The following is a 461373-nucleotide window of genomic DNA, read 5'->3' as shown; positions in this document are numbered from 1 at the left end:
ATAGTCGGGGAACTGCGTGTGGTAAGCGGTGGTGAACGGGAAATCGTTCATCAGGCACCAGCGCCGCGCCGCGAGGCATACCGGCCCCTCGGTCGCGAGATGGATCGCCTGCGGATTGAAATCGGCGAGCATCCTGCCGACCGCATTGGTCCTAGCGAAGGCAAGCCGGATTTCAGGGTAGGTCGGGCAGGGCATCGAGTAGAACAGGTCGGGCGAGACGACCATCACCACATGCCCCTGGCGCTCGAGTTCGGCGCGCACGGCTTGCAGCGTCCGCACCACGCCGTTCACCTGGGGGGCCCACGCATCAGTGGCGATCGCGATGCGCACGCTCGTCAGGCCGCCAGCGTCTCGATCTTCGCCGCTTCCCGTTCGGCAATCTCGTCGGCCCAGTGCAGCAACTCCATCCGCCCGTCGAAATGCTCGATAAGAGCGGTACAGCCCTCCACCCAGTCACCATCGTTATAATATTCGATGCCGCCGATGTTGCGGAATTCAGCGGTGTGGATGTGCCCGCAGACGACGCCATCGACGCCGCGTGCGCCGGCCGCCTGAGCGATCACTTCCTCATAGTTGGAGATGAACTCCACCGCGTTCTTCACCTTGGCCTTGGCGTGTTTCGACAGCGACCAATAGGGCAGCTGGAAAAAGCGGCGATACGCGTTCACCAACCTGTTGAGCGCCATCATGAATTCATACGCCGCATCGCCGACATGCGCGAGCCATTTGTGCGTGAGCGTGATCATGTCGAACTCGTCGCCATGGAGCACCAACAACCGGCGGCCGTCGGCGGTTTCATGGATCGCCTTGCGGCGGATCGAGACGCCGCCGAAATCGAGCCCGGTGAACTGGCGCATCACTTCGTCATGATTGCCGGGAATGTAGATCACCTCGGTGCCGCGCTTGGCGCGCTTCAGGATTCGCCACACCACGTCGTTGTGCGAGGCGGGCCAGTAGAATTTCTTCTTGAGCCGCCAGCCGTCGATGATGTCCCCGACAAGGTACATCCGCTCGCTGTCGACATGATCGAGAAAGTCGATCAGCATGTCGGCATTGCAACCGCGAGTACCGAGATGGATATCCGAAATCCAGATCGTGCGATATTTGCGGCGATCCGTGACGTCGCGTTCCGGAATCGATGGTTTGGAATTGGCGAAATCGGCGAAATCGGCGATGCTATTGTCCATCGCGATCCTGGTTACAGCGTCCATCCCGGCATCGTCCCGCGCAGCCCTTGATGGGCCTGCGCTATGGCCGATTTTTGTTACAGCTTGATTCCACTGATGTGAAAGGCGGGTTACGCTTTCATCGCAATATGATGTGGCTCGGCCTCGACCCGGGCGAGCCAGGCGCCGATCGCCGGATAGCGCCCGAGTTCGAAACCGCCATCGTCGGCGACATGAGTATAGGGATAGAGCGTGATATCGGCGAGGGTCAGCCGGTCGCCGACGAAAAAGGGCGAGCGGGACAGATGGTCGTCCATCAGCTCGAGCGCAGCCTCTCCCGCCGCCTGCTTGGCGGGTAGTTGGGCCCGCCGCAGATCGTCCAGCCCGGCCTCGCCGATGACATGCCGCCAGAAACGCAGCGTCGCGACGTTCGGCTCGTGATTATATTGTTCCCAGAACATCCAGCGGAACATGTCGGCGCGGTCGAAGCGATCGTGCGGAATCAGGCTGGACCCGTCGGCCAGGTAAATGCAGGCGGCATTGCTTTCCGGCAGATAGTCGTCCCCGACCTGGAGCACCGGAATGCGGCCATTGGCGTTGACGCCGCCAAGGAACGACTCCGACCGGGTCTCGCCCTTCATGATGTCATATTCGCGCCGTTCGAGCGGAATGCCGAGATGGGCGGCGGTGAGCCGGATCTTGTAGCAGTTTCCCGACGCGGCATATTCGTGAAGGATCAGGCTGGACATGTGGCGCTCCCTTGATCGCCCTTGTCATCACGCGACCGCATGGCCCGTCAAATCAAATGCATCGGGCGATCGACAAGCGGGCCTTGTCGAACACCTGGGGAACCGTGGTCATTTGCGTCAAGCCACGTCACGAACCCGCTAATCGCGAACCTTCAGCGCCAACGGCGAATGGCTCAGGGATGAGGAACGGATATGGGCCTGGTGCACGAATATGCCTCTTTATAGGGCCGGCCCCAGCAGCTTAGGAATCCATCCAGCACGTTGAGGTTTGGCGGCCAGGCAACCATCATCGGTTTTCCATCTGGTCCGACCGGCGAAAAGGACGGCGGACGCGGCAAACTTGCCAGTTGGTTGCGAGCCGTCTCCGCGGCTTGGCGATCATTGCGCAAGAACGCGATGGTCCCGTCAACGTAAAGGTTCCAACCAAATCCGGCATCTTCGGCCGGCGTTCTTCTCGAACGCTCGAAGAGAGAGATTGCTGCCTTCGTCTGCCCGGACTTCGCGCGCAACTGGCCTTCGTGCCAGTACAAGATACCAGCCGTGTTCTCGTGCGCCTCCCTCCAAAGCCTGATCAGGTCGGCCCCTTCGGCATCACAGCCTGAACTGGCCAATAGTCGCCATCCACCCGCGATATCCTGATCGAACTGCTTCTCGTCCAGCGCAAGCATCGCTGCCCTGTCATATGCGCAATGCGCAGCCGGCTGCTGCTGCATGAGGCCTCCAAGTGCGAGAAGCGCGCCGAGCATGATCATGCTTGCTGAATGTCAGCTTCCAGGCCAGTTCGCAACACCGCGCAGCGGGTGCGATAACCAAGCCATGACCAATGACCGAGGGGCACCACTTGCAGTTCTGCGGATGCTGCGGCACCCTCCCATGATGGGATGGATTGCAGAGATCATTGAGTATTTCTGGGAGAGGGGCGTTGAGGCGGCCCACCGCAAGTGGGGCTGGACAGGCGGCATCATTGCCTTCCTTACACCTTTCGCCATCGGTGCTTTCATCCTTTGGCTTTTGATAAGATAAGGTAAATATTGTCGGCCGTTTCCGACCTACCGTTATTCCAGTATAATCTTCGTCGGATGGACTGACCGACGTCCGTTTCCAAGTGTGCCGTCCAGCCTCGAACGGGGAGCAAACCGTTGGCGTCCTGGAGCCATTTCCACTAGCCTGAAGCCAATGTAGATTCACATCCGGCTATGGGACCCTCCAGTGATCATATCGGCCGTCCTGGCATTGGTTCAGTCTGCACCCCTTTCCGAAGATGTGGGCCGGGCGTTTCCCGCGGATCATCTGACGTGCACGGTGAATGCGTCACCGGCCCCCTTCGCACTCGACATCGAACGTCGCGCAGGTCGGCCTAATGTGCTGGTCAAATCAACTCGCGATGAAGTCTTTCCTTCGGGGGAATATCTCATCGGCTCCTCGTTCATAACGCGGCGTGTGGGCGGCCTGGCGGCAGACTACAGGGTCGGTTTCTCCAGCGTCCGAAAAGCCGGCCAATTCTCGCTGAACATGCAGGTCATCAATGGTCGTCCCGAAAAGGTCTGGTTGCGGTTGATGCCGGAGGGCCCTTACCGGAGCGACCGCTTTCGAGAGATCGGCTCGGCGGAGTGCGCCGCGAAGGACGCTTGACCTTCTGTCCTGAAGGCCGGCGTGAGTGCAGACGGCAGGCGACTGATTGTGGCGCTTGGCTGTCGCTGGCCGCCTCAGCCAAGCGCGATATCGAAAAGGGGAAGTCGTGCGCCTGTTCGTGACTGGTCCGACTGGTAGCGGCAAGACGACGTTCGCGGCCAGAGTAGCGAAGGAGGCGGCGCTGCCGTTATATTCGCTCGACGACCTTCATTGGATTCGACATCCCGATGGAGATCGGCGGCGTGCCCCCGAGGAGCGCCTGGCTTTATTGTGGCCACTGGCCCAGCAGAGCCGCTGGGTCATGGAAGGGGTTCAGTTCAAATGGGCCGACCCGGCCCTGGACAACGCCGAGAAGATCGTCGTCCTGGATCTTCCCCGCTGGCGCAATACCGTGCGCATCGTACGCCGCTTTCTGAGCCGGCGCCGTTTTTAAAAACGTAACCCGCGCGCCACATGGGCGGCGCTCGGACAGGAGATGCGCTGGTCCAGGGACTATTATGAGCACGAGCGCGCACTGCTGTTCGAAAGGCTCGGCCGGTACGAGGAGAAGGTCGTCAAGGTTCGTGACGATCATGCCCTGCGCGAAACGCTCGAAGACATCATCTCGGTGACCGCGATCGAAACGAGGCGTGCGTGCATGACCGAGAATGGCACGCAGGCGGCGGTCTCAACTGATCGGTCAGGGTAAAGACCGACGCGTGACATCCGGCCAGCGGGTGAGACGCCGCGCCGCCGAATAAAATGATATGATAGCTCGCTCATGTCACACATCGTTGAGCTGCCTCGTCATTGTATATGAAGAATGGCGATACTCGGTGAAACGATGATTGATGAGGCGACGAGTATGGATGACGGGGTTTCCGAATCGGTTACCGCGTTCAATCGGCTTCGGCCGACGCTCCTGCGGGTCGCCTATCGCATGCTCGGCTCGGTCACGGATGCCGAGGATATGGTCCAGGAGGCCTTCATCCGCTGGACGAGGCTCGATCGTTCCGACATTCGCGAGCCGGGCGCCTTTCTCCGCAACGTCGTGACACGCCTTTGCCTCGACCAGATGAAGTCAGCACGCAGCCGGCGTGAGGAATATGTCGGCCTCTGGCTGCCCGAACCTGAAATCGAGGATGCGTTCGATGAGATGGACGACATCACGCTGCCGTTGATGCTGGCGCTGGAGCGACTGACCCCGCTGGAGCGAGCCGCATTCCTTCTTCACGACGTCTTCGGCGTCAGTTTCGCCGAGGTGGCGGAGACGATCGGGCGAGACCCGGCGACATGCCGGCAGCTCGCCAGCCGGGGTCGGGTTCATGTTCGCTCCGAACGCGCTCGTTTCCACCTGCCGCAGCAACGCGGATTCGAGCTCGCCGAGGCGTTCTTCGCCGCCTCGCGCGATGGCGATATAGGACGTTTGCGGACGATGCTCGCCGCGGATGTCGCTATTCAGGCCGACGGTGGAGGCAGGGTGGCGACGAGCCAGGCTGTTATCGGCCTCGATAATGCGATTTCCCTGTTTGTGGGGCTGGGGAAACTCTTCGAGCGCAGTCCGTCGCGATTGCTGCGCTATGCACTCATCAACGGCCTTCCCGGCTTCGTCACGATCGAGGAAGGTTTTACGCTCCAGACAACCGCGATCGAGCCGGGGCCTGACGGCATCACCGCCATCTATGTCACCCGCAATCCGGACAAGCTTCAGCATCTGGCCGACCGAGCCGGGGCGACGAACTGAACCATTTCATCACTACATCAGGAGGCAGAATTGCGCGTCGCGATCATCTATCACAGCGGCTATGGGCATACCGAACGACAGGCTCTTGCAGTCCGCCAGGGCGTCGAGGAGGTCGACGGGGCCGAGGCGCTTTTCCTAAGGGTAGAGGACGCCGAGAGACGCTGGAGCGATCTCGATACGGCGGACGCCATCATCTTCGGCACCCCGACCTATTGTGGCGGCGTGTCGGCCAGGTTCAAGGCATTTGCCGAGGCAAGTTCGAACGCGGTGATGCGTCACGCGGGGTGGCAGGATAAACTGGCGGCGGGCTTCACCAACTCCGGGTCGCACGCCGGCGACAAGCTGGGAACGCTGGTCCAGCTTGCGATGTTCGCCGCGCAGCATGGAATGCACTGGATCAACCTGGCGCTCCCGCCAGCCAATAATTCAGCCGCCGGGTCCGAACATGACCTTAACCGGCTTGGATTCTGGCTCGGCGCGGGGGCGCAATCGAACGTCGATGCCAGCGCCGATGTGACACCGCCCGAAGCCGATCTCGCCACCGCCCGCCATCTCGGACGGCGCGTCGCCCAAACCGCGCAGCAGTTCGCGCGTGGCGCCGCCAAGGCTTGTTGTCCCCTTCCTGGAAACGGCCAATTTGCTTCAAACGCGCTATGATCGGGACAAGGTGACTGAAACCGGAAGGTTTGGATCGGAAAGAACGCCTCCGCAGAGGAAAGATTCGTTCCGCCCGAACATTCCGGCGGGCGTAGCGCCAATCGCTGCTATGAGCGGGCAATGTTCAGCAGACGCGAGACAATCGGCGGCATCAGCGGGCTTCTGGGTGCCCTGGCACTTCCCGGCCCGGCCTTTGCGCGCCCGTCATCCAAACCCCCGCGCCTCCGTTCGGGCGACGTTGTAGGCCTGATCGAGCCAGCGGGATTCAGCGATGGCCTGCCCCAGGTCGACGCGGTGAAGACCGTGATATCCGGGATGGGGCTGGTGCCGAAGCCGGGCCGGCATGTCGCCTCCCGCTACGGCTATCTCGCCGGTACGGATCAGGATCGTGCCGCCGACCTCAACGGGATGTTCGCTGACGACAGCGTGCGCGCCGTCTTCGCCGTGCGCGGCGGATGGGGATGCGCGCGGATTCTGCCCCTGCTCGATTGGGATGTCATCCGCGCCAATCCGAAACTGCTCATCGGCTTCAGCGACATCACCGCGCTTCACCTCGCCTTCGCGACGCGGGCTGGCTTCCCGACGATTCACGGGCCAAATGCCGGGAACAGCTGGGGGAAGATCAGCTGGGACAGTTTCTGGAGGCTTGCCTTCTCCGGCGAGACGGCGACCTTCCCCCAGCCGGACGCGCGCACGATGGACCCATTGGCGCCCGAGCGCTGGACCATCCGGACGATCCGGCCGGGCAAGGCACGCGGACGCCTGATCGGCGGCAACCTTTCAGTCCTCACGGCGCTGGTCGGGACGCCCTGGCTGCCGGATTTCGACGGGGCGATCCTGTTCCTGGAGGAGGTCGGCGAGGCGGAATATCGCGTCGACCGCATGCTCAGCCAGCTCGCCCTCGCCGGGGTGCTGAAGAAGGTCGCGGGCGTGATCTTCGGACAATGCACGCGCTGCACCACCACCGTGCCCGACTATATCGGCTTCACGATTCCGCAGTTGCTCGACCAGTATCTCGCGCCGCTCGGCATACCGGCCTTTCAGGGGGCCAATATCGGCCATGTCAGCAACCAGCTCAGCCTGCCGGTCGGTATCGATGTGGAGATGGATGCCGATACGGGAAGCATTCGGATGCTCGAACCCGTCGCGATCTGAGAAGTGAGCGCCAAGCGTTGCGTCCCAACCAGCCCCGCCTGCTCAGGGCGCGTGCGCCCACGCGCTTCTCCCGGGCCCTATTCCATCGTCAGCACGATCTTCCCGATATGGTCGCCCGATTCCATCCGCTCGTGCGCCGCCGGCGCCTCGGCAAGCGGATAGGTGCGATCGATCACGGGCTTCAGCGAGCCTTCCTCGACATGCGGCCAGACGGTGCGGGCCAGCTCATCCGCCACCAGGCTCTTGAACGCGGTGTCGCGCGGGCGGAGCGTGGAACCGGTCAGGGTCAGCCGCCGGCGCATGATCTCGAAGAGCGGGATCGTCGCCGTCAGCCCGCCCTGCACCGCGATCGAGACGTGGCGGCCGTCATCCGCGAGGCATTGCAGGTTGCGCGGCACATAATCCCCGCCGACCATGTCGAGCACCACCGCGACACCCTTGCCGCCGGTGATCGCCTTCACCTCGGCGACGAAATCCTGAGTCTTGTAGTTGATCGCGTGATCGGCGCCCAACGCCTTTGCCGCGGCGCATTTCCTGTCCGATCCGGCGGTGACGATGATGGTCAGCCCGAACAGGTTGGCGAGGCCGATCGCCATGGTGCCGATACCGCTGGTGCCGCCATGGACAAGCACGGTGTCGCCCTCGCTGGCGTAACCGCGCTCGAACAAATTGGTCCAGACGGTGAAGAGAGTCTCCGGCATCGCCGCCGCCTCGACCATCGACAGCGCGTCGGGCACGTGAAGGCACTGGCCATAGGGCGCGACGGCATATTGGGCATAGGCGCCGCCCGAGATCAGCGCGCAGACCGGCTGACCGATCAGCTCGTGCTGGACGCCCGCGCCAACAGCGACGATCGTGCCCGACACTTCCATGCCCAGGATCGAGGGCGCCCCCGGCGGCGGCGGGTAGAGGCCCTTGCGCTGCATCACTTCCGGCCGGTTGATCCCCGCCGCGGCGACGCGGATCAGCACTTCGCCCTCGCCGGGCACCGGCACCGGGCGCTCGACCAGGCGCATCACTTCAGGACCGCCGGGAGCCTCCGGGTCGATCGCCTGCATCACCGTCGGAATATTAACCATAGAATCCGCCGCCCCCACTCGCGGAATAGTCCAGCCTTATTGACATCGTGGCCTGCCGGGTCAACGTTCCATGACATGGACCCGGACGAGATTCTCGCACGAAAAGCGGGCGATCCGCTCACCGAGCTTGCGCGGCAAGACCTCGACCCCCTGTCGGTCGAGGAATGCCAGGCACGCATCGAGGCACTTGAGGCGGAAATCAGCCGCACCAGGGCCCGATTGACGCGCGCCGTTAACCACAGAGCAAGTGCCAACGATCTATTCAAGCGATGAACAGGAACGCTCCGGCATGGCGATCGGGCCGGAGCGCTCGTCAAGTGCTTGATGCGGGCGCCTTGCCTTCCGACATAAGAGGAAAGGGCCGCGCGTATCGTTGCGGCCCGCATGGAGTACGATAATGCCTTCTTTCGCATCCGCGCTGGAAACGACCCTCCACAAGGCGCTCGAAGCCGCGTCGTCGCGGCGCCACGAATATGCGACGCTCGAGCATCTTCTGCTCGCGCTGATCGATGACGAGCACGCTTCCAAGGTGATGACCTCCTGCGGGGTCGAGCTGGAAGAACTCAAGGCGACCGTCGCCCATTATCTCGATACCGAGCTCGAGGCGCTGAAGGTCGATGCGGCGACCGATCCCTCGCCCACCTCCGGCTTCCAGCGAGTCGTCCAGCGCGCGATCCTCCACGTCCAGTCGTCGGGCCGCGACGAGGTGACCGGCGCGAATGTGCTGGTCGCGCTGTTCAGCGAGCGCGAGAGCTACGCCGTCTATTTCCTCCAGCAGCAGGATATGAGCCGTCTCGATGCCGTCAGCTTCATTTCGCATGGCGTCGGCAAGGGTGGCGCCGCCCCGGAACCCCGCGAAGTGAAGGGCGCCGAGGAAGAGAAGGCGCAGAAGCCCGACGGCAAGGGCAAGAGCGAAAGCGCGCTGAAGCAGTTCACCGTCGATCTCAACGAGAAGGCGAAGAACGGCAAGGTCGATCCGCTGATCGGCCGTGGCCCGGAGGTCGACCGTACCGTGCAGATCCTGTGCCGCCGGTCGAAGAACAACCCGCTCTATGTGGGCGATCCCGGCGTGGGCAAGACCGCCATCGCCGAAGGCCTGGCGCGGAAGATCGTCGAGGGCGACGTGCCCGAGGTGCTGCTGCCGGCGGTCATCTATTCGCTCGACATGGGGGCGCTGCTCGCCGGCACCCGCTATCGCGGCGATTTCGAGGAGCGGCTGAAGGCGGTCGTCAACGAGCTAGAGAAGCTGCCCCACGCCATCCTGTTCATCGACGAGATCCACACGGTGATCGGCGCTGGCGCGACCAGCGGCGGCGCGATGGACGCGTCCAACCTGCTCAAGCCGGCCTTGTCGGGCGGCACGATCCGCTGCATCGGATCGACCACCTACAAGGAGTTCCGCAATCATTTCGAGAAGGACCGCGCGCTGCTGCGGCGCTTCCAGAAGATCGACGTGAACGAGCCGACGGTCGAGGACACGATCAAGATCCTGACCGGCCTGCGCACCGCGTTCGAGGCGCATCATTCGGTGAAGTACACGCCCGATGCGATCAAGTCGGCGGTCGAACTGTCGGCGCGCTACATCAACGACCGCAAGCTGCCCGACAAGGCGATCGACGTGATCGACGAGGTCGGCGCGATGCAGATGCTGGTGCCGCCGAACAAGCGCAAGAAGACCATCACCACGCGCGAGATCGAGGCAGTGATCGCGACGATGGCGCGCATCCCGCCGAAATCGGTCTCGGCCGACGATACCAAGGCGCTCGAGAGCCTCGACACCGATCTGAAGCGGGTGGTGTTCGGGCAGAATGCGGCGATCGAGAAGCTCAGCTCGGCGATCAAGCTGAGCCGTGCTGGCCTGCGCGATCCCGACAAGCCGATCGGCAACTATCTGTTCACCGGCCCGACCGGCGTGGGCAAGACCGAGGTCGCCCGCCAGCTGGCGGCGATCATGGGCATCCCGCTCCAGCGGTTCGACATGTCTGAATATATGGAGCGCCATTCGGTCAGCCGGCTGATCGGCGCCCCTCCGGGCTATGTCGGCTACGACCAGGGTGGCCTGCTCACCGACGCGGTCGACCAGCAGCCGCATTCGGTGCTGCTGCTCGACGAGATCGAGAAGGCGCATCCCGACCTGTTCAACATCCTGTTGCAGGTGATGGACAACGGCAAGCTGACCGACCACCACGGCAAGACCGTCGATTTCAGGAACGTCATCCTGATCATGACGACCAATGCCGGCGCGTCCGACATGGCGCGCGAGACGCTGGGCTTCGGCAACCTCTCCCGCGAGGGCGAGGACGAGCAGGCGGTGCAGAAGATGTTCACGCCGGAGTTCCGCAACCGGCTCGATGCGATCGTGCCGTTCGGCTATCTGCCGCCTGAAGTCGTGGCGCGGGTGGTGGAGAAGTTCATCCTCCAGCTCGAACTGCAACTCGCCGACCGGCATGTGCACATCAGCCTGGACGACGAATCCAAGGCGTGGCTGACTACCAAGGGCTATGACAAGCTCTATGGCGCGCGGCCGATGGGGCGGCTGATCCAGGAGAAGATCAAGCAGCCGCTGGCCGAGGAGCTGCTGTTCGGCAAGCTCGTCCATGGCGGCGAGGTGAGCGTGAAGCTGAAGGACGGCGCGCTGGCGTTCGAGATCGTCGCCGCGCCGCCGAAAAAGCCCAAGAAAAAGGGCAAGGCGGAAAGCGTCGACGCGAAGTGACCTGAAGGGCCGGAGCCGGGACGATCCCGCCTCCGGCCCGCAAGTCTATTTCGGACAATCTGCCGCCCTAAGATCCCAACTTACCACTGTCGCATCAGCGAACGCATACGGGCTGCATCTTCTGCGACCTCCGCATCCGCCGAGCTGGCCAGGCGATCCGCGACCTGGAACGCCTCAAGGCGCCAGGCACCGCACCCCCTCATCTTCGCGTCGCGCTTGCATTGCTCACTGTCAGCCGCGAACATCCCCGCCTCGGCGAGCGTCGCACTGTCCGATGGCGCGGCAGGCGTCCGCTCTGCGAGGAAATCCGGGCGCGTTGAACGGGGTACGACCAACGCCGAGAAAACGCTGGCCTTGTTTACGCCGGCCGCGACATCCTCAACGATGGTAATCCGTAGCTGTCCCGGTTCGATCAGCGCCGCAGGCACCGTCACTATCGGCGTTTGCCCCTCCTTGCCTTCCCCTGCCGCAAGGGGTGACACGCTGCCGTCCGGCATCACCCGTGCGACGACAAGATGTGCCGGATAGGTGGTCGTCCAAGGCAGGACCAGCGCCGTCCCTGACTGGCGAAGGATCAGGCCATTTTCCGCCCGCACGCCGAGAATCGATGGGTCGTCACCAGATCCCTTGCTGGTCGCCGACCCTTGTTCGCGCCTGTCGGAGAACAGGTCCCAGACCGTCTGATTGATCCGTCCCAGAAAGATCATGAGCCGATTTGGTGACGCTGCCTGCACCACCGGATTCTCCAACGTCAGCGTCTGGGGCGATTTGTCAGAGCGGATGATGACGACCCTTGCCCGACCATCGGGCATCACAGCGACATCTCCGACACAGACGGGCAAGCCCTCCTCGGCGATGACGTCGCGATTGGCGCATAGCTTCTCGAACTTGACCGGCGCGCTCGACCGGATCGTGTCGATCGACCCGACTATCGTCTGCCCATGGGCCGTTGCCGCCATCAGCGTCCCCGCCGACAAGATCGCCAGACGCTTCTTCGTCATCGCAGACCTATTCCTTCCACAGATGGGGAAAAATCAGTTCGGCCAAACCCGACGTCACCGCGACGATGAAAAACGGCAAGCTGAGATCCAGCCAGATGCCGAATCTCAACAGGAAGCACATCGCCGCGAAAACACCGATCCCACCCAGCACAAGCAGGCCCAGCCAACGAAGCTTGTTCGGCCCGAGCAGTGCCTGGATCAGCAAGAGGGGCAAGGCGAGTATGATAGTCAGCCCCTTGGTGAACCAATCCTCCCGCAACGGCCCGTCGAGTGTCCGAACGGTGTAGATCGACTCGGCGAGGAGCCCGACACCGGGTAGATCGGGCGCGATCGCCGTCCGCCACAGATCGCCGGTTCCACTGTCCGTCCGACCGATCAGGACGGTCTTCCCCACCAATTCAGGGCGTCTCTCCGGCGACATGAGCACCGTAGCGGCCGACACGTTGATCAACTCGCCACGCGCGATGGTCGTGCTCGCTCGGCACCGCTCTATCTGTTCGGGAGGCGGGCACGTCTTCCTGTCGTCGCATTTTCTGTCGCAGGCCTCCGGCCGCCAGATATTCTCGTAAGGGAAGGCGACCCGGCTGGTCCGGTCGGGATCTCTCGCAGCGGCGCATAGCCAGGCCCTTGTGCCTCGCCCCGCGGAGGTATTCTCCAATTGCCGGATATCCGCCCCCAGCGACGCCGCCAACGGGCACGCGCCCGATCCCGCGAAGCCGACGTTGCTGCGCGAGAGCATATCAACCAGTCTCCGGCCCGCCGGTCCGTTTTCGCGCAACCGAATGATCAGGCCCGCAGCGAGCGTCACCCGAGGTTGATCCCTTGCTCCCCGCCGATGGCCGATCGTCGCCCCCGCCATCCAGCGGGTCGTGCCGTCCTCATCGATTCTGAACCCCGGCGAAAACCAGTATAGCCGTCCGACGCCGGTCGGTCCGTCAACGATATCGTCGACAAACGTTTCCCGAAACTCGCCAGCGCGCGGCTTCCCGCGCTCCGGCCGTACGAGCAGGATGGGCGGGCCAGGCTGCGCTAATGCCTGGCGCAGCCGCTTCCTGCCCTCTTCCTGCCCGGCGGGATCTTCATTGACGTAGCTCAGGTCGATATCGACCACGATATAGGCTGGGTTGTTTCTCGATACTGCATCGATCAGTTCAGCCAGTCGCGACGGCGGCGTGCCGATCGTCGCGGTTCGCCAGCGTCCGTCCCAGGTCAGGTCGTCGATCGCGACCGTGGTCATCTGCTTTCCCCGATCCGGCCAGGCCGGCAACGGACTGTTGTCGCCCGCCGTCCAGGCGAACAGGGTGTCGTTCATGCCCTCACGTGATCCCCGCACCATGGGCGCATTGGCGAGAAACCAGGCGAACAGCGCAACGAGCAGGAACAAGGGGACCACCAGGATCATCCGCGCCGCCACCTTGCGCTCGACTTGCCAGTGCCGCTCGAATCCACTCGGGGTAAGGGGATGGGCCATTCCTATTTCTCAGGCGAATCGCGGCGATCATAGGTGAAGCGCAGGGTAAGCAGCCCCCCAAGCTCGCGGAGTCCCTCTCCAGTCGATCCCTTGCCCTGCAGATAGATGTCCCAATCCTCCTTCGGCCTATAGTGAATCCCCGCCCGATATTCGAAGATCAGGTCCGGCGCCCTGAGCCGTCCCTCAGCATCGCCCCTGCCAAGATACATATTGGAAAGCGGCACGTCGGCACCCACGCCGCCGGAGAGCGAGACGTTGTACGCCACCTCATATTCAAGCGACCCGCGAACAAAGAAGGAGGTATCGGTACGGTCGAAGAGCAAGGGCGATTTGAACCGGTTACTTGCCAGTCGAAACCCGGTCGCCAGCCCGATCAGATTCCGGCGCTTGCCGAATCCGTGGAAATACGCCGCGCTGGCATTCGCGAAAAGGCTGCCCCCGGCGCCGTCCGCAGCGCGTCTCTCCGCTCCAGTCAACGGCGTGATGGCGGCGCTTTTGCTGTCGAGAAAGAAATAGGCGCCCGTAACGGTCAGTTGCACGCTATCGCCCTCGGCGGGTCGCGCTTCGTAGCTGAGATATCCGATCGGGCCGACGCCCGTGACGTCGACGTCGATGCCCGCACGCGCGCCGACCGCGGGCGCATTCACCTTACCGTCGAGATAGGCGACGCCGGCGCCGATCAGCCAGTCGTCCGCCGGGCCAAGCACTCGATCGGCGCCCGCTGCCGCGAAATAGGTCGTCCCCTTGGCCGCAACGGGACCACTGTCGAGGTGGTTGGAATAGGCATTCGATATCGCCCAGATGGCATTTTCGCGCGACACCGGAATCTGGTCGAGCAACCGGGTTCCGGCCCGGGTCAGCGTCGTGTTCTGGTCCGGTGCTGCGCATTGCGCTGTGACGACACCCACGCCGTTGGGGCCGGTCGCGATGCATCCCACGCTGACCTGGGCCAATGCCGGGGAAGCACTCCACAATAAAAAAACGGCAGCCGCCGCCGCGCGGCGCAATATAATTGTCATAATTCCCCCCTTGCTCGAATCGAATCATATAAATCATGTTGAAGCACTCTCTCCAAGAGGAGTTCATCAACAAGATCGCTCAAGAACGAACCTATAGATTGGATTATTTCTTCTATTTCGCAGTATTTTACGGCGTTATCACTGGAATTGAACATACCCAAAATGGATACAATGTCATGACGACGAATATCCCAGCCATATTTTCAGCACTTGTGCTGTTTGTTACGGCCAGTGCTTCGGCCCAGGAATTCCATTCATCGAGTTCAACAGAACTGAACGAACCGGCCCCCGCGGGGGAGATAGGAGCCTGGTCGATTACCGATGATGGCATGTATCTGATCACCGCACCGTCCGACGCGACCGTGCGAATCTGGGATTTCCGACGCGGCGAGCAGGGGTCGGTACTGACGACGCGCAACGAGCGGGTAGATGCCATCCGTGCGCTTGCCGGCAACCGCGCCCTGGCGCTGACGGAAAGGGGCGACGTCCTGTTGATCCGGCCGGACAATCGCCGCTCCGAGACGGTCGCCCACGATATGGCTGGACTGGCCACCTCCGCCGATGGCGGGTTCGCGGCGATGATTGGACGTCGTTCAGTGGATGTGTACCGTGTCGAAGGCGAACGGTTGCTCCTCGATTCGGTGCTGAAGATACCTGGCGCAAGGGCAGTCGCCCTCACCCTGCACGGAGAGGAAGTGGCAGTGGTCGATGGCTCGGGAGCGCTTCGGCGCATGAACCGCGCCGGCACGATCGAAGCCGACCCCATCCGTCTGCCGGCACCTGCAACTCAGATCGGTTTCAGCGTCACCGATGCCAGCCTTGTTGCACGCACGATTGACGGCAGGCTCGTGGTCGTACCGCCCTGCATACGGGGGAGCGTTCGCGGTGGCGGCAACGCAGCGCCTGGCTGTGCGGGCGCCGTGGAGATCGCAGACCATGTCGTCAGCTTCGAGCTTCGTCGCAAGAAGTTGCTTACGCTGGACGATCGTCCGGCGCCGATACTTCTTGCCACCGATACCCGTGGCAATGTCTTTGCATGGGATACGCTCGATGACGACGGCAGAACCCCGGCGCGCGCGCTTTTATTCACCTTGCCCGGCACCAAGGGTGTCAGCTTCGATTATTGGCGCAATTCCCGCTTCGGCAGTGTTTTCGCGTTCGACTACAAACCTGGCTTCGTGCGGCTGATGAAGCTGGACGGGGAGAAAGGCCCGTCAACGACGGTAACGTTGGTCTCGATCAGGCGGCGAGGCTGGGCAATGTTCGACGACAGCGGCCATTACGACGCAGGCGCGCGGACGATCAACGAGATTCTCCGGGTCCAATCCTTCAAGCGGGCGCCAAAGGACGGTTTTCCACTCGACCGATTCGATACCACCAGCGCTTGCCGAAGAAGGGATTTGCTGAGGAGCCTCCCGCATGGCACCGCCACTGCGTCGTCAAGCAGTTGCGCCGAGGAGATGACGTCGAATGGAACGGAGATCACCGTCGGCAAGGCTGTTCTGAAATCCAGCGGCAATTACGAAGTGCTTATAGCGGTTCGCCGGAGCGGGACAGGAGGCGGGGGATCCCTGTCGATGCCGGCGCTCTTTCATCAGACGCGGGCGACCTCGACTGCGCCCGATCCGGCACCCTGCCCGGCGGGCACCCCCGTCGGCACAACATGCTGGCGCGGTATGTTCGAGGCCATCCCTGGCATCCGGAACAACTATTACGCCCAGATCACGCTCGACGGCCAATCGATCGAATCAGTGAGCGACGGTGAACTCGACGCGCCGAAACGCTCGAAGGACAGTAAGCCGCGATTATTCGTCATCTACGTCAGCGCATCGAAATATCAGGGGAAATGCGCGGACCGCGCTGCCGCGGCGCGCATGCTGTGCGATCTGGAATCCACAACGAAGAATCGCTTAGCTTTTGCCGACATGGTCAGGCGGGTCAATGCCCGCGACGGCGTCCGCCCGGCGATCGATATTCAACAAATCTCCGACCATGGGGTGAACCTGCAGGCCTGGCAGGAGGCCGTCGCGCATGTAAACGAGTCGGCACGTTCAGGCGATGCCATCTGGGTGATCTTCGACGGCCACGCGGTGTATGAAAAAGGCCTTGCGCATAAGGATGGCAGGAAGATCGGGAACGACTATTATTTCCTGCCGTCCCAAGCCGTCTACAATGTGGCGAGCTATATCGGGGAGAACGCGGACCGGATGATCACGGGCGCCGCCATCGCCAACGCACTGAGCACGATCAAGCCCCGGTATGTGATGCTGACGATCAGCACTTGCGATGCCGGCGGGGCATCCGAGAAGGCACCCAGCGCAGCGCTTGACGAAGATTTCAGCAAGACCGCCCCCATCGGCCTTTTGAAGCTGATTGCCGCCGAACAGGGGCGCCAGGACTATGACGAGCCCACCACCCTGCTTGGCCTGGCGATCGAGTCCATGGAGGCTTCCATTCAAAAAAAGGAGCCGATCAGTGTGCAGACGCTTTTCAACACAGCCGGGGCTGCGTTCGATCTGTATCAGGACGGTCTGGTCAAATCGCGCAAGGACTTCGCGAAATCCAACATGAGCTGGCTGGGCGAAGGTGCCGACTTCACCATTCTGCAATAAGGCCGGACAGCTCCGATCAGCACCGGACTGGTGCCAAAAGACGGGATCGCAGCCAGGACTCAGCCACGCTATTCCTGTCTGCTATCGCCCGTAATAGCCGGGCCCGCTGGTCTGGACGACAACCGTCACCGTCGTGCCACCCTGTATGGTGACGGTGGAAGGAGGCATCGGGAGCGGCGGAGCGGGCTGATAATGGACTGGCTCGGGCAGGACGGCACACCCGTATCTGCCGCAGGCGCGCAATTCCGCCGCGCGTTCGCGGGCGAGACGGCGTATCCAGCGGTCGCGCGCGATCGCGGCGGAGGCCTGTTCCTCGGTGCTTGCCCAGGCCTCTTCGCGGCAATCGCGGTCGCCGTCGCAGATCCGGTTCACGGCGCGCTCGACCCGGCGATAGAGTTCGGCGACGCCGGCGCTGGTCGACAGGTCGAGATCGGCCGCGGCGACCGGGATCGACCGTATCTCATAGCGATCATAGGCATTCGCCGTCGTCGCCAGCCCCGCCACGGTGGCGAACAACAGCAATCCGCGGATCATGGTCCATCTCCTGTGGTCGAAGATGGTTAACAATAAAGGCCCGGGCTGGCTGAAAGACAAGCGGCAACCCCGTCCCGCGTTCGGACAGCGTGCCTATCCGCGAACCCAGCCAATCGCCGGATCGTTCATGTCGACCGCCTCGCCCAGTTCCCACACCTCGGGATAGCCATAGCCGACCAGGTTGACGAAGGTCTGGATGTTGAGCGCGAGCTGGATCGACTTGGTCATCACCGGCGCGACATTGTTGCGGAAATTATTGTTGCAATAGATGTAGATCGGGCGCGTGCGGTCAGGCCCGATCACCTGGGCGAGGCTCTCCGCGGTGAAATCCGAAAAGGGCAGGTTCACCGCCCCTTCGATATGTCCACGCCGGAACGCCTCGGTCGAGCGTGCGTCGAGCAGCAGCGCCCCGGAACCGGCGGCCCGTCGGCGGAAATCGGCGACTCGCAGGAGCCTCCCTGCGCGATAGGGGCCGACTTTCTGCGTCAGCGCGACATAGCCTGAATAGTCGATCAGTGGATTGGCACCCGACGCGACCGGCCCGGCCTCTTGCGCGACAGCAGGCGGCGCAAGGGCAAGGCACGAGAGGCAGATGACGACGGCAGGCAGGCATAGACGCATGGCGATCGCTCCCGGGATCGGATCAGGTCCTCGACCATGCGCAACCCAGGCTTGATCAGCGCTGAACGTGCCTCCACCAGCCGGACAGGCACCGACCCGGCAGGAAAATCGGTCGAAAGGGATGTGGCGGGCATTATCCTTTACCTTCTGTTCGGCATCTGCGGTTTACACCGCCCGCCATGCTCAAGGGGTGGGTTTTCAATCTGTTGGCGCTGATCGGCGCGCTACTATGGGCCGTGCTGGCCGGTGCGGCGCCAGCCGTGGCGCAGACCGGGCTTGCCGGACGGCCCGTCCCGGTCTGCGTGACCCCGGCGGCCCCGGGCATGACCCCGCGGACCTTGTTCGCTGAGCCCGCCCGTTTCGACTGCGACGTCAGGCAGACCGCGCTCGGCTCGGGCGACTATTGGGTGCTGTCGGCACCGGTGCGCGCGACCGGCCCCGCCGATATTCGTATCGGCAGCCTGTGGCAGGAGCGGGTGACTCTCCATGCGCTTTATGCGGACGGCACGATCCTGTCGGCGGTGACCGACGGGCGGTCGGCGACCCGCCATCTGCAGCTAGGCGCGATCATCGAGCGCGGATTGCCCGAGCGCAGCGCTCCGCTGGTCAGGCTGCTGTGGCATGTCGAGGGCGCGGCGAACCTGCGCGGCATCCTGGTCGGCGCACGGATCGCGACGCCGACGGAAAGCGCCAAAGCCAATCTGCTGATGGGCGCGGTCTATGCCGGGTTCGCCGGGCTGTGCATCGCCCTGTTCATCTACAATCTCGCGCTGTGGGGGGCGCTGCGCCATCGCTTCCAGCTCGCTTATTGCGGCATGCTGCTGGCGCTGATGGTCTATGCGACCTCCTCGTCGGGCGCGCTGGCCTGGGCCTGGCCGGACATCCTCAACAATGACCGCCTGCGGATCAACTATGTGTCGGTCGGCCTGGCGGCAGCGGCGGCGATGTTGTTCGCGCGCAGCTTCTTCGAGCCACGCGTGTTCGCCGGCTGGCTGGCAAAGGCGAGCAACGGGGTCTGCGGGCTGATGCTGGTAACGGTCGCCCTGCTGGCGACGCTGGCCCCGTGGCAGATCACGCTGCTCGACCGGTTCTTCTCGTTCGTGTTCATTGCCCAGCTCGGTATCGTCGTGCCGATCCTGTGGCGCGGCTGGCGCGCGCGCAGCAACTATCTGTGGATGTTCGCGATCGCCTGGGCCTCCCCGATCGTGCTTGCCTGCCTGCGCGTCGCGAGTTCGCTCAACCTGATCGGCTGGAATTTCTGGCTCGACAATTCGACGATCCTGACGATGACGGTCGAAGCGCTCTTCTCCAGCCTTGCCATCGCCTATCGCATCCGCCTGCTCAGCCGCGAGCGCGACGAGGCCCGCGAGCAGGAGATCGCGGCGCGACTGCTGGCCGATACCGATCCGCTGACCGGCCTGTTCAACCGCCGCGCCTTCCTGCGACACGCGATCGGACGCGAGGGCGACCAGATCCTGCTGCTGGCCGACATCGACCATTTCAAGCGAGTCAACGAGACGATCGGCCATGACGGCGGCGACGAGGTGCTGCGCGTCTTCGCCCGCACGCTGCGCCTGTCGGTGCCGCCGGAAGCGCTGGTCGCGCGGATCGGCGGCGAGGAGTTCGCGATCGTCACGCCCGCCGGCCTGGCGGTCGAGGCCGAGGACATATTGGCGCGGCTTCGCGCGGCACGGATGCCCTATGACCTGTCGGTCACGGCAAGCATCGGCACCTGCACTGGCCCGCTGGCCAGGGAAACCGACTGGAAAGCCTTGTATCGCGGCGCCGATCGCGCCCTGTTCGAAGCAAAGGCAGCGGGCCGCGACCGGGTGCGCCGTACCCACGCCGAAACCCAGATCAGGGGCCGAATCGCGGCCTGACCTCGCTTGCCCCGCCTGCCCCCCGCGCTTATGGTGTCCGGCACGGGAGTAACCAATGCGTCGTCGTCGAACCGGGCTGATCATCGCAAGCCTTGCCTTGCTGATCATGGCAGCACGCCATCCGACCGCCGATCTGCGCATCCTCACGCATGACCGGACTGACAGGGCACCGCAGAGCTTCCAGGCAGCGATCGATTTCGGCCTGGTGGCGATATCGGTACTTGTCACCTGGACCGCGAAACGCATCGCCTGACCGCTTGCACCTTGCGCGGCCGTTGCTTACACCCTTGTCAATGAGCGATCCCGAGAGCGCCTGGCGCGATTCCTATCGTCACCCAACGCGCTGGGACAGCGCCTATCCGCCGCAATCCATGGTCGATTTCTTCGACGAGGCAGCGACGCGCGGCGGCGGAGCGCCGCTGATCGATTTCCTCGGGCGGCACTACAGCTATGCCGAGACGCTTGACGGGGCGAATCGGGTGGCCGCCGGCCTGAAGGCCCTTGGCTACGGCCCGGGCGACCGGATCGGCCTGTTCCTGCCCAATGTGCCGCACTATCTCGCGGCCTATTACGGCATCCTCAAGCTGGGCGCGACAGTGGTGAATTTCTCGCCGCTCTACACCCCCGCCGAGCTCGAGCATCAGGTCGCCGATTCGGGCACGAAGCTGCTGTTCACCCTGTCGGCCAGCGCGCTGTTGCCAACGGCGCTCAAGGTGCTCGACGGCAGCAGCCTCGAACGGCTGATCGTCGGATCGGTCGCGGGTGCGCTGCCGGCGACGAAATCGGTGCTCTACCGGCTGTTCAAGCGCGGCGAGGTGACGAAACGGCCTGATGATCCCCGGATCATGGCCTTTTCGACGCTGATCGCGAACGACGGCGTCCACCCGGCGGCGGCGATCGACCCGGTCAAGGATGTCGCGCTGATCCAATATACCGGCGGCACCACCGGCACGCCGAAGGGCGCGATGCTGACTCACCAGAATCTGAGTGCCAATGCGCGCCAGGTGATGGGTCTGGACCCCCATCCCAAGATGCACGACCGAATCCTCGGCGTGCTGCCGCTGTTCCACGTCTTCGCCAATACCTGCGTGCTCAACCGCACCGTGCTCAACGGCGGATGCATCGTGATGCTGCCGCGCTTCGAGGCGGGCCAGGTGCTCGCGGCGATCGACCGGACCAAGGCGACCGCCCTGCCCGGCGTGCCGACCATGTACCAGGCGCTGCTCGACCATCCGAAGCTGGCCGCGACCGATTTCTCGTCGCTCCGCGTCTGCATTTCGGGCGGGGCGCCGCTGCCGGCCACGCTGAAGGCCAAGTTCGAGGCAGCGACCGGTTCAGCCGTGGTCGAGGGCTATGGCCTGTCCGAAAGCTCGGGCGTGATCTCCGCCAATCCCTATGAAGGCGAAGGCAAGTCAGGCACGATCGGACAGCCGATCCCGGGCACGCATGTGAAGCTGGTCGACAAGGGCGATCCGGCCCGGCCTGCCCCGGAGGGCGAACCGGGCGAGATCGTCGCGGCGGGCCCGCAGATCATGAAGGGCTATTGGAATCGCCCCGACGCCGATGCCGATGTGTTCGTGACCGACGCGACCGGGCGGACATGGCTTCGCACCGGGGATGTCGGCACGATCGATTCGGACGGCTTCATCAAGATCGTCGACCGGCTGAAGGACATGATCGCGGTCTCGGGCTTCAAGGTGTTCCCGAGCCAGATCGAGGCGGTGCTGCATCGCCATCCGGCGGTGAAGGAGGCGATGGTGATCGGCCTGCCCGATCCCTATCGCGGCGAGCATCCCCGCGCCTATGTCACGCTGAACGACGGCGCCGTCATCAGCGGCGAGGACCTGCGCGACTGGCTGAACCCGCAGATCGGGCGGCACGAGCGGGTCGACCAGGTCGTCATCCGGCTGACCATGCCGAAGACGATGATCGGCAAGCTCAGCCGCAAGGACCTTGTGGCGGAAGTGATGGCGGAGACCAGTTCCTCCCCAGCCGCTTAGCGGGATGGGTCGGGAAAGGGCCGTCAATATTACTGCGTCCTGAAAGACACATTCTCTCCTGCCCTACTCGCAAGCAGGAGGGGAATCGCCTCACCCTGTCCTTGACCCTCGTCGCCCGCCTGCCGCATAGCGGCGTGATGGAGAAACCGATCGAAGAGCTGTCGTTCGAGGACGCGCTGAAAGAGCTTGAGACGATCGTCTCGCGGCTCGAAACCGGCGAGGCCCCACTCGACCAGGCAATCAGCCTGTACGAACGCGGCGACAAGCTGCGGCGCCGCTGCGCCGACCGGCTCGATGCGGCGCAGGCCCGGATCGAATCGATCCGGCTGGACAGCGAGGGCCGGGCCGCCGGCACCCAGTCCTTTGCCGCCGGCTGAACCGATGTCCGCCACGCCCCTGTCGCTGCAGGCAGCGCTCACCCAGGTCGGCGCCGATGTGGACCGGCGACTCGATGTCCTGCTCGCCCTCCCGGACGATCCGCGCCACGATCTCTATCGGGCGATGCGGCATGCCGCGATCGGCGGGGGCAAGAGGTTGCGCCCGCTGCTGGTGTTCGCGACCGCGCGCCTGTTCGGGGTCGACCGCGATTGCGCCGGGCGCGCCGCGACCGCGATCGAATGCATCCATGTCTATTCGCTGATCCATGACGATCTGCCGGCGATGGACGATGACGACATGCGCCGCGGCAAGCCGACCGTGCACAAGATGTTCGGCGAGGCGACCGCGATTCTCGCCGGCGACTGCCTGCATGCGCTTGCGTTCGAGATCCTTGGCGATCCCGCGACTCATCCCGATCCCTTCGTCCGCAGCGAGCTTGTCCTCGATCTCGCCCGCGCGGCCGGCCCCTCGGGCATGGCAGGCGGCCAGATGATGGACCTGGAGGCGGAGAAGGCCAGCTTCGACCTGCCGACCGTCACCCGGCTGCAGGCGATGAAGACCGGCGCGCTGATCGCCTGCTCGGTCGAGGCGGGCGCGATCCTGGGCCGAATCCCGCCCGAAGGACGCACGTCGCTGCGCGGCTATGCGCGCGACCTCGGCCTTGCCTTCCAGATCGCCGACGACCTGCTCGACGTCGAAGGCGACGAGGCGGCCGCCGGCAAGAAGCTGCGCAAGGACGGCGAGGCGGGCAAGGAAACCTTCCTGTCGCTGCTCGGCATCGCGCGCGCGCGCGAACAGGCCCGGATGCTGGTCGATCAGGCAGTGCAGCATCTCCAGGGCTTCGGCCCCGAGGCCGACCTTCTGCGCGCGATCGCCCGCTTCACGCTGGAGCGCGATCGATAACGCCCCTGCGCCGGCTTGCCTGGATGGCGGTCGCGCTGACGGGAGCTGCGGCGATCGGCATCGGCGGCTGGCGCTATGCGCTGCACTGGCGGCCATCGACGCTGGACTATCCCCGCCAGGGCATCGACGTCTCACACCATCAAGGCGCGATCGACTGGCCGGTGCTGCCGGCGCAGGGCGTGGACTTCGCCTATATCAAGGCGACCGAGGGCGGCGATCGTCGCGACAGGCGGTTCGCCGAGAACTGGGCCGGCGCCCGCCGTGTCGGGATAGCGCGCGGGGCCTATCACTTCTTCACCCTTTGCCGTTCGGGCGCCGACCAGGCGGCCAATTTCATCGCAACCGTACCGCCCGATCCCGTAATGCTGCCGCCGGTCATCGACCTGGAATTCGGCGGCAACTGCGCCGCGCGTCCATCGACGCAGGCGCTGATCGCCGAGCTCGCCGCCTTCATCCGCCCGGTGGAGGCGCGGTTCGGCAAGCCGGTGACGCTCTACCTCACCCGCGAATTCGACATCGCCTACGCGCTCAGCGCTCGGGTGAATCGCCCGCTCTGGCTGCGCCGGCTGGTGCTTGAACCGCATTGGGGCGCCCGCCCCTGGTCGATCTGGCAGGCGTCGAGCTTTCGCCGCATTCGCGGCATCGCCGGCCGGGTCGACTGGAACGTGATGCGGCCTTGACACCCGCGCGCCGCGCCAGCAGTCCCCAATTCTTGCGTGCTTGGCAGAGGCAGTCGACATGACCATCCGTACCGGCGTCTATCCCGGCACTTTCGATCCCGTCACGCTCGGGCATATGGACATCATCCGGCGCGGCGCGAAGCTGGTCGACCGGCTCGTCATCGGCGTGACCACCAATCCTTCCAAGTCGCCGATGTTCGACCTCGACGAACGGATGGCCATGGTCCAGCGCGAGGTGGCGGGGATCGGCGGCGAGATCCATGTCGTCAGCTTCGATTCGCTGCTGATGGATTTTGCCGAGCGCGAGGGCGCGAAGGTCATCGTGCGCGGCCTGCGCGCCGTCGCCGATTTCGAATATGAATATCAGATGGCGGGGATGAACCAGCAGATCAATCCGCGAGTCGAGACGGTCTTCCTGATGGCCGACGTATCGCTTCAGCCGATCGCCAGCCGCCTGGTCAAGGAGATCGCGCTGTATGGCGGGCCGATCGACCGGTTCGTGTCGCCCGCCGTCGCCCGCGATGTCGCGGCCCGGGTCGAGAAGATCGGGCGGAAGGGTAGCTGACGCGATTTCCTGCGGCAGCCGCCACACGAGCGCCACGGTTGCATCGGATGAAGGCGGTTTGCAGCGGTTCAGATTGGCGCAAGCAGGGATTTGCTCTAAGCGCGCTGCAAGGCCCGAGACCAGCGGGTGAACGCCTTACGGGTCGGAAGTACAAGGCCCAGGATGTTACGGGGATATGATGCGTTTTATTGCCAGCCTGATCGCGTGTGTATCCGCCCTTCTCTTCGCGGGTATGGCGACCGCCCAGCAGACCATTGATACGCCGATTGCCGGGCGCCCGGCGCTCCCGACCAAGGACCCGGCGAATCTGTGGTATCTCGATCTGTCGACCGGCGGCCGCGTGGTCATCTGGTTGCGGCCCGATGCCGCCCCGAAGATGGTCGACCGGATCAAGGAACTCACGCGCGCCCATTTCTATGACGGGCTTGCCTTTCACCGCGTGATCGACGGCTTCATGGCGCAGGGCGGCGATCCGAAAGGCGACGGCAGCAGCGGATCGAAGCTGCCGGACATGAAGGCCGAGTTCAATTTCCTCCCGCATGTGCGCGGCGCCGTGTCGGCGGCCCGTACCGCCGACAATGAGGACAGCGCGAACAGCCAGTTCTTCATCGTCTTCCAGCCGCGCCTGACGCTCGACCACAAATATACGGTGTTCGGCCGGGTGATCGAAGGCATGGAATATGTCGACGCGATCCAGCGCGGCGAGCCGCCGGTGAACCCGACAAGGATCTTCCACGCCTATATCGGCTCGGACAATCCCCCGCCTTACTCCGCACCCCCGCCGGCACCGGTGGTAGCGGCGCCGAGCCTGACGCTGCCGCCCGACGCCCCCGTCGCGCCCGCGGGAGCGAAGGCGCCCCCGGCACCCGCGAAGAAGCCAGCGCCGACGGCCCCCGCACCGAAGGCCAGAGCCAAATAAGCAGCGCCGCTACCGGGCGGGCAACGAAGCCGCTCCCATGAAAGTCGACCTGTTCGATTTCGATCTGCCGCCCGAGCGGATCGCGCTGCGGCCGGCCAGCCCGCGCGATTCGTCGCGCCTGCTCGTGCTCGACCGCGAGGCAACGCGCGACCTGGCCGTGACCGACCTGCCCGGGCAGCTTCGGGCCGGCGACCTGCTCGTCTTCAACGATACGCGCGTGATCCCGGCCCAGTTGCAGGGCACCAGAGGCGACGCCCGAATCGGCGCGACGCTGCACAAGCGCGAGGGGCCGCGCCGGTGGCGGGCCTTCATCCGCAACGCGCGGCGGCTGCGCGAGGGCGACAGCATCGATTTCGGCGCCGGCGTCAGCGTGATCGCGAGCGACCGTGCAGCGGATGGCAGCCTCGCGCTCACCTTTGCCGGTGACGAGCCGGTCGAGTTGCTGCTCGATCGCGCCGGGCGGATGCCGCTGCCGCCCTATATCGCCGCGCGCCGCGCGGCCGACGCCCGCGATGCCGAGGACTACCAGACGATGTTCGCGGCGGAGAAGGGCGCGGTCGCCGCGCCGACCGCGGCGCTTCACTTCACGCCCGAATTGATGGCGCGCTTCGCCGAAACCGGCATCGGCCATGCGACACTGACGCTGCATGTCGGCGCGGGCACCTTTCTGCCGGTCAAGGCGGAGGACACGGACGCGCACAGGATGCACGCCGAATGGGGCCGGATCGATGCGACAACGGCCGACCGGCTCAACCAAGTGCGCCGCGACGGCGGCCGGGTGATCGCGGTGGGCACGACAAGCCTGCGCCTGATCGAGAGCGCGACGGGCGAGGACAAGGTGATCCGCCCGTTCGAGGGCGACACCGCGATCTTCATCACCCCCGGCTATCGCTTCAGGGGCGTTGACGGTCTCGTCACCAATTTCCATTTGCCCAGATCGACGCTGTTCATGCTGGTCTCGGCGCTGATGGGGCGGGACCGGATGCAGGCGGCTTACGCGCATGCGATCGAGAAGGGCTACCGCTTCTACTCTTACGGGGATTCGTCGCTGCTTCTGCCATAGGCAATGGCCCCATCGGTGCCCGGCGGGCCATGATCAAACGGTCGGCCGCAGGCGGGCTCGAGTCATTCCTGAACTTCCTCGCCGGATCTTTCCGGACCGGGAACGCGCGAAAGCATCCGGACGGCCTATCGCCACGCGACCGAATCCGGCTATCGGTTCTGTCACCATGGTTGCGACAGCCCGTTGATTCCGTGAAAGGCCTTCCCGAAATGCGCCTGCAGATCGTTGCCATCGCGCTTGCCGGCCTGTGTGTTCAGGGCGCATCCGCTTCGGCGCAGCAGGCGGCGCCCGTCGTCCCGACACTCCCCGGCGGCGGGCCGAACGGCCAGCCACCGGCAACGATCGTCGCCGAACCCGTGGCGATGATGATCGCGGCCTGTGACACCGATGGCGACGCGAAGGTGACTCGCGCCGAGCTCGACGCCTGCGTGAAACGGAGCTTCGCCAGCGTCGATCCGGGGGGCGCCGGATCGATCGGCTATATCGGCTATAGCGACTGGGCGCTTCAATGGCTGGGCGATCGCAACGCCCTGCCCAGCCCCTTCACCGTCGACGCTAATGGCGACAACCGAATCACGCTGGCCGAGCTTGAGGCGCAATTCGCGACGCTGTTCGCCCGCTTCGACACGAACAAGGATGGAATACTCACCCGCGCAGAGTTGCTGACGATCAGGGCAAGGGCCGTCGACGACCGCCCGGCGGACGCGCGTGGACGACGCGGCGGAAAATCCGCGAAACCGTGACGAGGCCTTCCACATGAGCCCCGCCGATCGCGACATGACCACCACCGGACCCGGGTGGCCGCGACGCTATCGGCTCGTGATCTTCGATTTCGACGGCACCCTGGCCGACAGCGGCGACTGGTTCCTGTCGATCGCCGATCATCTCGCCGAACGCTTCGGCTTTCGCCGGGTGATGCCGGAAGAGGTCGAGATGCTGCGGGGACACACCACGCGCGAGGTGCTCAGCTATCTGCGCATCCCGCGCTGGAAGCTCCCGGCGATCGGGCGCTATCTCCATGCGCTGCTGGCCGAACAGACCAGCCGCATCATGCTGTTCGACGGCGTCGATTCGCTGATCGAAGACCTTGCCGGTGCGGGAATGAAGATCGCGCTCGTCACCTCGAATTCGGAGGCGAATGTGCGGGCCATATTGGGGCCGGCCAATGTCGCCCGGATCGACTGGTTCGAATGCGGCGCCTCATTGCTCGGCAAGGCGCCACGCTATCGCCGGGTGCTGCGCCGCAGCTATGTCGAGGCCTATGAGGCGATCGCGATCGGCGACGAGACGCGCGATATCGCCGCCGCCCGCAAGGCAGGGGTGACGGCCGGCGCGGTCATGTGGGGCTATGCCCACCGCGACGCGCTGATCCGGGCGGCGCCGGACAAGGTCTTCGAGCATCCCGACGAGATTGCCCGGCTCCTGCTCGGCGACTCGCACGAACGCGACGAGCGGCGACGGGCCTGAGGCATCCGGTCGATTCCAGCCGATTTCGACGCCGCGACCGTCGAGGCGATCGACGCCCGTCTCGAGGCGATCACGAAAGACGATCGAGTCGCGATGCCCCTCGCGATCGAAAGCGGCAGCCGCGCCTGGGGCTTTGCCTCGCCCGACAGCGACTATGACTGTCGTTTTCTCTTCGTCCGGCGGCGGCAGGATTACCTGACCCTCTGGCCACGGCGCGACGTGATCGAGACACCGCTCGACGGGCTGCTCGACGTCAACGGATGGGATGTCGCCAAGGCCTTGCGATTGATCGTCAAGGGCAATGCGGTCGCCATCGAATGGCTGCGCTCGCCGATCGTCTATCGCGGCGACCCAGCCTTTCGCGATACCCTGTCCGCCTTTGCCGACGCCCATGCGCCGCTCGCGCTGATCCGTCGCCACTATCTTCATCTCGGCATGCAGCAACGCGACCGCGCGAATGAGGGAGAAGACATCGCGATCAAGCGGCTGTTCTACATCCTGCGCCCCGCCGCGGTGCTGCGCTGGATGCGGCATCATCCGGGTACCGCGCCGCCGATGCATTTCCCCACATTGATCGCCGAATGCGATCCGCCGCCGCGGGTTCGGGCGATCATCGCCGAGCTGATCGCCCGGAAGGCGGCGACGCGCGAGCTTGGCCTGGCCCCGATGCCCGCCGAGATCGAGACGTTCGTCCAGGCGGAATATGCCATCGTCGAAGCCGAGCCGAAGGGCATGATCGATGCCCGGTCGCATGCCGCGGCTGACGCGGCATTCCACGAAATGCTCGAACGCTTCGCACCGCGCTGACCATTAGTTGACATCGTCAAGTAATCCACGCATTCTGCGGTCATGGACTCGACCATCCCCGCGCTGCGCGCCTTCAACCGCTTTCACACGAAATTTTCCGGCGCCCTCGATCAGCGCTTCCTCGGCAGCGCCCTGTCGCTGGCTGAGGGGCGCCTGCTTTACGAGATCGCGACGCGCGACCAGCCCGTTGCGATCGACCTGCAACAGGTGATCGGGCTCGATGCGGGCTATGCCAGCCGAATGCTGCGCAAGTTCGAGGCGAATGGATGGATCGAGCGCGGACGCGGCGAGGACGCCAGGCGCCGCCCGATCGCCCTGACGGCAGCCGGGCGGGAGATGTTCGCCGATCTCGACAAGCGCCAGCGCGACCTGCTTGAGCAGCGTATCGCGCCGCTGGCCGAGGCCGACCGGCGCGTGCTGGTCGCCGCGCTCGACACAGCGCGCGGGCTGCTCTCCGCAGGAAAGACCGCCGGCTATGCCGTCCGCACCTTCGGCCCGGGCGACATGGGCATGATCACCGCGCGCCAGGCGATTCTCTACAACGAAAGCCATGGCTGGGCGGCACCGATGGAGGTGCTGCTCGGGGACGTCACTTCGGCTTTCCTGCGCGATTATCAGGCTGGCCGCGAGCAATGCTGGGTCGCCGAAAGCGGTGGCGTGATGGCGGGATCGATCTTCGTGGTCGATGCCGGCGACGGCGTCGCCCAGTTGCGATTGCTCTATGTCGAGCCATGGGCGCGCGGCATGGGCATCGGCGGCGACCTGGTCGGCCGCTGCGTCGCCCTTGCGCGGGAGGCGGGCTATTCGACGCTTCGGCTATGGACCCACAGCGTGCTGCTGAGCGCGCGGCGGATCTATGCGGCCAAGGGCTTCGTGATCGTGAAGACCGAAATCCACCATGAATTCGGCAAACCGGAACAAGGCGAGATCTGGGAACTGGCGCTCTAGGGTCAGGACCCGCGGAAGCGATGGCAGGGAAGAAGGCGGTAGGGCATCGGTCATAGCGGGTGGCGACGCGGTGCAGTCTTTGAGGTTCATGCCACCCTAGGTGCGCCCAATCAGCCGTCCGGGATCCCCCCTTTACCCGCAGGCTCGACGCCGTGCGGTGCGCTAGGTTGCAAACCGGGAGGAGACTTGTGAGCACGATTTAACTTGTAGCTTTCAGAGATCGCCGCCAGTTCGCTTCACATAACGGGGGTGGTTTACATGAATCTGAAATCGATTGCGGCCGCCTTGGCGCTCGCAAGCCTGGGCGCGGCTTCCGCGCACGCCGAGACAGTAGCACCGCTTACGTTCGCTGACCGCATTGCGCACGCAGGGGCGCCGCTGATTGTCCGGCCGGAGGGCTTCTCGGGTCCGGGAGCCGCGATACTGGCGGAAGCGATAGACGCCAGCCGGTACGTCCTCATCGGCGAGAGCCATTTTTCGCGCGAGATTCCCGCCTTCACCACGAACATCTGTCGATTGATGGCGCCGGGCGGCCTGACGGCCATGGCCGTCGAGATGGGGCCGGAGGCCGCCGGAGCGGTCAATGCACGGCTGAGGGAGCCGAACCGGGAACAGCAGATTTCTGACTTCATGAGCGCCCATCCCGACGCCATGGCCTTCCTCAACTTCCGCGACGAGGGGCGGACGGCGGCCGATTGCGCGGGTGTCGCTGGGCCGGATTTCAAGCTTTGGGGGCTGGATCAGGAGTTCTTCGGCGCGAGCGGCTATTTGTTCGAACAGATGCTCGCGGCCGGTCCAGGACCGCTCGCCCGCGCCCGGATCGAAGCGCTGGCCGAACAGGAGCAGACGGCGATGAAGGTCGCGCTCACCTCCCGTTCGCCCGAGGACCTGTTTCTGTTCAAGGCCACCGATGCGACGCTGGATCAGGCGGGGACAGCCATCGACCAGGACGGCGGCGACCGGGCCAAGGCGCTGTTCGTCGCCTTGCGCGAAACACGCGCTATCTATCAGGCGTCGCAGTCCCGCCGTGGCGATCCGAACGGGCGCAGGGCCCGGCTGATGAAGCGAACGCTGGCCACGCATTTCGCCAAGGCGCCACAGGCGCGCGTGCTGATGAAGTTCGGCGCCTGGCATCTCTACAAGGGCTACAATCCACTCGGCCAGCGCGACCTGGGCAATTTCGTCGCCGAGCATGCCGACGGAGAGGGCGTGAAATCACTCAACCTCATCGTCGTCGGCGCGAGAGGCGTGGAAGCCAGATACAACGGGGTCGGCCGCCAAGTTGCCGTGCGTGACTTCGATGCGACCACGGGCAAGGGCAGCGACTGGCGCAAGGATGTGATGCTGGCCCGCCCCTCGGACACGCCGCAGGGCGCTTGGTTCCTGCTGGATCTGCGCCGTTTGCGCAGCGACGATCTGGAAGCCCTGACGCCTGAATGGCGCGCTCTCATCCGCGGCTACGACCTCGCCGTTGTGGCGCCGGAACTCTCTGCGTCCACCGTGTTGGGGGTTCGTGACGCTCCCTAGGGTCAGGACCATTGATATGAGAGGCTTGGTTTGTTTCAGGCTCCGTAAGGAGGCTGGATATGAGCGACCCGTACTGGTTGACGGACGAGCAGATGGCGCAGCGTGAGCCGTATTTCCCCCAGACCCACGGCAAGCCCCGGGTGGACGATCGGGCGCGTCAAGGGTGGCATGAACCCCAAAGACTGGTCCCGCGTCGCCACCCGCTACGACCGATGCCCAACCGCCTTCTTCTCCGCCACCGCTCTCGCGGCCTCCGTCATCTTCTGGCTGTGATCAATGGATTCTGACCCTGAACATCTGCCTTCCGGGGAAGGGAAGAGCGGCGCTCAGCCGACATGCACCGCGAGCCACACGGTCGGCTCGTCCTTCGCGGTATAGGTCACCCAGTGTCGCTGGCCGCCCGCGATCGTCAGGTGGTCGCCCGGCCGGAGTGTCACCGCCGCGGAATCCTCGATCCTGATCCCCGCCTCGCCCATCAGCAGCACGACCCATTCGTCCCGCTCCTGCACCATTGGTTCAGCCTCAGGCGTCGCCTGGCCGTTCGACACGATCCGTTCGATCCGCACGCCCGGCCGGTCGAGCAGCCCGGTAAAGGCTTCGGCCCGTCGCGCGGCCGGGAGATCCGCGAACAGATTGGCGACCACCACCTTGAGTTTCGGTTTCGGTTTCGGTTTCGGCTTGGGCTTGGGCTCCGGTTCGGGTCGAGCCTCAGGCACAACCTTCCGCGCCTTGACCGTCCCCGCGGAGCTTTTCCAGGTCGCGCGCATCGCGTCGCGCAGGAAGGTCTCGACTTCCTCGGCACTTGCCTCGAGCCCTGTGGCGCCGATGCCGAGCACCGGCTTGCCCGCCGCATCGACCAGGCCGTAGCGGCCGAAATCGCCGCCCGACTTACGCCGCCGCGACGTCTTCAGCGTCAATCCCCGGTGCCGCGCCATCTCGCGCAGCGCCTTGTTTTTCTCGTCGGCCATAATGGGCCAATGTCTAGGCCGGCGATGCGTTGCGTGTCGACATTAGCCGACTTCCGCCGCTAGAGGCACATCATGTCCCCGCGTTTCGAGTTCACCATCAACGCCACCGACGGCAAGGCCCGCACCGGCGAGATCGCCATGAAGCGCGGCACGATCCGCACCCCGGCCTTCATGCCGGTCGGCACCGCCGCAACGGTCAAGGCGGTGAAACCGGCGGACGTGCGCGCGGCGGGCGCCGATATCATCCTGGGCAATACCTATCACCTGATGCTCCGCCCCGGCGCCGAGCGAGTCGCGCGACTCGGCGGACTGCACGGTTTCATGGGCTGGGACCGACCGATCCTGACTGACAGCGGCGGTTATCAGGTGATGAGCCTGAGCGACCTGACCACCCGATCAGAGGACGGCGTGACCTTCAAGAGCCATCTCGACGGGTCGCGCCACACCCTCTCCCCGGAGCGCTCGATCGAGATCCAGCGGCTGCTCGGCTCCGACATCGTCATGGCGTTCGACGAACTGGTGCCGACCACCTCGACCAAGGAGGTTCAGGCCGCCGCCATGGCGCGGTCGATGCGCTGGGCGAAACGCAGCCGCGCCGCGTTCGACGGCGGCGGCGCGCATGCCGAGGGCGCCGCGATCTTCGGCATCCAGCAGGGCGCGCTCGACGAGACGCTGCGCGGCGAGAGCGCGCAGGCACTGACCGATATCGGTTTCGACGGCTATGCGGTCGGCGGGCTCGCGGTCGGCGAAGGACAGGAGGCAATGTTCGGCTGCCTCGATTTCGCGCCGGGCCAGCTTCCCGCCGACAAGCCGCGCTACCTGATGGGCGTCGGCAAGCCCGACGACATCGTCGGGGCAGTCGAACGCGGCATCGACATGTTCGACTGCGTGTTGCCGACCCGATCCGGCCGCACCGGCCAGGCCTTCACCCGGGGCGGTCCGATCAACATCCGCAACGCGAAATTCGCCGAGGATCAGGGGCCGCTCGATCCTGCCTGCCCCTGCCCGGTCTGCGGCACCTGGAGCCGCGCCTATCTCCATCATCTCGTCCGCGCCGGCGAGATTCTCGGCGCGATGCTGATGACCGAGCATAATCTGTGGTTTTATCAGGTCTTGATGGCCGATCTTCGCGGCGCGATAGCAGGCGGGCGGATCGCGGCCTTTGCCGATGCGTTCAGACGGGATTATGCAGGCCCGCCCAAGGGAGAGTAACTTGGCTACCGACGACCAGGACGATACCAACGAGATCATCGCCGCCACCCGCGCCGCCAAGGAGCAGCGCGAGGCGGCCGCCGCGACCGGCGACACCGCCAAGGCGAAACGCTGGCCGCTTGCGACGATCGGCCTGGGCATCGGATCGGCAGCCGTGGTGGCTGCTTTGCTCTACGCCAACCGGTCGCGCCAGAAGCGCTGATCAGCGCGACGGGCGGTCAGCCACCGCATCCGCCGCAGCCCCCACCACCGCACCCGCCGCCACCGCCGCCATCGCCTGAACCGCTGCCGCTGTCGCCCGAACTTGCGGTGCGAAGCGTGTGGAAGTCGGACCAGCCGGAACCCACCAGCACGCTCGTGCCGAACAGGGCGACTGCCAGGTCGGTCTCGGTCGTGGTCGGGGCGCGGCGCAGCCGGTCGGCATCCATCCTCGCCCGTTTCAGCGCGGCATGGCCGCCTTGCGTCCGCCGGTCGACCGCGATCCAGCGGATCAGCGCGAAGATGGCGGTCAGGATCAGCAGCAGCGTCAGATAGCCGACCGGCCGCCCGCGCTCGATGCCGATCAGCAGCTTGGTGCCGCCGAAGAGCAGCAGCAGGAAATAAGGCAGCGTCTGCCAGAAGCGCATCTGCAAGGTCAGGCCGTCATCCATCATCAGGCCCGCGGCAACCAGCTTGCTCCGCACCGGCGATGAATAGGGTTTCAGCGCGCGTTCGATCAGCGGCCAGCGGAGTTCTCCCGGCAAGGCGAGCACGCTGCGCTCCGCGGGCGTCCTGCCCTCGTTGCGCACCGCGGCGTGGAAGCCCTTCTTGTCGATCATGACGAGCGCCCGCACTGCAAGCAGGCGCATCACCACGGCATCGGCGAAGCGCGCCGCGCCGCCCGCCAGATAGGCAAGCTGGCCTGTCTCCGCGACGCGTCCCGATCGCCCCTCCGGACGCAGCCAGCGCGGGATGACGAAGCCGGCGATGATGGTGAGGACCAGGAAGAGCCCGTAAAGCTCGAGAAAGGGCCTACCAGTCAGGTCGAAAGGTCCGAGAGACATGGTCATGCTCCTCTACCGTGACACCGCAAACGCAAGGAGCGCCGCCGCTGCGATCAGCGTCGCCAGCAGGAACGACAGCGCCCTGCGCCTGGGGATGATGAAGGCGTCGCGCGGGTGGACCCGGCGCGCCCGGGGATCGTCGATCAGCCGCTGCGCCCCGCCCGGCCAGATATCCGCCGGCGGCGCCTCGCCGAAGACCTGCTCATAGCGTTTCAACGTATCGGCATATTGCTCGAAGAAGCGGCCGCGCTCGCCTGCGCCGCCCGCCGTCGGGCCGTGATGGAGCGGGCGACCGAGGATCTCGGGGCAGAAGCGCTCCCAATAGTCCCGGCTGTAGGTCAGGTGCAGATGCCACGCCTGATCGACCGCGTCTGACGGCGTGACTTCGCGGTCGCCCGTGACGGCGAGGAAACAGAATTTCCTGTATTCGTCGACCACTCGCGCGGCATGAGCCGTGCTCCACCCGTTTTCCCGCGCGAGCCGTGCCGTGAAGGTCAGCGCAGCGTCCTCGGGGCCGATGATATAGTGGGAAAGCGAGGCCCACACCGCGTGATCGCGATATGCTGCCGGCAGACGATTCGTCCCGCTCATCTAAATATCCTACTAATATAGTAGGCGTTAGAAAGCAAGAGCTGAAAGAGGCACCGTATATCCGACCCGCGCCTCGCCCCGGCCCGTTCACCTCGCAGATAGCTTGCCCAGCCTATCGCTTGTCCCGAAGCGATGCTGCGCCCGGCCGCAGCCCATGCGCCCGCGAAAGGTTCTTCGATGCTCCGTACCAACTCTCCGACCCTGGGCGCGATCATCGCCCTGACATTTGCGACGCCCCTCCTTGCGCAGACAAGGGCGCCTGCCGCGCCGGCCGGCAACGTCACGCGCGCTCAGGTCGAGGCGCAGGTGAAGCAGGTGTTCGATCTCGCCGATACCAACAAGGACGGCTTCATGAGCCGCGCCGAATTCGCCAAGCGCATGGCCGCGGTGTTGAACCGGACCCCGCCAGGCACGGCCGGCGCCCCATCACGGGAGCAGGCGCAGAAGATGCTCAACGCCGCCGACGCCGCCTTCAACGCGGTCGACACCAATCATGACGGCAAGCTCAGCCGCAAGGAAGCGGGCGCGCGCGCCCTCGCTGCGTTCGACCTGATGGATACCAATCACGACGGCGTGGTCACCCCGGCAGAGAAGGCCGCGGCGCGCAACGGGGCCGTGCCGATCGGCCCGGTCGGGCCAAACGGGCCATCCGAGGAGAGCAAGCCGCGCCGCGGCGGTTGATTCCGCCGCCCGGGGTTCAGGCCCCGACGCTTGCTCGCTATCCCCGGGCGCTCCCGCCTGTTACCTCTCGTCCATGAACATCCTCCTCTTCGGTGCGACTGGCATGGTCGGGCAAGGCGTGCTGCGCGAATGCCTGATCGATCCGGGCGTCGACCGGGTGGTCACGGTCGGCCGTGCGCCGTCCGGACGGGCTGACCCGAAACTCCGCGAAATCCTGCTCCCCGATCTGTTCGACATAGGCGGCGAGGCAGCGGAGCTGAGCGGCTTCGATGCCTGCTTCTTCTGCCTTGGCGTCTCGGCCGTCGGCATGTCCGAGGCCGATTATACGCGCATCACCCACGACCTGACGGTGACGGCCGCCACGCTGCTCGCCGGACTCAATCCCGGCATGACCTTCATCTACGTGACGGGCGCCGGCACTGACAGCAGCGAGCAAGGCCGGATCATGTGGGCCCGGGTGAAGGGCCGGACCGAGAATGCCCTGTTCGCCCTGCCGTTCGCCGCCGCCTATATGTTCCGGCCCGGCTTCATCCAGCCACTCCACGGCATCGTCTCGAAAACAGGCTGGTATCGCGCCGCCTATGCGCTGACCGGACCGCTCGCCTCGTTGCTGGGCGCGCTATCCCCCGCACTGGCGACCACGACCGAGAAGGTCGGGCGCGCGATGATCGCAGTCGCCCGGGGCGGCTATGCGAAGACGATCCTCGGCACCGCCGATATCAACCGGGCCGCCGATCCGAAGTGCTGATGCCCCGGTATCCGGCATCAGGCACCGCGCAGCCGGTGTCCCGCAGAATTGACACAACCCGACCCCGGCGCGACACCAACCCGCAACCAGCCTCCTCCTGCAACACTGGAGTCATCGTTCATGCGCCTTTCCCGTGCCGTCCTCCTGTTGGGCGCAGCCTTGCTCCCGCTCTCGGCCCAGGCGCAGAAGGCGCCAGCGCCCGCCGCCGCGGTGAAGCCGCTCGACTTCACCGAACGCACGCTGGCCAATGGCCTACGCGTCTATGCGATCCGCGATACCGGGACGTCCAACGTCGCGGTGCAGGTCTGGTACGATGTCGGATCGAAGGACGATCCCGCCGGCCGATCCGGCTTCGCCCACATGTTCGAGCATCTGATGTTCAAGGCGACGCGCAACCTCGTCGCGGAACAGATGGACCGGCTGACCGAGGATGTCGGCGGCTACAACAACGCCTCCACCAATGACGACTATACCAATTATTACGAGGTGGTGCCGGCCAATCATCTGCAACGGCTGCTGTTCGCCGAGGCCGACAGGATGGCGAGCCTGGTGGTCGAGCCCAAGAGCTTCGCGTCCGAGCGCGACGTGGTGAAGGAGGAGCTGCGCCTGCGCACCCTCGCCCAGCCCTATGGCAAGCTCTTCTCGATCTACTTCCCCGAGATTTCCTACACGAAGCACCCCTATGCCCGGCCCGGCATCGGCAGCCTGGAGAATCTGGAAAACGCGACGATCGACGATGTCCGCGCCTTTCACGCGACCTATTACCGGCCCGACAATGCGATCCTCGTCGTGTCGGGCAATTTCGATCCGAAGCAGCTCGATGCCTGGGTCGACCAGTATTTCGCCGGCATCAGGAAGCCCGACCGCCCGATCCCGCGCGTGACGGTGACCGAGCCCGAGCGCACCAGGGCGACTCACGTCACCGTCTATGAGCAGAACACGCCCCTGCCCGCGGTGATGATCAGCTATCCGCTGCCGCCCGACAATGATGCCGACATCCCCGCGCTCACCGTGCTCAATGCGGTGCTGTCGCAGGGCGAGAGCTCGCGGCTGTACGAGACGCTCGTCTATCGCGACCAGCTCGCCCAGACCGCCGAGACCTATCTCGACACCAAGCAGGGCCCGGGCAATCTCGGCGTCTTCGCGATCCTGGCTGGCGGCAAGACCGCCGATGCCGGCGAAGCGGCGCTGCGGCGCGAGGTGGCGCGGCTGCGCGACGCGCCCGTCACCGCCGCCGAGCTGGCCGAGGCGAAGAACGAGATCCTGACCAGCGTGCTCCGCGGCCGGGAGACGGCCGAGGGCAAGGCCTCGACCCTCGCCGCCTCGGTGATCATCAACGGCGATCCGCGCGCTTCCGACCGGCAGCTTGCCGAGATCGCCCGGGTCACGGCCGCCGATATCCAGCGGGTCGCGCAGAAATATCTCCGCGACGAGCGCTCGGCCGCGATCCACTATCTCCCCGCCGAAAGCGCCCCGGCCGGCGCCAAGGGCGACACGGTGACAGTCGCCTCGACGGTCCAGGTCGCGCCGCTGGCCGCGCCCGCCAATGTGGAGATCGTGACGCCGGCACCGGAGGCGGAGCGGGTGGCACCGCCAGCGCCGGGCGCGCCCGTCGTCGCGGCCATTCCGGCACCGCAAGAGATCAGGCTCGCCAACGGCCTGCGCGTGCTCGTCGTCGAGAAGCACGATCTGCCGCTGCTCACCGCCGCGCTGGTGGCGACCGGCGGCGGCGCCGCCGACCCGTCCGACCGCGCCGGCGTTGGCAGCCTGACCGCCGACCTGCTGCCGAAGGGCACCCGCACCCGCTCCGCCACGCAGATCGCCGCCCAGATCGAGGCGCTCGGCGGATCGATCGGCAGCGATGCGAGCTGGGACGGATCGTCCATCTCGGTGACGGTGAAGTCGGACCAGGCAGCACCCGCGCTCGGCATCCTCGCCGATGTCGCGCAGAATCCGGCCTTTGCGGACGAGGAGATCGAGCGCGCCCGCGCCCAGGCGATCGACGGCGTCTCGGTCACGATCAAGGACCCATCGCAGCTTGCCGGGCTGGTCGCGGGCCGGGCGGTGTTCGGCAACCAGCCCTATGGCCATGCGCTGTCGGGCACGCCCGAATCGCTGAAGGCGATCAAGGCAGCGGACATCCGCAGCGCCTATGCGAGGACATGGCAGCCGAACCAGGCGACACTCGTGCTGGTCGGCGACATCACGCCCACAGCGGCAAGGACGCTCGCCGAGAAGAATTTCGCCGGCTGGCGCTCCACCGCCCGGCAGACCCCAGCCCCCACCGCCGGCCAGCCCCTGCCCGAGCCCCGCGTGATCGTCGTCGACATGCCGGGCGCGGGGCAGGCCGGTGTGGTGGTCGCCCGGCCCGGCATCGCCCGCCGCGATCCCAGCTTCTATCCGGCGAGCGTCGCCAACACCGTGCTGGGCGGCGGCTTCTCCTCGCGACTCAACCAGGAGATCCGGATCAAGCGTGGCCTCGCTTACGGCGCGGGCAGCTCCCTGTCGGCACGGCGCGAGCCCGGCTCGATCTCGGCCCGGACCCAGACCAAGAACCCGACCGCGCCGGAAACCGTGGCGATCATGGTCGCCGAGATGAAGCGCCTCGGAACGGAGCCGGTGCCGGCGAACGAGCTCGAACCGCGCAAGGCGACGCTGATCGGCGATTTCGGCCGCGGCGTCGAGACGACCGACGGCATCGCGGGCGTGCTCGGCGCCTATGTCGTTCAGGACGTGCCGCTGAGCGAGCTCAAGGCCTTCACGTCGAAGGTCTCGGCGGTCGACCCGGCTGCGGTGCAGGCAGCCGCGGCGCGCCTGCTCGATCCGGATCGGGCGAGCATCATCGTGGTCGGCGATGCGAAGGACTTCATCGAGGCGCTGCGCAAGGCCTATCCGAAGCTGGAACTGATCCCGGCGAGCGCGCTCAAGCTGGACACGGCCGCGCTGAAATAGCTCCTTCTCCCCTTGTGGGAGAAGGATACGGAGACGTGCGAACGAAGAGAGTTAGTCGGAGTTGGATGAGGGGGAGTGAGGCTCGAACTTCGAATGTCCCCCTCACCCTTCCCAGGCTTCGCCTGGGCCCCTTCCCTCTCCCACGAGGGGAGAGGGAGCTTTCCAAGAATTACGTTAACCACCAAGTGTTTCGCTGCGACACACCCTGAAATGGAGGGCAGCGCGGCCGGGATCGATCGGCTATGGCGCAGCCATGGCCTGGGGCGCGATCAAAGACTGGTTCAGGATGCGGCGGCTCGGCAAGCTCGGCATCGTCGGGATCGTCGCGCTGATCTGCGCGGGCGTTTCCGCCCATGCCGCCCTCCGCGCGATCGTCGAACAGCAGGCCAAGGCCGAAGCCAGGGCGGCGAAGCCCGTCGGCTACGAGGCCGAGGATCATTTCCCCGGCGCCGCCTGGTTCTATATCGCCGAGGAGAGCCCGACCCCCGGCGCCGGCACGACCGGAACGACCAGGCTGCCCGACATGCCGCTGCCGCCCGAGGCGGCATCGCTGGCGACCGATGCCTCGATTCGCCCGGCCCGGCCCTTCTCGATGAAGAATGCCAGCCCGACCGATCGCGCGCGGGCGCTGCAATGTCTGACCACCGCGATCTATTACGAGGCGGCGACCGAGCCCGATGCAGGCCAGCAGGCAGTGGCGCAGGTGATCCTCAACCGGATGCGCCATCCCGCCTTCCCCGCGACGGTGTGCGGCGTCGTCTATCAGGGGTCGGAGCGCGGCACCGGCTGCCAGTTCAGCTTCGCCTGCGACGGATCGATGGCACGGGCGCCGTCGCGCACATACTGGCTCCGTGCGATGAAGGTCGCGGCGGCGGCACTGAACGGCCATGTGTTCGCGCCGGTCGGCCTCGCGACCCATTACCACACTTATGCGGTCACCCCGTCCTGGAACCGCAGCCTGGTGATGACCGCCGCGCTCGGCGCCCATTTCTTCCACCGCTGGCAGGGCTGGTGGGGCACACCCGCCGCGTTCAGCCAGCATTATGCCGGGGGCGAGCCCTTCCCCGGGCCGCATCCCCGCCCCGCGACGCCCGACCTGGTCCTGGCGACCGCTGCGGCCGCCGTGCCGACATCCACTCCCCCGACCGTGCCGGCCTCGATTCAGCCAGCCTATGCGCAGAGCGGCACGCTGAAACCCGCGGTCGCGCCAGCCGATACGACCGGAGAGTCCCAGATTCTCGACCGCTGGAAAGACTCAGGCAAGCCGCTCAGATAATTCCCCTCCCCCTGCGGAAGAGGGAAAATACGCCTAGTTCGACCCCGCCAGATATGTGTCGAACCACGCGATCGTGCGCTTCTGCACATCGGCCATGTTCCCCGGCGCGCGGATCCGATGTCCCTCGTCTGGATAGATCACCAGGCTGGTCGGCACGCCCTGATCCTTCAGCCCATGCCAATATTCGATCGACTGGGTCGGCGGCACCTCGATGTCGCGTTCGCCGACATAGATGAAGGTCGGGGTCCTGGCTTGCTTCATGAAATAGACGGCTGATACCGCCTCATAGGCCTTCGGGTCGTCGTACATCGTCTTGCCAAAGAAAGGCAGCATCCACTGGTCGATGCCGTTGGTGCCGTAATAGCTGATCCAGTTGGACAGCCCCGCCCCCGCCACGATCGCCTTGAAGCGCTTGGTCTGCGTGTTCGCCCACATCGACATGAAGCCGCCATAACTACCGCCCGTCAGGCCCAGCCGGGCCTCGTCGATCGGCGCGATCTTCTCGACGGCATCGATGCCGGCCAGGATATCGCGCAGGTCGCCCCCGCCGAAATCGCGCTTGTTCGCCGCGGTGAAGGCCTCGCCCTGGCCATAGCTGCCACGGGGATTGGGCAGGAAGACATAATAGCCGGCACGGGCAAGGCCCGCCGACAGGCCGTTCGCCGGCAGGAAATTGGGCGTTGACGCCGCGGCCGGCCCGCCATGCACCACGGTGACCATCGGCGCCTTCTTCGCCGGATCGGCACCGGCGGGCGCGAGCAGCCAGCCCTGCACGTCGAAGCCGTCATTCTTCCACGTCACGCTGCGCGCGGTGACGAGCGCCGGCTGCGCGTCATTATCGTGCGTGATCTGCACCGGCCTGGCCACCGGCCCGGCGAAGATCGCGGGCGCGTGCGTATAGTCCTGCACGACCATCGCGACGGCCCGGCCATCGGCGCTATAGGCGACCCTGGCGTCGCCCGCCTCGAAGCTCGAAGGGCGGCTCCACCCGATGGCGGGCTGCGCGCCAAGGTCGAGCAGGCCGGCATCGCTGCCCTTCAGCATCGTTCCGCGAAAACGGCTGCCGGTCGATAGCAGCGAGGTGACGGTAAAGGGCGCTCCCTCGGTCATGTTCCGCGGCACGCCCCCGGCGAACGGCACCGTCCACACATCGCCGCCGACCGATCCGAAATCGCTCATCAACCCGCCGACATAGGCGACCGTCCTGCCATCGGCCGAGATGCGAGGGAAATTGATCTGGGTCGCCGGCTTCGCGATCCTGCGCACCGCGCCGGTTCGCGCATCGATCGCATCGAGCGTCGCGACCCACCAGTTATTGTCGCCATTGCCTAGCGCCGAGGAGGCCACAAAGCCGTTGCCGTCGGGTGTCCAGTCATATTCATAGACATAGCGGCCGGCCGGCGAGAGCGGCTTCACCTCGGCCGGGGCAACCGGGGCGCCCGCCACGTCGAACACGGCAAGGCGCTGTTCGTCGCTATGCTCGCCGATCTCGCCGATCTGCCTGACGCCGGCCTGGGTCGCGCCGGCTTCCTTCGCCGCGCCGATCGTGACGAGCAGCGCGATCCGCCTGCCGTCGGGCGAGAAGCGCGGGGTCTGGGCGATGCCGCCGACCGTCGCGATGGCGCGCGGCGTGCCGCCATCGATCATCAGCGCGACGGTCCCCGCCTTCCGGTCGCGCTGCAGAAAGGCGAGCGTACCGTCGGGCGCAAAGGTCAGGCCCGAATAGCTGCAGGCGGCGCAGGGGTCGATCGTGCGGACGATCCGCCCGTCCTTCGCTGACCGGATGGCGATGGCCGAATGGGACGTGTCCTCGTCTCCCTCGACGCTGGCGATCAGGTCGCCCTTCGCCGACAGGACCAGCCCGGCATATTGATGGACGGGCGCAGCCATCGTCGGCGTGGCGACAGTTGCGGTGGCTGACAGGAAGAAGGCGAGTTTGGCGCGCACGTGACCCTCCGGAACGGATGCCGTGGCGGGATAGCATGACGGCGCTGCCACGCAATTGCGAACCATGCTATGGTCGGCACGGGCGAAACTGTCGCGCATGTCGCCTTGATCCTATCCTTCGGGACGCCCGGGCCTAGGGTCGCGCAGTCGGGGGACAAGCAACAGGGAGCAGGCCATGGCCACGCATATTCCAGGCGACCAACCCACGAACATGGTGGAACGGATCAAGCGACTGCTGACTGCGCCAGCGCAGGAATGGCCCAGGATCGACGCCGAACCGATGACGATCAAGGGCATCTATACGGGATGGGTCGTGCCGCTGGCGGCGATCGGCCCGGTCGCCGGCCTGATCGGCGCGCTGGTCTTCGGCTACAGCTTCCTCGGCGTCACCTATCGCCCGCCGATCGGTGTGGCTGTCAGCAGCGCACTCGTCGGCTACGTCCTTGCCCTGATCGGCGTCTATATCCTGTCGCTGATCATCAACGCCCTTGCGCCCAGCTTCGGCGGCACCAAGAATCCGGTTTCAGCGTTCAAGGTCGCCGCGTTCACCGGCACCGCCGGCTGGCTTGCCGGCGTCTTCCAGATCATCCCGATGCTGAGCTGGCTGGCGCTCCTCGGCCTGTACGGCCTGTACCTCCTCTGGGTCGGCCTGCCGATCCTGATGAAAGTGCCCGAGGGACGCGCCACGCCCTATGTCGTCGTGACGATGCTCGTCTCGATCGTGGTGTTCCTGGTGTGCGGCGCGGTGGCGACCCAGGTCGGCTCGTCGTTCGCGCGCCCGATGTTCAACGCAGCGACTGATGCCGGGACGGTGAACGGATCGTTGAACCTGCCCGGCATGGGCACGGTCGATCTGGACAAGGCCAACGCTGCCGTCGCCAGCATGAAGGCGGCGACCGACAAGATGCAGAACGGCACCGCGACCCCGATCGCCGCCGCGACGCTGCAAGCGATGCTGCCCGCCACGATCGGCGGCTTCGCGCGCGGCGACGTCGAGTCCCAGAGCGGCGGGGTCGGCGGAATCGCCGGAAGTCATGCGCAGGGCCACTATATCTCGGGCGACCAGAGCTTCGACCTGTCGGTCACTGACATGGCGGCGGCCGGCGCGCTTGCCTCGCTCGGCGGCGCGATGAACATGCAGTCGAGCAAGCAGACCGCGACCGGCTATGAAAAAACCGCAATGGTCGGCGGCGCGATGGTCACCGAGAAATGGGATACCCAGTCGAAGAGCGGCAGCTACGTCACGATGGTCGCGAGCCGCTTCATGGTGTCCGCCGAAGGCGCCGCGCCGACCATCGACACGCTGAAACAGGCGGTCGCGTCAGTCGATACCGGCAAGCTGGCGGCGCTGGCGCGCTAAAGTTATCAGTGTCGGAGAAAGAAGAACCCCGCCTGCTCTCGCGGGCGGAGCTTCCGGACCTGCCGTTTCGAACCCCTTATTGGCGGCCGTTCGATTCCGGCGTGTAATTGTGCAGTCCGCGCGGGAACGGGTTGATCGCGACGCGTGTCGCCATCTCCCCCACCGGGCCGCCGAAGCTTGCGCGGTGCCAGCGCCCGACCTCAGCCGTCACGACATCGCCGGCGGAGGCGGTGAAGAACGGGACACCCTGGATCTGGTAATCGACATTGCCTTCCATCACGAACCAGAACTCGCTGTAATTGGTGTGAAAATGGCCGAGATTGGTCGGCGGCGGCGTTGGCGTGCCCTTGCCGCGGATATTGTTCACGAACATATGGTCGCTGGCGATGAAGGCCCCCGCCCGGCCGTTCGCGCCGACGACGTCCTTGTAATAATCGAGATAGGGCTTGTTGGCGCCGTCATAGACGCCGTCCCCGCCCGACAGGATCGCCCTCGTATAGGTCACGCCCTTGATGTCGGCCGGCCTGGTCGACGTGCCGGTATCCGGATAGATCGGGATGTCGCCGGCCTCATGGACCTCCAGCCACAAAGCGGGCGCGGCCCCGACCGTCTCCATCGTGAAGGGCAGGCGCAGCGGCACGTTGATCTCGAAGCCCTTTGAGGCGACGAACGGTTCCTGGCCCTTGATGCTGACCCTGACCTGGCCGCTCCAGACGATCATCGCGACCCGGTTGTCGGCATAGAGGACCTCGGGCGTCTTCGCGCCCGGGGCAAGCTGGTGCCAGTCGGCCATGAGATCCTTGTTGCGCACGATGGGTTGCGACCAGCTCGCCTGGCCCTTGTGCAGCGCGAGCACGTCGGCGAGCTTCCACCATGGCTTGTTGGGGGCGACATAGGCCTGGACCGGGTTCTTCTTGGGCACCCAGCCATAGATGGGCGGTGGCGGCGCGGGACGCGCGGCGGGCGGCGCCCCCGCCGGAGCGGGCGCCGCCTGGGCGAACGCCTGATGCGCCAGCATCGCCGCGCCCGCCATCATCCCCGCGACAAAACCGGTCTTCACAACACGCATCAGGTCATCTCCCTCCAAAAGGACCGGCGCGCGCCGGGATTTTCGTTCTCCACATCACCGGCTTTTGCCGTGTACCTGTCCGTGGAGTCGGATGGAGCTATATCAAATATATGATATAGGAAAGGCGTTTTACTGGGCCGGTTCGGGCCTTGTCGGATGCTGCGGGTTGCTGGTGAACACTATGTCGGCGCCTTATGCTGCGTTGGCGTTTTGGGGGAGTGGACCATGAGATACGTGATCGCGTTCACCGCCACGATGCTGCTGGTTTCAGGCCTGCGCCTCGCAACCGGCCAGGAACCCCGCTTGCTGGATGCACTTACCGGTCTGGCCGTCGTGATTGTCGTCTTTATGGGCCGTCGCATAAGAAACCGCACGTCTGGAATGTTGCAAAGGGAAGGCCTGATTTGCGCGTCCTTTGGCTTGCTCTTTTCCCTCACCGTGCTGGTCGTGGAAACCTATCGAATCTTTCAGGCATTCGCGACCGGAATGCTGTTGGTTTCAACCAGTCCGGCCGGATATGTAACTTGGCAGGACAAGCCGATCGGCTTTGTCGTGGCAGCGCTGACGCACCTTGCGATCATGGCGATTTTGGCGTTCCTGATCTGGGGGTGCAGTCATGAAATATCCCAGCGGCGCGGTTCGCGATCTGACCCGACCGGATCTTCCTGACACTCGCGGCGCACTCCGCCGGACGGATGACGGCACCGTACGCGAAAGGGACCAGCGATGAATGACAGTGCAAGCGACGATATTCGGACCGTCCTGACTCGCTACGCCTCGGCATGGCGTGCGGGCGACCTTCAAGGGATCGCCTCCTGTTATCATGACGATTTCACGCTTCACTATTTCGGGACAAGCCCGCTGGCCGGCGTCCATCGCGGCAAAGGCGCGGCGCTGGCCGCACTGGCCGATTTCTCCCGCCGGTCACGGCGACGGCTGATCGAGATCAGCGACATAGCGGTGGGCGCCACGCGCGGCGTGATCCTGGCGCGGGAGGAGATTTCGATCGGCGGGCGTGCGGTGGAGATCGAGCGGACGCTGATCTATGCCATCAGGGATTCGCTGCTGTTCGAATGCTGGGTGCTCGACCAGGATCAGCGCCTGATTGATGAGATGCTTCGACAGGGCTGAGCGGTGTTGCTCCCGCCGAAGCCAGATACAACGGGGTCGGCCGCCAAGTGGCCGTGCACGACTTCGATGCGACCACGGGCAAGGGCAGCGACTGGCGCAAGGATGTGATGCTGGCCCGCCCCTCGGATACGCCGCCAGGCGATTGGTTCCTGGTGGATCTGCGCCGTTTGCGCAGCGACGATCTGGAAGCCCTGACGCCTGAATGGCGCGCGCTCATCCGCGGCGACGACCTCGCCATTGTGGCGCCGGAACTGTCTGCGTCCACCGTGGTGGGGGTTCATGACGCCTCTTAGGAGACGGGGACACCCCGCTGGCTCGGCGTATTGTCCCAAACGGTCATAATGCCTTCGTTGCAGCGGTATCCAGTCGCGCAGTCCACATGCTGTTCTATTTGGTCTCGGATAGCCTCAACGGAGGCGCAGGATGCACCCATTTCGGTTTCGAGAAATACCCAAGGTTCAGGGTTCATCGCCACCCCCAACGCGAGATATTTGTCCAGCGCTTCCCGCGACACCGGCTTGCCGTTCAAATAAGTTTTGCCTGCTCTATCCAGAGCGATCTTATTTAACATGACGAGCCCGAAGCTCCGTGGGTGTCCCCACGTCGAACGGGGCGGAGAGCAGGCCTTCGGCGCTTCCTGAGAGCAAGCCGACGCTACAACCGTCAAAAGAACCACTCGCCAACACTTCATCTGACCAGTCTGCCAACATGCCGGCGAGGGTGCCAGCGAAATGCCCGCTCTCCACCACTTTTCGACATTCAGCGCCTGTGCCACGCCTCGTGCCCTCGGGTGCGGGCGCCGTCGTGACGATCCCTTTCTGTTCCGCCCAATTCCTGATAGCAAACGGTGAAACAGGAGGGTTTCCGTTGCCTATCGTGGAAGCAATCGCCGCCGTGAGCCAAGCGCTCGACGTTGTGAAGGGAATGCGTGCAGTCGAAAAGAGCTTCGACGCGGCAACTTATAAAATCCAGGTCGCTGATCTGATGACGGCGCTTAGCGACGCTAAACTTGAACTTGTCGCGGCGCGTGAGGCCGCAACCGCTAAAGACGCTGAGTTTGAGCGATTGAAGGCGACACTCGCGGGCCAGGCTGAACTGGTCGACGGGCGCGGCGGCTTCAAGTACCGCGCTGATGCGGCGGGCCAACCGGCAGGACTGCCCGTCTGTCCCACTTGCGAGCAACGAGATGGGCGTTTGACCTTTACCGTGAAAGAAGACTCGCCCACCAAGGTGCTGTGCCCCGTTTGCACGTCTCGGTTTGACGGTGTGGCAATTTATCTCACGCAGCCCGCGAACGAACCGACCACGCTTGAGGACGATTATCACAGGCGGGCTGCTGAGGGTATGGCTCGACTGTCAGCGAGTATGAACAAGGGTATTTATTAAACACAATCTGACGGAAGAGGTGAGATTCGAACCCAAGAACGGCTTGCACCGTCGCTGGTTCTCAAGACCAGTTCCTTAAACCACTTAGACACTCTTCCATACCATTCTGCGGCTGCCGCTAGAGATATGCTAGACGCCGCTGCGCAGCACCCCGATATCTTTCGGTACCCACATAAGCATCTGCAAAGGTGTGGTGAAATTGGTCGGGGCGACAGGATTCGAACCTGCGACCCCCACACCCCCAGTGTGATGCGCTACCAGGCTGCGCTACGCCCCGACCGAGGGTGGGGCACATATGCGGGTGAGGCGCGGGATGCAAGCACGGAAGGCGCCGCGGCGAACGATCGACGGATGTGAGCCGGAAGCGCTCGACCCAGCATCGATCGATTCAACCTCATCGAACACCGGCGCAGGATGACCGCGAATGGGCCCGCACCGGAGCTTCACCCTCGCATCGGAGGAACGCCGTCATTTCCCTGTTCCTCGCCACATTTTCCCTGTTCCGGGCGCGATTTTCCCTGTTATCCCGTAACAGGGAATTCTGCATTATCTTATTGATATATAAGAGAGATTTGCTCTCCACTCACCTCCAAGTCTTAGGAATAAAAACAAATTCCCTGTTATTCGCCCGGAACAGGGAATTTCGGGCGTCGCGGCGGACCGGCATGGATATCGCGAGTCGCGCCGTCATCCGGAAGGATTCACGCGAAGCCGCGAAGACGCGAAGAGAGGTTGCGCAGGGAAAGACCGGCCCGGCATTGGCCCGAACGGCACCTCCGTCGAGGACGATTGCATTCCCGCTGGACTATCCGCTTCGCGTCTTCGCGGCTTCGCGTGAACAAATTCCCGTCGTGCCGGCCCGCCTATTCCCTGATCTGCCCGAGCGGCAGCAGGCGCTTCGCCAGCGCCTGGATGAGACGCCGGTCACCGCCCTTGAGCGCGCCGACCATCTCGACCGCGCGGCGCTGCATCATCCGGTCGAGCAGCGTTGGCGTCGTGCCCCGCGTCGCTGCATCGGCCAGCGCCGCCCCGCGCGAATCCGCCGGGTCGACCGACAGCCGCAGCAGGGCGGCGAGCCCGGTGAACAAGGCACGATCCCCGCCCAGCGCGACGGCGCGGTCGGTCGCTTCATAGCCGGTCGTCTTCCGCGCGCCGAGCACCGCCCGCGCGGCCAGCCCGCCCAATGCCTCGACCGCGTCGATATGCCAGCCGCCCAGCGCCGCCTGTGCCTCCGGATCGCGCGGGTTCCGCGCGACGAGCATTTCGAACTGCGCACGGCATTCGAGCGCATCGTGCCGGCTCTTGCTGAGCTTCGCGCGATAGCCGATCGCCATCGCCCGCGTCAGCAGCGCGTCACCATCGCCCGGCATCCTGGCGAGCGCGGCATTGGCATCCGCCTCCACGCCGGCAAGCTGGGCAAGTGCCGACGCCTTGTCGCGAACGGTGAAGACGATCTGGGTCAGCGCATCGCGCGACGAACCGGGGACGGTCGCGGCAGGCACTGGCGAGAGGAGAAGAGCAAGAGCTGCGCTCAACATGATCCTGTCCACACGCCCTCGCCTGGAGGCACGGCAAGCACGAGTCGCATCACATGCGGCCCTCCCTCGCGCTCATTCCCCGATCAGCGTCTGCCAGAACTCCCCGTCCCAGGCCTTCACGCTGATCTCCTTGATGCCGAAGGCGCCAAGGCTCTTGCCGAACGCCTTTTGATGATCGGCGATGCCATGCGCGCCGAGCGCCTCTTTCGAGGCCCAGCGTTCGGAGACGCGGATGAGATCGGGGTCGGCGGCGTCATAGGCGAAATTGTAGAATTCGCAGCCATCCTCCGCACTGGTCGCCGCCATATGCTCGATCAGCAGGTGGCGCAGCTTCGCCCCCTCGCCCTCCGCAACCCGGATATGTCCCAATACGATGATGGTCATTGCGCCTCTCCTGATGATCGGGCCGGCTCCGGCAACCAACCGATTGTTGCGTGGCCATCGGACAAGTGATAGCTCGCGGCGCTTATAGAGCGGGCCTTGCCCCTTTTCGATACCCAGCCTTCCCGGCCAAGCCTTCAGGATATCATGTTCGCAACTCCAGCCTATGCAGCCACCGCGGGCGCCGCCTCAAGTGGCGGTTCCTTCCTGGTGCTTATCCCGTACCTGCTGCTCATCCCCGTTTTCTACTTCCTGGTGCTGCGGCCGCAGCAGCAAAAGGCGAAGGCGCACCGGGCGACGCTTGAGGCGGTGAAGAAAGGCGATTCGGTCGTGACCTCCGGCGGTCTGGTCGGCAAGGTGACCAAGGTCGAGGAGCGTTTCGTCGAGGTCGAGATCGCGCCCACCGTCAAGGTGCGCGTGGTCAAGGCGATGCTGGCGGAGGTCACTCCGTTCGGCACCAAGCCGGCGAACGATTAATCCGATGCTGGATTTCCCGCGCTGGAAGATCACCTCGATCCTGGTGCTCCTCGCCGCGCTGATGGCGCTGGCGATCCCGAGCTTCTTTTCGGAAGACCAGACCAAGGCCTGGGGCTGGATCCCCCACCCGCGGATCAACCTCGGCCTCGATCTGGCCGGCGGCAGCTATCTGCTGCTCGAGGCGGACACTGCCGACCTGATCAACCAGCGCGTCGAGCAGAAGCGCGACGAGGTTGCCGCCGCGATGAAGCGGGCCAACCCCAAGATCGACATCGGCGACATCTCCACGCGTGACGGCAAGGTCACCTTCATGCTGCGCGACGTGACCCAGGTCGACGCCGCGCGCGAGCAGCTCCAGGCGCTCACCACGGGCGCCGGCCTGACCGGCCAGCGCGACTGGAACATCGAGGTCGTCGACGGCACCCGCTTCGTGATGACCCCGACTCAGGCCGGGATCGACCAGCAGATCAACCAGGCGATGGGCGACGCGACCGAAGTCGTGCGCAAGCGCATCGACGAACTCGGCACCAAGGAGCCGACCATCGTCCGCCAGGGCAACAGCCGCATCGTCGTCCAGGTCCCGGGCCTGCAGGACCCGCAGGCACTGAAGCAGCTGCTCGGCAAGACAGCGAAGCTTGAGTTCAAGCTGGTCGACGAGACCGCGACCGACCCCGCCCAGCTCGCCCAGGGCATCGCGCCGGTCGGCAGCCAGGTCCTGCCATACCCCAGCAGCCCAAGCCGCTTCATCGCCGTGAAGCGCGCGGTGATGATCACCGGCGACCAGCTGATCAACGCCCAGCAGAGCAACAATCCCCAGACCAACCAGGCGGAGGTGGTGATCACCTTCGACAGCCAGGGCGGCAAGAAATTCGCGCGGGTGACCCAGGCGAACGTGAACCACCCGTTCGCGATCATCCTCGACGGCCAGGTGCTGTCGGCCCCCAATATCAACGAGCCGATCCTCGGCGGCACCGCCTCGATCTCGGGCAGCTTCACCGTCGCCAGCGCCAACGAACTCGCGATCGCCCTGCGCTCGGGCAAGCTGCCGGTCGCGCTGAAGGTGATCGAGGAACGCACCGTCGGCCCCGATCTCGGCGCCGATTCGATCCATGCCGGCATCAAGGCCTCGATCATCGCGGTGATCCTGGTGATCGCCTTCATGCTGGTCACCTATGGCCGCTTCGGCATCTATGCGAACTTCGCCGTGGTCATCAACGTCGTCGTTATCATGGGCGTGCTGGCGGTGCTGAACGGCACGCTGACCCTGCCCGGCATCGCCGGCTTCGTGCTGACGATCGGCACCGCGGTGGATGCGAACGTGCTGATCAACGAGCGAATCCGCGAAGAGCAGCGGCGCGGACGGTCGGTGATCCAGTCGATCGAGCTCGGCTACAAGGAAGCAAGCCGGACGATCTTCGAGGCGAACGCGACTCATGCCATTTCCGGCATCATCATGCTGCTGCTCGGATCGGGCCCGGTTAAGGGCTTCGCCGTCGTGCTGCTGATCGGCATCGCCACCTCGGTGTTCACCGCCGTCACCTTCACCCGCATGCTCGTCGTGCTCTGGGTTCGCCGCACGCGTCCCAGCCACCTCAATATTTGATCGGCGACCGGCCCATGCGTCTCCTGAAACTCGTTCCCGACAACACGAACCTCCCCTTCGTCTCCCTGCGCAAATGGGCGTTCGGGCTGACGATCCTGCTGACCATCGCGGCGGTCGCCCTGGTGTTCGCCCGCGGACTCAATCTCGGCGTCGACTTTGTCGGCGGCCTGATGATCGAGGAGAAGTTCCAGACACCGCCGTCAACCGACAAGCTCCGTCAGGTCGTCGACCGTCTGCAGCTCGGCGAGGTACGGCTTCAGTCGGTCGGCACCGACGGCAAGACCATCTCGATCAAGCTGCCGCCGCCCAAGAGCACCGAGGAGGACGCGACCAACAAGGTCGTCGCCGCGGTCCAGGCCGCCATCAACAAGGAGTTCCCGGACGCCCGCTTCTCGAAGCAGGATGCCGTCAGCGGCAAGGTCTCCGGCGAGCTGATCTGGAAAGGCATCCTCGCGGTGGTCCTGGCCGTGATCGGCATCGGCCTGTTCGCGATCTTCCGCTTCGAATGGCAGTTCGGCGTGTCGACCATGGTCGCGATCGTCCACGACGTGCTGATGACGCTCGGCTTCTTCGCGCTGACCCAGTTCGAGTTCGATCTGAACATCGTCGCCGCGGTCCTGACCATCATCGGCTATTCGATCAACGACAAGATCGTGATCGACGACCGTATCCGCGAGAATATGCGCCGCTATCGCAAGATGGACATGCCGCAGATCGTCGACCTGTCGGTCAACGAGACGCTGCCGCGTACCGTGATGACCTCGGTCACGATCCTGCTCGCGCTGTTCGCGCTGCTGATCTTCGGCGGCCATGTGCTGCGCGGCTTCACCGCTGCAATGATCCTGGGCATCTTCGTCGGCACCTATTCGTCGATCTACGTCTCGTCCTCGCTGCTGATCTCGCTTGGCCTGCGCGCCGAGCCGAAGTCGGATGACACGCCCGGATCGAAGGCTGAGCGCGTTGCCTATAAGGACATGCCCTGACGCTCTTTTTCCGGCGACAGGGATAGACCGTCATGCGCATGGACAAGGGCCAGCAGACCGACGGCCCGATCATCTCGGCCTTTTCGGGTGGCGGGTTCAAGGTCGATGACGGCGTCTATCGCGCGCTGCTGATCACCCCGGTGCGCGCCGATGGCTGGACGCCGCCGCCGATCGAAACACTGACCGCCGACGATATCGCGCCGCTGCTCGCGCTCGACCCGTTTCCCGAGTTCCTGCTGCTCGGCACCGGTCCGTCACTGGTGCGGCCGCCCGTCTCCTTCGTCCGTGCGATCGAGGCGCGGGGGCTTGGCATCGAGGCGATGGACAGCCGCGCCGCCGCGCGGGCATGGGCGGTGCTGCGCGGCGAAGGCCGCTGGATCGCGGGCGCGCTCTATCCGCTTTGACCCTGGTTTTGACCGAAGCCTGGGCCAGCGCTATCATACCCCAAGCTCAAAAGCTGGGGGAGAGATCGCATGAAGCTGCTGGCCGGACTGGCACTGCTCGCCATACCGCTCTGGACCGTTCCCGTCGCCGCGCAGACCGCGCCGGCGGCAAGCCCTGCCCCCGCCCCTGACTATGCACAGGATTCGGCCTGGCTCTGCCGCCCCGGCCGCACCGACGCCTGTTCCGCCAATCAGGACGTCACCGTCATCCAGGCGAACGGCAAGCGGCGGATCGAGAAGTTCAAGGCAGCGCCCGCGCCGCAGTTCGACTGTTTCTACGTCTATCCAACCGTCTCCAACGACCCGACGCCCAACAGCGACATGACGGCCGGGCCGGAGGAACTGGCGGTCGCGGCGTCGCAGGCCGCGCGCTTCGCCTCGAAATGCCGGGTGTTCGCGCCGCTCTATCGCCAGGTCACGCTGACCGCGCTCCGCGCCTTCATCACCGGCCAGCCGGTCGCGATGGATCGCGCCATGCCGGTCGCCGACATCACGGCGGCGTGGAACGACTATCTGGCGCGCGACAACAAGGGCCGCGGCGTCGTGCTGATCGGGCACAGCCAGGGATCGCTTGTGCTGAAGGAAGTGATCGCCAAGTCGATCGAGCCTGACGCCGTCCGGCGCAACATCATCTCGGCGATGCTGCTCGGCGCCAATGTCGCTGTGCCGGTCGGCAAGGATGTCGGCGGCGATTTCAAGCGGCTGCCGCTATGCCGCAAGGACGACCAGTTCAATTGCGTGATCAGCTATGTCTCCTTCCGCGCCGATTCGCCACCACCGGCGAACAGCCGGTTCGGCAAGGTGCCTGAACCCGGCATGGTCGCTGCCTGCACCAACCCCGCGGCGCTCGCCGGCGGCAAGGCGGTGACTGACGCGATCCTGGGCGCCAAGGGTGCAGGCGCTGGCAGCGCGCCGATGGCCCCCTGGACCAGCGACAATTTGCCGGTCACCACCCCGTTCGTGAAGGTACCGGACCTGATCTCGGCCGAATGCGTGTCGAAGGACGGGTTCGACTATCTCGCCGTCACGGTGAACGGCAATCCGGCCGATCCGCGCACCGACACGATCGTCGGCGACGTCTCGCTCGGCGGCGTCATCCTGAAAGACTGGGGGCTGCACCTGATCGACATGCCGGTGGAGATGGGCAATCTGGTCGAGCTTGCCGACCATCAGGCGGCAGCATGGCGGGGCACGCCTCACAAGGCCCGGCGGCGCTGATCGACCAGCCCGGCGAGATGATCGTGCAATGCGGCGCTGTTCGCTTCCCAGGTGAAGCGCTCCGCGCCGCGGCGGACATCGGCCTGGACCGGCGGATGAGCGAGCAGGTCGCCGATGGCGTGAGCGAACGCGCCTGAATCGCGCGCGGCGATTCGGCCATAGGCCGGATCAGTGACGACCTCGGCGGCACCTCCGGCCGTAGTGATGACGATCGGCGTCCCGCAGGCGAGCGCTTCCACCCACGCATTGGCGAGGCCTTCCGACACGGAAGCCAGCGCCATCACGTCGGCGGCGGCAAGCAGCGCCGGCAGGTCGGCGTGCGGAATGGCGCCGAGCAGTTTCACCCGATCGCCGAGACCCAGCGCATCGATCTTCGCATGGAGCGCGCCCCGTTCCGGCCCCTCCCCGGCAACGAACAGCGTGACGCCCGGCAGGGTGGCGACCGCCTCGATTGCGATGTCGTGCCCTTTGCGTGGAATCAGCGCGCCAAGCGAGACGACGAGCGGGCCGGTCACGCCATAAGCCGCCTTTGCCGTTATCCGATCGCGTGGCGCGAATCGGTCCAGATCGACGCCAGTGCGATGGACGCGGATTCGATCGACCGGGATACCGGTCGCGGCCATATCCGTCTTCATCGCCTCCGATACCGCGAGCAACCCGTCGGCAGCCTGCGCGGCCGCGATCACCTTTCCCGCGGTACCTGGAGCTTGGCCCCAGTGATGGATATCGGCGCCCCGCGCCTTGATCGACACCGGCACCCCGAAATGGCGGCCGAGCACGACGGCGGCCGGGCCATCAGGAAAGAAGAATTCGGCGTCGATCACGTCGAACGCGAAGTCCCGGCGAATCGCGGTGAGCAACGGGAGCAGGCGACGAACCAGGGCACCGACATGGAAACGGCCTCCGGTACCAGGGATAGTGGTGAAGCGTGGACGTCGGGTGTCGAGGCCTTTCCACATTTCGCGATCGGGCAGCGATGCAAGCGATGCGTGGTGCGACAGCGCCCGGAGCGGCCAGGGCGGGAACCCGACCGGCGCGACCAGCCGCAGATCGACACCCGGCCGCGCCGCGAGACCGAGCGTCTGCCGTTCGACGAACACCCCGAAATTGGGACGCGTCGCGTCGGGGAACAGGGTGGAGAGCGTGAGGACGCGGAGCATGGCGACCGCGAATGTAGCGCGGGAAGGTTAATCCTCCCCCGCACGCGGGATCGTCAGAGCCGTTTGTCCCCGGGATAGGCGAGCAGCAGATCGCTCCCGACCGATGCCTCGATCTCGCACCGCCCCTCGATCGTCACGCACTCGCCCGCCTTCCACGCGACACCGTCGACCGCTCCCTGCCCGGCGATCGGCACGAACCACCCCATGACGCCTTCCGGCAGCGTCACGACGCGATGACCGCCGGGCCAGCGCTCGATGACGAATTTCGGTCCCTCCGCCAGGATCGCGCGGTCGTCCGACGCGGGAGCCGGTGACGGCAGCGGCACGAAGGGCACCGGATCGGCAACCGCGACGCCGGCGTCCAGATGCAGTTCCCGGTCGCTGCCATAATCATAGAGTCGATAGGTCAGGTCGACATTCTGCTGGATCTCGATCAGCGTGATCCCGGCGCCGATCGCGTGAATGGTACCTGCCTTCGAATAATAGAAATCGCCTGCCTTTACCGGCTTCCAGTCGAGCAAGTGTTCGATCGATCCGTCGAGCGAGGCGGCCCGGAGCTGATCCTTTGTCATCGGCGCCCTAGTGCCCAGCGCGATCGTTGCGTCGGGCTCGGCCGCCAGGATCACCCAGGCCTCGTCCTTGCCGCGCGGATAGCCAGCGGCGCGCGCGGCCGCGTCGTCCGGATGGACCTGGACCGACAGCTTCTGGCTGGTGAAGAGATATTTGATCAGTAGCTCGGGCTCGGCTGCGTGCGGCGTCTGGAACCACACTTCTCCGATCGGATCGCTGTCGGATGCGGGATCGGGGAAGCCCGGCCACAGATTGTGTCGGCCCCATGGCTTTTCGACGCGCTTGGTGGCGAGCAAGGTTGCGGTCATACTGGTCCTCTGGGGTCGGAATGATAACGCCAACGCGCCGGCCCGGTTATCCGATCCCGCCATGCCGCACCACGCGAAAAACATTGTTCGGGTGCGAGCGCTTGGGCTAAGGGTTGCCACGATGCGTATCCCCCTGTCCCGCTCGATCGCGCTTGCGCTTGTTGCCGCCTCGGCGTTCACCGTGTCCGGCTGTGCCGGCGGCCGTGCCAAGAGCGACATTCCCTATGTCGCCCGCGACGTCGGCACGCTCTACTCCACCGGCAAGGCCAGGCTCGACCGCAAGCAATATAAGCTCGCCGCTGCCCTGTTCGACGAAGTGGAGCGCCAGCACCCCTATTCGATCTGGGCCCGCCGGGCACAGTTGATGAGCGCCTTCTCCTATTATCTCGACCGGGACTATACCAGTTCGATCCAGTCGGCCCAGCGCTTCATCTCGGTCCATCCGGGCAACCGCGATGCGCCCTACGCCTATTATCTCGTCGCGCTTGGTTATTACGAGCAGATCAGCGACGTCACCCGCGACCAGAAGATCACCCAGCAGGCCCTCGATTCGCTCGGCGAACTGACCCGGCGCTATCCGAACTCCAAATATGCCGCCGATGCCCGGCTGAAGATCGACCTTGTGCGCGACCATCTCGCCGGCAAGGAAATGGAGATCGGCCGCTTCTACGAGACTCGCGGCCAGTGGCTGGCGGCAACGCTGCGCTTCCGCCGCGTGGTCGACGAATATCAGACCACGACTCACGTGCCCGAGGCGCTGATGCGGCTGACCGAGACCTATCTCTCCCTGGGCGTGCCCGAGGAAGCGAAGAAGTCCGCCGCCGTGCTGGGCGCGAACTATCCCGGCACCGACTGGTATCAGCGCGCCTACAAGTTGATTCAGCAGCATCCCGGCACTCCGGCGAAGTCGGCCTCGGCTGACGCGCCGGCGAAGACGGGCGCCTGACTCGGCGCTCATGCCGCCCGAGGGGTTGCCTTTGTGCTGACATCCCTTTCCATCCGCGACGTGGTGCTGATCGAGGCTCTTGACCTCGACTTCGGTGGGGGCCTGGGCGTGCTGACCGGCGAGACCGGGGCGGGCAAGTCGATCCTGCTCGACGCGCTGGGGCTGGCGCTGGGCGCGCGTGGCGAGAGCGGACTGGTGCGCCAGGGGGCGAATCAGGCTGTGGTGAGCGCAAGCTTCGACACGCCGCATGGCGACGGCCCCATAGCTTCCCTCCTCGAGCAGAACGGGCTCGACGTCGAGCCGGGCGAACCGCTGATCATCCGCAGAATCGTCAAGTCCGATGGCGGCAGCCGCGCCTTCGTCAACGACCAGCCCGCCTCCGCGGGCCTGCTGCGCGAGCTTGCCGTCCACCTCGTCGAGATCCACGGCCAGCATGACGATCGCGGCATGCTCAACGCGCGTGGCCATCGCGCGCTGCTCGATGCGTTCGGGCGGATCGATACCGGCCCGGCCGCGCGCGCCCACCGCGCCTGGCGCGACGCTGAGGACGCACTCGCGGTCGCGCGCGCCGAACTCGACACGGTCGCACGCGACCAGGAATGGCTTGAGCATGCCGTCGGCGAGCTGAGCACGTTCGGTCCGGAGCCCGGCGAGGAGGAGATCTTGGCCACGCGACGCGCCGGCATGCAGCGCGGCGAGAAGATCGCTGGCGACCTGCAGGCGATCGCCGGCCTGCTGGAGGGATCAGAGGGTGGCCTTGCCCGGTTGCGCCAGGCGGCACGCGCGCTCGAGCGGGTGTCCGAGGATCATGAGGCGCTTGGCGAAGCGCTCGAGGCGATCGACCGCGCGCTGGTCGAAGGCGGCCTGGCCCAGGAGAAAGTCGACGCGGCCGCCGAGGCGCTGGCGTTCGATCCGGCTCAGCTCGAAGCGGACGAGACGCGGCTGTTCGAGCTGCGCGCGCTGGCCCGCAAGCACCGGGTGCAACCCGACGACCTTGCCGCGCTGGCCGCGGACCTGGCCGGCAAGCTCGAGCGGATCGAGAGCGGCGGCGCCGGGATCGCCGCGCTCGAGCGCGCCGTCGCCGATACGGCGCGACACTATGAAGCCGAAGCCGAAGCCATAACGGCCGCGCGCACCGAGGCGGCTGGGCGGCTGGATTCAGCGGTCAAGGGCGAACTGGCCCCGTTGAAGCTCGATGCAGCGCGCTTCCGCACCATGATCGCCCCGCTTGGCAACGAGCTCTGGAGCGCATCGGGCAAGGACCGGGTTGAGTTCGAGATATCGACCAACCCCGGCGCCCCCTTCGGCGCACTCGCCAAGATCGCCAGCGGCGGCGAGCTGTCGCGCTTCATCCTGGCGCTCAAGGTCGCGCTGGCCGAGCAGGGCAGCGCCGCGACGATGATCTTCGACGAGATCGATCGCGGCGTCGGCGGCGCGGTGGCGAGTGCGATCGGCGAGCGCCTCGCGCGGCTGGCGGCGAACACCCAGCTGCTGGTGGTGACTCACAGCCCGCAGGTCGCGGCGCGCGGCGCCCATCACCTGCTGATCGCCAAGAGCCATGACGGCCTCGTCACGCGCACCGGCGTGGCGCAGCTCGACGATGGCGCGCGGCGCGAGGAAATCGCCCGGATGCTTTCCGGCGCGACGATCACCGACGAAGCGCGGGCTCAGGCCGAACGGCTGCTCGAAGCCGCCTGATCCCCGTTCAGAACGGGAATTTGAGCGTCACCATGATCCTCTTGTCGGGCTTGCCGTCCGGACTCTGCTGGGTGGCCGCATGGACATTTCCCTGGCCACTGCCGACGCGGAAGCCGGGGCCACCGACCGGATCGTAGCGACGGGTAAGTGGGCGAAGGCGGAACTACTCCTGCGGCTCTGGGCGACCGCAGACGACGATGTCACCGTCTTCCACGGTCAGCTCGGGACAGCGCGTCGGGTTGCCGTGCGGGGGTGGCGTGTCCGCAGCCGGACCGGTAGCGGCCTGAAGCGTCACCAACAATGCTGCGATCACCGGCCAATCCTCCCTGTCGGGAGGACGGAGAACATCATGACAAAAGGGCCGGAACATGGCTGCGGCATTACGATGCGACTTTTCCACAGACCTGTGCTATAGCCCTGTCATCTCGCGATTCCGCCCCACAAGCATCGCGTGACTGAGAGACCTTCGCGCTCCCGCTTGCAAAGCCGTTGGAACGCTCCCCTGGTCTTCTCCCCGACCTTCATTCGCACCGCTTCCGTGTCAACGGAGTAGCGCGCCCGTGCTCGGATGCGCCGGCCGGGGCCGGACGGTGCTCCGCTCTCTCTTCTCGGCCCCAAACCGGTGCGCGGCGATGCCGCCCGCCGGGCTACCCAAGGAAATAGTTATGCCGATCGGCACCGTAAAATTCTTCAACGCCGACAAGGGCTATGGCTTCATCGCGCCGGAAGGCGGCGGGAACGACGCCTTTGTCCACATCAGTGCCGTTGAAGCTGCCGGCATGCGCACGCTCGATAAGGAGCAGCGCGTGTCGTACGAGCTCGAGCAGGACCGTCGCGGCAAGATGTCCGCGGTCAACCTCGCCAGCGCGTAAGTGACGGGCGGGCGCCGGCCCAAGCCGGCGCCCCTTCCCTTCCGCCCTAACGAATTCGCGGAGAAGTCGTACGAGCACCACCGCCCTGTTCTATCGCGATCGCGCCCGTCAGGCGGAAGCCGATGCGAATGCCGCAACCCTGGACAATGTCCGTTCCCGCTGGCTGCGCGCGGCAAAAGCCTGGGACGAGATGGCAAGCCGCGCCGAGAAGACCGCCGAGCGGCGATCAGTCAACGAAGAGGCCAAGATGGTCGCGGAGATGATGGAAGACGATTAGTCGTCCCCGGATCTGACCTCCAGCCGCGACTCGGGCTTGCGCCGTTATCCGGCGCCTCTTTTTTTCTTTCCCCTGTTAAGTTGGATTCAGGGCGAAAATCATCGTTTCCTTTCAATGGCCTGGGAAGGTTTTCCCTGTTATCGCGTAACAGCGGAAAATTCCCCTGTTACCAGCCGAAGAAGAGCCCGTTTCCGCGCAGAACGCCGACGAAGAGCCCTTCAGCAAAACCGGTCATGAGAAACAGCCGGCGGGATCGCGATCGGCAATCCGGCCGCTCCTCGCTGCCACAACGATGCGGATCGTTGAATCGCCATCCAGCCTCCGCTAGCGCTTCGTCATGAGCACTCCCCTGGCCGACCCGCTCCCTGAGACCGATGAGGAAGCAGCCGCCGAACTGGCCCGGCTCGCCGGCGAGATCGCGCATCACAACAAGCTCTACCACACCGAGGACGCGCCGGAGATTTCCGACGCCGATTATGATGCGCTGGTCCGGCGCAACAACGCGATCGAGGCGGTGTTTCCGAGCCTGATCCGAACCGATTCGCCCAATGCCCAGGTCGGCGCCGCCCCGGCCAGTCACCTCGCCAAGGTGGCGCATGCCCGGCCGATGATGAGCCTGGACAACGGCTTTGCCGACGAGGACGCAACCGAGTTCGTCGCGCGCGTGCGCCGATTCCTCAACCTGACGGAAGACGCGCCGGTCGCCCTGACGGCCGAGCCCAAGATCGACGGCCTGTCCTGCTCGCTGCGCTATGAGCGCGGAAAGCTGGTGCAGGCGCTCACCCGGGGGGACGGCCAGGTCGGCGAGGATGTGACCGCCAATGTGCGAACGATCGGCGACATCCCGCAGCAGTTGCACGGAGAGGCGCCGGACGTGTTCGAGGTGCGGGGCGAGGTCTATATGGCCAAGGGCGATTTCACCGCGCTCAACGCCCGGCTGCTCGCTGAAGCCGACGCGGCCGGCGACGCAAGCAAGGCACGCCAGTTCGCCAATCCGCGCAACGCGGCAGCGGGATCGCTCCGCCAGAAGGACGCCACCGTCACCGCGAGCCGGCCGCTTCGCTTCCTCGCCCATGGCTGGGGTGAGGTATCCGCGGTGCCGGCCGCGACTCAGTATGACATGATCCGGACGATCGCGGCCTGGGGAATCCCGGTCAGCGACATGTTCATACGCGTCGAGGACGTCGCCGGAGCATTGGAGCAGTATCGCAAGATCGAGGCGGCGCGCGCCGACCTGCCGTTCGACATCGACGGCGTGGTCTACAAGGTCGACCGGCTCGACTGGCAGGCACGGCTTGGCGCGGTGGCCAAGGCGCCGCGCTGGGCGCTGGCGCACAAGTTCCCGGCGGAACGCGCCCAGACCACGCTTGAGCGGATCGACATCCAGGTCGGTCGCACCGGCAAGCTGACCCCCGTGGCGCGGCTCACCCCGGTCACGGTGGGCGGCGTGGTCGTCACCAACGCGACGCTGCACAACGAGCATGAGATCGCGCGACTCAACGTATGGCCCGGCGACCGGGTGGTGCTTCAGCGCGCCGGCGACGTCATCCCACAGATCGTCGAGAATCTGTCGCGCGACGAAAGCCGCGGCGCCTGGCCCTTCCCCACCCTTTGCCCCGAATGCCAGTCCGATGCGGTGCGGGAGGAAGGCGAGGTCGACGTGCGCTGCACCGGCGGGCTGATCTGCCCGGCGCAGCGGGTCGAGCGGCTGCGCCATTTCGCCAGCCGGGGCGCGCTGGATATCGAGGGCCTTGGTGCGACCAGCATCGAATCCTTCTTCCGCGACGGCCTGCTCCATTCGCCTGCCGACATCTTCCGCCTGAGGGGCAAGCGCGACGACCTGATCGGGCGCGAGCGGTGGGCGGAGACGTCAGTCGACAATCTCCTGGCGGCGATCGAGGCGAAGCGCAGCCCCGACCCGGCGCGCTTCCTGTTCGGGCTGGGCATCCGCCATATCGGCAGCGTCACCGCGCGCGACCTGGTGAAGGCGTTCGGCACGGTCGAACACGTCGCCGACGTGGCGATCCGCGCGGCAACCGACGAGGAGGCCAGTGCCGAACTGACCGCCATCGACGGAATCGGCCCTGCCGTGACCGAGGCGCTGGTCGACTTCTTCGCCGAGGAACATAACCGCGAGGCATGGGCCGACCTGCTGAGCGAAGTCAGCCCGACGGCCTATATTTCGACCGTCCGCCAGTCCCCGGTGAGCGGCAAGACGCTGGTGTTCACAGGATCGATGGAGACGCTGAGCCGCGACGAGGCGAAGGCCCAGGCCGAGGCGCTGGGCGCCCGTGTATCCGGATCAGTCTCAGCCAAAACGGATCTTGTCATTGCCGGCCCTGGCGCAGGATCGAAACTGAAAAAGGCGGCGGAACTGGGGGTTAGCGTGATCGACGAGGCCGGATGGGCGGAGATTGTCGCCGCCGCGAAGTGATGCTTTTTTGCAACGCAGCATAAGCGAATGCTGCGCCCTACTTGAAGAATCCCCCATGTCATTTATCCGAAATATTCGAGTCGCATGGGGGCCAGCGACGGCGGAATCGCCGCGCATTCTTGCGACTGACGCCTCAAAGGGGAAAATCATGCGACACAATCTATATCTAAGCGTTGCGGTAGCGGCGCTGATCCTCCCGAGCGCCGCGTTCGCGCAGTCGAGCGGCTCGGTGGACTTCGATCAGGGCGACATCGTCGTCACCGCGTCGAACGCTTCGAAAGGCATTGGTGGCGTAGTGGTCCCCGACGTTCCCAAGTCGCGTGTCACCATCAGCGCTGAGCTGATCGGCCGCCAGCGTCCGGGCCAGACCGTCAACGAGATCATCAACCTGGTCCCCGGCGTCAGCTTTCAGAACAACGACGCAACCGGCGCGGCCGGCGGCACGTTCACCATCCGGGGCTTCGACAGCACGCGTATTTCGCAGACGCTTGATGGTGTCCCGCTGAACGACACGGGCAACTACGCGATCTATTCGAACCAGCAGCAGGATCCAGAGACCCTGGAGTCGGTCAGTGTCAATCTCGGCACGACCGACGTCGACAGCCCGACCGCATCTGCCGTTGGCGGCACCGTCAACATCCGCACGCGCGTGCCGAGCAAAGAGTTTGGCGCGATGATGAGCGGAACCTATGGCCAATATGCGGGCGATGGCGACCCTCTGACCCGCCAGATTTTCCGCGTCTTCGGCATGGTCGATACCGGTTATATCGGGAACACCGGCGTTCGCGCCTTCTTCTCCGGCTCGAGCATTGACGCGAACAACCCCTTCAGCAACTATAGCCGCCTGCGGAAGCAACAATATAACGCTCGCATCTACAAGGATCTCGGCAGCAACGGCGACTTCATCTCGCTGGCCGGCCAGTGGAACGAGAATCGCAACAACTTCCTCGGCTCGGTGCCACTGCGCACCGACGCAAGCCCAGGCCGCGTCGTAGGCCCGAACTCGAGCAACCGCGCGCCGTTGACGGCAGCCGAGCGCTTCTACACCATCAACTATCCTTGCGTGATCGGCGGTCCGACGCCGCCGAGCGGGTCCACTGCAGGCGCGGCCTGCGGCACGGAATTCGACCGCCGGTACAACCCGTCAAACACCGGCAACGTCCGCTTCGGTTCGCGCTTCACACTGACCGACAAGCTCGTGTTCACCCTGGATGCCAGCTATCAATATACGAAGGCGAATGGCGGCGGCACCGTCACGCTCCGCGAAGGCTGCGCCAACCTGGGCAGCACCACCAATTTCAATTGCGGCCCTGGCAGCGTTACCGGCGTCATCAACACCACCGGCAACACGGGCAACGGCTCCCCCGGCGGCTTTGCCTATTACACGGGTCGTGATCTGGACGGAAACGGGGTGGTCAACCCTGCGACTACGGTCACCGGCATAGCACCGAGCCAGACTCAGACGCGTCGCTACGTCTCGGTCGCCGGCCTCGCCTACGAAATCGACGAGAATAACCGTATCCGCCTGACCTATACCTTCGATTATGGCCGCCATCGGCAAACTGGCGAAGTCGGGCTGCTGCAATTGAATGGCGAACCGTTCGACGTCTTCCCGGTCAACAATGGCGTTCGGGACGCGACCGGCGCACCGCTCGAAAAGCGCGATCGCCTGTCCTATGCGATCCTGAACCAGGTGTCGGGCGAGTATCGTGGCAAGTTCTTCGACAACGCGCTTACCGCTGTGATCGGCGTCCGCGCGCCGTTCTTCCGTCGTGAACTCAACCAGAATTGCTTCACGGTTGCAGCCAACGGCAACGTTTCCTGCGTGTCGCCGAGCCAGGTTGCCACCTATGCGGCAGCTAATCCCTACACCTATTTCGGGCCTAACGTCACAACCGTGAACGGTGTGAATCGCCCTGTGGTTGCCGGGTCGTCTTGCGCACAACTTAGCGCCGCTTGCGTGGTCGGCTTCGCTCCGCCGCAGAAGCGTATCCTGAACTATAACCGCGTGCTCCCGAATATCGGTCTGACCTATAACTTCACCTCGTCCGCCAGCGTCTTTGCCAGCTACGCCAAGGGTCTGTCGGTGCCCAGCACGGACAACCTCTACAATTCCTTCTATTATGCGGCCGGTTCGCCACAGGCGACGCCAAAGCCCGAGACGACGGATAGCTTCGATCTGGGCGTGCGCTATACGACGAGCAAGATCCAGGCGCAGCTCGCCGGCTGGTACACCAAGTTCCAGAACCGCACGGTGTCCGTGTATGATATCGAGAGCGACACCAGCATCTACCGTAACCTCGGCTCGGTCGATAAGTACGGTTTCGATGCCTCGGTGGCCTATCGTCCGGTGCGCGAAGTTCTCGTTTATGTGTTCGGGTCGTACCTGCACTCCAAGATCAAGGACAATCTCGAAGCAGGTCGCATCACCACCACAGCGGGTGGCGTAACGACCACCACGATCAACTACTTCCAGACCGCCGGGAAGCGCGAGGGCGGCTCGCCTGACTGGATGTTCGGTAGCCGTGTGCAGGGCACGATCGGCCTGTTCGACCTAGGCGCCCAAGCGAAATACACCGGTGCTCGCTACGTCAACGACGAAAACCTGCCCGTGATCACCTGCTCGTCGACTGTCGGCGGCCTCTGCGCCTCGGGCGTCACCCCGGTGCAGATTTATGGCGCGAAGATTCCCGGCTATACGGTCGTGGATCTCGACCTCCGCTTCAACATCGGCAAGCTGCTCCACAAGGAAAAGACGTTCTTCCAGATCAACGTCGGCAACCTGTTCGACAAGGTCTACATCGGCGGCCTGAGCGGCTCGAACGGCTTCGTTGGCCTGCCCAACCGCTTCTCGATCGGCAATGCCGTCATCGGTACGCCGCGCTCGATCACTGGCACGCTGCAGATCGGTCTCTAAGACCAGCTGCTCCCGACTGCAAAACAGAAGCCGCCGCCCCGAAAGGGGCGGCGGTTTTCTGTCTTGGTATACTGAAACCGCACAGCCGTGGCTGCGGACAGCACATAGTGAGTCGATTGGGACAGATAGAGTCTATTGAGATTCCGCTTCTCGCGAGATCGTGCGACGATGAGAATGCTCATCGGACGGCGCACACCATTCTTAAGAGATAAGGTAGAGCGGTCCTCCCAATTCGCCAGCCGCTTGATTCACAAAGGGCAACTCGACGACCTCGCTCTTGCCATCGAAGAGGCACCGGCCCCGGTCAAACAAAAACAACCGCCGCCCGCAGCAGCACAGATGCTTGCTATTGCGTTGCTCGACCCGACTCACGACGTCGCGAACCAGGCAAGGCGCGGAACACCGCCTCGTTCAAGCGTTCGTCACGGTAGCGACTTTCGCTTGGCATATCGTTGGACAAAATTCGCCCGTCAAACAACCTTCGCATAGACCGAGTTGAGCGGCCGCGAGAACACGCGTCCGACCATCGGCTCGAAGAAGCTCAGCGGTGCGCTTTCGTACGTCGGGTCGAAGGCCGACTGGTCGTATTTCTCGCAGAATTCGGCGCAGGCCTCGAAATGCTGGTGGCCCCGATAATTCTCGCGCAGATCCCGGTCCATCCCGAGATAGTGGAAGAAATAATAGCCCTGGAACACGCCGTGGGTGTTGGCGATCCAGTGCACCTCCTCCGACACGAAGGGGCGGAGCATCGCCGCGCCGATCTCCGGATGGTTAAACGTTCCGAGCGTGTCGCCGATGTCGTGGAGCAGCGCCATCACCACATAGGCCTCGTCCCGCCCGTCACGATGGGCGCGAGTCGCGGTCTGGAGGGAATGTTCGAGGCGATCGACCGGGAAGCCGCCGAAATCGCCCTCCAGCAGCTTGAGATGAGTCAGCACGCGGGCGGGCAGTTCCTTCGCGAAATCGCGGAAATGGCCGCCGATGATGTTCCAGTCCTGCTGGGTGCCCTCCACCATCGCGGTGAACTGGGCGCGGTCCTGATGCTGGGTCATGGCTTCTCTCTCCTCAGTTCTGCCGGGCTTTTGCATCCCGTTCGCGCTTCTTCCTTCTCCCCTTGTGGGAGTTTTGTCGAGCCTCGGGTCGAAATGCGCCCCGGGCATTTCTAAAACATGCTGGGAGCATGTTTTGTCCGAGGCTCGACAAAACTGGTGCCGCGTAGCCCCGGATGAGGGGGAGTGAGGTTCGGGACATTCGCGAGTGTCCCCCTCACCCTTCCCACTGCTTCCGGCAGCGGGCCCCTTCCCTCTCCCCCAGAGGGAGAGGGAGAAAGAGCTTCGCGCATCCAACAGCCTTACCCCACCCCACCGCACTTTGCGCATCGGTCCCAGTCGGGTTAAGACCCCCGCCCATGCCGCTGTTCACCAAGCCCGCGATCTTTTCGCGGCCCTTTTTCGAAGACAAGAGTCGTGCCTTCTGGCGGCTGCAGGCGGCTGGCTGGACCGGCTATCTGATCCTGCGCAGCGTCTCCAGCATCTCCAACGGGCTCGACCTGACGGCGACGCTGCTCGTCGTGGTCGAATCGATCATCGGCTATTGCATCACGCTGCTACTCTCGACGCTCTATCATTATTACCGGCGCCAGCCGCGCATCGCGGCGGTGATCCTGACGATCCTGACGCTGGGCGCCGCGACAGTACTTTACGCGGTGCTCGACGCCTTTTCCTTCTCGTTCATCAAGATGGCCAATCCGGGCCTGAACGTCAGCTTGGTGCTGGGCACGGTGTTCCTTAATTTCACCGTGCTGGCGGGCTGGTCGGCGCTGTATTTCGGGATCAATTTCTACCTGATCGTCGAAGAGCAGATCGACCAGCTGGCGGCGCTGGAGAATACGGCGAGCTCCGCGCAGCTGGCGATGCTGCGCTACCAGCTCAACCCGCATTTCCTGTTCAACACGCTTAACTCCATCTCGACGCTGGTGCTGCTGAAGCAGACCGAGCGGGCGAACGCGATGCTGAGCCGGCTGTCCTCCTTCCTGCGCTATACGCTGGCCAACGAGCCGACCGCGCATGTGACGATCGCTCAGGAGGTCGAGACGCTGAAACTCTATCTCGAGATCGAGAAGATGCGGTTCGAGGACAGGCTGCGCCCGAGCTTCGAGGTCGATCCGCGAGTCACCAAGGCGCGACTGCCGTCGCTGCTGCTTCAGCCGCTGGTCGAGAACGCAATCAAATATGCCGTCACGCCCAAGGAGGAAGGCGCCGAAATCGCCGTCACCGCGCGGCTCGCCGGGGATCGGGTGCAGATCGCCGTATCCGACACCGGACCGGGCTTGAATGAAATGAAAGCACGGCCAAGCCTTTCAACCGGGGTCGGGCTTGCCAATATAAGGGAGCGGCTCGCTCAGGCATATGGGCCCGACCACCGCTTCGAGACCCGCTCCATTCCCGGGGGCGGCTTCGGGGTCGAGATTGAGATTCCGTTCCAGCTCGGGGAACCGGTTAGAGAGGTAGCATGACGATCCGTACGATATTGGTGGATGACGAACCGCTGGCGATCCAGGGGCTCGAGCTTCGCCTCCAGGCGCACGAGGATGTCGAGATCATCGACAAATGCCAGAATGGGCGCGAGGCTATCCGCGCCATCAAGACCCACAAGCCCGACCTCGTCTTCCTCGACATCCAGATGCCCGGTTTCGACGGCTTCTCGGTGGTGCAGGGGCTGATGGAGGTCGAACCGCCGCTGTTCGTGTTCGTCACCGCCTATTCCGACCATGCGCTGAAGGCTTTCGAGGCGCAGGCGGTCGACTATCTGATGAAGCCGGTCGAGGAATCCCGGCTGGCCGACACGCTCGACCGGGTGCGGCAGCGGCTGGCGGAGAAGCGCGGCATCGAGGAGGTCGACCGGCTGAAGGAAGTGCTGGCCGAGGTGGCGCCGGATTCAGTCGAGAACCTTGCCGACGGCGGCGACCAGGTTTCCGCCAACCGCTTCGAGAAGCTGATCAACATCAAGGACCGCGGCCAGATCTTCCGGGTCGATGTCGACACGATCGAGCGGATCGACGCGGCCGGCGATTACATGTGCATCTATACCGGCGACAACACGCTGATCCTGCGCGAGACGATGAAGGACCTGGAGAAACGGCTCGACCCGCGCCGTTTCCAGCGTGTGCACCGGTCGACCATCGTCAATCTCGACCTGGTCAAGGAAGTGAAGCCGCACACCAATGGCGAGTGCTTCCTGGTGCTTGGATCGGGCGCGCAGGTGAAGGTCTCGCGCTCCTATCGTGACGTGGTCGCGCGCTTCGTGCATTAAGCCGCGACGTCGCGCCCCCGGCCCGACGAAACCGGGGGACACGCACGATGACGACGGATGAGCTTGGGGCGGAGATTCGCCGCCTTGGGCCGTGGCACCATGATATCGAGATAGCGCCGGGCATCCGCACCGGGGACCCGGCCTATCGCCCCGAGCCGGACCCAGCACTCGGCACGCCCAGCATCGTCGATCCCTACGCCAAATTCGCGCGGGCGTTCGGCGACCTCTTTCCCGAGGGACTGCGGGGCCGGTCATTTCTCGACTGCGCGTGCAATGCCGGCGGCTATCTGTTCGCGGCCAGGCGGATGGGAGCCGGGCGCTGCTTCGGCTTCGACGTGCGCGAGCACTGGATTCGCCAGGCGCATTTCCTGGCCGGCCGCCTGCCGAGCGCGGATATCGATGCAGGCGTATGCGCGCTGGCGGACGTGCCCGAGCTTGGCCTGAAACCGTTCGACGTAACGCTGTTCAGCGGCATCCTGTATCATCTGCCCGATCCGGTCGCCGGGCTGAAGATCGCGGCCGACCTGACCCGGGAGGTGCTGATCGTCAACACCGAGACGTTCCCGGCGAAGCAGGACGGGCTGATCCTGAATCCGGAAAGCCGAACGCTGCTGATGTCCGGCGTCGACGGTCTCGCCTGGTATCCGACGGGGGAGACCGTCGTGCGCCAGATGCTCGCCTCGTGCGGCTTTCCTCACACCCGGCTGCGCTTCAACCACGCCACCGAGGGCAAGCGGAGGCGGCTTGAAATCTGGGCCGCGCGCGATCCGGGAGTGTTCTCCCATTATGACGGCCTGTATCCGCAGGTGCCGCCCAGCCGCCTGCGTCGATTGACGGCGAGGCTGCTCGGTCGCAGATAGGATAAAACAAAGTCGGGTCGGGACGAGAGATGCAGGACAAGTTCAGAACCTTCGCGGCGTTGCATGTGCCTGGCGACCCGCTGATCCTGTACAATGCCTGGGACGCGGGCAGCGCGCGCGCAGTGGCGAGCGCCGGGGCCAAGGCGATCGCGACCGGCAGCTGGTCAGTCGCGGCGGCGCAGGCCTATGGCGATGGCGAGGGCTTGCCGCTCGAGATCGCGCTGGCCGGCGCGACCCGGATCGCGGGCGCGGTCGACCTGCCGGTCTCGATCGATTTCGAGGGCGGCTATGCCGTCGAACCCGAGGCGGTGGCGGCCAATGCCTCCAGGCTGGCGGCGACCGGCGCGATCGGGTGCAATTTCGAGGATCAGGTGGTCGGCGGCGAAGGCCTGCACCCGGTCGACTTCCAGGTCGCACGGATCGCGGCGATGCGCGCCGCCACCGGCCCGTCCTTCTTCATCAACGCCCGCACCGACATCTTCCTTCAGAACGCCCCGGCGACTCATGACGAGGAAAAGGCCGACACGGCGATCGCGCGGGGCAAGGCCTATGCCGATGCTGGCGCCAGCGGCTTTTTCGTGCCCGGGCTGGTCGACCTCGCGCTGCTGGGCAGGGTCTGCCGCGAAGTATCGCTGCCGGTCAATTTCATGGCCTTTCCAGGCGCACCGGGTGCCCGGGAGGTGGCTGGTGCTGGCGTCGCGCGGATCAGCCATGGGCCGAACCCCTATCGCACCGCGATGGCCGCACTGACTGCGGCGGCGCAGGCAGCGTTCGACTGGCGCTGAGCGCGAGCCTTACGCTTCCGCCCCGTCCTCGTCCGCAGCATCATCCGCGCCGGGGGCGGGATTCTCGAACCAGGCCTCGACCGGGCCGCTGAGCTTCAGCGTGAGCGGCTGGCCGTGGCGATCGACCTTCTTGCCGAGCGCGACGCGGATCCAGCCTTCGGAGATCGAATATTCCTCGACGTCGCGGCGTTCGGCACCCTTGAAGCGGATGCCGATCCCGCGCGACAGCTTCGCTTCGTCGAAATGCGGGCTGCGCGGGTTGGAGGACAGGCGGTCTGGCGGTGTATCGGTCATGGGGCGGGCTCATGACGCAAAATCGCGCGCGATGCCAGAGCGGCGATACGAAAACGGCGTGGACCGGGCCCACGCCGTCTCCTTCAGGCCGGTGTCGCGATCAATTGCAGACCCGGACCCGGACCGGGTATCCGTAATAGCGGTCGTAGCGACGCTCGATCCAGCAGCGCTGGTAGTTCGGCCGGTAGCGATAGGCGTAGTAACCGTCATTCGGGTAATAGCCGTGGCTGCGATAATAGCCGTCGTCATAATAGGGATCGTAACCGCGCTCACGATAATAGCGGTCGCGATCGCGGCCGTTGGACGCGATGGCCGCGCCGATCGCGAGACCGGCGATGCCGGCGACGATCGCGGTGCCAGCACCGTCGCCATGCCGATAATGGCGATAGCGTTGCGCGTCCGCGGGGACCGCAGTGGTCAGCGCTGTCGCGGCGAGCGCCACGCCGAGGCCGGCCTTCTTCACAAAATCGTTCATCTCGAACCTCCTCTTGTCAGCAAGCCCGTAGCCGCATCGGGGGGATAACGCGGCAACGCTCCAGCTTGTTGCATCATGATCGAGTCGGTCTGAACTCGTGCGGAATGCGGCGTTTAACCGCCGTTCAGCGTGGCCCGGCTCAAAGGCGGCCGCTCAAGGTCAGGCGTTGAAACGTCCTTCGCACGAAGTAAAGTCGGGCTCACCCAAGGAGACGATGATGGCGTACTGGCTGCTGAAATCCGAACCCGAAAGCTATAGCTGGGACGACCTGATCCGCGAGGGCGAGACCGAATGGACCGGCGTGCGCAATCCGGCCGCTGCGCTTCACCTGAAGGCAATGGCGGTGGGCGACCGCGGGCTGTTCTACCATTCAGGCAAGGAAAAGGCCGCAGTGGGCGTGATGGAGATCATCCGCACGGCGCAACAGGACGGCGACGAGCCGCGCTGGGTGTCGGTCGCGGTAAAGCCGGTCGAGGCACTGGCGAAGCCAGTGACGCTGGCGGCGATGAAGGCGGAACCGAAGCTGGCGGGCATGGAAATGCTGCGCCAATCGCGCCTGTCGGTCAGCCCCGTCAGCGCCGCGCAATGGGCGGTGCTGACGGGAATGGGTGACGCCTGATCGCGGTAGATCAGGAAAAGACGTCGCCCAGTCGGTCTGAATCTTCCTGCTCGTCCGTGCGAGGATCGAAACCATAATCGTTCTCGCCCGGGGTGCCGGGCAGGAAAGCGAGCACGATCATGATCAGTCCGCCAATATAGGGGATGAAGACCAGAAGGGCGAACCAGCCGGATTTATCCTGATCGTGCAGGCGCCGGATCGTAACCGCCCAGCTCGGGATGATGGCGGCGAGCCCCAACAGCACGAGCACGATCATTGCAATCATTGCGACGGTTGAACCGCCCCCGGAACCGAAAGCGTTGAACCCCCGCGTGAACACTCCCGCGAAGAGCGCCAACAGCGCCATCACGCTGTAAAGCGCAATGAAGAACATGAAATATTCGGTCCGCTGCGAGCGGCCCGCAAAATCAGCATAGAGGCGCCAAGGCCGCGTCAGAATCTTCTTCATGCTATCCCCCAGATTGAACCCCGGGGGATGCTAGACCTGCCGACAGCCCGCTGCCAAGCGTTAAGCCGCCTGCTTGGCGCGCGAGGCCTTTTTGCGCTCGTGCGGATCGAGGTAGCGCTTGCGCAGGCGGATCGACTTGGGCGTGACCTCGACCATCTCGTCATCGTCGATGTACGCGATGGCCTGCTCAAGCGTCATCTTCTTCGGCGGGGTCAGGCGGATCGCGTCGTCCTTGCCGCCCGAGGCGCGGAAGTTGGTGAGCTGCTTCGCCTTCATCGGATTGACTTCGAGGTCATCCGTCTTGGCGTTCTCGCCGACGATCATGCCCTCGTACAACGCCTCGCCATGGCCGACGAACAGGATACCGCGCTCCTCGAGCGGGCCGAGCGCATAGCTGTTGGCTTCGCCCGAACCGTTCGAGATCAGCACGCCGTTCTTGCGGCCCTCGATATTGCCCTTGTGCGGGCCATATTTCTCGAACAGCCGGTTCATGATGCCGGTGCCGCGCGTATCCGACAGGAACTCGCCGTGATAGCCGATCATGCCGCGCGAGGGCGCGGAGAAGGTGATGCGGGTCTTGCCGCCGCCCGAGGGACGCATGTCGGTCATCTCGGCCTTGCGCAGGTTCATCTTCTCGACGACCGTGCCCGAATATTCCTCGTCCACGTCGATGATGACGGTTTCGTACGGTTCGGTCTTCTTGCCGTCCTCATCCTCACCGAACAGCACGCGCGGGCGGCTGATGCCGAGTTCGAAGCCTTCGCGGCGCATCGTCTCGATCAGCACGCCGAGCTGAAGCTCGCCGCGCCCGGCGACTTCGTAGCTGTCGCGATCGGCGGCTTCGGTCACCTTGACCGCGACGTTCGATTCGGCCTCGCGGAACAGGCGGTCGCGGATCATGCGCGAGGTCACCTTGGTACCCTCACGGCCGGCCATCGGCGAATCGTTCACCGCGAAGCGCATCGACAGGGTCGGCGGATCGATCGGCTGGGCGTGGAGCGGCTCGCTGACGGTGATGTCGGCGATGGTATCGGACACCGTCGCGACGGTCAGGCCGGCGAGCGAGATGATGTCGCCTGCCTTGGCTTCCTCGGCCGGGACACGCTCGAGCCCGCGGAAGGTCATGATCTTCGAGGCGCGACCCGCTTCGACGATCTTGCCGTCATTGTTCAGCGCGTGGATCGGCTGGTTGAGCTTCACCGTGCCGGAATTGACCCGGCCGGTGAGGATACGACCAAGGAAGTTGTCGCGGTCGAGCAGCGTCACCAGGAAGGTGAAGGGCGCGTCGACATCGACGCTCGGTGCCGGGATGTGGCTGACGATCGTCTCGAACATCGGGGTCAGCGTGCCTTCGCGCGCATTCTCGTCGGTCGAGGCATAGCCGTTGCGGCCCGAGGCGTAGAGCACCGGGAAATCAAGCTGCTCGTCAGTCGCCTCGAGCGAGACGAACAGGTCGAACACTTCGTCCAGCACTTCCTGGATGCGCGCGTCACTGCGGTCGACCTTGTTGACGACGACGATCGGGCGCAGGCCCAGCGCCAGCGCCTTGCCGGTGACGAACTTGGTCTGCGGCATCGCGCCTTCGGCCGAATCGACCAGCAGGATCACGCCATCGACCATCGAGAGGATGCGTTCCACCTCGCCGCCGAAATCGGCGTGGCCCGGGGTGTCGACGATATTGATGCGGGTCGCGACGCCGGCGCCGTCGATCCATTCGATCGAGGTCGGCTTGGCGAGGATGGTGATGCCGCGTTCTTTTTCGAGGTCGTTCGAATCCATCGCGCGCTCTTCGACGCGCTGGTTATCGCGGAAGGTGCCGGACTGGCGGAAGAGCTGATCGACCAGGGTCGTCTTGCCGTGATCGACATGGGCGATGATCGCCACGTTGCGGAGGCTCATTGGGTCACTCGATATTTTATAGGGAATAGGTTGCGGGCGCCGATAGCGCAATTGCTGCGCCGCGGAAAGGGCGGATGTCACGCGAAGCAACAGACTGATCGCCACATCTGATGTCCAGGGCGCGCAGATTCGAGACAATCGCTGCAGATTCCCGCTTTCCGGCTGATTTCAGTGCCCCTATCGTCATCGCCAGACACATGCGGGGGCATGATGACATTACGGGGCCTGTTCCACCATTTGCTGGATGCGCGCGCGCGGGCCAGGGGATCCGTCCGGCCGCGACGGCTCGACGACCCGTCGGGGTGGCGGATGCTGGGCAAGGTGGCCAGGATCATGGTCGAGACGCAGGATGCCGGCCATTCCCCGACTGATCCCTGCTGGCTGCTGGCGGATGCCGAGGACCGCATCCTGTTCGTGCTGCCGGCCGGCGTGCTACCCGGGCACGAGCTGCTCAGCCGGATCGGCGACGGTCATGGTTTCGACAAGGCGGCAATCCGCCGCGCCATGCGATCGAAGCGCAACGCACGCTTCACCGTATGGCAGCGCGACCGGATCACCGACAGGGCGGCGCCCGCCGGCTGAGACCGGCTTTGCATTTCGGGATTGTACGACGCGCTGTCACCGGGCAGATTGACAACGTTCGACAAGAAGCAGCGCCCATCAAGGCGCGGTATCGGGAGAGATTCAATGAAGCGAAGCCTGATGGTCGCCTGCGCACTGGGACTGTCCATCGCGGGTTGCGGCAGCGACGCCACCGCAACGGCCACCCCGCCGCCAGCCCCAACTCCCTCACCATCCCCTTCTTCGACACCGGCTCCGACACCTGCCGCATCCTATACACCCGTCGCAGCGGCGATTCCCACCGTCGGCATCGCGCTGCCGCTGGGCAAATGCGTCAACATGGGCAATCATCTGGAAGCACCGAACGAAGGTGACTGGGGTCGGGCGATCGCCGACGACGATTTCACTATCATCAAGGCAGCGGGATTCGCCAGCGTGCGCCTGCCGGTCCGTTTCTCCGGCCATGCCGCCATCGCCGCGCCCTACACGATCGATGCAGCGTTCATGGCCCGGGTGCGGCATGTCGTCGGTCTCGCCACGACAGCGGGACTCAACGTGATCATCGACCTGCACAATTACGACGAGCTGATGGCTGCGCCCGACGCCAATGCGGCGCGCTTCGCCGGGCTATGGAAACAGATCGCCGCCGAATTCGCCACCGCGCCGGCGACCGTCTGGTTCGAGCTGATCAACGAGCCGAATACCAACCTGACCAATGCGAAGCTGCCCGCGATCATCGGGCCTGCGCTTGCCCAGATCCGGGCGACCAACCCGACCCGGCCGGTCATCATCGGCGGCGAAGGCTGGAGCAATATCAATTCGCTCGCAACCTTGCCGATGCCGGCCGACCCGAATGTCATCCCGACCTTCCACTATTACGATCCGTTCGCCTTTACCCATCAGGGTGCCACATGGGTGACGCCGGCCCCGCCACTCGGCCGGGCCTTCGGCACCGCCGCCGACATCGCCGAGATCAATCGCAACCTGCAGACGGTGCGCGATTATATCGCGCGGACCGGGCGAGTGCCGTTCGTCGGCGAATATGGCGCGAACGACGTGGCCGGTGTGCCCGTGAGCGAGCGGATCAACTATTACGGCACGATCACAGCCGCCTATGCCTCGGTCGGCGTGCAGAGCTGCGCCTGGGGTTATGCCAATACCTTCCGGCTGCGCGACGGGGATCACTGGATTCCAGGCATGCTCGCGGCGATCCATACGACCACCACGCTGCGATAGAGGATCAAACCGGCGTGAAATATCGCGCCGGTGTCGTCCCGAACTGCGCCCGGAAGGCAGCGATGAAGGCGCTTGGCGTGGCGTAGCCGGCGATGGCAGCAGCCTGTTTGACGCTGGCCCCTGCGCCGAGACGCTCGAGCGAGGCAAGCAGCGCGCCCTGACGGCGCCAGCGGCCGAGGCTCATGCCCGTCTCGGCGACGAAGCGGCGCTCCAGCGCGCGGACGCTTAGGCCGACGGCACGGGCGAGCTCGGGGATTCCCGCCTCTGCCCCGCCCGAGAAAAGCCATTCGGCGGCCCGGCGGGTCGTGTCGGAGCGCGGCTCCGGCAGGCTGAAGGGCGGGACCGGCGCACGGCGCATCTCGTCAAGCAGCAGGATGGCGAGCGCGGATTCGATCGTGTCGCGGCGGTCGGCCATGCCGATCGCGACGATGCGCAGGATCAGCTCGCGCAACAGTGGAGAGACGGTGACGGCGGTGCAGGCCTCCGGCAGATCGGGCACGCATCCCGGCGCGACATAGACCGTTCGGAAGGCGCTGTGCCCGGACGCGCGGATCGCGTGCCGCACGCCGGCCGGCACCCAGACACCCCAGCTCGGCGGCACCACCCAGGAGCCGCCGCCGGTCGCGATCATCAGGACCCCGCTGGTCGCGTGGATGAGCTGATGCCAGTCATGCGCATGCTCGCGGATCGCCCGGCCGGGCGCGAGATCGGACGCGCTGCTGCGCACCACCAGATAGGGCTCGTCAGCTGCGGTGCGACGTTTTTGCGACATTCATTGGCAGAATAGCGCTATTGCGGCTCACGCGCCAGCGACGCAGGATGTGCGCATGCCAGCGAACCTCGCCTCCTTCGCCATCCATGTCGACGATCTGGATCGTGCCCGCGCCTTCTACGAGGCCGTGTTCGGCTGGGAATTCGAACCCTGGGGTCCGCCCGGCTTCTATCTGATCCATACCGGCAGCGAGGCGTCACCCGGCGTGCAGGGGCTGATGCATGCCCGGCAGACGCCGTGCACCGGCGAGGGCCTGAACGGGGTCGAGCCCACCTTCGCGGTCGACGATGTCGACGCGGTCGCCGCACTGGTCGAGGCCAATGGCGGAACGATCACCTATGCCAAGGGCATCATTCCGACCGTCGGCGCGTTGATCCGGTTCCTTGATACCGAGGGTAACGATATCGGCGCGATGCAGTATCTGACGGTGCCGCACACCTGATCCGCTTGCCCTTCACCGGGGAAGAAGCAGGGTTACGGTACAGACACACTGTTAGCCGCCGTGCGGCTCGGCCGTCGCCGAACAGCGTCATGCGCCAGAACGACCCGTGCGCCCGCGCGAGCCCATCTGGCCTTTCCCCGATTCAGTCCGCATCAGTCACTCGACTCACCCGGGATCGATCGCGCACCATTTTTCCGCTACCCTGTCGCATCGTGACAAGTGTTATAGTTGAATGATACACTTGAAGCGCGTTCGAATCGCCGTCATCTAGGGCGGAGATTGCGTGGAGAGAGTGATGGCGACCCAGACTGAGACCGCGACCACCGATCTGGTGCTGACCCCGCCCGACCCGGTCCCCGTGGTTGCGCCGGAAAAGGCCGTGGGCCTGGTGCCGGTCGACGATACCAAGCGCACCCAGCTTCAGGCGCGGGTCGAGACCTTCATCGACGACCTGGTCGCGCAGGACGTGAATTCGCCCGAATTCGGCAAGCGGGTCGATGCGATCAGCGCCATGGGCCAGAAGGAGATCCGCGAGGCGGCCGGGCAATCGAACCGCTTCCTCGACCGGCCGGTCAAGGCGATGGACCAGGAATCAGGCGTTGGCGCCGACCTGGCCGAGTTGCGGCGGACGATCGAGGATCTCGATCCGGGCAAGAAGGGCAACCTCCTCGCGCCCAAGAAGCTGTTCGGGATCATCCCGTTCGGCAATTCGATGCGCAATTATTTCGACGGCTATAAAAGCTCGCAGAACCATATCGCGTCGATCCTGAAGAGCCTTGGCAGCGGCAAGGACGAGCTGCTGATGGACAATGCGGCGATCGACGTCGAGCGTTCGAACCTGTGGACCGCGATGGGCCGGCTCGAACAGATGATCGTGCTGTCCAAGACAATGGACGAGCGGCTCGAGGAGAAAGCCAACGAGCTGGATCACACCGATCCGGCCAAGGCGAAGGCAATCCGCGAGACAGCGCTGTTCTATGTCCGCCAGCGCACCCAGGACCTGCTGACCCAGATGGCGGTAACAGTGCAGGGTTATCTCGCGCTCGACCTGGTCAAGAAGAACAATGTCGAGCTGGTGAAGGGCGTCGACCGTGCCTCAACCACCACTGTTTCCGCACTGCGTACCGCGGTGACGGTGGCACAGGCCCTGACCAACCAGAAGCTGGTGCTCGAGCAGATCACCGCGCTGAACACCACGACCGCCAACATCATCGATTCGACCGGAAAGCTGCTGAAGAGCCAGACCGCGACGATCCACGAGCAGGCGGCAAGCGCCACCATCCCGATCGAAACGCTGCAGCGTGCCTTCCAGAATATCTATGACACGATGGACGCGATCGACACCTTCAAGCTGAAGGCGCTCGATTCGATGAAGACAACGGTCAACGTGCTGGGCAACGAGGTCGAGAAGTCGAAGGGCTATATCGCCCGGGCCGAGGGCGCGGCACAGAATGCGGGCGGCGGGGGCGAAACCTTCAAGCTGGAAGCCGTGTAAATGACCGACGTCGATCGCCAGATCGCCAGGACGACGCAGTTCCTCAACGAACGGCGCGACCAGGCCCTGATGCAGCGCAAGCGCCGGCGGCGCGGCACCGGCTTGGCCAAGCGGGCCGGGCTGATCGTCACGGCCGATCTGGCGATCATCATCGCGACGATCGTGTTCGGCTGGTTCACGCCGATCGGCATGGGCGGCGCCCTGCTCGTCATCGCGCTGCTGGCGGTGGTGACGCTGCTGATCGCCTTCGTCTCGCTCGAGGCCCCGGTCAGGGCGGAGAAGCTGGTCGAGGTGCCGCTGAAGGCCTTGCCGCTCAAGACCGAGCAATGGCTCGAAACGCAGCGCCCCGCCCTGCCCGCACCGGCGCAGACATTGGTCGACGGCATCGGCGTCCAGCTCGAAACGCTTGCGCCACAACTTGCCGCGCTTGACGAACGCGAGCCGGCCGCGGCCGAAATCCGCAAGCTGGTCGGCGAGCAACTGCCCGAGCTGATCCGCGATTATGCCAAGGTGCCCCAGCCGTTGCGCGGCGTGGAACGCAACGGCAAGACCCCCGACGCGCAACTCGCCGAAGGGCTGAAGGTGATCGAACAGGAGATCGGCCAGATGTCGGCGCAACTCGCCGAGGGCGATCTCAACCTGCTCGCGACGCGGGGCCGGTTCCTCGAAATAAAATATCGGGATGACGGGCTGGAAGGTTAACCACCGACGGCGGCCGCGCTAGAAGATCCTCGTGCCCGGGCCGGTCGTGCATCCTTTGATAACCACCATCGTGCCATCATCGTCAGGGCGAAAGCCGGACGGGATGCGTAATGGAGATGCCGTCATACACCAACGGGGCCGCCAGTAGCGGCGCCATCGCCGAACCCGGTGCCGCGATGCGCAGGACCGGGTTCGTCTTTCCGCTGCTCTTCCTTGTCGCCCATCCCCTGTCGATCGCGCTGGCCGGCAATCGCGCTCAGATATTTTCCCTCGCCTTCCTCGTCCTGGCACCCCTGCTGGCGGGGGCAGCCTGCCTGTATCGTGCGCGCCACGACCGGGCGGCCGCCGGCTGGACCGCGCTCGGGTTCGCGACGCTGCTCTGGGCGGGCGGGATGGGCGTGAACATGGTGAGCGCCTTGCTGCTGCAGAATTCGAGCGGGATCACCTCACTGAGCATGCTCCTTTTCGTCCTGTACGGCGTGCCGATCCTCTTCGCGGTCGCAAGCCCGGACCAGGAGTCATGGCATGTCCGCCTGGTCGACGGGGCCCTGGCACTCACGCTCGGCTATCTGTTCTTCGTGTACACGCTCGAGTTCGCCAGCCTGTCGGGCGCGAGCGCCACCGGCGTGCTCAATCTGCGCCTGATGTTCGACATCGAGAATCTGTTCATCGCCGCCTTCGCCCTGATCCGCTTCCTTGCCTGCAGCGATCCGCCCCGACGCGCCTTCTTCCGGACGACCGCCCTCTTCGCCTGGGCGTATCTCGCGGCCGCATTCTACATCAATCATTTCCAGATGGAGTCGGACTATGGAAACCTGGTCGATCCGCTGATCGACCTGCCCTTCCTCCTGCTCATCGCGCTTGCCCTTCGGCACCATGCACCGGATACGAGGCCATCGGCGGTGGTGCGCATGCTCGAACGGACCGTCCGCGCAGGCAGCCCCCTGATGCTCCCGGCGACGCTGCTCATGGTGTCGGCACCGCTGGTCCCGGACCATCCAGCCCTGGCGATCGCGGGATTCGTCGCCGCGACGCTCGGCTATGGCCTGCGCAACATATTGGTCCAGATGCGCGGCTTCGATGAGCGCGATGCGCTCGAACGCCTGTCAAGGCTCGACGCGCTGACCGGCCTGTCGAACCGGCGCGAATTCGATGAGCGCCTCCGCCTCGAATGGGCTCGCGCAGGGCGGGCAGGCACGGGACTGGCCCTGCTGATGATAGACATCGACCATTTCAAGCTGCTCAACGACAGCTTCGGCCATCCGGCCGGAGACCAGCGGCTCCGTGCCGTAGCGCAGGCACTGGCCGGCTGCGCCATGCGCGGATCCGACATGGTCGCCCGGTTCGGCGGGGAGGAGTTCGCCGTGATCCTTCCCTCGACCGACCCGTCAGAGGCGGCCGTGCTGGCTGAAAGGATGCGCGTAGCGATCGAACAACTCGATCTCGCGTCCCCGGCGCAGGGCGGCCGGGTTACCGTCAGCATCGGCATCGGCCATATCGGAAAGCTTCGCGGCGACGCCGCCGAGCGGCTGCTCGCGGCAGCCGATGCCGCGCTCTACGATGCGAAGCAGGGCGGGCGCAATCGCGTCATGGCGCGCCGCGCCGGCCCGGCGATACTGGCAACGGTCAATGGTCACGACGCTGATGTCTCAGCGTCGCGGTCCTCGACAAGGCTTACCGGTGGACCGGCCGCGCGCGGCTGACATCCGTGCCCCTACACTGCCCGCCGGGCTTCGGCGTGCCCGGAAATGCCGTTCCGCCGGATGCCGGATGCCGGATGCCGGATGCCGGATGCCGGATGCCGATATCATGGCAGCCCGGCGCAACCGCGCTATATGCCCCGGCATGCTGGAACGCCGAACGGGGGGCAAATAGTGCGATGACAAGCGAGACGACGGCGCCCCCGCTCCTCAAGGACATACTCGGACCGCAGGCACTCGCCACGATCGCCGACGCCGGCGCGATGGTTTCGCGGCGTTTCGATCGCGCCGCCTTTCTGCAGGCGGCATCGAACGGGCTCGACACCCTGTCGATCATGGAACGGGTGCGACACATCGCCGACGCCCTCTCTACCGCACTGCCGGCCGGCTACGCGCAGGCCATCGAGATCGTCCGCGCAATGGCGCCGCGGCTGACACACGGTTTCCAGGCGGTCGCCGTGACTGAATTCGTCGCCCGGCATGGCTTGGCCGATGTCGAAAGGTCGATGGACGCACTGGCCGACCTGACCCGCTTCGGAACCGCCGAATTCGCGATCCGCCCCTTCCTGGCGCAGGACAGCGCGCGCACCCTCGCCGTCATGGCCCAATGGAGCGGCCATGACGACGAGCATGTCCGGCGGCTCGCCAGCGAAGGCAGCCGGCCGCGCCTGCCCTGGGCAGCGCGGGTGCCCGCACTCAAGGCCGATCCCACGCTGGCGGCACCCATCCTGGAAGCGTTGAAGAGCGATCCGAGCGCCTATGTCCGCAAATCGGTCGCCAACCATCTGAACGATATCGCCAAGGACCGGCCGGACTGGCTGGTCGGCCGGCTCGAGCAATGGCCGCAGGACGACAACCGAACGGCGTGGATCATCCGCCATGCGCTGCGCACGCTAATCAAGCAGGGCGACCCGCGCGCGCTGGCACTGATTGGCGTGGGCCACGGCGCCGCGGCCGAGGTACGCTGCTTTTCGGTCGTGCCGCAGGCAGTGAAACTCGGCGATGCGATCGCGATCTCGGCAGACATCGTCTCGAACGCGCCCGGCGCCCAGCGCCTGGTGGTCGATTACCGAATCCATTACGCGCGGGCCGCGGGAAAGAGCGCCGCCAAGGTATTCAAGCTCAGGACCTTCGATCTCGGGGCGGGCGAGGCAGTCACGCTCGGCATCCGACAGACGATCAAGGATTTCAGCACGCGCCGGCATTACCCGGGCACCCATGCGGTGGAACTGATCGTCAACGGGCAGACGATGGCGCGCGCTGCGTTCGAGCTGCTGGAAGGCTGAGGACGCGTGGCGAAGAAGAAATACCTGCTGACCGCGACCTTGCCGGACGGCTATGTCAAGACGATCGGGCCGACCGCGGTCGAGTTCACACATTACTGGCGGATCGTCGCTCATCTCGGCGGCGGCAGGACCGAGGTGTTCTGGGGCCACACCAAGTCGCTTGCCGAGGCGAAGAAGAAACGGACCGCGGCCGTCGACGCCAGCGTCAATCGCGGATGGGAAGGCCATGATTTCGACATCGTGGAACTGGTCAGGGCGTCGCAATAGGGCTGCTGTCCCGACGATCGGTCAGGGGTAGAATTATTTTATCGCGAGCGTTCTCGCTCGGTCGGCGAGGCGATCGACCGCTGCCGCGTGAATGCCGGGCGTCGTCGCCAGCACGCCGAAAGCCTGGGCGCTGGGAGTGTTGAAGAAGAGCGGCTTGCCGAAGGCGTCGCTGACCGTCGCGCCGGCCTCCGCCGCGATCAGGATCGCGGCGGCGATGTCCCATTCATAGCCCCAGCGCAGCGTCGCGACCAGATCGGCCTCGCCGGCGGCGACCATCGCGATGCGCAGCGCGATCGAATTGGGCTTGGCGACCGCGACCAGGTCGCTGTCGACCCTGGGCAGGCTGTCGGTCGGCACGCGCGCGCCCGCAAAGAGCGCGCGGTCTCCGGCATGGATCGGCAGGCCGTTGAGCGTCGCTCCCCTGCCCGCCGCCGCCCGCCAGACCTCACCGCGCGCCGGCGCGTCGAGCACGCCGATCAGGGGCTGGCCATTCTCGACAAGGGCGATCGAGACGGCCCAGCCCTCGCGCCCACGGATATAGTCCCGGGTGCCGTCGATCGGATCGACCACCCAGAGCCGCGACTGGGACAGCCGATCGGCATTGTCGACCGTCTCCTCCGACAGCCAGCCGGCATCAGGCAACAAGGCGGAGAGGCGCTGGTGGAGCAGCGCGTCGACCTCGAGATCGACGTCGCATACCGGGTTGCCCGGGCTCTTTTCCCATCGCCTGAAGTCGGTACGCCATTTGGCGAGGGCAAGCGCGCCTGCTTCGGCGGCGATCCTTGCGACTGCGTCGGCGAGGGCCTCAGCCACTCGCCACCGTCATACCCTCGACGCGGAGCGTGGGCACGTTGGTGCCGTAGCGGAAGATGAGATCATTGGCCGGGGTGAGGTTGAGGAACATGTCCTTCAGATTTCCCGCGATGGTGAATTCGGCGACCGGGGTAGTGATCTCGCCATCCTCGATCAGGAAACCAGCCGCGCCACGGCTATAGTCGCCGGTCACGCCGTTCACGCCCATGCCGATCAGCTCAGTGACGAACACGCCGCGTTTGATATCGGCGATCAGCGTTTCGGGCGGCATCGTGCCAGCGCACAGATGCATGTTGCTGGTCGAGACGCCGGGGCTGCCCCCCGCGCCGCGCGTTGCGTGGCCGGTCGGCTCGAGGCCGAGCTGGCGCGCCGAGGCACTGTCGAGCAGCCAGTTCTCCAGCATGCCGTGCGAGACGATCTCGACCGGCGAAACCGGAAGCCCCTCCCCATCGAACGGGCGCGAGCGCAGTCCCTGGGGGCGATGCGGATCGTCGCAGATCGTGACGCCGCTCGGGAAGATCTGCGTGCCGAGCGATTCAAGCAGGAAGCTGGTCTTGCGCGAAATGGCCTGGCCCGAGATGGCGCCGATCAGATGGCCGAGCATGCTCGATCCGACGCGCGGATCGAACACCACCGGCATCGCACCGCTGGCGAGCCGGCCGGGGTTAAGCCGGGCAACAGCCCGTTCGCCGGCGCGCGTACCGATCGTGACGGCATCCTCCAGCTTCTGGCGATGGCGTGCGGAATGATGGGCATAGTCCCGGACCATGTCGCCGCCCGATCCGGCCAGCACGCTGGCCGACAGGCCATAGCCGGTCGCAGCATAAGCGCCGGCAAATCCGTGGCTGGTGGCGAGCGCCCAGACCGCGCGGGATGCGCTGGCGCCGCCGCCTTCGCTGTTAGAGACTCCGGCCACCGCGCGCGCCGCATCCTCGGCGGCCAGGGCAGCTTCCTTCAGCGCCTCGGGCGACACCGCGCCGCCATCGTCAAGATCGAGCTGCGGCGGCGCGCCGTGGAGCAGGCGGCTTTCCGGGGCGAGCCCGGCCCAGGCATCCTCAGGCGCCTCGCGCGCCATCGCGACGGCGCGCTCGGCAAGCGTGGTGATCGCGGCAACCGACAGGTCCGAGGTGGAGACGCTCGCCGAACGGCGACCGACGAACACACGCAGGCCAAGCTCGGCATTTTCCGAACGTCCGACATCCTCGAGCGCGCCGAGGCGGACCGACACATCGAGCGAGGTATCGTCGGCGAAGACGGCATCGGCGGCATCGGCTCCGGCAGCCTTGGCGCGGGCGACGATATCCTGAGCGCGGTCTCGCGCCTGATCTACGGTAAGCATGGCGCGGACTTAGGCACGCCGGGGCCGAACGTCAAAGCGCCGACGAGACTCCCACGACAAAACAGGCGCAGAACATCAGGAAGCCGGCGAAACGGTTCGAGCGGAACCGGGCCAGCGCGTTGTCGCCGTCGTCCGGACCAAGCGTCGCGACCTGCCAGGCGAAGTGAAGCGCCATCGGGAGGAGCGCGACGAGCGCAAGCGGATCGGGGCGGACCTGCCAGAAGGCGGCGGCCCAGAAACCCAGCGCGACCAGATAGAGGATCGCGACCCCTTCGCGCACGCGGCTGCCCATCCGGCGCGCCGAGGAGCGGATGCCGACCAACGCGTCATCCTCCTTGTCCTGGATGGCATAGATGGTGTCGTAGCCGACCACCCAGGCAATGGCGCCGGCATAGAGCAGGACCATCGCCAGGATGAGATTCCACCAGCGCATCTCGAACATCACGGCCTCGGCCGCCGCGAAGCCGACCACCGCGCCCGAGCCGAACACCAGCCCGAGCCAGAGCTGGGGCCACCAGGTGATTCGCTTCATGAAGGGATAGATCGCGACCAGCGGCAGGGTGAGCAGCGCGAGACCCTTGGCGTAGATGTTGATGTGCCACCATACCGCGAAGCCGATCGCCACCAGCGCGAACAGCCAGAGCCACGCAGCGCGCACCGACACCTGGCCGCTGGCGAGAGGACGGTTGCGCGTGCGCTCGACGCTGGCGTCGAGCTTGCGGTCGGCGATGTCATTATAGACGCAGCCCGCACCGCGCATCGCGATCGCCCCGGCCAGCAGCCAGAGCAGCAGCCACCAGTCGCCCTGCGCATTGCCCGACAGCGCAACGCCCCAGGCGCAGGGCCAGTAAAGCAGCCACCAGCCGATCGGGCGGTCGAATCGGGCGAGCAGCGCGTACGGGCGCGCCGCGGCCGGCAACAGGCCGACCAAGCCGCGATGCTCGGTGTCGGGGACGATCTCTGGCGCGGGGGTCATGGCCTTTCTGTAGCCTCACCGGCGGCGGCGGCAATGTCTGTCAGTGGCATTGTTGCGTGCTGCCAGTCACGATCTCCGCATCTTTGGACGAAAGCGGCTAGCTGACCGTCATGCCGGATTTATTCCGGCATCCACCGTTCCGTAAAAGAGATGCTGGCCGGTAACGCGGCACGGTGGTCCCCGGAACAAGTCCGGGGTGACGGAAGGATGCTCGGAGGCTAGGGATGCACCATGCCCGCTACCCCCGCCTGGCCGCCGCAATCGACACCCCGGCTCTTCGTCGAGACGCCGCTGCACAAAGGCGTGCAGCTTCGCGTCGAGGGCGCGCCGGCTCATTATCTCCTGTCGGTGATGCGCACGAAGCCGGGCGATCCGGTGAAGCTGTTCGACGGCGAGAGCGGCGAATGGCTCGGTATCGCCACCGCGGTCAACAAGCGTGACCTGATGCTCGATGTGACCGAGCTCTTGCGCGAGCGCGAGGCAGTTCCCGACCTGTGGCTATGCGCCGCGCCGCTGAAAAAGGGACGGATCGACTGGATGGCGGAGAAAGCCTGCGAGCTGGGCGTCGCACGGCTGGTGCCGGTCGTTACACGGCGCTCGGTAGTCGAGCGACCCAAGACCGAACGGCTGCGCGCCCATATGATCGAGGCGGCCGAACAATGCGGGCGGACCGTGGTGCCCGAGCTGGCTGAGACGGTGAAGCTCCCGGCTCTGCTGCGCGACTGGCCGGCGGGACGGACGCTGTTCTTCGCTGACGAGACCGGCGGCGTGCCCGCGCTTGAGGCGATGCGTGCAGCCAAAGGGCCGGCGGCGATCCTGATCGGGCCGGAGGGCGGTTTCGATGCGGAGGAGCGCGAGGCGATCCGGGCGTTGCCCGATGCGGTGGGGATCGGACTGGGGCCAAGGATATTGCGGGCGGACACTGCGGCAGCGGCGGCGGTGAGCCTGTGGATGGCCGCGGCGGGGGACTGGTGACTTTCACCTTCTCCCCCATGGGGAGAGGGAGTGTCAGGCCCCTCTAGCGTCGCTCCCTTCCGCTCGCTACATGCGCGGCATGAGCACGAAGACCGTTTCGAAAAGCAACGCAGCGGTCATCGAGCACCGCGACCAACTCATCCAGAGCTTCGCCAAGGGCGAGAAGCCAGTCGACCGCTGGCGGATCGGCACCGAGCATGAGAAGTTCGTCTATTCCCTCTCCGATCATCGCGCGCCGAGCTATGACGAGCCCGGCGGCATCCGCGACCTGCTCGACGGCCTGACCGAGTTCGGCTGGCGCCCAGTCGAGGAGGGCGGCAAGGTGATCGCGCTCGCCGGTGCCGACGGCGCGATCAGCCTTGAGCCAGCCGGCCAGTTCGAGCTCTCCGGCGCCCCGCTCGACAATCTGCACGAGACCTGCGCCGAGACCGGCCGGCACCTGGAACAGGTCAAGGTGATCGGCGACAAGTTCGGCATCGGTTTCCTCGGCCTCGGCATGTGGCCCGACAAGACCCGCGCCGAGTTGCCGATCATGCCCAAAGGCCGGTACGCCATCATGCTGCGCCACATGCCGCGCGTCGGCACGATGGGCCTCGACATGATGCTTCGCACCTGCACGATCCAGGTCAATCTCGATTACGAGACCGAAGCCGACATGGCGAAGAAGTTCCGTGTCGGGCTCGCGCTTCAGCCGCTGGCGACCGCGTTGTTCGCCAACTCGCCCTTCACCGAGGGCAAGCCCAACGGCATGCTGAGCTATCGCAGCCATATCTGGTCCGACACCGATCCGGCGCGCACGGGCATGCTGCCCTTCGTGTTCGAGGACGGGTTCGGCTATGAGCGCTATGCCGACTATGCGCTCGATGTGCCGATGTACTTCGTCTATCGCGACGGCCGCTATATCGACGCGGCGGGCCTCAGCTTCCGCGATTTCCTGAAGGGCGAGCTGTCGGTGCTGCCGGGCGAGCTGCCAACGCTCGACGACTGGAACGATCACCTTTCGACCGCCTTTCCCGAGGTACGGCTGAAGACCTTCCTCGAGATGCGCGGCGCTGATGGCGGGCCATGGGGCCGGATCTGCGCCCTGCCCGCTCTGTGGGTCGGGTTGCTCTATGACGGCGGCGCGCTCGACGCGGCATGGGATGTAGTGAAGCACTGGACGATCGAGGAGCGCCAGGCGCTGCGCGATTCGGTCCCCAGGCTGGCGCTCGACGCGCCGATCCCCAGCGGCGGCACGCTGCGCAACATCGCGGGCGAGGTGCTCGACATCGCGAATGCCGGGCTGGCCGCGCGGGCGCGCTTCGATGCGTCGGGCAGCAACGAGACCGGCTTTCTCGATCCGCTGCGTGAGATCGTGCGGTCGGGCAAGGTGCCGGCGCAGGTGCTGCTCGACAAATATCATGGCGCCTGGGGTGGCGACGTCTCCAGGGTGTATGACGAGATGCGTTTCTAGCTCGTGAACCCATGACCGGGACTGGCCGCTATCGCCCCACTAGCGGAAATAGGAGGCCCCGGTGGCGGCGCCCATTTGCCGCCGTTCCTCCATCGTGGCACAAATAAAGAATGAGCGACGAACCCTTCATTGAGCGCATCTTCGAAAGCGGTGAAGACATCATCACGGCACGCTTCCTTCAGCCCGCTTTGGCTCCCGGCGGCGAGTATCAATGTCGATGGGCGATCGTATGGCCCGATCGGGTTCAGCAACGCTACGCGTGTGGCGTGGACGGTGTTCAGGCGCTGATGCTGGCGATGAAGTCCGTCCATTCGGAGCTTATGGAAAGCAACCTCTACAAGTCTGGGAAGCTAACCTATGCTGACCAGTATGGCTTGGACCTACCGCCAGGTTGGGGAGAGGGGCAGCTTTATGTGCCGCCCGAACGAAAGGGCAGCTAACGCCGGATCGTGTCTAAAACCTGCCCGTCGGCTCACCATCCAATGTCGGCCGTTCGCGGTGTATCAGTCGACGACGTAGCCCTTTCCAGCCCCGCACCAGAACCAGCATTTTTTTGAAAAAACTTCGCGACATGTCGATTCCGGCGCGGCTCGTTCGACGCGTGTGCAGAGTGTATCTTCGACGGGATGCAGCATCCCGGGATCGCTCCCGATGAAGGAGACTATCGATGCGTGTGATGGTGATCATGAAAGCGAGCGCCGAAACCGAAGCCGGCGTGATGCCGAGCGAGCGGCTGTTGACTGAGATGACGGCCTTTAACGAGGAACTGGTGAAGGCAGGCCTCCTGCTGGCGGGCGAAGGCCTGCATCCGTCTTCGAAGGGTGCCCGGGTGAAGTTCGAGGGGACGAAGACGAGTGTGCTCAACGGGCCGTTCGCCGAGACCAAGGAACTGATCGCCGGGTTCTGGCTGTTGCAGGTCAAGTCGATGGATGAGGCGATCGAGTGGATTCGCCGCGTGCCCAACACTGACGGCGCGCATCACGAGATCGAGATCCGCCGCGTGTTCGATGCCGAGGATTTCGGCGAGGCGCTCACTCCCGAGTTGCGCGAGCGCGAAGAGGCGATGCGCGCCCAGGGTGGCGATTACGGCCAGGAGCGGGGATGATTGCCTCCGCCGTTCCCGCGCCTAGAATATGGGAGTGGGAACGGCGGACACCTTGCGGGCGGTGGAAACGGTCTGGCGGATCGAATCCGCCAGGCTGATCGCAGGTCTTGCCCGGCTGACGCGCGACTTGTCGCTGGCCGAGGAACTGGCGCAGGAAGCACTTGAGGCGGCGCTGCGGCAATGGCCGTCCGACGGCGTGCCGCGCAACCCCGGCGCCTGGCTGATGGCGGCGGGCAAGCGCCGGGCGATCGACGGTTTCCGCAGATCCCGCATCATCGACGAGAAGCATCGCGCCCTGGCCGGGGAAGCCGATCCGGTCGACGCCTCGGTCGAGGACGGGATCGTTGAGGCGATCGACGACGACATCGGCGACGAACTGCTCGCGCTGATCTTCACCGCCTGCCATCCGGTGCTGTCGACCGAAGCACGCGTCGCGCTGACCCTGAAGCTGATCGGCGGCCTTTCGACCGGCGAGATCGCCAGCGCCTTCCTGACGTCCGAACCGACCATCGCGCAGCGCATCGTTCGGGCCAAGCGGACATTGGCCGGGGCCGATGTCCGCTATGAAGTGCGGCGCGGAGCGGAACGCGATGCACGGCTCTCCTCGGTGCTTGAGGTGCTCTATCTGATCTTCAGCGAAGGTTATGCGCCGGCGACCGAAGATGCCTGGACTAGGCCTGCCCTTTGCGAGGAGGCGATGCGGCTGGCGCGTATCCTTGCGGGGCTCGCGCCGAACGACGCTGAAGTCCACGGCCTGCTCGCCCTGATGGAATTGCAAGCGTCCCGGCTGCCGACCCGCATCGGGCGCGACGGGTCGCCGGTGCTGCTGCTCGACCAGGATCGGGCGCGCTGGGACCGGGTGCTGATCCAGCACGGGCTCAAGGCTCTCGCCGTCGCGGAGCGCCTGCGATCACCGGCCGGCCCCTACACGCTGCAGGCGAGCATCGCCGCCTGCCATGCCCGGGCGCTGACACCCGAGGCGACCGAATGGGAAGAAATCGCGGCACGGTACGACGATCTCTATCGGGCGATGCCCTCGCCCGTGATCGACCTCAACCGGGCCGTCGCGAAGGCGATGGCGTTCGGGCCGGCGGTCGGGCTGGCGTTGGTGGATGGCATTCTCGCCGACGGCGCGCTCGACGGCTACCATCTCGCCTACAGCGTCCGGGCCGACTTCCTGAGCAAGCTGGGGCGTGCCGGGGAAGCGCGGGATTCGTGGCTGAAGGGTGCGGCGCTCGCGCGCAGCGACCGGGAAAGGACGCTGATGGAAGAGCGCGCTGCGACGCTCGCCTGATTCAATTTCGCCATCCCTCTTCAGGGAAAGGGGTCGTCTCAATCGCGCGCCGGAACCGGCCTGCCCAGCATCCACCCGATGAAGCGCGGCACCATGGCGTTGCGCGCCATCCAGTCGGAATAGTCGCGATAGGCTTGATCGAGGCCGAGGTGACGCTCCTCCGTCTTCGCCCGCCAGTAATAGACCCCGCTGACCGCGCACATCAGCAGCACGGCGCGGGCAGCATCGACGAAACTGCCCGTGGTCAGGAAAGGGATGGTCGAGATCCACCAGAACAGGTTCTTCGACAGATAGGCCGGGTGGCGCGAAAAGGCATAGGGACCATGGGTCAGGATGCCGCGATGAGTCAGGTTGGAGAAGCGGAAGCCGAAGGCGATCGTCGCCCAGGCATAGATGGCGGTAAGCCCGACCAGGATCGCCCCGACCAGCGACAACAACAGCGGATGGCCCTGGAACCAGTGAGTCCAGTCGGCTGTGCCGATATGATAGTCGAGCGGGCCGCCATCGCTCATCAAGATGAAGGGCGGGTAGCAGATCAGCGCCGCCATCCAGCCCGCCGCATAGGGATTGGCGGTGCGAATGTGCGAATCGAGCGGGCGCAGCGCGACGATATAGCCGACAGTCGCGAAGGCGACGTCGATGGTGAACATGAAGGTGATCAGCCAGTTCGCCAGCGCGACGGGATCGTGGAGCAGGCGGCTGGTGTCGGCGCGGATGAATTCGCCGAAGCCGCCGGGCACGATCGCAACCATGAAAGCGGTGAAGAACGCCTTCACACCCCAGCTGCGCAGATGATTGTAGATCGCCTCGCGATCAATCGGCTCGTTCAGGCCCATCAACCAGGCGCCGAGCGACCAGCAGCCGTCCTTCGGCTCCACCGCGTAACGATCCAGCCAGATGATATAGGGAATCGAGGCGACGAACAGCACCGGCGCGGCGACGCCGAAACACCCCATGGCAAAGGCGAAATCGCCCTCCCAGTAGAAGCGCCCGGTGCCATAGATCAGCGCGATGCCGGCCCAGGTGAGCCACAGGCCGGCAAGCTTGGTCAGGCTGACATCGATCGTCTCGCTCCACGGCTTCGCCGCCGACCAGTCGAGCCCGGTAGTGGGATTGCGGTGGACCTTGTCGACGAACACCGACCACAGGATCATCGGCAGCGCGCAGGCTGCGACATTGACCAGCGCCGCATAGGGCCCGTCCATGCCGACCCAGCGGGCGATGCCGACCCAGGTGAGCAGCCCGACCAGGCCAGCCAGCCCGACACCAGTGCTGACGGCGGATCCGGGCCGCGGATCGGCCTTGGCCGTAGTCACGAGGGACGTGTCATGGAACATCGCGCGGGAATAGCGCGGGAATGGTAAGCAAGCCGTGAAGGATAGCCCGCGCGCGGCCATTTGTCGCTTTCGACACCAATCGCGAACGGCGCGGGTTGCGTGGAGCGACGCTTGCCGGTAATTCGCCCCTCAGCGCGGGTATAGCACAATGGTAGTGCAGCAGCCTTCCAAGCTGAATACGCGGGTTCGATTCCCGCTACCCGCTCCAAGCCTTCACGAGGATGCGCATCGCATGGCCGCCACCACGCTTGCCGAGGCGAGGGCCGCGATCGTCGCGGTCGGGCGCTGGCTCGACGGCAAGGGCTGGGCACCGGCGACCGCCGGCAATTACTCGATGCGGCTTGACGACGGGACCTTCGCGGTGACCGTGTCGGGTAGGCACAAGGGCCGCCTTACCGAAGACGATGTGATGCGGGTCGATGCTGGCGGCAGGTCGCTCGATGGCAAGAAACCGTCTGCCGAGACCGCGCTGCACCTCGCGCTCTACCGCGACTTTCCGGATGCCGGCGCTGTGCTGCACAGCCATTCGCCCGCCGCCGTGGGGTTGAGCCGGGCGTTTCCCGATGCCGCCTACAAGCTCGCCGGACATGAGATGCTGAAGGCGCTGCCCGGCATCGTCACGCACGAGACAAGCGTCAGCCTGCCGATCGTCGACAACAGCCAGGACATGGCGGTGATCGACTCGGCGATGGCGCCGCGATTGCTGGTGCCCGGGGCAGTGCCTGCCTATCTTATCCGAAGCCACGGCTTGTACGGCTGGGGCCGCGACATGGCCGAGGCCGAGCGGGTGATCGAGGCGGTGGAATGGATGATCGCCGCCGAGCTGGCTGAGGCAGGTTTCCGAAAAGGGAGCGAAGCATGAGCCATTTGCAGGTTTTCGACGAAAGCGACGGGACCGCGCCGCTGCTCGATACGTCTGACGGCGAGGCGATCGCCGCAGAGCTGGCGACGATCGGCGTCAGGTTCGAGCGCTGGCCGACACGCCCCTTGCCCGACGCGGCGGCGATCCTCGACGTCTATGCCCCGGAGATCGAACGACTGAAGGCCGAGGCCGGCTATCAGTCGGTCGATGTGGTGGCGCTCGCCCCGGATCATCCCGATCGCGCCATGCTGCGCGGCAAGTTCCTGTCCGAGCATACGCATGGCGAGGACGAAGTGCGCTTCTTCGTCGCTGGCGAGGGACTGTTCACGCTCCATGAGGGCGGGCGCGTGTTCAACATGCTGTGCACCAGCGGCGACCTGATCTCGGTGCCGGCCGGCATGAAGCACTGGTTCGACATGGGCCCGGCGCCGCGCTTCACCGCGATCCGGCTGTTCGTGAACCCGGACGGCTGGGTGGCGCGCTTTACGGGCGATACGATCGCCGATCGCTTTCCGCGCCACGAACCCGCATCCCAAGAACAAATGCCCGCCTGAATGCCGCGCGCCATCCTGACCGATATCGAGGGCACGACATCAAGCATCGCCTTCGTGGCGGAGACGCTGTTTCCCTATGCGCGCGAGCGGCTGCGGTCGTTCGTCGCGGCGCATCCGGACGAGACTGCGCCGATCCTGGCCGAAGTGGCAACGGCCGAGCCGGGCGATCCGGTTGCGACACTAACGCGCTGGATCGACGAGGATCGCAAGGCCACCCCGCTCAAGACGCTGCAGGGAATGATCTGGGAGGACGGCTATCGCGAGGGCGCGTTCACCGGACACATCTATACCGATGCGGTGGTTGCGTTGCGGCGCTGGCACGCTGCGGGAATCGCGCTGTACGTCTTCTCTTCCGGATCGGTCGCGGCGCAGAAACTGCTGTTCGGGCATAGCGATGCAGGCGACCTGACGCCGCTTTTCTCGGGCTATTTCGACACGACGACCGGGCCGAAGCGGGAGGCTGCGTCCTACACGGCGATCGCCAAGGCTGTCGGGCTCGATCCGGCGGACATCCTGTTCCTGTCGGATACGCCGCAGGAAATCGCCGCCGCCCGTGCGGCCGACATGCAGGCCCTGCTGATCGACCGCGACGGTGGCACGGGCGACATTACGACCTTCGGGGATATCGCAGCATGAAGCTCGACGGCACGCACCAGCGATCGATCAGGCGCACCGAAGACAGGCGCGGCGCCTGCATCATGGACCAGCGCGAGCTGCCCTGGAAGATCATGTGGGTCGAACTGCGCAGCCTGGCCGAAGCCGAGCGGGCGATCCGCGAGATGTGGACGCGCGGGGCGCCGCTGATCGGCGCGACCGCCGCTTATGGCCTCGCGATGGCACTGGCCGAGAATGGATCGGACGAGGCGCTCGATTCAGCTTATGCAACCTTGCTCGCCGCGCGGCCGACGGCGGTCAACCTGCGCTGGGCGCTCGACAAAGTTGCGGAGGCAGTCCGCCCCCTGCCCCCGGCCGAGCGATCCACCGCCGCCTTCGCGCGCGCCGATGCGATCTGCGACGAGGACGTCGAGCTCAACCGGGCGATCGGCGAACATGGGCTCGACCTGCTCCGCGCGCTCCATGCGAAGAATCCGGACCGGCCGCTCAACATCCTGACTCACTGCAATGCAGGCTGGCTGGCAACGGTCGACTACGGCACCGCGACCGCGCCGATCTATCTGGCGCATGACGCGGGCATCCCGGTGCATGTCTGGGTCGACGAGACGCGGCCACGCAACCAGGGCGCGCTGCTGACGGCCTTCGAACTGGCCGGGCACGGCATACCCCACACGGTGATCGCCGACAATGCCGGCGGGCATCTGATGATGCAGGGCCAGGTCGATGCGGTGATCGTCGGGACTGACCGGGTCACCGCCAATGGCGATGTGTGCAACAAGATCGGGACGTATCTGAAAGCACTGGCGGCGAAGGACAATGACGTGCCCTTCTACGTCGCGCTGCCGTACACGACATTCGATGCCGGCACGGCGACGGGCGCTGATGTGCCGATCGAGGAGCGAAGCGGGGATGAGGTCACGCATGTCGTCGGCGAAGGCGGGAGCATTCGGGTGACGGCTTCGAGAGCGGCTAATCCGGCGTTCGATGTGACACCGGCGCGGCTCGTGACCGGGTATCTGACCGAGCGGGGCCTGGTGGATAGGGTCTGACGATTATTGTCACACTCTCCAACAAAAGCGCGGCCCCTGATATAATCACAAGATATTGATATATAAAGATATTGTAAAAATCATCTGCAGTTCGTCACTGCCCGGAATGGCGCAGGGGCATGACAAAAGTGCCCTGACTTCGGCCATTCAGGGCCGCCTCACCATCCGCTCAAGCGCTGCATCAAGCGTCGCGTCTTGCTTGGCGAAGCACAGCCGCACCACGCTCGTCACCGGGTCCTTCGCGTAGAAGGCGGAGAAGGGCACCGACACCACCCCTGCCTCCTCGATCAGCCAGTTGCAGAACTGGACATCGTCCATATTCACGCCCGAGCGCGGCAGGTCGATTGCCAGGAAATAGGTCGCGGCACTCGGCAGGACCGCATAATCGAGCCTCTCAAGCCCCGCTGCCAGCCGGTCGCGCGAACGCTGGTAACCGGCGCGCATACCAGTGAAATAGGCCACGTCCTTACCCAGCCCAAAGGCCGCGCCGGCCTGAAGATTGGGCGGCGTGGTGAAGGTCAGGAACTGGTGCGCCTTGGCGAGAATCTGCGCGATCGGCGGGGCGGCGCACATCCAGCCGACCTTCCAGCCGGTTAACGAGAAGATCTTGCCGGCCGAACCGATCTTCACCGTCCGCTCCCGCATGCCGGGCAGGGCGATCAGCGGGCGGTGCGCGGCCCCGTCGAACACGACATGTTCCCACACTTCGTCGCAGACCGCGATCGCATCGTGGCTGACGCAGAAATCGGCGAGTAGCATCAGCTCAGCGTCCGTCATCATCGTGCCGGTCGGGTTGAGCGGGTTGTTTAGGATCAGCAACCTCGTGCGATCGCTTGCGACGGCCGCCAGCGCTTCGGCCGTGATGCGCCATTCGGGCGGCTCAAGCCTGACCAGCTTCGCCACGCCGCCCGCACGCTCGACCAGCGGTAGATAGGCGTCGTAGAGCGGCTGAAACATTACCACTTCGTCGCCCGGGGTGACCAGCGCGAAGATCGCCGCGGCCAGCGCTTCGGTCGCGCCCGAGGTGACGATCACCTCCTGCGGCGCGAGATCGAGCCCCTGATGCACGCGGTAGTGATCGGCGACCGCCTGGCGCAACGCCGCGGTGCCGGCCATCGGCGGATACTGGTTCGACTCTTCGAGCAGCGCTCGGGAAGCCTCGGCGAGGACGTCCTCCGGGCCGCGGCCATCGGGAAAGCCCTGACCGAGGTTGATCGCGCCGGTCTCCCGCGCGCGGGCCGACATGGCCTCGAAGATGGTGGTGCCGAGCGACGCATAGATCGGGTTCATCGCGCCTCCATGCCGCACCGTGACGCAACGCGCCAGCTTTTGCCCCGTACCGGGATGCAAGACGCTTGATCGCAAGGCAAAATCGCCGTCGAAAGGTTGCGGCGTGCTTGTCGATCGACCACAATGCGCAGAGCGTCGCCGCGACCGGCATCCGGGTCCGCGACATGTCAGGGGTGCGGATTTGTTTTCCTATCTGGTTTCGGGGCTTAGCGTTTCCAGCGAGGTCGCCCTGCCGGGCCTGATCGCACTGGAAGCGGGAGATTCGCAGAGCGCCGACGTCACGATCCGCGCAGGCGCGGTGCCCAGGGTGCTCGACGATGCCGAGACTGACGGGCCCAACTGGCAGATCGCCCCGAATCGGTTCCTGTTCGAAATCCCCGACGTGATACGTATGCTGCTGACGGGCGGCCGCGAGATCTTGTTCGAGCCCGAAACAGGCACCAGCCCCGAAGAGGCGGCGATCTTCCTCAGCGGAACCGGTTTTGGCATCCTCCTCCACCAGCGCGGGCGAATCGTGCTGCACGCAAGCGCAGTGCGCGTGCGGGACAGCGCGATATTGTTCTGCGGCCCCTCCGGCGCAGGAAAATCCACCCTGGCGGCCGCATTGGTCGATGCCGGATACGACCTCGTCACGGACGATTTCTGCGGCGTGTCGATCCACGCCGACGGCGTGCCCTGGGTCGAACCCGATGGACGCCAGTTGAAGCTGTGGCAGAATTCGATCGACCGGCTCTCGCTGATCGAGCGTCGTGCAGCGCCAGTACGCCCCGAACTCCAGAAATATTATGTCGAGCCACGCGCCGCTACCGCCGCCGCGCTGCCACTCGCGGCAATCTATGTGCTGCGCGAGGCGCGGCCGCCGCACGCGCCGGGGATCGAGCGGCCCAACATCGTGGATGGCGGGCTGATGATACGCAACAATGCCTATCGCCCCGGGATGGTGCGACGCATGGGGCAGGCCGATCTCTATTTCCGCGCTGCCGCCGCGATCGCCCAACGCGCAGGCATATTCACCCTGAGCCGCGAGCTCGACTTCAAGCGTTTCCCCGAGGTGATTGGCTGGCTGGAAGCGCATTGGCGCGATCTCGGCCTGATGGAACCCACGACTTGAAGCGGATCATCTGGCTCGCCTCCTATCCGAAATCGGGCAACACCTGGTTCCGGATGCTGGTGGCGAACCTGCGACAGGACAAGCCGGCCGACATCAACGACCTGCCCGAACGGGAGGGCATTTGCAGCGCGCGGGGCCGCTTCGACGATATCATGCTATTCCCGTCGGGCCTGTTGACCCATGAGGAATGCGACCGCTTGCGGCCCCGCGTTTACGAAGCGATCGCCCGGGAAGCCGGTGACGAGGCAGAAGAAAACGAGACGCGCATCGGCGATGTACGTTTTGTGAAGACTCACGATGCCTGGACCTACACCAGCGACGGCCAGCCTTTGCTGGGCGGCAGCAAGGGCGCCGACGGCGCGATCCTGATCGTGCGGGACCCCCGTGACATCGCGCCGAGCCTCGCCCACCATGGCAGGCAGTCGATCGATCAGTCGATCGATTTCATGAATGACACCGACGCGCATTTCTGTGGCCAGCGGGACCGGCAACCGAAGCAGCTTCGCCAGCTCATGCCACGGTGGGACGGCCATATTGCAAGCTGGCTCGACCAGACCGATATCCCGATCCATCTCGTTCGTTATGAAGACATGCAGGCCGATACGGCAGGCGTGTTGCGGCGAGCGCTGGCCTTTGCGGGTATCAGGGTAACACTCGACGAGGCAGTGCAAGCCACCCGCTTTGCCGATTTCGGCGAACTGCGAAAACAGGAAGCCGAACGAGGTTTCCGAGAAGCCGTGACGGAGCAACGAGGTAGCGGCTTTTTTCGACGTGGTATATCGGGGTCGTGGCTCGACGAACTCAGCAGCGCGCAGGTCGCCCGAATAGAGGGGCACCATGCAGCGATGATGGCTCGGCTGGGCTATGACACGGTGATCGCCCCCGACGAAAGGATTGCGAGTTGATCGAGCGCAACGGAGACTGGCTCAGTGCCCGGGTGGGCGACGAGATCATGATGATGAGCCCCGAGCACGGCAAATATATCGGCATGAACGAGGTGGGTGCACGCATCTGGGAACTGATCGAGACGCCACGGGATGCCGCCACACTCTGTGCCGAATTGCAGCGGGAATTCGACGTGTCGCCTGTGGATTGCGAGACCGAAGTGAATATCTTCCTGGCGGAGATGGAGAAGCATGGCGCAATCAGCCGCTCATAGACTTCGCACCGCTCTCCTGATGGGCCCGCGACGGCAACTGCTCGTCGCCGAGGCATGCATCAGCATGTTCGTCGCGCGGGTCTCGCTTGCCATTTTCCCGTTCCGTCAGGTTGCGAAGAGCTTCGGCGTGATGGTGCCGCCGAACGACCCCAGGGTGCTCGCCTATGCTGACGGCGCGACCGAGGAGCAGGCACGGACGGCGCGGATGGTGAGCTGGGCGGTGCGGGTGAGCGCGCCCCATATGCCATTCCGATCGGTGTGCCTGCAGCAGGCGATGGCAGCCCATGCCATGCTCAAGCGCCGCGGTGTCGTGAGCATCATGCATTTCGGCGCCGGCAAGGGCGAGCAGAAGCCGATCGATGCCCATGCCTGGCTCGACGCGGCCGGCGTTAAGGTGACGGGCTACCCGGTGGCACCGACGCTTGCGGAGCTGGGCTGCTTCGTTTGAACCGTCTCTCGCCAGATTGCACAGATCTGGTGATATTCCGGCCTGCACCCCCGCTGGTGATCCGAGGCAATCTTGATTGTGCACCGTCGATCGGGCACTCCCACGCTCCGTGGCGCTATCAATTGCCACGCTTGAAGGGGGAATGAATGCTCGACAGGATATTGACGTATGAGGATTTCGAGCCTCACATCGGGACCGATTTCACCGTCGTCCATGCCGGCGACACGCCGATCCTTCTCAATCTGCTCGAAGCCACCGCACTGAAGAAATTCGGCGGCGAGGATAGCCGCGCGCCCTTCGGACTGCTGTTTCAGTCGTCCTATCAGGACGTGATACCGCAGCAGCTCTTCACGCTGCAGCACGACGCCATGGGAAAACTCGGGATATTCCTGGTACCGACCGCGCAGAACGCCACCGGCACCCAATATTACGCAACGTTCAACTGATTGCGGGCTGGGCACCTTCTACCGGGCAATCCATTTCGAGATAAACCTCGCCGTCGTCGATCTCGACGAAACCAAGCCGACGATAGAGATGTAGTGCCGGATTGAATTTCTCGACGAAAATGCCCAGGCCCTTGCCGCGAGCATGCGCGAATTCAATCAGCGCCTTGAGGATGAGGGTACCGGCACCCTTGCCGCGCTCTTCGGGCAGCAGGACGATATCGGTGATGTGCACCTGCGTGACCCGCTCTTCGAGATAGAGCCTGCCGACCGGCACGCCGTCACGCTCGATCAGGCGATATTCGCAGTTCGGGATGAAATTCCTGTAGTGCGTACGCTGCGCCTGGAATTGCTGGCTGACGAAAGCGAGCTTCTGCTCAGCGCTCCAGCCAGGAATTTGCGCCAGTTCCTCTTCGCGGGTCGACGCGTAAAGCCGGAACGCTACCGGGGTGTCATCCTCGGTCTCTGCACGAAGCGTATAGCCCAGAGAAAGTAGCGCCGCCGGCAATTGAAATGCCGGCGGCGTAAACATTGTCGTCACGAATTGAACCCCATCAGGGCCGCGGCTTCAGTTCCGCGGCGGGAAGATACCCTGGGTTGCGACACAGAAGTTGAGCGTCAGATATGGCTGAACGTTGCTATGCGGCTGACTGCCGCCAGCAGGTCCTATCGCAAGCGGCGACATGTTGACCGGAGGGGTCGAGGTCTCTCCCCAGGCATTGCCGGGACCGCAGAAGGACAGCAAGGCCGTGCTATTGGGTGTGTTGTTCAACTGCGCAGGAGTTGCAACCGCGACGTTCGCTGCGTTGACCAGATGATTGTGCGCCGGCATTTCGGTATTCAGTATCGTCACCGAGGTTTCGCCCACCGTCTCGCCGAGGACGCGCGGGGTAAGGCCCGGACCATTGCCATTTCCCATCCCGGCGGTGCCATTCAGGTTCGGCAACGCAAAATTGCTCGTGCCGTTGCCGCCGTAAGTGGTTCCCAGTATCGAGAACAACGCTGTATTTTGGGAAATAGGTATGAGCTGCCCACTCGCTAACAAATAGCCGCGCGGTGGAAAATTGAAGCCGAAAACCCTGACTTCGCCAACAAAAGGTGCGGTCACGATCGATCTCCGATACTAGTTGCGGCTGGGGAAAACACCTTGCAGCGCAATGATGTAATTGAGACAAAGGCTCGGCATGATGTTATCATGCGGCTGATTGCCGCCCTGACTGCCGATCGTCGTCGGCGCAAGCGTCGAGGGGGTCAGCGGATTAGGACCGGGCTGAACATAATAGGTCGCCGTAGTATTCGGATTGCCCTGATCCGGCGACGCCGGGACGGACGTCGTGACGGGCGTCGGCTGGTTGCCTTTCACCGTGGATGCGAACATCGCATGACTGTGCGCGGGCATCTGGTTGATCGTGAGGACGACACCCTCGGTTCCGCTAGCCTGCCCCACGACATAAGGAGAGAGGCCAGGGCCCTGACCCTGGCCGATCGGGATACGGCCCTGCAGATCGGGAAGGCCGAAGGTCGTCTGACCATCGCCGCCGAAAGTGGTGCCGACCAAAACGTAGAGCGCATCATTCTGCGCGATGGCCAGCAGCTGGCCGCGACAAAATGCCCAACCGCGCGGGTTGAAATTGCCTGCGAATATCCTGACTTCACCGAGATATGGGTTGGACATACTATCCTCCGTGCCGATCGGCCGCTTTTCGTTTCACTAGTTGCGCGACGGGAACCGACCCTGCAACGCGATGCTGTAATTCATGGTCAGATACGGCTGCATGTTGGAGTGCGGCGCATTGCCCCCCTGGTTCGCGATTGCGTTGGGCGAGAGCTGCGTCAATTGCGCCTGGACCGCCGCGGCGTAGAAGTCGACGATGGTTGACGTATCGGCCGCGATGGTGTGCCCGGCAGGACCACGCTTCGTCGCCGTCGCGGAGGTACCGACCAGCTGATGCGTATGCTGCGGAATCTGGGTGATCAGCAGCTGAACCGTTTCGGTTCCGCTCGTCTGCCCCATCGTATAGCTGCCACCGAAAGGCGCCTGTCCCTGGCCGAGCGGTGTGCGCCCCCGCAAATCCGGCAGCGCGAAGGTCTGGACGCCATTGCCGCCGTAAGTGGTACCCAGCAACGAGAAGAGCGCCTGATTCTGCTGGATCGACAGAAGCTGGCCCTGGGCAAGCGCCCATCCGCGGATACTGAAGTCCCACGGAAAAATCCTGATTTCACCGACAAAGGGTTGTGTCATGGCAGCCTCTCAACTTCAGGACGGGAGGCGCCACCGCTAAAACACCCGCCCCCCAGGTGTTGACCGTGAAGACTGTACCCACGTGGGTGGAAGACACAATAGGCTATGACATCGACCGTGCGACTTCCTCGGCCAAGCCGCAAACAAAATATTGAATCTACAGCGCAAAAATTATCCGCACCAAACCGGTTGTGATTCCTTTGCGCATTTCGAACCGTCGCGGTTAGGAAGCTCGGCACGTCCGGTTGCGCGGGCGTTGACGTTCTGCCATATTATTCGACAAATCCGGGGACTGGCGCAAAGCGCCGCGTTGGGGGACCGCAAGAGATGACATCCACTGACCATAACGCCGCGACGTCGGACGGCTGCGCTGGCGAGATTCGGGATTCCCGGACACGCAAGGCTTGGTCGACGCCGCAGGTTATCGTGTCCGTGATGCGGAACAGTGAAAACCACAACAATAGTAACAATGCGGACGTCACTACCTCGGGCCAACAGCACGGCAATTCCTGAGGTCACCTTCCAGGCACGATGGTCACGCTCTGGCAATCAACCGTTGCTGCGATCGACCCAGGCGACAAATCGTGCCGCTGCGATCTTCAGGACCGCATTGTACAGATCAAGATGATCTTTGCGACGGGTCTGGTCGACGCCGGCAATGACTTGCTCCAGCATATCGAAATCGAGATAGTACGATAGTCGCCCGTCACGATCGAGCGTCCGCGCCGCAACCAGGGCGCCCTGGGCAGAGGCTTTGCCCATCCTGAACTTGTCGGGATCTTCCAGACTATTGCCCAGCGTATGGGACAGCAACGATGCCGGCAGGCGATCGGCAAAGGCTTGGCGCGCGAGGTAACGCTCAAGCCCGTCACGGAACTGCAGCCTTTCGGGAATCGCCAGACCCAGTTCGACCACGCGCTTGTCGTGGAAGGGGCGCGAGAATTCCAGACCATGGGCGCTGGCGAGAATGCGCTGCGCGGGTGGCCCCGCGGCGGTGTTCCGCAGCAATTGCTGATGGTACGCCTCCCAACGGCTTTCCGTCTGATATTGCCGATGCAGCCGGGCGGGATCGACCGCACCCCGCGAAATCAATGCGCGGGCGAAGCGAGGCGCGACGCCATTTCTCCACCAGAACGGCCTGAAGCCGCGCCGCGCTTTGAAGAACACCGATAGCGCCCAGAGCGGGAGCACCCCGGGCAATACATCGCGGCGTACGACATGATGGATACGATGTCGCGTCTTGCGCATGCGCAGGCGGAATTCACGGACGAAGAGTCGGACGTTGCCGCGCAGCAATATCCGGCCGAGCATGCCGTTCGACCGCATGTTGACCGTATAATCACCGCCATGGCCGTCCATGACCAGTCGGGCACCGGTCGACGCCGCGATCCGGTACATCCCCCGGCGCACATATTGCGTCCCGATCGGATTGTGGGTGGCGGCAAAGGATGTCTCGATATCGTCGAAGGCGTGGTCGTCTCCACGCGTATAATAGTGCAAATCCATGAACGGGTATGGCCTGAAGGCCTCGACGGCGGCACGCGCGTTGTTGGCAAAGGGGAAGGCCTCCCCTTCAGCGAGCACTGACGAAATGGCGATGAGCTTGCCCCCCTGCGTCGCCACGATCGGTCCGGCCAACGCAGCGATACTGCCGCTGTCGAAGCCGCCGCTGAAACACAGGGCAGGCGGCTTGATCAGCCGCCTGACCCGACAGGCGACGGCTTCTTCCACCGTCGACCGGTACGTCTCCAGGAAATAGGCATCGTCCCGGCCGAGATGCTCGACGCCAGCGCACGGCGACCAGTAGCGATGCGACGACACCGTGCCGCGATCGTCGAACCGCAACACCGTGGCATTGGGCAGGATCGTGATCTCCTCGAACAATGATTGTCCGGGAATTCGATCGACCGCCATCATCAGGCGGCGCCCCAGCGCATCTTCCGACAGACGGCGCGGCACACCCTCGACTGCCCAGAGTGCCTGCACATCAGTCGCGAAGACCAGAGCCGTGTCGCCATGGTGATAAAACAGCCCGCGCTGCCCCATATGATCGCGGCCGAGCAGCAGAACGCGCGACCGTGCGTTCCAGATCGCGAAGGTGAAATCGCCGAGCAGATGCTCGGCGAAGCCGTCACCCCAATGGCGATAGGCAGCGAGAAGGACAGCGCTGTCGGGCATGTCGCGCAATGTCGCCTCGGCTATGCCGATCTTGGCGGCCAGCGCCTCGCGATTGTCGATCCGGGCATCGGCGACCAATGTCAGTTCACCGTCCTGGATCGGCTGCGCCTCGAACCAGTCCTCCCGATTCACCCGCAACAGGCAATGGCCAAGCGCAACCGGCCCCTCCACCACTGTGCGGCGGTCGTCCGGTCCATGATGCGCCAGCACGTTCGCCATGCGATTCACGTCGCGCGACGAAGCCGGTTCGTCATCGAACCGGAGGATGCCGAAGAGCGCGCTCATTTTTCGCCGGCGCGGCGAAGCCCTTCGAGGTGGCGATAGGGTTCGTCCATGTACAGCGCGGCGATGGCGCGAAGACCGTCTTTCGCTTCCTGCTGCTTGTCCCCGCTATCGTGCACGAACTTTTCGTTCGGCGCCTTGGCATTGCGACCCGACGCTGTCGCGAGCGCAGCCAGTGCTTCCTCATCCGGTGCCATGCCGAAATGCGGGAGAATGCGCGTCTCCATCGCTTCCGGCAGCTCCGAATAGTTGACGAGCATGCCGCCGCCCAGGCCGAGATGCTCGATCACGGCTTCGGCAGTCCGCCCGAGCGCACGGGCCGCATAGTGATCCGGCGGCATCGCCATGCTTTCGTCGATGCCATAGGGGTCGAAGGACATCGCCCCGAATACTGTCTGCGCCCCGGCCATGCGCGCGTGCGACACGAGAATCTCGACCGGGTCCCGGTACAGGAAAATCCAGGGCGTTTCCGGAAAAGCCTGTCGGAACAGCGGCAGGGCGAGCGTATGCCAGCTGTCGAGCTTGACGATATAGTGACCCGCTCCGCCCATCCGGTCCCGACCCAGCGCCCCGACCACCGCGCGGACCAGCCTCAGCCTTTCGTCCATCGGCAGATCAGTCCGCACGGTCGCAAGCTGAACGATCGTATCGATCGGCACCGCTTCGGATACGACGACGTTCCGCGCATCGGCGGCAGCCATCTGCGAAACCAGGGTCGATCCGCAGCGCGACTGGTGAAAGACGAAGCCGGCGGGAACAGGCGGATTCTCGCCGACCGAATTGAGCAGCGTCGACAATGGCGTGCGCGGCCGGAGCAGACGATTGAGCGGGCGGTGGCGCGCACGGCGTAGCGAATCCTCGAAAAAGGAATCGACCAGAGGCAACCTGCTGAAATGCGCCCAGTCCACCGCGAGTTCGCCGGAACTGGGCACGATAGCAACCGGCAGCCAGTCCCCGTCCGGCGCGGTACGACTGGTAACCGGCGCGCCGCTGAAACGCCAGATACCGAGCGGATCGGGAGTGAGTCCCGCATTCGCCTCGTCAGCGGTCATCGCGATGCCCGCCTCCGCCGCGGCGGAGAGCAGCGCTTCCACGAAGACTCCCTGGTCGACAATCACGCTCAGTCGTTGCTGCAGCGCAGGGTCGGCCATCACCAAGGCACGGAAGCGGTCGATCGGTGCGGCCGCGTGAAGAAGGCTTGAGTCTGTCATGAAGGACCGCGAACGATTTCTTTCCAACCGCCCCCGCGGTCGATAGGCTAAACCGGAAAACGGGCGTCGCGCCCGCGCCGGATACCTTGCCTATCATGCTCGTAACGCAGCGCCAATCGCCCTTCATCTTCGCTGATCGCCTGCGCCTGCCGGTCGCGTTCGACCCCGCCGGCCTGCGCGACGATCTCGAGAGGATCGCCGGCGCGACCTGGGTCGATCATTTCGTGAAGCAGAATTATGAAGGCGACTGGAGCGTGCTGCCGCTACGCTATAGCGCTGGCGCGACTCATCCGATCATGCAGGCCTATTCCGACCCGACGGTCACGGCATTCGACGAAAGCCCGCTTCTCGATCATGCCCCCCATATCCGCGGGGCGATGGCCTGGTTCCAATGCCCGCTCCAGACCGTGCGGCTGATGCGCCTGACCCCGGGATCGATCATCAAGGAGCATTTCGATCACGATCTCGCCGCCGAATGGGGCACGGCGCGGATTCATATCCCGATCACGACGAACCCGCAGGTCGAGTTCATGGTCAACCGCGAACCCGTGGCGATGGATCCGGGCAGCGCCTGGTATCTGCGCCTGTCGGACCCGCACAGCGTGGCCAATCGCGGCACTACCGACCGGGTCCATCTGGTGGTCGACTGCACCGCCAACGACTGGCTGGCGGAACAGCTCGCCGCGGGGACCTGAGCGGGTTCAGACCGGCCAGAGCGAGACGACGCACAGGATGAAGGCACCGATGGTGAGGGAGGCGAGCAGCACCCTGCCCCATTTCGGCCGAACCACCGTCCCTTCAGGGCGTATGAGCGGAACGACGACCGGTGCCGGGTTGAGCGCCTCGCTGAGCTGATAGAAAGTGATCGGGGTCACGAACTCGCAGCCATAGCCATTGGGGCCCCGCCGCGCGACGACGGCGGCATTGACCCGCGTGCCCGCGATACCGATCCAGATCATCGCTTCGGCATCCAGCGCGTCGGACGTCTCCATGCGGAAACCCGTCATCGACAGATCGTAGATCAGGACGTCGAGGGGCAAGCCGTCGTCGGACGCACGCAACGTCGCATCGACCAGCACCGGATACCGTGGGGCACCGCGTCGTTCTTCAGGATCGGAACGGTAAACGCGCGCAATCAGGGCCATCTTCACTCCGACACCAGGGCAGGCGCCGAGAGTCGGTGGATTAGATTACCAAAAGCTTAGTAGCACCTCCTTCAACGGGCATTTCCGGCACCCGAATGCCGTTTATTTCAATCGCAGGGTAAGCCCGGCGACCGCCAGATCCACGGTGTCGACCGCCGCCGCGACGCGCTGGTTGATCTCGCCGGCCAGGTCGCGGAACCGCCGCGCCAACGCATTGTCGGGCACGATACCCAGGCCGACTTCGTTCGAGACGAGGATGATGCGCGCCGGGCTCAATGCGATCGCCGACAGCAAGGCATCGGTGCGGGATTGCCCGTCCTCCCCGGCAAGGAGCAGGTTCGAGGCCCAGAGAGTCAGGCAGTCGACCAGCAACACCGTCCCGGCAACTCCTGCGGCTTCAATCGCCCCGGCGAGATCGATCGACGCCTCGACCGTGCGCCAGCGTGGCCCCCGGTCAGCGCGGTGACGCGCGATCTTCGCGGTCATTTCAGCGTCGAACGCTTGGGCCGTCGCGATGAAGACGAGATCACCCCCTAGCGATTCGGCTGCCGCCTGAGCGTGACGACTCTTGCCCGAGCGGGCACCGCCGAGCACGAACAGACTCCGGCCAAAAGCTTGCACGAACCACTCTCCCATGCACGAGCTCTTGTCGCGCCGGCCCGGATTGGCGAAGGCAGGCCCCGAAGCGCAAGGAAAAAGGGATCCGGATTGAAAGCGTGGACAGAACATGGCGGACGGATCGACTCGGCAAGGGCAGCGTATCGCGACGCGCCCGCGCCGTGGGTCGACCTTTCGACCGGCATCAACCCGCGTCCCTGGTCCGGAATCGACCTGGCGAACGTCGACCTCGCCGCGCTGCCCTCGCCATCCGACCTCGGCGATCTCGAACGGGCCGCGGCAGCGATGTTCGATTGCCGGACGGGCGAGATAGCGGCGCTGCCCGGCACCGAAGTGGGGTTGCGCGTCGTGGGCGATCTAGACCTGCCACGACCTTATCGGCACCTCACCCCGAGCTATCGCACTCACGCCGAGATGCTTCCCGGATCAGGACCCATCACGATCGACATGCTCGATGCCGAGGCTGCGCGCGGCGGCACCATCATCCTCGCCAACCCGAACAATCCAGACGGGCGTGTCATCGCCCCGGCGACGCTTCTGGCAATCGCGCACGCGCTTCGGGAACGCGGCGGGTGGCTCATCGTCGACGAGGCCTTTGCCGACGCGGTGCCCGAGGCAAGCCTGCTCCCCATGCTCACACCGGACGATCCGGTCATCATCTTCAGGTCGTTCGGCAAGTTCTTCGGACTGGCCGGGTTGCGGCTCGGCTTCGTCGCGGGCCCCAGGGTGCAACTCGCCGCCATCAGGCGACGGCTGGGAAGCTGGCCGGTATCGGCGCCCGCACTTGCGGTCGGCACGGCGGCGTATCGGGACAGGGACTGGATCGCGGCGACCCGTACCGCCCTTACCCTGGAGGCGTTCCATCTCGACCGGATGCTGGCGAGGCACGGGTTGACCGCATCGGGCGATTGCCCCCTGTTCCGGCTCGTGGAGACTGACGATGCCGCAGCGGTGTTCGACCGGCTCGCCCGCGCCGGCATCCTGACACGCCCGTTCGATCATGCCCCTCGCTGGCTTCGCTTCGGCCTGCCCGCCGACGCCACCGTGCTGGAGCGGCTCGACCGGGCGCTTGGCGATGGCTGAACCGGTGGCCCTTGCGGCGCTTGTCCTCGACGCCGGCATTGGCTGGCCGGATGCGCTGTACCGGCGGATTGGGCATCCGGTCGGTGGCTTCGCGCGGATCATCGGCTGGTGCGAACGGCGCTGGAACGCCCCTTCCGCATCCCCGACACGCCGGCGCGTCCTTGGACTGACGACGCTGCTGATCGTCGCCGGCACCACTTTCGGTATCGCTCTGGCGGCCACGGCGCTGGTGCGGTTCTTGATGGGCGATCTCGCCTGGATCGGGCTGGCCGTCCTTGCCTTCCCCGGACTCGCCCAGCGCAGCCTGCACGATCATGTGGCGCCGGTGGCGACCGCGCTCGCGACGCGCGACCTGCCGCGTGCCCGCGCTGCGGTCGCCATGATCGTCGGCCGCGATGTGGAGGCGCTCGAGGGCGCGGGCATCGCCCGGGCAGCGATCGAAAGCCTCGCCGAGAGTTTTTGCGACGGCGTCGTCGCGCCACTCTTCTGGTTGCTGGTACTCGGCGTGCCGGGGCTATGGGCTTATAAAGCGATCAACACCGCCGACAGCCTGATCGGGCATCGCGAAGAACGCTGGCGCGCCTTTGGCTGGGCCTCGGCCCGGACCGACGACCTGGCCAATCTGATCCCGGCGCGGCTTGCCGGCCTGCTGCTGTGCCTTGCCGGAGGTGGCGGCCTGACGACAATGTTTCGCGACGCCCGCAAGCATGCATCGCCCAACGCCGGCTGGCCCGAGGCTGCCATGGCCGGCGCGCTCGACCTTCGCCTGGCCGGTCCGGTCGCCTATGACGGCGTGATGCTCGACAAGGACTGGATCGGCTCGGGCCGCAGCGAGGCGACCGCGAGCGACCTTCAGCGTGCGCTCACCACCTACCGTATTGCGTGCCTCCTGCTGTGGCTGATCGCCGGGGGTGTCGCATGGGCGCTGTGATGCTCCAGGGTACCGGCTCCGATGTCGGCAAGTCAGTGCTGGTCGCCGGCCTCTGCCGGGCCCTTGCCAATCGCGGTCTCACCGTGCGCCCGTTCAAGTCGCAGAACATGTCGAACAACGCCGCTGTCACCCCAGATGGCGGCGAGATCGGGCGGGCCCAGGCGACCCAGGCTTTTGCCTGTCGGGCAGAGCCGACCGTCGACATGAATCCCGTGCTGCTCAAGCCACAGGGCGACCGGACCTCGCAGCTCGTCGTGCGAGGGCGAGTCCGCGGTACCTTGCGCGCGGCGCAGTGGCGGGAAGGTCGCGAGGGCCTGCTGGTCGAAGTGCTGGAAAGCTACCAGCGGCTGCGCGACGAGGCAGATATCGTCGTCGTCGAAGGCGCGGGGTCACCCGCCGAGATCAACCTGCGCGACGGCGACATCGCCAATATGGGCTTTGCGCGCGCCGCGGGGGTCCCGGTGCTGCTCATCGGCGACATCGACCGGGGCGGCGTGATCGCATCCCTGGTCGGCACCCGCGCGGTGATCGATCCGGAAGATGCGGCGATGATCCACGGGTTCATCGTCAACAAGTTCCGCGGCGACCCGCGCCTGTTCGACGACGGCTATCGCGCGATCGAGGAGCGTGCGGGCTGGCGCGGCTATGGGGTCGTACCATGGCTCGCCGAGGCGGTCCGGCTGCCGAGCGAGGATGCCGTCATCCTCGAACGCCGCAGCACCGATGCCAACGGTCGAACGATGATCGCCTGTCCGATCACGCCGCGAATCTCCAATTTCGACGACCTCGATCCACTTCGGCTGGAGCCGGATATCGACCTGCTCATGGTGCCACCGGGCACGCCGATCCCGGCCGAGGCGGCGCTGATCGTCCTGGCCGGCTCCAAGGCGACAATCCCCGACCTGGCGTTCCTGCGCGCCGAAGGCTGGGACATCGACATCCTGGCGCACCACCGGCATGGCCGCCCCGTGCTGGGCCTGTGCGGCGGCTATCAGATGCTGGGCCGGAGCGTTGCCGATCCCGACGGGATCGAAGGACCGGCCGGGACCGTTCCCGGTCTCGGCCTGCTCGACGTCACGACCACCCTGTCACCACAAAAGACGCTCGAACGCGTCATCGGCACCGCGCTTGGCGCGCGGTTCGACGGCTATGAGATGCATATGGGCGAAACGACCGGGCCCGATACGGCCCGGCCGGTCGGCCGGTTCGACGATGGACGCCCCGATGGTGCGACCTCCCCCGACGGCCTGGTAACGGGCAGCTATGTCCATGGCCTGCTCGCCGATGCCCGTCAGCGGCGCGCGTGGCTTGCGCGGATCGGGGTCGAGGGTTCCGGGCCGGACCATCGCGCCTCGATCGATGCCGCGCTCGATGCGATCGCCGCGACGCTGGAGAGGCATCTCGACATCGACGCGATCATCGCGCTGTCAAAAACGGCCGGTGATCACCAGGGCAATTAGGAGAGCGGTTTCGACCAGTTCGATGCCGGCACCGTGACAGTCGCCGGTCACGCCACCGATCCGACGCTTCAGCCACCAGCCCCAGCCAAGGATCAGCAAGGGCGTCGCGGCGAGCGCAGGCACGAAGACAGCCGCGCCGCATAGAAGCAGCCCCCAACCGACCAGGTCCCTCGTCCGTACCGCACCGGCGACAGCAGCCCCCAGGCCAGCCTTGAGCGGCGGTAGCCAGCGCGCCCAGGCAAGTGGCCCGATCCGCGCCGCGAACGGGATCAAGGCCACCGCCACCCAGCCATATCCCGTCACGCCGTGGAGCAGGACGAGCTTGGCCGACAGTTGCAGGACGATCGCGACAACGCCGAAACTGCCGATATGCGGATCGGCCATGACGGCGAGCAGCCGCTCGCGATCCCGATGCGCGGCACCACAGCCGTCAGCGAGATCGGCAAGGCCATCGAGGTGGAGCGCGCCCGTGACCGCGACCCACACCAGCAGGGCGGCAAGGGCGCCCAGCCAGGGATCGATCATCCCCCCTGCCCAGCCAGCCAGCGCGACAAGGCCGCCGACCACCAGCCCGGCCAGCGGATAGCAGCGGATCGCCGCCGCGAAGTCGTCGCCGTCCGCCGCTATCTGGGGCATGGGCAGCCGGGTCAGGAAGCCGAACGCGACGATCAGGCGCTTCATGTCTCCCGGTACTTCATGTCCAGAGTCCGACGATCTGTGCCGATGGCGCCGGTCCCGGCCAGACGCGCAGCGACAGGACCGCCGCATAGGGCAGGTCGAATGCCCAGAGCTGCGGCAGGGCGAAACCGCACAGGATCGCGAGCGCCGCGCGGATCGCGCCGCCATGAGTCACGACCAGGGTCGATCCGCGGGGGAAGTCAGCAATGGCCGAGGTCACGCGGGCCTGGAGTTCCGACCAGCGCTCTCCCTCCGGCGGCGGATAGCTATCCGGGTCGTCCCAGAAGCGCCCAAGCGCCGCTGCATCGATGTCAGACGCCGCCATGCCGTCCCACGCGCCGAAATCCAGCTCGCGCCAGCGTGGATCGCCAGTCACCGCGACGCCTTCACCGGCAATCGCGTCGGCGCAGGCGGCGGCCCGGCTCAGATCCGACGACAGGATATGATCAACCATCAGTCCGGCCGCCTGCCCGACACAGGCAGCGATGCCCGCCGGGGTGGCGGGACTGTCGGTGCGGCCCAGCATCCGCCCGGTCAGCGCCGGTTCGCCGTGGCGCATCAGGTGAAGAAGAAAGGGTTCGCTCACGCCCCGGACACGCCGGCCTCGGCAAAGGTGGCCATCCGGTCGTGCGCGGCGAGCGCAGCCCGGATCACCCCGGTCGCGACCGCCGCACCGCTTGCCTCGCCAAGCCGCATGCCGAGAGTCAGCAACGGATCGAGACCGAGCCGATCGAGCAGCCGCTCATGTCCCGGCTCGGTCGAACGATGCCCTGCAATACAATGCGCTACGATCCCAGGATATGCGGCAGCAAGCGGGGCGAGACCCGAGCAGCAGATGAATCCGTCAAGCACGACCGGCACCCGCGCGTGCCGGGCCGCGACGACGGCACCGGCGATCGCGACGATCTCGCGCCCGCCGACCCGTCGCAGCGTCTCGAACGGCGTGACCGGCGCACCGGCATGACAGGCAAGTCCCGCCGCGACGACCACAATCTTGCGCCCGATCCCGGCGGCATCAACGCCGGTGCCGGGTCCGACCCAATCGACCGGATCGCCGCCGAAGCTTCGGACGCTGAGCGCCGCGGCGGCGGTTGAGTTACCGATCCCCATCTCGCCTAGCACCAGCAGGTCGAGGCCATCGGTGACGACCGCGGCGCCGGCGTTCAGCGCCGCGAGACAGTCAGACTCGGGCATGGCCGGCCCGACCGTGAAATCATCCGTCGGCCGGTCGAGATCGAGCGGCACCACGACCAGTTCGAGCCCCGCGGCACCGGACAAGGCGTTGATCGCTGCGCCGCCAGCCTCGAAATTATGGACCATCTGAGCGGTCACCGCCGCCGGAAAGGCGCTGACGCCGTGCACGACGACGCCGTGATTGCCGGCGAAGACCGCGGCGCGGGCCTGTTCGATCCGTGGCCGCTCGCCCCCCTGCCAGCCGGCCAGGAAGATGGCGATGTCCTCGAGCCGGCCGAGCGATCCGGGAGGCTTGGTGAGCTGCCCCTGACGTGCCGCTGCCGCGGCGCGCGCCGATTCATCCGGCCCCGGCAGCGTCGCCAGCGCCTCTTCGAAAGCGCGAACGGAATCGAACATCGTCATTCAACCAGGGCTCCGGCGGGCGGCGTGCGCGTGATGAAATGGCCCTTCACGCCCTGGGGCCATTCCCGGAACGGCACCTGCCCGAATTCGCTCCGCGCATAGAGCGCCGCATAATCCAGGATGGCACGCGCCGCTTCCTCTCCCGGCTCGAACCGGCCCAGCACATAGCCGACCTTGCCGGGCGCCCGAAGATGGACGGTACAGAAGTCGCTGCAGGCGAACAGGCACGGCATTTCCTGGACGGCGACGCCGGCATAGGCCGGATCGCTGGCCTTCATCGCCCGGAGTGCCGTCACGAGGCGCTCCCCGCCGCGCCGACCCTCATCATCGGTGCGGGATTCGACCGAGTGACGGCAGGTATTGCAGGCCACCACCGCTGGTCCGTCATCGGCGGGCTTCAGCATGTCGTGAGAACCCCCGTCATGCGGCGGCCGTTCGGACAGAGGGTGCGGCGGGGACGCCAAGCGCAACCAGCGCCCGATAAAGGATGAGCAATCCCATCAGGATCGCGCCATTGCGCAAAAACTGGTTCGCCATGATCGACGGAGACATTGCGGTCGCCGCGCCGCCAAGCCCGAGCGACCACAGGGAAACAATCGCCTTGAATGCGGCGAAGCCGGCGACATAGGCAAAAGCGAGCCGGACGGGGAAAGCCGATGAAAGCCGGCCAGCGATGCTGCTTGCCACAAGCGCTGACGCAACCGCGGCGGTGCCGAGCGCGACAGCCCAGCCGAGGGTGGTCGCATCATGCGGATAATGGAGCATGCCGAACCCGACCCCCTGACTCACAGCCCACGCAGCGAGCATCAGCAGCACGCCGTCGCGACGGTGCATATGGACCGCCGCCAGCGCCGCGAGTGCAGGAAATGGCGTGGCACAGGCAAGCACCAGCGTCGTGACGGTGCTCGCCACGGTCAGCAGCAATATCCACAAGGTCGATGCCCCGCGCGCCGGCATATCGTGCGTCATGCCCATGTTCCTCCCCTTGCCGCCATCAGAACCGCCCCCTGAACCCTGCATAGACGCTGCGGCCAAGCGTGTTGTAGCGATAAGCTGTCATATAATGCTCGTCGAACAGGTTCTCGACCCGCGCGAACAGGCGAACCTCCTTCGAGATGGGCAGTTCCGCACGAAGGTCGACCAGCGTGTAGGGCGCAAGCCGCGTGGTGTTGGCTGCGTTATCGAAGGTCTGGCCCGACCAGCGGACGGCGACCCCGGCCGACGGGCCCGAGGCCAACGTATAGCTGACCGAAGCATTGGCGCTGTTGCGCGGGCGACGCGGCAGCCATTTGCCCAGGGTCGCGCCGGGTGACCTGTCCTCAGCCACGGTCCAGCTATAGTTGCCGTCGACCGAGAGCCCGCCGAGCTTCACCGCGGCTGCTGCCTCGATCCCATGGGCCTCGGCCCGGGAGACGTTCTGGTAGAAGCCCGCGCGGCGGTTGGTCGTGCCGGGCGCGAAGCAGAGAGGATTGGTCGCGGTCGCGCTGCAGCTCGAAAAGATGATCTGGTTGGTCGTTCGCCGCTCGAAATAGGTCGCCCCGATGGAAAGTGCTCCCTCCAGCAGATGCTGCTCGGCGCCGGCTTCCCAGCCATGGGCCTGTTCGGGGCTCAGCGCCTGGTTCCCATATTCGGAGAAGAGCTGGTACAAAGTCGGCGCCTTGAAGCCCTCGCCATAGCTTGCGCGCAGCACGGTGCCGGTCGGCAAGGCCCAGGCGGCACCGCCAGCGAACAAGGTCCTTGCGCCGTAGCGGCTGTGATCGTCGTGACGGATACCGCCGTTGACCGTCAGGCCCGGCAGGATCTGCCCGCTGAGCTGGCCATAGATGCCGGTGATCTCGGCAGTGCCGCGAGCGGGCGCAGGGACCGGCGTGGTCAGCGCGGCCGGCGGCGAAACACTGCGGAAGCGCGATCGTTCATTCTCGATTCCGAACACCGCATCCCAGCCTTTGGCGATGGCGAGGCTGCCCTGATACTCGATCCGCTGGTTGCGGCCCGCCGCATCGAAGGTCTGGGTGCGCGCCCGTCTCGGATCGTAATTGTCGCGGTTGGTGTCGGTATAGCCATAGCCGATACGGTTGCGCAGCCGCCCATCGAACAGATCGACATTGAGGCCGGCATAGCCGACGAATTCCCGGTTCAGCCCATATTCCGGCGTGTCGCCGCTGGTCGAATCGAGATCGGTCCTGCCCGACGAATAATAGCCGCGAACGTCGGCGCTGATGCCGTGGGCGAGGTCGAGCACGGCGCGACCGGTAACGCTGCGGTTGGTATAGCCGTCGCGCTCGACGCCGCCGAACGCCGGCGCGATCACCGAGATGCCGTCAGTACTGAAGGCCTGGCCGCCCACGCGCCAGGCAAGCGGCCCCGTCTTGCCACCGATGCCCGCCCGCGCGCTGACCGTCTTGCGCGATCCGGCCTCCACGTCGAAGCTGCCCTCGAGCGGCTTCTCCGGCAGCGGCGTGACGATGTTGACCACGCCGCCGATCGCCTGGCTGCCCCACAGGATCGACTGCGGCCCGCGCAGGATCTCGATTCGGCTTGCATCGCCGACCAGCAGGTTCGCGAAATTATAGCCGCCACCCGCCGACGACGGATCGTTGAGCTTCACGCCGTCGATGACCACGACGGTCTGGTCGGTCTCGGCGCCGCGGATGCGGAGCTGGGTAGCGGTCCCGTAGCCGCCATTGCGCGAGAAGCTCACCCCCGGCGTGCGCAGCAGCAGGTCAGACACCGCGATGTCCTGCGACCGGTCGATCGCCGCCTTGTCGAGCACGGTGACTGACGAGGCGACCTGATCGATCGGGGTCGGCGTGCGGGTGGCGGTGACGATGACCTCACCAGCCTTCGGATCGGCGGCGGCATCGGGCGACGGCGCTTCCTGGGCGAAGGCGGGTGCGGCAACGAGAAGGCTGAGGCAGAAACCGGTTTTGAACAAGATGGACTCCCAGGACATACGGGACCCGCATTCCCGGGGAACCGAGGACACGCGCCCTCGATCCCGCGAACGCGGGTCGGCTATGTCGTCACTCGGGATTTCCCCGTCCGTTCGGCGCACCCTGGCCGGACGAAAGACGACCGCGACGGGCAGGTCTCCTGGCTTGCGGGTCAATGCCGGTTCGGACCGCCTTCTCAGGACGGAATGTCCCAATGGCGTGTGGTCGATGGCTCGCCGCTCACAGTTGCAGGGGCAGCCGGGGTCTTGAACCCCGTTCCCGTTTTCATCCCCGTCTCCGGGGAACCTGTCGCGAGCGGAGCGATACGCCCGCCCCGGCCCGCAGGTCAATCGCTGCATTGCAGCGGAACGACGAGTGGGGTGTCACCCGCCGAGCCGAACCAGGCCTGGATGCGATAGACCTGTTGCAACCGCGCGGGCGTCAGCACCCCGGCGGGCACGTCATCGGCGACGAGCCGCCCGCGATCGAGCAGCAGGAGGCGGTCGCAATAGCGCATCGCCATGCCGAGATCATGCAGCACGGCAAGGACCAGCGTGCCGCGCCGAGCCCGCGCCCGGAGCAGTTCCATGACCTCGAGCTGATGGGCTGGATCGAGCGACGCCAGCGGTTCGTCGACGACCAGCACCGGTGCCTCCACCGCCAGCGCGCGGGCCAGCAGCACGCGGGCCCGCTCACCGCCTGAAAGCTCGGTCGCGGTCCTGCCGGCAAGCTGCGCGACATCGGCCGTCGCCATGGCGCGATCCACCGAATCGCGATCGGCCGCTGACAGTGTCGAGAAGGGCGCGAGATGCGGCAGCCGGCCGAGCGCCACCAATCGCTCGACCGTCAGCGGCCAGTGAAGCGTCTGCCCCTGGGGGAGGTAGGCGATGCGGCGGGCGACATCGGCGCGCCGAATCGACGGGAGCGGAACATCGTCAAGCTCGATCGTCCCGGTCGACGGGATCAGGCCGAGAAGCGCCCTGACCAGGCTGGACTTTCCGGCACCGTTGGGCCCGACGATGCCGACCAGCGCGCCACCGGCGAGGCTGGTCGATACATCGTCGACCACGGTCTGCCCGCCAAGGCGTGCCGAGAGAGTGCGTGCGGTGATCGTCACCATATCCGGCGCTCCCGCAGCAGATGCACGATGAACACCGGTACGCCGAGGAATGCCGTCACGACGCCGAGGCGCAATTCAGTGCTGGTCGGCAGCAGCCTGACCGCGACATCAGCCAGCGTCAGCAACGCAGCGCCTGCCAGTGCCGACGGCAGGAGGATCGCCGACGGGCTGCGATCAGTGAAAGGCCGGACGAGATGCGGCACGATGAGCCCGACAAAGCCGATCGCGCCGGACACGGCGACGGCGCCGCCAACGCCGATCGCGACCCCGATCAGCAGGCGCAGCCTCGTCCGCTTCAGGTCGACGCCGAGTGCGGTCGCTCCATCTTCTCCCAAGGTCAGAGCGTCGAGCGCCCGCCCATCCCAGGCAAGCAGGACCATGCCGGTGACGATACAGGGAAGCGCGAGCCAGACATGGCGGAACGAGCGATCCTCAAGCGAGCCGAGCAGCCAGGTCGCGATCTCGGTCGCGGCGAAGGGATTGGCGGAGAGATTGAGCGCGAGGCTGATCCCGGCCCCGGCCAGCGTCGCGACGGCGATGCCGGCGAGGATCAGCGTCAAAGGGCTTTCGGCTCGGCCGGCCAGCAGGAACAACAGGCCGAGCGCGGCAAGCGCGCCCAGGATCGCCAGAACCGGCAGCATCGCCGGATTCAGTTCGGCCAGCCCGAAATACAGGGCGATGACCGCGCCGAGCGCAGCGCCGTTCGAAGCACCAAGCACCGAAGGTTCGGCAAGCGGATTGCGCAGATATCCCTGCAGCGCGGCGCCCGCGAGCCCGAGCATCCCCCCGACGGCGAGGCCAAGCACCACACGCGGCAGCCGAAGCTGGAACAGGATGTCGCGGATCAGCGGATCGCCCCGGCCAAGCACCGCATCGGCCATCGCGCCGGCACCGATCCGGGCAGGCCCGACCGACAGCGACGCGATTCCCGCGAGGATCGCCGCCAGCAGCAACATCGCCACGAGCGGGGTTCTCGCCCCGGCTAAACGCATAAAGGCTGGCCGCCGGAACGGGCGGCATCGGATGTCGTCACGGCAGACCTCGTCAAGATCGGTCCGGCCCGTCACGATTGTGTCCCGGGCGCGTTACGGGCATCCCTAGCCACGCCGATCTTCAATAGAAAGCGACAAGCGTCCCTTGCGTATCAACCGTGCTATCTTTGCCCGACTTGCCCTCGCGCTGTTCACACCGGCCCTGCAGTCGGCGGCGGCGGGGCAACCGCCCAAGCGGATCGTGTCGCTCAACCTGTGCGCCGACCAATATCTGATCGCCCTCGCTGATCCGGGCCAGATCGCCGGCCTGTCGCAATTCGCCCGCGACCCGGCCCTGTCCTATTACGCCGACCGAGCCCGGTCCTTCCCCACCGCCTCGCGCAGCGCCGAGCGGATCCTGCTGCTCAAGCCAGACCTGGTGGTCGGCGCACCGTTCCGGCAGCGCGAGGCGCTTGTCTCGCTCAAGGCGCGGGGCGTGCCGATGGTCGACCTGCCGAGGAAGGACGACCTCGCGGGCATCGAGGAAACGATCACCCTGATGGCGGACAAGGTCGGCCATCCGGAACGGGGCCGGGCGCTGATCGCGTCGATCCGTGCGCGGATCGCCGGGATCGGGCCCGCCCCCGGCAAGGGCCGGGTCGCCGCCTATTACCAGCGGCAGGGCTTCCTCACCGGGACCGGGACCCTGGTGGACGACATGATGACCCGGCTCGGGCTGGTCAACCTGGCGCGCCGGCTCGACCTGCCGCCGCTGTCGCGGCTGTCGATCGAGCAGATGGCGATCGCCCATCCCGATTTCCTGGTCCTCGAAAGCGCGACGGCGCAGGTCACCGACCGGGGCACCGAGATGCTCCACCATCCCTTGCTCGAACGGACGATCGCACCGGCGCATCGCCTCTATATTCCGCAAGCGCTGACCGTCTGTGGTGGCCCAAGCTATCCGGCCGCGCTTGAACTACTGGCGGCTCGGCTGCGCAACGCCGACAAGACCGAACGGGCGGGGATCGCGGCACACTGAGATCGGGCGGCGACCGAGCCCCTATCGCTCGACGACATGCCCGCGCCAGTCGCCGCGATCCTGCCAGCCGCGCCGTTCCAGTTCGGGGACGGCGGAAGGCGCGTCGGGAAAGCCGAGGCAGAGGATGGCAACGAAGTTCCATCCGGCGGGCACGTCGAGCAGCGCCGCCACGGCATCCGGCTCGACGATCGACACCCAGCCAAGGCCGACGCCCCGCGCCCGCGCCGACAGCCACAGGGTCTGGATCGCCATCACCGTCGAATAGAGCAATGCCTCGGGCATGGTGGCGATGCCGAGCCCGTGCCCGGCATCGGGCGCTGATTCGGAAAAGACGGCGAGGATCTCGGGCGCCTCGCGCAGGCCATGGAGCTTCAGCGCGAGATAGGCCGCGCGACGCTCCTCCTCATAGCCGGCGGCGGTCCTTGCAACCTCGGCATCGGCATGATCGGCCAGCGCGGCGCGGAGCCCCGGCGACAGCACCCGGACGAACCGCCAGGGCTGGGAATTGCCGACCGAAGGCGAGAGCTGGGCAAGCGACAGCAGCGTATCCATCATGCCTTCCGGCAGTGGATCGCGCCGGAAATGACGGACATCGCGCCGCCAGGCGAGCAGCGTGTCGAGCTGCCCGACAAAGGCGGGATCGAACCGGCCGGGAGGGGCTGTCGTCAGAACTCGACGCCCGGCTGCGCCTTCACGCCCTGCTCGCGGAACGGATGCTTCACCAGCGTCATCTCGGTCACCAGGTCGGCGGCCTCGACCAGGCGCTCGGGCGCGTTGCGGCCGGTGACGATGACATGAGTCATCTCCGGCTTTGCCGCGAGCACTTCAAGCACCTCGTCGAGCGGCAGATAATCGTAGCGCAGGACGATGTTGAGCTCGTCGGCCAGCACCATGTCGTAGGACGGGTCCTCGATCATGCGCTTCACCTCGTCCCATGCCTTGCGGGCAGAGGCGATGTCCTGGGTGCGGTCCTGTGTGTCCCAGGTGAAGCCGTCACCCATCGGCTTGAACTCGACCTGGTCGGGAAAGGCGTCGAACACGGTCTTCTCGCCCGTCGTCATGGCGCCCTTGACGAACTGGACCACGCCGACCTTCTTGCCATGCCCGATCGCGCGCACGACCATGCCGAGTGCCGCGGTGGTCTTGCCCTTGCCCTTGCCGGTATGGACGATCAGCAGGCCCTTCTCGATCGTCTTCGCGGCCACGATCTTGTCGTGCGCCGCCTGCTTCTTCTTCATCTTCTCGGCATGCCGCTCGTCGGTTCGCTCGATCATGATCGCTCCTGAAGCTCGGCGAGCAACACGCCCGCGCTGTTCGATTTCGGTTTCCATAGCCCACGCTCGAGCGCTTCGGCGAGCCGCCCCGCCGTCTCGCGCAATGCAGCCGGATTCGCTTCGGCCATGAACGCCCTGACTGCCTCGTCCTCGATGAAAGCGGCGTGGACGGCATCGAAATGATGGCTCTTCACCGCGTCGGTGGTCGCGGCGAAGGCGAACAGATAGTCGACGCTCGCCGCGATCTCGAACGCGCCCTTATAGCCGTGCCGCATCACGCCCGCGATCCATTTCGGGTTGGTGACGCGCGCGCGGACCACCCGCCCGATCTCGTCCTCGAGCGTACGGATCACCGGCCGTTCGGGGCGACTATGGTCGTTGTGATAGGACACGGGTTTCCTGCCCGAGAGATGCTCGACCGCGGCGGCGATGCCGCCTTCGAACTGGTAATAGTCGTCGCTGTCGAGCAGGTCGTGCTCGCGATTGTCCTGATTCTGCACCACCGCATCAGCCTGGGCGAGGCGCGTGGAGAAAAGCGCCCGCTCGGCATCGCCCTCGACCCCAGCGCCATAAGCGTAGCTGCCCCAGGTCAGATAGACGTCGGCGAGATCGGCCCGGTCGTGCCAGAGCTTCTCGTCGATCATCGCCTGGAGCCCGGCACCATAGGCCCCCGGCTTCGAGCCGAAGACGCGGGCGCCGGCCCGGCGCGCCGCCGATGCGGGATTCTCGCCCTTACCGACCAATGCCGCCGCCTCTGCACGCGCTCGGGCGGCGGCGGGATTGTCCCGCTCGTCCTCGTCGAGCGCCATCACCGCCCGCGCCGCCGAATCGAGCAGGTCGATCTGCTCCGGGAAAGCGTCGCGGAAGAAGCCCGAGACACGGAAGGTCACATCGACGCGCGGCCGGCGCAGTTCGGCCAGCGTGATCATCTCGAACCCGACGACCCGACCTGACGTCCATTCCCAGCGCGGCCTGACCCCCATCAGCGCGAGCGCCTGGGCGATGTCGTCGCCGCCGGTGCGCATATTGGCCGTGCCCCAGGCGGACAGCGCCATCGCTGCCGGATAGGCGCCCTCTCGCTGGAAATAGTCCTTCACCAGCAATTCAGCCGAGCGCTGCCCAAGATCCCAGGCGGTCGCGGTCGGGATCGAGCGGGTATCGACCGAGTAGAAATTGCGCCCGGTGGGCAGCACGTCAGGCCGCCCGCGCGTCGGCGCGCCGGAAGGCCCGGGCACGACGAAGCGCCCGTCCAGCCCCGCGAGGAGCGCCGACTGCTCGGCAAGGCCGCAGGCATCGACACGCCGGGAGAGATCATCATGGATCGTCGCGAGCACCGCCGCGCTTTTCAGGCCGAGCATGCCAGCCCGATCGGGTGCCGACACCAGATCGGACGCCAGCAACTCAAGCCGTTCGACGGTGTCCCCTATGGTCCGCCAGGGATCCTCCGAAAGGGTAGCGAGCACTTGCGGCCTTGCCTGATCCCAGCGGTCACCCATCCGGCAATCGAGCGGGTCGAAGACGAGGCCGAGATCGTCCGCCATCGCCCGCAGCAACGATGCCTGTCCGGGTACGTCATAGCCGCGCGGCGTTCGGGCGAGCGCGACCAGCAGGTCGGTCCGCAGCCTGCCTTCGGGCGAGCGGGTGAAGATATGCAGCCCGTCGCGGATCTGCATTTCCTTCAGGTCGCAAAGATAATTGTCGAGGGCAGCGAGCGCATCGTCGGAATCACCGACCATGCCGGCATCGGCATCGAGCCCCTGCGAGCGCGCGAGATCGATGATCTCGGTGCGCAGCCGCTCGATCCGGCGCGGGTCCATGCCAGCCGCGAGATAATATTCGTCGACCAGGGCCTCGAGCTGGCGAAGCGGGCCGTAGCTTTCCGCGCGGGTCAGCGGCGGAGTGAGATGATCAACGATCACCGCGCCGATCCGGCGCTTGGCCTGGGTCCCCTCACCCGGATCGTTGACGATGAACGGATAAAGTTGAGGGGTCGGCCCGGCGCAGATTTCCGGCCAGCACTCCCGCGACAGCGCGAGCGCCTTGCCGGGCAGCCATTCGAGATTGCCATGCTTGCCGACATGGACGACAGCCTGCGCGCCGAAGCGGCGATCGAGCCAGACATGGAAAGCGAGATAGGCGTGTGGCGGCACCAGCGCCGGATCGTGATAGGTCGCCTTGGGATCGATATTATAGCCGCGCGCCGGCTGCACCGCGATGGCGACATTGCCGAACTGATGCACGGCGAGGCGGAAGGCGCCATCCCTGACGAACGGATCGGCGTCGGGCTGCCCCCAGCGTTCGAGCATCGCGGCGCGTGCGCCGTCGGGCAGCCTGTCGAACGCATCGCGATACTCGGCCAGCGACAGCGCCGGCCCGTCGCCCCGGCGATCCGGCGACGCCATGTCGTTGGTCACGCCGGCCAGCATCGCCGCCATCAGGGCCGCGCCGTCCAGCGGGGCGTCCCCGACATCATAGCCGGCGCCGTCGAGCGCCTGGAGGATCGCCGCAGCGCTTGCCGGCGTATCGAGACCGACGCCGTTGCCGATCCGGCCATCGCGATTGGGATAGTTGGCGAGGACGAGCGCGACCCTGCGCTCGCCCGGCGCGGCGCGACGAAGCCGCGCCCAGTTGGCGGCCAGGCTGGCGACGAAGTCGACCCGATCGGGCAGGACACGCGGCACGACGATGCCGCATTCAGTCAGTGCGTCGAAGCGTTCGGCCGCCTTGAAGGCGACGGCCCGGGTGAACAGCCGCCCGTCCACCTCCGGAAGTGCGACATTCATCGCGAGGTCGCGTGGCCCGAGGCCCCGTCCGCTCGCTGCCCAGTCCGCCTGCTCGACGCCGGCAAAGGCAAGCTGGAGGATCGGGCAATCGCCGCGTTCGAGGACACCACCGGTACGGTTGTCACCCAGGGTCGAGGAAGCGAAGGAGGTGGCGTTGAGGATGACATCCGGCTTTACGCCAGCGAGGACGCCGTCGAGCCATTCGATGACGAAGGGTTCGCGCAACGCCCGGACATGCGCCGCGACGACGTTCAATCCCCTGGCAGCCAGCGCCGCGATGGTCGCATCCACCGCGTCGAGCGTGCCCGCCGCGACCAGCGCACGGTAGAAGATCAGCAGGGCGACCGGCCTGCCCTCCTGCCAGCCGGCCCGGACATCGGCGAGGCCCGGCCGCTCGACGCCGGGCAGATAGAGGCCGGCATCGGCGAGCGGCAGCGGATCGTCCGGTGTCCCGACGTCGCGACCGATCAGCCGGGCAGCGGTCTGCAGGAAACCAAGCGCATTGGCGACACCGCCCTGGCGCAGATAGTCGCGCAGCCGTTCGAGCATCGCGACATCGAGCGTCGACGCGCTGTCCAGCGCCGCATCCGCCTCGCGCCCGTCGGCGACTGCGGCGAAGGCGATGCCCCGCTCCCGCGCGACCCGGGCGATTTCATCCACGCCATAGGGCCAGTAGCTCCGGCCGCCGAGCAGCACGACGCAGACGAACCGCGCCTGGGCGATCACCTTTTCGACATAGAGATCGACCGAATAGGGGTGGAGAAGCTGGAGCAGATTCACCAGCCTGACGCTCGGCGCCCCCTCCCCCAGCATCGCCGCCGCCCGCGCGAAGCAGGCGAGATCGCTGTCCGCCACGGTCAGGATCACGATGTCGCCCGGCGACTGATCGAGGTCGATCGCCTCGTCGCCGTTCGAAACAGTGCCCGGCGTGGCGGCAAGCAAGTGCATCAGTTGGAACCGGCCCCCAGGACAGTCCGGAGCCCGGCCGAGATCGACGCTTCGTCCAGGCCCTTCTGGCCGATCACGACGAGCTGCGAACGGCGCGGCTCGCCATCGTTCCATGGCCGGTCGAAATAATGCTGGATGCGCGGGCCAACCGCCTGGATGACGAGACGCGCCGGCTTGCCCTCGACCGCGACCATGCCCTTCACGCGCAGCACGTCATGCTCGACGATGAGGCGCTCCAGCGCGGCAAGCAGCGGTTCGATGCCGCCGATTTCCGCCCCGGCGACCACGAAGCTGTCGAAATCGTCATGGTCGTGCTCGGGCTCGCCGTCATGGACCGACGGCCGCGAGTCGAGATCGTCCTCGGCAGCGGCGGTGATCCCGAGCAGGGCACCGATATCGACCGCGCCATGATCCGCCCGAACGATCTTCACGCCAGCGCGGGTATCCTTGCGGATATCCTGCTCGACCCGGGCAAGCGTGTCGGCATCGACCAGGTCCGCCTTGTTGAGGACGACCATGTCGGCACAGGCAAGCTGGTCCTCGAAAAGTTCCTCGAGCGGGCTGTCATGGTCGAGCGACGGATCGGCCGCACGCGCCGCCGCCAGCGCAGCCTCGTCGGTGGCGAAACGGCCGGCGGCGACCGCATCGGCGTCGATCAGCGTGATCACGCCGTCGATCGTCGCGCGGGTGCGAATATCGGGCCATTGGAACGCCTTGATCAGCGGCTTGGGCAGGGCGAGACCCGATGTCTCGATGACGATATGCTCGGGCGGGTTCGACCGGTCGAGCAGTGCCTGCATGGTCGGGAGGAAATCGTCAGCGACGGTGCAGCAGATACAGCCGTTCGCCAGCTCGACGATATCCTCCTCCGGGCACGCTGCATCGTTGCAGCCGCGCACGAGATCGCGATCGACGCCGATATCCCCGAATTCGTTGATGATCAGCGCGAGCCGCTTGCCGCCCGCGTTCTGGAGAAGATGACGGATCAGCGTCGTCTTTCCTGCACCCAGGAAGCCGGTCACGACGGTCGTCGGTATCTTGCTCAAACTTCTTCTCCTTCTTCGATCTCGACAGGGGCGCGGTCATGCATCGCGCGCCAGGGTTTCACGCGCGCGTCGCCAGCCGCCGCCAGACGGCGCAGCACGATCCGCGCCTTGGTCCGGCCCCGCCGGCTGTCGGGCCAGGCAGCAGCCTCCGGCAAACCCCGGTCGATCGCCACTGTCAGCTCAGTAGCGACCAGGACGTCCTCGGCCAGCGCAAAACGATCGAGCAGCGGCGCGAACGCCCGGTCGACCGCCGGATCGAACGGGTGACGTTCGCCCATCATGGTCCGCCAAGGCGATCGCGGATGCGCCGACAGCACCGACTGCCAGCCATCGGGAATCGGCACGTTCGCCGAATGGGTGCGGTCCTTGGCGATCAGCTTGGGGAGAAGATGGGTATGCGGCCCCGCAGGCGACTTGCCGTCGGCGGGCGGGATAGGCTGGAACACCTCGATCCGCCCCGCCGGCGACAGCAGCACGCGGTGCGGCTGCGCCTTCAGTACGGCGGGCATGATGCCGGGAACCGAGAGTAGCGGCTGACCGGCGGCGGCGCGCAAGGCCTGGACCAGCGCCGGATCGGCGGTCCGCGCGCACATATGCACGCAGCCGGCACCGACGCCGAGGTCGAACAGGATCGATGCGCGGTCTTCGACCCGGATCGCCGAATCATCGGGTCCCAGTTCAACAACGACCGTGCCCGGAGTCCCGGGGCGCGGCAGGCAGAACGCCAGGGAATGTCCCCAGCTCTCGCCGTCGGCCGACAGGCTGTCCCAGGCCAGGCCAGTCAGGTCCGGGATCGCGACAACGCGGATCGCACCGCGCGCGGTGACGATCTCGACCCGGCCGGGCTCGCGCAGCATCCGCGCTTCCTCGTCGGCATCGCGGACAAACTCGCCGATCGCGCCGAAACTGCCGATGCTCCAGCCATAATCGGGATCGGCCAGAAGATCGGCGACAAGCTCAAACGGGGCGTGCTCCATGCCGGCCTTTCGTCAGTCGAGGAATCGGATTGCGGCGCCATCGTCGTCAAGGCGGATGCGGACGCGTACGTCGTAAAGGCGGCCGAGCATATCCTCGGTCATCACGTCGGCGACCGGGCCCACGCCAAGCAACCTGCCGTCGCGAACCGCGACCACGTCATCCGCGAAACGCAGCGCCAGATCGAGGTCATGAATTGCCATGACAACGGTTCGCCCGGCATCTGCCCGAGCGCGCAAGCGCCGCGCCGCGTCGATCGCGTGGCGGGGGTCGAGGCCGGCGGTCGGCTCATCGACAATGAGCAATTCAGGATCGCCGACGATCGCGCGCGCCAAATTGACCCGGGCAAGCTCGCCACCCGACAGTCCAGTGGCCTGACGGTCGCGCAACGCCGACAGGTCGCATTCCTCGATCGCGCGGTCGATTGCCGGAAGCAGCGCGTGCGGCAGGCCGCCGAACGCAGGGAGCTGCGGCATCAGGCCAAGCGCGACGACACGCTCGACGCTGATCGGCCAGTCGACCGACGCGCGCTGTGGCAGATAGGCGCGGCGCCGCGCCAGCCCCTGCCGCCCGAGCGACGCCAGGTCGGCGCCGCCGAGCCGCAACGTCCCCGAGGCAGGCGCCAGCAACCCCGCCGCAGTCTCCAGCAGGGTGCTCTTGCCGGCGCCGTTCGGGCCGATCACCGCGGTCAGCCGCGCCGCCGCGAAGGTGACATGGATGTCGTCGAGCACGACGCGTTCGCCGCGCCTCACCGTGACGGCTTTCAGGACCAGCGCGCTCATGCCGTGCGCTTCCGGACATGAAGGACGAGCCAGAGAAAGAAGGGCGAGCCTACCACGCTGATGAACACGCCGAGATTGATCGGCGGGCCGAAGCGGATCACCCGAGTCGCGATATCGGCCGTCACCACCAGGATCGCGCCGGCAATCGCGGCCGGAACGAGCGTTGCGGCGGGCCGGTGGCCGACCAGCGGGCGGATCACGTGCGGCGCGACCAGCCCGACAAAGGCGATCGAGCCGGAAACCGCCGTCGCGCCGCCAACGCCCAGCGCCGTGCCGACCAGCGCGAGCATGCGGATACGCCCGACATCGACGCCAAGGCTTTCAGCCTGCACCTCGCCAAGCGCCAGCGCATCGAGCCCCCGCGCGGTGAACATCAGCAGGACGGCGCCGGCCAGGATGAACGGCGCTGCGATCTGGACATGGTCCCAGCTTCGATCGGCGAGCGACCCCATCAGCCAGGTCATGATCTCATAAGCGGCATAGGGATTGGGAGCGAGATTGAGCGCGAGGACGACGCCGGCAAAGGCAATGCCCGATATCGCCGACCCCGCCAGGATCAGCGAGAGCGTGCCGCCGCCGCGCGACAGCATCAGGGCGAGGCTCGTCGTGACAAGCGCGCCGACCAGCGCGAAGATCGGCGTGGCGAGAATATAGGTCGCCGAGAAGCCGAAATAGATCGCGATTACCGCGCCGAACGCCGCACCGCCGGAAACCCCGAGCAGCCCCGGTTCGGCCAGCGGATTGCGCAGCAGCCCCTGCAGCACCGCCCCCGACAGGCCGAGGATCGCGCCGATGAGGATGGCGAGGACGAGGCGCGGCAGGCGGATTTCGGTGACCAGCATCGCCGTCAGGTTTGAGTGGGGATCGCCAAGGCCTGCGATCACCGCCCGCGGACTCAGCCAGATCGTGCCGGCGAACAGCGACGCCGCCGAGATGATGGCCAGCAGGGTGAGCAGGCCGGGAACGAGCCAGCGAGTCATTGAGTGCGGCCCGCAAACGGCAAGGGCGCGCGCGCCGCGGCGGCTGCACGGCGCATCTGGTCACGCAGCGCGACCGCAGCATCGGCGATTTGCGGCGTACCGCAGGCATAATAGGCCTGGGGCATGGTCAGCATGCGGTCCTTTCCCCAATAGCGCCGCACGACACGATGCTGTTCGACAAGATCGCCAAGGCTCGGCTCGTGCGCATAGGGCGAGCCCTGCACCAGCAACGCCGGCGCTGTCTTCAGCAGCACTTCGGCATCGGGCTTGCCGTAGGCGGTGGCTGGCGGCTCGTTGGCGATATTCCGGGCGCCGGCCGCTTCGAGAATCGCGTCCTGCAGTGTGCCCCTGGCGGCGCTGAACCCGATCCGGTCCCACGAAGCGATACGAAGCTTCGGCGCGGGATCGCGCGCCAGTTCCGCAAGAGTGCGATCCATCCGCGCGATCATCGCCTCGCCCCGCGCCTTCTCGCCTACCGCCGCCGCGATCTGGCGCGTGAGCGCGCGGACATCGTCGAAACTGCTGGCGAAGCCGGCCTCGATCATCGGATAGTGAAGCCGCTTGAGCATCCCGCGGGTGGCGGGCGTCGTGAAGCTGCCGGCGATCACCAGATCCGGCCTTTGCTCGATCACGTCTTCCGCCAGCCCATAGTTGACGCCGACCTTTTGCGCCTGCGCCGCCATCAGCGACGCCCCGGGATCGCGCGCCAGCCAGGTCACCGACGCGATCCGCTCGGGCGGCAGCAGCGCAAGCACGAGCTGGTCGGTGCACAGGTTCATCGACATCACCCGCATCGGCCTTGCCGTGGGTGCCGGAATCGCCCGGTCCGCCGCGCCGCACCCGGTGAGGCACAGCGCGACGGCCAGCGATCCGGCCAGCAGCCGGGGCGCTGCCGCCCGTTTCATCAGAAGCGGACCTTCACCCCGCCATAGGCGGCGCGGCCCGGCGTGGCGAAGCTGAACACTTCTTCATAATCCTCGTTGAACAGGTTCTCGACCCGGCCATAGACCGAGATCTTGTCGGTCACCTTGTACTCGGCATTCAGGTTCACCAGAACATATTCCTGAAGCGACACGGTCACCGGAATATAGCTTGGGTTGGTGTAGGCGACGTCCGTCTGGCGGCCATTGTAGCGAACCGTCAACGTGCCCGAGAAGCGCTTGTCGGCGCTGAACACGGTCGTGTTCAGGCTGGCGATATGGTTCGGCCGGCGCACCTCGATCGCGCCATTCTCCCGCGCATGGAGATAGGTATAGGCGAGGTCGAACCGGAGCTGCGGGATCGGCGTGGCGGACGCGAACACCTCAACGCCGTGCTGGCGCGACAAGGTCGTCCGGTTGCCGGGCGTCGCGATGTACAGCGGGGCCGGATAGGTCGTGTAGATCTCGTCTTCGAGCTTGCTGTCGAAATAGGTGGCGCCGATTGTCGCGTGGTTGCCCGCGAAATCCTGCTCGATGCCAGCTTCCCAGCCCTTGGATTTTTCAGGCTTCAGGTTCGGGTTGCCGATATATTTGCCATCGGAATAGCCATAGAGCTCATAATAGCCCGGGTTCTTGACGCCGGTGCCATAGGCGCCGCGGATTCGCGTACCGGTATCGAACCGGTAGCTGCCCTGCGCCCGCCACGTCGTCACGTCGGCGAAGCGCGTGTTCAGATCACGACGGATCGACGCCCCCAGAGACAGCCTGTTGTCGACGAGCAGGTCATATTCGCCGACCAGACCGACATTGTCGGTATGCCGCTTGCCCTGGAAGACGAAATTCGACGGCGTCGTGTTCTCGAATTCCTCGCGCTCGACATCGACCGCGCCCGTTACGCGGCTCTGGAAGGTATCGGTGCCGAAGCGGAAGGTCGATTCGAACGATCCCTTGTAGCGACGCCCCTTGTCGCCATAATCGAACCCGGCACTGGTATAGCCCTTGCGGGTCGTGTCGGCGAACTGGCCCGTCAGGGCATTGGTCCAGCGGCCGTCGGCCAGCGAAAGCTCGGCGCGGACCAGACCGTAAAAGGCCGTGTTGGTAAGCCGCACGCCCGGGCTGTCGACCGTATAGCCGAACAACGGGCTCGCCGGATTGCTCTCGCTGTTGTTCGTCAGGGCGTCGGTGTAGCTGTAGCGGCCCACTCCGGTCAGCTTGAAGATCGACGAGGGCGACCAGGTCAGCTTGGCGCTGGCGCCAATGCTGGTCGAGCCGATGTCGCGCGTCCCGTTGCGCGCGGTCGGCGTGCCGTCGGTACGGTAGAGCGAGCTCGACACCGCATAGTCGAGATCGCCGGTGACGCCGGCAACGCGCGCGCCGCCCGATGCCGTCCCGAACGAGCCGCCTTCGGCGCGGAGCTTGATGCCGGGCGCCTCGGCACCGGTCAGGGTGATGTACTGGATCACGCCGCCGATCGCATCGGAGCCGTAGAGCGACGATTGCTGGCCCCGCAGCACCTCGATCTTGGCATCCTCGTCGGCGATCAGCGTGCCGAAATCATATTCGCCATAATAGGGATCGGAAGCCTTGATGCCGTCGATCAGCACCAGCACCTGATTGCCCTCGGTGCCACGAATGCGAATCTGGGTCAGGCCGCCGATCGCACCGGTGCGGTTGACCGCGATTCCGGGGACGTCGCGCAGCACGTCCGACACGATCCGCGTCTGGCGCTCCTGCAGGGCGGCATCGTCGATGATGGTGACCGAGGCGCCGAGATTCTTGACGGCGACGCCGTCGCCCGAGCGCGACGCGGTGACGACGATATCGTCGCCCTTGTCGTCAGTGGTCGGCTGGGTCGGATTGCTTTGCGCGAGCGCTGGCGTCGCGACGATCAGCGCAACGGTGGAAACGAAAATTCTGGTCAACATGGCAGTACCCCCTGGCGTCGAGCGACGGCACGGCGGGGCAAGCCGACCTTTCACGGACGACCGGCGCGGGACGACGGGCGGACGCCAATCAGCGCCCATGCATCACGCACCTCGCGGCCCCAGCCGCATGGTTCGTCGCTCAGACGGAGTACCGTGCCGTGACCATCCCCTGGACCAAGGCAAGAGCGACCAGAGCGCCGGCAGGTCTCCTGGCTCGCGGGTCACAGCTTGATGCACACCTTCCCAGGCCCCGCATGACTTAGCGTCCGGCCCAGTGGCTGTTCCTCGGGCATCGCCCAGGAACCAGTGCATCGCGCTCACCGCTTACAGTTGCAGGGACAGCCGCGGATTTGGATGGCCCCGGCTTTCACCGGATTCATCCGCACCGCATTCCCGAATTAAGCCCCTAGTCGGGGCACCGGCGCGATCATGAACGATCCGGCATGGCCCGATCATTCGCGGCCCCCTTAGATCAGGTGGCAGCGCTCGCCAATGGGCTATTTGCCGGCATCACCAAGATGCCGGACCGAAAGACCGCGCGCAAAAAAGATACCTCGCACGAGCCACAGCGTCGGGATGGCCCCGATTAAGTGGATTTCAACTCGCGAACGTTATTCGGCGGCGCGTGCGGCACTATAATCTTCTTTTGAAAGGGGCCTCCGTTCCCTCGACGGGCCGTGGCGAACTGGGTGTGCTTGCATCGATCCTTGCCTTGGCCGTGCTTGCCCGACTGGTCGCCATGCATGTGTTGCACGAGCCGATCGTAAGCGACGCCGCCGCCTATCTCGAGATGGCGCGAACGCTGGCAGGGCCGGGGCCGATGCGCGACACCTATGGCAATGCCGCCTTTTACAGCCCCGGCTATCCGTTCGCCCTTGCCGGGGCATATGCGCTCGGCGTGACGGGGCTGGCCGCGGCGCAGGCGATCAATCTCTTCCTAGGCCTGATCTCTACCCTGCTGATGTATCTGGTAACCCGGCGGGCCGGCGGCCGGCCGTTCGCGGCCCTTGTCGCGGCGGCTGCCTATGCGGTGCTGATCCCGGCGGTTGCCGGCACCGCATTCGTCCAGCGCGAGAATCTTTCGGTGCCGCTCCTCCTGCTGTTCATTCTCTGCGTGATCGAGCTGGCGCGGACTCGCCGGCCCAACAGCGTCGCCGCGATCACGGGAATGGTCTACGGTGCCGGGTTGCTGGCGGGCGCCTCTATCATCCTTACCGCCGCTGCGGCGATCGTCGCGATGCTCTGGCGCAAGCCCGATCTGCGCGCAGCGGCGACGGCGGCAGCCACCTTCGTCGCCGGCGCCGCGCTGGTGGTCACGCCGTGGCTTGCCCATGTCGATCATGAGCTCGGCCGGCCGGTGCTGACGACCAATGGACCATTCAACCTCTATGTCGGTAACAATCCCGCGGCGGACGGCCGGTTCGTCAGCCTGCGCGACACCCCGATCGGCGCGGCATGGCACGGGCTGCGCGCCCAGGAAGGCGAACTGGGCGCGACCGACCAGCTGGGGCGGCTCGCGGTCGCCCATATCCGCGCGCACCCGGTCGAAACCGTCGCCCTCTCGCTCAAGAAGCTTGTACTCTTCTGGCTGCCCGACTTGCCCGACAATGCCGATACCGACCATGGCGCAGCGATCAACGCGCTGCGCTGGCTCGATGTCGTCCAATATCTCCTGCTGGCCGGGCTCGGCCTCGTCGCGATCCTGCGCTGGCGGACGCGCTCGCAGGGCGAACGGCTGGTCATCATCACCCTTGGCGCCTTCTGGGCGATCCATGCCGCAGCCTATGTGATGCCGCGATACCGCCTGCCGGCGCTCCCGCTGCTGGCGGTGCTCGCAACGGGCGTCATCACGCCGGCTTCGCGACGCCCGGCCGAACCCCGGCCGTTGGCGGCGGAGGCATGAACGCCCCGGTCCCGCGTCCGCTCTATGTCGATCTCGACCGCACGCTCGTCGCTGGCGACGTATCGCTCGAGGGTTTTCTTCGTTTCGCCCGAAGCGGCATCGTGCCTGCGCTCCTGCTGTGCCTGTGGCTGCTGCGCGGACGCGCCTTCGCCAAGACGATGGTCGCGCGACGGGTCGCGTTCGATCCGGCTGCGCTTCCCTACCGGCCCGAAGTGATCGACCTGATCAGGGTCGCCCGCGCGGAAGGGCGTCGCGTGATCCTGGCGAGCGGATCGCACCGCCATCATGTCAGGCGCGTCGCGCGGCATCTCGGCTTGTTCCATGCCGTGGCGGGAACGACCCATCGGCGCAACCTGACCGGCCATGCCAAGCTGGAATGGATCAGCGGCGACGCCTGCGGCGCGTTCGACTATATCGGCGACAGCCGCGCCGATCGCCCGATCTGGAAAGCATCGCGAACCGCACTGACGGTCGGCCACCATCCCGGCGGTGCCAATGTCCATCGAGTCGCTCATGCCGGCCAGTCGCCATGGCGCGCGACGGTGCGGGCATTGCGACCGCATCAATGGGCAAAGAATGCGCTGATCGGCGTACCGCTTGCCACCGCCGGGCTCTGGGGCGACCCTGCCCTGCTTTCCCGAACGGCCCTCGCGTTCATCCTGTTCTCGCTGGCGGCGTCGGGCGTCTATCTTCTCAACGACCTGCTCGATATCGACGCGGACCGCGCGCATCACACAAAGCATCGCCGCCCGATCGCCTCGGGCTCGCTGTCCATTCCCCGGGCGATCGCGATGGCGACAATGTTGCTGGCAGTCCCGCCGCTGATCGCGTGGCAGGCCCTCGGCCCCGGTTTCGCCATCGTCCAGGTCGGCTATCTCGCGCTGACGACCGCCTATTCGATGAGGTTGAAGCAGGTCATGGCGCTCGATGCGATCGTCCTTGCCTGCCTCTACACGCTGCGGATCTTCGCCGGCGCGATCGCGATCGCGGTTCCCGTCAGCTCGTGGCTGCTGACCTTTGCGATCTTCTTCTTCCTCAGCCTCGCCTATCTGAAGCGATACACCGAACTGGCCGGCGCCGTGTCTCCGGACCGCCTGCTCAGCGGACGCGGCTATGTAGGGGCCGACATCGAGATCGTGATGGTCAGCGGGGTGGCTGCCGGCATGGTCTCCATCCTCGTGCTCGCCCTCTTCATCAACGGATCCGCGCCGGAATATGCCAACGGCACTCCAGAGCTGCTGTGGGGCCTATGCCTCATCCTCCTCTATTGGCAGAGCCGCGTCTGGATGATGGCCCGTCGCGGCCAGGTCTCGGGCGACCCGATCGCCTTTGCGATCACCGACCCGCGTAGCCTGGTGCTGGGCGGGCTCGCGGCGGCAATCGTGGTCCTCGCCCAGCGGGTGCATCTGGCCATCTGACGCTCTCGGCGGCGGCCAACGCCGCCATCAGCTTATGCGGCCTGGAACTGTAGCCGGTGCCGTCGTGCCTTGAACATCGCCTGTATTTTCAGGTCGATGCCATGGGCGCACCATCCGCATGCGAAAAGAGCGATCACGAACACCGCACCCACCACGGGCGGGTCGATGTGCGTCTTCCGGATGATGAAAATGCACATCGCGATCAGCGGAGCGTGGATCGCGTAGATCGGGAACGACATCGCACCAAGCCATTTAAAGACCGGCAAGAGCGAGGATGTCGGCTCCACGCGCGAACCGAAAAAGATGAGCAACGGCGAAGCGGCAATCACTATTAGCAGGTCATAAAATGGACGAAATGCCACGGCAGGATCGTAGAAGAGCATCGCGAATACGGCAATCAGCGCGGCGACAGACCAGATGGTTCGCACCGGGGCGGCACGAGATCGAATTCTGTACAGTATAATTCCGAGTGTGAAGGAGAATATCGTCCGGGCCACACCGGCGGGAAGCGATTCCCAGCGCGGTCCAAGATTGGCGCCCCCAAGAGTGAGGACGAAGTATCCGAAAGCGGTGCCCGCAAGCAGCGCCACGAGCACATAGGTCCATGGTTTGAAAAATCTCGCGACTGCGGCCCATGCGACATTGATCCAAAATTCGTAGACCAACGACCAGGCCGGATAATTCAGCGGCGAGAACGTTGCGACGCCCGTACCGATCGATGGCAGGAACAGCAGCGCCGACAAGACGCCGGCCGGTATGCGCCACATCGCAATTGCGTTAGGGCTGCCGGTCAGCGATTGCCCGATCATCTGGACCGTCCCCAGCGCGAGACCCAGAAGATACAGCGGATAGAAACGGACGAGACGTCGAAGGACAAATTCGCCGGTGGTGAGCGCACCGGTTTCGAGCTTCGCGCCGTTGGACGCCGCCAATACGAAACCGCTGAGAACGAAGAAGATATCGACGGCGAGATGGCCACTCATCGCCTGCCGGGGCCAAAAATTCGCGAAGGTGTGGAAAATGACCACAGAGATGGCGGCCGCCCCTCTGATGCCATTCAGGGTTTCATATTCCCGCTTGCCTTCCATCGTCGCCCCCATTGCGGTGTAAGCCATCAGGATGTTTTCGTCGGTGCGCCGCACCGCTCAGGGGAAGCCGCACGGGAAGGATGATGAGTCAGGCGGGACCGAAGACGGTGGTCATTGGCCGACACCGTCGCGCCGGAATGGCATTCCCCGACCATTTCCGTGATCCATATACAAAAAGCGCCGGCAAAACCGGCGCTTATGTGTTGGTGGACAGGGCTGGATTCGAACCAGCGTACGGGAAACCCGGGCAGATTTACAGTCTGCTGCCTTTAACCACTCGGCCACCTGTCCACTGGGCCGCTCAAAAGCGAGGCGGTCCCATGCCGACCGAACGCCATGCTGTCAACGCCTGACGAGCCCTTGCGCGGGAAGGCAGTGGCGAATAGGCCTCGTAATAATCTTTCAATGCCTCTCCGGGGATTCCGATGCGTCGTTCGCTGCTGCTCGCCACCGCGCTGCTCTCCCTTTCCGCGCCTGCCTTTTCACAGGTTGTCGATCGCAACCAGGTCAACCGCATCATCGACGAGGGCACGACGCGCAGCCAGGTGATGCTGACCGCGCAGCATCTTTCCGACGTGATCGGGGCCCGACTCACCAATTCGCCATCGATGCGGCAGGCGGAAAGCTGGACCCAGGCGAAGTTCACCGAATGGGGCCTGAAGAACGTCCACAAGGAAGGATATGATTTCGGCCGCGGCTGGTGGATCAACAGCTCGATCGTGCGCATGGTCACGCCGCGCCCGATCGTGCTGACCGCGATCCCGATCGCCTGGACGCCTTCGACCAACGGCACGATCAGCGCGCCCGTCTTCGTCGCGCCGATGTCGAAGGAGCGGGATTTCGACAAATGGCGCGGCAAGCTGAAGGGCAAGATCGTGATGATCACCCAACCGGGCACCGGCAGCGAGCCGGGCGAGCCCGCGTTCAAGCGCTATACCAGCGAGGAACTGGCCAAGCTCGACCAGTATCAGCAGCCGACCTATGATCCCGAGGCGACAGATCGCCGCCTGAAGCGGATGGATTACGCCAAGAAGCTCGATGCTTTCCTGAAGGCCGAGGGCGCCGTCGCCTATGCGACCATGTCGCGGCTTGATTACAAGCTGGTGCACGGCGAGGGCTATCTGTTCGGCGTCGGCGAGACCCAGGCGATGCCGGGCGTCGAGATCGCGGCCGAGGATTACCGCCGGCTCGCCCGCCTCGCCAAGGCAGGCACCGCGCCGACGGTCGAGATCAACAGCGACGTGCGCTTCGACGACAGCGACGCCAAGGCCTATAATATCTTCGCCGAGATTCCCGGCACCGATCCAAAGGCAGGCTATGTGATGGCCGGCGCGCATCTCGACAGCTGGGTCGCGGGTGACGGTGCCGCGGACAACGGCGCCGGAACCGCGATGATCATGGAAGCAGCGCGTATCCTGTCGGCGAACGGCATCCGGCCGAAACGCACGATCCGCTTCGCGCTCTGGTCCGGCGAGGAGCAGGGCCTGCTCGGCAGCCTCGCTTATGTCGAAAGCCATCTCGCGACGCGCGGCAAGCCCGGCGACCCGGTCCTGACCGGCGTCGCCCGTTATTATGGCTGGCAGAGCCGCTGGCCCATCACTCCAAGGCCCGGCTGGGGCGATCTCGCCGCCTATTTCAACCTCGACAATGGGGCGGGCAGGATTCGCGGCATCTATGTCGAGAACAACCAGGCAATCGCGCCGATCTTCCGCGACTGGCTCGCGCCGTTTTCCGGCATGGGTGCGAAGGACGTGGTGATCCGCAAGACCGGCGGCACCGACCATGTTTTCATGCAGGCGGTCGGCGTGCCCGGCTTCCAGTTCATCCAGGATCCGCTCGATTATGGTAGCCGAGTGCACCACACCAGCATCGATACCTTCGACCATCTGAAGGGCGACGACATGCGCCAGGGATCGATCATCCTCGCCTCGTTCCTCGCCAACGCGGCCAATGCCGACAAGGCATTGCCTCGCCCCCCGATGCCGACCGAGCCGGTCGTCACCGATCCCTTCGCTTACACCGTGGACGACGACTAATGGCCCGCAAAGGACACCGCCCCTCCCAGGCACCTGCAGGCCGCCCCCGTTTCTGGGGACGGCACGCCGTGACGGCCGCGCTGGCCAATCCCGAGCGTACCGTGCGCAAGCTGTGGGCGACACGCGAGGCACTGGCCTCGCTCGACATCCCTCCGGTGATCCCGATCGTCTTTGCCGATGTCGCCGATCTTGCGCGGCTGGTCCCCGGCGACGCGCCGCACCAGGGACTGGTGGCGGAGGTCGATCCGCTCGAGGACATCTGGCTGGGCGATCTGCTTCAACAGGGTGCTGACGACAGGCGTCCGCTGATCGTGCTCGACCAGGTGACCGATCCGCACAATGTCGGCGCGATCCTGCGGTCGGCGGCGGCGTTCGACGCACTCGGCATCATCACCCCGGACCGCCATTCGCCGCCCGAATCGGGGACGATCGCCCGTTCCGCCTCGGGCGCGCTTGAGATCGTGCCCTGGGTGCGCGTGGTGAACCTCGCCCGCGCACTGGAGGAAATCGCCGAGGCAGGCTTCTGGCGCGTCGGCCTCACCGGGGAAGCGACGCAGACGCTCGCCGAGGCGATGGGCGAAACCCGCGTCGCGCTGGTGCTCGGCGCCGAGGGCGAAGGCATGCGGCAGAATACCGCGGCGCACTGCGACGAGCTTGCGCGCCTGCCGATCTCGCCTAAAGTGGAAAGCCTGAACGTGTCCAATGCGGCAGCAATCGCCCTTTACGCGGTGACGACACGGGGCTGACCACGGCGGACCAGGCAAAGGCAAGACCATGGCGGCACGATTTTCGCGGCTGATCCTCACGCTGCTGCTGCCGTTCGCGCTGGCGAGCTGCGTGCTCACGCCAGGCAAGTTCGTCTCGACCCTGCGCATCGATGCCGACCGGCATTTCACCTTCACTTATGTGGGGGAAGTGCTCGCGCTCGATATCAGCGACGACATGATGAAGGGCATGGGCGACAATTCGCCGGATACGCCAGCCGATCCCGCCGCCGGGGATGGCACGGCGACGCTGCAGAAACTCGCCTTCCAGGACAAGCCGGATGCCCCCAGCCCGGACAGTGACGGCAAGGACGACGCCAAGACCAAGGCCGCCAAGAAGGCCGCAGCGGATGCCAAGAACCGGACGATCGCCGAGACGCTGTCGAAGGAAGCCGGCTATCGCAAGGTGGCCTATCTCGGCGACGGCAAGTTCAGCATCGACTATGCCATCTCAGGCACGCTCGATCATGCCTTTCTGTGGCCGTACAATGTCGATGCCGAACTCGTCTTCCCGTTCATCGCGATCGAGCTGCGCGCGAACAACACCATACGGATGAAAGCGCCGGCCTTCGCCAATGACAGCAGCAAGAGCAGCGGCGGCATGGCCATGCCGGGGTTGGACAAGGCATCGGACCAGCTCGACGGCGTCTTCACGCTCGATACGAATGCGGAGATCGTCAGCCAGAACAACGAGGATGGCGCGGTGACGGTCGGCGGCCGCAAGACCATCACCTGGAAGGCGACTCCGCTGACCAAGGACGCGCCCAGCGCCGTGTTGAGGATGGCGGCGAAGTGATTGCTCCCCTCCCGCAAGCGGGAGGGGGTAACCTCAATCCTCGGCCGCGATCGTCACCTTCATGCCGTCGAGCGCGTCGGTCAGCTCAATCTGGCACGACAGGCGCGAACGCTCGTCGCGATCGGAGGTCGAATCGAGCAGATCGTCCTCGTCAGCGCTCATCTTCGGCAGTTTGGCAGCAAATTCCGGGTCGACATGGACGTGGCAGGTGGCACAGCTGCAGCAGCCGCCGCACAGCGCCAGGACCTCATCGATCCCGGCGTCGCGAATCGCCTCCATCACCGAAAGCCCGGCCTCGCCCATGATCTCCCGTTCTTCCCCTTCACGGGTCACGACGATAAGCTTGGGCATCAAATCCTCCTCCGGGGTTCGGCGCCGCCATGCCGCCCCCGGCGCCGCTAATCAAGGGACGAGAATATGGGCCTGAGCGCCGAACAGCTTCGCGCGGCGCTCGACATACTGGCCGCGAGCGAGCCGTGCTTCGCCACAGCGATCGCGCGCGCGGGCTATCCCCCGCCGCGAATCCGCGCGCGTGGCTATGCGACCTTGCTGCGCACGATCGTCGGACAGCAGGTCAGCACCAAGGCTGCCGAATCGGTGTGGCGGAAGCTGGAGGGGATCGTCGGCAGCCTCGACGACCCCCGCAATATCATGCGCGCGACCGACGAGCAGCTTCGCGAGGCGGGGCTGTCGCGGCAAAAAGCCAGCTATGCGCGCAGCCTCGCCGACGAGGTGACGAGTGGCCGGCTCGATCTGGCGAATCTTCCCGCCGACGACGAGGCGGCAGTCGCCGCGCTCGTCCGGATCAAGGGCATCGGCCGCTGGTCGGCCGAGGTCTATCTCCTGTTCGCCGAAGGGCGTGCCGACATCTGGCCGGCCGGCGACCTGGCGGTGCAGATCGAGATCGGTCGAATCCTGGGCCATGACGAACGCCCGAGCGAGAAGCTGACCCGCGAGGTCGCCGAGGCCTGGCGACCGCATCGCGGCGCGGCAGCGATCTTCGCCTGGCATCATTATGCCGCTGACATGAAGGTGATCTGACATGGCACGCGCAGCCCGCCTCGAACGCCTTGACGCCCACCGCGTCGAACTGGAAACGGCGTATCGCGCCGCCCTGATCGCCGCGCTGCGCATCACCGCTGCAGGCCGTTTCGGCCTGTTCGACCATCATCAGGACAAGGATACGCGCAAACGCGCGGCGGCGGTCGTCGACCCGATCATCACGCTTGGCGAAGAGATCGACGAGATGCGATCGCAGCTCGGCATCGAGCCGTTCGCGCTCCACCGGGAATTCCTCGCGTCGCGGGGGCGCCCCAAATCGCCCCAAGCGGTCGGCGAAGCGAAGCAGGCACAGCAATGGTTGAGCCGCCTTGAGGCCGACGCATCCAGGGAACAAGATTCCTGATTCAGACGCCGCCAATGGCCCCGATTGTAGAACCGGGATGCCGCCTCAATGAGCCGCCGGCCATGCTACCGTGCGGCAGATGATGAACCAGCACCCCTCCACCTTCAGGCTGGTGGCCGACTGGCGGCTGATATAGGCTCGATAGGTCTTGCCCTGGAAAGGGTAGTAGATTTTCCCTTCCCATTTGCCGTCCTGCTCGGTGAAACCGTACAGCACCTGCACGCCGACCAGCGAGCGGGTACGTAATGCCGGATTGGGATTGTGGCTGTCCGTCGTCGGCCCCTCGATCCGGGCCTTTTCGGTCAGCCGGGTGATATGGCCGCATAGCGCCTTCCCACAGGGCGCGATCGTCACGATGCCCTTGCCGTCCTGCGAAACCCAGTCGCCGGTGATGCCGTCCGCGGCATGTGCGGCACCGGACAGGACAATCGACAAAATCGCGGCAAGAACAAATCGCATATGGCGGCCCCGGGGCTCGAGAGATAGGCGGTACCGGACGGCGGTAGCCTGAATCGACGACCTATGGGAGCATCGAATGAGCGGCAAATGGAAGATCGGAATCATCGGCGGTTCGGGACTCTATGCCATCGACGCATTGCAGAACCCTGAATGGGGGCGCGTTTCCACACCCTGGGGCGATCCGTCGGACGATCTTCTGTTCGGATCAATCGGCGATGTCGAGCTTGTCTTCCTGCCCCGCCATGGCCGCGGCCATCGCATTCCGCCGTCGGAACTCAACTTCCGCGCCAATATCGATGCGCTGAAGCGCAGCGGCTGCACCGACATCCTCGCCATCTCCTCGATCGGATCGCTGCGCGAGGAATTGCCACCTGGGCATTTCGTGGTGGTCGACCAGTTCATCGACCGGACGGTCGCGCGCGCGTCGAGCTTCTTCGGCACCGGCATGGTCGCGCATGTCTCGATGGCGGAGCCGGTCTGCCCGCGCCTTTCGGCCTTCGCCGCCGAGGCCGTGCGCGCGGCCGGCGGGTCGATCACCAAGGATGCGACCTATCTCGCGATGGAAGGACCACAATTCTCCAGCCGCGCGGAAAGCCTGCTCTACCGCCAATGGGGCGCCGACGTGATCGGCATGACCGCCATGCCCGAGGCCAAGCTCGCCCGCGAGGCCGAGATGCCGTACGCCCTGATCGGCATGGTCACCGACTATGACTGCTGGCGTGAGGAAGCTGCCTTCGTCGAGGTGAGCGAGGTCATCAGGCAGATGTCGGCCAACGGCACCATCGCACGCAAGGCGGTGCTTGAGTTCGTCGCCGCGTTGCCGGCCGAGCGCACCCCCTCCCCGCTCGATACGGTGCTCGACCATGCGCTGATCACCGCGCCGGATGCGCGCGACCCGGCTGTGCTGGCGAGACTGGATGCTGTCGCCGGCCGCGTCCTGGGCTAAGGCGAAACCGAATGCGGCTCCGGCGATTGACGGCATGATACGCATACGAGAGGATACCGCATGTCGCCGCCGCCCTCAGCCACGACCGCGCCGGGATTCGACGGCATGAGTGACATGCGGCCGCAGCGCCCCTCGCTTTCCGAAAGCTATCGCACCATCGCGGTACCGCTCGGCAAGGGCGGCTTCTGGCGCAAGACCGCGGCCTTCGCCGGCCCCGGCTATATGGTCGCCGTCGGCTATATGGACCCCGGCAACTGGGCGACCGATCTCGCGGGCGGATCGGCCTTTGGCTACACCCTGCTCTCGGTCATCCTGCTGTCGAACATCATGGCGATGGTGCTCCAGTCGCTGTCGGCGAAGCTGGGCATCGTCACCGGGCGCGATCTCGCTCAGGCATGCCGCGCCAACTACAACCCGGTACTCAATTTCTGCCTGTGGGTGTTGTGCGAGCTTGCGATCATCGCCTGCGATCTGGCCGAAGTGCTCGGCACGGCGATCGCGCTCCAGCTGCTGTTCGGCCTCCCGCTCATCGCAGGCGTGTGCCTGACCGCGTTCGACGTGCTGCTGATCCTGGCACTCCAGCGATTCGGCTTCCGCAAGCTCGAGGCGTTCATCGTCGCGCTGCTGGTCGTGATCGCAGGCTGCTTCGCCTACGAACTGGCGATGGCCCAGCCAAGCGTGGCCGCGATCATGCGCGGGCTGGTCCCGACGAGCGAGATCGTCACCAATCCGGCGATGCTCTACATCGCGATCGGCATCCTCGGCGCGACGGTGATGCCGCACAATCTCTATCTCCATAGCTCGATCGTGCAGACACGCCGGTTCGGGCAGGATGACGAGGGCAAGCGCGACGCGGTGAAGCATGCCACGATCGACAGCACGGTCGCGCTGACGCTGGCGCTGTTCATCAACGCCTCGATCCTGATCCTCGCCGCCGCGACCTTCCACACGGCCGGACGGACCGACGTCGCGGAGATCGACCAGGCTTACAAGCTGTTGTCGCCAATGCTCGGCGCCGGAGCCGCCAGCGTGCTGTTCGCGGTGGCGCTGCTGGCGTCGGGACAGAATTCGACCGTCACCGGAACACTTGCCGGGCAGATCGTCGCCGAAGGGTTCCTCGACCTCAAACTGCCGATGTGGCTCAGGCGCATGGTGACTCGGCTGCTGGCGATCGTGCCTGCGGTGATCGTGGTCGGCATCGCCGGCGATTCCGGCGCGACGAAATTGCTGGTGCTGAGCCAGGTCGTGCTGAGCCTCCAACTGCCGTTCGCGGTGGTGCCGCTGGTCAGCTTCACCAGCGACAGGAAACAGATGGGCGCTCTCGCCAATGCGCTCTGGCTGAAGATCGCGGCCTGGACGATCGCCGCGACGGTGATCGGGCTGAACGCGACGCTATTGTTCAGCTTCTTCTGATCGACCCGGCCAGCGCGGCGATCCGCTGCGCCTGTTCGAGATGCAGCAGTTCGACCATCTCGCCCTCGACGCGAATCGCGCCCTTCCCCATATTCTCCGGCAGCGCGAACGCAGCGATGATGCGATCGGCCCACGAAATGGCTTCCGCCGTCGGACCATAAGCCCGATTGGCCGCCGCGATCTGCGCGGGGTGGATCAGCGACTTGCCGTCAAAGCCGAAAGCAGCCCCCTGGGCGCATTCGGCTGCCAGCACCGCCCCGTCCTCGATCACGTTGCACACGCCGTCCAGCGCAGCGATACCGGCCGCGCGGGCGGCGGTGACGATCATCGCGAGATGGCCGAGCAACGGGGTCCGCTCGGGCCCGGGCGTGCAACGCATCTCCTTAGCGAGATCGTTGGTTCCCGCGAGCAGACCCTCCAACCCGGTAGCGCGCGCCGATGCGGCGATCGCGGGCAGATCGAGCATGCCGGCGCATGTCTCGATCATCGCCCAGAGCGGCACCGCGCCGAGTAGCGTGCGGGCCGCCGTGAGATCGGCGGGATGCGACACCTTGGGCAGCACCACTGCTTCGAACCCGGCATCCGCCACCGCGCGGCAATCGTCCGCACCCCAAGGCGTATCGAGCGCATTGACGCGGACGAACAGCGCGCGATCGCCGAATCCGCCAGCCGCCGCAGCGACGATCGCCTGGTCGCGCGCCGCCACCTTGAGATCGGGCGCGACCGAATCCTCGAGATCGAGGATCACCACATCGCAATCGAGGCTGCGCGCCTTTTCGATCGCGCGCACGTTCGAGGCAGGCATGAACAACGCACTTCGGCGCGGACGGACGATCATCGGACGGCTCCTGCAAACGGGTCGTCCGCATACAGGAAGTTCGCGCGCTCCACGCAAGTCCTAACGCCGCCGGACATGCACACAGCTTCTCGACGGCGGCGTGCGCGCGTGGGAAAGGGATTTTCATGACACTTGCGTCGATGACCGCGCTCTGGCGCTCCGCCGCCCGCTTCTTCGAGGCCTTTGCGCGCTTTGCCGGCGTGCGCGGCTGGATCGCGGCGGGCCTTGTCGGCCTTTCCGCGATCCTCGACGGTGCGGGGCTGGTACTGCTCATCCCCATCGTCGATGCCGTGGTCAATCCCGGCGACGGGTATCTGCCGACACGGGCTGTCTTCGAAACCCTGGGCGTCCACAGCCAGATGGGCCGCCTCGCCCTGCTGATCGCCGCGTTCGTGGCGATGGCGGTGCTGCGCGCGGTCGTGCTCTATGCGCGCGACATGCACCTCGCCCGACTGCAGGGCGATTTCGCCCAGCACGAGCGTGGCCGGATCATCCGGTCGCTGGCGGGCGCACCATGGAACCGGATCGCGGCGCTGAGCCATGCCCGCGTCACCAATATGGTCAGCGTCGAAGTCAACCGAATCGGTTCGGGCGCGCAGTTCCTGATCCAGGGCAGCATCGCGCTGGTGATGCTGATCGTGCAGGGCGCGCTCGCCTTCGCGCTCGCACCGGGCCTTGCGCTGGCCATCGCCGCGATCGTCCTGATCGGTGGCGGCGCGGTCCTGCTGGCGCAGGGCCGGGTTCGCGATCTCGGTGTCGGCCTGGTCGATGCCAACCGCAAGATGATGGGCAGCGCGACGGGTTTCCTGGGCGGACTGAAAGCGGCGACCGCACAGAATGCTCAATATGGCTTTGCCGAGGAGTTCGCGACGATCCAGCGTTCCGTCCGGGCGCGCATGCTTGAATTCACGCAGCGCCAGGCGCGCAGCCGGCAGGTCTTCGCGGTCGGATCGTCCCTGATGGGCGCGATCGTCGTGATGACCGGCTATGCCGTGCAGATCCCGCCCGCCGTACTGATCACCCTGGTGCTGATCTTCGCGCGGATGAGCGGGCCAGCCATGCAGATCCAGCAATCGACGCAGAATTTCTTCTTCGGCCTCCCGGCGTTCGAAGCGGTCCGCAAGCTGGAGGAGGATCTCGATGCGAGCGCGACACCCGTCCCCATACCCGTCATGCCACCGCCGGGCGCGATCGAATTGCAGGGCGTGTCGTTCCTTCATCCGGGCGGCGGCGGCTTGCATCCGGCCGACCTGACGATCGAGCCGGGGTCCTTCATCGGCATCACCGGACCATCGGGCGCTGGCAAGACGACGCTGGTCGAACTGCTCACCACGCTGCAGGAGCCGCAGACCGGACGCATGCTGATCGGCGGCGAGCCGCTCGACGCGGCGCGGCGGGCGGGCTGGCGCGAGAGCCTCGCTTATGTCCCGCAAGAAGGGTTCCTGTTCAACGACAGCGTGCGCCGCAACCTCACCTGGGGCACCGACGGGATCGACGATGCGCGCCTTTGGGATGCGCTGCGCCTTGCCGGTGCGGAAGAGATCGTCGCGCGCCTGCCCGAGGGACTTGAAGGGCAAGTCGGAGAGCGCGGGATCGCGCTGTCGGGTGGCGAGCGCCAGCGCCTGTCGATCGCCCGCGCGCTGCTCCGCGACCCGCGCATGCTGGTGCTGGACGAGGCGGCGAACGCGATCGATGCAGCGGGGGAAGCTGCGTTGCTCGAACGGCTCGCCAGTCTCGATCCGCGCCCGACCATCGTGATGATCTCGCATCGCGCGGAAAGCCTGGTGCTGTGCGACCGGGTGATCACCGTCGAACTCGGCCGCCTTTCCGCCTAGGCCTCGCCAAACAGGCCGAGTGCGGCGACCTCTTCGGCGGTGAAGTCGATCCCGAACATCAGGCTCAGCCGCATGCGATAGACGCGCGGATCGACGATTTCGGCGACTGTCTCCTCCTCGCCCGCACGCCGGCGATAGATACGGTCGGTGAGGCCGGCGAGCCCGCGCGGCAGCACGATGCTGACGAGGCGGAGTTGCAGGAAGCGGCTCTCGGGCGCGGTCGAGGTCCAGTGGTTGCTCAGGTGCAGGTCAGCGTCCCAGACCTGGCCGAGAGTGAAGCTGTATTGCGGCTGAAAACCTTCCCCGGCGCCGCGCCCGTCGGTCGTGCCGGGATGACCGTCGCGCAGCAGCATCCAGCCGTGCAGCGTATCGCGCTCCAGGCGGAAGCGGGCGCCATCCGGCGCATCGACCACCGGGCCCTCGGCCAGCGGCATGATCGGCGTGTAGCTGCCGCCGAAGCCGGGATCTGCGACCCACTCTTGCCCGTCGATCGTCACCAGGCTGAAGACATGGGCGAGCGGCGGCGTGTCCGTCGCGCCGAGCCAGACTCGGGCGAGCAGCGGCCGAGCCTCGAAACCGAGCGATGTCAGCGCGTCCAGGAACAGGCGGTTATGCTCGAAGCAATAGCCGCCGCGCTTCGCGGTCACGAGCTTGGCGAAGACCGATTCGCTGTCGATCCGGATGCCCCGGCCAAGGATGATGTCGAGATTCTCGAACGGGATGGCGAGACGATGGGACCGCTGGAGCATGGCCAGGCCCTCGGCGTCGGCGAGAGGCCGTTCCTTCAGGGCAATGCGGGCGAGATAAGCGTCGAGGTCGAACATCAGCGTGATTCTACTTTCCTGCGGAATAGCCGGTCATCGAATAGGGGCGATTCTTTTCCCCTGTCGCCCAATTGGTGTCGGGCGTCGCCTGCATGACGAAGCGGAGCTCGCCGCCAGCAACGATCTCGCTATGGCGGATAAAGCCGCGCGGCAGCAATGTACCGTTGAGCAGCACCCGGCCGACATAGCGGTTCGTATCGGACAGCCCTTCGGCACGGATCGTGAAGCTCTTGCCGTTCGGCAGATTCAGCACCGCGCGATCGACGAAGGGGCGACCGATGACATATTCGCCCGTCCCCGGTGCCACCGGATAGAAGCCGAGGCTGGTGAAGACCAGCCAGGCAGACATCTGGCCGAGATCGTCATTGCCGGACAGGCCGTCAGGGGTCGGCCTGTACTGGCTGTCGACGATCTGCTTCAGCCGTTCCTGCGTGCGCCATGGTGCACCGGCATAGCTGTAGAGATAGGCGACATGGTGGCTCGGCTCGTTGCCATGGATATACTGGCCGATCAGGCCGGCGATGTCCTCGGCATGGCTGTAGTCGACCTTGGAATTGTCGAAGTCGAACATCGCATCCAGCTTCTTCACCGTCGCCGCATCGCCGCCGAGAGTTCGGATCAGGCCGCCCTGATCCTGCGGGGCGAACCAGGAATATTGCCAGGCATTCCCCTCCGTATAGTCGCTGCCATAGTTGATCGCGGTCGGATCGAATGGCTCGCGGTAGCTGCCGTCCGCCTTGCGCGCGCGGAGGAAGCCGGTCTTCGCATCGAAGCTGTTGCGCCAGTACAGCGCGCGCCTGTCGAAGCGGTCCGCCACGTCCTTGCGCCCCATCGCCCGCGCCATCCGCGCGATCGTCCAGTCGTCATAGGCATATTCGACCGTCTTCGACGCCGCCTCGGGCTCGCGGTCGATCGGCACATAGCCGAGCTTCATATAGTCGCCGAGGCCGCCATAAGGCGCATAGTCGGCACTCGCGACCATCGCATCGAGCGCCGCCTTCGCGTCGAACCCCCTGATCCCCTTCAGATAGGCGTCGGCGATGACCGGCACCGCATGATAGCCGATCATCGTCCAGGTCTCGCGACCGTTGAACTGCCAAACCGGCAGGATGCCGAACGGGCTGTCCTGCCGGCTGGCGATCAGCGAGTTGACGAAATCGGCGTTGCGCTTCTCTGGCTGGATCAGGGTCAGCAGTGGATGCTCGGCGCGGAACGTGTCCCATAGCGAAAAGGTCGAATGATAGGTGAAGCCGCTCGCCTGATGGACCTGATCGTCCGGCCCGCGATATCGCCCATCGGCATCCCCGTAGACGCTGGGCGCAACGAGCGTGTGATAGAGCGCGGTATAGAGCGTCTTCTTCATCGGACCCGGCGCCTCGATCGTCACGGCACCGAGCGCTTTCTCCCATGCCATGCGGGTCAGTGCGCGGATCGAGTCGAAGTCACCGGGCTCGCTCGCGAGGTTCGCCAGCGCGCCCGCTTCATCGACGCCGGAAATGGCGACATGAACTTCGAGCGGCCTTGTCAGCGTGCCAAAATCGAGCCGGGCCACGAGCGCCCGCCCCGCCAGTTGATCCACCCCGTCATCGCCGCGACCGGGGCCCTGGAAACCCTTGTACGGCACATCCTCCTCGCGGTTGACGAAGGCGTGACCGGCAAGCGGTGCGGAGAAGCGCATCGCGAAGAACAGCTTGCGCGCCGGCGCCCAGCCGCGCGTCTCGCGCATGCCGGTGATGATGCCGTCGGAGCGGACACGGACCGACGACCACAGGATCTTGCCCGGATAATTATAGATGCTCGACCGGAGATCGACCACGAGGTGCGCCGGTTTGCCCGTGGGGAAAGCATAACGATGCACGCCGACGCGCGTGCTGGCGGTCAGTTCGGCACGCACGCCGGGATCGCTCAGGGTCACCGCATAATAGCCGGGTGTCGCGACCTCGCTCGCATGGCTGAAGCGCGAACGGTAGCCCGAGCCCGGTCTGGCCGAATCACCCGGTTCAAGCGGCACAGCATCGCCCGTCGCGGGCATGACGAGGACATCGCCGAGATCGCTGTGTCCGGCACCGGAGAAATGCGTGTGCGAGAAGCCGAGGATCGACGAATCCTCGTAGCGATAGCCCGCCGCCCATTTGTAGCTCTGCCTGAACGGCTTGATCTCGGTATCGGGGCTCAACTGCACCATGCCGAACGGCGCGACCGCGCCGGGGAAGGTATGGCCCTCCCCACCAGTGCCGATGAAGGGATCGACCGAGTCGACCGGCGCGACGGGAGCAGGCGGCGCCGTCTGCGCGGTGGCGAGGCTGGCAGCCGTGCCGAGGCACAGGATGACGATGACCGGGAGGCGTTTCATCAGGGCTTTAGACCACAGGAGCCCGAGGGGGTGAAGCGCCCTGCCGCAGGGAGATCGAGATCAACGTTGTCATAATTTCGGGCACCCGGCGGAAAAGCCTTGTTTCGCGGACGTTCCGGAAGGCACTATAGCGCCTGTCTGCTGTGCCGCGCGGTCCCGCGCGGTCTACCGCGGCGTCAATTCCCATGCTAGCGGAGCGGATATGGATCTCGGGCGGCGCGCAACCATCATCGACGTGGCCCGGGAGGCGGACGTATCGATCAAGACCGTTTCGCGCGTGTTCAACGATGCGCCCAACGTCACGCCCAAGACACGCGACCGCGTGCTGAAGGTCGCCGCCGCGCTGCACTATCACCCGAACGTCGTCGCGCAGGGCCTGGTCGGCCGGCGATCCTATCTGCTCGGCCTGCTCTACGAGAATCCCAGCCCCAATTATGTGGTCGAGTTGCAGCAGGGTGCGCTCGATCGCCTTCAGGGCGAGAAATACCGGCTGGTGGTGCTGCCCGTGGGGCAGGTGTCGGCGATTGCCGACAAGATCGTGTCGCTGGTCAGGTCGGCGGCGCTCGACGGGGTGGTGCTGACCCCGCCGGCGTCCGATCATCCGGTGGTGCTCGAACAGCTCGAGGCGGCCCGTTTCCCCTTCGTGCGCATCGCGCCGACCCGGTCGCCCGAACTTGGCCCGCGCACGCTGACCGACGATGTCGGCGCAGCGCGGATGATGACCGAATATCTCATCTCGCTGGGCCACAGGCGGATCGGGATGATCAAGGGCGATCCAAGCCATCCGGCGAGCGAGGCTCGACTGCTCGGCTTCTCCAACGCGCTTTCGGCAGCCGGCCTGAAGATGCGGCCGGACGATATCGAACAGGGCATGTTCACCTTCGATTCCGGGCTGCAGGCAGGCATGCGCCTGCTCGGGCGCGGCGAACGCCCGACGGCGATTTTCGCGCAGAATGACGACATGGCCGCCGGGACGATCATGGCGGCGCACGACCTGGGGATCGACGTTCCGGGCGACCTGTCGGTCGCCGGCTTCGACGACAGCGCGATCGCGCAGATCGTCTGGCCGCGGCTGACCACGATCCACCAGCCGGTGTTCGACATGGCGCGGGACGCGACCGCCATGCTGGTCGCGATGCTCGAAAAGAAGGAACATGAGGACCTGATCGAGCACCCCGTAGCGCTGATCACCCGCCAGTCCACCGGCCCGGCCCCGCCCCTCCAGGCGAGTTGAGGCTCGATATGGCAGGCTTGTGTGCCTATCGAGCGATTGGAATTGACAACGTAAGTCACGTAGTGATGTAAGAGCAGGCAGAACCCGACTGGTCGGGCTGACGAACCGATCGACGGAGAGGATAAAGTGATGTTCGGCAAGCGCAGGGCGAAGGTGGCGCTCGGGGTCGCCAGCCTCATGACCGTTGCCATGGCAACCGGAATCGGCACGGCGCAGACGCCCGCGGCCCCGTGGCCGCATGTCGGATCGCCCCTGCCGCCCGATCCGGCAATGGAGGCGCGGATCGATTCCCTGCTCGCCCACATGTCCGACGAGGACAAGGTGGCGCAGATCGTCCAGCCCGATATCGGCAGCCTCTCGATGGACGATATCCGCCAGTACAAGTTCGGATCGATCCTGGCCGGCGGCAGCTCCGGCCCGAACCGCGACGACAAGGCGCCCGCCCCCGCCTGGCTGGCCTATGCCGACGCGGCCTGGGACGCAGTGACGAAACGCGACGACGGCCGTCCGGTGATTCCGCCGATCTGGGGGATCGACGCGGTGCACGGCCATGCCAACATCATCGGCGCGACGATCTTTCCGCAGAATATCGGCCTGGGCGCGATGCGGGACCGCGACCTGATCCGGAAGATCGGCGAGGTGACCGCGAAGGAAATGGCGGTCACCGGGATCGACTGGGATTTCTCCCCGACCCTCGCCGTGGTCCGCGACGATCGCTGGGGCAGGAGCTATGAGGGTTTTTCCGAAGATCCGTCGGTAGTGCGCGACTATGCCGGCGCGATAGTCGAGGGACTTCAGGGCAAGCCCGGCACGAAAGCATTCCTGCGCGCCGGCAAGGTGATCGCCACCGCCAAGCATTTCGTCGGCGACGGCGGCACCGCAAACGGCGTCGACCAGGGCGACAATCCTTCCTCCCCCGAACAGATTCGCGACATCCACGGCGCCGGCTATCCGCCGGCGATCGCCGCCGGGGTGCAGGCGGTGATGGCGAGCTTCTCGAGCGTGCGCGGCACCAAGCTGAGCGCGGACAAGGAACTGCTGACCGGCGTACTGCGCGACCAGATGGGATTCGACGGCCTGACCGTCGGCGACTGGAACGCGCATGGCCAGGTGCCCGGCTGCTCCAACACCTCCTGCCCCGCCGCGATCAATGCCGGCATGGACATGGTGATGGCACCGGACAGCTGGAAAGGCTTCTATGCCAGCACGCTCGCCCAGGTGAAATCGGGCGAGATCTCGAAGACCCGGCTCGACGAAGCGGTGCGGCGCATCCTGCGGGTGAAGATACGCGCCGGCATGTTCGAGAAAGGCAAGCCCTCCAGCCGCCCCTTCGCCGGCAGGTTCGAATTGCTCGGATCCCCCGAGCACCGCGCGGTGGCGCGGCAGGCGGTGCGGGAATCGCTGGTGCTGCTCAAGAACCAGGGCCATGTGCTGCCATTGTCGCCCAAGCTCGACCTGCTGGTCGCGGGCGACGGCGCCGACAATATCGCGAAGCAAAGCGGCGGCTGGACGATCAGCTGGCAGGGCACCGGCCTGACCAATGCCGATTTCCCGCACGGCCAGTCGATCTATGCCGGCATCGCCGAGGCAGCGAAGGCGGCGGGCGGCAGCGCGACGCTGAGCGTCGACGGCAGCTTCACCAAGAAGCCAGGCGCCGCGATCGTGGTGTTCGGCGAGGACCCCTATGCCGAATTCGCGGGCGACCGGGCGACGGTCGAATATCGCCCGGGCGAGACGCGCGACCTGGACCTGCTGAAGAAGCTGAAGGCGCAGGGCATTCCCGTCGTCGCGGTGTTCCTGTCGGGCCGGCCCTTGTGGGTGAACCCGGAGATCAACGCGGCCGACGCGTTCGTCGCCGCCTTCCTGCCCGGCGGCGAGGGTGGCGGCGTGGCCGACGTGCTGCTGGCGGGCAAGGACGGCAAGGCCCGCCATGACTTCCGCGGCAAGCTCTCTTTTTCCTGGCCGAAGCGGATCGACCAGACACCGCTCAACCGGGGCGACGCCAAGTACGACCCGCTGTTCGCCTTCGGCTATGGGCTGACCTATGCCGACCAGGGCAACCTCGCGCAGCTTTCCGAAGAGCGGCCGGCCGCCGCAACCCGCGCTGACGGTACGGTGTTCGCGCGCGGCACCCTGCCGGCGGGCTGGAGCTTCGACCTGGCCGAACCAGGCGGCGTGGCGGTGCCGGTGAAGGGCAATTCGGGCACGACCGGCGCCGGGCTCGTCCGCCTGGCCAGCGTCGACCGGCGCGCGCAGGAGGATGCCCGCACCATCACCTGGGGCGCGGCGGGCGGCACGATGCGGATCGCCGCCGACAAGCCGGTCGACATAGCTCGCGAAGCCAATGCACAGTACAGCGTGGTCGTGGAATATCGCGTCGATGCGACGCCAACGGGGATCGTACGAATGGGCCTGCAATGCGGCAATACTTGTGTGGGCACAGTCCCGATCACCGGCATCCTGCGGGCGGCACCGGTCGGGCAATGGACCACGCTCACCCTCCCCCTCAACTGCTTCGCCGCCACGGGACTCGACCCGAGGCGCGTGACCGCGCCCTTCACCCTGGCAAGCGAGGGAGCGATGACGCTGTCGATCTCCGACATTCGCTTCGTCAGCGCCGGCGGCGCGGCGGGGTGCCCGCAATGACCGCGTCGGAAGGCGGCAAGACCGCAGCCGGCGCCGGTGCCGCCTTCGCGGTGGTGACGTGCCTGTTCTTCGCCTGGGGCTTCATCACCTCCAACACCGACCCGCTGATCGCGGCGATGCGCGGCATCTACACGCTCAACGTGGCGGAAGGCATGCTGACCCAGTTCGCCTTCTTCCTCGCCTATTTCGTCGTGTCGCTGCCCGCCGCCGCGCTGCTTGCCCGGCTTGGCCACAGCCGCACGATCATCACCGCGCTGATCGTGATGATCGGCGCGTGCGGGCTGATGCTGATCGCGTCGCACATGGAAGCCTATACCATGGTGCTGGTCGCGCTGTTCGTGATGGCGGGCGGCATCACCGTGCTGCAGGTCGCCGCCAATCCGCTGGCCGCGTCGCTGGGCGCGCCCGAGCGGAGCCATTTCCGCCTGACCCTCGCACAGGCGTTCAACTCGCTTGGCGTGGTGCTCGGCGTCAGCATCGGATCGAAGCTGATGCTTCGGTCCGACGTGTTCGGACAGGGCGGGCATATCCTTCCCCATGTGCCGCGCAGCACGGCGCTGGGCGCGATCGACCATGCCTTTGTGCTGATCGCCGTCGCGGTCGCCGCGCTCGCGCTGCTGATCTATGTCTTCCGCCACCGCATCAACACGTCCGCCGCCGACATCGGCATCCAGGGCGCCTCGCCGCTCAAGGCGCTGCGGTCGGGCTGGGCGGTGTTCGGCGCTGTCGCGATCTTCCTCTATGTCGGCGCCGAGGTGACCATCGCCAGCGTAATGATCAACTTCCTCAACCGGGCCGACGTGCTTGGCCTGGCGCTTGATGCGGCCGGCGGCGTGCTGGCCTTCTATTATTGGGGCGGTGCACTGGCCGGGCGGTTCGTCGGCAGCGTGCTGCTGACCCGGGTGCGGGCGAGCTATCTGCTCACCGGCGCCGCGACGGTGGCAGCGTGCCTGAGCGCCGCGGCCTTCCTGCTGCATGGCCCCGCCGCGGCCTATGCCGCCCTTGGCGTCGGCTTCTTCAACTCGATCATGTTCCCGACGATCTTCAGCATCACGATGGAGCGGTCGAAGGCATCGAGCGCGTCGGTATCGGGGCTGTTGTGCATGGCGATCGTCGGTGGCGCGCTGCTGCCCCTGTGGTCGGGGCATATCGCCGACCGGACGAGCATCGGCATGACCTTCGTGCTGCCAGCCATTGCCTATGTCGGGATCGCCCTGTTCGCCGCGCTGGGCAAAAGGTCCCGGCTGGCGGGTGACGGCGAGGCTGCTCCTTCCATGGCCCATTGAGGGCGGGGATTAAGGCAGATCCGTCGCCGGTTGAATCGAAACCGCGCCCTGGCACCCCTCCCCCGGCGGGAGAGTGTCAGAGGCCGGGCTGGTATTTCCGCTCAACATGGCCGGTCAGGTCCTGCGGATAGAAATAGACCGGCCTGAGATTGCCGTCGGCATAGCGCTGGGCCTGGTCGTTGAAATGCGGTGAGGCGGGATCGCCGCTCTCCCCGCCCGCGGTGACCGCCCATGCCTTGAGGCGAGGGCCGAACTCGACCACTGCCACGAAGCTGTTACCGCTGGTGCCGTAATAGTTCTTCGTGTTGGGATAGGGTTTGGCGCCATAGCTGGCGAGCGAGCCCCATTGCGCCGAGGTGAAGGGTACGGCGATGCCCGGCTTTGAATCGTCGAAATGCGCGTCGATCGAATCGTCGAGCCGCTGGAAGCGGTTGATCCGGCCCCAGGCCACGCGCCAGTCGCCGAAATCGCGAGTCAGGCGATCGACCGCCTGAACCAGCGCGTCGAGCTTTGCCCCGGGTGCCACCTTCGCGCCGATATAATCGGACACGTTCATCCGCTCGGCGCGGGCGAAGCTGCCGACATCCTTCCATAAGGTATCGCCCCAGATGACGGCAAGCGCGGTGGGCTCGGACGTGGCGCTCCAGCGATAGTCCCACCCCTTGAGCAGCGCGACAGGGGCGGCGAGCTTTGCGCGCCGGGCATCGCCGGGCGGGAGCGCTTCCCATGCCGAAACGAGTTGCGGGATCAGCGTCGCGAAGGCCGGGAGATAGCTATCATAGGCCGCCGCGCGCAGTCCTTCCGGCGTGAAGCCGGTCTTGCCGGTGAGCAGCAGATCGGCATGGGTGCCCCGCGCGTTGGCGCCGGCCTGATCCATGTAACGCGGATAATCCTTCGCCCTTGGGCTATCGGGGCCGGCCGACTGCCATGGCCAGTCGTTGGTGTTCTTCGCCCAGCCCACCGGCGGGTTGATCACATTGGGCAGCGTCGCGATGGCGTGCAGGCCCTTCCAGTCGGTCGCCGGGTCGGCGCCGTCGACCGCCCGGGTATAATCGAACCGGTCGTCGCGGACCGGCACGAATTGCGGGTGGAGATAGGCGATCTCCCCCTTGCTGTCAGCGAAGAGCGTATCGTTGGAGCTGTTCGCCTGCCGTTCGGCGACCGCCATGTACGACGCGAGGTCAGTCGTCTTGGTACGCAGCCAGCTCTGCTCAAGCGCGAGGATCGGTTTCCACATCATCGACGTGGCGATCCATTTGCCCTCGCGCTTCGCCACGATCGGGCCGTGATGAGTGTGCGTCACCGTGAAGGCGCGGTTCCCCATGCTGCCGTCGGGCCGGCGGAAGGCGATGGAGATTCGGCTGCGTTCGACCGGCCGCAGCTTCGTACCGTAGCGATAGGAGAGCTTGCCCGAATCATAGACGAAGGTCTCGGCGAACTCGTCGACATTATCGACGCCCGATGACGTGTGCATCCAGCCCGCATTGGCGTTGAAGCCCTGGTAGATGAAGAACTGGCCCCAGGTGGACGCGCCATAGGCGTTGAGCCCCTCCCCGCTGGTCATCTGAAGCTCGGAGCGGAAATAGAAGCTCGTGTGCGGGTTGATCAGCAGCAGGGCATGGCCGTCGACCGTGTTCTTCGGCGCGATGGCGATGCCGTTGGAGCCGCGCGGCTCACGCGGCACTCGGCCGGTCTCCTCATCGGTCATCGCGACCTGACGGGTGCCGTAGAGGCTTTCCAGTTCCGACAGCGAGATTCGCTCGATATCGCCACCGATGCTACCCTCCGTGAAGGACAGCGCCATCCAGGGTTCGAAGCGCTTGAGCACTTTGGGACGGGTGCCGGGATGGGTGGCGAGATAATAGTTCAGCCCGTCGGCCCACGCGTCCATCAACTGGCGCAGCCAGACGGGACTCTCACGATATTGCTTCTGCAGGACGGCCGGATCGACATAGAGGCGCTGGCGCAGATCGGCCCAGATCGCCGTCTCGCCCTGCGCCTCGGCGGTGCGGCCGAGCGCGGTCAGGTAATTCGCCTCGATCCGGCTGAAATCATCCTCGGCCTGAGCGTAGATCGCACCGAACACCGTATCGGCATCGCTCTTGCCGACGACATGGGCGATGCCCCAGTCGTCGCGCGTGATGGCAACGCGAGCGGCCCGAGCCTTCCAGCCCGCCATCTCATCGGGCGCGGCGTGGGCGATGCCGGGCGACAGCAGAGCAGTTGCGAGGAGCAGGTTGCGAAGGCGGGGCTTGAGTCTATCCATGGCGGCAGGGCTATCCGGCGCATGAGCGCGCGGCAAGACAATGGTGTGGCGGGAGAACGGGCGATGAAATGGTGGATTGCGCTGATGCTGTCGATCGCCGGGCCCGTGGCGGCGGCCGAGCCGCAGGCGATCCTGCTTCGCCCAGCCCGGGTTTTCGATGGCGTCGATCCGAAACCGCATGCCGGCTGGGAAGTGTTGATCGACGGTGGCAAGATCGTCGCGGCGGGACCGACGCTGACGGCACCGCCCGGCACACTGACCATCGACCTGCCCGGCCAGACGGTGATGCCCGGGATGATCGAGGGGCACGGCCATCTGTTCCTCCATCCCTATAACGAGACGAGCTGGGACGATCAGGTCCTTCACGAGCCGCTGGCGCTGCGTACCGCGCGGGCGGTGGCGCAGGCACGCGCCACCCTGATGGCCGGCTTCACCAGCGAGCGCGACCTCGGCACCGAGGGTGCCGGCTATGCCGATGTCGGGCTGAAACAGGCGATCGATCAGGGAATCGTCGCGGGGCCGCGCCTGACGGTGGCGACACGGGCTATCGTCGCGCTCGGGGCCTATGGCCCAAAGGGGTTCGAGCCGGGCGTCGCCGTCTCGCAGGGTGCGCAGGAGGTGAACGGGGTCGACGAGATGGTGCGCGCGGTGCGCAGCCAGATCGCGGCGGGCGCCGATGTGGTGAAGCTCTATGCCGACTATCGCTGGGGCCCCGGAGAACCGAGCCGGGCAACGCTGTCGCAGGCCGAGATGACCGCCGCGACCGAGGCGGCGCATGACGCAGGCCGAATCGTCGCGGTCCATGCCTCCACCGCAGAGGGCATGCGCCGCGCGATCGCGGCCGGGGTGGACACGATCGAGCATGGCTATGGCGGCACGGCCGAGATTTTCAGGGGGATGGCGGCCAAGGGCATCGCGCTCTGCCCGACGCTTGCCGCCTCCGACGCCGTCGCGCGCTATCGCGGCTGGAACGGCGCCGATCCCGCGCCGGCGAGCGTGAGCGAGAGCCGGAAGAGTTTCGCCCTGGCGCACGCGGCGGGCGTGGCGATGTGCATGGGCGGCGATGTCGGCGTGTTCGCGCATGGCGAGAATGCGCGCGAGATGGAATTGATGGTCGCGGCCGGCATGCCGGCGGCACAGGTGATGATCGCCGCGACATCGGGCAATGCGCGGGCCTTCCATCTCGACGGCAAGCTGGGCGCCGTGAGGGCCGGGCTGATCGCCGACCTGATCGCGGTCAACGGCGATCCGACACGGGAGGTGACGGCGGCGCGCGCGGTCAGCATGGTGATCAAGGGTGGCGTCGTGATGAAAGCGTTCGCCGGGCCAGCCGTTATTCCGGGTGCGGCCGCACCGGAGCAGAGGTCCGGCGGACGCTGAACGAGGCGCCCGCTGTCGACAGGGCCTCCAGTCTGGCCGCGACGCCAAGTCATTGTGTTGGAGCGGAAGCCAAACGATCAAGTATTCGCCGAATTTCGCGACCCACCCACGAGGGAAGCGGATTCGGGCGTTACCAGCGGCCTGCATCCGATATACGGACGGTGCCCGAACAGGTGTTGGAAGTGCAAGAAACGCCGCGCGAAATAATCCTCCGACGATATTTGACGAATAGCCGGCCAATTTCGCGAGGGGTATCGATATGATTTCGAGCTCTTCTTGTAGGGATTTGGGCGCTGGAATCTTTACTGACATGACCGGCACCTCTCGCCCGGCTGCGGCACGCAACGCGGGGCGAGCGACGATACCGAGCCGGGCGATTGGTTGAATCGCGGATGGCGGCGTCAGCGGTGGATCGCCACCTGGCTGATTCTCACCTCGCCCGAGCTGACCCTCCGATCAATCGGGGCCGTCACCAGCGGCGGTGGCGATAGCCCCCGCCATAGCCGCGATAGCCGCCATAGGGCCGTCCATAACCGTAATGGCGATAATACCAGGCATGATAGGGATAGGGACGATAGGTCCAGCGGCCGCCATAGAAGACCCAGGGCCGGTACCACACTGGCGCGGCATAATAATAGGACGAGCCATAGCCGTCATAATAAAAGGCCGGCGCGCCGTTGCGGACGACGAAGCCTGGAGGACAGCCCGGGCTGGTTTCGTTGCGGCTCGAATCACCGATCGCCGCGCCGCCCGCGGCGCCAGCGACGCCGCCGATGAAGGCGCCCGCGCCGCGATCGTGGCGACCGGCGACGCTTGAACCGAGCAAGGCGCCGAACAGGCCGCCGATCACGGCACCGGCGGCGGCGTTGCTCCGCGCCTTGACGCAGTATCGCTGCGACCAGTCCTCGGCATAGGCCTCGTAGCGCTGATCCTGTGCATATTGAGCAGCGTCAGCCTGGTCGGCCAGATAGCCCACCGGGGGCGGGGGCGGCCGGGACCCGTCATAGCCGGGAGGTGGCGCGTCATCCTGGTAATAGCCCTGCTGCGACGGAGGCGGCGGCTGATAGCCCTGTTGCGGGGGAGGAGCCTCCCGATAGCCCTGGGGTTCCTGATAGGTCGCCTGCGGGGTAGGAGGCTCCTGATACTGATAGCCCTGCTGCGGCGGCGCCGGCGGCGGGTCCCGATAGCCCTGGCCGGGAGGATAATCCTGGGCCGATGCCATGGAGGCAGAGATGGGGGAAATCGCCGTCACCACAGCGACCAGAGCGCAGGCAGTTCGCCGAAACGACCGGGACATCAAACACATCCTTTTACCGCAGTACCCGCCGCGATACGCCTTCGTGCGTGAACCGTTGCTGACCGAACCGCATTCGGCCGTCCCGCCCCCAAAATAACGTCGCGGCCCATTGTGCCCGCCGCCGCGGACGCTAAGCGGGCATCATGTCAGCCGAGATCGATCCCTTCCACGCCATCGCCATTAGCCGCGCCGCACACCGGATGTCGGCCGAAGGGCGTTCCATCATCCATATGGAGTTCGGCCAGCCCTCCACCGGCGCGCCGGCGGCGGCGATCGCCACGGCGCATCACGTGCTCGACACCGACGGCATGGGTTATTGGGAGAGCATACCGCTCAAGGCCCGGATCGCGCGGCATTATGACGAGGCCTATGGCGTCGCGGTCGACCCCGAGCAGGTGGTGCTCACCTGCGGGGCCTCGTCCGCCTTCGTGCTCGCGCTGTCCTGCCTGTTCGCGCCGGGCGACAGGGTGGCGTTCGCGCGGCCGGGCTATGTCGCCTATCGCAATACGGTGAAGGCGCTTCATCTCGAGCCAGTCGAGATCGGCTGCGGCGCGGTGGAACGGTTCCAGATCACGGCGGCCGCAATCGAACGGCTCGATCCGGCACCGCAGGGTCTGATCCTCGCCAGCCCGGCCAACCCCACCGGCACGATCATCGCGCCGGAGGAACTCGCGGCGATCGTCCGGATATGCCGCGAGCGCGGAATCCGGATCATCTCCGACGAGATCTATCACGGGCTGACTTATATCGGCGCGGCGCGATCGGTGCTGCAGGAGGAGCCGGACGCGCTGATCGTCAACAGCTTCTCCAAATATTTCAGCATGGCGGCGTGGCGGCTCGGCTGGCTGGTGGTGCCGCCCGCGCTGATCGACGCCGCGCGGGCGCGGATGGGCAACCTCTTCCTGACGCCGCCCTCGCTGGCGCAGCATGCCGGGCTGGTCGCGTTCGATTGCCGCGAGGAACTGGAAGGGCATATCGACACCTATGCGCGCAACCGCGACCTAGTGCTGGCGGCCCTGCCCGCGCTCGGGCTGCGCCGGATCGCGCCACCCGACGGCGCCTTCTATATCTGGGCCGATATCGGGCACCTGACCGATGACAGCATGGCGTTCTGCATGAAGCTGCTCGAGGATACCGGCGTGGCGACGGCACCGGGGATCGATTTCGATCCGGTGGAGGGTCACCGCTTCATGCGGTTCAGCTTCGCCGTCTCGACCGACAGGGTTGAGGAAGCGCTGCGGCGGATCACCCCATGGTTCGCGGCGCAGATCCGCGACTAACCGGCGGGCAGCCTGGCGCCGATATAGTCAGCCAGGTTGGCAGCGTGGGGATGCCCGCGATTGGCCAGCACGATCACCTCATATCCGGATCCCGGACAGGCCGCGAAATGCGGCGCCGGCCCGCGCAAACTTGCAACCCGCCCCCCGCGTCTCTACCTCGATCTTCATCAGGCCGCTGACAACGGCCCTCCGACCGGACGTGCAGCATGACCTTCTCTCCGACCGCATCGCCAGCCCGCCTTGCCTTCAGGGAAGTTCATCATGCCCGCCATTTCCGTTTCCCAACTATCCTGGTCAACGCCTGACCATCGCCCGGTCCTTGTCGACCTTTCGCTGAGCTTCGGCGCAGAGCGCGCCGGCCTGGTCGGGCGCAACGGCGTCGGCAAATCAACGCTGCTCAAGCTGGTCGCGGGCCAGTTGCCGATCCAGTCGGGCCGGATCTCCGCGGGCGGTACGATCGGCGTGCTGCACCAGGCGGTGCAGGTGTATCCCGACGAGACAGTCGCCGACCTGTTCGGCGCAACGGGGGCGCTCGCCCTGCTGCGCCGCGCGGCGGAGGGTGTCGCCAGCCTCGAGGAACTGGGCGAGGCGGACTGGACGCTGGAGGATCGTATCGCCTCGGCGCTCGGGCGGGTCGGGCTCGATGCCGGCCCCGATACGCCGCTGACCGCGCTTTCCGGCGGACAGCGGACGCGCGCGCGCCTGGCGGGCATGGTCTTCGCCGAACCGGATTTCCTGCTGCTCGACGAGCCGACCAACAATCTCGACCGGGCCGGCCGCGATGCGGTGATCGCGTTGCTCGCCGGGTGGCGGGCGGGCGCGATCGTCGTCAGCCATGATCGCGAGCTGCTCGATACGATGGACTCGATCGTCGAGATGACCAGCCTCGGCACGACCCGCTATGGCGGCAACTGGACTCACTATCGCGAGCGCAAGGCGATCGAGCTCGCGGCGGCCGAACGCGACCTGGCCGAGGCCGAACGGCAGATGACCGAGGTCGTGCGCGGCATACAGGAAACCGCCGAACGAAAGGCCCGCAAGGACGGTGCCGGCAAGCGCAAGGGCGCCAGGGGCGACATGCCGCGCATCCTGATCGGCGCGCGCAAGGACCGGGCCGAGGACAGCGGCGGCGAGAACCGGCGCCTCGCCGAGCGGCAGCGGACTCAGGCCGCCGAGGCAGCGGCGGCAGCGCGGGAGCGGGTCGAGGTGCTCCAGCCCTTTGCAGTGACGCTGGCACCGACCAGGCTGCCGGCGAATCGTGTCGTGCTCGAGATCGAAGGCGTGACCGCCGGCCATGAGCCGGGCACGCCAGTACTGCGCAACCTTTCGCTGACGATCAGCGGGCCGGAACGGGTCGCGGTGACCGGGCCGAACGGATCGGGCAAGACGACCCTGCTCGGCCTGATCACCGGCGCGCTGGCGCCGTGGAGCGGCACGGTGCGGGTCCAGGTCGATCTTGCCATGCTCGACCAGCGGGTGAGCCTGCTCGACCCGCACTGCTCGATCCGCGACAATTATGCGCGGATCAACGGCACGACCGACGAGAATGCGTGCCGGGCGGCGCTGGCGCGCTTCATGTTCCGCGCCGACGCCGCCCTGCAAATCGTCTCGACGCTCAGCGGTGGGCAGATGCTGCGCGCCGGGCTGGCCTGTGTGCTGGGCGGAGAGCGCCCCCCGTCGCTGCTGATCCTGGACGAGCCGACAAACCATCTCGACCTTGACTCGATCGAGGCGGTCGAGGCCGGACTAGCCGCCTATGACGGGGCGCTGCTCGTGGTCAGCCACGACGAGGCGTTCCTTGACGCGATCGGGGTTGAGCGACGGGTGACGCTGGGCAAGCTAAAGCAGGACGACCCATGAGCGGGCCACGGGGCCGCTACCCCTCGATAAAATGCGGCACGAACCGGGCGAGGTTGCGCGTCACCACGCCATCATCCTCGCGCACGCCGATGCCGGCAGGCTCATCCCCGACGATCCACGCGCCGATCACCGGGTAGCGCCCATCGAACATCGCTGGCGGGTGATAGGCCTGGCGGATATTGCCCTCGGCGCCATAGCCTTCGTCCAGCACTGTTTCCTCGGTTCCGGCGCGCGAGACGAGGATGTTGGCACCTTCGCGGGAGAAGAGCGGCTTGCGCACATAATTCTTGCCGAGCGACGTGACGGCGGGATCGTCATCGAAAAAGGCGGGGAGCAGATTGGGATGGCCGGGATGCCGTTCCCACAGCAACGGCAGGATGCCCTTGTTGGAGAGGATCGCCTTCCACGCCGGCTCGATCCAGCGCACGCCGGCCTTGGCCAGCCTGGGCGCATATTCCTCGCGGAACATGAACTCCCAGGGGTAGAGCTTGAACGCCGCCTGGAGCTCGAAGCCCTCGGCGTCGACGAACCTGCCGTCGGCGTTGAGGCCGATATCGCCCATCCTGACGAATTTCGGCTCGATCCCCGCCTGAGTCGCGAGGTCCTCGAAGAAGCGGACGGTCTGGCGATCCTCCACCGCGTCACCGTCAGCGGAGAAATGGACAAAGCCGCCGGTCGGAAAGATCGTCGCGAAGCGATCGCGCAAGCGATCGAACAGGCTGTTGAACTGGTCGGTGTTCACCGGCAGCGTGCCGGCCTTCAGCAGTTCCTCAAGCCACAGCCACTGGAAGGTTGCGCATTCGAACACCGAGGTCGGCGTGTCGGCGTTGTATTCGTAGAGCTTCGCCGGACCGGTGCCGTCATAGGCAAGATCGAAGCGGCCGTAGAGCGAGGGCTGCCGGGTACGCCAGGATTCGGCGACGAGCTCATGCTGTTCCGCCGGGATGGCGAGCCGGGTGAGCAGCGCCTCGTCGCGCACCACCTGCTCGACCAGATCGAGGCAGAGCGCGTGAAGGTGCTCGGCGGCGGGCTCGATCCGCTCCTCGATCTCCTCCAGCGTGAAGACATAGGCGGCGCTCTCGTCCCAATAAGGCGCGCCGCCTGTGTCGTGATAGACGAAGCCGATCGCATCAGCCTTGGCGCGCCAATCGGCACGGGGCTCGAGCGTGATGCGCCGCATGGTTTTCGCCTTAGCTCTCGGTTGAGTCAGTGTCGCGGCGCTGCTCGATCTGCAGCGTCGGCTTGGGCGGCGCGAGGCGGGCGAGCACATCGTCGGCCGAAGACTGGCCGGGCAGGATGCCCGCAAGGCGGAGCTTTTCATCGAGATCGGCACCGGTGCGGCGATCCTCAAGCTCGCCGGCGGCGCGAAGCTTCTCGCCGCGGATCATCTGGCGTTCGCGGATTCGCGCGAGGCTGTCGGCGGCCGAGCCAAGCGAATTGCCCGCGCCGCTGGCGGCGACGGTGGCCTGGGCCTTCTGCACCGATTCATTGACCTTCACGACCTCGACCTCGCGGCGGAGCTGCTCGATCTTGCGGTCGGTCGCGGCGATGGCGGTGTGAATCTGCTCCTCGGCCTGGCGCATATCGGCGACCTGCGGCGCCTTCATCGAGATATCCTGTTCGAGATCCGCGATGCGCTGGGCGACCTGGCGGGCGAGATCCATATTGCCCTTCTCGACCGCGGTGCGGGCCGAGCCCTCATATTTGGCGACCTGGGACTGGAAGCTCTCGACCTCCGCCTCGAGGATGCGGCGGCGGGCGACGAGGCCGGCGAGATCATCGCGCGCCTTGCCCTGCGCCTTGTCGGCGTCGCGGATCTCCTGATCGAGGATGCGCAGCGCATTGGCGTCGACCACCGCGGCGGCGGCGTCGTTCCCGGCGGCGCGGCCGAGGGTGAAAAGTTTGCTCCAGATGGCCATCATTCTCTCTCCGGACGGGTTATCAGGCGGTGGTCGGGGCGAAGGCTGCGCGCAGATCCCTGGCCGCATCGATCGCGTTTTCCGCCAGGGTGTGCAGTTCGATCACGATCGTATCGAGCGGCGACGTGGTGGCGAGCTCGCCGAACAATTCGTAGAAATCGCGGCCGTCGACAGTGGCGATGCCGAAGTTGGAGAGCGGCACCAGCTTCTGCGTCTTCAGGAGGAATTCGTTGAAGGCGGGGCGATCGGGCTGTTCGTCGCATGGCCAGAGCAGCACAGAGGCGGCGATCTGCGCCTCGCTGACATTGACGAACACCTCAAGGTCGCCCTGGCTGTGCATCGTCGCGAGCAGGACTGGATCGGCCCCTTCGACGACGCGCAGGCTGAACTCCCCAGCGGCGATGGCCGCGGTACCATCCAGCGCCGCTTTCAGCGTTCGAACGGTCCAGGCGATATCGGTCATGATCTTCTCCCGCTCAACGACATCCTGCCGGTGAGATAGGCGCTCATAGAAGATTTGCCACGCCGTGCCAGCACTCCCATTACATTGGGCGTCACATCGGATCGTCGCATCCGGTCCTTCCACGATGGCGCATGCGCGCCTATGGCGGGCTTCGCACTATTCGAGGCCATGATGTTCGACCGTCTGTTCGGCCGCAAGCAGGCGCTTGCGGACTCCGCGATTCCCACCATCCGCAACGTGACGATCGGCCGTACCGTCATGCTCGATCCGCTGGCGTGGCGGCGATTCGGATCGGAGCTGACCTTCCCGTTCGACGGCGATACGTTGCAGATCGTGGCGCAGGGGCTGGTGAAGCTCGACGATGGAGGCTTTGTCCACCGTTTCTATACCGACGACGACGTGATGTTCCAGGCGGTGTCGAGCGACCGCGCCGGACAGGAAGTGACCGACGTCACCCTGTTCGTGCCGTGGCAGAGCTATTATCCGGGATCGCCGGCGGAGCGCGCGGCGTGGCGCGAACGGCTGACGGCGCGCACCTTCACCGACACGGGCTTGCCCGATTATCGCCGCTTCTGGTTCGGCGAGGAAGCCCCGCGACAGGAACCGGTGACGTTCTGGGAAGAGCTGCACGACGACCGCGACGGGATCGTCGACCGGCGCATCTTCCAGACCAGCATGTTGTTCGCGCGCGAGCTGTCGGGCGACGGGATCGAGCTGCTGCTGGCGATCGACCAGGAGAACCAGAACGGTGACGTATCGTTCGAGATCATGCTAGGCGTCGTGCTCGAACTGGGCGAATTCCGGGCCTGAGAGGATATGCGATGATCGATCCCCACAGCTTCAAGGCGAACGCGCTCGCCTTCCTCATCGCCTTCGTCGCGGCGGGCGTTTTCACCATCCTGTTCAAGGTGATCTACCAGGCGGCGACACCCTATAACGAGCACAAGCTGATCCGGGACGGCAATGTCGCGGCGGCGGTCACGCTGGGCGCCGCGCTGCTCGGCTATATCCTGCCGCTCGCCTCAGCCTTGGAAAACACGGTGAGCCTGATCGAGTTCGCCGCATGGGCGGTGCTGGCGGGCGTGATCCAGATCGTGACCTTCACCGTCGTCCGCCGGGTCGTGATGCGGGACCTGAGCGAACGGGTGGAACGCGGCGAGCTTGCCGCGGCGATTTATATGGGAAGCATCTCGATCGGCGTGGGGCTGCTCAACGCCGCCTGCATGACTTCCTGAAGGGACCCGCGATGAAGCGATCCAGATCCATCGTCCTGACCGGCCTGATGGCCGGCACGGGCTTCTCGCTGAGCGCGTGCGAACTCTCCGATACGGGCAAGCAGGTCGACGCGGTCAGCTATACCTCGGTGGCTGAATGCCGCGCGGCCGGCACCGTCCCGGCGGCGCAGTGCGAGACTGCCTATGCCGAGGCGGCCAAGGCCGATGCCAAGACAGCGCCGCGTTTCGAAGATCGCAAGACCTGCGAGGAACAGTTCGGCGCCGCCCAGTGCGTGCCGCGCAACGAGAATGGCGGCAGCTTTTTCACGCCGCTGCTGACCGGATTCATCATCGGCCAGGCGCTGAACAATGCCGGCGGCTATCGCGGGGCGCCGATGTATCGCGACCGCGACGGCGGCTATTATGGCGGCGCGGGCGGGATGGTCAGCCGGGACTATGTGACCGGGCGGACGCGCGTGGGGTCGGAAGCGTTCAATCCAGCAGCGCGCGCGCCGACGCGGATACAGTCGCGTAGTTCGGTGATCTCGCGCGGCGGGTTCGGCGGCGGCGGGCGCGGATTCGGGGGTTAAAACCCGGTTCCCTAGCCGCGCTGTTCCAGCAGCCGTTCCCAGGCAAGCGCATCCTTCACGATCGTGTCGAGATCGTCGAGCGCCGGCTTCCAGTCGAGCGTGGCGAGGATCGCGCGATTGTCGGCGACGAGCTCGGCCGGGTCACCGGGGCGGCGGCCTTCGAGGTGGCGCTCGATCTTCATGTTGGTGACCCGGTCGACCGCGTCGAGCACCTGCTGCACCGAGAAGCCGCGGCCGTAGCCGGCGTTGAGGAAATGATTACGGCTCGGCTCCGCGACCAGCAGGTCGAGCGCCGCCACATGCGCCGCGGCAAGATCGCTGACATGGATATAATCGCGCACGCCGGTGCCGTCGGGCGTGTCGAAATCAGTGCCGAACACCGAGACCGAGGCGCGCTTGCCGGTCGCCGCCTCGACCGCGACCTTGATCAGGTGAGTCGCCCCGGCGGTCGACTGGCCGCTCCGCCCCCTGGGATCCGCCCCGGCGACGTTGAAATAGCGCAGCGCCGCGAAGTTGATCGGATGCGCCGCGGCGACGTCACGCAGCATCGCCTCGGTCATCAGCTTCGACATGCCATAGGGGTTGATCGGCACCTGCGGATCCCCCTCGGCCACCGGGACCTTCTCGGGCGTGCCATAGGTGGCAGCGGTCGAGGAGAAGATGAAATGCCGCACCCCGCAAACGACCGCGCTTTCGAGCAGGGCGCGGCTGGCGACGGTGTTGTTGCGATAATATTTGAGCGGGTCGCTGACCGATTCCGGCACCACCACCGAACCGGCGAAATGCATGACGGCACGCACATCATGCTCGCGCATCGCGGCGCGGACGGGGTCGTCATCCTCGATATTGGCCCGGACCAGGGTGGCGCGGGGATCGACCGCCCAGTCGAAGCCGGTGACGAGATTGTCGACGACGACCACGCGGTGCCCGGCGTCGAGCAGTGCGAGAACCGCGTGGCTCCCGATATAGCCCGCCCCGCCCGTTACCAGCACAGTTCCGTTCAGCATCATCATCTCCCCCAAGCCGGGAGAGCGTTAGGGCCTGCATCCGGCCTTCGCAACGGCTGCGGAGGCTGGATGCAGGCCCCTGCTATCCAAAAGATGCATCCAAACCGGGCGTCAGGACACGTCGGACGCCGTCAACACTCAACAGCGCGCGAGGAAATCCTCCATCGCGTCAAAGGCGCTCGACGTCAGGCGGAGATAGGAGCGACGGCCGTCATAAGGATCGGCCTCGCGCACCACGAGTGAGCGCTCGATCAGCAGTTTCACCCAGCGCAACCCGGTCGACATCGGCTTGCCCGAACCGATCGCGGCGCTCGTCACCGAAACGCGCTTGCCGCTCGCCTGGGCAATGTACAGATCGAGCATCAGGTCCCAGCCCGGATCACCGAACAATTCGTTGCCGAGCACTTCGTCGCGAAGCCGGCGCTGGTTGTGGATATGGCGTGCCTTTTCGATCAATCCGAATTCGGTACGCAGACCGACCCGCATATGAGCGACCGGCAATTCCTGGATCAGCATATTGGTTCCCCCATTCCCGGCGACCCCGCAACTATAAGGAACAATGCGGGAATCCACGTTATGCCAAAGTCGGAACACCGTGTTCCACCGCGTCACCTGCGCCATTCAACAAGCGCCAGCAACCCGTGGGGCGCCCGAGGCGCTAAAATAACGAGATTTGGAGGTAATAATCGACGGAATTCCGCCCTTTATTGAGAGGATGCGGGGAATAAGTCGATATTGGAGGGATCAGCGCCCACCCATCCGGATGAGCGGGACGTGCGCCATGGAACACCCGAAAAGCAATGTGGAACACCTCCGGGGCCGATTTGGAACACCTCCCGGGAGGTGTTCCAGAACAGCCCGCCGGACGTACCGGCCGGCTCGCATGGGGGTGCCAGCCGGCCGGTACATGGGGTTATTTCGCGATGCGGGTGACGCGGCCGACACTGGTATCGCCGGCCCACATGTTGTTCTGCTTGTCGAACACCCAGTAGCTCGCCTCGATGAACTGGCCCGGGCCGATACCCATGCCGTTGCCGACCGCGCCGACCACCCTGCCGTCGCGCGTCAGCTTCAGGAACTGGCCGTCCTGGCCACTCGCCATCCAGGGATTGCCGTCGCGGTCGAACTGGATCGCGCAGACCAGGTTGCGGGTCTGCATCGTGCGCAGGAACTGGCCCCGGCTGTTATAGACGACGATGCGATAATCCTCCCGGTCGCCGACCCATACATCGCCGTTGGTCGGGTCGATGCCTAGCGCATGGGCGTTGACGAACTTGCCCTCGCCGACATTGTGGCCGAACCACTGGCCTATGTAGTTGCCGTTCCTGTCGAGGTGCAGGACCCGCGACGCGCCGATATTGTTGGTCGGGTTATCCGAATCCACGACGTTCGGGCTTTCATTGCCATGCCCCTGGGCGATGTAGATGTCGCCCTTCGGCCCGAAAGCGATCATCACGGGTTCCCACAGCAGCCGCTGGCCCTTCGCCTCGTCCCAGTCGCCCGGCTGGCCCGACACGCCGATCGTCTGGAGAAGCCTGCCATCGGGGCTGACTTTCTTCGCGGTGGCGTTGGCGGTATCGAGCACCCAGATATTGTCGTCGGCATCGATCGCCATGCCGTGCGCCTTGTCAGCATGGCCGACCACATCATCACCGATCGACTGGGTCAGCTTGCCGGCGGGCGAATAGCGCAGGAGTTGCGCGCTGCCGGCCGGCTTGCGCTGGAACACCCAGAGATTGTTCTTCGAATCGAGCGCGACCGCAGGCACGCCGCCAATGCCCGGCGGAAGCTGGATGGGATAGGTGAACCTGTAGCCCAGCTTCTGTTCCCACTGGACTCGCTGCATGTCGCCGCGCTTCGGGCCGTTGCGGTTCTGGCAGACGGTGGTGTGGCTGCAGCCCTGCACGGCCGCAGGACGCGCGCCGGCCGCGAAGGGCGCGCCTTCGGGGCGCGGCAGGACAGTCACCACGCCATTGGCGTCGACCGAGGTGCGCCCGCCGGGATCGGGGAACGAACCCTGCATGAACCAGGCAGGCGCGCCGTTCGCCGCCGGGCCCCTTGTCGGCGGCGCAGTCTGCGCAAACGCGCCCGTCGCCAGCAGGATCGCGCCGAGCGTGGTGCCTGCGATCCTGGGGGCAATCCTCGAGGCGGTGGCGGGCTGAACGGGTCGGGTCATTTCTCTCTCCTGGGGGTATTCGATCGTTCTTGGGCTGAAGGAGGATCGCGGCCGTGGCGGGCGACGCGTCACGGTCGATCCTCTATCGATAGGTGCGGGCCATTTTTGACCTCGTGATCGGTGGCGGATATCCTGTGTGCCGGCGGAGGAAGCCCGGCTTCCACCGTGCTGCCCCACCAATACTGCATACAAAAAATCCTGCGTGCATGCATCTTCTGCGTGCCCGAGATTGTCAACAGATTCGTCGACGCGGCGGCCGGACCGACGAGGCGGGGCGCCCGGCACGGGCGGCCCCATGAGATCGATTCAGACCGGCATTTTCCGCTTGGTGAATTCGCGACCCATGATCGCGACGTCCTCGCCACCCTGCCCAGCCGCGACGACCATGCAGCCGTCCCTGATCTGCTGGACCACATTGTTGTGGCCCGGCTCGGTCTCCGCGGCATTGAGGAACATGACCTTGTTCTTCTTGCACTCGGCCAGCACCCTGGCGCGGACCGCCTCCATATTGGGCAGGGCGGAGACATCCTCGATCACCTTGCCGGCGGCATCGCGGACCACCGGATGGCCGGACGGGCCGCCATCCTCCACGCCGTGATAGCCGTTCAGCCAGAGATTATGGTCGCCCGGCCCCCACTCGGCCATCGCCATGCCCGGGATGGCGAGAGTCTGGGCGACGGTCTCGTCCGCATAGGTGTCCTCGATCTTCACCCCGAAGATGATCTCGCCGCGCGGGTTGAGCGGCCAGAGATCGGCAACGTGCTGATAGGTGCCGCCCGACACGCCCCAGATATCGGCGGCATAGCTGGCGCTGTTGCCGCGCAGGCCCCGCATCCTGACCTTCGGCGTATTAGGGAAATCGGGGAACGGGTAGCGCGCGCCCATATGCATATAGGTCTCGATCGCCCTCGGATCGCGCGCGTGGCAGATATGGATGCCCATCACGCCGGCGCAGAGAAGCTGCTCGATCACCCAGGTGTTGGCACGGGCATAAGCCTCATCGAGGCCGATGACCGGGGGCGAGACGAACACGGTAGGGAAACGGTGGCCGGATTTCGTGCCGCCGCCGTCCTTCAGGCCACGCATGAACTCGCGCAGTTCCTTCAGGTCGAAACAGCCATGCTCCATTTCATAGCTGATCGCGTCCGCCCAGGTCTTGCACATCTTCCTGCCCTGTTCGTACGGATCGACGTTCGGGCCGACGCCTGAGCCGGTATAGTAGATCGGCTGCCCGTCCTCCCACAGCTCGATGCACTTGTTCAGGCGGCGCGGCTTGTAGGTCATGTCGACCGACGACGGCTGCCTGCCGCTATTGACCGGACGGGCGGCACGGCCCTGCGCCACGGCCCGGGTCGCGGCGAGGCCGGCGCCGACGACCGCACCGGCCACCAGCAATTCGCGCTTGTTGATATCCATCAGCTATCCCCTTTTCGGTTTCAGGTCATGACGTGGATTCGGCTCGTCAGAAGTTCGCCCGGAAGCCGACCGAGACGAGGCGGCCGAGCAGGTTCGAGGTGAATCCGTTGAAACCCCAGGCGCCGACACCCCCGGCCCCGGTGGTGTTGCCGTTGTAGAAAGGCGGGTCGCGATCGAAGAGGTTCTTCACGTCGATATAGACCTGGCTGCCGTTCATGAAGCTGCCCTTGAAGTTGTAGGCAGCGTGCAGGTCGATCGTCAGGTCGGGCTTCACCCGGTCGCCGCCCCCGGTCGGGTTGCCGTTGGGGCCGAGCGTCACCGGCTTGACCGATGTCTGGATCCAGTTGCGATAGGCGCCGGTGTAGTTCGCGAAGAAATCGAGCGAGAAGGCATCCTTCTCCCAGCCGAGTTGCCCGCGCCCCTTGGTCTGGATCGACGGGAACTGCGAATTATAACCCGAGGTGTTGAGGATGCTGAACGGCTGATCGCCGAAGTCCTGCATGAAGCGCGTGAAATAGGTGATCGACCCGCCAACGGTGAAGATGCCGGCGCCCGATGTCGGCACGCGATACTGGAACTGGGCATCGATGCCCTGGACATTGAGATTGAGCACGTTGCCGACATCGCGGTTGATGAGGAAATACACCGTCGACGGCAGGGTCGCCGCCGTCGTCGCGCCGTTCGCCACATTGGTGAAGGTGCGGATCTGCTCGGCGGTGCAGCTCGTCGGGCAGATGGTGAGACGATCGTGCAACGCCGCCGAGTTGATGATCAGCGGCTGCGCCGGCGAGGCGACGCCGCCCTTGAACACATTCGCCCAATAAGTGACGTTCGCGGTGAAGCCGGGAATGAAGTCGGGCGTCAGATCGACACCGACCGACCAGCTGCTCCCGGTTTGCGGCACGACACCGGCAAAGCCGGCGCCGAGGGAGCGGTCGAGCCCTTCGCGCCCGGTATTGGCACCGACTCGGCAGGTGACCGTCGCCGTCTCGCATCCCGGGAGCTGCTTCACCTCGGGATAGGCGGCGACCGGCACGTCGAGCACGGCGCTGGCGCCGGTGCCGGTCGCGCCGCGCAGATAGCCCTGGCGCGCGTCGCCGATCTGGTTGAGCGGCGGCGCCACGAAGGATTCGGCCCAGTTGCCGCGGACCTTGATCCAGTCGTTGATCTGCCAGTTGGCCGCGACCTTCGGGTTCGTCGTCGATCCGAAGTCGCTATAATGGTCGATACGGCCGGAAATGCTCAGGTCGAACTTCCTGACCAGCGGGACCTCCATATCCTCCCCGACCACCGGCACGTAGAGCTCGACATAGCCCGACTTCACCCGGCGCGGCCCCAGGTTCATGATGAAATTGGTATAGCCGGTGCCGGTACTGTTCGGATTGAGGCCGTACACGTCCTGCGTGACGTGCATATATTCCCCGCCCACGGCCATGCGCACGGCGCCGCCCGGCAGATCGAACAATTCGCCCTGCGCCTCCAGCTTGAGCTGGTACATGTTGTTCTGGTGTTCGTTGTTGGTGTTGTTCGAATAGAGATACTGCCACACCGACGCCGCGGTGCGATTGGTGCCGAGGCCGTTCCACACGTCGAGCGCATTGGACGTGGTCAGCGCCTGGCTGACCGTCCCCGTCTGGCCCGGCGCCGGCAGAACGCTGGTTATCGTGCCGTTCAGCGCCGGCGATCCGTTGAGCGCCAGCGTCGCGCAGGTGCTGCAGAAGGTGTTCTTGCCGCGCTGGTAGCTGTTCGACCGGGCCAGCGCGCCGCTGGCCGTGATCGACCATTTGTCGGTGACCTTATAATCGATCACGCCCGTCGTGTAGAAAGTGGTGTTCTGGTAGTTGTTGGTGCCATAATCCCCGGTAGGAGTGAGGGCGAGCCAGTTGACCAGTTCCTGGGTGAAACCGCTGCCCGGCGGGGCGCGGAAGAAGGGGTTGATCTGCGTTCCCTTGCCCGACCCCGCGCCATAGGTCTGCGCGTTCGACAGGGTGCCCGGTGTCCCGGTCGAGAAATGCTGCAGGTGGTTGAATACGAACTTGCCGGTGAAGCTGATCCGGTCGCCCAGTTCCTGGTTGACCACGACGAGCACGCCTTCGCGCTGCACGCCCGGCACGGCGCTGCCGTAGAGCGACGTGTTGCACATGCCGTTCAGCGCCTGGTTGTTCGGCAGCGTGGTCGTGGCGTCGGCGCCGGGGTAGATCACCGTCGCCGATGAGCTGCCGCGCACCGTGGCGGGCGAGCAATTATAGGTGTTGGTGTTGCTGCCGCCGATGTCGCGATAATCACCGCGGCTGAGGAACAGCCTTTTGTCGCTGGTGATCTCCTGCTGCTTCAGGAACTGCCCGGCAATATAGACGCCGCCGCTATCCCATTTGGTGCCCCAGATGCCGTTGAGATCGTAGCTGCGATAGCTGTCGGCGAAACCGACGCGGCCGTTGACCGTCAGCCCCTCGAAGGTCTTGCGGGTGATGAAATTGACCACGCCGGCGACCGCGTCCGAGCCGTAGATCGAGGAGGCGCCGTCAGCGAGCACCTCGACCCGCTGCAGGGCCGGGGTCGGGATGATGTTGGGATCGGTCTGGGCATATTGCAGGCCGCCGCCCGGCATGCGCAGCCCGTCGATCAGCGCAAGCGTGGTGTTGCTGCCGCTGCCCGCCAGGCTGTGGATCTGCGGCGCGTAATAGGAATAGGAACTCTGTGCCTGCGGGGTCGAGCCGGCGGTGGTGATCGCCGGAACCGTGTTGACCAGCTCGCTCGTCGAGATCGCGGCGGTCTTGATCAGGGCTTCCTGCCCGACCGACACCAGGTTCGACCCGACCGGCGCCACGCCGCGGATCGCCGAGCCGGTGACCACGATATCCTCGCCGGGACTGGCCGAATCCTCGGGCGGCAGATCCTGGCCGGAGCCGGCGGACGCGGGCACCTGAGCAGCCTGGGCAGTCGTGTCGGGCGCCCTCTGCGTGTCCTGCGCCTGCGCTGCCGATGCGAAGGCAAACATCGCCGCAACGGCGATCGTCGAACCGCTCAGCCTGAGCGTAGGCAACAGCTTGGTCACAATATCTTCTCCCCCGGTTGGTTCTTGTGGGTCGATGACGCGATCGGGATGATCCGGCGCAGCGCGGCGCGGCAGGAAGAGCGGCGGGAAGATGTCGTGGCCGAGCGGCGCAGCGCCGCGGTTCCCGGATTCCCGGCAAGCGGACACGAGGTTCCGGCAACGGATCGCGATGCGAATCCGATCAAGGCATTCTCCCCTTTTTATCGCCGCGGCTTTTGCCGTTGACGTTGCTGACACCGGCTTCCCGCCGCCCGCCTGTCGCCCGAGTCCGAACGACAGTATGTTTGGATACAATTCTATTCATTGAATACAAGATGATATTTCATGCTGCGTTGCGATGCAGGAAATACGACCGTCGGGCGAACATCAGTCCCGGCCGATCCGTGCGGCACGAGCTACAGCTTCAGGCAAGCTGCCGGCATGTCATGATTCGCGATTTTCCCCATTTTCTACGTGCACTTAATCCGCATCTTCTTCCCTTTTTCATTCAGCGGGAGTCACGCCTTCGCGCCATGCAGACGGGCACAAATACCGGATACATGGTGCCGTCATGCACGCAGCGACGCACGGCCGGTTTCGGCAACTTGTCGCACCCCTGCACCTGCCGGCACCTGCAGCAGATCAGGAGTAAATGTATTGAAATGACAATAATTGTATGCAAATTTTGACGAGCGGCGCCGGCCGGCTCGACCATCCTTCCGGGGCCCAAGCAAGGGGGGAACGACACAGCAGACAATGCATGGCCCGCCACTATTCCGGGCGACGACCCCGGCCGCGCGGATGCGATATCGACAACAGAACAAAGGGAGAGATGCAGTGAGAAAGCTTCTATTGGCCATGGCCCTGGGCGCGTCAGCCGTCGCCATGACCGCACCCGCCCATGCGCAGATCCAGGCGACCAGGGAGGATATCCTGTTCTACACGGCCGACTGGACCGGGGAGCGCTTCCCCGACGGAAGGCCCAGGGTGCCTGATGCGATCCTGAAGCGCCTGCTCGACGTCAACACCGAGGAGGCTTGGGGCATCCTGCGCCAGGCCGGGTACAACAACCAGTTCGAGGGCGGATTCCAGATGGTCCATAACGACCGGCCGTTCGTCGGCCGGGCACTGACCGTCCAGTATCTTCCGCTGCGCCCCGACATGAACAAGGCGATCAGCGCGCTGGGCGCGAAAGAGAAGCGCTCCGGTGGCCATAACAGCTGGCCGATCGACATGCTGCAGGTCGGCGACGTCTATGTCGGCGATGGCTATGGCAAGATCATCGACGGCACGCTGATCGGCGACAATCTCGGCAATTCGATCTACGCCAAGTCGAAGACCGGCGTGGTGTTCGATGCCGGCGTGCGCGACGTGGCGGGCCTTGCCGAGATCGACGGGTTCAACGCCTTCACCCGCGGATACGACCCCTCGGCCATCCGCGAGATGGAGATGTTCCGGATCAACGGGCCGATCCGCATCGGCCGCGCGACGGTGCTGCCGGGCGACCTGATCCTGGCGAAGCGCGAAGGCGTCGTGTTCATCCCCGCGATCATGGCCGAGACGGTGGTGAAGGGCGCCGAGTATATCGCGATGCGCGATGCCTTCGGCCATCAGATGCTGCGCGAGCAGCGCTTCACGCCGGGCGAGATCGATCAGCGCTGGACACCGAACATCAACGCGGCCTTCCTCAAATGGACCGAAGACCATCCCGACCAGATGAAGATGTCCCGCGCCGAACTCGCCGAGATGATGAAATCGCGCAATCAATAAGGGAAAAGCCATCACGGAGAAGGGGTGGCGCGGCGGCCTCCCCTTCTTCCGGGGGACTCGCCATATCCGTTCATCGCGAGCAGCCGCCGGGCCTGTCGAAGCGGCTTCGCCTACTCAGTCCCTACTCAGCACGAACGGCTATGGTGAATCCGACCGGTTCATCCATCACCATCCATTCAGCATGATGCGATCACGGTGTACCCGGCCTTCTCCTCAATATTGCATGTAACATATAGGATATCGTATAACTTGCATGCAAATTGCATTAGCCCGCTGAACAGATTAGGTTATTCGTCGGACCGAAACATGGCGGGGATGCGGGATACGGATATGGTCGATGCGAGGCGATCGGGAAACCCGGGCCGTGGCCGGGCGCGCCAGCTTGATAAGTCCCCTTCGGACCTTTAGGTAAACGCTGTCTCACGACGTTAACCTCCAAAAAATCACAATTGGGCGCTGAGATGATGAGCCGAACTGCAAAAACTGGCACCAAGACCAAGACCGTGCGGAGCAAGGCTCCATTAAAGAACGGCGCCAGTGCAGGACCCCGCAAAGGCAGGCTTCGACTTGATGCGGTAAAGACAATTCGGAAGATGATTCTGCTCGGCGAGCTGCCGCCGGGCGAACGCCTGCGCGAAGTCGCGCTGAGCGAGGCGCTCGGCATGTCCCGCACGCCGATCCGCGAGGCCTTTCGCACATTGGCGGCCGAAGGACTGATCGACCTGCTGCCGAACCGCAGCGTCGTGGTCAGCGTGCCGGACAAGTCGGAGGCGGCTGACGTCTTCACTGTGCTCGGCGTGCTCGAAGGGCTCGCCGGGCAGCTCGCCTGCCGCCGGATGACGCCCGAGCAGATCGAGATCCTCGACGAGCTGCAGGCCGACCTGGCCGCCTATTTCGAGAAATCGGACAGGCTGAGCTATCTCGAGGCGAACCGCCTGATCCACGAGCATATCGTTCAGGCGGCCGAGAGCCCGTCGCTGATGCTCGCCTGGCGCCTGCTGCTGCCGCGCGCCGAACGCGCCCGGCACGTCACCACGCTCGACCATGACCGCTGGGCCGAGGCGTTCGCCGAGCATTGCGAGATCAACGCCGCGATCCAGGCACGCGACGAGAAGCTGCTCAAGCAGCTGCTCGAAAGCCACTTCGCCAAGGGCGTCGAGAGCATGAAGAAGAACGAGGCCCGCGAGCGCGCCAATCGCCGCGCCGAGATCTATGCGGGCGTGGTCGGTTAAGGCGGGGTCGAACGTCATCGCGTAAGGACAAGTTTCGATCGAGGGAATATTGCTTCCCCGGCGAAGGCCGGGGTCAAGTCGGGGGGCGATGATAATTGGCGTTACGTGTCGTTACATCAGCCTTCCCAACCGGCCCCCGGCCTTCGCCGGGGAAGGCGACAGGTGACGGGCCATCGCGTGCCCTCCCTCGACTCATGATGGGGCATTCGTCACTCCTGTAGCGTCACACCCCTGGCCGGGGTAGAAATCCGGCAATACCCCGTTGTCTGTATGCAAGATTATTGATATGCATACATCAAATCGGGCGCCCTGTCGCGACCCGGGAACGGGGAGAATGACGAGTGCGCGACCTGCTTCCAGACGACAGCCGGGACGCGACTCTGATCGGACGACTGGCGAGCGATCAGGGCCCGATTCCCGTCTCCGTCATCGACGGGCATGTCTTCGACCTGTCGGGAGAAGCTGACACGGTTTCCGGCCTGCTTGAGATGCTACGCCCGGGCGGCACGCTGCCCGCCGGCCGGGCCATGGGGCCGATCGAGGCGCTCGACCTGAGGGCCGTCTGGGACGAGGCCGGATCGGGCCGCCTGCTTGCGCCGATCGACCTGCACTGCATCAAGGCATCGGGCGTGACCTTCGCGGTCTCGGCGCTTGAACGGGTGATCGAGGAGCGCGCGCGCGGCGATTCAGCCGGCGCGGCGCGGTTCCGCGCGGAAATCCAGGAGAAGATCGGCGGGAATATCCAGTCGGTCCGCCCCGGATCGCCCGAGGCGATGAACCTCAAGGACATGCTGATCGCGAGCGGCGCCTGGTCGCAATATCTGGAGGTCGCGATCGGGCCGGACGCCGAGATCTTCACCAAGGCGCCAGTGCTCTCGGCGGTCGGATCGGGCGCGTGGGTCGGCATCCGCAGCGATTCGCACTGGAACAATCCCGAGCCCGAGGTGGTGATCATCGCCGATTCAGCCGGCAATGCGCGCGGCGCGACCCTGGGCAACGACGTGAACCTTCGCGACATCGAGGGGCGCAGCGCGCTGCTGCTGGGCAAGGCGAAGGACAATAACGCCTCTTGCGCGCTGGGACCGTTCATCCGCCTGTTCGACGACCGGTTCACCATGGACGATATCCGAACCGCCGAGGTCTCGCTGCTGATCGAAGGCGAGGACAAATACCGGCTGGAAGGCAGGTCGAACATGCGGCTGATCAGCCGCGACCCGATTGACCTGGTCGGCCAGACGATCGGCAAGAGCCACCAATATCCCGACGGCTTCGCGCTGTTTCTCGGCACCATGTTCGCGCCGGGCGACGATCGCGGCGAGCCGGGGCGCGGTTTCACCCACAAGGCCGGCGATACCGTGACGGTGTCGACGCCGAGGCTCGGCACGCTGACCAACAGGGTATGCCATTGCGAGGATGCGCCGCCCTGGACCTATGGCATCGCGGTGCTGATGCGCGACCTGGCCCGACGGGACGCCGTCCGCGCCTGATCGATCGAAGACCCGACCGTAAGCACGATACGCCCGCCGAGACGGGACGGTCCAACAGGAGAGTGACCATGGGAAACGCCATCTTGCCGAACAACACCGCGCGGCATGGGCGCAAGACGCGGCTGGCCGGGCGCCTGCTGGCCGCGACCGCCGGCGCGATCGGCCTGTTCGCCGCCCTGCCAGCGCTGGCGGAAACTTTGGTGGTGAAGAACTTCACGCTGATCGACGGCCGCGGGGGCGCCGCCGCGCCGAATTCGGCGATGGTGGTCGAGGATGGCCGGATCGTCTGGGTCGGACCGTCGGCCCAGGCGCCGGTCGATGCGGCGGCGGTCGACCTGACCGGCAAGTTCGTCATCCCCGGCCTGATCGACACGCATATCCATATGGGCAATGTCCATGACCTGACCCAGGACGAGCGTTTCTACACGACCGAGAATGTCGAGGCCGACCTGAGGACCTATGCATCCTATGGCTTCACCACGGTCGCGGTGATGGGCACCGACAAGGATTCGGTCTTCGCCGTGCGCAACGCCGAACGTGCCGGACGCCCGACCATGACGCGGCTGTTCACCGCCGGCCAGGGCATCGTGTTCCGCGGCGGCTATGGCGGCGTGCCCGGGATCAACCGCCCCGTGGCCAATGCCAGGGAAGCGGCGATCGAGGTCGACGCGCAGGCGGCCAAGGGTGCCGACTATATCAAGTTCTGGCTCGACGACGAGCTGGCCACCATGCCCAAGATGCCCCCCGAGATCAGCCAGGCGGTGATCGACGCGGCGCACCGCAACGGGCTGAAGGTGTTCGCCCATATCTTCTATCTGGAGGATGCCAAGCGGCTCGCCGCGCAGGGCGTCGACGGTTTCGTGCACAGCGTGCGCGACAAGCCGGTCGACAAGGAGCTGACCGACGCGATGAAGGAAAAGGGCATCGTCCAGGTCGCGGCGACGCTCAGCCGCGAAGCCGCGATGTTCGCCTATGGCAAGCCTGCGCCGCAACTCGACGATCCCTTTTTCAAGCAGTCGCTCTCGCCCGAGGCATTGCGCTTGCTGGCCAGCCCGGAGCGGCAGAAGAGCGTCGCCTCGGCGCCCGCCTTCCCCCGCCTGCCCGGCTTCTTCGATACCGCGATGGCCAATCTGAAACACGAAGCGGCCGCCGGGGTGCATTATGGCGTCGGCACCGATTCAGGTCCTCCAGGACGAGTCGCCGGCTATTCGGGCCATTGGGAAATGGAGCTGATGGTCAAGGACGGCTTCACCCCCGGCCAGGCGATCCAGGCGGCGACCGGATATGGCGCCGAGATCCTGGGGGCGAAGGACCTGGGCACGATCGAGCGCGCGAAATGGGCCGACTTCGTCGTGCTCGACGCCGATCCGCTCAAGGACATCAGGAACACCCGCAAGATCAACTCGGTCTATATCGCGGGCCGCAAGGTGCGCTCGGTCGCGCAATGACCGTTGAAGCGAATGACGACCGGCCCGTGGCACGGCGGCCGACGCGCGTCCGCCATGCCGTGCTGTGGCTGACGGTCGCCGCGTACATGATCACCTATATGGACCGGGTGGTCATCTCCACCGCGGCGCCCGCGATTCAGCAGGAATTCGGTTTCTCCGCGATCACCATGGGCTGGATTTTCAGTACCTTCCAGATCACCTACGCGCTGTTCCAGATTCCGGGCGGCTGGCTGGGCGACCGGTTCGGCCCGCGCCGCGCGCTGACCTGGATCGTGATATGGTGGTCGAGTTTCACCGCGCTGACCGCGATGACCTGGTCGGCCGGATCGATGCTGGTCTGCCGCGCGCTGTTCGGCGCCGGCGAGGCGGGCGCCTTCCCGATCGCGACGAGGTCCCTCTCGCGCTGGATGCTGCCGCAGGAGCGCGGCTTCGCGCAGGGCGTCACTCATGCCGGCGCGCGACTCGGCGGCGCGATCACCCCGGTGTTCGTCGTGCTGCTGATCGCCGATTTCGGCTGGCGCGCGCCCTTCTTCGTGTTCGCGGCCGTGGGCCTGCTCTGGGCGGCGCTCTGGTTCTTCTTCTACCGCGACCTGCCGAGCGAGCACCGGAAGGTGAACTCGGCCGAACTGGCGATGATCACCGACGCGCTGGGGGCAGCGCCTCCACCGAGCCGAACGGTCAAGGTGCCGTGGGCGAAGCTTCTCGGCAACGGGCAGATCTGGACGCTGTCGGCGATGTATTTCTGCTATGCCTACAGCATCGGCATCTTCCTCACCTGGTTCCCGACCTATCTGAAGGAAGCGCATGATTTCAACCTGACCAGGATGGGCCTGTACGCCAGCCTGCCGCTGATGGCCGGCGTCGCTGGCGACATCGCGGGCGGCTGGATTTCGGACCGCATGGCGCATCGGTCGGGCAACCTGACCATGTCGCGGCGGATCGTCGCGATGACCGGATTCCTGATCGCGGCGGCGACGATCCCGATGGCGGTGCTGTCGGCCGATCCGCTGACCAGCGTCGCCTGGTTCTGCCTCGCGGTGTTCGGGCTTGAGCTGACGGTCGGCGTGTCGTGGGCGGTGACGCTCGATATCGGCGGCAATTACGCCGGTTCCGTCTCAGCGGTGATGAACAGCTGCGGCAATATCGGCGGCGCCATCGCCTCGTTCGCCACCGGCTATATCGTCACCTATGCCGGCTGGAATCCGGCCTTCTTCGTGCTGGCGGTGCTGTGTTTCGCGGCAGCGCTGCTGTTCCTGCGGATCGACGCCGCCAGGCCCCTGTACCGGGGCGAACCGGACGCCGCGTGAAGGGCTTTCGTCGCCCAATTTGAGAGGTTTGATCGGAATCGGACATCAAGACCATTGACACGTTCGGCCAATGGCTTGATGCATACAAACAGTTATTTTAGTATGCAAAAATCGCCGAGAGCAGATCGCTATCGTCGGCAACCGGAAGGCGCCCGCGCCATCGGGATGGGCAAGGCCGGCAGGCGAAAGCGATTGGCACCGCCGGGGGTCTGGGGAGGTCAGGCAGGATATGAAGATCAGCGAGACGAAATGCGTTGGCTGCGGCAATTGCACCTACGCCTGCCCGATGGGGGCGATCTATGTCGACCCGACGACGCGCAAGGCGACGGTCAACAGCGACGAATGCGTCGAATGCTATGCGTGCTATAACGGGCTGAGCAAGGAGCATCTGCCGCCCAGGACGGTGCGCTTCACCCGGCGCATGATGTCGAAGCTGTGGCTCCGGTTCGAACCCGATCCCGATATCTGCCCGACCGACGCGCTCGAGCCCGATCCGCTGAGCTGGCCCCGCGTCGTACGCCGCGCCTTTTCCGATCCACGCGTGCCGCACGAATCGACCGGCGTCACCGGCCGCGGCACCGAGGAGGTGAAGACCAACGAGATCTCCAACCGGATCGCGGTCGGCATGGTCGGCTTCACCATCGAGTTCGGCCGTCCGGGCGTTGGCGTCCGTTTCCATCAGATCCAGGAGATGAGCATGGCGCTCGCCGCCCTTGGGGTGAAGATCCAGCCGAAGAATCCGGTCACCGCGATGATGAGCGATGTGGAGACCGGCAAGATCCGCGACGACATCCTGAACGAGAAGGTGCTCTCCGCGATCCTCGAGATCACAGTGCCGGTCGAGCGCACCGAGGAGATCATCCGCACCGTCTGGGCGGTCGAGAAGAGGATCGACACGATCGTTGTGCTCGGCGTCGGCACGCGCTGCGACGAGGATGGCGAGGAGCGCGTGGTCGCCCCGATCCTCGAGAGCCTCGGCTACACGCTGAAGCGCGCCAAGACCAATCTCGGCCTGGGCCGTCCGCAGATCCGCGAGCTTGCGCGCGAGAACGCTGAACCGGCCAATCAAGCACAGGAGTCGGTCGCGGCATGACCAACACCCTTCACCGCTACGGCACCGCAGAAAGCTTCAAGGACGATTATGTGATCTTCGCGCTGCCCGCCAAGGGCGGCGCGCAGACGGGCGACCCCAAGCCGGCGTTGCGGCGCTTCCTGGAGATCGCGCTCGACTATAACCCGGTGAACATCGGCGACGCGATCCACGGCGGCGGCACGCGGCCGACCGAACATAGCCACGCGATGGAGCATTTCGCCAGGCGCCCGACCAAGCCCGATTTCCAAAGGGTGATGGACGGCCTGGGCGAGCCGACGACCTATTCCGCCGTGTTCGCGACACGCGAGGATGCGGAGGCATTCGTCCAGCGCATCGTCGAAGAGGACCTCGGCCTCAGCATCAACATCTCCTCCTCGATCGAGAATGCCCAGAATTGCTGCAAGGCGGCCGGCATCACGCGGCACAGCGTCGGCTATTCGCTCGGCTTCGAGGGCATTCAGGACAATGCGCCGAACCGCCATGTGCTCGCCCTGTCGACCATGTGCGGCCACGGCATGATCAGCCAGTCGCTCGCCAAGAAGATGATCGACATGGTCAAGGAGAACCGTGCCTCGCCCGACAAGGTGACGGCGGCGCTGAGCCGCTTCTGCTCGTGCGGCATCTTCAACCCGGTGCGCGCCAGGCGGATCATCGAAGAGGCGCGCAAGAAGACCTTCTAGTCCCCGATGGAGCAACCATTGTGACGACCCAAGCGATGGACCCATGGTCCGACACCAAGCAATCCGCCGCCGGACGCGCCGCCAGAGCCCCGATCGGCGTCGGCGAAGGAACGATCCCGGCCGGGCGCTCCGGCCGTACCCGGCTCTGCTATGTCCATCCCGACCTGGTCAGGGACGCTCGCGACCGGCTGCGCGCCCAGACGGCGGATTGCGTGATGGAGACCCTCGGCATCAGCGTGAACACCTGGGTCAAGATGCGCGACGGCAAGCCGATCCGCATGTCAGTCGCCGAGCGGTTCGTTCAGCGGGTCGGCGCCTCGCGCTGATCCGCCGCGGGGTCGATCGCAGCGCAGGGCGGTATCAGCGTTCAGTCCACCACGTCTTCGTAGCGCGGATCGAGATCGACGGCGCGATCCGCATCGGCATCCGCCCGGCGGATGTCGCCCTGCCGGCGCAGCAACAGGCTGCGATTATAATAGCCGCGCGCCGCATTCGGCGCATAGCGCACCGCCCGGTCCAGATCGGCGATGGCGCCAGCAAGCTCACCCTTGCGCTCCCGTGACAGGCCACGATTGAGCCAGGCGATGGCAAGCCGCGGCGATGCCTCGATCGCCCGGTCGAATGCCGCGATCGCGCCGTCGACATCGCCACGCCACGCGAGCGAAAGACCATCGGCCACCTGTGCCGCCGCACGCCCAGCGGGGCCCGGGGCGGCCGGATCGACCAGCTTCCTGCAGGCAGCGAGATCGCGGCCCGGATCATTTACCGTGCACGCATTCCAGTCGCCCCGCCGCGCGCGCTTCGATGCGATGCGGCCCTGCGCCGCCTTGTAGGCGGATCTGCTCACCCGCGTCCCGGTGACCACGATATTCGCGTCGTCGGAATCCTCCACCGCCAGGGCAGGCGCCGCCATAGCGGGCGGGGCCGCCACCGGCGCGGCGAGGAACGAGCTTTCGGCCCGCGCGGAGGGAGCGCTGCGCTTCATCTCCATCGGCGCTGGTGGTGGGGGTGGCGGCGGTGGCGGTGGCGGTGGCGGTGCTGGCGGGGCTGGTGCCACATCAGCCGTCACCGCCGGCGCTATGGGAAGCGCCGCTTGAACCTTCGCGGGCGGCGAAAGCAGCTTGGTCGGTTCGGCGCGCGGCACGACGACCGGCGGCGCAATGTCGGCCGCGACCGGCCCGGAGGGCAACGCGGGTGCGGGCCGGGATGGCACGACCACAGGCGATGGCGCCTGCGTATTGGTGGCAAGACGGGGACTCGTCGTCATCCAGACCGGCACGCCGACCACCGCAACCAGCGCGACGGTGACCAGCGCGCCCATCCTGGGACCGCCGATCCATGACCGTCGCGGCGGCGTTGCCGCGCGGGGCCGATCGACAGCGCCGGGGGAGCCGGCGACCGCATCGAACCGCTGCATCGCCGCCTCGATCGCCGAATCCCGGGCGGCGGGCCTTGGCGGCGGCGGTTCGGGCAGCGAAGCCGAGAGGTCGCTATCGCTCTCCATTCACAACGCCCCGTCTGCGGCACGGATCGCATGGAAACCCGCCACTGGCCCGAGGCAATGAGGAGACGAAAGCAACATCTGCCGGCCTTATAGCCTCAATTGCCGACTGGTCGAATGGCGATCGGGTGCGGCGGCAGCGGCTGCCGCCGCACCCCATTGCCTATCGGCGCAACTGGGCCAGCGCCCCGGCCGACCTGGCCGCCCGGACAAGCTGGACGAACTCGGTGCGATAGCCAAAATCGTCCTCGCCCCGCGCGGCCGTGACGATCCGCAGTACATCATCATAGCTCATCGAGCCGTTATATTTGCCGCCGCGAAGCAGTTCGGCAAACGCCGCGACCCCGGTCGCGAACCGCGCTTCCCGCGGCGCGTCCTCGAAGCGGGCAACCTCCGACGTGCGGTCGATCGGGGTGGAGATCAGGCGGCTCGTGTCGGATTTCGGCAGCTTGTAGCGGATCTTGACGAAGCCATACTCGGTACCGCGCGACGGCGCCGTAGCCGGCGCCGGCCGCGCATAGCGCAGATCGCCGATGGCGCGAGGCCCGCCCACCGGCACGACCTCGTAGATCGCGGTCACGGTCTGGCCCGAACCGACATCGCCAGCATCGACCTTGTCATTGTCGAAATCCTCGCGGTTGAGCATGCGCGTTTCATACCCGATCAGGCGATATTCGGCGACGGTCGCCGGGTTGAACTCGACCTGGATCTTCACGTCCTTGGCGATCGGGAACAGGGTCGAGGTCGCCTCGTCCACCAGGGTCTTCCGCGCCTCGCCGATCGTGTCGATATAAGCGGCCGCGCCGTTGCCGTTCTGCGCCAGCGTCTGCATCATCGCATCATTGTAATTGCCCATGCCGAAGCCGAGCACCGAGAGGAACACCCCCTTGCCACGCTCGCGCTCGATATAGCCCTTCAGCTCCTCCTGATTGGTGATGCCGACATTGAAATCGCCGTCAGTCGCCAGGATGACCCGGTTGACACCCTTCACATCGAAGTTGCTTTCGGCTAGGGCATAGGCTTGGCGGATTCCTTCGGCCCCCGCCGTGCTGCCGCCAGCGCCGAGCCGGTCGATCACCCCGAGGATCCGGCCCTTTTCGCTCGCCCGGGTCGGCTCGAGCGCGGTGCCTGCCGAACCTGCATAGGTGACGATCGAGACCCGATCATCGGCATCGAGCTGGTCGAGCAGCAGCGCCAGCGACTGCTTCACCAGCGGCAGCTTGTTGGGCGCGTTCATCGACCCCGAGGTATCGATCAGGAAGACGAGATTGGCGCGTGGCCTGGTCGCGCGCTGGAGCTCATAGCCCCGGATGCCGATGCGGACGAGCTTGCGCCCAGCTGTCCAGGGGCTGGGGAAGACAGCGACATTGGTACTGAACGGCTGGTCCGCCGAACGCGCCGCCGCATAGCTGTAGGGGAAATAATTGACCATCTCCTCAGTCCGCACCGCCGCCGGCTGGGGCAGGAGGTTCTGGTTGAGCGAGGCGCGGACGAAGGAATAGGACGCGGTGTCGACATCGATCGAGAAGGTCGAGACCGGATCTTCCCGCACGACCTTGAACGGGTTCTGGGAAGTGGTGGTGAACTTGTCGCGCCCGACATCCTGATAATAGGGCATCGGCATGCCGGGTTCGGGCGCGATCCGCGCCAGATAGCTCTGCGGCGCCATCATCTTGCCGGTCACGATCATGGACGGCGGAGGTGGCGGCGGCGGGGCGGGCGGGGGCGGAGCGGGCATCGCCACCGCGACATCCGCGGCGACTTCGGCCCGCGCGGCAGCTGGCTGGTTCACACGCGCTCCCGTGACGACGATATTCTCATCCGCCGGCGCGGCGGGCGGGGCGGCGGTCTCGATGCCGGACCTCGCGCAGGAGGCGAGGAGCAGGGCGGTCACGCCGATGGCGATGGCGGGGTGCTGGCGGGACATATATTGGCGGGGCATGGGGAACTCTCCCTGGTGACAGCGGCGCACGATCGTCCGCATGTCCCTTCGACGCCCCTCCCCGGGATATCCTTGGGTCCGGTTGAAAATATTTCTTCGAATGCCGCCCCTGCCGTTCAGCCGCCTTCGGCCCGGTCGGTGGCAAGCAGTCGCCGTACCTCGTGCATCCGCCACGATATGGTCGATTCGGCCACGCCCAGTACATCAGCCGCCTCGGCATGGCTGAGCTGCTGTCCGGCGACGAGCACCACCGCATCACGATAGGCCGGCTTCAGCCGGGCGATGGCGCTCTTCACCCACATCGCATCGTGAAGGTCGCGCCCGTCCGGCCCGCGCGTCAGCCCGGTCAGAACGCCAAGCCGCTCCGTAAAGCCAAGAAAGGAACGGCGGCGGCGCTTCTGGTCGCGGCAGGCGTTGACCACGATGCCGCACAGCCAGGTGGTGAACCTGGCTTCGCCCCGGAACCCGCCGATCTTCTCGACCAACGTGCAGCAGACATCCTGCGCGATATCGTCCGCATCGGCACGCGATCCGGTCAATTGCCAGGCCAGGCCGTGGATCCGGTTGTAATGCCGTTGCAGCAGCAGGCCGAAGGCGTCGCGATCGCCGCCCGTGGCGGCGGCGATCAGGTCAACGTCAGGATCGTCCCCCGTATCCGCCACGAGTCAGCGCCGGCCGCCATACGGGCCGGCGCGCATGCGCATGACTGTCGCCGTATCTCCCACAGGCCGCTCTGTGCATCATTCGCGCCCGTGATGCCATCGCGGACCGGCGCCCCACGCCCTCCGCTCGGGAAAGCGGGAGCGGATCGGCGGTATTTCCTTCACTCCACCAGGGCGGCTTCCGCCGATGCCATGCCGGCGCTCGCGACCTCGCGCTCGGCCTGGACGAAGCCATATTCGGGGACGATCTCGCCCGCCCGATCGGAGATGATGTTCCAATGGGCGACCACCTGCTCGCCGGCATCCGCCGTACCGCCGATATGCCGCCCCTGCGACAAGGTGACGCTCGCCCGCGCGAAATGACCTGCACCGGCGCACAGGATCGCACGGGTTGGCGCATCCTCGCCGACGAGCGCGAGCAGCCCCGGACTCACCAGCGCCGGGTCGAGCAGGTCGAGGCTGGTGTCGGGCAAGACGCCGTGAGTCATCTGGGTGGCGGCAGTCGGCGCGAGGCAGTTCACCCGGATGCCGTATTTCTCGCCCTCGATCGCCAGCGTCTGCATCAGCCCGACCAGCGCCATCTTGGCGGCGCCGTAATTAGCCTGGCCGAAATTGCCGTACAGGCCGGACGAGGAGGTCGTCATGATCACGCGCCCGTGACGCTGCTCGCGCATGATCTCCCATACAGCCTTGGTGCAGATCGCCGCGCCCATCAGGTGAACGTCGATCACGATGCGGAAATCGTCGAGGCTCATCTTCGCGAAGCTCTTGTCGCGCAGGATGCCGGCATTGTTCACCAGAATGTCGATCCGCCCCCAATGGTCCATCACCCGGGCGACCATCGCGGCGACCGCCGCCTCGTCGGTGACCGATCCGGCGACGGCAAGCGCCTCGCCACCGATGGCGGCGATCTCTGCGGCGACGGTCTCCGCTGCCTGCGGCGCCACGTCATTGACCACCACCCTGGCCCCGTGACGGGCCAGGAACAGGGCATGCGCCCGCCCCAGTCCGCCGCCGGCCCCGGTTACGATCGCGACGCGTCCTTGCAGTGACATGTGACTGTTCCTCCCTCTTGACCTGCGTTCGTCGCTAGCTCGATTCATATTCACTCTCAAGCTAGTTAGTGTCTTTTATATGTAACATCCGCTGATGCAGCCGGCGGGAATCAGCTTCATCGCGCCGTCAGAACGGCTCTTTTCCCGAATGCTGGCGGCACAATTCCAGGAAGCCGGCGGCCATGAACGACGCCATGCGATCCTTGACGGCAACAAAATCGTCCGACTTGCAGATGCCGCCGGAAAGCTTGTCGATCCGCCCGGTCCGCGCCAGCGTCAACATCAGGGCGCCGGTGACGAAATGATAGCCCCAGAAGATGTCCTGCTCGCTGCAATCGGGCAGCGCCTTTTTCAGCAGTCCGATCAGGCGCAGCACGACCGGATCGAAATGCTCGTCCATCAGCTCGGCACCCCATTGGGGTGCGTTCGCCACCTGCGCGCCCAGCGCGGCATAGTTCTTCCAGCCCTCCCCGCCCTCGATATAGAGGTCGAGATCGGTATCGAGGAACGCGCGCAGTGCCCCCGCGACACTGGGCTTGCCCTGGGTCGCCGCATCATATTCGTCGAGCGCCTTCATGCGCCGCTCGCTCGTCACCACGGCGCGGCGGGCGAAGACCGCGTCGAAGAGCTTCTTCTTGTCCTCGAAATAGTAATTGAGCAGCGTGTGGTGGACGCCGACGCGTTTCGCGACATCCTTCAGCGTCACGCCGTACAGGCCGTGCTGCGAGAAGAGATATTCGGCCGCGTCGAGGATCTGCTCCATCGTCTCGGCACGCTGTTCCGCCTTGGTGTTGCGTCGGCGGGGTTTCACGTCTTCGGGCAATGAGGGCCTTTCTGTCTTGCCGTGACCAGCGCCGAACCGGCGACCGGACCCCGGCTCACGCGCTGCCGTATTCGGATCTCAGGCGTATCTTGTCGATCTTGCCGGTCGACGCCAGAGGCATGTGCTGCAGGCGCACGATCGCGTCGGGGATCCACCAGGGCGCGACCCGCCCTTTCAGGGGCGCCAGCAGGGCTTCGTCGCTGATCCCCTGGCGATCGCGCATCTCCACCAGCAGGATCGGGCGCTCGCCCCATTTGTCGTCCTGCCGCCCGATCACCGCGGCCAGCGACACCTCAGGCAGCGCGCCGACCACCGCTTCGATCTCCGCCGGGTTGATCCACTCGCCGCCCGACTTGATCAGGTCCTTGGCCCGGCCGGTGATGATCAGATTGCCGTCAGCATCAATTCGCGCGAGATCGCCGGTCCCGAACCAGCCATCGGCATCGGTCGCGCTCTGCTCCTGGCCGAAATAGCGCTCGATCACCGCCGCGCCGCGGACTCGCAGATGGCCCTCCGGCCCGCGCTGTTCAGGCAAGGCGTTTCCCTCCGCATCGACCAGCAACAGATCAACCCCGATCGCCGGGCGTCCCGCCAGCGCGGCGGATCGGTCGGGATCATTGGGCGGGGAGACGGTGCCCGAGGGTGACAATTCGGTCATCCCCCAGCTCGTCTGTACCGTCACGTCGAGCCGGCGCTCGATCCGCTCCATCAGCGCCGGTGCCAGCGGGGCACCGCCCATGATGATCCGCTGGAGCGTCGGCACCTCTTCTCCGGTGGCTTCGAGATGGTCGAGCAGACCGAGCCAGACGGTCGGAACGCCCACCGCGATCGTCACCCCTTCGGCGACGATCAGACGCGCCAGGCTCGCGCCGTCAGTCCGCCTTCCGGGCAGCACCAGCTTCGCGCCGGCCGCGGGCACCGCGAAGGGCAGTCCCCAGGCATTGGCGTGGAACATCGGCACGACGACCAGCGCTCTGTCCTTGGCGGAGATCGCCATGACGTCCGCCTGCAGCAGCCGCAGCGTGTGCAGGAAGCTCGACCGGTGGGTATAGGTGACCCCCTTGGGCGCGCCCGTGGTGCCGGAAGTGAAGCACAGGCCGCAGGGCGCGGTTTCGTCGAAGCCTCCCCAGGGCACGGTCGGGGAAGCCTCGGCGATCAGCGGTTCGAGTTCGACGACACGCGCGCCGCCCGCCACGCCCTGGCCGGGCCCGTCGATCACCAGCACGCATTCGATCGCGCGCACCCGCTCGGCGATCTGGCTGGCGAGCGGCATCAGGTCGGCGCTCGCGATCAGCATCCGCGCGCCCGACTGCTCGACCATCGAGGCGAGCTGCGCGCCGGTCAGCCGCGGGTTGAGCGTATGGCAGACCGCCCCCATGCCCATGACGGCATACCAGGTCTCGACATGCGCCTGGCTGTTCCACGCCAGCGTGGCGATTCGGTCCCCTGCCCGCGCGCCAAGCCCGTCGAGCACCGCCGACACGCGCTTGCTGCGCGCCTGTAATTCGCCATAGCCGATCCGGGCGATCCGCCCGTCTTCGCAGGCAGTCACCACCTCGCGGCGAGGATGCCATTTGGCTGCATGTTCCAGAAACTTGTCGAGCGTCAGGTCGAAAGGCTGCATTTCACCGTCGATCATTTGCAGTTTGCCGCCTTTGCCAGCACCGGGGAGATGACGCCGGTATTCCAGTTCCACGGCTGGTCGCCCGCCGCGGATCTGCGGCAGACAGCCGCTTCGTGCAGCGCGAACATGCCCGGGAAGAGTTTCCTGCCCGGCACCGGCACCTGCGCGAAGGCCATGTAGTTCGCGTCGGTGCCATAAGGTTGCCAGGCGGGCTGGCCCTTGGCGACCGGATCGCCGGTCGTCGCGAACGACGTCCAGTAGCTCATCATCGCATCGGACAGGCGCCGTTCGGCCAGCGTGTCGGGCACCTTCGGCCAATAAGGCGGCGTCTGGCCGGCCGTGCCGAAGACATAGGGCAGTTCCGAGGCATGGAACGCGTGCAAACCGTTATCGTCCGCGGCCGGATAGCCATGATCGAACAGATAGAGATAGCCGCGCTGGCCGATCGCTGTCTGGCCGATCGCGAGCCGCGTGGAAGTCCAGCCGTAAAGCGCGTCGCGGGTATTGGCGAGCATGCTCTCGTCGATCGTGCCGGCGGGATAGAGCTTGAGATAATAGTCAGCGAGATCGCCATAGCGGCCGCGGATCGTCTCCTCATAGGCAGCGCCACTGGCAGGCGCCGGCGGCAACAGGACACGGAGCGAGCGGATCTCTCCACTGTTGAAGCCGGCGAGGACCGGCACGGGCGCCTGCTCGCCGCGATTCCAGGTGTCGACGAGCTGGCGGGTCAGCACCTTGCCATCGACGGCGCCCCAGGGGCCATAACCCCTGGCCGCGGCCGAATCCGTGAGCTTTTCCGCGTCCATCGCGCGGAGCGCCGGCAGATCGGCCGCCCCCAGCGCCGTCATGATCTGAGTCCCGGCAGCTTCCGCCGAGGGCGTGCCGTGCGCCGCCTGCTTCAGCTCGGGCGTTGAGATCATATAGGCGCTTTCGGCGATGGCCTTGTGGAACAGCCCCCGCGCGCGCGGTGAGGCCATCAAATACATCACGCTGAGCCCGCCCGCCGACTCCCCCGCGATCGTCACATTGCCGGAGTCGCCGCCGAACGCGCCGATGTTGCGCTTCACCCAGTCGAGCGCCGCGATCTGATCGAGCAGGCCGTAATTGCCGGAGATTGCCTCAGGAGACTCAGCGCTCAGCGCCGGATGGGCGAGATAGCCGAGCACGCCGAGCCGGTAGTTGATCGAGACGACGATCACCCCCTTCCCCGCCATGCGGGCGCCGTCATACGTCCGCTCATGGCTGTAGCCGCCGACCAGCGCGCCGCCATGGATCCAGACGAAGACCGGCAGGTTCTTCGCGTCCTTCGGTGCCCAGATATTGAGCGTCAGGCAGTCCTCGCTCATCTTCTCGGGCGGATTGGTGTAGATGCCGACCGCCTTCGAATGCGGCTGGACGCAGGCCGGCCCGAAATCGGTCACCTTGCGCACGCCTTCCCAGGCCGGGAGCGCGGCCGGGGCCTTCCAGCGCATCGCCCCAACCGGCGGCTGTGCATAGGGAATGCTTCTGAAGACACGAACATCGCCCTGGACGCTGCCCTGCACGCTTCCCGCAGGAGCATCGACGATGGCCGACTGGGCAAATGCCGGACCCGCCGGAAGCAGGAAGGCCGCCAGCGCGGCAAGGCACAATTGTTTCATGCTGACATCTCGACGGGGTTGCGGCTCTCGCGGCGCAGGATGCGCGCGAGCCGGAGGAAGAGCGCGATCGCGATCAGGTAGAAGGGCGTCAGCGTGTACAGGGCCGATTGCAGATATTGGGCATGGCCATGCGCCTTGAACCAGTCGCTCGCCTGGCCAACCCAGGTCGGCCCGAGACCGAGACCGATGAAGTTCATCACCAGCAGCAGCAGCGCGCCGGCCAGCACGCGCTGGTTGGGCCTGACCTCATCCTGCACCAGCGCCACCGACGCCGAGAGATAGAAATAGTTGAAGACCATCACCACCGCGAGCAGCGCAAGGGCGAGCGGCCAGGTCGGCGCCCAGATGAAAGCAAGGTAGAAGGGCATCGCCACCGCGAGCGACAGCGCGGGCGCGATGGCATAGCCCGCCCGCGAGGTTCGCGTCATGCGGTCGATCACCCGGCCGGAAATGACCATCCCGCCGCCCATGCCGAGAACCAGCACCAGCGCGTACCAGATGGCGACGTCGCTCAACGCCATGCCCTTGTCGCGCATCAGGAACAGCACCGCGAAATTGCCGAGGCCATAGGTGACGAACTGAGTCGCGCCGCTACCCAGCGCCGCGAGCATAAGCACCGGGTGCGTAAAGAACATGCGCAAGGTAGGCCAGAAGGCAGCCTTGTCCGAGCCGTGGCTCGTGCGCACCTGGTCGGTCGCGCCGCGTTCCGGCTCGCGGAAGAACAGCCGCACCAGCAACGCCGTGACGATGCCGATGATGCCGATGATGATGAACGGCATGCGCCAGCCGAACCGCTCAGCGATCGCGGCGCCGAACGCCACGCCGATCGCGGCGCCGATCGCCGGGCCGAGATTGAAGATGCCGAGCGCCGCGGCGCGTCTGCCGGGCGGATAGGTATCAGTGATGATCGCGTAGGATGGCGGGACGCCGCCCGCCTCGCCGAAACCGACGACCATGCGCGCGACGACGAGCTGTGTGTAGTTCCCGGCCATGCCGCAGGCGATCGTCGCGCCGCTCCAGATCGCGCAGGCGAGCGACAGGACGTTGATGCGGTTGGTCCGGTCGGCGAGCCAGCCCACCGGGATCGCGATGAAGCAATAGAACATCGCGAAATACAGGCCGCCGATCAGGCCGAGCTGGCCGTCGCTTACCTGCAAGGCATCCTGGATCGGCTTGGCGAGGATGCCGATCAGCTGCCGATCGAGAAAATTGAGGACATAGACGAAGGTGAGCGCGGCCAGCATGAGCCACGGACGGGCGCTGGTGGCCGGGGCGGAACGCGCGGCGGCCGGCTCCGTCACGCCGATCGGGGGAACGGAACCGGCGGCCACCGATCAGAGCCCGTAGCCGAGACGGATGCCGATCGTACGCGGCCGCAATGTACCGAAGCGGCTGACGAGAAACGCTTCGGGATGGATGTAGGTGATCGAGTGATCGTCGAACACATTCTCGACATAGAGCTGCGCCGAAATGTCGCCGCGCTTGAGGCCGAAGGTCAGGTTCGTGTTCACATATTCATCGGTCTTGCCAAAGGTCGACAACGGCACGGTCGGCGCGCCCGGCGTGTTCGGGAAAGAGCTGTTGTACGAGCCGACATATTGCGCGTTCACGGCGAAGTTCGCCTTGGTGTCGTTGCCGAGATCGAAACCGTAGGATGCGTAGAGCGCGCCCTGAAGCCGGGGTGCGGAGAGCCTGTGGCCGAGCACCGCGCCGGAGATCGCGGCCTCGGTCGCGCTCAGCTTGGTGATCTTCGAATCATTATACGCCGCGTTCAGGCCGATGAAGACGTCCTTGACCGGGATGATGCCCATCTCGACTTCGAAGCCCTTGCTGCGTGCCCCACCGATATTGGTGGCGAACTGCACTGAGTCCGATACGCGGTTGGCCTGTGCCTGGATATTGCTCCAGTCGATCAGATAAGCCGCCACATTGATCGTCACCAGCCCGTTGAGGAAGCGCCCCTTGGCGCCGACCTCATAGCTTTTCAGATCGTCCGAGGACGCGCCGTTGGGAATGATGATGTCGTTGGGGTTTACCAGGCTGGGACGCCCGGCGAACGCATTCACGATCGGGGCGCGGAAACCGGTGGAGAAGGTGGCATAGGTCGTCACCGACTCGGTGGGCTTGAAGCTGGCGCTCGCCTTCCAGGACGGCTTCGATCCCGATGCCTTCACACCGGCGACCGCGGCATAGGGCGTGAACTGGTTGAAGTTCACATTCCTGAAGCCGCCCAGCGCGTAATCGAAATAGTTGAAGCCCGCCGCCGTCGCGAGATACCCGCCGGCTTCGGTGAACCCCTGGGCCGAGGTACGGCCGTAGCGCATACCGCCGGTCAGCCAGAACTTGCTCGAGAAGCGATAGGTCAGCTCCCCGAAACCGGCGAGTTCTTCGCTGATCTGATGGGTATATTGTTTCTGGTAATATTGGTCGGGCAATCCGGTGAAGCCGCGTGACTGCAGGAACGGAAAGCTGGAGCGGTAGAAGTAATCGACGTCGCGGCGGCGGTGCATGTAGAAGCCCCCGACGACGAACTGGAAAGGGCCGTCCAGCGACGACACGAGCCGGGTCTCCTGCACGAAGACCTTGTCATAGCCGTTCGCATCCAGGCCGAAGGCGATCGGCGCACCGGGAAAGGACCCGCGCGGGAAGGTGCCGCCGAGGTCGACCCAGAAGCGCTGGTCGAACTTCGAATAGGTCGACGAGCTGGTCAGCTTGGCGAAATCGAACTCATAGTCGAGCGTGCCGTTGAGCACGAGCTGCTTGCCGGTGAAGCGGTCCGGCTGGTCCGAAACGCGTTTCTCGCGCCCGAGCGCAGGGCTGGTCAGCGAGGAATCCTTGGGATCGCTGTTCTCGTACGAGCCGAGCAACTTGATCGACAGCCGGTCGGTCGGCCGCCACAGCGCGACGAGGCGCCCGCCCCAGTCGATCAGCTTGTTCGAATTGTGGATGCCGGTGCCGACATTGTCGAGATAGCCGTCCTCATGGCGATAGAAGCCGACGCCGCGGATCGCGAGCTTGTCGGTCACGACGGGGATGTTGACCATCACATTATAGCGCTGGCGCACCGAATCCGACCCGGTCAGACCAATATCGACGAGCGCGGAGGTGTCGAACTCATGAAGGTTGGGGCTCTTCGTCAGGATGCGCATCGCCCCCGACAGCGAGCCGGAGCCGAACAGCGTGCCCTGCGGCCCGCGCAGGAACTCGACGCGCTCCACGTCGAACAGATTGGGATCGACCACCGTGGTGTTGCCGATGGTCGAGACCGGCAGCTCATCGATATAGACCGCGACCGAACTTTGGAGATTGGCGTTGTAGCCGTTGGTGGCGATGCCGCGCGCGGTGAAATTGTTGAAATTCTGGGTTGGACGATTGAGCACCACACCCGGCGTCTCCCGGGCGATGCCTTCGAAGCCGACGATTCCCTTCTCGGTCAGCTGTTCCTGCGAGAAGGCGGTGATGCTGAGCGGAACGTCCTGGATGCGTTCGTTGCGGCGGGTGGCGGTGACGACGATGTCGTTCGCGTCATGAGCCTCTTCCTGCGTGGCGGCCGGGGTATCGGCCTGCGGTGCGATGGCCTGTGCCAGCGCCGGCGTTGCCGATACGACGAACGCGGCGGCGCAAGCCGACGCAAGAAGAATGGCCCTCATCCTGTCTCTCCCAATCGACACCGGTCGTTAATGCCGGCTCGTTGGCAGCAGAATGCCGCGCGCCTTGCCTGGAGTCAACACTCACTCTCTAGAGTGTGAATATTAATGGGTGGAGCGCATGGGCTTGAACCAGATTGTCCTGTGCAAATTGGGGAAACATGCGACAGGGACGATCGAACGCGTCGCGCGCTCGATCGTCCGCAACAGTACCGCCATCAGGCGGGTGCCGGTGCTATCAGCGGTAGCGCCAGCCACCATGCCCGCGATAGCGGTGCTGCCAATAACGCCGACCATCCCAGTAGCCGCGGCCATGATAGAAGTTGCCGACCACGAGCGGCCCCGGCGCGACGACCACCGCGGGGCCGCGATTGGGGCGGCAATGGCCCGCCGGCCCCCGGTGATAACCCGGCCCGCATCCCTGCCTGGCATCGGCCGGCGATATCGAAACGGTGGCGGCGCCCGTGACGAGCGCGATTGCTAGAAGCGTCTTCATAATGACCTCTCGGTACTGGTTACGCTACACGCCCGATGAAGGGCGATGCGAAAACGAGCGCGGTCGGGCCGTGGTTCCGTGCTCCCCATCCGTCACGCTGCCTCGCCAGCGGCGACCACATACCGAAAATCGCGCCCATCGCGCCGACCGCCGCGGTGGACGGGATTGTCGCGCCTGTGCCAGAGCGGCCGCGAGATGTGTCGATGAAGGTGAAAAGATGAAGCTTCGGTCGCTGTTGTTTGTCCCCGGGGATCGCCCGGAACGTTTCGCCAAGGCAGCGGCGAGCGGCGCCGATGCGCTGATCCTCGATCTCGAGGATTCGGTCGCGCCGGAGAAGAAACCCGAAGCGCGCACGGCGATCGCCGCCTGGCTGAAGGACGGGCGTACCGTCCCCTGTTTCGTGCGGATCAACCCGCTCGGCAGCGGCGAGACCCGGGCCGACCTGGAGGCAATCCTCCCCGCCGCGCCCGACGGCCTCGTCCTGCCCAAGGCCGAAGGCGCCCCGTCGGTCCGCGCGCTGATCGACCTGGTCGGCGGCACGACACCGCCGATCCTGCCGATCGCCAGCGAGACCCCCGCCGCGGTATTCCAGCTCTCCACCTATGGCGAGGTCGCGGATCATCTCGCCGGCCTGACCTGGGGTGCCGAGGACCTGCCCGCCGCGATCGGCGCGACCAGCTCGCGCAACGAGGACGGCAGCTATACAGCGCCTTATGAGATGGTCCGCGCGCTCACCCTGTTCGGCGCGCATGCCGCCACCGTGGCGGCGATCGAGACTGTCTATCCCAACATCGCCGACACCGACGGCCTCGCCGCCTATGTCGCGCGCGGGCGGCGCGACGGCTTCACTGGCATGATGGCGATCCACCCGGCACAGGTCACCGCGATCAACGCCGGCTTCAGCCCGAGCGAGGCGGAGATCGCTCATGCCCATGCGGTGGTGGAGGCCTTCGCCGCCAACCCCGGCGCGGGCGCGCTCAAGCTCGACGGCAAGATGATCGACCGGCCACATCTCAACCAGGCGCTCAAGGTACTGGCCCAGGTGGAAGGCTGACGAGCGGATCGACCATGAGGCCGGATAGCGCCCGGCACCGCCGGGTCGGATCAGGTGCCCGCTGGAAATGTCATGAGGGTAGCTGACATTTTCATTCGGGCTATATTGTTTGTTTTCAGATGTTTAATTGAATATCCGCGATGACGGACCGGTTGGCCGGCCCGTCATCGCGGAATTGGCATATGAGACAGGCCGGGCGACCTCGCCCGGCACCGGCTCAGTTGCGCAGGCTGTCCGGCACGACGCCGCCATTCTCGGCGAGCTTGGCCATCACCGCCTGGTGGAGCGCGATATTTTTCTCGGCGCTGCCATCTTCCCCGCTCACGCCAAGCTCGTCCGCCAGTTGCTTCCGTGCGGAAAGGCTCGAATCGAGATCGAGCAGCTTCAGCAGGTCGACGATCGACGTCTGGTAGTTGCCGCCGCCATCGTCCTTCATCGACGCCATTTCGCTGAGCACCGCGCCGACATCGACATTCTGGGGCGCGGCAGCAGGCTCGGGCGCCGCCGCTTCGGGTGCCGCGGCGTCGGGTGCTGCCTCGGCGGGCGCAGGCTGCGGTGCGGCTGACTGATGATGGAAGATCTTGTCCATGATGTTGCCGAAAATGCCCATTGCTCTTCTCCTTCATGATGGCCGTCGCCCGGCCGGGCCGCGCGCCTCGTAGAACGGGGCCGGACGCCAAAAGGTCCGTCCCGAAGCATCGCACGAAAATTTACCGGGCGGAACGTCCTTCGCCGCCGAAGGTTGGTGCGCGGGGCGCCGCTGTGCGCGATCAACAGGAGACGGAATAATGCGCTACAAAACCATCGCGATGCTGTCGGCGGCGACGCTTGCACTCGCCGGATGCGGCCAGAAGAGCGAGACGAGCACCACCACCACGAACACCGTCTCGACCGAGGTCGGCAGCTCGATGACGGCCGGCAACGACAGTCTGGCGGCACCGTTGCCGAGCGCCGGCCAGAGCTTCGCCAACGCCGCGGCTTCAGGCGACGCGTTCGAGATCGCCGAATCGCAGCTCGCCCTGACGACATCGAAGTCGGCCGCGATCAAGTCGTTCGCGAAGAAGATGGTCGATGCGCATACCGCCTCGACCGCCAAGCTGAAGACGGCCGCCGCGAGCGCGACCCCGGCGATCACGCCGGATGCGACACTGACGGCCGACCAGCAGCAGAAGCTTGACGCGCTCAAGACGAAAACCGGCGCCGATTTCGACACAGCCTATGCCGCCGACCAGGTCGCCGCGCACCAGGCGACGCTGGATGCGGTACGCGGCTATTCGACGGCCGGCGACGTTCCCGCGCTGAAGACCTTCGCGACCGGCCTGATCCCGACCGTGACCGCGCATCTCAACATGGCGAAGGGCCTCAAGCCCTGATCCGACCCGCCTGATCTCGCTGGCGAGGCGGCGTTGCCGCCTCGCCTGCTAGACAATCCACCCTTTGATCGCCCGCGCGACATCGTCGATCGCCGCGCGGGCGAGCGGTACGTCGCGCGTCATCTGCAGGAAGCCGTGCACCGCGCCCGGCCACACCACCAGCTCGGCCGGCACCATCGCCGTCTCCAGCCGCTCGAGCAGAAACCGGCTGTCGTCCGCCACCGTATCCGCCTCAGCAACGCCCAGGAAGATCGGCGGCAGGCCGGCGAGATCGGCATATAGCGGCGTCGCCTCGACCGGCGGCGCATCCTTCGCCGGTCCGAGATAGCTTCCCCAGTACCAGGCCATCCTCTCCGCTGTCAGCCCATAGGGACCCATGCCGAAAGTCCGCGCGCTTTCCGTATCGAGCCCCGGCGCGAAGCACCCGTAAAGCAACGCGCAGCCGACCGGCATCGTCCGCCCGGCATCGCGCAGCCGGATCGCCAGCGACAGCGCCAGATTGGCCCCCGCGCTGTCCCCGGCAAAGGCGAAACGTGCCGGATCGAGCGCGTAGCGCCTGGCACGACGCTCGATCCACTCCCATGCCGCGAGGCAGTCGTCGAGCGCGGCAGGATGCGGCTGTTCGGGCGAGAGGCGATAATCGACACCGAACAGCACCGAACCGCTTTGCTGCGCCAGCAACCGCAGCATGCGATCATGCGTGTCGACGTCGCCGGCGCACCAGCCGCCGCCATGGAGATAGAAGATCGCGCCCCGCGCGGTGGCGGCGATCGGAGTATAGATGCGCAGGCGGATCAGGCCGCCCGGTCCCTGGATCCGGCGATCCTCAACGCCGCCCATCTCGGGCAGGCCATCATTGAAATAGCGTGCCGCCGCGTTCGCCCGCGCCCGCGCCTCGGCCGGCGGCAGGACCGTCACGTCGAAGGCGGGAAAACGGGCCGCCTGGGCCGCGCGCGCGGCAATGATCTCGGGATCGATCGGGATCGCCATGACAGGCGCGTAGCACGCGCCATAAGTCATGCAATAATGACAAATCGCGCCGACCGCCGTGATGGCGTTCCCACCGCGCCGAGTCCCCGGCTCGGTCAGCGGCAGTAGCGGGGCCAGCCGGGCCGAAGCCGCTGACGCGCAAGGACGCGCTGCGGGAGAACCCGGCTATGCGTTCCTCGTCGTCAGGGCGTCGCGCAACCGCTGCACCTGATCGTTGAGGGCGATCATGTCCGGTACGGTCAGCCTTGAATTCTCCAGCAGCGCGTCAGTCAGGCACGAAGTCCTGGCGCGCAATCCACGCCCCTTCGCGGTCAGGAATACCTGGACCTGGCGTTCGTCCTGCGGATTGCGCTGGCGCGATACGAAGCCGGCGGCTTCGAGCCGTTTCATCAACGGGGTGATCGTGCTCGGTTCGAGCGCGAGCCGGTCGGCGATGGCCGAGATCGTCTGGCCGTCAGCCTCCCACAACGTGCTGAGCACGAGATATTGCGGATAGGTCACCCCGAGCGAATCGAGCATCGGCTTGTAGAGCCGGTTGATCGCGATCGTCGTCGAATAGAGCGAGAAACAGAGCTGCGCGTCGAGCGGCAGCGGGTCCTTGCCGGGATCGTCCATCGGAAACCTCGTCATATCAGTTGCTTATTGCAAAAATGCATATCGCGATAAATCACCCTTTGACAAGGGGGAACCGGACTCCTATTTAATGAATATCGCGATAAAGAATATCGCGGCAACCAAATGCAAGGAGACTGACAATGACCAAGTCCAAGATGCTTCTCGCCGCCGCTGCCTCGTTCGTCCTCGGCATGGTCCCCGCCGTCGCGTCCGCCAAGGACACCGCTCCGGTCAAGTCCATCGTGCTGGTGCACGGCGGCTTCGTCGACGGGTCGGGCTGGGCCGATGTCTACAAGATCCTCAAGAAGGACGGATACAAGGTGACGATCGTCCAGAACCCGACCAACTCGCTCAAGGACGACGTCGTCGTCACCAAGCGCGCGATCGCCGCGGCCGACGGCAAGGTCATCCTGGTCGGCCATAGCTATGGCGGCGCGGTCGTCTCCGAAGCCGGCACCGACCCGAAGGTCGCCGGCCTCGTCTACATCGCCGCCTTCGCGCCGGATAAGGGCGAGTCGATCATCTCGCTGCTCGCCAACCCGGCACCCGGCGAGCCCGTGCCGCCGATCCTGGCGCCGGTCGACGGCTATCTCTTCCTCGACAAGGCCAAGTTCGCATCGTCCTTCGCCGCCGACGTGAAGCCCGAGGTCGCCAGCTTCATGGCTGAAGCGCAGGTTCCCTTCGGTGTCGACGCAGCGGGCGGCGTGGTGACCGCGCCCGCATGGCGCGAGAAGAAGAGCTGGTATCTCGTGTCGTCCAACGACAAGATGATCCCGCCCGCCGTCCAGCACCGGATGGCAGCCCGCGCCGGCTCTCAGGTCGACGAAGCGCCGGGCAGCCACGCAATCTATGTCTCGAAGCCGGCCGTGGTTGCTTCGGTCATCGAGAAGGCCGCCCGCGGATCAGCCGAATAATCCCGCTCCTCCCGAAGCAATGGCGCCGGTCTCCCCCAGGGGTCCGGCGTCATTTCGCCTTTTGTGCCGGAACGAATTGCTCGGCAACCGCCTTGGCCAGCAGGTCGGGCGGCAGCAACCCCTGGTCGAGCAGGAAATTGTTGAAGGCCAGCCGGTCGAATTTCGCCCCCAATGCCAGCTCGGTATCCATGCGGATGCGCAGGATGCGGGTATAGCCGTAGAAATAGCTGCCCGCCTGGCCCGGCGCGCGAGAGGTGTAGCGCTCGATCTCCTGCTTCGCCATCGCAGGCGAACTGACCACCTGTTCGAGCAGGATTCGCCGCGCCTCCTCCTTCGAGATCAGCCCGAGGTTGAGCATCGGATCGAGCATCGCCCGCGCCGCGCGCAACAGCCTTGCCTGAAGCGCCATCAATTGCCCGTCGAGCGGATGATAGGGCAGCGCCTCGGCCTCGGCATAAAGCGCCCAGCCTTCCACATTGACGCTGTTGAACGCGAAGTAGATCCGAGCCTGCGATACGCCGCGCTCGACCAGCGCGGTGAATTGCAGCTCGTGCCCGGGCCGCCCCTCATGCGCGGCCACGGTCCATTGCGCCGAGGGGAAGTTGAAATCGTCATAGGCGGCATCGGGACCTGAACTCGCCACGCTCAGCGGCAGGACGAAGGTGCCGCGCTCGCCCTTGTTGCCGATCAGCGGCGGCGGCTCCATGTGCGGCGCGGGCGACGCAGCCGATTCCGCCTCGCTGGCGAGCCGCATCTGCATCGGCCGGTCGGGCAGGTCGACGATATGTTCGCGCCTGATCGCTGCCTCGTTGGCGCGGATCACCTCGGCATAGCTCGCCTCGAGCCTGTCGTTCGGGATGGTCGCCTGCTTGAGCTGGCGGATGACGTCGGCATAGCTGCCGCCCTTCAGCCCCTTCTCCTTCGCGACCAGCGGCGCCAGCGCGATCATCGCGGCGCGAGTCTCGGCGAACTCGATCTCAGCCTGCTGGATCAGCAGGCGCGGATCGATATCGATGCCGAACTGCTTCAGCCGATAGGCATAGACCTCGGGCGGGAGGCGGAAATCGGCCCGTGCCAGCGGCAGCACCTCGGCACGTTCCCAGGCGGTATAGTCGGCGATCTGCTTGTCGAGCCTGGCCAGCGCCGCCTCGGCGCCGGTGATCCGGTATTTGGCGAACAGTTTCCGGATCCCCTCGGCATAGGTTCCGGCATTGGTCAGCGCATCGTCCAGCGCGACCTTGTCCGGCCCAAGCAGGCCCGGCGCCCGAGTCTCGGCGAAGCGCGCCCTGGCAAGATCAGTCAATGGCGTCGTACCCGGATAATCCCCGACATAGCGGCGCAGCAGCTCGACCGCCTTCAGACGCCGTGCGGGCGAGACCTGATCGTCGAGCACCCCCTTGATCCCGCCGAACAGCGTCCTTGGCGCATCGATCCAGGAGAGGAAATATTTCCGCCTGAGGCGCGTCCCCTCAAGATCGGAATCGACCGACCTGATCAGTATCTCCAGATCCTGCCTGACGTTCGGGTCCTTCTCGACAGCCAGCCTTTGCCTGAGCTCGGCCGTCACCTTGTCCATCGCCGCGGCGGTGCGCTCGTCAAGCCTGGGCCCAAGATCGGTCGCCAGTCCGTCAAAGGCAGTCATGCCGTTCTGCGACGCCGATTCCGGATCGAACCGTGCCTGCGCCTCCGCCACCAGCAACGCATTCCGGTTGCTGGTTTCGACCCAGGTCCTGTCGGGTGCGGCCGCCGCCAGGGGCAGGGGCATCGCAGCGAACAGAAGCAGGGGCAGGATAGCGGAACGGCGCATGTGCTGGCTTTCGAAACAGGGACAGTGGCGCCACCGCGGGGAATCCCCTGGCAGCCTTCCTGTCCATTCCTGACCCAGCGCGGCACCGACGGCAACCTGTACCCAGCGCGGGCGCCTCTGCCGGCGATTCCGAACGCCGCATTTGTATCCCTTGGCCGCCTGGGACTAAGCGCGACGGATATCCTGATCGTGAATGTCGGAGTCGCGTGGCGCTGGATCTTGTCATGACCGCCCTGGGCGCGCTGTCGGTGGGGCTGTGCGTGCTGATGTCGGCGTTCCTGCTGGCGGTGTCCGGACCATTGCGGCGTGCCAACCGGTTCCTCGCCGGCTTCCTGCTGCTCACCGCGATCGACCTGCTCGGCTGGACGATCCTGCTCTTCCCGCCCGGCTGGCAGGTCTGGTTTCCGTTGCGCCTGCCGTTCGGCTATCTGCAAATGCCGCTGCTGTGCGCCTATGTCCGTGCGCTCTGCTTTCCCGGGCAGCGCTCCAGGGCGGACATGACCGGAGGGCTTGCCGCGATCCTGTCAGCGATCTCGCTGATACCGCGCGCGCGGACGATCCTTTCCCCGGGCCTCTCCCCGGGCGGAAGCACCGATCAGTTCGTCGCGACCGGACTCGACCTGGCCGGCAACGACGTTGCACTCCACCTGCAATTCTATCTCTATCTGGCGGTCATGGCCGTGCTGCTGATGCGGTATCGCGCGCGCCGTCGGGAGACGGACGATCGCGCCGGCCAGGCCACCCTCTACTGGGTCGCCACCCTGCTCGGCATATCATTTGCCGCGCATATGATGGTCGTCGCGAAGAGCTGGGCCTGGCTCGGCGACGACCGGCAAGCCTATGCATGGCTGCAGCTTTGCACCGGCATCGTGGCAGTCGGCGTGAACTGCGCGCTCACCTTCGTCGCCCTGACCCGGCAAAGCCTGTTCGTCGGTATCGACATGCCCCCCGCCAAAGGCCGCGGTCGCCCGGTCGTACCGGGATCGGAATTCGCGACGATCGACGCCCATGCCCTCGAACGCCTGAATCGCTACATGATCGAGCAGGAGCCGTTTCTCGATCCCGCGCTGACGGTGCGCCGCCTCGCGCGCCGCACCGGCATCGCCGAGCGCGACCTGTCAGCGCTGCTCAACCGGCATCTCGGCCAGCATTTCTTCGATTTCGTGAACCAGCATCGCGTCCGCAGGGCGTCCGCGTTGCTCGCCGACCCCACCCATGCGGACAAGACCATCCTGGAGATCGCCCATGAGGCCGGGTTCAATTCGAAATCCTCCTTCAACACCGCGTTCAGCAAGCATTGCGGCGTGACCCCGACCGTGTTTCGCCGCACGGGCGCGACGGCGGTCACCGGCTGACCATCAGGATCGACGACCGACTTCGCGAAGTCGGTCGCCACCGCCCCCAGGGCGGGCGATGCCATCGGCTCCTTCGTGACGGAGCCTTCATGCCAACCCGATTCCCCAACCGGATCCTCATCGTCCTCGCGGCCCTGATGCTGCCCTGCGGACCGATCGCACTTGCGGCGCCTCCTGCCGGGTCTACCGCAACGGACCCGCGTATCGCCGCCCTGCTCGAGCCGTGGAGCAAGGCCGACGGGCCCGGCGTGCAGGTGTCGGTGATGCTCGACGGCAAGGTCGTCGGCAGCTTCGCCGCCGGCGCGGCAGACCTCGAACACCAGACCCCCGTGACACCGGATTCAGTCTTCCATGCCGCGTCGTTGTCGAAACAGGTCACCGCCTTCGCCATCCTGCTGCTCGAACAGGACGGGCTGTTGTCGATCGACGATCCGCTGACCCGCCATATCCCCGAAGCGGCGCCGCTCGGGCCGGTCACGCTGCGCCAGTTGCTGAATCACACCAGCGGCCTGCGCGACCAATATACGCTGATGGCGGCCGCCGGCTGGCGCGCCGAGGACCTGCTGACCGACGGCCAGGCGGTCGCCATGCTGCTCGCCCAGCGCGGCGCCAATTTCGCGCCCGGCACCCGATATCAATATATCAATTCCGACTATACGCTCCTCGCCGAGATCGTTCGGCGCCTGTCAGGCAAGAGCCTCGACGCCTTTTGCCGCGAGCGCATCTTCCTGCCGCTCGGCATGGAACACACCCGGTTCCAGGACGATGTGACGGCGACCATCCCGGGCCGCGCCGAATCCTATCGCCGCACGCGCACCGGCTATGCCCGGTCTCCGCTCAGCTACACGCTGACCGGCCCGACCGGGCTGGCGACCACAGCGGGCGACCTTGGGCGCTGGGCGCGGAATTTCGAAACGGCGACGATCGGCTCCACGCGCCTGTTCCGTCGCATGGAGGAACGCGGCGTGCTGCGCGACGGCACGGTCAATGCCTATGCGATCGGCCAGGAATATCGCCGCTGGCATGGTCTCGACGTCTGGATGCATGGCGGCCGGGATGCGGGGTTTCGCAGCTTCCTGCTGCGGGTGCCGGGGGAACGATTCTCGGTCGCGGTGCTGGGCAATGTCGCCGATCTCAACAGCGCCCACCTCGCCTTCGCGCTGGCCGACCTCTATCTGGCCGACCAGCCCGGTTATCGGGCCGAGCCGGCGGCGGTCCCCACCGCACCGACGCCCCGGCAACTCGCGACCTATGCCGGCGCCTATGAGCTGTTCCCCGGATTGATCTTCACGGTCTCGACCGACGGCGAGCGCCTGTTCTTCGCCCCGCTCGGCGACGACAAGCCGGTCGCCCTCCCAGCGCTGTCGGGCGACCGCTTCGCGCTCGATGCCAGGGCGGATATCGCGCTGGAATTCCCCGCGCCAGTCAAGGGCAAGGCACCGCACTTCGTGTACCGCGTCGGCATGGACGGCTTTCTCGTAGCGCCACGGATCGACCTCAAACCCTTTGCCCCGTCCAGCGCCCGGCTGGCGGACTATGCCGGCCGCTACTGGAGCGAGGAACTGAAGACCGCCTATGACCTTGTCGTGAAGGATGGCCGGCTCATCGCCCGCCACCCGCGCCGCGACGATATCGGCCTCACCCCGTATCAGCCCGACACCTTCTCAAGCCCCGAATTCTTCCTCGAACGGCTCGTCTTCGAACGCGGACCCGACGGCAGCGTCACCGGCGTGCTGATATCGGGGCCGGTCGCCGAAAACATGCGCTTCGTGCGCCAGCGCGGCGCCTGACCTTTCATGCGCCGCCGGTCGTGCCGATCCGGTCGAGCTCACCAATTACCTCCTCCGACAGCACAAGATCGGCCGCGGCGAGATTCTCGCGCAGATGCCCGGTCGAGGAAGTGCCGGGGATCAGCAGGATATTTGGCGCGCGCCGCAGCAGCCAGGCGAGCGCGACCTGCATCGGTGTCGCGCCGAGCCGCGTCGCGACGTCCGACAGGGACGAGGATTGAAGCGGCGAGAAACCGCCAAGCGGAAAGAAGGGCACATAGGCGATGCCCCTGGCCGCTAGTTCGTCGACCAGCGCGTCGTCCTCGCGGTGGACGAGGTTATACTGGTTCTGCACGCACACCACCGGCGCGATACGCTCCGCCTCCGCGACCTGCGCCGATGTCACGTTGCTCAGACCGAGATGCCGGATCAGTCCCTGGCGCTGCAGGTCGGCCAGAGTGGTGAATCGCTCGGCGATCGAACCCTCACTTGGCCCATGACCATCGCCGAGGATGCGCAGATTCACCACGTCGAGCGCTTCGACGCCAAGGTTGCGCAGATTGTCGTGCACGCCCCGGGTCAATTCCGCGGGGCTCATGGCGGGATTCCAGGACGCATCGTCACCGCGCACCGCGCCGACCTTGGTCACGATCGTCAGTGCCTCGGGATAGGGATGAAGCGCTTCGCGGATGATCTGGTTGGTGACGTGCGGGCCATAGAAATCGCTGGTATCGATATGGTTCACGCCGCTCACGATCGCTTCGCGCAGCACGGCGACTGCCGCGGCGCGGTCCCTGGGCGGGCCGAACACGCCCGGCCCCGCAAGCTGCATCGCGCCATAGCCCATGCGGTTCACGATGCGGTCGCCGAGGCGGAAGGTGGTGGTGTCGGTCATATCGGGTCTCCGGGGTTTCGCTGCGCAGGATATGCGCCTGACGTCACCGGACTATAAGACAGGACAATCGGGACAAGCCGTGCGATAATATGCACAATGGCGACCGAGCTCGACGATCTGGCGACCTTTGCCGCGGTGGTGCGCGCCGGGGGCTTTCGCGATGCGGCACGCGCCGGAACGGCGTCGGCATCGGGCCTGAGCGAAGCGATCCGCCGGCTCGAGGCACGGCTCGGCGTGCGCCTGCTCAACCGCACCACCCGCAGCGTCACGCCGACCGAGGCCGGCGCGCGCCTGTTCGAACGGCTCGGCCCGGCGCTGGGCGAGGTGGAGGCGGCGCTCGACGTGGTCAACGCCTTTCGCGACCGGCCAGCCGGCACGCTGCGGCTCAACGTGCCGGCCAATGTCGCGCGGATCGTGCTGCCGTCGATCGTGACGCCGTTCCTCAAGGCCTATCCGGAGATCCGCCTCGAGGTGACGAGCGAGGATGGCTTCATCGACATCCTCGCCACCGGCCACGACGCCGGCATCCGCTATGACGAGCGGCTGGAGCAGGATATGATCGCGGTGCCGATCGGCCCGCGTTTCCAGTGCATCGCCACCGCCGCCGCGCCCGCCTATCTCGCGGCATATGGCCGGCCGGATCATCCGCGCGACCTGCTCGACCATGCCTGCATGCGCGGGCGCTTCTCCAGCGGGCGGATCGCCGTCTGGGAATTCGAGCGCGACGGGGAGATCGTGCGGATCGACCCGGCCGGGCCGCTGCTGATCCAGCCGGGTGCCTCGGCCGACCTGCTGGTCGATGCGGCGATCGGCGGGCTGGGCATCGTCCATCTGTTCGAGGACTGGCTCAAGCCGCATCTCGACAATGGCGCGCTGGTGCCGGTGCTCGAGCCGTGGTGGCAGCGCTTCACCGGCCCGTTCCTTTATTATCCCGGCCGCCGTTACCTGCCCGCGCCGCTCCGCGCGTTCGTGGATTTCATCAGAGACCGGCCCGGCTGACCTGCCTCCCTGCCCCTGCCCGGCGTCCATTCCGGCGGGCGATGGGACGGGACGTGCATTAGGCTGCTTCCCGCGCTTGATCTCTCGCCCGCCGAAGCCGACATTGCGTTCGAACCGCGACACCTAGCGAGATGACGACCCGATATGACCAACCTGTTCCACTCCTTCGACCCTGCCACCGGTGAAATGGTCTGGTCCGGCCCCGAGACGAGCGCGGCCGATTGCGCCGCCGCCGTCGCGACGGCGCGCGCCGCCTTTGACGGCTGGTCGGCGACGACGGTGGAAGAGCGAATCGCGTTCGTCCATCGCTACCGCGACGCGCTGAAGGAGGACGGCGAGGCCATCGCCGCGGCGATCTCGCGCGAAACCGGCAAGGCGCTGTGGGAGACGAGGACCGAGCTCGCCTCGATGATCGGTAAGGTCGACCTGTCGGTCGCCGCCCATGCCGAGCGCACCGGCAGCCGCGAACAGGATGCGCCGTTCGGCCGAGCGGTGCTGCGCCATCGCCCGCACGGCGTGATGGTGGTGCTTGGGCCGTATAATTTCCCCGGCCACCTGCCCAACGGCCATATCGTGCCCGCATTGCTGGCGGGCAACACGATCCTGTTCAAGCCGTCCGAGGAGACTCCTCTCGTCGGAGAGCTGATCGGCGCGGCGATGCGCAAGGCCGGGCTGCCCGAGGGCGTGTTCACCGTCGTCCAGGGTGGCCGCGACACCGGCGCTGCCCTGATCGCCGAAGATATCGACGGGCTGCTGTTCACCGGATCGGCTGGCGCCGGCGCTCATTTCAGCCGCATCTTCGCCGACCGGCCCAAGGTGATCCTTGCGCTCGAACTGGGCGGCAACAATCCGCTGATCGCCTGGGACGGCGATCCGGCAGCGATCGCCTCGATCGTCGTCGCGTCAGCGTTCATCACCACCGGCCAGCGCTGCTCCTGCGCGCGCCGCCTGATCGTGCCCGAGGGGGCGAAGGGCGAGGCGATCGTCGCCGCGGTCGCCGCCCTGTCCGACCGGATCACGATCGGCGCGTGGGACGACACGCCGGAGCCTTTCATGGGCCCGCTGATCTCCCCCGGGGCGGCGGCACGCGTGTCGCTCCAGGCCGAGGAACTGATGAAGCTCGGCGCGCAGGCGATCCGTCCGTTCGAGGGCCGACCCGGCCGGTCGACCGCGTTCGTCGGCCCGACGATCCTCGACGTGACCGGGGTCGACGTGCCGGACCAAGAGATTTTCGGCCCGGTGCTCCAGGTGACGCGCGTGGCCGATTTCGACGCCGCCATCGCCGCGGCCAACGCCACCCGCTTCGGCCTGTCGGCCGGGCTGATCAGCGACGATGACTCGCTATGGGACCGGTTCAAGAGCCATATTCGCGCTGGCGTGGTCAACCGCAACCGCCCGACCACGGGCGCTGCCGGATCAATGCCGTTCGGCGGCCTCGGCGCCTCGGGCAATCATCGCCCGAGCGCCTACTACGCCGCGGACTATTGCGCCTATCCGGTCGCGAGCTTCGAGGCGGACCGGGTGGCCGACCAGGTGCACGACCTGCGGGGTATCCGCGACTGAGAGCGATGGCCGTTACCGTCCGGTAGCGGCCATGAGCCCCTCTCCGGCTCAGCCGCGCGCGCCGCGGCTCGTTCCGATCTCTCGGGGGATGGTGTCGGCGGCACCGCGCGTGCAGGATCGCGATGCCAGAGTTCGCGGTCGCAGAGTGGGGGGAGGAACCGATGCGCTATGTCCGGATGCCGATCGAGGTCGAGTCACCCGAGGAATATGGCTATGGCCGGATCCGCTACAATCTTTCCGAAAGCTCGGTCGCTGACCGAAGCCTGGCCGACCTTGGCCTGACCATTCCCGACCTGACCCTGCTCTATGGCGAGCATCGCGGCGGCGCGACGCTGCGGCGCCTGATCGCCGAGGCAAGCGGTGGGATCGAGGCCGACGACATCCTCGTCACCGTCGGCGCGGCCGGGGCATTGTTCATCATCGCCACCGCCCTGCTCGGCACGGACGATCACCTCGTCGTGATCAGGCCGAACTATGCGACAAACCTGGAGACGCCCCGCGCGATCGGCTGCAAGGTCACCCATGTCGACCTCGACTTCGAGACCGGCTTCCGCATCGATCCCGCCGCCATCGTCGCCGCGATCACGCCGCAGACCCGGATCATCAGCATCACCACCCCGCACAACCCGACCGGCACGATGCTGGCCGAGGTCGAACTGCACGAACTGGTCGCGCTGGCGAAGAAGCGCGGCTGTATCCTGCTGGTCGACGAGACCTATCGCGACCTGTCGCTTGACGGCACGCTGCCGCTGGCCGCCTCCCTCGGCGACCATGTCATCAGCGTTGCGTCGCTCTCCAAGGCCTATGGCGTGCCCGGCATCAGGATCGGCTGGATCGTCTGCAGGGACCCGGCGCTGCAGGAACGATTCCTCGCCGCCAAGGAACAGATCAGCATCTGCGGCAGCGTGATCGACGAATGGGTCGGCGAGCAGATCCTGTCGCGTCGCGACGATATTCTTCAGCCAGTGCTGGCCGAGATGCGCCGCCGCCTGGCCCGGATAACCGAATGGATGGCGGGCGAAAACCTGCTTGAATGGGTCGCGCCCAGGGGCGGCGTCGTCTGCTTCCCCCGCATGCGCCAGGAACCGCCCGGCGGCGTCGAGGCCTTCTACAAACGCCTGCTCGAGGAGCATGGCTGCTATGTCGGCCCGGGCCACTGGTTCGAGCGACCCGACACCTGTTTCCGCCTCGGCTATGGCTGGCCGACCGCCGAGGAACTGGAGGGCGGGCTCAAGGGCATCTCGGCAGCGTTGCGCGGCTAGGCCAGTGCTCGTCTCTCGCGACGAGGACGGCACCATCAGCCTATAGGCTCACCGTGGCAGTATTGCTGCGACGCCCCACCGTTGTCATGAGGCGCGGGCCCTCAGGCGTCGGCGAGTTCGGGCCGAGCGCGCGCCGCCGGAACGCCGGGGAACTCGACGACATGATCGGCCATGCCAACCACGTCGCAAGTGTCGAAACGGTGGCCGGTGCGATCCAGCGTCAGCCGGGCGAGACCGGCCAGACGAGCGCCACCATCTTCCGTTCCGCCGTGCTCGACGACCGCGACCGAGGGCAGCCAGTCGATGCCGATACCCTCAGTGGGCCGATCATTGACCTGATGGACATGGCCCTGTGCGACGAAGCGGAGGTCATGGCCGTCGAAAAGCGCCTCAAGGCCCCGCCGCGTATCGCGCGAGACATCGCCATCGACCGTCTTGAACCACGGCTTGTTCAGGAACAGGCCGATCGGGCCCGCGCTCGCATCGAGCACACCGCCCAGCCACGCCATTTGCGGGCTGTCGGGATCAGTGTCGAACGAGGCCGGGTTGACGCCGATCAGCGTCCAGCCGCTGGTGCGATGAACCCAGTTGTCCTGTCCGAAGGTAGCGTGGAACCGTGCAAGCATGTCGGTCCGGTCAGCTGCTATTTCGCCGAGGTGAATCATGCGGTTCGCTCCCGTAACATCAAGACGATCGCGGTCTCGCCTCTGGCGGGAACACTGGCGATCGTCTGGGAATTCTACCGGCAATCAATGCAGCTTTGATGACGTTATCGTTGCGATTCGGCGTCAGGCCGACCAGGCGGCGATATCGTCCTGCTGCCCGATCAGGGCGAGGCCATGGGCGATCGAGGTCAGCTCGTCGCCCGAGCTGATCGCCGCATCGCCGAAGCGCCGCGAGAACAGCGCGCGGACGGCGGGGATCAGCGACGAACCGCCGGTCAGGAATACCCGGTCGATGCCGTCCGCGCCAAGCCCGGCCGCGGACAGCGCACGATCGACGGTCGCGTCGATGCGGCGCAGATCCTCGGCGATCCAGGCTTCGAACTCGGACCGCGCGACGTCCGCCTCGACCTCGAGCCCGGCGCCCGCAAAATGGAAATGAGCGTGGTCGTCGGTGGACAGGCTCCGCTTCAGACGACCGACCGCGTCATATAGGGGGAAACCAAGCTCGTTCTCGATCAGCGCGATCATCCGCCCGATCGCCGCTGGATCGATCGCCGAGCGCTGAAGCCGGTTCAGCTCCTCAAGCGTGCGGCGATTGCGCATCAGCGCGAGCCGCGACCAGTCAGCGAAATCATTGAAATAGCCGCCGGGGATATCGAGCACCTTGTCGAACGAACGATAGCTGCCGCCCTTGCCGAGCATCGGCAGAACCAGCCGGTCGACGATGCGCTGGTCGAAACGATCGCCCGCGATGCCGATGCCGGCATGGCCGAGCGGCACGCAGCGCTTGGCCGCCCCCGGCTCCGCCACGCGCACCACGGAGAAGTCGCTGGTGCCGCCGCCAAAGTCGGCGACGAGGATCGTGGCCGGTTCCTCAAGCCGCGTCGCATGGCTGAACGCCGCACCGAGCGGTTCATAGACATAGTGGATCTCGGCGCCGAAACCGTCGAACATCGCGTCATAGCGTTGCCGGGCGAGCGCGACATCGGGCCGCGCGCCGGCATATTCTACCGGACGCCCGACGATGACTCGCTGGGGCCTGACATCCAGGCCGCCCCCGGCATGCGCCGCGAGCTTTTGGAGGAACAGCCGCCCAAGCTCTTCGAAGCGGTAGCGCTTCTCGAACACCGAGGCATGTTCGAACACCGCGCTGGCCGCGACCGACTTGAACGACTGGATGAACCGCGTGTCCTGCGGGTAATCCAGATATTCGGCGATAGCCCAGGGCCCCGCCTCGACCGCCAGGCCGCCCCGCACATCATCGTCATGCCAGAAGCACAGCGCCGACCGGAACACCGCGCCGCGTTCCTCGGGGCCATCGAACTCGACCAGCGTCGCGCCCGCATCAGCACCCGCCCGCGCGAGCACGCTGTTGGTGGTCCCGAAATCCAGGCCGATCGCGGTGCCTGCGGCAACATGTTCCATTGCCGACCTCCGATTCAGCACACAAAGGGGGCGCCTATGCCGCCTTGCGCATGATCGGGGCAAGCCTTGTTATCAGTACGTCGGCCTTCGCCGCCACGGCACAGGCCCAGCCAAAGTCTTGCAACTGCGAGTCGTTTGCGTTATCGCGACTCACTCTCAATTCGAGCCGGGGCCGTCCGCCAGTAATGACTATCCAGGCCGCGCGGCAGAAGCCACGGCGCAAGACCTTCTGGCTCAAGCAGCTTCACACCTGGCACTGGATAAGCTCAGCGGTCAGCCTTGTCGGGCTCCTGCTGTTCGCCGTCACCGGATTCACGCTGAACCACGCGGCCGATATCGAAGCCAAACCGACGGTCGTCGCAAAGGCCGCGGCGCTGCCAGCGCCGCTGCTGCGCGCCGTCGCCCCGGTCGAGGGCCCCGACGTCAAGAAACCCCTCCCGCCCGAGGTGGCGACTTGGGTCGAGGCGCATTTCCCCGCCAGCGCGCGCGGCGACGCCGAATGGTCAGCCGACGAAATCTATCTGGCGCTGCCCCGGCCCGGCGGCGACGGCTGGGTTTCGATCAACCGGGCATCAGGCGCGGTGACGTCGGAATTCACCGATCGTGGCTGGATCTCGTATCTCAACGACCTTCACAAGGGGCGCAACTCGGGCGCCGCGTGGAAATGGTTCATCGACATCTTCGCCTTTGCCTGCCTCGTCTTCGCACTGACCGGGCTGGTCCTGCTCCAGCTCCACGCGGCCAAGCGCCCGATCACCTGGCCGCTCGTCGCCCTCGGCCTCGCCATTCCGGCTGGCCTCGCCATCTTCTTCATCCACTGATCCATCGGGAGTTCCGTCAATGCAGCTCAGCCATCGCCTGATCCTCACCGGCATTCCCGTCGCCGGGCTGGCCGCGGGCACGCCCGCCTTCGCCCAGACGATCGACGTCGTCGTCACCGTGCCGCGCCTGTCGGTCGCCGAATATCACCGCCCCTATGTGGCGATCTTCGTCGAGGGCAATGGCGCCCCGGCCAGGACATTATCGGTCTGGTACGACGTGAAAAAGGCGAAGAACGAAGGCCGCAAATGGCTGAACGAGGTGCGGTCCTGGTGGCGCGCCTCCGGCCGTACCAACGCCTTCGTCGCCGACGGCACATCGGGCGCGACGCGCGCGCCCGGCGTCCAGGCGCTGAGCTTCAACGCCGCCAAGCTCGGGCTCAAGCCGGGCGAATACACCCTGGTCGTCGAAGCCGCGCGCGAGACCGGCGGGCGCGAGGTCCTGCGCCTTCCCTTCGCCTGGCCGGCCAAGCCGGGCCAGACAGCCCGCGCCACCGGCAAGACCGAGCTCGGCGCCGTCTCCGTCACCTTCAAGCCCTGATCATAATCGCTCCGGAAGGATCCGCCCATGAAGACCCTCCACAAACTGCTTGCCGCCGCCGTCTGCACGGCCGCGATCGCCGCGCCGCTGCAGGCGCATCGCCTCTGGATGCTGCCTTCGACCACGATCGTATCGGGTGACGATGACTGGATCACGTTCGACGCCGCCGCGTCGAACGACCTGTTCTTCCCCGACCACCAGCCGCTGCGCGCCGAGCCAGCGGTGGTCCAGCCCGACGGCACGCCGGGCAAGGTCGAGCATATGAACATCGGCCAGTACCGGGCGAATTTCGACCTGCACATGACCCAGAAGGGCACCTACAAGATCGTGATCCAGAATGCCGGGATCATGGGCAGCTTCAAGGTCAACGGCGTAGAGCAGCGCCTGCCGCGCGGCACCACCGCCGACAAGCTGGCCACCGCCGTGCCGGCCGGCGCGACCGACGTGAAGCTGGGCGAATCGATCAGCCGCAACGAGGTGTTCGTCACATCAGGCGCGCCGACCGACACCGTGCTCAAGCCGACCGGCCAGGGCCTCGAGCTGGTCCCCGTCACTCATCCCAACGACCTGGTGGCCGGCGAGCCGGCGACATTCAAGCTGATCGCCGACGGCAAGCCGGCCGCGAATATCGCCGTCACCGTCATCCCCGGCGGCAGCCGTTATCGCACCTCGGTCAACGAGATCGCGCTGAAGACCGACGCCCAGGGGCAGGTCGCGATCACCTGGCCGGGCGCCGGCATGTACTGGATGTCAGCATCGACCACCGCGCCGAGCACCGTCATCCCGGACGGCGAGAAGCGGATGAGCTACACTACCGTGCTTGAGGTGCTGCAACCCTGATGACAGGGGCGCCTCGGGTCGCGGTGCCGTTGCACGTCTCGCCCGAGTCGTTCCGGCGACGCGACGCCGGGGCGACGATCACCCTGTTCGGCGGCGACACGATGGGGACGAGCTGGTCGGCGCGGGTCGTCTCCTCGCGACCGGGCAGTGACATACGCTCGGCAATCAGGCGCGCGCTGGACGGCGTGATCGCCGAGATGAGCAACTGGGAACCGGATTCCGACCTGTCGCGGTTCAACCGCGCGCCGCCCGGCCTGTGGCAGGAGCTTCCGGCCGATCTCCTCCGAGTGCTCGACGCGGGGCTGGCCGTCGCCCGCGCCAGTAGCGGAGCCTTTGATCCGACAGCGGGTGCGCTGGTCGACCTGTGGGGTTTCGGGCCGGCGGGGCGGGGCGACCTTCCGGCGGAAACCGAGGTGATGGCCGCATCGGTCGGCTGGCGGAAGCTGGAGATTTCCGAAACGCGCGCGCGGCGAACCGCCGATGTGCGGCTCGACCTGTCGGGTATCGCCAAGGGGTTCGGGGTCGACGCGCTGGCCCGCGCGCTGCACGGCCTCGGCGCCGGCGATTTCCTCGCGGAGATTGGCGGCGAGCTGGTAGGAGCAGGCGTAAAGCCGGACGGCGAACCGTGGTGGGTCGAGCTTGAAGCACCGCCCGGTGCAAGAATCGCCCCCTTGCGCGTGGCATTGCATGATCTCGCCGTTGCCACCTCGGGCGATTACCGGCGTTTCTTCGAAACAGGCGGGCGACGCTACGCCCATAGCATCGACCCGCGGACCCGCCGCCCCGTGGCCAACGGCGTCGCCGCGGTCACCGTACTGAACCCGAGCTGCATGCTGGCCGATGCGTGGGCGACGGCATTGACGGTACTCGGGCCGGAAGAGGGCCTGGAATTGGCCGTCCGCGAGGGTCTTGCCGCACGTTTCATCGTGCGGGACGCCTCCGGATATCGGGAAATCCTGTCGCCTGCGCTGGACGAGATGCTCGGCTAAGGCCCCGCCCTCAGGCGTCGGCCCAGCGGCGCAGCAGATTGTGATAGACTCCCGTCAACTGTACCACCGCGGCGTCGTCCTGCCCCCGATCGCCCGCGACCGCCTGCACCGCGGAATCCAGATCGAACAGGATATTGCGTGCGCTCTCGTCGCGCACCATCGACTGAATCCAGAAGAAGGACGCCACGCGGGTGCCCCGGGTGACCGGCGTCACATGATGGCGGCTCGAGGCAGGATAGAGCACCATATGGCCGGCGGGCAGCTTGACCTTCTGCTCGCCGAACTGCCCCTCGATCACTAGTTCGCCGCCGTCATAGCTCCCCGGATCGGCGAGGAAGAGCGTTGCCGAAAGATCGCTGCGGATACGGAAATCGCTGCCGCGCCTGATACGGATCGCATTGTCGACATGCGTATCGAAGGCCTGCCCCCCGGCGTAGCGATTGAACAGGGGCGGGAAGACCTTGAGCGGCAGGGCAGCCGCGACGAACAGGGGCGACGCGGCGAGCGCATCGAGCACCATCGCCCCGGCACGGCGCGCGGCGTCCGAATCCTCGGGCAGTTGTTCGTTGCGCTTGGCAAGGGCCGACTGATGCCCCGACGTCACATTGCCGTCGACCCAGGCAGCCGCATCGATGATCCCGCGCATTCCGGCAAGCTGATCGGGCGAGAGCAGGTCGGGAATGGCGATCAGCATCGCGCGGGGCCGCGTCGGATGGGTGTGGTTGCGCGCAAGCTCGGGCCCTTTCGGTCGAAAGACCCGCTATTGCGAGCGGTTATCAATGTCAATCAGCGCTGGCCGGCGGGCGCAGCCGGGACGGGGCGATCGCTGCGGTCGTCACGCCGAACGCGGCGAGATCGTCCGGCAGATCCCGGCCCAAGGCGAGCGCGGCGGCGGTACGTGCCAGCGCCGGCGCGGTCTGGATGCCATAGCCACCCTGTCCCGCCAGCCAGAAGAACCCCTCCACCCCGGGTTCGTAGCCGACGACCGGCGTACGATCGGGAACGAAGTTCCGGAGACCGGCCCAGCTATGCCTGATGCTCCGCACATCGAGCGTCATCGCCTCCTCGGCGCGGTGGACCGCGATGGCGATGTCGAGGTCGTCGGGCTGGACGTCGCACGGTTCGGTAGGTGTCTCGTCCGCGGGCGACACGAGCAGCAGGCCCGCGTCCGGCTTGACGTAGAAGTTCTCGTCGATGTCGATCAGCAACGGCCAGTCGTCAGCGACCACGCCGGCGGGCACGGCGACCAGGGCTGCGGTGCGCCGATGGGCTTGAAGCCCGATCAGCGGCACCCCGGCCATGATGGCGATCTCGTCAGCCCAGGCACCGGCGGCATTGATCAATGTGGCAGCCTCATACTCCTCGCCGCCAGCGGTGACATGCCACGCCTCCCCGCGCCGGGCGATCGCAGACACGCGCGCATCGGTACGCAGGATGCCGCCGCGCTGCCGGAACTGCCGCAGATACCCATGATGCAGTTCATGGACTTCGAGGTCGGTCGACAAGGGCTCGTGCAGTCCACCGGCGATATAGTCGTCGCGCAGCAAAGGGCAGATCAGCTTCATCTCCCCAGGTGTCAGCATCTGCGTGGCCGGGGCGACATCGGGAAGCGCGGCGAAGGCGGCAAGCGTATCGAGCTGCGCCTCCGACGCGAGGAACAGCGTACCGCGCGGCCTGACCAGTGGCTGGTCGGTAAAGGTCCTTGGCGGATCGAACAGGAAGGACCGGCTTGCCCGGGACAGCGCCCTGATCGCGGCGTTTCCATAGATTTCGGAGAATTGAGCGGCCGACCGGCCGGTCGAATGATAGCCGGGCTGCTCCTCGGCCTCGAGCAGCGTCACGCTTGCTTCGTCGGCAAGCGTCGCGGCAACCGATGCCCCGGCAATCCCTCCACCTATTACGAGGAAATCAATCTTCGCCATTCGGATCGACATCCCCAATTCCGGGCAATCGCCCCATCGCGCATCAGCGAAAGCTGCCCCTTCGCTTGCTCGCCAATGCTATAGGGGATGACACGAATTCTCCAAATGGAAAATCATAGCTAAATTGGAAAATTTGTGGCTGATCGAGTTAGCGATGCCCGTCGGGCGCGAGTTTGACGCAACCGAGAGCGGGACGTCCATTCACGATATGCACGGGGCAGCGCCTTCCGGAAACGAGCCCGGAGCGACCGATACGCAACCTGTTGCAGCGCCTGGCGGCCCTCAGGCCCTGGCGGTCTCATATTCGACGTCGTCGCCGTGGAGGTTCAGCAGCGAATCCATCAGGCCGTCCTCCGCGCTGGAGCAGACCGCCAGCACGACCGCCTCCTCGCAGTCCTTACCCGTCACATAGGCATGGCCCATGGTGGAATCGAGGTAGATGGACTGCCCCTCCTCAAGCGAAACCGGATCGTAGAATTCGCTGTGCACCACGATCCGCCCGCTGACGACGTAGATGAATTCCTCGCCGGGATGGTGGATCAGCTCGCCGAATTCCTCGGCCGATTTCGAACGGATACGCGTGATCAGCGGGATCATCCGCTTCCGCCGCAGCTCGGTGCAGAGATAATAATAGTCGTAGTTGCGGGTGTTCACCCGCACCGCATGATCGAGATCGCCAAGACTGCGTCGCGCCGTGATGGGCGGCTCGGCGCCGGCATCATTCTCCGCGAACAGCTCCGACATGCGGATGTTGAGCCGCTGGCTGAGCTGGAGGAGCTTGTCATAGGTCAGCGTCAGGCGATCATGCTCGACCTTCGACAAGGTCGAGATCGGGATGCCGCTATGCTCGCTCATCTCCTTGAGCGTCCAGCTGTTGCGCGACCGAAGCGCGCGCAACAGCGCGCCCAGCGTGGGCTGGCTGGCCTTCACGCGGCCGCTCGCAGCGGTCGCACTGGCTGGTCCAGGCCCATGCCGGGGCGCTCTCTAAACCGGCTCATTCCGTCCCAACCGGGATATTCTCCATGCGATATAGCTCTGGTCATAGAAACTCAGACTATACGCACATATCGGACGGTGCAATCCGGGGATAGGACCGGCCCGGTGGGGAGTCTCAGCGGAGCGACGGCAGGTCGAGGCCTTTCTCGCGGGCGCAGTCGATGGCGATGTCGTATCCGGCGTCGGCATGGCGCATCACGCCGGTGGCCGGATCGTTCCAGAGCACGCGCTCAAGCCGGCGCGCCGCAGCCTCTGTGCCGTCGGCGACGATCACCATGCCGGCATGCTGCGAATAGCCCATGCCGACCCCGCCACCATGATGCAGCGACACCCAGGTCGCGCCCGAGGCGGTGTTGAGCAACGCGTTGAGCAACGGCCAGTCCGAAACCGCGTCCGACCCGTCCCGCATCGCCTCGGTCTCGCGATTGGGGCTGGCGACCGATCCTGAATCGAGATGGTCCCGCCCGATCACGATCGGCGCCTTAAGCTCGCCGCTCGCCACCATCTCGTTAAAGGCCATGCCAAGCCGCTGCCGGTCGCCGAGCCCGACCCAGCAGATCCGCGCTGGCAGGCCCTGGAAATGGATCCGTTCCCGCGCCATGTCGAGCCAGGTGTGGAGATGCTTGTTGTCCGGCAGCAGTTCCTTCACCTTGGCATCGGTCTTGTAGATGTCCTCCGGATCGCCCGACAGCGCCACCCAGCGGAACGGGCCGACGCCCCGGCAGAACAGCGGGCGGATATAGGCCGGCACGAAACCGGGGAAGTCGAACGCGTTGGCAACGCCCTCGTCCTTGGCCACCTGGCGGATATTGTTGCCGTAGTCGACCGTCGGCACGCCCGCCGCCTGGAAATCGAGCATCGAGCGGACATGCACCGCCATCGATGCCTTGGCGGCCACGGCGACGCTCTCCGGATCGCGTTCGCGCCGCTCGATCCACTCGGCGACGCTCCAGCCGGCGGGCAGATAGCCGTTGATCGGGTCGTGCGCCGAGGTCTGGTCAGTCAGCAAATCGGGCCGCACGCCCCGTGCGTAGAGCTCGGGCAGGATCTCGGCGGCGTTGCCGAGCAGGCCGACCGACACCGGCTTTCCGTCAGCCCTTGCCTGCTCGATCATCGCCAGCGCTTCGTCGATCGTCTCGGCGGCACGATCGAGATAGCCGGTGCGAAGCCGCATCTCGATCCGGCTCGGCTGGCATTCGATCGCGAGGCAGGAGGCACCCGCCATCACCGCCGCCAGCGGCTGCGCGCCGCCCATGCCGCCAAGCCCGGCGGTCAGCAGCCAGCGGCCCTTCAGGTCGCCGCCATAATGCTGACGTCCCATCTCGACGAACGTCTCGTACGTGCCCTGCACGATGCCCTGGGTGCCGATATAGATCCACGACCCGGCGGTCATCTGGCCGTACATCGCCAGGCCCTTGCGATCGAGCTCGTTGAAATGCTCCCAGGTTGCCCAGTGCGGCACCAGGTTGGAATTGGCGAGCAGCACGCGCGGGGCATCGGCATGGGTGCGGAACACGCCGACCGGCTTGCCCGACTGGATCAGCAAGGTCTCGTCATCCTCGAGCCGGGTCAGCGCCGCGACGATCCTGTCATAGCTTTCCCAGTCCCGCGCCGCGCGGCCGATCCCACCATAGACCACTAGTTCCTCAGGCCGCTCCGCCACATCCGGATGGAGGTTGTTCATCAGCATCCGCAGCGGCGCTTCGGTCAGCCAGCTCTTCGCCGACAGGGCGGTACCGGTGGCGGGGCGGATGATGCGGCTATTGTCCAAACGAGTCATAGAACGTCCTTGAGCGCGAAGGCGGTGCACGCCTCCAGAATACGGATAAGCGTCGCACGCAGCGGCGCGGCGGTGTCGGGATCGAGCGGGGTAGGCCAGATGTCAGGCGCCGGCATCTCGGGCTCCGCCATATAGCCGCGCATCGCCAATTCCATCTGGATCGCGTGGACGCCATCCAGGGGGCGACCATAATGGCGGGTGGTCCAGCCCCCCTTGAAGCGGCCGTCCAGCACATGGCTCATGCCGGACGCGATGCATTCAGCCTCCACCGCGCCGGCCAGCGCCGGATCGCAGCTCGCGCCGGAGAAGGTGCCGATATTGAACTGCGGCAATTCGCCCTCGAACAGCCGGGGGATATGGCTGCGGATCGAATGGGCATCGTACAGCACCACGCGCGGATGTTCCTTCCGCAGGCGCGCCAGTTCAGCGGCAATCGCCTCGTGATAGGGATCGAACCATAGCGAGCGACGCCGCGCGATCTCCTCGCCATCGGGTTGGCGCCCGACACGATAGAGCGGTCCGCCGTCGAAGGTCGTGGTCGGGCATAATTCGGTCGTCGCCTGTCCGGGATAGAGCGACGCGCCCGACGGATCGCGGTTCACGTCGATCACGCTGCGCGAGACGGTCGTACGGACGGTCGTCGCGCCGAGATCGCCGGCAAAGTCGTAGAGCCGGTCGATCCACCAATCGGCATCGCGGCGCGCGAGCCACGGCGACACGAACCCGCCCTCGATCTCCGCCGGAAGATCAGTGCCGGTATGCGGAAAGCTGACGACGAGCGGCGCGGTGCCGCGCCGGATCTCCACGCTCATCCCGCCACTCCCGGCAGGGCGATCCCCACTGCCTCGACCAGCGCGCCGGAACGGATGATCGCGTTCGCCGCCTCCATATCGGGATGCATGTGGCGATCATGGTCAAGCCACGGCACCTCGCGCCGCAGCCGCGCCCGCGCCGCCTCGAGCGCGTCGGACGAGGTGAGCGGCACATGGAATTCACAGCCCTGCACGGCGGCGAGCAATTCGATGCCCAAGACCGCGCCAAGATTCTCCGCCATGTCGAGCAGCCGGCGCGCGCCATGCGCCGCCATCGAGACATGGTCTTCCTGATTGGCCGAGGTCGGGATCGAATCCACGCTCGCCGGATACGCCCGCTGCTTGTTCTCCGAGACGAGCGCCGCCGCCGTCACCTGCGGAATCATGAAGCCGGAGTTGAGCCCCGGCTGCGGCGTCAGGAAGGCGGGCAGGCCGGACAGCGCGGGATCGACCAGCATGGCGATGCGCCGCTCGGCAATCGAGCCGATCTCGCAGAGCCCGAGCGCGATCATGTCGGCGGCGAAGGCAACCGGCTCGGCATGGAAATTGCCGCCCGACAGCGCTTCATCGGTATCAGCGAAGATCAGCGGGTTGTCGGAAACGCAGTTCGCCTCGTTCTCCAGCGTGGCGGCGGCCTGGCGCAGCACGTCAAGCACCGCGCCCATCACCTGGGGCTGGCAGCGCAGGCAATAAGGGTCCTGCACGCGCGGATCGCCTACCGCATGCGAGGCGCGGATCGCCGACCCCGTCATCAGGGTACGCAGCACCGCCGCCGTCTCGATCTGCCCGGCATGGCGGCGGAGCGTGTGGATGCGCGGATCGAACGGCGTGTCCGATCCCTTGGCCGCCTCGGTCGAAAGCGCCCCGGTGACGAGCGCCGACTGGTGCAGCAGTTCCGCCTCGAACAGCCCCGCCAGCGCGGTGGCGGTGGAGAATTGCGTGCCATTGAGCAGTGCCAGCCCTTCCTTGGGGCCAAGCGTCACCGGCGCCAGCCCGGCGCCGGCCAGCGCTTCGGCCGCCGACAGCCGCTGCCCGTCGACCAGGATGTCACCGACCCCGATCATCGTCGCGGCCATATGCGCGAGCGGCGCGAGATCGCCCGAGGCGCCGACCGAACCCTGTGCCGGGATCAGCGGCGTCAGCCCGCGCGCCAGCATCGCTTCGAGCAGGGCGACGGTCGCGGGCTGCACGCCCGACGCGCCCTGGGCAAGGCTGGCCAGCTTCAGCGCCAGCATCAGCCGCACCACCGGCACCGGCGACGGCCCACCGGTTCCGGCGGCGTGGCTCAGCACGATGTTGCGCTGGAGCGTGGCGAGATCGCCCGCCTCGATGCGAACGCTGGCGAGCTTCCCGAAACCGGTGTTGATGCCATAGACCGGCTCGCCCCGGGCGAGAATCCGCTCGACCGCCGCGGCGCTGGCGGCGATCACCCCGGCGGACACCGGATCGAGCGATACCGCCGCGCCCCGATAAATGGCACGCCAGTCACTCAGCGGCACCGCACCGGGTTTCAGGACAATCGCTTTCATAGACCACTCCAGATACGGGCATGGAGCGGGTTGAACCCCATGCGATAGACGAGTTCGGACGGGTGACCCACGTCCCAGATGGCGAGATCGCAGGCCTTGCCCGCCTCAAGCGTGCCGACCTCGTCCTGCAGGCCGAGCGCGCGGGCCGCGTTGACGGTCACGCCGCGCAGGCATTCAGTCACGGTCAGGCGGAACAGCGTCGCGCCCATGTTCATGACCAGCAGCAGCGAGGTGAGCGGCGAGGTGCCGGGATTGCAGTCGGTCGCGAGCGCGATCGGCACAGAAGCCTCGCGCAGCGCGGCGATCGGCGGCAGCTTGGTTTCCCGCACGAAATAATAGGCGCCGGGCAAAAGGGTCGCGACCGTGCCGCTTCGCGCCATCGCCGCGATACCGTCCGAATCGAGATATTCGAGATGGTCGGCCGACAGCGCGCCGTAGCGTGCGGCGAGCGCGGCACCATGCAGGTTCGACAGTTGCTCGGCATGGAGCTTGACCGGAAGGCCCTGCGCGGTAGCGGCGGCGAAGACGCGCTCGGTCTGCGCGACGGTGAAGCCGATCCCCTCGCAGAACGCATCCACGGCATCGGCGAGGCCCGCCCCGGCAACCGCCGGGATCATCGTGTCGCAGACCAGATCGACATAGCCGTCGGGATCGCCGGCCCATTCGGGCGGCAGGGCATGGGCGCCGAGGAAGGTCGTGCGGACACGGACCCGCCGGGTTTCGCCGAGCGCGCGTGCCGCGCGCAGCATCTTCAGTTCGTCATCGAGCGTCAGGCCATAGCCCGACTTCACCTCGACGGTCGTCGCCCCTTCAGCGATCAACGCGTCGAGACGGCGCAGCGCGCTCCCGACAAGCTCTGCCTCGCCGGCGGCCCGGGTCGCGGCCATGGTCGAGCGGATGCCGCCGCCCGCACGTGCAATCTCTTCATAGGTTGCGCCGTCCAGCCGCATCTCGAACTCGCGCGCGCGGTCGCCAGCATGGACGAGGTGGGTGTGGCAATCAATCAGGCCAGGCGTGATCCAGCGGCCTTCGCAGTCGATCGACTCGTCCGCTTCGAAGGCCGGCGCGCCGCTTGCCGGCCCGGCATAAGCGATTCGCCCGTCGCACGCCGCGACAATGCCGTCGTCGACCAGCCCAAGCCCCTCGCCCACACAGGTCGCCAGCCGGGCATTGCGCCACAGGCGGTCGCAGCGGGGATGGTTCGGAGTCGTCATGCGATACAGACTTGGCCAATCCGATGAATATGTCTAGACATATTCGTACCGACAGGCAGGAGAAGATGATGCCGGCATTGTGGTTCGAGACCGCGTTCGTTGATAACGACTGGGTCGACCGGGTTCGGCTGGAGATTTCAGACGGCCTGATTTCCGCGATCGCGACCGGCGTCGATCCGGCCGCCGGCGACGAGCGCCATGCGATCGGCCTGCCCGGCCTGCCCAATCTCCACAGCCATGCATTCCAGCGCGGCATGGCTGGTCTCGCCGAGCAGCGCGGCACGACCGGCGACGATTTCTGGTCGTGGCGGGACCTGATGTACCGCTTCCTCGACCGGCTCGGCCCTGAGGATGTGGAGGCGATCGCGACGCTGGCCTATGTCGAGATGCTTGAGACCGGCTTCACGCGGGTCGGCGAGTTCCACTATCTCCACCACGATCCCGACGGCCGCCTTTATGCCGACCCGGCGGAGATGGCGGCTCGAGTCGCGGCGGCGGCGCAGGCGAGCGGCATCGCCCTGACGCTGCTACCGGTCTTCTACGCCCATGGCGGCTTTGGCGGCGCGGCGCCCGGTGCCGCGCAACGCCGTTTCCTGAACGATGTCGACGGCTATGCCAGATTGCTGGACGGAAGCCGCAGCGCCGTCGCTGCCCTGCCCGACGCCGTGGCCGGCATCGCGCCGCACAGCCTGCGCGCGGCGACACCCGATGAGCTTCGTGCGATCCTGCCGCTCGCTGGAGCCAACCCGATCCACATCCATATCGCCGAGCAGCGCAAGGAAGTGGCCGATTGCCTGGCCTGGAGCGGCCGGCGGCCGGTCGAATGGCTGCAGGGCGAAATGCCGGTCGATCCCCGCTGGTGCCTGGTCCATGCGACTCATGTCACTGACGCGGAACGCTTCGCCCTTGCGCGTAGCGGCGCGATCGCCGGGCTTTGTCCGATCACCGAGGCCAATCTCGGCGACGGCATCTTTCCGGCTGCCACCTATCTCGCCGAAGGCGGCGCCTTCGGGATCGGCAGCGATTCCAACGTGCTGATCTCCGCCACCGAGGAACTGCGCCTGCTCGAATATGGCCAGCGGCTGAGCCTGCACCAGCGCTGCGTCCTTGCCGGCGACCGGCCCTCGATCGGCGCGACATTGTTCGCGGGCGCCCTGGCCGGCGGATCGCGCGCGCTGGGTGTCGAGGGAGGGATCGCGGTCGGTCGTCCCGCCGACCTGGTCTCACTCGATGCCGACGACCCCGCCTTTGTCGCGCGTTCGGGCGACAGGCTGCTCGACAGCTGGATTTTCGCGACGCGCACGGGGATAGACTGTGTCTGGCGCCGGGGCACCCGGCTGGTGGAGGGTGGCAGGCATGTGCGCGGCGAAGAAACACGGCGGCGCTTTTCTGCCGTGCTCGCCCGCCTGATGGACGGATGACGATCGAGGCGCGCATCCGGCGCGATATCGAGGAGCGCATCCGGTCAGGCGAATGGGTGCCCGGCACACGCATCCCGTTCGAGCATGAGCTTGTCGTCACCTATGGCTGCGCCCGCGCGACCGTGAACAAGGCGCTCAGCCGCCTCGCGCGCGAAGGGCTGATCGAGCGCCGCCGTCGCGCCGGATCGTTCGTGGCACATCCGCGCATCCAGTCGGCGGTGGTCGGCGTGCCGGATATCGGCGCGCTGATCGCGGCGCGCGGCGAGGCCTATCGCTGGAAGCTGGTCTCGAAGAGTCTCGACATGAGCCCGCCGGGAGAGGTCGAGACGAGCCCCGCCGCGCGGTGGCTGCGGCTCTGCGGTATCCATCATGCGAGCGGCCAGCCCTTTGGCTGGGAAGAGCGCTGGCTCGACCTGGACACCGTGCCCGAGGCAGCGGAGATCTCCTTCGACGAGGTCGCGCCCGGCACCTGGCTGCTCGGCCATGTGCCCTGGACCGACGCGCGTCACCGGATCGGCGCGGTTGCCGCCTCGCCCGCCGTCGCGCGCCACCTCCATGTCGCCGCCGGCTCGCCCTGCCTGCAGATCGAGCGCTGGACCTGGCGGAGCGATGCGGCGGTCACCTTCGCGCGGCAGCTCTTTCCGGGCGACCGCTATGACCTGGTCGAGGATTTCACGCCGCGCTGACGGCATGGCTTGCCGGAATCCGGCGTTCGGAGGAACGCGACAAACCGGTTGCCAGCGCGTATCCGTCGGACATGACCGCATCCAAGGCCGCCATCCTGTTCGTCTGCCTCGGCAATATCTGCCGCTCACCCCTGGCCGAAGCGGCATTCCGTGCCGAAGCGGATCGAGCGGGTCTGTCGGCCGAGGCCGATTCCGCCGGGACGGGGGACTGGCATATCGGCGCCGGTCCCGATCGCCGTGCGGTGGCGACGGCGAAGCGCCACGGCATCGACATTTCGGGCTATCGCGCCCGGCAGGTCAGCGCCGGGGACTTTCGCCGATTCACCCATATCTTCGCGCTCGACGCCAGTAATCTCGCTGACCTGCAGGCAATCGCACCGGCGGATTCGACCGCGGCACTGGACCTTCTGCTGAACGTCGCGCCGGGTCGCGAAGGCCAGGCGGTACAGGATCCTTATTACGGTGACGACGAGGGATTCGAGACGACCTGGAACGATGTCACCACCGCCGCCCGGGCGCTGGTGGACCGGCTACGGACCTGAAGATCGCTCTTCAGGCCCCGGTTTCACTTTCCCGCGCTCACGCCCTTTTTCATCAACTTGCGCTGCAGGAATTCCTGAGTCCTGTCGAACACCGCCAGCCAGCTCCGGTGGCGGATGAAGTCGTGCACCTCGTCGGGCAGGACGAACAACTCAGGCTCGACCTTGCCGACCTCACGCAATGCGCCGACCAGCTCGACCGACTGTGCGAAGTTCACCGCGCGATCATCGTCGCCCTGGACGATCAGCACCGGCGCGGTCCAGTCAGCGACGCTGCTGATCGCCGAGGATTTCACCGCCACCTCGGCCGGTCCGGGAGGTGCGCCCGGCTCGGTAAGGTAAGGCAGGAAGGTCTTCCAGTTGTGCACCCCGGCGATATCGACACCGGCGGCAAAGTCGTTCGGCAGCTTCGACAGCGCGAGCGAGGTCATCACCCCGCCATAGCTCATCCCGTAGACGCCGATGCGCGACGCATCCACGTCCGGGCGGGTCTTGAGATAGGCGACCGCCCCGGCGATATCGCGAACCTCGCTGCCCCCCGTCTCGGCGAACTCGAGCGGTTCGCGCCAGTTGAGGCCGTAGCCGGTACCGCCGCGGAAGTTTACCGACAGGACGATATAGCCCTGGCTCGCGAGGAACTGGTTCATCGCATAGAGATGCGTGTAGGCGCCCATCGGATGCCAGCCGAGCAGCATCTGCCGTTGCGGCCCGCCATGGAAGAACAGGACGGCGGGCTTCCTGCCCGGCGCCTTGCCCTCCGGAAGGAAGAGCTGGCCATGGACCGGCAGCCTGTCGCTGGCGTCGAACACCACCCGCTGCGGCACGACCAGCGCCTGGCGCGGAAAGTTCTTCAAGGCTGCCGGAGCATAGACAGGCTCCATCGCGCCACTGGCGTTGAGCGCGACCGGCGTCAGCGGATCGCGACCGGTGCCGTGCAGCGCATAGACCACACCGTCCTTCGTGACGGCCGGCAGGTCCTCGACGCTCGCCCCCCTGGTCAGCGCCCGCGCGGTGCCGCCCGCGGCAGGGACTTCCCAGAGATGGCGGTGGTCGTCATCGGTCGAATTGGACGAGAAGATGATCTTCCTGCGCGACGGATCGAGATCGGCCGCGAACAGTTCCGAGCCGTCCGGCGTCAGCGGAGTAGCCTCGCCGCCATCGGCAGGGACCGAATAGAGCCTGATCCATCCGGTCTTCTCCCACGGGAAGACGAGGCGGTCGTCGGCGGCCCAGAACAGCATCGTGCCGTCCTCGACCTGGCGGAAGGCGCTGCCCGGGCCTGACGCCGCGCGCCAGACCTGGCGCGATTCACCCGTCGTCGCATCGCCGACCCAGATCGACCAGGGCGGCGCGGCGCGGATCGGCAGGAAGCCACGGAACGCCGGCTGGCCCGCCGGAATGCGTACCCAGGCGATGCGCTTGCCATCAGGTGACCATTGCGGGGCACCGTCGCGATCAGTGGCGGGCGCCATCCACAGGATCTTCGCGCTGGCGAATTCGTAGATGCCGAGCAGCGCCTGTCCGTCACGGCGATGACTGATGAACGCGATCCTCGATCCGTCAGGCGACCAGGAAATGCCGCTTGAGGAACCGCGATCGTGGATCAACTGAGTCGCCACATCCTTCGATCCGAGCCGGGCGAGCCAGATCTGGCCGCCGCGAACGAAGGCGATGCGATCGTCGACCGGCGATGCCTCAGGCGCTTCGCCGGGACCGAAGGTGCGCGAGGTCGCCTCGCCGATCGTCAGCGCGAGCACTTCCTTGACCATCGGGCCGGACGGCAGGCTTTCGGTGTTGACCGGGCCGCCGCCTTCGAGGCTGCCGCCGCCAGTATAGACGATCGCCTTGCCGCTGTTCGCCCAGGTCAGGTGATCCAGTTCATAGCCATTGTCGCGGCTGTAGCTCGTGACGCTGGCCGGCGCGAAGGAACCATCCGGCTTGCGCGCCGCGACCATGATGTTGCGCACGCCCTGCTCGTTGGAAACCCAGGCGACACGTCCGTCGGTGCGGGATGCGGTCAGGTCCATCGGAAAGGGAGCGCTCATCACGCTTTCAAGCGGCGCATTCTGGGCAAGGGCCGGCGCGGCGAAGGGCAGCACCGCCACCCCGCACAGCAAGGCCGCGACACAAGTGCGCTCCAACGTCCTGATCCTCATTCCCCACCTTTCGACCATGTGATTGACGATGTTCCCGGAAATTTCCCCCGCCTCGGGCAGCTTCGGCCTTCGGACGCGTCTAGGTCGGCATGCCCTTGACCACCCGGTACAGCCCCAGTGTCAGCAGCGGGACCACGTAGACCGCGAGCAGCGCGTAAGCGAGAATCCGGTAGCCGTTGCCGATCAGCGTGACGAGACCGAAGCGGTCAGCCACGAAGATGCACCCGATCAGCAGCAAGGTCGCGATGCCTGCCCGTGCCCGGTGCGACAGATCGACGCCACGTCGTCTACGCCACACCGCCGCGATGCGTTCATTGATCGCGTGGACCGATCCGGTGCCGCTTTCCAGCAGGGCAGCGAAGATCATCAGCTGGAACAGCAGGTGGAAGACCGGGATGCGCAACTGCTGGAGCATGAAATCCGACGGCAGCGTCTCGCTGGCGATGCCGGGGTAGAAGGCGATCATGCAGATGAAGAACAGGAGCGCTGGCAGCATCGCCAGCGGACCGGCGATCAGGCCGGAGACGATCGCGTCGCGCTGGCTGGTCAGATGGCGCATTACCGGCAGGATCACCACCGCGCCAACGATGTTATAGCCGGCATAGGTCAGGCCACCCACCGCCCAGCCGTCCGTCGGCGTCGCCAGCGCGAGATTGGCCGAAATGCGATCGCCGAAGCTGGTCAACGCCAGAACGACGAACAGCGCGTAGACGCCGTAGAGCAGGAACGAGACATATTTGAACAGCTGCTCGACCGAGGCATTGCCGAAGGTCGCGAACAGCGCGATCGCGCCCGCGAGCGTCAGCGTGCCGACGATCGGCGGCAAGCCCATGGTCGCCGCCCCGATCGCCCCCGCCGCGGCGCCGAATACCGACAGGATCAGGATGACGAACGCCACATAGGCGATCTCGAACAGGATCCAGCCCGGACCGAGCAGATGCTCGAAGAAGGTGCGGTAGTCGTAGGCCTGGGCCGCACGGGCGAAAGCGAAGGTGACGGCGCAGACCGTGCTCCAGATGATCATCGCCAGCAGCATCCCGGCAAGCCCGCCCCAGGGGCCGCTCGGCAGGAAGAACTCGGCAAGCTCGCGCCCGGTGGCATAGCCGCCGCCGATCACCACCGCTTTGAAGGCAAAGCCGGGCAGGAGGAAACGCTGGAACCAGCTCGAGCGGACGGCGCCGTCACCCTGGGCCATGAATCAGCCGCGCATGGAAAGGCAGCCGGAGCGGCGAGCGCCCTGGAGCTGGCGGAAGATCATGGCTGGCTCCATCCGGCTATGGGTGCGAGGTCGGTCGCGACGGATCATCCGCCCCAGGTCGCCGTCAGCAGGCGCTGGAAGTTGCCACCCAGTATCGCCGCGATGTTCGCGTCGGAATATTTGCGGCGGATCAGTTCCTCGGTCAGGTCGTACATCTTCAGCGGATGATCGAAGCCGTCGGTGTCGATCTTGTCGCGGAAGGCGTAGCTTGACTTGTACGCGGCACGGATCTGCTTCTGAACTTCCGGCGGGGTGTCGTCATAGCCGTTGAGATCGGCATCGGAGCCGATACCGACATGCTCGATGCCGATCAGCTTCACGACGTGATCGATATGGTCGACTATGTCGACAATCGTGGTCGGCTCCTTCTCGCTGACGAACATGCGCACCCCGGTGATGCCCATCACGCCGCCCTTGGCGCCAAGCGCCTTGATCGCCTCGTCGGTCTTCAAACGGGGATGATTGACGAGAGCGCGGCAATTGCTGTGCGTGATGGCGATCGGCTTGGGCGAGATCGCGATGGCGTCGAGCGTGGTGCGATCGCCGCAATGCGACACGTCGACTAGCATGCCGACCTCGTTCATCGCGGCGATGATCTCAGCGCCGAGATCGGAGACGCCCCCGTCGACGCGCTCGGTCGAGCCCGAACCAAGCAGATTCTGGCTGTTATAGGTGAGCTGCGAACAGCGCTGGCCGATCTGGTAGAAATATTTGACATCCTCCGCCCGGCGGAGATGGTCCGAGCTCTGCAAGCCCATGATGACCGCGCATTTGCCGTTCTTCTTCGCGCGGACCAGGTCGGCCGCCTTGTCGACCAGGGTGAAGACATCGCTGTTGCGCCCGGCATAGCCTTGCCAGGTGGCGAAGAAATCGAGCGCGGCTTCGCGCGGATTCGGGCCGCCCAGGCCGATCGCGTGGTGGAAGCCGGTGATGCCGCTGGACAGGAATTCCTTCGCGTCCTTTTCACTCAGCGGCACGGCGAAGAATTTGGGGCCCATGTCGATCTTGAGCGCGCCGAGCATGTCGATGACGAGCGACTGCCGGGTGAGGTCGACCGCGCGCTTCGAATAGGTCTTCGGCGAGGCGGCATCGAGGCGATACTGGCCGAAATTGATCATCGGAAAACCGGACACCGCGAGCGCGGTGGCTCCGCCGAGAAGCTGACGTCGCGACATGGGGAGTAGCTTCTTCACGGCGGCCTCTCTGTAGATTATTTGATTGATCGGGATGGTATGATCCCAATTGGAGAACTGTCAAACGGAATTGTGCCACTGGTCGACAGGAATAAGCGGCCCCGCCCCCGCCGGCCTGATCCAGCAAGGCGAGAGCATCGAAGCGCGATGGATACGCGACACGGCGAGCCCCGGAGCAGGTCCGGGGCGACGATTCGAGTTAGGTCGGATCGACATTCACCTCACTGGCGCGGTTGCAGCAAAAAGGAGGATTCGCGCGGAGGGCGCAGAGAATGCGGAGTTCATTTTCGGACTCTATCGGACTGACCCGCCATAGCCGGGCGGCCTTGCCCGTCCCTGTGGGCGTGCCCTCAGGCACGCGCCATCGCCGCAGGCGGTCTGTCGCCGCGTGGGTTGCCGTGTCGGATGTCATAGCCGGGACGCGCCCTGTCGAGCGCGCCCGGCAGTTCCGGAGATAACGCGGCGGGCGCGTTATTCCAAGTCGTTCTCGCTGATCACGATCAGTGCCTGATCGCTGTTGCGCGCAAGCGCGACCAGGCCGGCGTCAGCGATCACGTCGCTGAAGCGGTTGAACATGTCGACCGCATCATCATCCGGCGCGTCACCGCTCAGCGCCTCAAGCACTGCATATTGGACAGCGAATTCATATTCGTCGCCATCGACCTCGCCGGTGAACTCGACGAGCTGTTCATGCTCATTGTCGAGGATCGTCGACTGGTCGATGTCCATCTTGTCTGCCGCCACGCCGATCTTCCCTCTTTGCCGTTACGCGCCACGGGCGCCCTGCCCCGCCTATCCGTAACGCGCCGACGGAGGTCAAGCTCCCCGTGCTAGAGGTTGAGCAACGCGGGGTCGCCACCCTGGGCGGTGATGTTGACCGAGACAGCCCGTTCAAGCGCATAGCGCAGCAGCGCGTGGGGGCCGCCTGCCTTGGGGCCAGTGCCCGACAACCCCTCCCCGCCGAACGGCTGGACACCGACGACCGCGCCGATGATCGAGCGGTTCACATAGACATTGCCGGCGGGCACCGCCTCGCGGACTTCCTCGGCGAAACGGTCGATCCGGCTGTGGACGCCGAGCGTCAGGCCGTAACCTCGCGCAGCCAGCTTGCCCGCAACTGCTTCCAGTTCGTTCGGGTCGTAGCGGTAGATGTGCAGGATCGGGCCGAACACCTCGCGCTCAAGGAAATCGGGCGTCGGCACTTCGGCGATGACCGGGCCGAAGAAACTGCCCCGCGTCGCAAGCGCGCCGGGATCGAGCCGGGCAACGATGCGCGCCTCCTTTTCCAGCCTGACGACATGCCTGTTCAGCGCCTCGCGCGCCTCCTCGTCGATCACCGGGCCGATATCGGTCGAAGGGTCGCCCGGGTTGGCGAGGATTTGAGCTTCGAGCGCGCCGACCAGGGTCGCGATCGTCTCCTCGGCAGTGTCCTTTGGCAGGTACAGCAGGCGGAGCGCCGAGCAGCGCTGCCCGGCTGAACCGAAGGCGGAGAGGATGACGTCGTCAACCACCTGCTCGCGCAGCGCGGTCGAATCGACGAACATGCCGTTGAGCCCGCCGGTCTCGGCAATGAACGGGACGATCGGGCCCGGACGCGCCGCCAACGTCCGGTTGATCGCGCCCGCGGTGTCGGTGCCGCCGGTGAAGGCGACGCCATCGATACCGGGATGCGCGACCAAGGCCGCCCCGACGATAGCGCCGTCGCCCGGCACCAGCGCGAGCAGCGCCGTGTCGAGCCCGGCCTTGTGGTAGATGCGCACCGCTTCAGCCGCGATCAGCGGGGTCTGCTCGGCCGGCTTGGCCAGCACAGCATTGCCTGCCGCCAGCGCGGCGGCGATCTGGCCGGTGAAGATCGCCAGCGGGAAATTCCATGGCGAGATACAGGCGAACACGCCGCGGCCGTGCAATTCCAGGCTGTTCACCTCGCCGACCGGGCCGTCGAGGATCACCGGCGCACCGAACTGGCGCTCGGCAAGCACCGCGTAATAACGGCAGAAATCGACTGCCTCGCGCACTTCGGCGACGCCATCGTTGAGCGTCTTGCCCGCCTCGAGCGAGAGCAGCGCGACGAGGCGATCCTCCTCCGCCTCGAGCGCATCGGCCATCGCACGCAGCACGATGGCGCGACCGGTGCCGGTCAGAGCGTTCCAGCGCGGCTGCGCCTTGCGCGCGAGCTTGATCGCCGCGTCGATATCGGCGGGCGTCGCGCTGCCGACCTGGCCAATCGTCAGGCTGCGGTCAGCGGGATTGGTGACTGGCTCGGTCGGACGCGTGACGAGCTTGCCGCCCACGAGCGGCCCGGCCTTGAGCTTTTCGGCACGCACCATCGCGAGCGCCTTGCCAGCCGTGTCGCGCGCGGCCAGCAACGAAAAGTCGCGGCCTTCCGAGTTGCGACGGGCGGCACCGTAGAGCCGCGACGGCACCGGAATCTTGTCATGCGCGCGGGGATGGACCTCGACGATCGCGACCGGATCGCGGACGACCTCGGCGGCCGGGATTTCCTCGTCGAGCAGCGCGTGGACGAAGCTGGTGTTCGCGCCATTCTCGAGCAGGCGGCGGACGAGATAGGGCAGCAGTTCCTCATGCCCGCCGACCGGCGCATAAGCGCGCAGGATGATGCCGCCATAACGCTTGTCCGCCCCGGCATAGAGCGCCTCGCCCATGCCGTGCAGCCGCTGATGCTCGATCCGGACACCAGCCGCGTCGGCCATGTGGCGCACCGCCGCCAGCGTATGGGCGTTGTGCGACGCGAATTGCGGGTAGAGCGCGGGCGAGGCGTCGATCAGCGCCTTCGCACACACCAGATAGCTGAGGTCGGTCGCTGCCTTGGTGGTATAGACCGGATAATCCGGCCGGCCCGCGACCTGGGCGCGCTTGATCTCGCTGTCCCAATAGGCGCCCTTGACCAGGCGGATCATGATCCGGCGGCCCGTCTCCTTCGCCAGATCGGCCAGCGCGGCGATGACCAGCGGCGCGCGCTTCTGATAGGCCTGGACCACGACGCCGAGACCCTTCCAGTCGCCAAGCTCAGGCTCGCGCACCAGCCGGTCGACCAGCTTGAGCGAGAGCACGAGGCGATCGGCCTCCTCGGCATCGATCGCGAAGTTCAGGTCGTAGCGGGCCGCGATCAGCGCGAGGCGCTTCACGCGGGGATAAAGCTCGTCCCAGACGCGCGCTTCCTGCACTGCCTCGTAGCGCGGGTGGAGCGCCGACAGCTTGACCGACACGCCATGCCCAAGCTCAGGACCGGCGCCCGCCGCGGCCTTGCCCACCGTCTCGATCGCATCGGCATAGATCTGCTCGAAGCGTGCCGCGTCGACCTCGGTCCGGGCGCCCTCGCCCAGCATGTCGAACGAGCAGAGCGTGTCTTCCTTCTTCGCCCGCGCCAGCGCCGCTTCGATCGTGCGGCCAAGCACGAACTGCTCGCCCATGATCCGCACCGCGGCGGCCACCGCCTGGCGGATCACCGGCTCGCCGATGCGCGCCGCGATGCGCTTGATATAGCCGCCAATATCCTTCTTCGCGGTCTCGTCCGCCTCTACCAGCTTGCCGGTCAGCAACAGGCCCCAGGTCGAGGCGTTGACGAACAGGCTGTCCGACTTGCCGACATGGCTTGCCCAGTCGGCCGATCCGATCTTCTCGGCGATCAGCCGGTCGCGCGTCTCGGCATCGGGCACGCGCAGCAGCGCCTCGGCGAGGCACATCAGCGCAAGGCCCTCGCGCGTGCCGAGCGAGAATTGCTGGAGGAAATCCTCGACCACGCCCTGTTTCTTCGCCGCCGAGCGCGCCGACTCCACCAGCGCGATCGCCTCCGCCACGACAGCTTTGCGCTCCGGAACCGAAAGCGGCTGGCGCGCAAGCAGATCAGCGATGGTTTCCGCCTCGTCGCGATATTTGGCGTCGTCGATCGAGTCCCAGGGCGAGCGTGGCATCAGGGTTTCCTTGGCGAATGGCGAAATGGCTGAACATCTTCGTCATACCGCTTTCAGCGATGAACGTGCTTCGTTATATTGCCACATATTCCGAAGGAGTTTGTATTTTGAACGTCCGCACCGTGGAATCTTCGGCCGATGCCGTGGATCTCCGAATCCTGCGCATCCTTCAGGAAGACGGGCGCATCACCAACCAGGAACTGGCGAGCCGCGCCGGCCTGTCGCCGGCAGCCTGTTTCGACCGGGTGAAGCGGTTGCGGACAAGCGGGGTGATCGCCGGCTATACCGCCCTGCTCGATCCGGCGAAGCTCGGCCAGGCGCTGCTGATCTTCGTCGAGGTCGTTCTCGACCGCACCACCGACGATGTGTTCACGGCGTTCGCCGCGCAGGTCGGCGACATTCCGGAAGTGCTCGAATGCCATATGGTGGCGGGCGGGTTCGACTATCTGCTCAAGGTGCGCGTGGCGGACATGGCCGCCTATCGCCGCTTCCTCGGCGAGATCCTGACCAGCATTCCCGGGGTGCGCGAGACGCGCACCTATGCGGTGCTTGAGGAGGTGAAAGCGACGACGCGGTTGCCGATCTGAGCCCGACCATCGGGCGAGGGTTGCGGACATAGGCAATGGCTGAGCTACCACCCAGCCCGGCAAGCCTGTCGCGGCGCGCGTTCATTCCGTTCAGGTTGTGCTCGGGTATGACCGGTCTATAAGACACGAATGACCCGTTCGACGCCCCGGCACTTTCGTGCCCTTCCGACAGCGATCGTCCTTGTGGCGGCAGTTTCCCTCTGGCCGACGGCCTCCTTCGCTCAATCCGCCCCCGAACAGGCGGCAACGACGACACAAGCCGCGCCATCCTCGGGCGGCGATGTCATTCGCCTGACGGATGAGCAGCGGATGGAAATACTGAACAACAACACCGTGGAAAAAGCCGCGGCGGCCCGGGGCGAACTTGTCGGAGCGGACGCCCCCGGGCGGGGCATCCATGGCGAAATCGGCGTCATGATCGGCACGAACGGCACGCGTGGCGCCTATGGCACCGCGAACATCCCCCTGGGTGAGAATGCAGGGGCGACGGTGTCGTTCGAAAGCAGCACTTTCGGATATCCTCGCCGGCGCTGACGCTGCCATAGTCCGTCGATCGCCGCCCATATCGTGCCGGGTCAGGCGGGCCCCTGAATATCAGGCCCGATCGCCACCTGCCGGCGCTGGTTCCCGCATCAGCCGGGAGGGCCAGCCAATTCGGACGAGCATACCATCGGGGCCGCAGATCCCGACCTCATAGAGCCCCCATTCACGGTGACGAAGAACGCCGCCGGGACGAATGATGAGATCGTCGATCCGCGCCGCGATCGCGTCCACCTCGGGCGTGCGGATGAAGACACCGAAGGGATTGTGCTCCTCGGGAACTCGCCACGGGCCGGTTCCCGCTTGTGTCAGATGAACCTCGCATCCCCAGCCGGTCATGATGATATAGGCGCTGTCACCACCTGTCCTGGCGAAGCCGAGACGCTCCCAGAACGGAATGGCGCCTGACAGATCATTGTGCGGGACGATGGCGAACGCGCCCGTCGTTTCAGGGATCGGCACCGGCTTCTCCATTTTTCCACAACAGCTTTTAGTCGATTCGATCCTGGCTATCGAGGGGGCATCAACACCCTGTGAGCCCGTCGCCCGTTCCGCGAAGCGGCCCACGCCTCGGAAACTCAGCCCGGCACCAAGGCAGAATCGCCCCCCTGCACCTCCATCGTGCGCGCCCGCTTCGTCAGCACCAGCACCAGGGTCGGCAGGATCGTCAGGACCAGCGGCGCGCCGATCGCCAGACCGAAGATGATCGCGGTCGCCAGCGGTTTCTGCAGGCCCGATCCCCGGCCGATCCCCAGCGCCAGCGGCAACAGGGTCAGGATCGCGATCAGCGCCGACATCACGATCGGGCGAAGCCGCGCCTTGCCGGCCGCGAGCAGGCTGGCCGCATCGACCGGCGCATCGGGCACGAGCTCGGCCAGATAGAAGATCGCCAGTTCGGTAATCATGCCGACCACCATGGTCAGCCCCATCAGCGCCGAGATGTCGAGTTCAGTCCCGGTCAGCCACAAGCCGGCGAACACCGCCGTGGTCGACAGCAGCACCGTCCCGATCACCGCCGCGGTGAAGGCCCATTGCTCATAGAGCAGGGTCAGCAATAACGCTGAGAGCAGCAACGCCGCGACGAAGACGGTCGTCAGGTCGCTGAACGACTGTTTCTGCTGCGCATAGAGCCCGCCATAATCGACCCGGATCGTTGAAGGCAGATTCAGTCCGGCGACCGCCGCCTGCACCTCCTTGATGCCTGACCCGAGATCCTTGCCCTCAAGCCGCGCGGTGACTGGGATGAAGGGGGCAAGATCCTCGCGGGTGATCTGGCGCTGGCCGGCCGCGATATTCACCTGCGCGATCGCGCGCAGCGTCACCGCCCGACCATCCGCCGCCCGGATCGTCAGCGCCTTGAGTGCGTCCGCGCGCTGACGCAGTTCGCGCGGCAGGCGAACGCGCACATCGATGACCTGTTCACCAGACAGAATCTTCGTCGCGACCGTGCCGCCGACCTGAGTCTCGACCTGCTTCGCCACCGCATCGGGGTCGAGCCCCGCCAGCGCGGCGGCGGCGCGATCGACCTTGATGATGATCGCATCGCCCGCGACCCGAAGGCCATCCTGCACCTCGACCACGCCACCGATCCTGCCGATCGTCTCAGCGACCTTGCCGGCCGCAGCGGCGAGCTGCGCCTGATCGTCGCCGAACAGCTTCACCTCGATCGGCTGCGGTACGGCGGTGAGATCGCCGATCAGATCCTCCATCAACTGGACGGTCTCGATCTTCAGGCCGGGGACGGTCGTTTCCACCTTCCCGCGAATCTCCTCCATTACCTCGTCGATCGGCTGGCGCGATCCGGATTTCAGGCGGATGAAGAAATCGCCTTCGTCAGCCTCGGTCAGTCCACCGCCGAGCTGAACACCGGTACGCCGCGAATAGCCGGTCACCTCCGGCGTCTCGCGGATGATCTTCTCGACCTGGCGCAGCAGCCGATCGGTGTCCGAGAGCGCCGCACCCGATTTCGCCTTATAGTCGAGCACGAAGCCGCCCTCGTCCATCACGGGCATGAAGCCCGATTGCAGATTGTTCCAGGCGAACAGGCCCATCAGGATCAGGACGCCCACCCCGACCGCCGCGAACAGGCGGGGCCTGGCGAAGGCACGAACCGCCAGCTTCTCGTACCGGCTGCCAAGCGCCCCCGTGACTCGATCGGCCCTGTCCGCTGCCTCGGCATCCTTCAGCGTCAGCCAGCGATCGGCGATGATCGGCAGGACGAAGCGGGCGTAGAGCAGCGAGACGACCAGTGCCGCCGCCATCGTCACCGCCAGCGCCTTGAAGAAACCACCGGTCACGCCGGTGATGAAAGCCAGCGGCAGGAACACGACGATCGTCGCCATGGTCGATCCGAACAGCGGCTTCGCCATCTCGCGCGCGGCCGCCAGCATCGACGGACGCTCGCCTTTCTCCGCCTCCTGGAGGCGGCGCATGAGATGTTCGAGCATCACCACCGCGTCATCGACGACAAGGCCGACCGCCGCGGCCATGCCACCGAGCGTCATCATGTTGAAGCTCATGTGCAGCGCGTAGAGCCCGAGGCAGGTCGCCGCGAGCACCGCCGGCAACAGCGCGGCGGTGATGACCATCAGCCGCCAGCTTCGCAGGAACAGGAACAGCACCACGCCGGCCAGGATCGCGCCGAGCAGGATTGCGTCGCGCACCGCATTGGCCGCGCCCGTCACCAGTTCCGACTGGTCGTAATAGGCGCTGACCTTGACATCGGCGGGTAGCGCGATGCCCTTCAGCCGCTCGTCGACCTGCCTGACCAGCGTCACCGCATCAGCCGTCGGGGTCTGGCGGATATTGATGAGCACCGCGTCAGCGCCATTGGAGGTCACCTTGGTCCAGGCAGGCGCCGGCGCGCGGCGGATCGTCGCGATCTGGCCAAGCGTCGCGACCCCCGCGCCGGGCGCGTTTCCAGCCTTGACCGGGATCGCGGCAATGTCGGCCTCATTTGCCAGCCGGTCTTCGACCAGGGCGAGATACAGCCGGTGACGGTCCTCGATCCGGCCGAGCGCGGCGACGCTGTTGGCACTGCCGAGCGCTGTCGAGACATCAGTGACGGTAAGGCCGAGCGACTGGAGCCGCGCCGGATCGACGTCGACCTCGATCTCCGGCGCTGCTCCACCGAGCACATCCACGCCGGCAACGCCCGGCACGGTCGAGAGCAAGGGCCTGAGCTTCAACTGAGCAAGCTGCGCCAGTGCCACGCCGTTCAGTTTGCCCGACGTCAGCGAGATTCCGAGCACCGGGAAGATCGTCGGGTCCGACCGGCGCACGCTGAAACGCGTCCCGGCCGGCAGATCGGGCGCGATCGTCGCCAGCGCGCCCTGAGTCGCCAGCGTCGCGGCGACCATGTCGTCGCCCCAGGCGAAGCCGATCGCGATCTCCGCCGAGCCGCGGCTGGTGGTCGAACGGATCCCGGTCACGCCGGGGATTCCGCGCAGCGCAATCTCGGCCGGGCGGGTGATATCGGCGGCCATCTGCGCCGCATCGCGCTCGCCCGCATCGATCGAGACGACGACGCGCGGATAATCGATATGCGGGAACAGGGTGACCGGCAGCCGGGTCGCCGCGACCAGACCCGCCAGCGTTATCAGGAAGACGCTCAGCCAGATCGACCGGCGATGGCGTTGCAGCACCTCCCTCACCTGGCGGCTCCGGCGCCTTCAGCGACCTTCATGCCATCTTCAAGCGCGGTGCCGCCTTCAGTCACGACCTTCTCGCCCGGCTGGAGCCCCTTAAGAATCTGGACACGGTCCCCCGAGGAATTGCCCGGCGAGACGTCTCGACTTTTCGCCACGCCGTTCCTGACCACAAAGACATAGCTTCGCCCGCCATCGTCGAGCAGCGCCGCATAGGGGATGGTGATGCCGTTGCTCGTCGCGCCGACCTGAAGCGTCGCACGCAGCGGCTCGCCGGCCCCCAGATGCAGGCCGGCCGGGATGCGGACATAGATCGAGGCGAGCCGCGTGGCCGGATCGATCTGCGGATCGATGCCGACCATAGCCACCCTGGCGGGCATATTGCCGTTGACCGTATCGATATCGATCGGCTGGCCCGGATGAAGGCGTTGCGCGATCGCTGAATCGACGCCGAAGCGTGCGCGCAGATCGCCCTGTACCGCGACCGTCGCCACGGCCGCACCGGCAGCCACCTGGTCGCCCGGCCTGGCGGTCAGGTTGCGCACCGTGCCGGCGATCGGCGCGCGCAACACCAGTCCGCCGTCCTTGATCCCGAGATTGGCGCGCGTCGCGCTGGCGACGGCGGCGGCCGCACGAGCGGTTTCGACATCGGCGTTGCTGACCAGCCCGTCGGCGCGCAGCCGGAGCGCACGGGCATAGGCTGCCTGCGCCGCCGCCGCCTCCGTACCCGCCCTGGCAATGGCGAGTCGGGACGCCGGGCTGGGCCGCAGCAGCATGATCGCCTGGCCGGCACCCACCGCGGTTCCTGTCGGTGCGGCGATCGAGGCGATGATTGCCTCCGCCGGCGCCACCACCGATCGCTCGCCGCCCGGACCGGCCTCGGTCGCGCCATAGACAGTCACGGAATCGCTGGATGCGCCGGCTTCGGCAATGCCGGTGCGAACCTGCGCGACCGCTGTGGGCGCCTCGGCCTCGGTCGCGGCCTTGCCGCCACAGCCGGCCAGCAGGAGCGGAAGAAGGAGCGGCAGGTACGACTTCATTGGGTCCATCCTTCGGCGGGACCGCCCGAGAGCAATTCGAGCGCGATGGTCTGCTCGGCGATCTGCTGGTCCAGCTGGCGCAGGGTGAGGCGCCGGTCGCGCAGGGACTGCGCGGCGGTCTCTGCGGTTGCGGGCGCCAGATCGCCGCGTTTCGCGGCGCGTTCGGTACTGGCGGCGAAACGCTCAAGCTCCGGCATCTGCGCGATCAGCTGGCCCCTCTGGCGGCGCACCGTGACGAGAACCGTGACCGCCGCGTCGATCTCGGCGCGGGTCTGGAACAGCCGCGCATCATATTCGGCATGGAGCTGCTCCCGCGTCGCGCTGGCGATCGCGATCCCGCCACGGTTGCGGTTCCATAGCGGCAGGGTGAAACCGATCGCCGGACCGACAGTGTAGTTGTTCGCGGTATCGCGGGCACCCGCCACGGTCAGCGAGAGATTGGGGAACTGGTCGAGGACTGCCTTGTGCAGGCCAGCCTCGGCCACGCCATAGCCCGCGCGCAGCGCCTGGAGATCGAGCCGGCGCGCGAGTGCCTGCGCGGTGAGCGTCGCACCGTCCGGCGGCACGATGGGATCGGAGGGCGCGGCAAGCGACAGGCTGGTCTCGGGCGGCAGGCCGAGCATCTTGTTGAGGTCGCCGCGCGCGGCGGCGAGATCGCGTTCGGCAACGCGCATCTTGTCGGTCAGATCGACCAGCGACTGGCGGCGGGTGTCGAGTTCGCCCCCGGCGATGTCGCCCCGTCCAGCGGCACGCTGCGTTGCCTCGAACAGCCTTTCGGCGGCGGCCGCGCTGGTGCGCGCAATGACGAGCTGGTCGGCCAGCGCGAGAATCCGCACCCCCTGCAGCCGGGCCTGCCCAGCAACCTGCCATTCGGCCCAGGCGAGATCGAGCCGTACCTGCCGCTTGCTCGCATCGCCCGCCTCGCGCGTCACGCGTGCCGTACGGAGCTGCGCGATATCGAGGCCAAGCTGCGCGCCCAGCGCGTTGAAGACATCCGGGCCCGACAGGATCTTCTCGAAGCTGGCCTGGAAGCTTGGATCCGGCAGCAGCCGTGCGGCAAAGGCCTGCGCATCGGTCACGCCTGTCTTCGCCCGCTGCGCCTTCAGTTCGGGATTCTCCAGCACCGCGATCACCGCCAGCGCATTGGGTGTCAGCGCCCGCGACAGGTCGATCGACTGGGGCGCCAGCCAGGGGCGGTCGATCTTCGCGGCATCCGCCGACAGGAGCGCCGCATCCGGTGGCGCAAGCACATCCGACGGGGTGGAAAGCGGCGCCGCCTTGTACCCGACGCAGCCCGAAAGCAGGCTGCCGGCCAGCAGCAGGGTGAGCGACGCGCGCCTCATCGTGACCTCCGGGGCAGGCTCACCAGGGCCGTCACTCCGGGATAATTGTCGTCGAGGCGAACGGTGCCGCCATGCGCCCTGGCGATCGCCGCCACGAGGCTGAGACCCAGGCCGTGACCGGGTGTGGTACGGCTGCTTTCCAGCCGCGCGAAGCGCGCGAACACGCGCTCGCGATCGGCTTCGGGGATACCCGGTCCCCTGTCGCTCACGACGAGCTGGACGCCCTCCTCGCCGGCAGCCAGGGCGATCCCGATCGCGGTGCCGGGCGGGGTATGGCGAAGCGCGTTGTCGAGCAGGTTCACGACAAGCTGAGCGATCAGTTCCCGATTGCCGTCGATCTCGACATCGGGCGCGATGCTGCGCAGCAATTGCCGGCCGGAATCCTCCGCCGACGGCAGATAGGAATCGGCGAGATCAGTCATCAGCGCGCTAAGGTCGAGTCGAGTCATGCGCACGACGACCCCGCCCGCCTCGACCTCCGAAATGCTCAGGATCGCGGCGAACAGGTCGAGCATGTCCTCGGTCTGCTCGATTGCCTGCTGCATCGCCGTCCGCAGTGCCGGCGCATCGGCGTTGCTTGCCAGCGCGATATCGAGCTTCTGCCGCAGGCGCGCGAGCGGCGTACGCAGATCGTGCGCGATGTCGCCCGACACCTGGCGCAGATTGTCGAGCAGCCCGGCAATCCGGTCAAGCATCTGGTTGAGCGTTTCGGACAATCGATCGAATTCATCGCCGGTGCCGGACAACGGCATGCGTTGCGCCAGATCGCCGCCGATGATCGCATCAGCGGTCCGATTGATCGCGCCGAGCCGCCGTCCGAGAGCACCGCTCAACAGGAAGGTCCCGATGACGCCGATAGCGGCGATCAGGCTGAAGGCGATCGCGAACAGCGGGATGATCCGGCCGTCGAGTTCCTCGATCGCTTCGGGGTCGGCACCGACGATCAGCGTGCCGCCGCCGACGGTACGCGACGCGAAGGCGCGCGTATCGTCCAGCATGCCGCCGTCCTTGACGAACCACATGTTCGACCAGCCGGGCGGCGGGATCGCGGTCACCTTGCGCCCGGCCTGCAACCGGCCCGTGGCATCAAGCACGGCGTAGCGCATATCGCCCCGCTCCTGGCGGACGCGCTCGGCGATGATCTTCTCCAGCCCGCCCGCCCCGAGGTTGTCCGCCTCGCGCAGAATGGCACCGCGTTCGGTCACCACGCGCTGCTCGAGCTCGTAGCGCAGTTCCTGCCGGATCGCCCAGTACATGGCCGTGCCCAGCGCGAGGATCAGCACCGTGAAGGCGAGGCTGTAAAAGGCCGCGAACCGGAACGCGGTCGAGGAAGGCAATCTAGGCATCGGCGTCGAACAGATAGCCCGCACCCCGGATCGTCTGGATCCGGTCGCGGCCGGAACCGGCGTTGAGCTTCGACCGGAGCCGGCTGATATGCGTTTCGACGATGTTGGTCTTTGGATCGAAATGGAAATTCCACACGCGTTCGAGCAGCATCGTCCGGGTCACCACCCGCCCCGCATTGCGGATCAATTGTTCAAGCAGGGCGAATTCCCGCGCCTGGACCTCGATGCGCTGCCCGGCGCGACGCACCTCGCGCTTCAGCAGGTCCATCTCGACATCGCCCGCGCGCAGCACGGTCTCCGTCGCGACCGCTGCCGGCCGCCGCGACAGGGCGTTGAGCCGCGCCGTCAGCTCAGTGAAGGCGAAGGGCTTGACCAGATAGTCGTCGGCGCCCGTCTCGAGGCCCGCGACACGATCCTCCACCCGCGACAGCGCGGTCAGCATCAGCACCGGGGTGGCGATGCCCGCCGAGCGGATCGACCGCAGGATCGTCATGCCGTCCAGCACCGGCAGCATACGATCGAGGATGATCGCGTCGAACGGTTCGCCGGTCGCGAGAAACATCGCGTCACGACCGTCGGCCGCGGTGGTCACCACATGGCCGAGCTCGCGCAGGCCGCGCTCGATATAGTCGCGCGTCTCGGCATCATCTTCAGCGACCAGCACTTTCAACACCGCGTCCTCCTGTATCGGCTTTGCACCAGCGCGGATTGGTCACCCTTTTCGCGCTTTATACAAATCGCCAATATTGGACGGCGACGGTAGCTGGATCCTCGTCGCGGATGCGGCGACCGCGACTATTTTTCCGATACGACCATCAGGCGGAAACTACCCGGCTTCGCCTCCGGCCGCGGCTTGCCGCTCGCGTCCTTCGTCCAGAGGAGGTCGGCGGTCGAGCTGAAGGCCCGGTGGCTCTTCGGGTCGATCGATACCGTCTTGGCATAATCGTCGATCGGCAGCGTCTGGTTGACCGCGTAATGAGTCTTGTCGACCTGGTCGATGATCGTCCAGCCGCCCTTGCGGTTGGCGACGAAGATCCGGTCCTTCGCATCATCGTAGGCGATACCGTCGGGATCGTCGCCAACCTTCACGGTCGCGACGATCTTGCCGGTGTCGGCATCGACCACGACCATCAGCGAATTGCCGGTGCAGCCGCTGAACAGCAAACGATCGGACGGGTCGAATGCCAGCGGCCCCGGGCCATCGCATCCGTCGAGCTTGATCGTCCGCGCGAGCGTCAGGGTCTTTGTGTCGATCTCGGCGATGGCATTGCCCTCTTCGAGATTGACCCAGACCTTGCCCTGGCCATCGGCCTGCGAAAATTCGGGCGCCTTGGGCAGCTTGATCGTCTTGATGACGGCAGCCCTGGCCGGATCGATCACGCTGATATCGGCCGAGCCGCCGTTGAAGGCGAAGATCATTCCCGATGCCGTGTCGTGCACGATCGAATCCGGCTTCTGCCCGGCCGGGATCGTCGTGATCGCCTTGCCGTTCGCCAGGTCGAACATCACCACCGCGTTCTGGCCGCCATCAGTGACGAAGCCATGGCCCCGCGCCGGATCGAGCGCGACGCCATGCGACACTTTCAGCCCGTCCACCTGGAACAGCGGCTTCAGCGTGGCGAGATCGAGCACATGCACCGTCGTTGAATGAGTGACGTACAGACGGTTCGAGTCGGAATCGACCGTGAGATAATCGCCCCGGCCGTCGCCGGGCAGCGGCACCCTAGCGACCCGGAAGGCGATGGGGGCCGCCGCCGTCGCATTGCCGGCGGACGCGGCCTCGCCGCTGGTGGACGCGGAATGACAGCCTGCAAGCATGACCAGGGCAACGGAGCAGGCAAGTAAATTACGCATGATTCCTCCGGATTCCATTGCCTTATGCTTTTCCGGCGAAGTGGATTACCGATGAATTCCCCGACACATAGTCGAGGCGAACCGTATTCACCGTCCATCCTCTCGATCTTCTTGACAGCTGCCGCACAAGTGCCGGCGCCTTTTCGGCGCCTCACCTGCGATTTCAAGTTACAAGTGTGTAATGTATCTTGCCGTCGAAGTATCATTCGCAAATGACCGGCGCCCGCCGGGAGTCTACCTCGGCCTCTTCCGGCTCGGCAGGCGAGAGGACAGCTAGAGCTCGATGGAAGCCGATACTTTGACCGTACGCGGCGCGCCTTGCAGCAACGAGGTGCCGAACGAGTCGAACGAGGAAGCCCAATAGCGCTTGTTGGCGACGTTATCGACGGTGGCGCGCAGGGTCAGCGGATTGCCGCCCACCAGCAGGACATAGCGCGCGCCGAGATCGAATCGGGTCCAGGATGGAATCTCCAGCGTGTTCGCGGCATTGACCTGCTGCTTGCCGGTATTGACGACCCGGCCGGTCAATGTGGCGCCGGGCAGGAAGCCCAGATCCCATTCGACATTCGCGTTGGCGAGATAATCGGGGACGCCGACCGCGGTGTTGCCGTCGTTCGCGCCGCCCAGCGTCTTGCGCAACTTCGCCTGGTTCACCGAACCACCGGCGATAACGCGAAGTCCATGCGTGATCTCGCCATCGACGCTCAACTCGATGCCGCGATTGCGCTGCAGGCCGAACAGGCCGAACGTCGTTGCCGTCGGATTGGCCGGTGTCGGCGTGGGCACGCTGTACGCGCTCGGCAATTCGGTCTGGTACAAGGCAAGCGAGGCGTTGAACCGGCCAAGGCCCACCTTCCCGCCGATTTCATATTGAGTCGATACGTAGGCCGGGAAGATCTGGCCCACATTGATGTTGCCGGCACCTGCGACGGCGCCCTGTTGCAAGCCCTCGATCCGGTTGGCGAACAGCGACAGACCAGTGACCGGCTTGATCACCAGCCCGACGACCGGCGTCACGGCACTGGTCCTGAGTTTCGTCGTCAGGTCGCCCGCCGCGATCCCGTTCGCCGGATCGGCGTTATAGGCATAAGAACGCGTGTCGATCGTCTGCAGCCGGAGGCCGGCGGTGAGCAGGATCCTGTCGTCCCAGAAACCGAGCGTATCCGACGCGAACATGCTGCCCAGCTTCGAGCGGCCGACGGGGAAGGGATCGGCCAGATTGCCGCCGACCAGAGTCGAGCCGGGCAGTGCGACCCTGGGCGTGTTGTAGAGATTGGTCGCATAGCCGGCAAAGCCGGGGCCATAGAGGAAGTCATAGGCGTTGCGGTTGACCTGCCAGATCATCGAACCGCCAAGGTTGAATTCCTGGGTGACGCCGCCGGCCGCCAGCTTGACGCGAATCCCGGCCTGCGCCGTCTCGTTATTGTCGGTTCGCGGCACGAACAGCGCGTTGCCGTTGGCGTCGCCCGTCACCGCATTGGTCACGGTGATGCCGTCGTAAATGCCCCGCTCCGACCCGTCGCGCGCGCCGAACGCGGCATAGAGCATGGCGTTGTCGGACAGGTCATATTCGCCGCGCACCGCACCGAAGATGTCGCGGAGCGTGGTGTAGGAGAAAGCCTGGCCGTAATTGTGATCGGCGGCCGGCACTGCGGGGATCGCCGCGCCCACAGTCACCTTCGGCCTGAGATTGCGGATCTGCACGCGCTGATAGGCAAGGTCGAGCGAGAGCCGAACGCGATCGCTGTGCCAGTCGAGGCCGGCGCCGAGCACTGCCGTACGACGGAATTCATTGTCGATCGCGACGTCGCCCGACCGATAGGCGCCGTTGATTCGAATGCCGAAGGCATCGTCGTCGCCGAAGCGGCGCGACACGTCGAAGCTGCCGCCGAAATGCGACCCGCTGCTGTAGTTGGCCGTCACCCGGGTCAGCGGCGTGGTGCCAGCGCGTTTCGATACGAGGTTGACGCTGCCGCCGACACCTGTCCCGCCCGGGGCGGCGCCGTTGAGGAAGGCGCTCGCGCCGTTCAGCACCTGCACTGAATCATACAGCTCAGGCGCGACGAGCTGACGCGGGGCCAGCCCGTAGAGCCCGTTGAAGCCGACATCGTCGCCGGCCAGGGTGAAGCCGCGAATGACGAACTGTTCGGCGGCGTTGCCGAAGCCATAGGTCGTGCGGATCGACGGATCATTCTCCAGTACCTGACCCAATGTCTGCGGCTGCTGGTTGAGGATCAGCGCAGCGTTGTAGCTCGTGATGCTGAACGGCACGTCCTCGGCCGCCTTGTCGCCGAGCACGCCGACCTGCCCGCCGCGCCTCACCTCGGTCTGGTTGCCCTTCTGCGCGGTGACGATGATGTCGGCGTCGGACGGCGCCGATTCCTGTGCCCAGCCCGGCGTGGCGAGCGCCAGCGCCGAGCCGGAAAGCGCGAGGCGCGAGACGAAGCTGAAGATGGACTTGGACACGGGTATCCCTTTCATCGGCGCGTGGCGCCTGCATGGAGTTCAGGTTCGTCGGGCACGCATCGCCCAGGCCACCGCGACGACCGGGACCGACAGCGCAATCCATGAGGCGACGTCCTCGATGCCGTCTCCGGCGAGCGCGCTGATCAGGCCGACCGTGCTGACCACCGCGATGGCGACGGGCACGGCGAAGATCTGGCGGGTCGTTTGTCCGCCGAGCTTGCGAGCGGTGCTCATGCGGTCGCCACCGGCTCGACGGCACCCCCGGTCTCGACCTCGCGCACCCGTGCGTCGAGCGGCGTCCGCCGCTTGCCCAGCCAGAGGTACAGGCCGGACCCGAGGATCACGAGCGTGAACAGATCGAGTATCGCCCAGAGGATCTTGAGCGGCAGTCCGCCATAATCGCCGAAATGCAGTGGCTGCGACACGAGCAGCGCCTGCGCATACCAGGGCAGCGGCCGAATCGCGGTCAGTTTCCCCGTCTCGGCATCGACCAGCGCGGGCGTGAGCAGGCGCTTGGTGATCGGCGTTTCGCCCTGGAGAAACACGGCATAATGATGCCTGCTGCTGAAACCGCCGCCGGGAAAGGCGACGAATTGCGGCTGGTTGCCGGGCGCGGCGGCCTTCGCCGTTTCGACCGCGGCGTTGATCGACGCGAGCCGGCCGGGCGACGGCGCCTTCGTGTCCTTATAGGCGGCTGTCATCTCGGCCAGGTCGTTCCTCTGCCAGAGCTGGATGATCGGCGTGGCGAGTGTGTTGATCACACCGGTCACGCCGACGACGCTGGCCCAGGCAAGCACGACGATGCCGAGGAGGTTGTGATAGTCGAGCCATTTGAGCCGCGTGCTGCGCGAAACGCGCACTGTGCCGAAAGCGAGCTTCCGCATGAACGGCGCATAAAGCACCACGCCCGAGACGATCGCGACGAAGAACAGCACTCCCATCAGGCCCAGAAACAGCATGCCCGGCAGGCCGAGGAACATGTCGGTATGCAGCTTCAGCAGGAACGCGATAACCCCGCCGCCGTCGAACGTACCGACCAGCGCGCCCGTGCGCCGATCGAACGCGCGGGTCGTCATCTTCGCGGCCGGCGCGTCCGGTGTCGGCCCGGTGGTGATGTTGACCACCGGCCGGTCCTCGTCAAAGCTCATGAACAGCCCGACCTCGCCCGGTCGCGTCGCAAGCGCCGTTTGCATCAGTTCGTCGAGCGACTTGAGCGGCGCATCGGCGCGGACGCCGACAATCTCCGGCCGGCCACCCGTCAGCGAGTCGATCTCATCGTGGAAGATCAGCGGCAGGCCGGTGACGCAGAGCATCAGCAGGAAGCCGGTGCAGACGATGCTCGACCATTTATGGACGAGATACCACGCCCGGATCGTGCTCCGGCTCATCGACGAGCATCTCGAGCTATATTGAGAGGCATTATCAGATATCGTTAGCGCAGCGCGCCCTGTCGAACAAGCGGCGGGACGGGTCCAATTCTCCTAAATTATTGGGTCAAGCGGGAGCCTGTGTGGGCAGGTCGGCGGCAGCTCGCAGACGGCGGAGCGCATCGTCCGCCTCGACTTCGTCGAGGCTCGCAAAGCCAAGACGCACCCCCCGTTCGACCGAAGGTGCGATCGCATAGGAAGTCGACGGCGCGAAGCGGAGACCCACCGCCGCGCCGTTCCGGTCGATGCGGTCGAGCAGCGCTGAATCCGCGAAGCGCAGCCAGAAGGCCAGCCCGCCATCGGGCACCTCGAATTCGGCCAGCCCGCCGAAATGACGATCGAGCGCGTCAGCGAAGGCTCGCCGTCGTGCCCCGTAGACGATGTTCGTCTTGCGCGCGTGGCGACGCAGCTCGCCGGCGTCGATCAATTCCGCAACCGCATCCTCGGTCAGGGTGTTCCCCTGTCGGTCAAGCGACATCACCTGATGCGCGATCGCGTCGATCACCCGCGTCGGCGCGACGATATAGCCGATCCGCAGGCTGGGCAGGGTCAGCTTGGACAGCGACCCGATATAGATGATCCGGCCCGGCGCGTAACTGGCAAGCGGCAGCAGCGGCTGCGATTCGAAATGATATTCATGGTCATAGTCGTCCTCGATGATCGCAAAGGCGAATTGCCGCGCCAGTTCGAGCAGCCGCAGCCGTCGCTCGGGCCGCAGCGCCACGGTGGTCGGAAACTGGTGATGCGGCGTCAGGAAGATCGCCTTGACGCGGTGCAGCCGGCACATGCGCTCCACAGCCTCGACATCGATACCGTCACGATCGAGCGGGACGCCGACCACCGTCGCGCCCATCGCCTGGAAGACGACGGCGGCCGGCGCGTAGCTGAGCGATTCCATCAGCACGGTATCGCCGCGGGAGAGCAGGATCCGCGCCGCCAGCGCCACCCCCATCTGGCTGCCGCGCGTGATGCAGATATTATCAACCCCGGCGACCACCCCGCGCTGCGCATTGAGCATGTCGGCGATGCACTGACGCAGCACGGCCGATCCGCGCGGATCTCCATAGCGCAACCGGTTGCCGCGCCGCGCCCGCGCGATCGAGTCGCGATAAGCTCGGGCAAGGAGCTCGGTCGGAAACAGCCGGCAATCAGGGCTCCCCTCGTCGAAGGTCAGCCAGTCGCTGCCCGACAGGACAAAGGGTGCGGTCGCCGTCATCGCGAAGGGAAATTCGGCTGTGTCGGGCGGTCCCGCCACGCCTTGCGGCTCGAGCGGCTGTTCCGGCAGGTTCGCGGCAACCATCGTGCCGCGCGTTCCCTTCGATTCGAGCCACCCCTGCGCGGTCAGATCGTCATAGGCGAGCACGATCGTCTTGCGGTTGACTTCAAGCGTCGCGGCAAGCTCCCGGCTGCTGGGCAGATAGGTGCCGGGCGCCAGCCGCCCGCGCTGTATCTCGTGGATCAGCGCATGCACGATCTGGAGGTAGAGCGGCATCGCCCGCGTGGCGCTGATCCGCTCGGACAGCATCACCTTCCATGGTCGCAGCATTGGACCCTCACCTGCTCGACTATTCAACCATCCTATGGGCCACGCCGCCAGGAGCGGCAAGCGACCCGCTCAGGGCCTCAACCGCGCCGCCAGCCAGCGCGCGCCATCGTCGATCGCGCGCGCGGCGAGCGGTGAGATACCGACCGCTTCGATGAAGCTGTGGGTGGCACCGGCATAGAGTCTGGCCTCGACCGGCACACCCGCAGCCGCCAGCCGCGCCGCCATCTCGCGATTCTCGTCGGCGAGGATGTCGCATTCGGCGATGCACAGGAAGGTCGGTGGTAAACCGGCGAGATCGGCCAGGAGCGGCCGGGCATAGGGATCGTCACGGTCCGCATCGCCCAGATAGTCCGACCAGAAGGCAGCCATCTCCTCCGGGTTGAGGATATAGTCGTCCGACTGGAAAAGGCCGTGCGAGGCGCGGTGTCTGGTGTCGAACGCGCCATAATTGACCAGCACGGCGCCCAGCCAATCCTGGCCCGCATCGCGCAGCCGCAGCGCGGTCGCGACCGAGAGGTTCCCGCCGGCGGAATCGCCGCCGATCGCGATCCGGCGCGGATCGAGCCCGAATGCCCCACCCTCGGCCCGCAGCCATTCGAGCACCGCGTGAACCTCCGCCAGCACTTGCGGATAGCGCGCCTCGGGGCTCAGGCTGTAGTTCACGCCGAGCACGGCGCAGCCGCTGCGCGCGGCATATTCCCGCATCAGCCGATCATGCGTGTCGACGCTGAACAATACCCAGCCGCCGCCATGGAGATACACGAGCACGGGCAGATCCGGGGCGTCGTCGGGGCGGTGAAGACGTGCCGTCACGCCCCCGATATGCAGGTCGACGGTCGAAGCCATCACCGGGCCGCCGAGATTCCAGGGCTCACGCACGAGCGCCGCGATACGCCGACGATCCGTGACGTCAGCCGGCGCGCCATGCCGCGCATAGTCCGCCGTCAGCCGCCGCTGGAAAATCCGGATATCGGGATCGAGATCGTCGGATGTCACGGCCGCCGCGCGTCGCGCATCATCCGCGACAGGGGCGTCTCGCCCAGCGCGTCGACAATCTCCGCAAAGGCAGTGTCGGATTCGTCCTGGCCAAGCTTGAACTTCGCGTCGCTGCGGATCACCCTCGCGCGGAACGCAACGATGTGTGGCAACATCCTGGCATAGCGGTCGCCCATCGTATCGACGGTCCAGGCACCGGACGCCTGCCCCTCCAGCGCGTTCACCAGTTCAGCGATCGCACGATCATTCTCCTCGGGGAGCAGGCTGATGTCGACCTCGAACTGAGCCAGCGCATAGTTCCAGGTCGGCGCCCAGCCGGGGGTGGAGACCCAGGCCGGCGGAATATAGGCGTGCGGCCCCTGGAACAGAATCAGTGCGCGAGGTCGGTCGCGCACCATCCCCACCTGCGGATTGGCGCGGGCGAAATGGCCGAAGAATTCGATGACAGCCCCGGTCTCATCGGTTTGCGGCAGGAGCGGCAACGGTGTCGTCACATGCCCTTGCGGGCCATCGGATATGACAAGGCCAAGCATCTGCGCGCGCACGAACGCAGCGACATCCTCCGGCGATCTCGGCGAGAATTTCCCGGTCATCGTTGCGGTACGATGCCCCATTTGCGGTCTGCCGCCCAGATCGCGAAGGCATGGAACACCGCCTCCTGCTCCTGCGCCGCCGCCGCACCCGATGCGCCCATATGACCACCGGTCGTGGCGATGCGGGCCATCATGGGATTGCCGGCGGTGGTCAGAGACCTGGCGCGCACCGCGAATTTGAGCGGCTCGTAGAAGGCGACGCGTTCATCGGCGACACTGCCCGTCGCCAACAATGCCGGATAGGCGGCGGATCTGAGCTGGTCATAGGGCGAATAGCTCGCGATATAGGCATATTCCGCCGGCACGCGCGGGTCCCCCCAGATCGGCAGCGCGGTCAGCCCGAGCGGGTGCGTCTCGAAATAATCCATCGTGTTGAGCGGGTCGACGAACGGCACCTGCGCGATCACCCCCGCCCACAGATCAGGCCGCATCGTGTAGATCGCCCCCATCAGCAACCCGCCCGCCGAATAGCCATGGGCGACGATCCGACCCTTCGCAGCATAGCCTTTAGCCACGAGATGCTCGGCGCAGGCGATGAAGTCAGTGAAGGTCTTCTTCTTCCCTGTCTTCAGGACCGACCGCCACCAGTCGTTGCCGCGCTCTGCACCGCCCCGGACATGGGCGATCGCATAGGTCCAGCCCTGATCGACCAGCGCGATCTTGCCGGCCTCGAACGCTGCATCGACCGTCGCGCCGTAGGAGCCATAACCATAAAGGAACAGGGGTGCCTTGCCGTCCTTCGGCGCGCCCTTCCGGCGCAATATGGTGATCGGCACCCGCATACCGTCTTCGGTCGTCGCCTCGATCCGTTCGAGATCATATCCGCCGGGATCATAGGCGGGATTGGCAGCAACAGCCGCGGCCGGCGCCGAGGCGCCGTCGTTCAGCGCCAGGCGATAGGCGCGCGGCGCGAGACGCGGCGACTGATAGGTGAAGGACAGCGCGGATGCCGCCCAGCCCTGCCCATGCGGCACCGACAAGGCATAGGCGGGCTCATCGAACGCAACCTCGCGCTCCTTGCCGTCCTTGCCCATCATCACCAGCCGGGGCAGCGCGTCACGCCATTCCTCCCGCACCAGCGTGTCCCGGAACGGATGGATCGCGGCGATGAACCGTCGGGCCTTGTGCGGGACCCACTCCTTCCAGTGAGCCCGCCCCGGCGTGGCGACCGGCGCGGTCATGATCTTCATGTCGACTGCATCGTCCACATCGGTCAGGATCACGAGCCGGTCGTTCCAGTGATCGACATCGTAGCGCAGGCCTTCGGCGCGCTTCTCGACCAGAATCGGCCTCGCGATGGGATCGCTCGCCGGCACCAGCCAGGCTTCGGTCTGCGCGCTGTTGAGCAGGCGGATCACGACGAAGCCGCCGGATGCAGTGGTCTTCAACTCGATGAAGAAGGCAGGATCAGTCTCGGCATGGATCTGGACGTCAGTGCCGTCCCGCATATCCCGCCGCCACACCGAATTCGGATGACCGTTGCCGTCGCGACCGACCCAGAAGAGATAGCGGCCGCCCGAGTCGAAAGCGAAGCTGCCATGGCCTTCGTTGATATCGGCCACCACCATCCGGCCGGTCGCGATCTCCCGCACGCGGATGCCAAAGATGCCGGAACCGGTCAGATCCTGCGACCATCCGAACAGTTTCTGGTCGGGACTGTGGAAGGTCCCGCCCCAGTGCAGCGCGAAGAATTTCCTGCCGGCCGCCTCCGCCCCGACATCGAGCAGTATCTGTTCGGCCCCGCCGCCGGCCGGACGTCGCGCGAAGACCGGATACTGGCTGTCGCCCGGCTGGCGCTGATAATAGAAATAGCCGCCATCCTCGACCTCGATCGGCGCGTCCGCCCCCGCCTCCACAGCCCGGGCGCGCGCCAGCAGCGTTGCCTGCAGCGGCCCGGACGGCGCAAGCATCGCATCGGTATAGGCATTCTCGGCCTTCACCGCGGCAGCGATCGGCGCGTCGAGCGTCGCCGGATCGCGCAGCACCGCGTGCCAGTCCTTCGGGCGCATCCACGCATAATCATCGGTGCGCTTGTGACCGAAATTGCCGACCACGGCCGGCACGCGGAGGGGTTGCGGCGGAACCGGCCAGCGCATCGTCGCGGCCAGCACCCGGCCCGGCCGTGCCAGCGTCCCCGCGGCAAGGGCCAGCATCGATACGCATAGATGTCGGCGGTCGATCATGTCGTTCCCATTCATTATCGTGGCCGAAGGCGGTCGACCTTCCGACCGCCTTCGCACTGTCCTACATCGCCCAGTTGACCTGCACGCCGAGCGTGCGCGGCTTGACGATGAACCGGCTCGCGCCCGATCCGAAGTCCTGATAGCCGAAGGTGATGGCGCGCTTGTCGCCGATATTCTCGGCGAACGCGGCGACCGTAAAATCGGCGACCTTCACCGACACGCGCGCATCGAAGATATGATAGGGTGCGAAGGTCGTATCCTCGTTAAGGAAGCCGGGCGAGCGCGACACGTAGCGATGGAGCAAGGTGACGGTCGGTTCCGCGACACCACCGAAATTATAGGATACAGTGTTGGAGATGCGCCATTTCGCGGCCGAAGGCAGCGTCTTGCCCGACGCCAGGGGCGGTGCCGCGGTGGGGATGTCCTTGGTCAGCTTTGCATCGAGATAGGTCAGGTTCGACACGAGCGAGAGACCGCCAAGATTGAGCGTGGCCGACGCTTCGGCGCCGTAGATCTCGGCGGCACCCGCATTCGCGCCATAGGTCAGCCCGTCGCCGACACGACGCAGCCTGACCTGCAAATTGGTCCAGTCGATATAGAAACCCGTGACGCTGACGAAGAGCTTCCGGTCGACCAGGCTGAAGCGCGTGCCCACCTCATAATTCCACAGGCTGTCCGATGTCGTCCCGGCCGGGATCGGCGATCCGGCGAGCGGCGGCAGGGTGTTGGGCGAGCCGAAGCGATAGCCCTTCGACGCCAGCGCGTAGAACATCAGGTCGGGGCGTGGCTGGTATTTGATCGAGGCCTTGGGCGCGAAACCCGAATCCTGCACCTTGTACGGCGGGTTGATGACGGTGCCGCCGAAGAAGATGCCGAACTGGTCGGTATAGGTGTCGGTCCGCGTGCGGAACAGGCGCCCGCCCCCGGTGATGGTGACATCGCCGAAATGCAGATTGGCCTCGCCGAACAGCGCGTCCTCGTCACCCTTGGTATGCGAGGCGGCGTAATAATATTCGTCGCCATGCGTCAGGCCAGCCGCCACATCCGCCGGATGCGCCGCGGCATAGCCCGGCGACGACAGATGTTCCTGAAAGCCCTTGGTCGTATCGATATGCGTGGCGCCGATCAGCCAGTCGAACGTCCGGCCCTTGGGCGAGGCGAAGCGGACTTCATAGGAATAGGTATTACTCTGCCCTGCCTGCAGGAAATAATGATTGCCGGGATTGAGGTTGCCGTAGAAGGGTGTGAAATCGTCGAAGATATCGCCGGTCTTGCGGTTGTAGGTGCCGATCACCGTGGCGGTGGCGAAACCGAAATCATGGTCGAGCCGCAGGCTGTGGAGCTGAGTCTTGAAGATCACCGGGGTTTCGAACCTGGTCGAGCGCTGCAACAGGCCGAGCCCCAGATTGCTGACGCTGGGGTCGTCGGTGCGGCTCTTCTGGTAGAGGCCAAGATAGCTGATCGTCGTATCGACATCCGGGGTAAAGACGATCGACCCGCGCAGACCGAAGGTATGGACATCGTTCGACCCGCGGATGTGCGTCCCGATATTGTCGATATAGCCAGCGTCCACCCGCTGAGTCGCGACCAGGCGCACCGCCAGCTTGTCGGCGACCAGCGGCACGTTGATCATCCCCTTGGCGCGATAGTTCACCTCGCCCGCCGAGAAGCGCGTGGTGCCGATCGATCCTTCAGCCGCGGCGTGGAAGCCGCTGGGGTCGGCAAGGTTGGAGATGAAGTTGATCGCCCCACCGAGCGAGGCCGATCCGAACAGCGTGCCCTGCGGGCCGCGCAGCACCTCCACCCGCGACACGTCGAACGCATCGATGTCCGGGATGACGATGGTGTAACCCGGCTCGTTCATCGGGATATCGTTGATGAAATAGCCAGTGCTGCCCTGGCCCTGGTCAAGCCCGGCCGTCGTGCCGATGCCGCGGATCACGGCAGTGGAATTGTTCGAGGGACCTTCGTTGAACGCGACACCCGTCGTGCGGGTTAGATAGTCCTTGAAGTCTTGCGCGCCGATCGCCTCGAGTTGGGCACCGGTCACGGCCGAGACACCCCCGGCGACATTGCTCAGCTTCTCGGCCCGCTTGTTGGCGGTAACGATGATGTCACCGCCGCTTTCGGCGGCAGGTTCCGCCTGGACGGTGGCCTGGGCCTGGGCGGATGCCGAGCCGGCAGCCAGCAGGGCGATCGCCGGGACGGCGGGCAGATAGCGCGATACGGTTCGAATCATGGTCGCATACCCCTTCATGGTGATGCGGGCTGCGGCCTTTGCCGCTTGCCCGCACCTTGGCCGCCATTCCCTCTGACGGCCTTTTCCGGTCAGCCGTCTTGCGGCCCGAAACGCTGTTTCCCGCCGACGAAAGTGCGCAGCACCCTCGTCCGGGCGATGCTCGCCGGGGGAACGCTGCGCGGATCGGCATCAAGCACGACAAGGTCGGCGAGATACCCGCGCGCGATCAGCCCGAGCCGGTCTTCCTGGAAGCCGGCATGGGCGTTGGCACTGGTATAGGCAGTGAGCGCCTGTTCGACCGTGACCTTCTGGTCTGGCAGCCAGCCGTCCGGGTTGAGTCCGTCGATCGTCGCGCGCGTCACCGCGGCATGAATGCCGGCGATCGGGTCGAACGGCGCCACCGGCCAGTCAGACCCGAAAGTGACGCGCGCACCGGCGTCGAGCAGCGACTTGAACGCATAGGTGCCGCGCAGCCGCGATTCACCGATGCGCTTCACCGCCCAGCGGCCGTCGTCGATCGCGTGATAGGGCTGGACCGAGGCGATCACATCCTGCCGCGCGAAGCGCGGGATCGCCGCCTGGCTGAGATGCTGGGCATGCTCGATGCGGAAACGCCGGTCGCGCTTGCCGTTGACGCGGGCGACGTCCGCATAGATGTCCAGCAATTCGTCGTTCGCCTCGTCTCCAATCGCGTGGACCGTCACCGGCATGTGGCGCGCATCGGCAGCGGCGACCCATGTCGCGATGTCAGCGCGGGGCGTCACCCGCACGCCGCGCGTGTCGGGCGCATCGCTATAGGGATCACGGAACAGGGCGGTGCGCGATCCGAGCGACCCGTCCATCAGGCCCTTGACCCCGCCCCAGCGAATCCAGTCGTCGCCCCTGCCCTCGGCCGCAACGATCGCCGCCATCTTTTCCCAGTCGGCCAGCGGGACGAAGGAATAGAAGCGCATGTCCGGGCGCCCCTTCGCGCCCACGCGCCGCAGGGCATCGTACATCGACCAGTCGATCTCGGGCGAATGCGCCTGAGCTACACCCTTCGACAGGCCCTCGGCGATGCCGCCGCGCAGGATATCCTCGATCCCCGCCTCGTCGAGCTTCGGGATCGCGCGCTCGGCGAGCCAGGCGGCATTGTCCTTGAGGATGCCGGTCGGCTCACCCGCTGCGTCGCGCACGATCACCCCGCCCTCCGGCGGCACGGTGTTGCGATCGATCCCGGCCAGCTTCAGCGCGACCGAATTGAGCAGGATCATGTGCAGGTCGAGCCGGTTCACCGCCACCGGATGGTCCGGCGTAACCGCATCGATCCACGCGCGGGTCGGCAGGTCGCCGCCCCAGAGCTGCTCGTCCCAATAGCCGCCCTCGACCCATTGGCCGGGCTTGAGCAGCCGCGCCGCCGCGCCGACCCGTTCGGCAAAGGCGGCCGGCGTGCGCGCATCGCGCAGGCTCGGCTGACGCAGCATCGCCGATCCGCGCAGGAAATGCGTATGATTGTCGGTGAAGGCCGGCATCAGGAACGCGCCGTCCAGGTCGATCACGCGCGTCGCCCGGGTGGTCGCCGCACGAACCGCACCAGCACCGATCGCGGCAATCCTGTCGCCTACGACCCCCACCGCGGTGATCGTGTCCCGTTCGCGCCGCCCGGTCCACACCCGGGCATTGACCAGGGCGATATCAAGGCCGGGCGCCGCCGCCAGCAATGGCGAGGTCAGCATCATCGCAGCGCTTGCGCCGATGAACTGGCGACGATCGATCATGGACGACACGCGGAAAGGTGATGGGTTCGGTTCATGTCGACCATAGAGGGCCGACTCGGCGGATCACGAAACATCCAATTTTCGCGGAGTGGATGGGTCCAGTCCGGCCACGGCGCATCGGCATGCGGTGCCGGATCCTGGCCCCCTCAGCCGCTCACCACTCCGATCGCTTCTTCGGGCCAGTAGAGCCGCATCGGATTCGCGACGAGCAGCTTGTGCCGGAGCGTGGCGGAAGGCGCGATGCGGGGAATCACATCGACCAGCCCGCCATCGTCGGGGATGCGGTGTTCCATGTTCGGATGCGGCCAGTCGGTGCCCCACAGCACGCGGTCCTGATACTCCTCCACCAGCGGCCGCACCGCCGCGACGAAATCGTCATACGGCTCGCCCTGTGGCGACAGGCGGTCGGGGCAGGTCACCTTGGTCCAGATATCGTCGCGGCTGTCGAGCAGGGCGCGAAACGCCCACATGTCGGGGCCGTCCGGCCCCTGCGTGACATCCGGCCGGCCCATATGGTCGATCACGACCGGTACCGGGATGGCGGCGAGGAAGGGCCTCATTTCCTCAAGGATATCCGCCTCGAAATAGACGACGACATGCCAGCCCTCGGGCAGGCGCCCCGCCACCTCGAGGAACTTGTCCTTGGGCGCGTTGTCGACCAGCCGCTTGAGGAAGTTGAAGCGCACCCCGCGCATCCCGCCCCGATGCAGGTCCCGCAATTCAGCCTCGCTGATCGCTGGGTCGACCACGGCAACGCCGCGCGCCTTGCCGCCCGACCTGGCGATGGCGTCCAGCGTGGCGGCATTGTCCGTGCCGTGGCAGCTCGCCTGGACGATGACATTGCGCGCGAAACCAAGCTGGTCGCGCAGCGCGAACAGCATGTCGGGGCCGGCATCCTGGGGCTGGTATTTGGCGAGCGGGCTGAACGGAAATTGCGCGGCCGGGCCGAAGACGTGGCAATGCGCATCGACCGCGCCGGGTGGCGGCACGAAATGCGGTGCCGAGGGATGCTCGGCCCAGCTCCGGATGCGGCCCTTGTCGTCCGTGCTCATGCGAACACCTCCCCGTCCATCAATTTGCGTGCGGTGCGGAGCAGGGCGGCGGTCGCGACCTGTCCGTCAGCGCCCAGTTCAAGCACGCAGCTCATTTCTCCGGTCGGATGCTCGACCGACAATGTTTTGCGCGCCCCTTCCGGGATCGACGCGACCCCGGCCGCCGGCGATCCTTCGACCAGGCAGGCCGTCGCGACACTGACCGCGCCGAGCACGCCGATCGTTGCATGGGCGCGGTGCGGGATGAAGCTGCGCACCGTCACCGCGCCACCATGCACGGGCGGCGCGACGAGCATCATTTTCGGCACTGACTTCTCCGCCACGTCGCCGAGGTTCATCATCGGCCCGGCCTTCAACCGGATCGCCTCGATCTTCGCCTTGAGATCGCTCGCCGCGTCGAGCGTCTCGCGATCCTCATATCCCGTCGCGCCGACATCCCCGGCCCTGAACACGACGCAGGGCATGCCGTTGTCGATCAGCGTGCAGGCGACGCCGTCGATCATGTCGACCGCATTGCCCGTCGGCAGCAGCGCGCCGCAGGACGACCCGGCGGTATCGCGGAATTCAAGCGGAATCGGCGCGGCCGTGCCGGGCACACCGTCGATCCGCGCATCGCCCGCATAGGTCGGAACACCATTTGGCGTCCGCACGCTGGCGATAGCGACTTGGCCGGTATTGACCATGAAGATCGCGATGCGGGTTTCGTCGCCGCTCGCGGGAAACAGCCTGCGTTCGATCGCGAACGGCCCGACCCCGGCAAGCATGTTGCCGCAATTCTGCGCATCGCTGACGATAGCCTGATCGACGAATATCTGGAGGAAAAGATAGTCGACATCGACGCCGTCTCGCGTGGATCTGGAGACGACCGCGACCTTGGAAGTCAACGGATCGGCACCACCCATGCCGTCGATCTGGCGCGGATCTGGCGATCCCATCACGCGCAGGAGAAAGGCATCGCGTTCAGCGATATCGACAGGCAGATCGTCCGCGAGGAAGAAGGCACCCTTCGACGTGCCCCCGCGCATCCACATGCAGCGCGTGCCGTCTCGCATCACAACCTCCGTTCGCGTCGAGCGACGGAGAGGCGAGTGACGTCACTCATAGGTCAGCCCCAGCTCGGCCAGCTTCCCGCGCATATTATAGATATCGAGCCCCAGTTCGCCCGCCGCCAATCGCTGTCGCTTCGATTCCTCCGCCACCTCGCGCGCCTGCGCCTTTTGCAGGACCGCCGCCGCATCTGCCCGCCTGACCACGCACACCCCGTCGTCATCCGCCACGATCACGTCACCCGCCTCGATCGCCGCGCCCGCGCAGACGATCGGCACATTGACCGATCCGAGCGTCGCCTTGACCGTGCCTTGAGCGAACACCGCCTTCGACCAGACCGGAAAGCCCATATGGGTCAGATCGCGCACGTCACGGACACCCGCGTCGAGCACCAGCCCACGGCATCCCCGCGCCATCGCCGACGTCGCCAGCAGATCGCCGAAATATCCGTCCTCGCAGGGGGAGGTGGGTGCGAGCACCAGGATGTCGCCGGCGCGTAGCTGCTCGATCGCGACATGGATCATCCAGTTGTCGCCCGGCGGTGCCGAAATGGTAACGGCCGACCCGGCGATCCGCGCGCCCGGATAGATCGGCCGCAACCGGCTGGCGAGCAAGCCGATCCGGCCCTGCGCCTCATGCACCGTCGCGACGCCACACGCGGCGAGACCGTCGATCACCGATGCCTCGGCGCGCTCGATAGTGCGAATGACACGACCCGCCATGCTGATCTCCTTGCAGAAGCATCAGCCCTAGGCAGTAGTCGCATCGTGCCCCCAATCACAATTGCACCCACCTGATAAGTTTTTGCTATAGATGCGTTGATGGTCACGCCTTTCGACATGAATCTGCGCCACCTCCGGGCCCTCTCGGCGATCGCCGCGCATCGCAGCATGAACGCTGCGGCACAGGCCGTTAACCTGTCGCAGCCGGCGCTCACCCAGGGGCTCGCCAAGCTCGAACGCCAGCTCGGCGTGCCCCTGTTCGACCGCCATCCCGACGGCGTCAGCCCAACCGAAGCAGGAGTGTTGATGGCCGATCGGGCGACGACCGCGGTCGAGTATCTCACCGTCGCGACCAAGCCCGCACTGCGGCGTGGCGGGCGCGGCTTCGCCCGACCTGAGCAGCTCATGACGGCAAGTCAACTTCATGCCCTTCTGGCTTTGGCGGATGCCGGCAGTTTCGTCGGCGCCGCGGCGGCAACCGGCCTGTCTCAGCCTTCTCTCCATCGCGCGGTGCGCGACCTGGAGCAGATCTGCGGCGTCGCCCTGGCCGAGCGGCGCGGGCGCGGTGTCGTCCTCACCACCATGGGACGGCGGCTCACGCGCGGGGTAAGGCTGGCGGCGCAGGAACTCGCCGCCGGCATTGCCGAAGCAGCCGGAGAGCAGGACAGCGGCCGGATCGCGATCGGCGCGATGCCACTATCGCGCGCCCTGATCCTGCCCGCCGCCATCGCTGCCTTCGTCCAGGGTTCGCCGCGTGCGCTGGTCGATGTTGCGGAAGGCTCCTGGCGCGAACTGGTAGAACCGCTGCGCGACGGCGTGATCGACCTGATGATCGGGGCATTGCGCGACGAGACTCCGCCCGGGCTCGACCAGCGCGCGCTGTTCACTGATCGGCTGGTGGTGATCGGACGGGCGGGCCATCCCCTGGCCGGAAAACCAGTGGTGACGCTGGACGACCTGTCCCGCTATGGCTGGATCGTCGGCCAGGCCGACACGCCTCTTCGGGGCCACTGGAACGCCTTGTTTGCCGGGCGCCCGATGCCCGACGCGCCGATCGAATGCGGGTCGGTGATGGTGATCCGCGGTGTCCTGCGCGGCAGCGACCTGCTTACCCTGTTGTCGCCCGATCAGGTGGCCATGGAGATACGGGGCGGCATCCTCGCCGCGATCAGCCGGCCGCTCGACCATGGCGTGCGCACCATCGGTATCACCACCCGCACCGGCTGGCGGCCCACGGCGGCACAACGTCGTTTTATCGCCCTGCTGCAAACCGCCGTTTCCGATACAAGAATTCGGGAAAACCAATAGCCCGGTCGACAATTGGATTGGCGGGTGCGGGCCCGTGTCACCTAGGCCTGCTTCATGGACGCGACATTCGCCTTTATCGGGTTCGGAGAAGCCGGCGCGGCCTTTGCCGGAGGCTCCGCAGCGTTCGGCTATGATCGCAAGACCGACGAGCCCAGCCTGCGCGCCACAAAGCTCCACGATTTCACCAGGGCCGGCGTAACGGCCTGCGCCGATGCCGCCGAGGCGATCGGGCGCGCCGGTGCCATCCTCTCCGTGGTTACGGCCGACCAGGCGCTCGCCGCCGCGCGGTCGGGCGCGTCCAGTATCGCAGCCGGCACCTTCTGGTTCGACATGAACAGCGTCGCGCCCGACACGAAGCGGGACGCGGCAACGCTGATCGAAGCGTCCGGCGGGCGCTATGTCGACGTCGCGGTGATGGCGCCCGTCCACCCCGCCCGGCGCGCCGTGCCCCTGCTGCTGAGCGGACCGCATGCCGGGATCGGCGCGAAAATGCTGACGGCGTTCGGCTTCACCAATGTCACGGTCCTGGCCGGCCCGGTCGGCGCGGCGTCTTCGATCAAGATGATCCGCTCCGTGATGGTGAAGGGGCTCGAGGCGCTGACCGCCGAATGCTTCCTCGCGGCGGAGAAAGCCGGCGTGGCCGGCGAGGTCGCCGCCTCGCTCGACGCTGGCTGGCCGGACATCGATTGGGCAGACAAGGCCGATTACAATCTCGACCGAATGATGGTGCATGGCCTTCGCCGCGCGGCGGAGATGGAAGAGGTCGTGAAGACGCTCGACGCGCTCGGCACCGGTTCCGCGATGACGCGCGGCACGGTCGAGCGCCAGCGGGCGATCGGTGTGCTCGGCCTGACGCCGCCTGAAGGCCTCAAAGCAAAATGCACCGCCCTTTCGCCGTTGGTTTCGAGCGACGTCGAAAAACAGGCGTCCCGTGCAGGTTTCTCGACGTCGCTCGAAACGAACGGAGGTTTCACGATCCCGGACCAGGAAGCGGACCCAGCATGACCATGATCATTGATTGCCACGGCCATTATACTACCGCGCCCGCGCAGCACGACGCGTGGCGCGACGCGCAAAAGGCCGCGTTCAAGGCCGGCGAGACGCCCCCGCCCTTCCCCGCCATCTCCGACGACGAGATTCGCGAGACGATCGAGGCGAATCAGCTCAAGCTCCTGAAGGAGCGCGGCGCCGACATGACGATCTTCAGCCCCCGCGCCTCGACCATGGCGCACCATGTCGGCGATGAAGCCGTCAGCAAGGCCTGGGCGCACGTCTCGAACGATCTGATCGCCCGCGTGTGCGATCTCTATCCCGAGACCTTCGCCGGCGTGTGCATGCTGCCGCAATCGCCCAAGGCCGATCTGCAGGGATCGATCGAGGAGCTGGATCGCTGCATCACGGAGCTCGGCTTCATCGGATGCAATCTCAATCCCGACCCCGGCGGCGGGCACTTCGCCTTCCCTGCCCTGACCGATCGTTACTGGTATCCCTTTTACGAAAAGATGGTCGAGCTTGACGTGCCGGCGATGATCCACGTCTCGGGCTCCTGCAACCCGGCGCTTCACGCGACCGGCGCCTTCTACATCGCGGCCGACACCATCGCCTTCATGCAGCTGATCCAGGGCGACCTGTTCAGGGATTTCCCGACGCTCCGCTTCATCATCCCGCATGGCGGCGGGGCGGTGCCCTATCATTGGGGGCGCTATCGCGGCCTGGCCGACATGCTCAAGCAGCCGAGCCTCGACACGCATGTGATGAACAATGTCTGGTTCGATACCTGCGTCTATCACCAGCCCGGCATCGACCTGCTCGCCGAGGTGATCGACACCAAGAATATCCTGTTCGGCAGCGAGATGGTCGGCGCGGTGCGCGGCATCGATCCGCAGACCGGCCAGTATTTCGACGATACTAAACGCTATGTCGACGCGCTGCCCGTCAGCCCCGAGCGGAAGCACGCGATCTTCGAGGGCAATGCCCGGCGGGTGTTCCCCCGCCTCGACGCGAAGCTCCGGGAGCGGGGCCTGTGACGACACCGCGCGACATCCACGCCTATCTGGCCGAATTCGACGACATTCCCGGCACGCGCGTCTTCACCGCCGCCCGGGCACGGCAGGGCTATCACCTCAACCAGTTCGCGATGAGCCTGATGAAGGCGGAGAATCGCGACCGCTGGAAGGCCGATGAGCGCGCCTATCTCGACCAGTGGAAATTGAGCGAGGAACAGAAACAGGCGGTGCTCGACCGCGATTACAACCGCCTGCTCGACCTGGGCGGCAACATCTATTTCCTCGCCAAGGTCTTCTCGACCGATGGGCAGAGCTTCCTCCAGGCGGTCAGCACGATGAGCGGCATGAGCCTGGAAGAGTATTCGGCGATGATGATCGCCGGGGGCAGGTCGCCCGAGGGCGTCCGCTCGATCAAAAAGGGGTACTGACATGGCGCGCATCACTGCCGGTGTGGCGAGCAGCCATATCCCCGCGCTCGGCGCCGCGGTCGATCTCGGCAAGACGGACGAGGACTATTGGAAGCCAGCCTTTGCCGGCTACGACTGGACCAGGGCGTGGGAGAAGGAGGCCAAGCCCGACGTCGTGATCCTGGTCTATAACGACCATGCCTCAGCCTTCGACATGAAGATCATCCCGACCTTCGCGATCGGCTGTGGCGAGGAATTCAAGCCAGCCGACGAAGGCTGGGGCCCGCGCAAGGTGCCGACCGTCATCGGCCATCCCGATCTCGCCTGGCATATCGCGCAGAGCCTGATCCTCGACGAATTCGACATGACCATCATCAACGAGATGGACGTCGATCATGGCCTGACCGTGCCCTTGTCGATGATGTTCGGCCAGCCCGATGCCTGGCCGGTCAAGGTCATCCCGCTCGCGGTCAACGTCGTCACCTACCCGCCACCCTCCGGCAATCGCTGCTGGGCGCTGGGCGAGGCGATCGCCCGCGCTGTCGAGAGTTTCCCGGAAGATCTCAACGTGCAGGTCTGGGGCACCGGCGGCATGAGCCACCAGCTCCAGGGCCCGCGCGCCGGGCTGATCAACAAGGCATGGGACAATGACTTTCTCGACGGCCTGATCGGCGACAGCGATCGCCTGCGCCATATCCCGCACATCGAGTATCTGCGCGAGACGGGCAGCGAGGGCATCGAGATGGTGATGTGGCTCGTCATGCGCGGCGCGCTCGGCAAGGCGACCAAAGTGCTGCACCGCCATTACCATGTGCCCGCCAGCAACACCGCCGTCGGGCACATCGTGCTTGAGCCGATCTGACCTTTCTCCCCTCCCGCGTGCGGGAGGGGTCGGGGGTGGGCTCGCGCTCTCCTCCAAAGACATCGCTCGCGGATAGCGGGCGCCCACCCCTGCCCCTCCCGCAAGCGGGAGGGGTGAAGAAGGAAAAGCCCATGAAGATCGCCCTGGCCGGTGCCGGCGCATTCGGTGAAAAACACCTCGACGGCCTCAAGCTGATCGACGGCGTCGAGGTCGTATCCCTTGTCGGCCGTCGTCTGGAACCCACCCGGGCGATTGCCGACAAATACGGCATCGCCCACGCCACGACCAATCTCGCCGACAGCCTCGCGCGCGACGATGTCGATGCGGTGATCCTCTGTACCCCGACTCAGATGCACGCCGACCAGGCGATCCAGTGCATGAACGCCGGCAAGCACGTCCAGGTCGAGATCCCGCTGGCCGACAGCCTGGCCGATGCCGAGGCGGTGCTGGCGAAGCAGCGGGAGACCGGCCTGACCTGCATGGTCGGCCACACGCGCCGCTTCAACCCGAGCCACCAGTTCATCCATAACCGGATCGAGGCGGGCGACTTCGCCGTCCAGCAGATGGACGTGCAGACCTATTTCTTCCGCCGCAAGAACATGAACGCCAAGGGCGAGGCGCGGAGTTGGACCGACCATCTGCTCTGGCACCACGCCGCGCATACCGTCGATCTGTTCGCCTGGCAGGCCGGGCCGATCGTCAAGGCCAACGCCATCGAAGGGCCGATCCATCCCGAACTCGGCATCGCGATGGACATGTCGATTCAGCTGAAGGCGGAAAGCGGCGCGATCTGCACCCTCTCGCTCAGCTTCAACAATGACGGGCCGCTCGGCACCTTCTTCCGCTATATCGGCGACACCGCCACCTATATCGCCCGCTACGACGATCTGTTCACCGGCAGGGAAGAGGCGATCGACGTCTCGAAGGTCGCTGTCTCGATGAACGGCATCGAGTTGCAGGACCGCGAATTCGTCGCCGCGATCCGCGAAGGCCGCGAGCCCAACAGCTCGGTCGCGCAGGTGCTGCCCTGCTATCGCGTGCTCGACTCGCTCGAGCGGCAACTCCAGGCGTGAAGACCCGGGTCGCGATCATCGGCGCTGGTCCGGCCGGCCTGTTGCTCGGCCATCTGCTCCGCGCCGAAGGGATCGACTGCGTCATCCTCGAACGCCAGACGCGCGACCATGTCGAAAGCCGCATCCGCGCCGGCGTCCTCGAAACCATGACGACAGGCCTGATGCGCCGCCTCGACGTGGACGAGCGGATGAACGCCGAGGGGCTGATCGAGGCGGGCTTCAACCTCGCCGATGGCGAGCGGCTGATCCGAGTCGATATCACCCGCCTCACTGGCAAGCATGTCATGGTTTACGGCCAGACCGAGCTGACCCGCGACCTCATCGCCGCCGCGCCGGGGCGCGGACTGGAGATCGTCTTCGAGGCGAAAGACGTCGGGCTGTACGACGTCGATAGCGACACCCCTTTCGTTACCTGGTCGAAAGACGGCGTGGCCCAGCGCCTCGACGCCGACTTCATCGCCGGCTGCGACGGTTTCCACGGCCCCTCGCGCAAGGCTTTCCCCGCGTCGGTCGCCCGCGAATTCGAGCGCGAATATCCGTTCGGCTGGCTCGGCATCCTGGCCGATGTGCCGCCCTGTCATCACGAGCTGATCTATTCGAACAGCCAACGCGGCTTCGCGCTCGCCTCGATGCGTTCGGCGACGCGCAGCCGCTATTATGTCCAGGTACCGCTGACCGACACGGTCGAGGACTGGCCCGAGGAGCGACTGTGGGACGAACTCGCGCTGCGCTTCGACCCGATCTCAAGCCGGGGCGTCACACGCGGGCCGGCGCTTGAAGTCTCGATCGCCCCCTTACGCTCCTATGTGTTCGAGCCGATGCGCCATGGCCGCCTCTTCCTCGCGGGGGATTCAGCGCACATCGTGCCGCCGACCGGCGCCAAGGGCCTGAATCTCGCCGCCTCCGATGTCGCCTATCTCTCCGACGCGCTGATCGCCCATTATCGGCGCAATGATGAAGCCGGGCTGAAGGGCTATCAGGCGAAGGCGCTCGCCCGCATCTGGAAGGCCGAGCGGTTCAGCTGGTATCTGACCAAGCTGATGCACCGTTTCCCGGAAGATGGCCCGTTCGAACACCGCATGCAGATCGCGGAGCTGGACTATGTCGCCTCGTCCGAGGCAATGCAGACCGCGATCGCCGAAAATTATGTGGGACTGCCGCTGTAACCATGACCCTGCCCATCCGCCGGATCGGCCCCTTCTCCGTCTCCGCCATCGGCCTCGGCGCGATGGGCCTGAGCCATGCCTATGACATCGCGCCCTCGGCGGAAGACGGCGCGCGCCTGCTGAACCGCGCGCTCGATCTGGGCGTCACCCTGATCGATACCGCCGCGCTTTATGGTGCCGGGCGTAACGAGGAACTGATCGCCGGCGCGATCATGCACCGCAAGGCCGAATTCACCCTGGCGAGCAAATGCGTGCTCGAGGTGATCGACGGCAAACGCGTGCTCGACGGCTCGCCCGAAGCAATCACCCGGTCGGTCGAATGCTCGCTTGCCCGGCTGCGCACTGACCATATCGACCTGGTCTATCTGCACCGCCCCGACAGGACCGTGCCGATCGAGGACTCAGTCGGTGCGCTCGCCCGCCTGAAAGAGGCGGGCAAGATCGGCGCGATCGGCCTGTCGGAAATGAGCGCCGAAACCATCCGTCGCGCCCAGGCGGTCCATCCGATCGCGGCGGTCCAGACCGAATATTCCCCGATCGTGCGCAATCCCGAAGTGGCGGTGCTCGAAACCTGTCGCGATCTCGGCATTGCCTTCGTCGCCTTTTCGCCAGTCGCCCGCGGCCTGCTCGCCGGCGCGATCAACAACGACCGCTACGCGACGGGCGACATCCGCAGCTATATGCCGCGCTTCGTCGAACCCAATCTCTCGCACAATCTCCAGGCGGTCGCAGCGTTCGACGCGCTCGCCGCCGAGATCGGGCTGACCCCGGCCCAGCTTGCCCTTGCCTGGGTCCTGGCACGCGGCGAGCATGTCGTCGCGATTCCCGGCACGCGCGATCCAGCGCATCTCGAAGAGGATGTGAAGGCAACATCGGTCACCCTGAGCGGAGAGACGATCGCGCGGATCGATGCGATCTTCGCCCCCGGGACGATCCGGGGCGCGCGATATGCGGCGCCGTTGCAGGCTCAGGTCAGCACCGAACTGCTTCCCGGCGAGGAACTCGCCTGATCAGGACCAGTCCCGCAATCCAGGCATATGAGGCGTAACCGAAGGAGCACTTCACCTGGAGCTGGACTGACGCCGCGGTACCAATATCGGCAGCAAAATTCCGCGCCCGGTGCCGGCTACCCCCTTCGGGACGCAAGCACGACCGCTCGCATCTCGCCGACCTGCCAGAGGATCAACGTCGGCAAACCGATCGCCAGGTCGCGGGCACGCTTGGCCAGGGACAGCGCAAGCGCCGTTTCCGGCGGCAGGCCGAACAGCGGGGCAGCGAGCGCATAGGCAGCCTCCTGAACCCCGATCGCGCCCGGCACGGCGAACGCAACGCTCCTCAGCGTGAAGATCAGGCTCTCGATCGAAAGCGCCGACCAGATCGAGATATCCGCCCCCATCATCAGCAGCACGATCCAACCGCCGATTCCACTGGCGATCCACCCCAGCAAATTGAGCGCGAAGGCAAGCGCGACGCGCCTGCGGCGCGAATAGGTCTCCCGCAACGCGTCGGTGATCCCGGTCATGGCGACGACCGACCCGGGCAGGAAATGCTGGGCGACCCGCCCCGCCAGGCCGAGCGCGGGGCGCTGCGCGAAGAAGAACATCACCATCCCCGCGATCATCACCCCGGTGCCCCCCAGGATGAGCGGACGAAGCGCCGCCGCTTCGCCACCACCGGCGAGCAGGGTGACCATCATGGCAAGACCGAACAGGGTGAAGACGAGCTGGGCGCCCATTTCAGTCGTCATGTCGACCACGAACGACGCGTAGACCCGGGATGCCGGGATACCGGCGGACGTCAAAGTCCGCGTACCGACGACGATGCCACCGATCTGTGAAAAGGGCAGCAGATCCGATACCGCCTCCCGCACCGCCCGCGCCCAGGCGAACAGGCCGATCCGGTCGAGCGGCTCCCCGGGCGCCGCCGCCAGCCAGGCGCCGCCGAGAATGAAGAAGGTACCGATCGAAAAGGCGCAGAAGATCAGGAATCCGTCGATCCCGATCCGTCCCGCGACCGCCAGCACGCTGCCGAGCCCGATCGAGCCAAAGGCCCAGACCGCGGCAGCCAACCCAGCCAGTGTCGCGAGCAGCATGCCCGCGCGTGCGAAATTCTTCAGGCGATGCCTCCCTTGCGTCCACCCGCGAAACGCAGCGCGAGACGCATCATCGCCGGCACGAAACGCGGCCGGATCAGTCGATCGTCATAAGGTGCCAGACGCCGGTCATTCTCGGCAAGGCAAATCCGGGCGAGCTCCGGAAAAGTCACCTCGACCCCCAGCTCCTTCGAGCCGTTGAGGGTAAAGTTGTTCTCCTGCGCCTTGGTATTGTCGTCACCCATGCCCTTGGCCATGCTGATCCGCTCGCCGATCAGGAACATCCAGACGATCAGCACCTTTGCCTCGAACAGCGGTCGGCGCCACCAGGGCATGTTGCGGCGCCACCAGGCGACCCAGTTGACGAAGAACAGGATGTGCCGCCCCTCCTCGCGCATCACCGGCTCGAAGGTGTCGACCAGCTCTTCCGGAAAGAAACCGGAATCCTTGGCCAGCTTGAACAGGCCGAAACCGAAAAAGCTGTCGATGCATTCCGAATAGCCGGTGCGCATGAAAGCGAATTCCGGGTCGCGCGGGCGCTTATATTCTGCCTCGGGCGCGAGCTCGATGCCGTACGCCTGGACCATGTCGGCAAGCACGATCTTGTGCCTGCTCTCCTCGAACCCGTTCATGTCGACCGCCGCCTTGAGCAGCGGGTCGGCGATCCCTTCACCAAAGGTCTTCACGTTCATGCCGGCCCGGCCCTCGGTGGCGACGGCGATGTCCCAGATCGGCAGCGAGACGATCTTGTCGCGTGTCTCGGGATCGAGCTTTGGCCAGTCGATCAGCGCGGGGCGATAGGGATCATGCGTGTCGAGCATGGTCTGGCAGAACAGCGCCCGGTGCGCGGCGCTCCCAAGGCGGATCGGGCCGGCGGGGACTGGCTCGGGCTGGGCGAAGTGGCGGAAGCCGTTGGCGATATTCATGGCACTGGTCTCAAGCGAAGTCGGTGAAGCCCCCCAGCATGATCCTCTCGCGCACCACGGCCTCGCGTGCAAGAGGGTCGGTCAACGCCGCCAGTTCGTCCCGGTATGCGTAGCCCGGTGCGTGCGTCGGATAGTGATCGTCAGTGGCCGGGTGCGTGTAGATTTCCGTCAGGCCGTCCGGAAGATGCTCGATCAGCCCACGAACCCGCGCCGCATCCATCGCCCCGGACCAGGCGAGGCCGAACACCTGATCGGGCACGCACATTCCAGCAGCGCGCATGCGACGCCGGACGAGCAGTGCCCAGAGCCTGGCAATATCGACGCCGCCAGCGCCGGGTTCGATCTTCTCGAGGACGTCGCGCGGCTCGATCGGGGCGCGGACCGATTTCATGCCGTAGCGCTTGCCAGTCTTCAGGATCGCGGAGGCAATGGTCGGGTGCAGGTGGAAATGCTTGTGCGCGTTGACGTGATCAAGCCTCAGGCCGGTCGCGGCGAACGCAGCGAACTGCGCCTCCACCTCAGCGAGAAGCTGCCGGCGCGCGGTCGGATTAGCGAAGATGGTAATGCCAGCGCGAACCATGTCGGTGCGGAAATGTCCGGTCGCGTCGACCAGTTCCGACACCTGCCCGGGCGGGAGCGTGGGCCTGCCCTCCACGAGAACGACATGCAGGCCGACACCGAGCTTCGGCATCGTCCTCGCCCGCGCAACCGCGTCTGCGGCGGCAGCGCCCGAGACCATCAGGCTGGCGGCAGTCAGGATGCCGTTACAATGGGCCTGCTCCACGGCTTCGTTGACCGCGATGGCAGCACCGAAATCGTCGGAGGTCACGACGAGGCGCTTCACCACAAGCCCTCTCCCCTCAGGGGAGAGGGTTGGGAGAGGAGCAGCAACGAGCGGCAGCGCTTAGGACTGCCCCTCTCCCCTACCCTCTCCCCGGAGGGGAGAGGGAGAAAGGTCACGCCGCTTCCTTGCGCCGGCGCAAGAAGTCGAAAAATTCCACACCCTCGCGCAGGCGGCGCTTCATCATGTTCCAGTCGCGCAGCATCTCCGACACGATCGACCAGATCTTGGACGGACGGAAATAGAAGCGTTTGTAGAATTCCTCGACCTTGTCGAAGATCACGCTTGCGGGCAGATGCGGATAGCTGAGCTGCGCGATCTGGTTGCCGCCGTCGGTCAACAGATCGTTGCTGTTGTCGAACCAGCCATTCTCGGTCGCCTGCTTGTACAGGAAGGTACCGGGATAGGGCGCCGCCAGCGAGACCTGGATGGTGTGCGGATCGATCTCCTTGGCGTAGTTGATCGTTTCCTCGATCGTCTCTTCGGTCTCCCCGGGCAGGCCGAGGATGAAGGTGCCGTGGATGACCACGCCGAGCTGGTGGCAATCCTTGGTGAACTGCCGCGCCACGTCAGTGCGCAGGCCCTTCTTGATGTTGTGCAGGATCTGCTGGTTGCCGCTCTCGTAACCGACGAGCAGCAGGCGCAGGCCGTTGGCCTTCAGCACCTCAAGCGTCTTGCGCGGGACGTTGGCCTTGGCGTTGCAGCTCCACGACACGGGAAAGCCCTTCTTGCCGAAACCGAGCTTGCCGAGCGCGATCGCCAGTTCCTCGACGCGGTCGTGGTTGTCGGTCAGCGTATCGTCGTCGAAGAAGATCTCCTTGGTCTCGGGGATGTTCTCCAGGATGTACTGCACCTCCTCGATCACCTTGGGGACCGAGCGGAAGCGGTAATTATGGCCGCTGATCGTCTGCGGCCACAGGCAGAAGGTGCAGCGGCTCTTGCAGCCGCGACCGGTGTAGAAGCTGACATAGGGATGGAGGAGGTAGCCGCCGAAATATTTGTTGATGGTCAGGTCGCGCTTGTAGACCGGCGAGACCATCGGGAGGACGTCCATGTCCTCGATGACCGCGCGATCCTTGTTGCGCACGAACGCGCCGTCGGGTGCGCGCCAAGTGATGCCGTCGACGGTCGCAAGCGGTGCGCCCTGGGAAATCTCGAGGATCGTGAAATCATATTCCTCGCGCGCGACGAAATCGACGTGCGGCGTCGCGGCAAGGCTCTTGTCGGGCTCGACCGCGACTTTCGCGCCGACGAAGCCGATCAGGATCTTCGGGTTGCGCTCCTTGATCAGCGCGGCGGTACGGATGTCTTGGCCGAAGCTTGGCGTCGAGGTGTGGAGGATGACGAGGTCGCGATCGTCGAACTCGTGCTTGATATCGTCCCAGCTCTGGTCATGCGCGGGCGCGTCGATCAGCTTCGAACCCTCGACCATCGCCGCCGGCTGGGCGAGCCAGGTGGGGTACCAGAAGGACTTCACCTCGCGCTTCATCTGATAGCGCGCGCCGGCGCCGCCGTCGTAACCGTCGAACGAAGGGGCCTGCAGAAACAAGGTACGCATCATGCGGAAATCTCCGGATCGGCCGAAACGCGGCCGTCATCTTCCATTTTAAGCCGTTGTCCGCGCCAATCAACCGACGCGACGAAGAAGCTTGCGACGAATATAGCGACGGTGAGGCAATCGCGCATCGGTAGAAGCCACCATGGCGCCGTCGTTACACCAGCCGCGCGGTCGACGAAACGGGCGATCGCGATGCGGGCAAACAGCGCCGACAGGGCAATGGCAAGCCCGACCGGATGGGCCGGGACCAAGGCTGCCCCCAGCAAGGCGAGCGGGAAGGGCATGCCGACCACCGATCCGACATAAGCGCCCGGCACCACACCACGCACCGTCGCGCCCCACCGCAGTTCGTGCCGCCACAGCTCGGCAAAGCTTCGCTCGGCCGAAGCATGGGTGACGAGCATCGGCGGTACCGCGACCTTCTGCCCGAGCGCATGAACCGCCTCGCCGATCGCATAGTCATCGGCCAGCACGTCGGCGAAGCGTTCGAAACCACCAATCCGATCGAGCGTTTCGCGCCGCATCGCGATGGTCGAGCCCATGCACGGCCGGGCCAACCCCATCGCGACGCCGAACACGGCCCCGGGCAGGAACTGGTAGCTGAGCCCCGCGGCGCCGAGCCGCGACCAGAAGCCCGCATCGCCGCGCCCGCGATACAGGCAGGTCACGGCGCCGACACCCGCCACGTCGAGCGCGGCCAGGACCCGGGAGAGATAGTCCGGCTCAGCGACCATATCGCTATCGCTCAGCACCAGGATCGGATGTCGGACCTTGCCCATCATGTTGATGAGATTGGAAATCTTGCGATTCGCGCCATGATTCGCAGGGTCGATCACCAAATCTACCGCGATATGCGGATATCGGGTGCGCAGAGCCTCGACCACGGCGATGGCCGGGTCGTCATGTGCCTGCACGCCGCAGAGGAGCTGGACCGGACCGGCATGATCCTGCACGAGGAAGCTCGCCAGGTTTTCGAGCAGGCGTGGTTCGGCGCCGTGGAGTGGCTTGAGCAGGGTCACCGCTTCGGCGCGAGGCGATGATGCGGTTCGCGACGCCATGAAACGCCGGAACACGATCGTGGCGGCGATCATGTAGAAAGTGCCGATGATGCCGAGGCCCAGCAAAGCCCAACCGAGGATCACGAACGCGATCATTCAGATGAACTCTGCAAATCCTTTTCCCCTTGCGGAAGAAGGTGGCGCGACGCGCCGAATGATGGGGAGTGAGGCTCAAAACGCGCGCGAATGTCCCCCTCACCCTTCCGTCGCTGCGCTCCTCCCCCCCTCTCCCACAGGGAGAGAGGGAATGAGCAGTACGACCGACTAATCACATCCCGCATCGCGCCTCCCTATCGCCCCCGGCCCATCCTGTGTAGAGCGCGCGATCGAAGGATGCGGAGGCGGGGTGAACCAGGATTCAGGTACGGTGCTGGTCACCGGCGTATCGGGTTTCGTCGGATCGGCGGTGGCGCGCGCGCTTGCTGCACAAGGGCGGCAGGTCCGGGGTCTCGTCCGCGCGACCAGCCCGCGCGCCAATCTTGCCGATTTTCCCGGCACGCTCGTGGAAGGCGATGCGCGCGATCCCGCAGCGATGGCCGAGGCGATGCGCGGGGTGAGACATCTGTTCCATGTCGCCGCCGATTACCGGATCTGGGCTCCCGACCCCGAGGAGATCGTCCGCAACAATCTTGCCAGCACGCGCGCCGTGATGGAGGCGGCACTTGCCGCTGGGGTCGAGCGGCTGGTCTATACGAGCAGCGTGGCGACGCTGAAGCCCGATCCCACCGGTCCGGCCGACGAAACCCGCGCGGCCACCCCGGAACAGGCGGTCGGCGCGTATAAGCGCAGCAAAGTCGTGGCCGAACGGCTGGTCGAGCGAATGGTCGCCGAACGCGACTTGCCGGCGGTGATCGTCAACCCCTCCACCCCGATCGGCCCCCGCGACGTGCGGCCGACGCCAACCGGGCGGATCATCGTCGAGGCGGCGAACGGCAAGATGCCGGCCTATCTCGATAGCGGCCTCAACCTGGTCCATGTCGACGATGTCGCCACAGGCCATCTCCTCGCGCTGGACCGGGGCCGGATCGGCGAGCGCTATATCCTTGGCGGCCGGGACGTGCGCCTGGCCGATATGCTGGCCGTCATCGCCGGGATCATGAAGCGCCGCCCGCCCACGATCAGCCTGCCGCGCGCGCCGCTCTTCCCGCTGGCCTATGCCAATGAAGCGCTGGCGCGGCTGACCGGCAAGGACCCGTTCCTCACGGTCGACGGGCTGAAGATGGCGAAGCACCACATGTTCTTCACCTCGGCCAAGGCCGAGGCTGAACTGGGATATCACGCCCGCCCCTGGGAACAGGCGCTGACCGACGCGATCGGGTGGTTCAGGAATGCGGGAATGATCCGGTGATTGCGCTCGCCCTCGGTGGCGTGAGCCTCGTCATCTGGCTCGGCCTGGTCCTCGCCCATGGCGGCTTCTGGCTGGCGCGCGAACGCGACACGAACGACCAGCCGCGCGATCCCGCTGAATGGCCCGACGTGGTCGCCATCGTCCCCGCCCGCGACGAGGCCGAGGTGATCGGCCGAGCGATCGCCAGCCTGCGCGCGCAGGACTATCCTGGCCGTTTCCATGTGATCCTGGTCGACGATTCGAGCAGCGACGGCACCGCCGACATCGCCCGCGCCACCAGCGGAGCCCATCCTCTCGACATCGTGACCGGCCGGCAACTCGCCCCGGACTGGACCGGAAAGCTCTGGGCGGTGGCGCAGGGAGTCGAGCATGCCGGCCCTGTTCCACATTATCTATGGCTTACCGATGCCGATATCGCGCATGAACCCGACACGCTTCGCACCCTCGTCGCACGGGGCGAGGCGGGCCACCTCACTTTGGTGTCGCTGATGGCGGAACTGCGCTGCACCAGCCTGGCGGAGCGGGCGCTGATCCCGGCCTTCGTGTTCTTCTTCCAGATGCTCTACCCGTTCGGCCGCGTGAATCGCCCGAACGGCCCCGGCGCCGCGGCCGGCGGCTGCATGCTGGTGCGACGCGACGCGCTGGCGGCGGCGGGCGGTATCGCCGCGATCCGCACCGCCCTGATCGACGATTGCACGCTTGGCGCCCTGCTGAAGAAACAGGGTCCGATCTGGCTCGGCCTCACTCATCGCTCGCGCAGCATCCGCGCTTATGACGATACCGGGGTGATCGCGGCGATGATCTCGCGCTCGGCCTATGCCCAGCTCGGCTATTCGCCGCTGATGCTGCTCGGCACGCTGATCGGCCTGGCCCTGGTCTATGGCGCCCCCCCGGTGCTGGCGCTGGCCGGCACCGGCTGGGCTCAGATCGCCGGGGCGACCGCGTGGCTACTGATGGCGATCTCGTTCCAGCCGATGTTGCGCTTCTATCGCCGGTCCCCGCTCTGGGGAATTGCCCTTCCGTTGATCGCGGCTTTCTACGCCGGCTGCACCTTGCTATCGGCATGGCAGCATATGCGAGGACGTGGTGGAATGTGGAAAGGCCGCGCGCAGGCGACGGGGACGCTTTGATGGAAGCGGCCGACCTCGCCTCGGGCAAGGGACATCGTGACGAGAATTTCCCGGTCGCCTCGGTCCTGCTCAAATCCGAACACCGCGCACCGGTGATGGCCTTTTATCGTTTCGCCCGCGTGGCCGACGACATCTCGGATCACGAGACGCTGCCGGCGGCGGAGAAGCTCGCCCAGCTTGGCCGCATGCGCGCCGGTCTCGATGGCAAGGCGGAGGGTAGCGCCGAAGCGCTCGCGCTGCGCACAGTCATGGCCGATTACCGGCTCGATCCGGTTCATGCGCATGACCTGCTCGGCGCATTCGAACGCGACGTGACGGTCACGCGGTACGAGGATTGGGATGGGCTGATGGGCTATTGCCGCCTCTCGGCGATGCCGGCTGGGCGTTACGTGCTTGACGTGCATGGGGAGGATCGCGCCACCTGGCCAGTCTCCGACGCGCTTTGCGCCGCATTGCAGGTGATCAATCACCTTCAGGATTGCGCCAAGGACTACCGCACGCTCGACCGCGTCTATATCCCGGCCGAGACCTTCGCCGAAACCGGCGCGCGGATCGAAGATCTGAGCGCCGATCGCGCCACGCCGGCATTGCGGGCCGCGATCGTCTCGCTCGTGGGCAAGACCCGGATCCTGCTCGGCACCTCAGCCGGCTTTGCCGCGACGATCGCCGATCGCCGCCTCGCGGCCGAGGTAGCGATCATCCACCGCCTTGCCGTCAGCCTGTGCGGCCGGCTGGAGACGCGCGATCCGCTCAGCGAGCGGGTGCATCACAAATCCTGGGAAGCCGCCTTCCTGGCCACCGGTGCCGCCGTCGGCAGCCTGTTCAGGCGCGCGGCATGAATCCCGATTCGACCCCGGCCGCCCTGCAGCAGCAGGTTTCGGGCAGTTCCTTCTATGCCGGAATGCGCGTGCTGCCCAAGGCCGAGCGCGAGGCGATGTACGCGATCTACGGCTTTTGCCGGCTGGTCGACGATATCGCCGACGACCAGCAGGGCGATCGCGAAGGCCGGGCCAGGGCGCTCGATGCCTGGCGCGCCGATCTCGATTCGCTCTATGCCGGTGGTCCGCCCGGCCAGGCGGTGCTGGTCGCCGATGCCGTCGAGCGCTTCAGGCTCGATCGCGCCGACTTCGAGGCGGTGATCGACGGCATGGCGATGGATGTCGATCGCGACATCCGCTGGCCGCCCATGGCCGAGCTCGATCTCTATTGCGACCGGGTCGCCTCGGCGGTCGGGCGCCTGTCGGTACGGATCTTCGGCATGGACGAAGCGCCCGGAATCGCGCTGGCCTATCATCTCGGCCGCGCGCTGCAATTGACCAACATCCTGCGCGACGTGGACGAGGATGCGGGTATCGGCCGGGTCTATCTGCCCGCCGAGGAGATCGCCGCGGCCGGCATTCCCTTTACCACTCCCGTGGACGTCGTCGGTGATCCCCGGATCGATGCCGTCTGCCGGGCGGTCGCTGCAACGGCGCATGACCATTATCGCAAGGCGCATGCGCTGCTCGCGACCCGCCCGCGCGGCCACCTGATCGCACCGCGCCTGATGGAGGCAGCGTACGCCAAGGTGCTGAAACAGACTGAGGCGATCGGCTGGAAGCCGCCGCGTCGCCGGGTAAAGGTGTCAAAGCTGGCACTCCTCCTGACTGTCGCGCGGCTGTGGCTGACGCGTTGACCTTTACCCGGGCGACGATTGCCGGAGCGGGGCTGGCGGGGCTTTCCGCCGCGGTCGCGCTGCGCAAAGCCGGCATCGCTGTCTCTATCGCCGATTCGGCTGCGCAGGCGGGCGGACGGTGCCGCTCCTATCACGATCCTCAGCTCGGCCTGACGATCGACAACGGCAATCATCTCGTTCTGTCCGGCAATCCCGCGGTGGCGCGTTTCCGCTCGGCCGTGGGTGCGACCACACCGCTGGCCGGGCCCGAGCACGCCGATTTCACCTTCCAGGACCTGACGACAGCCAGGCGTTGGACGGTACGCATCAACGACGGCCCCCTTCCCTGGTGGATCGCCGCACCAGCCCGCCGCGTACCGGGCAGCGGGATCGCCGACTATCTGCCTCTCGCCAGATTGCTGTCGCACCGCGAAGGCCGGATCGACCAGCGCATCGCCACCAGCGGACCGGCCTGGTCGAAACTGCTTGAGCCCGTGCTGCTCGCGGCGCTCAACACCGCCCCCGGCGAATCGTCGACGATGCTCACCGCCAATATCCTGCGCGAAACGATCGCAAAGGGTGGCCGCGCCATGCGCCCCCGCATTGCGGAACCGAGCCTGGCCGCCGCCTTTATCGATCCTGCCCTTGCCTGGCTCGATGAACGGGGAAGCGCGGTAGCGCTGGGCCGCCGGCTTCGCACGGTCGCGTTCGATGGCGACCGGGTGACCGGCCTTGACTGGGGCGCGGGCATGGAGCCGGTCGCTGCGGACGAAGCCGTCATTCTCGCCGTGCCGCCCTGGGTCGCTACCGCGCTGGTGCCAAACCTTCAGGCCCCCGACGATTTCCGCGCCATCGTCAACGGCCATTTCGCTCTGCCCGCGCCCGCTGATGCGCCGGCGATGCTCGGCCTGTTCGGCGGCACCGCCGAATGGCTGTTCGCCTTTCCCGACCGCCTCTCGGTGACGGTCAGCGCCGCGGAACGGCTTGTCGACCTTGATCGCGAGACGCTGGCGCGGACGTTCTGGGCCGACGTCTGCGCCGCGCTGGCGATCGAAGCGCCGATGCCGACCTGGCAGATCGTGAAGGAGAAGCGCGCGACCTTCGCCGCGACGCCGGAGCAGAATGCCAAGCGCCCGTCCGCCGCGACGCGCTGGCGCAACCTGTTCCTGGCGGGCGACTGGACCGACACCGGGCTGCCCGCCACGATCGAGGGCGCCCTGCGGTCGGGAGAAACCGTGGCGCGCCTCGCGCTCGCGCGTTAGGAGGGCGCGATGCATCAGGGCTTTTCCGAGATCGGCGGCTCGACCGCCCCCCTCGCCACGGTCGAGGCAGCGGTCGACCGCGCGACCGCGGCGCTCGCCAACCTGCAGCGCGACGACGGCCATTGGGTGTTCGAGCTTGAAGCCGATGCGACCATCCCGGCCGAATATGTCCTGCTTCGTCATTATCTCGACGAGCCGGTCGACGCCGGGCTCGAAGCGAAGATCGGCACTTATCTGCGCCGTATCCAGTCGGCCGACCATCATGGCTGGGGCCTGTTCCACGGCGGCGCGTTCGACGTCAGTGCCTCGGTAAAGGCCTATTATGCGCTGAAGATGATTGGCGACCCGATCGACGCGCCGCATATGGCGCGTGCGCGCGCCGCGATCCTGGCGGTCGGCGGCGCGGCGGCGGTCAACGTCTTCACCCGTATCCAGCTTGCCTTGTTCGCTGCCGGCCCATGGTCGGCGGTGCCGACCATGCCGCCCGAGCTGATCCTGCTGCCGCGCTGGTTCCCTATCCATCTCTCGAAGATGTCCTATTGGGCTCGCACCGTGGTCGTGCCGCTGCTCGTGCTCGGCGCGCTTCAGCCGGTCGCCCGCAATGCGCTCGGGGTGAAGGTCGACGAGCTTTATACCGGCGAGAAGATTCGCCCCGGCACCAAGGCTGCCGACCCCAAATGGCTGTGGACCCACGGCTTCAACGCGCTCGACCGCGTGCTCAAGGTCGGCAACGGGCTCTGGCCGAAAAAACTTCGCGCCCGGGCGATCAAGGCCTGTGTCGATTTCGTGCTTGAGCGCCTGAACGGCGTGGATGGGCTTGGCGCGATCTACCCGGCGATGGCGAACAGCGTGATGATGTTCGACTGCCTTGGCTACGCCGAGGATCACCCCGCCCGCGCGATCGCGCGACAATCGATCGAGAAGCTCCTCGTGATCCGGGAGGACGAGGCCTATTGCCAGCCCTGCGTGTCGCCGGTGTGGGACACAGCGCTCGCCGCGCACGCGATGCTTGAGGCTGGCGGCGACGATGCCGAGGCGCGCGCGGGCCGGGGACTCGACTGGCTGAGGCCGCTTCAGATTCTCGACGTGAAGGGCGACTGGGCCGAGGAAAAGCCCGATGTCCGCCCCGGTGGCTGGGCGTTCCAGTATAATAACGCGCATTATCCCGATCTCGACGACACCGCCGTGGTGGTGATGGCGATGGATCGCGCCAGAACCAGCCACGATCAGGAGGCCATCGATCGCGGCGTCGAATGGACCGTCGGCCTGCAGAGCCGCGACGGCGGCTGGGGCGCGTTCGATGCCGACAACAGCTATCATTATCTCAACAACCTGCCCTTCGCCGATCACGGCGCACTGCTCGATCCACCAACCTCGGACGTGAGCGCGCGCTGCGTCTCGATGCTCGCGCAACTCGGCGAGACGCGCGACAGCGACCGAATGCGCGCCGCGCTCGATTTCCTCGCGAAGGAGCAGATGCCCGACGGCAGCTGGTTCGGGCGCTGGGGCGTGAACTATATCTACGGCACTTGGTCGGTGCTGTGCGCTCTCAACGCGGCGGGTTTCGCGCCCGATGAGCCGATCGTGGCGAAGGCGGTCGACTGGCTCACCCGGATTCAGAATGCGGATGGCGGCTGGGGTGAGGACTGCGAGAGCTATGCGCTCGACTATAAGGGCCACACCCCCGCCCCCTCGACCGCCTCGCAGACCGCCTGGGCGCTGCTCGGGCTGATGGCTGCGGGCGACGTGGACTCGCCGGCGGTGGCCCGGGGGATCGACTGGCTCGCGGCGAACCAGGAAGCCGACGGGCTCTGGGGGCAGGAGATGTACACCGGCGGCGGTTTCCCGCGGGTCTTCTATCTGCGATACCACGGCTATCCGAAGTATTTCCCGCTCTGGGCGATGGCGCGCTATCGCAACCTCAAACGCTCCAACACGCGCCGCGTCGCGCACGGCATGTGACCATCCTGGTCGCGACCGGCCTCCATAAGGAGGCCGCGATCCTGGGCGGACCGGGGGTAACGGTGATCGCCGGCGGTGGCGATGGCGCGCGGCTGGAGCAGGAGTTGGAGGCTGCGGCCCCTGGCGCACGGGCGATCCTGTCCTGCGGCCTCGCGGGAGCGCTAGACCGGGCCCTGAAGGCCGGCGATCTCGTGATTGGTTCCCTCTCCCTTGGGGAGAGGGAAGGGGCCCATGCCGAAGGCATGGAAAGGGTGAGGGCGACGGGTAAGACCGATCCTGACGATCGCCCTCACCCTTCCGCCGCTTCGCGGCTCCCTCCTCCCTCTCCCAATGGGAGAGGGAATGCAGCCCTGTTCGACGCGCTCACCACGCATCTCATCGGGTCCCATGTCGGAACGATCGTCGGCAGCGACACCATCATCGCATCAGTCGCGGAAAAGCACACCCTCCACACGACCACCAACGCCCTCGCCGTCGATATGGAATCGCATATCGCCGCCCGGGTCGCGGCGCGTCATGGCCTGCCGTTCGCGATCGTCAGGGCGATCTCCGACACCGCCGATCACGCACTCCCGCCGGCTGCGCTTGTCGGCATGCGGCCCGATGGAAGCATGGCGCTGGGCGCCGTCCTGGCGTCCCTCGCCAGGAACCCGCGCCAGCTACCGGCCCTGATTCGCACCGGACGCGACGCCGGCCGAGCCTTTTCCGCGTTACGCCGCGTTCGCGACGTGCTTGCTGGCCTTGGGATTCGCCTTGCGGATGATCTCGAGCTCCCGCTCGACATGCGATGAGTGAACATCCTGTGCCGGGCGCTGGTTGCTGAGGTCGATGTCCTGCGCCATCGGCCCGCTCGTCCGCACGCCCTTGCGCCCGATCGCGAACATCTTCAGCGGATGGCGGATCGAATCAGTCGCAGCCGTGCCCTCGAACCCGCAATGGACCATGCAGTCGGCGCATTTCTCGTACTTGCCGACGCCGTAATCGTCCCATTCGGTGCCTTCCATCAGTTCCTTGAAGCTCTGCACATAGCCTTCGCCGACCAGATAGCAGGGCTTCTGCCAGCCGAAGACGGTGCGCAGCGGCATCGACCAGGGCGTGCATTCATAGCTCTGGTTGCCGGCGAGGAAGTCGAGGAACAGCGGCGAATTGGTGAAGGTCCATTTCTTGCCGCCATCGCCCTTCGCGAACACGTCGCGGAAGAACTGCTTGGTGCGGGTACGGTTCAGGAAATGGTCCTGGTCAGCGGCGCGCTCATAGGCATAGCCGGGCGAGATGGTGATCTCGACGCCGCGCTTCTGCATCTCGTCGAAGAAACCGGCAAGCCGGTCGGGTGAGGCGCCGTCGAACACGGTGCAGTTGACCTGGACGCGGAAACCCCTCGCCTTGGCCAGTTCGATCGCTTCGATCGCCACCTCATAGGTGCCGTCCTGATCGACCGCGTGATCGTGCATGCCCTTGTCGCCATCGAGATGGATCGACCAGGTGAAGAAGGGCGACGGCGCGTAGTCGTCGATCTTCTTCTTCAGCAGCAACGCGTTGGTGCAGAGAATGACGAACTTCTTCTTCGCGATATAGCCCTGCACGATCTTCGGCATGTCGCGATGGAGCAGCGGCTCGCCGCCCGCGATCGACACCGCAGGCGCGCCGCACTCGTCGATCGCCTCCATGCACTGATCGAAGCTGAGCCGCTGGTTGAGGATCGCATCGGGATAATCGATCTTGCCGCAACCGGGACAGGCCAGATTGCAGCGCAACAGCGGTTCAAGCATCAGCACCAGCGGATAGCGTCCGCCCTTGATGTGCTGCTTGACGGTGTACGCACCGATGCGGACGAGGGGCGAGAGCGGGAGACTCATGGATCTGTCCTATTTGGCCATTGCGGCGGCAGCGCGCGGCGTCACGTTCCTGAGTTCCGGCGGCAGGCTGAACTCGATGTTTTCCTCGACGCCGTCAAGCTGCGACACCTCGATCCGCCGCAACCGTGCGAGCGCGGCGATGACGTCATCGACCAGCTCGTCGGGCGCCGAAGCCCCCGCCGTGATGCCGACCGCGTCGACACCCTCGAGCCACGCCGGATCGACGCCGCTGCCGTCAGCGACGAGATAGCTGGGCACGCCCATCTCCACGCCGATCTCGCGCAACCTGTTGGAATTGGAGCTGTTCTCCGCCCCGACCACGATCAGCAGCTCGCTGACCCGCGCAAGATCGCGCACCGCCGTCTGGCGATTCTGGGTAGCGTAGCAGATTTCCGAGACGTCGGGGCCCTGCACATCGCTGAACCGCGCGCCGAGCGCGGCGATCACGCTGCGCGTATCGTCGACGCTGAGCGTGGTCTGGGTGACATAGGCGACCGGCGTATCCGTCGGCAGCGGCAGCGCATCGACTTCCGCCGCGGTCGAGACGAGGTGGATCGGCGCATCGACCTGCCCCATCGTGCCCTCGACCTCGGCATGACCGGCATGGCCAATCAGGATCAGGGTGCGGCCAGCCTTGGCGTAGCGGCGCCCCTGGACATGAACCTTGGTGACGAGCGGGCAGGTCGCGTCGAGCACCGGCAGGTCGCGCAGCCGCGCCTCGTCCTGCACTGACCTGGCGACGCCATGCGCGCTGAAAATGGTCGGCGCGCCGGCCGGAATCTCGGCCAGTTCGTCGACGAAGATCGCCCCTTTGCTCCTTAGCTTGTTCACGACATGCCTGTTGTGAACGATCTCGTGCCGGACATAGACCGGCGCGCCATAGAGATCGAGGGCACGTTCAACGATATCGATCGCCCGGACCACCCCGGCGCAAAAGCCCCGTGGCTTGGCCAGGATCACACGAAGCACAGCATTGTTATTGGCGGTCATCAAACTCGTGCCCAGTCCCCGTACTAGTCCTGCACCAGCCCCCGCTCCAGCGACATCCCTTCGCTGTTGCACGCAGGAGATAGCGACGCGGCGACCGAAGCAAAAGGTATAAAAGCACAAGGAGGTGCCGGAACGTCGCCTTTCGGCCCTATCTTTTCAAGAAGGGTGGATTTTGGGCCACAGCGCCGATACATCGCGTCCGGGGCAGAAAATGGAGCGAGTAGAAGATGCGCAACCTGTCCCCCGTCCTCCTCATTGCCGCGCTCGTCGCGCCGGCTTCGGCCGCCCAGGCCCAGGCCAGCGACCCTGCCCGCGCGCCGGTTCAGGCGCTCTGCGACGGGCTCGTCTCGATCATGAAGGGCGGCAAGACGATGGGCGTGCGGGGCCGCGCGGCAGCGATCGGCCCGGTCGTTGACCGGGTCTATGACGTGCCGCTGATGACCCGGCTGACGGTCGGCACCGGCTGGAACGGGATCGCCCCGGCGGACCAGACCGCCCTGGTCGCCGCCTTCCGGCGCATGGTGATCGGGCAATATGCCACGAACTTCGATTCGTTCTCCGGCGAGAAATTCACCGTAGAGCCTACCGTCGAGACTCGCGGGACCGACAAACTGGTCCGCACCAACCTGATACAGTCAGGCGAGGCGCCGGTCCCGATCGCCTATCGCCTACGCGCGAGCGGCGGGGGCTGGAAGATCGTCGACGTCTTCTATCGCAACGCGATCAGCCAGCTTGCCACCCGCCGGTCCGATTTTTCCCGCGTATTGGCCACGGGCGGCGCGAAAGCGTTGATCCGTCACCTGGACGAACTGGCTGCCAAGGGTGGCAATTGAGCGTCGGACTCGTTCTGCCGGCGATCGCGCTGCTTGGCGCGTCGCCGGAGCAACCCGTCGCCCCCTTGCAGCCTGCGCCGCCAGCGCAGGTTTCGCCTGCGGCCGAGCCGCAACAAACGGTTGCGACACCTGAGTCCGGGCCGAATTCCACCCCACCCGCTCCGGCCAAGGCAATGGACCCGGCCCTCGACCCGGCCCTGCCCGGGCCGCTGATCGATTCCGCCATCGCCCCCACCACGACGGCTCCAGTAGCGATCCGGACTATTGAGCGCGCGCCTGGCGACCCGCTGGAAAATTTCAATCGGAAGATGTTCTCGACCTTCCAGAAAACCGACCGGAAGTTCATCCGGCCGGCGGCGATGGCCTATAAGCACGTCGTGCCCAAGCTGGTCAGGTCGGGCCTTCGCAACGCCCTGAGCAACCTGAACGAACCGATCGTCTTCCTGAACGACCTGCTCCAGCTCAAGCCGGGTCGGGCGGTGAAGACGCTGGTGCGCTTCCTCGCCAACTCGACGATCGGCATCGGCGGCCTGGTCGACGTCGCGAAGACGCCGGCCGTCAGACTGCCACATCACGACAATGGCTTCGGCAATACCCTGGCCTATTATGGCGTCGGGCCGGGGCCGTATCTGTTCCTGCCCTTTGTCGGCCCGACGACCCTGCGCGACCTGATCGGCGGCCAGGGCGACGGCTTCGTACTGCCGGTTGCCGTGGGCAAACCGTTTGATCGCTGGCAATTCCAGGTACCAAAGGGGATCGTCTCGGCACTCGACCAGCGCGCGGAATCGGACGCCGACATGAAGGCGCTCCTCGACGGCGCGATCGACCCCTATGCGACGCTGCGTTCGGTCTATCTCCAGAATCGCACGGCCGAGATTCGGGCATTGCACAGCGGCGCTGCCGCGCAGGGGGAAAATCCGCTCGAGGACCCGCTCAGCGATCCGGCGGGTAGCTCGGCAAGCCCGCTCGCCGATCCGCTGAACGATCCGGCAGCGACATCCCCTGCACCCTCGCCCTCTCCCGGCGCCGACAAGACCGATCCGGCGAATCCTCTGAATGATCCGCTGTCCGATCCGGCCGCCTCCACGCCGGCACCGGCCAATAATCCCTAGGCTGGCGTCGGTTCCGCGGCGGCCTTCTTCTCCGGCGGGCCAAGCAGGGCCGGCTCGAACACCAGGGCGCAGATCAACGTCCAGATGAGCGAGATCATCAGGATCTTGCCCATGCTTGCCGTTCCCGGGTGATGCGAAAGCCACAGGCTGCCGAACGCCGTCCCCGTGGCGAGCGCGCTGAACAGCACTGCGCGCGCCAGGCTCGACTGGAGCAGGTCGGTCGCCCCGCCCCGCCACGCCATCACGAAATAGATGTGGAAGGCGACGCCGACGCCGAACAGCAGCGGGAAGGCGATGATGTTGGCGAAGTTGATCGGCTGGCCGATCAGCACGCAGGTGGCCAGCGTCAGGAAGATCGAGAGGATCACCGGCGCCAGCGTGAACATCACCTCGCGAAGGTTGCGCAGAACCGCCAGCAGCAACAGGCTGACCAGCACGAAGGCGATCACCCCGGCCTGCACGAACGCGCCGGCAACCGTAAAGGCGGCAGCCTGGGTCGCGACCGGAAGGCCGGAAATCGCCGGCGTCACCGTCGCCACGGCGGTGCGGAACCGCTTGATCACCTGATTGTCATTGCCATCCCCCCTGGGGAAGACCTGCAGCCGGGCGCGGCCATCAGGCGCGATCCAGTCCCGGACCATATCCGATGGCAGGTTTTCCCGCGTGACAGGCTCCGCCTGGAGGGCCAAGCGAACCTGATCGAGCATGACCGCCAGCGGTCGTGACAGCATCGCATTCACTTCAGCGCGCTTGGCCGGCGTGGCCGATGCCAGTCGGTCGAACGCGACGGCGAGGCGCCGCGCATCCGCCATACCCTGCCCGGTGCCGGGAACTGCCTTCAACCGGCCCGCCACCTGTCGGAGCGACGCCACCAGCGCCGCGTCGTCCGGCGCCGCTGCCACATCGAACGGGTTGAGCGTGAGGTCGAGCAATACCGACGCGTCCTGGATCAGGGCGAGCTTGGCCGGCTGGTCCTCCGGCACGAAGCTGTCGACCGAGATCACCTGACCGACCTCGGGCAGCGCCGACAGGCGTTTCACCAGGCCGGCCGCCGCCTGGGGATCCGGCGCGAGGACATCGATCGTGTTCGGCGTCCGGTCGGGGTCGCGGGTCAGGTCGGTCAGCGCCTGCATCGACGGCGCCTTGGGATCGCGCAGGTGAAGCGGGTTGAAGTCGAACACGACCCAGGGAAGCAGCGCGATGCTGACCACCATCGACACGCCGAACCCCCAGAGCACTGCCTTGCGACGTTGTTCGAGGAATCGGTCGGCGGGTGCGAACTGGGCAAAACCCACCTCCCGGCGCGGCGCGCCCGGACGGAGCAGCAGGACCAGGGCGGGCAGGAGAGTCACGCTGAACAGCAGCGCGATCACCATGCCGAGGCCAGCGATCACACCCAGTTCGGCGATGCCGACATAGGCAGTCGGCAGGAACGCCCCGAAGCCGAGGAATACAGCCCCAGCCGCCAGCAGCAGCGGCGCGCCCAATGCAGCGGCTGCGGCCTGCAACGCAGCCGCAGGAGCCAGCCCCGCCACACGTTCAGCATTGTAGCGCACGCAAATCTGGATGCCGAAATCGACGCCGAGGCCGACGAACAGCGGGATGAAGGCGACCGAGATCAGGTTGAGGCGCCCGACCGCGAACAGCCCCACCGCAAGGGTGACGATCAGCCCAAGCACGATCGTGCCGAAAATCGCCGCGACCAGCCGCACCGACCGGGTCGCGAACCACAGGGTCAGCAGCATCGCGCCGAGCATGACCATTCCGACCGCGCCGATATTCTCCTGCAGCGTTGCGAATTCCTCGTCGGCGAGCGGCACCTCGCCGGTCAGCCGAACGCTGACGCCGTGCGCGGCATCGAGCTTCAGCGCAGCGGCGGCGGCATGGACCGCGTCGCTCGCCGCCTCGCCCGGCATCAGCGCGCCATGATCGAGGATCGGCTGGGCCAGGATCAGGCGGCGTTTGGGCGGACTGAGCGGCCCTGCGCCAGTCGCGAACAATTGCTGCCACGAGAAATAGCTCGGCTTGCCGTCAAGCGACCGCTCGGTCGCCTCGGCCAGCGCGCGCATCGGCCGGTCGATCTGGCCAAGCGTCGCCGCCTTCGCCTCGACGCCGTCGAGCATCGTCGACAGCGCACCGTTCACGCCGCGCAGCGACGGATCGGCGGCAAGCGGCCCAAGCATCGGTTGCGCCTCGATCAGCGATGCCATCGCCTGCCGGACATCCTCGCGCGATCCGAACAACAGGCCTTCACGGGCGAAGAAATCCCCACCATCGGGCCGGCGCACCAGCCGAAAATGCGCCTTGTCCGCCGCAAGCCCGACCGCCAGCTGCGCCGCCGCATCCTCGGCCAGCTCGGGTGTCTGGCCGTCGATCACCACCACCATCACGTCGCGCAGTTGCGGAAACGCTGCCTCCATGGCCCGTTCCTGCTTGCGCCAGTCGATATCGGGCGAGATCAACGCCCCGGTATCGGTCGTCATGTCGAACCGCGCTGCTGTATAGAGGAGCGCCAGTCCCGCCAGCACCACGGACAGCAGCAGCGTCAGCCAGGGACGGCGGACACTGGCGGAGACGATCGCGGGAATCGGCGAACGCATTCGCTCAGCGCGCCTTTGCCGGTCCGGAGGGACCCAGGAAATAGCGCATCTTCAACCCGATCGTCTGTTCTCCGCCGTTGAAGGCGAACACGGCATCAGCCCATTTCGGCGGCCCGAGGCTTATCCGGGCATCGTTCGAGAACCCGACCCCTTCCTTGGGGACGCCGAACAGTGCGCGATCGACCTTCTTGTTGCGATTCTCGTCATGGAATATCTGCGCCGCATAACGGCCGGGCGGCAGGTTGTGGACGGTGACCACCGTAACGCCGGCATGTGCCTGCGCATCCCCGACATAGGGACAATCGTCCTTCAGGAACTGCGCCTGGGGACAGATATCGACATGGACCACGCCGGTCGAATTGCGGACATTGTCGATCCGCAGGGTCAGCGTGCCGGTAGGCGCCGGCGCCGCGGCAACGCCGATGAAGCCGATCGCGACGACAATCGCGGCTCGCACCCGGTCAGACAGCATCGCGGCGCGCTTCTTCGATGAGGCTCCCTGAATTGTGTCGGAGGGCCTTGAGGACGGTATCGACGATGGCGTCGGCATCGAGGCCAGCCTCGGCATATTGTTTCTCGGGTTTGTCCTGGTCCTGGAAGGTGTCGGGCAGGCGCAGGGTGCGGATCTTCAGGCCAGCATCGACCAGCCCGGTGTCGCTCGCCAGGGTCAGCACATGCGCGCCGAGCCCGCCGATGGCGCCTTCCTCGATCGTCACCGCAACCTCATGCGTGCTCAGCAGCTTGCGGATCAGCGCCTCGTCGAGCGGCTTCACGAACCGAAGATCGGCTACCGTCGTCGACAGCCCCCGCGCATCGAGCGCGTCAGCCGCCTTCAGCGCCTCGCCGAGCCGCGTCCCCAGCGACAGGATCGCCACCTTGTGCCCCGTGCGCACGATCCGACCCTTGCCGATCTCCAGCAGGTCGGGAACCTCGGGCAGCGCCACCCCGGTGCCGTTGCCGCGCGGATAGCGCACCGCGATCGGCCCTGAGTCGTGATGGACGCAGGTATGCGTCATGTGCACTAGCTCCGCCTCGTCGGCCGCCGCCATCACCACGAAGTTCGGCAGGGTCGCCAGATAGGTCACGTCGAAGCTGCCCGCATGGGTCGCCCCGTCGGCCCCGACCAGACCGGCCCGGTCGATCGCGAACCTGACCGGCAGGTTCTGGATCGCCACGTCGTGCACCACCTGGTCGTACGCCCGCTGCAGGAACGTCGAGTAGATCGCGCAGAACGGCCGCATCCCCTGCGCGGCAAGACCCGCCGCGAACGTCACCGCATGCTGCTCGGCGATGCCGACATCGAAGAACCGGTCCGGATAGGCCGCCGCGAACTTGTCCAGCCCGGTCCCCGACGGCATCGCCGCCGTGATCGCGCAGATCCTCGCATCGCTCGCCGCCTCGGCGACCAGCGCCGCGCCGAACACATTCTGGTACGCCGGCGGCCCCGGCGGCGCCTTGGCCTGCGCGCCGGTGATCACGTCGAACTTCTGCACCCCGTGATATTTGTCCGCCGCCGCTTCCGCCGGCGCATAGCCCTTGCCCTTCTTGGTCACCACATGGACCAGGATCGGGCCTTCCTCGGCATCGCGCACATTCTCCAGCACCGGGATCAGCTGGTCCAGATTGTGCCCGTCGACCGGACCAACATAATAAAAGCCCAGTTCCTCGAACAAGGTCCCGCCCATCGCCATCCCGCGCGCGAACGAATCCGTCTTCTTCGCCGCCGAATGCAGCGGACGCGGCAGCTTGCGCGCAAAGCGACGCGCCAGCTCCCTCAGGCTCAGGAACTCGCGGCTCGACACGATCCGCGACAGATACGCCGACAACCCGCCAACCGGCGGCGCGATCGACATGTCGTTGTCGTTCAGGATCACGACCAGACGGTTGCCCGCCCCTTCAGCGTTGTTCATCGCCTCATAGGCCATGCCCGCCGACATCGCCCCGTCCCCGATCACCGCGATCGCCTTGCCCGGCTCCCCCTTGATCTTGTTCGCGATCGCAAAGCCGAGCGCCGCCGAAATCGAGGTCGAGCTGTGCGCCGCGCCGAACGGGTCATACTCGCTCTCGCTGCGCTTCGTGAAACCGCTCAGCCCGCCGCCAGCCCGAAGCGTCCGGATCCGGTCTCGCCGCCCCGTCAGGATCTTGTGCGGATAGCATTGGTGCCCGACATCCCAGATCAGCCGGTCTCGCGGCGTCTCGAACACGTAATGGATCGCCGTCGTCAGCTCCACCACGCCAAGACCAGAACCAAGGTGACCTCCCGTCACCCCAACCGCCGCTATCGTCTCCGCACGCAGCTCATCCGCCAGCTGCCGCAGCTTCGCCACAGGTAACCCGCGCAAATCCGCAGGCGTGATCACCGTATCCAACAACGGCGTTTTGAAATCGGGATTCATGTTAAAACCGGATCTCCTCATGCACCCTTCCTAGTCGAAGCGGGTGCAGACGCAACGAAAGAGGTCACTTTCGAACCGAAATCGGCCGCCGCCGACACACCCCGGCATTGACAATCGCGTCAGATTCCGGAGTGCGCGAACGCGTGGCCGGTGCGGCACCTCAATGAGGTAACACACCTGAAAATTGGCCATTTGTTGGCCGATTGTTGGCGGAGAAGAAAACGATGTTGCGTTGGGAGCTAGACCAGAGCCTCGGAAATGCCGAGCGGGCCTTCAGCGGAGACCTTTGCGTTGGCATGATCGGTACCCTGACGGACGCCCCAAGCGCCTGGTGGTATACGCTCGATGGCGTCGTCATGAATCGCCTGGCGCGATGTGATGGCCACGTCGCCAGCGCGAAGGAAGCCCGGGTCGAGGTGGAAAAAGGCTGGGCCAGATGGTGCGAGGCCGCCGATCTGGCCCCGTCGCACGCCTGATCTCCATCGCGCCGCCATACAAGAAGAACCAACTTGGACCCGATCGGCTCGACGGTCGCTGACGGGCTGAATATGGTCCGCCCTCCCGGCACCTCCATGGCGGCGGCAAGAGGGAGACGGAAGTAGGTTCATTGGAACGGCGGCCGACCACCCTGCGATCCGTGCCGCCGCGTTCCCGAACCGCGTCGGAATAGCCGCCATGCCGCCGCGACCGCATCATGTCGAACGCCTGACCCTCGACATCGACCTCGCCGGCCTCGGCTCGGCGTTGAATTTACGCGCGCGCGCCGAAGAGATGTCGCGCACGCTCTTTCCCGCCGCGCTCGAACGAATTCTCGATTCGCTCGTCCCTGTCGACCTCCTCCTCAGGCTCGATCGGATCGACCTCGATCTTGGCAGCATCGCCGCCGAGCGGATGGAAGAAGAGGTCAGCGCTGCGCTGGAACACGCTCTGACCGAGGCCATCGGCAATGCCGTCGCCGCGGCGCGGCACGCCGCCGACGACGCCCCCGGCGCGACGATGGAAAAGGCCAGGCTCGAGGATTTCGATACCTATCTCCTCCATGGCGCCCCCCGGTTCCACAGCACGGCCGACCTGTTCGATCCGGCCCGCTCGCTCAGGCAGCTGATCGCCGAACAGCCCGGAGCGTTGGTGGCAACGCTGCGCCGGCTCGCCCGGTATCGCCACGCCCTCGAACGGCTCGTGTTGCAAACGACGACCGAAGATCTGCGGGCCCTGCTGACCATCCTCGCACCGATCGATGTCGCCGTCATCCTCACCTATCATACCGATCTGCGACGATTGTATCTGCAAACGCCGGCGCCGCTCGCCGAGCCTGTGCTACGTCGCGCCCTCTGGGTGCTCACACTCGAATTCCTGCTGCGCGACGCCGGGACCCAATCGAATCGCCGCGCCTTTGTCGACCATCTGATCCAGGGCATCGCCGTGGCTGAAGGCATCGCCTATCCGGTGTTGCTTGGGTTGCTGCGCGAGGCGCTGCACCGGACCCGGCGACAGCGGCCGATCACAGGGTCGCTGCCCGGGGTGATCGAGGATCTCTTCGCGCGCCGTGGCGACGATGCCGCCACCGATACGCTGTCCGACGCACCCATGCCGGCCCAGCCAGCCGCCGGAGCCGAAACCGCCGACCTTGAAACCCTGCTCGGTCGGTTGCGCGCGGCGGTTGGCAATCCAGCCGCGCTGGAAGCGCTGGTGCGCGGGTTGACCGCGCCAGCCTTCGCCTGGCTGGTCGAACGGCTCGAGCCGGCGCATGCCGCGCTGATCATCGCCTATGTCCACGGCCTGACCCTGCTGCACCACGAAGCCGCGCTGCTGGCGCTGTCGGACGCCGGCTTCGAACGCCAGGTGCGGCTGCTTGTCCTCCGCTATCTGCTGCGCGACGCCGGCACCCAGTTCAACCGGCGGAGCTGGCTGCGTCGCCTGCTGCGCGGCCTGGCCGCGGCCGGAGGCGTTTCCTATGCCTTCCTGCTGGAAACCCTGGTTGGCACCCTCGCCATCCTTCGTCAGCCGGCCGGATCGCTTCCCCTGGCGGTGGCGGATCTCGCCGCCGACCTGCCACCCACCGCCCCGGGCGACCAGCCGGCAGCCGATTCCGACAAGGTCGCGATGCTGCTTTCCGGCCTGCGGCGTCACGGACAGGATCAGACCGCCGTCGCGACATTGCTCCAGGGACTTTCGGCGAGCGATTTCCGGCGCCTCGTGGAACGCCTGCGCCCCGGTCACGCGGCAGCGATCCTGGCCGATCTCGATGACCTCGCCAAGGTGCAGCGCGGGCGATCCCTGTTCGGCCTCTCCGATACGGCGTTCGAGCAGAAACTCAGGCGACTGGCGTTGCGGTCGCTGCTGGCCGAACCGCCACCCCCCTTCCATCGCCTTGCCTGGCTCAGGCAGCTCCTGCGCGACCTGGCGCCGGCCATCGACGCGGATCATGCCCGGCTGCTCGCCTCGCTGGCAGAGGCCGGATCGACATTGCCCCGCGACTCGATCCTCGCGCGGGCGCTTTCGCAGGGCAAGCCGGTGGCCGTTCCAACCACCGCTGAAACCGTGGCCGGGACAACGGGCGACCCAACCGCCCTCGCGCGGCAGCTGTCGCAGGCCGATGGCGCCGGCAAGCTGGGTCTGCTCCGCTGGCTCGCCGGGGACATCGGGTTGTTGCGGCGGGTTATCGCGATATCGGACGATACCGTGCTGGTCGCGGCACTCGGCGCCTTTGGCCGCGCTCATGCCGCCGTCATCGAGCCCGACCTTGCCTCGCTGCTGCGCTGGCATTCGGCTGCGCCGCTGGTGCGCCTCGACGCCGACAAATTCCGCCACCTGATCTGGACGCTGGCCCTTGCGACCCTGGCGCGGGGCGATAGCCGCCTTGACCAGCCCGGTATGCGGCGAGCGCTGATCGCGGGATTGGCCCGCCACGATGGCGTCTCGATTCGCGAGCTTGGAGAATGGCGATCGCTGGCCGCGATCACCGCCGCCGGCCCTGTCGAGGGGACCACCGCCACCAACGCGCCAGCCGAGATGCCGGCAGATCAGCTGCTGCGCTTTGCCGAGCATTTCCTGCGCACCGGCCAGCCGCTTGCGCTCGGACCACGCCTGCCGGAAGCGGCGAATCGCGACCCAGCCGGCTTCACCGCGCTGCTCCGCCGTCTCACAGCCGCTGCGTCAGGAGAAACGCGTGTCCTGATCGACCGTCTTCTGGCCTGGATGCTGCCCGAAGAGATACTGGAGGCGCTGCAGCCGGACCTCGTCGTCCGTGCGGCGGCCCTGGCCGGACATCTCGCCGACAGGCCGGGTGGAAGCATGACGGACGCGTGGACGCGGATCCTCGATGCAGTTCTCCTGGGCAAGGACCCCGAGTTGATCCACGCGCCGGTTGCGCCCGGCGAGCGCCATGATCGGCTCGCGCTGCTCACTCACTGGCTCGACCGCGGCACGCTGCCATGGTGGACACCGCCAGAGGCACGGATCGCCACATTGCTCGGCGATCTGACCGGAGAAACCGTTGCCGTCCTGCGAAAACTGTTCGACGATCCCGATCCGGAACTGGTTTCGGCACGCCTGCGCCGCATCCTCACCCATATGAAGCCGGCCGACGGCGCGGCGCTGCTCCAACGCCTGGCGCCATGGGCCTTCGCCTCCTCCGGACCACTCGCCGCTCTTTCGGCCGGTCTCACCGGCCGCGCGCTTGAGGATCTGCGCATTCGCGCCGCCGTCGCGGCGATGGCCGGCGCGGCGCTCGACATGGCGCGCCTCGCCCGCCCCGTGCCGATGCCCCCCGATCTTGAAGCGATACCGCCGACACCTCCCGCCCGCAAAGATCGATCGATCCTGTTCGCCTGGCTTTCAGGCGCCGGGCCCGCCGACCCGCCAACGCTGGCCCGCCTGTTGAGGCTGCTCGCCGACATGGCCGACCGTGGTGATCCGGCACTCGAGACCGCCCTGCGCGACGGACTGGCTCGCCCGGAAGCAAGGGCACGCTGGGCCGCGGCCATGCCGGGCGAGATCCTCGCCCGTATCGTGCACCGGATCGCACCGGCACGGGCGCGTTTCGTCCTCGACCTGACGATAGTACTCGCCACAGCGCGGCGACAGGCCGCGCCGTCGGGCGCGTCGGACAATGGCGAGCAACTATGGTCACTCGTCCTCACCATCCTGGCGGAGCGGGAGACCCCTACGCCCCGCGCCATCGCAGCCCGGCTGATTGCCGCGGTCGCGAAGGATGTGCCGGACAATGCGCCGCGATTGCGCGCCCAGGCGACCCTGGTTGCACGCCAGGGCGGGCACGCGAATATCGTCGCGGCGCTGCAACGGGACAAGGCGACCGAAACGCCCCGCCCTCCCGCCCGGGCGGAACAACAAGCGGAACGGCGGGTGGAACCTGATCCGCCGCCGCCAACGGAGACCGGTGCGATGTCCTATGTGCGGAATGCAGGGCTGGTCCTGTTCAACCCGTTCCTGCCGCACTTCTTCGAGCGCCTTGGAGTCCTGACGGCCGGCGCCGACGGGATTGCCCGTATCACCGGCATCGAATCCATCTCGCGCGCCGTTCATCTGCTGCAATATCTCGTCGACGAACGGTGCGACCGGCCCGAGCCCGATCTCATTCTCAACAAGCTGTTGTGCGGCGCTGACGCAGCGGCGCCAGTAGCGCGATCGATCGTGCCCGACGCCGGCGATCGGGCGATCTGCGACGAGATGATCAGGGCGATGATCGGCAACTGGACGATCGTTCGCAACACGTCTCCCACGGGCCTGCGCGAGACCTTCCTGCAACGCGACGGGCGGTTGCGCCGGGAAGAAAATCGCTGGACGCTGGATGTCGAACGCAAGACGGTCGACGTACTGACCGACCAGATTCCGTGGAATCGTGCCGTCGTCTATCATCGCTGGATGCCCCAGCCCCTGCACGTGAACTGGTGAGATCGCCATGACCAAGGCACCGTCCGACCACGACGCCATCGAACGCGAACTGGCCTGGTTCCAGCGGGTGATGACCCGGCGCTTCGCCGCCTATCGCGACGCGGCTGACATGGCCGTCGCGGAGATGCCGAAGCCACCCGGCCTGACGCATGCGAAGGGCCCCTATGCGCACCTGCTCCGCGACATGGCGCTTGACCCGCGCGAACGCCTGGTCCTGATGCTCGCGCTGGTACCGCACCTCGCCCCGGAAGTGCTCGATCCTTTCCTGCTGCAGAATCAGGCCACCGGGCGACGGTTCAGCGAGTTCGGCGGCGTCACCGACCAGTCGCATGCGGGCTTTCTGCCCACCGTCGAAACCGCGCTCTTCCTCATTGCCGGTACCGACCTGCCGGAACGCATTCGCGCGCGAGACCTTTTCGCACCCGAGCACAGGCTGTTGCTGGAAGGCGTCCTGACGATCGATCAGCGAAACCCCAACGAGCCGCCCGCTGCCGGGCCGTTGCGGCTGTCACGCGAGTATCTGGAACGACTGCTGACCGGGAAGGACTATATCTTCCCGCCCGGCGAGGGCTTTCCCGCGGAGCGAATCACCACTCCGCTCGACTGGGACGATCTGGTCATCGATTCAGCCACGCGGGCGCAGATCGAGATGATCGGGAGCTGGGTTCGCCATTCGCATACCCTGCTGGACGATTGGGGTCTGGGCGGCCGGTTGAAGCCGGGATATCGCAGCCTCTTCTATGGCGGGCCGGGCACCGGCAAGACACTCACCGCAAGCCTGCTGGGCAAGCACCATGGCGTACCCGTCTATCGGGTCGATCTGTCGCGCGTGGTCTCCAAATGGATCGGCGAGACCGAGAAGAATCTCGCAGGCCTGTTCGACCAGGCGCAGCATCGCAACTGGATCCTGTTCTTCGACGAGGCCGAGGCCCTGTTCGGCCGCCGCACCGATGCAAGCAGCGCCAATGACCGCGCCGCCAACCAGCAGATCGCCTATCTGCTGCAACGACTCGAGGATTTCCCGGGGCTGGTGATTCTGTCGACCAATGTGCGCAGCCACATGGATGAAGCTTTTGCCCGCCGTTTCCAGTCCGCCATTCTGTTCCCGATGCCCGATATGCCGTCGCGGCTGCGTCTCTGGCGGGACATGTTCTGCACCGGGCGCTTCGCGGTGTCGGCAGAAGTAGACTTCAATGCGCTGGCAACAAAATATGAATTGGCTGGCGGCGCGATAGTCAATGTCCTGCGCCATGCCTGCCTTCTTGCAGTTGAACGCTCACCACAGACAATCGAACTGGCCGATATCATGAGTGGAGTCCGCGAGGAGCTTCGCAAGGAAGGACATTATCTCGGCAACTGATCGAGCGTTATCGATATCCCATTGCATTGAATGACATATCCTTCCCGCTGGATTGCCGCACGGCCGCATCGCTGAATGCCAGCGGGAATCACACAGATTCGGTTGCTTCTCTCGCTTGCGCACCTGTCTTGGAGGTGTAAAAAATCAGTTGATGTCGAGCATACGCGGAGTCTTGGAAGTCATCCGCAGGCTCGCCAACGAGTATATGCAAAATCTCGATCGACGTGGGGACGATTGGGTTTCGCTCACCAGTACCGTTTATCATGATGGCTCGGTCAACGACTCGACCAGAGACAAAGTCGTGATGACTCTTTATAATATAACGCGTGAGAACATTATTAGTTCTTACTCGTCTGCAAAGGCCGGAGCTGATGCCTACGCCATCGTGCAACCACCCATTTACATAGATCTGCACCTTGTTTTCATGGCAAACTTCGCAGCGCATAACTATTCAGATGGATTGTCTGCCATTTCGCGCATCATTTCCTTCTTCCAGCAGAATCCGTGGTTCACACAGGCTAACGCACCCGAACTTCCCATCGAAATCGACAAGATAACCTTCGAGATGTCCAGCCTTGATCCTGTCGAAGTCAATTATGTCATGGGCATGCTCGGCACGAAATACCTGCCAAGCGTGTTCTACAAGTTGCGGATGCTTCCCTTCGCGTCGACAGCGATGCGGGCGCGGACCTATCCCGTCGCCGGCGGCGGCATTTCGGAAGAACCAGACGCGGACGCCTCGCTATGAGCATAGCGGGGGCATCGCGATCGTTCACCTATGCGCCGCCGAAATCGGCCAACCGTTTCAGGCGGCTGTTCAGCGTCTCCATCACTCATAATTATTATACCCAGAACGAAGGGAAGTGCCCCGACTTTCGAGTGACGCCGACATCCTCGACCAGCCAGATCCTCGCGTCGCTCGGCATGGCCTTCAAGGACGAAGGCGCCGGGTTCAGCGTCTTCTATCAGCCCCAGGACCTGCACAACATCATCGACTATCTCCGGCACGAAGCGCAGGATCCGGGGGGACGGAACGGCTTCTGGAGCAGGCTTACCTTCCTCCTGTTGCTCACCAATGCGGAATTCGTCGGCGTCACCGCGCTGCCGATCCAGACGACTCAGTCGCGAGCCAACCTCTTCGGCTGCAACCTCGACGCCCATCGGCGCGACACCGGCGGTCCTCCCGATCCGGTCGCCCTGCTGTCGCAAGGCGATTTCATGGGTGCCGACGCGCTTCACCCGGTGGTCGGCAACGAGCTGAATCTGACGGTACCGCCGGAAACCCACCGTGTGATCGTAAGCGATATTTCGGGTGCGGTCGTCATTCCCGCACCCGGAACCGAACCGGCGGCGCTCGCCTCGACCGGCATCGACGCCCCGAAGCGTGTATCGGTCGATCTCAGCGACCTGCCCTATGATCTCTACACAATCTCGCTTCAGGGCAAGGACGGGAATCCGATCAAGGCGCCCACCTACCCGCGCGAGGTTCTCTATGTCCCGTCCGATGGCGAGAGCATGGTGCTGCTCGACATGCTGTTCACGCAGCCGACGCCGGAAAGCGACGGAATCTATCCGATTCCACCGCTGTTCGAATCGGATCCGCCGCTCGGCGCCACCGGCGAACTGGCCTATCGGCTGCCGTTCGACGCGCGTCATACCTATTGGCAATATTACATCGTCTCCCAGGTTCCCGGGTCGCGCCTGAACGATCTGCGCATCGACGGATCGAATGCGCGGTTCGAGCAGGACCCGAAACCAGTGCTGTTGCCGGACGGGTCCGCCGCGATCCTGTTCAGGACCAGCGATCTGCTGCCGCTCCGCCAGAAATCCGGGCAGCGATTCCATCTCACCGGCCAGCGACGCGATGCGAGCGGCCAGAACAATGCGATCCTCGTGGCGCCGCTGCCGGTGGCGCCCGGGACGCCCGTCTGGCCCGGCCCTGTTGGTGAGAGCACGACAGGTACCTCGGAAATGTTTGTTTATGTCTGACCCGGCGACTTCGGCCGCCTAACCGCAAGAGGAAAGCAACGTCATGGCAACGAGCCTCAAGAAAGACCGGAAGACACCGGGCGTTTACGTCACCGAATTCGCGGCTTTCCCCCCTTCGATCGTCGGGGTCGCCACCGCGGTTCCGATCTTCGTCGGCTATACCGAGACCGCCAAGAACCCCTCGAACAACAAACAGATGTATATGCAGGCCGTGGAGATCAGCTCCATGGCCGATTATTACAGCTATTTCGGCTATGGGTTCGACACCAAGGGTATCGTCGGCGCGGGCACCGACACCGTGTATGATTTCGAAGCAGGCTCTTCGGACGGCGAGACGACCACCGCGAAGAACTATGTCGTCGGAACGACCGAGGACGGCACCCACAAGATATCGTTCGCCGCCCAGTTCAACCTCTATTCGGCAATGCAATTATTCTACGCCAATGGCGGCGGAAATTGCTTCGTCGTCTCGGTCGGCAATTACTGGGGCACGCAGAGCGTAACGCCGGGCGGCACGGTGACCCCCGTGGACCAGAAGACGCTGCAGTCCGGCCTCGCCGTCGCCGCCGACACGCGGGGTCCGACGATGGTCGTGGTTCCCGACGCGTGCCTGCTGGTGAAGGTCAAGGAAGACGGCACTTATGACGCCAGCGGCTATGCCGCCGTCGCGGTCGACATGCTCAACCAGGCGGGCAAGCAGCAGGACCGCGTGGCGATCCTCGATCTGCCCGGCGCGCTCATCCCGGAGAACTGGAACTATGCCGGCATGCAGGAGCAGGCGAACGCGCTCTACACCTCGATCGCGCCGGCTGCGGCCAATTTCAGCTATGGCGCGTCCTACGGCCCGGCGCTCGAATCCTCGCTCCTCACCAGCAACGACGTTCTCTACACCAGCCTGACCGGCGCGACCGACAGCATCACCACCATGAACAACCTGCTGACGACTCAGTTGCTCGGCCTTTACCCGCCAACGGTCGACGAGAAGGACAAGACCAAGACCGATTATTCGACCGATTTCGTGAATATCGCGGCACGCATCGCCGCCGCCTTCCCGGTGGCGAAAGCAGATATCACCGCGACCCCCGACACGGTGCCGGCGGATATCACCGGCACGACCGGCACGACCGACAAGCTGTTCGTATCGATGCCGAACGACGCGATCTACACGGCCCCCACCGACGCGGCGGGCATCAAGTCGCTCGACCAGTATCTGCTCAACGCCGTGCCGCTGCTCGGCAACATCCAGCAGATCCTCGCCGACAAGCTCAACGTCGTGCCGCCGAGCGGCGTGATGGCCGGTATCTGGACCCAGAACGATGCGCAGCGCGGTGTATGGAACGCGCCGGCCAATTTCTCCCTCAACGAAATCACCGCGCCCAAGGTGCTGCTCACCGACGATCAGCAAGGCGGCTTCAACGCACCGCTCAACGGCAATGCGATCGACGTGCTGCGCGCGATGGTCAATCGCGGCACCGTCGTCTGGGGTGCGCGCACGCTTGACGGCAACAGCCTCGACTATCGCTACATCCAGGTGCGCCGGACGCTCAACTATATCGAACAGTCGATCAAGCAGGCGCTCCAGCAGTTCGTCTTCGCGGCCAATGACGGCGTCACCTGGGCAACCGTCACGGCGACGATCTCGAACTTCCTCACCGGTCTCTGGCAGGCCGGCGGCCTGATGGGCGACAAGGCGAGCGATGCCTTCACCGTCCAGTGCGGCGTGCCGCAGACGATGAGCGGGCTCGACGTGCTCAACGGCTACATGATCGTCAACGTCACCGTGCAGATGATCCATCCGGCCGAGTTCATCGAGCTGACCTTCACCCAGACGATGCAGGGCGTCTGATCGCGGCCCGACGCGACACGCGCTTTATCCAACCATTCCAAATGACACGCCAAATAACAGGAGTTCATGATGGCAGGCGAAGTAGAAGACGCAGTATGGCCACTTCCGAAATTCTATTTCTCGGTCGCTGGCTTTCCCACCGGCACGGTCAGCTTCCAGGAAGTGACCGGCCTCAGCACCGAGAATACGCCGATCGAATATCGGCATGGTGACAGCCCGAGCTTCTATCCGATCAAGATGCCCGGCCTTGGCAAGGTCGGCAACGTGACGATGCGCAAGGGCATCTTCATCAACGACACGACGCTGTGGACCTGGTTCGATTCGATCAAGCTCAACACGATCGCGCGCCAGACCGTGGTGATCAGCCTGCTCGACGAGACCGCCGCACCGAAGATGGTCTGGACCCTCAACAACTCCTTCCCGATCAAGGTCACCGGCACCGATCTGAAATCGGAAGGGAACGAGGTCGCGGTCGAGAGCATCGACATCGCCTTCGAGACGATGGTCGTCTCGGCGCCGTAATGGTCACCGGCGTCTATATCCCGCCACCCGCCTTTTCCTTTACCGTGGCGGTGGCGGGAAGCGGCACGGCGCTGCAATTGTTGAGCGGCGCCGATGCCAGCTTCCAGGAAGTATCGGGGGTCGACGCCAAGATCGAGGTCGAGACGGTGATCGAGGGCGGCGAGAACCGCTTCGCGCACCAGCTTCCGGGGGTCACCAAATCCCCCAATCTCGTATTGCGGCGCGGTTATGTCACTGCGCCGTCCTTCCTTGCGGAATGGGCGGCGCAGACGGTCGGATCGACGCTGAACGAGCCGATCCTGACCCAGACGATCGTCGTCATGCTGCTTGGGCCGAACCGAATCCCGCTGGTTGCCTGGACCTTCGACCGCGCCTGGCCGGTGCGCTGGGTCACCGGCCCGTTCGATTCGAAGAAGAACGACGTGCTGACTGAAGTGCTCGAATTTTCCTACTCGACCGTCACGCGCATGCCGCTGAACGAGGCGGTAAGCATGGTGCCGGCGGTGTCGGCGCTGATCGGTTACTGAAAGGGCACGACATGCCGTTGCATATCAGTGAGATAGGGGTCCGCATGGCAGTGCGCGATCCCGGCGAGGCGCCGCCCACCGGGGGCTCGGGCGGCGGCGGGAGCGGATGTGGCGCATCGTCCTCCGGGTCCATGACCGGTCCCCAGCGGGATGCGCTGGTGGAGGATTGCGTGCGCGCGGTGCTGCGCAGCCTGAGCCTGCGCGAGACACGCTGAAATGACATCCGGCAGCCTCGAGCGCATGGTCGTCACGGCCTATTCCGACGCGCAATATAACAGCCAGACCGGGCTGCCCTTCACGGTGTGGATCAACCCGGCCAGCTACACGCACGACTTCACCATCTGCTATGCCGATCGCCAGGCGCCGGGCAGCAACGGCCCCTCGCCCGAATATAATCGCGTCGGGCAGGAGAGCATTTCATTCGATCTGGTCTTTGACGCCACCGGCGTCATCCCCCCGCCGATCCCCGGCACGCCCTTGCCGACCGATGGCGTGGCGGGCCTGATCGACAGTTTCATCAAGCTGGTCGCGACCGTCAACGGCGTCATCCACCGGCCGAACTACATCAAGCTTTCCTGGGCTCAGCTTCAGTTCCAGTGCGTGCTGAGCAAGCTGAAGATCACCTATACCCTGTTCAAGCCGAACGGCACGCCGATCCGGGCCAAGGTTGCGGCAACCTTCATGTCCTTCGCCAGCGAGAAGCAACTGGCCGCCGAGGCTAATATGACCTCGCCCGACCTGAGTCATCTCGTCACCGTGGTGGCTGGCGACACGCTTCCCGATCTGTGTCACCGGATCTACGGTACCAGCACTTATTATCTGAAGGTCGCGGCATTCAACGGCCTGCTCGGCTTCCGCCGGCTCGAGCCGGGCATGCAGCTGGTGTTCCCGCCGCTTAAGGGAGCCGGCACGGAGACGGGAACATGACCGCTCCCTCCCCTACCCAGACCGCCGGAGCACTGGTCGCCACCACTATCACGGCGGACGGCAAGGCACTCGACAGCGCCTATCAGGTCGTCTCGATCGACATATGGACCGGGGTCAACAAGCTGCCCCAGTGCCGCGTCGTGATCTCCGACGGGAGCCCGTCCGAGGCGACCTTCCCGATCAGCGAGACCGATGCGCTGATCCCAGGCAAGCCGCTGACGATCTCGCTCGGCTATGATTCGAGCGAGACCCTGGTCTTTTCCGGCACCATCTATCGCCAGGGTCTTCAGGTCACGCAGGACGGCCCCTCCCGCCTCGTCGTCGACGCGACGGACAAGGCGATGGCGATGACGCTCGCGCGCAACAACGCCATCTTCGAGAAGATGACCGATAGCGACGTGATCAAGAAACTGATCGGCGCGGCCGGGCTGAAGGCGACCGTCACCACGACCTCACCGGTCCAGTCGTCGATCGTCCAATATTACGCGTCGGACTGGGATCTGATGCTGATCCGCGCCCAGTTGAACGGCATGGTGGTGATCGTGTCGTCCGGCGAGGTGACGGTGGCGCCGCCCGATACCAGCAAGGCGCCGGTGCTCAGCCTCACCTATGGCGAATCGATCCTCGATTTCCGCGCCGCCATGGACGCGTCGACTCAATATACCGCCGGCGCGATCCAGAGCGTCGCCTGGGATCCGGCGACGCAGGCACTCGCGACGTCCGGTCAGGCAAGCGCCAGCGTGACCACGCCCGGCAACATCTCGTCGGACCAGCTCGCCAAGGTGTTCGGCATCTCGACCTATCCGCAACAGACCGCGGGCACGCTCGAAAAGGCTGATCTTACCGACTGGTCCTCGGCCGAACTACTCAAGGCCAGGCTCGCCAAGATCCGCGGCGAGATCCGCTTCCAGGGCAATGCGCTCGCCAAGACCGGATGCATGGTCACGCTCGCCGGGCTCGGCGCCCGGTTCAATGGCGACGCCTATGTCTCGGCGGTCCATCAGCATGTCGCCGAGGGCCTGTGGATGACGTCGGTGGAGATCGGCCTGTCGCCGCAATGGTTCGCCGCCGCCGCACCCGAGGTCGCGGCGCCCGGCGCGGCCGGCCTGTTGCCGCCGGTCGCCAACCTGCAGACCGGAATCGTGATGAAGATCGACGGCGATCCGGACGGAGAGTTCCGCGTCCAGGTCAAGCTGCCGTTGCTCCAGGCGGGCGACCTGGGCGTCTGGGCGCGGCTGGGCAGTTTTTACGCCTCGAACCAGATCGGCGCTGAATTCTACCCCGAGATCAACGACGAAGTGGTCGTCGCCTTCATGAATGGCGATCCCCGTTTCCCGGTCATCGTCGGCAGCCTGTACAGCAAGAAGAATCCTCCTCCGGTCACGCCCGAGGCGAAGAACAACCTGAAGGCGATCGTCACGAGGGGCAAGCTGCGCATTGATTTCTTCGAGGATCTCCCCGCGGTCGAGGTCTCCACCCCCGCCAAGCAGAGCGTCCGGCTGGACGACAAGGCGAAGACGGTGACGATCAAGGACATGAACAACAACAGCATCACCATGGAGGCTGGCGGCATCACCATCGCCAGCGCCGCCAAGCTAACCCTCACCGCCAAGACCGATGTCGCGATCACCGCGCAGGGCAAGGTCTCGATCAAGGGAACCTCCGGCGTCGAGATCGCAGGCCTCACCATCAAGGCCAATGCCGACACCAGTTTCGCCGCCCAGGGCTCGGCCGAGGCCAAGCTGACCTCGAGCGGCATGGTCACCGTCCAGGGCGGCCTGGTGAAGATCAATTGACCCAGCGCGAGGAAACCACGCCATGCCCCCCGCCGCGCGCGTGACCGATTTCCATGCCTGCCCGATGGTGACGCCGGGCCTCCCGCCGATTCCGCATGTCGGCGGGCCGGTCACCGGCCCCGGCATGCCGAACGTGCTGATCGGTGGGCTTCCCGCGGCGTGCCTCGGCGATCTCTGCGTCTGCGTCGGACCGCCCGATTCAATCGTGAAGGGATCGGCCACGGTGCAGATCGGCGGCCGGCCGGCGGCGCGCATGGGGGACAGCACGGCGCATGGCGGCTCCATCGTGATCGGCATGCCGACCGTGATGATCGGAGGCTAGGCAATGGCCGACGAGATATCGATCTCCCAGAGCTTCCTCGGCACCGGCTGGACCTTTCCGCCCACTTTCGACCGTCAGCTCGCTTCGGTGGAGATGTCGAGCGACGTCGAGAACATAAAGGAGTGCCTGTGGGTGCTGTTCTCGACGGCATTGGGCGAGCGGATCATGGCAGCCACCTATGGCACCGGCCTGCGCCTCAAGGTCTTCGATTCGCTGACCGAGACGCTCGCCAACGACATCCGCTCGCTGATCGCCAAGGCAATTCTCGACTGGGAGCCGCGGATCGACGTGGAGCGGATCGACATCGAGGAAGTCTCCCCCCTGAACGGCGAACTCGCGATCTCGATCGATTTCATCGTCCGCCGCACGAACGCGCGCAGCAACCTGGTCTTTCCGTTCTATCTGAACGAGGCCACGCTTGCGCCGCCACCGATGTGAGGTGACGGGCGATGACCGCGCTGGATGACGTTCGTGCCCTGAACGACGCGCCGAGCCAGCGCGATCGCCAGCGCGCGGCACCGGCGCCCGCGCGGGTCGAGGTCGACGGACGCAGCCTGGCTGACCTGCTCGCCTTTGCCGGCGAATATGGTGCTCTCATCACCTTCTACGACCTCGCCAACCAGCCGCATCGCGACTGGACGGTCTTCTTCCTCAGCGATCCCGCCATCGCTCAGGCGCGCTATGCCAGCCTCGACCTCGACGAGATCCGCGCCACCTTCGACCAGATCCTGGTCGACCTGCGTGCCGCGGAGGGCGCCGAAGAGCGCCTCGATTCACTGCGCCCCGCGCTCGTCGCGATCTTGCGGCTGATCCGTATCCTCACTCGGAGCAAGGCGGATCACACCAGCCTGCAGCCGGCGCTGGCCGCGCTGGCCGGCTCGGATCGCCAGGACATCCTTGCCGCCCCGGCGCGGAGCCTCGCGACGCATCTCGGCGGCAGCGCGCCCGAAGACGCGGTGCGCCTCAATTCCGGCGGATGGTTTCCCGCTTTTCTCGATCGCCTCGATGATCTGTTCTCCGCGATCCTCACCGCGCTCGGCCAAGGTCGCGATGCCGCCCTGCACGCGATGGAGCAGTCTTTCGAGGATCCGTCGCACGCGCCACAATCCGGCCTGTACGATGCCTTTGCCAGGCTGTTCCGCCACGCGCAGAATGCGATCAACCGCTTCCCCGCGCGGCTGATCGATTTCTACCAGTCCGACATCCTGCGCCAGACCGGCCGGGCTGGCACGCCCGACACGGTGTGCCTTACCTTCACCCCCGCAAAGGGCGTGACTCATGTCGAATTGCCGCACGACACAAAATTCCTCGCCGGGACCGACGCTGACGGGGAGGACATCGCCTATGCGCTCGACGCCGCCTTCACCGTGGATCTCGCATCTGTCGCGGCGCTGCGCACGCTGACCGTCACCTCGGACATGGCCGTCGTGGGAACTTCTCGTCTTCCCGCGCAGGTGCTGACCGGCGTCGTCGCCCTGTCGGAGAAAGCGCCGGCGATCGCCAAGCCCTTTCCGCTGTTCGGCGCGACTCACGTCGGCACCTCGGGCGTCCTGACCACGACCAAGGCGACTCTCGGCTTCGCCGTCGCCAGCCCGACGCTGATGCTGGCCAGCGGAACCCGCGCGGTCACGCTCGCCCTGAAGATGGCGCCGGAGAGCCTGACGGCAGTGAACGAGATACTCAAGGGCATCGCCGCAACCACCGGCATCCTGGCGGAGGACGCCTTCATCCAGCTGATGCAGGCGGCGTTCGCCCTGCGCTATTCGACGGCGGGCGGCTGGATCGATATCGCCCGGTATCAGGTCGCCGCGCCCAGCGACGATTACCCGTTGTTTGCCCTGTCGTTCATCCTCGACACCGATGCCGATCCGCTGGTTGCGCTCTCCACCCAGCCGGCCGCGACCGACGCCCTGCCGCCCGCCACCGACAGCGCGGTCCCCGACATGGACATGCCGACCGTGGTCGCCGACCTGCTGCAGGAACCGGTAACGCTGACGGGCCCGTCGGGCGAGATCACCGTCTATCCCTATTCGCTGCTCGCGACGATGCGGCTCTCGACGCTGGCGATCGACGTCGAGGTGGTCGGCCTTACCGATCTCCAGGCGTCGACGCCGACCGGACCGATCGATACCAGCCAGCCCTTCCTCGTCTTCGGATCGCCCCCGGTCCAGGAGGCGACGCTGCAGATCGCCGCGCCGGAACTCTTCATCAAGCCGGTGGACAGTTTCGAGCTGACGATCGAATGGTTCGGCCTGCCCGTGACCAGCACCGGCTTCCGAGGCTATTACAAGGCCTATGTCATCGACGCCGATGGCAAGACGGTGCCGCCGGGAACCCAGTTCGACAATCAAAGCTTCAGGGCGAAGCTCGACGTCTTCAACCCTGGCCTTTGGCAGACGTCCGATCCGGCGCATTATCTGTTCCAGACCGGCGGACGCGTTCCGGTTCCGATCGTCGACGCCAGTATCGATCCCACCACCGAGCTGGTCGCGACGGTCGAGCCCCGCACCCCGCCACCCTATTACGATCCGACCCTGAGCACGGTCTGCCTGTGCCTCAGCCAGCCCAAGACCGCCTTTGGCGACGTACTCTACGCGCCGAATGTGATGGCGGCATCGGTGCGGTTGACCGCGGCGGCATCGGCCTGCGCGCAGCAATGCGGACAACCGGACAAGAACCATCCCATCATCTCGCATCTCGAGCCGATCATCGCGGCAAACGCCACCGCGCCTGATTCGACCCTGGAACAGTCGGTCCGGGCGGCGGTCCAGCGCGCGGTCGCCAATCTGGACGGCGCCGCGCTCGAAGCGATCGAGGACGAGATCGCGGCGAACGACGCCGATCCGGCAACCAAGGCTGACTGGCGCGCCAGCCTCTCATCGGCGCTGGGAGACGTCGACACGGCCGGTTTCCTCCGGCGGCTTCGCCGTATCTGGCAACCGACACCCGACGTCGCCAGCGTGCATGCCAGCCTCGACGCCTGGCTGGCCGGGAATGCGTCGACCATCGCCACACCGACACCGGCGCGGCTCGACAGCGCCCGCGCCTTGATCGATGCCGCATCGGGCGCGCTCGACGTGCAGGCCAGGGCAGCGGGCCGGCCGGCGGCGGTCGCCCGGCCCGTCACGGCGGCCGGCTTGCGCGACGTGCAGACCAGGCTCGCCACCACGGACAGCAGCGATTGCATCGACAAGTGCATGAAGGGCACCGACCTGCTCGGCTTTCCCAACCAGCCCTGGCTGCCGATGGCGGCGAGCATCCAGGTCACCTACACCGCAACCACGGCCATACCGGCTCCCGTCACGACCAATGGACCTGACGACGCCGCGCCGCCCGCGACGCTGTTCCACCTGCTACCCTTCGACGGCGTGGAGCCGGTGCGGTGGCAGGCAGGCGGGACAGTGCCGCTGCTCACCCCGATAGACCCCGCGGGCGCGCTGGAAATCGGCCTGTCCGACCCGGCCGAGACCTTGACCCTCTTGTTCCAGCTCGCACCGCCGGCGGGCGGCTGGCCAACCGATACGCCGCCAGTCGTCTGGGCGCAGGGTCATGGAATAGACGGTCATGGCGGCACGCGCTGGCCGCCGCTGACGCCCTTGCGGGACACCACCAACAACCTGCGCAATTCGGGCATCGTCAGCCTCGCCCTTTCCGAAGCGCATGCCGCGCAGCCCTGGTTGCGGGTGAGCGTGGCCAGCCACACGACCGCCTTTCCGAAACTCGCCGGGCTGGTGACCAATGCGGCAATGGCGACATGGGTCGGCCCGGGCGGTGGCGCACGCCTGGGCGATCCCCTGCCCGCCGGCACGATCGCGAAAACCGTCACGCCCCTGCCCGATCTCGGCTCGATCGACCAGCCGATGCCGTCGTCCGGCGGCGCGCCGGCGGAGATCGGCGCCGGCTTCGAACTCTGGCTGGCCGAACGGCTGCGCCACAAGGATCGCGGCATCCAGGGCTGGGACTATTCCCGCCTCGCGCTCGCGGCGTTTCCGTCACTGTGGCAGGTCGCGGTCGTACCGGCGAGCGACGGCGGCATCGCCCCCGTGCCGGGCAATGTCTGGGTCATTCCTGTCCCCGGGCCGCAGACGCCAGCCATTTCCGATCCGACGATCCCCGCCTGCGACGCGACCACGCTCAATGCGATCGCGACCTATCTCGGCCAACGGATCAGCCCGTTCATCCAGCTATGGGTGACCAATCCGCCCTATCTCCGGCTGCGCGTCGTCGCGGACCTGGTGTTCACCGACGACGATACGGTCGAGGCCAACAAGGAACGGCTGAATCAGGAACTGATCCAGTATCTGTCGCCCTGGCCCTCCCCCGCGCTGCCGCCCCGGCCCGACGACTATTATACGCGCAACGAAGTGGCGCATTTCGTCCGTCACCGGCCTTATGTCCGTGCCATCCGGGCGCTTGAACTGGTGCGGGAATCGCCGATAGGCCTGCTCGGCGGCTTCTATTACCTGACCTCGGCCTCCGCCCACACCATCAGGGGCAAGGCGCAGCCGAGCGTCGAGCCGGCGCTTCCACCCAAACTGGCGCTGACGTCCCGGCCCGCCATCATCTCCGGACGCACCGGATGAGCGCCGAGCCGATACCCATCGTGCTCGCCACCGATGGCGACCCCGTCGGGCTCGATTATGCCGCGCTGCTCACCCAGGGCACGGCGCTGGTCCAGCGGCTGACCGGACAGATCTGGACCAACTACAACTGGTCCGACCCGGGCGTGACGATCCTCCAGCAGCTCTGCTACGCGCTCACCGAATTGTCCTATCGTTCCGATTTCGCGGTGGCAGACCTGCTCTGCGCGCCCGAGACGGGACGGATCGCGCTTGACCGGCAGGCGCTCTATCCCGCCCGCGAGATCATGCCAGTCAATCCGGTGACGACGGACGATCTTCGCCGCCTGATCATCGATCGCGTGCCTGAAATCGGCAATGCGTGGTTCACCATGGTCCCGCCCGGGGAGACGAAAGGGGTTTCCGGACTGTATCGCATCGCGGTGCTGGTGCCGGACCTCGATCCCGGCTGCGAGGATCACGGCCCAGATCCCGACTCGGTCAGGACCGAGGTGCTCGATTGCTACACGGCCAATCGCGCCCTGTGCGAGGATGTGCAGGACGCGGTGATTCTCCGACCGCTCCGCGCCCGGGTGCGGGCCGACATCCAGCTCGACGACAATAGCGATCCCGATACCGTGCTTGCCGAGCTGCTGTTTCAGGTCGGACTGGCCCTGTCGCCCGAACCGAAGCGACAGTCGCTCGACGCGTTGCGCCTGGCCGGTCTCACCACGGCGCATATCTTCAACGGGCCGCTGATGCTGCGCGGATTCATCGACGAGGGCGAGTTGACCGCTCTGCCCTCGACGGTACCCGTCGAATATCTGCTTGAGATCATGGCTGAGGTGCGCGGCGTGCTCTCGGTCGATAGCCTGTCGGTACAGGTGGGCGAGCAGGTCTTCACCGGCAAGGACATCATCCACGTCCCGGATGGCCATATCCTCCGCCTGCAGGACGAGGCGGCCATTGCCGGCCGCGACATCCGGCTCCGGCACGGCACCAGTATCTGCCGCACCAATCCGGTCACCGTCACGCGCAAGCTCGCCCGCGCCTGGGCCGACCAGCGCCGAACCTACGACCTCGCCATCGACTATGCTCAGGACTATCCCCCGCCAACCGGCCATGGCTGGGATCTGGCGACCTATAGCTCGGTGCAGAATCAGTTCCCGGCGGTCTATGGTATCGGCGGCTACGGCCTGCCGCCGGAATCGTCGCCGCAACGTCAGGCCCAGGCCCGGCAGCTCAAGGGTTATCTGATGGTCTTCGACCAGCTGATGGCCGATTTCTTCGCCCAGCTCGCTTTCGTCCGCCACCTCTTCTCGATCACGGCAGGCGGCGGACGGACCTATGTCAGCCAGTCGCTGCGCGGCATCGTGCCGAATGTCGAACCGCTGCTCGAGCCGGGCTATGAGGTCAGTCTCCAGCGGCTGATCGCCGACGGCGACCCCGTCGTGGCACGACAGGGCTCGATCCTCGATTTCCTGCTCTCGCTCTATGCCGAGGCGATCACCCCGCCGGCGGACTCGGCGTGCGGCATCATCGAGCTTGAACCAGGTACCGCGCTGATCGAGGCGAAACGGACGCTGCTCGCCAGGATGGTGCCCGCCACCCGGGATCGCGGGCGGGGTCTCGACTATCGCGCGGGCCACGACGCAGCACAGACGACAGATCTCTTTATTCGCTGCCGGATCGATCTTGCGCTGCTCGATGCCGCCAACCGGGCCGATGGCCCGGAATTGGTGACCGATCCGGCGCAGGCCAGTTTCGGGCGCCTGCTGCCTGCCGCGTTGGGGGAGGTGGTGGCGCAGACCTTCCTGCCGGTCGAGACCGCCGATCACCCGCGCGATCCGGGCGACCATGGCGGACAGTCACCACTGGCGGGCGAAACGGTCGCCGCGGCGCTGATGCCGGCACTCGCCGACCCGACTCGCTACAGTGTCGGGGCGCTACCCGGCCGGGGACCGGTCTATCTGGTGTGCCGCGATCTGGAAGACGGATGCTGGCTACTGGGCGAGTTGCGTGACGTCGCCGAAGCGGTTGCCATGACGGCGCGCCTGGTACGCGCCGCGAGCGTCGACCTGCGGCGGTTCTACATCGTCGAATGGACGCTGCTCCGCTACGCGCAGGAATATCATCGGCACCATCATCACCATCATCATCACCACCATCACTACGGAGAAGAGGCGACGCAGGAACAGCCGCCGGACTACAGCTTTCGCATCACCGCGGTGATGCCGGTCGATGAGCCCGATGCCGACGGTGGCTGGTGCGACCAGGCCCGCGAGATCGTCCGGGACAACATGCCTGCACACATCGTCGTCCAGGATATCTTCCTCCACCATCGCCACATGCGCCATTTCCGGCGCCTTCATCACGCCTGGATCGAGGCGCTCCGCGACGGACAGTGCGAGCGTCGTGCCAAGGCAAGCTGGCATCTCGAATGCTTCCTGCAGCGCCATCTGCCGCCGGTACCCCTGCCACCTCCACCACCGGCTCCGCCGTCACCTCCTACGCCGGCACCGGTACCCACTCCTCCGCCGGAGCCAGCGCCGGTCCCGCCGCCCGCCCCTCCGCCGGAGCCAGAGCCAGAGCCAGAGCCAGAGCCTCCACCCGATCCGGCGCCAGCGCCGAATCCGCCGCTGACGCTCACCTTGCCGGGAACCGTGGAAGCGGCGCCTGCGGGGGCGACGGGATTCGACACCGACACCAAGCTGACGGCAAGCAGCGCGAGCGCCTTCGCCGCCGCCGGTTTCCGCTTCGCGATCCGCTATCTGACGCGCGACGCGCCTGAGGCCGATACCGACCTGACGCGGTCGGAAGCGCTGGACATCCTCGACGCCGGCCTGGCGCTGATGGCGGTCCAGCATGTCGCCCCGTCGGGCTGGGTACCGAGCGCAAGCCTTGGCGCTGAATATGGTGCTTATGCCGCGGCCAACGCCCGCTCAGTCGGCCTGCCGTACGGCGTCAGCGTCTGGCTCGATCTTGAGGGCGTGGCGGAGGGCACGCCGACGATCGACGTGATCGCCTATTGCAACGCCTGGTACGATCCGGTGGCGGCGGCGGGCTATGTCCCCGGGCTTTATGTCGGGGCGAACGCCGGCCTCGACGGTTTCCAGCTTTTCGCCGGCTCGCGTTTCGAACGCTATTGGCAATCGGGCAGCGACGTGCCCGAAGTGGCGATGCGCGGCTATTGCCTGGTACAGAGCATCGATGGCGCCACGATTGACGGCGTGGCCTATGACAGCGACATCGTGCAGGCGGACAAATTCAACGATCTGCCCTTCTGGCTCGCGCCGGCGATCCTCTCGGCTGAAACGCCAGCGGCACCGTCCGGCGAGGCGCCCTCGCCGCCAGCGGACGACGACCCGACCGGATGATCCAGCCCGGCGGCCCGTCCATCCGCCCTGCGCTTCCTACAGGTCGTTTCTCAACAGGCGCGCCACGCTCTTCAGCACGGTTCCCTCGGACACGCGGGTTTCTTCCTGGAGCATTTCGTCGGCCGCGAAACCAAGCTCGACCGACAGCCTCAGGCGCTGCCAGAGTTCGTCACGGTCCATGTCGGGCAGGTAGCGCGTATAGGCCTCGACCAGCTTGTCGGTGACATAGCGATGCGATTCGAGCCGGACATGGATCAGCCGCGGTGACGCATGGAGCGCGCGCAATATCCATACAGCGCCGGGCTCCGACTGCGTGACCCGCGCCGTTTCGCGAAGCAGTTCCTCGATCCCGTCGCGGAGCGCGTCGAGCCCCTGGTCGGCATGCCGGGCGATCCAGTCCTCGAGCGCGACATTCTGCCGCGCCATCAGCCGCCGGCCAAGCGCCTCCAGCACGGCATATTTGTCCTCGAAATAACGATAGAGCGCTGGCGGCGTGACACCAGCGCGGGCACAGATCATGTTGGTGGAGATGCGATCGACGCCCACCTCGGCAAGCAGGGCGCCGGCGACGTCGAGCAGCAATTCATAGGTCTGCTGCGCGCGCCCCTGCTTGGGGTGGCTGCGCCCGGGTCCTGCCGACGCGGCGGTCACTGTCTGGTCTCCTCACGATCGACGCGGTGTGCCGGCGCCGAGCAGCACCGCAACCCCTATGACGGCGCAGCCTGTACCGAACCACAGCACCGGCGTCACGTCGTTCCCGCCGACCAGCATGCTCGCAAACAGCGGGCCAAGGCTCGATCCGGTCAGTTGCGCCCCGCCGATCAGCAATGCCGTCCGCCGGCTCGGGTCGGCAGCGATCACGACGGGAATCTGAAACGGCAGGGCGAACAGCCAGAGAAAGCCGAAAACCGCCGTCGCCGCGACGAAGGCGACAGGCGACGGCGGCGCTGCCATGATCGCCAGGAGCGCCAGATTGACGAGGCCGATCAGGATGATCGTCCCACGCGCCGGCAAGCGGCCCGCGAGCAACGTCGCCGCCCCGGCGCCGAGCACCTGCATCGCCAGCGACAGCGGCGCGATCACGTGGATCAGGGCCGACGGGATACCGCGATCGAGCGCGAGCGGCTCGACATAGACCCACACCGACACGATGAAGGCGAGGTAGAGCACCACCCCCGCCAGCGCGACGATCCCCCTTGTCGGCAACGGGCCGGAAGGCTCGTCATGCGCTTCGACCGGCGCGAAATGCCGGGGGATGAACGGCACGGCGAGCAATCCGGCCAGCGTGACGATGCCAAGCCACATGAACCCCGGCCCCGCGCCGGCGTCGATGACATAGAGCCCGAACACGCTGGCCAGCCCGAACTGGGCAAGCGTCTGCATGGCAAGGTAGAAGCCCGACCATCGCTCGGGTGCGCGGGTGCGGATGATGAAGCCGATCGCGATCCAGATCAGCACCCCCTCGCCGATCCCCGCGCCGATCCGCGCCGCGAAGATCGCGCCGGTGCCGAGCATCGGCGTCAGCAGGTCGAAGCCGCCGGTCGCAACCAGCGCGATCACGGCGATCGGGCGCAGGCGCGTTATCGGCAGAGCGAAGCCAGCCCCGCCCGCGGCGATTCCCATCGCCAGCAGCTCCACCGTCGCCAGCATGCCGAGCGCGTTGGACGTCAGCCGCCCTTCAAGCGCCAGCGCGCCAAGCAGTTGCGGCTGGAGACCCGGTATGAGCACGCCGATCACGCCGACGATCAGGATCGCAGCGACGTGATCGGCCCGGAAGGTCACCGGGCGCGGCCTCGGGCGCTGACCGGCCACATCGCGACAAGCGTGTCGCCCTTCACGACATGGTAGAAATCATAGAGGTTCACTGTCGGGTCGCAATGCGGGACCGTCAGGCTGACCGGATCGCCCGGCCCGAGGCGCAGGCCGATATCCGGCGCGATCAGGGCAGCGTGTTCGTCGCCCATGAACATGAACATCGTGTCGGGCGCCGCGCCGCGCTGAACCTGCGCCACGCCACCATCGGTGGACAGCGACTTGAACCCGGCGTCGATCGTGACCAGCGCCGAATGGTTGGCGCTCGCCACCCGTGCATCGACCGCGAGAGACGTCTCGAACGGCGATGCCGGCCCGTCGGCCAGGTCGCAATCGAGATACTGCTTGTCCATGAACACATAGGAACCGGCCTGCAACTCGGTGAAGACCCCAAGATCGAGATCGATATGATGCGTTCCAGTGCCCGAGCCGGTGACGATCTCCGGCTGGTATCCCTTGTCGGTCAGCGCGGCGATGACCGAGCGCAGATAGTCGGTGCGCTCGATAATGGCGGCGCGGCGGGCGGCGTAATTCTCGATATGCTGCTGCAGCCCGCAATAATATTGGACGCCCCGGAGGGTGATGCTGGCCACACCCGCGATCGCCTCCGCCAGCGCCACCGCATCTTCCGGCGAGGCGACGCCGGTACGACGGATGCCGGGATCGATGTCGATCACGACATCGAGCATCGCGCCCTCTGCCGCGAGCGCCGCCTGGAGCCGTGCAACCATCCGTGGGTTATCGATCGCGGCGATCAGGCCGGGGGACCGCTTCGCCAGCGTGGCCAGCCGCGCGACCGCCGCCGGCGCGGTGACCGGCGAGGTGATCAGCAGGCCGACGATGCCGCCGTCGGCCAGCACCTCGGCCTCGCCGATCTTCGCGCAGCACAGGCCGACCGCGCCCGCCTCGATCTGGCGCCTGGCGATATCGACGCTCTTGTGAGTCTTGGCATGGGGCCGGAGCGCCACGCCGCGCTCCGCGGCGCGCGCGGCCATATAGGCGATATTGCGGTCGAGCGCCTCGATATCGAGCACCAGCACCGGCGTATTGAGCGCTGCGCGGGAGCCCTGCTGCCCGATCAGATGTTCGTGAAGCGTTCGATCGTCCATCAGGAAAACAGCGCCTCCAAATGCGCGTTGAGGAACTTGCCCTGCGGGTCGGCAGCACGGCGCACCGTGCGATACCGTTCCGCCAGCGGGTAAAGGCTGTCGACATCGTCCCGCGAAAGCGTGTGCCGCTTGGCCCAGTGCGGCCTGCCGCCATGCGCGCGGAAAACCTCCTCCGCCTCGGCGAAGAGGTCGCGCCACGGCATCGCCGCATATTGATGCATCGAAATCGCCGCGACGGGGCCCCGGTTCATCGGGCTCATCCAGATATCGTCCCCGGCGACCACGCGATATTCGAACGGAAAGGACACCGGCAGCCGTCGCCGGCGGATCCAGGCGACCACTTCGTCGAGCGCCTCCATCCCCGTCGCGCGTGGCATCTCATATTCCATTTCCTCGAACCGGATCGTCCGGTCCGACGGGAAGATGGTGTGGGCGGGTCCACGGCGACGGCCGTCAAAACCGGTCTTCATCATCAGCCGCTGGAGGAGCGGCACCAGCGGCGGCGCGAACGCACCGATCTTGAGCAGCCGTCGAAACGCGGTTTCCTCCATGTCGGTGGTGGAGGGCGGTGGATCGCACGGATCGGTCATCTCGAGCGTCTTGAGGATCACGTCGTCGGCATGGGGGAAGAACCAGAATTCGACGTGGCGATGCCGTTCGACAAGCGAGTCATAGCTTTCGCGCACCTCAGCCCAGCTTTTCTTCTCGATCCTCTCGGTCAGATGAAAGGCCGAAATCACCTCGACCTCGATCTCGGTGGCAATCCCGAACAGGCCGAGCGATAGCCGCTGTGCCTGGAACAGATCGGGATTGGTGGTGGCGTCGCACCATGTCGCCGCGCCGTCGGGCCCGATCAGCCGGAAACCACGCGCAAAGGTGGCGAGATTACCGAGATCGCGACCGGTGCCATGAGTGCCCGTCGCCATCGCCCCGGCAAGCGACTGCGGGTTGACGTCACCCTGGTTGGCCAGCGCAAGGCCCTCCTCCCACAAGGCAGCCGTCAGCCGTTTCAGGCTCCAGCCGGCCGGCGCCCGCGCCGTCCTCCGGTCGGGCGCGACGGTGAGGGTCGCGGCCATGTCCTCCAGGCAGACGATCAGTTCGTCCGACTGGCAGAGCGGCATGAAGGAATGGCCGGCCCCGGTCGCGCGTACCTTCGCCGCCGCCCGTACCGCCGCCGCCAGTTCGTCCTCTGCCTTCGGGCGCAGCACCGGCACCGATGCCGACACGCTGCCCGACCAGTTGGTCCAGCTCATCGCGCCACCGCTTCGGCCGGCCCGTCATCCTCGGTGCAGGCGCCTTTCAGCCCGGTGATATAGCGAACGATCAGGTCCACGCCCTCCTTGTGCTCCAGGTCGCGGCCCAGCTCAGGCATCATCACGCCGGGATCGATGCTGGCGAGGCGATAGGGCAGGATCGAGGTCTCGGGATGGCCGGGCACGACGTCGAACGGCCGGTCGCCCGTCCCGCGACCGGCAGCGACCGGCGGCTTGCACATGCCGAGCAGGCGCGGGTCCTGCGTCTTCGCGTCGAGCCACAGGCCGGAGGTGCGCGCCGCGCCGACCGCATTATGGCAATGGCTGCAATTGATATCGAGATAGGCCCGCGCCTGCGCCACCGGGCCCGCGCCCTTGTCCTGCCAGTCGGCGTTGCGCGGCACGTCCTTGTCAGGAACACCCGTCAGATATCCCATCGCCACCAGCCGCCGAAGCTGGTTGATCTCGCCACCTTCGCCCGGGAATGCGCGATTAAGGTGACGCGCCTTCAGTCCGATCGGCTCGATCGCACGAGTGCGATAGTCCTGGGCGTGGCAGCCGGCGCACTGGTTCTGGTTGGGCACGCTATAGTCGAACCGGGTCCGGCTCGCGCCGTCGACAAAGGTCAGCGGAACATCGGCACCGGTCCGTTCAAGCGTCGCATCGGTGCCGTCCGCATTCCATACATAGGGCAATGCCACCCAGCCGCCAGCGCGCCGCACCAGCAGGCGAGTCTCGATCAGGCGCACATGAGCGAGGTCCAGGCCGTCGACACCCGACTGGTAGCTGGCCGGCGTCATCTTCAGCACCTCGCCGCTGGTCTGCGGCTTCCCGGCACCGGCCGGCGTCGTGTAGTAGAAGGTCTTGGTGACGATCGTACCGACCGGAAAGTCGAACGCCCCGTCAGCGCGATAGGTCGCATGCACGCCCTTCGGCATCCACACCGTTCGCCATTTCTGGGCATAGTCGCTGAACAGCGGCGTCTGGAGTTCATAGGTCATCATGCCGGGGTGCGGCGTGATCCGTCCCCCGGACATAGTGAACAGCCCCCAGCCCGACAGCGTCGCCGGATTGTCCTCTGCGTGGAAGGTGACGGTCGCCGGCGCGCGGGCGCACGACGCCGTCAGCAAGGCCGCGGCCAGCGCGACCGCGAGATGCCACCTCATGACTTTATGCTCATGACGCCTTGCCGCTGTCCTTCGTCATCTTCTCCGGCAGCACGATCTCCGGCAGGCGCGTGGCGGGCGCGCAGTCGACGCTCGCATCGATCCTGGCCCTGGTGAACTTGCCGGGCCCGTCGACGTTCAGCAGCTTCGCCGAGCCGTTCTGAACGCAGATGCCCGGAGTCTTCAGCTTGGGATTGACGAACCCGTCCCACAGCACGTCGGGCAGCCGCCCGCCGGCCAGCGCCTTCATCGGGGCGAAGCGGCCGCCTGGGTCGTCACCGCCACCGGAGAAGCGGTTCCCGGTGACATAGATATTCTCGGGATAGGGATCATAGGCGGCGGCGATCCCCTTCTTGGTGTCGAAGCCGGTCGAATAATAGCTGGAGATGATGACGTTGGCGGTCTTGTTGTCCTTCACGTCATTGTCGAAGATCTCGACCTCGTCGTTCGAATTGACGATCACGCCCGATCCCGCCGGCACCGAACTGACCGCGCTGCCCTTCGCCCCGAAATTGGCATGGTTGTTGGCGGCCACCTGGTTCTTGTACACGCGCGTCTTGCTGCCCGGCACCGGCAGGTTGGGCATGTTGAACACCAGGATGCCGCCCGTATTGCCCGTCGCGGTGTTGCCATAGACATCGGCGTGGCTCGAATTCTCGATCTCGATGCCGGCGACATTGTCCTCCGCATGGTTGTTGCGCACGATGATGTTGCTCGACTGGCCGACATAGATGCCGGCATCGGACGCGCCCTTCACCACCGATCCCTCGATCAGCACGTTGGTCACCTGCACGGGATACAGGCCATAGGCCCCGTTCGAGGTCTTGCCCCCGCCGGTCCATTCGGCACGGACCCGGCGGATCACGGTGTTCTTCACCCCGTTCACCTTCAGCGCGTCGCCCTTCGTATCCTCGAACGCCAGATCCCGGATGGTGAAATCGTCGCCGGTCACCAGCATGCCCTCGGCGCCGGACGTCTGCTTCGCGAAGGACAGGATCGTCTTGTCCATGCCGGCGCCCTTCACCGTCACGCCGTTGGCGGTCAGGCTCAGGCTGCGGCTCAGCGCATATTTGCCCGCCGGGATGTCGACCACGTCGCCCGGCTTCGCATCGAGCAGCTTCTGCTGCAGGTTCTTCTCGAAATCGGGGTCGATGACGAAACCCTGCGCATCGGTCTTCGGGCCACCGCTGCAACCGCCGGCGAGCGCCAGCACGGCGACACAGCCCAGAAGCGCTATCCTGTTCCTCATGCCACTCTCTCCTTGATTATGCCCTAGAAACGGAAGCCGATTTCGGCCCCGTAGAAACCGGGCCGTTCGGCACGGACATAGGGGGTGTTGAAGATGTCGTTCGTGATCGTGTTCAACGTCTGGTAGTAGCGTTTGTTGAGCAGGTTCTCGGCATAGAGCGCAACCGTCAGATGGTTGTCCGGCGAGCGCCAGCCGATCCTGGCATTGATGATGTTGCGGGGCGAGCGAAGCGCACCGAGCTTCGACCAGTCGACAAAGGGCGCGATCGATGCGTCGATCGCGCGCTGCGCGTCGTTCAGCCGCTGGCGCGAGGTGTAGCTGTAGCTGCCATCGGCGAAGATCGATCCGTACCCGATATCATGATCGTAGTGACCGCTCAGCACCCCACGGAAGGTCGGCTCACCGGTCGGCTGGCCGGATATGTCTACGCCCTGTTCGATCCGCTTGACCCATGTCGAGTTGATCGCACCGGCGGTGACGCCGATCGTGAAATCGCGCGAGATGACGAATTTCGTCTCGAGATCGACGCCATAAGCTTGGGAATCGCCCGATCGGGTCTGGTATTGCGGCAGGCAGACAGTGCCCGCGGGCGGCGGCGTCATCGCGCAATCCGGATTGGTGCTTGGCTCCAGGCTGATCGACTGGCGGTTCTTGTACTTGAAATAATAGCCAGAAAGGTTGAATCGCACCCGACGGTCGAACAGTTCCGTCTTGAAGCCGCCCTCGAAATTCCACACCTTTTCGGGCGCGAAGAACGAGTTGATTTCGGTCGAATTGAACCCGCCCGCCTTGTAGCCACGTGATGCCGAGGCATAGAGATGCTGGTCGTCGTTCAGGTCGTACTGGATCACGAAGCGCGGGCTGACATCGCTGAAGGTCGCCCGGCGGGTGAAGGGAATTCCCTCCAGCGGCCCCTCGTCGAACACCAGGCCATTGGGGCCGATGACGGTGCGATAGAAATCGGCGACGCTGATCGGCACGTCTGGAAAGGCAGGAGCACCGATGATCGCGTTGTAGAGCGACCCAGGCGCCATGATCGTCTCGAGCCCGGGGGCCGTGAATCCGCCATTGCTCCAGGTGAATTTCTTCAGGTCGTGGGTATAGCGGATGCCGGCGGTCAGGCTCAGCCGCTCGGTCACCTTGTAGGTCGCGTCGCCGAACGCCGCGTAGGAATCGTTCGCCGCCCGGTTGTTCATGTCCTCGTGATATTGCTGGCCGAATACCGGCAAGCCGGCGGCGTCGAGCGCACTGAAGATCGGAAAGCCGACCGCCGCGCCCAGAATGCGATCCACCGAATCCGTCAGCAACGTCACCGCGCTGGTCTGGCGCCCGCGTTCGTGGAAATAGCTGACCCCGGCGATCGCGCTCAGCCGGTCATTGTCGAAGCCGACGCGGAATTCCTGGTAGAGACTGCTGTTCTTCTCGATATTCTCGGTATCGAAATAGCGCGTCGGGTCGGCGGTGCCGTCCTCGTCCTCGCGATTGTGCGTTTCGAAATGCTTGAACGAGCTGATGCTGGTGAAGGTCAGCGGGCCGGTGTGATGCGTGGCGGTGAACGACACGGCATGCAGGATGCGCGTCTCCTTGTCGCCGATCACGTCGTTCGCATGAGGGCCGGCGGGATCGGTGCTCAGCGCATATTTGCTGATCCCGATCGCGAACGGCCCGTCCTTGTTCGTATCGTCATGGTCATAGGCAAGCACGAAATCGGTGTCGCTGGTCGGTGCCCAGCGCAGCGCGGCCCGACCCGACTTGTTGTTCTCGCCTTCGCGCTTTTCCCCGGTGATCGCGTCGGTCAGATAGCCCTGGCGATAGTTGGAGACGCCGTTCAGGCGCAGATAGAGCGTGTCGGTCAGCGGGATGTTCACTGTCACGTCGGCGCGGACCTTGCGGTAGTTGCCGACCTGGATCGTGCCGATGAGCTCCCGCTTGTCGCTTGGCTTGTTGCTGATGATCGAAATCGCGCCGGCCGAGGTGTTGCGGCCGAACAAGGTGCCCTGCGGCCCCTTCAGCACCTCGACCCGCTGGATGTCGTTGAAGAAGATCAGCGACGATCCCGACCGCCCGGAATAGATGCCGTCGACGAAGATGCCGACCGATGGCTCGGTCCCGATCCCGAAATCGTCGGTCTGCACGCCGCGAATGGTGAAGGACGGCTGCGTGACCGACGTGTCGTTGATCGTCAGGCCCGGCACGAACTTGTCGAGATCACCGATCGTCTCAGCGCTCAGCGAGGAGATCGCGTCGGCATTGAAGGCGCTCACGCTGATCGGCACCGACTGGAGCGACTGTTCGCGGCGTTGCGCGGTGACGACGATGTCCTGCAACCTGCCCGTATCGCCTTCGGCGTCCGCCTGGGCCGTGGCGGTCGCTGTCTTCGGGCCGTTCGCCACCTGCGCACCGGCCGGATTCGCCCATATCGCGGCCACGCCGGCCAGCAAGATTGTTCTGCACCCTCTCGTCATCACTCAACTCCCCAGCTGCGATAACGACTCGAGGCTATCGCGATTGGGTAGTGAAAGCTATCGAAATTGTTGCGCAGCAATTTGGGCCGTCGAACGGTCCAGTTGCTTCGCCGCAAAATGAGAACGAAGCCCGAAAACTGTCGAAGCTGACCGGGGGGCTGAGAGTCCGTTTGAAAATGCGCGAAGAGCGCATTTTGAGTGCGGTGCGCCCCATGGGCGCATTCTCAAACAGACACTGAGGTGACCCTGAACCCTCATCCAGCGAAGGTTAGAGTCCGCTCGGGCCTCCTCGCCCTAAGCGCGACTGGGGGGAAGATGAGATAGCACCGCGCTGCCATCCGACCGGCGCGGCGCCACCCGCCCGATCAGAGCTTCGCCCCGCCCATCTTCCACGTCATCTGCACATAATAGCTGCGCCCGACCCCGTCGAACCACGAGACGTCGTAATAGGGATAGGACGAATAGGTCCGGTCCTTGATCGGGTTCTGGTCGAACAGATTGTTGACCGTGCCGGAAACGCGCAGGTGATCGTTGATGTTGTACTGCGCCGACAGGTTGAACAAGTAGCTCGGCTTGATATAGCCGTCCTGGTCATAATTGGGCAGCTTGCCGAGCCGCTGACCGGTCACCGTCGCGGTGAAGCCGTCGAGAGTCCAGCTGATGCTTGCCGTGCCCTTGTCGCGCGGAATGTCGTACCCGCTGTCGAACGCCAGCTTGTCGATCGTCGGATCGCCCGGATACTGCTTGACCGTGTGGCTGAACACATAGGTATAGCCAACCGACACCGAGACCGTGCCCAGCTTCTGGTCCTGGAGCGGCACCCGGAGATGCGCGGCGATATCGATACCGTCCGTCGTTTCCTCGGCGACGTTGATCGGGTTGATCAGGACGCTCTGGATCTGTCCGTCCAGGGCGCCACCGACATAGCGCTGAACGCGCGACAGCGCATCGACGCAGGTCGGCGAGCCGCCATTGACCGGGGAGCCCGAATTCGTCTTGCCCAGGCGGCAATCGGCTTCGTCGCGCAACAGGCTGTCGATGTTCATGTCGAGCACCTGGTTCTTCATCTTCACCCGGAAATAATCGGCCGAGATGTCGAAGCCACGCCAGGGCTGAAACACCGCGCCGGCGTTGATCGAGGTCGAGGTCTCGGGCTGAAGCCGGCGATTGCCGTTCTTGCGCGTGATGAAGCTCGAATCGACATAATCGCAATCGCCGATATCCTCCGGCGCACCGGGCTGTCGGCAGAGATAATAGTCGGTACCGCTCGAGTGCACGTTGCCGGGGCCGCGGAACACATAATGCAGGTCGGGCGCGCGGAAGCCGGTGCCATAGGCGCCGCGCAGCAACAGGCTCTTCATCGGGCGCAACTCGGCGCCGAGATTATAGGTGAACTTGCCGATGCTACCGCCGCCGAAACCATAATGGTCATAGCGTGCCGCTCCGTCGATCTCGAGGATCGACAAGACCGGCACGCGAAGTTCGCCGCCCAGGCCCCAATGCCGGCGCGTGCCCTTGCCGTCGGAATCGATCAGGCCGACATAATATTGTGAAAGAGCGCGCGGATCAGGCCGGAGATTATAGCCCTGGTTGCCGATCTCCGCGACCGCGGCAAAACCGACCGGGCCGGCCGGCAGGCGGAACAGCTCGGTCGTGTTGATCGTCGCCGAGACATTGTTGACCCAGGATTTGGGCCGGTAGATCGAATCCGCCGTGATCGAGCGATATTCGGCCGGAGTCAGCGGCGTGTAGAGCCGCGTCGGATTGGCGTCGAACCGCGCATAGCCCGTGTCGGGATCGGTGCCGAGCTGAGGACCGAGAAAGAAGGCGTTGGCCTTGTCGATGACGACCTGCGGAAAGGCGATCGTCGAACGGTATTCGGCGTGGTTCAGGGTGAATTCGTAGGACCATTTGTCATCGGCGCCGAACTTTCCCTTGATACCCGGCGTGATGTTGAAGGTGGTCGAGTTGTTGCGCGTCATGCCCGCTTCGAACCCGCCCATCTCCTCGGGCGTGAACTGGCGTGTCCAGTTATCGAGTTGCGCCCCGCTGTCGGTCTGGTTCGGGGTAAGATAACGGGGATTGAAGAAGGTCCCCTCCTCATTGCCGTCCGGGGCGACATAGAACCAGTCGAGCACGTCACGGAACAATTTGAGCTTCGAATAGCTTGCCTGAAAATCGACGAACAGTTCGGCACGATCGCTGATGTCATAGCCTATAGAACCGAAGCCGCTGACCGACTTGCGTTCCGAGATCATCGTCCCATAGGCGACCGATGCGTTGCTGCCGCAGAAATGGCCAGGGCCGCTGATCGTGTCGTAGCGTGGCCGCGCGGCATAATAGGTCGTGCCGCGATTCAGGCCCGACAGTGCGTCGCAGGTCGCCTTGCCCGGATCGATATATCCGGAATATTCGTCGGTCCGCAGGAAGGTACGTCGAGCGAGCGGGACAGCGGTCGCGGGGTTGTCAGCGGTCGAATCCTGCAGCTTGCGCTGATATTGCCAGAGCGGACGCTGGACGAGCCCCTCGATGCCAACCACGCCGTGGAACGCGCCGGTGTCCCACCCGGTCGTGCCGGTGAGCCGGAACGAGGATCCGCCGCCCTGCTCGGTCCCGCCATAGCGGAAATCGAACCGGGTACCGTCGGGCTTCGACTTGAGCTGGAAATTGACCACGCCCGAAATCGCATCCGAGCCGTAGATGGCCGAGGCGCTGCCGCTCAGCACTTCGATCCGGTCGATCAGGCCGACCGGAATGTTGGAGATGTCGGTGAAGTTGCTGTTGCCACCGAGGGGCAGCGGGAAATCGGCGATGCGCCGCCCGTTGACCAGCACCAGCGTATGGTTGGGGCCAAGCCCGCGCAGATCCACCTGCTGCGCCCCGGGGGTGAAGTCTGCGCCGGAAAAGCTCTGCTGGCTCTGAGTCTCGCCGCCATTCTGGGTGATGGCGCGAAGTACGTCCGGCACGCTCTGATAGCCGTTGCGCAGGATGTCGTCGGCGGTGATCGTCGTCACCGGGGCCGGTCCCTCGCCCTGGATTCGCGGGATGCGCGAGCCGAGCACGATGATATCGCCCGACTCGGTTTTCGCCTCGTCCTGCGGCAGTTGCGGATCGGCGACCTGCGCCTGCGCCGCGCTCGCCAGCGCGCCGAAGCTGCTGCCCGCAAGCGCGAGCGCGATGATCCCGGTGATGCGCATCATTTTCCCCCTGATTGCTGCCCCGCGACATATTGACACTGCGTGGCAACAAAATGGAATATGAAAAATGCGGATAGACGGCATTCGTCGCGCATTTTGTTAGGCGATCCGGTTGGATTCGCCCTTGAGGAGGGACAATGCACACTCTGCGCTGCTCGATTGCCGCACTGCTGCTCGCGCTGATGGCGCCCGCGGCGCAGGCTGGGACACCCGCCGGCTACACCTATTACAGCATCGGCGACGTCGCGGCGAAGACCCCGGGCCGGACAGCCACCGGCCTCATGCTGATGGGCGGTGGCGGCTGGCCGCATGATGCATGGCGCTGGTTCCTTGCCAGGGCCGGGAACGGCCATATCGTCGTGCTGCGCGCCTCCGGCGGTGCCGAGGCGGGCGAGGAAATCTACAAGGATATCGGCGGCGCTGCCTCGGTCGAGACCCTGGTGTTCGACGATCGCAAGGCATCGACCGATCCGAAGGTGCTGGCGATCCTTGCTCATGCGGACGGCATCTTCATCGCCGGCGGCGACCAGGCCAATTATGTGCGCTACTGGAAGGACAGCCCGGTCGCGAAGGCGATTGACGCGCATGTCGCGCGGGGACGACCGATCGGGGGCACCAGCGCCGGCCTAGCGATCCTGGGCGGCACTGCCTATGGCGCGATGGACGGCGGCAGCGTCGATTCGATCACCGCGCTCGCCGACCCGATGGGGCCGGCGGTGACGATGGTCCACGGCTTCCTTCATATGCCGTTCCTCGCCCACATCGTGACCGACACGCATTTCAACGCACGCGACCGGCTCGGCCGGCTGATCGCGTTCGTGGCGCAGACTCGCGCGAGCGGCGATGCGAAAGCGATCGGGATCGGCGTCGACGAGAAGGCTGCCCTGTGCGTCGACGCCGATGGCACCGCGACGCTCCACACCCTCGACGGCGGCCATGCGTGGCTGGTCGAGCCGCAGGGCGCGCCCGGCGCGACGGCGGGCAGGCCGCTCGACTGGGCAGCGGTGAAGGTGACCGGTATCGGCACCGATGGCGCACTCGATCTCAGGACGCTCAAGGTGACCAGGCCGGCGTTCGGCGGCATCGCGAGCGTCAAGGCCGGACGACTCACCGGCGCGCCCTTCCCCCCGAACGCTGCCTGGTCGCTCGTGATCCACGGCGGCGCGGGCGTTGTCTCGCGCGGCGATCTGACACCCGAGCAGGACAAGGCGTATCGCCAGGGACTGTCCGAAGCGCTCGCCGCCGGATCGGCGGTGCTGCGTCGGGGCGGATCGAGCGTCGAGGCGGTCGAAGCAGCGCTTCGACCGCTCGAGGACAATCCGCTGTTCAATGCCGGTCGCGGCGCCGTGTTCGATGCCGAAGGCAAGAACCAGCTTGATGCCGCCATCATGGACGGCGCGACGCTCAAGGCCGGTGCCGTGGCTGGCGTCAGCGCGACGAAGAATCCAGTCACGCTTGCCCGCGCGGTGATGGAGCGCTCGCGCCATGTGCTGCTGACCGGGCCGGGCGCCGACCAGTTCGCGCGCGAACAGGGCGTCGAACAGGTCGATCCAGGCTGGTTCCGCACCGAGAAGCGCTGGCAGGAATATCTCGCCTGGAAACGCGACGAGCATGCCGCGCTCGACCCCACCCATCGCTTCGGCACCGTCGGCGCGGTCGCGCTCGACATGCGCGGGCATGTCGCGGCGGCGACCTCGACCGGCGGACTGACCGGCAAGCGCTGGGGCCGGATCGGCGATTCACCGATCATCGGTGCTGGCACCTATGCCGCCGACCGGACCTGCGCCGTATCGGCGACCGGCACCGGCGAATATTTCATCCGCGAAAGCGCCGCGCGCCAGGTCTGCGACCGTATCGCGTGGAAGGGCCAGACCGTGCGGGACGCCGCCAATGACACGATTGAGGCGATCGGCGATATCGGCGGCGATGGCGGGCTGATCGCGATCGACGGCAAGGGCCATGCGGCGTTCGCGATGAACACCGAGGGCATGTATCGCGGGCTCGCCACCAGCACCGCGCCGGCCCGCACCGCCATCTATGCCGACGAGCCGATCCCGTGAGCGACCGGCTGGGCCAGGACAGCTTCGACCTTCAATTGCTGGCGATGCTGCGCGAGGATTCGCGCCGCCCCGTATCCGATCTCGCCACCGCGCTCGGCGTGTCGCGCGCGGGCGTCTATGCCGGGATCGAACGGCTTGAGCGCACCGGGACGATCACCGGCTACACGGTGCGGCTCGGCACGGATTACGACCTGCGGATGATCCGCGCGCATGTGATGATCAAGGTCTTCCCCAAGGTCACCCACCAGACCCAGGAAGAGCTCGCCGCGATACCCGAGGTCACCAGCCTGTTCGCGATCAGCGGCCAGCATGATCTCATCGCGATCGTCGAGGCGCCGCATGTCAACCGGCTCAACGACCTGATCGATGCGATCGGCATGCTCGAAGGCGTCGAGAAGACGACCTCGTCGATCATCCTCGCGACCAGGTTGCAACGCTGAGCGCCGGCAGGCTCAGCCTTTGGGGCCGGCGCTCAGGGCGTCGCGGGAGCGGCTGGCTGCGCCACCGACCACAAGACTTCCTCGCCCGGTTTCAGGCCCGAGAGGATCTCGGCACCGGTCGGAGAAACGAGGCCAAGCCGGACAGTCCTCGGGACTGGCTTGCCAGTCTTACCATCGCGGACCGTGACGGTCGCCGCCGGCGCGGCACCCTGCACCGCTTCGGGAGGAACGACGATCGCGCTCGGATTGCTGTAGGCGATCACGATCACCATTGCCGTCATCCCGATCTTTACCCGCGCGGCCTGTTCAGGGGTCAGCGGGTCGAGGCGGGCAGTCGCGGTGAAGCTTGCCTTGCCGGTACCGCCCGCTGAATCCTTGCTTGCCTCCCCGGCGACGCTCGCGATCTGCCCGGCAAGGGAGATCTCGCCGAAACCTGGTCCCGTCACCGTCACCGGCATGCCGACCTTGATCCGGTTGATGTCGCCTTCGTCCAGGCGGAAGGACACGCCGAGCCCCCCCGCCCGCGCGATCGTTCCGATCAGCTGTCCCTTGGTGACGCGGGATCCGACATGAAGCGCCTCGCTGCCCGCCCCATTGCCTTGCCCGGGCGGCGGCCGGACCACGATCCCGTCGTCCGGCGCGTGCAGCACGGCCCCGTCGAACTGCGCGGTCAACTTGGCGAGACGGAGCTGCGCATTGGTCAGGTCGAGCTCAACCAGCCGCCGGTTCGGCCCCTGGCCCCGCCGCAGCGTGGTTCCCAGATCCTCCCGCGCCGCCTCCAGCGACGCCTTTTGCGACCGCTGCTGCTGGACCATGCCGTCATATTCGGATCGCGAGACAAGGCCGCGATCAAGCAACGTCTTGGTTTCCCGCAGCTTGTTCTCGGTATCGTCGAGCTGGAACATCGCTGTCTCGGCCGCACGCCGGGCGCGGGAAACTTCAGGGCCGCTCGTCCAGGACGCCATGTCGCCCGAGGTCTGAGCCGCCTTCAGATAGGCGCTTTCCGCCTCGTTGCGGCTTTGCTCGAGCTCGGAAAGATCGAGTTCGACCAGCGTCTGGCCCCGATTGACCAGATCGCCATAAGCGAAATTGATCGATTTGATCGTGCCGTCGAACGGCGCGGTAATGTCGATTCCATTGCCCGGGCCGATCGTCCCCGTCACGTTGAGCGTCGACGCGAAGGGCGTGCGTTTCACCACCTGGCTCTTTTCGACGAGTGCCGCCGGCCCCGGCGCGCTGCCCGAACCCCGCGCCCACCACCAGAGCGCCAGCACGCCGCACGCTATCGCCAGCGCTACGGCGATCCGGCCGCGGCGCGTCTGCGGTACGATCCGCCTCAGTCGTTGAGATCGATCTTCCATGTATCGAGCGTACTTCCGATTTGCTGATCAAGAGAGGTCAATTGATTGAGATAATTGATCTTGGCCGACAATTCCTGCGCATCGGCGGCACGCAGGTCGGCCTCGAACGAGAGCACCTCGAAATTGGAGGCCCGGCCGAAGTTGAGCTTCTCCCGCTGGATATCCAGTGCGCGCGCCGCCAGGTTCCTGGCGCGCCGCGCGGCCTCGAGCTGGAGCCAGCTCGCCTCGACGCTCTGCACCGCATCGCGGATCTGCGATTCGGCTGCCTGGCTGGTGTCCTGATACGTGATTTCGGCCTGTCGCAGCGCGACTGTCGCGTTGATCTCCCCCTGGCGCGGGGCATAGTCACCGCCGATCGGAATATTGAGCGTCAGCCCGACTCGTTTGTCGGTATCGCCGTCCAGCGGCGATCGCAGCGCGTCGCTGCCCCGGAAACGCGATACGCTGCCGGTGGCCGACAAATCCCAGAGCCGGTTATTCTTTGCCTCGCGGAGCGATATCCGGCCCTGCTCCACCGCCAGCTCCGACGACAGCAGGTCCATCCGCGCTGACCGGCCGAGCTCGAGCGCCTTGTCGAGGTCGATCGCGACACGGCCTGTATCGATACTGTCACCCGCGACGATATTCGTGCTCAGGTCGAGCGCCAGAAGTTGAAGCAAAGCGAGCTGCGCCGACGTCCGCGTCTGCCCGGCCTGCAGAACGGCCACCTCCTGGTTCGCCACCCCGGATTCGGTCTGAACGATATCAGCCGCGGCCATGCGCCCGGCCGCGATCAGCGCACGGTTGGTTTCGAGCAGGTCCCGGGTGCGCTTCAGTGCCAGCTCGGCCAGGCGAACCTGCTCCTGCGCCTGGACCAGCCCGCGATAGGCGAACACGATGCTGCTCACCGCGTTCGAGACGGTGTTCTTCAAGCCGAGCTGATTGATCCGCTCCTGCAGGCGAGCCCGCCTGATCGGCGCGAGGTTGATGTCAGGGCCGGCGCCGCGCAGCAAGGGCTGGCTCACCGAGAAGGTGCTGACCTCGCTGGCGAAATGCTGTCCGTCCTGGAAGCGGTCGTTCCGCGCCCAGGAAAAGCCGGCATTCGCCCCGGTCGGGAGGAGCACTCCCACTTGCGGCGTGACGTTCGACTGGGTGCTCGACACGCCGCCGCTCCATGCCCGAAAGACATCGGCGGCGACGTTGATGCGGGGCCTGAACCGGGTGCCGGCGACGAACAGGTCGAATTTCTGCGCGATACGCGACAAATAGGCTGACTTGATCGTGCGATTGTCGCGCAGGCCGAGCGCCACCGCCTCTGTCAGACTGATCGCGACAGCGGCTCCCTTCGGCACCGGGCGCGATGGCGGTGGGGGAACCGGTGAGGCATAGGGTGACGACAGGGGTTCGACGGTTTGCGCGCCGGCCGGCATGGAACTACCCAGGGACAGGACAATGCCGGTCGCAATGGCGAGGATGAGGAGGCGATTGACATGATGAAGACCGGCATGATGGCCGTCGCGGTCCCGATGCTGCTCGCCGGATGCGCCACACCGGCGGAGCTCAAGCGACCGCTCGCCCAGCCGACGCTGGCACAGCCAGTCCCCCTGCCGGAGCTCAAACCCTATCAGGCGCCTATTCCGCACGCAGCGCCTCGATCGGATCGAGGCGGGACGCAGTGATGGCGGGGTAGATGCCGAAGGCCATGCCGACCAGGCCGGCCACCCCGGTACCCAGCGGCAGCACATAGAGCGCGACCGCGAAGCCCCAGCCCATCGCCCTGGCCATGAACCAGGACGCGCCGACGCCAAGCGCGACGCCCGCCAATCCGCCCACCAGGGCAAGCGCCGCCGCCTCGACCAGGAACATGAGTTGCAGGTCGCGCGGCGTCGCGCCGATCGCCGCGCGCAGGCCGATCTCGCGTCGGCGCTCCATCACGCTCATCAGCATCACATTCATCACGCCGATCCCGCCGACGAGCAGCGAGACGCCGCCGATCGCCGCGAGCAGGCGGGTATAGACACCCATCTGCGCCTTCATCGCCTTCACCAGCCCGCGCGCGTCGATCACCGTCAGTGTCGATGAAGCATTGGCAAGACGCGCCTTCACCCGCTCGCCCACGGCAGCCGAATCGACGTCGGGCTTGAGCCGGATCAATGCCGTATTGGGATCGCCGCCCGGCATGATGCGGCGGCTGCAGGCGAAGGGCACGAACACCGAATCATTATAGTCGGTCGGATTCATCGATTCGTTCGGCACCGGTGCCAGAATGCCGATTACCGTATAGCCATAATCGCCGATCGCGATCTTCGCGCCTGGCAGAAGCCTGGCCCCCGGCGCCGATAACTTCGTCGCCGCCCCGTCGCCGACCATCGCCACCAGCCCGCAATCATCGGCCTCGCCGATCGTGCGCCCGCTACGCAGCGGCAGTCCGGCGAGTGTCGCGAAGGCGGGTGAGATCGCTATGGTCGCCACGTCCGCCGCCACACCTGCGGCCGTGACCTGACCGCGGCTGATCGACAGGGGCACGGCGGTCAGGATGTCCGGCTCGTCGGCCGGAAGAGTATCGACCAGGTGGCGGTCGAAACCCGCCGCACCGGCGCCGGTCTGGGCGGCGCGGATCTGCAGCATATCGATTCCCATGCTCTTGAAGCTTTTGAGCGCCTCGAGTTGCGCCATATTCCCAATGCTCAGCATGGCGATGATCGATGCGGTGCCGACGGTGATGCCGAGCAAGGCAAGGATCGAGCGGATGCCCTGGCTGTACAGATTGGCGAAGGCCTCGGCGAAGAGCTCGCCCGGCGGTGCACCCGATGACATGGCGCCCGTCGTCGTCATGCCGGCATCGGGATGGCCGCTGCCGGCGACAGCCTGTCGGAGACGATCCGGCCATCGAGAAACTCGATCTGGCGATCGCATTGAGCGGCCAGGTCGCGATCATGAGTCACCATCAGGATCGTGACGTTGAGGCTGCGGTTCAGATGCCGCAACAATTCCATCACCTCGATCGCCGTCACGCTGTCGAGGCTTCCGGTCGGCTCGTCGGCAAGGATCAGGCTCGGCTTCCCGATCAATGCGCGGGCCAGCGCAACGCGCTGGCGCTGACCGCCGGAAAGCTCGGTAGGGCGATGATGGCTGCGGTCGGCTAACCCGACCCGGTCGAGCATGGCCAGCGCCGCCACCCTGCGCCGCTCGCGCGGGATGCCGCGATAGAGCAAGGGCAGTGCGACATTCTGCCAGGCGGACAAGCGGGGTAATAGCTGGAAGGACTGAAAGACGAAGCCCAGCATCGCATTACGGAGCCGGGCTGCCTGCTGTGCTGACGAGTAGTCGACGACGACATCGTCGAGGATGACTCGGCCGGTATCGGGCTTGTCGAGCAGGCCCACGATATTGAGCAAGGTACTCTTGCCCGATCCTGAAGGACCGACAAGTGCGCAAAAAGTGCCACGCGTAATCGAGAACGACACGTCCTTCAGCACCGGGACCGGTTGTGTCGGCGGCCCATAGGCTTTTCCGACATTGGTCAATTGCAACATCTATCCCGACATCCAGCGAGGGATCAAAGGAAAAAACCTATCTGAAAATCAAGGGATTTCCAGATAGGCACGTACGCAATTTATGATGATTGCCCAATCTACGATATGTACAATCCCGAAGGCCCCGTGAGCGTACCCACAATAGTGCAGGGAGCCGCCGCTCCAACACCCGGCAAGGATGTATTGATGGTCATTTGCTTGGTGACATTGTTCCAGACACCGCTGAGCGTGCCACCGCACGAGCCGGTCAGGGGCGTGTTGATCACGAATCCGCTCAGCGAGAGCTGGGATGTCGCTGGATTAAAAGTGACACCATGAGGTGCGCCCGTGACCGTCAAACTCGCGCAAAGAAGCCCTCCCGGTCGGAATGGCGGCGTTCCGGTTGTCGCGGTTGCCGAGCTTGAGGGCGTCGACGGCACATTAAACGTTATGCTCAAGGTGCAGCTCTGTGCAAAGCTTTGATTGAAGACAACATTGCCCGTGAGCATATATGTCCCGACGGGTGTGAAAGTTTGCGCACTCGCTGACTGCGTTGCCAAGATGGCCATGCAGACCCAGAAGCCAATAGATTTAACCATCATCACCTCATGAAGACAATCGCGAATCACCAGTGGAGGAGATGCCGACGTTAAAAAAATGCCTGGGCGCGGAAAGCGCCCAGGCAGGTCAGATTGAATATTCTATTGTGACACCGCCAATCAGGGGTTGATGCTGAGGACCGGACCCGAAACCTGATTGAGGGTGCCGACGATCGTGCAGGGATCCGAGGAGCCACCGCCGGGCAGGGACGTATTCACCGAAATGAACCTCGGGGAAGCGCTATTGCCACCCCACGTCGCGCTGATCGACCCGCTGCAGCCACCCGGGGTGATCGTGTTCACCACAACGTTACTGAGGGTCACGGTATAGACGGGCGGCGTGCCCGAAGAGGTGACCGTGACTGGATAGGGCGTACCGCTGAACGTCACGGTAGGGCACAGGATATTGGAGGGGGTCGACAATACTGGAGTCGCCGTCGCGGTGGTCGCACTGGTAATGTTGACGGTGAGCTTGAGCGTGCAGTTAAGGGTCAAGCCCTTTTTCACGACCACTGAGCCCTGGAATACAACGATGCCCGACGTCGGCGAGTAGGTAGCCGCGCTAGCGGGTGCTGCGGTGCCAGCGAGGGCCAATGCGGTTGCGCAGATTGCAGAAACGAATTTCATTTCAACTCTCCTGTTTTCGAATTGCGATTCGCACTCATCCGATGTGGTGCCCATAGACAATCATCAATTTTTACATTGATGTCAATGTTTACTTAGAAGTAATGCCACAACTATGGATGTTGTATTACTTTAGCCAACATTGTCATACCCCAGTAGTATTGAACCACCGGCTCAGCAGTACGCTATTTGAATAATTTTTACTTAATTATTCTGTAGAATTTTCGCTATAATTCTGAAATTCCGCCATTGCTATTACATCTATTCCAAATCCTTAGAACTTCTTACTTACACTGAAACCGAATATCCGCGGATCCAGCGTAAATACGTTACTGGACAATCCCGTATCATCACTATTAGTGAAGAAGTCGGAGATAGGCGTGTTGTTGAACACGTTCTTTACATAAAATTGAAAGGACAGATCTGACTCAGGCCGCGAAAGGGTGACCGCGAGATTGGTATTGTCCCAGGGCTTCAGCCGATCATAGGCGGTATTGTAGACCCGCCCCCAGCTCGCCGACTGGCGATAATAGTCGCCACGGAAGGTGAGGTCCCATTTGTCGATGAAGAAGGTGTATTGCGCACCGAGATTCACCGTCAACCGTGGCGCATTGGGCAGTTCCTTGCCCTCCAGATCGGCATAGAAGCCGCGGCCGCCATTGGGGGCGTCGGTCAGGGGATTATAGGTGAACCCGAGGAACTGGTCGAAATGCAGGTTCGTCGCGACGTCGGGATTGAAGCTCCCGAACGTGCTTGAACCGTTGCACAGCGCCGCAAGCATGAAGAGGTCGAGGCCACTGCCGACAAAAGGCGAATTGAGGATGGCCTCGACATGCTTGCGCGGCGCGATGCAGTTCGACGGCACCTGGATCCAGGGACGAAGCACGACCCAGTCCGAATTGCCCTGGGTGCGGTTCATCACGTCGATCGAGCGCGCGCCTTTTTTGAGCCGCGTCCTGAGATAGCCCAGATTGGCATCGATCCGAAAAGCGCGCGTTGGGCGCCATGCCCCCTCAAGCTCCAGGCCCCAGCTCTCCGCATTGAAGTTCTCGTTAAGCGAGATGCGGTCGACGATCTGGGAAACCTGATAGTCCTTGTAGTCATAATAAAAGGCGGTGGCGTTGAGGCTCAGCTTGCCACCCGCGAAACTATTTTTGGTACCGATCTCGAACGCGTTGACATATTCCGGCTTGAAGGTTGTCGGAAGCGGCTGATATTGAACCACTCGCGGATTGAGATCAGCCCGCGGGGGATTGGCACCGCCGCCCTTGTAGCCATGCGAGGCCGATGCATAGATCAGCGTGTCGTCGGTGAAGGACAAATCAGGCTTCCAGTCGACCACAAGGCGCCCGGTGAACCTGCCCCATTTCTGGTTGATATCGGGAAGCGCCGGATAACCGCTATTGACGAAACCGCCGCTGTTGCCGAGGTCACCGCCGCCGCCGAGCAACAACTGACTTGGGACCGGCGTCGCCGTTTTCCTGTCATTCGTGTAACGGAGCCCGGCAGTGATCTTCACATTATTGGCGACGTTCCAGTACGTTTCTCCGAACAATGCCCAGGATTCTGTCTTAACGATATTACGACTGAGAAAATAATTGTGACCGAGATCGTTCAGCGAGCCGATCGGATTCGGATCCACGTAGATACATTCCCTGGTCGTCGTATTCGGAGGACAAGGAACGTGCGCGCCATTCGCCGGATCATTGCTGTTATTGTAGAAATTTTCCGCGCTATACGTAAAAAGATTGTTGAATACGTAATAGTCATCCTGAGACTTGAAATTAAGATAGTTTCCACCAAAACTGAAATTTAAAGGCCCGTCAAAAGAAGATTGCAGACGAAGCTCCTGCGTCCACTGATCATTACGGGAACGACTCAAATCCACTGATAATATTCGATTGGATGCGCCCAATTGAGGATCAACATAGATGCCGCCGGGCGATGCCCCCGGCCCCGAGAGAGGATTGCCGAAGAAATCAAGCAATCCTTGCGTGTCGGGGAATATCGGCTTGGAAACGAAACGATTATAATCCTGCGATGAATAATAACGATCGCGGGCATAGGCGGTTTGCGAGATGAGTTTCAGGGAATCACTGACCTTGAATTCCAGGTTGAGCTGGAAAACGTCGTTCTTCGCGTGAAAGACGGGGTCGTAGCTGGTCGCGATCTCGCGCAGATTACGCGACTGCACGACATTCGCATAAGGGTCGCCCGGTAGAATACCGGGTACTACCGAAAAGGTCTGCGGATCGAGCCCCGCGGCAATCAGATAGGTTGGAAGAACGACATAGCCGAGGCTGCTGCCATTGGGTGCGCCGAACGACCGGTCGTCATAGAGCGATACAGGCAGACACCCCTGGCTCAGCCGCGAGCGGAGCGCTTCAGGCACCACGGTATCGCCGACCTTCTCCGGCCCGGGATCGCGGGCGCAGAGCTGCTTGCCGGTGCGTGAGCGATGGTCGTCTTCCTGGAAATGCTGCCAGATGATGTTGGCTTTGAACCGGTCGCTCGGTTCCCATTGCACCGTGGCACGGGTCGACCAGAGATCGCGGTCGTTGACGTTCTTCTTCGTGAAGGTGTTGTAGTCGAAGCCGTCCCGCTTCGTCATCGAGCCTGCGACGCGGACGGCGAGCGTATCGCTGAGCGGCACGTTGAGCATCCCGTTCAGCCGCCTCGTATTATAGCTGCCGACCTCTGCCTTCGCTTCGCCGCCCAGCGTGTAGGTCGGCAGCGCCGGGATGATATTGACCACGCCGCCGGTCGCATTGCGGCCGTAGAGCGTGCCCTGCGGCCCGCGCAGCACCTCGACACGCTGCAGATCGAAAAATTCCGATTCGAACAGTCGGTTGCGGATCAACGGCGTGTTGTTGAAGCTTACCGCGACCGCCGGATCGCTCGACGCGGAGATCGCCTTCGTCCCGATCCCGCGGATCGAGAAATTGTACATGCTGAAATTGCCCTTGGAGAAATTGACGTTGGGCACCGCACGCAACAACTCGGATCCGCTTTCGATCTTGTGGTCGTCGAGTGACTGTTTGGAGAAGGCGGAAATCGCGATCGGCACGTCCTTCAGCGATTCTTCCCGCTTCTGCGCCGTCACGATGATGTCGCTGGTATCGTCCTGGCCGGCCGCGGAAACCCCTATCGCGGCATCGCCCGTCGCCGTTCGGCTCTGCCCCGGTTGCGCTGGCTGCGCCGCCGGCCGCACGATCAGAACCCCCGACCGCCCCGTCTGCACCGTCAGGCCTGAATTGGCGAGCAGATGCGCCAGCGCCTCGTCCTTGGTGAAGCTGCCCACGAGCGCCGGGCTCTTCTTGCCGTTCACCGCGGCCGCATCGAAGATAATCTGTTGCCGCGATGTTTCGCCGAACGCCTTCAGCGCATTGCCCAGGCCCTGCGCCGGAATGTTGAACCGATATACCGGGCTTCGCGCCAGGGCCGCCGATGGCTGCGCAAGCACAGCGACGATCGCCGTCGCCGAGAAAAGATAGGCGCGCAAGGAATCCCGCATTTCGTAACACCTCCCCTTTTTTGTCGCCGTCCATTCTGACGGTCGATCAGGGGAGTAATACGCACGCCTATGCTTTTCACTCACTTGGCCGTGGCAGTTTTTTTGCCCCGCGTTGTTTTCAGCTTGCCTTGTAGCTCAGGACGATCCGTCCGGGCTCTCGGGTCGCCTGTACCGGATGCAGGGCGCAAACACCCTCGACAAAGGCCTCGGCATCGGCGCCGAGGAAGACGCCGCTGACGCTATAGGACGCGATCCTCGGATCGGAGATGACCAGCTTTTCACGGGCGTCGCGATTCATCCGGTCGACGGCCAGCGAGAGCGGTTCGGCGTCGAAGGTGAGCTGGCCGTTTTCCCAGGACAGCGACCGCGAGACATCGGTCGGCGCGATTTGCGTCGCCACGCCGCTGGTCGATGCGATCAGTTCGCTGCCCGGGACGAGCCCTGGCCTTCCCGGCGCGGGCAGGATGCTGTGCCGCGTTCCATCCGCCGCCTGGGCCATCACCTCGACCCGGCCTTCGTACAGCACGACCCGCATCTGCTGGGCCAGCAGTTCGACGCTGAATGACGTGCCCGTCGCCAAGGTCAGCCGGTTGCGCGCCAGCACGCTGAGGGGGCGCAGCGCATCGTGCGCGACGTCGAATTTGGCCCGGCCCGAGACCAGTTCGAGACGCCGGCTGTTGCGGTCCATCCGCACGGTCACCTCAGTCGCGGCGTCGAGCGTGACGCGTGTGCCGTCTTCCAGCACGACGACCCGGCGCTCGCCCGTTCCCGTCGAATAGGATGCCATGGGATCATGCAGCAGATAGACCATGGTCGTCAGCACCACCGCCACGCAGGCCGCGGCGATCTTCATCCAGCCAGCCGAAATCCAGCGGGGGCTGCGCGCCCAGCGGCGCTCATTGGCCCGGCGCAGCGCCTCCACCGCTTCCGCGCGATAGCGGATCATTTCGGGCATGTCGGCGACGTCATCCATGCCGTGCCAGACCGCCACCGCCTCCTCGAACGCAACGACATGCGCCTCGTCCGACGCGATCCATGCGTCGAACCGGCCACGTTCGTCGGCGTCGAGGCGCCCCTCGCTGAGGCGAAGGCACCACAATGCCGCCTGCTCGTCGACCTGGAGGCAATCCTGCTGTGCCGGAGACGTCATTTTGAAACTTCCCGGGCGCGCGCCATCAGGTGGATCGTGGCGCGGGCCACATGTTTTTCGACAGCGCTCGGCGAAATGCCGAAGCTTTCCGCGATCACGCGCTTGTCGATGCTTTCGATTCGATAGAGGACGAAGATCGTCCGTGTCCGTTCGGGCAGGTCGCGGAGCGACCGCATGATTTGCGCGACGAGACTGCGACCCGCGGCGATCTTCTCCGGATCGAGCCAGTCGATACCCTGCCCGTAGAGCAGGCACACCGTATCATATTGCTCGGTGCGGACACGCGACCGTCTTGAGCGGTCCCGAAGCAGATTGGCCGCAATCTTGAAGATATAGCCGGCATGAAGGCCGGCCTCGGCGCTCCCGCCGCCGAACACCCGCGCGAAGGTTTCCTGAGTCAGGTCTTCCGCCTCGGCGTGGTTGTGCACGCGCTTGAGGAAGAAGGACATCAGCGCCGGCCGCCAGTGGCGGACATGGCCGGCAATGTCAGGTTGCTGATCGGTCGACAGCGCGCGTTCCTCGGAATCCGGGGTCATCGACCAGGTAATACGCACCACGTCCAGAACAGCACAGTATTTAACTGCCGTTTCGGAGGAAGCCGGAAAAAGGGGTTTCGGCCGACTACATCCGCAAGGGCGCTCCTGGGGTGACGCAGACTGGATTGATCCTTCCGCGTGTGTCGTCTCAACGAGTATTTTCGCGGGCTCTGCGCCTCCGCGCTCTGGCGTCGGAGTATTTTGGGAGCCATGCCGGGCCGTTCCGGACGCCCCTATGCGCGCCGGCTCACGACGATCGCCAAGACCACGGATGCCAGCACGGCAACGACCGTTTCCGAGATGGAATGACTGTTCCATTCCCAGACTTCGAGCCCGACATAGCCGGGCATGTTCGCCCGGCGGCCATTACCGAACTGCTCGATCCATTGATATTCGCGCTGGGTGATTTCGCGCATGATGCACACGGCAGCGCCGGCGAAGCACCCGATCCAGACCGACGCCCTGGTCGGCGCGCGGAACAGACGGCCGATTCCCCAGCACGCAAGCTGGATGCCTATCGAGATCGGGACATGTGCGAGCATGCCTAGTCAACACTCATCGCGGTGAAGGGTTGCACCTATGCGCTTGTATCGGCGGCGGCGTCCTTCACCACCGCATCGATGGCGACGAGCCGTTCAAGCAACGTCTCCAGCTGGTCAAGCGGCCAGCTATTCGGCCCGTCCGACAGCGCCCGATCGGGATCCGGATGCGTTTCCATGAAAAGCCCGGATATGTCCGCCGCGACGGCCGCGCGGGCAAGCACCGGCACGAACTCGCGCTGGCCGCCCGAACGATCGCCCTGCCCGCCCGGCAACTGCACTGAATGAGTCGCGTCGAACACGACCGGGCACCCTGTCTCGCGCATGATCGCAAGACTGCGCATGTCCGAGACGAGATTGTTGTAGCCGAAGCTCGCACCCCGTTCGCACACCAGAAAATTGTCGGCCGGAACACCGGCGGCCTCGGCTGCGGCTCGGGCCTTGGCGACGACATGGACCATGTCACCCGGCGCGAGGAACTGCGCCTTCTTGATGTTGACCGGCTTGCCCGATGCCGCCACCGCCGCGATGAAATCGGTCTGCCGCGCCAGGAAGGCAGGCGTCTGCAGCACATCGACGACCTCAGCGACCATCTTCACCTGCCCCTCGGAATGAACGTCGGTCAGGACCGGGAGACCAGTCTCCTGCCGCACCTTCTCCAGGATACGCAGCCCCTCTTCGATGCCGGGGCCGCGAAAGGATGTACCCGAGCTACGATTGGCCTTGTCGAAGGAACTCTTGTAGATCAGCAGGACGCCAAGCCGGTCTGCGATCGCGCGAAGCCGTGTCGCGGTATCGAGCGCAAAGGCTTCACTTTCGATAACGCATGGTCCTGCGATGAAAAAAATCTGCCGATTCGGACCAATCTCTTTCCCGCACAGACGCATGTTTCATCCCTTTTGACTTGCCACGCAGGGCGCCCGTCTCTCTAGAGCAACAGGCGGTCGCGTCATGAGGCCCTGCGCTGCGGAAGCGCTGGAAGTCAACGCGATAGCGAATTAGACACTGGCCAGCTTAGTTTGCTGATATGCGTTCCCGGGGGAAGTCAATGCAGACGAATTTCACGCAGGCGACTACCGCCGGCGGATTGGACGAGTCCGGCTTGCTCTCTGCTCTCCGCACCACGCGAATCGAGATCGACGCACTCCAGGCTTTTGCCGAAGCGCTGCGCACGCCACCGCTGCGTCAGAGCTTCATCGCCGCGGTCGCGGCGATCAGCGCTCATTCGGGCCGCCTGATCGTCACCGGCATGGGGAAAAGCGGACTGGTAGGCCGCAAGATCGCCGCGACGATGACCTCGACCGGCACGCCCTCGCTGTTCCTGCATCCAAGCGAGGCGAGCCATGGCGACCTCGGCATGATCGGCCTCGAGGATATCGTGCTCGCGCTGAGCTGGTCGGGCGAGACGACTGAACTCGGCGACATCATCGCCTATTGCCGGCGCTTCGGGGTGAAGCTGATCGTCGCGACCGCGCGCGCCGACAGCGCCGCCGGGCGAGCGGCCGATATCTGCCTCGTCCTGCCCCCGGTTCGCGAGGCATGTCCCAACGAACTGGCACCGACATCGTCCACCACGGTGCAGGCAGTGCTGGGCGACGCGCTCGCGGTGGCGCTCATCGAGCGGCGCGGCTTCACCCGTTCGGACTTCCTGACCTTTCATCCCGGCGGCCGGCTCGGCGCGCAACTGACCACGGTCAGACAGTTGATGGCGCGCGGCGAGGATGTGCCGATGGTGCGGACCGGTGCCACCCTGCTTGATGCGACGATCGAGATGAGCCGCAAGCGCTATGGCTGCACTGCGGTGGTCGACGATGAGGATCACCTCGTCGGCGCCTTCACTGATGGCGATCTGCGGCGCAGCTTCGCCAGCAAGCATCTCGGCGACGACATCCGGGATCACATGACCGCGACGCCGATCTCGCTGGGCCCGGATACGCTCACCTCTGACGCGTTGCGGATTCTCAACGACAATTCCGTATCGGTACTCTTCGTCTGCGAGGAAGGGCGCCTGGTCGGGGTGATCCACCTCCACGACATCCTGCGGGCGGGCGTTGCCTGAGGGCGCACCACCCGACCTGATCGTGATCCCGGCCCGCTTCGCGTCCCAGCGCCTCCCGGGCAAGCCACTGATTCCGATCGCGGGACGAACGCTGCTGGCACGAGTCGTGGCGATCGCGCGCGAAGGTGCCAGGCGGGTCGGGAATGCGGATGTGGTCGTGGCGACCGATGATGCGCGCATCCTGGACCATGCGCGGGACCTTGGCTGCGAGGCTGTCCTCACCGACGCGGCGATCAGTTCCGGCTCGGGCCGCGCCTGGGCAGTCGCGCGCGACCGGGAGGCCAGGCCGCCGATCATCGTCAATCTGCAGGGCGACGCGCCCTTCGCACAGCCGGCGATGATCGCGGCACTGATTGCGGCACTTCGCAACTCGACGACCTGCGGGGTGGCGACGCCCGTCGTCCCGCTGTCGTGGGAAGCGCTGGAGGCACTGCGACACCACAAGCATGCCTCGCCGTTCAGCGGCACGACCTGTGTCCGGCGCGCCGATGACCGAGCACTGTGGTTTTCGAAGGCGGTAATCCCGGCGATCCGCGGCGAGGCGCAATTGCGGCAGGCCAGTCCCCTTTCGCCGGTATTCCGGCATATCGGCCTGTACGCCTATCGCTTCGATGCGCTCGGTCGCTTCGAAGCGACCGCACCAACGCCATACGAATGCCTCGAAGGGCTCGAGCAGTTGCGCTTTCTCGAATCGGGAGAGGACATATTGACGGTAGAGGTCGCCGCGCTCCCCCATGCCATGTCGGGCATCGACACAAGGGAGGACGTGGCGATGGCGGAACGCCTCATCGCCGAGCATGGTGAACCGCATCTGTCATGGGCCTGATCGTCACGATCGTCCGGCATGGCAACACTTTCGACGTCGGCGAGGCGGCGCGCAGGATCGGCGCGCGCACCGATCTGCCGCTGGTCGCGAGCGGCCTCGAACAGGCCCGCGCACTCGGCACGGCGTTCGCCGAGCAGTGCCTGGCCTTCGACCAGGCACTGGCCGCGCCGTTGCGCCGCACGCAAAAAACGATCGAGCATATTCTCGCCTGCCAGCAGCAGGCGCCCCCTGTCACGTCAGCCGACTGGCTGACGGAAATCGATCACGGTCCGGACGAAGGCCAGGTGGAAAGCTGCGTGGTCGCCAGAATCGGGCATGATGCGCTCGCCGCATGGGATGTCGAAGCGCGGGCACCCAATGGGTGGATCGTTGATGCGGATCGCCGGATCGAAGGCTGGCGGGCCCTGTGGGAGACGGCGCACGGGCACGTGCTGATCGTCACCAGCAATGGTGCGGCGCGTTTTGCGCTGCTCTCCGACGAAGCGCTGCGGCAGCAAGCCTCGGCTCTGCCCTCACTCAAGCTGCGTACCGGCGCCTATGGCAAAATCGCGCGCGAACAGGGCGGACTACGCCTGATCGAGTGGGACCGACGACCATGAGCCATGGCTTGCATCAGGAGGGGCATTGCGGGAAAGCCGCGCGATGAACCGCGCCCGCTCCTGCCGCCGACGAGACGGGCCAGCAACCAGTGGCGACGAGAGCGTCGTTCGCGTGCCCTTGTGCCAGCCAGCGTGACCGAGATGAGCACGCCGCTGCTGCGCGCGCCGCCCTTTCCGGGCATAGATGCGTCGGTAACGCGGCCGGGCGCTGGCACCGACCTCACATCCGACGCGATCGACCGCATTTTTTCCGCGATCCGCGAAGCGCGGGTCGGCGGGTGCTTCTGGGCGACGCCGGACACGGGCGTTGGTGCGACGGTGATCCTCCGCGGACGAACGGCCGACGAGATCGAACAGGCGCTGTCGGTGCTGACGGAGAAGGAGTTGAATGCCGGCACGCCGCTCATCCATGACGGCGCGACCACATCCCGGCAGGTCGATCCCTGGTCAGTGCTGGACGCTGCCCTGACGCTGGTCGCTCATGGCGATGACGAGTGGGTCGCGCTTGCCGTGATCGCCGGCACACGGGTACATTTTCTGTCAGGCGGCCGTTTCGGTGCGCCTGGCGACGATGTCGCCCGACTGCGGCAGATCGTCGCCGAAGACCTGATGCGGGTCAGCTACCGCGACCCCTTTACCGGGCAGGACGTTCATATCGAGGAGACGATCGCGCTCCTCGCGGACTGGCGCCGGACGCTCCGGGCCAACCACCAGATCGTCGCCGGGTGCGGCTTCAGCTGGTGGAAGCGGCGGGAGATAGCGCGGTTCCTGTGGACACCAGAGCACCCTCTGCACTTCTTCCAGTCCGCGCGGCGGGCGCTTGCCCATGCCGAACGGCATGGCGGCGCGGTCGCGATCTGGCCGTCGCGCGTGCCTGACGGCATGGCAGCCTCAGCGGCAGCGAGGAATGTGTCGCTGGTCCGTGTCGAGGATGGGTTCGTTCGGTCGGTCGGGCTCGGCAGCAACCTCGTACCGCCCTCGTCGGTTGCGGTCGACCGGCGCGGCATCCATTATGATCCTGCCCGGCCGAGCGATCTCGAATTGCTCCTCGCTGAAGCTGACTTCCCGCCAGCGCTCCTTGCGCGCGCCGCGCGGTTGCGCGAGACGATCATAGACGCCGGAATCAGCAAATATGGCAGCGGCATCACCCATGCCTTCCCGCCTCGCCAGGCCGGACGCCGCCTCGTGCTGGTGCCGGGACAGGTCGAGGACGACATGTCGGTGCGCCTCGGCGGGGGTGGGCTGTCCAGCAATCTCGAACTCCTGCGCCGCGCGCGCGCATTGGAACCGGATGCGGAAATCTGGTTCCGCCCCCATCCCGACGTCAATGCCGGCCATCGCAAGGGCGCGGTGCGCGAGGCCGACGCCGTCGAATATGCCGACCGGATCGTCAACGGCGGCGGGATGGCGTCCCTGCTCGACCAGGTCGACGCAGTGCACGTGCTCACCTCGCTCACCGGCTTCGAGGCGCTGCTGCGCGGGCGCGAAGTGACCTGCCATGGCATGCCTTTCTACGCCGGCTGGGGCCTTACCCGCGATCTCGCGCCGGTGCCCGACCGGCGCGGACGACGGCTGACGATCGAGGCGCTGATCGCCGCGGTGCTGATCGTCTATCCGCGCTATCTCGATCCCGTGACAGGCCTGCCCTGCCCGCCCGAACTGCTGATCCGGCGCATGGGAGAAGGTGCCGCCCACAACCGGCTTGGGTGGGTCACCCGCCTGCGCCAGGCGCAGGGCCGGCTGCTGAGGCGTCGGACCTGATGGCGAAGGAGGTCATCCTCGACCTGTCGCGCCTGGTATCGCGCGCGCGGCATCATACGCCCTCCGGTGTCGACCGGGTCGAGATGGCCTATGCGCGCGGCCTGCACGCACGCCTCGGCGACCGGCTCCGCTTTGCTGCGGTGCATCCCGTCGGCGTCTATGGCAGGCTTTCCGCCGACAGGGCGTTGCGGTTCCTCGACACGCTTGAGCAACGCTGGGAGAGCGAGGAAGGCAATGTCGAGCAGCGTTCCCTGATCGCGGTGCTGCCGTCATTGCTCAGGCTTCTGCCGGAACGCCCCCACGCGTCTCCCGGAAGCGTCTATGTCCAGGCGTCGCCGCATCATCTCACCCGGCCAGCGCTGGTCCGGCGAATCCTCGCACGCGAGCAGGCACGCTTCCTCTGCCTGGTTCACGACCTGATTCCGATCGAATATCCCGAATATGCGCGTCCCAATGGCGCGAGGCTGCACCAGCGGCGGATCGAGACGATCGCGGCGCTCGCCGATAGCGTCATCGTCAATTCCGGCGCGACGGGCGAATCGCTGCGGCCGTGGCTTGAGCGGGCCGGGCGCAGCGTCAAGATGCGCGTCGCGCTGCTCGGCACGCATGATACTCCCGCGCCAGCGACGCCGATAGCAGTGCCGGGCGAGCCTTATTTCATTTGCGTCGGCACGATCGAGCCTCGCAAGAACCATCTGCTGCTGCTTAATCTGTGGCGTGCCATGGCCGACACGCTGCCTCACGACGCCATTCCGCGCCTGATCATCGTCGGGCGGCGCGGCTGGGAGAACGAGCAGGTGATCGACATGCTTGAACGTTGCGCGGCATTGCGCGGCCATGTCGAGGAACTGAACGGCTGTTCCGACCAGCGCCTGCAAGCACTGCTACGCAGCGCACGCGCGCTGCTGCTGCCGTCGTTCGCGGAAGGTTATGGCATGCCGGTCGCCGAATCGCTGTCGATGGGAACGCCGGTTATCTGCAGCGACCTTCCCGCGTTGCGCGAGGCGGGCGGAGAGGTTCCCGACTTCCTCGATCCGCTCGACGGCCCCGCCTGGAGAGCCCACATCCTCGACCATTTCCGCGCCGGGCCTGCCCATGCGGCGCAGAAGCAGCGCCTGGTGCAGTGGCGACCGCCCTCCTGGGACGATCACATCGCCACGGTCTGCGAGGCGATCAGCGATCTTCAGCAGTGACCGGACCGCCGCGTCACTGCGTCCACCGTCGCCTGCTCATCCCCTCTTGTCGGGGATGTCAGTCCCGAACACGCGATCCCAGAAGATCGCGGTGATGGCGTAATTGCCTTCCTGCTTGACATGATGGTGCCTGATATGGTGGCGCCGCAACAGGCGCATCAGCGGGCTGCGCATCGGCAACTGGTGGCAGGCATAGTGGATCGTATCATACGCCACATAGCCGATGCCGAACCCAAGGGAGAGCACCGATCCCGCCGGGCCAAGCAGAATCCGGAACACCGCCCAGACGGCGCTGAACAAGATCATGCTCACGATCGGCGGCATGATGTTGCGGTAGCGATCGCCTGGCGCCGCATGGTGGTTGCCATGTGCGAGGAAGATCAGCCAGCGGCCAAATGCCGAGGTCGGCTTCAGGTGGAAGATGAACCGGTGCATCACATATTCGAACAATGTCCAGATCAGCACGCCGAGCAGGACAAGCAGGACCGACACCGGGAGGCTTGCCGTTCCCCAGCCCGTATACAGCACGAACGCAAGAAACGCCGCCCATGTCAGCGCGAACGCTGGCGGGGAGATCAGCGTAAACCGCTCCAGCAAATCATTGCGAAACAGCCTGATACGCGGCGCGGCAGACCTGTACTTCGTCATCAGCAGGTCTCGTCTTCTCCCGTCGAGGGATCGGCATGCGCACAGCGGGACGCCCCCTGTCAAGCTGCAATGCAGCAAGAACTATCGTGCCCTCCGAAGTGCGTTGCCCACGACCTGTGGCATAAAACAGTCATAATGCCATCATGAAAGCTGGATTGCCCGATCGGATACTGATCACCGGCGCCTCGGGCGGCCTGGGCGCGGCACTTGCGCTGCACTATGCGGGGCCCGGTCGGACGCTGTTGCTGTGGGGTCGCGACCGCGATCGGCTCGAATCGGTCGCCGCAGCCTGTCGCGAGGCGGGGGCGGAGATTGTGCTTCGTTCTCTCGATTTTTCCGATAGCGCCGCGGCAATCGCAGCGCTTGAGAAAGAAGATGACGCGGGTCCGATCGGCCTGGCGCTGCTCGCCGCCGGGGCGGGCGATGTTACGGCACCGGGCGATCTGGTCGAGGATGCAGGCCAGATCGTGCGACTTGGGCTGGTCAACTTCGTCGCGGCGAGCGCGATGGCGGCCACGCTGGCGCGCTGCATGGCGCGGCGCGGCGAGGGCCGGATCGTCATGATCGGGTCAGCGGCCGCATTCCACGCGCTGCCGTTCGCCGCCGCCTATGCCGGATCGAAGGCCGGCCTTGCGCGCTTCGCCCAAGCCCTGCGGCTGAGCGTCAAGGAACACGGTGTGCAGGTCACGCTCGTCTCGCCGGGCTTCATCGACACTGCGGCCGGACGGAAGACAGCCGGGCCGAAGCCCTTCCTGCTGCAACCAGCGGATGCTGCGACGCGCATCGCCAGGGCGGCGGCGCGCGGCCAGGCCCACCTGATCTTTCCCTGGCCCTTCGCGCTCTTGCGATGGGTCGATCGCCTGCTGCCGATGGCGTTGCGCGACCGGCTGCTGCTCGGACTCAAGCCTCGGGACGATTGAGCGCGATGGCATCGGCCGGCTCGGCGTCCGGTCGCACACAGCGCAGGATGGCGTGGTGAAGCGCGGCAGGCGAAAGATCGACCCGCCCGGCGCCTCCGCTTGAAACTGGCCTGCCGGAGTCGAAACGTACGATCACATAGGGCGTATGGCGCGCGCCGCCCGGCGCTGTCACGCCGGGAATGCTCGGCCGGTGATCGCCGAAAAAAACCAGCAGCGCGGGCCGGCCGTCGCTCGACAGCCGTTCGATCAGGTCGCTCAGCATGGCGTCGCTGCTCTGCAGGTGGCGCAGATAGGCCTCGAGCCGCCCGCGCGCGTCGCGCGCGTTGTCGCTGTCCCACGGCCCGTGATTTTCCATCGTCACCGCGTAGATCAGCGTCGGCTGCACTGCCTTGTCGACCAGATCGATGAGCGAGGCCCCCAGAGTCCGATCGTCGACATACCGTCCGCCGTCGGGAAGGATCGGCACGATCCCTTCCTCGCCGATCAGCCGGTCGAAGCCGATGGCGGGCATCAGCCGGTCGCGACTGTAGAAGCGCATGTCATGCGGATGGACGAAAGAACATTGATAACCGGCGCCGCGCAACCGCGCCGACAGCGCGTAGGACGATTCTCCATGAGCGCTCAGGAAGGGATCGTAGCGGCGGAAGCCGAGCGCAGCCTCGCTGCGGCCGAACAGGACACCATATTCAGTACGCATCGTGTAGGCGCCGAACCCGCTGACATCGAGTTCGCCCCACTGCCACGCAACCGCCTGGGCACTCGCCAGCCCCGGCAGAGCGCGCCCCGCCTCCCCGGTGAGGTCGACCGGATCAGCGAAGGATTCGCACTGCACTACGACGATAAGCTCGGGAGGAGCCAGGTCAGCAAGATCCGGTATCGCGCCGAGCGCCGGGCAGGGCTGCGGGTCCGCCGTCCGTCGCCAGCGCCGCCAGTAGAGCAGCAAGGTTGCGATCAGGCCATATCGGGCGAGGTCGTTTGCGAGGTCGGGCGTCTGCGCCACCGAGTCGAACCAGCGGCTGCCGAGCAGCGAGGCCAGGATCCCGCTTGTGAGCAGCAGCAGCCCGGCTCCCACCAAGTGGAGGTACAGTTGCGCTGACGACAACAGCACAAGCACGACAAGCGCGATCGATGTGCCGATCCCCAGCATCCAGCGCTGACGCGCCGTGATCGCCGTGAAATAGAAGCGCGGATGACGAAAGATGCCGACAATCAGCGCCAGATCGGAAAAGATGAGCGGCTCTCCCAGCATCTTGTGCTTGGCATTGGATGCGACCGTGAACAGCCCCATCAGCGCCGTCGCCAGAACGGCTGCAACTGGAGCGTTGCCCGAAACAGCCAGACAAAATCCGAACATCGCCGTCATGACCAGCAGGTGCACGACTATCCCCTGCCAGCGACGCACATACCCCGTCCGCGGCCACACGGCCGCGTCCAGCAGCAACGACGCGACCAGCATCGCCAGGAAAAGGATCACATCATTTGCCACAAAAGTCGCGTCGCCAGCCTCGATTAAGTCATGCCGTCTGGCCGCGGAAGGAAAGCGTGATGTCGCGTATAGCGGGCGGTTGCATGGCTGTCACGGCCAGACAAAGCGCGCGACAACTTGGAAAAACATCATGTCATCTGTATGCGGCCGCCAAGTAACGGCGGCGCCGGCAGCGCCGCCATTGGACGATTCGAAGGGAAATCACGGATGCCAGACCTGTTTCCCGACGGCCCCGTCCTGATGCCGCAGGTAGCGGCGCCGGGTGAGGCGCAGCCCCTCGCCAAGCGCAATATCCTGTTGCTGCAGGGGTTGATGGGACCGCTTTTCCGTCGGCTTGGGCAAGCGTTGCAACGTGACGGCTACGGAGTCCACAAGGTCAATTTCAACGGCGGCGACCGGCTGTTCTGGCGTCTTCCCAACGGCGTCGATTATCGCGGGTCATTGGCGGCATGGCCCGAAGCGCTGCAACGGTTGCTCGCGGATCGGCAGATCACCGACGTCGTGCTGTTCGGAGACTGCCGACCGGTGCACATGGCGGCGATCGCCGTCTGCCGGGACCTGCACGTGCCGGTTCATGTATTCGAGGAAGGATATATCCGGCCCGATTGGGTCACGCTCGAACTGGGCGGCGTGAATGGCCATTCGACGCTTCCGCGCGACCCGGCCTGGTATCGTGCCGAAGCCGCGACGCTTCCGCCGGCGCCCGAGCATCATCCGGTACCGTCTTCGTTCCGGCGGCGGGCGACCGAGGGGCTGCTGTACAATGCGGCCGACGTTCTGAGCCGATCATATTATCCCTATTGGGAGAATCACCGTCCCTGGCATCCGCTGGTGGAGGGCATGGGCTGGGTGCGCAGGCTGATGTGGCGCAAGGCAGCGGCAGCACGATCGCATGAGGTGCTCGTGTCGCTCGAAACCCGTGGTGAGCCGTACATGCTCTTCCCGCTCCAGCTCGATTCGGACGCACAGATTCGGCTGCACTCATCCTTTGCCGGCATCGCCGATGCGCTCCGCATGGTGATCACCTCGTTCGCGGCCCACGCCCCTGCGGACCTGCGACTCGTGGTAAAGGAACATCCGCTCGACAACGGCGTGCGCGACTGGCGGCTTGAAACGGCAACGCTGGCCGCACTCCACGGCGTTGCGGACCGCGTCGATTATCTCGAAAGCGGTGATATCGTGCCCGTCGCGCAACGCGCCAAAGGCATGGTGACGATCAACAGCACCAGCGGTACACTGGCGCTGGCGCTCGACGTGCCGGTGCTCGCGCTCGGCCAGGCGGTCTATGATGTCGAAGGCATCACCTTTCAGGGGCATCTCGACGATTTCTGGCGTGATCCAGGCAAGCCGGATACGGAAACCTTCGCCGCCTTCCGCCGCGTGCTGATCGATCGCTGTCTCGTGGCCGGCGGATTCTTCTCCGACGAAGCGCTCACCAAGGTCACCGAAGGAGTGATTGCCCGGCTCGAAGCGGCCAGCCCGCTGAAGCCCGCAGCGCTGTCGCAAAAGGGCGCCGCTAGGCCCTGGAAAGGTGCCCTGGCCCAGGATTGAGGCTTTCCACCGCGTTTGTTACAGAAGGCGGACAAGCCTACGTTCGTTATGTTGCAGTTCGAGCGCGTTCGCTAGCGGAGGACGGATTGAACTGGAACGAAACGGCCAATGCACGCGGTCACAAAGTACCGTTCGTGGGCAAGGCGCCCTTCGCGTGGATCCCGGCCCTCGGAAGTCGCTCACGCGACATCCAGGCCGAAGCGACCAGGATCCGCACCGAGGACATCCCGTCGCTGGGTGACATCTCGTTCGACCATGGACCGCGAAGGATCGTCGGTGGAAGTCCTTCTTCCTTAAAGGCTGTGGCTATCGGCTCGAGAATAATTGCGCACGGGCACCGATCACCGCCTTGCTGATCGACAAGATGCCCGGCTTCGTCACGGCAACATTCTCCGTCATGGAAGCCAGCGGCCATATTCCGCGCCACCGGGGCATGACCAAGGGGCATGCTTACCTATCATCTTGCGCTCAAGGTACCCGCGGAGCGCGAGAAATGCCGCATGAACATCGAAGGCTCGGATGAGACCCGCGTCATGCCATGGGCCGAAGGAGAATCCTTCATCTTCGATCTGTACAATCACGAGGTGTAGAACGAAACGACCGAGGATCGGTACATCCCGCTGATACAGGTCAAACGCCCCTGTCGCGGACTGGTTAATTTCATTCAGAACTTCTTCCTGTTCTGCGTGCGACACGCGCGTTTCGTTCAGGATATCGTGCGGAACATCAACGATGCGGGTCACAAGGTCTCGACCGCGCGGTAGCGGTCGACACGCTGGTGCATGTACTCGCACTCCATGAGGCGCCTGCCGGCGCCGAGGATCGCAGCGAGTGGGACGACTCCTCAGCACCGTGCGGGCCGTCACTGACGATCGTATCGAGATCGCTGGGTCGCTCGGGATATCGGTGAACACGTCGCCGATGCCGTAGCCAGGCACGGCATCTGCCTTGAAGGCGTCGCGCCGATCAAGGCCAAGCGCGGTGTTGTCTTGCTGCGCCGCCGCTGGGTGGATGAACGCTCATTCGCCTGGCCAACATGCCTCCCACATTTCGCTAAAGGCTATGAGCGCTATTCTGACACTCGCATGACTTCACGCCGCCGCCTTCGCCTGTCTCATGATGAAGCAGGCCATTGCGGCCACCAGGAGTTCGTAAAAGCCTCCGGGCCGGGATTGAGCGCCATTGGCCATCCTTGAAGCCGACCTATTACGTTAAACAGGCCAATTAAGTTTGAGTCGAATCACGGGGAACCGGTGGCTGCTGCGATCAACCTTGTCGTCGAGTGATTATTTTCGAGGTTAGCAAGTATGATGCGTCCACCGCGCTTGCGGACGATTTCAGCGCCGACGACCTCATCTTCCCGATAGTCCGCGCCCTTCACAATAACGTCTGGTTGAATTTTCTCGATGAGCTCTAGGGGCGTGTCCTGACAGAATATGGTGACTGCAGAAACCCCACGCAATGCGCTCATCACTTTGATGCGGGCCTGCTCGTCCTGCACGGGGCGCTTTTCACCCTTCAACCTGCGAACCGACGAGTCTGAATTTAGCGCGACGATGAGGCGGTCGCAGTGCCGCGTCGCTTCTTCGATCAATCCAACGTGGCCGGGATGCAGCAGGTCGAAGCAGCCATTTGTAAAACCTACGACCAGCCGCTCTCTCGCCCACGCCCAGCGTTGTGCGGCCAATGTATCCCAATCTAGATAACGCCCATCGTTTACGGACGGTGAGGAATGCCCTGCGGCAAGGGATGCGGCCAGTTCGTCGCGCGAGACGCTCGCAGTGCCCAGCTTGGAGACCACGATTCCGGCGGCGTGATTGGCCATTCGCAATCCGTCTTCAATCGGAACGCCAGCCGAGATCGATGCCGCCAGCACGGCGATCACTGTATCGCCGGCGCCTGACACATCGAACACGTCCTGAGCGACCGTCGCCAGATGAATCGCGCGTCCTTCGCGCGGGAAAAAGGAGAGACCCTTTTCAGATCGGGTCAACAGAATCGCGGAATCGCACGCCAATTGCACCTTTGCCACTGCGGCGACGACCTCCTCATCCGTCTCGCAACTCATCTGTGTCGCTGCACTGAGTTCGTTGCGGTTTGGCGTCAAAATCGTAGCGCCGCGATATGCAGCGAAATCCCGTCGTTTTGGATCAACCAAGACTGGTTTGGCGGCTGCCCGCGCGTGCTCGATTACGGCCTGAAGAAGAGCATCGGAGCAGAGGCCTTTTCCGTAATCCGACAAAATTACGACATCGCAGGAATCGATCGCGCGCTTCGCCGCTGCGATACAAGTTGCTTCGAGCAGATCAGGCAGAGGAATAACATCCTCCTGATCTATACGAACGATTTGTTGATGCGTACCGATGATCCGCAATTTCTGGATGGTTTGGCGATCATCTGCGATGACGACGCCGTCACGATCAATCGTGGGGAACGCATCCAATGCCGTCAGCAGGTGCTGGCCGGCTTCGTCTCGACCGATAAGGCCTACGACATGGACGCCGAGGCCCAGCGCCGCCAGGTTGATAGCGACATTTGCGGCGCCGCCGGCTACCGCTCGCTGTGAACGAACGTTTACGACCGGCACGGGAGCCTCAGGCGAGATGCGTCGCACGGCCCCTTCCATATAGCGGTCCAGCATCAAATCGCCAATCAATGCGATACGGTATTGAGGCAAACGATCGAGATAGGTTTGCATCGAGCGAATTCTCCGTGCGCCAGGAAGAACCCGGCGAAGATCGATGGCGGGACCGGGTATACCCGGTCCGAGGGATCCATGCTTTAAGCGGCGTGTTCTTTGACGCCTGCAGCAATCAGCCAGCCGATGGAATAGATCAGCATCAGCGCGACCACCGCTGTCAGCAAGATTCTGCCCCGCTGCGGAAACAGCGATTTGACCGGCATATTCGCGTCGACGACGCGTATCACATAGAGCTGTTGGCGTACCGCCTGCTCGCGCGCGCGCTGGAGGGCCGCCGCGGCGGCCTCGTAACGCTTTGCCAGAAACTGCTGCCGGAGCTTGAGCGATTCATAACCGCCGATATCTGCTGCGATAGCGTTATCGGTTCCGGCCAGACGGGCGGACTGGGTGGCGACTTGTGCTCGCAATGCCGCAACGCGGGCCGAAAGAGCGCGGTATTGCGGGCTGGAAGGGTAGATCGAACCTGCCATGGCGCTCAGCTGGGCTTGGGCTACCGCAAGCTGTTGCCTGAGCGCGGTTACCAGCCCCAGCTGGGCTTGCCCCGAAGCGGTCGGATCAATATCCGATCGGCTCTGCCGAAAACTCATCATACGCTCTTGATTGGCGGCAAGCGCCTCCTCGGCAGCAGTCAGTTGTTTTTGGGAGAGCGTAACCGCGTCTGCGTAGCTGCGGGAATTAAGCTCGTTCACACGAGCCTCGCCAAGCTGGAGCAATTTGCGGGCAAGCTGGTAAGAATCGGTCGGTGTGAACGCATGAACTGTCAGGACGGTAATGCCGGTGTCGGTGTTATATTGAACGCTTATCTGGCTCCTGTAATATTTCAGCAAGCTCTCGGGGGTCGGATCGGCGCTCCACAAACGGCTCACAATATCGGCTTTGGGGGTATGATAGCGTTGGACCAGACGGTCCTCGCGACGCAGAGTCTGCACCGCGTCGTGGGACGTCAGATAATCCGCTACGCTCATTGCTTCGTTCTGATTTTGGCCACCACCCGCCAGACTTAGCACCTGGCTCACGCCGCCGGTGGGAGTGGAGGATTGGTCTGCGCTGCGGACGAAGAAATGCGCTTCCGATTCATATTGATCGGAGGCGACCAGAAACAGGTATGCAGCGAGCAAAAGCGATGGAATCACCACCACCGTCAAAAATACGCGATTGCGCCACACCCATTGGGCAGACTTTTCCCACACGGGCGGGCGATCCGGTTTGTCGAGATCGACCGGTTCGATAATACCCTGCATATTCATAGCTTCTTTTCCGTGAGCGCCTTTGGCGAAGACCGGCTCAATTGAGGTGGACGCGTTTGCGATAGCGCCTCATCGCGACCAGCCCCAGCCAGGTCAAGACGATGCAGGATTCAACCACATACCAAGGATCGCAATATTTGAGGTTCGCTGCACGAAACTGGCCGTACCTCGCCAGTTCCATGATATGGGGCAGCGGAAGCCACAAGAGATAAGACCGATAAGGCTCCGGAATCCACGCCATTTGAAAAAAAGCCGCAGATGCTGGAATCATGAAATAGGAATAAGGATGGACAAAGCGTTCGACCAATTTATTCTGCGATGAAATCGAAGAAATAATCATGGACTGCGACCATGAATACCAGAACATCAGGCCTAGTGCGCCAAACAGCGCCAGCGGCCTGGCCGGAATATTTAGTACCCCGATACTGGTCAGCAGGGTCTCCAGAACGAGATAGGCAAGCGTGGTGCCCGCTGCCTCAAGAAGCGCGCGAGAGAGCACAATGTCGAAGATCGTCACCATGCGATGGTAGAGCAACGGTCCATTCGATTCGAGTGCGGCCGACGATCGGTTAATGATCCCGCGGAACATGATGTACGTGGTATAGCCCAGTACCGTGAAGCCGAGCGGTGTGATGTCGCTCCCGAACGGTGTCCGGCCATTGTGATGAAGTAGCGCCATCACGCTCGCCAGCATCAACGGCTCGCCGACCAACCAGAGATAGCCGATGTTTTCGCGCCCGTAACGCGTGTGAAGCTCGCGCATGAGCAGCGCACCAATGACACGTGCCTGGGCGTGAAAACCCCTGAGAAAGAGCCCGGTTGCGGGCGGTTGTAGTTTCGACGCCATGCGCGGCCTATGCACGATTCCGTTTTGGATTGCGATCCCGCACGGCCGTCGTTGGACCCTCGACCGACGGCTCAGCGGTCAGTAAGGAGGCCCCCATGCAGACAAGGGCCATGAAGGATGCCGGCAATTGAACCGTGTCGACGACTTGTTGCAGCGACGCCGATCCTCCTTCATGGACACTCTGCGCCCGGGTCCGATCGGCCGGTTAATTGGAACCGACAATGTGCTGGAGATGGACGGGGGGCAAGCACCCCTCGTTGACGCGGCAATACCGGCGGAAACGGTCGTAGCAGCTTACCTGCTCCAGGATGTCAGCGATTATCGTGCTGCGCTACGCACCTGGTTCGAGATGGTGGCGATCGGCGGCCATCTCGTTGTCGCGGTTCCGCACAGTTTCCTCTTTGAACGGCAGCTTGCCTTGCCTTCGCGTTGGCGACCGCAGCAACGAAGACTCTATACCCCTGCCTCGTTGCTTGGCGAAGTGGAGGAGGCGCTTGTTCCAAACGCCTATCGTGTTCGCTGGCTCGCTGATGGCGATTCGGATTATGCCTATACAAGCGGACTCTTCGATCCTCCCGTCGGTCCGGCTGACATCGTGTTGGTGCTGGAGCGCTTGACAGCGCCAGCGTGGAACTTACTGGATCGCCCGTCCCACGAAGGCAACGCGCCAGACTTTTCCTTCGAGCCCCAACGCACGCGGATCGAAAGTGCCGTGCCGCGCCCCCGTGAGCATATACTGCTCCTTAAGCTCGACCATCTTGGCGACTTCATCATGGGCCTTCCGGCGCTGCAAAAGGCGCGTGCGGCGTTTCCCAACTCGCACATCACCCTGGTCGTGGGGTCGTGGAACGCGGCTATGGCGAACGATCTCGGCATTGCGGACCGAGTCATTGTTTTCGACATCTTTCCCCGCAATTCCAGCGAAGAATCGGTCGATGTGGCGGCGAGGGCCACGCTACTCAAAACCGCAATCGACGATTATTACGACATCGTCATCGATCTTAGGACCGATCCCGATACGCGATTCCTGCTTCGCGATCTTAAGGCTGGCGTCAAGGCGGGCTTGGGAACCTACGCCGAATTCCCGTTCCTCGACATTTTCTTGCCTATCGATGCGACACGGCACGAACCGGAGACTGCCCGCGAAGACCGCATCAACCACCATGCCTTTCAATCGCATACCGCATGCTCACGTAATCAGTTCCGGATTGCTTGCGACCGCGAAGCGGCCCCTGCCAGCGGCGGCACGCTGATCTGGGGGCCGTACCGCGAGCTTCGGGCGGGTCGTTATATTTTTGAACCCGCAATCGAATTGGACGAGGCGATGCCGGGCGTGCTGGCTTGTGATATAGCGCTGGACACGGAACGGGTGGCAGTACGGCACCTTCCATCAAGCGCGCCGCTGCGCTTCGAGTTCACGGTCGAAAAGCCGAACTCGCTCTTCGAATTTCGAATTTGGGCGGTAAAAGGCGAGCGCCCTGCGGGATTCCGCTTCGATGGCGGTCGGCTGCTGCGACAGGGCGCGATGAGCGTCTTGCATCAATCCGAGTATCTTGCGCTTCTGCTAGAACTCGTTGTTATGAGGACCGCGAAATATGGGGTGTTGGGTGAGGTGTCGTGACCGACATCATCGTCGCACCTTTTTCAAACAGTGATATTCGCGATTGGCCGGCAGACAGTTACTCGGCGTTGGTTGGCTTGTTGGCGCACGCGTGCCCAGACGATGTGGTTCACGTTACCGGAACGCGAAGCCAATGGTCTCGTGTCGCGGAGATCGTCCGGGCCCATGATGCCAGCCGCGTCGCGAACGACTGCGGGCGTTGGGAATGGGGGGAGCTGGTGGCTCGGATCCGTGCGGCGTCATGTGTGATCGGCAACAATTCCGGCATCGCCCATATCTCCGGCTACCTCGGCACCCCCACCGTGTGCGTGTTCGGCGGATCCCACCAGCGGCTGGAGTGGCGTCCGCTCGGTCCGCATGTTGTGACACTTTCACGCGTGATTGCGTGCTCGCCGTGCCACCTCGATCATCACGGCTTCTGCAACTACGGGAAGGCATGTCTGCGCGACATTGCTCCGGAAGAAGTCGCTGAAGCGGCGTTTCAGGTCATGCGAGATCGTGCGGCACGGCAGGTGCTTCAGGAGGCTCTATGATTTCGGTCAAGAAAAACGGTGTCGTCGGCAAATGGCTTTTGCGATTCCGGCCCCGGGGCTCGCTTCGGCGTGAATTGGAAGCTCAGCGCCTTGAATTGGAGCGACTGCGCACGAGCCTTGTTGCGCTGCAGCACGACGTGCGAGCCGATGCAGAGAAACGGGACAAGATCGCGGTAGCGTTGTTAGAACGAATCGAGCGGGTCGGTGGACCTGATGGTACGGAAGACTAGAGCATTGAGCGTTTAATCGAACCCATATCCTGCGGCTGCGAAGTAGTTTCGGCATTCTTGTGGTGAGTAGAGGTCGCAGATGCTGCCTACGGCTCGCCAGAGGTCGTCGATGGTTCTGGCGCCCATACGTCTGGGATGGGCTTTGAGCTTTGAAAAGGCCATCTCGATCGGGTTGAGATCTGGGCTGTATGGCGGGAGGAAGAGGAACCAGGCGCCGCGGCCCTTGAGGATTGCCTTGGCCCTGTCGCTCTTATGGCTTGGCAGGTTATCGAGGATGACGACATCGCCCGTGTCCAGCGTCGGTGCGAGTTGCGTCTCGACATAAACCTCGAAGATCTCCTTGGTCATCGGCCGGTCGATGATCCAGGGGGCGGTCAGGCCGTCGCAGCGTAAGCCTGCTATGAAGGTCTGCGTTTTCCAGTGCCCGAACGGCGCGCGGGCCTTCAGGCGCTGCCCTTGAAGCGCCCGACCGCGCAGGCGCGTCATTTTCGTCGTAGTCGCCGTCTCATCGATGAAGACCAGCCGGTGCGCCTGCTCGCGCATGCGCGGCTGGCGATGCAGCCGCCATCGCCGCCGCGCCTCGCAGACATCATCGCGTCCGCACTCCGATGCCATCAGGGCTTTTTTTATATCTGAAGCCGGCGGCAAGCAGCGCCCGCGAGAGCGAAGCCGGATGCGCCACCGTCTTTGTCTCCGCCTCGAGCCTTGCGGCGAGTTCCGACATGCTGATGTCCGGCGTCGCCTCGACCCAGCGGATCAGCTTGGCCATATGCGGCGCAAGCTTGCCCGCCCCCGGTGGGCGCCCCTGGCGCGCCGGAGTGGCCGACCCGGTCTTCGTTACGCGCTGGAAAAGCTTGATCGCGCAACTCGGACTCACGCCGAAACGGCGCGCCGCATCACGACGTGAATGACCAGCCGAGACATGCGCGGATATCCGGTCCCGTAAATCGCTCGAATAGGACTTCCCCATGATCCACCTCCTCGCAAGGGTGAATCATATTTCCAGGCACAAAGGAATCCCCAATACGATTCCTATTTCACGCTCAACGCTCTAGAAGTCAGGTCCTACGTTATTGAGTCGGATCGGATTACGCATTCATCAAGTCTACCATGTTTGATATGCCCTTGTCATTGAGGCCTCCATCGTCGTCCGTTCCGATACCTCCGAACACGCAGCAAGCATCGTTCATTGAGGAGTTCGCAGCATGATCGCGCTGGACAGCATCGCGGGCATGATCTCGAGCTTCTACATGCTGCGCGCGGACGATTCGGTCACGTAAGTCGTTTTCCGGCCCGCAACCGGTAACAGAGAATGCCATCAAAAGGATCGCGAAGTCCCGATCAAGCATTCACCGTCTCCGACTGCAGGTGCAGTTTATGTGCTTCGGCCGCCCCAAGGAAGAGGTGATAAAGGGAACTGGCTGGAACGTGATCAACAGCCTGATCTCGATTGTGATCAAGGCGGTCGACCCATCCCCCTGGGAATGGGCGACCCACGAAGTGCGTGAGCAGCACGTTTGCCATCGATCGGGCGAATTCTAGAGCCTGCGGGTCGCCTTCCGCGTGCCACGAAACCGCAGCCTTGATCGCCTCCGTATGCGGCCATAGCCGACTCGAATTCGCAAGGACCCGTTTCGTCGCTGATACTTCGTCGTAGATGATCCCGTCGGCGCCATGCCCGTGGTGCATCGCGCTCGCCATGAGGAGCCGCCGCACCGCGCGATGATCGGAACCCGACAGTTGCTGATGGCGCCACAATAGCCAAACCCACTCATAGTGGTGCCCGGGCTCAAACACGCTTGCTCGCTCTGGATCCGGATGCGGGGTCCAGTTATCGGCAAAATTCTCGATTAGAACCTGCCGCTCATGATCCATCATCCGGTCCATGAACAGCGCTATGAGGTTCCCGGCACGTTCCAGATAGCCATGGTCCGGCGCGACTTCGGCCCATGCCAGATACGCTTCCAGCAGATGCATCTGGGGATTTTGCCGTTTGGTCGACGATTTACGCGGGAGATCATCTATTAATCCGCCATGTCGAGCATCCGTCATGTCATCTTCAACGAACGCCGTGATTTGAGCCGCGAGTATCAGCAGGACTCGGTCGCCGTTGATACGGTAGAGTTGCGCGAGTCCCAGAAGGACGAATGCATGGGCGTAGGAATCGCGAGTTGCGTCGTGCACTAGGCCTGACGCCGGATTGATGGAGAAGGCCAAACTCGCCTTGCCACCCGCGATCTCGAAAAAATCTCTGCGCAGCGATGCCGCGGCTCGCTCTGCGAGGCTGCCTGCGTCGCTACTCCAGCCCAATTCTGCAGCGTGCGCGAAGACATAGATTTGGCGAGCCTGCACCATTGCCCTATGAGGCACCGCCAGAGGATGCCCCGCGAGATCGAGGCGCTCGACAAATCTATTATTTTTACGATCGAAGGCGGAGCCTGCCCAAAAAGGGAGCGCTTGCCCAACGATCCAGTCGACATAATCCTGCATCACACAGACCAATCCCTGCCCATTTCGAGTCTAAGATCAAGACGATCGAGCCAATTTGCGACAGTCGCGGCGAGGTCCACAACATTGGGCGCCACGATAATCGAGGGAATATGCGCGCGATGGGCGGCTTCGGCATCGCTCCGACGGTCTCCGATCAACACGCAGCGCTCCCGATCAACTGGCCATTCGCGCATCGCACGCATAAGCATCCCGGGCGATGGTTTTCGATCATCGTGATCAATATTGAACGGCGCGACTGTACCGTCGCGGTGATATGGGGAAATATAAAAGGCGTCGATATGTGCCTCGCTCAAAGATATTCGCGCCTGCAGCAAGGCGTGGAAGCGATGCACGTCGTCCATGTTGAAGAGCCCGCGGGCGACGCCAGATTGGTTGGTTACGACGATGACGAGGCAGCCCACACGATTCAACATCGCGATAGCCTCGGCCGCTGTTGGAGTGAGGGTCAATTGATCTTCACGATGAGGATAGCCGCAGTCGATGTTGATGACGCCGTCCCGATCGAGAAAGACGGTGGCGCGCGCCGGAGAGCCATCAATGAGAGGCTGGGTCGTCATACCGTTCTTCTCGACGTCATAAAGCGCCATCACTAAAGATTCGACGGCGGTAACGCCTGCCAAAACGCCGCGGCATTGCCGCCTTTGCCGTGAGATCGCGCCCCTGGCAACTGCCGCTCGGTCGTACCGCCCTGCCATTGGGCGCTGGCAAAGCGTCTGCCGATTGAGTATGGCGCGCGACGTTGTCGACCAGCCCGCAGGGGCGGCCGTTTCATGGTATCGATTTGTGCTTGAGCTTAGACGAAAATCGAATTGATACGCATTCCCAGGCTTGCGACTGCGGGCGGAGAGTGCGGCCTTTGAAATACGCGTGGTAATAGAATGAAATCGAAAGTGCCGATGACTAGATATCCCAACAAAAAAGACCTCGAAAAGCTACGCATATTACTTTCGTTGGTAAACGATCAATCTCAGCCCAACATAAATGCACTGACGGAAGCCGTCCGTAGCATTACTTTGGCCAATCTTAATATCAAGACCTTCGGTTATGATTTGGCACGGAGCTTGGCGTCCTCATTGCCACCGCGGGAAGGCTTCCCTGCTCGTCATGTCGGGCTTAATTCCCGAGCATCGACTCAAGCAGACCTTGAAAGTGATTGGGTCGCGCACTGGTGCGGAGAATTGATGGTCCCCTTCATCTATCATCGCAAGCTCTGGGAACTCGCTTATGTCCTCCAGGCGATCATGGAGCATGGCCATTTGCGGGATGGCGCGCGTGGACTTGGATTCGGGTGCGGCGTCGAGCCCATTCCGAGCTATCTCGCCGCGCGTGGTGCGAGCGTGACCATGACCGACCTGCCACCTGCAGACGCCGCAGCTGCCGGCTGGGTATCCACCAACCAGTATAGTTCCACCGTAGATATGGCATTCCGCCCTTATCTGGTGACCAAGGATGTTTTCGACGCAAGGGTCGACCTGCGGCATGTCGATATGAATGCCATTCCCCCCGACCTCATTGACTTCGACTTCTGCTGGTCGATCTGTGCCCTGGAGCATCTTGGTTCTCTGGACAATGGCCTGGATTTCATAGTCAACAGCCTCAAGACACTGCGGCCAGGCGGCCTTTCAGTTCACACGACTGAGTTCAATATCGATCCTGATGGCCCAACGATCGATAATTGGCCCACTGTCCTTTTCCAGAAAAAACACCTCGAAGGGCTTGCAAAGAAGTTGCGCGACGCCGGGCATGAGGTTGCGGAGTTAGATTTCTTTTTAGGCGACAAGCCTCTCGATCGGTTCATCGATCTACCGCCGTTCCATCACGACCTCTCTCCAACCATTGCCGAATGGATTGGTGGCCCTCAGCATTTGAAGGTCGCGACGGACGGTTTTCCATGCACATGCTTCGGGATCATCGTTCGCAAAGCTGTTCACGAGGTTTGATGGCGTCGTGGCAAAGTGGCCCTTCACGCAGTTGTCGAAGCTCGTACGTTTGCGCTTCGGCTTGCCTGTTGCGCGACGAGCGGACAGCGCGCGGAACCGCGCCGAGTGGATCGATGCCGTCGTTGCCTATCATCGCGCGCTGGAATGGATGCCGTGGCGAGAAGACCTCAAGGTCCAGATCGGCAACTGCCTTATGGAGTTTGGCGACTATAACGGAGCGATCAAAAGCTACTTCTCCGTAAAAGGTGGCCCGAGCCTGTTAGAGGCCCGCAAGCAGGCGGCCGACGCGAATAGGCGGGCTGGCATGAGTATCTTGCCCTATCCCGTTACGGAGCACCCTTTCGCCGGCGATCGGGACGCCGGCCTGCTACCGGATACGGTATTGTCCACCCGCATGTTGCCAAATCGTATCACGATTGATCGGCTGGATCCGCGGCGGCGCCTTGGTTCGCTCGGCCGGCTGAATCGAGTCCGTTCGACGATCCGTGGCGCCGGCTATGCCTCGATCAAGCTCGATCAGGTCGGTTCAATGAGCATTGAATTTGACGGGGTGCTAGAGCCGCTGTTCGCGGGAGTGGTTGCGGTCCGGGGCCGAGTTCTGTCGCTGGGGAGACTCGACACGGTGGAGGTTCGCCTCGGGGAAGGATCTGATGCGCGAATCGTGGGAACCGCGAACCTGCGGAAGGCCCCCGACAAAAACGGGCCGCTGAAACTGCACGTCTTCAATATCTGGATCGATAGCGGCCGGTTGATGAAAGGGCGACATCGGCTCGAAGTGTCAGTGGGCAATGGCATTCCCGCAGTCGGGTTGGTCGTTAATATCGCCGAAATGGATGGCGAACTCTCGACCTCCGATGCGTTCGTTCCCTCTCCAGCCGATCGGACGATCGTCGATATAGCGGCAGACGTGATCTCCCGACCAACGCGATCCCGCACGGCGGCGCGCGCGCTGATTGATTCTCCGGTCCGGTCGATCCTCGTTATACGAGCCGACCAACTTGGCGATGTTTCGGCGTCGTTGCCGGCGATCGCGCGCCTCAGGGAAATGTTTCCTGAAAGCCGGATCGACGCCCTGGTTCAGCCGGGGGTAGCACCGGTCGTCGCCGCGTCGGGGATCGTCGACGAGGTGCTCACGCTCGCGCTGCAATATGATCCCGGTTCAGGGGTGCGGTACCTGTCTATCGAAGAGGAGGCGCGCCTCGCGCCGGTGCTCGAATCGCATGGCTACGATCTGGCTATCGATCTATCCACCGGAGACGAGACTCGTCCACTGCTTCTGATGACGAAAGCGACCTGGCTGATCGGCTTCAATCCCGAACGCTTCACCTTTCTGGATTTTGGAGTCCATGTGCGCTCGCGCGACAAGGCGAACCAGCTCGAGAAAATATCACACGCCGCGACAGTCATGATTCTTGTCGAGGCGCTGGCCGTGGCAATGACATCCCAGCGCCCTGCCGTCGCCCGAACCACTTCCGACAGCGCGCTTGAGATATTCGGCCTCGTCCCGCAGACTTTTGCCGTGATCCATACCGGCGCGCGCCACCCCATCAATTGCTGGCCAGTTGCGTCGTTTATCGCGCTTGCCCGGCGGATCCTCGATGAGACCGACCTCAAACTGGTGGTATTTGGAGAGCCGGGCACCATTTCAGAACTTGAGGGGCTTGCGCGCACCCTGGTTCTAAATACGCTGGAAGCGGACCAGTTTGACGCCATATTATCGAATGCCCGGGTCATGATCGGCAATGATTCTGGACCCAAGCATCTGGCATCTGCGCGCGGCGTTCCAACCGTGAGCCTGCACATTGGCCGGCTCAATTGGAATGAGTGGGGGCAGGATGGAAGCGGGACGATCCTGTCCAAGCAGGTGCCATGTACCGGCTGTGGGCTGAACGACGTAGCGTTGTGCGGACGCGACGCCATCTGCTTGCGGGCGATTGATGTCGACACGGCATTCGAAGCGACGCGAGCTTATCTATAAACACGTTGCCGATAAGGCTCCCCGAGCTACAGCGCGGAACCAGTCGGCATCATAGCCCCTGTCGCTGAGCAGGGCTTTGGCTCTGGGCAGGGCGTCGAGCATGAGGGCGGCGCCCTTGTGGTCGCTCATCTGTCCTTCGCTCAGGAGCATGACCAGCGGTCTGCCCTGGCCGTCGCACACGACATGAAGCTTCGAGTTCAAACCACCTTTGGTGCGTCCGATACGTCGGGGAACATCCCCTTTTTGAGCAGGCTGGCAGCGGTACGGTGCGCCTTCAGGTGGGGCGCATCGATCATCAGCTGGTCCGGCTTGCCGCCCTCCGCTGCGAGCCCTGCGAGAATCTCGTTGAACACGCCTAACCGGCTCCAGCGGATGAAGCGATTGTAGATCGTCTTGGCCGGACCATAGTCGGCGGGCGCATCGCGCCACCGCAGACCGTTTCTGATCACGAAGATAATCCCGCTGACGATCCGCCGACCATCGACACGCGACACACCGTGCGACAGCGGGAAATGCGGCTCAATCCGCCGCATCTGCGCGTCCGATAGCCAGATCAGATCACTCATGATGACGACGCCTCCTCACGTCCCCATTGAATCAACCTACCTCCTACACCGCAAGCGATTTAATAGGTCCTGAGCCTAGGGAGGGCCAGCCCGAAGCGGGCGCAAAAAACGCGATACAGCGCAAGGCGGCCTGATTGATGGCGCCGATCCCGCGGTCGAGAAGCGCAACGGTGGCTGGGGTCGAATTCGCGGCATAGTGAAAAGAGATGTGCCCGATGCAGCCCGGATGTAGTGCGTAAGTAATTTTGTCTCGTTGTGCGCCCAGTCGAAGAAGCTATTTATTGAGGCAATATCGATACGATCGAAGTTGTGGAAAATAATTCTGTTCGTATCTGTCGGGTGTTTAGTGGGATTGAATGAAATTTCTTGGCGAATTCATAAATTTATTGCTCGATGATCGAGGGTTTCGTCATCGATGCATTTGCAACATCCTGCGACATCTACTATCGCAATGCCTTTTATGACGGATAAACCTTGTTGAGATCGGTCCTGCGGCATGGTAAGGCCCCGAATATGCTTCATGCGTAATTCTTGGCACCCTCTCGCGGACGGTTTGGGCTTTAATGTCTGTAAAAGAACGTTGGATCTTAATTTCAAACTGTCAGACTTACGGCCTAGCGCATTGCATGCAAATGCTGGCTGACGAGATCACAGTCGAACCAGTCGATATGGGACAGTATCAGGCGCATATAGCACACTATAACGCGCAGTTTGCCAATTACGATCGTGTTCTGGTGGGTATGGGCGCCGAAGCATTGGTCGGTGCCGACTTTTCGCTGGCGCGTCGCGTCGATAAAGTACCCGAACTGGTCTTCACTGCCTATCACCCCGACATTGCCTATATCGTAGAAGGAGCGGCCATCGTCGAGGGTCCGATCGGCGCCTATCATTCGATGATCGCTTTCGTCGCCTACAGTGCTGGCCGCTCGGTGACCGATACGCTGCCGCTGTTCGACGGTCGCGTCTATGCGGCGTGTGGCTACCTCGATTGCTGGACGGCGGCGCGCGATAGCCTAGTTTGGTATTGCAACCATTTCGGCCTTGATGTCTCGGAGACGGTGCGGCGCTGGGGGCGGAATGGTGCCTTCATGTATGGCGGCAACCACCCGCGCATTCATGTTCTCTATGACATAGCCCGGATGTATCTCGAGCAGGAGGGCTACACCACCCAAGTCTCTGATGTGCTGCCGCACGACAATCTGGTGATGAGCGGCGTGTTCCCCGTCTATCCTGAGATTGGCGACGTACTCGGTGTGCCAGGTTCCTATCTGTTCAAGCGCATCAACGCATATACACAGATCGGATTGCGCCAGTTTATTGAGGAAAGTTTCGCTGTGTATGATCGTCACTTGCCCGGCACGCTGGCGGTACACGACCAATCGCGCGCGACTTACGAGCGGGTCGCGGCGGCACTCGAAGGCGCGTCGGTGGCGGCATGACCAGCCCATATAACGACTTGCCGAACCACCAGTTCTGGCGCCGATCCATCGCACGGGTGGAGGCGCACCGCGTCGATCCGATGATTGCACCACGGTTTCGAGTGGGTTCCGCTGATCGCGTCGTTACCGCCGGCAGCTGCTTCGCACAGCATATCGCACGTCGGCTGGTTGATATCGGTCACGGTTTCCATATCACCGAGCGCGGCGAGCATCTGCCCGAGCCGAAGCGTCGTGAGCATGGCTATGGCGTGTTCTCGGCGCGGTTCGGCAACATCTACACCGCCGCGCAGCTGCGCCAATTGCTGGATGAATGCCTCGGCAGACATGCGCCTGGCGAAACGCACTTGGTCCGGCCCGATGGGCGGCTCGTCGATCCGTGGCGCCAACAGGTCGAACCCGATGGTTTCGCCACATTTGACGATATGTGTGCGGATCGGGCGCGTCATCTGGCTGCCGTGGAACGGATGGTCCGGGAGGCAGACGTATTTGTGTTCACGCTTGGGCTGACCGAGGGGTGGCGAGCGCGCGCAGATGGCTCTGTCTACTCAACTGCACCCGGGGTGGTGGCGGGTGCGTTCGATCCCGAGCGGGACGAATTCGTTAATTTCGGTGTCGATGAGGTGCGGGGCGATCTGATCGCGACGCTGACTACTCTCAAGGAGGTCAACCCAGGCATTCGCGTAATCCTCACCGTCTCGCCGGTGCCGCTGATCGCCACCTATGAGCGACGCAGTGTGCTGGTCTCGACCAGTTACAGCAAGGCGGTGCTGCGCGTGGCTGCCGAGGAGGCGCTGCGGCGATTCGAGTGGGTGGATTATTTCCCATCCTACGAGATCATTACTGGCAGCTTCGCCGGCGGCCTCTATTACGAAAGCGATCATCGCGAGGTAAATCGGCTGGGTGTGGCGCACGCAATGCGGTGCTTCGTCGCCAATTTTGTCGAGACCGCTGGCAATGAGACTGTTCCCGACACAGGGGCGACGCCCCGATTGGCGACGCACATGGCTCCTGAGACGCATATAGTCTGCGATGAGGAGACCCTTGATGGCCTCCGTTTCTGACCTCCATCGGCGTTTTTAGACGCCTTGACCCGCGATAACGCTGCCTCGCTTTATTCCGGGCCGTATTCCTATTGGCAAGCGCGGAGCGGTCGATCCCGAACGTTGCGCGCGATCAGCGCCAACTTCTCCCTAATCGGTTCGGGCTTTCAGTCAGGAATTGATCCCGGCTTCGCCGGCGCATCATCGGCTTGCCGCCGAATAGCCGCACTGAAGCGCTCGGGCTATCTTCAGCCAATAAGCTACGGAAGCAAATTATTGTGCCACAGTTCGCGCTGCAACAAACGGTGAGAACAGCTGGTTGATGATCGCGACGAACTTGGCCGTGCGATTGATCGCCGCATTGCTGACATAGAGAACGTCTTTGTTTCTCATTGCGAAATGCTGCGCCAAAAAGTAATCCTGCGGCTGCATCATGTCGAGCCGGTAGATAGTTGGCGCCCCTTTTTGGCCAAGCTCCACGGGGGGATCAAAACGAAAAAGATATACTGCGCGAGGATTGGCGGTCGCATCGTTAGGGCCGCCGGCTCGAGCTACCGCTTCGGCAAGGGTAAGGTCGGTCTGATCGAATGAGACCTGTGAAACCTTCCCCACGGCTCCGAATACAGTAAAGGTTTGCGGTTCGCGAACCAGTTCAATGCGATCGCCGGCCACCAGCACAAGGTCGTCGGGAGCGCCGGCCTGAATCCGATCAAGCCGCTCTTCCACGACCTGCCCACCTCGCACGAAGCGGACAACCATGTCCTGAGTCTGAGTGACACTTCCACCCGCGCTCGCGATGGCATCAAGCAGGCGCTCGCGTTGCAGGCTGAGGTTTATACGGCCAGGCCTGCGCACGTCACCGGACACGTAAATTGTCTGGCTGAGATTCTCTTTCACGAGGACAATCGCTTGTAGGCTTTGCGATTTCCCCAGGTAAGCGTGCTCCACCCTTGCCTGAATTTCGGCGGGGGTAAGTCCGGCCACCTGAAGCGTGCCCGCATAGGGCAGCTTAATCGTACCATCGCGGGCGACCACGACGTTCGGAAAATTCTCACTGCTCGCTGATGGCTGAACATCCCCCTGCAGCGAAGATCGCCCCCCCTGAAAAAGGCTCGCGCCGACTTCGTAGATGCCGACCGAGAGCACATCCCCAGGCCCGACAACGTCGTTCGAGGCACTTAGCGCCAACGATGCGATCGTCGATACCCGGTGATCTGCCGCTTCATTGCGGACGTCGAGATCTGAAATGACGGTCGGATCAATGTCGACCAGCCGCATCCCGATTTGATTCTGCTCGGCGCGGACACTCCGCACGATATCATGCGAGGTGGGCCCGCTGGCGGGGATCGACGCGCAACCGCTCAGCATCGCCAGGCTGGCGCTCGCGACGAGAGGCAAAGTATGTTTGGGAGAGCGTGACATCAAACCTCGGTGAATCTTGGAAAGGCGGAATGGGTCCCGCCACATCGATCGCGCGTCAAGTCGACAACGTCTGCAGCCGATGGTGGACTTCGTTGGCCTCGTCGATGCTGTCATAGAACGTTACCGTGCCGCCATACACGACAGCGCCCGCACGGCAATACTGCCTGAGCGTGCCGGGGTCATGGGACACCATAATGAGTGTCGCATTATCACGGCGATGCAACAAAGCCTCCTCGCAGCGAATCCGAAAGCGCTCGTCACCCGCACCGGTAACCTCGTCGACCAAATAACAGTCGAAATCGATTGCCAGCGATATGCCAAACGCCAGACGCGCGTTCATGCCAGCCGAATATGTCTCGACAGGCTGATAGAGATAGGGACCTAGCTGCGCAAAATCTTCAACATAATCAATCACATATTCTTCTGATTGATTGTAGATGCGCGCGATAAAGCGGGCGTTGTCGGCGCCGGTGAGGCTGTGCTGAAAACAACTGCCATATCCGATCGGCCATGACGTACTGATCGATCGAGTAATCGAACCAGTGGTCGGATATTCGATTCCTCCGATCATTCGCATCAGCGTGGATTTGCCAGCACCATTCGCTCCACAAATGCCTATGCTATCGCCGGGCTTGATCGCGAAGCTCAGATTGGCAAAGACCTGCTTATGAAATTTGCGGATATGATAAGACTTGGACACATTGTCAAAAACGATCATCGAATTTGCGGGATCCTGTTTCCGAAAGCCGGATGCCGACGCGCGAGTCACACGGCGGCCATTCGCGTATCTTAGGGCATGACGAACAACCTGCGCAATCTCCGCGTGTGCATGGAGGATCGCATGCTCCTCGCAAGCGGCACAGGGATAGCTACCTACGCGCGCGCGCTGCGCTCGGCGCAGTGTGAAATTTCCGATGAGGCATTTCTGCTGAGTGGCGGCGCCAACGGATATCCCGACGCCCGGCAGGCGGCGAGCATGCGCGCTTTGCGATCGTTGAAAGCCTTGCTTCCGCATGAGCGCCGCGTTCGCGCCATCGACAAGGTTTTTTTAGCCAATGACGTCTTCCGACTGGGGCAAGCCTATTTCAATCGCCATGGGCGGGCCATGCCGGTTCGGCCAGACGGCCCGCCTGGCATCATGCACTGGACCTACCCAGTTCCGCTCCACCTCTGCGGTTGGCGCAACCTTTATACGGTACACGACGCAATACCTCTTACGGATCCGGAGCTGACGCCCATAGCTTCCGATCGCCACCGTCGACTGCTTGAAGCCGTCGCCTCGGTGTCGGACACGATCGTGACCGTATCCGAAAGCGCCGCCCGGGACGTGGCGAGAGTCCTCGGCGGGGTTGGGGGGCAAATCGTTGACTGCTCCCAGCCCGTGGTGCTTTCGTCCGAAGAGCCTCTGGACTTGCCAAGCACGGTGTCGTCGGGTCGTTACCTCTTGGTCTGCGGATCAGTCGAGCCTCGCAAAAATATCGCCAGAATCATTGAAGCCCATGCAAAAAGCGGAACCGCTTTGCCGTTGGTTCTGGCAGGCCCCGATGGATGGCGTGCCGATACGATCGACCTCGCGAACGCTGGTGATCGTGTCATTCGCCTGCCCTATCAGTCCAGGGGAAGCATGATCGCGCTAATCGCCAGCGCTCGGGCCTTGCTGATGCCCTCGCTTGCGGAAGGTTTTGGCCTACCCGTGGCCGAAGCGATGATGCTTGGCACGCCGGTCATAACCTCGCGGTACGGCGCTCTCGCGGAGACCGCAGGAGCTGCCGCATTGCTCGTGGACCCTCGAGACAGCTGCGCGCTAGCGATTGCAATCGCGCGCATTTCCACCGACGACGCCTTCTGCGCAACCCTGCGGGAGAGAGGCTTAGCGCAACGCGAGCGCTTCTCGATGGAACGGTTCGTAACCAGGTTGGCGACGCTCTATGATGCTCTGTAATGCGACAGCGGCATCGTGATATCGGAGGCAGTGCCTCCTCGTGCTCCTTATTGCCTAACCAACTCGGCGAGTGCAGGGGTCGTCGCCCTTTAGGAGCGTAAGAACGCGTGAGTACCGAAGAAGTCCCGCAGCCCCTGGCGCTCGATCCGTTTTCCTTTCATGGCCATCCCACGAGCGTGATCGCGGGTTTGGGCGGCCCTGAACCAGGCCCCGACCCAACCTACGCCTTCCACACGCACTATGTCCCGGTTCAACGCGGAAGAGCGCACTTTATCGTGCGTTTTAAAAACCTGCAGGCGAGACGGGGAACGTTGTGGCTGCGTATCCATATGATGCCTTCTCAGCCGGGCGCCGTTGCGCGACTGGTCACGGGCGAGCGCGTCCAGCTAAACAGGCTGGTCCAGATCGGCGGCAGCATGACATTGCGATTCGAGGCGTTCAGGGGCGCAACCTACGCGATCATGGGGCTGATCACCGACGACACCGATGCGGCCGCCGACGACTTGGCGATCCTGATCGACAAGCCCGCCGATCATACGGATACCGAAGAGGTAACTGCGATCGATGAGGCGCGCGAGACGGACTTTGGAACTCAGCAGGTAAAAACTTCCAACCAGATCGTCTCGCTTGATCTGCCAAACTTCGCCACACCGGTGTCACAACCCTGCACGAAACCGCAATTACGCGAGAAGGTGCTCGGACAGTGGGCGGCGCGGTTGTCTATGTCAGAAATCAATGCTGCCACGTGGCAGTTCGCCTACGTTCTGCAGGCACTTTCCCGGTACGGTATGATGCAGCCAGGTGCTCGCGGACTCTGCATTGGCGAAACCGCCGCCAATATTATTTCAGTGGTGAGCGACGAGGGCCTGATGATCACGCGGATCGGGCTGGAGGAGGAGGGGCAAGAGCAACCCTTGGATCCGGATTCACTCCGCATGTCCGCCCTGGACTTGCCGGGCTCTCTCGCGGGCTTCGATTTTCTTTGGTCCATTCGCGCCACCGACATGCTCGACGAAAGCGGATCGCAGAGAATGATCGAAGCGGGGATGGAGTGCTTGCGGCCGGGGGGTGTCGCCGTTCATGTCGTGGGGTATGAACCTTCACTGCTGAACGTACCGCCGTCGGCAAACGGTATCTTCAATCGCGGTGGCATTGAGCGCCTAGGTGTCAACCTCATCTCACGCGGTCATGATCTCGCGCGAATCAAGCCAGCGCTACAAGCTACTTTATCCGCGGCCGAAGGCGCGTCAGGCAGCGTCGCCGTGCCGTTCGGCATCATCGCGCGGCGCGCGCGTTCCATCCTGTGATAGCATCGGAATGAGAATGAAGACCGATCTCCGTCAGGCTCTCAACGACCTTCCTCCGTTGGCGGCGCCCGCATCAGCGGAGGTTTTTTGTAAAATATGTGGATCTCCAGCAAATCTATTCGACTCTGTTGATTTTAACAAGCATTGCTCGCCATCGAGTCCATATGCATTTGGATTTTCTGGAATATCCATTGGATATCATCGCTGCGATTATTGTGAGTTTATTTTTTCAAGTGCGATGGATGATTGGAGCAATCAGGATTTCTCGCAATATATTTATAATAGAGACTATATTCTCGTAGATCCGGAATATGTCGAAATTCGTCCGTTGCGGGACGCGGAATATGTAATGGCGCTGCTCGAACCCAATACACCCCTCGCGCTTCTCGATTATGGCAGCGGCTCGGGTACGCTGGCGCGACAACTCGTGCGGTTCGGAGTTGATGCGGAAAGCTACGATCCGTTCTCAAGCCCGGTCCGGCCGCAGCGATTGTTCGACGTCATAACGTGTTTCGAGGTGCTGGAACACGCGGTATCGCCTCATGAAACTATGGCGGACATCGCCAGCATGCTGGCGCCTGGCGGCTGCATCATCTTCGGAACCTCGATACAGCCCCCCGATATCGCCGAGCAAAAAACTCATTGGTGGTATATAGCTCCGCGCAACGGTCATATCTCAATCCATTCTTGGCGTTCATTGCGCGAACTCGGGCACCATGCAGGCTTTATGCTGTTTGACGGCTCCGGCGGACGAGCCTTCGCAAGATCCCAACCCAAACCGGAGGTAGCCCGCATACTTGCCAAGGTGGGCAAGCCGCACGCCCTGGTGCGACTCGCCGCTCCCTTGAGTGAAGAGACATCAAGAGACAGCGATAACGGCTGGCATGGACTGGAAGACAGTTTCCGCTGGACCAAGGTGCCGGAAGTCGCCTGGTCGCTGACTCTGCCCGACCCTTCTCCCAGCCAGGTCACCTTTCAAATTCCCGTCGAGCACGAAATCTCCGCGGGCTTTGCTTTGGCATGTGCTCTCTCGTTCCAGGGCCAGGCGCTTAGGCTCTCACGCGTCGGCCGTTATCTGGAGGCAGTGGCCGAGACGGCTATCGGCGGTCTGGCCGTGGTGAAGCTGCGAACACCACCGCCGTTACGTCCTTGCGACATTATGACCAGTAGCGACAGTCGATCCCTGGGAGTTGCAATAGCGATCGAATAGTTCGATCCTCATCAGGCCGCTTCTAGTCGCCAGATGCAAACGCCGAGGATGCGAGTATCACCTGCATCCTCCGGTGGCATCGCGATGGGGTCCGGGGACAGGATCACGCGGTTCATCCCCCCCCGCTGCCACGCAGCAGCGGTGCAATCGAGTGTAACAGTCAACTCGCTGCCATGCTCGAACCCGCCGACAGCCTGCTCTTGTCCATTCACCAGAACGCTCAGGTTTTGACGGCCAGCCGGTACGTGCGGATTGCCGGACAGAAAGAGCCGAACGGCGCTGGTTCGATCTGAAATCGACAACCACAATTCCGCTTTCGGTCCGAACGACCAGACATGGGTTTCCTCGGCTTGGCTCCAGCCGATACCGAGCATATCCAGTCCGGCAGGTGATCGGCTGTTGAATGCAATATGGGCGCCCGGCACGAGCTCGGTATGGCTGGCTGTGCCATCGGCGTTCGCTAGCGCCGGCAGCGGATTCGCGCGCGCCAAGGCAGAAAATGTATTGAGTAGAGCTTCTCCGAAGCGGCGTTGCACAATTCGGTAGTCCGTAGCCGGGCGTATGGGAGGAGCTTCCCAATATCGCTCGATGATGTCCGTCAATGCGGTATGGTCCGAAGGTTCGAAGAAGTCGCGACCATTGGGCATTTGCTCGCGATGAACGTCCAGATTCGACGCGATTACGTGCTGGTCCAGTGCTTTGGCATCCTCGACGACGGTGGACCAGCCCTCGAAACGGGATGGCTGCACCACCGCGATAGCGCCATCCATCACGGCGAGCTGTTCGTCGCGGGGCATGAACCCAAGAAAATGAATCTGGTCTATGATGCCCCAATCTGTGGCCAGCTGGCGCAGATAGATGCCATATTCGCTCGCGCGCGTATCGAATTCCTTGCCGGAAAACGCGAATCGCGGAAACACTCCGCGCGCGGCAAGATCTCTGAGTGCCGCCAACACAACGATGTGATTCTTGTGGATCCAAAACTGGTTCGGCAAAAAGAAATATCGCTTCGGCAGGCCATATTTAGGCGCGACATCGGAAAGAGGCGGGCGAGGCGGCAAAAAAGTGGCGAAAGGAACGACGAACAAAGGCGTCGAAGCGCGCCCGTAAAACTGGGTTAGATCGCGCTGCGCGCTATTGCTGCTGAGCAGCACGCCGGCCGACTTGAGGCACTCCCGATGCCACGCCATTCTGTCGGCGATTTCCGTTTCGGTAAAAAGATAGGGGAGATGCTGCTCCTGAAAATCCGGAATCCAACTGAGCGTTCGCCTTTCCATGCCCGGCAGCATGTAGGCAAACAGCATATTGATTCCGCCATGTCGCGGATCGCGCAAGATGTGGTCTTGGTGCGCAAAAACCAGCTTCGGATAGCCAGATTCCTGCATGAACTTGAAGGACCGGCCCTCGTTTGTGATGATCGCGATCTGGGGCTGACGTGCGCTTTCGAGCGTCGCGAGCGCCGACAGCACGTTCTGGAGATAATAGGCTCCCCCCATCCAACTTTCGTCGAGATTGAAAGGAAGGCCTATGATAAGATCTTCAGCCATTCTTTTAATATTCCATAGTTGTTGATGGGCGCGCCTCCCCTAAATCGAGATCGGCGCGACTTCGGCAAAAAGGGTTTCCGCTCAAGAATCCTTTACTGCGCCAGGAGTGCCCCAGATTGGGCCTCTCGCTCTGCCAACCGCTCCGACATACGCCGCGGAGCGGCTCCCACGATCCGGGCTGGATTGCCGGCAGCTATGGCGTAATCGGGAACATCCTTTGTCACCACGGAATTGCAGCCGATTATCGCGCCCTTGCCGACAGTGACGCCTTTCAGGATCGTGCTCCCGAAGCCTACCCACGCGCCGTCTCCGATTACGATGGGCGCTGACTGAACATTGGACCAATCCTTGTAGAGGCCGCGCTGTCCGAGTTGCTCGCCAACCATCCAATCGAACGCGTCGTTGGCTCGGACATCAGCATCGAGTGAATGCGAATCGCTATCGATCAACGTCACGTTCCAGGAAAGCATAACGTTGCTCCCGATGGTGATTCCGGCTTCCTGGGTGCAGATCAGTAAACTTCCGCCGCCAATCGACGAACGATCCCCGATAACAATCTCGCCAAAACCGCGTTCGAAAACGAACGTTCCGCCAATATCGCTTTCTTTGCCGATCCGAACATAGGTCCTAGGCTGAAGATCGCGTCGTACATCGACATGCAAATGTGCGATATTCGTACCCGACCCTTTTACGACGCGAGTGTCCGCAGAAGCGAGACGCGCGGTCACCTCTGCGATTGGCCCATCCAAATCGACCAGATCTATATTCTGAAGCAGAAGTCCCAGATTACGGCCACTCGAATCGTCCTGTTTGCGGATCGTAATCGTGACGAGTACGATATCCACGCCCCGTATGATCGGGACGTCCAGTTCGCAGACATGCCGCTTTCCCACGTGGCGACAGGGAAACATCTCGATCATCTTGTCATTCTGCTCAACCAGCAGAAATTGGCCTGGTAAATCGTTTCGATATTTCAGTTTCAGCAACGGCTTCGTCATACCGGCGGTTCGCAGCCTGACCTTGAGCGTATCTCCATCGACCCAGCGAAACGCCTCGTCGATCCCAATTTCCGGATAGGGGCCTTCGCGCCAGCTCAACCCCTGCACATCGCCGGCGCTCAGCGTACGCGACAGTTCGAGGACCTGGCCCCCGCGGTCTGCTTCGCCAGTCAAAATCTCGACATCAATATTCGCGAGTTCGCCGCGCTCGTGCGCCAACGCCATCTCGAGTTCACCGGAATAACCGAAGGCATGAACGGCGCGCAATTCGTCATTGCGGGTATCGTCTGCAATGCGGGCGAGGAATTCCCGTCGATAATCAACCCCGACATGAGCCTTGATGAAGTTGATCGGGTACACGTAGGATGCGGTTATATCCGGGAAGCGCTGGATCAGGCGTTTGTCGCGCAATCGATCGAGGATCATGCGACGGATCGGCAGAAAATCGAACGCACGTCGATCAAGGCTACGCACGGTAGAGCCGCTGCGCCGCAAATAATAATAGCTGACCGTACTATCGACGTACACGCGCCTAGCCGACGTCATCACGTCGATGGCGAATGGATGATCCTCATAGAACAAGCCCCGCTGAAACACGATTTCCGCCTGATCGAGCAGGGCCTTGCGAACGACATAACGCCAAGGCGGGCAAGTCCAGGCCGACACCGCTGCGAAGGTTTTTTGATCGACGGTCGGATCTACAGTGCGGCCTGCGAGCCAGGTCGGCACGAGCGACGAATATTCGACGTCGCCGTTCTCTTCCTCATAGGCGAAGTTGAGGACAACGACGTCCGCCTTCGTGGACGAAAACATGCCAGCGATGCGGTCAAGTACACGCTCCTGAATGCGATCATCAGAATCGACGCACCAGATATATTCGCCCCTCGCCTCGGCGAGCGCCACCGCACGGGCTGCACCCTGGCCGGCGTTAGCTTGGCGGATCAGACGGATGCGCCCGTCCTTGGCCTGATAGTGTTGGACAATCGTCGCCGTTTCGTCAGCAGACCCATCGTCCACCACGATGACCTCGATGCGATCGAAGGGCTGCGATAAGATGCTGTCGAGGCATTTTCCAATATAGCGTTCGACATTGTAGGCCGGTATCACGAATGAGAACAGGGGGGCGTCGCAACGGGGCGTAACCGGTCTGTGCGAGGGCGAAGGCTCACTTGCTCGCGTGCCCGAGGCGGCGTCCACGCGGCGCTCGAGGGTGGCTCTCACGTCCGGCTGATTTTCGAGCGCGGCGATGACACTCTCCCGCAAGTCGGGTTGGCGATGCTTCCGCAGAACGGGCGCAATTTCCATAGGGTCGGCCCAGCCGCGGACGCCATAAAGGAGGCTTTTGGCTTCATCTGCACTGAGTTGCGGGAAATTGCCGATGATGACATCGAAGCTCTGCTTTAGAATGCCACCCGCATCAAGCGTGGACACTCCCGACGCCGAAAATTGCGTAAGCACCCGCGGAATTCGCGTACAGTTCAGCCCCGCTCGGATCGCCCGGTGCACCCACTGCGCATCGGCGCAGATCGAAAACTTCGTGTCGTATAAGCCGATCCGCTCATAGGCATCCCGTCGGGCGAACATCGCATTGTGACCGAAGGGAATCCCACTGACCAGCGCCGCGATGCCGTAGTCCTCATCGGGCCGAAGCGCGCCACGCCCCTCAGCGGTAGTCAGAAGAGTCTCGCCCGCATAAATGGCGGCGGGGGCTTCGTGGTGATACCGCGCGACCACGTCCAGGGCGCCCGTCAGCAGGCTGTCGTCCGCTCCAATGATGCCGATCAGATCGCCGCTCGCCGCCCGAATTCCTTTGTTGATCGCATCATAGATGCCCGTATCCGGCTCCGATATGATACGCGTCACAACATCACGATATTGTTCAAGCCTGGTGAGCGTATCATCCGACGACGCGCCGTCGACGATGATATATTCGACATCATCCCTGTGCTGAGCCCTCACCGACGACGCCGCTATGTCAATGGCATGGCCAGCATTGAAGGTTGACGTGATAATCGTGAAAAGTGGCTTCGTCACATATGCCTCATCGCATAGCTGGATTGTATCTTGCGGCGAACACCCTGCCAGTCGGCATCAGCGACGTGCCCGACCTTTAGATGTCGTATGGGGAACGCATCGACGCAACGGAAACACACGCCTGAGTACCGCGCACCGTCGACGCGCCGTCGACCGCGAAATTGCTAAAGGCATCTTGTTTTGTCACGCTACCTCCCAACCGACCACGTTGCAGCTACCGCCATCGCCTCCGTGCGTACACCCCTAAATCGCTTGCCGTTTTGTCCGAATTCCAGCGCTGCGCTCGCGACAGGATTCGCAATCACGGCGGATGAACAGGGCCTCTTTTCGTGCTAGCCAGCCCCGATGATGGTGACTTGCTGATGGTTTATTCTCTCGACCGACGGACCCTGATCGCAGCTGCCGGCCCAGCCATTCTGGGAACGGCGAATGCGCAGGAACTTCTGTCGATCCAACTCATTCCGGGTAGTCCATCGTCAGATTCGCGGCCCGACGTCACGCGGTTGCTGCAGCGTGCATTTGACCAACTTCCGGCGGTCGGGGGCACGGTCTTCCTGCCGGCCGGCGCTTATCGACTGTCGAGCACCGTCAGCAATCGCGGGAAACCCGTTCGGCTCATCGGAAGCGGCAGAGGATCGACGAGCCTGGAAATCGCGAACGCGACCGACGACATGCTCCTGTTTAGGGGTCACGAACCCTGTACGATATCCGATCTGACCATCCGAACGGCGTCGAACGTCGTGCGGACGAGTGGTGCCTATATCGTCTTTGATCCAGGACCCGGCGTTATTAACTACTCATCCTCGATCGAGCGGATCAGTCTTTACGATTATTTCGTCGGCATCGATTTTCGTCGCTGCTCCGATTTCAAACTCCGCGATTCAACACTTATCGGCGGCTCAGGCGCCCACGCGGCTATCTTAGTCGCCAATCTGACCAACGCGGATTCAGGCGACTCATCGATAAGTGGCAGCTACATCAATGGAGGTGGTGGGGCGTGTATCCTACAACGATCCTCAGGAGGCCTCAGGCTGACGAACCTAAAATTGAACGGTGGCACAATCGGTTATCATTGCAATCTCAGTAACACAGATGCCGGTACCAGCGATTTGCTCATGAGTGTCATCAGTATCGAGAATATGACACAAGCTGGCGTCCTGCTTGACCGAGTTGCCGGAGACCGTAGCATATTCACCTATGTGAATATCGAAGGTGTACAGTTTTCCAACTGCCCCCGCGCAATCGAGGTCATCGATGGCGGTACGACTTTCTATGACGTCAATATCCGGTCCTGCATGATCGCCGTTCCGATCGGCGGCACGGGTATTATGCTGAACGGCGGCAACACCGTGACAGTATCGGAGGTGATGTTCGACGCGATCGGCAGGAAGGGTAACGCGATTGATATCGGGCCAGCTTGTGTGAACGCAGTAGTCGGTCACAATGCATACCGCAATTTCCCGGACAGTCCGATTCACGATCGCAACGGCAACGTCACCCTGATGCAAAGAAGCATGTCTTTTACAGGCAGTGCAAAGACGAATCGCCCGCATGGCAGCTTCTACTTGGGAGAAAGCGAAGTTTCCTTCCCTGGCGGTACGTTTCTGTCGCCCCCGCACGTCATCGTTGGTGTTGGGGGCGATGGCGCCTTCGGGCGCCTCAAGTCGGGGTCGCTGACCCGTACGGGCTGTAGGGTAGAGATCTTTGGCTTCGTATCCGGCAACCCGGTGCCATTCACCATCCTCGCAACGGGAATCTGATGTTGAAGCTTTGTCTCGTCAGTATCAATGATACGCCGCCGCCGGAAGGCTTTGTAAAAGTTGTCCGTGGCTTGGGAGAGGTGGCGGAACTTTCTTTCTCCCGCAGCGAAATGCTCGATGAGTGTTTTCTGGGAGAGGCAAAAAAGAGCAGTTTTGATCGCCATATCTTCTGGCAAGCTGACGCGCTGGTCCGAAGTGTTCAGCCACTGGCACTCGCGCGCACGTTCATCGTGCCGGATATCAGTTTTCCGCCAATCGCCGAGGCTGACTGGCGAGGATTCGTGTCCTGCCGGTTCCTGGCGCTGACACGAACCCAACACGAGGCTTTGCAGCGGACGGGCTGTGCTTCCTCGCATTTCCAATATTATCTGGAGCCTTTGCCCGTTTCGACCATCGATTTCCGGCCGAAGACGCCAACAGCTCGGTTCGTCGACCGAGAGCGGACAAATGGGATCAATCTCAAGATGATCACCACATTGTGCCGCGCGTTGGGAATTCCTAGCCTGAACGTCCTCGCCTCGCCGGACGCCGGACCACAGGCGCTGGAATTGCGAAGCGGCCCGTCAGAGGGGGTCGATGTTCGCATAGTCACAACCCTTCCTTCGCAGGAGGAGTGTTCGATCCACTTCTCCTCTCCTCCGGCAAAAGGCCTGGATACGGAAAGTATTGATGCCATGGCGAATGGCTGCCTCGTCATATCGCCCGATACGACCGCGATGCGCGATTACATGGCGCCATCAACCTCTGGCATCTTTTATGATCCAGTTGCCCCGCTGGCGTGTTTGCCTGAGCTCGATCAGGACAAGATCGCAGCAATACGTCGCGCAGCACTTCGTAAAGCTTCATTCGGGCATTTGAGTTGGGCACAGGACCGTGCCCGGTTGGCGAGCATCATTGCCGATGATGGAAGCCGCTGGGGCAGTGGCGATTATTCCGCCGCCTTCACCTCGGCGATCCGCCACGCTGCATATAACAGGCTCGTTCATGCTTAGTAACAGTCGATCCGGCCCGGGGGTGAGTGTCGTCACCGCCACGCTCAACGCGGCGAACGAGTTGGCACCGACGCTGGAGAGCATTCTCGCGCAAACACATCAAAACATAGAACTGATTGTGGTCGATGGGTGTAGTTGGGATGGTACGCAGGCTGTACTACGGCGGTACGCGGACAAGATAGATGTTCTTTCTGTTCAGCCGGATGCTGGTATTTATTACGCGATGAATGCTGCTGTCGAGCTGACGTCCCGCGATTTCGTGTTGTTTCTGAACGCGGGGGACGTCTTTAATTCGGCCGATGCGATCAGCCGTATCATGACATCTGTCGAAGGCAATTCCGACGTCGTCTATGGTGATCATGTCTACACGAATGGACATATCGAGTTGCTGAAGCGGTCGGCGAGATTCGAGCAGATTGCCGCTCAATTGTTCGAAGGTGAGATCGACGTCGAATGGCTGGAAACCATCCCCTGCCACCAGGCAACCTTCGTCCGCAAAGCTCTTCTCGTCGATTTGCGATTCGATACCCGGCTACTTGTCAGCGCCGATCACGACCTTTTGCTACGCGCACACGATGTCGGCGCTAAAATGCAATATGTCGATGAGATCGTCTGCCGCTATCGTGGTGGAGGATTTTCGGTTGCTATGGGAGAAAGGACCAAGCTTGAGGGCGCGTCTATTTATCGCCGATTCAGTGCTTATCCAGAGCGCGTCGATAAATTCTTCTTTCCCGGCGTTCGCAGTCCTTTCGATCCACAAACATATCTCACGGGACTCCGGCTTGCCGGATTTCGCCAGGCCGGCCCTGCTGACGTAGATGCAGGCACCCATCGCATTTCCACTGCGGGTGCCCGAATCATGTCGCCTGCACGCCCTTGTCGACGTCTCGATATCACCGGCATCAATGCAACACCGGATCAAGCGCTCAGCGTCCTGCTTGAAAACGACGTTGTCGGCACGTCGCGTATACCAGCTACCGAGTTCCGTATGCAGATCAATCTCGATCGCACCGTGCCCGGTGACAGCATAATCACGCTGGCCCCTCGCGCTGACGATCTGGCCATCCGCTCTTTCAGCTTCCACGAAAATGCTGCTCCACCCTCGTGGCATGTTTCGCCGGAATCTCCGCTGTATTTCCGAACATCCTCGGCTGCCGTGATCGCGGAAATCCTGGGGGAAGGATGGTCCCAGCCGGAAGAAACGCACACATGGTCGCTGGGTACGCGTTCGGAGTTATGGCTTAAAGCATCTGCGACCACGCGGTTTTTGCGGTGTATAATGACAGGTAATCCGCATACGCCCGACGGCCGTCAGACCGTATCGCTTCTGGTAAACGATGTCCCGATTGCCACCGCGACATGCGAGCGCGGTGGCGCGCTTGAGTTCGAGATTGACTGTACCACTTCGCCGTGGCTGTCGGCGCAAATCAATCAAATCGTTCTGAAGCCCCAGCCGCCTGCGCCCCCCCCGCCCGAGACGGGAGACGCGCGCATGCTGGGTGTATGCCTGCGGGAAATCCGCTGTTTTTGAACCGTCACCATGTAGCTGTTGCGATATTCCGACCTTTTGGAGAATCGCAGCTATCCATGCGTCAAGCGGCTCATCCAAGCGCGACAGGCAGCGATATTTCGAGTCCCAGAATCAGTACCCCTCATGTTGACCCTGAATCAAAAATGCGCCGCTCTGGGATCCCGTTTATGGGTGCGCGACCTATAGCATGACGTAGGCTGGAACAGTGATTTCCACGGCAGATCTTGGTTTGCTTCCTGCGGCGAGCTTGAGTAGGAGGTGGACCTGCCGGGCGTTAAGTAACCGAACCGGCCCTGTTGTGATCGTCGGCATATTGCCGATGGTTGCGGTGACAGGTGTAAAATTGTTACACTCGATAACACGCGTTAAGCATAGCGATAGTTGGGAGCTGAACTTTGCCTGAACCTATAGCCGAACAAGTTCTCGAAGATGTCAGCCCCGTACTAGGCGATGCTGTAGTAATATGGGGTCGCTGGGCCATTCCAGGTTGGCTGGACGATAGCAACATCCGTCTTATTAATCATTGTATGCGCCACCTCCCAACGGAGGATCCTATTATTGAAATCGGCTCCTTCTGCGGCGTGTCGACAGTCGTGATGGCACGCATTAAGCAACTAGCCGCCATTCCCAACAAGATTATCAGCTCCGACCCATGGCGCTTCGAAGGCGCGGACTTTACGACAACGGTAGGCGATTCGCAGATAACTTTTACGGCCTATCGAGAGCATGTGAAACGATTGTTTCTTAGCGCGACCGGGACATTCGCTCCGGGAGAACCGCCGCTACATTTTGAAGAATATTCCGATAGTTTTTTCGATAAATGGGCTGGCGGACTACGCGAAATCGATAGTCATAACCGCTCGTTCCAACTGGGTGGGCCGATCGCCATGGCCTATATCGATGGCGACCACACTTATGAGCAATCCAGGCAGGACTTTATAAACTGCGATCGCTTTTTGGTGCCTGGTGGCTTCATCGTTTTCGACGATTCGGCGGATGGCACGGACTGGGGCTCGCACCGCGCAGCTGTCGAGGTGCTCGAGCGGAGTGATTACAAATTGGTCGCGAAAGGCCCGAATTATTGCTTCCAGAAAGTTGGATGAAACCGATCGGAAATAAGGTAGGCCGCTGTGGTCCGAAGCCTCGGATCATGGCGCCAGCCTGCCTGGCAGCTCAGGCGACATTTCTGGCCTGAGCAGGCCTATCCGTATGACTGGCACATCAGCCCCCGGTTTTTTGACGGCTCACTCCCGCCACATCGTGGCCAAGGCCACGGCACGCTGAACCGAGGCGGGGTGCGCCTGACCCCGCCGCGGCGGCCGAGATGGCAGGGATAGCAATGCCCCAGAGAACATGGCTCATCGCCGCAGCGGACAGCGGCTTTGGCCGCCTTGTCCAACACTGCCATCCTCTCTCTGCTTAGCCGGTTGTACGCCCGTCGAAGTCATGAAGGTCCTAGAACGCAAACCGCTCCACGACCGCTCTGCCTCCACCTTCGATCGCGAGGACGACAGCTATGTCTGTCCGGACGGCACGCGCCTGCGATCGCGCAACCGCAACCGCAACCGCAACCGCAACCGCAACCGCAACTTCGCCGTGCTCCGCTTCAAGCCACCAATCAGATTGCGCCCATCATCGACTTCTTCGACAGAATTGGGCAATTGGCAGCGGTTCCCGGTTATGGGTTCACGACCTATGTATTTCGCGCGGCATGATTCGGCAAGAATCAACGTCCGATGGGGCAATAACATTGAACGCAAAGCCTTCATCCGCGCTGATCAATAGTTACTGCCCCCTTTTCGCACCGTGACGGGGCACTCGATCTTGCCTGTCTTGCCCACTCGCGACCGGCAATCCGATAGGGCTTTCTCGTTATCGCTCGATAAGCGGTCAGCCTCGATCAACGCCCGCAGACGCGGCGGGTCGGCAACCTCAAGCAACCGCATCCCTGCCTGCCACCCGTCTCGCCCAAGCTCGCTTGCCGCCCGGGATTCCGGCCAGTGCCAGCGTTCGGGCGCAGCCTGAGCGATCCGGGCTGGAACGACCGCGCCGAATACGAACCCGGCGATCAGCGCCGCTGTCGCGGCTCCGGCGATCCACAGCCTCTCAGCAGCGAACGCGGAGGCTACGATCTCGTCCAGCGACCGGACGGCGTTGGTGAGATCGTGCCGCGCCTGCGACCATGCCTGATGGCCGGCTGCACGCCCTTGCTCTCCCGCCTCCTCGATCTGCGAGGCGATCAACTCCGGTGTGAGCACCATGGCCGGGCGCCCGTTGAGGGTCAGGATCGCCGTCCTCACTCTCTCATGCTGTTCGAGGATCTTCGCCAGGTCAGGGCCATAGTCGCGGGCATGCAACTCCTGCTGTCGCGCGGCGAACAGCCCTTCCGAGTCTGGAACCTCGTAAGAACGCGCTCGGGGTTTCAACGCGCGAATCTGCACATTCGCAAGCATGGTGGAGCACGCCTCCTGGCTCGATCGTGGTCCACCGATTCGGGGTCCACTTTGAGTGGGCCACCATGGAACATAATGAGATTTCGTAGGACCGACGCGAGCCATTTTACCACAGATTTCTACGGCTTTCTGGGGCATCCGCGTTATGGACTGGTGCGCTTACAGGACTCGCATCAGCTATCTACTAATTTGATATTGCGCGATTATTTCACGCCATGACCGACCGTGGTCCCAACGTGGCCCCTATCAAAAATCAGGACACGAACCCGCGCCGAATGCAGAAAATCAGCCGAGAAATCAGCCGAGAGCGAGGAACACAAAGCGTCCGATAGGGGGCCGATTTCCGACAGGCAGGTTTCGGGCAGCCTGATGACCAATGCGGACATTCGTTCAGCGACCCGCCGGAGCTACGAAGACCCACATTCCGACACTCAACTCCCTTTTGCCGTCTCCCGGAAGCGGACATCCGTTCATCGCAATTGAACGGCATGCATAAGGCGAATCAGCAGTTCAGCGGAAAGATCGTGGTGAGACTTAAGGTAAATAAGCCTGGGAAGCGCGCGTGAGACTATACGAACTGCTTATCCGCGTCGGGCAGGTCATCGACCCCGATTAAGCCAAGCCGCGCACGGATGATGCGTCGGATACGTGTCCTGTTCGAGCCAGACGCATCGTTGAAGTGGGCGTTTGCAAAATCGACCGCCGCTGCCGGTTGGAGAGCTGCGACGAAGGCATTTTTGGTCATGTCGCCGGTGCCGAGCATGGTGCCAGCTATCTCCCTGAACACATCGAAGAGCGCCTGCACGCCCACGGTCTTCCGGATGAAGGAATTCGCTGGAGCGGGAATCCAGAATAGCTCGTCGCAGGCGTTGAGGAAATTCCGCGTCGCTCCATAGATGAAGGCGTCATTGCCCTTCAGGTAGACCGACCGGAGCGGCGGCTTGCCTGGCGAAAGAACGGACCTTGTCGAGCCGGCACGCAGTTTGAGCTTGTTGGCGTCCTCCTTCGGATTTGAGCTGATCATCCGCAGGATGCCCCCAACGATGACCGCGAACGAGAGCTTCATATCCGAATTGCGCACCATCGCGGCGGTGGCGAAGTCGTTTACCGGGGCCACAGCGACACGCCCCCCGCATGGCCGAGTCCGGATCTGTCGCAATGCGACGCGACAGGAAGACGGCCAGCTTCTCCGGGCTCCACTGATCCTCGGGTTCATCGGAAAGGTTGTAACCGAACAGTTCGTACGTAAGGCTCTTGTCGACAGCCTTCTGGTTCGAGTTAATCGTAGCGAAGATCGTGGCCTGCATCGACTTCGGCAGATCAATGAAAACGGAACAGAGCAGATCCTCGTCCAGGTGCCGCGGATCAGCTTTGGCGAACGCGAACAGTCGATGCTGTCCGTCGATGACCGCAGCCAACTTTTCAGGTCCAGGGATCAACAGCGAGTAAGTGGCCCCGATCTCTTCTCCGTCAGCGTCAAGCACCGCGGCAGCCTTCACCTGCCAGCGGCGCTTGAGTTCTTCGTCCTCCTTCGCCTCATCGCCTTCCTCGGACTCGTCCGTGTCGATGTCGCCTTCGACGCGCCCGTCGGACCGTACCATGTTGGCGGCTAGGATTATGGCGCTCGGGAAGGTCGCGTCGATGCGGTTGATGTACCGGGCGATGGCGTCCAGACGCCGCGGATCCGATAAGCGCTGGGCGCCATCGACCTCGTAGCTGCCTCCGCCCGACTCTCGCCTGGCGCTGACGACGTCGCTGTAGGCGACATCGAGGAGGGTGCGGGCCTTCAGTACGACCGCGAAGAAAGTGCCTACGGGTTGATCGACCCTGAGAGCTGGTACTTGCAGCGGGTATATCGTCGACATGGTCTAGACTTTCGCCGGAGCGGGGCCGCCCGGCAGGTGACGCATCGGATCCCCACCGGCCGGCACATCGTTGGGGACATCGTCCTGGAAGATGTCGTCCTCGCCATTGGCCAGAACCCAAGCGACGATCGCGATCCCGACACAGGTGACACCGCCGACTATGGTGCCGCAGTCCTTTGGAACGCCAAACACCATCAGGTACATTGCGGAGATCATTTCGACGGTGAATAGCAGGATAGCGGTGACGATCGCGAGCTTGTCTCTACTGTAGAGCAGCTGCATCGCCGCAGGTCCCGCCACGGCGAGGCCTGCAGTCGCTAGCGCAAGTTGTAGAGGCGCGCGGTCTGCAGACGACTGCTTATCGGTCGGAACGAAGTTAAAGTAGCGGTAGCCCTCGATCCACACCGCCAGTCCACCGAGGACTACGATACCCACGAGCAGGAACGTCCAGAAGGACAGCTGCTTGTTCGGCCGCGTCCATCGCCTGTGAAGCACTTTCCAAGCGGGCGGAACCGGCCTCGCCTCCATTTCTTCGTACATGTCATCCCCGTCGAAGGTATTCGGTCTCATCATGCACAGCCCCGATCATACGGCAACCGGACGACGCGTTTTCTCTGACATGCCGAATGTCCGGACGGTTCGCGATCGGCGTAGTGCGTTTCGCGCGGCGTCTGCCGATTAAGCGCCCCTACTGGGCTTCTGCCGAGGCGTCATTCGTGGTTGGCGGATCATCGCCCACTACGCGCAGTTCACCGCCGGCCGCTACGACCTCGTTAACGGTTTCAACGGACGAGGAGGGTTCCTGGGCAATCGATGGATCGCCGACCTGACCACTCCAGCGCAGATGGTATGCGACGAGGAAATCCTCGAGCGTACGGGGCTTTGGGATGGCGGCCTGGATCAATGTGAAGCCCCGGGCGGCATAGCGGCTGAGTAGTTTCGTGGCGTCGGGGTTCAGCCTCGTGCTCGTATTGCCGACGTCGATGAGGTTGGAGACCTCCTGCTGCAGGCTCTCCTTCGTTCGCGGAATGTCCTGCCGTCGCAACTGCGCGTCGACCAGCAGTCCCGCCAGTACTGGGGCGAAAGGCTGGAACGGGGCGGTGTAGTCCTTGGTGAATTCGGCCGGTTCGAGCTCTGATTCAGGCGCCAGCCTTCCATCCTCCAATCCGACCATGAGACAGAGGTAGAACTGCTCGAAGTCCGTCTCGAACCGGGCACCGGCATCAGTTCGGCCCTGCACGTCCCTGAAGTACTCTTTCATCCCTCTGGGTCGCCGCAATGTCATATAGCGCTTGCCTCTGAGGTAGCCGGCGTCTCGATTATCGCGTCATCCTCATCTTGAAACTCATCGAACTCGGTCTGGCCTTCACGCGGATCGACCGATCCATCGGGTCCGCGGACGAGGGTGATGAACCGCGCTCCGTCGCGCCCGTAGAACCTCTCCGCGAAGTCCTTTCGCTCCGTTGAGATGACGAACATGATCGTCTGCTCGAAGAGCTCCGGCACCACCTTGATCACCTCGCGCCTCATCTCGCTGTCGAGCGGTATCGCGGGACTGTCGATTACGAAAGGTAGCCGGTGCGTCGCGGTCTCGAAGAGACTGGCCAGAAAGGCGTATGCGATTGAAAGGCTCTGACCCTCGCTGACGTTGTCCTTTCGGGCGAGGTTGCGCGACGAGAGTTCAAGTGACTTGCCGATGCGGACCACTTGGAGTTGCTCGCCCGGGACCAGCTTCGCGATCTTCAGATTCGTAGCCTGCCGCACCTTCTCCTTGATGCGGTTCAGCGCCTCCTTCTCGATCGCCTGGATGACAGCCTGTGTCGCACGGGACTGGACGAGCAGCTTGTGGGTCTGTGTACTGGTATTATAGGTTTCCTCGCGCTGGGCGACGACCTCGCGGCACTTCGGGATGTTCTGTTCCCAGCCAAGTCCGTTAGTGATGTGGAATGAGGGATCGTCGCTTTCAATCCTCTCGAGTTCCGATTCCAGCTTCGCGGCCTTGCTCCGGTGCTCTTCCGCCAGCGCCTGCTTGTCCGACAGTTCGATGCCTCCGGCCTTGACCCAGGCGGCGCGCTGTCGGTGAAGCCTCTGGGTTACTCTCTGGCGTTCCCGCAGGCGCCCCCTGAGCGTTTCCACCGGCTGGTCGAGGCTGATCGGATCGTCGCTGGTGCTCCGAACCATGGTCTTCATGCTGTTCAGAACCCCGGATTCCTCGGCACCCATGAACGTGGCCGCCTTTGCCACGATCTTCTCTTTGATCTCGGGTGTTATCTCCCGGTCGCACACGCAGTTGGTGGAATGGGACAGCTCATGGAAGAATTCGGCCGTAGCCGCCTCGGGCAGCTTGAGCTCCTGAAGCTGTGACCCCAGTTCGCGGAGGCGTTCGAGGGAGTGGGGCGCGGATAGGAACGGGGAGATGAGCTTTCCTCGAAGATCGCCGGTCTGCTGGAGGATGACAAGGTCGACGCTGTTCAACTGGCTCTCGAGATCCTCGAGTTCGTCCTTTGCAGCCTTGTTCTGGTTGATCTGGTCGCCGATCTCCTTGGTGAGACGGTCGCACTCAGCCGTCTCGTACGCCTTCTTCGCAGTAACATCGTCGCGCCGCTTCTCCAAAGCCACGAGCTTGGCGCGAGCGGCTTCCATGTCTGTCTTGTACTTCTGGACCCAGCCCTTTTCCTTAGCCTGCGTGATACCAGCGACCCGCTTCTGCTCGGCCTCAAGCAATTTCTCGATCTGGTCTCGGAGACCACCCAGCTTGTCGATCCCATACAACGTCTCAATGGCCTTGCTGGCCCGATCCGAACCGTTGTCGCGAATCTTCCGCGCGAGTTCGCCATCGAACACGAACAGCTCGACGAACTCTGGCGACTTGAGGGTGGCGGAATCTGCGGGCAGAGAATGGATGTCCATCATGCCGCCGCCGAGAGTCGCCGCTCGAGAGGTGGTAACGCGCGAGTTCCCTGTCAGATAGTCGAACAGCAGCTGGATCCGATGGAGCGCACCATCGATCAGGAGGTTGAGCTCGAAGGTGCCATTGGTGGCGCCATCTTCGGGTCGAAGCGCTTTGACGAATGTAGCGGTGGGTTCGACACCCGTCAGCGCCGCGCGGATCAATGAGGTCGTGGTCGTCTTGCCACCGCCATTGCTCATCTGGATGAGCGTCCACCGAGGGGGCGTCATGGTGAGGTCGATCGCGACGTCGCGAAGGTTGCCGCGAATGTTCTGGCAGCGCCATCCTGTGATGCGAATGTCCATGCTCAGTGCCCCGTGTCCGATTCCGCGTTTGCAGACGCGACTACGCCAGCGACGTCACCGTCGCTCGCACCGTCCTCGGCGTCGTTACGGATTAGCGCGAGCAGTCGACGCTTGAATTCCACGGGCTGGTCCACGGCGTCGAGCACCGCCGTAGCCGCCTCTTCTATTTCAGGATGAAGTGGAATTTTCCCGGCCCTCCCCAAGCACGGGTTCCCGCGCATCCGCCACGTGTAGCGGAACTTTCCCTTAGTTGTCTGCACCGATCCGCGCGAGCTTCCGGAGCCAAGCGCTTCGTGCCTGATCGCTGGTCGGAAGGCTATCGGGTTCGTCCGAGATGTCGTCGTGCCTGATGAAATCGACAACCAGAGCGCGCTTCGAGGGATTGCTTGGATCCTTGCGCAGACAGCGCCCCAGCCTCTGTACCGTTTCGAGCCTGGCCCGGGAGGAAGCGAAGAGGATGATCGCGTTCACTGAACGAATGTCGATGCCCTCGGAGATACGGTGACAGGTGATGACCGTTTCCAGCTCCCCCGATGCGAAGCGGACCAGATTCCGACGATCGTCCTCGGCGTAGTAGGTATGGTAGTTCCGGGCGATGGGTAGGATGATGTGCTGGACGTCCAGTCCGAAATCGGAGGTCTCCACGAACAATACTGCCCGCTTCAACACCTCTGGCCTACGTCTGATGAAGTCAGTGAATGCCGGCAGCTTACTGCGAGTCGTCTTCCCGACGGCTGCGATTTCCCGGTACATTGATTCGATTCCCGGGTCCCTGCCGGCCTTTCGCCGCGCATGATAGGCGGCGATTGCAGCGCGCACCGCCACCTTGTCCTCGTCCGAAAACTCGTAACCGAGCTCAATATAGTCGAACCCGCAGAGGATACCCTTCCGGATTGCTTCCTCAAGGCCGAACCGGAACACGACCGGACCGATCTCCCGCTCAACGAAATCCGTTCCCTCAGCATCGTATTCGCGCTCGGGTGTGGCGCTGAGGCCGAGCCGGTAGCGAAAGCGGACGAGTTCGCCGCTCAGCTCGCGCACCATCGATGCCGAGCCCATGCCGTGAACCTCGTCGCAGATCAGCAGCGCGTTCGCGGGCAGGGTCCGCGGCATGCGCGTCACTATGGCGGGTAGCGCTTGGCGGGACGCAAGCAGGACGGCACCGGCAGGGTCGTTTAGAAATGACAGCTCCTCGTGATGGCCACCGTAGGACCTGTGGATGACGAGGTCGTCTCTAGCCGCCAGCTCTTCGTACCACTGATCCAGCAGGTCGGTTCCCGACATGGTCACCACGCAGCTAGTGACCCTTCTTTCGTGGAGCAGGCGGTCTAGTATCTTGAGCGCGGTTCTCGTTTTGCCCGTACCGGTCGCCATTTCGAGGACGCCCGCTCCAGCGGCGCAGAAGGCGTCCACGGCTTGGGTCTGATGCTGCCATCTGGCGTCATCGACAACTTGGTGGCCGGGGCCGTTACGCTCCTGTCGACGACGGTGGATGAGTTTGAGCTCATTGATGACCACCTCCGGAACAGCGATCGAACGCAGGTTCTCGTCGAGATTATTCCACAGCCGATCGAATCGTTCCTTATGCGAATTGACTCGCTGCGACTCGATCCTCCCCAGCCAGCTATAGTATAGACTGATGGCCTCGAAGTTCCGGTAAGCCTTCTCGCTGTCGTTCTGCGAACCATGAAATGCGATCGCGTTTCCCAAGTCGTCGCGGAAGACCCCGAACTTGTCGTGGAAATCCCCGTCCAGCGCACCAACGGGCATAGCGATCTTGAATTCCAGTGTGCCCGTGGCGACCAGCGCAGCGAGCATTGCAACCGCCGGGTCATCACCGAGTGACTTAAGTTCCTCGACTACTGACAGGAGCGCATCCCGAAGGATTGCATCATTCTTCGCTTCACTGCCGTCGCGGATCGCGATCCAGTCATCCTCTGAGAGGTGCGGGCTGACGAGGAAGCGGGCCTTGCCGCCATTCTCTGCGAAGCCATCGAGGCCAGCTGAAGCGAGCCGCAGCCAACCTGAGGTGAAGTAGCCGACACCACGGTCGTAACTAGTGGAAGCCCTTAATGCGGGCTCGAAGAAGGATCGAATGATGTTGTCGGTTGAGGTTTCGAGCAGCAGCGGCGTCGGAAGTCGCTTGAGGTTCGGCGGCTGGGCGTTCTCCGACTTCATCGCTTCCGCTCCACCCGAACGGGGTCAAGGAAAGACAGCAGATCGATATGGTGCGGTTCCGGGTTAAACAGGTTGGTGGAGAAAATCGCATTTAGACAATTCAGTAGCATCACGACTTCGCGGCCGGTAAACTTGTACCAGTCGGTATCGTCCGCAGTCCCCACGTCATGAATGTGGACTCTGTTCCTCAGTTGCCGCAGTGCCTTGAGTGTGCCGTACACCCTGTGGTCGGAAAGCCCGAGCAATCCTCTGGATTCGACCTTCTTGATGAGCGTATCGAGGGTCATCTCCTCGTGCTGTGGCGGACTGACCTCCTCCATTAGAATGCTGTCGATCCTGAGCCGCTTGCCGAACCTATCGAAGGGCGTACCGGTCTGCTTGCTGCTCTCTTGCCAAGACGAGGTGTTCGCCTGTCCCGCCTTTTTCACCCCGAACCACAGGATCGCCTCGACGATTCCCATGCCGCACATCACGATCGACTTGCATGTCTGGCTGTGGATCGTGATGCGGACGTCCGGCGCCGCTATCGTTTGGAGCAGATGGTCTAGATACTGCAAGGCGAACGCGATGTTGTTTATGAACGCCCTGTCGTGCGTTACGACGGTCGCGTCGGGAACCGCTCGACGTAGGAATAGGAATAGCTCGGGAACATCCACGAGCTTCTCCTCGACCTCGTCTGCAGGGTAGGTCACCCCGTCTCAGGCCGCGAATCGGCGCAGCTCGGCGACCACATCGACGAGAGCGCCGGCGAAGGCGTCCAGTTCCTTTGAGGTCGTGAAACGGCCCGGTGAGACGCGGAACGCTTGCCGCGCGCGTTGCGTGTCGCCGAACATTGCCAACAGGACGTGGCTGGTCTGAACCTTGTCGGTCGCACAGGCGCTCGACGCCGAGAAGCTTGCGACCTGGTTGAGTCGATGCATCAGCGCCAGCGGCTCGATGCCGACGATGGACAGCGAGACGTTGCCGGGAATACGCTCGGTCGGATGGCCGTTGGCAACGGCTCCGTCGACGGTCCTGACAATCGTATCGGCGAGGTCGGCACACATGGCGGCGAGGCGAGCGCCTTCCCGCGCAGCCTCGCGACCGGCGATCGCGAGCGCCTCGCCGAGGCCCACTATCATGGGCACGGCGAGCGTGCCCGAGCGCAAGCCGCGCTCCTGTCCGCCACCCCAGACGGTCTGCTCCAACCGAGCGCGCGGCGATCGCGAACGGACGTAGAGAGCGCCCACGCCCTTCGGGCCATAGGCCTTGTGGCCCGAGACGCTGGCGAGGTGGATGTGCTCGGCGATGACGTCGACCTTACGGTGGGCGAGCACCTGAGCGAGGTCGGTGTGGAAGAGGATTCCTCGCAGCTCGCACAGTGCGCCGATCGCACCGATCGGCTGTGTCGTGCCAACCTCGTTGTTGGCGCCCATGATCGAGATCAGGCCGGTGTCCTCGCGGATCGCCGCCTCGACCGCGGCCGGATCGACCTGCCCGAATTCGTCAACCCCAAGGACCGTCACCTCAAATCCCTCGCGCTCGAGTTGGCGGAACGGCTCCAGGACGGCCGGGTGCTCGACGGCCGAAGTGATCAGGTGACGCCGGCCCGGACGCGCGCGCGCAGCACCGAGAATTGCGATGTTGCTGGCCTCGGTGCAACTGCCCGTGAACACGATCTCGTTGTCTCGGGCGCCGAGGTGTGCGGCCACTTGGGAACGGGCTCTCGCGACGGCGGCTTGCGCGCGGTTGCCGTGAAGGTGCTCAACGCTGGAGGGGTTACCGAACACTTCGGTGAAGTAGGGCAGCATCGCGTCCACAACGCGCCGGTCGGTCGGCGTGGTCGCGTTGTTGTCGAGGTAGAGCGGCATGTCCGCTGCCACGGTCATGCGGCGGCGGCCAGTACCGCTACGTCCCCCGGGCCCTTGGCGCGGACCGAGAGCGTGGCGACACCTCGGTGGATGTGCGCACGCAGCCGAGCGAGCAACTCGTCGTCGGGTACGCGGCGACCCTCGGCCTCCTCCTCAACGAGTCGCAGCATTGCGACGATGAGGCCGTTGTGATCGCCGGTTAACGTGTAGGCGTTGAACTCGTTTCCACCGTCGTCGGTGGCCGTGCCGGCGCCCACCGGTCCCTCCTCCAGCGACAGCATGATCGCCATGCGGCAGAGGAGGTTGGGCGTCATGCCCGTGCGCTGGCGGAGCGACCTGAGGCGGCTCTCGGCGTCAGCCGAGATTTTAAGCTTGGTGAACCGCATCGGTGCGCTCCTCGTCATCGAAGTAGCCCGGACGGGCGGTCGTCGACCGCTGCTCCGGGTCGTAGTCCAGCCGGTACGTGTGGCTGACCGCCGGCATGAGCCGCTCCAGCAGTCTGTCGTCGACCTCGGTGTCCGTTGAGAGCACTATCACCTGATGGCTCGCCTCGGGGAAGTACCGCTCGACTAGCGCGGCGCGATGCTCGGAATCGAGGCGTGCAAGCGGGGTGTCGATGATCATCGGCAGCGCCCGGCCGCTGGTGTGGGCGAGCGCCCACAGCATCGCGATCGCGTAGATCTGCTTCTCGCCAGCGGAGAGCGCCGACTTAGTGATCTCGTTGCCGTCCCGGTCGATCAGCGTGGTCTCGAACGTCGTCCGGTCGATGCGCGCGTCAGCCAGGAACCCGCCCTTGCGGGCGAGGTGGTTGAAGCGCTGTACGAATTCCGACTGGAGGCGGCTCAACTTGGTCTCAAGCAAGCGGTCCTCGTACTGCTGGAGCGCGATACCGATGCGGCCCGCCAGCGCGGCACGTCCCTCGGACGCCGCCGCCTCGGACTGCGCCTTGAGAAGACGCTCGCGCTCGCGTCCGAGCGACTTCTGGCGATATGTGAGCGCCTTCAGCTCCTCCTCCCGCGCCTTCAGCTCGGCGTCGAGCGCGCCGACCTGCTGCTCGGCGAGGACGAGCTCGTCGAGGACGACACCGGCGCCCTCGCCCGAGGCCCGGACGAGGTTGGCCTCAACGTCCTTCAGGCGCCCGCCGAGACGGTGCAGCTCGGATGCGATCAGCGCGGACCTAGCGGCCGTGACCTCGCGGACCTCGCGCAGCTGATGCAGCAGCGCGGCGCGCTCCCCGGATTCCAGATCCGAAAGCGGCTCGTCGGAGAAGTTGGCGGGCGCCAGCGCCGCTGCGATCAGGAATGCCTCGAGATCGCGCCAGTGACCGTCCTTCCATAAAGCGGCGCGCGGCGGATGGCCGGTCGCGCGCCACGTCAGCAGGCGCTCGCGCAGCGCCGCCGCCTCCGCGCCGCTCCCACCGTTCGAGCGCGACAGCAGGTTCATTAGCCGTTCACCAACGCGGGGTGCCATGGCGAAGGGCAGCAGGCCGCCGGCGAGCTCGCGCAGCTCGGTCTCGCGGCGGCTGATCTGGTGGCGCGTCTCGTCACGTGCCGCCTCGAGCATGGCACGTTGGTTGGCGGCGTCGCCGCCCTCGGCCGCGAAGCGTTGGCGAGCGTTCGAGGCGAGGCGTGCCTGGCCGGCCCGGCGCGAGACCAGCTCGGCCACGGTTTCCTGCATCTCGGAGATGCGCGCGCCGAGCCTCTCCTCCTCGCGGACGACCTCCTCGAGCTTGGCTGCGGCGACGGCATCTCCGGACTTGGCGCGGCGGGCCATGAACAGTCCGAGGTCGGTCCGCAGGCGCCCGACGAGCTCGATCCCGAGCAGGCCGCGCACCGCGTCGCCCAGCGATTCGTCTACCTCGTCGTTGGCAATCTCCGCGATCTTCTCGCCGTCGAAAAAGAACAGCTGCGATACGCCCGGCGGGATCAGCTCCTGCAGGAAGTGGTGCCACTCCTCGCGCGGAACGGATTCGACCGGCTTGCCGTCCTTCTCGAGCAGCAGCACCTCGCCGGCGCTCGCGCCCTTCGGCGACCAGCGGCGGACGACGCGGTAGCGCTGGATCCGGCCGCCTTCAGAATAGTCGAACTCGAGGCCGACGGAGGCCGAACCAGCGACGCGGCCGCCGGGGCCGACGTGCATGCGCGACCGCAGGTGCTGCTCGTACTCGTTCTGGCCGACCCGGTGACCGAGCGCGAGCCGACCGTAGAGCGCGAGGCGGACGGCCTCAAGCAGAGTGGTCTTGCCAGCGCCGTTGCGACCGCCGAACAGAACGACCGGGGTCTCGCACCCGGGACTGCGACGCGGGACCAGGTCAAGGACCTGCCGGCCGGAGTAGAGGCCGAAGTTCTCAATCTCGATGGTGCGGAGGATCATCGGGCGTCCTCCTCGCCGTCAAACGGAAGCTCAAGCTCCTCGTCGTCGCCGGTCTCACCGTTGGTAGAGGCCGGCACGATGCCCAGCTTCTCCCGGCGTTCGGCGACGACGGTGTCGAGGTCGCGCCAGTCGAGTTTGAACACGTCCTCGATCCGGGTGTGTACGGCATGGCGGCGCTTGAGGCCGTGCGATGCGCGCTCGACGTCGAGCAGGCGCATCACCAGCTCGGTCGGCACGTCGTTCTCCGCGCAGATCGCGTTCAGAAGTTCCCCGTCCTCGGTCGTGAACGCGACAGCGTCCTCCGACACCCAGTCGGGCTCAACGAAGCCGGCATCCTTGCCGAGCGTCTCGCGCACGATCCGCGGTACCGAATCCTGCCAGTCGCCGCGCTCGGTGCGCCACAGCCGCCGGATCTCGTGGAGCTCGTGCGGATGGATCAGGATCGGCGCCTCGCCGGCGGGTGCCTCGACGGCTACCTGACGCTGCGTCTCGAGCAGCCCGCGCAACAACTCGCGCCGGAAATCCATCGTGTAGGGTCCCGGCATCACGCGGTCGGTGTCGCCGATGAAGGACACGCCGCCCGTGCGCCGACGGTAGTCGCGGAACTCCAACTTGCGCGCGGGATCCTGCGTCTCCGACAGCTTGTCGCGGAACTCGAGGAGCGGGGTAAGCCACTCCTCGCCGGAATCGATCATCGCCTCCATCGCCTTGTCGCGCTCGACGACCGTGCAGACCCAGCAGCCAAACCGCGAGTTGCCGCACGACGGCGTCGAGGTGTCGACCACGAGAGGGCATTCGCCTGCAGAGGAAGCGTTGCGGTACATGGCAACGAGGTCGCGGTTGTCGTTTCCCCAGGGCGACTGGTTCTGAAGCAGGTAGGTCCAGACATCGTCGGTCGAGAAGTCGGCAATCGGCGCGTAGACGAACGCGTTGAGCAGCGACGAGTGTTTGGACAGCCGCGATCCTTCGATGGCGTGGAGTGACATGACCTGGGCGCGGGTGGCGGATTCCTGGCTCCGCACGCCCAGCACCATTACGACCTCGCCGAACTCGGCGACGCGGCTGCGGATGAAGTCATTGGCCGGCTCGATCTTCAGCCGCTCGGTGCACCAGCGGAAGCGCCGTGACGGAGCCGGATAGCCGCGACCGATCAGGTTCACCCAGAAGCTGCGGTCGACGTCAGGTACGACCTTGTGCGTGACGACCGGCATGTCCTGCTCGATCGCGGCCTGCGCGATGCGCTTCAGCGATACGTCGATGTAGTTGGAGACGACCGGCGTCTCGACCAGGGTGTCCGAGCTGATCACATATATCGTCTTGGATCGCTTCTCGGGCGGGAGCGTGGAGATCGCCGCCCAGATCAGCTGCAAAGCCGTCGTGGAATCCTTGCCGCCAGAGTAGCCCACGACCCAGGGGCGGCTGTCGGAGAGGTAAATCTCGCGGACGTCGTCATGGATGCGCCTGAGGCGCGAATTGTCGTCTTCTCGATTGTCGTTCTTCATTGGACCCGCCTTGATCTGAAATCTTAACCCATCCGGTCCGCGTCGTCAGCGTCTTTGTTGGCCAGCGCCCGGGAAATGAGCTCGGCCGTTAGCAGCACGCTGGTGCGCGACCTGTTGATGCGGCCGTTGACTAGCGCGCGCCCCTCCCAGTCGCTGGTGTTGCCGCGCGACCAATCGATGTCACGCAGGCCAGTGAGCGGCGCGCGCCACCCGTCAGGCCGCTCGACGATCATGCGCGCACCCGCAATCGCGATGGCCTCGAGCGCGATGCCGTGTGCGTGGATGGTCTCGCGCCTCAAGTCTGCAGAACTGACCTCGCGCCTACCGGCGGCGATCCAATCGGGCATGTTGGCGATCACCGCCTCCCAGAACTCGACGACGAGGGACGGGTCGTTGGCGGTCGCCGGCAGCGCCGCGTCCGACACCAACGTCGTGATCGCCGTGTGGAGGTTGCTGAACGCGAAGAGCTTGCGCGATCCCGCCGGCAGGTTCGACCGCGTGAAATCGGTCATGTCGCGGAGCAACGGAATCGCGGCGGCGACCTGACGCGTCAGCCGAGCCGCCTCGTCGCGGCCGTCGAAGAAAAGTCTCAACGAGCGTGCGGGTCTGACGCCGTGCTGGTTGAGGTCAACGAACATCTGCTGCGAGCGCTCAAGCCCCTCGTCTGGGAACAGTGTCACCGCGATCGTCTCATTGCCGAGCGTCGGGCGCTCCCTGATCGCCTCGACGATACCAGCGCGGCGATGTTGGCCGTCGTTGACTAGGATCGTTGCTTGCATGTCCACGCTTAACGTGCCGATTGAACGCTGCCCAGGGACTGGCTCGAAGCTGAACGCGCCGCCGATCGACGCGGAAAGGGCCGATAGCACGTATTCGCTAGGATTCTCGTTGATATAGCGAGTGATCGCCGGAATCCGCGTTTTGTTTAGCTCGCGCTGAGCCCGTAGCCGAAGTGGAAGTTCCTCTTCGTCAAAGGAGAGGAGGCGCCCGAGCGAACGCAGCGGAACCATGATCACATAGTACGCGCGCCCCGCCTGAACCCCGCGAATAGCCGCGAACTCATAAGAATTCATTCCCGGGATCCCTTGCCTGATTCCAGCACAATCGTCCGAAGTGGGCCAGCAGCCCGATCTGCGCGCGCCGGCAATTTAGCATGAGCACCTTATGAGATCAATATAACGGGGATATTTATACCGTGGACGAAATCCCAGGTTCTGGCAATTGTGCAGGAGATGGCGGCTCCACAGATTCAGGTTGTATTCGGCAAACGCGTTCGCGCCCTTCGAGAGGCGAAGGGGCATTCTCAGGAGGCTTTTGCAGCTATTGCGAATTTCGACCGGGGAGCGTTCGGGAAGCTCGAGCGCGGGGAGATCAACGCTGGGCTGATCTCGATCGCAAGGATTGCCGTGGCACTGGAGATGAGCTTGTCGGAACTTATGCAAGCGGTCGAACTTGAGCCAACTGAGATCAAGGCGATACCACGGTTGGCGCGCGGTCCAAAGCCGATGGGCGCTCGTGACTAGAGTAGATTCGTACGCGGATGCCAAGGCAGTGAAGACGGTCTCACAATCTCGGCCAGGTGGGAAGCACTGCCCTCGCCGAGCCTTACGCTTTTGAAGATCGGTGTACTTGACGAGAATATTCAGCATTCGGCTGTCTACGCCAGCAAGATAGCTATTACATGCGCCGAACGTTTAAATTAGCTCGCTTAGCTGACGATCGAATATGCTTGAACGAGCGATCTGTTACCGCGCTTCGCCGCTCCACAGCGGACCAGCCGCTTTCCACCATTGTCTCCATTGGACGCTCGCTGAACGAATAGCGGATTTCGAGATCAGTTCGGCGATGGTTGAATGGCAGAGATTGAGGCGCATAGCTGCCCTTATCTATGTGCGGGATCGGCTTGCTCCTGCTCATGGGCCACGAGCTGGCCCCAGCGTTCCGGATCGGCCTTTTTCATCATCTGCTGACCGGCATGCCACATGTCTGTTCCAACCGTGCGAGCGGCGATTCGTTCTGGCACGGCCCAACTAACCGGGAGTGACCGCGCAATCATTCCCGGTAGGATCGCGAACAGGACCATGCCGGCGACCGCAAACGCGACACGGTTATGCAGCACCTCGCGGTTCTGCTCTGCGACCGATCGAGACCGCGCAATCATCGCGTCGATGCGGGCACCGGCCGCCTCCATGGCGCTGGCTGCTCGCTCCAGCGCCTGCTGATCCTGTTCACGGCTATTTGCCGCCGCTTCGGTGATTTCACGTCCGAGGGACTCGGGCGTCAGCTGCAGCGCCGGCTTCTCCGACACGCGCCGCGCCCAGGCGCAGACATCCTCCAGCCGCTTGCCGACGGCCTCAAGGCTCGGCGCATAATCGGGTTGCGCGATGCGCTCGTCCGTCAGCCGCTCGACCGCACGGCGAAGCAGGCTGATCTCGGCGCGGAGTTCGCCGAACGCATGGGCGGCGAGGCTGGTATCGACGTCGTGGGGGGTGTCCTGCTCCATGCAGCAATATCTATCGCCCAAGGCCGCGACCACGCGAGAGGCCGAGCCAGTCCTGGATGCTGTGGAATATCGACGCGCCCTCGCGCATCCGCATGCCGAGTTCCGGAAGCCGCTTCCTGACCAGCGACTCGGCCTGCGCATCGCGCTCCATGCTTTTACCCAGGACACTCATCTGCTGCCCGATGGCGCGGACACCCGCATCGTCGCCGGCATGGCGCAGCGTCCGATGGGCTGTGGCGAGCTTCCGCCAGTCCTCCACGAACCGATCGGCGCGACGCGCCGGATTGGCGCGCAGTTCCGCTTCCAGTTTCATCGCGCGCATCGCCGCGCTGGTGCGACCCCTGGCTGTTTCATCGATCAGGTGAGGCTGGCGCGCGAACGCCGCACGGAGATCCCGGGAAGCGTCGGGGCGGGCCGCATCCAGCGCCGCGCGCGCCTTGTCGAACGCGATGCGCTGGTGCGGCAACTCGGTATAGCCGTCGTTGCGCATCCGCAGGATATCCGCGGTGGTGCGGGCGAACCGCTGCACGGCAGCTTCCAGCCCAAGCGATTGCGTGATGCCCACCGGCTGCGGTGTCGCGATCCGCACCCCGTCGAACATGCCGCGCGATGGCGGTAGCGTGACCGGCCGCAGGCCGAGGCCCGCGAACGGATCGCGTAGCGGAGCAGGCTTCGCTTTCTCAACCACCGGTTCGGGCAAGCGTATCTGCCGCCGATCGGCAAAGGCTCTCCTGAGCGCCGTCGAAGGATCTCGGGTGTAGTCCGAGGCCATGTCCTTGGCGCGATCGCGCGATAGCGCGCGCACGAGCTTTGCGGGTTCGGCAAAATCGTCGCGGCCATAATGAAGGTCGACGCTGTCGCGGTGGCGTGACAGCGCGACATAGGCGGCGTGCCGATCAAGCCCCGGCGTCGCCAGCACATGCGCCCGATCGATCGTCATCCCTTGCGCCTTGTGGATCGTCGCGGCGTAGCCGTGATCGATCCGGTTATAATCCTTGAGGTCGAACGCCACCGCGCGCCCATCATCGAGCATCACCGCCATGCGCGCGCTGGTGACGTTCTGGACGACGCCGAGCGAACCGTTCTTCACGCCAAGCCCGCGCTCATTCTTGAGGAACATGATCCGGTCGCCGGAGGCGAACGTTCGCTGCCCTCGCTCGGTCCGAAGCGTGACATCCTCGCCAAGCTGGCCGGCGACACGCAGCCGCTCGCGGGCGGCCCGGTTGAGCATCTGCACCTCGTCATTGGTGTGCGTGAGGATGATCCGCGTCGCCGTCGGCGCGGCGATACGATCACGGTCCCAGCGGTCGACCAGATCAACGCGCGCCTGCTCGCGCGTCTCGGCGGCGTGGACATGGCCATGCTCGTCATAGGCATGGAGCGCCTCCCCGGTTCGACCGGTGGCAAGCTGCCGGGTGGCATCGCGCTGCCAGTCCGCGCGCTGGCGTCGGATGTCGGTGATCTCGACGCTGCCGTGCCGTTCCGCGATCGAGCGGAACGCGGCTCCCGCCTCGATCGCCTGGAGCTGTTCGGGATCGCCGACCAGCACGACCTTCGCGCCGCGCTTCTCCGCTTCGGCGATCACGCGCTCCATCTGCCGCGAACCGATCATCCCGGCTTCGTCGATCACCAACACGTCGCGGTTCGTCAGGAGATCGCGACCCTGCGACCATTGATACTCCAGGCTGGCGATGGTGCGTGACGCGATGCCCGAACCACTTTCGAGATTTTCCGCCGCGATACCCGACAGCGCCAAGCCCTGGACCCGATAGCCGGCGCTCTCCCACGCTTCGCGCGCGACCGCGAGCATCGCCGATTTTCCGGTGCCGGCATAACCTATGACAATGTCGAGGTCGCGGCCGCTCGCTAGACGCACCACCGCGGCGCGTTGGTCTTGTCCCAACACCAGGCCGCCACTTTCGGCGGCGGCGATGGCACGGTCCAGCGTCGCCGCCGGAAGACCATGCCCAAGCCGTTCGGCCATCGCGGTCGTGGCGCGTTCCAGCCGTTGCTCGGTCTCGATCATCTCACGGCTGGTGAACCGATCTTCGCCTCGTCCGTCCTTGCCAAGCGCGACCAGCTCGGGCGTGGCTTTCACTGCCGCCATCACCTGGTCGAACTGCTCCTTCCCCTCGCTATGGCGATGGACGAACATCGCGAGGTCGCGGTGCGTGAATGTCGCCTGCTGGTGCGTGATCGCGTCGAGCGCGAGCGCCGGGTTCGCCAGCAGCTTCTCGCCATTGGCGCGGGCGATGGCCTGGTGTTCTACGAGCCGTTCGGATGCCAGGCCTTGCGCGACCATGCGCGACGCGGCCGGCCCGATCTTGTGCTGCGGCTCAAGGTCGATGCCCTGCGCCTCAAGCGAGCGGTGATCGATCCGTGCATCGATATCGAGCTCGGCGAGCCGCCGGTTCGCATGCTCGGCCCAGCGCTCGCGCCAACGCTCCAACAGGTCCGTGCGATTCCAGTCGCGGTTCTTCCGGCCGAACCCGTCCTCGCCAACGTCGCGTAGGGTCAGCATCACATGGGCGTGGGGCCTGGCCTCGCCATCGGCGCCGATATCCCAATGGACATTGAGATCAGCGATCATGCCACGATCGACAAACTCGGCGCGGACGAACGCACGCGCCAGCCGGATGCCCTCGGCCTGGTCCAGCTCGCGCGGGATCGCGAACTCGATCTCGCGCGCCAGTTGCGCGTCGATCCGCTTCTCGGCCGCCTCGACCGCGTTCCACAGTTTCTCGCGGTCGGCGAGATGCTCAGGCGCGCCGTCCGGCAGCATCACCTCGGAGTGGATGACGCCGGCCTTGTTCGAGAAGTCGTGATGGCGATCGAGCCGCTGGTCGTGCAGCCGCGAGGCGGAGCGGTAGGCGGCAGCCGCAACCGCGCTCGATCCGGCAGCGCGCGAGATGACCTTGGCCGAGAAATGGTAGATCGCCATGACGGCGATCCATCTACACCTCAAAAGCCACGTCGGCACGACGTATAAGCGCGCCCTCGAAAGATTTCATCAATCTCGGGACGCGGTAATCCCAAGAGATTTCAGCACATTGCGCCTGATCGACCGAGCCGATAACTGGATCATCCTCAACGTGCAAATGAGGATGAGCCGATGCGCAAACCCCGCGATTTCGACGCCGAGCTGAAGGTGCTTGGCGACAAGGCCAAACACCTGAAGGAGCGCAAGCTCGTCCAGCTTGGCGAGCTGGTCATTACCACCGGCGCCGACGCGCTACCGGTCGAACTGCTGGCCGGGGCGTTGCTGACCGCCGTCACGACAAAAGACCCAGGACTCAAGGAGGGCTGGCGCAAAAGCGGCGCAGCATTCTTTCACCGGAGTAGCGATGTTCGCCCGAACACTCGCGGCAACGTGCGCCGCGCTGCGCCGGACACAGGCGAACCGGCACCGCGTTCAGCTGAAGGCAGCGCGCAATGACCGGCGCGACTGGCAAGTGAAGCGCCGCGAGCGAACGCGCCAGTTGATCGAACTGGGTGGCCTTGTCGCCAAGGCTGGTCTGATCGCGTTGACCGACGATGACCGCGCGGTGGTGTTCGGGTTGCTCGTCGAGGCCGCTGCGAGGTTGCGGAGCGACCGGCGGGACGAAGCCATTACCTTATGGCGGCGGCGCGGCCAGCGCGCGTTCGCGCTGGCGCAACCTCCCGAAGGGGAGGCCTGACCGCGCAGGACTTGAAGTTCAGGCGGCGCTGTCGGGTCGGTCCGGCGCGGCAGCGGACGCGGCGGCCGCCTTCTCAAGCGTCGCGAGATGCGCGTCGCACGCTTCCCTGACCAGCTTCTGGAGCAGTTCGATCCGCTCGGCGAGCCATTCCAGTTCCTGCGGACTGATCTTGTAGTGCGGCGAATAGCGCGCGTTGACATAGGCCTGGCGCAACAGCTCGAACGAGCGCTGCGCGAACCGCGTGTTGCGCGGCCACACCTGAATGAGGTCGAACACCAAGGGCTCGGCCTGCCCGCGCAGGAAGTTCAGGCGGTGCGATTTCGGGCTATAGAGCGACAGGGTTAGCAAGAGAGTGTGATAGAAACGCTCAGTCGCTTGGTGCAGGTCAAAGGCAGCCTCGTTCGAATAGCCCTTGTCCATCGCTCCGCGCGCTAATTCGAACCGGCGAGAAGCGCTCGCATACCACTCCTCAAAATACTTCCGCGCTTCCTTCAACGCGGCGTCCGGCGTCAGCGGTTGCGGGTCGACGAACGGCTGATCGCCAGCCTCATACAGCGCGATGCCATCGCCGATGATATCGATGAAGAACGGACGGCCCTGCTGCAACTGGGCGTTCACGTCCGCCATGCTGTGGACGATGAAATTGACCGGCGCCGAGATGCGCTTGGCGATCGTCACCTCGCGCAGCAGATGGTCGTCGGCCTTGGACCAGAACTCGACCACATCGGTCAGCCGCTCGTCGCTGACCACCACGAGGATATCATAGTCCGAGGAATAGCCGCCGACCGGGTCGTCGACCCAGTCGCCGCGCGCATGGGAACCGTAGAGGATGACCTTGAGGATGCGGCCCTGCTTCTTCCACTTCTGGGTGGCAAGCGCGGTCGCGTCGTCGAACTCGGCGAACAGGATCTCGACGATCCGTTCAAGATCGCGCCGCTTGGCGGAAGGCAGATGATCGAGGTCGGTCTTCATGGATAGGCTCGACTGTGGGGCAAAGGGAGGGACAAGCACAAGAGCGAGGCGGCAGGCTCAAGGCCCGCCGCCCCTGTCCATGGACCGAAGGATGTGACCCAGCGCGGCGGCGAAGCGCCGCTCGACATCGCGCGCGGTCCGTCCGGTACGGCGTGCGATCTCGGCATAGCTTAGGCTGTCCAGTCGCGCCGCGAGGAAGATTTCACGTTCGATAACAGGCATCGAGCGCAGCGCCGCTTCAAGCCGGGCAAGCGTGGCGGGGTCGGGTTCGATGGTCATGACATATGTCCCACAAGAAGCCCGGCGACACGCGGGTGCCGCCGGGCAAGGGCCTCACGCCGCATTGCGGAGTGGTTCGGACTGCATTATCAACGGAGCGACACGCTCGGAGCGTGAGACGGCACCCACGCCACCGCGCGGCGTGTAGTGGCTGGCCGGGAAACGCAGCCAGCGCGGCACCCAGCCCTCGACCTTGGTACGACCACCGGCCCCGGTGAGATGATCGCGGATGATCCCGCGCAAGGTCTTGCCTTTCTCGCCGACATTGGCCTTGGCGACCATCTCGCCCGCGACCTCGCCGACCATCGCAAGCAACACCTCGCGATCGCGGATCGGTTCGAGAAAGGCGTCATCGGCCTGCCAGACGGAGGCCATGTCCACCGCCAGATGCATGCCAAGCACGTCCGTGATGTCGCTGCGCGCATCGAGCGTCTCGCCCATCACGATGGCAAGCACATCAAGCACCTGCGCATCGTCGAGCGCCAGCAGCTTGACGAGCAGCACCGACAGTCCCTCGTCCAATCCATTGCCACCGGTGACGGTTGGTGTCTCGGGATCGAACCCAAGCAGCGCCAGCACCGTGCGGCGTTGGGCGTCGAACGCGGTTTCCGAGGGACAGGTTTCGATACTCTCGGTGATCGCGTCGCTGCCCGCGCGCTGCTGCTCGACCTTGACCGTCCAGAGCGGCGATCCGGCGATCATGTGCGCAACCGGCACCCGCAGCGCGACACCCGGCTCCGTCACCAGCTTCGCGCGCACCGCCGCATGGCGATGCAGGTCGACATAGTCCTGACCGGAAGCCGTGATCTCAGAACGGATCGGCTTCTCGACCGTCTCGCCCTTTGTGAGCTTGCGCGCCTCTTTCAGCGTCACAAAGCCTTCGTGGAACGTCACCTCGCCGCGAAAGCCCAGGGCGATATAGACCCTGCCGCCCTGCTTCTTGCCGCGCCGCTCATGTTCCCATGCGTGGAAGGACTGGCCGGGTTCGAAGATCACGACCTCGCGCCAGCCCGCTGCGCGGTACGCCTCGGCCCGGACAGCGACGGCCGCATTCTGCGCGGTCCAGAACTGCTCGACCTCCGCGAAATAACTGTCCTCGCCGAACAGATCGGCGACGATCGCGCCCTCGAACGTCGCGAGGTCGAACAGCGCCACCTGTGTCGGGATCGAGGTGCCGCCGAACAGCCAGCCCTTCAACTGATGCCCGGTCGGACAATAGGTGTCGGGATCGTCGTGGAGCGCCAGCCAGTCGCGCTGCTGCGCCTTCGATGCCAGCGTCAGATGCCGCACGGTCACCGCATCGATCTTCTCCGTCCGGTAGAGGCTGCGGATGCGCGGCATGAGATTGCCGAGCGCCAGCGTGCGCTTCACCTGCACCTCGGTCAGCCCGAAGGTGATCGCGATGTCCTCTGGGCTGCGGCCTTCACGGACCAGCCGGGTGAAGGTGTCCCAGCGGGTCACCTCGTCGGGATCGAGCCGGGCGATGTTCTCGATCAGCGAGGCTTCGAGCGCTGCCGCGTCATCCCCTGCTTCCATCACCGCGCAGGGCAGTTCGTCGATGCCACCGCCCTCTTCCATGACCGCCAGCGCCGCATGATAACGTCGCTTGCCCGCGACGATCTCGTAGGTGTCGGGGCTGCCATTGGCTCGCACGATCAAGGGCACCAGCACGCCGCGCGCCCGCACCGACGGCAGGATGTTGGCGATGTCGGCGGCCTTCTTCACACCGCGCATGTTGACGGTCGAAACGCTCAGTCTGGCGATGTCGATATGTTTCAGTTCCATGGTCCTTACTCCTTTTCAAACACACACCGGCCCCGGCGAAGGGGGTGGGCGGCAAGGAGCGGACCGGCAGTCCCGCCGGCGGAGGCGGGCCGCATCCGAAGGACCGGAACGAAGAGGAGGACCCGAGCTTGCTCGGGTTGCGGCACGCCGCGGCGGGACTAGAGGGCAGCGACGCCCACCCCCTTGGCCGCGGCCGGATAAACCAACGCCAGCGCGACGCGCTGTCCGCAGCCCTCTCTCGCGGCGCACCGCGCCGCGCCGGCTCCCGCAGGAGCCATCAGATATGCACCCTCGAAATCCGGTCGGCCGGCGCGGCGGCGTGCGCGCGGGCCTGGGGGCCAGCCGCCGCCGCGACCCCCGGCCGGATCGAGTGTGCCGCGCCGAACACGAAAGCGCTGCGACCCCTGGCGGCTTCGCAGAAGTCCGCCGGTGCGCGCTCTATTGATCCCGGCGCACCGTTTGGCCGGCGCGCAGCCGGCCTTCCGCGTCAGGCGATCGTTACCCGAACGGGCCGAGACGCATTGCGACTCGACGCCGCGCATGCGGCGTAGAGCGCGGTCACGCCACCGGCGTGAGACGCCCTGGGAATCCTCCGTTCGAACCGACCCCGATCATGAGGGGCCTGAAGGTACCTTTATAACGCGCCTCGGCGCAGGACGAAGCAGGCCCCCTTGCATCGGCACGGCGGTTCCCAATCCTGTCCGTCAGTTCCCACAAGCGAACAAACAGGATCAAACCCATGACCGATGCCCCAGACCGCATCCTCCGGCTCAAGACCGTGCTCGACCGCACCGGGCTCAGCCGCTCGACCATGTATCGCAAGATGGAGAACGGCACGTTCCCGCATAACCTCCAGATCGGCGCCCGCTGCGTCGGCTGGCGCGAATCCGCCATAGCCGACTGGCTACGCAATCCCATGTTCTACAGCGTCGAGAACAGACAGCATTGAATCGATCAGTAGCCGCCCCTGTTCATCCGGAGGGAAGGCAGGCGAAGATAACGACCGGTCCTTTCGCCGCAGCAGCTTCGGGTATTGATCTTGCATGATAAATTTTAGAATTCTTCAGCTTGGTACCACAAACGTTCCCACATTTTGCGTAGGATATGGTAGTATGGTTTCGCTGCGGAGTAGGTGACGCGATCATCGCGTCGCAATATTCCACATATATTACAATAGGTTATTGAATAATCGAAACCGGATCAAAAAAACTTCTAAACAATGAGCGGAATTTCCTGATCCCCTACAATAGGCGGGACATTTCTTCGTTCCCGCCGGCTTTGGGTTTGAGCTGGGGGATTCCATGGTTTCGATTTTCACCGGGCTTGGCGCTGGCTTTGAGCGTGGGTCGGCTGCGACGCTGAAGTCGTTGGGCCTGCTGGGATCGGGATCGTTCGGACGGAACGGTGAGCAGATCTCAGTGAACGCGGCGACCGGCAATCTGCTGATCACGCAGCGCGACGAGTTCCTGGTGGGGCGCGGGCCGGATTCGGCAATCGGGCGGACCTATAACAGCTTCGAGGACGTCGCCGATGGCGACAATAACGACCATTGGCGGCAGAGCACGACGCGCGGCGTCCACGGCCTGACGGGCACGCTCAATACTGCAGGCAGCACGATCAAGCGCGATTCAGGCGACGGATCGGTCATCACCTATAGCTGGAATGCGACGGCATCGGCTTACATCGCGACGGACGGGGCCGGCGCCTATGACAAGCTGACCTATGCGAGCGGGGTGTGGACCTGGACCGATGGCGACACCCAGCTCACTGAAAAATACGCAGCGCACGGCGTCTATGGGCTGACCGGCACCGTTAACAGCAGCGGGAGCACGATCACCCGGATCAAGAGCGACGGTACCAGCAGCACCTATAGCTGGGACACTGCGACCTCAAAATATATTGCAAGCGCCGGCACGGCGAGCACCGACAACCTGACTTATGCGGGCGGCGTTTGGACTTGGTCCAACAACGGCAGCCCGCTCACCCAATATTATTACGCCAATGGTGCGAATTGGCGCGTCACCGAGGTGTCGGATACGGTCGGCCAGAAGCTCACCTTCTCCTATCTCGGCGCGGCGCTGGACAAGGTGACGACGCAGGACGGCAGCTACGAGCAATATAGCTGGTCGAGCGGGCGCATCACCCAGATCGTGACCGGCTATACGGATCTGGCGACCAATACAGCCAGGACGCTGACACGGACTCGCTATGGCTATGACGGCTCCAATCGACTGGCGACGGTCACCGTCGATCTGTCCCCCGGCGACAATGCCATTGGCGACGGCAAGACCTATGTGACGACCTACGGATATGACACGTCGGGCCGTGTCTCCTCGATCACCGAGACGGACGGATCCTCTGTCGCCATCACCTATGATTCATCGAACCGTGTCGAGACGGTGACGCAGGCGGTCGCAGGCACAGCCACGCGCACGACGACGTTCAGCTACGACACCGTCGCGCGGCAGACGACCGTCAGGGATGCGCTAAACCAGAAGACCGTGCTCAAATATGACGCGAACGGGAATCTCACCCAGATCGTGACCCCGCCGGCCAACGGGGCAAGCGCGCCACGCGTCCAGCAATTCGCCTACAATGCGAACGGCGACGTCATTTCGGTCGACCAGGGCGATGGCAACATCATCGTCTACGGTTATGATGCCGATGGCAACCGGACCAGCCAGCGCGACGCGCTGGGCAACACGGTCAGCTGGGCCTACCAGAACAACCAGTTGCTTACCGAGACGCGCTATCTGGTTCCCGATCCCGATGGGGCCGGACCTGGCGTGGCCGGGACACCCCAGACCATCCGGTATGTCTACAACGCCGATCTTACGCTTCGATACGCGATCTCGGCCGAAGGGGCGGTGACCGCCTATGGCTATGACGCGTACGGAAACCGAACCAGCGCGATCGAGTATCTGGACGGCAAATATCCTGTCTCCGGTCTTCAGCCAACCGACATTCCAACTGCCACGCAGATATCCAACTGGATCGCAGGCCGCGACAAGAGCGCCGGAAGGCGCACCGAGACGGTCTATGATGCCCGTGGCAATGTCGCTGTTGTGCGGGGCTATTCGAGACTGCTCTCGACCGGCGAGTTCGATACGGCGTCGGAGAAGAGCGAGACCGTCTACGCCTACAACCAGGCAGGCGAACTGCTTGTCCGGCGCACCTTCGCCGGCAATGCGAGCAAGGTCGACAGCTTCGCCTATGACGGCCTTGGCCGGACCATATCGACCAGCAATTCCAACGGCCTGCAAACGACGATCGCCTTTGCCGACGCCACGCAGACGACCACCGTTACGCTTGCCAGCGGTTTGACCCAGGTGTCGGTCTACAACCTTGCCGGAGAGCTGATCAGCTACACACAGGCCGCGAGCGGCGTCGCGACGGCGGTATCGAGCTACAAATATGACGCACTCGGCCAGGTTAAGCTGGCGACCGACCCGCTCGGCAACCGCACCTATTATTTCTACGACGCCGTGGGGCGGAAGACCGCGCAGATCGACGCGCTGGGCGCGATCACCGAATATCGGTATGACGCGCAGAACAATGTCACCAGTACGACGCAATATGCGACACGACTGACCCCGGCCCAGCTCGGCACGCTGGTTGACGGAAGCGGCAACCCGACCGCAGTGAGCCTCGCTTCCCTGCGCCCGACGGCAAACGCCGACGATCGCTGGACGTTCAACATCTACGATCTTTCCGGGCGCCTGGTGCAGACGATCGACGCGACCGGGGCGACCACGGTCTATGCCTATGACGGCGCCTCGCGGCTGATCTCCTCCACTCAATATGCCACGCGTATGTCGGCAGCCCAGATCGCGACGCTGAAGGCCGCCGAAACGAATCAGTTCCTCAATCCCAACGATGGGACCCTATGGTCATACGATGCCGGAATGACCGTCACTGCGGCCGGCACCATCGATGGTGCGAACGCCTTCAAGTTCACCGTCGGCTCATCGGGGCAGGCCAGGATTTTCAATGCCTATTTGCCGGTGGTCAGCGCGGGGCAGACCGTTACTCTGGTGATAACGCTGATGGCGTCGGGTACCACGACAGGGGGGGTCCTCGATCTCTGGGGCGCGCAGACTGCCTGGGGCAATGCCAGCGACGCAACCGCAACGATTCTTTCAGGGCCGGGCACGCTAACGCCGGGCATTGGCGCGAGCACGACGGTTTCGGGGCTGAGCACCACCGCGGCGACACGCATTGCGATCACGCACACCTTCAGCACGGCCGACACCCAGCTATTGCCGATCTTCTGGATCAAGGCGATCACAGCGTCGGCAGGCGACGCGATCATCGCGGCCGCCCCGGTCGTCACCACGCGCTTCCACACGGCCAGCTACATCCCAACCGCCGACGCCGCCAACGACCGGACAAGCCGGATCTTCTACGATGCAGACGGCAACGTCACCGGCACACTGGATGCCGAAGGCTATCTCACCCAGTCGATCTACGATACCGGCGGCACCAGGATTCAGACGCTCGCCTATGCCAATGCCGTCGCCGGCAATTTGCGCGCGACGGGCAGTCTTGCACAACTCCTCGACAGTGCCGGTACTCCGACGGCTGCCACGACCACCTATAAATATGACGCGCTCGGGCGGCTCAGGCTCACCACGGACGGTCTCAACAATCGCACCCATTATTTCTACGATGCCGCGGGCCGCAAGACCGCCGAGGTGGATTCCCTCGGGGCGCTCACGGAGTATCGCTATGACGGCGAAGGCAGCGTCACCAGCACGACGCAATACGCGACGCGGCTGACCCCGACCCAGTTCGGCACGCTGATCGACGGCAACGGCAACCCGACCGCAGTGACCCTCGCCTCCTTGCGCCCGACGGCAAGCGGTGACGACCGTTGGACGTTCAATATCTACGATCTCTCCGAGCGCCTGGTGCAGACGGTCGACGGGACCGGGGCGACCACGATCTATGCCTATGACGGCGCCTCGCAACTCGTCTCTACCACCCAATATGCCACGCGCATGTCGGCAGCCCAGATCGCGACGCTGAAGGCAGCCGAGACCAACCAGTGGCTCAACCCCGACAATGGGAGCTTGTGGTCCTACGATGCCGGCGTGACCGTCACTGCCGCGGGCACGATTGATGGCGCCAATGCCTATCGCTTCACCACCTCGGCGACGGGGCAGGCCAGGTTCTTCAACGCCTATCTGCCAATGGTCAGTCCTGGGCAGATCGTGACCTTCGTGGTGACACTGATGGGTTCCGGCACAACGACCGGCGGCGTCCTTGAAATCTGGGGAACGCAGACGGCGTGGGGCAATGCCAGTGACGGTTCAGCGGTGATCCTTTCGGGACCGGGCACGCTTACACCACTTAGCGGCACCGGAATGACCATCTCGGGCCTGAGCACCACCACAGGCACCCGCATCGCGATCACGCGCACCTTCAGCGCGTCCGACAATCAGGTGTTGCCGATCTTCTGGATCAAGGCGGTCAACTCGGCTCCCGGCGACGCGATCATCGCCGCCGCGCCTGTCGTAACGACACGTTTCCGTGCCCCCAGCTACGTCCCCGCCGTCGATGCCGCCAACGACCGGACAAGCCGGATCTTCTACGACGCCGAGGGTAACGTCACCGGCACGCTGAATGCCGAGGGGTATCTTACCCAGTCGATCTACGATGCCAGCGGAACCAAGATCCAGACGATCGCCTATGCCAACGCGACCGGTACCGCCGGGAACATCCGCGCAACGGGCAGCCTCGCGGACCTTCTCGCAAGCGTTACCCCCGACACCGCGCGCGATGTCAGGCAATGGATGCTCTACGATGCGCGCGGCTTCCTGGCGGCAACCATCGACGGCGAGGGCAATCTCACCCGCTTTCGCTACACCGCGGCCGGTTATGTCGACCAGCAGATCAAGGGACAGAAGCTTGATCCTGCCGCGCTGATCGCAACGCCGCCGACGCTTGCCGGCCTGCCCGCCGCCCCAGCCGGCGCGACCCTCGAAACGATCGGCTGGACCCGCAACGCCTTTGGCCAGGCCCTGACTGAAACCCGAAGCCTGACCGGCAGTGTCACGATCACCACGACCTATCGCTACAACGCCGTGGGCAAGCTGGTCTCGACCGTTACCCAGTCTGGGGGCACTGATCCGCGGACCTATAGCCAGCGCTATGACGCGCTGGGCCGGCTGACGAGCGAGCTTTCAGGCATCGGCAATACCGTCCTGGCCGCACTCTCCAATCCCAACCAGGCGCAGATCGACCAAGTCTATGTCGATTACGGCTGGACCTACAGTTACGACAAGGCCGGCCGCCTGGCCGCCAAGCGCGGGCCGAAGGGTACTGAAGCTTCGGGCGCGAGAACGCTCTATTACTACACGGCGGAGGGCGATCTCGCCTATGAGATCGACGCGCTCGGCGCGGTGGTCGAGCATCGCTACAACAGCTTTGGCCAGCGAAGCGATATGATTGCCTATGCGGCCAAGCTTGCACCGGCGGCAATCAATGACTGGACCGGCGGGGAGATCACTTCGGCCGTCCGCAGTGCGATCACCGGCCTGTCGTCGGCGGCGCTCGATACTGCCACCCATTTCGATTTCAACGTCGACGGGACGGTGAAGCAGTCCATCGATGCCAACGGTAACGTCTCGAGCTTCACCTATAATGCCTTTGGTAACCTCATCGGCAGCACGGTGCCGCGCGATGGCGCCGCGATCATCGTCTCGACCCGCAGCTATGATCGGCTTGGCCTGCTGAAGACCGAAGTGGTAGATGCGGCCGTCGGCGGCAAGGCAATCACCACCAGCTACGGCTATGACGCGTTCGGACGGGCGGTCCAACTCACCAACGCCAACGGCAAGGTCACCAGATCGGCCTATGATCGCGACGGGCGGCTCGTCAGCGTTACCGACGCGCTCAACAACATCACATACTACGCCTATGACGCCCGCGATAACCTCGTCGCCGTTACCGATGCCAACGGCAAGATCACGCGCTACGTCTATGACAAGGCGGGGCGCAGGATCGCCACGATCGATGCGCTCGGCGGTGTGGTCGCCAACAGCTATGACGCCGATGGCCGGCTGGTCGCGACGCGCGAATATCTGAACACCGTCAACCCGGCCCTTCTGCCGCTCGAGGTGACCGAAGCCGCGCTCGCGCTGCCCGCGATCAAGACAGGCGACCGCGTCACCCGCTACGCCTATGACAAGGACGGCCAGCTTCGTTTCGAGATCGACGGGCTCGGCCATGTGACCGAATATGCCTATAATGCCCAGGGCAAGGTCATCCGCACGGTGGCCTATGACGGCGTGATCGGCGCCGATGGCACGGGCCTGTACGCCGCGACATGGATCGCGGGCCAGGTCGCGAGCTTCGCCTCGGCCCCCGGCACCCGCGTTTCGCGCGCGGTGTACGATGCCGTCGGCCGGCTGACCTACAGCATCGACGCGTTGGGCCAGGTCACGGTTTCGACCTATGATGCAAAGGGACAACTGACCAAACAGGTGCAGGTCGCGACATTCTACACGGCGACCGGAGACCCGTCGCTCGCCGCGATGGACGCGTGGCTGCCGTCGAGCGCCAACGATCGTACGACGCGTTCGCTTTACGACCGCAAGGGACAGCTGAGCTATAGTGTCGATGCGCTCGGCTACGTCACGCGCTACGAATATGACAAGCTCGGCAAGGTGCTGCGGCAATCGCGCTACGAGTCGGTCCAGTCGGTCGGCGATGCCACCACTGTCGACACGATCAGCATCGTCTCGCCGACGAATGTGCGTATCACCCAGTTCAGCTATGACAGCGCGGGCCGGCTCGAAACCACGACCGATCCCGCAAACATCGCCACCCGGTTGACGCTCGACCAGATGGGGCAGATCACATCGTCGACCGAGGCATTCGGCACCACGGATGCACGCACCACCACCTATGCCTATGACGCGGTCGGCCATGTGATCGATACGACCGATGCTCTGAGGAATATCGTTCACAAGAATTACGACGCCCTTGGCAGGGTCGTCGCCATCGTCAGGATACCGAATCTGACCGGTCTTGCCGCCCTCCCCGGCGCCGGCATCGATGAAAAATACTATCTGGCAACATATGCCGACATCGGCCCGTCCGGATTGACGCCGTCATATCATTACGACCTGGCTGGCTGGCGCGAGCGGCGCAATCCCAATGCGATGTTCAATACCGCTTATTATCTGGATCAGAATCCGGATATCGCTGCGGCGGGAATCAATCCCTTCGAGCATTTCATTCAATATGGCTGGCGCGAGGGCCGCAGGCCTTCGGCGAATTATTCGGCATCCGACTATCTCGCTCAATATGCCAACGTCACCGAGACGTTTTCCTATGATGCCGCAGGGCGCGTGGAACAGCATGTCGTCGCTGCCGGCACATCGGACCAGGCAACCACAAGATATAGCTACGACGCGCTCGACCGTGTCGTCACCGAAACCGATGCGCGCAATTCGGTTACGATCCGCACCTATGACGCGCTTGGCCAGCTTGCCTCCAAAGCTGAGTCGGGCACGACCGGCGATGTCATCACCTTCTATACCTATGACAATTTCGGCAATGTCTGGAGGGTCATCGATCCGCGCGGCAATGCAACCTACAGCTATTATGACAAGAACGGGCGGCTGACCCTCAAGATAGATGCCGAGAATTACGCCACCGGAACCTCCTATACCCGGTTCGGCGAGGTCGAGTCGGTCACTCGGTATAGCAGTCGGATCGCGGGGACACCTGCCGCCGGTACGCCGCCCACGCTGCTTCCGCTCAATCGTATCGAGAACAGTCAGTTTGCTGGCCCCGGCAACTGGGATCGGTGGATTGCTTCTTCCGGGCTAACTTTCAATAGCCCGTTGTTTACCGGTGTCTGGAACGGCAAAAACTATATCAGGAGCGACTTCACCGCGACTGCGGGCGGTCAGGTCACCTCTATTTTTACAGGCGAGAATAGCTGGTTTGAGGTCACCGCCGGCGAACGACTGGCGATTCAGGCTGGGGTGGAAGGGCTCGGTGCAGTCCGCCAGCTCACGCTGCATGTGTGGTGGTCCGATGTGAACGGCAACCGAATGTCCGAAGGAAGCTTTGTCGGAACGCTATCCGGTCCCCAATCCTATGACACCAAAATCTCGGGCTTCGTCACGGTTCCGGCGGGCGCCGTCAGCGCACGGCTTGAACTATATATGGAGTCCTCGGGAGCTGGTACCGGGTCGTTCAATATCATCGCGCCAATGGTGACCAGCGCAACGGCAACGCAGACGACGATACCCGCTTATGTGCCAACGGGTATCGATGCCACGACCTGGTTCAATTATGACAAGCTCGGGCGTCTGGTTCGAACCACCGATGCCGAGAATAACAGCGAAGTCTATACGCTCAACGCCTATGGCGAGCGCGTCCAGGTCAGGAACAAGCTCGGCGGGATCACGACGAATGTCTATGACAAGCGGGGCCTGCTGATCAACGAAACGCTGCCGCTGGCGACCTATGACAGTGCCGGCAATCTCGCCGGTTCCGCCGTGGTCAACAGCTATGACTATGACCGCCGCGGCAACCTCGTCCGGAAGACCGAGGCGGACAATTTCGATTACCGGCGGACCACCCGATACAGCTATGATGCGCTCGATCGCCTGAGCACGACCACCGGTGACGCCGTGGCCACCGGTACCGCCGGCACCATGGCCGTGCCCACCGAATATTATTACTACGACTGGCGCGGCAATTTGATCGAAAGCCGGGATGCCGCCGGCGCGCGAACCCTGTTCCGCTACGACAGTCTCGACCGCAAGACCGGTGAGATCAACGCGCTCGGGACGCTGTCGACCTTCAGCTACGATGCCAACGGCAATCTCACGGCCAGCCGGGTGTTCGGCACGCCAGTAGCGCTGCCGGCGACGCCGAATTCCCTCTGGCCGGCGGCCCCGTCGACCGAGGCGCGCCTGACGACCTATGAATATGACCGGGCCAATCGCCGCACCGCCACCCAGATGCTGGGCGTCAGGACCGGCTACTGGAACGGATCGTCTTACATCCCCTCGGCCAGCGATACGGTGCGCAACACGGTCACCTATGACGCGAACGGCAATGTCGTGAAATCGACCGATGCCAATGGCAATGAGGTCTTTTCCTATTACGACAGGCTTAACCGCAAGATCGCATCGGTCGACCAGGAAGGCTATCTGACAAGTTGGACACTGGATGCAGAAGGCAATGCGCTGAGCGAAACGCGCTACGCCCAAAGGCCAGCCGCTGCCACGCTTGGCGTCCCGCCCGCCATCCCGAATGCGCTTGCCACCGACACCGCCAATCGCAACACAACCTTCACCTATGACAGGAACGGTCGCCGCCTGACCGAGACACGCGGCGCGGTGGAGGCTTCCACGGTTGGCGGAAACGGCGCGCTGTCCTCATCGAATGCCGGTTCCGTCATTCGCTACGAGTATAACGGGCTCGGTCAGGTCACGAAGAAGACCGAGGCGAACCTGGATTATACCAAGCACGAATATGATTATATGGGTCGTGAGACGCGAACGACGCGAACGCCTTTTACGGACTATCGCGGCGTCGAAAATATAACCCCGACCACTGATATTCGCTACAATGGCCTCAACCAGGTCTTGCGGACGATCCAACGTGGCGACGGGACGTTGACCGCAGCCGATCGCGAGACGATCTATACCTATACCGCCGGGCGTCTGACGCGCATGACCGACCCTACGGGATTCGGTACCAATTATTATTATGACGTAGCGGGACAGTTGGTCGCGCAGACTTATAGCCGCCAGAAGTCCAACGGCAGTTTGGAAACGAACGGAAACTTCTTCAGCTACGATGCGGCGGGTCGTGAAACCAGCCGCAAAATGGGCGTGTTGAACGGTTCCGTATGGACGTTCGGGGACACCACCGACGAATATTACAATAGCTATGGCGAGATCATCGCCCAGGGGACGAATACGGGAGGCGTCAAGGCCAATGCCCAGCAGTTCGCCGACTATGACATGGCTGGACGGGTGTGGCGTACCAATTTCAAGGACGGCATCACCAAGGTTTACGCCTATGACAAGAATGGCAACGCAACTATGCTGTTGCAGAGCACCGGTACTGTCGACCTGAAAACCAAGAGCAACATCGATCAGGTCTTTAATAATCTTTCTGGAGTATCCTTGACGTTAAGTATCTTCGACAAGCGCAATCAATTGATCGAGACATTCCAGCAGGCCAGCAACAATATCGGTGCCAATCCGATCCGCCCCGAACTCATTCCCGATCCGACCGGCCACGGTGTCGCCTCCTTCTATGCGGACGGAGACGTGGTTGAGAAGGTGAACAAAGTGGAGGTGACGAACAACCCCGCGGTCAAGCCCACCGAGAGTCCGGAAAGCCGGACTACAGCTACCGGTGGCGGCGTCTCATTCGATGTATTGATCGCGCGTGGTTGGGAAAGTAACGGGACAGGGGACTGGGGGTCGCTCACGATATTGGCTGATCGCGCTGTCTTCTATGGAAATGGTGTGGTCCATGTCATCATCACGGATGCGCAGGGGACACGTTCCTTGGGGGATTTTACTCCTTCCAACAACCTTACCAATGATGCGACCTCCGTTCGTTTTTCTAGTTATCTATTCACCTCAGGTATGGTTTCGTTCACTCTTACGCAGGACGTGCCGGGCGGACAGGTTGTTATTGCTCAGCCGAGCATGATTATTGAGATGCCGATACCTGGGCCGGACTTTGAAGGGCCAAGGTACGCAACATCTTATGAAAAAGTATATCCGGCGCCGAAACTTCACTTCCAGAACGAAAACGCCAATGCCACCGTTGTTCAGATGTTTGTCCGGCCGACCGGGTCGGGCGGGGCGTATCAAAAATTAACAGCGACTCAGCTGAATAATTCGATGGGCTCGAATATCGCGGGGTGGTTCACCTATGATTTGACTCAGTCGCCGTTCAACGGCCTGCCGGCAAACAGCAGCTGGGACATCAAATATCTGGCCATGGACGCGGCCGGCAAAATCTACGATTCCAAACAGGCTGTCCTGTCGAGAAACAGCAATGGCAGCCCGGTCCTGGACAATGTCATATTGGTCGATGTGCGCGGTCCCGGCCAGGCGATGCTCACGAATGATTCCGGCCGCGACTGGTTGATCCTCTCGGGCCTGCCAGCCGCGCCCGTGAACATGCGCTACAGGCCGCTCGGCAGCAGCGGTGGCTGGTCAGTGCCGGTCGGCGTCAATCCGGCCGGTTACGGCCAGAACGGCCTGGCGGCAGTCGATGTCACCGGCGTTGGCGGTCCGGTCGAATATTGGGTCGAACTCGCCGATGGCACGAAGCTCCACGGTACGCTCACCGTCGGGGGGCAGGCATCACTGCTAACGCAATATAAGGACGCATCGAGGGAGATTATCCTGAGGCCGCCGCCTGGCCAGACGGTTACCTGGCAGCAGTTCCGCTATTTCCGGGACGGCGCCTGGTCGTCATGGATCCCGCAAAGCGGGGGAGGGAATTGGACCTATAACGCGAAGGATCTCGCGGATTTCTACTCAAGCCGTAGCTATCCGATAGAATATGAGACTTATAACGTTGATACGCTGGTCTCCCGTTCCGAGGCAACGCTGACATTCGGCTATGACAGCCAGTCCATGAGCACCTTCAGCGGCGCGCCGGGGATGGCCGCCAAAGTATTGTTCGATCCGAAGCAGAACGGCGTGGCGAAGATCGTCCTGTACTGGCGTGACCGGGGATCCACCGGGGCCTTCACGGCCGTCACCATTTCCAAGGCAGGTGGCATCTTTGCCTGGGACGTCGATGCGGCGGGTGTGCGGCCGGGCACAGGCACCCGGAATCTCGAATATTATTACGATGCGTACGCAGCCGACAACACGATCCTGCCGACGCTCAACCATGCCGACCATGCGATGGGGTATCTCGCGATCCAGAGCGATCGTTATGCCGATACGACCAACAACGCGCTGGTGTGGCGCATCGACACCGCCGTGGCGTCCCAATATCTCGTCCACCGCACGCAAAGCTTCAACGCATTCGGGGAGATCGCTTCCGAGACTGACGGCAATGGCCGTATCACCAGCTTCAACTACAACACGATGGGCAGGCTGACCGGCAAGATCAGTCCACAGGTCGATGTGACTGACGAATCCGGCGTCACGACCAGGCAGTCGCCCACCGAATATTATTATTATGACCAATCCGGCCGCCTCGTCGGCAAGAGGGACGCGAACCAGAAATTCTTCACCCAGACCCTGCTGGCCGGCAGTGGGCAGGGCGGCGACACGGCGCTCACCATCGGCGAGTTCAATCCAGACAATAGCCAGAAGGCGTACGGGTACGATATCTTCGGCGATCTGCGAAAGATCACCGATGGGCTCGGTGCCGTCACCAATAACACCTATGACAAGGCTGGCCGGCTGATCCAGGTCGACCATCCGGTACGCGTCAACGGTAATTCGCCAGGCGTCCGGCTGGTCGACTATTATAGCTATGACGGGCTTGGCCAGCGCATCAAGCACAGCAACTCGGTCTATGGTGGTACGGTCGCCGAGACGACCGATTACGATGTGCAGGGGCGGGTGGTCAGCACGGTCAGCTTCGGCGGCTTGGCGACGACATATTCCTATACCTGGTACAGCATCGCCAGCAATCTTCTTGGTACCATCGGTCTCGGCAATTTCGGCGGGTGGCAGACGATCACCACCAATTCCGCCGGCCTCAATTCCTATGAGAATCGCGGCCTCTTCGGCCAGATAAACTGGCGGCAGGACTTTGGCGGCCATAGCTCGCACTACACCTATGACCTCGCGGGCCATCTCGTCGGCCAGACCGGCTCGACCGGGCAGTCGATCTCCTACACCTATTACAACAACGGCTATATCGCGAGCATCACTGACAATACGCTGCGCATGCGGTCCACCTTCCAGTATGACAATGAAGGAAACCGCACGCTCGAAACCTATAACAGCACGGATGCGTCGCCGATTATCTATCAGAACGCCTCGGTCAGCTATGACGAACTGAATCGCGTGGTGCGTTTCAAGGACGCCAAGGCGGAAATCACCTATAAATACGACGCCAATGGCAATCGCCGCGAGGTGAAGAGCATCTATAATGACGGGGTCGACGGGACGGAGCGAACCCAGGACTATTGGTACAAATATGACAGCATGAATCGCTTCGTTCTGACGATGGGCACGCTGTTGGGCGGGAACATCGTCGCCGGCAATGCCGGGGTCGCCCTTACCTATGATCCTGCGGGCAATCGCAAGACGGCGACAACGGCGGGTTCTTCGGAGGTGGAGACCTACACCTATACCGCCGATGGTTATCTCGAGGATACGATCATCGCCGGCGTGGTGCGCGCGCGGCGTACCAACGATGCGCTGGGCAGGGTGACGAGCTATACCCAGTTTGCGCCTGATGGCGCCGTCTCTTTTACTCGCACCTTGACCTATGACCGGAACAACCGGGTCACCGACCAGACCGAGACCGATGCCGCGAACGGCAACGTCATCACGACGATCCACAACGACTACAGGGCCTATGTCGCCGGCAGCGGCTATACGGGGCTCGACCAGGGGGTGATCACCCATAGCAGCCTGGTGAAGTCGACCGTCACGACCGAGACAGTCTACAGCTATGAATGGTGGGATGAAGCGAAGCAACTCGCCATCCGCGTTGACCCGACTGACCGGAGCAACCCCAATACGGGCCAATGGGCATCGGGCTTCTCCAGGCTCAGCTACGATGAGAATGGTCATCTGAAGCAGGTCGTCGATACCCAGGCCAACCGCGTCCTCTCCTATCGCAACGACGCCTATGGGCAGGTGCTGGTCCGCGAGGAGAAGATCAACAATGTGCTCGGGGCGCGGCAGCTCTATTATTATTTCGACGGCCGTCGCATCGGCGATGTCGGCAATAGCGGCCCCAGCCCGAGCCTGATCGACTATGCGCAGGAACTGGCGCTGGATCGCAACGCGCCGCGCGACAAGGGCGGGTTCCGCAACGGGCGGCCCGTGGAGAGCGCCGATTTCGACCAGAATTTCCAGCCAATCAACGCGAGCTATCCGGGTCCGGTGGCGGCGATGTACACCGCGCGGAACGGCGACACGCTGCAATCGATCGCCCGGGCCGCGTGGGGCGACGCGAACCTCTGGTACCTGATCGCCGACGCGAACGGCCTGACGGGGAATGCCACGCTGGTCGCCGGGCAGACGCTGTCGATCCCCAACAAGGTCACCAACTTCCACAACACCAGCGAGACCTTCCGCGTCTACAACCCCGGCGAGGCGATCGGCGACGCCATGCCGACCCTGCCGGCTGCGCCGACCATGCCCGCACCGCCTCCGCCCAAGAAGAATGGCTGCGGTATTCTGGGCGCGATCCTGCTGGCGGCCGTCGCCGTTGCGGTAACGCTGGTCATCAAAGTGCCCGTGTCGAAGTTTTTTGGGACTCTTTTCAGCGCCGCGGGTGCGTCGACGGCTACCGCGGCTACCGCTGGTTCGATCGTAGGGGCGACTGCGACTGGTGCGATCGCAAGCGCTGTGAGCCAGGGGGTCGGCATCGCAACCGGCATCCAGGACAAGTTCAGCTGGAAAGCAGTTGCCCTGGCGGGAATCAGCGCTGGCATCGGCGAAGGGCTGGGGCAGGTCGGCTTTCTGAAGGACGCGTCGGGAATCGGTAAAAATATTCAGGACGTTGCTCGCGGGGCCCTGGGCAATGCCGCGACCCAAGGCATCGCCGTCGCAACCAGGCTTCAAACCAGGTTCGATTGGTCGGGCGTTGCCGTCGGCGCCGTCGTCTCGGGCGTCAACGGGGCAACGAACTTTGGTGGCTTTGAGGGGCGTCTGGTATCGGGCGTGCTCGGCGCTATTGCCGGAGGGGCGACGAGAAGCCTGATCGATGGTTCCAGCTTCGGCGATAACGTGATCGCCGCGCTTCCCGATGTCATCGGTGCGACCATCGGGCAGATAGTGGCCGATGGCGTCCAACGGACGGTTGATTTCGGCAAGCAGGTGTCGGCCTTGGAGAAGGCCGGTATCTCGACCAAAGATGCCAAGAGCTATGTGCGTCAGCTGGGCAAGCTCCAGCGCGGCGATATCAGCGGTTTCCTCGATCAAGGCGGGGCCGGCGGGGCGGGCATAACCGCTCACACCCCAGCGGAAGAACGTGCCTATGCCGCTGCGCTGTCACAGACCGGCAGTGCCAGTGATGCGCAGACTGCCTTACTGGCGACGGCGCTAAGCGAGCGGCTCGACCTCGATGCGAGGCGTGTCGGGGCAAGCAGCCTCAGCACCAAGGTTAAGGATGGGTTCTTCCGGTTCAAGGGCGCGATCGACCGTGCATTGATCTCGACCGAGGTGTATTTTGACCGGACCATCCCTGAGATGCTACCCAAGGGCTATAGTCGTCTGAGTGGTGCTCAGGTGCGCAGCTTGGGGTTCGATCCGTCCCGGTTGACCGATACCGCGTCGGGATACTTCTCGGCGCTCTATGTCGCGCCAGGCGAGAACTACATCTATGCCAACCGCGGGACCGACTCCGGCGCAGACTGGAAATCCAACGCCTTGCAAAGTCTCGGAAAGGTATCCCCTCAATATCAACGGGCGATCGACAATGCGGTCGATTTGCGTGATACTTTACAGAGTAAACTGTCGTTCACAGGCCACTCGCTGGGTGGTGGCTTGGCAACCGCGCAGGCACTTGTCACCGGTCTGCGTGCGACCGTGTTCGATCCGGCCGGGGTGCATTCCAACACGCTGGCGCGCTACAACGCGAACTTCAGCCGCGTGAACGAGTTGGTCACTTCCTACTATGTTCAGGGCGAGTTCCTGCACGGCTTGAACGACCAGCTGGGCACACCGACCCGGGGACGGGTCGTCGGGCTGCCGGCGGTCGAGCAGCTGTCACGCGACCAGAGCAACTTCCTCTCCACGCCGACATCGGACCTCGCCGGCTTCGACGGCACGGCGCGGCACGCGACCAGTGCCTTGCTGTCGTCGATGTTCTACAAATACGCTACGATGCGGACATGGCCTTGAGGTATGACGATGCGATCCGGGAGGGAAGGACGATGCTGCTGTCGGTTTTGGGAGTGCTGCTGATGGGCTGTTCGCAACATGAGGTTGGGGGACATACCGCCGAACAGGTGTTCCCCGATCCGCAAGTACGCGCGTTGGCCAATGGGGCGTGCGAGGGGGACGCGACCGAAGTCAAGCGCCTTGTCGGGCAAGGCGTCTCAGCCAATGCGCGGGGTGAAGACGGGTTCACGCCGCTGCTGTGGGCGCTGACCTGTCGCAACCAACCGGGGATACGGGCGCTGCTTGATGCCGGAGCCAATCCCAACCAAGCAGCGGGTAACTATGCCCCGATGTTGGTAGCGGCGACCTATGACGATCCAACATTCCTCAAGCTGCTGCTGGCGCGGGGTGGTGATCCCAACACGGCAGAAGCCGAGGGAGCAGATACCGCGCTGCAGATGGCTCTATCGGTCGGCATCCATCACAAAGACTGGCGAAACTATTACATCCTTCTCGACGCCGGGGCCGACATCAACCGTGAGTATAAAGGTAGAACAATCGCTGAGACGGCGACCTCTCTAGGTCAGATGGACAAGGCGATCGAGTTAGTCGAGCGCGGCTACAGTCATAATCTCGACAGGCTGGCACGCTTCGCGGATATCCGCATCATCGATCGCGAGTTCCCCGTGGCGCGCAAGCAGCAACGTCAACTCCTGGCGCTGTTGAAGGCAAAGGGTGTGCCGGTTGATGCGATCATAGCGAAGCGCAAGGCGCAAGACGCGCAGAACGAGCGCGAGCAGAGAGCGTATCACGAGTCGCTCATCAATCCGAAATCTGCTCCTGACACCACCCCAACGACATCCTGACCGATAGCGCGATCCTTGCCCGCCGAAGGAAAGCCCGGCGCGACGCATCTGAAGCAGGTCGTCGATACCCAGGCTAACCGCGTCCTCTCCTATCGCAACGACGCTTATGGGCAGGTGCTGGTCCGCGAGGAGAAGATCAACAATGTGCTCGGGGCGCGGCAGCTCTATTATTATTTCGACGGCCGTCGCATCGGCGATGTCGGCAATAGCGGCCCCAGCCCGAGCCTGATCGACTATGCGCAGGAACTGGCGCTGGATCGCAACGCGCCGCGCGACAAGGGCGGGTTCCGCAACGGGCGGCCCGTGGAGAGCGCCGATTTCGACCAGAATTTCCAGCCGATCAACGCGAGCTATCCCGGTCCGGTGGCGGCGATGTACACCGCGCGGAACGGCGACACGCTGCAATCGATCGCCCGGGCCGCCTGGGGCGATGCCAACCTCTGGTACCTGATCGCCGACGCGAACGGCCTGACGGGGAATGCCACGCTGGTCGCCGGGCAGGCGCTGTCGATCCCCAACAAGGTCACCAACTTCCACAACACCAGCGAGACCTTCCGCGTCTACAACCCCGGCGAGGCGATCGGCGACGCCATGCCGACCCTGCCGGCCGCGCCGACCATGCCCGCACCGCCGCCGCCCAAGAAGAATGGCTGCGGTATTCTGGGCGCGATCCTGCTGGCGGCCGTCGCCGTTGCGGTAACGCTGGTCATCAAAGTGCCCGTGTCGAAGTTTTTTGGGACTCTTTTCAGCGCCGCGGGTGTGTCGACGGCGACCGCGGCCACCGCTGGTTCGATCGTAGGGGCGACTGCGACTGGTGCGATCGCGAGCGCCGTGAGCCAGGGGGTCGGCATCGCAACCGGCATCCAGGACAAGTTCAGCTGGAAAGCAGTTGCCCTGGCGGGAATCAGCGCTGGCATCGGCGAAGGGCTGGGGCAGGTCGGCTTTCTGAAGGACGCGTCGGGAATCGGTAAAAATATTCAGGACGTGGCGCGCGGGGCCCTGGGCAATGCCGTAACCCAAGGCATCGCCGTGGCGACCAAGCTTCAAACCAGGTTCGATTGGTCGGGCGTTGCCGTCGGCGCCGTCGTCTCGGGCGTCAACGGGGCAACGAACTTTGGTGGCTTTGGGGGGCGTCTGGTATCGGGCGTGCTCGGCGCTATCGCCGGAGGGGCGACGAGAAGCCTGATCGATGGTTCCAGCTTCGGCGATAACGTGATCGCCGCGCTTCCCGATGTCATCGGCGCGACCATCGGCCAACTGGTTGGCGAACAGATCACAAAAGGCCTCGCCAAAGGCGGGCAGAGTGTCGGTCAATCCAGTTCAAATGCCAATAAGCCCAATCAGGCCGCCAGCTCCCTCGGTAGTCCGCAGTCGGGGATCATCGTGGGGCCGGATGGCCGTTTGAGCCTTAACATCGCGACGGCGACACTGGACGATCAAGCGGCATTTTTCGGATATTCGTCGCGCGCGTTCGAGGCCAGGGCGGCGGCCAAACGTAACTATTTTGGCTACGATACCAGCAGCGACGCGCCCCAGGCGGGGGTGGGTTCGCAACCGGGCGAGATGGCGGACGTCGTGGTCACCGCATCACCAAAAGCCATTGCTGCGGCGCGGAGTGGTTATCAGGGCGTCGGCACGGTCGGGTATGTTCGCGCCACCCCCGATGCGACCTGGGTGTCGAGCCTCCACGATCTTAACGTACATGGTGCGGACGGCGCAGCCACGTTCCGGCAAACATTCCTGCCGTCCAACAATCTTGGTGGTGGGATCGATTACGCCAGGAAGGGCATTCTTCGGCAAGATCTCGATTCTCTCGAGCGTAGTCGCCTGGAATTAATGGCGATGCGGGAAAACGCCACCGGAGCGGACAAATCGGCGTTCGACAAGTTGCTTGCCGCGATAGAGCCGGCTTTCAAGGAACGCGAAGCCGCATTCCAGGCGGATTACGCCAAGCAAGGGCGGGACGCCCTCAAGGTAACTGCTACCTATGGCGCGGTGTCCGCCGCGTTGCTCGCGACAGGCGGTGTGGGCGCGGCGGTCCTTGGAGGAGAGGCTATCGGCGCCCTGGGGTGGGCGGGATTGGGTATCGCTCTGGACTATGGTCAGGCTGGCGCGCGGGGATGGTGGGATGGCAGCTACGATGCAAAATCGACCGTGGGTGGCATAGTGCTCAACGCCGTCCCGGGTGTGAACGGGTATGGCGAGCAAGCTTATGGGATTGCATCGCTGGCGGTCGGCGGATACGCCCTGCTGCGTGAGGTGCCCGGCGCCATCGGAGCGTTGCGCGGCCCAGCCTCCGAGCGCGCTTTCTCGACGACGATCGCCGCAGACAGCACAGTGCTACGATCGATCGACAATCCCTTTGAGCCAGGCCTGAACCCCGTTCCACAAGCGAAGTTCGATTTGTGGTACAACTACCTCTCAAAGCGGGGCGTAAAATTTGAAATTGGAACCGATTTGGCTAATGCTAAGCTCGCCGAAAACAACGCGGCAGGCCTGTTTGAGCGTCGTATCGTCGATTGGGATTTAAATACCACGGAGCGAACGATCTATCTTCCCGAGAATCCTAATGCCTCGACATTTTACGAGGAGGGTCTGCATGCGCTAGATTCGCTGCGAGCGCGACCAGGAACGATGGAGTTGGGCGGTCGAAGCATCGATGCCTACGAGTACCGGGCAAAGTCGATTATGCTCAACTCACCAAGCCGGCTCTCGTATCCGGAAGCGGTGATGCTGGAACACCATCTCGACCTCGTCAAAGCAGGCCGCTACTGAGGAATTGTGATGAAACTGTATATTGAAAATGGCGGTATCTTGGGCAGCGAAGCTTGCTTGGTCGTGACATTTTGCAACGATGGACCGAGCGAAGCCGACGTTTCCCTCGATCGATTTTTACTAAATGCGGAGCGAGTTGGTTTGGAAATCAGGCGTGGGGCGGAGCGCCTTGAGCCTCTCGGATATGAGATCGTCACTCCCAACTCTCCGATAGCAATGCGGACATTGGCACCCGGAGAGAAACTGAGGATCGAATTGCCGTTTAAGATTGAGGCAAAAACCGACAAGGTGTCCGCGCTACTGTTCAAGCGGGCGACTTACCGGCTTGAGAGGAACGCTGAATACGCGTTGGCTCTACGTTGGGATGGTTTGATCTCCAATGAAATACAAATAACCGGCTAAATAATCTCCGCAGAGACAACTGCGCTTCGACAGACCGGATCGGGTTCTATCCTCGGCTCTGCGGATGAAGCCTATGATGCTATTCGGGCCAGCACTACGGATGTGGGTAGCATTGCTGGAAACACGGGATACAAGGCATCGAATATTCAGAAGGTCAAAGACCACCTATTCATGAATGAGCAGGTGCTTGATCGTTACGAGAGCCTTGGTATTCCGGCAACGATAGGTCGTTTCGACAGCGACGCCGGCATTGCTGCTTCTTGGCAGCGGCTCGAAAGCGGAACTTATGGAGCGGCCGACTTGCAGCTTTTGAGGCATGAGACAGCGGAAGCCTGGTATATGCGAAACGTGTCGCCAGGCTATAATGCTGCTCACAATGCGGCGCAGCGTCGCTTCCCAGCACCAGGATTTTGATTATGCAGTTCAGTAGAGATGGCGACTGGTATCAGGTGATCCGCATCACCGGCCCTGCTCATAACCTGCTCGGGTTGAAACTCGGCGAGCCTGCTGATGCGAAGCCTGTCGTTGAGCGCATGTCGATCAGCAATGAGGCACCATTGATCGAGGCGGAAGACGTGCGAACACAGGTGTTGGACGGCATCTTGGATGCGAACGCGCAGCTTGGAACAGACTACCATGTTGCGGCGATCCGCTTTGTTACAACCGATACCCCGTCGCCGAATATCTATCGTTCCTTAGCCAAGATTATCATTGAACAGTTGGCACAGGAGAACACGTTCGCCGCTGCATGAGATGTGGACAGCCGCGTCGCGTAAGCCCTCGGCCATCTGATCTTGGCGATCGTGGCGGAGCGGTGTCTCGTTGAACTGGTGCCGGTGCGAGTGAGGCAGTGTCTCGCAGGTTCTGGGGGCATGTGGGACGTTGCGGAGATCCGCTGCGTCCCACTTTTGTTGTCAATAATCCAACAATCCTCGTGACTTAGCGGCAGGGTGTGGCATGGTTCTGCGTAGAAATAACGCAGGATAATCAGATGCTTGTCGGGTATGCGCGGACCTCGACGGTCGAGCAGGTGGCGGGGTTGGAGGCGCAGGAGACGGCGCTGGCTGCAACGGGTTGCACGAAGGTGTTCCGGGAGCAGGCGTCGTCGGTCGGGCAGCGGGGGCAGCTCGATGCGGTCTTGGACTTCGTGCGGGAGGGCGACACGCTGGTGGTGTCCCGGCTCGACCGGCTGGCGCGCTCGACGGCGGACCTGCTCGGCATCGTGGCGCTGCTGGAGGGCAAACAGGTGGGCCTTCGCGTGCTCGACTTCGGCGGGTCGGAGGTGGACACGCGCTCGCCCACGGGTCGGATGCTGCTGACGATGTTCGCGGCTGCTCGATCAGGCCGGGTGGCATGGATCCAACGAACTCGTCGTGCCCGCCAACATCACGCTCATGCCCCTGCCGCCACGCTGCCCAGAGCTCAATCCGGTCGAAAATGTCTGGCAGTTCATGCGCGACAACTGGCTCTCCAACCGCATCTTCTCATCCCATGACGACATCCTCGATCATTGCTGCCATGCCTGGAACAAGCTTGTCGACCAACCCTGGCGCATCATGTCCCTGGAACTACGCCAATGGGCTCACGGGTACTGATCAATGCTCGCTGGTATTAGCGTCTTAGAGGATGCGCTTGGCATCTAGGGTGAAAGCCGCCCGCTCGGATCAGAGTGCGCAAACGGCAGCTAGCTCTGAGTCTTCCCAAAGCGGCCAGACTGCTCACGGTCCAATCTTTACCTCAGGCCCGTTTTCGAAACTTACCTTTGATGACCTTGCCGCCCGAGCGAAGGTCGTCGAGATGATCAGACCACCATTGCGCCATCCGCACCCGTTCGGCCCAGTGCGCACCTCGATGATAAGCAGCCCTGACTTTATCCTTTTCACCATGAGCGAGAGCGCGTTCGATCGCGTCAGGATGCCACAAGCCAGACTCGTTGAGGAGCGTGCTAGCCATCGCGCGAAAACCATGGCTGGTCATTTCGTCTGAGCCATAACCCAGGCGCCGAAGCGCCACGTTCAGGGTATTCTCGCAGATAGATCGCTTCGTCGTGTGAAGCGCTGGAAAGAGGAACTCACCGGGTCGTGCGACAGTCCGCAACGCGCGGAGCAGATAGAGCGACTGCCGGGACAGCGGCACAGTGTGAGGCTGCTTCATCTTCATCCGTTCGGCAGGGATACGCCAGACCTTATCCACGAAATCGATCTCGCTCCATTTGGCTTGGCGCAGTTCGCCGGGCCGCAGAAAAACGTGCGGCGCCAGTTTCAAGGCGAAGACCGTCTCCGGACGCCCTTCATATTCGTCGATCGCGCGCAGGAGCACGCCAACCTTGGCCGGTTCGACGATCGCGGCATGGTGCTTTGTCTTGGGAACGATCAGCGCCCCGCGCAGGATGTCAGCGGGATTATGTTCGGTCCGCAGTGTAGCAAAGCCATAGCGAAACACCCGGCCGGCAAACGACCGCAACCGAAGCGCGGTTTCGTGATGCCCGCGGCGCTCGATTCGCTTCAATGCGTCGAGCAACTCGTGCGGGGTGATCGACGCGATCGGGCGCTCCGCAATCCCCTCAAGCAGCTCCAGAAACCAGCGCGCCTTCTTGATCGTGGCTGGCGACTTCCCTTCCCGCTCCATCTTCTGGATGAATTCCTCGGCAACCAGCTTGAATGTGGTCTGCGCCGCAAGTTCGGCTTTCAAGCGGCGTTGGCGCTTTTCTTCCGCGGGATCGATATCGTCGATCAGCTGGGCCTGAGCCTTGTCGCGCTCCTTGCGGGCCTGCTGCAAAGTGACGTCCGGAAAGCTGCCGAGCGATAGTTTGCGCTCCACGCCGAACTTTCTGTAGCGAAAACGCCAGAGTAGGGCTCCGGACGGCTGGACCAGGAGAAAGAGCCCGTCGGAATCAAAAACCTTAAAGGGACGCGGGGCGGGCTTAAGCGCTCGAATCTGTGTAACCGTAAGCATGGGGCCACGCCTCCTGAACTGCTCGTGGCCCCACGTTTCGTGGTCCCTTTTGAGTGGGCCACGGCGGAACATAATGAGACTTCATGGGACCGCCGAGAGGCAGTTTACCGCAGATTTCTGCGGTTTTCTAGGAGGGTTCCCGTTATGGACTGGTGCCGCTTACAGGACTCGAACCTGTGACCCCCGCATTACGAATGCGATGCTCTACCAACTGAGCTAAAGCGGCATATCCCCCGTGCGGCCCGTGGACGGGCTTTCGCGAGGGGGCGGCGCTTATCACCTGTCTCGCCGGCTGACAAGCGCTCAGGCTGCAACCGCCCCCTTTACGCAACGTTTACCACGCGCGGCGCAGAAGGGCGGGACAGCGGGCTGATCCAGGCCCTTGAGGGTAGCTTTCTGCATGGATAACGTCCGCGGTTTCGAAGAGGATCGGGTGGATCACGATCACGATACCGGCGCGAGCGGCGTCGACGAGCCACGCCTCGACATCGGCACCGACGAGCGCCGCATGCATGTCCGCGCCTATAATCACTGGGTTTCGCTGCTGCGCGGCCGCGCCTATCCGTCGATCGAGGATCTCGATCCCGCCAACATCGCCGATTTCGGCCCGCACAGCGTGCTGCTCGATTTCTCGAACGGTATCGAGGATCCGGCGATCCCCTATCTCGGCCGGCTGCTGCGCGAGGAATGCGCGCTTGATCACAGCGTCACCCATATCGCCCAGGTGCCCAGCCGGTCGCTGCTGTCGCGCCTGACCGACCATTATCTGCAGATCATCGCGAATCGCGCGCCGATCGGTTTCGAAGCCGAATTCGTCAACACGCGCGGCCACAACACCATGTATCGCGGCATCCTGATGCCCTTTTCCTCGGACGAGGATTCGATCGACTATATCTATGGCGTGATCAACTGGAAGGAACTGGTCGACGCCGAGACCCAGGCGAAGCTCGATGCCGAGGTCGATGCGTCGCGCCGCGCCGCGCCCAAGCCGGCGGCATCAGCCCCGGCCTGGGCCGACGGCCCAAGCGCCGGCATCGAGGATAGCGCCGAGGAAACCCCACCGGTGCAGGGCATCGGCACGACGCCGCCCACCGGCAGCCTCACCGACCAGTTGATGCTCGCGCAGCAGACCGCCGCCGCGGTGCGCGCGGCCGACACGCGCACGCGCAGCACGCTCTATCGCGCGCTTGCCCGCGCACATGATTTCGCCGCCGCCGCCGACGCCGATCCCGTCTCCTACCAGGCGCTGCTCGACCATGCCGGCATCGCCGTGCAACTCCGCGCCCCGATGACACCGGTCGTGAAGCTCGTCTTCGGCGCCGATTACGACAAGACTCGCCTGACCGAATATGCCGCCGTGCTGTCCCATGCCCGCCGCGCCGGCGTGCCCGCCGGTGCGCTGACCGAGTTCCTCGAAGGCTTCGAGGGCGGCATCAAGGGCGTGGTGAAGGCTGAGCGCGACGCGAAGAGACCGACAGCCCCTTCGGCCCCGGCCGACCCGGCGACCGTGCTTGACGCCCGCCCGACGCTTGCCAGGGTCTCGATCGACACCGGTCTCCACGCCGGGGACTATGTCGTCCTGCTGGCCCGTGCCGGCGATGGCGGCACGCTCGACATCGTCGCGGCCGTCGGCGGCGACACCGTGCTTACCCAGCGCGCCATGCGCCAGGCGGCAAGCTGAACGCCATCTCGCATCGCGGCTCTCGATTGACGGCGGCAATGTCGGCCACCTAAGCCCTTTTCCGTGGCTCGCCCGCTGATCGTCCGGATCGAGTCGGGGGAACGCGAGGGCAAGGAAGGCAGGAGCGTGGCGGAATACGTCTTCAAGCCGCACGAAAAGCCGACGATGCCGGGGTCGCCGGCCAATCCCGATCACCCTGCGCGCCGCCGTTTCTTCTATTTCCTGATCGGGTGCCTCATCGGCGTCACCGGCGGCCTCGGCAACGCGCTGGTGACGGTCAATCTGAACTTCGCGCAGGGCACGCTTGGTCTCAACAGCAACGAGAGCGCGTGGCTCACCGCCGCCTATTTCATGACCAATGTGACGGCCAACCTGCTGCTGGTGAAGTACCGCCAGCAATTCGGGTTGCAGCCGTTCATTCGCTATACCCTCGGCGCTTATGCCGCGACGACGCTGCTTCATCTCTTCGTTCATGATTTCTGGACATCGGTGGCGGTGCGCGCGATGAGCGGGATCGCGGCGAGCGGCCTTTCCACCCTGACGCTCCTCTACCTCATGCAGGCGATGCCAGCCGCAAAGCGGCTCGCCGGCGTGATGATGGGCATCAGCATCCCGCAGCTCGCCTCGCCGCTGGCGCGGGTCTTCTCGCCCCGGCTGCTCGAATGGGGCGACTGGCACAATCTCTACTGGTTCGAAATGGGGCTGGCGCTGGCCTCGCTGGTGGCGGTGATGATGGTGCCGCTGCCTCCGAGCGAGCGCGAGGAGGTGTTCGAGCCGCTCGATTTCCTCACCTTCGGCCTGCTCGCGCCCGGGCTATGGCTGATGATCGCGGTGCTCTCCGAAGGGCGGATCGAATGGTGGACCGACCAGCCCTGGATGGGTTGGGCACTCGCCGCCAGCGTTGCGCTGATCGCGGCGGCGCTGATCGTTGAGCATCGCCGCGCCAACCCGCTGATCAACACCCGCTGGCTCGCCACGAGGGAAGTCCTGCGGCTGATGGCGGTCGCGGCGTCGGTCCGGATCCTCCTGTCGGAACAGGCGTTCGGATCGGTCGGACTGCTGACCGTGCTCGGCATGATCAACGACCAGATGGTCGTCCTCAATATCATCATCGTGGTCGCCTCTATCGCCGGCCTCGCCACCGCGGTGCTCACCTTCCGCCCCGACAATGTCGCCCGGCCGATCACCGTCGCGGTGGTGCTGATCGTGATCGGGTCGTTCATGGATGCCGATGCGACCAACCTCACCCGCCCAAGCAGCTTCTATCTCAGCCAGGCGATCATCGGCTTCGCCTCGCTGCTGTTCCTGGCGCAGGCGATGGTGATCGGCATCGCGCGGACCCTGCTCGCCGGCGGGCGGAACTTCGTCAGCTTCGTCGTGCTGTTCAGCATCAGCCAGAGCATGGGCGGCCTGATCGGCAATGCGCTGCTCGGCACCTTCCAGGTGATCCGGGAGAAATTCCATTCGCACGCCCTGGTCCAGCATATCGTGATGACCGATCCGCTGGTCGCCGCGCGGGTGCGGGCAGGTGGCGGCGCGGTCGGTGGCGTGATCGGCGATCCGGCGCTGCGCAGCGCGGAGGGCGCAGCGATCCTGGCGCAGCAGGTCGCGCGCGAGGCGAACATCCTCGCCTATAACGACGTGTTCCTGCTGGTCGGCGTGCTCGCTATCCTCGTCGCCTTGTGGGGCTATGCAATCCGCTGGTCGATCCGCCGGCGGGGCGAACAATCGCCGATCATCCTGCTGCAACAGGCAATGCAAAAGACACAGGCGCAACAGGGGCAATGAAATGAGCGAAACCAACGAGGCAACGCCCGAAGCGCCGGAAATCGAACGTCAGATCGATTCGCCTCCCGGCTGGCGCCCCGCGGTCAAGACACCCCCGACGGTCTTCCTGATCGTCGTGCTGGCGCTCTGCGCCATCCTCGCCATCCTCTATGCATGGCGCCTGCCCCCGTTCGCCGGCTGGACCGAACGCACCGACAATGCCTATGTCCGCGGCCGGGTGACGATCATCAGCCCGCAGGTCAGCGGCTATGTCACCGACGTTCCGGTGCAGGACTTCGCCGAGGTGAAGGCCGGCCAGGTCCTGGCGACGATCGACGACCGGATCTACCGCGCGCGGGTCGCGCAGGCCGTGGCGAACGTCGCCGCGCAACAGGCGGCCCTCGCCAATTCGAGCCAGGCGCAGCGCTCGCGCGAGGTCGCGATCCAGAGCCAGGATGCCGGCATCGCCAATGCCAGCGCCCAACTCGTCCGCGCCCAGGCGGATATGAAGCGCGCCCAGGCGCTGGTCGCCGACGGATCGATCTCCACCCGCGAATTCGACCAGACCCGCGCCACCCTGCTCGCCGCCGAGGCGGGCGTGCGCCAGGCCCAGGCGAGCCGCTCGATCGGCACGCAGGACGTGCGCACCGTGCTGGTCGGCCGCGCCGGGCTCGAGGCGGCGGTGGAGGCGGCCAAAGCACAGCTCCATCTCGCCCAGATCGATCTCGACAACACCATCATCCGCGCGCCCGAGGCAGGCCAGCTTTCCGAAATCGGCGTGCGCCGCGGCGCCTATGTCACGGCCGGCACTCAATTGCTGTTCCTCGTGCCGCACAATGTCTGGGTCGTCGCCAATTACAAGGAAGCGCAGACGCGCGACATGGCGATCGGCCAGCGCGCGCGCTTCAAGGTCGACGCACTGGGCAGCGCGGCGCTGACCGGCCATGTCGAAAACATGTCGCCCGCCGCCGGGTCCGAGTTCGCCGTCCTGAAATCCGACAACGCCACCGGCAATTTCGTGAAGGTGGCGCAGCGGATCGCGGTGCGCGTGGCGATCGATCCCGGCCAGCCGCTCGCCGCGCGGCTTCGCCCCGGCATGTCGGTCGAGCTCAGCATCGACACGCGCGGCGGGAAGCGCCCGTGATCAGGGCTGCATCCTGCACGGCGCTGCTGCTGCTCGCCTCCTGCGCCGGTCCGGCGGTGGAGACCGCCCGGGTCACCCCCCTCGCCCCGCCGCCCGCCTGGCGCACCGATGCCGGGCCAGTCGCGCCGCTCGACCGCGACTGGTGGCAGGCGTTCGGCGATCCGGCGCTGACCGCGCTGGTCGAAAAGGCGCTGGCCAACAACCCCGACATCGCCATCGCCGCCGGCCGCGTGCGCGAGGCGCGGGCCAATATCGCGCTGGCCCGGTCGCGGCTGCTCCCCACGCTCGATGCCGGCATCGGCGGCGGCCCGTCGCGCTCGGTCAACGCCTTTGGCCTGCCGCTGAACCAGACCGCGCTGCAGCCGCAGATCGAGGCCAGTTACGAGATCGACCTGTTCGGCCGCCTTGCCGATCAACGCTCCGCCGCGCGCGATGCCTATCTGGCGAGCGAGGCGGCGCGCGACGCCGTCCGGCTTTCGGTCGCGGGGGCGACAGCGAACGGCTATGTCACGCTGCGCGGCCTCGACGCCCGGCTTGAGGTCGCCCGCTCCACCCTCGCGGCGCGGTCGGATTCGCTGCGCATCGCCCGGTCGCGCGTCAGCCGCGGCTATTCCCCCAAGCTCGAGCTGCAGCAGGCCGAGGCCGAATATGAGGCGACCGCGCAGATCGTCCCCCAGATCGAGCTCGGCATCGCCCGGACCGAGGACTCGCTCAGCGCGCTGACCGGCGAGACCCCGCAGGCGGTCGCGCGTGGTCTCGCGCTTGACCGGCTGGCCGAGCCCGCCATTCCCGCCGGCCTGCCCTCGGAGCTGCTGCGCCGCCGCCCCGACGTGGCCCAGGCCGAGTATCAGCTCGCGGCGAGCGACAGGTCGCTGGCGGCGGCGCGCAAGCGTTTCCTGCCACAAGTGCAGCTCACCGCCGCCGCTGGCGCCGCGTTTTCTACGGTGCTGCAGGACCCGATCACGATCTGGTCGCTCGGCGCCAGTATCCTAGCGCCCCTGTTTCAGGGCGGGCGGCTGACCGCGCAGGCTGAAGCGGCGGGCGCGCAGCGCGACCAGGCCGCCTTCGCCTATCGCCGTGCGGCGTTGACGGCGTTCCGCGAGGTCGAGGACGCGCTGGCCGCGGCCGCGCGTCTCGACCAGCAGGCTGCCTCGGCACAGCGCCAGCGCGACGCGCTGGCCGAAGGGCTGCGGCTGGCGACCAATCGCTACCGCGAGGGCTATTCGCCCTATCTCGAACAGCTCGATGCGCAGCGCGGCCTGCTCGGCGCGCAACTGGCGCTGGTCCAGGTCCGTACCGACGCCCTGTCGGCGCGGATCCAGCTCTACCAGGCGATGGGGGGCGGATGGTCGATGTGCGTGCCCGGCGAGGGGAGCTGCACGGCGGGGCTCTGACTGCCCTGGAGGGGCAGGAACCAGCGCGGGAAAGACAGGTAGCGATGACGCATACGGGGACGCATACGGGCAGGCACTGAAAGCGCGACGCCCGGCCCTTGCCTGAGAGAGCCGGGCGCCCGGGCGTCAGTTGCCGCTGTCGTCGTCGCTTGGCGGCGCCTCGCTGTCGTCGGCCGGCTGGGCCTCGCCCTCGGCGAAATGCTCCTTCACTGCCTTGACGCCCTCGAACCCGGCAACGGCTGCGGCCGCCTTGGCGAGCAGCCCCGCATTGGGATCGACGGCTTCGAGCGCCTTGTCCCCGGCGAAGGCGCCGGCGGCTTCTTCAGCAAAATCCAGAATACCCATGTATTTTCTCCACACCAGGCGACTCGTTGCCTGGCCGGCCGATGCTAGGCCGCGCCACGTGTCAGAATCCTGACAGCTTGGTGACGCCCGGCCCGGAGCGGGGCGCGGCGCGTGATGCGATAGACGGTCGCGGGCGGCACGTTCAGCACCGCGCGGCCGACCACCACCGCCTTCAGCCCGAGCCGGTCGAGGATTGGCCGCGGCACCGGGCAGCGCCGACCATAAGTGAACTGGTACAGCGCCCCGCCCGCACCGAGATGCGCGAACGCCCCGCGCAGGATCGCGAAGACCTTGCGCCGCGGCATGTTCAGCAGCGGTAACCCGCTGATCACCGCCGCCACCGGCATGGCGTCCGGCAGCAGGAATCCGCCCAGCCGGTCCGCGTCGAGCGCCAGCAGCCGTGCCTCCGGAAAGGCCCCGCGCAACGCCCGGCCGAACAAGGGATCGGATTCGATCAAGGTCAAGTCGCGCTCCCGCACGCCGCGCGCCAGCAGCGCCCGGGTGAACACGCCGGTGCCCGGCCCAAGCTCGATCACGCCAACCCCGGGCTCCACCCCGCTGGTGATCAGCCGCGCCAGCGCCTGCCCCGAGGGCAGGATAGCCCCCACCTGAGACGGCCGCGCCACCAGCGCACGCAGGAAGCGCAGCGTCTCGGCGACACCCCGCGTGGCGCCGCGCCTTCCCGACTTCGACGGAATCGCTTCCGGCATCCACTTTCCTCCAGCCAGCGCCATGCGGCCAGGATCGGCGTAGGCGGCCAGGATTGCGCGAACCTTGCGCGATGATCATCGCCCGCGCCTTTCCGCGTCCAGCCCGGGCAATTCGATCCGCATGCACAGGCCGCCGCCCGGGCTGTCGAGCGCGACGATCCGGCCGCCGTGAAGCGCGACGATCTCCCCGGCGAGATTCAGGCCGAGGCCGGCGCCATCGCCCCCGGCGCCGAGGCGACGGAAGGGCTCAAACATCCGCGACCGCTCGGCCTCCGGGATGCCGGGTCCTTCGTCATGCACCTCGATGGCGGCGTCGGGGCCGACCCGAACGACGATCGCGCCGCGCCGGCCGCCATGGCCGATCGCATTCTGGACGAGGTTGATCAGCGCGCGTTCGAGCGACGAGCGGTCGGCCAGCGCCTCCACCGGGCCGCCGGCCGATTCGAGCCCGAGCGTATAGCCGGCCCCGATCGCCATCGGCGCGAGATCGGCGGCGACGTCGCGCGCCAGCGCGACCAGGTCGAGCGGGGCCATGTCGGCCCGCCCCTGCCGCCTGAGCCGCTCGAGATCGAGCAGCTGGTCGGCGAGGTTGGCCAGCCGCCCGGCATCCTCCACCAGCCGCGCCCTGACCGGATCGTCGGGCAGCAGCCCGAGCCGCGTGGTGAGGATCGCGATCGGCGTGCGCAGTTCGTGCGCCGCATCGGCCAGGAAGCGCCGGTGCCGTTCATGCCCCTCGTCGAGCCGCGCCAGGGTCGCGTTGACCGCATCGACCAGCGGCCTGACCTCGCGCGGGACCGTCTCGACAGGCAGCCGCGCGCCGCGCCGCTCGATATCGATCCGCTCCGCCTCGCCGATCGCGCCATCGAGCCCCGCCAGCGCCGAGCGCACCACGACCGGCGTGGCGAGCCAGGTGGCGAGCCCCATCATCGCCAGGATCGGCAGGAGGAAGAGCAGGACAAGCAGCAGCGCGGAGCCCACCAGCCGGTACCAGGGCGCATGTAGGCCGGGGCCGGTCATCACCTGGAGCGCGCCGGCCGGGGTATGGATCCACTGGAGGCGCGCGGTCGGCCGGGGCGGATCGCCGAGGTTCCAGCCGAGCCGCGCCTGCCCCACCCGGTCGAGCGCCGCGCCGATCCCGGCGAATTCGCCCGGCACCGCGCCGTGCGACAGGCGGTGGCCGGCACGATCCTTCACGGTGAACCACAGATCGGGCACGCCGGCCTCGAGCGACGCCAGCGCCGGCGTGCGCCGCAGCGCGATCCCGCCCCCCGGCGCGCGCACCGCCGCCTCGCGCACGGCGGCGATGACATCGTCGCCGGGCTCGTACAGGTCGAACGCCCCCTGCGCCATCAGCCCGGCGACCAGCAGCGCGACGACGGCGGCCAGGATCAGCGCCTGGAGAGTCACCAGCCGCCAGCGGAATTGCGCGCGGAGCGACGGGCCGGCGCGCGCCGGCATCAGGCCTGTTTCAGCAGATAGCCGACGCCGCGAATGGCGTGGATCTCCACGCCGGCATCGCCCTCGACCAGCTTGCGCCGCAGCCGCGACACATGGGCGTCGAGCGAATTGGAATGCACCTCGTCGTCGAAGCCATAGACCGCATCCTCGATGAAGCCGCGCTGGACCGTCCTGCCAAGACGCCGAACCAGCGCCTCGAGCAGCAGCAGCTCCCGGCGCGGCAGGACGAGCGGGACGCCACCGATGCTCGCGACCCGTTCCCGGAAATCGAAGACCAGCCGGCCGGCGGTGACCGTCGAGGGCGACAGGTCGGACGGCCGCCGGCTGATCGCGCGCAGCCGGGCAAGCAGCTCCTCCGTGGCGAAGGGCTTCGCCATGTAATCGTCGGCGCCGGCATCCAGCCCGTCGATCCGGTCGGCCAGGTCCCCCTTCGCGGTGAGCACGATCACCGGCGTACCGCGCCCGGCCTGGCGCAACGGGCCGAGCAGGGCGAGCCCGTCGCCGTCAGGCAGGCTCCGGTCGAGCAGCACCGCGTCATAACAGGCCATGGCGAGCGACGCCTCGGCGCAGCGCAGCCGCGGCGCGAGATCGACGATCATGTCGTCGCGCTGAAGCGTGCACCGAAGCGCCATTGCCATTTCCGGATCATCCTCGACCAACAATATCCGCAATGAGAATTCCTCGTCCGTCTTTTTGGCTGCCACGCTGACGGCCACGGATTGCCCGAACATTGCGGGCGGCGTGGACGCCCTGCCTGGCGCGAGCTGCGAGACGGCGTTTCCACCGGCCCGGGCGAAGGCCGTACGCGCTCCACCACTCCCAAGACGCCGCCCCGCCGCCCTTCCCTCACAACGGATGAATGGGCGATGCATGGGGCCGGAAGGCCGGCGCGAGGATTTCATCCGGATGATCGAAGCGGAGCCGCGCTGTTCCTTCCCAACATGCTTGGGAAGGGGGCACTAAAGGTGGTGAAGGGAAAGCTCGTGACGTGCGGCGCTGCCATCCGCGACGCCGAAGGCGCAGGCCTTCGGCAAGGTCGAGGCGAGTGCCTGTGGAGCGGCTTGTGACCACAATTGGGCCGGGAGCGGGCTCGCAGCTTCCAGATGATGGAAACAGGGAAACTGCCATTCCAGACTGGGCGGCGTGCCCGACCGCTTCCGACCAATTTAAGCCGCTTGATATCGAGGCATGACCGACCGGTTCTTACTGATAGCCGCCGATCCGCTCAGGTTCAGCGCTCTCTTTCGTACAGGCCGCGCTGGAATGCGAGGAACGTAGAGCGGATTTCAGCCACCGATCCAAGCTCGCGCAGGGCATCCATGGGCGTACCATACTTCAGTCCAAGAAGGGCTGGCAGCTTGCCGTCGTCTAGCTCGCTTTCGCCGACGGTGGCATATTGCGACAGGACGAAATCGAGAAAGTCGCGCTGCTTGTCATCATAGCGAGAGAGGATTGCTTCGCGCCGAATGTCTGCCCGCTCGATCCGCTTGAGGGGCGGACGCGCCCAAGCGATGAAGGCCAGCACGTCGAACAGGTCGCTTTCCTGCGCATCCGTCGCCCGGCGAATGCCGTCGAGCGCCTCGCCGGTGAAGCCGCGTTCAGCCAAACCTTCCACCAGCTTGCGCCGCGTGTCCGGCTGACTCCAGATCGTGCGTAGCTCGTCTTCATCGCGGAATAGATCGGGCAACTGGCCGAACAAGTCTTCGATGAATTGCTGCGCCGAAACCGGCTTGCCATCCACGCTCCAGAAGGTCGTGGCGCTGATATGTTGGAACGCGCGTTCCTTTCCATCGGCCAGCCGGATCACCAGCTTGGCTTTCGGAGGCTCGGGGTCCGGCGTCGGTTCTGGAAGCTCCGGTGGATCGCCTTTCGGCTTCCCGTTGCGCGGTTCTTTGGGCGGCTCAGGGTCCAGCGGCTCGCCGTCCCACTCGGGATCGTTGAAGTGCTCATAGGCCTTCACGAAATCGAGGATCGTGAAATAGTCCTTGCCATCGAACAGCCGCGTGCCGCGCCCGATGATCTGCTTGAACTCGATCATGGAATTGACCGGCCGCATCAACACGATGTTGCGGACGTTGCGCGCATCGACCCCAGTGGAAAGCTTCTGTGAGGTCGTCAGGATGGTCGGGATGGTCTTGTCGTTGTCCTGGAAGGTGCGCAGCCACTGATCGCCGATCGTGCCGTCCGAGGCGGTGACGCGGACGCAATAGTTCGGATTGGTGTTGCTCTTCTCCTGGTTGATCAGGTCGCGCACAATGCCAGCGTGTTCCTGCGTCGCGCAGAAGACGATCGTCTTTTCGCGCTGGTCAATCATGCTGATGAATGTGCGAACGCGGTAAGCCTCGCGCTCACGGATTTCGATCGTGCGGTTGAAATCGCCTTCGGTGTAGCGCTTACCGTCCTGCACCTCGCCTTCGATCACGGCATCGTCAGACGTATAGACATATTCGTCGATGGTCGTGCCGATTTGGCGGACCTTGAACGGCGTCAGGTAGCCGTCGTTGATCCCCTCTTTCAGCGAGTAGGCGTAAACCGGCTGGCCGAAATAGGCGTAGGTGTCGGCGTTGTTCCTGCGCTTGGGCGTGGCCGTCAGGCCGATCTGCACGGCGGGCGCGAAATAGTCGAGGATCGCCCGCCATTCGCTCTCGTCCTTCGCGCCGCCGCGATGGCACTCATCGATGATGATGCAGTCGAAGAAGTCGGGCGGATAGTCGCCGAAATAGGGCGCGGGATCGCCGTTGGCGTCGGTGCCGCTGGTGAAAGTCTGGAAGATGGTGAAGAAGATGCTGGCGTTCTTGGGCACCGTACCCTTCTTCTTGATGTCGCCCGGCGTGATCCGCGCCAACGCGCCATCGTCGAACGCCGAGAAGCTATTGTAGGCCTGATCGGCGAGAATGTTGCGATCGGCCAGGAACAGGATGCGCGGATGCCGCTGTGGCTCGCCGGCCGCCTTCCAGTCGGAGAGGTTCCAGCGGGCATGGAACAGCTTCCACGCGATCTGGAAGGCGATGGCGGTCTTGCCTGTGCCGGTGGCGAGCGTCAGCAGCACACGGTCACGGTTCTCGCTGATTGCCTCCAGCACGCGCTCGATCGCGTTGTGCTGGTAATAGCGCGGTTCGAAGCGGCCGCCGCCGGTTTCATAGGCGACGGCGGCGAAGCGGTCGCGCCAGCGGTTCGCCTCGGCAAAGGTGGCATCCCACAGTTCCTGCGGTGTCGGGTAGCCATCGACCAGCCCTTCCGCGCCGGTCTGCATGTCCATGCGATAAATCTGCTTGCCGTTGCTGGCATAGGCGAAGCGGCATTGCAGCCGGGCGGCATAGTCCTTCGCCTGCCCAACGCCATCGGTGTAACTCTTGGTCGCCGCCTTGGCTTCGAGCGTGGCAAGCTTCGTATTGCGATAGACCAGCACGTAATCGCAGGATAGCGCGCGGGCGCGCTTCCCCTTGCCCATGATCCGGCCGGGGGCGATCACCTCGCGCCGGGTGCGGCTGCCGTCGATCACACCCCAGCCGGCCTCGCGCAGCGCGGGGTCGATCAGTTCGGCGCGGGTCTCGGCTTCGTTCAAAAGAGCATGGCCTCCTGCCCGCCGACGCGCTTCGCTGATCCGTCCGGCTCGATGCCTTTTGCGCGGATGGTTGCGATGGCCTGCCGAAATTTGCCTTCGCCGAATTTCTGCTTGGCGATGTGCCAATTCTCGCGGGCCTCATGGATGATGGCCGCATCGGTAGGGTACGTGCCGTCCAGAAGCAGGTTATTCCAAGCTGCATGGACAGTAGCGAGCAATTCGGCCTGCTCCGAGTTCATGGGAGCGATCAGCCCTATGGCGCTTTCCAGACGATTCCGCACCGGCTTCAAGGCCTCTGCTCCCTTGGCGACCATTTCATTAAACCTGGAAAGCTTCCTGAAGGTATAACCGTTACCCGTCAGTCTCTGCACAAACTCGAAGAACTGGTTCGCTTTCGCCCACTCTTCGGCCGCGAGCATGTGCTGGAAATCGTTCGGCCCCGCCGCGTCTTTGACTGGGTTGCGGCCCAGATCGACGCCGCCAACGCTCTCACAAAGGTGCAATGCCTTTTGCGCCTTCACCCGCCCAAACGTCGCCTCCGTACCCAAGGCAAAGTGATGGCGATAGGCCAGCGCAATGACATGCGCGGTAAACGCAGGGGTTTTCCAGTTATCATTGGCCGCCGCCGGCCCAGCCATGACGAGTTCGCCCGCAAAGGCGCGGTGCAAGATGGTTTGTTTCAAGGCATCCAAAGATATCAGCTTCTGAGCATACAGGGTTTCCATGCCTTGCACTTGCTCAGAGAGCGCACCCAATCGAGCGACGATTTCCATTTGCACAGCCTTAGGGGGAAATGGGAATCGCTCATTTTCGAAGGTCGCAAGGTTGATGTTCGCTTGAGCGCTCCCCTTACCCTTCGCTTGCAAGACGGCTTTCAACGATTGGAGCAGATATTCAACATAGCTGTTGGACGTTCGCGCCGGGTCAACGACCATCCCGATCACGCTGTCCGGGAAGCACGCATCAAAATCCAAAATGCCGGTTTCAGCTATGTTGGCAGCAATAGTGATGCAGATCGTTCCCCTTGGCCAAAGCTTGCTTTGCGCCAATCCTGCCTCGCTGTAGGTCTGTGAGTATTCCTTGATCAGATGATCACTGTTCCGAACATCTCCGGTCTGTATGAACGGGTAGTCGCCACCATAGAGCTTCGGATCGTTGCGCGGTCGATGCTTGGATTTGCCGCGCCCAAAATCCCGCGCCGCTTCCTTCAGCGTCATGAGTTCCCAAGATGGGTCGGAGTCCGCGAATGTGTCGCGAACGCTCGCGTCGAACAACTCTCGCGCGTTGGCTAGGTTCTTTTCGGCGTTGGCAGTTGCGGTGGCGATGGCGGCGAAGGCATCATCCAGCACAGCCACAATCCGACGCTGTTCTGCCAGGTCCGTTGGGTAGCTGATTTCAAATTTTGCGACGACTGATCGAGCCAATTCTGTCTGGCCACTCGCGCCCTCGCCGCTTGCAGCCAATTGGTCTTCAAGCATAATCAGCGCATAACCGAAGAAGTCGAGGTCAAACTCTCCTGGCTTCGGGCGAACGATCGTTACATGTGTGTCGACCGTCGTGGGTTCCTCTGGATGGCGGCGTACTCGGGCGACGCGACCTAAAGTGCCCGTTCCAGTGGAATTGATGAGCACGTCGCCTACTTGTAAGAAGCGATCAAGAGGAACGCGCTTCGCTGTCGCATCATGCCTGCGACCCAAGGAGTAGTTAAGCCCATGGTCGCGGACACATTTTTGATTCAGAACGAGGGTGCCTGCATCATCGACATATCTCGGGGCAACGCCGCGTGCGATTAGTGAACAGACTTCGCTCAATGCTGCCGTCTTCCAGACCGCGCTCACAGCAATTCCCTCACCCGCGCTAGAATCTCCGCACTCTCAGCATCCAGCGCGGCAATCTCGTCCAGTATCTCCAGTGGACTGCGCAGCGCCTTGGCTTCGGGCGCATTGGGGTTGCGCACGGTTAGATCGAAGGTCGCGGGATCAAGCGTGTCCGCTGTCACGCTCCACGCGTTCGGCCCCTCGGCGAAGCTCGCCTGCCGCTCGATGAAATCCGTCATATCGGCATCATTCAGCGGGTTGGTCTTGCCCATGTTGCGGCCGGGATCGAGCCGGTAATACCAGATGCTGCGGGTCGGCTCGCCCTTGTCGAAGAACAGCACCACGGTCTTGACGCCCGCGCCTTGGAAGGTGCCGCCGGGCATGTCGAGCACGGTGTGCAGGTTGCAGCTTTCCAGCAGCTCGCGACGCAGCGCCACGCTGGCATTGTCGGTGTTGGACAGGAAGGTGTTCTTGATCACCACCGCCGCCGATCCGCCCGCGCGTAGCGACTTGATGAAGTGCTGGAGAAACAGATAGGCGGTCTCCCCGGTTTTGATCGGGAAGTTCTGCTGGATTTCCGGCCGCTCCTTGCCGCCGAAGGGCGGGTTGGCCAGGATGACGTCGAAGCGGTCTTTCTCCTGAATGTCGAGCACCGGTTCGGCAAGTGTGTTGGTGTGGACGATGTTGGGCGCTTCGATCCCGTGCAGAATCATGTTCATCGTGCCGATAACGTAGGCGAGGCTCTTCTTCTCCTTGGCGAAGAAGGTGCGCTTCTGGAGCCGTTCGAGGTCGCTGGCTGTCTTCGCTATCGGACGGAGATAGTCGTAGGCTTCGCACAGGAAGCCGCAGGAACCGGCCGCGCCGTCATATACGGTGTCGTTCAGCGTCGGCTTCACCACCTTGATCATCGCACGGATCAGCGAGCGCGGGGTGTAATATTCCCCGCCATTGCGGCCGGCATTGCCCATGTTCTTGATCTTGGCTTCGTACAGCTCGGAAAGTTCGTGCTTCTGGTTTCGGCTGCCGAAGGACAACTGGTCGATGGCGTCGATCGCGTCGCGCAGCGAGTAGCCGGACTGGAACTTGTTGCGGATTTCGCCGAAAATCTCGCCGATCTTGTATTCGATTGTGTCGGCACTGTTAGCGCGGCCCTTGAACCCCTCCAGATAGGGGAACAGTTCGCGGTTCACATAGCCGATCAGGTCCGGCCCGGTTCTGGCGCGGTTGTGGTCGAGCTTGCCGGCAGCATCCTTCGGTGCGGCCCACAGACCCCAGCGATGCGCGGCGTCAATGATCGGCGTGTAAGCCTGCCCGCGCAGTTCGGCTTCGGTGGCGCGGGCCGTCTCCAGATCGTCCAGATATTTCAGGAACAGCAGCCAACTGGTCTGTTCAGTGTAGTCCAGTTCGGAAGCGCAGCCAGCTTCCTTGCGAAGAATATCGTCGAGGTTCTTGAAGGTCTGTTCGAACATGGGCGGGAGGTAGCAGTGGCCGGCGAGGGACCACAAGCGGAGATCGTCGCCCCCTTTCGTCATCAGTAATCGTGTGAGTATGGCGTCTCAGGTGCCGGGCTGTTAGGCGACAGTCCGCTGACGGCGCACCTCGGTCAATCGGCAATAGCGCTTTTGCAAAACCGAGGGGCTGCTCTCGCCGAAAGCCGCCATCCCAGCGGCGAGCCGGGAACGACGGCTTCGTCCCCAAAGTCGGTCGTTCGAGATTATGCTTCGGTCAGCGAACCACTTCTGTTGAGATCACACGAAATGAGGTCGAACGGCGACAAAGGGGCGCAAAGCTGTCATCAAGCACCGCCGGGATAGAGCTGAACGACATACCGGCTGACGCCGGTAGGATCATTGTGAGTGGCTGAAGCCTTCCTTGTGGGTGTGTTTATCGAGATACCGCATGATGATGTCGTCGGTGATGTTGCCGGAGGTGGTTGAGAAGTAGCCTCGCTGCCAGAAACGCTGCCCCCAGTAGCGCTTACGGATATGCTCGAACTCCTGTTGGATTTTGCGCGACGAGCGTCCTTTGGCGCGGCGCACGAAATCGCTGACCGAGATGTGCGGTGGGATTTCGACGAACATATGAACGTGGTCGCTCGACAAGGCGCCGTTGATGATCGTCACGCCCATTTCGGCGCAGACTTGCCGGATAATCTCACGGACCCGCAGCCGGACCTCGCCGCGCAGCACCTTGAACCGATATTTCGGTGCCCAGACAAGATGATAGCGATGATGGAATGTCGTGTGACAACCGGTCGAATAGCCCATAGTCTGTATCCTCGGAAAAAATGGGACGTACGCCCTTCGGGCCGCCCCATTTTTTCCGAGGATACAGACTATCGCGCGAGTCAGAGGCTGAAGCCAGTATCCGACTGAAGTCGGAGGGGTTTCTCCTCAGCGAGGACTCTAAAAAATCTTATATAACCAACTGATAATATACGATTAAATCTCAGAACCCCTTATCCCAAAAATGTCAGCAACCCTCCTGACATTCCCAATACCACACCCCCTCGATTCAAACCCCGTCCCACCGCCGCTACCCCCGGCACCATGATCTACGAACCCGCCTTTGCCGATCAGGCCCGCCACCTCTGCCGCCTCGGCGCCACCGATGAGGAACTCGCCGAGCATTTCGGGGTCTGCGTCCGCACCATCTATCGCTGGCGCAACGCGCATGAGGCATTCGCCGAAGCCGTTATAGCGGGAAAGGAACATGCCGACGCCCGCGTCGAACGCGCACTTTATTCCCGCGCCGTCGGGTGCAGCGTGGAACGCACCAAGGTCTTCAAGCACGCCGCCGATCCCGAGCCCGTCTACGCCACGTACAGACTCCATCTCCCGCCCGATCCCGTCGCCGCGCTGCAATGGCTCCGCGTCCGCCAGCCGAAGAAATGGCGCATCGCCGATGAGGACAAGGGCGATCCCAACGTCGTCGAGATGATCCAGAAGTCGCTCGCCCGGGTCGCCAATTACACGCCTGCCCATATGGCCGCCGCCCATGCCGGCGACCCTCCCGGCGGCGGCGACAGTGGCGGCGCGCCCGTCCCCGCGCCCGTTTACGTCAAGGCGCATACCAGGGCGCCCCGCCATGGATGAGCCCGCCATGGATGAGGTCGTCGCCCGCCAGGCGTGGACCGACCGGCTGATGGATTTCAAGCATGACCCGCTCGGCTATGCCGAACTCGCCTTCCCCTGGGGCGACGGCGTCTTGCGCGACGTCACCGGCCCCCGCGCCTGGCAGCGCGACGTAATGGCGACCATCGCCGCGCATCTTTCCGACCCCGCCACGCGCTTCACCCCGTGCCGGATCGCCCGCGCCTCCGGCCATGGCATCGGCAAGTCGGCGCTGATCGCGATGCTGGTCAAATGGGGGCTCGATACCGGCATCGACACGCGGATCGTCGCCACCGCCAATACGGAGAGCCAGCTGCTCACCAAGACGGCGCCGGAGATCGCGAAGTGGCACAATTTGTCGCTCACCCGCGACTGGTTCCGCGCGACCGCGACGTCGCTCGTCTCCACCGTGCCGGGGCATGAGCGGGGCTGGCGATCCGACCTCGTCACCTGGAGCATCGCCAATACCGAGGCGTTCGCCGGGCTGCACAACCAGGGCAAGCGAATCATCCTGATCTTCGACGAGGCATCGGGCATCGCGGCGAAGGTGTGGGAGGTGGCGCTGGGCGCGCTGACCGATGCTGAGACGGAGATCCTGTTCCTCGCCTTCGGCAACCCGACGCTGAATTCGGGGCCTTTCCGCGAGTGTTTCGGGCGGCACCGGCATTTGTGGCACGCGGCGCAGATCGACAGCCGCAATGTGGAGGGCGTGAACCGCGCCTATCTGGACGAGCTGGTCGCCACCTATGGCGAGGACAGCGATATCGTTCGGGTGCGCGTTCGCGGGCAGTTCCCCTCGGCCTCCTCGATGCAGTTCATCGCGGGCGACCTGGTCGAGGCGGCGCGGGTGCGCGACGTGATCGGGCTGACCAGCGATCCAGTGATCTTCGGGCTGGATTGCGCGCGCTTCGGCGACGATCATTCGACGCTCGCCATCCGATGCGGGCGGGATGCGCGGTCGCGGCCGTGGAAGCGCTGGCAGCGGGTCGATGCGATGACGCTGGCCGGGGACGTGGCGTTGCAGGCGCAGGCGTTGCACCCCGATGCGATCTTCGTCGATGCCGGGAATATCGGGGCGGCGGTGGTCGACCGGCTGCGCCAGCTCGGCGTGGAGAATGTGGTCGAGATCTGGTTCGGCGCGCGGGGGCGCGAGGTGGTGTGGGCGGGGGATTTGCGGGTGCAGACCGCCAACAAACGCTCCGAGATGTGGACCAACATGCGCGGCTGGCTGTCGGGCGGGGCGATCCCGGACGAAGAGGCGCTGGCGGCCGACCTGACCGGGGTGGAGTATGGGTATGCGGCGGACCAGGTGTCGATCCTGCTGGAGAAGAAGGAACATATGAAGGCGCGCGGGCTCGCCTCGCCCGACGATGCCGATGCGCTGGCGCTGACCTTTGCCGAGGCGGTGATGCCACGGGAACCGAGATGGCTCGATCCGGGACGCTATGGGCGGCGGCGGGCGGAGACGTGCGAGGAGGAATGGGCGCGGGTGTACCGCGAGGTGCTGTGACGATCCCTTTTCGTCCTCTCCCCTTGTGGGAGAGGGAGGGAGGAGCGCAGCGACGGAAGGGTGAGGGGGACACTCGCGAGGTTCCGAGCCCCACTCCCCCTCACCCGACCTCGCTTCGCTCGGCCACCCTCTCCCACAAGGGGAGAGGGAGATTGTGCCCCCTCTCCCGCCCCAAAATCATTGTGCAGCGCCACAAGGGTTGAAGCCCGCAACGGGCGGGAGCATAGGGCTGCGATGGCCAAGACCACGCTGAAATCGCTGTCGGACGCGCTTGCTGTCCGGCTGACCAAGGGCGCACTTCCAGGGGAATTGCAGGGGTTCGGAAAGGCGGAGCGGGCTGATGCCGCCGCCTTCGTCGCCGCCACCGCCGAAACGCGGCCGCCCGGCAAGCCAGTGCTCGCGCTCGAACCGATCGCCGGCTCCGAACCGCGCCGCACCATGCGGCTCGCCATCGTCAACGACGACATGCCTTTCCTGGTCGATTCGATCGCGGCGACGATCGGCGCGCATAATGTCGTGATCGACCGGATCATCCACCCGGTGCTCAGCGTCACGCGCGATGCGTCCGGCGTGCTGACCAGTGTCGGCGGGGCCGATGGCGAGGGCGGATCGCCCGAATCGATGATCTATATCGAGATGGAGCGCGCCGATTCGCGCGAGCGGCGCGAACTGATCGCCGCGCTCGAGCATAATCTGGCGGATGTCCGTTCGGCCGTGGCCGACTGGCCGGCGATGCAGGCGCGCATGGCCGCCGATGCCGAGGCATTGGGCACCAGCGAGGGCGCCGAACTGCTGCTGTGGTTCCTCGACCGCAACTTCACCCTGCTCGGCGCCGAATCATGGCAGGGCGGCAAGAGCGAGAAGCCGCTCGGCATCGCGCGCCATGCGCATAGCGTGCCGATCCTGGCCGAGGCGTCGCGCGCGCTCGCCATGGCATGGTTCGAGAAGGGCGGGGAAGCGCCGCTGCTGCTCAAGTCCAACCAGATCTCCGGCGTGCACCGGCATGTGCCGCTCGACCTGGTGCTGGTGCCGATCCGCGAGGGCAAGAAGGTCACCGGGCTGTCGATCCATGCCGGCCTGTGGACCAGTTCCGCGCTCAACGCCCCGCCGCAGGACGTGCCGGTGCTGCGCAAGCGGCTCACCGCGCTCGAGGCGAAGTTCGGCTTCGATCCCAAGGGGCATACCGGCAAGGCACTGACTCACGCGCTGGCCGCGCTGCCGCATGACCTGATCAGCGCGTTCGACGTCGAATCGCTCGAGCATCTCGCGCTCACCGCCATGTCGCTGGCCGACCGGCCGCGGCCGGCGCTGATCCTGGTGCGCAGCATCCTGGGGCGGCATCTGTTCGCGTTCGTGTGGCTGCCGCGCGACGACCTCACCACCGCGCGTCGGGTCGCGATCGGCGACATGCTGGCCGAGGCGGCGAACGGCACGCTGCTCAACTGGGGCATCGCGATGGAGGACGGCGTGGTCGCGCAGATCCGCTACACCATCGACCTGCGCGGCGAGGGCGTGATGCCCGACGCAGCGGCGCTCGATGCCCGGATCGCGCGGATGGTGCGCGGCTGGGTACCGGCGGTCGAGGCGGCGCTGGCCGACATGGTCGAGCCGGCGCGCGCGACCCGGCTCGCGCTGCGCCATGCGGCGACCTTCCCGCAGGGCTATCGCGCCAGCGGCAGCGCCGAGGAGGCGGCACGGGACATCCTGCGGCTTGCCCGGCTCGACACGCCCGATGCCCGCTCGGTCAGGCTGTACCGCGATTCGAACGGCGCGGCGCGGATGAAGATCTATCGCCTGGGCGGCGCGCTGGCGCTGTCCGACGCGGTGCCGGTGCTGGAGAATTTCGGTTTCCGCGTGATCGAGGAAGTGCCGACCGCGCTGGCCGACGACGCGCAGGGTTTCGTCCATGAATTCCTGGTCGAGAGCGCCGGGGCGGTGAAGGGCGATCCGGCGGTGCTCGAGGATGCGGTCGCGGCCGTATTGGAGAGCCATGCCGAGAATGACGCGTTCAACCGGCTGATCGTGGATGCCGGCATGGCCCCGTCGTCGGTCGTGCTGTTCCGCGCCTGGTTCCGCTATCTGCGCCAGGCCGGGCTGCCCTACAGTCTGGTCACCGTGGTCGACGCGCTGCGCCGCGCGCCGAAGGTCGCGGCCGGGCTGATCGAGCGGTTCGCCGCCGCGCACGACCCGGCGCGCAAGGCGAAGGCCGAGGCGATCCATGCCGCCGACGCCGCGGTCGATGCCGGGCTGGACGCCGTCTCGGCGATCGACGACGACCGGATCCTGCGCGCGCTGCGCAACGTGATCGCGGCGACGCTGCGCACCAACGCCTTCGCCCCGGCGGGCGAGACGGCGCTTGCGTTCAAACTCGACAGCCACCTGATCCCCGGCCTGCCCGCCCCCGTGCCGTGGCGCGAGATCTGGGTCTATTCGCCGCGGGTCGAGGGAATCCATCTGCGCGCCGGCCCGGTCGCGCGCGGCGGGCTTCGCTGGTCCGACCGGCGCGACGATTTCCGCACCGAGATCCTCGGCCTGATGAAGGCGCAGCGCGTGAAGAACGCGGTGATCGTGCCGACCGGGGCCAAGGGCGGATTCTATCCCAAGCAACTCCCGCCTGTCTCAAGCCGCGACGCGTGGCTGGCCGAGGGGACCGAGAGTTACCGCGTGTTCATCCGATCGCTCCTGTCGATCACCGACAATATCGTCGAGGGCGAGATCGTCCATCCGGCGGGCGTGATCGTGCATGACGGCGACGACCCCTATTTCGTCGTCGCCGCCGACAAGGGCACCGCGACCTTCTCCGACGTGGCCAACGCGATCGCGCTGGAGAACCGCTTCTGGCTCGGCGACGCCTTCGCCTCGGGCGGCTCGGTCGGGTATGACCACAAGGCGATGGGCATCACCGCCAAGGGCGCCTGGGTCTCGGTCCAGCGTCACTTCGCCGAGCGGGGCGTCGACGTGCAGAGCCAGCCGATCCGCGTGGTTGGGTGCGGCGACATGTCGGGCGACGTGTTCGGCAACGGCATGCTGCTGTCGAAGACGCTGAAGATCGTCGCCGCGTTCGACCATCGCCATATCTTCCTCGACCCCGATCCCGATCCGGCGGCAAGCTGGGAGGAGCGCGCGCGCATGTTCGCGCTGCCGCGGTCGAGCTGGGCCGACTATAACCCATCGCTGATCTCAAGGGGCGGCGGGGTATTCCCGCGCACCGACAAGACGATCAAGCTGTCGAAGCAGGTGCGCGCGGCGCTCGGCATCGAGGCGAGCGAGATGGAGCCGGGGGCGCTGATCTCCGCCATTCTGAAGGCACCGGTCGACCTGATCTGGTTCGGCGGCATCGGCACGTATGTGAAGGCGGCGGCGGAGAACAACATCCAGGTCGGCGATCCGGCCAACGACCGGCTTCGAGTCAATGCGGAGGATATCCGCGCGACCGCGATCGGCGAGGGTGCGAACCTGGGCGTGACCCAGGCGGCACGAATCGCGTTCGCCTCGCGCGGCGGGCGGATCAACACCGACTTCATCGACAATTCGGCGGGCGTCGACTGTTCCGACAATGAGGTCAACATCAAGATCGCGCTCAACCGCGAGATGATCGAGGGCCGCCTCGCCTATGAGAAGCGCAATATCTTCCTCGCGAGCATGACCGACGATGTCGCGCACATCGTGCTTGAGGATAACCGCCTGCAGACGCTGGCTCTCTCGATCATGGAGAATGACGGCGCCAGGTCGGTGCCGAGTTATGTCAGGCTGATCGAGATCTTCGAGGCATCGGGCAGCCTCGACCGCGCGGTCGAGGGGCTTGCCTCGAACGACGACCTGCTGCGCCGTGCGCAGGAGGGCAATGGCCTGACGCGGCCCGAACTGGCCGTGCTGCTCGCCACCGCCAAATTGTCGCTCCAGGCGGCGATCGAGCATGGCACGCTCGGGCTCGACCCCGATCTTGCGCCCGATCTCCAGGCAGCCTTCCCGCCGGCGATGCGCAAGAAGTTCGCCTCGGCGATCGACCAGCACCGGCTGCGCGGCGAGATCGTCGCGACCAAGCTCGCCAACCGGATCGTCAACCGGCTTGGTGTGCTCCATCCGTTCGAGCTGGCCGAGGAGGAAGGCGCAGCGATGAGCGACATCGCGGCGATGTTCGTCGTGACCGAGCGGCTGTTCGGCCTGCCGGCGCTCTGGGCCGAGATCGAGACGGCCGACATGCCCGAAACGGCGCGCATCGCGCTGTTCGAGGAAGTGGCGGTGGCGACCCGCTCGCAGATCGCCGACCTGCTCCGGGTGGTGCGGACCGGCACCGGCCCCGGCCCAGCCATGGCGCGGCTCGCCAAGGGCATCGGCACGCTCGACAAGCAGACCAAGGCGCTGCTGCTCGAGGAAGCCAGCGCGCAGAGCGGACGAATCGCCGCGACGCTCGAAGCGGCCGGCGCACCCAGGAAGCTGGTGCAGAAGGTGGTGCGGCTGTTCGAGCTGGACGGCGCGGTCGGCCTGGCCGATCTCGGCGAGCGGCTCGCCCTTGACGAGATCGTGCTGACGCGGGCCTTCACCCGGCTCGGCCAGGCGCTGGGGCTCGACTGGGCGCAGGCCAATGCCGCGCGCATCGTGTCGAGCGACCCGTGGGAGCGGCTGCTCATCGCCGGCCTGGCGCGGGACTTCCAGCAGCTGCGGCTCGAATTCCTCAGCCGCGGCGAAGGCGATCCGCAGGCGCTGGTCGAGACGTGGCTCGCTGCCAATGCCGGCCGGGTCGCTCAGTTCAAGTCGGTGGTTGACCGTGCCCGGCACGCCCCGGCACCGAACGCGGCGATGCTCGCGCAGATCGCCGGACAGGCGCGGGTCCTGCTGGGGCGGTGACAGGGCGAAGGGCGTGCGGCCGCTCCGGCCGCGCGCCCTTTCATTCTATCGGACGACGAACAGCCAGCAGAGGATCGCCGCCCAGACGAGCAGGGCGAACGGCACGGCGTAGAACAGGCCAAGCACCGATCCGGTGTCGGCGCCGTCCTTGTCGGATACGGGTGATGGGTGGGGCATCTCGCTCTCCTGAACGCGATGTACCGCGCGGTGACGAGTCGCCACAATAAGGAGAAATACGACGGATCGGTCGCGCCTGCCGCCGTGGCGCGGTCAGGAAAGGCCGGCACCGATCCGCAGGGCCTGCACGCCGCGCACGCGGAAGGCTGGCAGATCGGCCGTCGCCAGCCAGGCGCTCGCCTTCTCGACAAAGGCGGGCGTCGCCGTCTCGCCGGCGCGCTTCAGCCAGCCGATCGCCTCTTCTGTCTTCCCGGCCGCCCCGAGCATCCGGGCATGGTTGAAGCAGCCGCGGAAATCCCCGCCCTGCGCCGCCCGCGCATAGCAGCGCGCCGCCTTCGCCATGTCGCGCGGCACCACCCAGCCATCCTCGTGGAAGCTGCCGACGAAGTTGATCGCCTTGGCATTGCCGAGCGCGGCCGCCTGCTGGAACCAGTCGAGCGCCGCCGCCTTGTCCTCCGCCACGCCGTGGCCGAGCGCGAGCAGGGTCGCGTAATTATACATGCCCCAGTCGAGCCCGCGCCTGGCGGCGATGCGATAGCATTCGGCCGCGCGCGCCTTGTCGGGCACCGTGCCCCAGCCGAGATCGTAACAGCGGCCGACCATGTTGATCGCCATCAGGTGATGCTGCGCGGCCGCCCTGGTGAACCAGTCGAGCGCGGCGACCGCATCCTTCGCGACACCAGCGCCATCGAGCAGCATCTGCCCATAGACCGCCTGCGCCTCGGCCAGCCCGGCCTCGGCCGCCTGGCGCACGAACGCCGCGCGCTCTTCGGGCGGTCCCGAAAGGCGCTCGGCGATCTCGTCGGGCGTCAGGGCATTCAAATCCTCCCCGGTCATGGCCGGGGCTGATTCAACCATGCCTTCCATCAATATTTGACGGTCAGCGTGCCGAAGGCCGAACGACCGGGCGCGATGCTGGCATAGTGCGCGGTATAGGCCTGGTTGAAATAGGTCTTGTCGGTCAGGTTCTGCACGTTGACGGAGACCTCGACCTGGCGCGAGAAGCGGTAGGAGGCGCGGGCATCGAAGCGCCAATAGCCCGGGATCGTGCGATACAGGACCTTGGTCGCCGGGGTCACCGTCACCACGCCAGCGCTGGTCTGCGACGCAGAGCGGTTGTCGCTGTACCCGCCGAACACGCGGCTGGTGTAAAAGGCGCCGCCACCGATCGAGAAGCCCTTCACCGGCTCGACCGTCGTCCACATCGTGAAGCTGTCGCGCGCCGTCTGGGTCGCCTGCTTGCCGGTATTGACCGACGGAACGAGCGCCACCGTAGCAGCAGCCGGCCCATTCGCCGCAACCGCGAGCGCCGTGAAGCCGCCATCGACGATCTTCGGATCGAGATGGGTATAGCCGCCGAAGATGGTCCAGCCGGGCAGGATCTGGCCGCTTGCGTTCACCTCGACGCCGCGGATGCGGCGCTTGCCGAGGAACTCGACCGTGTTGTTCGGGCCGGTGACACGGGCGTTGTCGGTATCGGTCTGGAAGGCCGCAGCGTTGAGCGACAGCCTGCCACCCATCAGATTGGCCTTGGCCCCAACCTCATAGGAGCGGGTCTTCTCGATCTTGAGCGAGTTGAGCACCGCGAGAGCCGTGTTGTAGGTCACGTCGCTGGTCGGCGTGCCGAGCGCATTCGTCTCCGACCCTTCACCGAGCAGGCTGTTCGGCGGCGTCGCCGCAGTCGCGTACGACGCGTACAGGCTGGTTTCCGGGGTCGGCTTGAAGACAAGACCGGCCTGCCAGTTGAACAGATTGTCGGTGCGGCTCAGCTTGTAGGTCGTGGTCGCCGTTGCCGCCTGGCCCGGCGTTACGGTCGATTTGAAATGATCGTAGCGCGCGCCGAGGTTCAGGATCAGCGACGGCAGCAGGGTGATCGAGTCGAAGGCGTAGACCGAGCGGGTTTCAGCGTCGTTCTGCGTTTCCTGGATCGGCAGCACCTTGGTGATCGGCGCGGCCACGGTCGACGAGTCAGTCGTATAGTTCACCCAGGGATCGTTGGGATTGGGGGTGAACAGGCTGGTGCAATAATAGCGCGAAACCGTCGCGGTATTGCAACGCGGCGCCACGCCGGCGCCGGTCGAGAGCACGAACGTCCCGCGCCGTGCCTTTTCCCACGACAGTTCAGCGCCGATGGAGATGCTGTGCTTGATGCTGCCGGTGTCGAAGGTGCCGTACAGGTCGGTCTGGTTGGTGATGTTGTCGGTATAGCCATAGCGCGTATTGGCGCGCCGCCACACATAGCCGCCGGTGACGAGATCGCCGCGGAGCGCCGCGGCGCTGCCGGTGGCCGGCGGGGTCGCCGACGTGCCGAACACATTGCCCTGCTGGTCGTCAGGCTGCGTATAGATATACGCCTGGGTGTTGTGCGAGAAACGCGATGTGTTGCGCAGCGTCAGCGTACCGAAATCATGCTCGGCGCGGATCGTGATCTGATCGGTGTCGGCATCGCGGAAGTCGCGGCTCTTCAAGCCGTAGAAGGTCGAGCGATCCACCACCCCGGTGGTGCCGCCGATCGTCGTCCCCTTGCCGACCAGCGGCGCCGAATAGACGATGCCCGTGCCCGGCGCGTTGCCGATCGTGTAGAAATACGGAATGCCGCTGTCCGGCAGCTCGTGGCTGGTCAGGTGGTAATAGGACAGGGTCAGGCGGGTATCGGTGCCCAGCCCGAGGGTGATCGAAGGCGCGACGCCCCAGCGGCGCTGCCAGATCGCGTCACGGCCGGCGACGTCCTGATCGTGCCACATGCCTTCGATGCGGAAAGCGATCGTGTCGGTCAGCTTGTAGTTCGCGTCGATCGTCGCGCGCTTGTAGTCGGCGGTGCCGTAGCTTGCGCTTGCCGTCACGAAAGTACGGTCGGTCGGCAGCTTCGAGATGATGTTGATCGAACCGCCAGCGCCGCCGCGACCGCCGAGCGTCGAATCCGAGCCGCGCACGACCTGGATCTCCTCGACCGCGAACACTTCGCGAGTCTGCGCCGCGAGATCGCGAACGCCGTCGACGAAGGTCGAGCCCTGGCTGTCGAAACCGCGGATGAAGGGACGGTCGCCGATCGGGTTGCCGCCCTCGGCCGCGCCGAAGGTGATGCCGGGCACGGTGCGCAGCGCATCCGCCAGGCTGGCCGAACCGGTCTGCTCGATCACTTCCTTGGGCAGCACGACGATCGACTTGGGCGTGTTGACCGGCGTCGCGACCTGCTTTGGCGTCATCTCGCGCTGCCCGGTGACGAGCACATCTTCACGATCCTGCGCATTGGTATCGTCGGTCGCCGCCGGATTGGGCCCGTCGGCGGCGAAAGCCGCGCCGCTGGCGAACGCGCCGACGCACGAAAGCGCGAGAAATGCAGGCTTGGCGACAGGCGCGCGGCGAGCGTTGCTGGTGGTACGCAAATTGTGTCCCCTTTGTTTCCGGGGTGCCGCTATTGCGAGTTACTCTCATTGTCAACGCTATTGAGAGTAGTTCTCACGCACTTGGCCAAAAGGATGGTCAAAGGCAAGGAGCGCGTGGCGGTTGACCGCTCGCCCGATCGTCCCTATCCCCGCGCTTCCTTGGGGAGTAGCCACCTGCTTCGAGCAGGGCCTTCGTCAACATACTCGAACATGCGATCCGCATCGTTCGTGGCGACGGCAGCGGTGCATGCGCCAGCCCGGCAAGACCAACGATGTGACCCCTCTTTCAGGCCAGGGGTGTTTCACATCGTTCGTCGGCAGGCCTCGGGATTGATGACATGACTGGTATTCTTACGCTGGGCGGCCTCGGCCTCAGCCTGTCCGTCGACGCGTTCGCCGCCGCGATCGGCAAGGGCGCCGACGGGAATTCGACCCGGTGGCGCGACGCACTGCGCGTCGGCATCATCTTCGGATTCTTCGAGGCGATCACGCCGGCGATCGGCTGGGCGGTCGGCCTGATGCTGAGCGCGTGGATCGCCGAGGTGGATCATTGGGTCGCCTTCACGCTGCTTGGGGCGGTCGGCCTCCATATGCTCTGGCAGGCAAGCAAACCGGCGGAAGACGCCGGCGATGCTGATCGGTCGGCCAGGCCCCACGGCCTGCTGAGCCTGGCCGCGACAGCGATCGCGACCAGCATCGACGCCACGGCGGTTGGCGTGAGCCTTGCCTTTCTCGACATCAACATCGTCACCGCCTGTCTGGTGATCGGCGGTGTCACCACTGTCGTGGCGACCATCGGCGTGCTGATCGGCAAACATGTCGGCGCCTATCTCGGCCGCTATGCCGAGGTGGCGGGTGGCCTTACGCTGATCGGGATCGGCAGCCTCATCCTGTATACGCATCTGACGGCCTGAGGGCGTCGGCGTCCGGCCCGGGATTTGGTCCCCGGGGTCGGCCGTGCCGCGCCCCAAGGGTCGGGACCTTGGGGGACGGTGGATGCCGGAACAAGTCCGGCATGACGAATTTGGCGGCTGCCGCTGCTCCTTTCACGACCGTCACCCCGGACTTGTTCCGGGGTCTACCGATGTCTCAACGTAAGGGATCGAGATCGAACGCGACCGCGAGGTCATCCCATCTGGGTTATCGCGTTCGATGAGGTCGAGGTGACGCCGGAGTAAAGGCGACCGTTGAACGTACTCGCCAGGATACACACGCACGGTTCGCGCTCTCTCATGCCATAGAGAATGCCGAACCGTGGATGCCGGAACAAGTCCGGCATGACGCGGTGTTTAACTCGCGTGTTGCGCCAGAAGCCAGGTCCGCAGCGCGCTCGCAAGGTTGGGCGGATCGCCGGCGGTGATACGCAACGCATCGATCTCGGCGATCAGGGCGTTGAGCGGCAGGGAGCGTGTCTCGGCGGCGATTTCAAGCGCCTCCCAGAACAGGGGTTCGAGGCTGATCGAGGTAGCGTGCCCGGCGATCGTCACCGATCGCTTGACCGGGCCGACAAACCCGCCGCGCGGCGCCTCGATCAATTCAGCCCCCGATCGCTCAGTCTGTGTCGAACAGGGCGGCAAGCTGCTCGATGATGGTGCCGCCGAGCTGTTCCGCGTCCATGATCGTCACCGCGCGGGCATAATAGCGCGTGACGTCGTGCCCGATGCCGATTGCGGCCAGTTCGACCGGCGACTTGGTCTCGATCCAGTTGATCACCTGCCGCAGATGGCGTTCGAGATAGCTTCCCGAGTTCACGCTGAGCGTCGAATCATCGACCGGGGCGCCGTCCGAGATCACCATCATGATCTTGCGCTCCTCGGGCCGGGCGATCAGCCGGCTGTGCGCCCAGAGCAAGGCCTCGCCGTCGATATTCTCCTTGAGCAGCCCCTCGCGCATCATCAGGCCAAGCGAGGTGCGGGCACGCCGCCATGGCTCGTCAGCTTTCTTATAGACGATGTGGCGCACATCGTTGAGCCGCCCCGGCTGGGGCGGGCGACCCGCGGAAAGCCAGGTCTCGCGCGACTGGCCGCCCTTCCAGGCGCGGGTAGTGAAGCCGAGAATCTCCGTCTTCACCCCGCACCGTTCAAGCGTGCGGGCAAGGATGTCGGCGCTGATCGCCGCGATGGAGATCGGCCGGCCGCGCATCGACCCGGAATTGTCGATCAGCAGGGTGACCACCGTATCGCGGAAATCGGTCTCGCGCTCGATCTTGTAGCTGAGTGACTGAGTCGGGTTCACGACCACGCGCGCCAGACGCGCCGCGTCGAGCAGGCCTTCCTCCTGGTCGAAATCCCAGCTCCGGTTCTGCTGCGCCATCAGGCGGCGCTGCAGCCGGTTGGCGAGCTTCGTCACCG

The 461373-nt window shown here is 64.8% G+C and carries 391 protein-coding genes, 5 tRNA genes, 8 pseudogenes and 2 riboswitches (2 of these 406 only partly in view); of the genes and pseudogenes, 206 read left to right on the top strand and 198 right to left on the bottom strand.

The window, feature by feature from the left end:
- The 4 genes from P0Y59_23425 to P0Y59_23410 all read right to left on the bottom strand — a co-directional run.
- Positions 1-330, bottom strand: partial view of a glycosyltransferase family 1 protein gene (locus P0Y59_23425; protein WEJ99813.1) — the 5' end (the start) only. The gene continues 696 nt to the left of window position 1, outside the view; the window shows 330 of its 1026 coding nt (coding positions 1-330); the start codon lies at positions 328-330; its stop codon lies beyond the left edge, outside the window.
- Positions 331-335: 5 nt separating this feature from the next.
- Positions 336-1211, bottom strand: a complete 876-nt coding sequence (locus P0Y59_23420; GenBank protein WEJ99812.1) for a UDP-2,3-diacylglucosamine diphosphatase — start codon at positions 1209-1211, stop codon at positions 336-338.
- Positions 1212-1297: 86 nt separating this feature from the next.
- On the bottom strand, positions 1298-1915 hold the full coding sequence (locus P0Y59_23415) for a glutathione S-transferase family protein (GenBank protein WEJ99811.1): 618 nt from the start codon (positions 1913-1915) through the stop codon (positions 1298-1300).
- A gap of 173 nt (positions 1916-2088) precedes the next feature.
- On the bottom strand, positions 2089-2667 hold the full coding sequence (locus P0Y59_23410) for a hypothetical protein (protein ID WEJ99810.1): 579 nt from the start codon (positions 2665-2667) through the stop codon (positions 2089-2091).
- Between P0Y59_23410 and P0Y59_23405 the strand changes: the two genes are divergently transcribed.
- From P0Y59_23405 to P0Y59_23375, 7 genes are all read left to right on the top strand, one after another.
- A complete protein-coding gene (locus P0Y59_23405; protein ID WEJ99809.1) occupies positions 2660-2938 on the top strand; it encodes a hypothetical protein in 279 nt (92 codons plus the stop codon). The two genes, P0Y59_23410 and P0Y59_23405, sit on opposite strands and share 8 nt — an antisense overlap.
- A 186-nt stretch (positions 2939-3124) precedes the next feature.
- Positions 3125-3547 carry a hypothetical protein gene (locus P0Y59_23400; protein ID WEJ99808.1) on the top strand — a complete coding sequence of 141 codons (423 nt, stop codon included), beginning with the start codon at positions 3125-3127 and terminating at the stop codon, positions 3545-3547.
- A gap of 106 nt (positions 3548-3653) precedes the next feature.
- Entirely contained in the window at positions 3654-3980 is a 327-nt protein-coding gene (locus tag P0Y59_23395; protein ID WEJ99807.1) for a hypothetical protein, read from the top strand.
- A 42-nt stretch (positions 3981-4022) separates the two neighbouring features.
- Positions 4023-4235 (top strand): hypothetical protein, encoded by a 213-nt coding sequence (locus P0Y59_23390; protein ID WEJ99806.1) that lies wholly within the window; start codon positions 4023-4025, stop codon positions 4233-4235.
- 156 nt (positions 4236-4391) lie between these two features.
- Complete coding sequence (locus P0Y59_23385) at positions 4392-5270, top strand: sigma-70 family RNA polymerase sigma factor (protein ID WEJ99805.1); 879 nt, start codon at positions 4392-4394, stop codon at positions 5268-5270.
- Between the two features lie 30 nt (positions 5271-5300).
- Positions 5301-5927 carry a flavodoxin family protein gene (locus P0Y59_23380; protein WEJ99804.1) on the top strand — a complete coding sequence of 209 codons (627 nt, stop codon included), beginning with the start codon at positions 5301-5303 and terminating at the stop codon, positions 5925-5927.
- A gap of 120 nt (positions 5928-6047) precedes the next feature.
- Positions 6048-7082, top strand: a complete 1035-nt coding sequence (locus P0Y59_23375; GenBank protein WEJ99803.1) for an LD-carboxypeptidase — start codon at positions 6048-6050, stop codon at positions 7080-7082.
- 77 nt (positions 7083-7159) lie between these two features.
- On the opposite strand, the gene P0Y59_23370 is transcribed toward P0Y59_23375, so the two are convergent.
- A complete protein-coding gene (locus P0Y59_23370; GenBank protein ID WEJ99802.1) occupies positions 7160-8161 on the bottom strand; it encodes an NAD(P)H-quinone oxidoreductase in 1002 nt (333 codons plus the stop codon).
- Positions 8162-8236: 75 nt separating this feature from the next.
- Between P0Y59_23370 and P0Y59_23365 the strand changes: the two genes are divergently transcribed.
- Both P0Y59_23365 and clpA read left to right on the top strand, forming a co-directional pair.
- Positions 8237-8434: a DUF1192 domain-containing protein gene (locus tag P0Y59_23365; GenBank protein ID WEJ99801.1), complete on the top strand. Its 198-nt coding sequence runs from the start codon at positions 8237-8239 to the stop codon at positions 8432-8434.
- A gap of 124 nt (positions 8435-8558) precedes the next feature.
- Entirely contained in the window at positions 8559-10874 is a 2316-nt protein-coding gene (clpA, locus tag P0Y59_23360; GenBank protein WEJ99800.1) for an ATP-dependent Clp protease ATP-binding subunit ClpA, read from the top strand.
- Positions 10875-10954: 80 nt separating this feature from the next.
- On the opposite strand, the gene P0Y59_23355 is transcribed toward clpA, so the two are convergent.
- The 3 genes from P0Y59_23355 to P0Y59_23345 all read right to left on the bottom strand — a co-directional run bounded on the left by P0Y59_23355 (position 10955) and on the right by P0Y59_23345 (position 14365).
- Entirely contained in the window at positions 10955-11875 is a 921-nt protein-coding gene (locus P0Y59_23355; GenBank protein WEJ99799.1) for a hypothetical protein, read from the bottom strand.
- Between the two features lie 7 nt (positions 11876-11882).
- Positions 11883-13277, bottom strand: coding sequence for a CHASE2 domain-containing protein (locus tag P0Y59_23350; protein ID WEK02668.1), 1395 nt, complete (start codon positions 13275-13277; stop codon positions 11883-11885).
- A gap of 71 nt (positions 13278-13348) precedes the next feature.
- Positions 13349-14365, bottom strand: coding sequence for an autotransporter outer membrane beta-barrel domain-containing protein (locus tag P0Y59_23345; GenBank protein WEJ99798.1), 1017 nt, complete (start codon positions 14363-14365; stop codon positions 13349-13351).
- A gap of 35 nt (positions 14366-14400) precedes the next feature.
- On the opposite strand from P0Y59_23345, the gene P0Y59_23340 reads away from it, so the two are divergent.
- A complete protein-coding gene (locus P0Y59_23340) occupies positions 14401-16977 on the top strand; it encodes a hypothetical protein (protein ID WEJ99797.1) in 2577 nt (858 codons plus the stop codon).
- An 81-nt stretch (positions 16978-17058) separates the two neighbouring features.
- On the opposite strand, the gene P0Y59_23335 is transcribed toward P0Y59_23340, so the two are convergent.
- Both P0Y59_23335 and P0Y59_23330 read right to left on the bottom strand, forming a co-directional pair.
- A complete protein-coding gene (locus P0Y59_23335) occupies positions 17059-17511 on the bottom strand; it encodes a UrcA family protein (GenBank protein WEJ99796.1) in 453 nt (150 codons plus the stop codon).
- 93 nt (positions 17512-17604) lie between these two features.
- Entirely contained in the window at positions 17605-18132 is a 528-nt protein-coding gene (locus P0Y59_23330) for a rhodanese-like domain-containing protein (GenBank protein ID WEJ99795.1), read from the bottom strand.
- Between the two features lie 179 nt (positions 18133-18311).
- On the opposite strand from P0Y59_23330, the gene P0Y59_23325 reads away from it, so the two are divergent.
- The 16 genes and pseudogenes from P0Y59_23325 (at position 18312) to P0Y59_23250 (ending at position 31542) form a co-directional block, all read left to right on the top strand.
- The gene (locus tag P0Y59_23325; GenBank protein ID WEJ99794.1) at positions 18312-20012 is read left to right on the top strand and encodes a GGDEF domain-containing protein; all 1701 of its coding nucleotides are present in this window, start codon (positions 18312-18314) and stop codon (positions 20010-20012) included.
- 55 nt (positions 20013-20067) lie between these two features.
- On the top strand, positions 20068-20265 hold the full coding sequence (locus P0Y59_23320) for a hypothetical protein (protein WEJ99793.1): 198 nt from the start codon (positions 20068-20070) through the stop codon (positions 20263-20265).
- A gap of 40 nt (positions 20266-20305) precedes the next feature.
- The gene (locus P0Y59_23315) at positions 20306-22012 is read left to right on the top strand and encodes a long-chain fatty acid--CoA ligase (protein ID WEJ99792.1); all 1707 of its coding nucleotides are present in this window, start codon (positions 20306-20308) and stop codon (positions 22010-22012) included.
- Positions 22013-22149: 137 nt separating this feature from the next.
- Complete coding sequence (locus P0Y59_23310; GenBank protein ID WEK02667.1) at positions 22150-22389, top strand: exodeoxyribonuclease VII small subunit; 240 nt, start codon at positions 22150-22152, stop codon at positions 22387-22389.
- A gap of 4 nt (positions 22390-22393) precedes the next feature.
- Positions 22394-23293, top strand: a complete 900-nt coding sequence (locus tag P0Y59_23305; GenBank protein WEJ99791.1) for a polyprenyl synthetase family protein — start codon at positions 22394-22396, stop codon at positions 23291-23293.
- A gap of 23 nt (positions 23294-23316) precedes the next feature.
- Positions 23317-23973, top strand: a complete 657-nt coding sequence (locus tag P0Y59_23300) for a GH25 family lysozyme (protein WEJ99790.1) — start codon at positions 23317-23319, stop codon at positions 23971-23973.
- Between the two features lie 64 nt (positions 23974-24037).
- Positions 24038-24538 (top strand): pantetheine-phosphate adenylyltransferase, encoded by a 501-nt coding sequence (gene coaD, locus P0Y59_23295; protein ID WEK02666.1) that lies wholly within the window; start codon positions 24038-24040, stop codon positions 24536-24538.
- A 178-nt stretch (positions 24539-24716) separates the two neighbouring features.
- Complete coding sequence (locus tag P0Y59_23290) at positions 24717-25457, top strand: peptidylprolyl isomerase (protein ID WEK02665.1); 741 nt, start codon at positions 24717-24719, stop codon at positions 25455-25457.
- Positions 25458-25494: 37 nt separating this feature from the next.
- Complete coding sequence (gene queA, locus P0Y59_23285) at positions 25495-26520, top strand: tRNA preQ1(34) S-adenosylmethionine ribosyltransferase-isomerase QueA (protein WEJ99789.1); 1026 nt, start codon at positions 25495-25497, stop codon at positions 26518-26520.
- Positions 26521-26729: 209 nt separating this feature from the next.
- Positions 26730-27263, top strand: a complete 534-nt coding sequence (locus P0Y59_23280) for an EF-hand domain-containing protein (protein WEJ99788.1) — start codon at positions 26730-26732, stop codon at positions 27261-27263.
- A gap of 34 nt (positions 27264-27297) precedes the next feature.
- The gene (locus tag P0Y59_23275; GenBank protein ID WEJ99787.1) at positions 27298-27987 is read left to right on the top strand and encodes an HAD hydrolase-like protein; all 690 of its coding nucleotides are present in this window, start codon (positions 27298-27300) and stop codon (positions 27985-27987) included.
- Positions 27988-28035: 48 nt separating this feature from the next.
- The gene (locus tag P0Y59_23270) at positions 28036-28794 is read left to right on the top strand and encodes a nucleotidyltransferase domain-containing protein (protein ID WEK02664.1); all 759 of its coding nucleotides are present in this window, start codon (positions 28036-28038) and stop codon (positions 28792-28794) included.
- A gap of 42 nt (positions 28795-28836) precedes the next feature.
- Complete coding sequence (locus P0Y59_23265; GenBank protein ID WEJ99786.1) at positions 28837-29742, top strand: helix-turn-helix domain-containing GNAT family N-acetyltransferase; 906 nt, start codon at positions 28837-28839, stop codon at positions 29740-29742.
- A 258-nt stretch (positions 29743-30000) separates the two neighbouring features.
- On the top strand, positions 30001-31269 hold the full coding sequence (locus tag P0Y59_23260) for a hypothetical protein (GenBank protein WEJ99785.1): 1269 nt from the start codon (positions 30001-30003) through the stop codon (positions 31267-31269).
- A 59-nt stretch (positions 31270-31328) separates the two neighbouring features.
- Positions 31329-31440, top strand: a pseudogene (locus P0Y59_23255) (IS5/IS1182 family transposase).
- Between the two features lie 6 nt (positions 31441-31446).
- Positions 31447-31542: pseudogene (locus P0Y59_23250) on the top strand (IS5/IS1182 family transposase).
- 53 nt (positions 31543-31595) lie between these two features.
- Here the strand turns inward: P0Y59_23250 and P0Y59_23245 are convergent.
- Positions 31596-32237, bottom strand: a complete 642-nt coding sequence (locus tag P0Y59_23245) for a hypothetical protein (protein ID WEJ99784.1) — start codon at positions 32235-32237, stop codon at positions 31596-31598.
- Positions 32238-32309: 72 nt separating this feature from the next.
- Here P0Y59_23245 and tgt point away from each other — a divergent pair, with 72 nt between their 5' ends.
- Together tgt and P0Y59_23235 are read left to right on the top strand one after the other, a co-directional pair.
- Positions 32310-33449 carry a tRNA guanosine(34) transglycosylase Tgt gene (gene tgt, locus P0Y59_23240; protein ID WEJ99783.1) on the top strand — a complete coding sequence of 380 codons (1140 nt, stop codon included), beginning with the start codon at positions 32310-32312 and terminating at the stop codon, positions 33447-33449.
- A gap of 1 nt (position 33450) precedes the next feature.
- Entirely contained in the window at positions 33451-33651 is a 201-nt protein-coding gene (locus P0Y59_23235; GenBank protein WEJ99782.1) for a hypothetical protein, read from the top strand.
- Positions 33652-33667: 16 nt separating this feature from the next.
- Here P0Y59_23235 and P0Y59_23230 read toward each other — a convergent pair whose 3' ends face one another.
- Positions 33668-34492 (bottom strand): TIGR04222 domain-containing membrane protein, encoded by an 825-nt coding sequence (locus tag P0Y59_23230; protein ID WEJ99781.1) that lies wholly within the window; start codon positions 34490-34492, stop codon positions 33668-33670.
- Positions 34493-34504: 12 nt separating this feature from the next.
- Positions 34505-35083 (bottom strand): hypothetical protein, encoded by a 579-nt coding sequence (locus P0Y59_23225; protein ID WEJ99780.1) that lies wholly within the window; start codon positions 35081-35083, stop codon positions 34505-34507.
- A gap of 177 nt (positions 35084-35260) precedes the next feature.
- Here P0Y59_23225 and P0Y59_23220 point away from each other — a divergent pair, with 177 nt between their 5' ends.
- The 4 genes from P0Y59_23220 to P0Y59_23205 all read left to right on the top strand — a co-directional run bounded on the left by P0Y59_23220 (position 35261) and on the right by P0Y59_23205 (position 40740).
- Positions 35261-35764, top strand: a complete 504-nt coding sequence (locus tag P0Y59_23220) for an EF-hand domain-containing protein (GenBank protein WEJ99779.1) — start codon at positions 35261-35263, stop codon at positions 35762-35764.
- Positions 35765-35837: 73 nt separating this feature from the next.
- Complete coding sequence (locus P0Y59_23215; protein WEJ99778.1) at positions 35838-36512, top strand: hypothetical protein; 675 nt, start codon at positions 35838-35840, stop codon at positions 36510-36512.
- 120 nt (positions 36513-36632) lie between these two features.
- A complete protein-coding gene (locus P0Y59_23210; protein ID WEJ99777.1) occupies positions 36633-39464 on the top strand; it encodes a pitrilysin family protein in 2832 nt (943 codons plus the stop codon).
- A gap of 253 nt (positions 39465-39717) precedes the next feature.
- Entirely contained in the window at positions 39718-40740 is a 1023-nt protein-coding gene (locus tag P0Y59_23205) for a cell wall hydrolase (GenBank protein WEJ99776.1), read from the top strand.
- Positions 40741-40773: 33 nt separating this feature from the next.
- On the opposite strand, the gene P0Y59_23200 is transcribed toward P0Y59_23205, so the two are convergent.
- A complete protein-coding gene (locus P0Y59_23200) occupies positions 40774-42687 on the bottom strand; it encodes a S9 family peptidase (GenBank protein ID WEJ99775.1) in 1914 nt (637 codons plus the stop codon).
- 175 nt (positions 42688-42862) lie between these two features.
- Here P0Y59_23200 and P0Y59_23195 point away from each other — a divergent pair, with 175 nt between their 5' ends.
- Positions 42863-44047, top strand: a complete 1185-nt coding sequence (locus P0Y59_23195) for a Yip1 family protein (protein WEJ99774.1) — start codon at positions 42863-42865, stop codon at positions 44045-44047.
- Between the two features lie 76 nt (positions 44048-44123).
- Here the strand turns inward: P0Y59_23195 and P0Y59_23190 are convergent, their stop codons facing one another.
- Positions 44124-45116, bottom strand: coding sequence for a cupin domain-containing protein (locus tag P0Y59_23190; GenBank protein ID WEJ99773.1), 993 nt, complete (start codon positions 45114-45116; stop codon positions 44124-44126).
- 225 nt (positions 45117-45341) lie between these two features.
- Here P0Y59_23190 and P0Y59_23185 point away from each other — a divergent pair, with 225 nt between their 5' ends.
- From P0Y59_23185 to P0Y59_23175, 3 genes are read left to right on the top strand one after another with little or no spacing between them, the layout of a single operon-like run.
- Positions 45342-45785, top strand: a complete 444-nt coding sequence (locus P0Y59_23185; protein WEJ99772.1) for a hypothetical protein — start codon at positions 45342-45344, stop codon at positions 45783-45785.
- A gap of 57 nt (positions 45786-45842) precedes the next feature.
- Entirely contained in the window at positions 45843-46247 is a 405-nt protein-coding gene (locus tag P0Y59_23180) for a nuclear transport factor 2 family protein (protein WEJ99771.1), read from the top strand.
- 53 nt (positions 46248-46300) lie between these two features.
- Positions 46301-46540, top strand: coding sequence for a hypothetical protein (locus P0Y59_23175; protein ID WEJ99770.1), 240 nt, complete (start codon positions 46301-46303; stop codon positions 46538-46540).
- Here the strand turns inward: P0Y59_23175 and P0Y59_23170 are convergent.
- Complete coding sequence (locus P0Y59_23170; GenBank protein WEJ99769.1) at positions 46537-46818, bottom strand: hypothetical protein; 282 nt, start codon at positions 46816-46818, stop codon at positions 46537-46539. The genes P0Y59_23175 and P0Y59_23170 overlap by 4 nt on opposite strands.
- Before the next feature lie 233 nt (positions 46819-47051).
- Here P0Y59_23170 and P0Y59_23165 point away from each other — a divergent pair, with 233 nt between their 5' ends.
- On the top strand, positions 47052-47633 hold the full coding sequence (locus P0Y59_23165; GenBank protein WEJ99768.1) for a hypothetical protein: 582 nt from the start codon (positions 47052-47054) through the stop codon (positions 47631-47633).
- An 11-nt stretch (positions 47634-47644) separates the two neighbouring features.
- Here the strand turns inward: P0Y59_23165 and P0Y59_23160 are convergent.
- From P0Y59_23160 to P0Y59_23145, 4 genes are all read right to left on the bottom strand, one after another.
- A tRNA-Ser gene (locus P0Y59_23160) sits at positions 47645-47731 on the bottom strand.
- Between the two features lie 102 nt (positions 47732-47833).
- Positions 47834-47910, bottom strand: a tRNA-Pro gene (locus tag P0Y59_23155).
- A 586-nt stretch (positions 47911-48496) separates the two neighbouring features.
- Positions 48497-49171, bottom strand: coding sequence for a hypothetical protein (locus tag P0Y59_23150; GenBank protein WEJ99767.1), 675 nt, complete (start codon positions 49169-49171; stop codon positions 48497-48499).
- 72 nt (positions 49172-49243) lie between these two features.
- Positions 49244-49555 (bottom strand): antibiotic biosynthesis monooxygenase, encoded by a 312-nt coding sequence (locus P0Y59_23145; GenBank protein ID WEJ99766.1) that lies wholly within the window; start codon positions 49553-49555, stop codon positions 49244-49246.
- A 144-nt stretch (positions 49556-49699) separates the two neighbouring features.
- On the opposite strand from P0Y59_23145, the gene yajC reads away from it, so the two are divergent.
- From yajC to P0Y59_23120, 5 genes are all read left to right on the top strand, one after another.
- Positions 49700-50029, top strand: a complete 330-nt coding sequence (yajC, locus tag P0Y59_23140; GenBank protein ID WEJ99765.1) for a preprotein translocase subunit YajC — start codon at positions 49700-49702, stop codon at positions 50027-50029.
- Between the two features lie 4 nt (positions 50030-50033).
- The gene (secD, locus tag P0Y59_23135; GenBank protein WEJ99764.1) at positions 50034-51632 is read left to right on the top strand and encodes a protein translocase subunit SecD; all 1599 of its coding nucleotides are present in this window, start codon (positions 50034-50036) and stop codon (positions 51630-51632) included.
- A gap of 14 nt (positions 51633-51646) precedes the next feature.
- A complete protein-coding gene (gene secF, locus P0Y59_23130) occupies positions 51647-52615 on the top strand; it encodes a protein translocase subunit SecF (protein ID WEJ99763.1) in 969 nt (322 codons plus the stop codon).
- Positions 52616-52647: 32 nt separating this feature from the next.
- Positions 52648-53019, top strand: a complete 372-nt coding sequence (locus P0Y59_23125; protein ID WEJ99762.1) for an MTH938/NDUFAF3 family protein — start codon at positions 52648-52650, stop codon at positions 53017-53019.
- 69 nt (positions 53020-53088) lie between these two features.
- Entirely contained in the window at positions 53089-54276 is a 1188-nt protein-coding gene (locus P0Y59_23120) for a DUF3089 domain-containing protein (GenBank protein ID WEJ99761.1), read from the top strand.
- Here P0Y59_23120 and P0Y59_23115 read toward each other — a convergent pair.
- On the bottom strand, positions 54255-55436 hold the full coding sequence (locus tag P0Y59_23115) for a glycosyltransferase (protein ID WEJ99760.1): 1182 nt from the start codon (positions 55434-55436) through the stop codon (positions 54255-54257). The genes P0Y59_23120 and P0Y59_23115 overlap by 22 nt on opposite strands.
- Positions 55437-55489: 53 nt before the next feature.
- On the bottom strand, positions 55490-56314 hold the full coding sequence (locus P0Y59_23110; GenBank protein ID WEJ99759.1) for a class I mannose-6-phosphate isomerase: 825 nt from the start codon (positions 56312-56314) through the stop codon (positions 55490-55492).
- Between the two features lie 121 nt (positions 56315-56435).
- Here P0Y59_23110 and P0Y59_23105 point away from each other — a divergent pair, with 121 nt between their 5' ends.
- The 6 genes from P0Y59_23105 to P0Y59_23080 all read left to right on the top strand — a co-directional run bounded on the left by P0Y59_23105 (position 56436) and on the right by P0Y59_23080 (position 65947).
- Positions 56436-57260, top strand: a complete 825-nt coding sequence (locus tag P0Y59_23105) for an outer membrane protein assembly factor BamD (protein ID WEJ99758.1) — start codon at positions 56436-56438, stop codon at positions 57258-57260.
- 33 nt (positions 57261-57293) lie between these two features.
- A complete protein-coding gene (recN, locus tag P0Y59_23100) occupies positions 57294-58958 on the top strand; it encodes a DNA repair protein RecN (protein WEJ99757.1) in 1665 nt (554 codons plus the stop codon).
- A 665-nt stretch (positions 58959-59623) separates the two neighbouring features.
- On the top strand, positions 59624-59830 hold the full coding sequence (locus tag P0Y59_23095) for a cold-shock protein (GenBank protein ID WEJ99756.1): 207 nt from the start codon (positions 59624-59626) through the stop codon (positions 59828-59830).
- 614 nt (positions 59831-60444) lie between these two features.
- Positions 60445-62541, top strand: coding sequence for an NAD-dependent DNA ligase LigA (gene ligA, locus P0Y59_23090; protein ID WEJ99755.1), 2097 nt, complete (start codon positions 60445-60447; stop codon positions 62539-62541).
- Positions 62522-65458, top strand: coding sequence for a TonB-dependent receptor (locus P0Y59_23085; protein ID WEJ99754.1), 2937 nt, complete (start codon positions 62522-62524; stop codon positions 65456-65458). The genes ligA (P0Y59_23090) and P0Y59_23085 overlap by 20 nt, the downstream gene beginning before the upstream one ends.
- Before the next feature lie 168 nt (positions 65459-65626).
- Positions 65627-65947 (top strand): hypothetical protein, encoded by a 321-nt coding sequence (locus tag P0Y59_23080; protein WEJ99753.1) that lies wholly within the window; start codon positions 65627-65629, stop codon positions 65945-65947.
- Here P0Y59_23080 and P0Y59_23075 read toward each other — a convergent pair.
- A complete protein-coding gene (locus P0Y59_23075) occupies positions 65929-66510 on the bottom strand; it encodes an HD domain-containing protein (GenBank protein ID WEJ99752.1) in 582 nt (193 codons plus the stop codon). The genes P0Y59_23080 and P0Y59_23075 overlap by 19 nt on opposite strands.
- A 356-nt stretch (positions 66511-66866) precedes the next feature.
- Between P0Y59_23075 and P0Y59_23070 the strand changes: the two genes are divergently transcribed.
- Genes P0Y59_23070 through P0Y59_23055 form a run of 4 tightly spaced genes read left to right on the top strand, consistent with a single transcriptional unit; the run spans position 66867 to position 70415 of the window.
- Positions 66867-67973 (top strand): histidine kinase, encoded by a 1107-nt coding sequence (locus P0Y59_23070; protein ID WEJ99751.1) that lies wholly within the window; start codon positions 66867-66869, stop codon positions 67971-67973.
- The gene (locus P0Y59_23065; GenBank protein ID WEJ99750.1) at positions 67970-68770 is read left to right on the top strand and encodes a LytTR family DNA-binding domain-containing protein; all 801 of its coding nucleotides are present in this window, start codon (positions 67970-67972) and stop codon (positions 68768-68770) included. Before P0Y59_23070 ends, P0Y59_23065 begins: the two co-directional genes overlap by 4 nt.
- A 47-nt stretch (positions 68771-68817) precedes the next feature.
- Entirely contained in the window at positions 68818-69630 is an 813-nt protein-coding gene (locus tag P0Y59_23060) for a methyltransferase domain-containing protein (GenBank protein WEJ99749.1), read from the top strand.
- 29 nt (positions 69631-69659) lie between these two features.
- A complete protein-coding gene (locus P0Y59_23055) occupies positions 69660-70415 on the top strand; it encodes an isocitrate lyase/phosphoenolpyruvate mutase family protein (protein ID WEJ99748.1) in 756 nt (251 codons plus the stop codon).
- 9 nt (positions 70416-70424) lie between these two features.
- Here the strand turns inward: P0Y59_23055 and P0Y59_23050 are convergent, their stop codons facing one another.
- Positions 70425-70709, bottom strand: coding sequence for a DUF3297 family protein (locus P0Y59_23050; GenBank protein ID WEJ99747.1), 285 nt, complete (start codon positions 70707-70709; stop codon positions 70425-70427).
- A 100-nt stretch (positions 70710-70809) separates the two neighbouring features.
- On the bottom strand, positions 70810-71184 hold the full coding sequence (locus P0Y59_23045) for a hypothetical protein (protein ID WEJ99746.1): 375 nt from the start codon (positions 71182-71184) through the stop codon (positions 70810-70812).
- Between the two features lie 217 nt (positions 71185-71401).
- Here P0Y59_23045 and P0Y59_23040 point away from each other — a divergent pair, with 217 nt between their 5' ends.
- A complete protein-coding gene (locus tag P0Y59_23040) occupies positions 71402-71803 on the top strand; it encodes an EVE domain-containing protein (GenBank protein WEJ99745.1) in 402 nt (133 codons plus the stop codon).
- 10 nt (positions 71804-71813) lie between these two features.
- Here P0Y59_23040 and P0Y59_23035 read toward each other — a convergent pair whose 3' ends face one another.
- Together P0Y59_23035 and P0Y59_23030 are read right to left on the bottom strand one after the other, a co-directional pair.
- Positions 71814-72251, bottom strand: coding sequence for a DUF805 domain-containing protein (locus tag P0Y59_23035; GenBank protein WEJ99744.1), 438 nt, complete (start codon positions 72249-72251; stop codon positions 71814-71816).
- A 60-nt stretch (positions 72252-72311) separates the two neighbouring features.
- A complete protein-coding gene (locus P0Y59_23030; GenBank protein ID WEJ99743.1) occupies positions 72312-74150 on the bottom strand; it encodes a GTP-binding protein TypA in 1839 nt (612 codons plus the stop codon).
- A 207-nt stretch (positions 74151-74357) separates the two neighbouring features.
- Between P0Y59_23030 and P0Y59_23025 the strand changes: the two genes are divergently transcribed.
- Entirely contained in the window at positions 74358-74732 is a 375-nt protein-coding gene (locus P0Y59_23025; protein WEJ99742.1) for a hypothetical protein, read from the top strand.
- A 105-nt stretch (positions 74733-74837) separates the two neighbouring features.
- Positions 74838-75947 carry a glycoside hydrolase family 5 protein gene (locus P0Y59_23020; protein WEJ99741.1) on the top strand — a complete coding sequence of 370 codons (1110 nt, stop codon included), beginning with the start codon at positions 74838-74840 and terminating at the stop codon, positions 75945-75947.
- Positions 75948-75951: 4 nt separating this feature from the next.
- Here P0Y59_23020 and P0Y59_23015 read toward each other — a convergent pair whose 3' ends face one another.
- Complete coding sequence (locus P0Y59_23015; protein WEJ99740.1) at positions 75952-76719, bottom strand: helix-turn-helix transcriptional regulator; 768 nt, start codon at positions 76717-76719, stop codon at positions 75952-75954.
- A gap of 55 nt (positions 76720-76774) precedes the next feature.
- Between P0Y59_23015 and P0Y59_23010 the strand changes: the two genes are divergently transcribed.
- The 6 genes from P0Y59_23010 (at position 76775) to P0Y59_22985 (ending at position 82611) form a co-directional block, all read left to right on the top strand.
- Entirely contained in the window at positions 76775-77161 is a 387-nt protein-coding gene (locus tag P0Y59_23010) for a hypothetical protein (protein WEJ99739.1), read from the top strand.
- A gap of 295 nt (positions 77162-77456) precedes the next feature.
- Positions 77457-78656, top strand: a complete 1200-nt coding sequence (locus P0Y59_23005) for a toxic anion resistance protein (GenBank protein WEJ99738.1) — start codon at positions 77457-77459, stop codon at positions 78654-78656.
- Positions 78657-79358 carry a hypothetical protein gene (locus P0Y59_23000; GenBank protein WEJ99737.1) on the top strand — a complete coding sequence of 234 codons (702 nt, stop codon included), beginning with the start codon at positions 78657-78659 and terminating at the stop codon, positions 79356-79358.
- Positions 79359-79468: 110 nt separating this feature from the next.
- Entirely contained in the window at positions 79469-81061 is a 1593-nt protein-coding gene (locus P0Y59_22995) for a GGDEF domain-containing protein (protein WEJ99736.1), read from the top strand.
- Between the two features lie 176 nt (positions 81062-81237).
- Positions 81238-82344, top strand: coding sequence for a DNA alkylation repair protein (locus P0Y59_22990; protein WEJ99735.1), 1107 nt, complete (start codon positions 81238-81240; stop codon positions 82342-82344).
- A gap of 6 nt (positions 82345-82350) precedes the next feature.
- Positions 82351-82611 carry a hypothetical protein gene (locus P0Y59_22985; protein ID WEJ99734.1) on the top strand — a complete coding sequence of 87 codons (261 nt, stop codon included), beginning with the start codon at positions 82351-82353 and terminating at the stop codon, positions 82609-82611.
- A 33-nt stretch (positions 82612-82644) separates the two neighbouring features.
- Here P0Y59_22985 and P0Y59_22980 read toward each other — a convergent pair whose 3' ends face one another.
- From P0Y59_22980 to ubiA, 3 genes are read right to left on the bottom strand one after another with little or no spacing between them, the layout of a single operon-like run.
- Entirely contained in the window at positions 82645-83424 is a 780-nt protein-coding gene (locus P0Y59_22980) for a 3'(2'),5'-bisphosphate nucleotidase CysQ (protein ID WEJ99733.1), read from the bottom strand.
- The gene (locus tag P0Y59_22975; protein WEJ99732.1) at positions 83417-84763 is read right to left on the bottom strand and encodes a metallopeptidase TldD-related protein; all 1347 of its coding nucleotides are present in this window, start codon (positions 84761-84763) and stop codon (positions 83417-83419) included. The genes P0Y59_22980 and P0Y59_22975 overlap by 8 nt, the downstream gene beginning before the upstream one ends.
- Positions 84764-84794: 31 nt before the next feature.
- Entirely contained in the window at positions 84795-85739 is a 945-nt protein-coding gene (ubiA, locus tag P0Y59_22970; GenBank protein WEJ99731.1) for a 4-hydroxybenzoate octaprenyltransferase, read from the bottom strand.
- Positions 85740-85970: 231 nt separating this feature from the next.
- Between ubiA and P0Y59_22965 the strand changes: the two genes are divergently transcribed.
- From P0Y59_22965 to P0Y59_22945, 5 genes are all read left to right on the top strand, one after another.
- Positions 85971-86714, top strand: a complete 744-nt coding sequence (locus P0Y59_22965; GenBank protein WEJ99730.1) for a 16S rRNA (uracil(1498)-N(3))-methyltransferase — start codon at positions 85971-85973, stop codon at positions 86712-86714.
- Between the two features lie 79 nt (positions 86715-86793).
- A complete protein-coding gene (locus tag P0Y59_22960) occupies positions 86794-88167 on the top strand; it encodes a glutamate--cysteine ligase (protein ID WEJ99729.1) in 1374 nt (457 codons plus the stop codon).
- A gap of 110 nt (positions 88168-88277) precedes the next feature.
- Positions 88278-88607 (top strand): hypothetical protein, encoded by a 330-nt coding sequence (locus P0Y59_22955; protein WEJ99728.1) that lies wholly within the window; start codon positions 88278-88280, stop codon positions 88605-88607.
- 227 nt (positions 88608-88834) lie between these two features.
- Positions 88835-89272 carry a YciI family protein gene (locus P0Y59_22950; protein WEJ99727.1) on the top strand — a complete coding sequence of 146 codons (438 nt, stop codon included), beginning with the start codon at positions 88835-88837 and terminating at the stop codon, positions 89270-89272.
- 34 nt (positions 89273-89306) lie between these two features.
- The gene (locus P0Y59_22945) at positions 89307-90566 is read left to right on the top strand and encodes an RNA polymerase sigma factor (protein ID WEJ99726.1); all 1260 of its coding nucleotides are present in this window, start codon (positions 89307-89309) and stop codon (positions 90564-90566) included.
- A gap of 38 nt (positions 90567-90604) precedes the next feature.
- Here the strand turns inward: P0Y59_22945 and P0Y59_22940 are convergent, their stop codons facing one another.
- Positions 90605-91903 carry an isoprenylcysteine carboxylmethyltransferase family protein gene (locus tag P0Y59_22940; GenBank protein WEJ99725.1) on the bottom strand — a complete coding sequence of 433 codons (1299 nt, stop codon included), beginning with the start codon at positions 91901-91903 and terminating at the stop codon, positions 90605-90607.
- Positions 91904-92037: 134 nt separating this feature from the next.
- On the opposite strand from P0Y59_22940, the gene P0Y59_22935 reads away from it, so the two are divergent.
- The 5 genes from P0Y59_22935 (at position 92038) to mtnA (ending at position 94983) form a co-directional block, all read left to right on the top strand.
- Positions 92038-92111 (top strand) — tRNA-Gly (locus P0Y59_22935).
- Positions 92112-92135: 24 nt separating this feature from the next.
- On the top strand, positions 92136-92765 hold the full coding sequence (locus tag P0Y59_22930) for a methylthioribulose 1-phosphate dehydratase (protein WEJ99724.1): 630 nt from the start codon (positions 92136-92138) through the stop codon (positions 92763-92765).
- Positions 92762-93319 carry a cupin gene (locus P0Y59_22925; protein WEJ99723.1) on the top strand — a complete coding sequence of 186 codons (558 nt, stop codon included), beginning with the start codon at positions 92762-92764 and terminating at the stop codon, positions 93317-93319. Before P0Y59_22930 ends, P0Y59_22925 begins: the two co-directional genes overlap by 4 nt.
- A complete protein-coding gene (gene mtnC / locus P0Y59_22920) occupies positions 93320-93955 on the top strand; it encodes an acireductone synthase (GenBank protein ID WEJ99722.1) in 636 nt (211 codons plus the stop codon).
- Positions 93952-94983, top strand: a complete 1032-nt coding sequence (gene mtnA, locus P0Y59_22915) for an S-methyl-5-thioribose-1-phosphate isomerase (GenBank protein WEJ99721.1) — start codon at positions 93952-93954, stop codon at positions 94981-94983. Before mtnC ends, mtnA begins: the two co-directional genes overlap by 4 nt.
- 147 nt (positions 94984-95130) lie before the next feature.
- Here mtnA and P0Y59_22910 read toward each other — a convergent pair whose 3' ends face one another.
- Positions 95131-96273, bottom strand: coding sequence for an aminotransferase (locus P0Y59_22910; GenBank protein WEJ99720.1), 1143 nt, complete (start codon positions 96271-96273; stop codon positions 95131-95133).
- A 181-nt stretch (positions 96274-96454) separates the two neighbouring features.
- Between P0Y59_22910 and P0Y59_22905 the strand changes: the two genes are divergently transcribed.
- The 5 genes from P0Y59_22905 to P0Y59_22885 all read left to right on the top strand — a co-directional run bounded on the left by P0Y59_22905 (position 96455) and on the right by P0Y59_22885 (position 99437).
- Positions 96455-97384 carry a hypothetical protein gene (locus P0Y59_22905; GenBank protein ID WEJ99719.1) on the top strand — a complete coding sequence of 310 codons (930 nt, stop codon included), beginning with the start codon at positions 96455-96457 and terminating at the stop codon, positions 97382-97384.
- The gene (locus P0Y59_22900; GenBank protein ID WEJ99718.1) at positions 97381-98289 is read left to right on the top strand and encodes a sulfotransferase domain-containing protein; all 909 of its coding nucleotides are present in this window, start codon (positions 97381-97383) and stop codon (positions 98287-98289) included. The genes P0Y59_22905 and P0Y59_22900 overlap by 4 nt, the downstream gene beginning before the upstream one ends.
- Positions 98286-98543, top strand: coding sequence for a PqqD family protein (locus P0Y59_22895; protein WEJ99717.1), 258 nt, complete (start codon positions 98286-98288; stop codon positions 98541-98543). The genes P0Y59_22900 and P0Y59_22895 overlap by 4 nt, the downstream gene beginning before the upstream one ends.
- A 19-nt stretch (positions 98544-98562) precedes the next feature.
- Entirely contained in the window at positions 98563-98991 is a 429-nt protein-coding gene (locus P0Y59_22890; protein ID WEJ99716.1) for a lasso peptide biosynthesis B2 protein, read from the top strand.
- Between the two features lie 146 nt (positions 98992-99137).
- Positions 99138-99437, top strand: a complete 300-nt coding sequence (locus P0Y59_22885) for a hypothetical protein (GenBank protein WEJ99715.1) — start codon at positions 99138-99140, stop codon at positions 99435-99437.
- On the opposite strand, the gene P0Y59_22880 is transcribed toward P0Y59_22885, so the two are convergent.
- The 6 genes from P0Y59_22880 to P0Y59_22855 form a co-directional block, all read right to left on the bottom strand.
- Positions 99430-99966: a GNAT family N-acetyltransferase gene (locus tag P0Y59_22880; protein WEJ99714.1), complete on the bottom strand. Its 537-nt coding sequence runs from the start codon at positions 99964-99966 to the stop codon at positions 99430-99432. The two genes, P0Y59_22885 and P0Y59_22880, sit on opposite strands and share 8 nt — an antisense overlap.
- 36 nt (positions 99967-100002) lie before the next feature.
- Positions 100003-100542, bottom strand: a complete 540-nt coding sequence (locus P0Y59_22875; protein ID WEJ99713.1) for a tail fiber protein — start codon at positions 100540-100542, stop codon at positions 100003-100005.
- Between the two features lie 15 nt (positions 100543-100557).
- The gene (locus tag P0Y59_22870) at positions 100558-101109 is read right to left on the bottom strand and encodes a tail fiber protein (GenBank protein WEJ99712.1); all 552 of its coding nucleotides are present in this window, start codon (positions 101107-101109) and stop codon (positions 100558-100560) included.
- A gap of 36 nt (positions 101110-101145) precedes the next feature.
- Positions 101146-101676, bottom strand: coding sequence for a tail fiber protein (locus tag P0Y59_22865; protein ID WEJ99711.1), 531 nt, complete (start codon positions 101674-101676; stop codon positions 101146-101148).
- A gap of 549 nt (positions 101677-102225) precedes the next feature.
- Positions 102226-104139 (bottom strand): asparagine synthase-related protein, encoded by a 1914-nt coding sequence (locus tag P0Y59_22860; protein WEJ99710.1) that lies wholly within the window; start codon positions 104137-104139, stop codon positions 102226-102228.
- Positions 104136-105347, bottom strand: coding sequence for a hypothetical protein (locus P0Y59_22855; protein ID WEJ99709.1), 1212 nt, complete (start codon positions 105345-105347; stop codon positions 104136-104138). The genes P0Y59_22860 and P0Y59_22855 overlap by 4 nt, the downstream gene beginning before the upstream one ends.
- A gap of 95 nt (positions 105348-105442) precedes the next feature.
- Between P0Y59_22855 and P0Y59_22850 the strand changes: the two genes are divergently transcribed.
- Positions 105443-106042 (top strand): aspartyl/asparaginyl beta-hydroxylase domain-containing protein, encoded by a 600-nt coding sequence (locus P0Y59_22850; protein WEJ99708.1) that lies wholly within the window; start codon positions 105443-105445, stop codon positions 106040-106042.
- A gap of 6 nt (positions 106043-106048) precedes the next feature.
- Here the strand turns inward: P0Y59_22850 and P0Y59_22845 are convergent, their stop codons facing one another.
- Both P0Y59_22845 and cobU read right to left on the bottom strand, forming a co-directional pair.
- The gene (locus P0Y59_22845; GenBank protein ID WEJ99707.1) at positions 106049-106492 is read right to left on the bottom strand and encodes a PilZ domain-containing protein; all 444 of its coding nucleotides are present in this window, start codon (positions 106490-106492) and stop codon (positions 106049-106051) included.
- Between the two features lie 102 nt (positions 106493-106594).
- Positions 106595-107113: a bifunctional adenosylcobinamide kinase/adenosylcobinamide-phosphate guanylyltransferase gene (cobU, locus tag P0Y59_22840; protein ID WEJ99706.1), complete on the bottom strand. Its 519-nt coding sequence runs from the start codon at positions 107111-107113 to the stop codon at positions 106595-106597.
- An 87-nt stretch (positions 107114-107200) separates the two neighbouring features.
- On the opposite strand from cobU, the gene P0Y59_22835 reads away from it, so the two are divergent.
- Genes P0Y59_22835 through P0Y59_22825 form a run of 3 tightly spaced genes read left to right on the top strand, consistent with a single transcriptional unit; the run spans position 107201 to position 110584 of the window.
- Positions 107201-108193, top strand: coding sequence for a pyridoxal phosphate-dependent class II aminotransferase (locus tag P0Y59_22835; GenBank protein ID WEJ99705.1), 993 nt, complete (start codon positions 107201-107203; stop codon positions 108191-108193).
- Positions 108186-109124: an adenosylcobinamide-phosphate synthase CbiB gene (gene cbiB / locus P0Y59_22830; GenBank protein WEJ99704.1), complete on the top strand. Its 939-nt coding sequence runs from the start codon at positions 108186-108188 to the stop codon at positions 109122-109124. Before P0Y59_22835 ends, cbiB begins: the two co-directional genes overlap by 8 nt.
- Complete coding sequence (locus P0Y59_22825) at positions 109112-110584, top strand: cobyric acid synthase (GenBank protein WEJ99703.1); 1473 nt, start codon at positions 109112-109114, stop codon at positions 110582-110584. Before cbiB ends, P0Y59_22825 begins: the two co-directional genes overlap by 13 nt.
- On the opposite strand, the gene cobS is transcribed toward P0Y59_22825, so the two are convergent.
- The 8 genes from cobS to P0Y59_22785 all read right to left on the bottom strand — a co-directional run bounded on the left by cobS (position 110552) and on the right by P0Y59_22785 (position 117867).
- The gene (gene cobS / locus P0Y59_22820; GenBank protein ID WEJ99702.1) at positions 110552-111265 is read right to left on the bottom strand and encodes an adenosylcobinamide-GDP ribazoletransferase; all 714 of its coding nucleotides are present in this window, start codon (positions 111263-111265) and stop codon (positions 110552-110554) included. The genes P0Y59_22825 and cobS overlap by 33 nt on opposite strands.
- Positions 111266-111278: 13 nt before the next feature.
- On the bottom strand, positions 111279-111821 hold the full coding sequence (locus tag P0Y59_22815; protein ID WEK02663.1) for a histidine phosphatase family protein: 543 nt from the start codon (positions 111819-111821) through the stop codon (positions 111279-111281).
- A gap of 23 nt (positions 111822-111844) precedes the next feature.
- Positions 111845-112858 (bottom strand): nicotinate-nucleotide--dimethylbenzimidazole phosphoribosyltransferase, encoded by a 1014-nt coding sequence (cobT, locus tag P0Y59_22810; GenBank protein WEJ99701.1) that lies wholly within the window; start codon positions 112856-112858, stop codon positions 111845-111847.
- A complete protein-coding gene (locus tag P0Y59_22805) occupies positions 112855-113262 on the bottom strand; it encodes a DUF1636 domain-containing protein (GenBank protein ID WEJ99700.1) in 408 nt (135 codons plus the stop codon). The genes cobT (P0Y59_22810) and P0Y59_22805 overlap by 4 nt, the downstream gene beginning before the upstream one ends.
- Before the next feature lie 16 nt (positions 113263-113278).
- Positions 113279-113827 carry a hypothetical protein gene (locus tag P0Y59_22800; GenBank protein ID WEJ99699.1) on the bottom strand — a complete coding sequence of 183 codons (549 nt, stop codon included), beginning with the start codon at positions 113825-113827 and terminating at the stop codon, positions 113279-113281.
- Between the two features lie 25 nt (positions 113828-113852).
- Entirely contained in the window at positions 113853-115793 is a 1941-nt protein-coding gene (locus tag P0Y59_22795) for a TonB-dependent receptor (protein ID WEJ99698.1), read from the bottom strand.
- A 130-nt stretch (positions 115794-115923) separates the two neighbouring features.
- Positions 115924-116116: riboswitch (cobalamin riboswitch) on the bottom strand.
- A gap of 21 nt (positions 116117-116137) precedes the next feature.
- A complete protein-coding gene (locus P0Y59_22790) occupies positions 116138-116911 on the bottom strand; it encodes an ABC transporter ATP-binding protein (GenBank protein WEJ99697.1) in 774 nt (257 codons plus the stop codon).
- Complete coding sequence (locus tag P0Y59_22785) at positions 116905-117867, bottom strand: iron ABC transporter permease (GenBank protein WEK02662.1); 963 nt, start codon at positions 117865-117867, stop codon at positions 116905-116907. The genes P0Y59_22790 and P0Y59_22785 overlap by 7 nt, the downstream gene beginning before the upstream one ends.
- Before the next feature lie 181 nt (positions 117868-118048).
- On the opposite strand from P0Y59_22785, the gene P0Y59_22780 reads away from it, so the two are divergent.
- A complete protein-coding gene (locus P0Y59_22780) occupies positions 118049-118921 on the top strand; it encodes an ABC transporter substrate-binding protein (protein ID WEJ99696.1) in 873 nt (290 codons plus the stop codon).
- 21 nt (positions 118922-118942) lie between these two features.
- Here the strand turns inward: P0Y59_22780 and bluB are convergent, their stop codons facing one another.
- From bluB to P0Y59_22735, 9 genes are read right to left on the bottom strand one after another with little or no spacing between them, the layout of a single operon-like run.
- Positions 118943-119590 (bottom strand): 5,6-dimethylbenzimidazole synthase, encoded by a 648-nt coding sequence (gene bluB / locus P0Y59_22775; GenBank protein WEK02661.1) that lies wholly within the window; start codon positions 119588-119590, stop codon positions 118943-118945.
- A complete protein-coding gene (gene cobO / locus P0Y59_22770; protein ID WEJ99695.1) occupies positions 119587-120195 on the bottom strand; it encodes a cob(I)yrinic acid a,c-diamide adenosyltransferase in 609 nt (202 codons plus the stop codon). The genes bluB and cobO overlap by 4 nt, the downstream gene beginning before the upstream one ends.
- Positions 120192-123926, bottom strand: a complete 3735-nt coding sequence (gene cobN, locus P0Y59_22765; protein WEJ99694.1) for a cobaltochelatase subunit CobN — start codon at positions 123924-123926, stop codon at positions 120192-120194. Before cobN ends, cobO begins: the two co-directional genes overlap by 4 nt.
- Entirely contained in the window at positions 123926-124972 is a 1047-nt protein-coding gene (gene cobW, locus P0Y59_22760; protein WEJ99693.1) for a cobalamin biosynthesis protein CobW, read from the bottom strand. The genes cobN and cobW overlap by 1 nt, the downstream gene beginning before the upstream one ends.
- Positions 124969-125949 carry a hypothetical protein gene (locus P0Y59_22755; protein WEJ99692.1) on the bottom strand — a complete coding sequence of 327 codons (981 nt, stop codon included), beginning with the start codon at positions 125947-125949 and terminating at the stop codon, positions 124969-124971. The genes cobW and P0Y59_22755 overlap by 4 nt, the downstream gene beginning before the upstream one ends.
- A 12-nt stretch (positions 125950-125961) precedes the next feature.
- A complete protein-coding gene (locus tag P0Y59_22750; GenBank protein WEJ99691.1) occupies positions 125962-126729 on the bottom strand; it encodes an ABC transporter ATP-binding protein in 768 nt (255 codons plus the stop codon).
- Complete coding sequence (locus P0Y59_22745) at positions 126726-127709, bottom strand: iron ABC transporter permease (protein WEJ99690.1); 984 nt, start codon at positions 127707-127709, stop codon at positions 126726-126728. The genes P0Y59_22750 and P0Y59_22745 overlap by 4 nt, the downstream gene beginning before the upstream one ends.
- Entirely contained in the window at positions 127706-128614 is a 909-nt protein-coding gene (locus P0Y59_22740; GenBank protein ID WEJ99689.1) for an ABC transporter substrate-binding protein, read from the bottom strand. Before P0Y59_22740 ends, P0Y59_22745 begins: the two co-directional genes overlap by 4 nt.
- Positions 128614-130554 carry a TonB-dependent receptor gene (locus tag P0Y59_22735; protein ID WEJ99688.1) on the bottom strand — a complete coding sequence of 647 codons (1941 nt, stop codon included), beginning with the start codon at positions 130552-130554 and terminating at the stop codon, positions 128614-128616. The genes P0Y59_22740 and P0Y59_22735 overlap by 1 nt, the downstream gene beginning before the upstream one ends.
- Positions 130555-130735: 181 nt before the next feature.
- Positions 130736-130992: riboswitch (cobalamin riboswitch) on the bottom strand.
- A 208-nt stretch (positions 130993-131200) separates the two neighbouring features.
- Between P0Y59_22735 and P0Y59_22730 the strand changes: the two genes are divergently transcribed.
- Complete coding sequence (locus tag P0Y59_22730) at positions 131201-132457, top strand: glycosyltransferase family 39 protein (GenBank protein WEJ99687.1); 1257 nt, start codon at positions 131201-131203, stop codon at positions 132455-132457.
- The gene (locus P0Y59_22725) at positions 132454-133875 is read left to right on the top strand and encodes a UbiA family prenyltransferase (protein ID WEJ99686.1); all 1422 of its coding nucleotides are present in this window, start codon (positions 132454-132456) and stop codon (positions 133873-133875) included. Before P0Y59_22730 ends, P0Y59_22725 begins: the two co-directional genes overlap by 4 nt.
- Before the next feature lie 32 nt (positions 133876-133907).
- Here the strand turns inward: P0Y59_22725 and P0Y59_22720 are convergent, their stop codons facing one another.
- On the bottom strand, positions 133908-134990 hold the full coding sequence (locus P0Y59_22720; protein WEJ99685.1) for an acyltransferase: 1083 nt from the start codon (positions 134988-134990) through the stop codon (positions 133908-133910).
- A gap of 177 nt (positions 134991-135167) precedes the next feature.
- Positions 135168-135254: transfer RNA gene (locus P0Y59_22715), tRNA-Tyr, on the bottom strand.
- 134 nt (positions 135255-135388) lie between these two features.
- Between P0Y59_22715 and P0Y59_22710 the strand changes: the two genes are divergently transcribed.
- From P0Y59_22710 to P0Y59_22700, 3 genes are read left to right on the top strand one after another with little or no spacing between them, the layout of a single operon-like run.
- Positions 135389-136999, top strand: coding sequence for a M20/M25/M40 family metallo-hydrolase (locus tag P0Y59_22710; protein WEJ99684.1), 1611 nt, complete (start codon positions 135389-135391; stop codon positions 136997-136999).
- Complete coding sequence (gene rlmB / locus P0Y59_22705; GenBank protein ID WEJ99683.1) at positions 136999-137745, top strand: 23S rRNA (guanosine(2251)-2'-O)-methyltransferase RlmB; 747 nt, start codon at positions 136999-137001, stop codon at positions 137743-137745. Before P0Y59_22710 ends, rlmB begins: the two co-directional genes overlap by 1 nt.
- Before the next feature lie 28 nt (positions 137746-137773).
- Positions 137774-138559 carry a hypothetical protein gene (locus P0Y59_22700; GenBank protein WEJ99682.1) on the top strand — a complete coding sequence of 262 codons (786 nt, stop codon included), beginning with the start codon at positions 137774-137776 and terminating at the stop codon, positions 138557-138559.
- 33 nt (positions 138560-138592) lie between these two features.
- On the opposite strand, the gene P0Y59_22695 is transcribed toward P0Y59_22700, so the two are convergent.
- Positions 138593-138910 carry a 2Fe-2S iron-sulfur cluster-binding protein gene (locus P0Y59_22695; protein WEJ99681.1) on the bottom strand — a complete coding sequence of 106 codons (318 nt, stop codon included), beginning with the start codon at positions 138908-138910 and terminating at the stop codon, positions 138593-138595.
- Between the two features lie 66 nt (positions 138911-138976).
- Between P0Y59_22695 and P0Y59_22690 the strand changes: the two genes are divergently transcribed.
- Positions 138977-139600: a DNA-3-methyladenine glycosylase 2 family protein gene (locus P0Y59_22690; protein ID WEJ99680.1), complete on the top strand. Its 624-nt coding sequence runs from the start codon at positions 138977-138979 to the stop codon at positions 139598-139600.
- 1 nt (position 139601) lies between these two features.
- Complete coding sequence (locus tag P0Y59_22685; GenBank protein ID WEJ99679.1) at positions 139602-139964, top strand: hypothetical protein; 363 nt, start codon at positions 139602-139604, stop codon at positions 139962-139964.
- A 45-nt stretch (positions 139965-140009) separates the two neighbouring features.
- Here the strand turns inward: P0Y59_22685 and P0Y59_22680 are convergent, their stop codons facing one another.
- Positions 140010-140423, bottom strand: a complete 414-nt coding sequence (locus P0Y59_22680; GenBank protein ID WEJ99678.1) for a DUF2147 domain-containing protein — start codon at positions 140421-140423, stop codon at positions 140010-140012.
- 76 nt (positions 140424-140499) lie between these two features.
- Here P0Y59_22680 and P0Y59_22675 point away from each other — a divergent pair, with 76 nt between their 5' ends.
- Complete coding sequence (locus tag P0Y59_22675) at positions 140500-141369, top strand: S-methyl-5'-thioadenosine phosphorylase (protein ID WEJ99677.1); 870 nt, start codon at positions 140500-140502, stop codon at positions 141367-141369.
- 60 nt (positions 141370-141429) lie between these two features.
- Positions 141430-142782, top strand: coding sequence for an Nramp family divalent metal transporter (locus P0Y59_22670; protein WEJ99676.1), 1353 nt, complete (start codon positions 141430-141432; stop codon positions 142780-142782).
- Here P0Y59_22670 and P0Y59_22665 read toward each other — a convergent pair.
- Positions 142769-143620 carry a CoA ester lyase gene (locus P0Y59_22665; GenBank protein WEJ99675.1) on the bottom strand — a complete coding sequence of 284 codons (852 nt, stop codon included), beginning with the start codon at positions 143618-143620 and terminating at the stop codon, positions 142769-142771. The two genes, P0Y59_22670 and P0Y59_22665, sit on opposite strands and share 14 nt — an antisense overlap.
- Before the next feature lie 125 nt (positions 143621-143745).
- On the opposite strand from P0Y59_22665, the gene P0Y59_22660 reads away from it, so the two are divergent.
- On the top strand, positions 143746-145455 hold the full coding sequence (locus P0Y59_22660; protein ID WEJ99674.1) for an ABC transporter ATP-binding protein: 1710 nt from the start codon (positions 143746-143748) through the stop codon (positions 145453-145455).
- On the opposite strand, the gene P0Y59_22655 is transcribed toward P0Y59_22660, so the two are convergent.
- Together P0Y59_22655 and P0Y59_22650 are read right to left on the bottom strand one after the other, a co-directional pair.
- Complete coding sequence (locus P0Y59_22655; GenBank protein WEJ99673.1) at positions 145452-146279, bottom strand: arylamine N-acetyltransferase; 828 nt, start codon at positions 146277-146279, stop codon at positions 145452-145454. The two genes, P0Y59_22660 and P0Y59_22655, sit on opposite strands and share 4 nt — an antisense overlap.
- A 10-nt stretch (positions 146280-146289) precedes the next feature.
- Positions 146290-148632: a GH92 family glycosyl hydrolase gene (locus P0Y59_22650; GenBank protein ID WEJ99672.1), complete on the bottom strand. Its 2343-nt coding sequence runs from the start codon at positions 148630-148632 to the stop codon at positions 146290-146292.
- 202 nt (positions 148633-148834) lie between these two features.
- On the opposite strand from P0Y59_22650, the gene P0Y59_22645 reads away from it, so the two are divergent.
- The 3 genes from P0Y59_22645 to P0Y59_22635 all read left to right on the top strand — a co-directional run bounded on the left by P0Y59_22645 (position 148835) and on the right by P0Y59_22635 (position 153798).
- Positions 148835-149866, top strand: coding sequence for a LacI family DNA-binding transcriptional regulator (locus P0Y59_22645; GenBank protein WEJ99671.1), 1032 nt, complete (start codon positions 148835-148837; stop codon positions 149864-149866).
- A 129-nt stretch (positions 149867-149995) separates the two neighbouring features.
- A complete protein-coding gene (locus tag P0Y59_22640; protein ID WEJ99670.1) occupies positions 149996-152512 on the top strand; it encodes an exo 1,3/1,4-beta-D-glucan glucohydrolase in 2517 nt (838 codons plus the stop codon).
- Positions 152509-153798, top strand: a complete 1290-nt coding sequence (locus P0Y59_22635) for an MFS transporter (protein WEJ99669.1) — start codon at positions 152509-152511, stop codon at positions 153796-153798. Before P0Y59_22640 ends, P0Y59_22635 begins: the two co-directional genes overlap by 4 nt.
- A 76-nt stretch (positions 153799-153874) precedes the next feature.
- Here the strand turns inward: P0Y59_22635 and P0Y59_22630 are convergent, their stop codons facing one another.
- Positions 153875-156064 (bottom strand): penicillin acylase family protein, encoded by a 2190-nt coding sequence (locus P0Y59_22630; protein WEJ99668.1) that lies wholly within the window; start codon positions 156062-156064, stop codon positions 153875-153877.
- A gap of 84 nt (positions 156065-156148) precedes the next feature.
- Between P0Y59_22630 and P0Y59_22625 the strand changes: the two genes are divergently transcribed.
- Positions 156149-157444 carry an amidohydrolase family protein gene (locus P0Y59_22625; protein WEK02660.1) on the top strand — a complete coding sequence of 432 codons (1296 nt, stop codon included), beginning with the start codon at positions 156149-156151 and terminating at the stop codon, positions 157442-157444.
- A gap of 469 nt (positions 157445-157913) precedes the next feature.
- Here the strand turns inward: P0Y59_22625 and P0Y59_22620 are convergent, their stop codons facing one another.
- The gene (locus P0Y59_22620; protein WEJ99667.1) at positions 157914-158666 is read right to left on the bottom strand and encodes a glycine zipper domain-containing protein; all 753 of its coding nucleotides are present in this window, start codon (positions 158664-158666) and stop codon (positions 157914-157916) included.
- Positions 158667-158884: 218 nt separating this feature from the next.
- Between P0Y59_22620 and P0Y59_22615 the strand changes: the two genes are divergently transcribed.
- Positions 158885-160021 (top strand): aminotransferase class I/II-fold pyridoxal phosphate-dependent enzyme, encoded by a 1137-nt coding sequence (locus P0Y59_22615; GenBank protein WEJ99666.1) that lies wholly within the window; start codon positions 158885-158887, stop codon positions 160019-160021.
- 261 nt (positions 160022-160282) lie between these two features.
- Positions 160283-161881 (top strand): ABC-F family ATP-binding cassette domain-containing protein, encoded by a 1599-nt coding sequence (locus P0Y59_22610; protein WEJ99665.1) that lies wholly within the window; start codon positions 160283-160285, stop codon positions 161879-161881.
- 16 nt (positions 161882-161897) lie between these two features.
- Here the strand turns inward: P0Y59_22610 and P0Y59_22605 are convergent, their stop codons facing one another.
- Genes P0Y59_22605 through P0Y59_22595 form a run of 3 tightly spaced genes read right to left on the bottom strand, consistent with a single transcriptional unit; the run spans position 161898 to position 164263 of the window.
- Positions 161898-163061: a glutathionylspermidine synthase family protein gene (locus P0Y59_22605; GenBank protein ID WEJ99664.1), complete on the bottom strand. Its 1164-nt coding sequence runs from the start codon at positions 163059-163061 to the stop codon at positions 161898-161900.
- Between the two features lie 10 nt (positions 163062-163071).
- Positions 163072-163800 carry a PspA/IM30 family protein gene (locus P0Y59_22600; protein WEJ99663.1) on the bottom strand — a complete coding sequence of 243 codons (729 nt, stop codon included), beginning with the start codon at positions 163798-163800 and terminating at the stop codon, positions 163072-163074.
- 22 nt (positions 163801-163822) lie between these two features.
- Complete coding sequence (locus P0Y59_22595) at positions 163823-164263, bottom strand: YjfI family protein (GenBank protein WEJ99662.1); 441 nt, start codon at positions 164261-164263, stop codon at positions 163823-163825.
- A gap of 168 nt (positions 164264-164431) precedes the next feature.
- Here P0Y59_22595 and P0Y59_22590 point away from each other — a divergent pair, with 168 nt between their 5' ends.
- From P0Y59_22590 to P0Y59_22580, 3 genes are read left to right on the top strand one after another with little or no spacing between them, the layout of a single operon-like run.
- Positions 164432-165073 carry a DUF2491 family protein gene (locus P0Y59_22590; GenBank protein ID WEJ99661.1) on the top strand — a complete coding sequence of 214 codons (642 nt, stop codon included), beginning with the start codon at positions 164432-164434 and terminating at the stop codon, positions 165071-165073.
- Positions 165074-165084: 11 nt separating this feature from the next.
- Complete coding sequence (locus P0Y59_22585) at positions 165085-165498, top strand: DUF350 domain-containing protein (protein ID WEJ99660.1); 414 nt, start codon at positions 165085-165087, stop codon at positions 165496-165498.
- A gap of 11 nt (positions 165499-165509) precedes the next feature.
- On the top strand, positions 165510-166067 hold the full coding sequence (locus P0Y59_22580) for a DUF1190 domain-containing protein (protein ID WEJ99659.1): 558 nt from the start codon (positions 165510-165512) through the stop codon (positions 166065-166067).
- Positions 166068-166078: 11 nt separating this feature from the next.
- Here the strand turns inward: P0Y59_22580 and galE are convergent, their stop codons facing one another.
- The 5 genes from galE to P0Y59_22555 form a co-directional block, all read right to left on the bottom strand.
- Positions 166079-167074: a UDP-glucose 4-epimerase GalE gene (gene galE, locus P0Y59_22575; GenBank protein WEJ99658.1), complete on the bottom strand. Its 996-nt coding sequence runs from the start codon at positions 167072-167074 to the stop codon at positions 166079-166081.
- A gap of 138 nt (positions 167075-167212) precedes the next feature.
- A complete protein-coding gene (locus tag P0Y59_22570; protein WEJ99657.1) occupies positions 167213-167590 on the bottom strand; it encodes a hypothetical protein in 378 nt (125 codons plus the stop codon).
- A gap of 397 nt (positions 167591-167987) precedes the next feature.
- Complete coding sequence (locus P0Y59_22565) at positions 167988-169250, bottom strand: hypothetical protein (GenBank protein WEJ99656.1); 1263 nt, start codon at positions 169248-169250, stop codon at positions 167988-167990.
- Positions 169251-169556: 306 nt separating this feature from the next.
- Positions 169557-170666, bottom strand: coding sequence for a hypothetical protein (locus P0Y59_22560; protein WEJ99655.1), 1110 nt, complete (start codon positions 170664-170666; stop codon positions 169557-169559).
- Positions 170667-170712: 46 nt separating this feature from the next.
- The gene (locus P0Y59_22555; protein WEJ99654.1) at positions 170713-173721 is read right to left on the bottom strand and encodes a TonB-dependent receptor; all 3009 of its coding nucleotides are present in this window, start codon (positions 173719-173721) and stop codon (positions 170713-170715) included.
- An 816-nt stretch (positions 173722-174537) separates the two neighbouring features.
- Here P0Y59_22555 and P0Y59_22550 point away from each other — a divergent pair.
- The 8 genes from P0Y59_22550 to P0Y59_22515 all read left to right on the top strand — a co-directional run bounded on the left by P0Y59_22550 (position 174538) and on the right by P0Y59_22515 (position 183043).
- Positions 174538-175470: an RraA family protein gene (locus P0Y59_22550; protein WEJ99653.1), complete on the top strand. Its 933-nt coding sequence runs from the start codon at positions 174538-174540 to the stop codon at positions 175468-175470.
- 464 nt (positions 175471-175934) lie between these two features.
- Positions 175935-176702: a GntR family transcriptional regulator gene (locus tag P0Y59_22545; GenBank protein ID WEJ99652.1), complete on the top strand. Its 768-nt coding sequence runs from the start codon at positions 175935-175937 to the stop codon at positions 176700-176702.
- A 350-nt stretch (positions 176703-177052) separates the two neighbouring features.
- Positions 177053-178189, top strand: coding sequence for a fumarylacetoacetate hydrolase family protein (locus P0Y59_22540; GenBank protein ID WEK02659.1), 1137 nt, complete (start codon positions 177053-177055; stop codon positions 178187-178189).
- 68 nt (positions 178190-178257) lie between these two features.
- Positions 178258-179637 carry an amidohydrolase family protein gene (locus P0Y59_22535; GenBank protein ID WEJ99651.1) on the top strand — a complete coding sequence of 460 codons (1380 nt, stop codon included), beginning with the start codon at positions 178258-178260 and terminating at the stop codon, positions 179635-179637.
- Positions 179634-180944 carry an MFS transporter gene (locus P0Y59_22530; GenBank protein WEJ99650.1) on the top strand — a complete coding sequence of 437 codons (1311 nt, stop codon included), beginning with the start codon at positions 179634-179636 and terminating at the stop codon, positions 180942-180944. The genes P0Y59_22535 and P0Y59_22530 overlap by 4 nt, the downstream gene beginning before the upstream one ends.
- Positions 180945-181173: 229 nt before the next feature.
- Positions 181174-182037, top strand: a complete 864-nt coding sequence (locus P0Y59_22525) for a 4Fe-4S binding protein (protein WEJ99649.1) — start codon at positions 181174-181176, stop codon at positions 182035-182037.
- Positions 182034-182717, top strand: coding sequence for a hypothetical protein (locus P0Y59_22520; GenBank protein WEJ99648.1), 684 nt, complete (start codon positions 182034-182036; stop codon positions 182715-182717). Before P0Y59_22525 ends, P0Y59_22520 begins: the two co-directional genes overlap by 4 nt.
- Before the next feature lie 20 nt (positions 182718-182737).
- The gene (locus tag P0Y59_22515) at positions 182738-183043 is read left to right on the top strand and encodes a hypothetical protein (GenBank protein ID WEJ99647.1); all 306 of its coding nucleotides are present in this window, start codon (positions 182738-182740) and stop codon (positions 183041-183043) included.
- 41 nt (positions 183044-183084) lie between these two features.
- On the opposite strand, the gene P0Y59_22510 is transcribed toward P0Y59_22515, so the two are convergent.
- The 10 genes from P0Y59_22510 to P0Y59_22465 form a co-directional block, all read right to left on the bottom strand.
- On the bottom strand, positions 183085-184221 hold the full coding sequence (locus P0Y59_22510) for a tetratricopeptide repeat protein (protein WEJ99646.1): 1137 nt from the start codon (positions 184219-184221) through the stop codon (positions 183085-183087).
- 160 nt (positions 184222-184381) lie between these two features.
- Positions 184382-186160 (bottom strand): VWA domain-containing protein, encoded by a 1779-nt coding sequence (locus P0Y59_22505; protein ID WEJ99645.1) that lies wholly within the window; start codon positions 186158-186160, stop codon positions 184382-184384.
- A 116-nt stretch (positions 186161-186276) separates the two neighbouring features.
- Complete coding sequence (locus P0Y59_22500; GenBank protein ID WEJ99644.1) at positions 186277-186822, bottom strand: RNA polymerase sigma factor; 546 nt, start codon at positions 186820-186822, stop codon at positions 186277-186279.
- A gap of 161 nt (positions 186823-186983) precedes the next feature.
- Positions 186984-187877 carry an SDR family NAD(P)-dependent oxidoreductase gene (locus P0Y59_22495; GenBank protein WEJ99643.1) on the bottom strand — a complete coding sequence of 298 codons (894 nt, stop codon included), beginning with the start codon at positions 187875-187877 and terminating at the stop codon, positions 186984-186986.
- 127 nt (positions 187878-188004) lie between these two features.
- Entirely contained in the window at positions 188005-188688 is a 684-nt protein-coding gene (locus P0Y59_22490) for a TetR/AcrR family transcriptional regulator (GenBank protein ID WEJ99642.1), read from the bottom strand.
- 67 nt (positions 188689-188755) lie between these two features.
- Entirely contained in the window at positions 188756-190339 is a 1584-nt protein-coding gene (locus P0Y59_22485) for a long-chain-fatty-acid--CoA ligase (protein WEJ99641.1), read from the bottom strand.
- Entirely contained in the window at positions 190336-191964 is a 1629-nt protein-coding gene (locus tag P0Y59_22480) for a carboxylesterase family protein (protein ID WEJ99640.1), read from the bottom strand. The genes P0Y59_22485 and P0Y59_22480 overlap by 4 nt, the downstream gene beginning before the upstream one ends.
- Entirely contained in the window at positions 191961-193295 is a 1335-nt protein-coding gene (locus P0Y59_22475) for an MFS transporter (GenBank protein ID WEJ99639.1), read from the bottom strand. Before P0Y59_22475 ends, P0Y59_22480 begins: the two co-directional genes overlap by 4 nt.
- A 3-nt stretch (positions 193296-193298) precedes the next feature.
- A complete protein-coding gene (locus P0Y59_22470; GenBank protein ID WEJ99638.1) occupies positions 193299-195614 on the bottom strand; it encodes a TonB-dependent receptor in 2316 nt (771 codons plus the stop codon).
- A 235-nt stretch (positions 195615-195849) separates the two neighbouring features.
- Positions 195850-196107 (bottom strand): hypothetical protein, encoded by a 258-nt coding sequence (locus tag P0Y59_22465; protein WEJ99637.1) that lies wholly within the window; start codon positions 196105-196107, stop codon positions 195850-195852.
- A gap of 217 nt (positions 196108-196324) precedes the next feature.
- On the opposite strand from P0Y59_22465, the gene P0Y59_22460 reads away from it, so the two are divergent.
- Positions 196325-197161, top strand: coding sequence for a CoA ester lyase (locus tag P0Y59_22460; GenBank protein WEJ99636.1), 837 nt, complete (start codon positions 196325-196327; stop codon positions 197159-197161).
- Positions 197162-197378: 217 nt separating this feature from the next.
- Here P0Y59_22460 and P0Y59_22455 read toward each other — a convergent pair whose 3' ends face one another.
- Positions 197379-197771 carry a DUF3597 family protein gene (locus tag P0Y59_22455; protein ID WEJ99635.1) on the bottom strand — a complete coding sequence of 131 codons (393 nt, stop codon included), beginning with the start codon at positions 197769-197771 and terminating at the stop codon, positions 197379-197381.
- 178 nt (positions 197772-197949) lie between these two features.
- Between P0Y59_22455 and P0Y59_22450 the strand changes: the two genes are divergently transcribed.
- Positions 197950-198534 carry a DUF4142 domain-containing protein gene (locus P0Y59_22450; GenBank protein ID WEJ99634.1) on the top strand — a complete coding sequence of 195 codons (585 nt, stop codon included), beginning with the start codon at positions 197950-197952 and terminating at the stop codon, positions 198532-198534.
- Positions 198535-198582: 48 nt separating this feature from the next.
- Here P0Y59_22450 and P0Y59_22445 read toward each other — a convergent pair whose 3' ends face one another.
- Both P0Y59_22445 and P0Y59_22440 read right to left on the bottom strand, forming a co-directional pair.
- A complete protein-coding gene (locus tag P0Y59_22445; GenBank protein ID WEJ99633.1) occupies positions 198583-199524 on the bottom strand; it encodes an alpha/beta hydrolase in 942 nt (313 codons plus the stop codon).
- Positions 199525-199689: 165 nt separating this feature from the next.
- The gene (locus P0Y59_22440) at positions 199690-200154 is read right to left on the bottom strand and encodes a MarR family transcriptional regulator (protein WEJ99632.1); all 465 of its coding nucleotides are present in this window, start codon (positions 200152-200154) and stop codon (positions 199690-199692) included.
- A 125-nt stretch (positions 200155-200279) separates the two neighbouring features.
- On the opposite strand from P0Y59_22440, the gene P0Y59_22435 reads away from it, so the two are divergent.
- Positions 200280-201053: an alpha/beta hydrolase gene (locus tag P0Y59_22435; protein ID WEJ99631.1), complete on the top strand. Its 774-nt coding sequence runs from the start codon at positions 200280-200282 to the stop codon at positions 201051-201053.
- A gap of 49 nt (positions 201054-201102) precedes the next feature.
- On the opposite strand, the gene P0Y59_22430 is transcribed toward P0Y59_22435, so the two are convergent.
- Positions 201103-202860, bottom strand: coding sequence for a DUF885 domain-containing protein (locus tag P0Y59_22430; protein WEJ99630.1), 1758 nt, complete (start codon positions 202858-202860; stop codon positions 201103-201105).
- A 224-nt stretch (positions 202861-203084) separates the two neighbouring features.
- On the opposite strand from P0Y59_22430, the gene P0Y59_22425 reads away from it, so the two are divergent.
- Positions 203085-204215 carry a helix-turn-helix domain-containing protein gene (locus P0Y59_22425; GenBank protein ID WEJ99629.1) on the top strand — a complete coding sequence of 377 codons (1131 nt, stop codon included), beginning with the start codon at positions 203085-203087 and terminating at the stop codon, positions 204213-204215.
- Between the two features lie 89 nt (positions 204216-204304).
- Positions 204305-206005: a serine hydrolase gene (locus P0Y59_22420; protein WEJ99628.1), complete on the top strand. Its 1701-nt coding sequence runs from the start codon at positions 204305-204307 to the stop codon at positions 206003-206005.
- 4 nt (positions 206006-206009) lie between these two features.
- Here P0Y59_22420 and P0Y59_22415 read toward each other — a convergent pair whose 3' ends face one another.
- The gene (locus P0Y59_22415; protein WEJ99627.1) at positions 206010-206879 is read right to left on the bottom strand and encodes an aldo/keto reductase family oxidoreductase; all 870 of its coding nucleotides are present in this window, start codon (positions 206877-206879) and stop codon (positions 206010-206012) included.
- 96 nt (positions 206880-206975) lie between these two features.
- Here P0Y59_22415 and P0Y59_22410 point away from each other — a divergent pair, with 96 nt between their 5' ends.
- The 3 genes from P0Y59_22410 to P0Y59_22400 all read left to right on the top strand — a co-directional run bounded on the left by P0Y59_22410 (position 206976) and on the right by P0Y59_22400 (position 210703).
- Positions 206976-207878 carry a LysR family transcriptional regulator gene (locus P0Y59_22410; GenBank protein ID WEJ99626.1) on the top strand — a complete coding sequence of 301 codons (903 nt, stop codon included), beginning with the start codon at positions 206976-206978 and terminating at the stop codon, positions 207876-207878.
- 144 nt (positions 207879-208022) lie between these two features.
- Positions 208023-209441 (top strand): succinylglutamate-semialdehyde dehydrogenase, encoded by a 1419-nt coding sequence (gene astD, locus P0Y59_22405; protein ID WEJ99625.1) that lies wholly within the window; start codon positions 208023-208025, stop codon positions 209439-209441.
- 161 nt (positions 209442-209602) lie between these two features.
- Positions 209603-210703: a pyridoxal phosphate-dependent aminotransferase gene (locus tag P0Y59_22400; protein ID WEJ99624.1), complete on the top strand. Its 1101-nt coding sequence runs from the start codon at positions 209603-209605 to the stop codon at positions 210701-210703.
- Between the two features lie 101 nt (positions 210704-210804).
- On the opposite strand, the gene P0Y59_22395 is transcribed toward P0Y59_22400, so the two are convergent.
- Positions 210805-211368, bottom strand: coding sequence for a hypothetical protein (locus P0Y59_22395; GenBank protein WEJ99623.1), 564 nt, complete (start codon positions 211366-211368; stop codon positions 210805-210807).
- A gap of 123 nt (positions 211369-211491) precedes the next feature.
- Positions 211492-212793, bottom strand: coding sequence for an Hsp70 family protein (locus tag P0Y59_22390; GenBank protein WEJ99622.1), 1302 nt, complete (start codon positions 212791-212793; stop codon positions 211492-211494).
- Positions 212794-212978: 185 nt separating this feature from the next.
- Between P0Y59_22390 and P0Y59_22385 the strand changes: the two genes are divergently transcribed.
- The 4 genes from P0Y59_22385 to P0Y59_22370 all read left to right on the top strand — a co-directional run bounded on the left by P0Y59_22385 (position 212979) and on the right by P0Y59_22370 (position 215981).
- Positions 212979-213614 (top strand): PepSY-associated TM helix domain-containing protein, encoded by a 636-nt coding sequence (locus P0Y59_22385; protein ID WEJ99621.1) that lies wholly within the window; start codon positions 212979-212981, stop codon positions 213612-213614.
- Positions 213615-213633: 19 nt separating this feature from the next.
- Positions 213634-214152, top strand: coding sequence for a DUF2271 domain-containing protein (locus P0Y59_22380; GenBank protein ID WEJ99620.1), 519 nt, complete (start codon positions 213634-213636; stop codon positions 214150-214152).
- A gap of 27 nt (positions 214153-214179) precedes the next feature.
- Positions 214180-214992, top strand: coding sequence for a DUF4198 domain-containing protein (locus P0Y59_22375; GenBank protein WEJ99619.1), 813 nt, complete (start codon positions 214180-214182; stop codon positions 214990-214992).
- A 101-nt stretch (positions 214993-215093) separates the two neighbouring features.
- The gene (locus P0Y59_22370) at positions 215094-215981 is read left to right on the top strand and encodes an FAD:protein FMN transferase (GenBank protein ID WEK02658.1); all 888 of its coding nucleotides are present in this window, start codon (positions 215094-215096) and stop codon (positions 215979-215981) included.
- A gap of 10 nt (positions 215982-215991) precedes the next feature.
- On the opposite strand, the gene P0Y59_22365 is transcribed toward P0Y59_22370, so the two are convergent.
- The 7 genes from P0Y59_22365 to hutI form a co-directional block, all read right to left on the bottom strand.
- Positions 215992-216675: a Fe2+-dependent dioxygenase gene (locus P0Y59_22365; protein WEJ99618.1), complete on the bottom strand. Its 684-nt coding sequence runs from the start codon at positions 216673-216675 to the stop codon at positions 215992-215994.
- Between the two features lie 88 nt (positions 216676-216763).
- Entirely contained in the window at positions 216764-217903 is a 1140-nt protein-coding gene (locus tag P0Y59_22360; protein WEJ99617.1) for an FAD-binding oxidoreductase, read from the bottom strand.
- Positions 217904-218185: 282 nt separating this feature from the next.
- Complete coding sequence (locus P0Y59_22355; GenBank protein WEJ99616.1) at positions 218186-218833, bottom strand: XRE family transcriptional regulator; 648 nt, start codon at positions 218831-218833, stop codon at positions 218186-218188.
- A 181-nt stretch (positions 218834-219014) separates the two neighbouring features.
- On the bottom strand, positions 219015-220679 hold the full coding sequence (hutU, locus tag P0Y59_22350) for a urocanate hydratase (protein WEJ99615.1): 1665 nt from the start codon (positions 220677-220679) through the stop codon (positions 219015-219017).
- On the bottom strand, positions 220676-221491 hold the full coding sequence (gene hutG, locus P0Y59_22345) for an N-formylglutamate deformylase (protein WEJ99614.1): 816 nt from the start codon (positions 221489-221491) through the stop codon (positions 220676-220678). The genes hutU and hutG overlap by 4 nt, the downstream gene beginning before the upstream one ends.
- Entirely contained in the window at positions 221488-223020 is a 1533-nt protein-coding gene (gene hutH, locus P0Y59_22340) for a histidine ammonia-lyase (GenBank protein WEJ99613.1), read from the bottom strand. The genes hutG and hutH overlap by 4 nt, the downstream gene beginning before the upstream one ends.
- The gene (gene hutI, locus P0Y59_22335; GenBank protein WEJ99612.1) at positions 223017-224234 is read right to left on the bottom strand and encodes an imidazolonepropionase; all 1218 of its coding nucleotides are present in this window, start codon (positions 224232-224234) and stop codon (positions 223017-223019) included. The genes hutH and hutI overlap by 4 nt, the downstream gene beginning before the upstream one ends.
- A gap of 68 nt (positions 224235-224302) precedes the next feature.
- Between hutI and P0Y59_22330 the strand changes: the two genes are divergently transcribed.
- The 3 genes from P0Y59_22330 (at position 224303) to P0Y59_22320 (ending at position 226883) form a co-directional block, all read left to right on the top strand.
- Positions 224303-225655: a formimidoylglutamate deiminase gene (locus tag P0Y59_22330; protein WEK02657.1), complete on the top strand. Its 1353-nt coding sequence runs from the start codon at positions 224303-224305 to the stop codon at positions 225653-225655.
- Positions 225652-226341: a UTRA domain-containing protein gene (locus P0Y59_22325; GenBank protein WEJ99611.1), complete on the top strand. Its 690-nt coding sequence runs from the start codon at positions 225652-225654 to the stop codon at positions 226339-226341. The genes P0Y59_22330 and P0Y59_22325 overlap by 4 nt, the downstream gene beginning before the upstream one ends.
- Before the next feature lie 71 nt (positions 226342-226412).
- Complete coding sequence (locus P0Y59_22320) at positions 226413-226883, top strand: low molecular weight phosphotyrosine protein phosphatase (protein WEJ99610.1); 471 nt, start codon at positions 226413-226415, stop codon at positions 226881-226883.
- A 23-nt stretch (positions 226884-226906) separates the two neighbouring features.
- On the opposite strand, the gene P0Y59_22315 is transcribed toward P0Y59_22320, so the two are convergent.
- The 5 genes from P0Y59_22315 to putA form a co-directional block, all read right to left on the bottom strand.
- Complete coding sequence (locus tag P0Y59_22315; protein ID WEJ99609.1) at positions 226907-229021, bottom strand: prolyl oligopeptidase family serine peptidase; 2115 nt, start codon at positions 229019-229021, stop codon at positions 226907-226909.
- Positions 229022-229115: 94 nt separating this feature from the next.
- Entirely contained in the window at positions 229116-230231 is a 1116-nt protein-coding gene (locus P0Y59_22310) for a hypothetical protein (GenBank protein WEJ99608.1), read from the bottom strand.
- A 107-nt stretch (positions 230232-230338) separates the two neighbouring features.
- Complete coding sequence (locus tag P0Y59_22305) at positions 230339-231487, bottom strand: membrane dipeptidase (GenBank protein ID WEJ99607.1); 1149 nt, start codon at positions 231485-231487, stop codon at positions 230339-230341.
- Between the two features lie 471 nt (positions 231488-231958).
- A complete protein-coding gene (locus P0Y59_22300) occupies positions 231959-232231 on the bottom strand; it encodes a DUF1488 family protein (GenBank protein WEJ99606.1) in 273 nt (90 codons plus the stop codon).
- A gap of 86 nt (positions 232232-232317) precedes the next feature.
- The gene (gene putA, locus P0Y59_22295; GenBank protein ID WEJ99605.1) at positions 232318-235419 is read right to left on the bottom strand and encodes a bifunctional proline dehydrogenase/L-glutamate gamma-semialdehyde dehydrogenase PutA; all 3102 of its coding nucleotides are present in this window, start codon (positions 235417-235419) and stop codon (positions 232318-232320) included.
- A gap of 107 nt (positions 235420-235526) precedes the next feature.
- On the opposite strand from putA, the gene P0Y59_22290 reads away from it, so the two are divergent.
- Together P0Y59_22290 and P0Y59_22285 are read left to right on the top strand one after the other, a co-directional pair.
- Positions 235527-236006: an Lrp/AsnC ligand binding domain-containing protein gene (locus tag P0Y59_22290; GenBank protein ID WEJ99604.1), complete on the top strand. Its 480-nt coding sequence runs from the start codon at positions 235527-235529 to the stop codon at positions 236004-236006.
- Between the two features lie 129 nt (positions 236007-236135).
- Entirely contained in the window at positions 236136-236540 is a 405-nt protein-coding gene (locus tag P0Y59_22285) for a hypothetical protein (GenBank protein WEJ99603.1), read from the top strand.
- 60 nt (positions 236541-236600) lie between these two features.
- Here P0Y59_22285 and P0Y59_22280 read toward each other — a convergent pair whose 3' ends face one another.
- The 19 genes from P0Y59_22280 to P0Y59_22190 all read right to left on the bottom strand — a co-directional run bounded on the left by P0Y59_22280 (position 236601) and on the right by P0Y59_22190 (position 261804).
- The gene (locus P0Y59_22280) at positions 236601-237113 is read right to left on the bottom strand and encodes a glyoxalase (protein ID WEJ99602.1); all 513 of its coding nucleotides are present in this window, start codon (positions 237111-237113) and stop codon (positions 236601-236603) included.
- A gap of 11 nt (positions 237114-237124) precedes the next feature.
- On the bottom strand, positions 237125-240199 hold the full coding sequence (locus P0Y59_22275) for an efflux RND transporter permease subunit (GenBank protein WEJ99601.1): 3075 nt from the start codon (positions 240197-240199) through the stop codon (positions 237125-237127).
- Positions 240196-241233, bottom strand: coding sequence for an efflux RND transporter periplasmic adaptor subunit (locus P0Y59_22270; protein WEJ99600.1), 1038 nt, complete (start codon positions 241231-241233; stop codon positions 240196-240198). The genes P0Y59_22275 and P0Y59_22270 overlap by 4 nt, the downstream gene beginning before the upstream one ends.
- Positions 241230-242576: a TolC family protein gene (locus tag P0Y59_22265; protein WEJ99599.1), complete on the bottom strand. Its 1347-nt coding sequence runs from the start codon at positions 242574-242576 to the stop codon at positions 241230-241232. The genes P0Y59_22270 and P0Y59_22265 overlap by 4 nt, the downstream gene beginning before the upstream one ends.
- Positions 242573-243922 carry a HAMP domain-containing sensor histidine kinase gene (locus tag P0Y59_22260; GenBank protein ID WEJ99598.1) on the bottom strand — a complete coding sequence of 450 codons (1350 nt, stop codon included), beginning with the start codon at positions 243920-243922 and terminating at the stop codon, positions 242573-242575. Before P0Y59_22260 ends, P0Y59_22265 begins: the two co-directional genes overlap by 4 nt.
- Complete coding sequence (locus P0Y59_22255; protein ID WEK02656.1) at positions 243915-244592, bottom strand: response regulator transcription factor; 678 nt, start codon at positions 244590-244592, stop codon at positions 243915-243917. The genes P0Y59_22260 and P0Y59_22255 overlap by 8 nt, the downstream gene beginning before the upstream one ends.
- 125 nt (positions 244593-244717) lie before the next feature.
- Positions 244718-245776 (bottom strand): YncE family protein, encoded by a 1059-nt coding sequence (locus P0Y59_22250; protein ID WEJ99597.1) that lies wholly within the window; start codon positions 245774-245776, stop codon positions 244718-244720.
- A 273-nt stretch (positions 245777-246049) separates the two neighbouring features.
- Positions 246050-248242, bottom strand: a complete 2193-nt coding sequence (locus P0Y59_22245; protein ID WEJ99596.1) for a TonB-dependent siderophore receptor — start codon at positions 248240-248242, stop codon at positions 246050-246052.
- A 39-nt stretch (positions 248243-248281) separates the two neighbouring features.
- A complete protein-coding gene (locus tag P0Y59_22240) occupies positions 248282-248476 on the bottom strand; it encodes a hypothetical protein (GenBank protein WEJ99595.1) in 195 nt (64 codons plus the stop codon).
- A complete protein-coding gene (locus tag P0Y59_22235; protein ID WEJ99594.1) occupies positions 248473-249630 on the bottom strand; it encodes a PepSY domain-containing protein in 1158 nt (385 codons plus the stop codon). Before P0Y59_22235 ends, P0Y59_22240 begins: the two co-directional genes overlap by 4 nt.
- 106 nt (positions 249631-249736) lie before the next feature.
- Entirely contained in the window at positions 249737-251215 is a 1479-nt protein-coding gene (locus P0Y59_22230) for a PLP-dependent aminotransferase family protein (GenBank protein ID WEJ99593.1), read from the bottom strand.
- Positions 251216-251284: 69 nt separating this feature from the next.
- On the bottom strand, positions 251285-252211 hold the full coding sequence (locus P0Y59_22225) for an alpha/beta hydrolase (GenBank protein ID WEJ99592.1): 927 nt from the start codon (positions 252209-252211) through the stop codon (positions 251285-251287).
- Positions 252208-252804, bottom strand: coding sequence for an FMN-binding negative transcriptional regulator (locus P0Y59_22220; protein WEJ99591.1), 597 nt, complete (start codon positions 252802-252804; stop codon positions 252208-252210). The genes P0Y59_22225 and P0Y59_22220 overlap by 4 nt, the downstream gene beginning before the upstream one ends.
- Positions 252801-254987, bottom strand: a complete 2187-nt coding sequence (locus P0Y59_22215; GenBank protein WEJ99590.1) for a prolyl oligopeptidase family serine peptidase — start codon at positions 254985-254987, stop codon at positions 252801-252803. Before P0Y59_22215 ends, P0Y59_22220 begins: the two co-directional genes overlap by 4 nt.
- A 61-nt stretch (positions 254988-255048) precedes the next feature.
- Positions 255049-257226 (bottom strand): TonB-dependent receptor, encoded by a 2178-nt coding sequence (locus P0Y59_22210; protein WEJ99589.1) that lies wholly within the window; start codon positions 257224-257226, stop codon positions 255049-255051.
- Between the two features lie 89 nt (positions 257227-257315).
- A complete protein-coding gene (locus tag P0Y59_22205) occupies positions 257316-258983 on the bottom strand; it encodes an amidohydrolase (GenBank protein WEK02655.1) in 1668 nt (555 codons plus the stop codon).
- Positions 258984-259129: 146 nt separating this feature from the next.
- Positions 259130-260035, bottom strand: a complete 906-nt coding sequence (locus P0Y59_22200) for an amidohydrolase family protein (protein ID WEJ99588.1) — start codon at positions 260033-260035, stop codon at positions 259130-259132.
- A complete protein-coding gene (locus tag P0Y59_22195; protein ID WEJ99587.1) occupies positions 260032-261087 on the bottom strand; it encodes a 4-oxalomesaconate tautomerase in 1056 nt (351 codons plus the stop codon). The genes P0Y59_22200 and P0Y59_22195 overlap by 4 nt, the downstream gene beginning before the upstream one ends.
- A gap of 42 nt (positions 261088-261129) precedes the next feature.
- Positions 261130-261804: a 4-carboxy-4-hydroxy-2-oxoadipate aldolase/oxaloacetate decarboxylase gene (locus P0Y59_22190; GenBank protein WEJ99586.1), complete on the bottom strand. Its 675-nt coding sequence runs from the start codon at positions 261802-261804 to the stop codon at positions 261130-261132.
- 99 nt (positions 261805-261903) lie between these two features.
- Between P0Y59_22190 and P0Y59_22185 the strand changes: the two genes are divergently transcribed.
- The 8 genes from P0Y59_22185 (at position 261904) to P0Y59_22150 (ending at position 269636) form a co-directional block, all read left to right on the top strand.
- Positions 261904-263112, top strand: coding sequence for a LysR family transcriptional regulator (locus P0Y59_22185; GenBank protein WEJ99585.1), 1209 nt, complete (start codon positions 261904-261906; stop codon positions 263110-263112).
- Between the two features lie 54 nt (positions 263113-263166).
- Positions 263167-264117 (top strand): DUF1932 domain-containing protein, encoded by a 951-nt coding sequence (locus tag P0Y59_22180; protein WEJ99584.1) that lies wholly within the window; start codon positions 263167-263169, stop codon positions 264115-264117.
- Positions 264114-265139: an amidohydrolase family protein gene (locus P0Y59_22175; GenBank protein ID WEJ99583.1), complete on the top strand. Its 1026-nt coding sequence runs from the start codon at positions 264114-264116 to the stop codon at positions 265137-265139. Before P0Y59_22180 ends, P0Y59_22175 begins: the two co-directional genes overlap by 4 nt.
- The gene (ligA, locus tag P0Y59_22170) at positions 265136-265546 is read left to right on the top strand and encodes a protocatechuate 4,5-dioxygenase subunit alpha (GenBank protein WEJ99582.1); all 411 of its coding nucleotides are present in this window, start codon (positions 265136-265138) and stop codon (positions 265544-265546) included. The genes P0Y59_22175 and ligA (P0Y59_22170) overlap by 4 nt, the downstream gene beginning before the upstream one ends.
- 1 nt (position 265547) lies before the next feature.
- A complete protein-coding gene (locus P0Y59_22165) occupies positions 265548-266387 on the top strand; it encodes a class III extradiol dioxygenase subunit beta (protein ID WEJ99581.1) in 840 nt (279 codons plus the stop codon).
- A 131-nt stretch (positions 266388-266518) separates the two neighbouring features.
- The gene (locus P0Y59_22160) at positions 266519-267460 is read left to right on the top strand and encodes a Gfo/Idh/MocA family oxidoreductase (protein ID WEJ99580.1); all 942 of its coding nucleotides are present in this window, start codon (positions 266519-266521) and stop codon (positions 267458-267460) included.
- Positions 267457-268626 (top strand): 4-hydroxybenzoate 3-monooxygenase, encoded by a 1170-nt coding sequence (gene pobA / locus P0Y59_22155; GenBank protein ID WEJ99579.1) that lies wholly within the window; start codon positions 267457-267459, stop codon positions 268624-268626. Before P0Y59_22160 ends, pobA begins: the two co-directional genes overlap by 4 nt.
- 2 nt (positions 268627-268628) lie before the next feature.
- The gene (locus P0Y59_22150) at positions 268629-269636 is read left to right on the top strand and encodes an aldo/keto reductase (GenBank protein WEJ99578.1); all 1008 of its coding nucleotides are present in this window, start codon (positions 268629-268631) and stop codon (positions 269634-269636) included.
- 116 nt (positions 269637-269752) lie between these two features.
- Here P0Y59_22150 and P0Y59_22145 read toward each other — a convergent pair whose 3' ends face one another.
- From P0Y59_22145 to hpnI, 5 genes are all read right to left on the bottom strand, one after another.
- Positions 269753-270718: a lysylphosphatidylglycerol synthase domain-containing protein gene (locus P0Y59_22145; GenBank protein ID WEJ99577.1), complete on the bottom strand. Its 966-nt coding sequence runs from the start codon at positions 270716-270718 to the stop codon at positions 269753-269755.
- Positions 270719-270738: 20 nt separating this feature from the next.
- Complete coding sequence (locus P0Y59_22140; protein WEJ99576.1) at positions 270739-271644, bottom strand: ferritin-like domain-containing protein; 906 nt, start codon at positions 271642-271644, stop codon at positions 270739-270741.
- A gap of 10 nt (positions 271645-271654) precedes the next feature.
- Entirely contained in the window at positions 271655-272488 is an 834-nt protein-coding gene (gene hpnK, locus P0Y59_22135) for a hopanoid biosynthesis-associated protein HpnK (protein ID WEJ99575.1), read from the bottom strand.
- Positions 272489-272600: 112 nt separating this feature from the next.
- Entirely contained in the window at positions 272601-274046 is a 1446-nt protein-coding gene (gene hpnJ / locus P0Y59_22130; GenBank protein ID WEJ99574.1) for a hopanoid biosynthesis associated radical SAM protein HpnJ, read from the bottom strand.
- Positions 274043-275197: a bacteriohopanetetrol glucosamine biosynthesis glycosyltransferase HpnI gene (hpnI, locus tag P0Y59_22125; protein WEJ99573.1), complete on the bottom strand. Its 1155-nt coding sequence runs from the start codon at positions 275195-275197 to the stop codon at positions 274043-274045. Before hpnI ends, hpnJ begins: the two co-directional genes overlap by 4 nt.
- Positions 275198-275447: 250 nt before the next feature.
- Between hpnI and P0Y59_22120 the strand changes: the two genes are divergently transcribed.
- From P0Y59_22120 to P0Y59_22090, 7 genes are read left to right on the top strand one after another with little or no spacing between them, the layout of a single operon-like run.
- Positions 275448-276449: an NAD-dependent epimerase/dehydratase family protein gene (locus P0Y59_22120; GenBank protein WEJ99572.1), complete on the top strand. Its 1002-nt coding sequence runs from the start codon at positions 275448-275450 to the stop codon at positions 276447-276449.
- Positions 276446-277579, top strand: a complete 1134-nt coding sequence (locus P0Y59_22115; GenBank protein ID WEJ99571.1) for a glycosyltransferase — start codon at positions 276446-276448, stop codon at positions 277577-277579. The genes P0Y59_22120 and P0Y59_22115 overlap by 4 nt, the downstream gene beginning before the upstream one ends.
- Positions 277579-278418 (top strand): squalene synthase HpnC, encoded by an 840-nt coding sequence (gene hpnC, locus P0Y59_22110; GenBank protein WEJ99570.1) that lies wholly within the window; start codon positions 277579-277581, stop codon positions 278416-278418. The genes P0Y59_22115 and hpnC overlap by 1 nt, the downstream gene beginning before the upstream one ends.
- A complete protein-coding gene (gene hpnD / locus P0Y59_22105; GenBank protein WEJ99569.1) occupies positions 278415-279254 on the top strand; it encodes a presqualene diphosphate synthase HpnD in 840 nt (279 codons plus the stop codon). Before hpnC ends, hpnD begins: the two co-directional genes overlap by 4 nt.
- On the top strand, positions 279239-280495 hold the full coding sequence (gene hpnE / locus P0Y59_22100) for a hydroxysqualene dehydroxylase HpnE (GenBank protein WEJ99568.1): 1257 nt from the start codon (positions 279239-279241) through the stop codon (positions 280493-280495). The genes hpnD and hpnE overlap by 16 nt, the downstream gene beginning before the upstream one ends.
- A 9-nt stretch (positions 280496-280504) precedes the next feature.
- Positions 280505-282457, top strand: a complete 1953-nt coding sequence (gene shc, locus P0Y59_22095; GenBank protein WEJ99567.1) for a squalene--hopene cyclase — start codon at positions 280505-280507, stop codon at positions 282455-282457.
- Positions 282454-283248, top strand: coding sequence for a phosphorylase (locus tag P0Y59_22090; GenBank protein WEJ99566.1), 795 nt, complete (start codon positions 282454-282456; stop codon positions 283246-283248). The genes shc and P0Y59_22090 overlap by 4 nt, the downstream gene beginning before the upstream one ends.
- On the opposite strand, the gene hpnH is transcribed toward P0Y59_22090, so the two are convergent.
- Both hpnH and ispH read right to left on the bottom strand, forming a co-directional pair.
- On the bottom strand, positions 283168-284313 hold the full coding sequence (gene hpnH / locus P0Y59_22085) for an adenosyl-hopene transferase HpnH (GenBank protein ID WEJ99565.1): 1146 nt from the start codon (positions 284311-284313) through the stop codon (positions 283168-283170). The genes P0Y59_22090 and hpnH overlap by 81 nt on opposite strands.
- A 9-nt stretch (positions 284314-284322) precedes the next feature.
- On the bottom strand, positions 284323-285282 hold the full coding sequence (gene ispH, locus P0Y59_22080; GenBank protein WEJ99564.1) for a 4-hydroxy-3-methylbut-2-enyl diphosphate reductase: 960 nt from the start codon (positions 285280-285282) through the stop codon (positions 284323-284325).
- Positions 285283-285530: 248 nt separating this feature from the next.
- On the opposite strand from ispH, the gene P0Y59_22075 reads away from it, so the two are divergent.
- Both P0Y59_22075 and P0Y59_22070 read left to right on the top strand, forming a co-directional pair.
- The gene (locus tag P0Y59_22075; GenBank protein ID WEJ99563.1) at positions 285531-286136 is read left to right on the top strand and encodes an ABC transporter substrate-binding protein; all 606 of its coding nucleotides are present in this window, start codon (positions 285531-285533) and stop codon (positions 286134-286136) included.
- Positions 286133-287248 carry an MlaA family lipoprotein gene (locus tag P0Y59_22070; GenBank protein ID WEJ99562.1) on the top strand — a complete coding sequence of 372 codons (1116 nt, stop codon included), beginning with the start codon at positions 286133-286135 and terminating at the stop codon, positions 287246-287248. Before P0Y59_22075 ends, P0Y59_22070 begins: the two co-directional genes overlap by 4 nt.
- Here P0Y59_22070 and P0Y59_22065 read toward each other — a convergent pair.
- Genes P0Y59_22065 through dxs form a run of 3 tightly spaced genes read right to left on the bottom strand, consistent with a single transcriptional unit; the run spans position 287245 to position 292244 of the window.
- A complete protein-coding gene (locus tag P0Y59_22065; protein WEJ99561.1) occupies positions 287245-289848 on the bottom strand; it encodes an MMPL family transporter in 2604 nt (867 codons plus the stop codon). The two genes, P0Y59_22070 and P0Y59_22065, sit on opposite strands and share 4 nt — an antisense overlap.
- A gap of 4 nt (positions 289849-289852) precedes the next feature.
- A complete protein-coding gene (locus P0Y59_22060; GenBank protein WEJ99560.1) occupies positions 289853-290320 on the bottom strand; it encodes a DUF2141 domain-containing protein in 468 nt (155 codons plus the stop codon).
- On the bottom strand, positions 290310-292244 hold the full coding sequence (gene dxs / locus P0Y59_22055; GenBank protein WEJ99559.1) for a 1-deoxy-D-xylulose-5-phosphate synthase: 1935 nt from the start codon (positions 292242-292244) through the stop codon (positions 290310-290312). Before dxs ends, P0Y59_22060 begins: the two co-directional genes overlap by 11 nt.
- 296 nt (positions 292245-292540) lie before the next feature.
- Here dxs and P0Y59_22050 point away from each other — a divergent pair, with 296 nt between their 5' ends.
- The 15 genes from P0Y59_22050 (at position 292541) to P0Y59_21980 (ending at position 314383) form a co-directional block, all read left to right on the top strand.
- A complete protein-coding gene (locus P0Y59_22050) occupies positions 292541-292720 on the top strand; it encodes a hypothetical protein (protein ID WEJ99558.1) in 180 nt (59 codons plus the stop codon).
- Between the two features lie 199 nt (positions 292721-292919).
- On the top strand, positions 292920-297158 hold the full coding sequence (locus P0Y59_22045; protein ID WEJ99557.1) for a contractile injection system tape measure protein: 4239 nt from the start codon (positions 292920-292922) through the stop codon (positions 297156-297158).
- Positions 297159-297165: 7 nt separating this feature from the next.
- Positions 297166-298518, top strand: a complete 1353-nt coding sequence (locus tag P0Y59_22040; GenBank protein WEJ99556.1) for an ATP-binding protein — start codon at positions 297166-297168, stop codon at positions 298516-298518.
- A 172-nt stretch (positions 298519-298690) separates the two neighbouring features.
- The gene (locus tag P0Y59_22035; protein ID WEJ99555.1) at positions 298691-299266 is read left to right on the top strand and encodes a DUF4255 domain-containing protein; all 576 of its coding nucleotides are present in this window, start codon (positions 298691-298693) and stop codon (positions 299264-299266) included.
- Positions 299263-300507, top strand: coding sequence for a hypothetical protein (locus P0Y59_22030; GenBank protein ID WEJ99554.1), 1245 nt, complete (start codon positions 299263-299265; stop codon positions 300505-300507). Before P0Y59_22035 ends, P0Y59_22030 begins: the two co-directional genes overlap by 4 nt.
- 43 nt (positions 300508-300550) lie before the next feature.
- Positions 300551-302353: a phage tail sheath C-terminal domain-containing protein gene (locus tag P0Y59_22025; GenBank protein WEJ99553.1), complete on the top strand. Its 1803-nt coding sequence runs from the start codon at positions 300551-300553 to the stop codon at positions 302351-302353.
- A gap of 69 nt (positions 302354-302422) precedes the next feature.
- Positions 302423-302875, top strand: coding sequence for a phage tail protein (locus P0Y59_22020; GenBank protein ID WEJ99552.1), 453 nt, complete (start codon positions 302423-302425; stop codon positions 302873-302875).
- Positions 302875-303402 carry a phage tail protein gene (locus tag P0Y59_22015; GenBank protein ID WEJ99551.1) on the top strand — a complete coding sequence of 176 codons (528 nt, stop codon included), beginning with the start codon at positions 302875-302877 and terminating at the stop codon, positions 303400-303402. Before P0Y59_22020 ends, P0Y59_22015 begins: the two co-directional genes overlap by 1 nt.
- 11 nt (positions 303403-303413) lie before the next feature.
- Positions 303414-303617, top strand: coding sequence for a DUF5908 family protein (locus P0Y59_22010; protein WEJ99550.1), 204 nt, complete (start codon positions 303414-303416; stop codon positions 303615-303617).
- Position 303618: 1 nt separating this feature from the next.
- The gene (locus P0Y59_22005) at positions 303619-304329 is read left to right on the top strand and encodes a hypothetical protein (GenBank protein ID WEJ99549.1); all 711 of its coding nucleotides are present in this window, start codon (positions 303619-303621) and stop codon (positions 304327-304329) included.
- On the top strand, positions 304326-306125 hold the full coding sequence (vgrG, locus tag P0Y59_22000; protein ID WEJ99548.1) for a type VI secretion system tip protein VgrG: 1800 nt from the start codon (positions 304326-304328) through the stop codon (positions 306123-306125). The genes P0Y59_22005 and vgrG overlap by 4 nt, the downstream gene beginning before the upstream one ends.
- 22 nt (positions 306126-306147) lie before the next feature.
- Positions 306148-306447 carry a PAAR domain-containing protein gene (locus tag P0Y59_21995; protein WEJ99547.1) on the top strand — a complete coding sequence of 100 codons (300 nt, stop codon included), beginning with the start codon at positions 306148-306150 and terminating at the stop codon, positions 306445-306447.
- A 3-nt stretch (positions 306448-306450) separates the two neighbouring features.
- Positions 306451-306885, top strand: coding sequence for a GPW/gp25 family protein (locus P0Y59_21990; protein ID WEJ99546.1), 435 nt, complete (start codon positions 306451-306453; stop codon positions 306883-306885).
- 11 nt (positions 306886-306896) lie between these two features.
- Entirely contained in the window at positions 306897-311030 is a 4134-nt protein-coding gene (locus P0Y59_21985) for a hypothetical protein (GenBank protein ID WEJ99545.1), read from the top strand.
- A complete protein-coding gene (locus P0Y59_21980; GenBank protein ID WEJ99544.1) occupies positions 311027-314383 on the top strand; it encodes a DUF1906 domain-containing protein in 3357 nt (1118 codons plus the stop codon). Before P0Y59_21985 ends, P0Y59_21980 begins: the two co-directional genes overlap by 4 nt.
- 36 nt (positions 314384-314419) lie before the next feature.
- Here P0Y59_21980 and P0Y59_21975 read toward each other — a convergent pair whose 3' ends face one another.
- From P0Y59_21975 to P0Y59_21945, 7 genes are read right to left on the bottom strand one after another with little or no spacing between them, the layout of a single operon-like run.
- Positions 314420-315034, bottom strand: a complete 615-nt coding sequence (locus tag P0Y59_21975; protein WEJ99543.1) for a TetR/AcrR family transcriptional regulator — start codon at positions 315032-315034, stop codon at positions 314420-314422.
- 12 nt (positions 315035-315046) lie between these two features.
- Positions 315047-316165, bottom strand: coding sequence for a hypothetical protein (locus tag P0Y59_21970; GenBank protein WEJ99542.1), 1119 nt, complete (start codon positions 316163-316165; stop codon positions 315047-315049).
- Positions 316162-317304, bottom strand: coding sequence for a DSD1 family PLP-dependent enzyme (locus P0Y59_21965; protein WEJ99541.1), 1143 nt, complete (start codon positions 317302-317304; stop codon positions 316162-316164). Before P0Y59_21965 ends, P0Y59_21970 begins: the two co-directional genes overlap by 4 nt.
- The gene (locus P0Y59_21960; GenBank protein ID WEJ99540.1) at positions 317304-318557 is read right to left on the bottom strand and encodes a D-arabinono-1,4-lactone oxidase; all 1254 of its coding nucleotides are present in this window, start codon (positions 318555-318557) and stop codon (positions 317304-317306) included. The genes P0Y59_21965 and P0Y59_21960 overlap by 1 nt, the downstream gene beginning before the upstream one ends.
- Entirely contained in the window at positions 318554-319723 is a 1170-nt protein-coding gene (locus P0Y59_21955; protein ID WEJ99539.1) for a hypothetical protein, read from the bottom strand. The genes P0Y59_21960 and P0Y59_21955 overlap by 4 nt, the downstream gene beginning before the upstream one ends.
- A 10-nt stretch (positions 319724-319733) precedes the next feature.
- A complete protein-coding gene (locus P0Y59_21950; protein WEJ99538.1) occupies positions 319734-320972 on the bottom strand; it encodes a right-handed parallel beta-helix repeat-containing protein in 1239 nt (412 codons plus the stop codon).
- A gap of 23 nt (positions 320973-320995) precedes the next feature.
- Positions 320996-323401 carry a TonB-dependent receptor gene (locus P0Y59_21945; protein WEJ99537.1) on the bottom strand — a complete coding sequence of 802 codons (2406 nt, stop codon included), beginning with the start codon at positions 323399-323401 and terminating at the stop codon, positions 320996-320998.
- 86 nt (positions 323402-323487) lie between these two features.
- On the opposite strand from P0Y59_21945, the gene P0Y59_21940 reads away from it, so the two are divergent.
- Positions 323488-323676, top strand: a complete 189-nt coding sequence (locus tag P0Y59_21940; GenBank protein ID WEJ99536.1) for a hypothetical protein — start codon at positions 323488-323490, stop codon at positions 323674-323676.
- Between the two features lie 126 nt (positions 323677-323802).
- On the opposite strand, the gene P0Y59_21935 is transcribed toward P0Y59_21940, so the two are convergent.
- Positions 323803-326637 (bottom strand): TonB-dependent receptor, encoded by a 2835-nt coding sequence (locus tag P0Y59_21935; GenBank protein WEJ99535.1) that lies wholly within the window; start codon positions 326635-326637, stop codon positions 323803-323805.
- A gap of 284 nt (positions 326638-326921) precedes the next feature.
- Between P0Y59_21935 and P0Y59_21930 the strand changes: the two are divergent.
- The 3 genes and pseudogenes from P0Y59_21930 to P0Y59_21920 all read left to right on the top strand — a co-directional run bounded on the left by P0Y59_21930 (position 326922) and on the right by P0Y59_21920 (position 329134).
- Positions 326922-327524: pseudogene (locus P0Y59_21930) on the top strand (cyanophycinase).
- Between the two features lie 258 nt (positions 327525-327782).
- Positions 327783-328694, top strand: coding sequence for an isoaspartyl peptidase/L-asparaginase (locus tag P0Y59_21925; GenBank protein WEK02654.1), 912 nt, complete (start codon positions 327783-327785; stop codon positions 328692-328694).
- Positions 328691-329134, top strand: a complete 444-nt coding sequence (locus P0Y59_21920) for an Lrp/AsnC family transcriptional regulator (protein WEJ99534.1) — start codon at positions 328691-328693, stop codon at positions 329132-329134. The genes P0Y59_21925 and P0Y59_21920 overlap by 4 nt, the downstream gene beginning before the upstream one ends.
- A 32-nt stretch (positions 329135-329166) precedes the next feature.
- Here the strand turns inward: P0Y59_21920 and P0Y59_21915 are convergent, their stop codons facing one another.
- The 10 genes from P0Y59_21915 to kdsA form a co-directional block, all read right to left on the bottom strand.
- Positions 329167-330495, bottom strand: a complete 1329-nt coding sequence (locus tag P0Y59_21915; protein ID WEJ99533.1) for an HlyD family efflux transporter periplasmic adaptor subunit — start codon at positions 330493-330495, stop codon at positions 329167-329169.
- Positions 330471-331826 carry a TolC family protein gene (locus P0Y59_21910; GenBank protein ID WEJ99532.1) on the bottom strand — a complete coding sequence of 452 codons (1356 nt, stop codon included), beginning with the start codon at positions 331824-331826 and terminating at the stop codon, positions 330471-330473. The genes P0Y59_21915 and P0Y59_21910 overlap by 25 nt, the downstream gene beginning before the upstream one ends.
- 280 nt (positions 331827-332106) lie before the next feature.
- Positions 332107-333309, bottom strand: coding sequence for an ABC transporter permease (locus tag P0Y59_21905; GenBank protein ID WEJ99531.1), 1203 nt, complete (start codon positions 333307-333309; stop codon positions 332107-332109).
- Complete coding sequence (locus tag P0Y59_21900) at positions 333306-334010, bottom strand: ABC transporter ATP-binding protein (GenBank protein ID WEJ99530.1); 705 nt, start codon at positions 334008-334010, stop codon at positions 333306-333308. Before P0Y59_21900 ends, P0Y59_21905 begins: the two co-directional genes overlap by 4 nt.
- Before the next feature lie 698 nt (positions 334011-334708).
- Positions 334709-335215: a hypothetical protein gene (locus P0Y59_21895; protein WEJ99529.1), complete on the bottom strand. Its 507-nt coding sequence runs from the start codon at positions 335213-335215 to the stop codon at positions 334709-334711.
- A 271-nt stretch (positions 335216-335486) separates the two neighbouring features.
- Positions 335487-338726: a TonB-dependent receptor gene (locus tag P0Y59_21890; protein WEJ99528.1), complete on the bottom strand. Its 3240-nt coding sequence runs from the start codon at positions 338724-338726 to the stop codon at positions 335487-335489.
- A 118-nt stretch (positions 338727-338844) separates the two neighbouring features.
- Positions 338845-339876 (bottom strand): FecR domain-containing protein, encoded by a 1032-nt coding sequence (locus P0Y59_21885; protein ID WEJ99527.1) that lies wholly within the window; start codon positions 339874-339876, stop codon positions 338845-338847.
- Positions 339873-340412 carry a sigma-70 family RNA polymerase sigma factor gene (locus P0Y59_21880; GenBank protein WEJ99526.1) on the bottom strand — a complete coding sequence of 180 codons (540 nt, stop codon included), beginning with the start codon at positions 340410-340412 and terminating at the stop codon, positions 339873-339875. The genes P0Y59_21885 and P0Y59_21880 overlap by 4 nt, the downstream gene beginning before the upstream one ends.
- Positions 340413-340645: 233 nt before the next feature.
- A complete protein-coding gene (locus P0Y59_21875; GenBank protein WEJ99525.1) occupies positions 340646-340954 on the bottom strand; it encodes a hypothetical protein in 309 nt (102 codons plus the stop codon).
- 35 nt (positions 340955-340989) lie between these two features.
- Positions 340990-341838, bottom strand: coding sequence for a 3-deoxy-8-phosphooctulonate synthase (gene kdsA, locus P0Y59_21870; GenBank protein ID WEJ99524.1), 849 nt, complete (start codon positions 341836-341838; stop codon positions 340990-340992).
- A 161-nt stretch (positions 341839-341999) separates the two neighbouring features.
- Between kdsA and P0Y59_21865 the strand changes: the two genes are divergently transcribed.
- The 5 genes from P0Y59_21865 (at position 342000) to P0Y59_21845 (ending at position 347389) form a co-directional block, all read left to right on the top strand.
- Positions 342000-343010, top strand: coding sequence for a KpsF/GutQ family sugar-phosphate isomerase (locus P0Y59_21865; GenBank protein ID WEJ99523.1), 1011 nt, complete (start codon positions 342000-342002; stop codon positions 343008-343010).
- The gene (gene kdsB / locus P0Y59_21860) at positions 343003-343836 is read left to right on the top strand and encodes a 3-deoxy-manno-octulosonate cytidylyltransferase (protein ID WEJ99522.1); all 834 of its coding nucleotides are present in this window, start codon (positions 343003-343005) and stop codon (positions 343834-343836) included. Before P0Y59_21865 ends, kdsB begins: the two co-directional genes overlap by 8 nt.
- Positions 343827-344435, top strand: a complete 609-nt coding sequence (locus tag P0Y59_21855; protein ID WEJ99521.1) for a histidine phosphatase family protein — start codon at positions 343827-343829, stop codon at positions 344433-344435. The genes kdsB and P0Y59_21855 overlap by 10 nt, the downstream gene beginning before the upstream one ends.
- A gap of 141 nt (positions 344436-344576) precedes the next feature.
- A complete protein-coding gene (locus P0Y59_21850; protein WEJ99520.1) occupies positions 344577-346196 on the top strand; it encodes a beta-3-deoxy-D-manno-oct-2-ulosonic acid transferase in 1620 nt (539 codons plus the stop codon).
- On the top strand, positions 346196-347389 hold the full coding sequence (locus tag P0Y59_21845; protein ID WEJ99519.1) for a glycosyltransferase family 1 protein: 1194 nt from the start codon (positions 346196-346198) through the stop codon (positions 347387-347389). Before P0Y59_21850 ends, P0Y59_21845 begins: the two co-directional genes overlap by 1 nt.
- Positions 347390-347425: 36 nt before the next feature.
- On the opposite strand, the gene P0Y59_21840 is transcribed toward P0Y59_21845, so the two are convergent.
- Positions 347426-348037, bottom strand: a complete 612-nt coding sequence (locus P0Y59_21840; GenBank protein ID WEJ99518.1) for a sterol desaturase family protein — start codon at positions 348035-348037, stop codon at positions 347426-347428.
- Between the two features lie 143 nt (positions 348038-348180).
- On the opposite strand from P0Y59_21840, the gene P0Y59_21835 reads away from it, so the two are divergent.
- On the top strand, positions 348181-348957 hold the full coding sequence (locus P0Y59_21835; GenBank protein WEJ99517.1) for an SDR family NAD(P)-dependent oxidoreductase: 777 nt from the start codon (positions 348181-348183) through the stop codon (positions 348955-348957).
- Here P0Y59_21835 and P0Y59_21830 read toward each other — a convergent pair.
- Positions 348938-350431, bottom strand: coding sequence for an LTA synthase family protein (locus tag P0Y59_21830; protein ID WEJ99516.1), 1494 nt, complete (start codon positions 350429-350431; stop codon positions 348938-348940). The genes P0Y59_21835 and P0Y59_21830 overlap by 20 nt on opposite strands.
- A gap of 252 nt (positions 350432-350683) precedes the next feature.
- Here P0Y59_21830 and P0Y59_21825 point away from each other — a divergent pair, with 252 nt between their 5' ends.
- From P0Y59_21825 to P0Y59_21810, 4 genes and pseudogenes are all read left to right on the top strand, one after another.
- Complete coding sequence (locus P0Y59_21825) at positions 350684-351994, top strand: capsular biosynthesis protein (protein ID WEK02653.1); 1311 nt, start codon at positions 350684-350686, stop codon at positions 351992-351994.
- A 328-nt stretch (positions 351995-352322) separates the two neighbouring features.
- Positions 352323-352517, top strand: a pseudogene (locus tag P0Y59_21820) (hypothetical protein).
- The gene (locus P0Y59_21815) at positions 352495-352584 is read left to right on the top strand and encodes a hypothetical protein (GenBank protein WEK02652.1); all 90 of its coding nucleotides are present in this window, start codon (positions 352495-352497) and stop codon (positions 352582-352584) included. Before P0Y59_21820 ends, P0Y59_21815 begins: the two are co-directional and overlap by 23 nt.
- A 348-nt stretch (positions 352585-352932) precedes the next feature.
- A pseudogene (locus P0Y59_21810) lies at positions 352933-353025 on the top strand (IS5/IS1182 family transposase).
- A 209-nt stretch (positions 353026-353234) separates the two neighbouring features.
- Here P0Y59_21810 and rfaE1 read toward each other — a convergent pair.
- The 3 genes from rfaE1 to P0Y59_21795 all read right to left on the bottom strand — a co-directional run bounded on the left by rfaE1 (position 353235) and on the right by P0Y59_21795 (position 356789).
- A complete protein-coding gene (gene rfaE1, locus P0Y59_21805) occupies positions 353235-354692 on the bottom strand; it encodes a D-glycero-beta-D-manno-heptose-7-phosphate kinase (GenBank protein WEJ99515.1) in 1458 nt (485 codons plus the stop codon).
- 83 nt (positions 354693-354775) lie between these two features.
- Positions 354776-355936 carry a lipopolysaccharide biosynthesis protein gene (locus P0Y59_21800; protein ID WEJ99514.1) on the bottom strand — a complete coding sequence of 387 codons (1161 nt, stop codon included), beginning with the start codon at positions 355934-355936 and terminating at the stop codon, positions 354776-354778.
- 43 nt (positions 355937-355979) lie between these two features.
- Positions 355980-356789, bottom strand: a complete 810-nt coding sequence (locus P0Y59_21795) for an ABC transporter permease (GenBank protein ID WEJ99513.1) — start codon at positions 356787-356789, stop codon at positions 355980-355982.
- A gap of 127 nt (positions 356790-356916) precedes the next feature.
- Between P0Y59_21795 and P0Y59_21790 the strand changes: the two genes are divergently transcribed.
- The 3 genes from P0Y59_21790 to P0Y59_21780 are packed head-to-tail and all read left to right on the top strand — an operon-like array spanning position 356917 to position 359173.
- Positions 356917-358410, top strand: coding sequence for a hypothetical protein (locus tag P0Y59_21790; GenBank protein ID WEJ99512.1), 1494 nt, complete (start codon positions 356917-356919; stop codon positions 358408-358410).
- Positions 358407-358943, top strand: coding sequence for a glycosyltransferase family 9 protein (locus P0Y59_21785; protein ID WEJ99511.1), 537 nt, complete (start codon positions 358407-358409; stop codon positions 358941-358943). Before P0Y59_21790 ends, P0Y59_21785 begins: the two co-directional genes overlap by 4 nt.
- Positions 358940-359173 carry a hypothetical protein gene (locus tag P0Y59_21780; protein ID WEJ99510.1) on the top strand — a complete coding sequence of 78 codons (234 nt, stop codon included), beginning with the start codon at positions 358940-358942 and terminating at the stop codon, positions 359171-359173. The genes P0Y59_21785 and P0Y59_21780 overlap by 4 nt, the downstream gene beginning before the upstream one ends.
- A gap of 12 nt (positions 359174-359185) precedes the next feature.
- Here the strand turns inward: P0Y59_21780 and P0Y59_21775 are convergent.
- The 4 genes from P0Y59_21775 to P0Y59_21760 form a co-directional block, all read right to left on the bottom strand.
- Positions 359186-360143 (bottom strand): IS630 family transposase gene (locus tag P0Y59_21775; protein ID WEJ99509.1). Its coding sequence is split into 2 segments (ribosomal slippage): positions 359186-359791 and positions 359793-360143, totalling 957 coding nucleotides; the frame shifts between segments, so codons are not numbered across the junction.
- Positions 360144-360261: 118 nt separating this feature from the next.
- Positions 360262-360522 (bottom strand): hypothetical protein, encoded by a 261-nt coding sequence (locus tag P0Y59_21770; protein WEJ99508.1) that lies wholly within the window; start codon positions 360520-360522, stop codon positions 360262-360264.
- The gene (locus tag P0Y59_21765; GenBank protein WEK02651.1) at positions 360515-361663 is read right to left on the bottom strand and encodes an AGE family epimerase/isomerase; all 1149 of its coding nucleotides are present in this window, start codon (positions 361661-361663) and stop codon (positions 360515-360517) included. Before P0Y59_21765 ends, P0Y59_21770 begins: the two co-directional genes overlap by 8 nt.
- Positions 361663-362304, bottom strand: coding sequence for an HAD family hydrolase (locus tag P0Y59_21760; GenBank protein ID WEJ99507.1), 642 nt, complete (start codon positions 362302-362304; stop codon positions 361663-361665). Before P0Y59_21760 ends, P0Y59_21765 begins: the two co-directional genes overlap by 1 nt.
- 276 nt (positions 362305-362580) lie before the next feature.
- Between P0Y59_21760 and P0Y59_21755 the strand changes: the two genes are divergently transcribed.
- Positions 362581-363624 carry a methyltransferase domain-containing protein gene (locus P0Y59_21755; GenBank protein WEJ99506.1) on the top strand — a complete coding sequence of 348 codons (1044 nt, stop codon included), beginning with the start codon at positions 362581-362583 and terminating at the stop codon, positions 363622-363624.
- Positions 363625-363655: 31 nt separating this feature from the next.
- A complete protein-coding gene (locus P0Y59_21750) occupies positions 363656-365602 on the top strand; it encodes a glycosyltransferase family 9 protein (GenBank protein ID WEJ99505.1) in 1947 nt (648 codons plus the stop codon).
- A gap of 33 nt (positions 365603-365635) precedes the next feature.
- Here P0Y59_21750 and P0Y59_21745 read toward each other — a convergent pair.
- A pseudogene (locus P0Y59_21745) lies at positions 365636-366168 on the bottom strand (IS5 family transposase).
- Between the two features lie 563 nt (positions 366169-366731).
- Here P0Y59_21745 and P0Y59_21740 point away from each other — a divergent pair.
- Positions 366732-367607 (top strand): WcbI family polysaccharide biosynthesis putative acetyltransferase, encoded by an 876-nt coding sequence (locus P0Y59_21740; protein WEJ99504.1) that lies wholly within the window; start codon positions 366732-366734, stop codon positions 367605-367607.
- Positions 367604-368668 carry a GSCFA domain-containing protein gene (locus tag P0Y59_21735; protein ID WEJ99503.1) on the top strand — a complete coding sequence of 355 codons (1065 nt, stop codon included), beginning with the start codon at positions 367604-367606 and terminating at the stop codon, positions 368666-368668. Before P0Y59_21740 ends, P0Y59_21735 begins: the two co-directional genes overlap by 4 nt.
- A 252-nt stretch (positions 368669-368920) precedes the next feature.
- Here the strand turns inward: P0Y59_21735 and P0Y59_21730 are convergent, their stop codons facing one another.
- A complete protein-coding gene (locus P0Y59_21730) occupies positions 368921-370015 on the bottom strand; it encodes a polysaccharide export protein (protein WEJ99502.1) in 1095 nt (364 codons plus the stop codon).
- 109 nt (positions 370016-370124) lie between these two features.
- The gene (locus tag P0Y59_21725) at positions 370125-370787 is read right to left on the bottom strand and encodes an ABC transporter ATP-binding protein (protein WEJ99501.1); all 663 of its coding nucleotides are present in this window, start codon (positions 370785-370787) and stop codon (positions 370125-370127) included.
- A gap of 78 nt (positions 370788-370865) precedes the next feature.
- On the opposite strand from P0Y59_21725, the gene P0Y59_21720 reads away from it, so the two are divergent.
- From P0Y59_21720 to P0Y59_21710, 3 genes are all read left to right on the top strand, one after another.
- Positions 370866-372011, top strand: a complete 1146-nt coding sequence (locus P0Y59_21720) for a glycosyltransferase family 1 protein (GenBank protein ID WEJ99500.1) — start codon at positions 370866-370868, stop codon at positions 372009-372011.
- Between the two features lie 107 nt (positions 372012-372118).
- Entirely contained in the window at positions 372119-373318 is a 1200-nt protein-coding gene (locus P0Y59_21715) for a hypothetical protein (protein ID WEJ99499.1), read from the top strand.
- A 16-nt stretch (positions 373319-373334) separates the two neighbouring features.
- Positions 373335-374528 carry a class I SAM-dependent methyltransferase gene (locus P0Y59_21710; protein ID WEJ99498.1) on the top strand — a complete coding sequence of 398 codons (1194 nt, stop codon included), beginning with the start codon at positions 373335-373337 and terminating at the stop codon, positions 374526-374528.
- Between the two features lie 11 nt (positions 374529-374539).
- Here P0Y59_21710 and P0Y59_21705 read toward each other — a convergent pair whose 3' ends face one another.
- Both P0Y59_21705 and P0Y59_21700 read right to left on the bottom strand, forming a co-directional pair.
- The gene (locus P0Y59_21705) at positions 374540-376075 is read right to left on the bottom strand and encodes a glycosyltransferase family 1 protein (protein WEJ99497.1); all 1536 of its coding nucleotides are present in this window, start codon (positions 376073-376075) and stop codon (positions 374540-374542) included.
- A 92-nt stretch (positions 376076-376167) separates the two neighbouring features.
- Complete coding sequence (locus P0Y59_21700) at positions 376168-379107, bottom strand: glycosyltransferase (GenBank protein ID WEJ99496.1); 2940 nt, start codon at positions 379105-379107, stop codon at positions 376168-376170.
- A gap of 329 nt (positions 379108-379436) precedes the next feature.
- Here P0Y59_21700 and P0Y59_21695 point away from each other — a divergent pair, with 329 nt between their 5' ends.
- From P0Y59_21695 to P0Y59_21675, 5 genes are all read left to right on the top strand, one after another.
- Positions 379437-380867 (top strand): glycosyl hydrolase family 28-related protein, encoded by a 1431-nt coding sequence (locus P0Y59_21695; GenBank protein ID WEJ99495.1) that lies wholly within the window; start codon positions 379437-379439, stop codon positions 380865-380867.
- The gene (locus P0Y59_21690; protein ID WEJ99494.1) at positions 380867-381859 is read left to right on the top strand and encodes a hypothetical protein; all 993 of its coding nucleotides are present in this window, start codon (positions 380867-380869) and stop codon (positions 381857-381859) included. The genes P0Y59_21695 and P0Y59_21690 overlap by 1 nt, the downstream gene beginning before the upstream one ends.
- Before the next feature lie 22 nt (positions 381860-381881).
- A complete protein-coding gene (locus tag P0Y59_21685; protein WEJ99493.1) occupies positions 381882-383390 on the top strand; it encodes a glycosyltransferase family 2 protein in 1509 nt (502 codons plus the stop codon).
- 395 nt (positions 383391-383785) lie between these two features.
- On the top strand, positions 383786-384493 hold the full coding sequence (locus tag P0Y59_21680) for a class I SAM-dependent methyltransferase (GenBank protein WEJ99492.1): 708 nt from the start codon (positions 383786-383788) through the stop codon (positions 384491-384493).
- Between the two features lie 343 nt (positions 384494-384836).
- Positions 384837-385175: a hypothetical protein gene (locus P0Y59_21675; protein ID WEJ99491.1), complete on the top strand. Its 339-nt coding sequence runs from the start codon at positions 384837-384839 to the stop codon at positions 385173-385175.
- On the opposite strand, the gene P0Y59_21670 is transcribed toward P0Y59_21675, so the two are convergent.
- From P0Y59_21670 to dndB, 13 genes are all read right to left on the bottom strand, one after another.
- On the bottom strand, positions 385169-385831 hold the full coding sequence (locus P0Y59_21670; GenBank protein ID WEJ99490.1) for a DUF6118 family protein: 663 nt from the start codon (positions 385829-385831) through the stop codon (positions 385169-385171). The two genes, P0Y59_21675 and P0Y59_21670, sit on opposite strands and share 7 nt — an antisense overlap.
- 580 nt (positions 385832-386411) lie before the next feature.
- Positions 386412-386648: a hypothetical protein gene (locus tag P0Y59_21665; GenBank protein ID WEJ99489.1), complete on the bottom strand. Its 237-nt coding sequence runs from the start codon at positions 386646-386648 to the stop codon at positions 386412-386414.
- Positions 386649-386748: 100 nt separating this feature from the next.
- Positions 386749-387708, bottom strand: coding sequence for a DGQHR domain-containing protein (locus tag P0Y59_21660; protein WEJ99488.1), 960 nt, complete (start codon positions 387706-387708; stop codon positions 386749-386751).
- 3 nt (positions 387709-387711) lie between these two features.
- The gene (locus P0Y59_21655) at positions 387712-388278 is read right to left on the bottom strand and encodes a hypothetical protein (protein ID WEJ99487.1); all 567 of its coding nucleotides are present in this window, start codon (positions 388276-388278) and stop codon (positions 387712-387714) included.
- Between the two features lie 118 nt (positions 388279-388396).
- Positions 388397-388969: a hypothetical protein gene (locus P0Y59_21650; protein ID WEJ99486.1), complete on the bottom strand. Its 573-nt coding sequence runs from the start codon at positions 388967-388969 to the stop codon at positions 388397-388399.
- A gap of 20 nt (positions 388970-388989) precedes the next feature.
- The gene (locus tag P0Y59_21645; GenBank protein WEJ99485.1) at positions 388990-390963 is read right to left on the bottom strand and encodes an AAA family ATPase; all 1974 of its coding nucleotides are present in this window, start codon (positions 390961-390963) and stop codon (positions 388990-388992) included.
- A 246-nt stretch (positions 390964-391209) separates the two neighbouring features.
- Positions 391210-393141 (bottom strand): DEAD/DEAH box helicase family protein, encoded by a 1932-nt coding sequence (locus tag P0Y59_21640; GenBank protein ID WEJ99484.1) that lies wholly within the window; start codon positions 393139-393141, stop codon positions 391210-391212.
- Positions 393138-393833, bottom strand: a complete 696-nt coding sequence (locus P0Y59_21635) for a hypothetical protein (GenBank protein WEJ99483.1) — start codon at positions 393831-393833, stop codon at positions 393138-393140. The genes P0Y59_21640 and P0Y59_21635 overlap by 4 nt, the downstream gene beginning before the upstream one ends.
- Before the next feature lie 6 nt (positions 393834-393839).
- Positions 393840-395009 (bottom strand): cysteine desulfurase family protein, encoded by a 1170-nt coding sequence (locus P0Y59_21630; GenBank protein ID WEJ99482.1) that lies wholly within the window; start codon positions 395007-395009, stop codon positions 393840-393842.
- Positions 395006-395377 (bottom strand): DNA sulfur modification protein DndE, encoded by a 372-nt coding sequence (gene dndE, locus P0Y59_21625; GenBank protein ID WEJ99481.1) that lies wholly within the window; start codon positions 395375-395377, stop codon positions 395006-395008. The genes P0Y59_21630 and dndE overlap by 4 nt, the downstream gene beginning before the upstream one ends.
- On the bottom strand, positions 395358-397364 hold the full coding sequence (gene dndD, locus P0Y59_21620; GenBank protein WEJ99480.1) for a DNA sulfur modification protein DndD: 2007 nt from the start codon (positions 397362-397364) through the stop codon (positions 395358-395360). Before dndD ends, dndE begins: the two co-directional genes overlap by 20 nt.
- A complete protein-coding gene (gene dndC, locus P0Y59_21615) occupies positions 397361-398866 on the bottom strand; it encodes a DNA phosphorothioation system sulfurtransferase DndC (GenBank protein WEJ99479.1) in 1506 nt (501 codons plus the stop codon). Before dndC ends, dndD begins: the two co-directional genes overlap by 4 nt.
- A gap of 23 nt (positions 398867-398889) precedes the next feature.
- The gene (dndB, locus tag P0Y59_21610; protein ID WEJ99478.1) at positions 398890-399939 is read right to left on the bottom strand and encodes a DNA sulfur modification protein DndB; all 1050 of its coding nucleotides are present in this window, start codon (positions 399937-399939) and stop codon (positions 398890-398892) included.
- A 159-nt stretch (positions 399940-400098) separates the two neighbouring features.
- Between dndB and P0Y59_21605 the strand changes: the two genes are divergently transcribed.
- Positions 400099-400389: a helix-turn-helix transcriptional regulator gene (locus P0Y59_21605; protein ID WEJ99477.1), complete on the top strand. Its 291-nt coding sequence runs from the start codon at positions 400099-400101 to the stop codon at positions 400387-400389.
- Positions 400390-400748: 359 nt separating this feature from the next.
- On the opposite strand, the gene P0Y59_21600 is transcribed toward P0Y59_21605, so the two are convergent.
- Positions 400749-401369 (bottom strand): DUF6118 family protein, encoded by a 621-nt coding sequence (locus P0Y59_21600; GenBank protein ID WEJ99476.1) that lies wholly within the window; start codon positions 401367-401369, stop codon positions 400749-400751.
- A 10-nt stretch (positions 401370-401379) separates the two neighbouring features.
- Positions 401380-404310: a Ti-type conjugative transfer relaxase TraA gene (gene traA / locus P0Y59_21595; GenBank protein ID WEK02650.1), complete on the bottom strand. Its 2931-nt coding sequence runs from the start codon at positions 404308-404310 to the stop codon at positions 401380-401382.
- 171 nt (positions 404311-404481) lie between these two features.
- On the opposite strand from traA, the gene P0Y59_21590 reads away from it, so the two are divergent.
- A complete protein-coding gene (locus tag P0Y59_21590; protein WEJ99475.1) occupies positions 404482-404805 on the top strand; it encodes a conjugal transfer protein TraD in 324 nt (107 codons plus the stop codon).
- Positions 404714-405046 (top strand): conjugal transfer protein TraD, encoded by a 333-nt coding sequence (locus P0Y59_21585; GenBank protein ID WEJ99474.1) that lies wholly within the window; start codon positions 404714-404716, stop codon positions 405044-405046. Before P0Y59_21590 ends, P0Y59_21585 begins: the two co-directional genes overlap by 92 nt.
- Before the next feature lie 18 nt (positions 405047-405064).
- Here P0Y59_21585 and P0Y59_21580 read toward each other — a convergent pair whose 3' ends face one another.
- The 3 genes from P0Y59_21580 to P0Y59_21570 are packed head-to-tail and all read right to left on the bottom strand — an operon-like array spanning position 405065 to position 408082.
- Entirely contained in the window at positions 405065-406018 is a 954-nt protein-coding gene (locus P0Y59_21580; GenBank protein WEJ99473.1) for a HEPN domain-containing protein, read from the bottom strand.
- A gap of 57 nt (positions 406019-406075) precedes the next feature.
- Entirely contained in the window at positions 406076-406297 is a 222-nt protein-coding gene (locus P0Y59_21575) for a sigma-70 region 4 domain-containing protein (protein WEJ99472.1), read from the bottom strand.
- Positions 406298-406351: 54 nt separating this feature from the next.
- The gene (locus P0Y59_21570) at positions 406352-408082 is read right to left on the bottom strand and encodes a ParB/RepB/Spo0J family partition protein (protein ID WEJ99471.1); all 1731 of its coding nucleotides are present in this window, start codon (positions 408080-408082) and stop codon (positions 406352-406354) included.
- A gap of 739 nt (positions 408083-408821) precedes the next feature.
- Here P0Y59_21570 and P0Y59_21565 point away from each other — a divergent pair.
- From P0Y59_21565 to P0Y59_21525, 9 genes and pseudogenes are all read left to right on the top strand, one after another.
- Positions 408822-409031 (top strand): AlpA family phage regulatory protein, encoded by a 210-nt coding sequence (locus P0Y59_21565; protein ID WEJ99470.1) that lies wholly within the window; start codon positions 408822-408824, stop codon positions 409029-409031.
- A 352-nt stretch (positions 409032-409383) separates the two neighbouring features.
- Entirely contained in the window at positions 409384-425130 is a 15747-nt protein-coding gene (locus P0Y59_21560; protein ID WEJ99469.1) for a LysM peptidoglycan-binding domain-containing protein, read from the top strand.
- 32 nt (positions 425131-425162) lie between these two features.
- On the top strand, positions 425163-425975 hold the full coding sequence (locus tag P0Y59_21555) for an ankyrin repeat domain-containing protein (protein ID WEJ99468.1): 813 nt from the start codon (positions 425163-425165) through the stop codon (positions 425973-425975).
- A 15-nt stretch (positions 425976-425990) separates the two neighbouring features.
- Positions 425991-428750: a LysM domain-containing protein gene (locus P0Y59_21550; protein WEJ99467.1), complete on the top strand. Its 2760-nt coding sequence runs from the start codon at positions 425991-425993 to the stop codon at positions 428748-428750.
- Between the two features lie 9 nt (positions 428751-428759).
- Positions 428760-429152: a hypothetical protein gene (locus P0Y59_21545; protein ID WEJ99466.1), complete on the top strand. Its 393-nt coding sequence runs from the start codon at positions 428760-428762 to the stop codon at positions 429150-429152.
- A gap of 102 nt (positions 429153-429254) precedes the next feature.
- Positions 429255-429566: a hypothetical protein gene (locus P0Y59_21540; GenBank protein WEJ99465.1), complete on the top strand. Its 312-nt coding sequence runs from the start codon at positions 429255-429257 to the stop codon at positions 429564-429566.
- Between the two features lie 2 nt (positions 429567-429568).
- A complete protein-coding gene (locus P0Y59_21535; GenBank protein WEJ99464.1) occupies positions 429569-429904 on the top strand; it encodes a hypothetical protein in 336 nt (111 codons plus the stop codon).
- Between the two features lie 239 nt (positions 429905-430143).
- Positions 430144-430488: pseudogene (locus tag P0Y59_21530) on the top strand (recombinase family protein).
- Positions 430484-430747 (top strand): annotated as a pseudogene (locus P0Y59_21525) (transposase). The pseudogenes P0Y59_21530 and P0Y59_21525 overlap by 5 nt, the downstream one beginning before the upstream one ends.
- Before the next feature lie 142 nt (positions 430748-430889).
- On the opposite strand, the gene P0Y59_21520 reads toward P0Y59_21525, so the two are convergent.
- Both P0Y59_21520 and P0Y59_21515 read right to left on the bottom strand, forming a co-directional pair.
- On the bottom strand, positions 430890-432107 hold the full coding sequence (locus P0Y59_21520) for an integrase arm-type DNA-binding domain-containing protein (GenBank protein WEJ99463.1): 1218 nt from the start codon (positions 432105-432107) through the stop codon (positions 430890-430892).
- Between the two features lie 150 nt (positions 432108-432257).
- Positions 432258-432333, bottom strand: a tRNA-Thr gene (locus P0Y59_21515).
- Between the two features lie 174 nt (positions 432334-432507).
- Here P0Y59_21515 and P0Y59_21510 point away from each other — a divergent pair.
- From P0Y59_21510 to P0Y59_21495, 4 genes are all read left to right on the top strand, one after another.
- On the top strand, positions 432508-433788 hold the full coding sequence (locus P0Y59_21510) for a hypothetical protein (protein ID WEJ99462.1): 1281 nt from the start codon (positions 432508-432510) through the stop codon (positions 433786-433788).
- Between the two features lie 63 nt (positions 433789-433851).
- On the top strand, positions 433852-435576 hold the full coding sequence (locus P0Y59_21505; protein WEJ99461.1) for an MFS transporter: 1725 nt from the start codon (positions 433852-433854) through the stop codon (positions 435574-435576).
- Between the two features lies 1 nt (position 435577).
- Complete coding sequence (locus tag P0Y59_21500; protein WEJ99460.1) at positions 435578-436699, top strand: HlyD family secretion protein; 1122 nt, start codon at positions 435578-435580, stop codon at positions 436697-436699.
- The gene (locus tag P0Y59_21495; GenBank protein ID WEJ99459.1) at positions 436696-438093 is read left to right on the top strand and encodes an efflux transporter outer membrane subunit; all 1398 of its coding nucleotides are present in this window, start codon (positions 436696-436698) and stop codon (positions 438091-438093) included. The genes P0Y59_21500 and P0Y59_21495 overlap by 4 nt, the downstream gene beginning before the upstream one ends.
- Before the next feature lie 126 nt (positions 438094-438219).
- Here P0Y59_21495 and P0Y59_21490 read toward each other — a convergent pair whose 3' ends face one another.
- The 8 genes from P0Y59_21490 to tnpA all read right to left on the bottom strand — a co-directional run bounded on the left by P0Y59_21490 (position 438220) and on the right by tnpA (position 448255).
- Entirely contained in the window at positions 438220-438438 is a 219-nt protein-coding gene (locus P0Y59_21490; protein ID WEJ99458.1) for a hypothetical protein, read from the bottom strand.
- Positions 438439-438482: 44 nt separating this feature from the next.
- A complete protein-coding gene (locus P0Y59_21485) occupies positions 438483-439148 on the bottom strand; it encodes an SAM-dependent methyltransferase (GenBank protein ID WEJ99457.1) in 666 nt (221 codons plus the stop codon).
- A 75-nt stretch (positions 439149-439223) separates the two neighbouring features.
- Positions 439224-440606: a HAMP domain-containing sensor histidine kinase gene (locus tag P0Y59_21480; GenBank protein ID WEJ99456.1), complete on the bottom strand. Its 1383-nt coding sequence runs from the start codon at positions 440604-440606 to the stop codon at positions 439224-439226.
- Entirely contained in the window at positions 440606-441277 is a 672-nt protein-coding gene (locus tag P0Y59_21475; protein ID WEJ99455.1) for a response regulator transcription factor, read from the bottom strand. Before P0Y59_21475 ends, P0Y59_21480 begins: the two co-directional genes overlap by 1 nt.
- A 560-nt stretch (positions 441278-441837) precedes the next feature.
- A complete protein-coding gene (locus P0Y59_21470; GenBank protein ID WEJ99454.1) occupies positions 441838-443865 on the bottom strand; it encodes a DEAD/DEAH box helicase family protein in 2028 nt (675 codons plus the stop codon).
- A gap of 302 nt (positions 443866-444167) precedes the next feature.
- Positions 444168-446009, bottom strand: a complete 1842-nt coding sequence (locus tag P0Y59_21465) for a restriction endonuclease subunit S (protein WEJ99453.1) — start codon at positions 446007-446009, stop codon at positions 444168-444170.
- Positions 446006-447457, bottom strand: a complete 1452-nt coding sequence (locus P0Y59_21460; GenBank protein ID WEJ99452.1) for an N-6 DNA methylase — start codon at positions 447455-447457, stop codon at positions 446006-446008. The genes P0Y59_21465 and P0Y59_21460 overlap by 4 nt, the downstream gene beginning before the upstream one ends.
- A gap of 378 nt (positions 447458-447835) precedes the next feature.
- On the bottom strand, positions 447836-448255 hold the full coding sequence (gene tnpA, locus P0Y59_21455; protein ID WEJ99451.1) for an IS200/IS605 family transposase: 420 nt from the start codon (positions 448253-448255) through the stop codon (positions 447836-447838).
- 282 nt (positions 448256-448537) lie between these two features.
- Here tnpA and P0Y59_21450 point away from each other — a divergent pair, with 282 nt between their 5' ends.
- The 3 genes from P0Y59_21450 (at position 448538) to P0Y59_21440 (ending at position 455459) form a co-directional block, all read left to right on the top strand.
- Positions 448538-449083 (top strand): helix-turn-helix domain-containing protein, encoded by a 546-nt coding sequence (locus P0Y59_21450; protein ID WEJ99450.1) that lies wholly within the window; start codon positions 448538-448540, stop codon positions 449081-449083.
- Positions 449076-450611, top strand: coding sequence for a terminase (locus P0Y59_21445; GenBank protein ID WEJ99449.1), 1536 nt, complete (start codon positions 449076-449078; stop codon positions 450609-450611). Before P0Y59_21450 ends, P0Y59_21445 begins: the two co-directional genes overlap by 8 nt.
- Positions 450612-450845: 234 nt before the next feature.
- Complete coding sequence (locus tag P0Y59_21440; GenBank protein ID WEJ99448.1) at positions 450846-455459, top strand: NAD-glutamate dehydrogenase; 4614 nt, start codon at positions 450846-450848, stop codon at positions 455457-455459.
- 45 nt (positions 455460-455504) lie between these two features.
- On the opposite strand, the gene P0Y59_21435 is transcribed toward P0Y59_21440, so the two are convergent.
- From P0Y59_21435 to P0Y59_21425, 3 genes are all read right to left on the bottom strand, one after another.
- On the bottom strand, positions 455505-455636 hold the full coding sequence (locus tag P0Y59_21435; GenBank protein ID WEJ99447.1) for a hypothetical protein: 132 nt from the start codon (positions 455634-455636) through the stop codon (positions 455505-455507).
- 93 nt (positions 455637-455729) lie between these two features.
- Positions 455730-456494 carry a tetratricopeptide repeat protein gene (locus P0Y59_21430; protein WEJ99446.1) on the bottom strand — a complete coding sequence of 255 codons (765 nt, stop codon included), beginning with the start codon at positions 456492-456494 and terminating at the stop codon, positions 455730-455732.
- A gap of 8 nt (positions 456495-456502) precedes the next feature.
- Complete coding sequence (locus P0Y59_21425) at positions 456503-459022, bottom strand: TonB-dependent receptor (GenBank protein WEJ99445.1); 2520 nt, start codon at positions 459020-459022, stop codon at positions 456503-456505.
- Positions 459023-459360: 338 nt separating this feature from the next.
- Here P0Y59_21425 and P0Y59_21420 point away from each other — a divergent pair, with 338 nt between their 5' ends.
- Positions 459361-459936 carry a manganese efflux pump MntP family protein gene (locus P0Y59_21420; GenBank protein WEJ99444.1) on the top strand — a complete coding sequence of 192 codons (576 nt, stop codon included), beginning with the start codon at positions 459361-459363 and terminating at the stop codon, positions 459934-459936.
- Between the two features lie 375 nt (positions 459937-460311).
- Here P0Y59_21420 and P0Y59_21415 read toward each other — a convergent pair whose 3' ends face one another.
- Positions 460312-460557, bottom strand: coding sequence for a ribbon-helix-helix domain-containing protein (locus tag P0Y59_21415; GenBank protein ID WEJ99443.1), 246 nt, complete (start codon positions 460555-460557; stop codon positions 460312-460314).
- Positions 460558-460573: 16 nt separating this feature from the next.
- On the bottom strand, positions 460574-461373 hold the final stretch of the coding sequence (gene cobT / locus P0Y59_21410; GenBank protein ID WEJ99442.1) for a cobaltochelatase subunit CobT. Its footprint extends 1030 nt past the window's final position; 800 of the gene's 1830 nt are visible here — the last part of the coding sequence; its start codon lies off the right edge, out of view — the gene reads right to left on this strand; its stop codon occupies positions 460574-460576.

It is taken from the genome of Candidatus Sphingomonas phytovorans, assembly GCA_029202385.1.
Taxonomy (GTDB): domain Bacteria; phylum Pseudomonadota; class Alphaproteobacteria; order Sphingomonadales; family Sphingomonadaceae; genus Sphingomonas; species Sphingomonas phytovorans.
This window is presented reverse-complemented; position numbering and strand designations above follow the sequence as displayed.

What these genes read in the sequence shown, in the direction of transcription:
- P0Y59_23420 (WEJ99812.1), bottom strand. Translation starts at nt 1,211, where the DNA reads ATGGACGCTGTAACCAGGATCGCGATGGACAATAGCATCGCCGATTTC.
- P0Y59_23415 (WEJ99811.1), bottom strand. Translation starts at nt 1,915, where the DNA reads ATGTCCAGCCTGATCCTTCACGAATATGCCGCGTCGGGAAACTGCTAC.
- P0Y59_23405 (WEJ99809.1), top strand. Translation starts at nt 2,660, where the DNA reads ATGATCATGCTTGCTGAATGTCAGCTTCCAGGCCAGTTCGCAACACCG.
- P0Y59_23410 (WEJ99810.1), bottom strand. Translation starts at nt 2,667, where the DNA reads ATGATCATGCTCGGCGCGCTTCTCGCACTTGGAGGCCTCATGCAGCAG.
- P0Y59_23390 (WEJ99806.1), top strand. Translation starts at nt 4,023, where the DNA reads ATGCGCTGGTCCAGGGACTATTATGAGCACGAGCGCGCACTGCTGTTC.
- P0Y59_23385 (WEJ99805.1), top strand. Translation starts at nt 4,392, where the DNA reads ATGGATGACGGGGTTTCCGAATCGGTTACCGCGTTCAATCGGCTTCGG.
- P0Y59_23375 (WEJ99803.1), top strand. Translation starts at nt 6,048, where the DNA reads ATGTTCAGCAGACGCGAGACAATCGGCGGCATCAGCGGGCTTCTGGGT.
- P0Y59_23370 (WEJ99802.1), bottom strand. Translation starts at nt 8,161, where the DNA reads ATGGTTAATATTCCGACGGTGATGCAGGCGATCGACCCGGAGGCTCCC.
- P0Y59_23365 (WEJ99801.1), top strand. Translation starts at nt 8,237, where the DNA reads ATGGACCCGGACGAGATTCTCGCACGAAAAGCGGGCGATCCGCTCACC.
- clpA (WEJ99800.1), top strand. Translation starts at nt 8,559, where the DNA reads ATGCCTTCTTTCGCATCCGCGCTGGAAACGACCCTCCACAAGGCGCTC.
- P0Y59_23355 (WEJ99799.1), bottom strand. Translation starts at nt 11,875, where the DNA reads ATGACGAAGAAGCGTCTGGCGATCTTGTCGGCGGGGACGCTGATGGCG.
- P0Y59_23350 (WEK02668.1), bottom strand. Translation starts at nt 13,277, where the DNA reads ATGATCCTGGTGGTCCCCTTGTTCCTGCTCGTTGCGCTGTTCGCCTGG.
- P0Y59_23345 (WEJ99798.1), bottom strand. Translation starts at nt 14,365, where the DNA reads ATGACAATTATATTGCGCCGCGCGGCGGCGGCTGCCGTTTTTTTATTG.
- P0Y59_23340 (WEJ99797.1), top strand. Translation starts at nt 14,401, where the DNA reads ATGTTGAAGCACTCTCTCCAAGAGGAGTTCATCAACAAGATCGCTCAA.
- P0Y59_23335 (WEJ99796.1), bottom strand. Translation starts at nt 17,511, where the DNA reads ATGATCCGCGGATTGCTGTTGTTCGCCACCGTGGCGGGGCTGGCGACG.
- P0Y59_23330 (WEJ99795.1), bottom strand. Translation starts at nt 18,132, where the DNA reads ATGCGTCTATGCCTGCCTGCCGTCGTCATCTGCCTCTCGTGCCTTGCC.
- P0Y59_23325 (WEJ99794.1), top strand. Translation starts at nt 18,312, where the DNA reads ATGCTCAAGGGGTGGGTTTTCAATCTGTTGGCGCTGATCGGCGCGCTA.
- P0Y59_23320 (WEJ99793.1), top strand. Translation starts at nt 20,068, where the DNA reads ATGCGTCGTCGTCGAACCGGGCTGATCATCGCAAGCCTTGCCTTGCTG.
- P0Y59_23315 (WEJ99792.1), top strand. Translation starts at nt 20,306, where the DNA reads ATGAGCGATCCCGAGAGCGCCTGGCGCGATTCCTATCGTCACCCAACG.
- P0Y59_23310 (WEK02667.1), top strand. Translation starts at nt 22,150, where the DNA reads ATGGAGAAACCGATCGAAGAGCTGTCGTTCGAGGACGCGCTGAAAGAG.
- P0Y59_23305 (WEJ99791.1), top strand. Translation starts at nt 22,394, where the DNA reads ATGTCCGCCACGCCCCTGTCGCTGCAGGCAGCGCTCACCCAGGTCGGC.
- P0Y59_23300 (WEJ99790.1), top strand. Translation starts at nt 23,317, where the DNA reads ATGGCGGTCGCGCTGACGGGAGCTGCGGCGATCGGCATCGGCGGCTGG.
- P0Y59_23290 (WEK02665.1), top strand. Translation starts at nt 24,717, where the DNA reads ATGCGTTTTATTGCCAGCCTGATCGCGTGTGTATCCGCCCTTCTCTTC.
- queA (WEJ99789.1), top strand. Translation starts at nt 25,495, where the DNA reads ATGAAAGTCGACCTGTTCGATTTCGATCTGCCGCCCGAGCGGATCGCG.
- P0Y59_23280 (WEJ99788.1), top strand. Translation starts at nt 26,730, where the DNA reads ATGCGCCTGCAGATCGTTGCCATCGCGCTTGCCGGCCTGTGTGTTCAG.
- P0Y59_23275 (WEJ99787.1), top strand. Translation starts at nt 27,298, where the DNA reads ATGACCACCACCGGACCCGGGTGGCCGCGACGCTATCGGCTCGTGATC.
- P0Y59_23265 (WEJ99786.1), top strand. Translation starts at nt 28,837, where the DNA reads ATGGACTCGACCATCCCCGCGCTGCGCGCCTTCAACCGCTTTCACACG.
- P0Y59_23260 (WEJ99785.1), top strand. Translation starts at nt 30,001, where the DNA reads ATGAATCTGAAATCGATTGCGGCCGCCTTGGCGCTCGCAAGCCTGGGC.
- P0Y59_23245 (WEJ99784.1), bottom strand. Translation starts at nt 32,237, where the DNA reads ATGGCCGACGAGAAAAACAAGGCGCTGCGCGAGATGGCGCGGCACCGG.
- tgt (WEJ99783.1), top strand. Translation starts at nt 32,310, where the DNA reads ATGTCCCCGCGTTTCGAGTTCACCATCAACGCCACCGACGGCAAGGCC.
- P0Y59_23230 (WEJ99781.1), bottom strand. Translation starts at nt 34,492, where the DNA reads ATGTCTCTCGGACCTTTCGACCTGACTGGTAGGCCCTTTCTCGAGCTT.
- P0Y59_23225 (WEJ99780.1), bottom strand. Translation starts at nt 35,083, where the DNA reads ATGAGCGGGACGAATCGTCTGCCGGCAGCATATCGCGATCACGCGGTG.
- P0Y59_23220 (WEJ99779.1), top strand. Translation starts at nt 35,261, where the DNA reads ATGCTCCGTACCAACTCTCCGACCCTGGGCGCGATCATCGCCCTGACA.
- P0Y59_23215 (WEJ99778.1), top strand. Translation starts at nt 35,838, where the DNA reads ATGAACATCCTCCTCTTCGGTGCGACTGGCATGGTCGGGCAAGGCGTG.
- P0Y59_23210 (WEJ99777.1), top strand. Translation starts at nt 36,633, where the DNA reads ATGCGCCTTTCCCGTGCCGTCCTCCTGTTGGGCGCAGCCTTGCTCCCG.
- P0Y59_23205 (WEJ99776.1), top strand. Translation starts at nt 39,718, where the DNA reads ATGGCCTGGGGCGCGATCAAAGACTGGTTCAGGATGCGGCGGCTCGGC.
- P0Y59_23195 (WEJ99774.1), top strand. Translation starts at nt 42,863, where the DNA reads ATGGCCACGCATATTCCAGGCGACCAACCCACGAACATGGTGGAACGG.
- P0Y59_23190 (WEJ99773.1), bottom strand. Translation starts at nt 45,116, where the DNA reads ATGCGTGTTGTGAAGACCGGTTTTGTCGCGGGGATGATGGCGGGCGCG.
- P0Y59_23185 (WEJ99772.1), top strand. Translation starts at nt 45,342, where the DNA reads ATGAGATACGTGATCGCGTTCACCGCCACGATGCTGCTGGTTTCAGGC.
- P0Y59_23180 (WEJ99771.1), top strand. Translation starts at nt 45,843, where the DNA reads ATGAATGACAGTGCAAGCGACGATATTCGGACCGTCCTGACTCGCTAC.
- P0Y59_23170 (WEJ99769.1), bottom strand. Translation starts at nt 46,818, where the DNA reads ATGTTAAATAAGATCGCTCTGGATAGAGCAGGCAAAACTTATTTGAAC.
- P0Y59_23150 (WEJ99767.1), bottom strand. Translation starts at nt 49,171, where the DNA reads ATGTTGAGCGCAGCTCTTGCTCTTCTCCTCTCGCCAGTGCCTGCCGCG.
- P0Y59_23145 (WEJ99766.1), bottom strand. Translation starts at nt 49,555, where the DNA reads ATGACCATCATCGTATTGGGACATATCCGGGTTGCGGAGGGCGAGGGG.
- yajC (WEJ99765.1), top strand. Translation starts at nt 49,700, where the DNA reads ATGTTCGCAACTCCAGCCTATGCAGCCACCGCGGGCGCCGCCTCAAGT.
- secD (WEJ99764.1), top strand. Translation starts at nt 50,034, where the DNA reads ATGCTGGATTTCCCGCGCTGGAAGATCACCTCGATCCTGGTGCTCCTC.
- secF (WEJ99763.1), top strand. Translation starts at nt 51,647, where the DNA reads ATGCGTCTCCTGAAACTCGTTCCCGACAACACGAACCTCCCCTTCGTC.
- P0Y59_23125 (WEJ99762.1), top strand. Translation starts at nt 52,648, where the DNA reads ATGCGCATGGACAAGGGCCAGCAGACCGACGGCCCGATCATCTCGGCC.
- P0Y59_23120 (WEJ99761.1), top strand. Translation starts at nt 53,089, where the DNA reads ATGAAGCTGCTGGCCGGACTGGCACTGCTCGCCATACCGCTCTGGACC.
- P0Y59_23115 (WEJ99760.1), bottom strand. Translation starts at nt 55,436, where the DNA reads ATGCTCCGCGTCCTCACGCTCTCCACCCTGTTCCCCGACGCGACGCGT.
- P0Y59_23110 (WEJ99759.1), bottom strand. Translation starts at nt 56,314, where the DNA reads ATGACCGCAACCTTGCTCGCCACCAAGCGCGTCGAAAAGCCATGGGGC.
- P0Y59_23105 (WEJ99758.1), top strand. Translation starts at nt 56,436, where the DNA reads ATGCGTATCCCCCTGTCCCGCTCGATCGCGCTTGCGCTTGTTGCCGCC.
- P0Y59_23095 (WEJ99756.1), top strand. Translation starts at nt 59,624, where the DNA reads ATGCCGATCGGCACCGTAAAATTCTTCAACGCCGACAAGGGCTATGGC.
- ligA (WEJ99755.1), top strand. Translation starts at nt 60,445, where the DNA reads ATGAGCACTCCCCTGGCCGACCCGCTCCCTGAGACCGATGAGGAAGCA.
- P0Y59_23080 (WEJ99753.1), top strand. Translation starts at nt 65,627, where the DNA reads ATGAGAATGCTCATCGGACGGCGCACACCATTCTTAAGAGATAAGGTA.
- P0Y59_23075 (WEJ99752.1), bottom strand. Translation starts at nt 66,510, where the DNA reads ATGACCCAGCATCAGGACCGCGCCCAGTTCACCGCGATGGTGGAGGGC.
- P0Y59_23070 (WEJ99751.1), top strand. Translation starts at nt 66,867, where the DNA reads ATGCCGCTGTTCACCAAGCCCGCGATCTTTTCGCGGCCCTTTTTCGAA.
- P0Y59_23065 (WEJ99750.1), top strand. Translation starts at nt 67,970, where the DNA reads ATGACGATCCGTACGATATTGGTGGATGACGAACCGCTGGCGATCCAG.
- P0Y59_23060 (WEJ99749.1), top strand. Translation starts at nt 68,818, where the DNA reads ATGACGACGGATGAGCTTGGGGCGGAGATTCGCCGCCTTGGGCCGTGG.
- P0Y59_23055 (WEJ99748.1), top strand. Translation starts at nt 69,660, where the DNA reads ATGCAGGACAAGTTCAGAACCTTCGCGGCGTTGCATGTGCCTGGCGAC.
- P0Y59_23050 (WEJ99747.1), bottom strand. Translation starts at nt 70,709, where the DNA reads ATGACCGATACACCGCCAGACCGCCTGTCCTCCAACCCGCGCAGCCCG.
- P0Y59_23045 (WEJ99746.1), bottom strand. Translation starts at nt 71,184, where the DNA reads ATGAACGATTTTGTGAAGAAGGCCGGCCTCGGCGTGGCGCTCGCCGCG.
- P0Y59_23040 (WEJ99745.1), top strand. Translation starts at nt 71,402, where the DNA reads ATGGCGTACTGGCTGCTGAAATCCGAACCCGAAAGCTATAGCTGGGAC.
- P0Y59_23035 (WEJ99744.1), bottom strand. Translation starts at nt 72,251, where the DNA reads ATGAAGAAGATTCTGACGCGGCCTTGGCGCCTCTATGCTGATTTTGCG.
- P0Y59_23030 (WEJ99743.1), bottom strand. Translation starts at nt 74,150, where the DNA reads ATGAGCCTCCGCAACGTGGCGATCATCGCCCATGTCGATCACGGCAAG.
- P0Y59_23025 (WEJ99742.1), top strand. Translation starts at nt 74,358, where the DNA reads ATGATGACATTACGGGGCCTGTTCCACCATTTGCTGGATGCGCGCGCG.
- P0Y59_23020 (WEJ99741.1), top strand. Translation starts at nt 74,838, where the DNA reads ATGAAGCGAAGCCTGATGGTCGCCTGCGCACTGGGACTGTCCATCGCG.
- P0Y59_23015 (WEJ99740.1), bottom strand. Translation starts at nt 76,719, where the DNA reads ATGTCGCAAAAACGTCGCACCGCAGCTGACGAGCCCTATCTGGTGGTG.
- P0Y59_23010 (WEJ99739.1), top strand. Translation starts at nt 76,775, where the DNA reads ATGCCAGCGAACCTCGCCTCCTTCGCCATCCATGTCGACGATCTGGAT.
- P0Y59_23005 (WEJ99738.1), top strand. Translation starts at nt 77,457, where the DNA reads ATGGCGACCCAGACTGAGACCGCGACCACCGATCTGGTGCTGACCCCG.
- P0Y59_23000 (WEJ99737.1), top strand. Translation starts at nt 78,657, where the DNA reads ATGACCGACGTCGATCGCCAGATCGCCAGGACGACGCAGTTCCTCAAC.
- P0Y59_22995 (WEJ99736.1), top strand. Translation starts at nt 79,469, where the DNA reads ATGGAGATGCCGTCATACACCAACGGGGCCGCCAGTAGCGGCGCCATC.
- P0Y59_22990 (WEJ99735.1), top strand. Translation starts at nt 81,238, where the DNA reads ATGACAAGCGAGACGACGGCGCCCCCGCTCCTCAAGGACATACTCGGA.
- P0Y59_22975 (WEJ99732.1), bottom strand. Translation starts at nt 84,763, where the DNA reads ATGCTTACCGTAGATCAGGCGCGAGACCGCGCTCAGGATATCGTCGCC.
- ubiA (WEJ99731.1), bottom strand. Translation starts at nt 85,739, where the DNA reads ATGACCCCCGCGCCAGAGATCGTCCCCGACACCGAGCATCGCGGCTTG.
- P0Y59_22965 (WEJ99730.1), top strand. Translation starts at nt 85,971, where the DNA reads ATGCCCGCTACCCCCGCCTGGCCGCCGCAATCGACACCCCGGCTCTTC.
- P0Y59_22960 (WEJ99729.1), top strand. Translation starts at nt 86,794, where the DNA reads ATGAGCACGAAGACCGTTTCGAAAAGCAACGCAGCGGTCATCGAGCAC.
- P0Y59_22955 (WEJ99728.1), top strand. Translation starts at nt 88,278, where the DNA reads ATGAGCGACGAACCCTTCATTGAGCGCATCTTCGAAAGCGGTGAAGAC.
- P0Y59_22950 (WEJ99727.1), top strand. Translation starts at nt 88,835, where the DNA reads ATGCGTGTGATGGTGATCATGAAAGCGAGCGCCGAAACCGAAGCCGGC.
- P0Y59_22940 (WEJ99725.1), bottom strand. Translation starts at nt 91,903, where the DNA reads ATGTTCCATGACACGTCCCTCGTGACTACGGCCAAGGCCGATCCGCGG.
- P0Y59_22930 (WEJ99724.1), top strand. Translation starts at nt 92,136, where the DNA reads ATGGCCGCCACCACGCTTGCCGAGGCGAGGGCCGCGATCGTCGCGGTC.
- P0Y59_22925 (WEJ99723.1), top strand. Translation starts at nt 92,762, where the DNA reads ATGAGCCATTTGCAGGTTTTCGACGAAAGCGACGGGACCGCGCCGCTG.
- mtnC (WEJ99722.1), top strand. Translation starts at nt 93,320, where the DNA reads ATGCCGCGCGCCATCCTGACCGATATCGAGGGCACGACATCAAGCATC.
- mtnA (WEJ99721.1), top strand. Translation starts at nt 93,952, where the DNA reads ATGAAGCTCGACGGCACGCACCAGCGATCGATCAGGCGCACCGAAGAC.
- P0Y59_22910 (WEJ99720.1), bottom strand. Translation starts at nt 96,273, where the DNA reads ATGAACCCGATCTATGCGTCGCTCGGCACCACCATCTTCGAGGCCATG.
- P0Y59_22890 (WEJ99716.1), top strand. Translation starts at nt 98,563, where the DNA reads ATGGGCCCGCGACGGCAACTGCTCGTCGCCGAGGCATGCATCAGCATG.
- P0Y59_22885 (WEJ99715.1), top strand. Translation starts at nt 99,138, where the DNA reads ATGCTCGACAGGATATTGACGTATGAGGATTTCGAGCCTCACATCGGG.
- P0Y59_22880 (WEJ99714.1), bottom strand. Translation starts at nt 99,966, where the DNA reads ATGTTTACGCCGCCGGCATTTCAATTGCCGGCGGCGCTACTTTCTCTG.
- P0Y59_22870 (WEJ99712.1), bottom strand. Translation starts at nt 101,109, where the DNA reads ATGTCCAACCCATATCTCGGTGAAGTCAGGATATTCGCAGGCAATTTC.
- P0Y59_22865 (WEJ99711.1), bottom strand. Translation starts at nt 101,676, where the DNA reads ATGACACAACCCTTTGTCGGTGAAATCAGGATTTTTCCGTGGGACTTC.
- P0Y59_22860 (WEJ99710.1), bottom strand. Translation starts at nt 104,139, where the DNA reads ATGAGCGCGCTCTTCGGCATCCTCCGGTTCGATGACGAACCGGCTTCG.
- P0Y59_22855 (WEJ99709.1), bottom strand. Translation starts at nt 105,347, where the DNA reads ATGACAGACTCAAGCCTTCTTCACGCGGCCGCACCGATCGACCGCTTC.
- P0Y59_22850 (WEJ99708.1), top strand. Translation starts at nt 105,443, where the DNA reads ATGCTCGTAACGCAGCGCCAATCGCCCTTCATCTTCGCTGATCGCCTG.
- P0Y59_22845 (WEJ99707.1), bottom strand. Translation starts at nt 106,492, where the DNA reads ATGGCCCTGATTGCGCGCGTTTACCGTTCCGATCCTGAAGAACGACGC.
- cbiB (WEJ99704.1), top strand. Translation starts at nt 108,186, where the DNA reads ATGGCTGAACCGGTGGCCCTTGCGGCGCTTGTCCTCGACGCCGGCATT.
- P0Y59_22825 (WEJ99703.1), top strand. Translation starts at nt 109,112, where the DNA reads ATGGGCGCTGTGATGCTCCAGGGTACCGGCTCCGATGTCGGCAAGTCA.
- cobS (WEJ99702.1), bottom strand. Translation starts at nt 111,265, where the DNA reads ATGAAGCGCCTGATCGTCGCGTTCGGCTTCCTGACCCGGCTGCCCATG.
- P0Y59_22815 (WEK02663.1), bottom strand. Translation starts at nt 111,821, where the DNA reads ATGCGCCACGGCGAACCGGCGCTGACCGGGCGGATGCTGGGCCGCACC.
- cobT (WEJ99701.1), bottom strand. Translation starts at nt 112,858, where the DNA reads ATGACGATGTTCGATTCCGTTCGCGCTTTCGAAGAGGCGCTGGCGACG.
- P0Y59_22805 (WEJ99700.1), bottom strand. Translation starts at nt 113,262, where the DNA reads ATGCTGAAGCCCGCCGATGACGGACCAGCGGTGGTGGCCTGCAATACC.
- P0Y59_22800 (WEJ99699.1), bottom strand. Translation starts at nt 113,827, where the DNA reads ATGACGCACGATATGCCGGCGCGCGGGGCATCGACCTTGTGGATATTG.
- P0Y59_22790 (WEJ99697.1), bottom strand. Translation starts at nt 116,911, where the DNA reads ATGGTGACGATCACCGCACGCACTCTCTCGGCACGCCTTGGCGGGCAG.
- P0Y59_22785 (WEK02662.1), bottom strand. Translation starts at nt 117,867, where the DNA reads ATGTTGCTGCTGGCGGCGATCCTCGCGGGAATCGCGTCGCTGTCGGTC.
- cobO (WEJ99695.1), bottom strand. Translation starts at nt 120,195, where the DNA reads ATGATCGAGCGAACCGACGAGCGGCATGCCGAGAAGATGAAGAAGAAG.
- cobN (WEJ99694.1), bottom strand. Translation starts at nt 123,926, where the DNA reads ATGCACTTGCTTGCCGCCACGCCGGGCACTGTTTCGAACGGCGACGAG.
- P0Y59_22755 (WEJ99692.1), bottom strand. Translation starts at nt 125,949, where the DNA reads ATGGAGCACGCCCCGTTTGAGCTTGTCGCCGATCTTCTGGCCGATCCC.
- P0Y59_22750 (WEJ99691.1), bottom strand. Translation starts at nt 126,729, where the DNA reads ATGAGCGCGCTGGTCCTGAAAGCCGTCACGGTGAGGCGCGGCGAACGC.
- P0Y59_22745 (WEJ99690.1), bottom strand. Translation starts at nt 127,709, where the DNA reads ATGACTCGCTGGCTCGTTCCCGGCCTGCTCACCCTGCTGGCCATCATC.
- P0Y59_22740 (WEJ99689.1), bottom strand. Translation starts at nt 128,614, where the DNA reads ATGAAACGGGCGGCAGCGCCCCGGCTGCTGGCCGGATCGCTGGCCGTC.
- P0Y59_22735 (WEJ99688.1), bottom strand. Translation starts at nt 130,554, where the DNA reads ATGTTGACCAGAATTTTCGTTTCCACCGTTGCGCTGATCGTCGCGACG.
- P0Y59_22725 (WEJ99686.1), top strand. Translation starts at nt 132,454, where the DNA reads ATGAACGCCCCGGTCCCGCGTCCGCTCTATGTCGATCTCGACCGCACG.
- P0Y59_22720 (WEJ99685.1), bottom strand. Translation starts at nt 134,990, where the DNA reads ATGGCTTACACCGCAATGGGGGCGACGATGGAAGGCAAGCGGGAATAT.
- P0Y59_22710 (WEJ99684.1), top strand. Translation starts at nt 135,389, where the DNA reads ATGCGTCGTTCGCTGCTGCTCGCCACCGCGCTGCTCTCCCTTTCCGCG.
- rlmB (WEJ99683.1), top strand. Translation starts at nt 136,999, where the DNA reads ATGGCCCGCAAAGGACACCGCCCCTCCCAGGCACCTGCAGGCCGCCCC.
- P0Y59_22700 (WEJ99682.1), top strand. Translation starts at nt 137,774, where the DNA reads ATGGCGGCACGATTTTCGCGGCTGATCCTCACGCTGCTGCTGCCGTTC.
- P0Y59_22695 (WEJ99681.1), bottom strand. Translation starts at nt 138,910, where the DNA reads ATGCCCAAGCTTATCGTCGTGACCCGTGAAGGGGAAGAACGGGAGATC.
- P0Y59_22690 (WEJ99680.1), top strand. Translation starts at nt 138,977, where the DNA reads ATGGGCCTGAGCGCCGAACAGCTTCGCGCGGCGCTCGACATACTGGCC.
- P0Y59_22685 (WEJ99679.1), top strand. Translation starts at nt 139,602, where the DNA reads ATGGCACGCGCAGCCCGCCTCGAACGCCTTGACGCCCACCGCGTCGAA.
- P0Y59_22680 (WEJ99678.1), bottom strand. Translation starts at nt 140,423, where the DNA reads ATGCGATTTGTTCTTGCCGCGATTTTGTCGATTGTCCTGTCCGGTGCC.
- P0Y59_22675 (WEJ99677.1), top strand. Translation starts at nt 140,500, where the DNA reads ATGAGCGGCAAATGGAAGATCGGAATCATCGGCGGTTCGGGACTCTAT.
- P0Y59_22670 (WEJ99676.1), top strand. Translation starts at nt 141,430, where the DNA reads ATGTCGCCGCCGCCCTCAGCCACGACCGCGCCGGGATTCGACGGCATG.
- P0Y59_22665 (WEJ99675.1), bottom strand. Translation starts at nt 143,620, where the DNA reads ATGATCGTCCGTCCGCGCCGAAGTGCGTTGTTCATGCCTGCCTCGAAC.
- P0Y59_22660 (WEJ99674.1), top strand. Translation starts at nt 143,746, where the DNA reads ATGACACTTGCGTCGATGACCGCGCTCTGGCGCTCCGCCGCCCGCTTC.
- P0Y59_22655 (WEJ99673.1), bottom strand. Translation starts at nt 146,279, where the DNA reads ATGTTCGACCTCGACGCTTATCTCGCCCGCATTGCCCTGAAGGAACGG.
- P0Y59_22650 (WEJ99672.1), bottom strand. Translation starts at nt 148,632, where the DNA reads ATGAAACGCCTCCCGGTCATCGTCATCCTGTGCCTCGGCACGGCTGCC.
- P0Y59_22645 (WEJ99671.1), top strand. Translation starts at nt 148,835, where the DNA reads ATGGATCTCGGGCGGCGCGCAACCATCATCGACGTGGCCCGGGAGGCG.
- P0Y59_22640 (WEJ99670.1), top strand. Translation starts at nt 149,996, where the DNA reads ATGTTCGGCAAGCGCAGGGCGAAGGTGGCGCTCGGGGTCGCCAGCCTC.
- P0Y59_22635 (WEJ99669.1), top strand. Translation starts at nt 152,509, where the DNA reads ATGACCGCGTCGGAAGGCGGCAAGACCGCAGCCGGCGCCGGTGCCGCC.
- P0Y59_22630 (WEJ99668.1), bottom strand. Translation starts at nt 156,064, where the DNA reads ATGGATAGACTCAAGCCCCGCCTTCGCAACCTGCTCCTCGCAACTGCT.
- P0Y59_22625 (WEK02660.1), top strand. Translation starts at nt 156,149, where the DNA reads ATGCTGTCGATCGCCGGGCCCGTGGCGGCGGCCGAGCCGCAGGCGATC.
- P0Y59_22620 (WEJ99667.1), bottom strand. Translation starts at nt 158,666, where the DNA reads ATGGCATCGGCCCAGGATTATCCTCCCGGCCAGGGCTATCGGGACCCG.
- P0Y59_22615 (WEJ99666.1), top strand. Translation starts at nt 158,885, where the DNA reads ATGTCAGCCGAGATCGATCCCTTCCACGCCATCGCCATTAGCCGCGCC.
- P0Y59_22610 (WEJ99665.1), top strand. Translation starts at nt 160,283, where the DNA reads ATGCCCGCCATTTCCGTTTCCCAACTATCCTGGTCAACGCCTGACCAT.
- P0Y59_22605 (WEJ99664.1), bottom strand. Translation starts at nt 163,061, where the DNA reads ATGCGGCGCATCACGCTCGAGCCCCGTGCCGATTGGCGCGCCAAGGCT.
- P0Y59_22600 (WEJ99663.1), bottom strand. Translation starts at nt 163,800, where the DNA reads ATGGCCATCTGGAGCAAACTTTTCACCCTCGGCCGCGCCGCCGGGAAC.
- P0Y59_22595 (WEJ99662.1), bottom strand. Translation starts at nt 164,263, where the DNA reads ATGACCGATATCGCCTGGACCGTTCGAACGCTGAAAGCGGCGCTGGAT.
- P0Y59_22590 (WEJ99661.1), top strand. Translation starts at nt 164,432, where the DNA reads ATGATGTTCGACCGTCTGTTCGGCCGCAAGCAGGCGCTTGCGGACTCC.
- P0Y59_22585 (WEJ99660.1), top strand. Translation starts at nt 165,085, where the DNA reads ATGATCGATCCCCACAGCTTCAAGGCGAACGCGCTCGCCTTCCTCATC.
- P0Y59_22580 (WEJ99659.1), top strand. Translation starts at nt 165,510, where the DNA reads ATGAAGCGATCCAGATCCATCGTCCTGACCGGCCTGATGGCCGGCACG.
- galE (WEJ99658.1), bottom strand. Translation starts at nt 167,074, where the DNA reads ATGCTGAACGGAACTGTGCTGGTAACGGGCGGGGCGGGCTATATCGGG.
- P0Y59_22570 (WEJ99657.1), bottom strand. Translation starts at nt 167,590, where the DNA reads ATGCTGATCCAGGAATTGCCGGTCGCTCATATGCGGGTCGGTCTGCGT.
- P0Y59_22565 (WEJ99656.1), bottom strand. Translation starts at nt 169,250, where the DNA reads ATGACCCGACCCGTTCAGCCCGCCACCGCCTCGAGGATTGCCCCCAGG.
- P0Y59_22560 (WEJ99655.1), bottom strand. Translation starts at nt 170,666, where the DNA reads ATGGATATCAACAAGCGCGAATTGCTGGTGGCCGGTGCGGTCGTCGGC.
- P0Y59_22545 (WEJ99652.1), top strand. Translation starts at nt 175,935, where the DNA reads ATGAGCCGAACTGCAAAAACTGGCACCAAGACCAAGACCGTGCGGAGC.
- P0Y59_22535 (WEJ99651.1), top strand. Translation starts at nt 178,258, where the DNA reads ATGGGAAACGCCATCTTGCCGAACAACACCGCGCGGCATGGGCGCAAG.
- P0Y59_22530 (WEJ99650.1), top strand. Translation starts at nt 179,634, where the DNA reads ATGACCGTTGAAGCGAATGACGACCGGCCCGTGGCACGGCGGCCGACG.
- P0Y59_22525 (WEJ99649.1), top strand. Translation starts at nt 181,174, where the DNA reads ATGAAGATCAGCGAGACGAAATGCGTTGGCTGCGGCAATTGCACCTAC.
- P0Y59_22520 (WEJ99648.1), top strand. Translation starts at nt 182,034, where the DNA reads ATGACCAACACCCTTCACCGCTACGGCACCGCAGAAAGCTTCAAGGAC.
- P0Y59_22510 (WEJ99646.1), bottom strand. Translation starts at nt 184,221, where the DNA reads ATGGAGAGCGATAGCGACCTCTCGGCTTCGCTGCCCGAACCGCCGCCG.
- P0Y59_22505 (WEJ99645.1), bottom strand. Translation starts at nt 186,160, where the DNA reads ATGCCCCGCCAATATATGTCCCGCCAGCACCCCGCCATCGCCATCGGC.
- P0Y59_22495 (WEJ99643.1), bottom strand. Translation starts at nt 187,877, where the DNA reads ATGTCACTGCAAGGACGCGTCGCGATCGTAACCGGGGCCGGCGGCGGA.
- P0Y59_22485 (WEJ99641.1), bottom strand. Translation starts at nt 190,339, where the DNA reads ATGATCGACGGTGAAATGCAGCCTTTCGACCTGACGCTCGACAAGTTT.
- P0Y59_22480 (WEJ99640.1), bottom strand. Translation starts at nt 191,964, where the DNA reads ATGAAACAATTGTGCCTTGCCGCGCTGGCGGCCTTCCTGCTTCCGGCG.
- P0Y59_22470 (WEJ99638.1), bottom strand. Translation starts at nt 195,614, where the DNA reads ATGAGGGCCATTCTTCTTGCGTCGGCTTGCGCCGCCGCGTTCGTCGTA.
- P0Y59_22465 (WEJ99637.1), bottom strand. Translation starts at nt 196,107, where the DNA reads ATGAAGACGCTTCTAGCAATCGCGCTCGTCACGGGCGCCGCCACCGTT.
- P0Y59_22460 (WEJ99636.1), top strand. Translation starts at nt 196,325, where the DNA reads ATGAAGCTTCGGTCGCTGTTGTTTGTCCCCGGGGATCGCCCGGAACGT.
- P0Y59_22455 (WEJ99635.1), bottom strand. Translation starts at nt 197,771, where the DNA reads ATGGGCATTTTCGGCAACATCATGGACAAGATCTTCCATCATCAGTCA.
- P0Y59_22450 (WEJ99634.1), top strand. Translation starts at nt 197,950, where the DNA reads ATGCGCTACAAAACCATCGCGATGCTGTCGGCGGCGACGCTTGCACTC.
- P0Y59_22445 (WEJ99633.1), bottom strand. Translation starts at nt 199,524, where the DNA reads ATGGCGATCCCGATCGATCCCGAGATCATTGCCGCGCGCGCGGCCCAG.
- P0Y59_22440 (WEJ99632.1), bottom strand. Translation starts at nt 200,154, where the DNA reads ATGACGAGGTTTCCGATGGACGATCCCGGCAAGGACCCGCTGCCGCTC.
- P0Y59_22435 (WEJ99631.1), top strand. Translation starts at nt 200,280, where the DNA reads ATGACCAAGTCCAAGATGCTTCTCGCCGCCGCTGCCTCGTTCGTCCTC.
- P0Y59_22430 (WEJ99630.1), bottom strand. Translation starts at nt 202,860, where the DNA reads ATGCGCCGTTCCGCTATCCTGCCCCTGCTTCTGTTCGCTGCGATGCCC.
- P0Y59_22425 (WEJ99629.1), top strand. Translation starts at nt 203,085, where the DNA reads ATGACCGCCCTGGGCGCGCTGTCGGTGGGGCTGTGCGTGCTGATGTCG.
- P0Y59_22420 (WEJ99628.1), top strand. Translation starts at nt 204,305, where the DNA reads ATGCCAACCCGATTCCCCAACCGGATCCTCATCGTCCTCGCGGCCCTG.
- P0Y59_22415 (WEJ99627.1), bottom strand. Translation starts at nt 206,879, where the DNA reads ATGACCGACACCACCACCTTCCGCCTCGGCGACCGCATCGTGAACCGC.
- P0Y59_22410 (WEJ99626.1), top strand. Translation starts at nt 206,976, where the DNA reads ATGGCGACCGAGCTCGACGATCTGGCGACCTTTGCCGCGGTGGTGCGC.
- astD (WEJ99625.1), top strand. Translation starts at nt 208,023, where the DNA reads ATGACCAACCTGTTCCACTCCTTCGACCCTGCCACCGGTGAAATGGTC.
- P0Y59_22400 (WEJ99624.1), top strand. Translation starts at nt 209,603, where the DNA reads ATGCGCTATGTCCGGATGCCGATCGAGGTCGAGTCACCCGAGGAATAT.
- P0Y59_22395 (WEJ99623.1), bottom strand. Translation starts at nt 211,368, where the DNA reads ATGATTCACCTCGGCGAAATAGCAGCTGACCGGACCGACATGCTTGCA.
- P0Y59_22390 (WEJ99622.1), bottom strand. Translation starts at nt 212,793, where the DNA reads ATGGAACATGTTGCCGCAGGCACCGCGATCGGCCTGGATTTCGGGACC.
- P0Y59_22385 (WEJ99621.1), top strand. Translation starts at nt 212,979, where the DNA reads ATGACTATCCAGGCCGCGCGGCAGAAGCCACGGCGCAAGACCTTCTGG.
- P0Y59_22380 (WEJ99620.1), top strand. Translation starts at nt 213,634, where the DNA reads ATGCAGCTCAGCCATCGCCTGATCCTCACCGGCATTCCCGTCGCCGGG.
- P0Y59_22375 (WEJ99619.1), top strand. Translation starts at nt 214,180, where the DNA reads ATGAAGACCCTCCACAAACTGCTTGCCGCCGCCGTCTGCACGGCCGCG.
- P0Y59_22370 (WEK02658.1), top strand. Translation starts at nt 215,094, where the DNA reads ATGGGGACGAGCTGGTCGGCGCGGGTCGTCTCCTCGCGACCGGGCAGT.
- P0Y59_22365 (WEJ99618.1), bottom strand. Translation starts at nt 216,675, where the DNA reads ATGCTGATCGCCATTCCCGACCTGCTCTCGCCCGATCAGCTTGCCGGA.
- P0Y59_22360 (WEJ99617.1), bottom strand. Translation starts at nt 217,903, where the DNA reads ATGGCGAAGATTGATTTCCTCGTAATAGGTGGAGGGATTGCCGGGGCA.
- hutU (WEJ99615.1), bottom strand. Translation starts at nt 220,679, where the DNA reads ATGACTCGTTTGGACAATAGCCGCATCATCCGCCCCGCCACCGGTACC.
- hutG (WEJ99614.1), bottom strand. Translation starts at nt 221,491, where the DNA reads ATGAGCGTGGAGATCCGGCGCGGCACCGCGCCGCTCGTCGTCAGCTTT.
- hutH (WEJ99613.1), bottom strand. Translation starts at nt 223,020, where the DNA reads ATGAAAGCGATTGTCCTGAAACCCGGTGCGGTGCCGCTGAGTGACTGG.
- hutI (WEJ99612.1), bottom strand. Translation starts at nt 224,234, where the DNA reads ATGACGACTCCGAACCATCCCCGCTGCGACCGCCTGTGGCGCAATGCC.
- P0Y59_22330 (WEK02657.1), top strand. Translation starts at nt 224,303, where the DNA reads ATGCCGGCATTGTGGTTCGAGACCGCGTTCGTTGATAACGACTGGGTC.
- P0Y59_22325 (WEJ99611.1), top strand. Translation starts at nt 225,652, where the DNA reads ATGACGATCGAGGCGCGCATCCGGCGCGATATCGAGGAGCGCATCCGG.
- P0Y59_22320 (WEJ99610.1), top strand. Translation starts at nt 226,413, where the DNA reads ATGACCGCATCCAAGGCCGCCATCCTGTTCGTCTGCCTCGGCAATATC.
- P0Y59_22310 (WEJ99608.1), bottom strand. Translation starts at nt 230,231, where the DNA reads ATGGCCCAGGGTGACGGCGCCGTCCGCTCGAGCTGGTTCCAGCGTTTC.
- putA (WEJ99605.1), bottom strand. Translation starts at nt 235,419, where the DNA reads ATGCCACGCTCGCCCTGGGACTCGATCGACGACGCCAAATATCGCGAC.
- P0Y59_22285 (WEJ99603.1), top strand. Translation starts at nt 236,136, where the DNA reads ATGACCCGTTCGACGCCCCGGCACTTTCGTGCCCTTCCGACAGCGATC.
- P0Y59_22270 (WEJ99600.1), bottom strand. Translation starts at nt 241,233, where the DNA reads ATGAAGTCGTACCTGCCGCTCCTTCTTCCGCTCCTGCTGGCCGGCTGT.
- P0Y59_22265 (WEJ99599.1), bottom strand. Translation starts at nt 242,576, where the DNA reads ATGAGGCGCGCGTCGCTCACCCTGCTGCTGGCCGGCAGCCTGCTTTCG.
- P0Y59_22260 (WEJ99598.1), bottom strand. Translation starts at nt 243,922, where the DNA reads ATGCCTAGATTGCCTTCCTCGACCGCGTTCCGGTTCGCGGCCTTTTAC.
- P0Y59_22250 (WEJ99597.1), bottom strand. Translation starts at nt 245,776, where the DNA reads ATGCGTAATTTACTTGCCTGCTCCGTTGCCCTGGTCATGCTTGCAGGC.
- P0Y59_22240 (WEJ99595.1), bottom strand. Translation starts at nt 248,476, where the DNA reads ATGAGCACCGCTCGCAAGCTCGGCGGACAAACGACCCGCCAGATCTTC.
- P0Y59_22235 (WEJ99594.1), bottom strand. Translation starts at nt 249,630, where the DNA reads ATGAGCCGGAGCACGATCCGGGCGTGGTATCTCGTCCATAAATGGTCG.
- P0Y59_22230 (WEJ99593.1), bottom strand. Translation starts at nt 251,215, where the DNA reads ATGCTGCGACCATGGAAGGTGATGCTGTCCGAGCGGATCAGCGCCACG.
- P0Y59_22220 (WEJ99591.1), bottom strand. Translation starts at nt 252,804, where the DNA reads ATGACCGGGAAATTCTCGCCGAGATCGCCGGAGGATGTCGCTGCGTTC.
- P0Y59_22215 (WEJ99590.1), bottom strand. Translation starts at nt 254,987, where the DNA reads ATGATCGACCGCCGACATCTATGCGTATCGATGCTGGCCCTTGCCGCG.
- P0Y59_22210 (WEJ99589.1), bottom strand. Translation starts at nt 257,226, where the DNA reads ATGATTCGAACCGTATCGCGCTATCTGCCCGCCGTCCCGGCGATCGCC.
- P0Y59_22205 (WEK02655.1), bottom strand. Translation starts at nt 258,983, where the DNA reads ATGATCGATCGTCGCCAGTTCATCGGCGCAAGCGCTGCGATGATGCTG.
- P0Y59_22200 (WEJ99588.1), bottom strand. Translation starts at nt 260,035, where the DNA reads ATGAGCACGGACGACAAGGGCCGCATCCGGAGCTGGGCCGAGCATCCC.
- P0Y59_22195 (WEJ99587.1), bottom strand. Translation starts at nt 261,087, where the DNA reads ATGCGAGACGGCACGCGCTGCATGTGGATGCGCGGGGGCACGTCGAAG.
- P0Y59_22190 (WEJ99586.1), bottom strand. Translation starts at nt 261,804, where the DNA reads ATGGCGGGTCGTGTCATTCGCACTATCGAGCGCGCCGAGGCATCGGTG.
- P0Y59_22185 (WEJ99585.1), top strand. Translation starts at nt 261,904, where the DNA reads ATGGTCACGCCTTTCGACATGAATCTGCGCCACCTCCGGGCCCTCTCG.
- P0Y59_22180 (WEJ99584.1), top strand. Translation starts at nt 263,167, where the DNA reads ATGGACGCGACATTCGCCTTTATCGGGTTCGGAGAAGCCGGCGCGGCC.
- P0Y59_22175 (WEJ99583.1), top strand. Translation starts at nt 264,114, where the DNA reads ATGACCATGATCATTGATTGCCACGGCCATTATACTACCGCGCCCGCG.
- P0Y59_22165 (WEJ99581.1), top strand. Translation starts at nt 265,548, where the DNA reads ATGGCGCGCATCACTGCCGGTGTGGCGAGCAGCCATATCCCCGCGCTC.
- P0Y59_22160 (WEJ99580.1), top strand. Translation starts at nt 266,519, where the DNA reads ATGAAGATCGCCCTGGCCGGTGCCGGCGCATTCGGTGAAAAACACCTC.
- P0Y59_22150 (WEJ99578.1), top strand. Translation starts at nt 268,629, where the DNA reads ATGACCCTGCCCATCCGCCGGATCGGCCCCTTCTCCGTCTCCGCCATC.
- P0Y59_22145 (WEJ99577.1), bottom strand. Translation starts at nt 270,718, where the DNA reads ATGCTGCTCGCGACACTGGCTGGGTTGGCTGCCGCGGTCTGGGCCTTT.
- P0Y59_22140 (WEJ99576.1), bottom strand. Translation starts at nt 271,644, where the DNA reads ATGAATATCGCCAACGGCTTCCGCCACTTCGCCCAGCCCGAGCCAGTC.
- hpnJ (WEJ99574.1), bottom strand. Translation starts at nt 274,046, where the DNA reads ATGATGCGTACCTTGTTTCTGCAGGCCCCTTCGTTCGACGGTTACGAC.
- hpnI (WEJ99573.1), bottom strand. Translation starts at nt 275,197, where the DNA reads ATGATCGCGTTCGTGATCCTCGGTTGGGCTTTGCTGGGCCTCGGCATC.
- hpnC (WEJ99570.1), top strand. Translation starts at nt 277,579, where the DNA reads ATGGAAGCGGCCGACCTCGCCTCGGGCAAGGGACATCGTGACGAGAAT.
- hpnD (WEJ99569.1), top strand. Translation starts at nt 278,415, where the DNA reads ATGAATCCCGATTCGACCCCGGCCGCCCTGCAGCAGCAGGTTTCGGGC.
- shc (WEJ99567.1), top strand. Translation starts at nt 280,505, where the DNA reads ATGCATCAGGGCTTTTCCGAGATCGGCGGCTCGACCGCCCCCCTCGCC.
- hpnH (WEJ99565.1), bottom strand. Translation starts at nt 284,313, where the DNA reads ATGAGTCTCCCGCTCTCGCCCCTCGTCCGCATCGGTGCGTACACCGTC.
- P0Y59_22075 (WEJ99563.1), top strand. Translation starts at nt 285,531, where the DNA reads ATGCGCAACCTGTCCCCCGTCCTCCTCATTGCCGCGCTCGTCGCGCCG.
- P0Y59_22065 (WEJ99561.1), bottom strand. Translation starts at nt 289,848, where the DNA reads ATGCGTTCGCCGATTCCCGCGATCGTCTCCGCCAGTGTCCGCCGTCCC.
- P0Y59_22060 (WEJ99560.1), bottom strand. Translation starts at nt 290,320, where the DNA reads ATGCTGTCTGACCGGGTGCGAGCCGCGATTGTCGTCGCGATCGGCTTC.
- dxs (WEJ99559.1), bottom strand. Translation starts at nt 292,244, where the DNA reads ATGAATCCCGATTTCAAAACGCCGTTGTTGGATACGGTGATCACGCCT.
- P0Y59_22050 (WEJ99558.1), top strand. Translation starts at nt 292,541, where the DNA reads ATGATCGGTACCCTGACGGACGCCCCAAGCGCCTGGTGGTATACGCTC.
- P0Y59_22045 (WEJ99557.1), top strand. Translation starts at nt 292,920, where the DNA reads ATGCCGCCGCGACCGCATCATGTCGAACGCCTGACCCTCGACATCGAC.
- P0Y59_22040 (WEJ99556.1), top strand. Translation starts at nt 297,166, where the DNA reads ATGACCAAGGCACCGTCCGACCACGACGCCATCGAACGCGAACTGGCC.
- P0Y59_22030 (WEJ99554.1), top strand. Translation starts at nt 299,263, where the DNA reads ATGAGCATAGCGGGGGCATCGCGATCGTTCACCTATGCGCCGCCGAAA.
- P0Y59_22025 (WEJ99553.1), top strand. Translation starts at nt 300,551, where the DNA reads ATGGCAACGAGCCTCAAGAAAGACCGGAAGACACCGGGCGTTTACGTC.
- P0Y59_22020 (WEJ99552.1), top strand. Translation starts at nt 302,423, where the DNA reads ATGGCAGGCGAAGTAGAAGACGCAGTATGGCCACTTCCGAAATTCTAT.
- P0Y59_22015 (WEJ99551.1), top strand. Translation starts at nt 302,875, where the DNA reads ATGGTCACCGGCGTCTATATCCCGCCACCCGCCTTTTCCTTTACCGTG.
- P0Y59_22010 (WEJ99550.1), top strand. Translation starts at nt 303,414, where the DNA reads ATGCCGTTGCATATCAGTGAGATAGGGGTCCGCATGGCAGTGCGCGAT.
- P0Y59_22005 (WEJ99549.1), top strand. Translation starts at nt 303,619, where the DNA reads ATGACATCCGGCAGCCTCGAGCGCATGGTCGTCACGGCCTATTCCGAC.
- vgrG (WEJ99548.1), top strand. Translation starts at nt 304,326, where the DNA reads ATGACCGCTCCCTCCCCTACCCAGACCGCCGGAGCACTGGTCGCCACC.
- P0Y59_21995 (WEJ99547.1), top strand. Translation starts at nt 306,148, where the DNA reads ATGCCCCCCGCCGCGCGCGTGACCGATTTCCATGCCTGCCCGATGGTG.
- P0Y59_21990 (WEJ99546.1), top strand. Translation starts at nt 306,451, where the DNA reads ATGGCCGACGAGATATCGATCTCCCAGAGCTTCCTCGGCACCGGCTGG.
- P0Y59_21985 (WEJ99545.1), top strand. Translation starts at nt 306,897, where the DNA reads ATGACCGCGCTGGATGACGTTCGTGCCCTGAACGACGCGCCGAGCCAG.
- P0Y59_21980 (WEJ99544.1), top strand. Translation starts at nt 311,027, where the DNA reads ATGAGCGCCGAGCCGATACCCATCGTGCTCGCCACCGATGGCGACCCC.
- P0Y59_21965 (WEJ99541.1), bottom strand. Translation starts at nt 317,304, where the DNA reads ATGGACGATCGAACGCTTCACGAACATCTGATCGGGCAGCAGGGCTCC.
- P0Y59_21960 (WEJ99540.1), bottom strand. Translation starts at nt 318,557, where the DNA reads ATGAGCTGGACCAACTGGTCGGGCAGCGTGTCGGCATCGGTGCCGGTG.
- P0Y59_21955 (WEJ99539.1), bottom strand. Translation starts at nt 319,723, where the DNA reads ATGAGGTGGCATCTCGCGGTCGCGCTGGCCGCGGCCTTGCTGACGGCG.
- P0Y59_21950 (WEJ99538.1), bottom strand. Translation starts at nt 320,972, where the DNA reads ATGAGGAACAGGATAGCGCTTCTGGGCTGTGTCGCCGTGCTGGCGCTC.
- P0Y59_21935 (WEJ99535.1), bottom strand. Translation starts at nt 326,637, where the DNA reads ATGATGCGCATCACCGGGATCATCGCGCTCGCGCTTGCGGGCAGCAGC.
- P0Y59_21915 (WEJ99533.1), bottom strand. Translation starts at nt 330,495, where the DNA reads ATGGAAGATCGATCTCAACGACTGAGGCGGATCGTACCGCAGACGCGC.
- P0Y59_21905 (WEJ99531.1), bottom strand. Translation starts at nt 333,309, where the DNA reads ATGACGACGACGGGCGCCATGTCATCGGGTGCACCGCCGGGCGAGCTC.
- P0Y59_21900 (WEJ99530.1), bottom strand. Translation starts at nt 334,010, where the DNA reads ATGTTGCAATTGACCAATGTCGGAAAAGCCTATGGGCCGCCGACACAA.
- P0Y59_21895 (WEJ99529.1), bottom strand. Translation starts at nt 335,215, where the DNA reads ATGAAATTCGTTTCTGCAATCTGCGCAACCGCATTGGCCCTCGCTGGC.
- P0Y59_21890 (WEJ99528.1), bottom strand. Translation starts at nt 338,726, where the DNA reads ATGCGGGATTCCTTGCGCGCCTATCTTTTCTCGGCGACGGCGATCGTC.
- P0Y59_21885 (WEJ99527.1), bottom strand. Translation starts at nt 339,876, where the DNA reads ATGACGTCTCCGGCACAGCAGGATTGCCTCCAGGTCGACGAGCAGGCG.
- P0Y59_21880 (WEJ99526.1), bottom strand. Translation starts at nt 340,412, where the DNA reads ATGACCCCGGATTCCGAGGAACGCGCGCTGTCGACCGATCAGCAACCT.
- P0Y59_21875 (WEJ99525.1), bottom strand. Translation starts at nt 340,954, where the DNA reads ATGCTCGCACATGTCCCGATCTCGATAGGCATCCAGCTTGCGTGCTGG.
- kdsA (WEJ99524.1), bottom strand. Translation starts at nt 341,838, where the DNA reads ATGCGTCTGTGCGGGAAAGAGATTGGTCCGAATCGGCAGATTTTTTTC.
- P0Y59_21865 (WEJ99523.1), top strand. Translation starts at nt 342,000, where the DNA reads ATGCAGACGAATTTCACGCAGGCGACTACCGCCGGCGGATTGGACGAG.
- P0Y59_21855 (WEJ99521.1), top strand. Translation starts at nt 343,827, where the DNA reads ATGGGCCTGATCGTCACGATCGTCCGGCATGGCAACACTTTCGACGTC.
- P0Y59_21850 (WEJ99520.1), top strand. Translation starts at nt 344,577, where the DNA reads ATGAGCACGCCGCTGCTGCGCGCGCCGCCCTTTCCGGGCATAGATGCG.
- P0Y59_21845 (WEJ99519.1), top strand. Translation starts at nt 346,196, where the DNA reads ATGGCGAAGGAGGTCATCCTCGACCTGTCGCGCCTGGTATCGCGCGCG.
- P0Y59_21840 (WEJ99518.1), bottom strand. Translation starts at nt 348,037, where the DNA reads ATGACGAAGTACAGGTCTGCCGCGCCGCGTATCAGGCTGTTTCGCAAT.
- P0Y59_21835 (WEJ99517.1), top strand. Translation starts at nt 348,181, where the DNA reads ATGAAAGCTGGATTGCCCGATCGGATACTGATCACCGGCGCCTCGGGC.
- P0Y59_21825 (WEK02653.1), top strand. Translation starts at nt 350,684, where the DNA reads ATGCCGCAGGTAGCGGCGCCGGGTGAGGCGCAGCCCCTCGCCAAGCGC.
- P0Y59_21815 (WEK02652.1), top strand. Translation starts at nt 352,495, where the DNA reads ATGAACATCGAAGGCTCGGATGAGACCCGCGTCATGCCATGGGCCGAA.
- rfaE1 (WEJ99515.1), bottom strand. Translation starts at nt 354,692, where the DNA reads ATGCAAACCTATCTCGATCGTTTGCCTCAATACCGTATCGCATTGATT.
- P0Y59_21800 (WEJ99514.1), bottom strand. Translation starts at nt 355,936, where the DNA reads ATGCAGGGTATTATCGAACCGGTCGATCTCGACAAACCGGATCGCCCG.
- P0Y59_21795 (WEJ99513.1), bottom strand. Translation starts at nt 356,789, where the DNA reads ATGGCGTCGAAACTACAACCGCCCGCAACCGGGCTCTTTCTCAGGGGT.
- P0Y59_21780 (WEJ99510.1), top strand. Translation starts at nt 358,940, where the DNA reads ATGATTTCGGTCAAGAAAAACGGTGTCGTCGGCAAATGGCTTTTGCGA.
- P0Y59_21770 (WEJ99508.1), bottom strand. Translation starts at nt 360,522, where the DNA reads ATGCTTGATCGGGACTTCGCGATCCTTTTGATGGCATTCTCTGTTACC.
- P0Y59_21765 (WEK02651.1), bottom strand. Translation starts at nt 361,663, where the DNA reads ATGCAGGATTATGTCGACTGGATCGTTGGGCAAGCGCTCCCTTTTTGG.
- P0Y59_21755 (WEJ99506.1), top strand. Translation starts at nt 362,581, where the DNA reads ATGACTAGATATCCCAACAAAAAAGACCTCGAAAAGCTACGCATATTA.
- P0Y59_21740 (WEJ99504.1), top strand. Translation starts at nt 366,732, where the DNA reads ATGTCTGTAAAAGAACGTTGGATCTTAATTTCAAACTGTCAGACTTAC.
- P0Y59_21735 (WEJ99503.1), top strand. Translation starts at nt 367,604, where the DNA reads ATGACCAGCCCATATAACGACTTGCCGAACCACCAGTTCTGGCGCCGA.
- P0Y59_21730 (WEJ99502.1), bottom strand. Translation starts at nt 370,015, where the DNA reads ATGCTGAGCGGTTGCGCGTCGATCCCCGCCAGCGGGCCCACCTCGCAT.
- P0Y59_21725 (WEJ99501.1), bottom strand. Translation starts at nt 370,787, where the DNA reads ATGATCGTTTTTGACAATGTGTCCAAGTCTTATCATATCCGCAAATTT.
- P0Y59_21720 (WEJ99500.1), top strand. Translation starts at nt 370,866, where the DNA reads ATGACGAACAACCTGCGCAATCTCCGCGTGTGCATGGAGGATCGCATG.
- P0Y59_21710 (WEJ99498.1), top strand. Translation starts at nt 373,335, where the DNA reads ATGAAGACCGATCTCCGTCAGGCTCTCAACGACCTTCCTCCGTTGGCG.
- P0Y59_21705 (WEJ99497.1), bottom strand. Translation starts at nt 376,075, where the DNA reads ATGGCTGAAGATCTTATCATAGGCCTTCCTTTCAATCTCGACGAAAGT.
- P0Y59_21690 (WEJ99494.1), top strand. Translation starts at nt 380,867, where the DNA reads ATGTTGAAGCTTTGTCTCGTCAGTATCAATGATACGCCGCCGCCGGAA.
- P0Y59_21675 (WEJ99491.1), top strand. Translation starts at nt 384,837, where the DNA reads ATGAAGGTCCTAGAACGCAAACCGCTCCACGACCGCTCTGCCTCCACC.
- P0Y59_21660 (WEJ99488.1), bottom strand. Translation starts at nt 387,708, where the DNA reads ATGTCGACGATATACCCGCTGCAAGTACCAGCTCTCAGGGTCGATCAA.
- P0Y59_21655 (WEJ99487.1), bottom strand. Translation starts at nt 388,278, where the DNA reads ATGAGACCGAATACCTTCGACGGGGATGACATGTACGAAGAAATGGAG.
- P0Y59_21650 (WEJ99486.1), bottom strand. Translation starts at nt 388,969, where the DNA reads ATGAAAGAGTACTTCAGGGACGTGCAGGGCCGAACTGATGCCGGTGCC.
- P0Y59_21645 (WEJ99485.1), bottom strand. Translation starts at nt 390,963, where the DNA reads ATGGACATTCGCATCACAGGATGGCGCTGCCAGAACATTCGCGGCAAC.
- P0Y59_21640 (WEJ99484.1), bottom strand. Translation starts at nt 393,141, where the DNA reads ATGAAGTCGGAGAACGCCCAGCCGCCGAACCTCAAGCGACTTCCGACG.
- P0Y59_21630 (WEJ99482.1), bottom strand. Translation starts at nt 395,009, where the DNA reads ATGACCGTGGCAGCGGACATGCCGCTCTACCTCGACAACAACGCGACC.
- dndE (WEJ99481.1), bottom strand. Translation starts at nt 395,377, where the DNA reads ATGCGGTTCACCAAGCTTAAAATCTCGGCTGACGCCGAGAGCCGCCTC.
- dndD (WEJ99480.1), bottom strand. Translation starts at nt 397,364, where the DNA reads ATGATCCTCCGCACCATCGAGATTGAGAACTTCGGCCTCTACTCCGGC.
- dndC (WEJ99479.1), bottom strand. Translation starts at nt 398,866, where the DNA reads ATGAAGAACGACAATCGAGAAGACGACAATTCGCGCCTCAGGCGCATC.
- dndB (WEJ99478.1), bottom strand. Translation starts at nt 399,939, where the DNA reads ATGAATTCTTATGAGTTCGCGGCTATTCGCGGGGTTCAGGCGGGGCGC.
- P0Y59_21605 (WEJ99477.1), top strand. Translation starts at nt 400,099, where the DNA reads ATGGCGGCTCCACAGATTCAGGTTGTATTCGGCAAACGCGTTCGCGCC.
- P0Y59_21600 (WEJ99476.1), bottom strand. Translation starts at nt 401,369, where the DNA reads ATGGAGCAGGACACCCCCCACGACGTCGATACCAGCCTCGCCGCCCAT.
- traA (WEK02650.1), bottom strand. Translation starts at nt 404,310, where the DNA reads ATGGCGATCTACCATTTCTCGGCCAAGGTCATCTCGCGCGCTGCCGGA.
- P0Y59_21590 (WEJ99475.1), top strand. Translation starts at nt 404,482, where the DNA reads ATGCGCAAACCCCGCGATTTCGACGCCGAGCTGAAGGTGCTTGGCGAC.
- P0Y59_21585 (WEJ99474.1), top strand. Translation starts at nt 404,714, where the DNA reads ATGTTCGCCCGAACACTCGCGGCAACGTGCGCCGCGCTGCGCCGGACA.
- P0Y59_21580 (WEJ99473.1), bottom strand. Translation starts at nt 406,018, where the DNA reads ATGAAGACCGACCTCGATCATCTGCCTTCCGCCAAGCGGCGCGATCTT.
- P0Y59_21575 (WEJ99472.1), bottom strand. Translation starts at nt 406,297, where the DNA reads ATGACCATCGAACCCGACCCCGCCACGCTTGCCCGGCTTGAAGCGGCG.
- P0Y59_21570 (WEJ99471.1), bottom strand. Translation starts at nt 408,082, where the DNA reads ATGGAACTGAAACATATCGACATCGCCAGACTGAGCGTTTCGACCGTC.
- P0Y59_21565 (WEJ99470.1), top strand. Translation starts at nt 408,822, where the DNA reads ATGACCGATGCCCCAGACCGCATCCTCCGGCTCAAGACCGTGCTCGAC.
- P0Y59_21560 (WEJ99469.1), top strand. Translation starts at nt 409,384, where the DNA reads ATGGTTTCGATTTTCACCGGGCTTGGCGCTGGCTTTGAGCGTGGGTCG.
- P0Y59_21555 (WEJ99468.1), top strand. Translation starts at nt 425,163, where the DNA reads ATGCTGCTGTCGGTTTTGGGAGTGCTGCTGATGGGCTGTTCGCAACAT.
- P0Y59_21545 (WEJ99466.1), top strand. Translation starts at nt 428,760, where the DNA reads ATGAAACTGTATATTGAAAATGGCGGTATCTTGGGCAGCGAAGCTTGC.
- P0Y59_21535 (WEJ99464.1), top strand. Translation starts at nt 429,569, where the DNA reads ATGCAGTTCAGTAGAGATGGCGACTGGTATCAGGTGATCCGCATCACC.
- P0Y59_21520 (WEJ99463.1), bottom strand. Translation starts at nt 432,107, where the DNA reads ATGCTTACGGTTACACAGATTCGAGCGCTTAAGCCCGCCCCGCGTCCC.
- P0Y59_21510 (WEJ99462.1), top strand. Translation starts at nt 432,508, where the DNA reads ATGGATAACGTCCGCGGTTTCGAAGAGGATCGGGTGGATCACGATCAC.
- P0Y59_21500 (WEJ99460.1), top strand. Translation starts at nt 435,578, where the DNA reads ATGAGCGAAACCAACGAGGCAACGCCCGAAGCGCCGGAAATCGAACGT.
- P0Y59_21490 (WEJ99458.1), bottom strand. Translation starts at nt 438,438, where the DNA reads ATGGGTATTCTGGATTTTGCTGAAGAAGCCGCCGGCGCCTTCGCCGGG.
- P0Y59_21485 (WEJ99457.1), bottom strand. Translation starts at nt 439,148, where the DNA reads ATGCCGGAAGCGATTCCGTCGAAGTCGGGAAGGCGCGGCGCCACGCGG.
- P0Y59_21480 (WEJ99456.1), bottom strand. Translation starts at nt 440,606, where the DNA reads ATGCCGGCGCGCGCCGGCCCGTCGCTCCGCGCGCAATTCCGCTGGCGG.
- P0Y59_21470 (WEJ99454.1), bottom strand. Translation starts at nt 443,865, where the DNA reads ATGGACATGCAGACCGGCGCGGAAGGGCTGGTCGATGGCTACCCGACA.
- P0Y59_21460 (WEJ99452.1), bottom strand. Translation starts at nt 447,457, where the DNA reads ATGTTCGAACAGACCTTCAAGAACCTCGACGATATTCTTCGCAAGGAA.
- tnpA (WEJ99451.1), bottom strand. Translation starts at nt 448,255, where the DNA reads ATGGGCTATTCGACCGGTTGTCACACGACATTCCATCATCGCTATCAT.
- P0Y59_21450 (WEJ99450.1), top strand. Translation starts at nt 448,538, where the DNA reads ATGATCTACGAACCCGCCTTTGCCGATCAGGCCCGCCACCTCTGCCGC.
- P0Y59_21445 (WEJ99449.1), top strand. Translation starts at nt 449,076, where the DNA reads ATGGATGAGCCCGCCATGGATGAGGTCGTCGCCCGCCAGGCGTGGACC.
- P0Y59_21440 (WEJ99448.1), top strand. Translation starts at nt 450,846, where the DNA reads ATGGCCAAGACCACGCTGAAATCGCTGTCGGACGCGCTTGCTGTCCGG.
- P0Y59_21435 (WEJ99447.1), bottom strand. Translation starts at nt 455,636, where the DNA reads ATGCCCCACCCATCACCCGTATCCGACAAGGACGGCGCCGACACCGGA.
- P0Y59_21430 (WEJ99446.1), bottom strand. Translation starts at nt 456,494, where the DNA reads ATGGTTGAATCAGCCCCGGCCATGACCGGGGAGGATTTGAATGCCCTG.
- P0Y59_21420 (WEJ99444.1), top strand. Translation starts at nt 459,361, where the DNA reads ATGACTGGTATTCTTACGCTGGGCGGCCTCGGCCTCAGCCTGTCCGTC.